A 461,373-nucleotide genomic window follows, 5' to 3' on the forward strand; every position below is an offset into this window, starting at 1 on the left:
ACGATCTGTCCGTCAACCGCCAACACTTTGGTTTCAATCTTACGTTCGTTGGTGATGATATCCGATGCCGTGTTCGTGACCGACAGACCGCTGAGACTGGAAACCTCCTGTGAAATATCCAGTACCACGGCATCACCCTCATTGATGTGAGGAGTGACAGTCAAGGTAATACCCACATTTTCCCGCTCAATGGTCTGGAAGGGGTTGGTCGCGCTGTCGGCGGTCGAGGTGAACGAACCCGTCACGAACGGGACATTCTGTCCCACCGTGATATAGGCCTCCTGGTTATCCAACGTCAATATACTCGGTGTGGACAGGATGTTGGCATTGGACGTTTCCTTCAGCGCGTTGAGGATGACCGTCATGGACAGCCCATCGCTGATCTGCCCCCAACCCAGAGACAACCCCGGTGTGCCAGCAAGCGCCGCCGCCAACGAGCCAATATTGACCTCGCCATCATCGGAATCCGATGGCAGCACCGCCGCGCCAATATTAGCAGCCCTAACATCGTCGGCATTAATATTACTGCCGTAAAAGCCGCTGCTGTCGGCAAACAACCACTGCAGACCCAAATCCTGGCCATCGATGACTTCCATTTCAACGATAATCGCCTCCACCAGCACCTGTGCACGGCGAATATCCAGCCGCTGGATCACCGCTTCCAGTGCCGCCATTTCATCGGCATCAGCGGTGATGATCAGGGCGTTAGTACCCTCATCCGCCTCAATCGTGGACGTGTTGCCTGAACCGCCGGCCTTAAGCCCGTCCGCAGGCTCCAATTCACTGATGTTCTTCATCACCCGGGTCAATACCTCGGCGATATCCAACGCGTTGGCGTATTCCAGATAGATCACCTTGACGTTGCCGCTCTGTTCGAGCGGCGTATCCAGGTGGTCGATGAGGGCACGCATCCGCGCCCGCTCCAGCTCGTCGCCGCTGACCAGCACACTGTTGGTCCGCGAATCGGCCACCAGCAAGGTTTCCTGCTCGCCACCGGCCGCCTTGGCCTCGGACTTATTGAGCTGGTCGAGCATTTTCACTACGTCCTCCGCCACCGCGTAGCGCAGTTTAACCACATCCGTCTGCTGCACGGCGGATTTGTCCATGCGCTCGATAATGTCCCTGATCTTGTCGATATTGGAGGAGATATCGGAAATAATGATCGCATTGCTGGGCGCATAGGCAGCCATATGGGCCTGTTGCGGCACCAGCGGGCGCAACACGGGGATCAATTTGGCGGCCGATATATTGTCCAGCCTCAGCACTTGGGTAACATACTCCTCCGAGGTAAGGCCAGATTGGCCATCACTGACGCTAACAGGCGCTGAGCGGGCATCCTTGTTCTGTATCACGCGCACCACCTCTCCCGAACGCACGGCCGCGTAGCCATGCACATCCAGAATCGAGAGAAACAGCTGGTAGAGCTCTCCGGCCGACACCGGCTTGGATGATATAACCTTTACTTTGCCTTTTACCGCGGGGTCGACCACGATTGTCGTGCCAGTGGCTTCGGCGACAAATTTGATCAACTCCTGAATATCGGTGTCATTCAGGTTCACCGTATAGTCCTGCGCCGAGAGCGGGGCGCTGCCAAACGCCAGCGCGAGCACCAGGCCCAGTACTCGGAAGGGGTGAAACCGCTTGGTTACATTCACTGACATTCTATCCTTTTTGCAAAGTTTCACTGCGTGGCACCACCGTCCAAATTGACGCTGAGCGTCATGGGCTGCCCCCCGCGCTCCAGCTCAAAAACCACTTCCCCTGCGGTGCGCAGGCTGTTGTACAAAACCATCGTATTGGCAGGGTTATCGAGACTCACGCCGTTGATTCCCGTCACCACATCACCCGCCTTAAACCCCAATTGCGCGAACTGCGCCGCATCGGTTCCCGGACTTATCTGGTAACCACGCATTGCAGAGCCTTCGCGCACGGCGCTGATACGGACCACCTCGGCCAACGATTGAGGGTTACTATACAGGCGCTCGCGGTAACTCTGAGCCAGGGTGGTCGTCTGTGAATCATTGCGTTGCTCTGTATTCTGAGAGAGCGCCGGGGTTTTAATCGCCGCCGGTAGTGGCGGGCTCTTCCCGCCCATAGGAGAGTCTTCATACAGTACCAGCAATTCATAAGTCCCGCCGTTGTCGAGCACGACCTGCTTTGGCATCACCTTGGCAAGTACCACCTGACCCGAGACTGGCAACTTGTCCTCCACTGCGTATACGTCCTGCTGATTTTTGCTCTCGATAATGGCGTACCCGAGACCATCCTCGGTCGACGACACGATACCTCGCAGTGTGAGTTGCAGTCGGGTCTCTTTAGCGCCCTCCTCTATCCCGTCACGCGCACTGGCCTGCCTGGTCTCCTCAGGTAACGGGATATCCACCGGTGTCTCACCCACTTCCCCGAATAGATGCCACGCCACCAGGGTGTCTATATCCACTGGCTGGGCATCGCGTGCGGAACCGCCACTAGTAACGGGATTGATGACCTCCACCACATCCACCGCAGCGGAATCCGGCGTGGGTACCAATGACCAGATGAGCCTGCCCAACGCCAGAACCGCCCAGATGGCCAGCAGATAGAGTAACACCCTGCGTAGTCGACGCGCCTGTTCGGGCCGGGCCAGAGCGCTCAGCACAGTCGTCGCTGCACCGCTCAGGCGTGCAGACACTATACTGGAATTACTTAGCCACTGGGCCGCCACACTTACTCCCCTGAATGTCCGGCGAGCACTATGCCACCAGTATTTCTAATGCAGCCGATTATAGAGTGCGCAGTTGAAAGTTGAAACCGCTGTATCCGGGCGTTCTTCAGCCTGCTCCCGCGACCACCATTCCCGCAATTTCGGGCTGCTGCAGCGATTGATCCATTTTGAGCGCAGATATAGCGGGGCCAATGGTGCGCTGTGGCCATTTTACGCATTTTCCTGTGCCAACTCGCTGGCATCCCGGGCGAACATCTCCTCCAGTTCGCGCGCCGCTTCCTTGGCCAGCTCCCGCTGCTTCTCCTCATCGCCGTGTACGCTGTGGTACTCGTTCAATCGACGCTCATCGTGCTCGGCAAAGCGCGCGGTCATGTCATTGGCCTGCTTCGCGCCCACGCCCAGCCCCACCAGCACAGAACGCCCGATATCAACAGCCGACAGGAAGGTCTCGCGCTGAATCACATGTACTCCCAGCTCCATCAGCCGGTAGGCATGCTGACGATTGCGCGCCCGCGCAAACACCCTGAGCCCCGGAAAGTGCGAACGTATCACCGTTGCCGCGGACATGGAGGCTTCGACATCGTCGATCGCCAGCACCAGGATTCTGGCGTCGTGCGCACCGGCGGCCTCCAACAAATCGATCCGGGAGCCGTCTCCATAGTAGATCTCATTGCCGTAGAGACGCACAAAATCCACCTGCTGGGGGCTGGCGTCCAGCGCAGTGAAGGGAATTTTCATCGCACTCAATATACGGGCAACTACCTGACCAAAGCGGCCAAATCCGACAATGATGACCGGTGTCTCCTCCTCATCGATCTCATCAAATTCCGGAATATCCTGCGGCCGCTGCTCCCAGCGGTCGTAAACGATAAACAACAGCGGCGTCACCACCATCGAGAGCGACACCGCCACACTGTATAGCTCTCCCTGATCGGTTGACAGCGCACCGGCAGCAACGGCGACACCGAACAGGACAAACGCAAATTCGCCGCCCTGCGACAGCGCAATGCCCAGTTTCATTGACTCCCGGGGTGCCAGTCCGTTCCAGCAACCCAGGCCAAAGAGCACCATCAGCTTGATCACCACGATACCGGTGATCAGTACGACAACACTGGCCGTATCGGTGGTGACAAGCCCTACATTCAGCGACATACCCACTGCAATAAAAAACAACCCCAGCAGCAAGCCCTTGAAAGGCTCAATATCGGCCTCGAGCTGATGTCGGAACTCAGAATCTGCCAGCAGCACGCCCGCCAGAAATGCGCCCAGTGCCATCGACAAACCTGCGATTTCAAGCAGATAGGCCATACCAAAAGCCACCAGCAGCGCCGTCGCGGTTAGAATCTCTCGCACCTTGCTGAGCGCGGCAATCCGCAGGATCTGGCGCAGTAAAAACCTCCCCGCGAACAACACGAGCAGCAGTACAGCCACAGATTGAAGTAGTTGAAGCCAGGAGATGCTCCCGGTCTCCGTACGTGTGCCCAGCAACGGCAGCAGGGCCAAAAGCGGGACCACCGCGAGATCCTGAAAAAGCAGTGTACCGAAGGCTGAGCGACCCCAGCGGGTGGTCATCTCCCCGCGTTCGGCGATCAGTTGCAGCGCAAACGCAGTGGAGGACAGCGCCAGCACCAGCCCCACCACGGCCGCCGTGGACAGGGACTCACCAAGCAGAAACGCAAAACCCATCAGCAGTGCTGCGCAGAGCAGCATCTGGGCACTACCAAAGCCAAAGATTGCCCGGCGCAGTGCCCATAAGCGCGTCGGTCGCAGTTCCAGACCAATCACAAACAGCAGTAATATCACCCCGAACTCAGCGACATGCAGGATCTCATCGACATGCCCGATCACGCCCAACCCCCAGGGGCCGACAATCACACCGGCCAGCAGGTAACCGAGCACCGCTCCCAGACCAAGCCGGGCAGCAAGCGGTACCAGGATCACCGCGGCCAGCAGCAGGAGCATCAATTGTTCAAAACCGGGCATGGCGGGTTCCTCCTTAAAGCAAAGTCAAACTGTCGCGGTGGGAATCCGGGAAAAAGTGGTGCCGACACGGCGAGTCGAACGCCGGACCTACGCATTACGAATGCGTTGCTCTACCAACTGAGCTATGTCGGCCAGGGTGAAATGCGCCGACAGTGTATCCGAGGATCGACTGAAATCAAGCGCACCGTCGGCGCCTCAACGCCGCTTTCCCGGAGTTCAGAGATAGAACTTCACCAGGGATAGCACCAGGGAGAGGCCAATCAACGGCAGCAGCCAACGCTGCAGCTTGCGCATCTGCTCCGGGTCGGCAGGCTTGGCAAATCGCTCTCCCAATACCGCCATCAGCGCAACGCCGGCAAAAATTAGCAGTAGCAGCACTAGCAGGTTAGCCATCGAACAGACACCTCCATGACGTTATTGGATGAGCAAGCTTTTGACAATATGCGCGGCGATCTGCCTGCGAGGCAGAATTGTATTGCATCATCCCGCCTGCTTCCCGGGGTCATCCAATTCCACGGGGGCAGCTGCCCCGGCAAAAATCACCCGCGCCAAGCCTTCCGTCAAGTCGAATATCTGGGTGGAACTCACCTCATACCAGGAGCGAGCAATGCGCCACTGGCCGTTCTGCCGAGTGTAGGCATCGTCGTAAAAGCCCGCCAGTTGCGTGACGCTCTGCCGGCGGGTATCTATCATATAGTAGTAGAGGCCCCATATACCGGTGGCATTGTCGGCATCGTGAACATCGATGCGCGGGTTCTGGCCGTGATGCATTTCGACGATATGGGGCTGACAGGCGAGCTCTGTATACACCGCGAGCATTTTCTCCCGGTTATCAAAATTGCCAATGCGCCCATAACGCAAATCGATGGTGCCGGGCGCGAAACACGCCCGAACCTCGTCGGGTTGCTTGTTGTCACAGGCGTGAAAATAGCGAGACTTTAGCTGCCGGATAGCTTCGATGGCTTCCAGTCGCGCCAGCCGCTCTTCAAGGCTCGTATTTGCTGCCATTCCCTACAGCTCCGGTGGGGCGACAACGCGATAGGCGTCTGCAATCTGATCTGCCCCCGTAACGGTACAGTCGAGGTCCTTCAACAGGCCATCCTGGAGACTGTAAACCCAGCCATGCACGGCCAGTGACTGCCCGCGCTGCCAGGCATTCTGGGCAATAGTGGTATGACAGACGTGCGAGACCTGGGTTTTCACATTGAGTTCACACAGCAGCTCCAGCCGCTCTTCCTTGTCCTCTATCGCTTCAATCCGTTTGCGATGGCGATGCTGTACATCTTTAATATTACGCAGCCAGTTATCGATCATGCCGTTATCCGCGTTTTCATACGCCGCGGCAACACCGCCACAACCATAGTGCCCGACCACCATAATATGCTTGACTTGCAGCACATCCACCGCGTACTGCAATACCGTGAGACAATTGAAATCTGTATGCACCACCATATTTGCTACATTGCGGTGCACGAAGATTTCGCCGGGCATCAAACCGACGATCTGATTTGCCGGTACACGACTGTCGGAGCATCCGATCCACAGGTATTCTGGGCTTTGCTGGGCCGCCAATTTTTCAAAGAACCGGGGATCTGTTGTTTTTACGCCGTGCGCCCACTCACGGTTTTTTTCAAACAACGCATCGAGCTTACTCATTAAACTTCCTCACAGAACCAGAGTGCTGAGACGCGAATGCGCCACACAATTACCACCTCGCGCCTTGGCACGTTCCAGCGCTTTATTGCCAACGGTCTCCATCTGCCTTGCCAACTGCGGCATATCGACAGCGGGAAACTGCTGTGGCTCCCACGTGACCAGACCGATACTGAGAGACACCTGCAACACCGCACCACGGCCGTCATCGACCGAAAAGTCCTCGATATCCGAACGCATGCGTTCCGCGACATCCCGACTGATGATCTCGCCAGTAGCCGGAATAAGTACAGCAAACTTCGACTGCCCCAGACGCGCCAGTGAATCGGTCGCTCGCAGATTTGAAGACAGTCTTTCGGCCACTTTCCTGATCACAAACTGTCCACGCCGCACGCCATAGTGCTGGTAAAGGTCATCGAACTCATCGATTTCCATCAGCAATACCGTCACTGGCTGCGACGAACGACGGGCGCGCGAAATCTCCCTGGCTATCTCTCGACCAAAACCGCGCGGGTTGCTAGCCTCGGTCAAAGGGTCCAGCAGCGTCAGTTGCGATACCTGCTGGCGACTGACCGCCGATTTAAAGCAGGAAGACAGCAGTGCCGCCAGGTGAGCCAACAAATGCTCTTCCTGCTCGCCCAGTACCAACGAGTCATCCTGTAAACCCAGATGCAGACTGCCGATCAGGCGACCCGAGTCTGTCAGCGGCATTAACAGTGCGTATTCAACCCCATGCTCAGACTTGAGTATCTCGAACATTCTCGAATCTGTGGCATCAATTAACGCGATATCGGGCTCCAATTCATACAACTCCTGAATGGGAAACACATCACTCAGCAATTGTAGGCTGGTACCATATCGCTCCGCGCCCACCAGTATTTTGGACAGGACGTCATCGGGGTCATACAGCCATAACTCCGACGTCCTGAAGGAGTAATGCCGGGGCATACTTACCAGCAATATCTCAAAAAGGGCCGGCAGGCCCTGCGCTTGCAACAGCATAAGCTCAAGCTGCTGTGTTTGCTGGTAGAGATAGCGGTTGATCGTCAGCGTTTCGGTGAGCCTGGATTCAGCAAGCTCCGCTGTTGATATTACAGGCGGGGCGCCCTCAATCTCCTCCCCCTGCCCACTGCCTCGATTGATATCTTTTGTCATTGAACTACTCACCTGACGCCCCGCAAAAAATGGCGAGCAGGACCAGTTGTTATTGGATAACGAGTGTAAGCGGCCTATACTTGCGATGCAATCCTGAGGGCCATGTCGATGCTTCAATCACTGCCAAAAGATATCCGGCTGAAGCTGGACCAAACGCTCGCCCAATGGCCTCAGTGGAACTGTGAGCCCGTGGTGACCCGTGCGCCGACCATCATCAAGGTGCTCACGTCCGGAATCAGCAATTACAGTATATTGGTCGAGTCAGAGCAGCATTTCGTGATTCGCATAGATGGCTTCAATCCGTCGAATTTCGGGCTGAGCCGCGAAGCCGAGTGGCGCACGCTGCAGGATGCTCACAATATGAGCCTGACGCCCCGGCCATGCTATTTCAACCCTGATCTAGGCGCTCTGGTATGCGACTACCTGTCACCCGATGTCGATCAGGGGCTCGACGTCAGGGAGGTGGCACGCCTGCTGCACAAAATCCACCGACTACCACCGCGACATCACCGCCTCAAACTGGCAGAGCGGAACCGCCTCTATGAAAAACAGCTGGAACAACGGGAGCGGTCAAGCACTAACCTATTCCGGCAGTACGGCGAAAAAGTGTCCAGCCTGCTGGAAGCCATCGCCCAACACCCCGGCGAAACGGTGCTCTGCCACAATGATCTGCTGCGCGCCAACCGTATCTATAGCGCTGGCAAACTGTGGGCAATCGACTGGGAATATTGCGCGATGGGCAGTCCTTGGTACGACATCGCGGTAATTGTAAACGGCGACTCACTTGCCGACCACGAGACTGACACTCTGCTGTTTACCTATCTGGGACGTAAACCCAACGACTGGGAGCGCATCACACTGTACCGCTACGGCTGTGTTTACCGCTATCTGGAACTGCTCTACTACAAGACGCTGGAAAACCCCATACTCGACGCTCTCGCCATCGAGCAAAAATCAGCTGCGCTTGAGTCCATGCTTGAACTCTCTGAGGACTAGCTACCAGGCGGATGGTCAATCCCGAAAATTGGTGAACTGCAGCGGCGCGCTCAGATCTTCCTTCCTTAAGATTGCCATCACCTGTTGCAGGTCATCGCGCTTCTTCCCTGTAACCCGCACTTGCTCACCCTGTATCTGTGCCTGCACTTTTAGCTTGGCATCCTTTATGAGCTTGACGATAGACCTACACTGCGCACTGTCCAGCCCGTGCCGCATTACTACTGTCTGACGTACGACCTTGCCGGTGGTCTGCATGTCACCGCAATCCATCGCACCAGGTTCAATATTGCACTTGATCAACGCGGTGCGCAGCATGTCTTCCATCTGTGTCACCTGAAACTCCGCCTCCGCCGTCATCACCACGCTGCGTTCATCGCGCGCAAAAGAGGCATCGACACCTTTGAAATCAAAGCGATTGCCCACAATTCTCGACGCCTGATCCACGGCGTTGGTCAATTGGTGCAAATCTACTTCAGAAACAACATCAAATGATGGCATGGCGCGCAACTCCTGTGGGCGGGTGAAAACGGGGGTACATAGTAATGCGCCACGATCAGTTTTCAAATCCACATGACCGGACTTGACCAGATCGCTCGCCGCATTTGTTTATTGAATTCGCTCACGGACTTATGAAAAACTGATCGACAGGAATGCAGTATATGGTTCAGGGTAACAAAACAGCCAATGAAACGTATAAGATTCATTCTGCTGATCACCCTTGCTGCGCCGGCATTGTGTGGGGTCGCACAACCCGACTCACGACAATTGCAGAACGGCGAACACCCCCCTGTTGCATCACCAAACGCCAAAGAAGAAGCGCTGAACTGGGCAGATGAAAGTCACGCCTATGCCACGGACAATGTACAGGCCCTTACCGAGTGGATGGACAATTTCTTCGGCGACCCGAATTATGATCTGGAGAAAGCGGAGTCGCTGGTACGGGTAATTTGGAAGAACGAGTTTGACCAGAGTGACGGCTATAACACCAAGGTACGGTTGAGAGGAAAACTGCAACTACCCAAAATTTCCAAGCGGCTGAATTTATTCTTCGGCGGAGAAGACGGTGATCAACTGAGCAATGATGAAGTCAAAAGTGAGGACAACGCCGGCCTTCTCTATACGATTGACCAGAGACGCCGCTCTCGTGTCGACCTGACAATGGGGTTCAGCTCCCGGGGCTTTCGCCCCGGTGTGAGGTTCCGCCACCAGGGACCGCTCTATCAGGACAGCAGCTACCGTTTTACCCAGCAGGTTGAATATAAGGATACTAAAGGCTTTTTTTCCACTGCAGAACTCAACCTTGACGCGGCGTTGAATAGAACAAACCTGCTCCGCTTCAGCAACGAGCTCGTGTACGGTGAAAATACGGAAGGTACGGAGTGGCAGAGCACGCTGGTACTGTACCAGCGCCGTAGCGTACACAAGAAAGATCCCCGCGTACTGAGTTATTTCGGGTCGATCAGTGGCGCCACTGATCCGTCCTACGTCAAAAACTACCGTGTTGGACTGCAGCTTCGCCGACAGATTTATCGACCGTACCTCTTTGTCGAGTTACAACCCTCGTACAACTTTCGCAAGCATCGTGCCGATGACAGGCGCCGCGGCTCGTGGCGACTGGAACTGAACTTCGAAGTTGCACTGGAACGCGACCTGCGGCGCAAACCACTCATCAAAACGAGAGACAATTGAAACGAACAATCGAAAAACTGGCCTGAACTGCTGAACCGACAGAGAATACCTGCCACAGCCTTACTATCGAGAATCCGTTTCTGTAGTAGAGTTATCAGCAATACAGGCGAGGCTACCCCTATGATGGAAACAAAGCTGACATTCTGCTCGCTGTGTGAGTCGTTCTGCGGGCTGGAAGTGGATGTGGAAGACAATCGCATCCGGGATATCCGCCCCGATGAACAGCACGTAGTGTCCACCGGATACGCCTGTGTCAAAGGCACCAAATTTGACTCTATTCAACACAGCCCGGACCGCGTAACCGCACCGCTGAAACGCATCGACGACCGCTGGCAGGAGATTACCTGGGATCAGGCGCTGGAAGAGATAGGCGCAAAGATCAAGGCCATTATCAAGCGCGATGGCCCACAGGCCTTTGGCAACTTCGTGGGCGCACCCGGCGGCAGCAACCTGATGTCACCCATTTTTCGCGGAGAATTCTACAAGGGGATTGGCTCCAACCGCATGTACGGCACCGGTACCTGCGACACGATGAACAAATTCCGCGTCAACGGCGATATGTACGGCTCGCCAATGCGCCTGGCCTACCCGGATGTCGACCATACCAATTTCATGATGATACTCGGCGCCAACCCAAACGTATCTGGCAATACCCTTTACCACCTACCGCGTTCACGTGACCGCTTTGCCGGGATTATCGCGCGCGGGGGGCGTGTGGTGTGGATCAATCCACGCCGGGTGGAATCCGCCCGGACCGGAGAACATTTGTTTATCCGCCCGGACACCGATGTCTATTTTCTAGCGGCCTTTTGCAACGAGATTTTTCAACGGGATGCGATCGACCACGAGCTGATCTCGCGGACGATGAAAAACCTTGAATCATTGCGCTCTGCCGTTGCGCCCTGGACGGCGGAGCGACAGGCTCAGGTCACCGGCATCTCCGCTGCAACGTTGCGCGAACTTGTAGATGCCTATCTGGCCGCTGACGGCGCCGCACTGAATATGGCGACGGGCGTCAATCAGGGCCGCAGTGGCACGCTGTGCTATTGGCTGCTGGAGTGCATTTCAGCCATCACCGGCAACTTCGATCGCCAGGGCGGCAACCTGATTGGCGAGGGCATCATCGATTTTGCGCTACAGGCCAAGGATGACCCGGTACTGAAACTGGGCTTTCACCGCAGCGATGACCTGCCCAGCGTGTCCGGCCAGCAACCGGCGGCACTGCTGGCCGACGATATACTCAATGGCGAGGTCAAGGGGTTATTCGTAGAGGCATCAAACCCCATACTGGCGGTGCCCAACCCCGGCAACCGCCTCGAGCAGGCACTGGGAGAACTCGAACTGCTGGTTTGTATCGACTGGTTCCGCAACGAGACGGGCAATCTCGCACACTATATTCTGCCCGCTGCCACCTGGATGGAACGGCCCGGCATGCCGTATGCGTTACAATCCTTTGTCGGTTGCACCCCGACCCCCTATTTATATGCCGCCGACAAAGTCTTGGAGCCGCCACCGGATGTACGCGAGGAATGGTGGATGTATACCCGTCTGGCAGACATGTTCGGCGTCACCCTGATGGGCAATCGTTTCATTTCCGGCTTCTTCAAACTCGCCGCGAGGCTGGCCCACACCCCGCTGGGGTTTATCAGCGTGCCCAAGGTATTGGTCAGCGGCATGCTCAAGCAATCCGGGCAGCCGGACTTCAAGGCCATGCTGAAGAACCATCCCCACGGCCTGCGCTTACCGGACAATCCTGGCGGAAACTTCCTCGGCACACCACGCGTGCTGACCGACGATGCACTGGTCGATCTCGGCCCGCCAGATTTCGTCACCGCATTCAATGAACGCGTGGAGACCCTGTTTAATGACGAGCTGAACAATCTGGACAGAATGAAGCTGATCGGCAAACGGGAGGTAAAGCGTATGAATTCCTCCTCGGCCAATTCGCCACGTCTGGTAAAGGAGACCACCAACTACGCCTACATTTCCCCGGCGGATGCCGAGAAGCTGGGCGTTGCAGATTTGGACTACGTGGATATCACCAGCGCTGTTGACAGCATCACTATACCGGTGAAAGTCAGCGACGAGATGATGCCCGGCGTAGTGGCTGTGCCACAGTGTTGGGGACATGAAAAAGCCGATGGCCTGCCCCATGCACAACAGCATCCCGGTGTAAACTCCAACTTGCTGGCGGGCGACGGCTACGGCAGCGTGGAGAAACTCTCGGGTATGGCGCACCTGTCCGGTATACTGGTAGATATGACACGTTCGGATCGTATCGCCAGTGCGTGAACAGAGCACAAATAGTCAGGGCTGAAATCGCTGGGCGCAACCGTCCGCTAGTATGACCAACAGCGAGACCTAATAGTGGAAAAATCTCACTGGCATGTGCTGGGCGCAGGCGCCATCGGCTGCCTGTTTGCACACGGCCTGCGCAGCAGCGGCAGCGAGACCACGCTGGTTATGCGCCGCAGCGCAGCGGCTCGCTCCGTGCCGGTGGTGATCCAGCGCGATGAGCTGCGCAGTGAGCACCGCCTTCCAATAATGACACCCGACGACACCGCGGTGATCTCGCACCTGTTGATCACCACCAAAGCCTATGACGTGCACTCGGCTGTCTCTGGAATCGCCAAGCTGTTGCGCGACAAGTGCGTGGTACTTCTGCTGGTGAACGGTTTGGGGTTAGCTGAAAAACTGCGTCAGCACTACCCGCACCTGGATATCTTCTGCGGCACGACGACCGAAGGGGCCTACGCGATGTCCGCACAACACATCCGACACGCCGGGCGCGGTGAAACCCGCATCGGCCGTGCTGGCCTGACTACGCCCCCGGCATGGTTCGAAAGTTTCTCACGCGCCACCGACGCCTGCGTTTGGGACGCGGATATCGACAGCGCACTGTGGTTAAAACTGGCAGTCAACTGTGTGATAAACCCCCTGACAGCTGTGAACGGTTGTCGCAACGGGGAGCTGGCACGTCGCGCTGAACTGTCAACGCAGGTGGAGGCTCTCTGCGCAGAAGTGGCAGAGATCACCCGCGCAGCAGGATTTGCGAACATCGCAGAGCAACTGCTGCCAACAGTGAACGCCGTTATCGCCGGCACGGCTGACAACCGTTCCTCCATGCTGCAGGATGTTGAACGCGGACGGCAAACTGAGATTGACTATATCACCGGCTACCTGCTACAAGTCGCCGGGCAGCATGGTATTAGGGCGCCGCACAATCAATCACTGCTAAAAAGGATACGTACTCATGCTCAATGACTCACTGCCATTGGCTGCACTATTACCTCCAGCCGTGCTGTCCGGCATCGCAGTGGTCGCACTGGTGATCTGCGATTTTCGCGATTTCCGGCCGGGGCGCTACCTGTTCAAGCCACTCGCGGCAATTGCCTTTGTGTGGCTGGCACTTTCTCTGGGTGCAACATCCACGCTCTACGGCCAGTGGATGCTGGCTGCGTTGTTACTGTGCCTGCTGGGGGATCTATTCCTGATGCCAGACAGCGAGCGCAGTTTTCTGGCCGGACTAACTGCGTTCCTCTGCGGCCACCTGCTGTTCGCCGTTGCCTTTTTCCAGTTGCCGGGCAACACGCTGGGCCTGGCAATATCCGTGCTACCCGTTCTGGTGTTGCTGGGGACAGTGTGGCGCTGGCTCATTCCCCATGTCGGCGCCGACATGAAAATTCCCGTTATTCTCTACATCCTGGTGATATCCGCCATGCTGCTGTGCGCCGGGTTGACCTTGGGTCAACCCGCAGCCTGGTTGATTATCATCGGGGCCTGGGGCTTTGCCTGTTCGGATCTGGCTGTCGCGCGGCGACAGTTTATCGCACCACAGTCCAGACTGACGTCCGTGTGGGGGACACCGCTGTATTTCCTATCTCAAATGGTGCTGGCCAGCACAGTCGCACTGGTGTGACTCAGGGGTAGAGCGCCAGTGTGGTGTTATGCACGATATCGCGCCATTCCTGCAATGACATATTGGCCAGCAGCACACCCTGCTTGCTGAAACGGGCGCCGGACTGCTGCCGCGTAACTGTGAGCACACAGATACCGTCAACGCAGCGCAAGGCCATCGCAACAACGGTTGCGGGTGCTTCATTCCAATTCTCGGGCTCTCCGCGAGAGTAAATCACCGTCACAGGAAACGCACCGACAGGCCCAATAATGCGCAGCTGGCCAAGCTGTTTCGCCAGTGCATTTCTCACCTCCAACACCAGCCAATCGCGTGAGGCACCGCGCGGTAGAACGGTGTCGCCCATGCCGTTGGTGCGCGGCTGGGCAAACTGCACCGGCGACACCGTATTGCGCAGGGTGATTGTCAGCGGCACCAGGATCAGTGCTACCAGCACCACTGCCAGCGCGGTGCGAGCAGGCCATCGCAACGACTTCAAGCGGTGTCGAAACCTGACCCAGGCATTGCCAGAAGGCACCAGAGCGGACCTACCCTGCTGACTCAGACCCCGGGGTATCAGCGGAGGAATATCCTGCGGCGACTCAGGACGAAAACAGGGAAGCGCCTCTCGCAGTAAAGTGTTGTTGGCCGACAGCGGCAGGCTGAGCAGCACTTTGCGCAGTACCTGCCGCACCCGGCGGGTATTTTTTGGGCGGTCTTTGGGATTCTTTTCGAGCAGTTTGTCGATAATCTCCACCAGCGGGTCGGGGAGTTCGACGTCACCAGTGACAACCTCGGCCAGCGGCTTGGGCGGGCGCTTCGTAAGCATCAGAGGATCGAGTGTTCCATCGCGGAAAAAAGGCTGCTCCCCGCACAACATTCGATACAGTAACGCACCCAGCGCAAACAGGTCTGCTCGCTCATCCAGTGCATCGCCCAGATACTGTTCGGGTGACACCGCCGATAAACTACCCGCTGCCCAGCGACCGGAACCCCCCTCGGAAGTAGATCGTGAGATACCGAAGTCGGTAAGCTTGGCCCTGCCGTTTTCGCCAATCAGTACATTCCCTGCTTTTACGTCCCCATGCACGATATGTTTCTGCCGGGCGAGTGCCAGCGCACCGGCAACATCCGCTCCCACTGTCAGCACACTGGCCAGAGACGGACGTACCGCCGTCAGAAAATCCTCCAGACTACAGCCTGGGACATATTCCATGACCATGGCCAGATGGGTACTGGATTCTATGACATCGTGAATCTGCACCACTTTGGGACTCTGAATGCTGGCCACAATCTGCGCCTCTTGCAACAACTGCTTGCGCGCTGCACGCGTTGCCGGCAACCGGTAGATCTTGATGGCGACGCGGCGGTGCAGCCGCTTGTCGTATCCCAGATAGACGGTGCCCTGGCCGCCCTCATTGATCAGCCTGAGAATGCGGTAGGGCCCGACAAAGTTATCCATAACCGTGGCCTAGCCCAGCGCGCTCGGCAACTTTCTCAACTGGCTGCGCAGGCTGTTTAGTGACACGCGCAATTGGCGGGCAACACCGGCTATATCGCCGGCGTGCTCCTTCATTAGACGCTGCAATTCCTGTGGCGCGACCTCACTGGCCAGGCGGTAGCTCGGGGATGCTTCGATTCGGCGATAGACCGCAGCGCGGGATACGCTCAATTGCTGTGCTACCCGGGGAACCTCGCAATCATTGTCACGCATCGCCCGATCAAAAGTGGCATCATCTACATCCTGCATGCTGCGACGCCGAACGCGCCCGGAAAAGGTAGACCGCGAACCCGGACTCAGTATCGCAGCCTGCAGAATCTCATTCATTACCGGCCTACCCTCACTGGCCATCACGACTTGCTGGGCAAAGTTTGCCAGCTCGCGCACATTGCCCGGCCACTGGTAGGACAGAAAGGCATAAAACAGGATGGCCCAGGCGGCTATATCCACGGCCGCACTATCCTCCTTCGGCAGCAAATCCGGTCGCCCGGTTTCGACAGCACTGCTTTGCAGGAAATACAATAGCAGTTCGCCGATATCCTCAGGGTGCTCTCGTAACGGAGGCAGGCGAAGCTCACAGGCACCCAGGCGATGGCGCAGCGCCGCCTTGAAATCACTGCCCTGATCGTCCAGTGCCGCATCCGTTGCTGAAATCACACGCACATCAACCTGGCGAATCGAGCCACCCACCGCCTGTATTTCACGCTCCTGTAACGCCCTCAGCAATTGTGGCTGGACCTCCACCGAGGCATCGCCGATCTCGTCCAGAAACAGTGTGCCGCCCTCGGCCTGCTCGAAATAGCCGGGCATCGCTTGATGAGCCCCGGTAAAGGCCCCTCTGGCACTGCCAAACAGGGCAGCGGCTGCCAGTTCACTTGGTATCGCGGCCATGTTTACGCTTACCATAGGCTCAGTCGCCCGGCGACTGGCGCGGTGAATGGCGGTGGCAACCAGCTCCTTGCCAGTGCCTGTCTCACCGCGTACCAACACATCCAGGTCGCTTTCTCCCGCGCGTGCCACCTGCTCCCGGATATCGACCATACAGGCGCTGCTGCCACGCAGCAGGCTGTCAGCTGTGCGGTCCGCGGTAAACGGAGAGCCGGTGCACCCCACCCGCAGAAGGAGGACAATGCTGTGACCCAGCATAATCGGCAGTCCAGCGCGCAACTGCTCCCATTCGAGCTCCACGCTGTCATACAATTCCGTAGAGCCCAGGCGACAACGACTGGACGCATCGAAACGACGAATCACCAGGTGCTTGCCGCGGAGCGTAAACTGCAAGGCCCTGCGACTGACATAGGGGTCATCCAGGGGCGTCGGGGTCTGTCCATTGGGGTGATCAAATGCCGGGCTGCGTCTGCCCAGCACCCAGGGTGCATTTCCCGATTGTTGCGGCACCACCGCGCGCTGGCCGATGCGTGAAACATCGGGATGGAAGATGACAGTGAGTACCAGTTCCTGTCCGCCATAATTACCCGCCATAGAGGCGATAATCGAGGGCAGAGTCACCTCGGAGTCAGTGGGCGTTCGCATGACAAATATCCAGCGCGCTTGCGGAATTGTTATCAGTATTTTCTTAAAGCTTAGCAGCTCCTGAGAATACTGCTGCCACTACCGGCACTTGCAAGCTGCGCACCTGCTGTGATGGTCTATTTTTGCAGCTCGGCGCGGTAACGCTGCCAGTCAAACGCAGGCCCGGGATCTGTTTTTCTTCCGGGTGCAATATCACTGTGACCGACAATGCTCTGCGCCGACATGGCCGGATAGTGTGCAAGCAGGGATTGGGTAACAGCCGACAGCGCCGTGTACTGCGCAGCGGTATAGGGATCATCATCAGCCCCCTCCAACTCGATCCCGATGCTGAAATCATTGCAATTGCTGCGTCCCGCAAAGCAGGACTCTCCGGCATGCCAGGCGCGATCATCAAAACTGACGAATTGCAGCAACTCACCGCTGCGACGGATCAGGAGATGCGCAGAGACCTCAACACCGCGAATCTCTTCGAAGAACGGGTGCTCACTCCAATCCAGGCGGTTGGTAAAAAGTCGTTCGATACAGTCCCCACTGTAACAGCGCGGTGGCAGGGAAATATTATGGACCACCAACAGATCCACGACGCATCCGACCGGCCGCGGCCCATAGTTCGGGGATGGCACATGCCGCGCCTCTTGCAGCCAGCCCTGCTCCACGGTGTATCTCATATTCGTTACTTTCCTCAGCGACGCGCCCCAGGGTTTGAAGCCTTCAGTCTACCTACCGCGAAATAATAGGTCACGGAGATTGCCCACAGCCCCCCCGTGGCGACGCCGGGATTAACAGCACCGGCGGCAAACTGCTACAATCGCCGCTCCTTAATCTGCCTGCACTGAACGCCCTATGTCACAGCCCGAACCGGAAGCCATCGACCTCGATCCCGCTGTCGTCCAGCGCAATGTGCGCGCCGCCCTGGAGGAGGATATCGGGCGCGGTGATATTACCGCAGCCCTGATCACCCCGGGCGCGCGGGCCTCCGGACGGGTTATCACCCGTGAAGACGGTGTGTTATGCGGCCAGCCATGGGTGAATGCCGTGTTTGCTGAGCTCGACGTTGATATCACTATTGATTGGCACTATCGTGATGGGCAGCAGATCAGCGCCGGCGACGCGCTGTTCTCTTTTGACGGTCCGGCGCGCAGCTTGCTGACGGGTGAGCGGTGCGCACTGAACTTTCTGCAGTTGCTCTCCGGTACCGCCACAACCTGCAGGCGCTATGCCGATCTTGTCGCCAGCACATCGGTGCGCCTGCTCGACACCCGCAAAACCATTCCGGGACTGCGCACCGCGCAAAAGTACGCTGTGCGCACCGGCGGCTGCCACAATCACCGCATGGGTCTGTACGATGCTTTTCTGATCAAGGAAAACCATATTGCGGCCTGTGGCGGGATCAAGGCAGCCGTCGAGACAGCGCGCAAAAACGCACCGGGGAAGCCCGTCGAGGTGGAGGTGGAGAGCTTTCCTGAGTTGGAAGAAGCCATTGCCGCAGCCTGCGACCGAGTGATGCTGGATAATTTTTCACTGACACAAACGGCCGATGCTGTTGCGCTGGCAGCCGGGCGGGTTGAACTGGAGGCCTCCGGCAATGTCACCGAGGACACGCTTCTGGCCATTGCGCAAACCGGGGTAGATTTTATCTCTATCGGCGCGCTCACCAAAGACTGCAGGGCACTGGATCTCTCCATGCGCCTGCAGTAGGCGCGCACTTACTAGCCAATCAGAGCAACGGGCGTTTACTTACAATAACGCCGTTATTATCGGCGTAGACATAGTCCCCTGCCGCTATATTTGCGCCGCCGATATGCAGATCAATACCGCGCTGCCCTACGCCCAGCTTTTCGGTCTTCAGCGGGCAGCAGCCCAGCGCCTGCACACCCAGTGCGGTGCGGCCAATCTCATCCACATCCCGGACAACGCCGTTGATGATCAGTCCAGCCCAGCCATTGGCCGCCGCTTTCTCGGCGAGCATGTCTCCGAGTAATGCCCGACGCCGTGAGCCACCGCCATCGACCACGATGACACGACCGAGACCCTCCTCGGCCACACACTCCTTCACCAGCGAGTTATCCTCGTGGCATTTAATGGTGACCACCTGCCCTCCAAACTGCCGGACCTGGCCGTAGTTAATCCAGGGGAGTTCGAGTGCGACCACTTCAGGTGCTTCATCTGATAGGTCGGGAGTTGATATTGTCGTCATAAATCGTTCCAGCATGTCTTGGTTTGAAAACAGTATACGATAGTGCCGCAACACGCAGCAGTCCTCCACCCCCAGCCCCCGATTTCAGCGCCGCTGTCCACCATACCCATACGGTAGTCTACTCGATGCGGAAAACACGACATCACCTCCCTATCCTTGCGATCCACCGGCTATCGACCACCCGACAGAGAGCGCCAAATGTGTGTTGCTCCTCCGATCAGCGGCCTGACCGGTAGTATTGGCAATCGCCGTATTGTGAGTATAATTCGCTCAACCGATAGCATAGAATTTTGTCATTCATATAGTGAATGCGGAGCCGCTCGTGAAAGTGAATCGAATCGATCTCAACCTGCTGGTCTACCTCGACGCCCTGCTGCGTGAGCGCAATGTCACGCAAGCTGCCAACCAGTTGAACCTGTCACAGCCGGCCATGAGCAACGGCTTGCGCCGGCTGCGTGAGCTGTTCGATGACCCGTTGCTGGTCAGGACCAGCGAGGGCATGACCCCCACTGAACGCGCGCTTGAACTGGAACCGATGGTGCGCGAGGTACTTGGGAAAATCGATCACGCCGTGCAGCCGCGCGGAGACTTCGATCCCGCCGAGGCTCACCGGGTGTTTCGCATCATGGCCAGCGATTACGCTGAATCCACCCTGCTGCCCAGTGTATTGGGAAAACTGCGCGAGCAGGCACCGGGCCTGACGCTGGATATTATGACGCCATCTGACGTCAGCTTTCTGGACGTGGAGCGCGGCAAGGTGGATATGGTGATCAACCGCTTCGATTCGATGCCACAGTCCTTCCACCAGATTCACCTCTGGAACGACAGCTTCACCTGTGTGCTAAGCCCGAACAATCCGGTGTTGGAGAAGTTCACGCTGGACAACTACCTCAAGGCCAACCATGTCTGGGTCAGCAAGACCGGCATGGGCGTGGGGGTGGGCGTCGACCCCGACGATGTACAACGCCTGGGCTGGGTGGATCTGGCGCTGAATAAAATTGGCAAAAAACGCCAGATTCGCGTGTTTACGCGGCACTATCAGGCCGCGATGACACTGGCCGAACAGAACGACCTGATTGTGACGCTCCCGACACGGGCGGCGCAATTGAAGTTGAATAATCCGCGCGTGGTGTTGCGCGAGCCCCCGCTGGAGATTCCACCGCTGGAATTGAAGATGGCATGGAGTCCATTACTGCAACACAACCCCGGTAATAAATGGCTACGCAAACTGATCGCCGATACGGCAAGGGAACTGGACGGGCTGGAGGCGACTCCCTGAGCGCATTCACCGCTTTAATGCCGGTGATTGAAGTGATTGATTCGCAAAATGCCGGCCTGCCACCTAAAATCACGGCTGCATCACGGGTTTAACCGTGCCAGTCGTCAACAAAGAGGTTTCACAATGACTGATCGTATCCAGCAAGGTGGCTTGCAGATAGCACCGGTACTTCATCAACTCCTGGAGAAGGACATCTGCCCGGGTACCGGTATCAGCGCAGAACAGTTCTGGCAGGGACTGGCGTCACTGGTGAACACGCTGGGCCCGCGCAATCGCGAACTGCTGGACATACGTGAACAGTTGCAGGCAAAGATCGATGCATGGCATCTGGAAAACGGTGGGCCCGACTACGACCGGGCAGCGTACAAGGCCTTCCTGGAAGAGATCGGTTACCTGCTGCCCGAAGGCCCGGACTTCCAGATCAGTACCACCGGAGTCGATGAGGAAGTCGCTGTACTGGCCGGGCCACAACTTGTTGTGCCGGTAATGAATGCACGGTATGCCCTCAATGCCGCGAACGCTCGCTGGGGCAGCCTCTACGACGCACTGTACGGAACCGATGTCATCTCCGAAACCGATGGCGCTGAACGCGCCGGCGCCTACAATCCGGTGCGTGGAGAGAAAGTGATTGCCTACGCCAAGCGCTTTCTGGATAGCCATTGTCCACTGACTGGCGGCAGTCACGCAGACGCCACGGCATATGCCATTGTCGACGGCACGCTGCAGGTTACACTGGCTAGTGGCGAGAAGCGGGCGCTGCAGACTCCTCAGCAGCTGCGCGGCTACAGCGGCGATGCGGCAACCCCTACCAGCGTGTTGCTGAGCCAAAATGGCCTGCATATTGAAATCCAGATTGACCCGGCCAGCCCAATCGGCAAGACCGACAGTGCCGGCGTCAAAGATGTGGTGCTCGAAGCGGCTCTCACTACCATTCAGGACTGCGAAGACTCGGTGGCCGCGGTCGACGCCGAGGATAAAGCCGTGGCGTATGCCAACTGGTTGGGACTGATGCGTGGCGACCTCAGCGACAGTTTCACCAAGGGCGGCAAAACTGTCACCCGGCGTCTCAATACGGACCGCTCATTCACTGCACCTGACGGAACAGAACTGGTACTGCCGGGACGCAGCCTGATGTTCGTGCGCAACGTCGGCCACCTGATGACCACACCTGCTGTACTCGATAAAAATGGTGCGGAAATTCCAGAAGGCATTATGGACGGCCTGTTCACGGCGATGATCGCGCTGCACGACCTGAACAAGGCAGACGGTGACAGCCGCAACTCCCGTCAGGGCAGCGTGTATATCGTGAAGCCGAAGATGCACGGCCCCGAGGAAGTGGCGTTTACCTGCGAACTGTTTGATCGTATCGAGAACATCCTGGGCCTGGCCCGCAACACTCTGAAAGTCGGCATCATGGATGAGGAGCGTCGCACCACAATCAACCTCAAGGCGTGTATTCGCGCGGCGCAGGAGCGCCTGGTCTTTATCAATACCGGGTTCCTCGATCGCACCGGCGATGAGATACACACCAGCATGAAAGCGGGCGCAATGACGCCCAAGGGCGCAATGAAGCAGGAGCCCTGGATCAATGCCTACGAGGACTGGAACGTGGATACGGGCCTGCGCTGCGGGCTGTTGGGCAAGGCCCAGATTGGCAAGGGCATGTGGGCCATGCCCGATTTGATGGCCGACATGATGAAGAACAAAGTCGCCCATCCGCAGGCCGGTGCCAGCACGGCGTGGGTCCCCTCACCCACCGCTGCAACACTGCACGCCATTCACTATCACGAGGTGAACGTCGCTCAACGCCAGCAGGAACTGCAGGGGCAGGCTCGCGCTTCGCTGAACGACATACTCACCATACCGCTAAAAGGTGCCACAGGACTCAGTGAAGAGGACATCCAACGGGAATTGGACAACAACGCACAGGGCATACTCGGCTATGTGGTGCGCTGGATTGACCAGGGCGTGGGCTGTTCCAAGGTACCTGACATCCACCACGTTGGCCTGATGGAAGATCGCGCTACCTTGCGTATCTCCAGCCAGCATATTGCCAACTGGCTGCACCACGGCGTGTGCACGAAAGACCAGGTGCGCGAAACACTGGAGCGCATGGCCGCCGTGGTCGATACGCAGAATGCCGGAGACCCCGCCTATCGGAACATGGCACCGGACTTCGACAACAGCATTGCGTTTCAGGCCGCCTGCGATCTGGTGTTTCTCGGCGAGGAACAGCCCAGCGGGTACACCGAGCCAGTGCTACACGCAAGGCGCAGGGAAGCCAAAGCAGCCAGTCAGGGGTAGCGCGGCAGATACCAGCAGCCGCAAGTCAGCTGGCGCATTGACACCTCCCAACAAAAAAGCCCGGCAATTGCCGGGCTTTTTTATCCTGGTATTATCTTGAGGATCATCCCCTGCAGTTGGCCGGCAAATACTTGGCAGGTACTTCAGGTATTGCTTCGTTGCCCGCGCCGTTAATGCACTCCCAGGTCATGGTGCCATCATCGTTGATTGAACCGGACAGCTGGAATACCGCAATAGAATTGATGTTCTTCGCAGTACCGTCCCAGACGCTGGTGAATATACCCGCGCCGAGGTGTATTGCTTCGCCGGCCACGGGCGCCTCGGGGAGAACGTCTATTTTCCACATCACATCGCTGTGCGCGATTCGGTTGCTGGTATTGATACCGAAGCTTTCCGAGTCGGCTGGAAACCCCCCATTAGCTGCCACATATTCTGCGATGGTTGTTTTGCCTTCGGCCAGTACGGCCAACGGTTCGGTCATCTTCGAACGAATAACGTAATCCTGGTAGGCGGGCAATGCGATGGCTGCCAGCACACCGACAATCGCGATAACGATCATCAGCTCGATGAGTGTAAAACCCCGTTGTGATTTAGATAATGTGCCCATTTTTTAGTCCCCTGATTATATGATCTGATGCCCGTTCGTCCATTGCCCGTTCTATAAACGCTTGGCTGACAACCTTAAAGCAGAGACCGTGCCAACAGAGAGAAAAGGGCGGAAATAAGTATTTATTGGTTTTTATTCAGATACTTACAGATTCAAAGAACGTAAATAACCAGATTCACAGCCATATTTTCGCGACAGTCAAAATGAAGAATCCGGGCGGTCAGTGACAATTTTTGTCACATTGATGCAGCCAATGTCGCTCGACTGGCACAACAGGCGCAAGCGTCTGTTATAGCGCCACAGACAGCGCAGGGAACAGTGGCTAGCCAGCGCGTCGATCGTTGGGGTTGGAAGTGTCCTTGAACTGCAGGTTCGTCAGCTGCTCAGAGAGAAGCCCGATTAGAAACATCACCATCCCGGCAAGGATTAGCAATGTGCTCATATTGGTAAAGCGCCACCCGGAACTCATCACGGTGAGAAAATAATTTAGAAAGCCCAGGCCCGAAACGATTACGGAAGCGGGAAAGTATATTTTCAACGGTGAGTAAAGTGTTCCCACCTTGAAAATAATCAACAGAAATCGGATACCATCCTTCACCATGCTGATATGGCTTTTACCGAGGCGCTTAGATACCGTGATGGGTACAAAACCCACGGAGTAACCCGCCCGAAAAAAGGCCATGGTTGAGGTTGTGGGATAGCTGAAGCCATTGGGCAACAGGTAAAGAAACCCCAGGAACTTTCGGCGATCCGCGCAGCGGAAGCCAGAAGTCAGGTCATCGATCTTGCGGTTGACCATCCAACTGGCAAAGTTATTGTAAAACGTATTGGCGCTCCAGCGGGCGACGCTGGCTTGTGAATCACGGCCGCTGCGTGCGCCGACAACCAAATCGTAACCCTCGTCGATTTTAGCCAGCAGCCTGTCGATATCCGCTGCACTGTGCTGGCCATCGCCGTCCATGAAAACCAGATAATCGCCCTTGGCCGCGCGCGCACCCGCTTTCACCGCAGCACCATTACCCTTGGAATAAGGGTGTGTTATTACTCTTACGCCCGCATCTATACACACCTGCTCTGTGGTATCAGTGGAACCGTCGTTCACTACGATAATTTCGGCGTCCGGCTGGTGTTCAATCAACTCAGGCAACAGCTGCGCAAGACCAAGCTCTTCGTTTTTCGCGGGAATGATGATGGATACTTTCAAGGGTTAGTTCTCCAGGTACCTGACTACACAGATCCCCATTTTTCCAAATACAACGCCAGAGTCTGCTGTTCACCTACCGTCAACTTACCCTGCTGATCCAATTCTTGTAAAGCGGCAATCACCGCCTGCGCCTCCTCCACCTTGCCCAATGCAGTGGCGAAATGCAATTTCATCAACAGGCCGCGCGAATTATTCGGGGACAGCGCCAAATAGCGTTCGTTGTAAGCATAGGCATTATCATACCTTTGCAGTACATTCTCCAACACTGCCAGGTTTGTATAGATGTTGGCAGACGCCTTGCGTTTAAAGTCTTCCACCAGATAGATCTGGGCGAGACGATCGGCAAACCGGATTCGATCAAACTGTGGGCAACTATCGTTCTGCAGCAGACGCACCATAGTAAGCAAAGTGGTCACTGACCGGAACGGCCGCTGTGGATCTTCCCTACCCAGTTCGTCGATTGCCTCGGGTGTGACGGGAGCATCGGCGATACAACTCAACGCGAGGTTACGAATCTGGTAGTCGCCGCGAACCTCCTGCGAATTGGCCGCATTGGCGCTCGACTCAAATGAAAGCCTGGAGTAATGATGCGCGGCGTCAACCTGCCCCAGCTCCGCCATATACCGCGCCATATCGGTGTTGGCCCGAGGAGAATTGGGGTGTGCATTCAGGTGGCTCAGTATCAATAGAGGGCGGCTCGACCAGACCTGCACCTGTGAACTGGTGAGGAAGGACAGCAACAACAGCCACAGGGCGAGACACACCAGCAGCGGCGTTTTCGGCTCGGGCCAATGCTTGACGACAGCCGCGAACAAAGCGCCTACTGCCAGCACCAGCCCGATTGCCGGAAAGTAGTTGCGGTGCTCGAAATACAATTCGAGAGGCAGCACAGTGGACTCAACGCTGTGCCCCAATAAAAACCAGGTGATACCAAAGACCACCCAACGGCCAGCCTGCCAACGCAGTAATAAGCCGCAGGCTACTACCACCAGTAACCAGGCAACAACAGAGTAGAATGTAGACACAGGGTCAAACAGGTCGCGAGACAAGACTACATCGTCATGGTAGAGCCCCATTCTGACAGTTTGCGGATAGGCCCACTGCGCAACATAATCCCAGACCATGCGTGACTGCGTGAACAGCCGCTCCTCCAGCGTAAAATCCCGACCGCCAAAACGTGACGCGAGGGAATCCCATCCCAGCACCAGAATAGCCGACAGGGAAACCGCACCGATGGCGATAAGCCAGTACGACAGCCCGCGCAACCAACGGATAACGCCTCCATCACGACCGGCAAACTGCAACCAGAGCACTTCCAGCAATAACAGTACAGGTATCAGCACTATGGCGTTTTCCTTGGACAACAACGCCAGGGCAAGGAATACCGGTATAAGCAGGATACGCCACACGCCGGTCCTGCCGGCCATCTGGCCAAAGCGCCAGTACAGGTAACTGATACTCGCCAGCAACATAAAAAATGTCGCCAGCATGGCCATGCGCTGCACGGCGTAAAGCACGGTACTGACCATCAGCGGATGCAGCATCCAGAGCCCGCCCAACAACACAGCGAGAGCCCGGTAGCCGGGTACATTCACAAAACGAAACAGCAGCCAGAACAACCAGATGACCAACCCGCCATTCAGTAGGTGCAGAATAATATTGACCTTCTTGTTGCCAGTGATGCCCTCATCGAGGTACATCTTTTCGATCACGAAACTGGCCATGGATACCGATCGCCCCAGCGCACCGGACCTGTCACCAAAGATATAGTCGAAAGCCAATTCCGGGTGATTTTTAACATCGCCAATCACCATCACGCTGGATCTATCATCGAGGAGTTCCGGCCCGTGAATACCCGGCCAATAGATCCACAGGCCAATGGCAAACAACAGGATAGCGAGCAACAACGCACTTGCAGTACCCAGACGAAAGCGTGCCGGCGGCAATCTCGTCACGTCCCTCATTGTCTGAATAGCGCTCTCAACACGGGTAGTTCGCGGCGCAGCGGATCACGCCGTATCCACTCGCGCAGGACTTCATAGGTGTTGGCAGAGTCATCCGTGCCATAGTATTGAACAAGGTAGCCAGACACCTGGGGGCCGCCTTTTTTCATTTCCTGTGCGCGCAGCAGCAGCGGTAACAAGCTGGCCTTTTGTGCTGGCGCTGTCGCCATTGTAAAGCGGTACTGAAAGCCCACGATATCGGCCCGGTACGGATAGCGCTCAACAAGCAACTCCAACAGGTCGGCCACCCGGCCTCGTTCCGCATCCACCGCCGGCGTCAGAGAGAACGTCACCAGTGCCCCAAGGGCCGTGCGGTCCGAAGACTGCAGACGACGTGTCTTTGCCAGTTCTGTCATAATACCCAACCAGTCGTTGTCCCGTGCCAGCGCAGGAAAATACAGCGTATCGAGCTGATATAACATGACCAAGGCGGAAAAGTTTCGTTCATCCAGCACGCGCATTCGCTCGAAGTAGCCACGGGATGTCACTGCCAGCGCTCGCTGCTCCTCCTCATCCAACCCTAGCGCCTGTGCCTGCTGGAAGCGCTTGAACAATACGTTCGCATAGAAGAAGTTGGCCCTTGGAGATTGCGGATGATTGATCACATTGTAGCGCGCCAGGCTCTCCTCATTACTCCAGGCCGTTGTTCGAACTAACAACAGTGCAACCAGCAGGCAGAGCCCAACCCCGGCTACTGCGCGCAGACGCAGGCGACCAATTCGGGAGACACACAGAAACACGCCCAGCCCTGCCAGCACAGCAAACCCCATACTCGGCAGGTAGTTGCGGTGCTCAAAGACCATCTCCAACGGCAACACCGTGGATTCCATACTGTGTGCCACCAGGTAAAACAGAAACGCGAAGGCAATCAGTGGAAATCGCCGGTGCCACACCACCGCGGCAATGAGCACGACAGCCCAGGCGATTAGAGACAGGACGGTCGAAAACGGTGCCCACAGGCTGCGGGAAATCACAATATCATCGTGAAAAAAGCCCATACTCATGACATTGGGTACCAGCATCCAGTTCAGGTACTGCCACAACGCCCTGCCCTGAGTCAGCAGGCGATCAGCCAGCGTAAATTCCCGCCCACCGTAGCGGCCCTGAAGTACTTCGGGCGCAACCAAATACACCGCTACCACGAGCAGTAATGGCAATGCCAATGCTAACCATCCGAGCCACACCAGTGTTTTACTGGGCTTACCACCCCAAAATCCGCGAAACAGTATGACTTCAACCACCACGATCAACCAAGGCAGCAACGCACCATTTTCTTTCGACAGCACAGCGAAAATGGCCAGCAGGCCCAGCCAAAGTGCTGCTGCCAGCACCTCGCCCGGCCCGGCACCGGACTCAGCCCAGCGCAGTCGATAGCGCGTAAATACCAAAAGGCCGGCCAGCGTAAACAAAGTTGATAATTGCGCCATACGCTGCACGGCGTACAACACTGTCGAGACATGTATGGGGTGTAACAGCCATATGGACGCGCCTATCAGCGCTATAAGTCCGCGCTGACAGGCGTTCAACGGGTGCGCGCGCAAAGCGGGGGTTTGCAGCACTGCCAGCGCAAACAGGAATAGCAGGGCGCCAATCGCCATGTGTATGGCCAAATTGGTCGCTTTAAGACTGAACGGGGTGAAGGTGCCCGTCACAGCGTGATTAACGGCAAACGTCAGCATCGCAACGGGACGCATCAGAATGCTGGAGTGGGAACTCAGGGCGGCTGCGCGCCAGTCATCATACGTCAGCCCATCGATTTGCACCTGCTGATTGGCAAGCAGGTTTGGCTCATCGTCGAAGAACAGCGGGCCGTTAAGTGCAACGCCATAGGCCAGCAAACACAACAGCAATACGAAAAGACCAAAAAACAGTAAGCGACTATCGCTTGTGCTGTGTTGTGAAGCCGGTGCGCCGGAGTATTCCATGAGGATTTTCCGAATCGGGAGTTATGGAATCAGTTTAAACAACGAAAAAAAGCCCGGCATGCCGGGCTTTTCATTGTAACTGCGTGGTTAGGTTTGATTAACCGCGGCAGTTAGCTGGCAGGTACTTGGTTTCGATTGCGTCAGCGGCATCGGGTTCTGAACCGGGCAGACAAGACCAGGACATGGTGCCGTCGCCGTTAATGGAACCAGACAAGTGGAATGCACCTGTGTCACCGTCTGCACCACCCCATGTCCCAGCTTGGACATACGCAACTACCCGTACGATAGCATCGTCGTCGGCAAGTTCTTCAAGGATATCCAGGTGATCAACGATGTCGCTGTTATCGCTACGGTCTGAAGTGTTGATACCAAAAGATGCTACTTCATCAGGATACCCTGCATTTGCAGCAACATATTCAGCTACCGTGGTCTTCGCTTCTGCCAGAGCAGCCAGCGGCTCAGACATTTTGGAACGTACAATGTAGTCCTGGTAAGCAGGCAGCGCGATGGCTGCGAGAATGCCGACGATCGCGATAACGATCATCAGTTCGATAAGGGTGAAACCCTGTTGAGCTTTTTTCTGAATTGCCATGATACTTCTCCACTTTAAGTTATAACATGTTCCGTTGACTAAAAAGCGTCGATGGAACAAGCCGCTTGCAAGATGGATAGAGCATGTAGCGTGCCAAGAAAAACAGACTAGAAAATATTTTTTCGTTTTTTCATTTTTATCAACAACTTACAAAAATCGATAATTCCAAAGCGGAACTAGCGCACACTTTGACACGCTCTGGCAAACGGTGCGGCGCTGTCACTCAAGGTAAGATTGTGACGATTTTTGTCACAATACGCCGCTCTGTGTAGGCCGCCTTGAGTACGCACCCGGTCACCGGCAGAGCGCATGCCATGCAAACGCTTTTTACTTCCACCTATGTGCTTTTTACTTCCACCTATATATAGGCGCCGGCAAACGCACTCGAAAGAAAACGCCTTAAAAAATAGGAGTAAACGCTACAGGCTCTGAGCCCAGGATACAGACCGTAGCGCACTGGTTCACAGTTCTGCGCGTTAACAGCCTTAAAAACAGCTTCAATCTTGCTGCCTGAATAACTCTGGTTTAGTCTCCAGCCAATGTAGCACTATCGGGATCGTGGCATGGACAATAGACGTACAACCATCGTTATCAACAAGAAGTTTCAATACCAGTATTCGCTGCTGATCGTGGCGTTGGCCGTACTGCTGGTCAACGGCTTCATTATTGTGCGCATGTTGTTCCCCGGCGATCAGCCCCTGGACTTATCCACAACTTCAGCAATCGTGCTGGCGCTCGGTGAGCTTATTCTTATTGGCGCAATCTGGTATGGCAGCCTCAAGGCCAGCCACCGCATCGCCGGACCGGTCTATGTGTTTGCGCGCGAAGTGACCCGCTTGGGCGGCGGCGACCTTAACGCCACTATCACATTGCGCGAAACAGACATGTTCCAGGACGAGGCCCGGCAAATGAACGAGAGTTTTGTTGCGCTGCGCACCCGTATCGCGACGGTTAAACATCTATCGGCGCAGCTACAGGCGGCTCTTGATGCCAATGCGGATGTCGGCCCTCTAGTAGAAAAACTGGCGGCTGAGCTGTCAACTTTCAACAGCGACAGCAAGCGATAGATTATCGTGAGCAGACAATCGAGTATATGGGTAGCACAATGAATAATAACAAGGGGTTTACCATCATAGAGCTGATGGCCGTGGTCTCCATTGTCAGCATTCTGGCGGTAGTGGCGATGGCGACGTATTCCGATTATATGATCCGCAGCAAAGTGGGAGAGGGGATGATTTTTGCCTCAGAAGCGAAAACCTCGGTCACGGAATACTTCTACAACACCCAGCGCTGGCCGAGGAACAACCGACAGGCAGGAATGCCTGAGCCAGAAGAATATAACAAGTATGACTATATCAGCAGGCTGGAAGTCTCCTCGGCAATCCCCGACGGCATTATCACGGTGACCTTCAAGATCGAGGGCACCAACGCGCACAATAAACAATTACAACTCATTCCTTCAACTCGGGACGGATTGGTGTCGTGGACATGCCTGCCACCGGAGGAAAATGGCCTGGACGTAAATCAGGCACCACCGAATTGCCGCGGCTAGCCGGCCCGCGAACACACCCGCACTGTCCGGGGATTGGTATAATTTGCCCGTAATCTTAGGCTGCTACCGGGCTGATCGATGGTTATACTACACTTCTATTAAGCCAACGTATCAGACAGTGTCATGGCAGTCGTCTCAGCTGAGACAGGAGCGGTTTTTGAATGAACGATAAAGCAATTGGGCAACTCAGCGGTCTGGCCGGACGCCTTGTAGCCGAATCGCTGATCAATGCTCAACTCGCAGTGGAAGCGCAGAAGGAGGCAATTGTCGAGCGCATGCATTTCGTTCAGTATCTCGTCGAGCGAAAAGACGTGGATGGCTGGCGCATTGCAGAGGTTGCCTCGCAGGAGTTCGGCGTACCGCTGTTCGACATCACCGCTATCAACGCAGATACCCTACCGGTCGGGCTGGTCGAGCCCAATCTCGTCAGCAAGCACCATGCACTGCCGTTGTTCCGCCGCGGGAACCGCCTGTTCATCGCCGTTTCCGACCCAACCAATCTCGCCGCGTTGGATGAAATCAAGTTTCATACCGGCATCAATACCGACGCTATACTGGTTGAGGAAAGTGCGCTCGGCAAGGCGCTGAGCAAGTGGGTCGAGTCACAGGAATCGCTCACTGACGGACTGGACGGGCTGGATGCCTCCGACCTGGACGATGTCGATATCGCCATGGGCGGCGAAGCCTCCGAATCGGAGGACGGTGGCGAAGCCGTCGACGAGACACCGATCGTCAGGTTTATCAACAAAGTCTTGATCGATGCGATCAAGCAGGGCGCATCAGACATACATTTTGAGCCCTATGAAAAAAGCTACCGGGTACGCTTTCGTACTGACGGGATTTTACAGGTGGTGGTCAAGCCGCCACGCAATCTTGCTCCGCGCCTCGCTGCGCGCTTGAAAGTCATGTCGCAGATGGACATTTCCGAACGGCGCCTGCCTCAGGATGGCCGCATTCAGATGAAACTGTCCCGCAACCGGGCCATCGACTTCCGGGTCAACACCTTGCCCACACTGTACGGTGAAAAAATCGTACTGCGGATTCTGGACCCCAGCAGCGCGCAGATGGGTATCGATGCACTGGGTTATGAACCAGAACAGAAAGACATGTACCTGAAGGTCCTGAACCAGCCTCAGGGTATGATACTGGTGACCGGGCCAACCGGCTCCGGTAAAACTGTTTCGCTGTACACAGGCCTCAATATCCTCAATACCGCAGAGCGCAACATCTCTACCGCGGAAGACCCGGTCGAGATCAACCTCGAGGGGGTCAACCAGGTCCATGTGAATCCCAAGGTCGGATTGAATTTTGCCGAGGCCCTGCGCTCCTTCCTGCGTCAGGATCCGGATATCATCATGGTCGGTGAGATCCGGGACCTTGAAACTGCCGAGATTGCCATCAAGGCGGCACAGACCGGTCACCTGGTGCTTTCTACCCTGCACACCAACAGCGCCTCGGAAACCATTACGCGTCTGCTCAACATGGGCGTTCCGGCGTTCAACGTGGCCTCTTCGGTAAACCTGATTATCGCCCAGCGGCTGGCACGGCGCCTGTGCAAGAGCTGCCGCGTCCCCGCAGATGATATTCCGCATGCAACATTGCTGGCGGAAGGCTTTACCGAAGAAATGCTGGAATCGGCCACCATTATGCACGCCGTTGGCTGCAAAGACTGCAACAACGGTTACAAGGGACGGGTCGGTATCTACGAAGTCGTCAGGATTACGCCTTCAATTGCCAAAATTATCATGGAGGAAGGCAACTCCATGCAGATTGCATCCCAGGCCAGAAGTGAGGGATTTCACGATTTACGCATGGCGGCGTTGAAAAAAGTAGCGGAAGGCCTGACAAGTCTGGAAGAGGCGAATCGAATTACCGTAGACTAATAAAGCCGGGGCACAAGCGGCATAGGTATATTGCAATACTAGGGCGGACACGACCATGGCAACTAGCACAATCAAGAATGACATCTTTACCTGGAGCGGTACGGACAGATCCGGCAATACCAACAAGGGGGAAATCGAGGCCGCCAGCCAGGCGATGGCGAAGGCACAGCTGCGCCAACAGGGCATCAAGCCCAAGAGCGTGAAAAAGAAGCCCAAACCGCTGTTCGGCGGCCAGGGCAAGGCCATCAAGGCGGCCGACATCGCCATCTTCACCCGCCAACTCGCCACCATGTTGAAGGCCGGTGTCCCGCTGGTACAGAGTTTCGAAATCGTTGAAGACGGGCTCGAGAAGCCGCGTATGAGGGAGTTGGTTCGAACCATCAGGAGCGATGTCGCCTCCGGTAGCGGATTGGCACCCTCTCTGGCCAAACACCCGCGCTATTTTGACGATTTATTCTGCAGCCTGATCGGCTCCGGTGAGGATTCAGGTACGCTAGAGGTCATGCTGGATCGCGTCGCCACCTACAAGGAAAAGACAGAGCAGCTAAAAGCCAAGATCAGAAAAGCCATGACTTACCCCACGGCTGTGATCTGTGTTGCGCTGATAGTGTGTGCCATCCTGCTGATCAAGGTGGTGCCGGTATTCGCGAAAACCTTCCAGAGTTTCGGTTCAGAGCTGCCGGCTTTCACACAAATGGTGATGGATATTTCAGATTTCGTTATCGCCTGGTGGTTTGTGATGCTAATTGCGATTATCGCGATAATTTTTGCATTTCGGGAGATAAAATTACGCTCGGTCGCCTTTTCTGAATGGCTGGACCGGCTAGCGCTACGAGCTCCCGTTGTTGGCGGAATCGTGCACGATTCAGTGATCGCCCGGTTCTCACGCACACTTGCCACCACCTTTGCCGCCGGTGTACCGCTGGTAGATGCGCTGAATTCGACAGCGGGAGCCGCGGGCAACTCGGTATATGCCAAGGCAATTCGCCGTATCCGTGATGACGTCACCTCGGGCACCACGCTGTACAACGCGATCAAGGTCACCGGACTGTTTCCCAATATGCTATTGCAAATGGTATCCATCGGTGAGGAATCGGGCGCGCTGGATGAGATGCTAGACAAAGTCGCTACTCACTATGAAGAAGCAGTCGACAATGCGGTAGACAGTCTCAGCTCGCTGATGGAACCGCTGATCATGTCCATTCTCGGTGTACTGGTAGGTGGCTTGATGATTGCCATGTACCTGCCAATTTTCATGCTGGGATCAGTGATCTAGGCTCCACGCGACAAGGGCGGTCCATTCATGCCAGAAACAATTGTGCCAATGGGCCTGCTTTACACCGGGCTTTTGTGCCTGGGTTTACTCGTTGGCAGTTTCCTCAATGTCGTAATCTACCGCCTTCCGGTGATGATGGAGACCCGCTGGCGACGCGACTGTTGCGAGTTACTGGAGCAGGAGCAGGAAAAGCTGGACGCCCCGCTCAACCTGGCCACGCCCAATTCGCACTGTCCACACTGCAAGTCCGCGATCAAACCCTGGCAAAACATTCCAGTTATCAGCTATCTGATGCTGCGCGGAAAATGTGCAAGCTGCGCGGCACCTATCTCTGTCAGATACCCCATCATCGAATTGGTCACCGGGCTGATGACGATGGTACTGGCAGCATTTTTCGAGTTTTCGCCGGCCCTTCTGGGTGCAGTACTGCTTACCTGGGCATTGATTTCACTGACGATGATCGATGTCGATCACCAGTTGCTGCCCGATGACATCACGCTGCCACTGATCTGGTTGGGCCTGCTTTTCAACCTGCAGTCAACCTACGTCAGCCTGAGCGATGCCGTCATAGGCGCGATGGCCGGCTACCTTATTCTCTGGACCATCTACCAGGCTTTCAAACTACTGACAGGCAAAGAGGGTATGGGCTATGGTGATTTCAAACTGCTCGCCGCGTTGGGCGCCTGGGTGGGCTGGCAGATGTTGCCGGAAATCATTCTGCTCTCGTCGCTGGTCGGTGCCGTCTGCGGCATTGCACTGATGTTCGTGAAGAAACGCGGTAAAGAAATTCCCATTCCCTTTGGCCCCTATCTGGCCGTCGCTGGCTGGCTGGCACTGCTGTTGGGTGACGGCAGCTACGGCTCCGTGTTTGCACACTTTGGAATTCGACTGATATGACACTGGTAGTGGGCATCACCGGTGGCATCGGCAGTGGCAAATCAGCCGTCACCAAACACCTTGAGCAGTACGGCATCACCGTGGTGGATGCAGACGTCGTCGCCCGCGAAATTGTTGAACCCGGTAAGCCCGCACTGGCAGCTATCACCGAGCATTTTGGTGACGACATCCTGCAGCCCAACGGCCAGTTGGACAGGGCAAAGCTGCGCGCGCGCGTTTTCTCGGATGAGTCTGAACGGCACTGGCTGGAGCAACTGACCCACCCGCTGATCGGCGAGGAAATCGTCAACCAGATCGCGTCATCATGCAGCGCCTATACCGTGCTCAGTTCACCCTTGCTGCTGGATACCAGCCAGAAAGCGCTGACCGACTGTGTGGTTGTGGTGGATACATCGGAGGCCTTGCAGATAGCGCGTACAGTGCAGCGCGACAACAACGATACAGCACAGGTCAAACGGATTATGGCGGCGCAGTTAGGACGCGATGAGAGACTGGCGCTGGCCGATATCGTGATCGACAACAGCGGTACGCTGGAAGAACTCCACAGTCAGGTGGACGAACTGCACAAGGAATTCCTGCAGCGCGCGGAGACCGGTCGTTAGCAAGTGCATGGCGTTGAGAAGCGGCTCGTTGCCGTACTCGATACTGCGCATAAAGGCTTGCTACAAGGCGCGCTAAAACACTGCTCAGGTCTGATCGAATAGCGCTTCCACTGCGGTGACAATGGGCTTATTAGCAGCTGGAAACGCATAGCGACTGAGTTCCTCAACGGCCACCCAGGCCATCGGCTGACCTTCCTGAGGGGTCGCTTCACCGCTGAACTCCCAGACAACGTGCACATCGAGCAGGACGTTCTTGTCGCCGTAATCGTGCTTTATCTCAAGCAGGGCGCTGGTGCGACCGATGGCTATGCCGAGTTCCTCTTGCAGCTCGCGCGCCAAGGCCTGCGACAGGGACTCTCCTGCCTCCACCTTGCCACCGGGGAACTCCCACAGGTCGCCCTGATGCGCATCAGGCGCTCGCCGGGTAAGCAGGATATTGCTCTGCGCATCGAGAATGACACCCACCGCGACATGTACCAACGCCATTCAGGTGCGGTACTCTGCGTTGATGCGCACATAGTCGTAAGAGAAGTCTGTTGTCCAAACCGCAGCTTCGCTGTCACCACGCTGCAGTTCCACACGGATGACGATATCTTCGGATGCCATCGCGGCAACCCCCTGCGCCTCGGAATAGGACTGCGCACGACAGCCACGTTCGGCGATCAGCACGTCATTCAAATACAGTGACACACGCTCAACCTCCAGATCGGGCACGCCGGCGCGACCGATGGCAGCCAGCAGACGGCCCCAGTTGGGGTCACTGGCAAACAGCGCAGTTTTTACCAACGGCGAATGGGCAATCGTGAACGCGACATCCAGGCACTCGGCCTCACTGTGCCCGCCATTCACCTGCACGGTTACAAACTTGCTGGCGCCTTCACCGTCGCGCACGATGCTCTGTGCGAGTACGATGCAGGTTTCTTCCACTGCGTCTCGAAGCGCCCGATAAAGTGCCGAGTCGCGATCACTGACAACTGCGTTGCCCGCCATGCCGGTGGCCAGTAACAAGCAGGCATCATTGGTGGACGTATCGCCGTCAATGGTGATGCGATTAAAGGAAATATCGGTCAGCTCTGCCAGCATCTGCTGCAACAGTGGTTGTTCCACGGCCGCGTCGGTGGCGATATAGGCCAGCATGGTCGCCATATTGGGTCGGATCATGCCGGCCCCCTTGGCGATACCGGTGACCACGTAATCGCGCCCCTCGCAGGTAAAGCTAACAGAGTGTGCCTTGGGCCGTGTATCGGTTGTCAATATACCTTCAGCTGCTGCCAGCCAGCCGTCGTCTGAGAGCGCGTCAAAGGCGGCGGGGACAGCCTGTTCAATCCTGGATACCGGCAGCGGCTCACCGATCACCCCGGTCGAGAAAGGCAGAACACGGTCAACATCGACGTCGGCAATCGCTGCGACGGCTGTCGTGCAGGCCTGTGCTGCGGCGATGCCTGACGCGCCTGTACCGGCGTTCGCATTACCGGTATTGACCAACAGGTAGCGGGGCTGATGAGTGCTGGCTTGCAACTTTTCGCGCGCCACTGTTACGGGCGCGGCGCAAAACGCATTGCGCGTAAAAACCGCTGCACACTGCGTGCCGGGCGTAACCTCGACAAGGACGAGGTCCTTGCGGCCGGGTGTCTTAATCCCGGCCGACACTGTTCCCAGTCGTACACCGGGCACCGCACGCAATGCTACGATGCTGTCTTCGCCAACTGCCATCTCAAATAATGACTCTCTGAAGGATCATAGTCACAGCTTGCCGTGGCACTGCTTGTACTTCTTGCCACTACCGCAGGGGCAGGGCTCATTCCTGCCGACCTTGGGCTGATCGCGGGTGTAAGTCTGTGGTACAGCCGGTTCGCTCTCCTGCTCCTGCGACGCCTCCGCCTGCATGGAGGACACTTCGGCATGCTGGAATGCCAGCTTCTCCCGCGCCGCCTCTTCGCGCCGCTGTTGTTCAATGGCCATCGCCTCATCCTTGCGCTGGATCTGCACGTGGCTGAGAAACTTCACAACCTCGTATTTGAGACTGACGAGCAATTGCTCGAACAGCTGGAAAGATTCCCGCTTGTATTCCTGTTTCGGGTTTTTCTGGGCATACGCGCGCAGATGAATACCCTGGCGCAGATGATCCATAGTGGACAGGTGATCTTTCCACAGTGTGTCCAGAATCTGCAACATAATCTGCTTTTCAATGCGGCGCATGTCGTCGCCAACTGCCTCACTCTTGGCGTCGTAAGCCGCCTGTACCGCCTCAACAATCTTCTCGCGCAGTGCCTCCTCATGCAGCTTGTCGTCCTCGTCCAGCCACTGCGCCAGCGGCAGTGAAACGGCAAACTCGGCCTCCAGCTGTTTCTCCAGGCCCGGTACATCCCATTGCTCCTCAACACTCATCGGGGGGATGTAGCTGTCTATCGCCTCCATTACGACATCGCGCCGGATGGTGGTGATGGTTTCGGAGATGTCAGCCTCTGTCAGCAGGTCATCGCGCTGTTGATAAATAATCTGACGCTGGTCGTTGGCAACATCATCGTACTCCAGCAACTGCTTGCGGATGTCGAAGTTGCGGCCCTCGACCTTGCGTTGCGCTTTTTCTATCGCATTGGTAACCATGCGGTGTTCGATGGCCTCGCCCTTTTCCATCCCCAATGCCTGCATGAAGCCCTTTACCCTGTCGGAAGCAAATATGCGCATCAAGTTATCTTCCATCGACAGGTAGAAACGGGATACCCCCGGGTCACCCTGGCGCCCCGCACGGCCGCGCAGCTGGTTGTCTATACGGCGCGACTCGTGACGTTCGGTACCCAGTATGTGCAAACCACCGGCCTCCAGCACCTGCTCATGCCGTTTCTTCCAGGCCTCTCGTACCTTCGCATCCTCGGCCTGCCCGACCTCACCCAGCGCCGCCAGCTCGGCTTCCAGGTTGCCCCCCAGCACGATATCGGTACCGCGACCGGCCATGTTGGTGGCGATGGTGACCACGCCGGGGCGCCCGGCCTGGGCGATAATCTCCGCCTCCTGCTCGTGGTACTTGGCGTTGAGGACTTTGTGTTCAATCTTGGCCTTTTTAAAGCGTGTGGACATCGCTTCCGATGTCTCCACTGAGGCAGTACCGACCAGTACCGGCGCGCCTTTTTCCATACACTCTTTGACGTCGGCGACAATCGCATCAAACTTTTCTTCCGTACTCATATACACCAAATCATTTAGATCGGTGCGCTGCTGCGGAACATTAGTGGGAATGATCAGGACTTCCAGACCGTAGATCGAGCGAAATTCAAATGCCTCCGTATCCGCCGTACCCGTCATACCGGCAAGTTTGTTGTAAAGTCGGAAGTAATTCTGGAATGTCGTCGAAGCCAGTGTCTGACTCTCACTCTGGATAGCCACACCTTCCTTCGCCTCAATGGCCTGATGCAGCCCCTCGGACAGGCGTCGACCGGGCATGGTGCGGCCGGTATGTTCATCGATCAGTACGACCTGTCCGTTCTGTACGATATACTCGACATCCTTGTGGTACAGCGCATGGGCTCGCAGACCGGAATAGACGTGGTGCAACAGGTTAAGGTTGGTGGCACCGTAGAGATTATCGCCCTCCTCAAGTAATCCCTCACTCGTCATCAATTCCTCGATAAACTCGTGTCCTGCCTCGGTAAGTTCTATCTGGCGCTGCTTCTCGTCGATAGTATAGTGGCCGGCTTCTCCTTCCGTATCCTGGCGCAGCGATGGGATCAGGCGGTTGATACGCCGATAGAGTTCTGAACTGTCTTCAGAGGCACCGGAAATAATCAACGGGGTACGCGCCTCGTCGATCAGAATGGAGTCCACCTCGTCGACAATCGCCAGGCCCAGTCCCCGTGAAACTCGCTCCTCCAGGGAGAACGCCATATTGTCGCGCAGATAGTCGAAGCCGAATTCATTGTTGGTACCGTAGACGATATCGGCTTTGTAAGCCTCGCGCTTTTCGTCGGGAGTCTGGCCCGCGCGGATCACACCGAAGGACAGACCGAGAAAATTGTACAGCGGCCCCATCCAGTGCGCATCGCGATTGGCAAGGTAATCGTTGACGGTGATCAGGTGGACGCTATCGCCACCGAGCGCATTGAGATAGGCTGGAAGGGTCGCTACCAGGGTCTTGCCCTCACCGGTACGCATCTCGGCAATATTGCCCTCGTGCAGGGCCATACCACCGATGAGCTGGACATCAAAGTGGCGCAGGCCGAGCACGCGCTCACCCGCTTCGCGGACAACGGCAAACGCCTCGGGAAGAATGCCATCCAGGGTCTCACCTTTGGCAAGACGCGCTTTAAACTCTTCGGTTTTAGCCGCGAGTTGCGCATCATCCAGCGCCTTGATGTCGTCCCCGAGCGCATTGATCTGTTTGACCACTTTACCCAGGCGTTTCAGCTGTCGGCTATTGCGGGTGCCAAAAACGTTTTTCAGTGCTTTACTTAACATGATGTTTCATCGTATTTGAAAATAGAGAACCCCACCGGCATCAATCCGGCTGGGAGCGCAAAAAAACAGGCGAGAGTGAGTCAGGGCTCGGTGCGGGCAACGTAACTGGAAGGATCAACAGAACGTCCATTCTTGTACACCTCATAGTGCACGTGAGAGCCTGTCGCGCGCCCGGTTGAACCCATCAGAGCAATGGTGTCACCTTTGCGTACCACATCGCCAGGCTTGACAAGAATTTCCTTGGCATGGGCATAGCGAGTGACATAATCGTCCCCGTGGGAAACCTCTACGGTGTTACCGTAAGCGCCGTCCCGCCCGGCCCAGGTGATCACGCCGGCAGCTACTGCCACGATCTCCGAGCCGGCCTTGCCGGCAAAATCCAGCCCGGTGTGCATCGATTTCTTGCCGGTGATGGGATCCGTGCGCCAGCCATACCGAGAGGACATGTAGCCACTTTTCACCGGCCGGCCCGACAGCGATGTCTGCTCCTGCCATTTACTATTGGTCAGCAGAGACTCCAGCATCTCCAACTGCTGTTCGCGGTTGTCGAGCCGCGACTCGAAACTGTTCAGTGCGTCATCAAAATGCATGGTGGAAAAATCGCTGCTGAAGGCGCCCGACAGTGGGCCGCCCATAGCGGGAGGCTGACTGAAATCGAACTCCCCCTCTTCCAGATCCGCCATTGATGTGAGGTGTTGACCCAACGCGTCCAGTCGAGTCATCCTGGCCTCTAGTTCGGCCAAATTGAGTGTCATTGCCTGTAACTGCCGCTGGCTCAGTGGAGCTGGCTTGCTCACCTGGGATGTATTCTGCTGCAGTTGGTCCTGCGGCGTATCCAATGCCTGTTCACGCAACATGCGCGCGCCGCTCTCCTGCCCTGCTATATAGCCCGAGGCGGCAAGCCCCAGCGGAAGGCCCAGGCAGCAAAGTGACAGCAACGCGCGTGACCAGCGGCTCAGCTCGATAGAACGCGAACCACCGTGCTTTCGACTAACAAAAATGACTTTCATTAATTCTTCACTGACAGGGGGAAAAACGTTGAAGTTGCGCGCGACTATGCCAGAATTCGCTGCGATTTACCAGATGACAACTTCGGTAGGAAATGCCGATTCCAGGCCAGCGAGAGTGGATGGCGGCCGGGGAGGACGCGCATCGGGGAAACGCTCCATCCACCCAGGTTCTCGGATGTGCTCTGGAATCAGCCCTGTCAGACCAGCGGGTCACTGCCCCCGCGTATCACCAACTGGCGCAGGGCCAGCCCGTGATAAACGTCGGAGCAAAACGACCAGCCGCCTGTCTAATCGGCCTGGCGACGCAGGAACGCGGGGATATCAAAGTAATCCTCGCTGGCGCTATCCGCCCCTGCAGCACCGGAACCCTCTGCGGAGCGCTGTCCATTGCGCAATGCAGCAGGCCGATCGAACTTGCTGTAGTCGGTTTCCATGGCGAGGTCTTCCGCAGGCGCCGCAGGCTTGGTTGCACCTTCCACAATCTGCAACGGAACCCTCGCCACACCGCCGCCCAGGCCGGTTGCGACCACAGTCACCTTGATTTCCTCCTTCATGCTCGGATCGATCACTGTACCCACCACAACAGTGGCTTCCTCCGATGCGAACTCCTCAACGGTTTCGCCAACCTCGGAAAATTCGCCCAGCGACAGATCAAAACCTGCTGTGATATTGACAAGAATACCGCGTGCGCCGGCCAGATTGATATCATCCAGCAGCGGACTGCTGATCGCTTTTTCGGCGGCCATACGCGCCCGATTCTCACCCTTGGCGTATCCGGTACCCATCATAGCCATACCCATTTCCGACATCACAGTGCGCACATCGGCAAAATCCACGTTGATCATGCCGGGGCGGATAATCAGGTCTGCGATACCCTGTACGGCGCCCAGTAGCACATCGTTGGCCTCACGAAAGGCATCCAGCAGGCTGGTATTCTGCCCCAAAACCTCCAGCAGCTTCTCGTTCGGAATGGTGATCAGTGAATCGACATGCTGCTCCAGTTCAGACAGGCCTTCCTGTGCGATACTGAGCCGTTTTTTACCTTCGAATGAGAACGGCCGGGTTACCACGGCAACGGTCAGTATACCCAGTTCACGCGCCACTTCAGCCACCACCGGAGCGCCCCCGGTACCTGTGCCACCACCCATGCCAGCAGTGATGAACACCATGTCGGCACCGCGCAGTGCTTCGGCGATCCGCTCGCGATCCTCCATCGCAGCGGCGCGCCCAATTTCCGGGTTGGCACCAGCACCCAGGCCTTTGGTGATATCACCACCTAACTGCAGCACAGTCTTGGACGCGACATCAGACAAAGCCTGAGCATCGGTGTTGGCGCAGATAAAATCCACGCCATCAACGTCATTCTCGATCATGTGCTTGACGGCGTTACCACCACCGCCACCCACGCCGATCACTTTGATAACCGCATTTGATGGAACGGAATCGATTAGTTCAAACATAGTCTTACTCCCCATTTATAATAACGCGCCGCGCTCTCACGCAACCCCTTTACAACAACACTACAACCACACAACCACTAAAAATTGCTCTGCAACCACGATTTGGCTCTACTCCAGACGCTCTCGGAGGTACTGCCAGGCTTGGCCGACGAACCGGACCCGTTGTCAGGTCGGTGCACAATGCCGTACTGCAGCAAACCCACGCTGGTGGCGTAGATCGGATTGCGTACGATATCGTTCAGCCCCTTCACTGTTTGCGGGTATCCCACCCGCACCGGCATATGGAAAATTTCCTCTGCGAGTTCCACAACACCTTCCATCTTGGAGGTGCCTCCCGTGAGGACGACACCCGCTGGCACCATGTCCTCAAAGCCACTGCGCCGCAGTTCCGCCTGTACCAGCGTGAACAGTTCGTCGTACCGCGGCTCCACAACCTCAGCCAGCGACTGTCGGGACAGGTCCCTCGGAGGACGATCCCCCACACTGGGCACTTTGATGGTGTCGTCCGCACCGGCCAATTGCGTCAGCGCACAGGCGTATTTGATCTTGATCTCTTCGGCGTGCTGGGTGGGTGTACGCAGCGCCATTGCGATGTCATTAGTCACTTGATCACCGGCGATAGGTATCACCCCCGTATGCCGGATGGACCCATCGGTAAAGATCGCGATATCCGTGGTGCCGCCACCGATATCCACCAGGCAGACACCCAGCTCTCGCTCATCGTCGGTCAGCACCGAGTAGCTGGACGCCAGCTGCTCGAGAATAATTTCTTCAACTTCAAGGCCGCAGCGGCGGATGCACTTCTCAATATTCTGCGCCGCATTGACCGCGCAGGTGACAAGATGGACCTTGGCCTCCAACCGCACGCCAGACATCCCCATCGGTTCCTTGATGCCCTCCTGGTTATCAATCACATACTCCTGCGGCAGGATGTGCAGGATCTTCTGGTCTGCAGGAATGGCCACAGCCTGTGCTGCGTCAATGACACGCTCCAGATCCGCCCGAAATACCTCCTTGTCCTTGATTGCGACAATGCCGTGTGAGTTCAGACTGCGAATATGGCTACCGGCTATCCCCACGTACACGGAGTGGATCTGGCAACCCGCCATCAGCTCAGCTTCCTCTACCGCGCGCTGTATGGACTGGACTGTGGATTCGATATTTACCACCACACCTTTCTTCATGCCCTTGGACGGATTGGAGCCGATACCCACAACCTCAACAGTGCCGTCCAGGCCGATCTCTCCGACAATCGCCACCACTTTGGAAGTGCCGATATCGAGGCCCACAACCAATTTTTTATCCTGTGCGCTGCCCATGGCAGTGTCTCCCATTCACTCTCAACTGCATTGTTATATTCCCGCCACTTGCGACGGATCTACCTCTGGCGGCGCTTTAAACGCTACTGCTATTCCGCTTTCATACCGCAAATCCACGCGTTCAATCTCTGTTTTTCTGGCCGCCAGATCGCTCTGGTAGACTTTCCTGAAACGCTGCATTCTCTCTAGAAAATCCTCACCGCCGAGATTCAGTTGCATACCGCCTGTCAGGACGGCCTCCAACTGACCGCGCTCATCCACAGCAAGCTGCTCCACGGAGAGATTGAGCGGCGCGAGGAATTCCACCAGCCGCTGGTATTTTTCGACCAGCGATTTGGCAGAGCCCTTCGGCCCTTGAAGGCGTGGCAAAGTCTCCCATTCAACCGCTTTATCGGAGTGGAACACGCCTCCCTCATGGTTGAGAAATCCGTCTTGGCCCCACAGCGCAATAGGCAACTCCTCTACCACATGAATCTCCAGTGCACTTGGCCATTTGCGGCGCACACTGGCCTTATATATCCATGGCAACCCTTCCAGTTGTTGCTGTATCTGCTGCAGGTCTGCACTTAGGAAGCCACCTGCAAGGCCCGGCTGCACCATATCCTGCACGGCCTGCGCCTGCGTGTGCTCCAACTCACCGGTGACACTGATACGTTGCACCGGCAAGCTCTGAATCGTAATCACAGCCTTAACGCCCGCGGTGACCACAACAGCGGCCCCGAGCAAAACAAGCATGCGGTTAAACCAAACCGAGAAAACACCCTCGGCCTTGGCTGCACCTTTAGCCGGCGCCACCGTATTGCGAGTAGCGCCCTGTGGTGCGCGACGACCGCGCATTTTCACTGGCCGTTTCTTTGCCGGCGACGGCTTCCGCTTGCCGCCCCATCTGACAATCGCTTCCGGCCCCACCCTGCGAGATATTCCAGCCATACTATTGCCTGCCCGCCAAACTCAACTCCAATATTTGCTGTACCAGTTGCGGGATTGTCATACCCGCAGCAGCCGCAGCCATAGGCACAAGACTGTGAGAAGTCATACCCGGCACCGTGTTGACTTCGAGCACCCAGAATTTTCCCTGCGCATCGCGCATCACATCTACCCGCCCCCAAACGGCGCACCCAAGCGATCGGAATGCGCGCAGGGACAGCGCTGCAATTTCTGCTTCTTCACTGTCCGACAGACCGCTGGGAATGTGATAGCGCGTATCGTTGGAGACGTATTTCGCCTCGTAATCGTAGAACACGTTATCCGTTTCCAGACGAATCGAAGGCAGGGCCCGATCACCCAGAATTGCCACGGTGTATTCAGGGCCGGCAATAAACTGCTCGGCCAGCACCTCACCGGCGTATTGGCTGGCCAGTTTGAAGGACTCACGCAACTCGCTCGCATTGGCCGCAATACTCATACCGAGACTGGAGCCTTCACTGGCCGGTTTGACGAACACTTTGCCAAAACGGTCAATCACGTTCTGCCAATCCGTATTCGCGCTCAGTGTGACGAACCCGGCTGTAGAGAGGTCTATTCCCTGCCACAGTTGTTTGCTGCGGGGCTTGTCCATCGCCAGCGCCGAGCCCAATACGCCTGATCCCGTGAATGGAATACCCAATGTCTGCAACGCACCCTGCATGCTGCCATCCTCTCCCCCAGGGCCATGCAGCACGATGAACGCGACACTCACGTCGGTGAGTTGCGCGCGCCACTCGGCTTGCGACGGGTCGATTGCAACCACATTCAGGTCCAGTGACTGCAGGGCTTCGATTACGGTCTTGCCGCTGTTAAGAGAGACTTCCCGCTCACCAGAACTGCCACCCAGCAGGACTGCAACTTTGCCATTGCGCAGTTGGTCCAGACTCATATCAGCGCCCCCTGTTTCAGGTAAAGAGAGCTCAGATCCTGCGCCAGCAGTGAAACCGTGCCGGCACCCTGCGTCACCACAACGTCTTTATCTTGCACAATCGTGCTCAGCAACTGGGGCACATCTTCAATACGTTCAGCAAAAATCGGCTCTATCTGGCCGCGCTGGCGGATACTGCGAATCAGGCTGCGACTATCTGCGCCGGGGATGGCAGCTTCGCCAGCGGGATAGACATCGAGCAGCACCAGCACATCACAGCTAGACAACACCGCGACAAAGTCCTCGTAGAGATCCCTCGTGCGGGTGTAACGATGCGGTTGATACACCATCACTATGCGTCGCTGCGGCCACGCCTGACGCACCGATTCGAGCGTCGCGCGCACTTCAGTCGGGTGATGCCCATAATCGTCAACCAACTCGGCATTCCCACCCGGGAAAGTGAGCTCTCCCAAGCGCGTGAAGCGGCGTCCGACCCCGGCAAAGTTCGCCAGGCCCTGCTGAATATCAACGTCGCTAACACCCTCATCACAGGCGACCACTAGGGCTGCAGTAGCATTCAACACATTATGCGTGCCGGGCATATTAAGAGTGATAGCCAGCGGCGATGCATCACCCGGCCTTTGCACCTCAAACGCGGTGGTCATTCCCTGGCGTTGCATCCCAGTGATGCGATAGTCGGCATCCTTGGCAAAACCGTAGGTGAGTACCTGACGGGAGATATCCGGCTGCATCTCGCGTACCACCGGATCGTCGATACACAGTACCGCAACGCCGTAGAATGGCAGGTTGTGCAGAAAATCCAGGAAAGTGCGTCGCAGTACCGCGAAGTCACCGCCATAGGTTTCCATATGATCGGCTTCAATATTTGTCACCACCGTAACCATGGGTTGCAGATGCATAAAAGAGGCATCGCTTTCGTCGGCCTCGGCGATCAGAATGCGACCGGCGCCCAGTTGCGCGTTGCTGCCGACACTGTTCACCAGCCCGCCGATGACAAAGGTGGGGTCGAGTCCAGCTGCACCGAGGACCGCTGCGATAAGGCTGGTAGTAGTGGTCTTGCCGTGTGTTCCGGCAACCGCGATGCCGTGGCGATAGCGCATTAACTCGGCCAGCATTTCTGCGCGCGGCACTACCGGAATTCGGCTGTTCCGTGCCGTAATTACCTCGGGGTTTTTTTCGTCGACCGCGCTCGAAGAGACCACCACATCAGCACAGCCGACATTCTCTGCCGCGTGCCCGAAGAATATCTCGACACCACGCGCAGTCAGGCGTTCGGTAACAGCGCTGGCACGCAGGTCGGAACCGGTAACCGTATAACCCAGGTTCACCAACACCTCGGCGATACCGCTCATACCGGAGCCACCGATGCCGATCATATGGATGCGCCGTATGCGACGCATTTCAGGGAGCGGAAAAGTACTGCGGGTATCAGGCATACATCAACTCCTCGCAGTAGTCACTAACACGGGCCGCTGCATCCGGAGTCGCAGCCGCAAAGGCAGCAGCGGCCATCGCCGACAATCGCTGCGGATCGCCTTGCAGTTCCCGCAACAGCTGCAATACTGATGCCACCGTCATGTCACTCTGGCGCAATAAAATGGCAGCGCCGCAATCCGACAGTGCGCGGGCATTGGCGCTCTGGTGGTCATCAATCGCATGTGGCAGCGGCACCAGAATCGCCGGGCGCCCTATCACGCACAGTTCGGCAATCGTTAACGCACCACAGCGGCACAGTACGAGATCAGCCCAGGCATAGGCTGCGGCCATATCCTCGACAAACGGAGCGACTTCTACCGAGCCTGTCTCCAACAGTTGTCCGTATTGTTCACGCACAGCCTCGTCGTGCCCTGCCCCACTTTGATGCTTCACTTTGATCACTGTGCCCTCAGCCTCTATCAAACCGTGGACCGCCGCTGGCACCACCTCATTGATAGGCTGTGCACCAAGGCTGCCGCCGAGCACCAGCAACTGCAGTGGTCGTTCGCCGCTGAATGTGTACTGGCTGCTCTCACGCGCCTGTAACAACTCGCGACGCACAGGGTTGCCTGGCACCGTGAAGCTGACATCACCTTTGAAAGCGCCGGGAAATCCCGCCACTATTTTGGTGGCCAGTGGTGCCAGCAGGCGGTTGGTGGTGCCGGCGACGGCATTCTGTTCATGAATCAGCAACGGTTTGCGCAACAACCACGCTGCGACACCGGCCGGGCCAGCGACATAACCACCCATGCCCACAACGCAACCCGGCGCACGGCGAAAGACCAACCACAGCGCCTTGATCGAGGCGGCTCCGAGGAAGACCAGCGCCATTAGCTTGTGCCAGATGCTTTTGCCGCGCACACCGCGTACGGGCAGACAGTGCAATTCGATTCCTGCAGCGGGTACGACACGATGCTCAAGACCGCGTACCGTGCCTACCCACTCCACGCGATAGCCGCGCGACAACAGTTCCGTAGCGACCGCCAGTGCCGGATACACATGGCCACCCGTTCCACCGGCCATCATCAATACAAGGGGTTTTTGCGCAGTCATGAGGCCTGCCTCCTGCGCTGCGGTGGCATGCGGATATCGCGATCGATGCGCAGCACTAAACCCAACATGGCACAACAGACAATCAAGCTGCTGCCGCCGTAGCTGACAAACGGCAGGGTCAAACCCTTGGTCGGTAACAGACCGGAACTTACTCCCATGTTGACGAAGGCCTGGCCGGAAAACACCAGCGCAACGCCGTAACAAATGTAGGCGCCAAATGCATTATCAGCGCGTATAGCGCGCAGGCCCGTCCAGAGAATCCGACCAATCAGGGCGGCAAACAGCGCGATAACGGCTACCGCGCCAAGGAATCCGGTTTCCTCCGCCCAGATGGAGAAAACAAAGTCGGTGTGCGCCTCCGGCAGATAGAACAGCTTCTGTACACTGTTGCCCAGACCAACGCCGGTCCATTCTCCGCGACCGAACGCGATCAGTGACTGTGTCAACTGAAAGCCCGTGTCCCAGGGGTCGGCCCATGGATCTGTATAAGCTGTCAGACGCTTGACGCGATAAGGTGCAGATGCCACCAGCACCCCCAGCGCCCCCAGTGCCCCGAGCACCACAACCATAAAGTGCCCAACCTTGACGCCGGCGAGGAACAACATGCCAAGCGCAGTCGCCGCCACGATCACCGTGGCGCCAAAATCGGGCTCGATCATCAACAACAGGGTGGTTGCAAAAAGCACCGTCATCGGCTTCAGAAAGCCCTGCCATTGGTGTCGCACTTCGTGCTCACGACGCACCATATAGCCGGCCAGGTATACAACTACCGCCAGCTTGGCAAGTTCGGAAGGCTGCAGTGTGAACGGGCCCAGTGGCAACCAGCGCTGACTGCCGTTGACCTCAAGACCAACACCGGGAATTAGCACCAGAATCAGCAGTGCCAGCGCCGCGAACAGCCACCACCAGCCACTGGACTCCCAGAACTCGGTCCGCACACAGTAGCAGACTGCGGCTGCTACCAGCCCGGCCAGCAAGTATACGGTATGGCGTTGGGTGTGGTACCAGGCATTCTGAAAATGCCATTCAGCATACTCGATGGATGCAGAGCTAATCGCCACCAGCCCCACCAGCAACAACGCCAGACCCAGCAGGGACAGCGCAGAATCGGGGGCGCCAAGCACGGAAAGCTGCTTGCTGGTCATATTCACTGCTGCCCCTCCACCAGTGCTCTGACATGGGCGGTAAACGTATTACCCCGTTCCACATAGCCGCTGAACAAATCAAAGCTGGCACAGGCCGGAGACAGCAGAACGACATCGCCTCTGGCAGCCCGTGCGGCGGCAGCGGCGACAGCCTCAGCCAGTGAAGACACCATCAGTACCGGCGCTGACGAACGCAGCGCCTGATCGAGTAAGTGCGCATCTTCGCCCAGTAATATAAGGAGTTTACAGTGCCGCGCCGCAGCCTGTTGCAGCTGCGTAAAATCGGCCCCCTTACCCTGGCCCCCGACAATCAACAGCACATTGTTTACGCCACCGAGGCCGCACAGCGCAGCCTCCGTAGCCCCAACATTGGTACCCTTGGAATCATTGACATAGCGAACACCGTCAACGTCGGCAACCAGTTCGCAGCGGTGAGGTAGCCCCTTGAACGTACGCAGGGTAGCCAACATACCGTCCACCGGTAGCCCTGCACAGTAGCCCAGTGCCATAGCCGCCAACGCATTGGCCACATTGTGGCGCCCGGCAAGATTCAACTCTGAAACCGGCAGCAAAAGTTCCCGGCCGCGACTCAGATATTCAACACCCGCCCGCTCACGCAGACCAAAGCCGTCAGCGTCGGGTTCTGCCATACGCCAACTCACAACGTCGACATCGCTATCGAGCACCGGCACAGTGAACGCATCATCCCGATTGACCACAGCGCGTTTACAGCCACCGAAAATGCGGTGCTTGGCTGTGCGGTAGAGAGACAACGAACCGTGGCGATCGAGGTGGTCGGCACTAACATTCAGGACGGTAGCTACGCTCAGACCCAGTCGGTGGGCGCGTTCCAGTTGAAAACTGGACAGTTCCAGCACATACAGTTCCCGCTCGGGCGCCAGCAATTCCAGTGCAGGGATCCCCAGATTACCACCCACTCCGACATTCAGGTGCACATCCCGCGCCATCTGGCCCAGCAATTCCGTTACCGTAGATTTTGCATTCGAGCCCGTGATACCTACCACCGGTGCCGTCGCCTCGCGCATAAACAGATCGATATCACCAACGACATCCACACCGGCGGCAATCGCCTCCTCGACGATGCCCGCATCCATAGCCACACCCGGGCTGACGATCAGCTCGGCGGCAGCGGCGACAATCCCCTGGGGATACTCACCGGCATACAGCTCAACATCCGGCATCTCGCGGCGAAACTCGGCCAATCCGGGCGGTTCGGGCCGCGTATCGACAACCACGAAGGGCAGACCACACTGCAACAGAAAACGCGCGCAGGACAGACCGGTAGTTCCCAAACCAACCACTACGCGATATTCGCTGTTTGCCGCTTTTTGCGAGGCCACTTTCATTCTCATCTAGCGCAATTTCAACGTCGCCAGCCCAAACAGGACCAGCATGACTGTGATAATCCAGAAGCGCACAATCACACGCGGTTCCGGCCAACCTTTCAATTCGAAGTGATGATGGATCGGCGCCATGCGGAAAACCCGTTTTCCCGTCAACTTGAACGATGCCACCTGAACAATCACCGACACTGTTTCCAGCACAAAAATGCCACCCATAATGAAGAACACGATTTCGTGCCGCGTGATCACCGCGACAGTGCCCAGCGCAGCACCCAATGCCAGCGACCCGACATCACCCATAAATACCTGGGCGGGGTACGTGTTGAACCATAGAAAGCCAAGACCCGCACCGGCGATACTCCCGCAGAACACCGCGAGTTCTCCGCTACCGGCGACATAGGGAATATGCAGGTAATTCGCGAAATCCACGCGTCCCGTGAGATAGGCGATAATACCCAGCGCCGTACCCACCAGCACCGTCGGTAGAATGGCGAGGCCGTCCAGCCCATCGGTCAGGTTCACCGCATTACTTGCACCCACAATTACGAAGTAGGACAGCACGATAAACAATGGCCCCATGCTCCAGACGAAATCCTTGAAGAATGGTATGTACAACTCAGTGGTCACTGCAGTATCGAACGCCAAATAGAGAAACAGCGCCGCAGCCAGACCGATGATGGATTGCCAGAAGTATTTCCAGCGCGCAGGCAGACCGCGCGAATTTTTCTCCACAACCTTGCGGTAATCATCGACCCAACCTATCGCACCAAAAGCGCCCGTCACCACCAGGGCCAACCAGAGGTAGGGGTTGCGCAAATCGCCCCACATCAAACAGGCCACAGCAATGCCCACCAACATCAGGGCACCACCCATTGTCGGTGTACCCGACTTGCTGAGATGACTCTGCGGGCCATCGTCGCGCACAGACTGCCCCATCTGGTAAAACTTCAATCGGCGGATCATCATCGGCCCCACCAGCAGAGAGATCATCAGTGCCGTACCTGCCGCCAGAATGCCGCGCAGTGTCAAATACTGAAACACCCGAAACGCACTCTGGTACTGTGTGAGGTACTCAGCCAGCATCATCAACATGATCAGTGTTCCCCCCGCGTCTGGTCGGGGAGCAGCGCATGGAGTACCAGTTCCATGCCGGCACTGCGAGACCCTTTGATCAGCACTGTATCGTCTTCACCAAACTGGCCCTGCAGCGCATTGAGTATCGCAGCCCGGTTTTCGAAGTAACGCCCGCCCGCACCGAATGTAGTGACACAGCCCTCCAGCTCCTGACCGACACCCCACAACTGATCAATCCCGGCATCGCGAGCGTACGCGCCCATTTCCTGGTGCAATGCACCACTGTTCTCTCCCAGTTCGCGCATCGCACCCAGCACCAGTGTGCGGCGACCGGGACAACTCGCGAGCAAATCTATAGCGGCGCGCACAGAGCCGGGATTGGCGTTGTAGCAATCATCCACTACGACAGCACCATCCAGCGAGCGCAGCGAGCGCAGGCGACCACTGACCGGTTGCAGAGATTCCAGGCCATCACGGATTTCCGTCAGGGAGAGATCGCAGGCAAGACCCACCGCAACGGCGGCCAGCGCATTCGACACATTGTGTACACCCGGCAGCCTCAGGCGCATCACCATGTCGCCAACGGGTGTAGACACCGTAAAGCTGACACCCTCTACACCGCGACTTTGCATAGCTCGGGCGCTGATGGCAGCCGGTTGCTGTATACCAAAATCAAGCACCGTTGCGGGAGCCGCGCGCTTACGCCATTGTTTTGCCCAGGGTTGATCGGCATTGACAATGGCCGTGTCAGTCGCGCCCAATCTGTCGTAGATCTCGCCCTTGGCTGCAGCGACACCCTCGACACTGCCAAAGCCCTGCAAGTGTGCTGGCATGGCATTGAGCAACAGTGCAACAGTGGGCCGGGCCAGTTCACACAGCCAATCGATATCGCCCGCCTTGGCTGCCCCCATTTCCACCACCGCGAACTGGTGCTCCGGCCTCAGGCGCAGCAATGTCAGCGGCACTCCAATTTCATTGTTAAAATTACCCTCGGTTGCGAGCGTTCCGCCACGCTGCGCCAGGACTGCATGCACCATATTCTTGACTGTAGTTTTGCCGCTGCTACCGGTAATAGCTACCAACGGGCCACTGAATTGCTGCCGATTCAACGCGCCTAACCGCCCTAGCGCTCGCTGCGTATCGGCCACCTGCAACTGTGACAGGGAGCCAGAAACCGGCGCGGAAACCAACGCGGCTGCCGCGCCCTCACTCTGGACCTGCTGCAGATAATCGTGTCCGTCGAAATGCTCTCCGTGCAAGGCCACAAACAGATCGCCGGCCTTCACCGTACGACTATCAGTGGAGACGCCGGTTATTGACTGGTCGTCACCCAACAGTTGTGCGGCCAGCGGCTCTCTCAGCTCTGATAACGTCATAGGGCGCATCACGACAACACTCTCCGGTCCAGCGCTGAGCGTGCATGCGCCTCATCACTGAAGGGCAGACGCGTGCCATTCACCAGCTGATAGTCTTCGTGGCCTTTACCAGCGATGACCACGCAATCACCACGGCGCGCTGCAGACAATGCGGTTTCTATAGCTTCTGCGCGATCCACCACAAGGCTGTACTCGCCGGTGCACCCTGTTTCAATATCGCGCATGATGCTGAGTGGATCCTCGCTGCGCGGATTGTCGCTGGTAACCAGCACACGATCAGACAGCGAGCAGGCAACGCGCCCCATTACCTGCCGCTTCTCTCTGTCCCTGTCACCACCGCAACCAAACACGGTGATCAGCGAACCACGGATATGCGGGCGCAGCGCTATCAATACCTGCTCCAGTGCATCCGGGGTATGGGCATAGTCGACCACCACCTGTATCCCTTGAGTGTTGGGCACCAGGGCCATCCGACCAGGAATCGGCTGCAACCGCGACACCGCATCGAGCACCGCCGACAAGTCCTCCCCGGCCAATACCAGTGAAGCCACCGCTGCCGCCAGATTGGATAGATTAAAATCACCCGGTAGTGGGCTGAAAAATTCTGCCACGCCCCAAGGGCTGTGTAGCGTTCCTCGCACACCCGTTGCTTCAAATTGTGCATTCTCGATGCGTACGTCGGCCGGACCGCCACTAGCCGAGTAAGTGATTACCTGAGCGCCCGTCGCCACCGCTGCACGCACGCTGTCCACAAAGGGGTCATCGGCGTTTATCACCGCATACTGCAAGCCGTCAATGGCGAACAGGCGTAACTTGGCTCGCCCATACGCATCCATGGTGCCGTGATAGTCGAGATGATCGTGCGAGAGATTGGTGTAGATCGCGGTAGTGAATTCCACGCCGTTCACACGCCCCTGCTCCAGTGCATGGGAGGAGACTTCCATACATACGGAAAGCACTCCCTGCTCCAGCCAATGTGCCAACTGCCGCTGCAGCGAAACGGCATCCGGGGTGGTGTTGACCGCCGCAGTGATATCATCACCGAGTGTTATGCCCAGCGTACCAATAACGCCGCATGCCTTACCGAGAGACCGCCTCAGCTGACCAACTATCCGGCTCGTTGTCGTTTTGCCGTTTGTACCGGTGACACCAATCACATGCATCGAATGACTGGGGTTGCGGTGGAACCGTGCCGCCAGCATACCTGCCTCAAAATGCAACTCAGGTAACTCGACCAACGGCACCGGAATGGCATCGACAAAACCTGCAACAGGCGCCTCGGCCACAACTGCGGCAGCCCCATTGGCGACCGCCTGCTCAATGAACTGACGTCCATCGTGCAGTTCCCCCGGTAACGCCAGAAACAGATCCCCCGGCCGTACTTTGCGACTGTCCAGCTGCATACCGCTGATCATTACGTCAGCGCAAGCGTCACTGTCGCCGCCCAACAGGCTCGGCAGCGACATCGGCTCCACAGCGACAGCCTCGGCAGACGACATCATATGCGCCCTCCCGCAACCGTTGCGTCAGCGGCGCCTGCGGTGCTGATCTCCGAGGGCGGCACATTGAGGAGGCGCAGCGAGGCGGCTGTTACTTCCGAAAACACGGGTGCAGCCACAGCACCGCCACCGTAAAGGGCGCCCTTGGGGTCATTGATAACAACCACGGTGACAATGCGTGGGTTATCGATTGGAGCCACTCCAGCAAACAGCGCTACGTATTTGTTTTTCTCATAACCGGCCGGCCCCACCTTGTGCACGGTACCGGTCTTGCCACCGACCTGATAACCCGGAACTCTCGCCTTACGGGCCGTACCATCCTCGTTGGTCACTGCATGCAGCATGCTCACAAGTTTTGCGGCCGTCTGTTCATCGATGATGCGTTTGCCTTCAGGAATTTCGCCATCCAGTGCCAGCAGCGATACCGGTTGCTGCACTCCACCATTGGCAAAGACCGAGTAGGCACTGGCCAGTTGCAGCGGCGTCGCGGTGATACCATAGCCAAAAGCGAGCGAGACTTTCTCTGTAGCATACCAGCGCGGTCGATTGGGCAAATTCCCGGCACTTTCTCCGGGGAAGCCGGTGCCGGGCGGCTGCCCGATACCGAAGCGGTGGAAAACCTCCCAAATGGGTTCATGTCCAAGCTCCAGAGCGATCTTGGTAACTCCGACCTGACTCGATTTTTGCAGCACGCGCGTCATGCTGATCGCACCGTAATTGCGCGGGTCCGGGTAGACCTTGGGACCGACACGTATGCGCCCTGGAGAGGTATCTATTATCGTATCCGGCGTAAAGCGGCCGCTCTCCAGAGCCGCCACCATAGTGAGGGTCTTCATCGTGGAGCCGGGCTCATAGACATCAGTTACTGCGCGATTGCGCATGGCCGCCGCCCCACCGGATTTCTGCCCGTTAGGGTTGTAGACCGGATAGTTGACCATGGCCAGCACTTCGCCGGTATGACTGTCCAGGGTAACCACCGTGCCCGATTCGGCCCCCAGTGCAGTCACCGCACGCTGTAACTCGCGGTGCTGTACATACTGCAGGCGCAGATCAATACTGAGCCGCAGGTCTTTGCCGGATTCAGCGGGCTGCAGCACACCGATATCACGCACCATTTCGCCGTGCAGATCCTTTATATATTTTTTCTTGCCCGGCCTGCCTTCCAACCACTCGTTGTAGGTCAGTTCCAACCCGGCAATCCCCTGGCCATCGACATTGGTAAAACCGACCAATTGTGCAGCGACTTCCCCTGCGGGATAGAAGCGCCGGTACTCTCGCTCACTGAAGACACCGGGTATCTTCTTATCCAGTATGGTGCGCGCATGCGCAGGGATCTGATGGCGTAGCAAGTACATGAACTGCTTGCCTTCATAGCGAGCCAGCTTTTCCTGCAACTCCGCCAGCTCCATATCCAGCGCCTGCGCCAACTCCCCCAACCGAGATGAGTCTTTTAATAACTGTGGGTTTGCCCAGATGGAAACCACGGGCGTACTGACCGCCAGCGGCTCACCGCGCCGATCAGTTATCACTCCGCGGTATGCCGGTATTTCCGCGGTGCGCAGGGAACGCTTGGCACCCTGACCCTGCAGGAATTCATAACCGTGTTCCAGATCGAGTATCTGTAATGACAACACGCGCCAAACCAGCAGGACAAGCATCACACAAAGCACACCGACAATGGCATAAAAACGCCACACTGGCAGTGATTGCACCTGTGAGCTCGCGCGCCTCACTGTGGCACAACCTTGTACATTGACATGTCGGGCGCCGCCATCTCCAGCTCATTGCGCGCCACTTTCTCCACCCGGTAGTGCGACGCCCAGGTGCTCTGCTCCAGGACCAGTCGGCCATAGTCCTCATGCAGATACCACTGCGAGGATTCCAGCGCCTGCAGCTGCGCATACAGCGCGCGACAGGCGTGTGTTGAGTAGATCGCAGCAAAGGCAGACGCCACCACCAACACAAGCAGAACGGCATTACAGATGAGCAGTTGTCGACTGCCGCTCTGTACGCCCTGCTTCGCGCCTGCGCGTATTACACTGCTTTTAGCCACTTGGGTTTTCCACTCGCCGGTTTAGCTTATTTTTTCCGCAACACGCATCACTGCACTGCGCGCTCGAACATTTCCTGCCACTTCATCATCGCTCGCCCGCACCGCCTTCCCCACCAGGCGCATCCGTCGATTAAGCGCGCTCTCCATTACTGGGACGCCGCGCGGCAGCGTATCGCCGCGCGCCATTTCACGCATGTAGCGCTTCACCAGACGGTCTTCCAGCGAATGAAAGCTGATCACCACCAGGCGTCCGCCGACACGCAATAAATCCAGAGCAACCGACAGAAATACCTGCAGGTCCTCAAGTTCGCGATTGACTTTGATGCGAATTGCCTGAAAAGCGCGAGTGGCGGGATGCTTGTGTTTCTCCCACCGCGGATGTGCCTCCTTGACCACGCGAGCCAACTGACCGGTGGTTTCAAGGGGGGAGTCCTCCCGCGCGGAGACAATCGCAGCGGCAATACGGCGCGCAAAACGCTCCTCACCGTACTCCTTCAATACGCCAGCTATATCCTGCAGGTCGGCATATGACAGCCATTGCGCTGCAGTTTCCCCGCTACTGGTATCCATACGCATATCCAGCGGGCCGTCCTGCATAAAACTGAAGCCGCGATCACCTTCGTCGAGCTGCGGACTGGAAACTCCCAGGTCCAATAAAATGCCATCAACTGCGTCGATCCCCATCCCACGCAGTTGATGGGGAAGCGCAGCGAACGACCCGTGAAAAAACTCAAACCGCGGTTCGCTCTCTGCCAACTGATGTGCCACCGCTGCGGCGGCCAGATCCTTGTCCACGCCCAACACGCGGCCATCTTCATTCAGTTTCTGCAGAAGATAGCGGCTGTGACCACCGCGACCGAAGGTGCCATCGACATAAAAGCCTCCCGGCTTTGTTACCAGGGCATCAACAGCCTCGCGCAACAGAACAGTTTGATGCATAGCAGCCACCTAGAGCTTGAGCGACATCAGTTCATCGGGCAATTCAGCTTCAGGACCGGAATCCTGCAGCGCCTGGTCTCGTTCGGCCAGCCACAGCGATTCTGACCACAACTCCAATTTCTCCCCCTGACCGACCAGTACCACGGCCTTATCGAGCTGCGCGTAGTCCCGCAGCGACTGCGGCAGCAGCAGACGACCACTGCCGTCCAGCTCAAGGTCAGAGGCGTAACCCAACACCAGCCGTTGAAATCGTTTTACCGCCGGCTTCAGTGTTGGTAGATTCTGAATATCTCTCTCAATGCGCTCCCACTCGGGCAGCGGATAAATCACAAGGCAAGTCGCTTGAGTATCGATTGTTACAACAACCTGGCCCTCGGATTTCGCACGCAATGGCTCGCGCAGGCGCGTTGGCATGGCCAATCGCCCCTTGGCGTCCATATTGATGTGCTGTACTCCGCGAAACACCCTGGCTTTCCCCGCTCAAAATTGACTTTTTACCCACAAAAAGCCAAAAACTCCCACTTCTTTCCACTTTTCGACACTATAGGTCTGCCAGAGAGAGAGTGTCAAGCAAGCGAGGTTGAAAAAACGTTGTAATTTCAGCTAATTAGCGAGGTTTTGAGCCATCATGGTGCAGGCGCCATGCAAAGTATGGAGGAGAATAATCCTTTAAAACAGTCTGGTAAATTCACTACCTAAGGATTTACTTTAACTTACAGGCTTAATAGTGATAAAAAATTGTTTTTATAGAAACTAATATTCTATGAGATTCGCGCCGTTCTGAAACATTCTAGAGTGGGCGGAGACAAAATGGACTCAGCAGCGCAAGGATTCCAATCCAGACACATCTGAACACATTTTAACGAGGGAAAAATTGAGTCGGTCGATAAGCCGGGTTCTGTCGTGGACGATCATTCATCTGCGACAAGTGTCACCACTTGCCTGTAGCGACCTACCCGAATCCACTGCGGGCCACAGCTGATGGATTCCTATTTGGTCTTGCTCCGAGTGGGGTTTACCATCGCCACGCCTGTTACCAGCCGCGCGGTGCGCTCTTACCGCACCATTTCACCCTTACCTGGCGAACCAGGCGGTATACTCTCTGTTGCACTTTCCGTAGGCTCTCGCCCCCCAGGCGTTACCTGGCACTCTGCCCTATGGAGCCCGGACTTTCCTCCCCCCAAGCGTGTAAACACGATTGAAAAGCGATCGCCTGACCGACTCGGCGCCAAGGGTACGCGCTGCAGTTAGGGAGGGCAAGTAATTAGAGGCTGAATCGAATCACTAGTCACCGCCCCCATTCATTCCAGCTTCAACGCCAGCAGGTGTTCGTAGAGCTGCTTCTTGCGCAGGCCTGTCCAATCCGCGACCACGGCCGCCGCTTTCTTCGCGGGCAACTCCTGCGCCAGGCGCTGCAGCAGAGCCGCGACATCCGCGTCAATTGCCTGTTCGACTTTGGGCCGCCCGGCAACAATCAGCACGATCTCGCCCTTCTGCTGGTTATCGTCCTCGCTCACAAACGTCGCCAACTCGGACAGCAGCCCTCGCCTAATGGTTTCGAACGTCTTGGTGAGTTCACGCGCCAACACGGCTTCGCGGTCGTCGCCAAACGCAGCGACCATCGCCTGCAAGGAGGCTTCCACACGGTGCGGGGCTTCATAGAATATCAAGGTCATCGGCTCTGCCGCCAACGCTGCCAGCCGATTGGCGCGCGCACCATCGCGGGCAGGTAGAAACCCCTCGAATAAAAAGCGATCGGTGGGCAGTCCGGAGACGCTCAGCGCGGCTACTGCCGCGCAGGGGCCGGGCAGTGGATACACCGAAAAACCGCTGTCCTGCACGTGCCGCACCAGACGGTATCCTGGATCAGAAATCAGGGGTGTGCCTGCATCAGATATCAGCGCCACGCACCCACCGTCCGCCAAGCACCTGCCGATACGCTGTAATGCGCGGTCATCGCTGTGGTCGTGATAGGCCATGGTGGGTGTGTCTATAGCAAAATACTGCAGCAGCCGCTGGCTGTGCCTCGTGTCCTCTGCGGCAATAAGATCGGCGTTTTTCAGGACATCGATCGCGCGCTGCGACATATCACCAAAGTTACCTATAGCTGTGGCTACAACATAAAGCCCGGAATCCACAATTTCCCCTTATAATGTCCGCACTGCGTCAATCCCGGATGATACAGGAGCCGCCGTGACCTGCCCGCAAACATTGCGTAAGCTGTGTCTGGCAGCCCCCTGACCCACAAACTAGTCGGTGAAGCATAGCATGAGAAAGAACGTTTCCAGACCTCTCGGTCACTCCGCCCCGCTGGCGCTTATACTGCTGTCACTGGTTCTCGCGAGCTGCGCAGGAAAGCCTGCCAAAGAGCCTGACGAGCCCAGTAAACCGACCGCAGAGAAGCAACAACCAAGCAACGGTCAGGGTATCTCACTGAAGCTGCCTGCCAGCACGTACAGCGGCGCATTCAACAGTGCGGAGCAATCTCTCGCGCAGTTTGACTGGATGTCGGCCAGCGTGGCGCTGCAGACACTACCGCAACAGGGCTTATCCATCGACGACACTGCGTACCGCGACTATCTGCAAGCACGTATCGACTACATTCGCGGCGAACAGCAGCAGGCCCTGGCACAGCTCGATCGCTTGAACAGCCCCGCCATCAACCCGGCATTGCGTTACCGGATTCTCAGCTTTAAGCACTATATTCTGGATATCAATGGCGAGTCCCTGGCCTGCGCGCAACTTGCCGATCAGATCATGCGCATGTCACCGGATAAAAACGTGCCCGCCTGGAAGCGCAACGTGTGGCGCAATCTGGAGAAGACAGACGCCGAGGCATTGTCCGCTGCGCTGGTGCAGACCAGTGATCCGCAGTGGCGCGGCTGGCTGAATCTCGCAGTGATCAGCCGTTCACCCCCCGCAACGCTGCCCGGCCAACTGGCGCAGTGGCGCAGCGCGAATGCCAGTCACCCCGCGGCAAAACCGCTACCCGGCGGTTATGATTATGCTCTAGCCCAGAGCGGTAACAGTGGCAAGGTAGCCATCCTCCTGCCGCTCAGCGGTAAACTGGCACGGGCGGGCAAAGCCGTGTTAAACGGTTATCTCGCCGCCTATTACCAGAACCGTAACACTGGCGGCACCGCCGATGAGGTACTGGTAATCGATCTGGATAAAGCAGCATCCACCAGCAGCGCCTATGAAGAGGCTGTAAGGCAAGGTGCCACTATCGTGGTGGGGCCGCTGAGCAAGGAAGCGCTGGCCGACCTGGCAACATTGCCGGCGCGCCCCGTGCCGATACTCGCGCTCAATCGCATTGACCAGGTGCTGCCGGCTAGCGGCGGCAGCGCACTGGTGCAGCTGTCACTGGCACCGGAAGATGACGCCAAGGCTATTGCCGAACTGGCTTTTGGCACTGGAGCCCGACGCGCCCTGATCATCTCTCCCGCCGGTGAATGGGGTGAGAAAGTGGAACCGGTATTGCGCGAGCGCTGGACCTCGCTCGGCGGCAGCATCGCCGACAGTGTCACCTATACCACCTATGATGACTACTCAAGCAGTGTGAAGTCGTTACTGTCATTGAGTGCCAGCGAAGCGCGTGCGAAGGAGCTTCGCGATGTGCTGGCAACCAATATCGAGTTTGCGCCGCGCAGACGTCAGGATGCCGATGTCATCTTTCTGTTGAGTCGCACCAGTACCGAGGCGCGCTCAATCAAGCCTATATTGGCTTTTCACTACGCGGGCGATATTCCTGTCTACGCGTTGTCTACCATCTATAGCGGCGTTCCGGATCAACGGGACCAGGATCTAAACGGTATTTTGATCGCCGGGACGCCCTGGTTACTGGGCGCCAACGCCGAATTGCGGGCCACACTGAGCGCCGGGAATACCTCCGGCGATAGCCTCCCCCAGCTCAATGCTCTGGGAGCCGATGCCTTTCTGGTGCAATCCGGATTTTCCCGCCTGCAAAGCGGTGCGGATGCCCTGTTTCGCGGCAACACAGGCCTACTGACCATGGATCCGGACCTCAGCATCCAGCGGGAACTGTCTGCGGCCACATTCGATGGAGGCGTACTCAAAGCGCAATAGCTAGACTGCCTGTTCCAGTAATGATCGAAAAACTGCGGACAGAGCATGAAATCACTGGGTGACGATTACGAAAACCGGGCGGCAACACTGATAGAGGAAAGCGGGCTAAGCGTACTGGAGCGGAATTTCAGGGCGAAAACCGGCGAAATAGATATTATCGCTATCGACGGGCAACAACTGGTGTTTGTCGAAGTGAGGGCGAGATCCAACCGCTACTTCAACAGCGCAGCCGGCTCCGTTGACCGGCGCAAACAACAACGCCTAGTGAGAACTGCGCAGCTCTTCCTGCAACAGCGTTCACAATGGGCCGCCAGCGCCTGCCGATTTGACGTCATTGCCTTTGAACCGCCACAATCCGGGTCCCATCCGCAGATTCGCTGGATCCGCGGAGCATTCACAGCATGACCAATACACTGGATTCGACTGATGGACTACTACCCAATCATCGCGCAAAGCTTTCAGGACACGATGGAGACCATCGCTATGTCGGTGGACAATCTGGCCGGAGCAATCGCGCGGGGCAGCCAGTTGATGGCGAGAGCACTCCTGTCTGACCGCAAAATTATCGTTTGCGGCAATGGTATCGATGCCGCCATGGCCCAGTTATTCGTCTGTAATCTGCTGAACCGGTTTGAGCAGGACCGCCCTGCACTTCCTGCACTGTCTCTGACAGTGGACAGCGCAAGTGTCACCGCGATCGCACAGACCAGCGCGTTCAACGATATATATTCCCGACAGTTGCGTGCATTGGGGCAGCGCGACGATGTACTGCTGTGTATAAACAGCGGCGAGGGGGCCAGCAATCTGTTGCGTGCGGTACAGACAGCCCAAGAGCGGGGCATGGCAGTCATCACAATGACCAATGTGAAAGATACGATGTTGGGCGCCGTAATCCGACCTGAGGACGTGGAAATCAAGGTCGACGCGACAAGGCAGGCACGGGTGGTCGAAATGCACACCATGGCGATACACAATTTCTGCGCACTGATAGACCACAGCCTGTTCGGCAGCTTCAGCCAGGAGTAAGCCATGCGACTGTTTTTGATTCTACTCGTCGCCTGCACGCTGCTCTCGCTGTCTGGCTGCGGCAGCATTCTCGCCAGCATGAACATGGGCAAGATAGAAGACCGCCCGAAAGACCGCACGGTGGGACAGATAATTGAAGACGACAATATCGAAACCAAGGCCACGGTCAATATCCATGCGGAGAATTCGGCCTACCACGACGCTCATCTGGTGGTCGTCAGTTACGACGGTTACGTGCTGCTGGCCGGACAGGTCAATGATGAAGGGCTGAAAAACAGTGCAACTGACGTTGTTCGCAGAATCAAGGGGGTTCGCCGAATATACAACGAGTTGGAAGTTGGCCCGCCGACATCAGCACTCATACGCACCAGCGATGCGTGGATCACCACCAAAATAAAATCCGCCCTACTTGCCACGGACCACGTCGGAGACGCTACTGTCAAGGTTGTCACAGAAAATGGGGTTGTCTATCTGATGGGTGCCGTCACCCGGAGCGAAGCAGACCTGATCGCACAGAAAGTATCGGGCATTTCCGGCGTACGCAGGGTGGTGAGATTATTCGACGTTATCAATTAGTGCCGCGCGACCTGATACCCCACGCCAATAGTGCGTCCACTGCCCGCTTACCAGAACTTATTTAACGATTTTCAGCGCCGGTCGCTTTTCGGGCTTGCCCGGGGCGGGGGGCGTATCGTCGGGTGGGCTGGAGGTCTCTTCCGGGTCAAATACCATGCCCTGTCCGTTCTCGCGCGCGTAAATGCCCACCACAGCGGATACCGGCACAAACACATCAGTGGCAACACCACCGAAACGACCGTTAAACGCTACGGCCTGATTGGAGATACTGAGATCAACGACGGCATCCGGCGAAATATTCAGGACAATCTGATTGTCCTTTACGAACTGTTGAGGCACTACAACGCCCTCAATCGATGCGTCCACCAATACATAGGGCGTGAAATTATTATCCACAATCCACTCATACAGTGCGCGCATGATATAGGGGCGACTGGAATTCATATTAGGCTCTGCAACTGCAATAGCGTGAAAACGCGGCCCTGATTAGAGGCGCATTTCCCGTTCCTGCTCGGTGAGACTCTCCTGAAACGACTCCCGGTTAAACAGCGTGTCCATATATGTTTGTAACGGCTTGGTCCGCTTGCTGGCGCGAATTTCTACGCCCAGCGAGGGCAGACGCCACAGGATGGGAGCGATACAGCAATCGACCAGGGTGAACTCATCACTCATGAAGAATGGCTTTTCGGCGAAAATTGGCGCGATGCCCATAATGCTTTCGCGCAGTTCCTTGACCGACTTCTTCACGACATTCTCGCTGCGCGTGTGTTGAATAGCATCGACCAACGCGCTCCAGTCCTTTTCTATGCGGTGGATAAACAACCGGCTTTCCGCTCGCGCGACTGGATACACCGGCAACAGCGGCGGATGCGGGAAACGCTCATCCAGATATTCCATCATCACCTTGGATTCGTACAGCACGAGATCGCGGTCAACCAGTGTTGGGAGGCTGTTGTAGGGGTTGAGATCAGCGAGTTCAGCCGGGGGATGCGCTGCGTCGGAATCGACCAGATCGACGGTAACGCCTTTCTCAGCCAGAACGATACGCACCCGGTGACTGTAATGACTGGTGTTATCAGAAAAAAATGTCATTGAAGATCGCTTTGCCACAACACCCATTAGGGATTCCTCTGTTGTTTCCTATAGAAAACGATGCGGCGTATTAAAAGCCCCAACGCTACCGCCATTAATCGCGCGCGATCAGTGTACGTCTTTCCAGTATTCGCGGTTCAGCAACCAAGCAAATACGGTAAATAAAGCTATAAAGAGCAGTGTGTACATGCCTATACGGTGACGGTCGGATTTCATCGGCTCGGCCACATAGGCCAGAAAATTGACCAGATCGTACACTGCATCATCGTACTCTTCAGGCGTCATCTCGCCTGCAAAAGTAATTTCAAACTTTCCGCACGGATCTTCCAGGATATCAGCGCCGGTCAATGGATCACGCTTCACGCCGCCATTGTGAGCTTTAACCGGCCCGGGAGCGCACTCCTGCATTCCCTGCAGCTCCAGCAACACATTGGGCATCCCCACATCCTTGAAGACCTTGTTGTTGACGCCGTAAGGCCGCGTGTCATCCTTGTAAAAGGATAGCAGGTAAGTGTACAACCACTCGGGCTGACGAGCGCGGGAGACCAGCGTCAAATCGGGAGGTGCGGCACCAAACCACTTTTTGGCCTCGCCTTTATCCATGGCGTTTCCCATCAATGCACCCATTTTGACATCCGGGTCAAACTTCAGGTTCGCCTCAAACAAATCCTCCGGAATACCGAGATCTTCCGAGACCCTGTTGTAACGCGCGTACTGCAGCGAGTGACAGCCCATGCAGTAGTTCATATACAGCTTGGCACCGTGCTGCAGCGATGCTTTATCTTCCGGATCGGCGACAAAGGGCGCGCAGGGAATGGAGCCGCAATCATAGGCCGACTCCGCTGCCACCGCTTTCAGCGGCAGAACAGTCAGCGCGAGAATCAGCGCGAGCCCGGCCATACTGCCCCAGAAACCGATACCGCCGTCTGTGGTGACCCGATCGGGCACTGGCTTGGTCTTATCGATGGATGTCCAGAATGGCATCAGCAGGAAGAACGCAAAGTAGATCACTGAGCAAATACGCGCCAGTGTCGTACGCGCATCCGTCGGAGACCAGACTCCCAGCACACCCAGTATCAGGAAGGAGGCAACAAACGTCACCAGCATAACCTTGGTGATGGTGCCGCGATAGCGCCAGGATTTAACAGGGCTGCGGTCCAGCCAGGGCAACATGAACGGCACGGCCACCGAGGCAGCAAAGGCGACAAAGCCCCAGAACTTGTCGGGTACTGCACGCAGCACCGAATAGTAGGGCGTGAAATACCAAACAGGCGCAATATGTTCCGGCGTCTTCAGGTTGTTCGCATGCTCAAAGTTAGCGTATTCCAGGAAGTATCCACCCATCTCCGGCATGAAGAAAATAATGCCGCAGAAGATGAACAGGAACACACCGATGGCCTGCAGGTCGTGCACGGTGTAGTACGGGTGGAATGCGACGCCATCGAGCGGCACACCCGCGCTATCCTTGTGTTTTTTGATATCCACGCCATCGGGGTTGTTCGATCCAACCTCATGCAGTGCCAGCAAGTGCAACACCACCAGCGCCAGCAGGACGATGGGCAGCGCAACCACATGCAGTGCAAAGAACCGGTTCAACGTGATCCCGGAAATCAGGTAATCACCGCGAATCCAGGTGACAATGTCTTCACCGACATAGGGAATGGCGCCGAACAGAGAGATGATCACCTGAGCGCCCCAGTAGGACATCTGCCCCCAGGGCAGCACGTAACCCACGAACGCTTCCGCCATCAGCACCACAAATATCAGCATGCCGAAGATCCAGATCAACTCACGTGGTTTCTGATAGGAGCCGTAGATCAACGCGCGGAACATATGCAGGTAGACGACCACGAAAAACGCCGAGGCCCCCGTCGAGTGCATGTAGCGCAGTATCCAGCCGAAATCTACATCGCGCATGATGTATTCCACCGATGCGAACGCGCCCTCCTGGCTGGGTGTGTAGCTCATCGTCAGCCAGATACCTGTCAGCAGTTGGTTAACCAGAACCACCAGCGACAGAACGCCGAAAAAATACCAGAAGTTAAAATTCTTCGGGGCGTAGTACTTACCCATGTGGGTATTCCACGCCTTCATGATGGGCAGGCGCGCGTCAACCCAATCGCGTAGACCAACCAACATATTACTCATCAGACTTCCTCCGGGTTCACGCCGACTACCAACACCTTGTCATCCTCAAACGAGTATGGGGGCACTAACAGGTTGGCCGATGCCGGCGCACCCGCGTAGACACGGCCGGAAAGATCAAATTTGGAACCGTGACAGGGACAGAAGAAGCCGCCCTCCCAACTCGCTCCGGCCAGAACGCCCACTTCGGGAACATACTTGGGCGCACAGCCCAGGTGCGTACACAAACCGACAATCACCAGCAGTTCCGGTTTGATAGATCGGTCGATACCCGTGATGTAGGGCGGTTGCTGTGCGGTATCCAGGGAATCCGGATCTTTCAGTTTCGAATTGAGTCCGGGCAGCGATTCGAGTTGCGATTCAGTGCGGTTGACCACATACACCGGCTTGCCACGCCACTCCACCACAGACATCTGGCCCGGCTCAAGTTTGCTGAAATCGAACTTAACCGGCGCGCCAGCAGCCTTGGCCTTGGCCGAGGGGTTCCAGGACCCGACAAAGGGCACTGCCACACCGACTACTCCGGCCGCGCCTACCGCGCTAGTGGCAGCGGTCAGGAATTTCCTCCTCGTGGAGTTAACGCCATCGCTACTCATGCTTATCTCCCCAGAAAACAGATCTCAATGCGGTAACTTGGCAACGGCCTTATCCGCAGATCTCAAAAAGGTGCAAATGGTAATGACTTTGCCGAGTTCTTACAAGGGAAACGCCTTGATTTAACTACGTTTTCAGCAAGAACCCGACTTGATTCAGGTCAAAAATTACTCGCCTTGCATGGCTCAAAAAAAAGCCCGGCATGCACAGCATCCGGGCGTTTTCGATTGTGTCCACATCCCCGCTGATACCCGGGGCATATGCCACCAGCTTAACGCTTGGAAAACTGGGGACGTTTGCGCGCCTTGCGCAGACCGACTTTCTTACGCTCAACTTCACGTGCATCGCGGGTAACATACCCTGCGCTGCGCAAGTTGGGGCGCAGAGACTCGTCGTATTCCATCAATGCGCGGGTGATGCCGTGGCGAATCGCACCGGCCTGCCCAAAACTTCCACCGCCTGCAACAGTGACATTAACATCAAATTTCTCTGCTAATTCAACGAGTTCCAGAGGTTGACGCACGATCATACGCGCCACTTCACGGCCAAAATACTGGTCCAGAGGACGCTGATTGACTGTGATGCTGCCGCCGCCATTCTTCAAATAGACGCGAGCGGTGGACGTCTTACGACGGCCTGTTCCATAGTATTGGGTAGCTGACATAAAAATGTTGTCCGTTAGATGCTCAGTGCTTGAGGTTGTTGCGCAGCATGCGGATGTTCGTTGCCAGCATAGACTTTCAGCTTTCGGAACATGGCACGACCCAGGGTATTCTTGGGCAACATGCCCTTCACCGCACTCTGGATAACCCGCTCAGGGGCTTTATCAATCAACTTCTCGAAGGAAATCGACTTCAGACCGCCCGGGTAGCCCGTGTGGTGGTGGTACATCTTGTCCGTTGACTTGGCACCGGATACGCGAATTTTTTCAGCATTTACGACCACAATGTAGTCGCCAGTATCGACGTGGGGCGTGTATTCAGCCTTGTGCTTGCCGCGCAGGCGATGAGCTATCTCACTAGCCAGGCGCCCCAGGGTCTTGTCAGCGGCGTCCACGACAAACCAGTCGCGGCTTACATCTTCCGCTCTGACACTAATAGTTTTCATCAATAACCGCCTGTTGGAGGAGTCGAATTTCGAGAGCGCGAATACTAATCAATGGGCCCGCGCTTTTCAAGCGGAGAATCCATTAATTTTCACTGCTGTTAACCCTGTTCGACATCCGTGAGCGCGAAACAGGGCCCCTATTTAATCTGAGTAACGCGGTCCTGTCTATAATCCGTCGAATCAAAGGATCGAGCCCTGGCAAAGAAGCACCCGAAGAGCATATATCACAACCATTTGAACAAACAGGCGCTTCCCATTAGAAAGTGGCCGACCCCATCAAAAAAAACTGGCCCTCACCAGCGTCCTGCCCAAGTCTCACGGTAGGTGCTCCCTGGCCAAATACTCATAAGACTGCATCTCCTGCAGCCGTGAAATCGTGCGCTGAAACTCAAACTCCAGCTGCCCGCCGCCATAGAGCTCCAATAGCGGCACTTCCGCCGTCAGCACCAGCTTGACGCTGCGATCGTAAAATTCGTCCACGAGGTTGATAAAGCGCCGCGCCTGGTCATCCATAGACGGCCGAAAGCAGGGAACACCGGAAATCAGCACAGAGGTAAAAACTCTGGCCAGCTCTATATAGTCATTCTGCGAGCGCGGACCATCACAGAGCTCAGCAAACTCGAACCATGCTACATCCTTTGATACCCGCCGACAGGTCAGGTAGCGGTTGTTGATCTGTATGCGCTCCCAATGCCTGCCGGGTGCAGTGGCCAACTGGGTAAAACTCTGTTCGAGGCTTTTCGCTGCGACCTCGTTCAGCGGGAAGTGATACAACGCAGCCTGTTGTAGGGTGCGCAAGCGATAATCAACACCCGCGTCGACATTGACGACGCGGGTATATCTCTCCAGCAGCGCAATTGCGGGAAGAAATCGCTGCCGCTGCAGGCCGTTCTCGTACAGATTCTCTGGCTCAATGTTGGATGTGGCAACCAGAGTCACGCCGCGCTCGAAGAGCGCCTTCATCAAGTCCCCCAGGATCATCGCATCAGCGATATCGGTAACGAAAAACTCGTCGAAACAAAGTACGCCCGTCTCCTGCGCCAACCCATCAGCAACTCTCTGCAGCGGGTTCTTCTCGCCCTCAAGTTTTTGCAGGTCAGCGTGTACCCGCTGCATGAAGCGATGAAAATGCACGCGCAGTTTGCGCTGAAACGGCAGGCATTCGTAGAACGTGTCAACCAGGTAAGTCTTACCACGCCCCACGCCGCCCCAAAAATACAGCCCGATCTCGGGCTCAATCTGCACACCGCGAAGCTTGTTGATCCAGCTTTTGACACCGCCGTCATGTCGCTGTGATCGCGCCACCAAACGTTCGTACAAATCCTGCAGCAGGAGCACAGCCTGCTCCTGAGCCGAATCGTGGGTAAAGCCCTCCTGCTGCAGGTCCGCCTGATAGCGTTGCCAGGGTGTTGTCATGTGCGGTGCTGCCCGATCCTGCAAGAATGAAGAGCGCCACACTTTAACCACAGCCTACGCGCTTGGCAACGGCCAGCAACACAGCACGGCAGTTCAGCTTGAAACTGTCACCCTCTATGACGTCCGCGTAATGGATACCTCGATTCCTGGACGACTCCTCGACCTATCAGATAGCCAACCCTACTGCACTCGGGTTATTAGGGGTATACTTCGCACCTCTGAATTATCGCCATGAGGAATCTTTAGTGGAATCAGCTGTATATAGCTTTGAAATGGTGTTGGCTATTGCGGTCATTGCAGTCGTTGTTGGCTTGATTGCGGGCTTGCTCATGGGGCGTCGCTCATCGGACGGCGCAAAAAAGCACCGTGATATCGCGCTCAAGCTGGACCAGGTCATGCAGGACAAGAAATCGTATGAAGCCGAGGTGGTGGAACATTTCACGGAAACCGCGAAGTTGCTAAACAATCTGACCGAGAGCTACCGAGAAGTTCACAACCAACTTGCACAGGGTGCTGAAAAACTGTGCCACGGCGCCGGACCGGTGTCTTTGGAGCGCCTAGAGAACAAGTATGACCCGAGCGAAATTCCGGCAAACCTGGCACACATCGAACCCCCTCTGGATTACGCTCCGAAAACCTCTCCTGATGAGAAAGGTATGCTCAATGAAGAATTCGGACTGGAGCGAAAGCCGGCGACCGATACGGACACCGGCGCCAAAGGGAAAGTAGACTAGGTTTTTAGCTCGCTGTACTACACCGGGTTATCGATATCGATAAACCGGTGCTCCAGTGAAAAGTGTGCGGCAAGGTGCTCACCCACTGCCTGCACACCATAGCGCTCGGTGGCGTGATGTCCCGCAGCGATAAACCCAATCCCCTCCTCTCTGGCTGTGTGCACAGTCTGCTCTGACGCTTCGCCAGTTATGTACAGGTCTGCGCCGGCGCGCACGGCCGCATCGATGTAATTCTGCGCCGCCCCGGTACACCACGCGATACGGCGGACCAGTGCACCGGTCTCGCCCACATACAGTGGGGCGCGCCCGGTAATCTCTGCCAGTCGTGCCATCACTTTCTGCACAGGCACGGCCTCCGCCAGCTCGCCAATATTGCCGAGCCCGTCAGCAATGTCGGGTTGCAACGGCGCCTGGTCCGCATAATCAAAGCCCAGCAATTTACCCAGGCAGGCATTGTTTCCCAACTCAGGGTGGGCATCCAGCGGCAGGTGATAGGCGAGCAGGCTGAGGTCATTCACGAGCAAGGTGCCAAGCCGCCGACGCTTCATTCCCACGATCTGCGGTGACTCACCGCGCCAGAAATACCCATGATGCACCAGCAGCGCATCTGCGCCCCACTCCACCGCGGCATCCAGCAGCGGCTGACACGCCGTCACGCCAGTGGCAAGACGAGCCACGCGGGGTGCCCCTTCGACCTGCAAGCCGTTGGGGCAGTAATCCTTGAAGCGCTGTGGCTGTAAAGATTGATCAAGATACTGGCAAAGTTCGGTAAGCTCTACGCTCATTGATTTTTCACCTGGTGGTTGAATGGTCTCTCCTGCCTGCATGGCAGGCCGGGGTAAGCATCATATACAATGCAACAGCACACAATAAACATGGCAGGACATGAAACAAAATCTGACACTCATTGTTTGGCCAGCCATAGCGGGCTTGTTAGCCGCACTGCTGATCCTGGACCGCTGGGTATTACCGCTAAGTTCCACAGTACAGGACACCCAACTGGAGCCCGTTAGCTATGCCGCCGCGGTACGTGCAGCTACGCCCTCCGTCGTTAACATTTATACCGCCAAGCTGGTTGTGCAGAGACGCAACAGCTTGCGCAGTAGCCCGCTACTGGGCAACTTTGCCACACACCCATCGTATCGACAGCGGATAGAACGCTCGCTTGGCTCCGGCGTCATAATGACGGAACAGGGGCACATTCTGACCAACAACCACGTGATCGCGGGTGCCGATGCGATTCAGGTCATGTTATACGACGGCCGCTCAGCCAATGCTATTGTGATAGGCACCGACTCGGCCACGGACCTTGCGGTACTAAAGGTAGATCTACCCGACCTGCAACCGATCTCGCTGGGAGATTCAGATTCCGCTCGAGTTGGCGATGTCGTTCTCGCCATCGGCAATCCACTGGGTTTCGGACACTCAGTCACACAGGGCATTGTATCGGCCCTCGGGCGCTTTGGGCTTCAGCTCAACACCTACGAGGATTACATACAAACCGATGCGACCATTCACCTCGGGAATTCCGGCGGTGCACTGATAGATACCCGGGGGCGACTGCTTGGCATCAATACGCTGATTTATACCGCGGGAAACCAGAGTGAAAATGCCAGTACTGGCATCGGCATCAGTCTGGCTATTCCGGAGAGTCTGGCCATTTTCGTGATGCAGGATTTGATCAACTTTGGCGAGGTGATACGGGGGTGGCTGGGGGTCAGCGTGGAGCCTATTGTGGTGACCCCACCCTCAGGCGGCAGGCAACAGCAGTTATCCGTGGTTCAGGTGGCACCCGGTGGCCCCGCGCAAAAAGCGGGCATACAGGTGGGTGACGTCATCACGTATATCAACGGGGAACCGGTACAGGACGGGCGCCTGACCATGCACCGGATTGCGATGCTGCGCCCCGGTGAAACAATCTCCATTGTGCTGGAGCGCGATCGGCAGAGCCTGGAGTTAAATGCTGTTGTCGGCGCGCTAAACCACTCGTCAGCACTGGAAACTACTCCCTAGCCTCTATCAGGCCGAATAGGACGCAAAATGTTCACTCATTTTTCGACCGGCGTATCGCCTTCCGTTTTCAGGCGCATCTCGGCACTGCGTGCATGCGCTGTCAGTGACTCACCCCTGGCCAGTACAGACGCCATTGCACCCAACTCCTGCACCCCGCGTTCACTACACATGATGACAGAACTGCGCTTCTGAAAATCGTACACGCCCAGCGGCGAGGAGAAACGGGCGCTGCGCGAGGTGGGCAATACATGATTGGGGCCTGCGCAGTAATCACCGAGGGCCTCAGAGGTGAATGCGCCCATGAATATAGCGCCGGCATTTTGCACCAGAGGTAGCAGGCTCTGCGGATCGCACACGGATAGCTCCAGGTGCTCGGGGGCGAGCCGGTTGCTCACCGTCACCGCATCCGCGAGATCGCGCGTCAGTATCATCGCGCCACGTGCCCCCAGAGAGGCTTCGATTATGCCCGACCTCTCCATGTTGGGCAGCAGTCTGTCGATACTCGCCTGCACCGCGTCCAGGTAATCGCTGTCGGGACACAGTAAAATCGACTGGGCGTTCTCATCGTGTTCCGCCTGGGAGAACAGATCCATCGCCACCCAATCAGGGTCCGTCTGCCCGTCGCAGATAATCAGGATTTCTGACGGCCCGGCTACCATATCAATGCCAACCCGGCCAAACACCTGACGCTTTGCCGTGGCGACATAAATATTGCCGGGGCCGACGATTTTGTCCACCGCGGGCACGGTGGCAGTACCCAGGGCCAGCGCTGCGACAGCCTGGGCGCCGCCGATGGTGAACACCCTGTCCACACCGGCAATTGCAGCCGCGGCCAGCACAAGGTCATTTATCTCGCCACCGGGTGCCGGCACCACCATAATGACTTCCGCTACGCCGGCCACCTTGGCGGGTAGTGCATTCATCAGTACTGACGAGGGGTAACTGGCCTTGCCACCGGGAACATAGAGGCCGACACGCTCCAGCGCAGTGACCTGCTGACCGAGTAGGTTGCCGGCATCGTCGGTAAACTGCCAACTCTGCTGCACTTGGTGCTGATGAAAGCTGCGCACCCTTTGCGCCGCATACTCCAGCGCCTCGCGCTGGTCGGGCTCGATGCGATCGAGCGCAGCCTGCAGCCGCATCCGGGATATCTCCAGTTCGGTAACAGAACCGGCCGTCAGCTGATCGAAACGTTCAGTATACTCAAGCAGCGCTGCATCCCCGCGCTGACCGATGTCAGCGATGATGGCGGCCACGGTCTGGTTGACGGCGAGGTCGGATGCCTCCTCCCAGCTTGTCAGCTGCGTCAGGGCGCTGAAGAAATCCGCGCTGCGTGTATCAAGCCGTCGCACTCTCCGCCTCCTCAACTGCTGCGGTCAAATCCGCAATAATCCCGGTAATCGCGGCATAGCGGGAGCGCATGGCGGCCTTGTTAACCACCAACCGGGAACTGACAGAGGCAATCTCCTGAAGTGGCTCCATGCCATTGGCGCGCAGGGTGTTCCCTGTATCGACAATATCGACGATCTGATCAGCGAGGTTCATGATGGGAGCCAACTCCAGCGCGCCATAGAGCTTGATCAGGTCAGCGTGCACGCCGCGCTGTGCAAAGTAATCCCTGGCGATATTGACGAACTTGGTAGCAACCCTGATACGTGTGCCATCGCTTTGCCAACCCACTCGGGCAGCAGTCATCAACCGACAGCGCGCGATACCCAGGTCCAATGGTTCGTAAAGGCCCTCGGCGCCCTGCTCCATCAGGATATCCTTTCCCACCACACCCATGTCGGCAGCGCCATAGCGCACATATGTGGGGACATCAGTACCGCGCAGCACCACCAGTTGCACGTCGGACCGGTTGGTATCGAACACCAATTTGCGGCTGGTGTTGATATCCTCCAGCGACTCAATTCCGGCGCGTGCGAGCAAAGGCAGCGTCTCCTTCAGGATACGCCCCTTGGTAAGTGCTATGGTCAATTTGTCATTCATAGTATCCATCGCGCCGGAATACCTGCTAGCGCCGGCTGCAGTTACAACCCAGCCGGGTATCATTGAATTTATCCGTTACAGGTTGGCTGCGCTGCTCAAGCCTGAGCTTGCGCCCGCCACTGCTCAGGCGTAAAGGTGCGGATATTGACAGCGTGAATACTGCCATCTGCGATATGATCACTCAGCGCGGCGTAGACCAACTGCTGTTTTTTCACCGGGCGCAGGCCTTCAAACACTTCGCCGATCGCAGCGATATTGTAGTGACTGCCCTCGCCCTCCACGTAAAACTCACAATCGGGCATGTGCTTCTGTAACAACCCTTTGACTGCGTCTGTATCCATTTTGGAACTCTCCTGTCCACCCTGCCTAATGTTGCGTCAACGACGCTCCCGAGACGTGGGCCACCTCAAAACGAGCAGTAAAAAGGCGGCATTTTATGAGAAAAATCGCAAGATAGCGACCGCCACCGCACAGCAATACTATTTATCGACGTCGACAACCACCGTCGTCCAGTTGGCGATAACCTCGTCCAGGTTCCCGTCGCGCTCTCGTGCTGAGGCCAGAAACTGGTCGCGGTAGATCTCTCCCAGATTCACGTTCTCAATGATAACGTTGTTCAATTTCCACTCCCCGGACTTCTCTTTGCCCATCTGGTATATCACGACATAGGGATCACGACGGTCTGCGTAGATCAATTGCTGCAGTGACATGCGAGAGCGGCCGGAGGCCTCTTCGTCGGGTGGGGTGAGCTCAATCCTGGAACCGCCGAATGCCAGAAGACCCTTGCTGTAGGTACGCACCAGAGATGCGCGCATCGCCGCTGTGAACTGGTCGAGCTGCTCTACTAATTTACTGCGCCCAGCCTGGTCGAGGCTGCGATAGCGATCAGAACTGGCATAGGGGCCCATCACCTTGCGCGCAAAGCCGCGGTAATCGATCAGGGGGTCAAGCAGCGCCTGCACTTGCTGGTAGTAACGCTCCGGATCTTCCTCTGCGTACGCATTGGCCGCCTCCACCACATCCATAACCTGTGTGGTGGTATCCTGTACCAGATCATAGGCGGCGTGGTTCTGTGCGACAGCACGCAAACTGCCACTTGCCGCCAACAACAATGCAACGATCACTCCTACTTTTAGACTGCGAATTGACATTCCTGTGCTCCATTTTTCAATTTGTTACCACTCTCAACCGCAATGCCCTGTATACTCGGCTTCTAAACACAAAGGACACCTACTACCTCACCAACCCATGTTACTTCATGTTTTCGACATCTATACCGCCTCTGAGGTTCCCCTGCACCGGGCGGCGCACACTTTAACAGGAAATTCGTTCGTATGCTGTTAGCAGTGGCCATGATTCTCGTCGGCTTTATAGTCCTCATCTGGAGTGCGGACTTGTTTGTCGCAGGCGCGGCCTCCATCGCCAAAAACATGGGCATGTCCCCCATTATCGTCGGCCTGACCATTGTCTCTGTCGGAACATCGGCTCCGGAAATTCTCGTGGCGATCACCGCCTCGCTGTCCGGCGCCGGCGAGTTGGCCATCGGTAACGCGATCGGCTCCAATATTGCAAATATTGCGCTGGTGCTGGGCATTACCGTGCTGGTCGCTCCCCTGATGGTACAAGAGCGATGCATGAAATCGGAAGTGTTCCTGTTGCTTGTGGCAACCATTGTCGCTGGCCTACTGATTATGGACGGGGAGCTGTCACAGTCAGATGGCTGGCTGATGGTCGCCCTGCTGGTATTTATCATCGCGCGACTGGTGAATCAGCAGTTCAAGGATCCGGGACTGTTGGAGGAAGCGGGCGAGGAACCAGAGAAGTTACTGACACCGGGGCGCGCCTGGCTCAGCTTTCTGGTGGGCCTTGCCCTGCTGATTGTTAGTTCCAAGCTGCTGGTGTGGGGAGCCGTTCATACGGCGCAGGAACTGGGAGTATCGGAACTCGTTATCGGCCTCACAATTGTCGCGATTGGCACCAGCCTGCCGGAGTTGGCTGCCACTATCGCCAGTGCAATGCGGGGACATACTGAGATCGCACTGGGCAATATTATCGGATCAAACCTGTTCAATTTGCTGGCCGTGATGGCTATTCCCGGCATTGTGGAGAGCCACACTCTGGAGCCGGCGGTCATCTCGCGCGACTATCTGGCGATGACACTGCTGACAGTGTTCCTCGCGTTCGCCATTTTTATCAGCCGTATGCGCAGTAAGTCATCAGAGGGCCACTCCTACCTTGGGCGTATACTGGGAACGCTGTTAGTGTCGTCCTATGCGCTGTATTATTACTCACTGTACTCGACGATGTAGGCCAGAGGTTCGTTATGCCGGAGCAAAGCTCCATCAGTTTCACCCAATCGGCGCAGCGCACCATCCGTATGGAGGCTGCTGCAGTTGCCGCGCTGGAAGCGCGAATTGGCCAGGATTTCACCTCAGCCTGTGAGCTCCTGTTGCAGGTTCGCGGGCGCATCATTGTCACCGGTATGGGCAAATCGGGCCATATCGCGCGCAAAATTGCCGCCACCCTGGCCAGTACTGGCTCGCCGGCATTCTTTGTCCATCCGGGCGAAGCCAGCCACGGCGATATGGGTATGATTACCGCCGATGATGCCGTCATTGCACTGTCCAACAGCGGCGCTGTTGCAGAAGTGATGACGCTCATTCCGCTGCTCAAGCGGCTCGGTATACCGCTGATAAGCATGACAGGGAATCCGCAGTCCCCGCTGGGAAAATCCTCCGACGTTCATCTGGATACCGGCGTTGAAACCGAGGCCTGCCCACTGGATCTGGCACCGACATCCAGCACCACCACCGCGTTGGTGATGGGCGATGCACTGGCTATCGCGCTGCTGGAGGCACGCGGCTTTACCGCAGATGATTTCGCGTTCTCTCACCCGGGGGGAACACTGGGCAGGCAACTCCTGCTGAAGGTGCAGGACGTGATGAAAACCGGCGACGATATACCGATGGTGACAGAGGAAATCAAACTGTCCGAAGCCCTGCTGGAGATCAGCAACAAACGTATGGGCATGACAACTGTGGTCAATAAAGACGGTACACTCGCGGGCGTGTTCACCGACGGCGACCTGCGTCGCGCCCTCGATACGCGCACCGACATCAACGAGACTTCGATAGGGCAGCTGATGAGTAAGGGCGCAAAAACGATTGAGGCCGACATGCTCGCGGCCGCAGCGATGCACATCATGGAAGAAAACGAAATCAGCTCGCTGGTTGTTCTCAATCAGGACGGCACACTCACCGGTGTTCTCCACTTAAAAGACCTGCTCCATGCGGGCATTGCCTGACACGGAACTACCGCTTGATGACGCCGTCTAAAGATTGCGAGACAATCGCCCACCGGTCGCCGGGCCAAGCGGCACCCATCCCATCCAATTTCCACCACAACGCTTTGCGGAGTGCACCCATGTCAAGACGCTGTCCAAAAACGCATACCAAATCGACGCAGTTCTTTGCCGGTTTACTGCTGCTGGTGACAGGGCTCTTTGCGGCCCTCACTGAGGCATTGCCCGAGGATCGCGACAAACCCATGCGCATTACCGCGGACAAGGCCGAGCGCGACGACGTCAACGGCGTCACTATTTACCGGGGAAATGTCATCGCGATCCAGGGTAGCCTGAAACTGGAATCCGAGAAACTCACCATCTATCTGGACGATGGGCAGGCAAGCAAGATTGTTGCCGAGGGGGCACCGGCAAAAATGCAGCAGAGACCGGAAGTGGACAAAGAGATGGTCTATGCCAGAGCCCGCATCATCACCTACTACAGACCCGAAGAGCGAGTACACCTACAGACTGACGGCTATGTTGAGCAGGATGGCTCTATCGTCAACGGCGATTCAATTGACTATTTTATTGAGCAACAGCTGACCAAGGCGATATCGGATCCAAAACGCAAAGACGACAGAGTGGTCGTCGTGCTTCCTCCCAGTGAACTAAAGGACGAGGACGATAGTGGCGCAACTGAGAGCGAATAATCTGGCCAAGGCCTACCGCGGACGGGAAGTTATTCACGACGTTTCCATCGAGATAGACAGCGGCCAGATCGTCGGCTTGCTGGGCCCTAACGGCGCGGGTAAAACTACCTGTTTCTACATGATCATTGGAATCATTCCGGCTGACCGCGGTTTAATCACCGTTGACGGTGAGGATATTACCAGTCTCACTATGCACGAACGCGCGCGTCGCGGCGTCGGTTATCTGCCCCAGGAGGCGTCGATATTTCGCAAGCTGACTGTCGGCGACAATATCATGGCTATCCTTGAAACGCGCTCGGACCTAAATAAAAAGCAGCGTCTGGCCCGGCGTGACGAACTGCTGGAAGAGTTCCATGTCCAGCACCTGCGGGACAGCCTTGGCCAGGCGCTGTCGGGTGGCGAACGACGACGTATCGAAATAGCCAGGGCATTGGCCACTGAGCCGGATTTTATTATGCTGGACGAACCTTTCGCCGGTGTAGACCCAATCTCAGTCACCGATATCAAACAGATCATTCTACACTTACGCGATCGCGGTATCGGAGTGTTGATAACCGACCACAACGTGCGGGACACACTGGATATCTGTGAAAAGGCCTATATCGTGGGCGAAGGTCAAATTATCGCCTCTGGAACAACCGAAGATGTACTGGGCAACGAACATGTGCGCCAGGTATACCTTGGCGATCAGTTCCGTATGTAACCCCTTCCCGGCGCGGTCGCGCAGGCCATAGCCACGAGTTTTCGACCACCTCACAAAACCAAGCAATTTTCACGCCAAGCGGTTGCCACCCGTTGGCCACGGGGGCTACACTGGCTGTGTAAGTCCCAACGGCCGGGATGATACCCGCGTGAGATAAACAATGCTCCGAGTCTTGAAATGAAGCAGTCACTCCAGTTAAAGCTGGGTCAACAACTTACGATGACGCCGCAGCTGCAGCAGGCGATTCGATTGTTGCAGCTGTCCACACTGGACCTCCAGCAGGAGATCCAGCAGGCACTGGATAGCAACCCGCTTCTGGAGATGTCTGAGGATGACCCCTACACTTCAGGTGATGACGCACCGGACAATACCGATGACGCTTCGCGCAGCAAGAACGACAAAAACGATGACAGTACCGAGGAAGCGCCTGACTGGAGCTCGAAGGAGGTAGACGGGGAGTCCTCCCTGTCTGATGATCTGCCTGTTGATGTGCAGTGGGATGATCTGCTGCCTTCAGCATCGGCGCCAGCATCACAGGGTGATGAGAACAACGATCATGATTTCTCTGCACAGAACTCGGCCAGTGAATCACTCCGTGAGCAACTGCTGTGGCAGCTTGGGCTGACCCGACTCTCCGATACAGACCGCCTTATAGCGCTTTCGATCATTGACGCTACGGATGCCAACGGTCGCCTCCTGAGCAGCCCTGAAGAAATTTACGAGAGCCTGGCCGATGACCTCGAGATAGATTTTGACGAGCTCATCGCCGTACTGCACCGGCTCCAACAGTTTGAGCCCTCCGGGGTCTGCGCTCGCGACCTGCAGGAATGCCTGCTGATACAGCTAAACCAGTTACCACCCACCACGCCCTGGCTTGATCAGGCGAAACTGATTGTCAGCCGCTACCTGAACCAGTTGGCAAGCAGCGATTTCGGCCAGATTCTCAGGCGCGCGCGAATTAGCGAGGACGAACTCAAACAGATACTGACGCTGATTCAGTCACTGGACCCCAACCCGGGCTACACTGCGGTACCCGAGGAGGTCGAGTACGTTGTCCCCGATGTCTTTGTCACCAAGAAGAATGGTCGCTGGCTGGTAGAACTCAACCCCGATATCGCACCAAAATTACGCATCAATACCGGCTACGCCAGTTTGATCAAACGCGCCGATAACAGCGCCGACAACACCTATTTACGTGATAACCTGCAGGAGGCGCGCTGGTTTCTGAAGAGCCTGCACAGCCGCAACGAAACCCTGATGAAGGTTGCCAGTAAAATCGTCGATCACCAGCGAAATTTTCTCGAGTATGGTACCGAAGCCATGAAACCACTGGTATTGCACGAAATTGCCGAGGCCGTTGAAATGCATGAATCCACAATCTCGCGAGCCACCACAAACAAATATATGCACACACCCAGAGGTGTCTTCGAACTCAAGTATTTCTTCTCAAGTCATGTAGGGACCACCAGTGGCGGAGAGTGCTCGTCCACCGCCATCAGGGCGCTGATTAAAAAACTTGTGGCCGCCGAAAACCCGCGTAAGCCATTGAGCGACAACAAAATTGCAGCGCTTCTGAAAGAACAGGGCATTGAAATTGCCAGGCGCACCATAGCCAAATACCGTGACGCTCTTTTTATACCACCATCCAACGAACGCAAACGTCTGGTCTAGAATCAAACTATCAGCAACCGGCCTCGCCGGCATTAGGCACCAATAGTCTCAAACCTGTAACAGGAGCAACCTATGCAACTCACCATCACTGGTCACCACCTGGAAATCACCACTCCCCTGAAGGACTATGTCGAAAGCAAGCTCGAGCGATTGCAACGCCACTTCGACCATATAACCGCTACCGATGTCATTCTTACGGTGGAAAAAAAGGTGCAGCGTGCGGAGGCCACTGTCCATATCGCCGGTGGCGACTTGTTTGCACACTCTGAATCAGAGGATATGTACGCAGCGATAGATGCCCTTTCAGACAAATTGGACCGCCAGCTGATCAAACACAAACAGAAGCACCGGGGGCACTAGACACGCGACAATGAATGCTCTCAGTCAAATACTGACCCCGGCACGCACCGTGTGCTGCGCACCGGGGATCAGTAAAAAGCGGTTATTTGAAACCATCGCGACCGTCGTCTGCGACGATCAGACCGCCCTGCCTTATGATCAGGTCCTGGATCACCTTATCTCTCGCGAGAAGTTGGGAAGCACTGGTCTCGGCCAGGGTATAGCCATCCCGCATTGCCGGGTGGGTGACTGCACTGAACCACTGGGTGCACTGCTTACGCTGGAAGAACCGATACCGTTCGACGCTCCGGATGATCTACCTGTAGACTTGCTGTTTGTGCTCCTGGTGCCGGAGGAAGCCCAGCAACAGCATCTGGATATCCTCGCGACAGTGGCAGGCCTGCTCAGTCAGTCAGATTTCTGTGCTCGCTTACGCGCGGCGAGCAACGACCTTGCGCTCTACGAAATCGCGTGCAGTGATTCAACCTGACAAGGAGAGTTTTCAGTGCGATTAATCGTCATTAGTGGACGCTCGGGCTCGGGAAAAAGTACCGCCCTGCACCAGTTGGAGGACGAGGGGTTTTACTGCATCGATAACCTGCCCGTGTCGCTGCTGCCTGCACTGATGGAAAAGGTCAATGACAAGGAGTTTCAGCTATTTCAGGGCACTGCAGTCTGCATTGATGCGCGCAATGCCTGGAAGGATCTAAAGAATTTCCGTGACATCCTGGAGAAACTGCCATCCTCGGCAGAAGTGCAGGTTTTGTATCTGGACGCACAGGTAACGGCGCTGTTGCAGCGCTTTGGTGAGACGCGACGCCGTCACCCCCTCAGTACCGAATCGGTTTCATTGGCTGAGGCGATAGACCGGGAGCAGGAACTGCTGGAGCCCATCTCGCGAAGCGCCAATCTGGTGCTGGATACCAGCCAGATGACGGTCTACGAACTGCGCGATGCAATTAAGCAACAGTTGCTGGGCACCAGCACCGGAACCATGTCGATACTGATTCAATCTTTCGGTTTCAAGCGCGGTGTCCCTGCCGATGCCGACCTCGTGTTCGACGTGCGGATGCTGCCCAACCCCCATTGGGTAAAAGAGCTGCGCATCAAGACCGGCCTGGATGAAGAAGTCAGCGCTTTTCTCGAAGAACAGCCCATGACCGCTGATCTCTATCGCGATCTCCGTCACTATCTGGATACTTGGCTTCCTCGCTATCGCGAGGGCAATCGCAGTTACATGAATATTGCCCTGGGTTGTACCGGCGGCCAACATCGTTCAGTATATTTGGCGAATCGCCTTTACAAGCACTACCAGACGGAATATCCGTCAATGCATATAAGACACAGAGAACTCCAGTAGACAGGTCAGCGCGTGATTCGAACTCAGGTACGTATTATCAACAAGCTCGGTTTGCACGCTCGTGCGGCAGCCAAGTTTGTCGCCTGCACTTCCGCCTTCTCCAGTACCATCAAAACAGGCAAGGACGGCAAGTGGGTTGACGGTAAAAGCATCATGTCAGTGATGATGCTGGCCGCTGGCAAGGGCACCATATTGGAGCTCGAGATTGACGGCAACGATGAGCAGGAAGCTCTGACCGCCTTGCAAACACTGCTTGAAAACCGTTTCGACGAACCCGAGTAAACTGCAGTTACGTAACTAATCACGTTGTTGCAGACCCCGCTTTTCCGGATAATTCTTTCTGCGGACATCCTGTCCTGAGAGGCTTTTCCCGGGTATACAAATGGCGCAGAATCAAGAAGTTTCCCAACGAACTCTCGACAGGCTTTCTGCGGCGCTCGAAAGCGGCACGTTCGTCGATGTCCGGCGCATGCTAAATGGCTTATCTCCCCCCGACATAGCGCACCTGATCGAATCATCCCCGCCCCGGTTCAGGCATATTCTCTGGCAGATGGTGGATGCCGAGCGCGAAGGCGAAGTGCTCGGTGAACTCGGCGACGACTTACAGGCTCAATTCCTGGCGGCGATGAACGCGGCGGAGGTGGTGCAGCTTACCGAGCATCTGGAAGACGACGACATCGCCGACATCCTGCAGCAGTTGCCTGGCCACATCATGCAGGAAGTGCTGTTCGCGATGGACCAGCAGGACCGTGCTCGACTGGAACGGGTTATGCACTACCCGGACGATGTCGCCGGCGGCTTGATGAACACCGATACAATCACTATCCGGGCCGCACTGACCCTTGATGTGGTTTTACGCTACCTTCGTCGACATAGCGAAATCCCGAAGATGACGGACAACCTGATCGTGGTAAACCGGTCCGACAAATATATCGGCCTGTTGCCTCTGCGCACGCTGTTAGTTTCGGATCCCTCTACGTCAGTACGGGAAATGATGGTCACTGACGTGGAGCCGATAAACGTCAATATGTCCGACACAGAGGTCACGCGGCTGTTCGAGCGCAACGACTGGGTGTCCGCTCCGGTCGTTGACGAGGATGGTACACTGCTGGGACGAATCACCATTGATGACGTCGTAGATGTTATCCGCGAGGATGCGGACCGTTCGCTAATGTCCATGGCCGGACTGGATGAGGATGAGGATACCTTCGCCCCTTTTATACGTTCGGCACCGCGACGCGCGATATGGCTCGGGATAAACCTGATTACGGCGTTCATTGCCGCCTCTGTCATCAACCTGTTCCAGGGCACGATCGAAAAAGTCGTCGCGCTGGCGGTCCTGATGCCCATCGTAGCGTCTATGGGCGGCATAGCCGGGACACAGACACTCACACTGGTCGTACGCGGCATCGCGATGGGGCAAATCGGTAAAACCAACCAGGCCTGGTTGATCAATCGGGAACTCCAGATCGGACTGATGAATGGCATCCTCTGGGCCGTGGTAGTGGCAGTGGCAGCCTCGGTGTGGTTTGACGACTGGACTATCGGCGGTATCATCGCCGGGGCCATGATCATCAACCTGGTAACCGCTGCCCTCGTGGGGGCTGTATTGCCACTGTTTATGACGCGGATAAAAATCGACCCTGCACTTGCCGGCGGTGTGGTCCTCACCACCGTGACGGATGTCGTAGGTTTCGTCTCTTTCCTTGGGCTGGCGACACTCTTTTATGGCTAAGTACCGTCCGGATGACAAGGTCGAGATGGAGGATGCTCCCAGCAAAAGTGCACTCAAGCGGGAGATGCACCGACTGCAGGCGATGGGCGAATCACTGGTAGAGCTAAATGACAGTCAACTTGGGCAGATTCCGATCGATGACGACAGGCTGTTGTCGGCTATCCGGGAATGTCGTCAGATACGCAGTAACAGTGCCCGTAAGCGTCATCTGCAGTTCATTGGTAAACTGATGCGCAACATAAACCCCGCTCCTATCGAACAGGCACTGCAGACACTGCATACGGCACGTCAGCAAAACGCGGCCGCCTTTCATCAATTGGAGCAACTGCGTTCGGAAATACTGGCCGAAGGTATTGCAGGTGTGGAACTGGCGGTTGCGCGATTTCCCAGTGCAGACCGACAACATTTGCGACAGCTGCTGTTACAGCATGGTCGCGAGACCGAGCAGAACAAGCCCCCTGCGGCCAGCCGCAAACTGTTCGCCTACCTCAGGGAACTCCAAGAGTTTCAGGGCGACTCTGACTGAACCGGCGGCAGTGCCTCAACTGCGGAACGCTCTGATACACCGCTGACTTCGCCCACTGCTGTATCGTGCGCTGCTGCATCGTTCGCAGCGCTATCCGATGCGCCGCTGTCTCTGCGCTCTGATGAACTGCTGGCGGCACTCTTTGTTGCACTGTCGAACATGCGATCAAAGCTGACCGCGGGATCATCCCACGAGCCGGTGATGGTGTAGACGGCGCTGGAAAGTCGGTTCATCTGCTCGCTGAACACTTGGCTCACCACAAACACACCCGCAGCCACAGGCAGGCTGGCGGCCAGTGCGGCTATCCAGGACAAATTGTTCGCAACCGGCAGCGTGGCCACCAACTGGCCGTCCAGGGTTCGGCTGCGCAGATCAGATACCCCGCTGAAGCGAAAGCTTGAACCGCCCTCCACATCCATGCGCGCCACGGTGAGGATACCGTCCCGCACCTCGATCTCGCCCTGAACACTATCAAAGGGTATGCCCGTTTCAAACGTATTGGACAGGCTCAGTCGTCGCACAATGTCGGCGAGGTTGAGAATACTGGCGACACGCACAGCGCCACTGGCACCGGCCGGGGCATTCAGAAAACTGCCTGCACCTATCTGCAGTTGCAGCGAGCCCTCTCCATCCGCGAGCGCAAACGACTGCGGACTGCCGGGCCAGCGAAAATCTACCTGCACAGCGCCATCCTCAGTTTCCAGGATACGCTGGTAGTCAAAATACGCCAGCGTCTCACCCAAATCATCAAAACTGAGATCCACTTGCACTTCTGTGTGTGCACGCCCCCCCTGATGCCAAATTAGCTGACCGGGCCGCCCGGCACTCAGCTGCAATCCGGCCAGGTCGCCTGTGATATTCTCCGCAGAGAGTACATCAGCTTCGCTCGAGAGGTCGAAATCCAGTTCGCCGAGCCGCTTCTCCGACTGAAAGATGTCGCGCAGTGACACGGTCATGCGGGGTAGCTCCAACGACGAATCACCACCGCCCTCCGGAGCCTTGAAACCCGGCATACCATCGATGTCCAGGTATTCCACTGTCAACTCCAGTGGAGCGTCAGTTCCAGCACTGAAAAGCTCACCACGCAGCCAATCGCTCGCCATATTAAACTGCCAATGTGCAGGGCGCAGGGCCAGATCAAAGACAAAATCGCGAAGCTCCTGCCCCGCCACCACTACACTATCGACGTGGAGTTGATCGACTTCGACCTCTAGTGGCAAGTTCGTGGCCTGCTCCTTTTCAGACGAAGGCACCAGTACAACCTGCTCGGCGGAATCAGCCTGTGTTGTTTGCTGGTGAAGCCCTTTCCTCAGTGCACCCGGATCGCCAAAGTAGCGATTCAACAGAAGCATCCACTCATCAACCTGCAACAGCGCTGTTTGACCCGCGACCCGCAACACACCATCACTAACTGCCGGTGCCGGTTGGTTAATCCCCAGCGCACCCGCGCGCACAACCCCGGCGTCCATGGCCAGCTCCAGATGCAGGTCCTCGCCTATGTCCACCGCCAGAGGTATCACGCCCTGCGCCAGCGGTATTTCCAGTCGAAAGCGTCTCTCTTCCTGTGCGTTTTTTTGCCACGGCTGCGGCAGGTCCATGCTGACACCCTGCAAATCACTGGTAACAATCAGCACGGGGGCCGCACCCGGCGCGAGACGGATGCCCAGGTCTGCATCGGCCTGGCCGCTGGCAAAATCCAGGGCGTCCAGTTGTAACCAACGACGAATATCAGCCAACTCAACACGGGTGGCCAGATCAATATCCACTATGGTGGCGGCCGGGTCGTAGGCACCACCATTGCGGTCGTGCTCTTGGCGCAGAGCTGCAGTGACAGTATTTCCCCAGAGCGTTGCCATCAACTCTGAGGCACTGAATCCCCTGGCCGTGCTGTACTCAAACTCGCCATTCAGTGACTGCAACGGCAGCTGGCCTGGCATTACCATCAGCTCCACATCGCGCCATACTGTGGCAACATCCACCTGTGGCGCAGCTGACGGGTCGGTGAGATTCATGTGCAGTTGCAGTTCCGTGTCCAATTGCCCACTGGCCGTCCAGGCAGCAAAAGTCGGCCCAACCACCTGTGCCAGCGGTGATTCCTCCAACACTCTGAAACCATCACTCACAGGCCCCTGCAAATTCCCCTGCAGGTCCAGCGTTAGATCACCCACGGCACTGAGTCGGGTTTCCACCGACAGTGCATCAACACTGGAGTTATAGAGGCTGGCCTGCTCCGCCCACACGCTGACATTGCTATCATTGATCAACACGACACCCTCCTCGACCAGCACGGGTGGCCAGCTCGGATGGTAGTTTAGTGCGGTGTCTTTAACATTGAATGCAAGCTGCACCGTGCGCAGTGCGGCCGCCCCCGGCCTCAGACTTCCGCGCCAAAGAAAAGCGCCCTGCTCGATATCACCCTCGCCAATACTGTCCGACAACCAACGCAATAATGACGGATCGAGCGTGAAGGGAATGTATTTTACACGGTGCACGGGGTGGGTATCATGTAGACCCACCAGCAGATCCATCTCGATCCCGATCTCATCCTCAGCCAGCGGGATATTGAGGCCGAACAGCACCTTTGCCACACCCTCTTCACCCTGCGTGGTCAGCAGGCCGCTCGTAAGTGTCACCACCTCGCTATTCCAGTCCAGGTGCAATGTGCCATAGAGATCGTCAAAATACAGCGGTTCACTGTAAATCGCGGGGAAGTCCAAACTCATCGACTGGCCATCAAGAATCACGAAACCACCGGAGGCAGACAGTTCAGTAAAACCGTTCACAGTCGTCACCCCAGGCGCTCCGTGCAGAGATTCTACCGCCAGATTTTCAAAGTTCGCCGCTAGCTGCCAGTCATCACCCGGTTGATTGATATCATCGATATCAATCTGCAGTGCGCTGACCTGTCCCCGTGGCTGCAATGCCGCAAATACCTCTCGTAATGCCTCGGAGACAACGTCCTGACTGGTGATGATGGTATTTATCGGGGCCAGCGAAAAGCCGCTGGAGCGCAGGCGCAGCGCACTTCCCTCCATGTCCATTTGCAGTCTGGGGAGGGACCACTCGACATCATCATTCTCAAGCTGTAAATCAGCTACAAACAGTGCCCATTTATCATCGCGCTGCGACAATCTGGCCTCCAGCGCCAGTCGCTGCAAAGGCATCTGCCAGGATGTCCCATCCGCCGAGACCAGCAGATCGGCGCCCTCAAGCCGGGCCTGCAACGACGGCCGCCCCCTGTCCCAATTCAACCAGAGTTCCAGATCCACTGTGCCATCAGCCCAGGCAGTCACTGCGTGTTCGGCAAACATCTCCTTCACCGCTCCGAGGTGGGCGGATTGCATATCCAGATACACCTGCCCCGAGAACTGATCGGGCTTGAAGGGATCTCCCAAACCTTGTGCAACAATGGCTATTCGCGCACCGGCAGAGGAAGCCAATGTCCCCTGCACATGTCGCTGACTGCCCTCTCGAGACAGTTCAAGCTGCAGCGCCATGTCGCGCACCTCACCATCGGGCATCGTCAGCAGCAGGCGGTTGTCACGCAGCGCGACATGTTCGACATTCAGCAGGAACTCCTGCAGCGGTGTTGCCGTTCCGACGGCGCCACTCCCGAGCCCTGCCAGCGTAAACTTGCCCTCGTTTGAGAGTTCGCCGCGCAGACTGAGGCCATCGAGTACTAGCCGGGTCATCTGCAGAGAGCGTGTCCGCAGACTATTCAGAACGTCTACATCCATACGTCCTCGGGACAGCTGAAGGGGAGGGCTCTCACTACCGGGCATAGTGATGCTCAACCCGGTTAATATGAGAGAGGGAGTGAACGACTGCCACTGACCAGTGACCTGCTGCGCCTCCACGCCAAACGGCAAACGCTCATTTAGTGCCTGGAGGATCTCACTGCGAAAATTGGACAGGTTCGCCGTGAGCAGACGCCCCATGCTGACATAAGTGGCCAGCGTCACTATCAAAATGATCAGAATCACCCAGAGAGCGCCGGCAACTTTTTTGTAAACGAGATTTTCCAAGCATCAATTCCGCGCGCACTGCCTGTCTAAAGCAATATGATGTCAAACTGTTCCTGGTTATAACCCGGCTCTGCCCGCAAGCTGATCGACTTGCCGATGAACTCTGCCAAGTCGGCTAGGTGCGCTGACTCCTCATCCAGAAGACGATCGATAACGGCCTGCGACCCCAGCACCATCAGCCGGTCGTTTTCATAGGCGCGGGCATCGCGCATAATTTCCCGAAAAATTTCATAGCAGACGGTCTCGGCAGTCTTAACCATACCGCGCCCACTGCAAACGGGACAGCCTTCACACAGCATTCTTTGCAGACTTTCCCGGGTGCGCTTGCGTGTCATTTCAACCAGGCCCAGCTCTGAGACGCCGGTAATCTGGTTGCGTGCGGAATCACGCTGCATGTGTTTCTCCAGAGTACGGTGCACCTGGCGGCGATGCTCTGCGTCCTCCATATCAATAAAATCGACTATGATGATTCCGCCCAGATTGCGCACCCGCAGCTGTCTGGCGAGCGCGGCAGCAGCCTCCAGATTCGTCTTGAGTATGGTTTCCGCCTGATTCCGTCTGCCGACAAAGGAACCGGTATTCACGTCGATAGTTGTCATCGCCTCGGTCTGGTCGATAATCAGATAACCGCCAGATTTAAGATCAACGCGCGGCTCCAGTGCCCGCTGGATTTCATCCTCGACAGCGTGCAGCTCAAACAGGGGGCGCTCGCCGCTGTACAATTCGAGCAGACCGGCCACTTCCGGTACATAGTCATCGCAAAATTCCTGCAGCGCAGTGAAACACTCTCGGCTGTCGATCTGAATACGCTCGACCGATGGCCTCACCATATCGCGCACTATGCGTAGATAAAGCGGCAGTTCCTCGTAGAGTAACTCCGTATCGGTGGCCGCCGCCGCGCGCCGAGAAACTGCAGACCACAGACGACGAAGGAATCTCAGGTCCGCGACAATTTCTTCCTCACCCACGCCCTCGGCGGCCGTGCGCAGAATAAAGCCGCATGCTTCCTCCATGGGCCGCGCTTCAATAGATTGAGATAGCAACTGCTGCAGACGCGTCCGCTCCAGTGGGTCGTCAATCAATTGTGATATACCAATGTGGTCGGATTGCATTAACTTCACGAGGTAGCGGGTCGACACCGACAACTCAGTGGTAACGCGGGCGCCCTTACTACCCAGCGGATCTTTAACCACCTGCACCACGAGTTTCTTACCCTCGTGCAATAAGTCAGCGATACTGTCGGAAGAACGGCTCTTGTCTGCGCGGCCAGTACGCGGCGTGGCAACAATATCCGAGACATGCAAAAACGCCGTGCGCTCGACGCCTATGTCGACGAATGCCGCCTGCATACCCGGTAACACCCGCACGACTTTACCGGCGTAAATATTGCCGACGATACCCCGGGCGGTAGAACGCTCGATAAGAATATCCTGCGCGGCGCCGTTGTCGACCAGCGCCACACGGGTTTCCATCGGGGTGAAATTGATCAGAATTTCTTCACTCACGGTTCTATTCTCACCCATCTGCCCTCGCAACCCCGGCGGACGTAGCGGGGGTCAGCGCGGTTTCAATTCCGTGGGCCGACAATAATCGCCACGTCTCCCACAAAGGCAGGCCCACCACGTTAGTGTAACTACCCTCAATGGTGCGTACAAAAGCACCCCCTAGCCCCTGAATGCCATAAGCACCGGCCTTATCCCAGGGTTCACTAGTGTCCATATACGCCGCGCAATCAGCAGGACTCAAGGTGGCAAACTGCACTCTGGTCTCCACCACCTGGCTGTCGATTTCGCCTCCAGCTGACAGGCATATTGCTGTCAATACAGTGTGCCAGCGCCCACTGAGACAGGTCAGGGTAGCCATCGCCTCTTCACGATCACGCGGCTTCCCCAGCACTGTGTCGCCCAGCACCACGGTAGTATCCGCTGCGAGCACGACATAGTCGTCGGGAGCGGGTAAGCGCAGCGCAACCGCCAGGGCTTTCTCTTCCGCCATACGCTGCACGTATGCAGAAGCCACCTCTCCCTCGCGTTGCGACTCGTCGATATGTGCAGGCTCCACGGTATATCTGGCACCCAACTGATTCAGCAGTTCCCGGCGACGGGGAGAGGCCGATGCAAGTATCAAGCGTGGCAAACCCATCTCAACTTACCTGATAATAGCGGCGCAAACCGCGCAGGCTGTGCAGAATGACAGGCCACAGCAGTGCGCTGGACAGTGCCGGCAGTAGGAAGAGTCGCGGCAACACGCTGGCGCCCTCTATGCTCTGCACCCATTGACAGATCAGCTGATTGATGCCGACCAGAATGAAAACCACCACGGCCTGCTGCCACAGGCTGTATACTCGCAAACGTTGATAGAGCAGCTGAGACAACAATGCTACGATCACCAACGCGAACGCGTTCTGCCCTAGTACGGCGCCCTCCAGAACATCCAGCCCGACCCCCAGCAGTAGTGCAGCGGTAATTCCCACCCGCTGCGGCAGTGCAATACACCAATAGATAAGCGTCAGCGCCACCCACTCGGGTCGACCCCATTGCAGCCAGGCAGGGAGTGGTATTACAGCCAACACGTATGCCAGAACAAAAGTCAGAATTATGATGGGATAGCCCTGCCCGCCCCTGGTTGCCACCGATCAGCCTTCCTGGGTTTTGCGCGTTGTGAACACCAACAGAACGTGTCGGGTGCGATCCAGCGCAGCACTGGGCTCCGCCAACACACGCGCGAAAGTTTCTCCGGAGTCCCGTTCTACCACGGTCACCACCGCCACCGGGTAGCCTTCAGGAAACCGCCCACCGAGGCCGGAAGTGACCAACAGATCTCCGACCTGTATATCGGTGTTCGAAGAGACATGACGAATTTCGAGCGACCCCAACTCGCCGCTGCCCTCTGCGATAGCACGCACACCGTTGCGATTGACCTGCACGGGTACGGAGTGCGTGACATCGGTGACCAGCAGAGCCCGCGACGTGCTTCCGCTGACCGCTACAACCTGCCCCATCAAACCGTCCGCATCGATCAATGGCTGCCCGACAAAGACACCGTCTTTTTCGCCCTTGTTCAATACCAATTGCAGGCGCTCCGGGTCCGGAGACACGCCGATCAGCTCCGCAACCAACACGTCATCGCGCAGCAACGCGCTGGAGTTGAGCAGCTTGCGCAGCCGCACGTTCTCACCCTGCAATGACGCCATCTGCTGCGAACGCCCCTGTAGTATCAGGTTTTCGCGGCGCAGGCGGTCGTTGCTTTCCAGCAGCTGTGTTCTCGACTGGGCGTGGATTTCAGTCCATTCGCTCACGCGAGATGGCAGATTGGCCACCCAGAAAATGGGCGCCGCCAGTGTATCGAGTGCAGAACGTGCAGTTTGCAGCTTGTTGTAGCGCAGGTCTGCGGCGATAAGCGCGATCACAATGGCCATCGCCAGCAATACGCGCCACAGTAGGGAGGAATCTTTGACAAATAATGGCTTGATGTGCGCTCCTCAGTTACCGATATCGACACATTCGGCCCGATGGCTCAACCCAAGGTACTTGCCATGGGAATACACGCATAGCACCGTGTCCACTGAGACGAGTTACTCAGTGGACAGTAGATCTATGGTGCGTCTATCCATTCGTTCCATAGCGATACCACCACCGCGAGCGACGCAGGTCAGGGGGTCGTCCGCGACGATAACCGGAAGCCCGGTTTCTTCAGAAATCAGTCGATCCAGATCGCGCAGCAGGGCGCCGCCACCCGTCAGAACAATACCGCTTTCAGCAATGTCGGCGGCGAGCTCCGGCGGAGACTGCTCGAGAGCGGACTTTACGGCCTGCACAATCGCCGCCAGCGGATCCTGCAGTGATTCGAGTATCTCATCGCTATTGAGCGTAAAACTGCGCGGCACACCTTCAGCCAGATTGCGCCCGCGTACATCGATTTCACGCAGCTCACTGCCGGCAAACGCACAGCCCACTTCCAGTTTGATACGCTCGGCGGTGGCATCACCGATGAGGCTGCCATAGCGACGGCGTACGTGAGAGACGATGGCTTCATCAAAGCGGTCACCGCCAGTGCGGACAGAATCCCGATAAACCACTCCATTGAGGGAAATAATGGCCACCTCGGTTGTACCACCACCGACATCTACCACCATACAGCCAGTGGCTTCATCTACGCTTAGACCGGCACCGATCGCCGCCGCCATAGGTTCTTCTATCAATCGCACATCCCGCGCACCGGCGCTGAGCGCCGATTCGCGGATCGCGCGGCGCTCCACTTGCGTCGACATACACGGCACGCAGACCAACACTCGCGGGCTGGGGCGTATAAACTTGCTCTCATGCACTTTCGCTATAAAGTGCTGCAGCATCTTCTCCGTCACCAGAAAATCGGCGATTACGCCGTCTTTGAGCGGACGGATAGCGGTGATATTGCCGGGCGTGCGGCCCAACATACGCTTGGCCTCCGTGCCGACTGCCTCAATGGTTTTCTGGCCATTGTGCATGCGAATGGCGACCACCGAGGGCTCATTCAGCACAATGCCTTTATCCCGCACATAAATCAGTGTGTTGGCCGTACCTAGATCAATGGAGAGGTCACTTGAGAACACCCCACGCAGCTTCTTGAACATGAATTTTTGCTACCCTGTGAAAACAACGGGGAACCCCGCGTTAGAGTTCTTTTTTACTTCTCTACTAACCGGCTTTAGTAGTAGATATAGTGCTTTGCGACCGGCTTTTTTTGGGAGTTGGCTGAATTGTGCAACTGTACCAACCACAGGGATTTTGGGCAAGGCGCAAATGTGATAAGTTTACGCCCCCCCGCCGCTTCGAGAACCGGACCCAGCGATTAAAACACTATGAGTATTGAGCAGAATGAGATTACCAAGATTGCGGAACTGGCCCGAATCCGCATCGCCGGCGACGAAATTGGCCAGGTCACTCAGCGCATTGCTGAAATCCTGCAAATGGTTGACCAACTTCAGGCCGTGGATACATCCAATGTGGAGCCCATGGCCAACCCTCTGGACGCAACCCAGCAGCTGCGCCCCGACGTCGTAACCGAGACAGACCGCCGCGACGCCTTCCAGGCGATTGCCCCCGCCGTCGAAAACGGCCTCTATCTGGTTCCCAAAGTCATCGAATAGGCGGCCTACGCCGCATCAGGACAGTTGTAATGCACACAAAATCTGTTGCCCAACTCATTGCAGGGCTACGTGAACGCCAGTTCTCCAGCAAAGAGCTGACGCGCGCTTATCTTGACCGGATAGCCGCCCTCGATAGCCGCTATAACAGCTTTATCAGCGTGGACGAAAACGCGGCAATGGCCGCTGCTGCCGCTGCTGATGAGCGCCTTGCGGGCGGAGACGCCGCCCCCCTGACAGGTATTCCGATAGCCCACAAGGATATCTTCTGTACCGAGGGCCTGCGCACCAGCTGCGGCTCGCGCATGCTGGACAATTTTGTTCCACCCTACGACGCCACCGTCATCCAGCGTTTCAAGACGGCCGGCGCAGTGATGCTGGGTAAAACCAATATGGACGAGTTTGCGATGGGCTCGTCCAATGAAAGCAGCTTTTATGGCCCGGCGCACAACCCCTGGGATACCAATCTGGTACCGGGTGGTTCCTCCGGAGGCTCTGCGGCTGCAGTCGCCGGCCTGCTGGCCCCGGCTGCCACGGGTACCGACACCGGTGGCTCTATTCGCCAGCCCGCTGCCTTTTGCGGTATCACAGGCCTGAAGCCCACTTATGGCCGCGTATCCCGACTCGGGATGGTCGCCTTCGCCTCTAGCCTGGATCAGGCTGGACCGATGGCTCGCAGCGCTGAAGATTGCGCTTTGCTGCTCAATACCATGGCCGGACACGACCCGCTGGACTCTACTTCCGCAAACACCGAGAGCGAAGACTACTGCCGCACCCTGAATAACCCTCTGGAGGGCCTGCGTATCGGCCTGCCCACTGAATACTTTGGCGAGGGCCTCGACAGTGCCACGGGTGAGTGTATCAACAGCGCGCTGCGGGAGCTTGAGGCACAGGGCGCCACACTGGTGAATGTGTCGCTGGCACACAGCGCGCTCACCATTCCGACCTATTACATCATCGCACCGGCCGAGGCCTCCACCAACCTGTCGCGATTCGACGGTGTGCGCTACGGCCACCGCTGTGAAGATCCTGCGGACTTGCACGATCTCTACACCCGCACCCGGGAAGAGGGTTTCGGTGATGAGGTCAAACGCCGCATTCTGGTCGGCACCTATGCCTTGTCTGCCGGCTACTACGATGCCTATTACAAGAAGGCCCAGCAGGTACGCCGCCTGATCAAGCAGGATTTCATGGACTGCTTTGAACAAGTCGATATCATTGCCGGCCCCACCACACCTGGCCCAGCCTTTGCCTTGGGCACTAAGACCAACGACCCGATCGCGATGTATCTGGAAGACGTCTACACCCTCGCGGTCAATCTCGCGGGGCTTCCCGGTATGTCTGTACCCGCCGGGTTTGTGGATAACAAACCGGTGGGACTGCAGTTGATCGGACGTCACTTTGACGAGGCTCGGCTGCTCAATGTTGCACACCGTTTTCAGCAGGCGACCGACTGGCACCTACGCTCGCCAGATGACGTTGCCAAAGGAGTTGCCTGATGCAATGGGAACCTGTGATTGGGCTGGAAGTGCACCTGCAGCTAGCCACCAAATCAAAAATTTTCTCCGGCTCGCCCACTACCTTTGGCGCGGAGCCCAATACCCAGGCGAGTGCGGTAGATCTGGCCATGCCGGGAATGCTGCCGGTGCTCAATGAGCAGGCCGTGACCTTCGCGGTGCAGTTCGGACTCGGCATCGGCGCAGAGATCGGCAAACGCTCGGTGTTCGACAGGAAAAACTATTTTTATCCCGACCTACCCAAGGGCTACCAGATCAGCCAATTTGAGGCCCCGATTGTCGGCAAGGGCAGCTTTGATATCCTGATGGAGGATGGCAGCAGCCGCAAAATTGGTATCACGCGCGCGCACCTTGAGGAGGACGCAGGGAAATCACTGCATGAGGATTTTCACGGGCAGAGCGGCATCGACCTGAACCGCGCCGGTACGCCGCTGCTGGAAATTGTCTCGGAGCCAGAAATTCGCAACGCGGCGGAGGCAGTGGCCTATCTTAAGGCACTGCACAGCTTGGTAACCTACCTGGGCATCTCCGACGGCAATATGGCCGAGGGCTCGATGCGCTGCGACGTGAATATTTCTCTGCGACCAGCCGGCTCAGAGACACTGGGAACCCGCGCGGAGATAAAGAACGTCAACTCCTTCCGCTTCGTGGAGAAGGCCATCCGCCACGAGATCGAACGGCAGGCTGACATTCTCGACGACGGCGGCAAAGTCGTGCAGGAAACGCGGTTGTACGATGCTGACCGGGACGAGACCCGCCCGATGCGCAGCAAGGAAGTAGCTAATGACTACCGCTATTTTCCGGAGCCAGACCTGTTGCCGGTGGTTATTGACGATGTCTATATCGACGCTATTCGCGCGGCACTCCCGGAATTGCCAGCCGATAAACGCCTGCGATTCACAGAGCAATATGGCCTGAGTACCTATGACGCCAATGTGCTCGCTGACAGCCGCGCCCTGGCCGACTACTTTGAATCCGTGGTAGCCGATTGCGGCGATGCCAAAATCGCCGCGAACTGGGTGCAGGTGGAACTGCTGGGCCAACTCAATCGCGACGAGCGCAGCATCGAAGATTGCCCGGTATCCGCAGCTGACCTCGGCGCGCTGATCTCGCGCATCCTCGACAAAAGTATCTCGGGCAAGATCGCCAAACAGGTGTTCGAGGCGATGTGGCAGGGAGAGGGCAGTGCCGATGACATTATTGCCGCCAAAGGATTGCAGCAGGTCAGCGACAGCGGCGCGCTGGAAGTCATCGTCGACGAGGTGATCGGCGCCAATGCCGCGCAGGTGCAGCAGTATCTCGATGCCGATGACGGAAAACGCAAAAAACTGGTTGGCTTCTTTGTCGGCCAGGTCATGAAATTATCCAAAGGCCAGGCAAACCCGCAAATGGTCAATGAATTGCTGGCGAAAAAGCTGGTCCAGGAGTAATAGCAGCATGCGTAAAGACAAAGAAAAGGTCGTCGATGAAGTCTGGACAGAGGATCACGTCCGAAGCTACCTCAATGTGCGGTCACACGATGGCACGGCGGAGGATTTTCGCACCTTGATAAAGGCTTACCAGAGCATGAAAGCCGAAGATTTTGAAATGTTCGTGGGCTTTTTTTGCGAGGAAGGGCGCGATCTGAATGCCGTGGACAAGGATGGGCGTACGGCGTTGGACATTATTTCTACGCATCGGCGTGGGGTTGAGTATGTTGAGATTCTTAAAGCGGCGGGGGCGGCTTAGCTGTTGAATCTGGCCGGGGGCTGTTGCGGCAGGGCTTGCTTATTCAGGATCAAAGGGCACTCGGCCTTTGGAGAATTTTTCGCGATTCTCGCGCTTTTTTTCCTCGCTTTTGCGCAGTAGGACATAGGCCGCGCCGGTACCACCATCGCGCGGCTGAGCGCTGTGAAATGCCAGCACCTGTTCCAGGTCGCGCAGCCATTGATCGACACAGCCTTTCAGGATGGAACTGCGCGCCTGCTCGGCTTTGCTTTCGCCCTTACCGTGAATAATCAGCACACTGCGAAGGCCGTATTGGTAGGACTCCTCGATAAAGTCGAAGATTTCCTTTCGGGCGACTTCTGCCGTCATACGATGCAGGTCGAGTCTTGACTGGGCTTCGTAGCGCCCCTGTTTGAGCTTGCGGAATACACCGTTCTGCACGCCCGGACGTTTGAAGGCGAGTACATACCAGGCATCCAGCGGCAGGATGCCGGATTCTGTCAGGCTGTTGCGCTCACGCTGTGGGGCCAGCGAGGCGGCTCGCCTGCGGTGCTGCAGTGACGCCTCACTCTCGGCATGTCGCTTGCGGCTGATGGCGACCCTTGGTTCGCTGTCCCTGCGTACCACGTCAGACATTGCCTGTGAAAATTCTTCGTCGCCATCGCTGTTCATATTACCCACCCTGTCTACACTCCGGTAGTATAGCGTCAGGCACGGTAAATACGGCAGATCTATGAGCGATTCCAGGAAAGTGGCGGCAACATGCCCCCTGTGCGGTGGCGACAATCAATGCGATATAGCGGCGGGAAAATCCGGGGAAAATTGCTGGTGCCAGTCCGCGATCATCAGTGCCCAGGCGCGGGAAAAGGCGGCGGATTCCAGCACTGAACAGTGCATCTGCCGCGCCTGTGGCCGCCCGGCGGAGGATGCTCGCAATGCAGGGTAATATTGCGCGCGGCGCGGGCTATCTGACGCGGGGCGCAAAAATGCTGAAGCACCCTTCCCTGCGCGCGTTTGTCATCGTGCCACTGCTGATCAATATCCTGATCTTCGGCTCACTGATCACGCTTGGCTTTGGCTATATCAGTGACTTGATGGACAGTATGCTGGACAGCATCCCGGGCTGGCTGAGCTTTATCCAGTGGATTCTCTGGCCGCTGATTGTGATTACGGTGAGCCTGATATCCGGCTATCTGTTCACCTCATTGGCACTGATAATCGCCTCGCCTTTCAACGCGCTGCTGGCGGAAAAAGCGGAAGAGCTTGTGACAGGCAAGCCGGTGGACTCGCTGGAGGGATTGGGTGCTGCGCTGGCGTCTGTACCTCGAAGCATTGTGCGTGAATTACTGAAGCTGTTGTACTACATCCCGATGGCGCTGCTGGTTCTCGTTCTCTCGTTTATTCCCGGCGTCGGCGCTGTCGCGTGGCTACTGCTCGGTGCCTGGATGATGAGCATACAGTTTGTGGACTACCCGATGGACAACCACCAGCTGAGTTTTGCTGAGGTTAAGAATGCCTGCCGCTCACGTCGGCTGAGCAGCCTAGGCTTTGGAGCAATCGTGGCGGTGTGCACCGGGATACCCGTGGTGAATTTCTTTGTCGTGCCGGCCGCGGTAGTAGGCGCCACACTGCTGTGGTGTGAGGAACTAAGCCAGTAGCTCCTCAGGGGGATGGGTACACTCCAGTTTCGTGCCCAGCAGCGCTTCCAGATCTGGCAGCAGGAACGCGTCATCCTCGCTGGCGAAACTGATGGAAACCCCGGTCGCGCCAGCGCGGCCGGTGCGGCCGATACGGTGCACGTAATCTTCGGGGTCTTCCGGCAGATTGTAATTCACCACATGGCTTATGCCGTCGACGTGGATACCGCGCCCGGCCACGTCCGTAGCAACCAACACCTTGATTTCACCCTGCTTGAACTGCTCCAGTGTCCGTGAGCGCTTCGCCTGGGGTATCTCGCCCGACAGAATGCCGGCAGAGACACCGGACTTACGCAAACGCTCATGCAGGCGGCGCACCTGATCGCGCCGATTGGCGAAGACGATCACGCTGCTGCAATCATCACTGCGCAACAGATTATTGAGTACCTTGTAGCGCTGCTGGCTGCTTACCATGTAGATCTTCTGGTCGACGGAGCTGGTCGCAATACTCTCCGGCTCGATTTCCACAGTAGTCGGCTGATACGTCCACTGCTTGGACAGATTAATAATATCCTGAGTGAATGTGGCAGAGAACAGCAGCGTCTGCCGGTTTTCCTTGGGCGGTGTCGCCCGCACAATGCGCTTGACCTGAGGGATAAAGCCCATGTCCAGCATGCGATCGGCTTCATCGAGCACCAGAATCTCCACGTGATCCAGGTAGAGGTCGCGGCGACTCATAAAGTCCAGCAGGCGACCGGGAGTCGCCACAACCAGATCGACCACGGTACTGCCAAGCCGGTTCAGCTGTTTCTGGTAGTCCATACCGCCGATCAACGTCGCAACTTGCAGCCCCGTGTGTTTTGCCAGCTCCTCGGCGTCGGCACCAATCTGCACCACCAGTTCGCGCGTAGGAGCAATCACCAGTGCCCTCGGCTCACCGACAAATCGTTCACCCTCTGGAGGATTACACAGCAGGTCGTTGAAAATTGTTATCAGGAAGGCCGCCGTCTTACCCGTACCGGTCTGCGCCTTGCCAATGGCATCATGCCCCTGCAGGGTATGCGGCAAAATGGACGCCTGGATGGGTGAACAGTAGTGAAACCCCAGATCGGCGATGCCGTGCATCAAATCATCGCGCAACCCAAGATCGTGGAAGCGGGTCTCGCCTTCCTTGGGCTCTACCTTGAACTGATCCAGCGACCATGCAGACTCGGGGTTAGCACGCTTGCGCGCACGGCGCCGCTTGCCGCCTTTGCGCGGTGACTGCGCAGCAGTTGCCTCTTCCGCTTTTTTCGCTGATGGGGCATCCGGGGATCCTGCGCCGTGCACGCGCTCCTGCCCGGGCGGCTGCGCGTCGCCGTCTCTACCGGGATTTCGGGCCGCTTCGCGCTTGCCCGACATACGATTGACTAGACCTTTGATCAATGCTGGTTATCCTGTGAGCGGTTAAAAAACGCGCTAGTCTAACACTTCCGGACAGGAAAAGGTGGAGACTGTTGATAAGCTGATCGGGGCCTTGGCGATCAGGGTTTGGGCGGCCAGAGTTTGGTAAGGTAATAGTCCAAACTGGTATAGCGGCCGCCACCGGTGAATAACAGGCTAAACAACATCAGTAGATAGGTGACGCCATATTCAATACCGTTATTGAGAATCACAAAGCGCCCCTCCTCCGTGAGCCAGCTGTAATTGCCGTGCTCGCGCAGAATATCCTTGGCCGCGTTCAGGCGAACTGCCACATCCTGGGCGCTGGAATCGGCAATGGCAGCCCAGCCGTTGTCCCAGTGCACCGCAAAAATGGCGACCAGCATAGTGATTATCAACGGTATGGATATCCAGCGGGTCGCCAATCCCAGTAACAGTAAATAAGCCCCAATAGCTTCCGTGTAGGCAGCCAGATACGCCAGCAGCGCGGGGAATGGCAGGCCCAGCCCCCAGTCGGGGTTCCCAAACCACATTATAGTATTTTCCATGCCGGCAATTTTTTGCATCCCGGCTTCCAGAAAAATATAGAAAAGAAATATTCTTAGGGCCAGCGGCGCCAGGCCATCCAGATACTGCAATCGGGAGAAAACTGCCTTGTGAAACCAGTAGTACCACTGCGCGACTTTGTCCATGGTAACTCTCTTATTCAGGGTTATTCCGTATGACAATACAAAACCACAAAAGGTTCAGCGCTGTAAATGCCCACAGGCCGGGCAGTTCGTGCGCACAGGCAGTGCCAGTTTCCGAAACTCCATACTGCGCAAGTCAATAACCAGCAACTGACCCCGCAATGGCTCGCCAAAGGCCGACAGCACCTTCAGGGCTTCCATCGCCTGCATCGAACCTATCGCACCCACCAGTGGCGCGAACACACCGCTATCACTGCAACTCAGTGCGGTATCGGCCTCTCCCTCAGCATACAGGCAGGCATAGCAGGGGCCGCCCCGCACTGGGTCAAACACTGCCAGTTGCCCTTCGCTGCGCACAGCGGCTGCGGACACCAACGGTATACCTGCGGCTATACAGGCGCGATTAAGCGCAAAGCGCACCGGATAATTGTCGGTGGCATCGAGGACCAGGTCAGCCCCCGACAGCAATTCAGACATATCTGGTTCAAGCAGACTGTAATCGACCACCTGAAGTTTCACCTCGGGATTCAGCGCCGCTATCGATGCCGCCGCCGAATGGGCTTTATTGCTGCCGATATCTCGCTCTGCATGTGCGATCTGACGCTGCAGATTGCTCAGCTCCACCGCGTCGCCATCTGCCAGTATCAGCTCACCGACACCCGCCGCTGCAAGGTAGAGTGCCGCAGGACAACCCAGCCCCCCGAGGCCCACCACCAGCACGGTCGCCTGCTGCAGGCGCTCCTGCCCGGCGATATCGAAATCATGCAACAGAATCTGCCGGTTGTATCGCATCAGTTGCGCATCAGTCAGCATGCCAGCACCCCCCCGTGATCCGCTCCCGGCCCGCGATATCACAGCGCGTGTCCACGCCGACGAAGCCCGCATCGCACATCATTGACCGCACGGCACTCGCCTGCTCAAATCCGTGCTCCAGCAGCAGCCAGCCCCCATCGCATAGCCGCGTCGAGGCACCAGCCACCAACTGTTGTAAATCAGCCAAACCGTTCCCGGCAGCGACCAGCGCCGAGCGCGGCTCAAACCTGACATCATCGCGGGTCAAATGGGGGTCGTTCGCCGCGATATAGGGAGGATTTGCCAACAGAACGTCGAAGCACTCTCCCGCCACAGCCTCGTACCAGTCCGATTGCAACAGCGATACATTCTGCAGCCCGAGACTGGCGACATTGGCAGCGGCGACCTGCAGGGCGTCAGCACTGCGATCGACTGCGGTAATCTGCCAGTGTGGCCTTTCTGCAGCCACGGCAAGCGCAATGGCGCCGGAGCCGGTGCCCAAATCGAGCACCCGCGAAGTATCGGGCAGGGGAAGTTCCAGCACCCAGGCCACCAGTGTTTCGGTTTCCGGGCGGGGAATCAGGGTGCTGTTGTTGACGGCCAGTGACAGCGACCAGAATTCTCGCTCACCGACAAGGTAGGCGACAGGAACGCCCTGCCGGCGCTGCGCCAGAAGTTCCTCAAAGCGCCGTGCAGTTTCAGGCGGGATTGCTTTCTCTGGCCAGGTGTACAACCAGGCCCGGGACTTCCCCAGACAGTGGCACAGCAGAATCTCCGTGTCGCGCCGCGCACTGTCGCTGGGCAAATCAACTCCGGAGCGCAACAGTTCCTGCACGCTGGCCATCAGTTGTCCGACAGCGCTGCCAGCAGATCCGCCTGGTACTCCTGCCGCAGCGGACCGACAACCGCGTCCAGATCACCCTCCATCACTTCATCGAGTTTGTAGAGGGTCAGGTTGATGCGGTGGTCTGTTATACGCCCCTGCGGAAAATTGTAGGTGCGGATGCGGTCTGACCGATCACCTGTGCCGACCAGGTTGCGGCGCGTTTCCGCCGTTTCACTGGCCTGTTTATCCTGCGCGCTGGTAAGGAGCTTCGCCTGCAGCAGTGACATCGCACGCGCACGGTTCTTGTGCTGGGAGCGCTCGTCCTGGCACTCCACCACCACACCGCTGGGAATGTGCGTCAGTCGCACCGCAGAGTCTGTCTTGTTGACATGCTGGCCACCTGCGCCGGATGCGCGGAATGTGTCGATACGCAGGTCGGCCTTGTTGATCTCTATCGCATCCACTTCCTCGGCCTCCGGCATCACCGCCACCGTACAGGCCGAGGTGTGAATGCGGCCCTGCGACTCGGTATCAGGCACCCGTTGCACGCGGTGGGCACCGGACTCAAACTTCAGGTTGGCGTATACGTCCCGGCCTTCCACGCGCGTGATAATTTCCTTGTAGCCGCCGTGATCTCCGGTACGCTCAGACAACACTTCCACCTTCCAGCCCTGATTTTCCGCGTAGCGGGAATACATGCGAAACAGGTCACCGGAAAAAATAGCAGCTTCGTCGCCGCCGGTTCCGGCGCGTATCTCGAGAAACACGTTGTGCGAATCATTTGGGTCACGCGGCAGCATCAGAGTCTGCAGTTGTGCTTCCAGTTCGGCCAGACGCTCACCACCGCTGTCCAGTTCCTCGCGGGCCATCTCCCGCACATCCGGATCACCGTCCTCGAGCATCTGCCGCGCTTCCTCAAGGTCAGCGCTAACCTGCAGGTACTGGGAGTAGCAGGAGACCACAGGTTCCAGTTCGGCGTACTCTCTGGATAATTCGCGGAATTTGTTCTGATCGGCAATAGTTTGACTGTCGCTGAGCAGCGCAGATACTTCCTCGTGCCGGTCGCCAAGCGCTTCCAGTTTGGTGAGCAGAGATGCTTTCATTGTAATGTGCGTCGTGTGGTTTCCACTGCCGAGGCCGGCAGATCAAGTTCGGGCTGCTCTGGTTCTTCCACTCGCGGTGGCTGCGGTGAACCAGTCTCCAGACCCAGTAGTTTGCGCGCGTTGTTAATCAGGTCCTGACGGCCATCGACACTGGCCTGCTTCAGCCCCCGAGTTGGCGCGTGGATCAGCTTGTTGGTGATTGACCGGGCCAACTGCGCCAGAATCTGGCTTGGATCCTCGCCCCGGTCGAGAGCGCGCTGAGCGCGCTGTAACTCCTGTTCACGCAGTTGTTCCGCCATAGAGCGGTACTCTTTGACGCTGTCGACAGCCGCCAGGCTGCGCAGTTCCTCATCATAGAGCCGGACGCCCTCGTCGATGATAGTGTCGGCTTTACGTGCTTCAGTACTGCGGCTGCGCAGATTTTCATCCACAATCTGACGCAAATCATCAACGGTGTACAGATAGACATCGTTCAGCTCACCAACCTGGGACTCGATATCCCGGGGCACCGCAATATCAATCATCAGGTAGGGGCGGTGTTTGCGCACTTTCAATGCCTGCTCTACCGCCCCCTTGCCGAGAATCGGCAGCTGGCTTGCGGTAGAGGTTATAACGATATCGGCATCCAGCAACTGTTCTGGTATCTCAGCGAGCAATACCGCCTCAGCACCGAACTTCTGTGCCAGCTCACGCGCCCGCCCAAGGGTGCGGTTGGCAATCACCACCTGGCGTACACCGGCACCAACAAGGTGGCGAGCCACCAGTTCGATCGTCTCCCCGGCGCCCACCAGCAGCGCATTGCACTGGGTCAGATCGGAGAAGATATGCCCTGCCATATCAACAGCGGCATAAGCAACAGAAACGGGATTCTCGCCGATGGCCGTGTCGGTACGTACGCGCTTGGCGATAGAAAACACGCGCGGAAACAAGCGGGCGAACTCTCCACTGGCGGTACCGGCCTCTTCTGCAACCGCATATGCAGACTTCAGTTGTCCAAATATTTGCGGCTCGCCCAGCACCATTGAATCCAGCCCGCTGGCGACATGCACTAGATGCCGCATGGCCTGCGCACCCAAATGAAGATAGGCAAATTGGTGTAGTTCTTGCGCCGACAGGTGATGATAGTTGGCCACCCAGTCAATGAGCGTGCGTGCCTTGTCACCCGGTTCTATGTCCTCGGGCACCATGGCGTAAACTTCGGTGCGATTACAGGTGGAGAGAATAACCACCTCTTCGATGCTGGCCGTCTCACAGGCATCCACCAGCGCTTCGCCGACCTGTTCCGGGGCAAAAGCAACCCGCTCGCGAACTTCCAGCGCGGCCGAGTTATGGTTGATTCCCAACGCGATTAAATTCATGACAACGGCCACTGGCTCCACAGCGTTCTGTTTCAGGGTCTACCTGCCGCGGTTGCGGCTTCTTGAAATGGGGCGCACCATAGCACAGTTCGCAAAAAACTCTCCCGATTTTAACAAGTTAGGTCACAAAAGACAGTGCCTTACCGCTGCTGTCACAACAGCTTAAACGCCGTGCCGGTGGCACTGCCGGGCACTACTTCACGATTCACGGATGCACCCCGGCCACATTGTGGGTTTCAGACGCAGTCTGTGTCATCATACCGGATGTCTAACCGTTGGATTACCACGCTCTAGCCCACCATGTCGCGTTTCCCTGCCCTCGCTCTCATTTTCCTGCTGCTCATCGGCTGTGCCACCCAGCCTTCCGATAGCGACAGCGTAGCCGCCAAGAACGCCACCGGTGAGGCCGAGCCAACTGCGTCGGTGCCGGAGAAGCCCTTCCCGGCAGATAGCCTCTACGACCTGCTGGTCGCGGAATTTGCGTTGCGGCGCCAAGCCTACGATGTCACGCTGGACAAATATACCAAACAGGCTCCGGTGCTGCGCGATACAGGTGTCAGCGCTCACACCACCCATCTTGCCCAGTTCCTGCAACGCCCCGATGAAGCGTTGAAATCGGCACAATTGTGGGTGGAACTGGACCCGCAGAATGCCGAGGCCAACAACACCGTGGCCAGTCTGCTCGCACAGCGGGGTCAGCCGGTCGCTGCACTCCCCTATCTGGTCGTGGTGGAGCAGCAAACCGGAGAAGCCAATTTCCCTATGCTGCTCAGCGGGTTTTCTCAACTGGATGAGCGGCAGCGCAATGCGTTAGTGCAGGACATTGCCAAACTGGCCAGGGACTACCCACAGAATACCCGCCTGCTACTAACCCAGGCACTTATACATGCTGAGAATTCGCAATTCGAGCAGGCACTGGATGAATTGCAGACATTGCTGGAACTGGAGCCGGACCAGCCTCAGGCGGTGCTGCTGGAAGCCCGGATCATGGTTCAACAGAACGCCGACGAGCCCTACACGCGGTTGCAACACTTATTGCAGAATAACCCGCAAGCCAAACGACTGCGCCTGGAATACGCCAAAATGTTGACAACCACCGACATGGCAGCCGCGAAGGAGCAGTTTGAAATCCTATCGGCGCAGTCCCCTCAGGACAGCGATCTACTGTTCTCACTGGCACTGATCAGCCGCGAGATGGGAGACAACGACGCGGCACAGGCCTATTTGCAGCAGACCATTACGCTGGGGCAACGCGCAGATGAGGCCTATTACTATCTGGGACGCATGGCTGAGGATGACGGCGACCCCGAGATGGCTATTGCCCATTATTCGAAGGTAGGCGTTGGTACGGAATATCTCGCCGCGAACAGTCGCGTGGGCGTCATCCTGGTTGGACAGAATGAACTGGATCGCAATCGCGCCTATTTTGAAGCACAGCGAGAGCAGAATCCCCAGCTGAGCGAACAACTCTATGGTCTTGAAGCTGACATACTCTCGCGCGCCAACGCCACCAGGGAAGCCATGCGGCTGCTCAATCAAGCGCTGCAGGGAATGCCCGCCAGCACCACCCTGCGCTATTCGCGCGCCATGCTCAGCGAGCAGCTGGATGACCTTGAATCCATGGAGCGGGACCTGCGCACCATTCTTGCGGCTGACCCGGACAATGCCACCGCGCTGAATGCGCTGGGCTATACGTTGGCGGATCGCACAACGCGGTATGCGGAAGCGCTGGAACTGGTATCGCGCGCGCTAGCGCTACAGCCCAATGAACCGGCAATTCTGGACAGTATGGGGTGGGTGCTGTTTCGCAAGGGGCAGTATGACGAATCGTTGATGTACCTGAGCCGCGCCTATGCCGAATTTCCCGATCCCGAGGTAGCCGCTCATCTGGGTGAAGTGCTGTGGATGAAGGGGGATAAGAACGAAGCAAAAGCGGTATGGAACACCGCCCTGCGACGCGATCCGGGAAACCCCATACTGCTGAAAACGATGCGCAGACTCGGGGCTGAACCCGCCCCGGCAACATCGCCTGATACGACGCCCGCAGCACAGATACCCTGAATGGTTGCCACACTACGCACACTGACACTTGGGCTTTCAATGGCGCTGATGATCGGCTGTGCCGGCCTGACCGAGCGCGAACCTTCATCGGCAGGATGGCAGCAGCACCGCGCACAACTCTCGGCGCTGCAACACTGGTCAGCGAGTGGCAAACTGGCCCTACGTACCGCAGACAGCTCGGAATCTGCCAGTATTACCTGGCGACAGACCGAGCAGAATACCCAGCTGCAGTTGAGCGGCCCACTCGGTATCGGCGCCACCACTATCGACAGCGATGGTGAGACCTTGCATATTCGCAAGGGCGATGAGCACACCACACTGGACATCTCCACACCGGATGCGATTGTCCTGAACACTGGCTGGGATTTGCCATTGAGCGCGCTGATCTACTGGCTGAAGGGCCTGCCAGCGCCGGGCCGGGATATACAGCGGATTGACGTTAATACGCAAACAGCGCTGCTGCAGAATCTGCAGCAGGACGACTGGGAGATCCTCTTTCAGAAATACGGCGAATTTCAGGGGTATGTGTTGCCTACTCGGCTGCAAATACAGCGCGGCACCACCCGCCTGAAGCTGGTGATATCCCGCTGGCAGGTGGTCTCAGAGTAATGGCCCAGACCCTCACCCTGCTGTCACCCGCCAAGCTGAATCTGTTCCTGCATATCACAGGACGGCGCGATGATGGCTACCACGAGTTGCAGACGCTGTTCCAACTGCTCGACTGGGGCGACAGGCTGTCGTTTACCCCCAACAAAAGTGGTGACATCACGCTGGAGGGTGACGTTGCGGGGATTCCCATTGAGGAAAACCTCATTGTAAAGGCAGCCCGCCTGCTGCAGCGCGGCGACCTGGGAGCCCATATCTCCCTGCGAAAGCAGATACCCACCGGGGCCGGACTGGGCGGTGGCAGCTCAAATGCAGCTACCGCTCTGTTGGCGCTAAACCACCTCTGGGGCCTTGATATACCGCGCAAAGAGCTGCAGGTATTGGCGACAACACTGGGCGCCGATGTGCCGGTTTTTACTGGTGCCACTACGGCCTGGGCAGAGGGAATTGGCGAAATTCTGACCACAGTGGCGTTGCCAGAACGCTGGTATCTCATCCTCGTGCCCGACTGCCATGTCTCCACGGCAGAAATATTTTCCCATCCGCAATTGACACGCAACACCATCCCCATCAAAATGGCGGCCTTTTTTGAGGGTCACTCCCGAAACGACTGCCAGCAACTTGTCAGACGCCTTTATCCTCAGGTTGATAAGGCATTGAAAGTTTTGGATAATTTCGGCGAGGCAAGACTGACCGGTACAGGGGCCTGCGTGTTCCTCAGCTTCGAAAGCGAAGCCGCGGCCAGAATGACCAAGGAGCAGTTGCAGGATGAATGGACAAGCATCCTTGCCCGAGGCGTAAATACATCGCCTCTGCCAAAAGAGTTAGTCTAATTCCAACAGATTGTTTGGGGTGTCGCCAAGCGGCAAGGCACCAGGTTTTGATCCTGGCATTCAGAGGTTCGAATCCTCTCACCCCAGCCATACCGGCAGCGCCATAGGCCAGTGGCATATGGCGCTGTTTTTTTATTTCCCGAAGCTTTTCGCAAGAAACCAGAAGGTAGAGTGAAGTGTCCTCAAAAATGATGGTTTTTACGGGTAACGCCAACCCGGAGCTGGCCCAGAAAGTCGCCAGCAGGTTGTACCTGTCGCTAGGCAAGGCCGATGTCGGCAAATTCAGTGACGGCGAAGTCTGCGTTGAGCTGAATGAGAACGTCCGCGGCAAGGACGTTTTCGTCCTGCAGTCCACCTGCGCACCGACCAATGACAACCTGATGGAACTGGTAGTGATGATCGACGCACTGCGCAGGGCATCAGCTTCGCGGATTACAGCGGTAGTGCCGTATTTCGGCTATGCGCGCCAGGACAGGCGGGTACGCTCCGCCCGGGTCCCCATCACAGCCAAGGTCGTGGCGGATATGATGGTGGTCGTGGGTGTCGACCGGGTATTGACTGTCGATCTGCACGCCGAGCAGATTCAGGGTTTTTTCCAGTGCCCGGTGGACAACGTTTACGGCTCCCCGGTGCTGATAGATGACATTGAAGATTGCAAATACGAAAACCTGATGGTGGTATCACCAGACATCGGCGGTGTAGTGCGGGCACGCGCGATTGCCAAACAGTTGAATGAAGCTGAACTGGCGATCATTGACAAACGGCGCCCCAAAGCCAATGAGGCCCAGGTGATGAACCTGATCGGGGAAGTCGAGGGTCGCACCTGTCTGCTGGTGGACGACCTGGTCGATACCGCCGGGACACTGTGCAAAGCTGCTGACGCATTGAAAGAACGCGGTGCGGCCAAAGTGGTGGCCTACTGTACCCACGCGGTACTGTCCGGCAACGCGCTGGCAAACATACAAAGCTCCCAGCTCGATGAGCTGGTGGTCACTGACACGATTCCTCTCAGTGCGGAGGCGAAGAACATCGGTAAAATTCGCCAACTCACACTGGCGGACCTGCTGGCTGAGTCCATGCGCAGGGTCGCCAACGAGGAATCCATAAGCGCGCTGTTTCAACAATAGAAGCAGCGTATACACCAACGCATTACCGCACTGGTCGCAGGTGTTGTAATGTCTTATCAAAGGAGTCACGACTATGTCTGACCAATTTGAAATTATCGCAGAAGAGCGAACCGACCTGGGGAAAGGTGCGAGCCGCCGCCTGCGTCGTTTCGATGGCCGAGTCCCCGCAATTATTTACGGTGGAGACAAGCCCCCCCAATCACTGAGCCTGATCAGTAAGGATCTGGAAAAATCGCTGGAAAATGAAGCGTTTTACTCCCACGTTCTGCAGGTCAACATCGGCGGTGTAAAAGAAAAAGCTATCCTCAAGGATATGCAACGCCACCCGGCCAAGAACCGTGTGATGCATGTGGATTTCATGCGCATTGACGAAAATGTGGCGATCAAGGTTCACGTGCCCATTCACTTCCTCAATGAAGAAACCTGCTACGGCGTTAAAACCGAGGGCGGCATGATCCAGCATCAGGAGACTGATATCGAGGTTCAGTGTCTGCCTGCTGATATCCCCGCCTTCATCGAAGTGGATATGCTGGAAGCCAAGGTTGGCCAGATTATTCACCTCTCTGAAGTGACACTGCCGGCGGGCGTTACGTCCGTCGCTCTGGCCCTGGGTGAGGATCACGACCTCGCAATCGCCTCGGTCAATGCACCTAAAGGTGCCGAGGAAGAGCCAGAAGCAGCCGCTGATGAAGAAGCTGCAGACGCAACTGAAGAAGGCGACAGCGAGGACTAGACTCCTCGCTGTACCGCACACTGCGTAACTCGCATTGACTGCTATAAAGCTGATTGCAGGGCTGGGTAACCCCGGGAGCGAATACCGAGGCACCCGACACAATGCTGGCGCCGACTTCGTAGAAGAACTGGCCCGGCAGAACGGCGTTTCCCTGCAATCAGAATCACGATTTCACGGCCTCACCGGACGCGTTTCGCTATCCGGCCATGATGTGCGCCTGCTCATTCCCAGTACATTCATGAATCGCAGCGGCAAAGCAGTTGCTGCCATGGCAAGTTTCTTCAAGATTCCGCCGGAGAGCATTCTCGTCGCCTATGACGAGCTGGATATTCCCGTGGGCACCGCCAGGTTCAAACAGGGCGGTGGGCTCGGCGGACACAACGGCCTGCGAGATATCAAACCAGCGCTGGGTAACAATGCCAACTTCCATCGGCTGCGCATCGGCATCGGCCACCCCGGCCACGCCTCCCGCGTAACGGGATATGTACTGGGCGCTCCGTCAAAAACTGACAGAGAGCGTATCGACGCCGCCATCGACGAGGCGATAGCCTCCCTGCCGCTGCTGCTTGACGGTGACAGCACCAAGGCGATGACCCGGCTACACAGTTTTAGCGCAGCCTGAGCTGCGACACCAACAGGAATTCACTATGGGCTTCAATTGCGGCATCGTCGGCTTACCCAATGTCGGCAAATCCACGCTGTTTAATGCGCTCACCGATGCGGGCATCGGTGCGGAGAACTTCCCATTTTGCACCATCGAGCCCAACGCCGGTATCGTACCGGTACCCGACCCCAGACAGAGCAAGATTTCCGCCATCGTCAAACCGCAGAAAGAAGTAGCGACCACGATGGAGTTTGTGGACATCGCCGGGCTGGTCGCCGGTGCCTCCAAGGGCGAAGGGTTGGGCAACCAGTTTCTTGCCAATATTCGCGAGACCGACGCTATCGCCCATGTCGTGCGCTGCTTCGAGGACGAGAATGTCATTCACGTGGCCAATAAAATCGACCCCAAAGCCGATATAGAAACTATCAACACCGAACTGGCACTGGCTGATCTGGAAGCCTGCGAGAAACAACTGCAGAAGGTGATCCGCACAGCCAAGGGCGGAGACAAAGAAGCCGTTGCAATGAAGGCGTTGCTGGAAGGCAAACTCCTGCCCCATCTGAACGAGGCGCGGCCTGTGCGCTCTCTGGCACTCAGTGACAGCGAAAAAGTGCTCGCTCGATCGCTGTTCCTGCTGACCAACAAACCCACCATGTACATCGCCAACGTCGACGAAAACGGCTTCGAGAACAACCTCCACCTCGACGTGGTGAATGCAATAGCCGCTGAAGAAAACGCTGTTGTTGTCGTTATCTGCAACAAACTCGAATCCGAGATCGCCGAACTAGCCAATGAAGAACGCATGGAATTCCTGCAGGAACTGGGCATGGAAGAACCCGGCCTGGATCGCGTTATCCGCGCAGGCTATGAATTACTGCAGCTGCAAACCTATTTCACCGCCGGCGTACAGGAAGTGCGCGCCTGGACCGTGAAAGTTGGCGCTACCGCGCCCGAGGCTGCCGGCGTCATCCACACCGACTTCCAGAAAGGCTTTATCCGCGCCGAAGTGATCAGCTACGACGACTTCATCAAATACAACGGTGAACAGGGTGCCAAGGATGCCGGTCGCTGGCGCCTGGAGGGCAAGGATTACGTGATGCAGGACGGCGATGTGGTGCATTTTCGCTTCAATGTCTGATCAATGCGCGCAGATCACTTCGATTCTTGACTTGCCCCCCCAAAATGCGGAAAATGCGCGCCTCTTCGGGACAGCAAGTCCCCACAACTGATTGTGGCTACGTAGCTCAGCTGGTTAGAGCACAGCATTCATAATGCTGGGGTCGGTGGTTCAAGTCCACCCGTAGCTACCAATTTTTACCTTAAAAATCAATAACCTGAGCATTCCTTGGCTCTACGCAGTTAACGGGGGATGAGCATTCATCCGTACCCGATTGATAATACCGTCCCACCCGCAGTGGGTCAGCACTCTCAACCGATAATTCTCAAAGTTTCTAAAGCCATAAGCGCGTCTCGAGATCATCTCCATTTTGTTGTGGAAGCCCTCCGTGATGCCGTTACTTTTGCTGAACCGCCATATGGCGACAATCTGCTCCAGCCAACTGGTCAGTGTCTTTGCCAGGGACCTCAGCGGGCTGTCTCGGAATTGATCCAGCAATCTTGTTAAACGGGGCAGCATGCGCTCTGCTCGGCGCCGTTTGAGCGTCTTGAGCAACATGAGACGCATTAGCTTCTGTTTGACCACATAGAGCTGCTGAAGTACCGGGTAATCGGCCAGGTAGCGCATCAGGTTGGCATGCTGCTCATCCTTCAGGTTCCACTGGTGCCGCCGCATCAGGCTGGTCAACCCGCGGTTCTTACGGCTCGCAGGATCGTGCTGCTGCCAGACCCTCAGGAAATGCTGGTTGATCAACCTGACCACGTGGAACCGGTCGGCTACGATGGTGGCACTCGGGAAGTGCTGCCGGGCGATACTGGGGTAGGTCTCCGACAGATCCATGACGACCACCTGCACATTGTCTTTGCCCCGCAAACCCTTCAGATAAGACCGTAAACTGGACTCTGAACGCCCCAGCTTCACGTCAAACACCGTGTGGTTCTTGAGGTCCACAAAGGTGGTGGCATAGCCCTTCCGGCGGGTAAAAAAGTGCTCGTCGATGCCCAGCACCCGCGGGCACCGTTGCCGGGTCATCTCCGACCGCTTGATGCTCAAATGGGACCGATACCAGCGCTCGACCGTGGCGCCACTGATCTGGTGGGTGCGGGACAGCTTACGCTGGGTCACACCGCCATCGTGCGCCTCGTAGACCTCCATCTGATACGTGTCCGAGGATCGGTAATGCGGCCTCAGGCCGGCAAAGGTGTGGCGGAAGTAGCGGCCGCAATTCTGGCAGTGATACTTGGGCACCTTCAGGTGCAGAACCATCACCTGGTTGCCCCGCCGGGTGTGCTTCACCGTGCGCTTGTGGGTGGCCTTGATCCGTAGCTTGGAACCGCCGCAATGCTGGCAACTTGCCTGCCTTCTGAAAGGCCTGGCCCAGACATCAATCCGGCGTTTGTTTTTGACCCGGATTACTTCCAGACCAGGTATGCCTATAATCATTCCTGCGTGGGACATCGGTGTTCTCTCCATTAAACGATCTTCGCAAAATCCGTTTAATGAATGCCGGTGTCCCCCGTTAATAATGACGAGCCGTCAGAAGTAATTCGAAACAGGTACTTCCGGGCCCTTACCCGACTATTACCTGGGTTTCACCCAGATCGCAGAACTTACCGCCCGCTCCTGGATGGACTGGGGCTCTGGCGCTTCAATCCCCAGGGACTTGGCATCGTAGGTGCTATAGCGCGGCGTTGGTATCTCGATCGCCCTGGCATAGTAAAAAGCCTCCTCTGTGGGATCGTAGTCCAGGTCTCTCCAGATGACGGACAGTTCGGGGCTGCCGATAGTATTCGTATAACTTGCCTCAGCCACATTTACCGTATTACCTACATCGGCAATCGACCCTGTCCCATTACCCTGCATCCGCCCTCCAGATGCGGCAACATCAATCACTTTTTCATGGCTGACGCCCTCTTTATCAACCCAGGCCTTGATCACCTGTAACCGATCGAGGTTTGCGCCCAGTGGATCCTTGCTCGCCGCAAGAATAAAAGACGGTGAGGCCTCAGCATGAGCCGTTAATTCCCCTCCCATAGGCACACCGTTAGCGTAAGCCTGCTGCAACCATTCACTTCCCGCTAGCTCTTGCGGATAGTCCCAACCCGCGAAAAATCGCAGTGCTATACGCGGCCCTGACGTGGCATAGGTTTCCCTACGACGCATCGCATTGAAAATCGATTCCCTCGTATTCTCCGGTGCCCATACAGCAACCAGCCCCGCCGCTCCATAGACTTTGGCAACAGCCATTCTTTCATCGATGAATGCAACACCAAGCCGCTGGGCGGCCGTTCCGTCCAGCAAGGGCAGCTTGCCATGAAAACTGTCTTCCTCCACAGGATCGCTCGCGTTGTGGCTGTCAGTGCTGGCTATTACGCCAAAGCGGTATGGGTTGAAGCCTTCTCGATGAGCGAACTCCAGTCCTGTTCTAAGTGCATCTCGTGCATAGCTACCTTTGGGCTCGCTGCGCGGAGAGCTTGCCGTCATTAACGTATCCATTATCTCAAAATTGGCGAATTGATCCTCCGGAGAAAGCTCCGGGTGCGTTTCTGACGTCCCTTTTACCTGAAAGATCTCTACCACCGGTTCGTTTCGCGAGCGCAGTTCGGCATATTCCTCTGTCAGTGGTTGACCACTGAAGGTTGTCGTCTCGAACATCCTACCTCCGCTGACATTACCGTTGTGTGGAATGGACATAACCTCCATTCCACGAGCACGTTGTTCATCCAGCGTTCGCCATAGGTCTTCCGGATTATTCGAATCCAGTGATGAATAGGGAAAATTGGGGGCCTGGTCTGAACGGTAGATCACATTGCGGTGCAAGTTACGCTCGTCAGGCATCGAGCTGTATTCATAGGCAACGAATGTCGTGAACTTACCTGGGTCATTGTGCCGTTGCGCGGACTCCTGAATGTCGTTCCAGGCGGTGACAGACACATCGTGAAAATCATCCCCACCAAAATTCTCCTCCCGCTTGTCCCGCGATCCCATCGTGAAGAAAGCGCGGTATATAAAAAGAGCGCTGAACTTCAGTGGACTGCCACTTTTCAGCGCATCGATAAGGCTCGTGTCAGGTGTATCCTTGTCTTCCCCTGCGAGGTAGCGGGGAACACCAAGGTACTCGGCGTGGTCTGTCACGGCCCCGAAATCGAGCGGCCTATCCGCGCGAATAGGAAAACCCAGCCCATGTTGGATGGTGCCGCCCTTCATGAACGTATAGGCATCATCAGGAAGCGATCGCGTACCCATGGTGAATGCATCATAGGACAGCGCCGTATGGACGTGCAGATCACCCCAAAGTAAATTACGCGTTGGATTATGTTGGACCACCTCCCGCTTCGGTGGGGGCGCTGCTGTGGGCTCATCGAACGGCACCGCTAGGATGGGATCCTCGAACTTTGAACAACCGGTAATCGCCACAAAAAGCACGACCTGGAAATAGCGTAGCCCTATCATCTTTAAACTCCCTCTAAGTTGTCTGTCCTGTTCATTAACGAGTCAACATCATCAGGTATAGGCCAGCTCCACACTGTAAGTTATTGGGATATTCCACTTGTAGCGCAGCCTTTCCGTTGTGGATATTGTGTGGCCAAAGGCATAGGGATATCGAGATCAACCTATTCGTAAAAAAAGCCCTGAACTAATGCTCAGGGCCAATGGACCTGGCGGTACTGCTGCCTACCAGAAGTAGTACAACTCGACGCCATAGGTTCTCTGCCTACCCGGCACCAGACTGACAGAACCGACGCCATTAATACTTGCTATACCCGAACCGAAATACTCTTCATCCGTCAGATTATTCACATAGGTGGCAACCTCCAGCCCTTCGACAGCATCTGGCGAAAATGCCATTCTGAAGCTCACCACTTCATAGGAATCCAGGACCGCTTCTTCTGCTTGCGCCGACAGGGCATCCAGTCCGATGAACTGCGAACTGACATAGTAATAGCCCAGTCTCGGAGTAACCCATCCAAGGTTTGTTTCCCAGTTGTATTGCGCCGTCAGCGAATACGTCTGTTCAGGTGTGTAGGCGAACGGCTCATCGCTCCGATCTATATCGAAGGTGCCGCCATCGGGATCAAAACCCTGGTCGATGAACTCATCGTAATCGGCATCAATGTAACTGGCAGTCGCGGCGAGCAGTAGCCCTTCTACTGGAATCACACTGAGTTCAAGCTCTGCACCCTTGATGGTCGCCTTACCTGCATTAGTCGTACCGTTGAGAGTAACGGGCGGCAAGGACGGATCCTCTCGAGGAAACACGCGGGTAACGGTGATCTGTATATCATCGTACTCGGAGTAGTAAAACGCGCCGTTGAATCGAGCTCGCTCCCCCCAAAAGCTTAGCTTGTAGCCCAACTCGTAAGTCCACAATGATTCAGGGTCAAACGCCAGGAAGTCCTCGCCAAAAGGTGAAAACCCGCCCGCCTTGAACCCACTGCTGGCACTCAAGTAAATCATGCCACCACTGAACGCGTCACTATTCCAGCTATCGGGCGTAAACAGGGTCAAGGTGGCCGCAGGTGAAAATTCAGTCCAGTCATCATCGCCCTGCGGGTTAGGATTATCGGGATCTATCACAACGTCATGGATATAACTCTCCAGGGCGTCAAATTCTTCACGCGTAACGGTTGTGCCTACCGGGAATTGTTCCGAGGCAACATAGTTTAACTGGGAGGCATCTTTTTCCTCGTAGGTATACCGACCGCCGAGTGTCAATTGCCAGGTCTCAGACAGGTTAAAAATGGCCTGCCCAAAGAGCGCATACGAGCTATTCTCGAACTCTCGGATAGCCGCATCCCTGAAACTGATGCTTGTGGGCAGTAGATTGACGGCGCCATCACCCGCGTCAGTACCAACAAATCCACCAGGGCCCAACAACTGCCCAAAGGGTGAGTCGTCAATCTTTTCATACGAGTAAAATGCGCCAACCGTATAGGAAAGAAAATCATCGAAGGCGTCACCAAGGATCTGGAATTCCTGGGATAGGAACGTGCGACTCTCATTATCCGCATCAATATTGTTGGCGTCGAGCTGCCTGTTCGGCTCAGTCTGGTTACCCAGGGTAAACAGATTGGTCGCATCGACATCGCCACCGATCGTCAGCATATCCTCCTGATACAGGTAGCCGGTGATGCTCTTTAGGGACACCGCGTCCAGGTCCCAGGCCAGGGTCAGCCCTGCAAGGTAGTTCGTAATTTTGTAAGGTAGGGGAGCACGGTCAAGCAAGACCTTCTCATCATCAACCAGAGCTGCACTCTGCGCACACAACTCTGCGAAAGGCGTCGCGTTCCCCGGCGCGGTAAACCCCTGCAGAGGCGCATCAGGATTCGACTGAAAACAGTTACCCGGCGCTGCTTTTTCATCGACTTCACCATAGAACAGCATTAAGTCACCGACGAATATTTCTTCAGATTCATAGCGCAGCTGACCCAGGACTGATTGCCGGTCGACATCGCCGAACTCCTTGCCTGTCCAGGCATCTTCCCGATAGCCATCCTCATTCTGGTAATCCACCTGGATGCCACCGTAGATGCCATTGCGGGACAGGGGGCCACTGATTCCACCGCGAACATTTGTGCGGCTCAGGTCGCCAATATTGGCACTGGCAAAGCCCTGGATTTCCTCACCGGGCTTTTTCGTGGTCAGTAGGACCGCACCACCGGCCGTATTTTTGCCAAATAGCGTGCCCTGGGGTCCACGCAACACCTGGACCGATTCCATGTTGAGCACATCGACCAGTTGCGTGTCGTTGCGCGGTATGTAGATCGAATCGACATAAACCCCCACACCGGGCTCAGCTTCAACACCGGATACACGTGTTCCAACACCACGAATGCTCAGGTCCGCTGTTTTTCGGCCCTCCCGCCGCGACAGCCCCGGCACGTTTTGGGTGAGATCTCCCACAGTGTTGATCTGCGCTGCGCGCAAGGCATCGTTATTGAATGCGCTCACCGCGATGGGCGTATCCTGTAGCGTTTCCTCGCGTTTTCGTGCCGTAACGACAACCTCCTCCAGCGCCGCCTGTGCCTGAACTGGAGTCGGTAAAAATGCGCCATTGACGACAGAAAAAACTGCCAAGAGAATAAATGCGCGATTCGATCTGATACGCATTGGGTCCAGGGTCATGGGTCTTATGCTCCGCAAACAGGTTGGGCGCGAGTTATTGTTTGTCGCTGCTTCAATCCTAAACATGAACGAGGCAATTGATGCACGCTTGCTGTGAAGGTGAGCGTTGTCCAGCCTGACAGTATCATTATCGTTATATTTTACACATTATCATATTATGTTAATATGGAAGTCAACTTAAATGATGGGGCTCACGAAATGGATACTGCGGTAACGCCAACCCCATAAATTGACTGAGATTAACCGCTTGGGTAGCGACTTATAGCAAGCCAAACAACTGAGCCCCAGAAAGGCTATGAACAATAAAGTGGACAACTTCTATGACAAAATGACCCCAAGATATATCCAGGTTCACGAAGACTGCCTCATCGTAGAAATTGAGGATCGGCTTACCGCCAAAAAAACCATGAATGACTTTCTGGTTTTGAGCCTTGCCGAAGGCGAACACATACCGCTCAAGCTTCGAGGCATTTACCGTTTTAAAGATAAGTAAATTTATAGCATTGCATTGGGGGAGCGCTCCTGAGAACTGTCAACCAGCAAAGAATACTCTCGAAAGCAAAGTGGAAGACGTTCAATACAGTGACCTGACGCCAGGTCAGCGGTATCGATAGCGCAGATTGAGCTTTAAAATTATTAACAACGTACAACCATGGGGCCACCATCATTGACTCGTAAAATTCAACAACTCAGAGCCCGGCACTGGGCTGGAAATGTTCCCTCGAGCGAGGAAGATGCCAGGCACCGGATAGCGGAGGCATTTGTCCAGCTTTCAATGATGGGGGGACACGAAAGAGTGGGTATGACCGATGTCGCACGCGCATCCGGTATTACTCGACCTACCCTATACAAGTACTACGCTAACATAGAAGCGCTCTACTTCGATGCGGTAGAGCGTGTGTTTCAGGGTATCGCCAGAGAATCATCCGAGCATCTGAAGCAGTTCAACAGCCTCCATCGACAACTGGAGGAATCGTTTATAAAAATTAACGAGGCTTTCTCAGAAGCAGGTCGATACTCAAACTTCCTCCGATCGATCCTGACCTCTGAGTTGGTACAACAAATAGATCTGAAAGATCGCGAGCAAGCAATGTTCACCATCCTGTCTATCTGTTTTGAACCGATTTTCCTGCAACATCCGACTCTAGAGGACAAGCGTCGCGAGATACTGGACTTGTACGCGCGCCTTGCGATCTCGCAGCTCTTCATTCCATTCCAGGACGAGCAGGCTATTCGAAGACTGGTGAGAACGCTCTTGGAAGGCCTCGCGCCAACTGCTAGCACCACCTAACAGGCAGAAAAGATTGGTGACTGGCTTTGACCTATGCGCTGCTGAATGACAGTGAAACATAGAAGCCTTTATTTCACTTCGCGCATTAAAAATGAAATTAAGAAAAACCCTATTTCGTTTACACCTGGATAAAAGGACAGACGAAGTGGCCAAGGCACCATTGGTACCTGCGGGAGATTTGCGGGACTTGTGGTGGAAAGTCGTGCTCTTTTATGCAAAATGCGCTGTAGGTGTTCGTATTTAAGTTAATAAAATCAACAAGTTAAAAATATCCAGCACGATTCATAATGCTGGGGTCGGTGGTTCAAGTCCACCCGTAGCTACCATATTAATCAATGACTTACTTCATTTTCGGGCTCTACGCAGTTAACAAGGCATGAGCATTCATCCGTACCCGATTGATAATACCGTCCCACCCGCAGTGGGTCAGCACTCTCAACCGATATTTCTTCCTTTAGTCCCGTCGCTGGTATTGCGAGCCTCTTATCCGCTGGGCATTGATAGAATCTATCAAGCGCGGTGACTCATTGAGTTCTCCATCTATTAGCCGGGTGCGGTCACCGTCTAACTGAATGGTGCCCTCCTGTTCTCCACAAAACGCGTCGACAAAATCGCGATGATCGCCTCGGTGTACAAGGATACATCTCGGGCTACGTGGAGGCTGCGCAAACAGGTTTCCTGTATCGTCAGGCTGGCAACTCGGGCCTGGTGCCAATTGCAGCAACGATGCTGGGACGTCGCGCTGCTGATATGAGCCTTGTCTAATGTCCGCGTTGGAAAGCGCAGGCGCAACGACAATCAGAGGAATCCTGGCGTGTGCACTGCGGCCGAAATGCTCGAATTCACTGGGAGCAAGGGGTGTCATACTGCGGTGATCACTGGTAATTATCAGAATTCCGTTGTCGAAAAAGGCGGAGTCTCGCAACGCCTCATAAAAAGCACCCGCTGATGCGTCTGCATATCCAAAGGCCTCAGGTGCCGAATGTGTTCTTGTCATCGGATCAATATACGGGTGGTGCGTCGACACTGTTTCAATAACCATCAAGTAGGGCTTGTCGGCTTCCTTCGGCGTGACATCAGACACAGCGTAGACCTTACTCCGCAGCTGCATACTTGAAATCCTATATCCACCTGCCATTTCACCAGGGTCGAGACGAATTTTGCCGGGCGCTCTCTGGACCCGGAAAGACCAGGTGAGCTTGTTTTCTCCGGGTTCTAATACTCGTGTCTCTGAGTAGTCCTCGATAAATGCTGCGGCCTCTCCCTCGCTGTAAAATAGCTGGGCTTTCGTCGGTTCAGTGACGTGCAGCGTCACATCCAATTGGTAGTCCCGTCCGCTAGCCAATTCCATCGATGGCATAATGATTGTCGGATCTATGTTAAATGAGCTTAGATATAAGTGCCCATCTTTGAACTGTGCCTTAGCGTTCGTTATAGCAGCCGCATCAGGATTTCGAGCCAGGTGCGACAACAGGTCGAGATTGAACGGGAAGTTCACAGCATGCGCCGACTGCGCATGTATCGACTTGTCCCCAGCGGTAACAGTTGGAAGCTTGCCGGGCCATAGTGATGCGAACCGCTGACTCATAGGATCGCCCACTATCAATTCAAGCGCACGGCTGTACAACAAAGCATCTGCAACCGAATCAAAAACAAAGCGTTTTTGTCCTGCGTAGCCAGGGTGATCATGGCCTTCGATATATTCAAACCCGAGGTTTTCGAGCCAAGACCTTTTATCGGAGAACGCCAGATCACCCGACGTCAAAAAAATGTTCTGGTAACCACGTTGGGCCAGAGACTTTGGTAATGTCTCCTGCAGGTTCCAGTAGTTTTGGAACGGCGTCTGGGCGTTGTATTCGGTGACGGCTGGGAGAGGCTGCCGGCCTGTAAGCAGAGCAATCAGACCATCATTTGTGGTAAAACCATTCGCAAAAAATTCAGTGTTTGCCGCATGTTCCTGGGCGAGTTTGTCCAGCTGGGGCGTCCAGTTATTGAGGCCTGAAAAATACTGGCTTTGCCATGAAGACCAAGACTCAATAATGACCAGAATAATATTTGGCGATGTGCCCTCAGACTCCTCACAAATTGTACCCGGTACGCCAGGTTTAGCGTGTAGAACCTCCCGACGCATCTCGTCACCATACGGTGTTGCCTCACCGCTGGACTGGTTCAATACGATAACATTATCTATGGACCAACTATGCACGTATGAGACGGGTTCTATTAAGAGGCCAGCGGCGCAGCAGGAAATGACCAGGACGGAGCAATACCGTATAGCCCGTCGCGCCCACCCCTCAATCTGGAAAAAGAGAAACCCGAGCAACACTATAAGACCTAGGCCAGAGTACCAGTCACCATAGGGTATACCCGAGATTGCCCCAACGATGTAGCTGCGTAGTACTTCAAACTCAAAGTAACGGCTGATATCGCTCGCGTACAGGCGGCTGTTAAATACTTCGAATATGTAGATGTCGAGTAGGTACAGTAGCGTCAGCAGAACAACCAGAAGGCGCAGAAGCAAAGCCGGAACGGCGCGCCGGATGATTAAACTCAAGCCCATCAGGACTGCGCCAAAAAGTAGCAGTGGGCTGTCAGCGCGATAGATCGCTAGATGGAAGCAGTCCTCACAGCCCACCAGCGGCCCAATTCTTTGATCGACCAGATTCGCCCGAAACAGTAATCCCAGCGTCCAGACGATTAGCACCGAGAGATAGCAGAGAAACAGCCAGCCTCTACCGAGCTGCCGAAATACCGTGGCAATCGTCATTGGGGGGCTTTGATGATGACATTATCCGTGATCGGAACGAGCATGGCTGAACCTGCTAGCGGGAGCCACAGAGATGCAAATAAACTCGAGATTGCTTTGTCCATCCCGTCATCCAAATCCGTTTACGCGTAACGGGCACGAGTAATATTCGTACCGTTGGGTGATAAGTGTAGCCAATCGTTTGATCTACTATACAGATCTATGCTGCTGGCCATGCGATTGTAAAAACCGCCCCCTGCACCAATCTCCTATCTTGATTCCACTCCTATGCTCTCAGCAAATTTTAGCTTAGTGATCCTTGACCGGCAATGCGAGACCCTGACAGCATGCAAGAGAGGCAACTGAGAATGTCTGCCTTAGGGAAAGTTATCTATAAAGGTACCCTTCTCACGGATACTATGTGCTGGATCAGGTATACGCTATTTACGCCAAGCTACGACGACAATTCCGCTAACACTTCCAGTCCCAGCCACTCCAGCAATTTGGTAAGCGAGGGTCGGGTAACCCCATGGGCGATGGTGGCGTCTTTTATGTTCCAGTTGCTGCGGTTCATCGCGAGAATGATCGCATTGCACTCCCAAATGGCAATGTTGATACCGTCGTCGTCAACACATCCGATGCCACGATGGATGGCTTGGTGATTGAGGTGTCCGCACTGGTGTACGATGGTTTGACGCTCTTTACACATGGTGGCTATCTCGATGCTTCGTATGACGAATTCCTGATCGACGGCATTCCGGGCGTACCCACAGATGGCAGTGATCTGGAAATGCGAAATGCACCAGAGTATACGTTTGGTGCCGGCATAAACTATGTGCATTCGCTGTTCGGGAATAGCGAGATGTCGTATGACATTACTTACAACTGGCGCGACAGCTACTACACCATCTTCAGCAATGACCCATTGGGTAAAGTAGATGCCGCTGGTTTCTGGAATGCCAATATCGACTACCACTACAAAGAGATGCTGACCGTTTCAGTATATGGTCGCTATCTGGGAGACGAGCGTTACTTCCGCGCAGTCGCGATTCCGCCGATATCGACTTTTGGCCAGTGGAACGAGCCGCGTAACTATGGCGTTACTGTCACTTATGAGTTCTAGCCTTTATTGACAAATCACTTAGGAGTGGACCACGTTGGCGCTAGCAAATGGATAGCGCTGCTTGCCGAACGTGGCCTCTCCTGAATTCGGCGTGGTCATTCTAATTCCAGAATAAGTGCCGCGTTGCGCAGCGGGATTGTTTCTCCGGCAACTAACCCTCCCGTCAAATACCTCTCACCCATATTGATCTGCCCACCGACCTCACAGATAATTTTTCTGTTAGGGTATGCCTGTCTCTCACAAACACCTATTGGACTAAAAAGGAAAATCGACATGTCGCAAGTTGGGTCTTACCTGAAGTGGGGTTTCGTCGCACTAATGCTGGGTGCACTACTCGCATGCAGTGAAGAAACCGTTCCCCCCGGTGAATGTGATAATGCGCTCACCCCAGAAGAGGAAGCATCGGGCTGGCAACTGCTGTTTGACGGCCAATCCCTCGCCCGGTGGCGCAGTTATGGTGAGGACAAGGTGAACTCCGGTTGGGGCATTGAGAACGGCTGCCTTACCCGGCTCGGCAGGGGCGGCGAACTTATCACGCAACAGCAGTTTGGCGACTTCGAGTTGAAACTCGACTGGCGTATCAGCGATTCGGGCAACAGCGGGATTTTCATTCGCGGCGACGAGTCAGGTAGCAATATGCACCACAGCGGCTACGAGATGCAGATACTCGACAACGCCGGCCACCCCGACGCCAGTATTCCCTCTCATGTCTCAGGCGCCTTTTACGATATGATCGTCCCGGATCACAATACCAGCAAACCGGTTGGCTACTGGAATCAGGTACACATCATAGCGCGTGGCCCCCACGTCGAATTCTGGCTGAACGGGCGAAAGACAGCGGAGATTGAACAGGGCAGCGCCGAGTGGCAGGCGCTCTACGAGAACAGCAAATTCGTGGAGCGGCCCACCTATGGCACCTTGTTGAAAGGGCATATCGGCCTGCAGGATCACCAGGACAAAGTATGGTTCCGGAACATCCGGGTGGTCGAACTCGATTGAAGGAGGCATTGAAGCGGGGCTCTGTACCGCCCCGCTACACTACGCGTAAAAAGCCAGCCAGGTAAAGGCAAACATGATTGCGAAGCTCACAGGAAAGTAAGCCTTCTTCGCCGTCACCCCCATCGTCAGGCGATGCACAAGTGCTGGGTGGGTAGTATTCAGGATCGAATGAAAACACACCCACAGCAGATTGCTGTACATCAGCAGATAGAAATACTCGAGATAGAATATCTCCATGCTGATAATCTTCTGGCGCAGGCTGATATGAGACAGGACGACCACGAAGAAGATACTCGCGCTGACACCGATATCAAAACCAATGCCAGTGCGCATCAGGTCGAGCTTTTCTTTGTCACGGGTAGAAAGCAGGAGCAGGATAAACACCATTACGAAAGCGATGATGAGCGGCGTAAGGAAAGAGATAAAGGCATGAATAAAGACCTTTTCAATCTCGACTGTCCAGTAGTACTCGGGAAAATTCTCCACCTGAAAATTATCATTTAGACCAAATGTCGTGCGCTGGCGCCATTCCCTGAGCTCGAAAAAACTCCTCTCAAGGCGCCAACCGGCGAGATAGGTATCGGGTCCCGTCCCCGGTAGCGTCGAGGGCGCCAATTGTGGGTATGCGCCCAAATCTGGTACGAGCATGATATTGCCGACGGCATCCGCAGGTCTTATTCCCAGTGAGATGGAATCCAGGATCAGGGGAAAACGCCTGTAGTCCAATGCCAGGCGCAGCGAACCCTGAAAACTCCAACGCACGACTTCGGTGTTACCACTGCGCACCACAGAGGGCGCACTCATTCGCACAGTTTCGGCACCCGGGAACAACACACCGCGATTGACACCCACGTGTTGCTCGATATCAAAGCGTTGCCAAACCGTACCGATGATAAGAATATCGTTCGCGGACGTAAATTTGAGCGATTCGATGTAAACACCGGTCGGGACAAAAATCGGTGGCAATGTACTGTGTTCCAGCGAGTGCTCGACAACCTCACGCTGGATCGTCAGCGATTGTCGCTCGCTGCTGATTTCTGAAGGCTGTCGGTGCCGGCTGCTGTCATAGGTATTGGCTACTTGCCAGACAACATAGATGCCTGCGGCAAGCACGATGGTCATCAGAAAAACGGTTGGCCAGGCAAATACGCCTTCTTGTGGCTCAAAAAAGTTACCGAAAAAGAGGAGCCCTATCAGCGCCATTACCACAAAGGCTATCGCCCGCATCAGTTGCTCACGCATGGTGACTGTCCGGGGCACAATCTCCGACTGGTTAAAGGTATCCACTATGCGCCAACCCGTCGATTCAAGAGGCGCAATGCTAAGCAGTGCGACAGAGTCCAAACCTTTGCCATCGAGCTCGACGACGCCTGGCTGGTCGGACGCGAGTTGCTGGCGCAGGCGGTCCAGGTCCTGCGGGTCCGGCCACCGGTTTTCATCCAGTATGGAGGCTTTACGCAAAACACGGCTTTTGTTCGAGCTATACAAATAGGTTCCGTCTGCAGTCACAACCTCTACCAGACCTGAACTGCCGTAGTGGAGCGCCTTTACGATGTGCCCTATGTCACTGATCCCCACATCTACAGTCACAACACCGATGGGCCTTTTACCACCACCTTCTGTGCGCTCATAGATAACGGCAGAATAAGTCGTCATCAGAATATCGCCGACTGAATCATCGAAATAGGGCTCACTCCAGCGGCTGCCAAGCTCGATGGCTTTACCGAACCAGGTGTATTCGGGCAGGGAGTAATCGTAACTGTCCTCGATTTGCAAGAAAGTGAGACCGCCGTCTTTCTTGGCGTAGTACGGGGCATAGAGACGGCGATCAGCCTCATACTCATAAGGCGCGAAAGCAATCGTTCCGCCGTAGTACATCTCATCGGACTCAACCAGCGACAACAATGCTTGATTATAGGACTCTCTTGGCAGAGATTTATCGCCTATGGATTGCGCAAGGCGTTGCGCCGCCTTCTCAATGCCATCAGTGAAACGCTGGAATTCCCTGGCTTCGGCGATCACATTCTCCGAGATGCGCTCTTTTGTCTGCGCAATAGACGCGTTGCGCGTATGGTAGTACTGCGTCAGGTTATACCCAGCCAGAACAAGCAGCAGGACAATACCTATCGGCCATAGCCAGCGATAAATGCCTGACGCTCTCGCAGGCGATGTTCGAGATTCCATGTACGTCCGTTATGCGGCTTACGCAGCAATTCAATGGATAATAATGCATGTATTCTATGGGAAACTGGCAATTGATCAATCGAGACTCACACCCCACCATGAGTCACTCTCGCAATCGCCTGTAACATCAGTCACTCTAACATCACGCCAGCACAAACATTTATGCTACCTAATGTGCCTGCCAGTATAATTTTACGTCACGCTGTCGGATGGGATACCGGATCCCAATACCAGCCACTTGCCTGCATCAATTTGTAGTCATGGATCGTTTATCGACCTAACGGCCAAACTTATAAATTCATCCGGGCAGGATGACGAGGTTGATCTCTCACCTTCTAGATTATTTTCTTCACGCGAGCCTGCATAACAATCCCGCATCGAGATTTGCTTCGTTCGCTACGACACCTTGACAAACTAAGCCTGTGGCGTCGGCATTGTAGCCGCTATATTTATGGTATTCCCTCCTCGGACAGAATTCTTCTATGTTGTAACCGGGGCACGTTACAGTGTACTAACGAAAACACCTCCAGACACACCTATCAACATCCTCTAACCCAACCCAACGAATTGGATGAATGCCCATTCACATCAATAGAAATAGACCTAGTTTACCTTTGTGCCAATCCCCTCCACCTGCGTATGGTCACATACTCATTCGTACTCTAAAGCAAGTCGGCAGTAATGAGATTGGTCGGGAGTAAAGCCTTCAAGATATGTTCCATCGCCCTGGCAACCCTGGTTTGCGGGTTTCTGGCAAGCAATGCCTCGGCGCTCACCATGACGCAGTCGCAATCGTTCACCAGCGCAAACTCCACTCCCCTTTACTTCGACGGGTTTACCTCCAGCCAGGGAACATTAACCGGTGTCATGGCCAACCTGTCCGGTACCGCTACGATTGCCGCAGGTGAGATCTCGGGTACAACTAATGAGTATGACGTGTTTTCGGGCTGTATCAACGGGGTTACGCGAGCCCTCGGGAACACGCTTTTCCTGTACGACCGCGCGTAGGGGCCCAGTGTTCTCTGCCTGAGAGATCCATTCTGACTGACGACTACCTATCAGATACAAAAGACCTCTCGGATACGTTGATTCGACCAGACCTGGAGCCCTTCATCGACATCGGTTTCAGGTTATTAATGACGCTCGAAACCGAATTCCTGTCCAATAGTGGTAAGGCATTCGGGCCATCCAGTACGGAATGGCTCGCCACCGGCAGTGTAGAGATCACCTATACCTATGACGCGCCGGCGAACCGTGCTGACTGCTAGCTGCAGCGGCGGCCACTGACGAGGCATCCCTCGGTGAGGGTATCCCGCTGGACCTGACCGTCGGTAACTTCTCGGCCAATCCATGACAACCACGGCCAACTGTGCAGGAGTTGTTCAGTCTGTGAACTGTGTCCGGTTCAACTGGTATGGCTGCCACTTCGAGTTTGTTAAGCTAGAAAACTGCTATCGATCGCCGGGGAATTCAGCACACGGATGCCTTCTCTCACTCCGCCATTAACAAGTGCCACGGGTATTTCAAAATCGCTCTGCATGATGATCGCGCTGGTCGCTGCGCTCTCGCTCAATGCATGCAGCAGCAGTGACTCCAGCCACACCGCAGAGCCCAATCGGACAACACAGGATATTGACGGCGACGGGTTGCTCAACAGCGAAGACCCCGACATAGACGGCGATGGGCTACTCAACAGCGAGGATCCCGACATAGACGGCGACGGGCTACTCAACAGCGAAGACCCCGACATAGACGGCGATGGGCTACTCAACAGCGAAGACCCCGACATAGACGGCGACGGGCTACTCAACAGCGAGGACCCCGACATAGACGGCGACGGGCTACTCAACAGCGAAGACCCCGACACAGACGGCGACGGCATTGCCAATAAACTCGACGCCACCCCTCGGGGGTTCGGGGGGGGCTTCACTACCGCACCACGTTTCGTGCAGTTTTTCTACAATGCGGCAACAGAATCGGGTGGCCGACTGTTCTGCGATGGTGTCACCCAGTCTACAAACATCCCCTCCTCCTGCGCAGTTGGACCGGATGGCCTGTCTATTAGCCGGGAGGGTTGGGGCGGCAGAGCAGCGCGGCTGGAAACCAATGGAAGTATCACGGGTGACTGTGGTGGGTCCGTTGTTGTCGATACCAATCTACCCAATGCGTATCAGTTGAGCCCCGTATGCACAAAGTCAGTTGCCGAGAAACCAGAACCACGCCGGGATGCCACCGGAGAATTACTTGTCGATGAGTGGTTTACGGATCTCCCCTGGCACCAGAAACTGAGTACGCTGGATAGCAACGTTATCGACGTGCCTTTCGTTCTGCCATTCGCCGCACTGCCCCAATCGGCATGTCCCACGGCCATCACCCCCACCGAACAAGCGCGCTGCATGCTGCGCTACGGCATCGTCAACGTGATGGCCATGCACCGCACCGATACTCGCTACAAACCGGGTGAGGCAGACAAGTCGCAGGATTGCGGGGATACCGGATGTGTCGAGATGAAGTTTGAGGTGCAGCGTTTACACACACTCACCGACGACCCCAAAGGCTACGCCGCGGATATCATCAGAAACAATGCATATGAATATCCCAACCCCACTGCTCCCGCCACGACGATTCGCGTCCCCAGTCTTGGCTTTGCGATCACCGAGGCCACTATTTTCGCACCGTGGCGCCCCTGGTACATGGGGCACTATTGCGGTGTAGACCGCGCCGACTACATCGACGCGGTATGCTACGACGATTACTTCACCACCCAGTTGCAGGCACCGGCTGACTCGTCTGCCAACCAATTCTGGCTGCGCGATTATCCCGCGCTGTTTGATCCGCAGGGCAAGGAACCCGGATACACCCGCTTTTGCCAAAGCGGCGAACCGTCCTGCTCCATGTTTCTTGGCAAGGTCGACTGGCTGCCCGATGCAACAGAGCCGCAGGTGGTGGGGTGCGTCAAAGATGGCGGACAGGGTGAAGACCCGCTGGAGGTGTGCCAGCAACAGGTCAATGCGAGCACCGAGCGACTCGATGTTCAGTTCAACAAATCATTGAGCCAGTATTCCGATGAGGGCAGATACCCTTGGGCTGAGAGCCCCGTGCAGAATCCGGGCGCGGCGATTGACACCAACCCCTCTATCGGCTTTTACCAACTGGAACGATTTCAGGAAAGTGGGGGTGGCTCCATACCCAACTCCCAGTTCAAGGCACCCGGTTACGTATTGCCCCGGTTGTGCACCAAAACTGACTTTGCTGAAGCACGACAGGGCAGCAGCGCCGCCGTTGCACGCCTGAAACGCTGCGCGGTCAACTTCGAAATACACACCAGCGGGTTTCATGAAATTTGGAAAGAACTCTACGGGGGTGGAGAGCTCTCGGGAAGCGATGTTGAGGAAATATCTCGAGTGCTGCCCGGCTTTGAAGCCAATCAGTATGGCAGAACCATGTTCATGTACGCGGGTATAGGCGAACAAAAACTGCCCGTGTCCTTCAGATTACTCGATGACGGCATGTCAGTCTTTGACAAGATGTATGGGTCGAGCATCTATACCCAGTATCTGCCCATGGTCAATCCGGCGGATCACACGCTCGTGACACGGTCATACGGCAACAATTTCTGGCACGCGTTCTTTATGAGCAACCACATGAACCAGACCCCGGATCACTTTATCCGCGGCATTCGGGGGCGCACGTTATGGCACAACGAATACCGCTCCAAAATCATGTACCAATCGGCTGAATTGGAGAACAAAGACAATAACACCCGTTTTGAGGGACTGCTGGATCATGTCGATTTTCCAGCAGGTTTTCAGGTGACTGACCACAAGTCCCCTTTCCACGGCAACACCTGCGATTCCTGTCATATTCGAAATGGTAGCGGCATACCATTGAAACCCAATGGTGAACTGCCAAACATCCACGTCGATCGCGGCATGAACCGCGTTTTCAAGATCAATGAGCGCGACTATACCTACACCAACCCTGAATTACCGTCGATGAAAATGGTACTGTTTGACCTCAAAGACAGTGCTGAGCGAAATGAACAGTGCACCGCAGAGGCGCTACCGGCTATCGGGTCTGCAGAGGATTCCCTCAGTCAGTATTACGCAAGCAAAGTGATGAACTTCTACGGCGACAGCTTCCACGTCAACCAGTCGAGGAATTTGCCAACGTACGATATGGCCTATACCCCCATCACGGACAAGAGCGGTTTTGAGGTAGTAGAGAATTCGGTACCGCGCAAGCCACAGAACAGGGATGTCGCCTACCAACCGATGCGAGTCGAAATTTCCGGTGTCCAGACAGGTGCCCGTTGTGACAGTGCCAGCGACATCAAGGACAACCCCGGAATAGATGAGGGCATTTGGCCTGCGAGTTGCGCAGATATCAGCGGGGAAGCGCTTTCCCGCGCCATTGCCGACGGTGAAATCGGCTTTATGCACTTGCTGGGCAAGCGTCTGGGTAACTCACCGCTGATAGAGATGCTGCCGGACCAGGCCATTCTGGAGGCGCAGCAAGCCCAGCGCACCAGCGGCAACATCCAACATGCCGGATGTTATGGCCTGACGGCCGGTACCCGGCGCATCGAACCGGGTGTATCAGAATATCGGCGTTGCGATACGGATAAGCTGGGCGAGAACGAGGACGATTGCTATATCAGCCGATGGGGCTGGATAGGTGACAGGGCGTCTCTGGAGGATCAGGTCGCCAACGCTGCATTGGTCGAAATGAACATCACCTCAACAGCCGGCCAGCAAGCACTGCATCCGAATGAGACGGATCCGGACAAGCTCGTACGATACAGCCGAGCCCTGTGCCCCCCGGCCGATGCCAACTGCAATCCAGACAGAGCCAACTCCGATATTACGGAGCAGGAAATCGCAGATATGGCTACCTATCAACGATGGATAGGTATTCCACAGAGGTCGGAGTATCAGGTCTCCACCGCAGCAGTACAGCGGGGCGAGAATATATTTACCGATGAACTGCAGTGCAATAGCTGCCACGTAATCAGCAAAATTCCCTTTGTAGAACACGACAATATTCTGCCAGACGAGCAAAGGGCCAGCTTGAAGAAGTTACAGATTCAATCGGGCGGCGCTGCCGATTACCCTTTCATCTCGTATCTTGGCACCGATCTACTGCTGCATGACATGGGATATCTCTCGCAAGTGGCGCGCTCGCCGGAGAATGTCACCATCCGAAACAGCGACGGTACCGTTAAGGAAGGATACTCAAACTATGTCCAAAGAATACGTACTCCGGCGCTGAAAGGCCTGCGTTTTAATCGATTTGTGACGGACGCCAACCACAATAACGACAGCGGCGTGGGCTGTGATTTCCTTCTCCACGATGGCAGAGCATGTGATGCCATTGAGGCGGCCTATTTGCACGACGGCCCGGCCGTTAAGCAACTCGGCATGATTGGCAAACTTAACAATCTGTCAGCCGAGGAAATCACGGCTTTGCGAGCATTTTTGTATTCGCTGTGATATTCAAATGTAGTGCACTCCCTCAATCCATCCTATCGGGAATAGCGTTGAAACCGAAGCTTTGAAGGCAGGCTGCGGGAGATCACATTTACTCCTGCACACCTCGTGCGCCTTACTGCAATCGGCCTCAACGTCTTGATGTACCGGAATGGCGAACCTCCTCGCTATTTGGCAAAAGGCCGGATTCATACCATATTTGACTTTTGTCACGGTGCAGGCCCTGCGTATTAAGTACGCTCCTTCACAGATACGGCCGGACTTCGCACGAGTGCTCGCTCGACAATCAGTACGCCCCGTTACCGTAAGGACGTGCCTAACCCAAGCCGGGGTGGGAGGGGCGGATTCTGTGAGCAATAGGCGCTTTACCTAAGCAAATACCGGAATGGCGCCACAGTGACCTCAGGACTTCCATAACAATGAACAAATTACTCTTTTCAGGAATCATCGTCGCGCTCACTGCTGGCGCAATTCTCTCGGGCTGCAGTGACGGCAATGACTCAACACCGGCGCTTGTAACCTCACCGACACCAAAACCAGAGCCAGCACCGGCTCCTGACCCAACCGTTCCGGACCCCAGGTTTGAGCTGGCTGCCACTGTCACCGATGGCTGGTGCGTGGAATCCTTTCGCGTCACCTCAGGCTTTGCGGAGAGTACACTTGGCGATACCGACATCCTGAACGATCTGTACACCGAGCGCACACCTTTTTCCGGCGCCAAATCAGTGGTTGATGCGTCACTGGATCCCGCAATTGAATTGCGGGCTTACTCCATACCCTGGTGTATCCCTGAACTTCCTGCGCCGGCAGACCTGTCGGAGCATATACTCTGCAAGATGCCGAACCAAACGCGCGTTTCTGAGGTGCTTGGACTCACTCCGGATAGTGCTGTCGGTACCTGCCGGGAGCGCAATGAGGCCGCTTTCGAGTGGGCCCTGGCACAGCTGACAGAAGTGGAACTGATGGAATACCGCGCCAATGGTATACCCATTGAGTTTCTAGATGACCAGGTAGTGGAACGGGGCGGCGACTGGTTACTTCTGGCGCCCCACTTTATGCCGGACAGCGACGGCAACTACGAACTGTCATCACCATCGCTACAGACACCCTATATTCCCAGCAATGACAACGATTCACTGGATGGCGTTCACTACTGCACCCTATTTACACCGGAACAGGCTCTATACTGGGTACTGCACCGGGGGCTGAAAGAAGATCCGGGCAAATGTGTATCCGAGGACGTGTGCCTTGAGCCCGAGCTTGTGCCGGAGGGCAGCTGTATTTTTTACTTCGAAGCTACTGTCACTCACATGTGTGAGGAGTATCGTGGCCCTTACTGGGATCAGGATCTAAGCACAGAGAAATGCGCATCGAGAGGCGGCTCCTACTCTACCGACAGATGCTTTGAAAGGGGCGAAGAAATTGCGATTCTGGACAGCGACGACAGTGGTTTCATAGGAACATGCGATGTTGCCTGCGGTCAGGAAGAACGGATCTGGTATATGTTCAGCCAACCTCCAGGCACTAATCCCGCCACAGAATTTTGCTTCACCCCCGCTGAGGGTCACCCTTTGCTGCAATAGATAGGCATACTGAGGAAGAACTGAAGTCAAGCGTGTCGTGTTCTGCGGTCTGCTTTCTGCGCGAACAAGAGTAGCACCCAGCCAACCCTCTTCTGGCAGCATCGGGAAGCCGAAGTCGTTGCTGACGCAATCAGCTTCAACCTCGCGATTCAAACAGGGAGACTTACAACAGGCTCACAGCCCAAGTGCAGACACGGGTACTATCCAATGTGCCCCCTCGCCTAACAGGTAAAAGTCCTCCACATAGCGCTCACCGGATATCTGTCTGGCAACTCTCCCAGCGGCCACTCGGCCAGTACCCAGGCATAGTCGATCTGATCGCATTACACGCCAGTTGGTAGGGCCCGTCTAGCTCGTGTACAGACTTCCATTCAAACCGGATCTGACAAGTTTTAATGCTAAAGGCAAGGGGATTAGAGCCGAAAGCTATCAGCAAATCAAAGGGTTACGCTCCCCCTAAAACTTGTAGTAGACTTTTGCCCATATCCGTCTCACAGCACTGGTGAGATGGAGTACTCCCGAAGGTCGCATTGATGGAACGCCCTCCACGGTGAGCACGATATTAATAATTTCGCTAAACATCCATCGTGGTAACGCTTTATCAAAAGAATCAGAGACAATGCTGAGAAGACCTCCGGGGTTCCAGCCTCGAAACTCACGCGCACTGCACCGTCTCGGCGCCAATGGCTTAAAGGCTCCCCGAAATTTACTGATCGGCGTTACCAGGTAGGGCTATGGGTCTGATCTTTCGCTTTTTCGATTTCTTCCTGCCGGCCAGCCTGCGTAACAATCCGGCAGATTCGCTGCGCGGTTATATCATCATTGGAATGATCGCAACGAATATTGCGGTTAGTCTTTTCATGCTTATCATCCTGCTCTACTTCCTCGAGCTGGAACAGAATACCGTTATCGGTGTCGGACTCGACCTGGCCTGCCTACTGGCCTACCTGGCCGCTCTCATTCTACTTAAAACCACCGAGAGCCTCGTATTCTGCGCCAACTTTCTGCTTACCGTTCTTACCCTGGTGATTGCGATTGGCATTCAGATCACAGGCGGATATTGGGATTCTCCGGTGCTCCAGTTGACATTACAGTTACCGGTAACCGGGTTCTTGCTGCTCGGTCTAAGACCAGGCATCTTCTGGGTGGGAGTCACCGCTGTACTGTGTTTTGGCTCCTACCTCAGCGCGCACTTCGATATTGGTGCCGTGCAATTACTCCAGAGCCAGAGTCTGATCGACGCAATGTATGTCGCCTTTCAGTACACACTGCTGGTGATTGTTGGTGGTGCGCTCATTGTATACGAGATCATTAACGGCCAACTCACGGGAATTCTCAATGAGGAGAGAAACCGCTTTGAGCACAAGGCAAGCCACGATGACCTTACCGGCATACCCAATCGATTCGAATTTTTTCGCAGGCTGAAATCCGGGCTTGACGAAGCACGGGAGCGAGACCAGAAAGTCGCCGTTGTCTATATCGATCTAGACGGATTCAAACCTATCAACGACATGCTGGGACATCACATGGGAGACGAGGCTTTGAAAGAAGTCGCGAAACGCCTACACAGCATCCTGCGACTGGCAGATACCACCGCCCGCCTCGGAGGCGATGAATTTGCGTTAATCCTACCCGGTATTCGTTTTCCCTATGACGTTGAAAATATTATGCCCAAGTTGCTGTCGGCGATTAAAGAACCAATCAGCGTCAACGGTGTGGATATGGTAGTGAAAGCAAGCTGCGGGGTAGCGGTTTTCCCTGTGCATTCAGTGGATCTCAGCGCACTGTGTCGATATGCCGATATGGCGATGTATCGTGCCAAAGAAGCGCAGGACACCTATCTCATATTTGATGAGAGCATGAAAAAACACAAGCATCGGCGCTCCACGCCCGCGACACCGACCTGAACCTTATCCCAGGTCGACGCGCTGTCCCTGTGCCGCAAGTTCGGACACAACTCTGGCATGATCCGCTCGACTGAGCTTCAGCCGTGTAAAGAACAGAAATGCCACCATTGCGAGACAGGCAATCGTACCCAGTGTGAACCAACCCAACGACTGCAGTACTTTTTGGCTCACAGCCCCGGGCGCCGCACCGGGAGCGATACCGGACAGATCAATCACGATACCCGCCAAAAGCGAACCGGCACCGGTCGTCGCTTTGCTTACGAACGATCCGGCGGCAAACATCACGCCCTCCTGACGGCGACCGGTGGCCACCTGCTGCTCATCCAGGATATCGGCCCACAGGGATATACTCAGCGCCTGCAGTGCGACAATCAGCGTAACGGCAATACCCAGGTTCAACAGTTGCAGCGGGTAAATCAATGCATGTCCATTTTCAGGAAGCAGCCCCAGCAGGCGCGCCCCGATAAACCACACTACATTGATTGCAAGGCCAAAGCTGACTGCGGCAAGCAAAGTCGGTTTATCGAAACGTCGCCCAAGGCCATTGAGAAGTACGAATGCGAGCAATGTACCTATGGCGGTAGGTGCAATGAATCCAGCGAGTTGATCTGTACTGAATTCCCAGAAGTAGGTGCCGAGATACAAGCCCAGTGTGGTATAGACCCCGGCGCACATACCAAAAGCCAGAGTCGCACCCATGGATACCCTGAAGTTACGATTGCCTAAAATCAGCTTTAAATCACCCAGCGGTTGGGACCAACTGAACGCCGTCCCGGGAGCGGCCTGTGGCAAACGCGGTATTGCTGAACGGGTACCCAAGATACATACCAGTGCAGCTAAAGCAGCGACCAACGCCGACAATACGCCATAGTGCCAATAGTTGGCTTCTACCAATCGCCCATCTATGCCGTTCTGGGATGGGAAAAACATTGTGAAAGCAATAGCGGGCAGTAACATGCCAGCCAACCAGCCCATAGTCACGCGGGCCTTGGCAATCACTGTGCGTTCATCATAGTCCGTGGACAACTCCGCTCCCATCGCCGAAAACGGAATATAGTAAATCGTCAGAAAAGTACGAAGGAGCAACGAGACTGTCAGCAACCAGGCAAACATTCCCAGTTCGCCTAGCCCCCCGGGCGGGGTAAACAGAGCGAGAAAGAGCAACGCAGTCGGGAAGCCGCCCGCCACGAGTAACGGGTGGCGCCGACCCCAGCGCGTGCGCAGGCTATCCGACCAGCTACCCACGATGGGATCTGAAATAGCATCCCAGGACAGCGCGATAAACATCGCCAGCCCGGTCAGTGTGCCACTTAAACCCTGGACCTGCGTATAGTAGAACACCACGAAATTGACGTAGGCAGCGTCCTTTACGGAGAACGGCATATTGCCTATCGCGTAGGTCCATTTTTCCATGGCTGAAAGCGGCTGCATAGTGCTTATTATTCTCCAGTACCGTACTGCTCAGACCCTTGAACTGTACTGCATTGTATATTTCAGAGACTATCGGGTTTCATTGAAACCGGCGCTGCAACCAGCCACAAAGATGCGCACTAACGGTACCGGCCTGTTCGCGCTGCACCCAGTGTCCGGCGTTTTCGACCAAATGCATCTCAAGATCACTGCAACGCTCAGGCATGTCGGCTGCAAATTCGGGGCGCAACGCAGGGTCTCTGTCAGCCATCAGCATCAGACACGGCAAGCTCAGAGCGACCACCCCGACATCCGGATGCGCCTCGGCATTATTATCAATATTACGGTACCAGTTGATACCCCCGCGAAAGCCCGTGTGTGTGAACGCAGCAACATAGTGCTCGTAGTCTTCCCTCTCGAGTAAAGGCTCCCCCAGTGAAGGCGCCTCCTCTATTCCCAGGAAGGGGTTCATATTCAACTTGCCATCAGCAAACGCCGCAGCGTAAACCTCTTCCAGCGGCGGCGCCGTACGCATAATTTTCGACACTATGGCCGAAACATGCTGATCCATGTATCTCTCAGCCTCGCCCGGCAGTTGGAACCAGGCCACATACTGCCGCTCTATTTCACCGCCCACTAAATCGCTGTGCGTCGCCACACTGGGAAACGGCATATAGGGTGTGCACGCCGCCGCAACGCCAGACACCCGCTCGGGGTGTAAAACCGGCATCGCCCAAGTGACAAACCCACCCCAATCGTGACCGACGAATACCGCTTTATCTATCCCAAGTACATCCAGCAAAGCAACCAGATCGCCCGTCAGTTCATCCAGCGAATAGGCTTCGACACTACGAGGGCATGAGCTTCCACCATAGCCGCGCATATCCGGTGCGATTACGTGAAAGCCCTGTTGGGCCACTGCAGTCAACTGATGCTGCCAGCCTATGGCCAAGTCTGGAAATCCATGGACAAACACCACGGCTGGACCTTCGCCAGCTTGGTAAGTCGCTAGATGAAAGTCAGAATCTCCCGCGCGGCCGGGTAATACGATATCCGAAAGGGTAACAGTGACGGGCATTTTGTCTCCTTTAACTGCGGGGATCGTCCAGCGAGAACCTGCTGCCACTTAGAAAAAACCAGCACCTGATCTTCAGCTGGACTTCGCGGCCATACGCGGTTGCCAGCGGCCAGTTTGTCGGATAGCATGACACCTGTCAATTTATTGCGACCCCCAGTCATTGACCCTGTGGAATCATAGGAAGCGCATTAACATGGCTACCAGAGCGAGAGGTCGACCAGCGCAATGCGCGGTCACCGATGAAGATCTACTGGACGCAGTACTGCAGTCCTTTGGCGAATATGGCTATGAAGGGACATCAGTGCGAGAAATTGCACGCCGACTGGAAGTCAGCCACAACCTCATCCCACAGCGGTTCGGATCCAAGGAAAACCTGTGGTATGCAGCGGTCGACCACGGCTTTGGTCGACTCAGGAAAGACCTGAACCGCGAGGCAGAGACACTAGGCAGTGACGAGCTGTTGATTTTGCGCGGATTGATCAGCAGCTTTATTAAAATCAACGCCCGACACCCCTCACTACTACAAATCATCAATCAGGAGGCCTGCCAGCCAGGACCCAGACTGGACTACGTATTCGACAGATATATCAAACCGGTGCGCGACTTTGGCGAGGCGTGGCTTACTCGCCTGGCAGATGAGGGGCGCATTCGTCCTGTCTCGGTAAGTTTGTTCTACTTTTTAATGACGCACGGCGCAGGCGGCATGCTCGCAATGCCCGCGCTAACCAAGCGGCTGGACAAGGGCGGAAAGCCTCAATCCAGACGATCTATTCAGAAAGATGCACTAAGTGCGGTGGAAGTATTTTTCGACGGCTTGCTCCCGCGCTAGCTTACGCTCACGCAGGTGGATACATATATAAACTGGCAGCTGTCACACATTCAGACTGTCATCAACATTGAGGGAAGGTCAGAACGGCCATCAGGCAATCTGATCAGCCCCAAGGAGAGTCCAGGTTGACCACAGAGCACGTAAAACCCCAGGCTCCACTGGCATTTCAATGGGGAATATTTCCTCTTGTGATGGGATCAGCGGTGGCCGTCTCATGGTGGCTGATGCGCGGTGGTATGGAGCCAGCACTGGCCATACTAGGACCACAGGTCGCCGCCTTTATCATCGTCGCAGTCTGCGAGCACATTTACCCCTATCACCAGAGTTGGAACCAGAGTCACGCCGATGTCAGCGTCGATGCCCGGCATGCAATAGGTATCGGCATCCTGCTCGCTGTCATCACACCTGTTGCTGTCGCGATAGGGGTAGCCATAGGGGGCTGGCTATCTGACAAATTTGGGATCGGACTGTGGCCCACTGAGTGGCCTCTGCTGGCACAGATCGCTCTTGTACTTGTCGTGGGAGAGCTTCCGGGATACTGGGTCCACCGCTTTGAACACCAGTGGGAAGGACTGTGGCGTTTTCATGCCGTACACCACAGCGCCCCGCGCCTGTACTGGCTGAACGCCGGGCGATTTCACCCAATAGATTCCTTCATGACATTCGCCCCCTCTTATTTGCTACTAGTCATTATGGGTAGCGGCGAAGTCATGCTGGCCTATTTCGGTGTGATCACAACCATACATGGCATTTTTCAACACGCTAATATCCAGCTCAGACTCGGTCCATTAAACTGGTTTTTCAGCATGGCGGAACTGCATCGCTGGCACCACTCCAAAACTGTGTTCGAAGCCAACCACAACTACGGACAAACTATCAGCGTCTGGGACTGGGTCTTCGGCACGAGGTATCTCCCGCGTGACCGGCAACCTCCCGAGGAAATAGGCCTTGCGAATCTACCCGCGTTCCCAATGACGTGGTGGGCGCAAATTCTCTCTCCTTTTCGCTGGGGCCAAATAAAAAAGAACTGTGAAAAACCAGATTGAACGTAGATCTTGAATAGGACTAAGTAAATGCCAATAAAATTGTTTTCCATGTCAATACGCGGTGTTTTTATTACCCTGGCTTTCGCTCTTGTCAGTGCCTGCGCGGATCCAGTTTCGGAACAGGCGCTGCTCCGTTCGCGGGAAATACCGCAATGGTTTGACGATGCCAAACTGGGAATCTTTATCCACTGGGGGCCGGCTTCCGTTCCCGCGTACGCCTATGGTCCTCCTCTGCAGCCGGGCGAGCTTGAACAGGTTATGTTTGGTGACTCTCCCCGCAAAGACTTACCGTATGCAGAATGGTACCTCAACGCCATGAACTATCCGGACAGCGAAACCGCGCGCCACCACGCCCAGACATATGGCGATGCGCCGTACACAGATTTCAAACCAGTATACGAGCAGCGCATCAACGAAAAGTGGGACCCGGAAGCCTGGGCTGAGCTTTTCCAGAATGCCGGCGCCAGATATGTCGTACTGGTAACTAAACACCACGACGGCTACACCCTGTGGCCCAGCGAAATCACCAACCCTCACCGTGAGAATTGGGGTTCGCCCCGAGACATGGTAGGTGAACTAGCCGCGGCAGTACGCGCACGGGGTATGCGCTTTGGCACCTACTATTCCACCGGCCTGGACTGGAGTTTCCTGATGTATAACGATGGCGATCGCATACAGGACATCATGCGCAGCGCTCCTGCGAGTCAGGACTACGCCGATTATGTCTACGCGCAAATGGCGGAATTAATTGATCGCTATCGCCCCGATGTACTGTGGGCCGACATCGGATATCCCTCAAAGGGCCGACAGAGCGAACTCTTCGAATACTATTTCTCGAAGGTTCCAGACGGCACCGTAAATGACCGCTGGGGAGCCGTTGACGTGTTGGGTCAGATCGCGAGTATTCCTGGTGCCACATGGGTGATGAAGACACTGGGCAAAATGATGCTATCCAACCAGTCGTCAGTCATGGAGGATGATCCAGCCCGCCCTGGGTTCAAGACGGCCGAGTACGACAGCTTCTCCGACATTCCGCCTTTCAAATGGGAAGCTACGCGCGGTCTGGGTGGCTCTTTCGCCTACAATACCAACGAAACTGCGGCCGACATGTTGACCGGCGCAGAACTTATCGACTACGTAGTGGATACCGTCTCCAAAAACGGCAACGTATTGATAAATGTCGGCCCCGACAGCTACGGCCAGATTCCAACCATACAGCAAACACCGCTGCTCAAACTGGGCGCCTGGTTGTCAACTAACGGAGAGGCGATCTACGGAACACGCCCCTGGATCCGTTACAAGAACCAGCGCGGTCGCGAGTTACGCTATACACAAACAGACGAGGCGCTTTACGCCATTGTGATCGGCGAAGCAGCGGAGGGCAGCATCACCATTGAATCTCCGGGAATCTCCTGGGAAGAACTAGACGTTCTGGGCGCTCAAGTGGTCGGTATCGAAGAGCAGGAGGGCCTCGTGACTGTGACTATCGATAGATCGCTACCTGGCCCGGCAGTTGTGGTGCGCTACAGCCTATAACACGCGCGATGCGCGCAGCGAACGCAGGACTATTCAGCTCTTGGGGCATCGCCAGTACGGGCTTGATATTTTAAGGCTTCAGGTTTTCCATTGAATCTTCCAGCGCCACACATTCACTCGGCAGGATGATTGCTTAGCTTCTACGAGACTCGGCGAAGTGGATTACAGCAGTACTGAACCCGTTAAGACAGATGCCTACACTACTACGACACTAGAAAGGGGCTGCCTCGCCCCAGTCAATTTCCTGCGCATTGCTTCCGGGCGAACGCTCCGCTCGCTTGTAGTCGCTGAAGGATATCTCGACCAATGACTCAAAGTTCTTGAAGAATCCCAACTTCCCCGAGGCATGGGATTCAAGTCGGTTCAACAAATTCTCACCCTGCTGCTGCTTGAATTGCAGCGTCAATCGGTATATGTCTACCGTGACTGAGAATGCGGGAGAGAGTTGTCCAGAGTTAGAAATCTCAATTTCGTCTACCTGCCCTGAACTCAAGTTCAGCAGCAGGGATCCCCGAAGTTGATCGCTAGCGCCCTCCTCCAACGCCTTAACTCTTGGCACAAATGAGAACCGCGCCAAATCACCATCAGCTTTTCGCAATTGCAACGTTTGGCCATCTACCATGTAACCGTACCCCACCGCCTCGGGGTCCAGCCCATCTACCCGCTCAACCTCTGACTTATAAAATTCGTCCTTGCGATCTTCATCAGGCGCCACACCATTTACACTAATCAATTGTCGCCGTTCATACTTCCCGCGGTAGGGGTTACTTTGGATAACGCGAAGTTCGTCTCCCTCAACCACTTCCATGGTAAAAAACCAGTCTTCCTCGAGGTCAGTTCTGTCCAAATGTTGTAGTGCGGACTCCACTGCGGAAGACAAATTCGCATCTGCAGTCTCGCTCACCGGACTTGCCAGCGCAGTCAACCCCCAAACACATTGACAAAACAGTACGGCGAACACAGATCGTCTTAGCATAACGACTACCGAACATTGAATATTTTCAGGACCGCTCTGCGATAATCTTTCAAAGCGAGCTGCACCAATTTTTTAGCGTAGGAAACTTGAAGCGAAGGAGGAATAAGTAGCAGCAATCCAGCTCAGAGAGAGCTGGATTACGCCTAGGAATTGACTACTTGTCTAATTGGGGGACCGCAAGAGAAGCTACTAGCGACGTGCCCAAGGATTACGCGCCTGCTCAGAGAAGTCGCGACGTGCCCAAGGGTTACGTGCTTGCTCGGAGAAGTCGCGGCGTGCCCAGGGGTTACGCGCCTGCTCAGAGAAGTCGCGGCGTGCCCAAGGGTTACGAGCCTGCTCAGAGAAGTCGCGGCGTGCCCAAGGGTTGCGTGCTTGCTCAGAGAAGTCGCGGCGTGCCCAAGGGTTGCGTGCTTGCTCGGAGAAGTCGCGGCGTGCCCAAGGGTTGCGTGCTTGCTCAGAGAAGTCGCGACGTGCCCAAGGGTTGCGTGCTTGCTCGGAGAAGTCACGACGTGCCCAAGGATTACGTGCTTGCTCGGAGAAGTCGCGACGTGCCCAAGGGTTACGTGCTTGCTCGGAGAAGTCACGACGTGCCCAAGGGTTACGGGCCTGCTCAGAAAAGTCGCGACGTGCCCAAGGGTTACGGGCCTGCTCAGAGAAGTCGCGACGTGCCCAAGGGTTACGCGCCTCTTCGCTATAGCTAAAAACTGCGTCCCCTTCAAGAGAACGGCCCCACTTGTTGCCGCCTTCCGACTTTTCCCATTGGGATTCAGTAGCTCCTGCATCAGGCTTTTGACCCCACTTGTAACCGCTAGAACCAGATGCATATTTGGTATCTGCTGCCAAGCTATAGCTCACACGGTGAACCAACTTCCCCGCACTCTCTTGAGCTTCTACCTTAGCTTCAGCAGTCTCTGTAACCACTACAAAAGAGGACAAAGACAAAATAGCTGCAACACTGGCTACGCCCGCATAACCGATTATTTTGATGGTTCTCATAACTTAACACCCGCCTCATTAATTCATTTGCACAAAATATGTGGACCACTACACATACCTAACCCAGACATAAAACCTTTGTCGCATTTTATAACCGGGATGCTTGACGTATTTATACGGGGTGTGATTTGAGAATTATAGGTATCTGTATACCCATTTTGGGGCAGGTGGCTCCAGGTAGTCCCGAAAGAGGGTGAGAGAAGGACTTCCCGACAAAGATCGAGCAAGTGTAGAGGGGGTTGTATCAATGAAGCTAGACATCGAGCTAACCACTAAGGGTCAATCTGCGGGTTATGGTGGGGGCTTCCCTGGAGCGCGCGAAAGCTCTTCTATGAGTTCCTTTTCCTGCAGGTAGAGTTTTAACCAATCTCTATTTGCGGGATTACTCGTCCAGCCGCTAGCTGGGTCTGGGTCGAGCCTTTCGATGTGATCTTTTACACCCCACTTTCGAGTGCGGCTCATACCCTTCTCACTGGGTTCGGTGGAAACCATGGCGCCAAGGCCTGGCAGGGTTGGGCTGCCGTCGTAATTGACTATTGCGGGACCGTAGCCATTGCCCTTGTTCCCCAAATCAAGTGCCATATCAAAATCAGGATTCCCACAACCTCTCTCGCCCAAAGTAACCGCGCGGATGGCAGTGACATAGCCATAACCCTGTTGAAAGGGGCTATAGGCGAGCTTGCCATCGCGGTTAATTGCCGGCTCAGCACTGCTGATCAATTTGCACTTCAGATCGTCCGGCGTCAAGTCAGGCTCGAGTTGAAGCAACAGTGCAAGCAGCCCGGAGACGAAGGCACTGGCCTGCGAGGTTCCAGTTGAAACGAACTCGCCGGTTCGCAACACATCCTCTGGCTGCTCCTTAACTATCTCCGAGTCAGGGTGAATCAACCCCGTCATGTGGCCACCCAGAGCAACGATATCGGGCTTCACATACCCACTTGGAGTCGGCCCGCGCGATGAAAAATCAGGTATATAGTCATCGTCCCGCGTCTCTGGTGTCCAGGAGTCCGTCACTGCCCCCACAGTTATTACGTATGGGACATTCCCGGGGGAACCAATAGTCTCCACTTCCGGCCCATCATTCCCGGCGGCGGCCACTACGGCGATGCCTTGAGCCCAGGCCCGCAATGTCGCTTGAGCAACAGGGTCTTCCCAATACGGCCAGCGCGGCGTCTGCGAGAACGAGAGGTTCAGAATACGGATGTTATATTTTTCCCGGTTATCGACCACCCACTGAATGGCACGCACAATTTCCAGCACGTGGGCAAATCCGTCCCGGTCCAGCACTTTTACTGCCACCAAACCCGCATCGGGGGCCACCCCTTTGAAGGTACCTGTCGGGCCATCCTTTCCTATCGTTTCGCCACTGTGGGCGATGATGCTGGTCATATGGGTTCCGTGCCCGCTCTCGTCGACAGCTTCCTCATCCACCACATCGGTCAATGCGTCATACCGAGCGAGCAGCCGTTTGTTCCCGGCCGTATCTTCCAGGAGGGACCGGTGCTCCCACAGCCCGGAATCCACCACCGCTACCGTCACGCCTTTGCCTGTGACGCCCCGCTGGTGCAGCGCCGTTACACCTGCCACCGTGTTGTAATAATAGTCGCCGTGGTTGTTTTCGTAGCCCGGCACGAGGTCAGTGCTGCAGCCGCCGGAAAAGTCTGCTTTGAGGGTGAAATCCCGCTGACGCAGTGGATTATGAGTATTTTCAAGCGGGATCGACTTGAATTTGATATCCAGATTGGCGCTCTCAGTGAGCACAGGCCGGCGCTCCGTAGGGAAATTCACTGTTAGAGAAGTCGCTGCCTCATCAACGTATAGCTCCGACTCGATCTCAATACCACCCAATGCAATAGCCGTTATCGGCCCCATGTCAGCAGGCCACTCAATCTCGAGCTTCTCCATGTAAGCGGGCTCTGGTTGTTTGTTATAGATGGGCCACCTGATGCCCTGCGGGGTCATTTCGAGCTCGATATGACCTCTTACCCTGCAATCAACATCCTCTTCAGGTTCGTCCTCGGGTCGATCAGTATCAGCGAGGTCGTCGATATGCCGCTGAACCAGTGGCGACTCGAGCACCACATTCAACTGCGAGCGGGTCAGCTTCGCTCCCACTGCATCAATTAGATGAAGGTCGTGGGTTACAGTGCCACCGGTGTCTTCTACCAGCAGGGCGATCTCCTCACTGGACGAGCCCTGCAGCAGTACTTGAAGTTGATCAGGCGCGGCGGCCAGAACGGGGAAGTACCATAGCAAACAGATCCATAGCGAAGTTGTGTGCAGGCAATACTTCATCGGCGTTGATTTTTGTTGTTCTTCAGTTGCCAATCACATCTTGAATTTCCGTAGAGAAATTCGCTTGTAACATGTTGGGGACATCTTCTGGGTAGATCGGACGCGCAAAGTAAAACCCCTGCAACAGATCACAGCCTTTTCTGATGAGATACTCCAGTTGCTCTTCGTTCTCAATACCTTCGGCAATCACCCTCAGGTTGAGCGTCTTCGCCAACGCCAAAATAGCATCGACGATGGCAGCGCCATCCGGGGTATCGAGATCGGATACAAAGCTGTGATCGATTTTAAGCGTATTAATCGGAAATCTCTTCAGGTAGCTGAGCGAGGAGTAGCCAGTGCCAAAGTCATCAACCGCCAGATCCACTCCAAGATCTTTTAGCGCACGCAGTTTGGCAATATTGGTTTCAGCATCTGTCATGATCGCGCTTTCAGTCAGTTCGAGCTCCAAACGCCATGGGGGTAAGCCGGACTGCTCAAGGAAGCCGGCGACCCATTCGGGCAAATTACTCTGATTGAACTGCAGCGGTGATATATTCACACAAACCCGGAAAGTCTTAAGGCCCAGAGTGTCCCAGTACAGACAATGCCTGGCGACTTCACTCATCACCCACTCGCCCAGCTCAATAATTTGCCCGGTACTCTCTGCCACGGGTATAAATTCTTGCGGGGACACCATGCCTCTGGTGGGGTGCTTCCAGCGCACTAGCGCTTCCATACTGACAACTTCACCGGTTATCGAATCCACCTGTGGCTGATAGCGTAGCTCCAACTCGTGATTGCGCATGGCCTCGCGCAACTCCTCTTCCATCTTGAGCTGCTCGAAGGCTTTGGCATTCATCTCCTCATTATAAAACCGATAGCAGGCCCGACCCTCGGCCTTTGCAACATACATCGCTGTGTCTGCATTGCGAATTAGCGTATCGGGATCAGCACCATCCTGAGGGTAAAGCGCGATACCGATACTGGGTGTTACTACCGGATTATGTGATTGCAGGGCGATAGGTTCAGAAAGACTATTCAGAATTCGCCGAGCCACCTTTTCTATATCCGCAAGCTCGGAAACATCCGATAGCACGACCGTGAACTCATCTCCCCCCAATCTGGCAATTTCAGTCGTGCCATCTCCGACCTCCTCATCTTCAGCACTACTATCGGACAAATAGTTAATTGCGTCTTCTTCCCTGAGCTCCATGGTGAGCCTTTTGGCGATTTCCACCAGCAGGCTGTCCCCGCGGGAGTGGCCAATCGAATCATTGATTCGCTTGAAGTGATCCAGGTCAATAAACAGCAGTGCTGCCGATGTCTTGTGCCTCTGGCTACGCTTGAGGAGCCGGTTTAACTGCTCGTTGAAACTGCGCCTATTGGGCAGACTAGTGAGTGGGTCGTAATATGCGAGATAGCGGAGTCGATCCTCCTGCCTCTTCAACGAATTGAATGCACTGCTTGCGCGCAACATATACTGTACATCGCGACCCAACAGCGACCAGTTCACCGGTTTAGTACGGTACTGTGTTGCTCCCGCATCAAAGCCCTGATCAATGGATTGCCTGTCATCCGACCCGGTAACAATCATAATCGGGATCGACTCTCCCTGCGGCAACTCCCGAATTCGCTGACAAGCTTCCAAGCCTGTCATACCGGGCATCTCTACATCCATAAAAACCAAATCAGGTCTTTCTCGCACGAAAACATCAATGGCCTCAAAGCCATTCGAAGCCTCAACGACAATCATACTTTCCGCTTCCAAACACTGCCGTGTCAGAAAACGCACGTTCTGATCATCGTCTACTACGAGAATCTTTGCTTGATGATGTATGGGATCTGTAGTCGACATCTGCAACGGGAGATAATGCGTTTGGAGGTGTTTGTAGGCTATCATTACTAAGACCTCGCGACTAGTGCGAATAGATGTAATGGGGAAGGGGTTCTAGCCGGCAGTTGATGCTTCGATCCCGGGGGAGAAAAAAGGACGCGATGCGGTTGTACCCGGCAGCAATTCTAAAAATCCTACTGCCGGCTGCGCTGATCTGCGGGGCTTACATCGGCCGTGCTTATCTGGACCTGCTGGGCGACGACTTACAAGTCATTGTCGACAACCTCACCTATTTGGTCTGCTTTGTTGTGGTGCTGGTGGCCTACCAGTTCAACCGGAGTAGGATCATGATGGCGTCGTTCGGTGTCGCTGTTTTTTACTGGGCGGTGCAACACTATTTGCAGGTCAGCCTCGCTCAGCCCGATGCCTGGCGTAGCTATCTTGCTATCAGCTTCACGCTGCCCGTCCTCATGCTCTACCTGTTGCTTATCCCCGAGAAAGGCATTTGGAATCTCTATGGTTTGGTTTTTTTCCTGGCATTTTTCCTGCTTGGGCTGATTTGTGTTCAACTCGCTCCCTGGCTGCCTGAAGCCAATGAAGCCGCGGCCGAGTACTACGCTCCTCGGCCGTCGGAAAACTACGTTCTTTCACTCGGTGTAACTCTCTTGGTGGCGCTGGTGACTTTGGTGGGGGCTGTACTCCTGTACATACGCAACGATGAAGTTGAAGGGGCACTACTTGGGGCCTTCCTTTCACTCTATCTCGTGCTTGCACTTCTCCATATCGAACACATTTCGGCCTCGATGTGCACCGCTGCGGCACTGTGCCTGCTGTGGGGGCTCCTACGTAGTTCTCATGCAATGGCCTATCGGGACGAATTAACAGGCATACCGGGGCGTCGGGCGCTTAACGAAAAACTGAACATGTTGGGCGGTAGCTTCACTATAGCAATGCTGGACGTCGATCATTTCAAGCGGTTTAACGACACCTACGGCCACGATGTTGGTGACGAGGTATTGAAACTTGTCGCCTCACGTGTGCGCGGTGTCGGTAGTGGAGGAACCGCTTATCGTTACGGCGGAGAGGAATTCTGTATTGTGTTTCCACGACGAACGGTAGAGGAGACAGTTGCACCTCTGGATCGTGTGCGAGAAGAGATCGGCAACTATACCATGTCGCTACGAGACCGGAACCTGCGCCCGGCGCGTACCCGCGAGGGCACTCGAAAGCGCGGCGCAACACGGGTTGGAAGCGATCAGTTTTCGGTCACTATCAGTGCGGGTATCGCAGCTAGAAGTGCAGACCACCCGGACCCTGAGTCAGTGCTCGCTGCCGCAGACAAGAAACTGTATCAAGCCAAGAAAGCTGGTAGAAACCGGGTTGCCTACTGAATAATGTTCCGTAGAACAGTGCTAGATTATCAGGACAATAGTTGGTTGCGACGTTTCTCGCGCTGTTCCTGCACAAAACGCGGCAGATTTTGCAGAGGTATCGCCGGACTGTAATAGAAACCCTGCACTTGCTGACAATGGTGATCGCGGAGAAACTCAATCTGCTCGTGGGTTTCTGCGCCCTCGGCCACTACCAGCATCCCAAGACGACGCCCCATTTCGATAATCATTGTGCAGATGGCTTCCTGATGCTTGTTATGCGGTAAGTCACGCACAAAGCATGCATCAATTTTAAGTGCCGAGATCGGTAATTCGGTGAGGTGCGAAAGTTGCGAGAAACCTGTCCCAAAATCGTCCAGTGAAAAAGAAATCCCCAGTTCTCGCAGCTCGTCCATACGCGCCTTGATGCCACCCGGGCCCTTGAGAATAGTCGACTCGGTGAGCTCGAATTCCAGTCGTGCCGGGTTCGCCCCACTGCGGGAGATGATATCTTTGACGATCGCGACAAACCGATCGTCCTGAATCTGGGAGAAAGAAATATTGACCGCCACATCGACATTGGGCAACTTTTGCTCTTTCAGCCACACCTGGGCACTACAGGCGTGCTGAATGACCTGATAGCCAATCGTTTTCATCAACCCCATGTCTTCACAGGCTGAAATAAATTCTCCCGGTGCCACCAGCCCCCGCTCCGGATGATTCCAGCGCAACAGCGCCTCCAGCCCCACCAATTGGCCAGTCGCCAGATCTATTCGCGGTTGGTAATGCAATTCGAACTGATTCTTGCGCACAGCCGTGCGCAATTCGGCAGCCAGGGAACTGTTGCCGGAAATATCGAACGTAAGCCGGTCAGAATAGCGAACAAAACGACCACCCTCCATGCTTTTTGCCTGTTGCATGGCGCTGCGTGCCAGTTCCACTAAATCCGCAAATTCCACACCGTCTTCGGGGTACATCGCCGCACCGATACTGGCCTCCACAGCCACCTGTTGATCGCTGAGGATCATCGGTGCAGAAATTGACTTGAGCATCTTCTCGGCGATGAGTTCAACATCGACAGGTGAGCTAACGTCTTCAAGCACGACGGCAAATTCATCACCACCCAAACGGGCAATGCTGTCGGTATTGCGCAATTTATTGATCAGCCGCCGGGAAATCGACTTGATCATCACATCACCATCAGCTTCTCCGTAGTGATCATTGATATTGGCGAACTGATCAATATTGATATACAGGAGGGCTGTTTTAAACCCGTATCGTTCCGAGCGGCCCATCGCTCGCTCTAGATGAGCGCGAAAACCCACGCGATTAAGCGCCCCGGTCAGAGTATCGCGGTTGGATAGTTGCCGTATTTTCTCCCTGGCCTGTTTTAACTGTATGCTGTAATCCAGAATCCTGTGCACCAGGGCATCCTGCAACTGCCCGCGAATCAGGTAATCCTGCGCGCCCAACTCCTGAAGCTGCGTAATAGTCGCTTGATCAGCGTCATCGAGCAACAGAATCAGCGGAGCAGCGGTCTCATTCTTACTTGCAAGTCGCAGCAGGTATTCTGTCTCCGGACCATGCGCCATGATGACAGCGTCAATCATTGGGTCCAGAAGCGCCTCCAGTGGTCGCTCCATGGATTCTGAGGAGGCAAGATGGAACCGCTCTGGCCGCGCGCGTTCCAGAGACGCGGAAAGAATAAGGTGGTCAGTCTTTTTTTCAGAAATAATCAGTACTGTATGCTGTTCCACGCTCGCTTCCTGGCCAAGAACTGATTTTATCGTCGCTGTGAGGGACACTAACCGGTCAGGCCGCCCCTTATTAGTACACGCGCCACACAGTGTTTATTCTTTATATAACATCAAGTTATACTGGATTACTAAATAATATTCTAGTAAATGTTTCTATAAAAGTACCAAAAGCTATTTTTCTACCATCGGGAAAGACTAAGACCGACATGGCACCCCCTCCGATTCACTAGTGATATCGCTCGGTTGCAAGTGTTCCTGAAAATTGGCCTCCATTACAATGGCACGCGCTGCCGGATAGAGTAGTTTGGAGGCCCTATCGCCTGCACGCCGTTGCTGACTTCGCGGCGAGCCGGCGCAGGCCGATCTTGGCTTGTTGGCCCCAAAAAGGACAAATATTGCTAATGAATGAAACACTCAAACTCGAAATTATCGACCAGATAGCGGTCATCACGTTGAGCCGACCGGATGCCTATAACACCCTTACGACCTCAATCATTGAGGGGCTCGGAGCTGCCTACCAGCGCTGCGACGAGGATGACGATATTCGAGTCGCTGTAGTCACCGGCGCGGGCAAGGCTTTTTGCGCAGGAGCCGACATGAGCGGCGGAGGAAGCACTTTTGACGGCGCGGCGCAAGAAACTACGGTCAACTCCTGCCCGCTGAGCATGCAGGCCTGGGAAGTACGCAAACCGGTAATCGCGGCCTGTAACGGACACGCCATCGGTGCCGGACTCGGGCTGGCGATGCAGGCGGATATGCGCGTATTCGCCAATGAAGGGAAGTATGGCTTCCTACAATCGCGTCGCGGCGTAGTCGCTGATTTCGCCATAGAATACCTGCTCCCGAGGCTGGTGGGGTTTGAACGGGCCTTTGAGTTGCTGGTTCGCGCGCCGCGGCTGTCTGGTGAGGAAGCCCTGGACTGGGGACTGGCTGGTCGCTGTGTGCCGGCGGCAGAAGTGCTGGATACCGCGCTGGAGATCGCCCGCGATATCGCCATCAATTGCGCGCCCCTGGCAGCGGGGCTGCACAAACACCTGCTCTGGCGAGGCCTGGCCACCAGCCTCAACGATATAGCCACCCAGGAAAGCATGGCACTGAATCACACCATGTCGACCCCCGACGCGATTGAGGGTGGCGCCGCCTATGTGGAGCGCCGCTCACCGAACTGGTGCGCCAGCATCAACCGGGACTGGCCGGAGTGGCTTCAGGACTGATCAACTGGAAACGGGCTGGCAGCTAAATACCGGAATATTACGGTCGGTGCGTGCCTGATACTCGTCGAAATCCGGGTACATGGACAACAAATGCGGCCAGAGCTCTGCTTTCTCCTGATCGCTGACCTGACGAGCCGTATAGGCCTCCTCCTTGCCGTCGACCATAATCAGAATATTCGGATGCGCCACGATATTGTGATACCACACGGGGTTTTTATTCATACCACCCTGCGAGGCGACCAACAGCTTGTTTTCCCCATGCGGCAGATGGATCAGGGCGATACGTCGCGTTTTCCCTGACTTGGCGCCCTTGGTTGTAACAATGCACACGGGATATCCCCCTATGAACTTATTCATTAGGCGGCCTTTGCTGGCGCGGAATATCGCGACATTCAGTTTGGTGGCCCAACGCATAAAAAACCGGACCACCGGCACCTGACTCTCCTTGATGGGCCGAACATCTTCCCGGCGCGTCCTCACATATTCATACTCAACCATACTGCCTCCCTCCAAACTCCGACTGTATAAATGTAAAAGACAAAAATCACTCGCAACCAAACTATGCTAAACTGGCGCCTCGTTTTTTCCTGCGTTTTAGCCGAGCATGAGTCTAGCATCCGACAAACTGGAATCCATCCGAGAGCAGGTACAGTACCATCTCGATCACGCTGAGCAAATGAAGCTGACTCCTGATCAGGAGCGGGTGCTAAAGCAGCAGATCAAGGCGATGCTGATACGGGAAAACGCTGTCATCGTGGCGCACTACTATACCTCCCCAGCAATTCAGGCACTGGCTGAAGAAACCGGCGGCTGCGTGTCTGACTCTCTGGAAATGGCACGTTTTGGTCACGACCATCCGGCCAGCACGCTGATCGTTGCCGGCGTCAAATTCATGGGCGAGACAGCTAAGATACTCACGCCGGACAAGCGGGTGCTGATGCCTACGCTGGAGGCCACTTGCTCGCTGGATTTGGGCTGCCCCATCGACGAGTTTTCCGCATTTTGTGATCAACACCCCGATCGCACGGTCGTGGTCTATGCCAACACCTCCGCTGCGGTAAAAGCCAGGGCAGACTGGGTTGTTACATCGAGTATTGCCTTGGATGTTGCCGAACATCTGGCCGATCAGGGGAAGAAAATCATCTGGGCGCCGGACCAACACCTGGGCAATTATGTGCGCAACCAGACAGGTGCGGATATTCTGATGTGGGATGGTGCCTGCATAGTACACGAGGAGTTCAAAGCTCGCGGTATCGCCGATTTGAAACGCGTGTATCCCGATGCAGCGGTGCTTGTGCACCCGGAGTCACCCACTTCAGTTTTGGAGCTGGCTGATCGAGTGGGTTCGACCACGCAAATTATTCGCGCCGCCATGGAAATGGACAATCCGCGTTTTATTGTGGCAACGGATCAAGGCATCTTCTACAAACTGCAGCAGCAGGCGCCAAACAAGGAGTTCATTATTGCGCCAACCGCTGGCAATGGCGCCACCTGCCGTAGTTGCGCGAACTGCCCTTGGATGGCCATGAACGACCTGGAGGCACTGGCGCAAGTCTTCTCGCGAGATAATAACGAGGTCTTTGTCGATCCCGCCATCGGAGAGCGTGCCATGCTTCCCCTGCGGCGCATGCTGGATTTCGCCCAGGAAGTACAAGTCACAGTAAAAGGCAACGCCTGAGGGCTCAGAACTCTTCCATCTGTTCCTGCATTCTGGCCACATCCACCAGACGCTGATTAATCCTAGCCGTGACATGAAAGTTATTGCCCGCGAGCTTGAGGGCATAACTAAGCTGTTTTCTGGCCTCATCCAGCGCGCCATTCAAAATAAAATACTCCGCCCGGGATTGGTGCAGTCCCACAATATTTCCTGACAGACCTTGCGCTTCGGCCAGTAAATACCACAGTCCCGGATCACCCGGCCGCCGCTTGCTCTGCGCAACCAACACCTCCTCTGCGATATGCGGCTGCTGGTTTTTCATCAGGGCCGTCGCATAGGCCATTGTCAAAGGCTGGTTGCCCGGCGACACCGCCAATCTGCGCTTTAACTTCTCAGCTGCCTGTGCCGATCTGTTGCGCGCCATCTCAATCTCGGCATCGGCGATGATGTACTCCAACCGGTCTGGACTCCCTGACCAGATAGAATCCAGCTCAAGCGCTGCCTCATCGGCACGACCAGAGGCAGTGAGAGACAAAACCAAGCCGTAAGTCGAAGCTTCCCGCGACCGCGGGTTCCCTTCTAACTCGCCCCGAAACCGTGCTACGGCTTGCGCCGGCGTGTCGGTTAATTCCGTGATTACACGGGCCCTCATCAGCTGGTACTCCAAATCAGGCTCACCGGACTTCTCTGGATACTTTCTCGCCCGGTTGCGCGTGTCTGCTACACGACTTTCCGAGAGCGGATGGGAGCGCAAAAATTCGGGAATCTGCTCACTATTAGAATAGCGCGTCGCCGCCAGCATTCGCTCAAACATGGTGGGAGCGGCGTGAGGATCGAGCCCCGCATCGACGATGGTCTGCATCCCGATACGATCTGCTTCCTGTTCGTTTCCGCGACTGTATTGCAGCGCTGAACTCTGCGCGGCGGCCTGCGTCGCGGATAGTGCCGCCATACCAGCATCACCACCGGCGGTAGCCATCAATACGAAACTGGCAAGCATTGCTGCAAGCGCCACTGGCTGCAGCTTCTGCTGGAACTCCACTCCCCGAGAAAAATGTCGCTGACTCAGGTGAGCGATTTCGTGAGCCAACACGGTGGCTAACTCATCCTCTGTCTCAGCCCACATGAGGAGACCGTTGTGAATCCCGATGACACCACCGGGCACGGCAAAGGCATTAAGGGTGGGGTTATCCACAATCACCAAGTCTATTCGCCTGTCGTCCAACTGGCTATGAGTTGCCAGTTTGTAGATGAGGTTTTCCAGATAATCGAACAGCAGTGGATCATCGACAGTTGGAACCTGGCTGCGAAATTCCCGCAACCATGCACGCCCCAGCTGATACTCAAACTCTGAGGAAAACATACTGGTGCTGGATTCGCCCAGATTGGGAAGTTTGAGCTCTGCCGATTGCGCCAATCCGCCGGAGGAAGCTGTCCATGAAAGCACAAAGGCCAACGTGGTCTGGCGGGCCAGTTTCACCAGAGTCGAATGTTTGAACAATGCACGCAAAATTAAACCGCAACGATATCCACTAAGTTCACCTGTATTGTACTGCATGCGATGAGCTCCAAGACACTGTCGTTTGCTCCACATGTCAACCCGGCGAATTTTCAGTAAATAGTCTGCGCCGGCAAACATCGACGGGGCAAATGAAATGGCATACACTTCCCATGGTTTTTAGTCAGTGAAGTACAGTATGAACGAGTTTGAACTCACTCCAGCCATGCTTGAGTCGCGCGACATCGTGGCGGACTGTAAGCGCATGAGCGAACGAATCGAAGCATACCGAACGCGCGAGGCTAATGCGTCCCCACGCCTGCTTATCCAGCCCCCCTCCAACCCCAGGGTCACTGATCACTGTGTACCGGAAGTTACAGCGGCAGATTTCACCCTCGAGCAGCTGCGCGCTGCGGTTGCTGACCACGGCGGGCTCATCGTCAGGAACATGTTCCCCCAATCTGCTGTCGACACCCTGATTCAAGCGGCAGACCGGGTAATTGATGCCTGCTCGACTACCAGCGCAGATGTGCCGCGCAGCGCTTATCATAATCCGCCCGAAAACCTCCGGTCGATCATGCCAAACAAAAATCGTGAACTTACCAATACCCGAAGTTTTCACCGCAACTCAGGGTCCGCCATGTGTGTTGAGGCGCCCTCTGTAGCGGAGGCCCTGCTGCAACTTTATGAAGAGCTCGGCATTAAGCAACTCATGACCGAATACCTGGGTGAGCCCCCCTGTCTTTCCGCCAAAAAATGGGTCTTGAGACGCTCCAAGCTGCCTGTTGCCGAAGCGGGCTGGCACCAGGATGGCGCCTTCATGGGAACCAATCTGAACAGCCTCAATATGTGGTTGCCGCTGAACCGGTGCGGTGGCCTTACGGGGGCACCAGGCCTGGACGTTGTGCCACAGAGGCTTTATGAAATCGCATCTGCGGAGGGAGCACAGTTCAATTGGTCCGTCAGTGATTCACTGGTGACCGACCGTTTCGCAGAGAATCAGGCCGTTATGATGCCTGAGTTCAACGCCGGTGATGCGTTTTTCTTCGACCATTTGTACCTGCACAGGACACAGTACCGGGAGGACTTCACCAAATTGCGTTACGCGGTTGAGACCTGGTTTTTCGGGGCCACTAGCTTTCCCAAAAATCAGATCCCGATTACCTGGTAGCCGCTTCATTTCACCACCACATAAGGCCCCTGTAATCGGCCCAGAAAGCTGGGTGTAAACACAGGGAAATTCAGCTCTCTCCCCCGGCCGCGCGACTTTCCTTGCGCCGCGTCAAGGCAATATTGTAGGCGAGCTGTTGCTCATAGGCCTCATCGACATGATCCGCTGGCAGCTCATGCAGGGTGGGATCCCATGGCACTTCCACATAATCCTTGTTGCGCCAATAATACTTGAGCGCATCCGATTTCCAGTCCCTGTAGATTTCATCCCAACTGAGCCGGTTGAAGTGAGGCTGCAGACACCCCTCGGTAAGAGCTTCTCCCTCGAGTTGATAGCGAAAATCCACTGACAATCGCATCCGCTCCAAATTGCTGTTTTCCATGGCCTTGTGCACGGTCATCGACGGGAACAGCACAATATCCCCCATTTTGAAATCAGCCCCCACCCAGCGACACGCCAGAACATCTTCGCTTAGAACGGCGCGGCGATTGCCCGCTCCAAGGTGAAACCGCAGTGGCATCACGCCAAACTTGTGCGACCCCTCCATAACAGCCAGGGAACCGTCCTCAATCGCACAATCGGCCAGAGGCATCCAGGCCGCCGTCAAATTTGGAGTACCCTGGTTATTCGGGAAATCCTGATGGGGCGGCGTTGCCAACTCGGGGCTGTCAGGGAAGATGAGTCTGACAATGCTCAGCGGATGAGGGAATACTGAGCTACCAAGCGCCTGTCGCATCACGTCCATCAGGTGCGGTTCGTGTGCCATGCTGTGCAAGGCTTCCAGTTTGATAATTCGGTCATGGGCCTTGAAGAACTGGGGCTGCCCTTCGCGCACCGGGCGCCGAATCGCACGTGCCAAATTACGTTGCGTGCCGCCTTCAATCCAACCTTGGTCGGCGAGAATCTGTGTAATCTGGTCTCGTAAATCCTGCAGAAGGTTCTGCGGAACAATGTTGCGAAAGAACAGATAGCCATCTTTATCCAGCTGCGCGCGGACCTCATCGGGTTTACCGAGAAGACTGTTCGCCTCAAACATCGGCTCAGGCGTAATCTTCTCCGCCATCTTGGGGAACGCCTGAACTCGCATTTCGATCAGGTAGTTCATCAGGGGTTCGCTGCCGCTGGCACGCGCCACCTTTTGTAGCTGGGCAATCCCCGATTCGTAGTCGCCCTCGTCGATCAACGTGTGCACCTGCTCCAACAAAGGGCGGTACTCAGCGAGCTCTTCCGGGAATTTTTCAGGCCCACTCATCTCTGTCATAGGCAACCCTTTATGTAATTGCGTTGCTCGCCGAACTGAACGGTGAGCACGACGGTGACATGCTTATTCAGTGGGCTTGGCTTCGGCTGGCTTCTTCCCCTGCCCGCCCTTCTTCATTCCTTTCTGGGATTGTCGCCAGAAATTTGCCTGACGACGAGAATCCAGAAAATGCCCGGCGTGTACATAGAATTGGCGCAACTTTTTTATCGACTCTTCGTCTTTATTAAAAAGCATATCGAACAACGGCTCATTCGTAGGCTCTCCACCGGGTTTACGCAGCACACCAAGCCCAAAACCGTGATTGAACTTGAACACTTCATCATACTGCTGTTCTATTTCCTCGAAATAGCGCCAGACGCCAAAATCCTTGATTCTTGCCATCACATCGTGAAACAGAATGATGCCTCCTGGCTTCACTTTGGGGTACCAGTTGGTGAAATCCTCCTGCACGGCCTCATAGGTATGCAGGCCATCTATATGCAGAAGGTCAATTGAATTATCGTCAAAATGTCTCAGCGCTTCGTTAAAAAACATCCGCAATAAATAGGTGTTGCCGCGATAGTTACCGCGCGCGTGATCGGCAACATCGTTGTAGATTGAATCGTCATAGGCATCGGTATGCTCATCACCTTCCCAGCAATCAACACCATATGCCACACCGTCGATATCGTGCTCTACCATCGATTGGCAAAAGGTAAAAAACGACAGGCCATTATAAACACCCAGCTCAACAATCAGCTTGGGGCGATGGGCCGCAACAAGATCGTAGGCGAAAGCAAGGTGGTCAACCCAAGTACTGAAAACCATTCTCTTGGGCTCAAATCTCTGCAGTGATGGCGGAAAATAAATGCTCGTATTCATACGTTTCCTTTGACCTCTTGGTTATCTGTATTTTGACCGAAACGCTCTAGGTGGCGGCCCTATTTTTCATTCTTTCGAGTTTAGTGGTGGAAGAAAGCTGTACAAATTTCTGTGCGTGTTCCGATAGCTCTCCCAGATAGACCGAATTCGTCACAGGGAGCTCAAACTTCTTACCCCGTATTGCCTGATACTGCCCCATAATCTCTGTGATGAACCTCTGCCTGGTTTCAGCTTCTTCCCCACCGGTCGTGACGCCACCATGAAACTGGTGGAATGTCCCTTCACCGTGCAAAAACACGTGGGTAATTCCAGGATACTCACAGGCCCTTTTGTAGAGATCCAGATTCACCACTCCGCCTCCACGCATATCGAATCTCGCATCGTAGCCGCCCAACGCTTGCCAAAGCTCACGAGGCATACTAATACAGTTGCTCTCTCCATGTGGCAGATAAAATCCGGCAGCACATGAGCCGCTGAAACACGCTATCTCAAAAAGCCTGTAGCCGTCCGCAGGCCAGGCAATTGACTCCATAAGCGCCTTTTCCTGGTCCACATCGTAACCGCTCCCGACAGCCTTTTGTTGCAACTCGTAACCCAGATGATATCCCGGTGCCGTCACCACTGCATTGGAAGCAATTTTGTGCCCGCGGATCGTATTTTTGACAATACCGGGAGTCAGCAGGCGCGCACCATCGATCATCACACAAATATTTTCACCGCTGGCAAGCTCTATTCCATAATTGATTGCGTGAATAGGGGTTGGCTGGGTTTCCTCTCTCAGGTGGTAGCAAAAGTTTGGCGGTAGCGTATCGAGAAATTCCCGGGACATCGTATTTGTCGAGGCGTTCTCAATAATTAGGACTTCGTATTCGTCAGGCCGAACTCCCTGCTGGTAATCAGCGAGCAAAGAGCGGACAGTATTCTGGGCCTGGGTGGGCATGTCGTAGACAATCACGACAAAACTGACCAGCACTCTGCCGCGGTCTTGCGTATTCGACATGAGTCGGCGAATGCGCTGCGCAATTCGACTCAACATTCACCCATACCAGTCAAAATTCAGCATTCTTCAATTTCTGATACAGCTGACTGATATGCTCCGGAAGTGCTTCTTCGCCCGAGCCATCGTTATGCCGAAGCTCCGACGTGTAGAACTTGTGATCATCGCTTTTACGAACGAGTCCTAACTGCCCAGCAGCACGCACTATCTTTTCATCCAGAACCGCCTCATCATCGTCGAAACAAAGGATTGGAAACGGGTTGTTCAGGTACTGCTGGTACAAAATCGTGTTGTAGGCGTACCACAGTTCCAGCCAATCTTCGCGATGTCGGTAATTGCGTTTCTTAAGCGACTTGGCCACTGCATTTGGGTGACGATAAATGCCGATAAATTCAATCTTGGGATACAGCGCCTTCCAGCCATCGATAACCAACAGCGCCCGCGGATCCTTGAAGCCGAAGTTGGACTCTCCGGCATGCGCCTGGAGCAGATCTCTCGCCCATACGACATGCTCTTCCTGCCAGACAGCGGTGGCAGGCGGCGTATCCCACGCCCCACCATTTGCGGCAAGGATGGAGTCGTGCAGGTCGACAAATTTCTGATTTTCCCGATTACCCTTTTCATTGTGCTTGTTCCAGGTATGGCAATCACCCAGAAACAACCCGGCCGCCTGAAGCGATCCGGTCAGGCAACTGGTGCCACTGCGGTGCATACCCAATATGGCCAGCACACGGGTCGGCATTGAGTCATCCATGTTACTTACTACTTGCCCTTGCTCCCCCATCTATTGCCTTCCACTGGGCAGCAAGAAAATATGCTTATTCATAAACCCTACACTTATTTTCACTTCTAAGAATTAATCCCCCTATATTCCCCTATTTGCAATATCCAAGGCAACTCCGAAATGCCCTGACGGGCGTGACGGAGTCCCCAAAAGTGCAACGCTCGGGTCTTATTGTGATCAATCATCCTGCTTCTTTACCGTCTCCTCGTAATAATCGCTTCTCCAGGGAGCTACCCAACACAATAGTAGCATTCCCGGCAGTGCGAGCAGTGTGCAGAATAGAAAAAAGTGAACCCAACCAATCTGCTCTACAATCATTCCTGTACTGGCATTGGCCAGCGTCCTCGGCACGGCGGCCAGCGCTGTAAACAGTGCGAACTGGGTGGCTGCGTAGGTTTTACTAGTTTCGCGGGCGATAAAGGCCGTAAATGCCGCCGTACCCATCCCCACGCCCAGATACTCAAAGCCAATCACCAGTGCCAGCAACCATAATTCGGGTCCGGCATTAGCAAGAATAGCGAACCCCAGAATACTGACCATTTGAACCACGCCAAAGACCCACAGGGCGCGGTTTATGCCAACTCTCAGCATCACCAACCCACCCAACAGTCCACCCACTATGGTGGGCCAAAGCGCTGCGTGCTTGGCGATTAATCCGATCTCGGTCTTGCTGAACCCCAACTCGAGATAAAATGGCATGGACAGCGCTGTGGCCATATTGTCGCCCACCTTATACAAAAACATGAAGCCCAGCACGAGTATCAGCCCCTGCCACCCCCGACGTCGCAGATACTCAGAGAATGGCGCAATCAGTGCGTCTCGCACACCTGAGCGCGGTGGCAGCTCAACTTTCGACTCTGCCACCACCAACGTCATGACAATCCCTACAGACATAAAGCCGGCAGTAATCCAGAACACGCTGGACCACGGCAGGCTGTCGGCCAGAATCAGCGAGAGGGAACCTGGCACCAGACTGGAGACGCGGTAGGCTTGCACATGGATGGCATTACCCATGCCCAGTTCCTGATCCGGAAGAATCTCTCGCCTGTACGCATCCAGCACCACATCCTGGCTGGCACTGAAAAACGCTACTGCCACCGCCAGCCACGCTATTGTCCAGGTCGATTGGGCCGGCTCGTACATGCCAAAAATACCAATGGAAAACAATAGTGCGACCTGGGTTATCAACATCCAGCCCCTACGTCGCCCAAGAAAGGGGGGGGCCCAGCGATCCATCATGGGCGCCCACAGGAACTTCCATGTATAGGGAATACCTACCAGAGAGAACAATCCTATTTCTACAAGTGATACGCCACCCTCACTCAGCCAGGCCGGAACAAGCTGAAAGAGCACGTAAAGGGGCATACCGGAAGCAAGCCCGGTAAAAACACAGATCAGCATGCGGCGATTCAGCAATGCTGTGCGCCAGCTGGTGCTTGTCATACGAGAGCAGATACCGCTCGAAGGCGGTTGCGGGGCGTGTCTGGCCCAGAAACGTCAAAGATATGTGAACCCTTCGCTCGCCTCATCTGCCATTTCTGCGGTATCCGAAAGAGGGTCATTGAGTTGTCTCGCGCTACTTCTATGCGATTACTAGGAGGCATTCCCTGCTCATTTTCTGGCTTGCTAGTTTCTCGACATGCCACTCAAATAGGCTTGTACTGCCCAGGTTCCATGAACTTCAGAATATCAGACATTCTGGCCGGGCGCTCAACATTGAGGAAGCTGCACAAATCAGTAACAAACTGCTCGGGATAGCGAACTGATTTTTCGTAGCTCACAAGCAACGTGGGGACTTTCCAGTTCTTCACCAAATCCATATTACGCTGCTGTAATTGCTGCACCGTTTGGATTGCCTTTACCTCCGGCATACCGGACAAAATCTGCCTGGTTGCTGTTGCCACCGGATCGCGAAACACCAGAATGAGATGTGGATTTACAAGCAAGTCGCGCAAATAGGGTAGATAAGCAATAGCCCTTGGAAATTTCCAGCCCCATATATCTTTGGTTTCATTCCGCTCTTTTAATGAATGAAGAATATGATGGACGGGTTTGATGCCAGCTTTTCTTAATACGTGAATATTAAAATCATTGTCTTCCATGTTAATCGGTAGATTCTCGCCAATATCAAGCCCGCAGAGTTTGGCCGCGCCAGCGACCATGGTCGTCCCACCGCGACCGACACCAAAGATGATGAACGTCTTCTTGGTATCACTCGTTGAATTTTCTTCAAACAGGCTTATTGTCGGCTCGTCTACGTTTGAAGATATTTTCTTGGATGATCCAGTCATTTGTCAGCTTTCACTTGTCTTGAATGGTGCAATTAGAGTTCTTTTGGCTGCCCACAATGCTCGGGAGGGGATGCGCGTCTATTCCCTGCGGAAGAATAGCAGAGACCAACCTCGCCTAGATATACCCAAGCGCCTTTCGGATGCCCGCAAGCTTCGCTGTAGCCACTGCGATCTTCTCGTCAGAATATCGATCTTGGGATTCTGTTATGGGTGTTTCTATATCCTTCGGCACCCCAATGCTCACTGGATTCAAGTCCCCCATCCAGGTGGACAGTTGCTCCATCGTCATTGCGGGACTTCTAACCAGATCTTCAAACTGCAACGTAATCAGGTCATTGCCGGGCACTTCGGCAAGGTGCATATTGACCAATTCCAGATGGTGCACGGTCGTAGCTACCATATGGTCAAGCGCATCTCCACCGGGAATCTGCCCCACATCCATGCCCAGATATCGATAGGCCTCGGGCAGTGAAATTCTCCCTATATGATTGTCCAAACGTGCGGTCTTATGCAATCCCCCCATACATATATCCAATGGATCGCGCTGGAAATAGACGTAGCGCGCTTTCGGAAATATATCTCTTAACTCAGGCAACACTAAAACGCACTCTGGAAATACAAATCCCCAGGGCCGATTCGGCGGCAAGTCACGTATCATCTGTGCAGCGAAATTGAGAAAAGCACTTGCCGTGTTGCGCTTCTGCCAAGGCGCATGACACCTGAACTTCTCGACAACCATTTTATAGACAGGAATCAGCAACTCCGGAAACTCGCCAACTTCAGGACTGAAATTGTTAACGTATATTCCCGCATCCACCAATAATCCGCGCAAAAGTTCCGATTCGGTTTCACCCGCACAGAGGACTATCACGGGTCGCTCAAGCTGTAACTTCTTCGCCTGATCCAGCGACATCTGCGAGGGCATAGAATCCTCTTCAGAAAAAAAACCCGGATGCTTCCATCGCATATAGTCCTTGCAACAGGCTTCATCGGCAAGATAGGTTGCACTTTCCCGGTCGCCGATCTTGTCGGACTGAGTGGAGACTACGATTATCTTGCCCATTTTATCAGCGTACTTGTGAATTGTCGGCGCATTTACCGCGTAGCAGCGCAATCCTCTGTTACTCAAATCACGCTTTAAATCTTCACCGAGAAAATGGATACCGGGCAAATCACCATCCAGGTTAGGCTTTCTGTCCCGGTGCATGATGAGAAGTTGTTCGTCTAACTTTTCCGCCTCCTGAAAATTAAGCTGACTGCCCTCGAAGGTATTTTTGAACTGGTGGGGATCACTCCAGTGGCCGATAAACCCGCCATCGTTATCCCAGCCAACGCTACCCAGCATCCCCCAGGCGGGATCATAATCTTCAAGTTGGCGAAGTGACTGCTCAAACTGCAACTGCCACCCCTCTGGTAAAAGCACATCCTCGTGGATGACTGCGACAAGATCGTTTCTTGCCTGATCCAAGCCGGCAATAATAGCCTGCGAAAGATTGTCGTAGTGGAGGTTGGATGTATTATCAATCTCTATCACCTCATTGAGGCTGTCGTGCGCGCTCTCCGACCGGAGAAAATTGTGCCGATACTCATCAGAAAAACGTATCACCACAAAGCTGATAGGAATCGTAGGCTTACCGGAAACCCCAGTCACTTCAGGGTACCGTCGTGTGTCACCAGTGTGACCAATCGACTGTTGTCGGGGTAGCCAGGTTGCAATCAATCTGCCAAAGAGTGCTTTCAGACTGAAATGAGTGCCCGTGTCAGCAGCCGACCGGCCAGACTCTCCCTCTTTATTGCGACGATTTCCTTGCATGTTAGATATCTACGCCTTATCGCGCTGGTTGCCATCTGCAGGCATACAAAAAGCGCGCTATGTAGCCTCTAAAGCGATAATATATTTGATGATCAGTGATGCTCAATGTCAGGAGCTGCGCCTGCCCTCTTTTCCTCTGTCCTAACTTGCCACCTGGGCTTGTCGCGGGCCAGATTGTAGCTCACTTCAGACAGTTCGAATACCGTTAGTGAGTGCGTGAGTCCCACATTTAGAGCCACGCTTAAGAAAACACTATCTGTCACTAAAAAGGAGCTTGTCTTTTTGTTTTGACAATGTTTCCATTCTGGTTTTGGTAAGGAACTTGAGCATAATGGACTATGAGTTCGATTTGTAATATGCGGGCATCGGGGTGCATATGACGCATGCTCTTATCGCCCACCACATGCCTATAGCGTGCGGTTTGAATAGTCTTGGCCGGTTCCCCACTGCGACTGCGCAACGGCGACGCCACACCTGGTTTCAAGAATTATTATCATCCGGGCGCCGCTTTTACCTACGGCAGCGACAAAATTCATCACACTCGCAGAACGACGAGAAGTAGCCAAACACAGGGAACACTGTGCTTTCAAGTGTTACTAAATAGATGCTGCCGACAATGAAATTCAGTTAACATGATATCTAGAGTCTTTTCATCCCTTTCAAAATACGGAACTTACCCGATGCTGAGAAAGGCTGTTATGAAAATTCGGCGCTCGCCGATTCTGAACACTTACGCGCATTGGATCAAAAACTTTGAGAGCAAGGAAATTAATGAGTTTGTAGCGACCGCTAACTGCGACCCCCAAACAATTGCAGACACAAAGCTCACTGTCATACTATCCGTGAGTGGTCTCGACAATGACCTCCTTGGCGACACTATCGCCTCAGTTCAGCGCCAGTCTCACAACAACTGGGAACTGATTTGTATTATTGATAGTGCAGATGAGCGCAAAATTACAGATTTTCTGGCGCTTCGCGGGCACAGCGATCCCCGCATTTTGCTGCGGCCTGCCTGCGGACAAGAACAGGCCGATGGCCGTCCATTTCAGGACGGCAATCATGAATTTGTTATTTTCCTCAGCCAGGATGACATGCTGCACCCACGAGCGCTGGAGTGCCTCGCAGTCGCAATTTCGGCACATCCTCACGTCAAGCTGCTATATACGGATCACGATAAAATAGACACCCAGCAAACACGCTTTGACCCCTATTTCAAACCTCGATGGAGCCCCGAACTGCTATTGTCGCAGAACTACGTGGGCAGCCTGGTTTGCTGGCGTGCCGGGTTTCTGCAGAAGATGCACGATATACAGGATATTGATGGGGTACAGGCGCATGCAATCCTTTTGCGCGCGACACCCCAGCTCAGGGCGAAAGATGTCTACCACATTCCTTTCCCTCTCTACCACCACAGGGTTGTCGGAAACTCAGATGCCGACAGTTCAATGGAAACGCCCAGTCAGTTGGAAAGCGGCAGTCAGGCGGTCGCTGACTATTGGACGCATGCAATTGATTGTCGGGTTGATCCGGAGGTTGTAGTCGACTCCCCGCTGAATCTTTATCACTCCAAGGTAGAGTTACACAACTGGCCCGATGTCACACTCATCGTACCGCACCGTGATTCTCCCTTGTTACTGAAGTCTGTACTGGAACTGTGGACGCAGACCGACTATCCGAGATTGAAACTCGTCTTGGTTGATCACTCCTCCACCGACCCCACCGCGAGGAAGATGCTGGACGAACTGGCCGGGACAGATCGTGTGACTATCAGTGAATACGAGGGAGCGTTCAACTTCTCCAGAATGTGCAACCTGGGCGTTAAAAGTGCGCCCCTAAAGTCCTACATCTGCTTTTTAAATAATGATGTACAGCTGCTGGACTTTGGCTGGCTTAAAAACCTGGTGCCCTATCTGGAAATCTCCGGCGTTGTCGCAGCTGGACCCTTATTGCTGTATCCGGATTTTTCCATTCAGCACGCCGGAATAGCACTTGGCATAGGGGGGTTCGCAGGGCATTATTTCAAGCACCTTCCCTACGGCGCTCCATCCTATCAACGATGGGCATACTCAACTCGCAACACGAGTGCGCTGACCGGTGCAGCGTTATTGACACGGAGGTCCGACTTTGACCTCGTTGGCGGCTTTGACGAGATGGATTTCCCTACCTCATTCTCTGATGTTGATCTCTGTCTCAAACTCTCACAATTGGGCAGACTGGTGTACTGTCCAGACTCAAAGCTCATTCATTTGGAATCACAGACGCGTCCCAAAACTGATGACCTTGAGAACATTCAAAGGTTGCGCAGCAAATGGGGCTCTGAGATTGACACAGACTGTTACTTTCCTAGCATCTTCTCGAGATTAACCGAGAGCATGACGCCCAACTATCGAACATTCAGGCCCTTTCGGTAAATGCAATGTTGACTGCTGGCAAACGGCTTTACCTAAGAATAGCGTGAAAGTAATCTGAAAGCTCTTTCGCCTGCTCGTCGAAGCCCCTGATCTTATGCGCAGAAGGGTTACTGTAGCTCTTCCAGTCCTTTCGTTCCAGCGCGTGTTCAATACTTGACCTTAACTCGTTAACTCCGGATCCAAATGGAATCACGCTGGAATTAACGCCATCTTCGAGATCCTCGGCCACACCACCTGAGTCGGTCGAAATCACCCAGACGTTACGCACCAGTGCCTCCCTAACAGTCAGCCCAAAACTCTCCTTCCACTGAGATGGAAACAACAGCACATCTATACCGGAGAAGAAATCGTCCATCACATTTTGACGATACGGCGGCACAAACTCCACTTTCCCGGGAATATTCCAATAATCACGATCTACCCAACTCGAGCCCACATTGCCAGCAGCATCAACGACTTGCAACGTATAATCGGTTCGCTCAATCTCATTAAATGCACGGATTATCTGCTCAGAACCTTTGATAAAACCAGGGCCGCCCACAAATCCAAATACTGTGTGGGTGCGCTCTTCAAGCGCAGCCTCACGTACCAAAGGATAGCTGGGCAAAGGAAGTGTAATGCCGTTTTTGTTGACAAACGAGCTGTCCTCATCGATGCCATTTTCCAGATGTAGATCGCGATGAAATGCACTCGGAAACAATTTCAAATCCACCTTCGCGAGTTGCGTCTGCAAGTACACATTGCGTTTGACCTGCATCCGGTGATCGCTGGAACACTGGGCGCATTGCGCGTCATCCAGCGCCCATTGATTGCAGTAAAAGCCATCGGAATTAATCATGAACTGCCGCTCACATATCCACCAGCAATCATGAACGGTTATAGCGATCTTTGTACCAATATCCCTGATTTCGTCGAAGTAGTCGCACCCCAGAACCTGTATCGCATGGCAGTGACATATATCCGCCTGGAAGGCGCGTGCTATCTCCACGACACGTCTGGCTATCTCGGCATTCTTATACGCTGCCTCTCCCTGAAGCTCAGTCGGCACATTTATCGCAATGATATCTATACCATCAAGCTTGTAACGCCGCAGGGCATAGCGTGGCAGCGAGTGATCTCGTATTGTAGTCACTATCAGAACGGACCAACCGTGATTCTCACTGAGGCGCCGGACAGTTTGCTCCACCACAATGGTAGCACCGCCAAAACTCTCTGGCGCATAGTAAAGATTAAGTACAAGCAATTTATACATTGGACAATGCAAACTGATCCAGTAATTCCCGCTCTATTACATCGGGACAAGAGAATGTGTAATGCGCCCTGACCTTGCGATTTGCAGCCTCGCCCATCTGTAATCTCAGCTCGGGACTTTCTATCAGGCGCGTCAATGCTGAAACCCATTGATCTTGGTTACGAGCGATATTTCCATCCTGTCCGTCAACGATAACCTCAGAAAATTGGCCTACGCAAGATGCGACGGTTGGCACTTCGCACAATGATGCCTCAAGATAGCGAATCGCACTTTTACAGGCGTTAAAGCGATCATCAACAAGCGGCACAATATTGATATCAACCCCATTCATCGCTTCAAAATATTTCAGGTATCCAGCGAACGGACGCGTATTGATTCTGTCTTTGAAGTGCTCCAACTCCGGCGGCATTACCGCGTAACCTACTACCTGGAAATCCACGTTGTCATGCAATTCGAAAATTTTTGCGAGTGCAGAAGCTACGATTTTGAAATCCTCGTCGTGCGCCCGGGAACCAGAGGCGTAGCCGATGGTTACTCTCTCCGAAATGCTTTTTACCTCTTCTTGCTCCAGGTTTTCAACGATAGAGAGGGTGGCAGAATCTACAAGATTTCGCCACAGGTATGTGCGCCCACCAAATGCTGCCTGAGCGAGTTCCCGCAAGTAGGAAGTGCTTAATATAAGCGCATCGACCCGTTTCATTGCACCATGGTAGTCATCTGCGCTGGCTAACAAATGCGTACGCTCGTGTGCTGGGATGTGCTCCAGATTCTTGTTCTCTCTATACACTTCCACATTGAAAATGGGATCATCAATATCATAGAACGTGACAATTCCCAGCCTCTTTGCCTCCTCCAAATACTCGTTGAACTGGGCACAACTTGGCACTCGATAGAATATGAGTGCCGTTGAAATCTGCAAGTAACTGATAGCTCTCTGCGCATCACTGTAATGACAGTAATAGCAATCCCATCCAATCGAATGGAAATACTCAACTTTCTGAGACACACGATATTTCTTGCACTGGGGAAGATCCAGCGCGCCGACAATGAGTATCGAAGGTCGCCCAAAAAGCGCGCCGGCGGGACTCACGTTCTCGAAAGACTCCTGGCCCCTGCCCCATGTAGACTTTCGATACTTTCGATTGACAAATAACCTGACGCGCACCCCTACCTTGCGTATGGTGGCACGCCAACCATACAGCCGGATATTGGCTAGAACTGTAGCTACAGATGATCGCCACCTGAATCTACAGATTGATTGCCATAACTGTCTAGGGGTCATATACACGTTCGCTCACAGTGCGTTGTGATTCTACAGATACATCAGCGGAATAACCATTTGGTATATCGCCGAATTCCGGCAAGAAATCTCCAACCCCGTGTATTCAATACAGTCTGGTACCTTGAAATAAGATCTTCATGCGCTTGAAGCAGCGCATAATGCTCGGTTTGCTCTGTGCCGAGTTTTTGTAACAGGACATTTTGCTCTGCTTGCGCTTCACCTAATTCCTGTATGGTGCGAATCAACCTGTGTCGAAGACTAAGTACTTTTTTGTACGAATATCCACACATGAGCGACTGCTCCCTTAGGTAGAGCGGCTCCAACTGCTTGAGATCCATCCCATTGAATATGTCCGCCAACTCATCGGTAAGGAACGAATCACAGCCTGCAAGCATAAGTAGACGTTGATGGAGAGTATCGGCGTATCTCCATAATAGGGGACTCTGCCCGCGGTCGACCTCGCCCAAAGATGGACTTCTATTTAGATCGGGTTCAACCTGCAGACGACAGAAGCTATCGCACGCGGGTTGAGACAGTTCAAGCTCCAACAGCCCGGCCAGACGGCGGAGTTCACTATCTGGAGACTCAATCAGCGACGTGTAGTTTACAACGACAAGATATTCCGGAGCGACGTCCGCAAGCGCTCGAACCAGATACGTCCACCACAAAAGCAAAGACTGAATATGGCGCCTACCGAGCAGATGAAAATCGCTGTCATTGATATGCCGTGTTCTCTGCGAACGAACACACTCTTCCGGGGCACGAATTCCCAGTACATAGGTGACATCGACGTCCAGCGCCTCCGAGACGACGCGCTTCCAGAATGGGAGCAATAAGCAAAATCGAGGATCCTTAAGGCCGGCTACGCTGCTTTCAGCGAACCTGTCCCTAATCATTGCAACTGCAGCTGCATGATAGGGCTTGAACTTCTCAGCACCAAAATCCTCTTCCCAGATAAACCCGAAACTATCCCAAGAGAGGCTCAGGCTCCTCAGCAGTCGATCATTGAAACGGACGACCTCCTCGTCCTCGAAAAAGCCCTTTGGGTTATCCCTATTCGGTTCTATAAACCGAGTACCGAGCTTAACCCCTAGAGTGTGCAACGCACTTGCAACAAGCGATGTTCCCGAGCGATGAGGCCCGAGAATAAAGAGGAATCGATTCCTTTGTTTCATCGTATGAGTACGCTATTGCTTCGACCGGATATTGTTATATCTTGCCGTTATTGTAAGACTTCAGTGTGAAGGAGTCGATTACCCCCTTAAGGCTACTCTTCAAAAGCGCCAGGCGATTCCCTTTAAACACCAGTAAATACAATAGCTTGCCGGCAAATCGGAAGACGTCATGAACCACCCATGCAGTGTTGGCATGACGCTGGCGATACAGCCAGACCCTGTTTCTGGTCATAAAGTAATGTCGCGAGTAATCGTGATACCGTATCACCGCATTGGTGAACGGAATACGGGTGAGGGCCACGCCGATCTGCTGGCGAACCGCGACTGTGAAATCCCCGTAAATTCTATAATGCTTCTGGCGCGCTCTAAAGCACCACTCCAGATCGACATTGTCTATGAACAACTCATCGTTCATAACGCCAATTTCCTTCAGGGCCTGCAGGGACATCAGGCATCCGGAGCTGATCAGAAAGTCACACTCCACCAGTGGCTCACCCTGCAATACTGCCTCGCGGTTATACCGGGTATTAAAAGGGAGTCTGAAGCGCACGAACGGCATACCCCTATTGGTGTAATCATCCACCACGCAAGGCCCAATGGCAGCGACCGCTTCACCGGACTCAAGCAAGCTCTCGAAGTGGCTCACGAGCACAGGAATGAGATCGGAAGTGATTTTGGTATCTTGATCAAATGCTACGACAAATTTCGCATCCTGCGTACTTGCTTCTGTGATGATCTGGTTTATACCCCCGCTCACACCGCGATTTTCACTATTGCGAATCACAGTGACGCCGGATTGACACTCCAGAGCCTCCAGATAGAGGCAATCAGACGAATTATTGTCGACCACCACCACCCAGCCGGCAGAGAGAAGCAGGATTTCGACCAGAGACGAGAGCTCGTCTGATTTGGGGTTGTGCGCGACAACCCCCGCACATACGCCGCGCTGATGCATGCGCGATCAGGCTACCTCAAACAACCCGGCTGCACCCATACCGCCGCCGATACACATGGTGATCACGACATACTTTGCTGCGCGACGCTTGCCCTCCAATAGTGCGTGTCCAACCATTCTCGCTCCACTCATCCCGAACGGGTGCCCGATGGAAATTGATCCGCCGTTGACATTCAACTTGTCATTATCAATGCCCAGTTGATCACGGCTGTAGATCACTTGACAAGCAAATGCTTCATTCAACTCCCACAAATCGATATCGCCGACGCTCAAGCCATGCCGCTTCAACAATTTGGGCACGGCAAACACGGGACCAATGCCCATTTCATCAGACTTGCAGCCGGCCACCGCAAGACCGCGATAAATGCCCAATGGCGCGAGCCCCTTTTTTGCAGCCAGTGCACCATCCATTACCACGCAGGCAGAGGCCCCATCGGAAAGCTGTGACGAATTACCCGCAGTAATAAAACGCCCCTGCTTGACCCACTGCCCGTCCTTGAACACCGGTTCCAGCCCCTGCAGGCTCTCCAGTGTGGTCGATGGGCGGTTACAGTCATCTCGATCCACCACTGCATCCTGGTAGCTTGTCTCTTTTGTTTCCTTATTGAACACCGCCATCGTGGTATCCATTGGCACAATCTCGTCGTCAAACAGCCCCGCCTGCTGCGCTGCAGCGGTGCGCTGCTGACTTTGCAGTGCGTACAGATCCTGATCTTCCCTGCTGATGTTATAGCGCTCGGAAACCACCTCTGCCGTTTCCAGCATTGGCATATAGGCAGTGGGGTCGAGTTCCACGACTGCCTTTGACACACTGCGATAAGCATTCTTGTGCTTGGTTTGCACCAATGAGATTGATTCGACACCACCTGCAACGGCTATGTCGTATTCATTACACACAATGGACTTGGCAGCAGTTGCAATAGACATCAATCCGGAGGAGCATTGTCGTTCGATGGACATACCGGCAACGGTGTCGGGCAGTCCGCCGGCAATACCGCAGAGACGGCCAATATTATAGCCCTGTGTACCCTGTTGCGCCGCAGCGCCGAAAATACAATCATCCACCTCGGCAGGGTCCAGACCTGCGCGGGCAACTGCAGCTCGCACGACGTGGCCGCCCATAGCCGGAGCCTCGGTGTCATTGAAGCCTCCCCTGAATGATTTGGCCAGACCTGTTCTCGCGGTGGATACTATTACGGCTTCTCTCATGTTCGTTCTCCTGAAATGTCTGTTGTTCTATTCTGCGGCAGGGCAAAAGCAACGACCGCAAAGAGGGCGATTTTGAGGACTACGGCAGCACGCACCCGCGTTTAACCTAGCCTCGCTGGCTGGAAACAGAGACAATCTCCCCTGTCATATAACTGGAATAATCCGACGCCAGAAATATCATCACATTCGCCACTTCCCATGCTTCAGCTGCACGCCCATAGGCCTCTTTGGATTCAAGCTCCGCCAGAAGCTCTTCAGAGGCCGATTTTCGCAGCATCGGGTGTAACACAATGGACGGCGCCACAGCATTAATGCGCACGTCAAAATCCGCCGCCTCCAACGCTGCGCAGCGTGTCAAAGCCATTACTCCCGCTTTTGCTGCTGCGTAATGTGCCTGTTCTTTCTGTGCACGCCACCCCAATACCGAAGAGTTATTGACAATAACACCACCCTGCCCGCGCGCCTTCATGACCTTCATCATATACCGGGTCATCCGCATTGTGCCATTGAGTGTTACATCAATCACGCGGTGCCACTCATCGTCCTCCATGTCGATAAGAAGTTTCGAGGTCCCAAGGCCAGCATTGTTAACCAGGATATCCACACCGTCCATACTCTCTTCGGCAAAATCGATCAGCGCGCGAACATCCTCTTCCACAGCCACATTTCCCACCTTGGCGTATACCTCGGAAAGGCCCGATTCCGCTTTAAGCTTTTCAACTGCTGCCGCCAGCCGGCCCTCGTGAATATCACTCAATACGATTGCCCGCGCGCCTTCCTCGGCCGCTCGGGTCGCAGCCGAGAACCCAATACCGGCGCCAGCTGCGGCTGTCACCAGAACAGATTTACCTTTGATCAGGCCGTGGCCCGGAACGTAATCAGGTGATTTCAATTTCATCTTGTAACCCTCGATTATTCATACTACTTGGCTGGGCCTTTAGGCTCCCTGGGCATGCCCAAACCCCGTTCGGCAATAATATTGCGCTGTATCTGGTTGGTACCGCCATAGATTGTGTCAGAACGGACAAACAAATACATGGATTGCAAGCGACTCAATGCATAAGGAGCGTCCTCCAGGATTTCACACTCCGGGCCCAACACGTCCATGGCCAGCTCACCCAGGCTGCGGTGCCAAGTGGCCCAGAACAACTTATAGATCAATGCCTCCTTCTGCAATGCACCATCGCTGGCGTTCTGCCCCGACAACATTCGCATCGAGTTATAACGCATAATCTTCAGCTCCGCATGTGCACGGGCGATACGCTGACGAATAGCGGGATCCTTTGCGGCACCATTGCGCTGCGCCAGGCGAACCACTTCGTCAAGCTCATTCTGGAACTGCATCTGCTGCCCCAATGTAGACACACCGCGCTCAAAACCCAGCAACCCCATCGCGACCTTCCAACCATCCCCGGGCGCACCGACTATATCGTCTGCACCGCAATAGGCATCATCGAAGAATACCTCATTGAACTCTGAGGTCCCGGTAATCTGCTCGATTGGCCTGACTTCGATACCCGGCTGATCCATCGCAATCAGAAAAAAACCCAGGCCCTTGTGCGCCACGGAGCCCGGATCAGTTCGAGCAATGGCGAAACAGTAGTCGGATTCATGAGCCAGCGATGTCCAAACTTTTTGGCCGTTGATCAGCCATCTGCCCTGCTCCTCATCAAAACTGGCTTTGGTCTTTACATTAGCCAGATCGGAACCGGCGCTTGGCTCGGAATATCCCTGGCACCACAATTGGGTGCCCGCGACGATGCCGGGGAGGTACTTATCCTTCTGCTCCTGAGTGCCGAATGCGATAAGGGTCGGCCCGGCCAACCCCTCGCCGATATGGCCGACTCGCCCAGGCGCACCTGCCCGAGCATATTCCTCAAAGAAAATCACCTGTTGTTCAATGGAACAGCCGCGCCCACCGTATTCCTTCGGCCAACCCACGCAGGTCCAGCCACCTTCAGCCAGTTTCTGCTCCCACACCTTACGCTCAGCGGGATACATATGTTCATCACCGGGGCCACCGCGGTATTTAAGCTTCTCAAACTCACCCGTCAGATTGTCCTGCAACCAGCTGGCCACTTCTTCTCGAAAGGCTTCGTCCTCGGGGCTAAAACTTAACTTCATGATCCTACCCTCAATCCATTTCCCCTGAATCCAATAGCGTGCAAGCCAGGCGCTCGCGATGATACGCCCCATTTCCCAGCAGGTGCTCAGACGACTTGGCGCGTTTGAAGTACAGATGAACATCGTATTCCCAAGTGAAGCCTACGCCGCCGAATAACTGGAGCGCATCCCCAGCAATTGCAAAGTACCCATCCGAGCAATAGGACTTGGCAACACTCGCCGCCTCCTGTAGCTCTCCAGCCAGCGGACCACCATCCAGCGCCTCCTGCGCAACGCAGGCCGCGTAGTAGATAGCGGATCGCGCCACTTCGGTTTTTAGCATCATATCAGCGGCCTTGTGCTTCACTGCTTGGTAGCTGGCAATAGTGCGATTGAACTGTACACGTTCGCTGGTATAGGCCACTGTGCTATCCAGCAACTGCTGGCAGCCGCCAACCTGCTCTGCGGCCAGCGCAATGGTGGCAAGGTCAATCACCTTAGCGAGAGCCCCCCAGGATTCCCCCGGCTCCCCCATCACTGCGTCTGCATCGAGATGCACGTCGGCCAACTGCACGGCGGCCTGCTTGCGTGTCTGGTCCATAGTGGGAAGCCACTGGCAGGAGACGCCTGCAGCTTTCGCTGGAACAAGAAACAGGCTAATGCCACTCTCTCCAGTGCTGCCCTGCTCGCGCGCTGCCACAATCAGCAACTCAGCGGTATGTCCATCAATGACATAGCGGTAATCACCATTGAGCATATAGCCTTCACCATCCCTGCGCCAGGTGGCTGTGATCGCATTTGCATCCCAGCGGCTTGAACCGCCATTGAACGCCAGCGTCGCCGTTAACCTGCCCTCGCAGAGTTGTCCCAGCCAATGAGCCTGCTGCTCCTCATTCCCCGCGACCCGCAGCGCATTACCCGCCAGGCACACCGAAGAGAAATACGGCGAGCACAGCAAGTGTCGACCCATTTGCTCCATCATAGCAACCAGTTCCACATACCCGAGGCCCATGCCGCCGTACACCTCGGGAACATGAATCGCCTGCCAGTACAATTCGCTGCAGATGCGCTCCCACAGCGCCGACTCATAGCCCTGCTCCAACGTCATCGCTCGCCGCACTGCCGCACTGTCTGACTCCTCAGCCAGAAACGCCGCCACAGTGTCGCGTATCATTTCCTGTTCTTGCGTGAATGCAAATTCCATAGCTACTCCGATGAATACCCAGCCTCAGGTGCCCCAGACTTTTTGTGCGGGCACTTCCTTCTCCAACAGTTCCTTCATCGCTTCGCCGATTTCGGCGGGCGCCCAAGCTGCTCCGCGATCGACACCGTCCGTTGTACGCCAGCCATCGCAGATACAAATTCGACCACCTTCAGCCTCAAACACTTTTCCGGTTACATGAGCAGCTTCTGCGCTGGCCAACCAGGCCAACACATTGGATACGTTCTCAGGCGCAAAATGGTCGAAACTGCCATCCTCTGGCTTGGCCATGCGTGCTGCCATCTCAGGCACGGCGCTGGTCATGCCGGTACGGGCTGAGGGCGCCATCGCGTTAGCGGTGATATGGTAGCGCGCCAATTCCGCGGCCTGATTCAGTGTAAGGGCGGCAATCCCCGCCTTGGCTGCGGCGTAATTTGACTGTCCGATGGAGCCCTGCAAACCAGCACCGGAAGTGGTGTTGATAATACGCGCATCAACCGGCTTGCCGTCCTTTGACTGACCGCGCCAGTAGTGCACTGCGTGGGAACTAATGCAGAAATGGCCTTTGAGGTGCACCGCCATAATGGCGTCCCACTCCTGCTCTGTCATGGAGGCGAACATGCGATCGCGATTTACCCCGGCGTTATTGAGCACAATGTGCAGATCGCCAAAGCTATCGATAGCCTGCTTGACAGCATTGAGACTGTCGTCGTAATTAGTAATGTCCGAACAGTTCACCACTGCGCTGCCACCGCCATGGGTGATTTCATCGACAACGGCCTGAGCTGCCTTCGTATTGATATCGTTCACCACGACGGAACAGCCTTCTGAAGCGAACACTTTTGCGTGCGCTGCCCCCAGACCACCGCCCGCACCAGTTATGATCGCCACTCGTCCTGCTAGAATTCCACTCACTCTATGACTCCTCTGCTTGATTCGTTTGGTGTTTATTGGTTAGGGTTAATGCCATACGTTTCAAAGTACTCCACCATCTCCGCCTGCTTGCGTACTTCTTCTTCCTCTATCCCTGCCTCGCGTGCAATCACTTCTTCCTGACGCCGCTGTTCCAGCTCTATTTCTCGATCCTCGAGTTTCCGTACCGCGATTTCTTGAGTCTCGAGTTCTTGAGTCTCGACCTCTGAGTTCAAGCCGTCTTCTCGATCTCGCGACTCAACCGGGCGAGCGTCGCTACGCGCTGCCGGAAAGAGCCTATTGCCATCGAGCTCGATCTGCTGCCCAACACTGGGAGCACTGTGTGTTGTACCGGGCATGCCTGAAAAATTGCTCACAGGCGTGACCACAGAAGTACTGCCAACATCAACAGTTGTATTAGGCACATCTGAACCCGAGAGAATCGTCAACCCGATCAATTGCTGACCATCGTTCTTCCACTCAAGGGAATAACTCATGCCCCTCATCAACGTCTTAAATGCCTGCTCAAGCGGCTGACTCTGAATATCGCAATTGACGACAGGATTGAACCCATTTTGCGTAGTGACGAAAATATGCATTTCCCTGCTCACGGAATTCAATACAGAATCCAGAGGCTCATTGTTCGCCACAATAGTGATATTGGGGTGTTGATAATCGACATCTGCAGCAAACGCAGCTATTGCAGGCAATAGAAATACTGCCCCCCCTAAATACAATGGTATTTTCATTAACACCCTCAATTTACCTGATTGTTACATGACGGACTGGCGATATCTCTTGCTCTGCATACCCAACATTGCCTTTTTTTGTTGGATTGATCTCTCAGAGACCAGCTGCGGGCTGCCTTTGCGTCATCCAATCAGGCCTACAGGCGCTCAAGAATCGTCACATTTGCCTGACCACCACCTTCACACATTGTCTGCAAGCCATATTTTCCACCGGTGCGTTCCAACTCGTGTAATAACGTGGTCATCAGCTTGGTGCCGGACGCGCCCAGCGGATGCCCCAGTGCGATAGCACCACCATTCACATTGGTTTTCTCCTGTGGATAACCGGTTTCAAGCAACCACGCCATTGGCACAGACGCGAACGCTTCGTTGATTTCCACAAGATCGATATCCGCCAATGTCATACCGGATTTCTTCATCGCGTATTCGGTGGCGGGGATCGGTGCCGTCAACATCCAGATCGGATCGGCAGCACGCACACTCATGTGGACGATCCGGGCGCGCGGTGTCAGGTTGTAACGTTTCAATGCGGCTTCGGAAACGATCAGCATCGCAGACGCGCCGTCACAGGTCTGGCTGGATACGGCAGCAGTAATCGTTCCACCCTCCACAAGAGGCTCCAGTTCGGCCATCTTCTCCATAGAGGTATTCCGTGGGGTTTCATCCATATCTACACCATTCAGCGGCACAATCTCGCGATCAAAGCGCCCCTCCTCAATCGCAGACAGTGCCTGTGTGTGCGACCGCAACGCAAACTCTTCCATCTGCTGGCGGGATATGTTCCATTTGTCGGCGATCATCTGCGCGGAAGCAAACTGTGAGGGTGGCGTGCTGCCGTAGCGCGCAACCCAGCCCTGACTACCGGAAAACGGGTCGCTGAAACCCATCGGTTGCGCGGCGATCATTGCCGAGGAGATCGGAATCTGGGTCATGGTTTGTACGCCGCCGGCGATCACCACATCGTTCACGCCCGACATAATGGCTTGCGCAGCAAAGTGCACGGCCTGTTGCGAGGAACCACACTGGCGATCGATGGTCGTACCGGGCACAAGGTCGGATAAGCCGGCCGCCAGCCATGCCGTACGCGCTATATCACCAGCCAGCGGACCAATGGTATCGACGCAACCGAACATCACGTCGTCGTACTCGCTGTCGGGGATGCCGTTGCGATCGACCAACGTCTTCATCACGTGGCCACCGAGATCAGCGCCGTGAACATCCGACAAGCCGCCTTTACGGCGACCGGTGGGTGAGCGTACTGCGTCTACTATGTAAGCGTCTGCCATTGATTGATCCTCTATCGTTAAGCGAAGGTCGCGCCGGCACCCAGTGCCGTGCCCGAAGCGAATATGTGATCGGCAACCCGAGCCTTATGAAAACCGGCGTCGCCCCAGGTATTGGCCAGTGCCCAGGCCTTTTTCATGAAGATGTGGAGGTCCACTTCCCAGGTGTAGCCCATGGCACCGTGTACCTGATGACTGTTTTTCGCGGCCAGGCTGGCCGCCTCGCAGGCTACCAGCTTGGCGTGCGATACCGCGCGTGCCGCATTGCCCTGTTGCAGGGCGATCGAGTATGCGGCGCGGTGCGTCGGTGCCTTGGCGTATTCCAAACGCACTGCCACATTGGCCATGTGGTGTTTTACTGCCTGAAAGCTGCCGATAGGCTTGCCAAACTGTTGTCGCTCGCTGGTGTACTGCACCGACAGGTCTATCATGCGCTGTGCCAACCCCAGGGCCTGTGCTGCGCAGCCCAGAGCGCCGCGATTCAGGGCACTGTTGACCAATGACGCCGCATCTGCAGCGTTGGCAACGGTTGCTGCACCGCTCTTCAATGTACAGGTGAACAGCTTGCGCGAAGGATCTATGGATTCGTTTAGCTGCAAGTCCACCTGATCCGGCACAGCCGCAACCAGCGCATCGCCTTGCTGCAGTATCAGCAGATCGGCAATATGAGCATCTTCAACCACCAGGTTCTGTGCAATACCGATCACAACCCGAGCTTCACCGGCGGTGATTTTCGGCAGCCAGTGCGCCGCCAGATCACCGCCTATATCCTGCAACATCGGCACCGCGACCAACGCGCTGTGTACCAGCGGCTCCGGCAGTGCGACATAGCCGCACTCCTGCGCCAACAACACAAAGTCCAGTGCAGACATTCCGAGGCCACCGTACTCTTCGGGCACAGTGATTCCGGTAAGGCCGAGCTCAGCGAGCTGGCCCCACAGTACCGGATCGCGCCCGCTGTCGGTCTCCCAGCTGGCGCGTATGCGTTCGGGCGTCACCTCATTCACCAGAAAATCGCGCACGGATTCCTGGAACAGCAACTGGTCTTCTGTAAATGTAAAATCCATCGGCTACCTCGGCATTCCCAGCATTCGTTCGGCGATAATGTTGCGCTGCACTTCGTTGGTTCCGGCGTAAATGGGGCCGGATTGCGAGAACAACCAACCGTCCAGCCAATTACCCACACCCTGTGCCGCCGGCGCATGCGGCAACAGTTCTGCGCGCGCCCCGAGAATGCTCATCGCGGTCGCGTGCATATTCTGATCCAGTTCCGACCAGAATATCTTATTGGTCGAAGATTCCGCGCCGATTTTTCCGCCCTTGTTCAAACGGCAGGCGGTTTGATAGGTCGTCAGGCAGTAACTCTCCGCATCGAGATAGGCGCGAATAACAGCGTCTTTCACCGCTGGATCACTGTCGGCAGATTCGTTGTTCGCATTGTAAAGCTCGACCAGTCGACGCGCGGTTTCCTGAAAGCGCGCCGGCGAGCGCAACATCAAGCCGCGCTCAAAACCCGCCGTGGCCATCGCCACACTCCAGCCGGCACCCTCGTCGCCTAGGCGGTTTTCCACGGCCACTTCGACATTGTCGAAAAAGATCTCGGCAAACCCGGGCAGGCCATCGAGCTGGGGAATCGGGCGCACCGTAATACCCGGGCTGTTCAGTGGCACCAGGATAAACGTCAGGCCGCGATGGCGCTGCGACTCGGGGTCGGTGCGAAACATGCCGAAGCACCAGTCCGCCCACACCGCGCGCGTCGACCAGGTTTTCTGCCCATTGATAATGTACTTGTCACCCTCCAACTTCGCCGTCGAGCGAATGGCTGCCATATCGGAACCGGCATTGGGCTCGGACCAGCCCTGCGCCCAGACTTCCTCGCCATTGGCCATTTTTGGCAGGATGCGCGCTTTCTGCTCTTCCGTCCCGTATTCCATCAGAGTGGGGCCGAGCAGGAAGATACCGTTCTGGTTAACACGCAATGGCGCGCGCGCTTTGTAATACTCCTCCTCAAAAATCAGCCACTCGATCAAATCGCAACCGCGACCTCCGAGCGCCTCTGGCCAGGTGACCATACCCCAGCGACCTTTGTTGAGCGTCGCTTCCCACTCGCGGTGCTGTTTGAAACCCTCAGCGGTGTCAAAAGTTTGCAACGCCTCGGCCGGTACGTTGTCGGCCAGCCAACTGCGCACTTCCTCGCGGAACGCTACCTGATGTTCTGTAAAATTAAGCTCCATTATCAAATATTCCTGAATGTTGATATCGCTCGGACCGGGCACCTCGAGACCAGAGCCGGTACAAAATCCGGCCCCTGCTCAGCAGCATCGAATACTGTGCTAAAACATGAAAGCTGCATTGCGCGCTAAAATTTTGCTTCGCGTTTTTCGACAAATGCGTCGCGCGACTCCTGCGAATCACCCACCGTGTAGGCCTCAAGTGTGAAACCCTGCTCCCAGCGGTATTTGTCTTCCAGGTTGCCGTCCTCAATGCCTGTCAACGCTTCCTTGGCCAGTTTCACCATGGCCGGTGACTTGGCGGCTATTTTGGCTGCGATCTCGCGAGCCGTCGGCAGCAGTTCGTCCAGCGGCACGACCCGCTCCACAGCACCCAGCCGGTAGGCTTCCTGCGCGTCGATAAACTCGCCGGTAAAATACATGTAACGCACCTTCTGCACCGGAAACATACGCTGCAGGTGCGCGCCACCACCCATTGCACCGCGATCAATCTCCGGCACACCGAAGCGCGCGCAGTCAGAGCACAGGATGATATCTGCTGCACCGGCCATACCGATGCCTCCCCCAAGCACAAAACTGTGCAGGGCGATGATCACCGGCTTGGGATTGCGATGGATTGCACGGAACGTTTCGTAGTTCCCCTTATTTACATCCACGATCCTCCCGGGATGGGCGGCCAGTTCCTTGATATCAACGCCAGCACAAAAACCCTTGCCGGCGGCACCTATAATAATGACACGCACCTCATCGTTCACACCCAGTGCATCAATCTCTGCGGCAATCGCGAACCAGCCTGCACTGTCAAATGCATTCACCGGAGGATGATCGAGAATCATCTCGGCAATACCGTTTTCAATCGTTGTTTTGAAGGGTTTAGACATACATTACTCCTGGGAATTCTCGGTAACGCGCAACGACAACAGCGTCAGACGCTGCTCTGCCTCGGCAACAATGGACTGGATTAGATCCTCACAACACAGCAGGGAGTCGATAACACCCGCTACCTGTCCGGAGGGCAGGACGCCTTGCGAAGGCTCTCCCTCGACCATCGCCTTTTGAATAATCATTGGCGCATTGGCGGACATAATGGCCTGCGATGCGGTCATATCATCATCCCGGCTCATTGCAATAGCCGACTTCAACAGGCTGAATACCGTTGCACCGGTGTGTTTACGAAAGGCCAGACCATTACGCATCGCGATAATCAGCTTACGCAGCGTGCTGGCTTTTTCCAGTTCGGTGAGCAGCTCGTTCATGATCATTCGCTGCGGCAGGCCATCCATCGCTTTGGAGACAATAATATTACCGGGGCTTTTACAGTCGATGTAGCGCTGCAGTGTTTCCCTCGGCACCGGGCTTTCTTCCGTCATCAAAAACCGTGTACCCATGGCAATGCCATCTGCGCCCCACGACAAGGCTGCCAGCAGGCCGCGACCATCCTTGAAGCCGCCAGCCGCAACTACCGGGACCTTGTCGCCCACCGCGTCAACGACCTGGGGAATCAACAGCGTTGTGGGCACAGCGCCAGTGTGACCACCACCTTCTCCGCCCTGCACAGTGACAGCGTCGGCGCCAAGTTCGACCGCCTTGATCGCATGCTTGGGCAAGCCAACCGTGGGCATGCACACCACACCGGCATCCTTGAGCTTCTTGATAAACTCGGGGCCGGGCGAGCGCGAGTAACTCACTGCGCGCACACCGTGCTCTATAACCAGATCGACAATATGCGCGGCATTGGGCTGGTACATGTGAAAGTTCACACCAAAAGGCTTATCGGTGAGTTCTTTCACCCGCAGGATATCGCGCTCCATCTCATTTGCCGGAATAGTCGCGCCGGCGAGAAAGCCAAATGCGCCGGCGTTACAGCTTCCCGCCACCAGCTTTGGGTCGGCGACCCAGCCCATGGCTGTTTGCACGATAGGGTATTTGCAACCCAGCAATGTGGTCAAACGCGTTTCAAGCATGCTGCAAGCCTCGTATCACGAACGGATGCCCGGCGGGTTATCCTTGATTTGGTAAGCGCGCTGGTTGTGCGGATCCAGCGCCGCAATCACGGCCAGTTGTTCTTGTGTCGGCGCGGCGGTCACAGGAACTTCCGCCGGAATATGCACCGGGTAGCCGGTATTCTCCTGCACTTCCTCTACTGTCACCCCCGGGTGCAGGGATACCAGGCGGATCTGGTGGTCCGGCCCACCGAAATCCATGACACACAGGTTGGTAATCACCAGGCGGATATCGACATCATCCAGCTTGTGGCCTTTCGGTAGTCGGGCCGGGTTATAACCGATGGACGAAACGAAATCGCACTCGCCATCCATGAATACCCGCGTATTGTGAGACGGTACGAAGAAGCTGTTGGGGTGCGAAATGGAGTTACCCGGAAACCCCCGGGCGCCCAGCATCATGGTCTTGGGTTTTTCGTACGTCCCACCCAGTGCTGACGTATTGGACTGGCCGAACTTGTCTATCTGCGTCGGCCCGAGCATGGCGTGACGCTTGCCGCTCCAGACATTGTCGAATATGCGTGAAAAACCCATCCAGCTTTCCGTCGCCGGAACAAAGTCAGCAGGGCGCTGCCCCAGTGGATTGGGTTCGCTCAACATCCACGCCTCCGAATCCGTCATCATCAGGTCCGGGTTGCTGGTTTTCATCGCGAGGCTTGCCGCCAGGCGCGGCACCACGCCGATACCGGTGGCGAGCACTTCACCTTCATTGGCAAAAGCCTGGCTGGCGGCGACGATGCACAGTTCAGCCAGAGTGTAATCAGTTGTTGCAGTCATGATACGTATCTCCTTGGCCGATCAATAGGTGGGCAGTTCAATGTTGCGGATGGCGTCCAGCCCACCCACGTTGCTCTGGTACTCCTCCTCCGAGACGCCGAGGAATTTGTCACAGTACCCCTGAAAACCGGTGTCCTCCTTCGCGGACGCCGCATAGGCCTTGAAGTGTGGGATATCGAAACCGTAAAGCGGGGTGCACGAAGAGGGGTGGGCACCGCCGGGAATGGGCACAACGCCAGTCGTCATGGAGCGCTCCCAGTGCACAAGGCGAGCCTGGGCGGGCTCATGAAAGTACTCGGTCTCGACCAGCTCATCACAGGACACGAATGTTTTTTCTGCTGCCCGGGCAAACCAGTCATCCATGTAAAAATCGGGCCCGGCGATCTGGCACACGCCACGCACATCTGCCTTGTCAGCGTGAATAAGAGAAGCATCCAACTTCAGTGCGGGCATCGCTACCCACTCCTTCTCATCGTACGGGCTGTCTATCACTTTGATATCAGGGTTCTTGTTGATCACATCGGTGCCGAGTCCGACCTCGGTGGGGATAAACGGAATACCCCAACTCGCCGCACGCAGGCCCAGCAACATCATACCCTCGTCAATTTCCATCACCTCGATGGCACCGGATTGACGCGCCTGCCGGAAGTAGGGCTCCAGTGGAATAAAGTCCAGCGATACAAATGCGAACACTACTTTTTTCACCTTGCCCGCCGCACACAGCATACCAACATCAGCGCCGCCGTAAGCCACTATGGTCAGGTCCTTGAGATTGGAACGCAGTATTTCGCGCACCAGTGCCATCGGCTTGCGCCGCGGACCCCAGCCACCAATACCGATGGTCATACCATCTTTCAGTTGTGCAACGACGTCAGTCGCTGTCATTTGCTTATTCATCGTATCCCTTCCTCTCTCTATTACAATCAGCTCACGATGCGCGCCATGCGGTAATCGTGCTTTATAAAATTAACACCCAGCGTACTGCGCGTGCTGCGAACTCCCCCGATCACACTGATGCGCTGATGCACAAACTCTGCAAGGTGCTCAGCATTACGCACCATAGTAATGACCAGTATATCTGCGCGTCCGAGCATCACGCCGACAAATCCCAACTCAGCGATCTCCGCCAGTTGCGCAGCGACATCCCGGACCTGCCCGCTGCGCTCCACCTCTATCCAGATATAGGCCAGGGCGGCATCCTTGAATCGATCGATATTGGTAACCGCGGTAATACGAATGAGCTTTTCTTCCTCCATGCGCTTTATCCTGCCGCGAACGGTGCCCTCGGTCACACCGAGCTGCTCTGCAATCTCGCGATTACTGACACGCGCATCGCGCGACAAGCGCGCTACGATAGCTGTATCTGCGGCATCCAGTTTACGCTGCATGGAAAGGCACCCAGTCCGGCTGGTTTTTCAGTACATCCAATGCCAGCGCCGGCGTCAGGCGACGAACGCCGGACACAGCACCCAGCTTGTCCGCCATCAACTCATTGAGCGCAGCCTGATCCTGCGCCACCACCAGAATTTCAATATCCTGAGCACCTACGACCACATTCACTGAAAACACTTCGGTGATAAGCGACAACTCACGGGCAACCGCTTCCGGCGAGCGACCCTCAACCTGAACACCGATCGCCAGCAACATGCCGTAGCCAGCCGCTTCAATATCGGTAACGGCTACCACCCGCATGGTGCCGGAATCTTCCATACGGCGCACACGCGCGCGCACGGTATTCTCAGCTATATCCAATGCGCGGGCGATGGCTCGATAGGGCATGCGCCCGTCCTGCCGCAGCAGGTTGATTATGGCCTGATCGGTGTCGTCGAGGTCGATATGCACGGAATGTGAAGCCGAGGACAAATTTGTCATCCGCGCTGCCCCGCAGACCACCTTGCCAGTTCAACTTTATCTACCTTGCCGCCGGCATTCATTGGCAGTTCATCCAGAAAGATGACGGCACGCGGTACTTTGTAGTTGGCCATCTGAGCGCGCGCCCAGTCGATCACTGCCGCCTCGTCGAGGTCCGCATCGGCAACCTTTACCACAAACGCCCGCGCGACCTCGCCCATTCTCTCATCGGGCACACCAATCACGGCGGCTCTGGCCACACCGGGCATATCACAAAGAATATTCTCAATTTCAGCGGGATAGCAGTTGAAGCCGCCGACGATAAACATCTCCTTGATGCGGCCCGTGATGCGGACATAGCCGTCCTCATCCATCACGCCGACATCGCCGGTCCTGAGCCAGCCGTCATCGACCAGCGTTTCCGCTGTGGCCTGCGGGTTGTTGAAGTAGTGCTGCATAACGTTGAAACCGCGCGCCCATATCTCACCCTCGACCCCCGGTGCCACGCGATGGCCGTCTTTGTCCACGCACTGAATCTCCGTCCCGTCCATGGCGCAGCCTGAAGTGTGTGATATGCGCTCGGCACTGTCATCCGCTCGACAGATCGAGACCACACCACAGCTCTCGGTCAGGCCATAGGCGGTGACCACCACTTCAAAACCCAGCACCTCGCGCATCTGGCGCACCAGCTCTACCGGCACCGGAGCAGCACCGGTCACCGCCAGACGCAGGCTGGAGAGGTCGAACTCCTCGCGCCGCGGGTGCGCCAGCAACGACTGATATATTGTCGGCGGGCCTGGAATCATGGAAATTTTGTCCCGCGCGATCTGTGCCAGAACCGCATCGAGATCAAAATTCAATACAGGAAGAATGTGTGCCCCCCTGATAATCGCCGCCAGCCAGCCGGCCTTATAGCCGAAGGAGTGGAAAAAGGGGTTGATGATGAGATAGTTATCATCACTGCGCAGCCCAACTGTCGCGCTCCATGTCTCGAAGGTGCGGATATTCTGTCCATGGCAGGTCACCACACCTTTGGGGTTGCCGGTAGTACCGGAGGTGAAAAGGATATCCAGCGTGTCATCTGGCGTGATGGCGGAAACCCTGCGTTCGACATCCTCGGCGGACACCCCATCACCGGCAGTCAGAAACTCCCGCCAGGACTGGCAGTTCGCCGCTTCGCCACTGAGCGTCACGATGCGCTGCAACGAAGGCAGATCCTGATCCGCCAGCATCTCGGGGTAGCGCGCGCCCAGGAACTCAGCCACGGTGAACAGCATTTTCGCGCCACTAGAGCGCATGATATATGCGGCTTCAACACCCTTGTACCGCGTGTTGAGGGGCACCAGAACACCACCCACACTCTGCGCGCCGATGGCGGCGACGATCCACTGGTAAATATTCGGGGCCCAGATCGCCACGCGGTCTCCCGGCGCCAGACCGGCCGCAACAAAGGCGCGAGCTGACTGGATTCGCGCGGCATCCAGCTCGGCGTATGTCAGGCGAACCTCGCCATCAGTGACGGCAGGGCGCGATCCGTAAACGGCCGCAGCGTCTGCGACTACTTGTGGCAATGTGCGGGCTATATACTGTGATTCGGGCATAATGTCGAATGTACTCGCAGCTGCAGACGGCAAGGACGGACATACTAATCAGTATCTTACACAATGAAAACCACTATTCGTAATTATTTTAATATTATTCTACGAATAGTTTAAATCTCTATCGACAGCTTCAGTCCATCTCGAAACCCACTCCCGCAGGCAAGCTGGCAAACAACAAAGGGGCTCCACACGCCCCGTTGACGCTCCGGTGGCGATTCAGACAGCTGACAGCTTACCCTTTCGTCAGCCGATCGCTGCAATCCCCACCAAATCGAGGAACAGACGTTATAGCACGATGGCCTCAGGAGTTGTCGGAGAGGGAAACCGGGGCGTCGCGCCGACGGCAGTTGGGCAGCCCCGATACCAGTGCAACCCTTTTTGATCAGGTGCGTTGTTAGGTCTATGGCTCGCAAGTACAATCAACAGTTCCCCTGAACACTCAGGGGTGCATACGCTCGTGGCAAAGTGTTCTGCATGGCGCTGTCCGACTGATGATCCATTGTCTACGACCGCATTTTTCTATTCGCTTACCGGGAATTAAACGTGCTGATGGGTACATCTTCCAACTCTCTTTCCCACAGCCTGTCCAGGGGCATTTTATCTGCAGCGCTTGTGCTCCTGCTCGGCTTCGGTCCATGGTTGACACCTGCGTTGCAAGCATCGGTGGAAACCGACCTGGTGCGCGCAGAGATTGATAAATCAAGCCTGGACTCGACCGCGCGGGAAAGCGCAATTGAAACGCTTGACGCGGCAGATGTCGCAGCGCGCGAGGCCGCATCATTGAACAAGCGGGTCGATGAATTGCGCGCTGAACATGCCAGTCTGCCGAAGCGTATTGAAGAGCTTCAGAAGGCCCTGCAACTCGACCGCGAGCAGGCCCTGCAATCTTGGTCCAGACGCCTGCCAAGCGGAGCCGACGGCGAGACTCTGGAACGGTTGCTGGAACAGCAACAGCGCAGCGTGGCCGAGTTGCAGGCACAGATCGACGCGGTCGAGGTCGAACTGACGGTGTCACTGACCAAACCCTTACAGGCAGCCAGTGATATCGCCACGCTGCGGCGCCGCGTCGATGACATGGCCAATCCTCCGGTCGCACAACCGGGCGGCGAACGAGACCTGCTACTGAAAGCGCAACAACTGCGACACGCCAGCGAACTGCGCCGCGCCAAGGCGGAACTGGATCTGCGCGTTTTGGAGCAGGACAGTGCGGCACTGCGCCAACGCCAGCAGGAGCTGGCACTGCGTGAATTGCGCCAGCGCCTGAGCCTCGATCAGCGCCGCACAGAAATACTGCAGGAACGCATCGCCGATCTCTGGCGCACAGAGCTGCAGGAACGTATCGAGCAGCTTGCGCGGACCCAAAGCGAACTCGAGGACGCCGCGCCGGTAGCCGCTTTGGCCGCCGCAGAGAACACCGAACTAGGCACAGAACTGGTCGAGAACCATGAGCTGCTATCGCGGGATAGACGCGCCCTCGCCAGCATAGAAGAGGAGCGGGACTACGTCACCGAGGCCTTGCGCGACAGCCGCGCAAGACTCGAACTGGGCGGCGCCACCGAAAATGTCGGCCGCTGGATGTGGACAGAACGCCGACGCCTTGAACCGCGCGCACGCTTGCGTCAGGAACTGGCGGCAACGCGAATCGATCTGGCAGATCTGCGCCTGCGCCTGGTCACTCTCAACGACCAGCAACAGCAGTTGGCCGATATTCCGCGGGCGCTGCGATCGCTGCAAGAAGCGAGCGAGGCGGGCTCGGAGGATGAACTCAACGATACTGGCTCCGAGAATCAGTTACCACCACTGCTGGAAGAACGTGTCGAACTGCTGAGCTTACTGGAACCGGTAATCGCGCGCCGCATCGCCGCTCTGCAACAGAGCGAAACAGCGCTGCACGAGCGACTAAAGGCGACAGAGGCGCTTCAGGCCCTGCTGGACCGTCATCTGCTGTGGCTACCCAGTCACAGCGTTGTTGAGTCGCACTGGTTAGCGCTTGTGCCAAAGGGACTTCGCGATCTGACCACAACTTCCCGGTTTGCCACCACGGCAAAGCTTACGGTGCGCAGCATCGGCGAACGCCCCTGGCTGTGGTTGTCATGCCTCATGGTGATGCTGGTGTTGATGGCCCTGCGTGTACAGGCGCCTTCACAGATCCGGGCACAGGCTACTCTGGTCGACCGACCACGTTCACCGAACTATCAAGCGACCGGTGTCGCCTTCCTGTGGACGGTACTGGGCGCATTGCCGATTCCTGTAATCATCGGACTGATAGGCTTACTGTTACAACAGCTGGGAAACCCCGGTCGCTACAGTGATTCTCTGGGGCGGGCTTGCATCACATTGGTTTTTCCGCTGATGGCCGTGCAGTTACTGCGCTGGTCGTTGATGAAGGGCGGACTGGCAGAGGCGCATTTCGGCTGGTCGAAAAAGCGGCGACAAACCCTGCTGCGCCTGGTGCCTATCACCGCCCTTGTTGTGCTACCGACGCATTACATCACGACGCTCGCGTTTATCCGCCGCTCAGATATCGCCATCGATGTGCAGGCCCGACTAGCCGTTGTCACAAGCACACTGGTGCTGGCTTGGACGTTCTGGCACCTGCTGAAAGCGGGCAGGGTGTGGGGCACTGGATCAAACGCCCCTGCACTGCACTGGCTGTTGCGCACCGCGCTGCCACTGCTGTTGCTAGCCAATGCGGCACTGGCTCTCTCGGGGTACATCTACTCCTCGGGCGTTTTACTCAAGTCACTGTTGGATAGTATTAATCTCATCATTGTCGTGACGCTGGCGCTGAGCATGCTGGAGCGCTGGTTTCTGGTAGGCAAACAGAAACTTGCGCTGCGCCAGTTAGAAGCCAGTCGTGCGGCATCGCTGGAAAAAGCCGCCAATACCACCGAGACGGTGGTGATCCCGGACGACGATATTTCCGTGCAGGAAGTGGATACACATACCGCAAGATTTCTGCGCGGGCTGCGGATCAGCGTGCTCACGTTGGGGCTGTTTTGGGTCTGGATGGATGTCCTGCCCGCCATATACCGCCTGGACGAGATTGCACTCTGGCATTTCAGTCACAGCGGCGCCAACGGCGCAGCCATCGAAACACCTGTGACGCTGGCCGCAGTGCTACTGGGCATCTTTGCACTGGTAGTCACCTTTCTCGGTTCACGCAATTTACCAGGACTGGTGGAAATCAGTCTGTTGTCACGCGCCGGGGTCGATGCGGCTTCGCGCTATATGATCACCAGCCTGCTGCGCTACGCTATTGTTATTGGCGGCACCTTGATCGGTTTCAGCTTACTGGGAATGCGCTGGTCGCAACTACAGTGGATGGCCGCAGCGCTGACTGTCGGGCTCGGATTCGGGCTGCAGGAAATTTTCGCCAACTTCGTCTCAGGTATCATTTTACTGTTTGAACGCCCATTCCGCGTGGGCGATGTGATTACGGTAGGTGACATGAACGGACGCGTCACACGGATTCGCACACGTGCTACCACGATCCTTGATTTCGACAACAAGGAAATCGTGATGCCCAATAAAACCTTCATCACCGGTCACCTCACCAACTGGGGTCTCAGTGACACCACTACCCGGGTCACACTGAAAGTGGGTGTTGCCTACGGCACCAACCCCGAAGCCACCCGCCAGCTGCTACTGCAGGCGGCCGAGGAAGACCCGCGCGTGCTAGCAGACCCGGCGCCATGTTGCTGGTTCCTGGCATTCGGTGCCAGCTCCCTGGATTTCGAACTGAGGGTGTTCGTTGCATCACTTAGCGACCGCCTCGAAGCACAGAATGCGCTGAATATACGCATCAATGAAATGTTCGCTGAGCACGGTATCGAGATAGCTTTTCCGCAACTGGATCTGCACGTGCGTGACATGCCCTCGAACCCCGGTATAAAACCGGCTTAGCCAAATCTGTGACTGTGAAAATGACCGTCTAAACGAGGCCACGACGATGCCAGGCAACGCTCTTTTACCCGTCACAATGTACGGTTCCAGCATCTCCTACTTCACTGGCAAGCTGGAGAATTATTTTCGCGCCAAAGGTATCCCCTACCAGTTGCAGGCGCTCACTGCGCCACACTGCATGAAACGGGTACAGCAAAATACCGGCTCCACACAGATGCCAGCGTTGTTACTGGGCGACGGGCGCTGGATGACCGACAGTACGGCGATTATCCAGTGGTTTGAAAATGAATGGCCAACACCGACCATCACACCGCGCGAACCGGTACAGCGTTTCTTCAGCCTGCTGCTGGAAGACTACGCTGATGAATGGCTGTGGCGTCCTGCCATGCACTTCCGCTGGCACTATGCCGAGGGTGCACACTATGCAGGCAGCCACCTTGCCAGAGAATTGGCGGCGAATGTCCCGCTACCATCTGTCCTCAAGCGCTGGACGATCACCCGGCGGCAACGCAATGGCTATACCTCAGGAGACGGCATCCGCAAGGATCAGGTACCGGGCGTAGAAGCCATTCTTTCTCGAACACTCGAGCAGTTGCAAGCGATCTTCACTCAGCGCCCGTTCCTGCTTGGCACCATGCCCAGCCTTGCGGACATCGCATTTTCGGGCCCGTTCTACCGCCACTTCTGCCTGGACCCAGTGCCAGCACAGATTGTACGCCAGCAAGCACCCGCGGTATGGGAGTGGGCCGCCCGCCTGGCCAACTTCAGGCGCCGGGACGACGCCGGGGACTGGCTCCAAGGTATTCCTGCAGACTGGGGCCCCATACTCAAGGAAGTAGGTCAGCAGTACCTGCCGTACCTGTGCGCAAATGTCGACGCAGTAGCCAACGACCAGCGACGCTTCGATGTGAACATTGGTGGTGTGCAATACCGTGGAGCTCGCTGGTCGAAGTACCGGGTATGGTGCCTGCAGCGCCTGCGTGAAGAATATACCGCCCTGCCAGAGACAGAGCAGCAGGTAGCGCGCGCCCTGTTGCAGCAGCATGACTGTTGGGAGCCACTTTGGCGACAGCAGCAATTACCTATCGATGACAGCGTCTGCGCCCAACTACCGTTCTTTGGCGCCGACAAGATGATAGACGTGTACGATTAAACGGCATACTCAAACGCGAGGCCAAACGCTTTGGGAGTCAGTATTCCGCGATACCTCGACGACACCCCCCGGGATCTATCGGTCAATCAGTAGAATCGCTGTTTTATCAACGGTCAGCAACACCGACACTGTCCTGACGCGTGAAGCCGGGAGGCAGTTGCAGTGCCGCCGGACTGACCTGTTGCCGGTTAATTGACATCAGTTCCACGTCTGCACTGCCGGATACGGCGATATCATACTGTTCCATTTTTATCGGAATCAAACCCAGCCGTGCCACCGGCGCCATGGGGTTCTCCGGTATCGGTAGCGCGATACCACCGAGGTCGGCCATTTCCATTTCAGCATACATCTGGGAGATGCTTTCGAGCATGCTGTAGAGGGTAGGCCCACCCACCAGTTGATCGGGCGCGGTAGCGCATATCTGCCCGACCGCCTCCTCATCAACCAGCGTTTCATACCATTGACAGTCTACGCCCGCGAACGTACCCGACTTGCCGTTTGGCTCAAACCGGGAGTCGGCAGCGACTTCCTGTCGCTGGGGAAAGGATGCCATCAACTGCCGCCTGACCTCGCTTTGCTGTGCGGCCGGCAGCGCGGCTATTTTCGACTCGATTGCTCGCATTCCCTGTTGAACTTTCGCCGCGGCTTGCCGCACCGATTGCGTATCGGATATCCGGTAGGTTTGCGCAGTGTGGTCCAGTGTGTACAACGTGTTGTCCGCGGCATCAAATATGCTCACCACCCTCCCATTCACATCGAGTGTGACCACCCGGTCATCACCGATCAGCAGGCCCCATTGCTGCGACTGGTCATTGGAACTCTGCTTGAACTGCATTTTCACAGCCTCAAGCGATTCTGCGCTCCACGCAAAGCCAACCATCGGGAGCTGCCAGATGAGAGCGAACAACACCTTCTTCACAGACGACATATGCCCTCCTGTGTGAGACCCGCACACAAAACAGGAGGCACTAAGCCTCCCCATTCATGCGCTTTTTCATCGATGAAAGAGTGCTGCAAAGGCAGGTCAGCGGCCCGCTTACCGCTGTCCCGAGGCACGGATTCTCGCGATCGACAGCAAAGCCACCCCTAACAATAGCAATGTTGAAGGCAACGGGACCGTGAAGCCACTGCGCAGCGCACTGGCGGCGTATTCCCCCAGCAGTTTGTGCCCGGCAGTAGTGGGATGCACGTAATCCCAGAACAGTGTGGTATTGGCATTTGCGCAGGCACTTTCGCCGAACAGGTTGGCGCTGCGACACTCGCTTGTCACATCGGTAATACCATAGGCAATTGGGTCGGCCATCAACTGGGCAAACAAATCGAATACGTCAAAGTAGAATATGTCGGCCGTCAGGTATTCATCATGCAGGCTGATTAGCCTGTTTTTCAAACCCTCATTCCAGGCCACGGTTATATCGTAACCAGACTGCCTGTCAGCCGCATTCCCGGCAAACTCAGGTATCGAACCGATATCGGGCAAGTTGGGCACAAACAGCGTTGTCGCACCCGCTGCCAGCAGATCACCGAGCATCCCCTGCATGGCATCAAGCGCGTCGTTTACCTCGTTCCAGGGATTACTGTCGCCCACCATACCGCGCACATCATTACCACCTATCCAGCTGACATACAGGGCACCCGGGTCAGCTGCGCCGCCACCGAGGTATTCGTTAACCTGATCCACCGCGCTATCCGCAACAGCACCGGTCAGGCCGGAGCCACCCTCTACCAGTGCACCACCGTAGGCATAATTGGTACCGCCATTTCGGGAGATGCCCAGATTATCCTGTGCAACCAGATCGTCGTTGAGTGTCAGATACTCGTGCCAGACCGGGCCGTTTGAAAATCGACCGTTGCTGCCATATCCGATGGAGTTGCCGAGCACTCCGCCCAGGATACCCAGTGAATCCTTGATATTTCCGGTATCAGACAGGCTGTCACCAAATATATAGGCATTGCTGTACAGTGGCGCCGCTTGAGCGGAAGTGGTAACTGCGAGCGCACATGCAGCCGCCAGTTTGACGAAATTCTTGTGTAGACGCTGGACGATCATTGTTATTCCTTGTGTTGTTGCCTGTTTCTTTTATTGAGCTTACGACCCATCGCAAACCGTATGCCAGATTCACCGGGAACTCCGACCACCGGGCGACCTGAACCGAGTCGCCCAGACTTAGAGCAATAAATATGCCACAGACAGTAATCCCGTTAAACAGCAGCAGTTTAGCAAACAATACCGCGCGTACTCATCGAGGAAAAATCGCACGATGCGCCCGAGGTGTTAAAAATTCTGACACCTGCATCACGCGGTTGACGGATAGAGAGATAGCTTCCCAATTTTTTCCTGCGTGTTTATGCGCTGGATATTCCAGTGGAGTCTGATAGCATTAAACAGCGGCTCAAGCGCTTGTTCCAAAACTTTCAATGCCCCTGGTTGCAAGTCCAGCTCACCGTTTTTCGATCTCACATGACAAAGCACTCGGGCAAGCGGGATACAATGAACGAACCTCTATACTCTTCTCTGCGACAAAATGTCAGCATGCTCGGCCGTATTCTCGGTGACACCATGAGTGATGCCGCCGGCCAGGAATTTCTCGACAAAATCGAGCAAATCCGCACACTGTCCAAATCTGCACGTGCCGGAGACAACAATGACCAGGCACGACTGAAGGCACTTTTACTTAGCCTGAAGCGCGATGAATTACTCCCGGTTGCCAGGGCTTTCAGTCAGTTTCTCAATCTCGCAAACATCGCCGACCAGCACCACAATATTTCCCGCGAAATGGATAAGGAGTATTCTGCGACGGAAGCGCTGTCGGGGGTATTCGAACTGCTGCAGGGCGACGGTCGTAGCGCCGACGAAATCGAAGCCGCAATCAACAATCTGCGTATAGAGTTGGTGCTGACTGCCCACCCCACTGAAATTACCCGCCGTACCCTTATCCATAAACACGGGGAGATAGACGCCTGCCTGGGCCAGATGGAATTGGACGGGCTCACCGAGCGGGAAGAGCACGTGATACACCAGCGTTTGCGAGAACTCATTGCGCAGATCTGGCATACGCACGATTTCCGCGATGAGAGGCCAACCCCGATAGACGAGGCGAAGTGGGGATTTGCGGTGGTGGAGAATTCCCTGTGGGATGCGGTACCCGAGTTCCTGCGCCGACTGAATAACACCCTGATGGAGGTGACGGGTAAGCCTTTGACAGAGGAAGCCATGCCGGTGACATTTGCCTCATGGCTGGGCGGGGATCGCGATGGCAACCCGAATGTAACCGCAGCAGTGACGGAGGAAGTCTTACTGCTGGGCCGCTGGCAGGCGACGGCACTCTATCTGAAAGACCTGGAAGAGCTGGTGGAAGAGCTGTCCATGACGGACTGCAATGATGCCCTGCGCGCGGTGAGCGACAACCATCGCGAACCCTATCGCGGCGTTCTGCGAAAGTTGCGTGACCGCCTTCGTCTCACCCTGCAAGCGCTGACCCAACAAATCAACGAACAGCGGGCGCCGGACGACAGTATTATCCTCAGCGCAGATGAACTGTGGCAGCCAGCATACGCCTGCTATCAGTCGCTACTGGAATGTGGCATGCGCAATATTGCCGACGGCAAATTGCTCGATTTGCTGCGGCGCATCAAATGCTTTGGTGTCAATCTGGTGCGGCTGGATATTCGCCAGGACTCCGATCGCCATACCGATGTACTTTCCGAGTTAACACAGTATCTCGACCTCGGCGACTACCAGCAGTGGGACGAGGAACAGAAGCAGGCTTTTCTGCTACAGGAGTTGGCCAGCAGGCGTCCGCTGATACCGACAGACTGGCAGCCCAGCGATCAGGTCAAGGAGGTGCTGGACACCTGCGCAGTGGTCGCAAAACAACCGCCAGATGCTCTGGGCTGTTACATTATTTCCATGGCGCGCCAGGCCTCAGACGTACTGGCAGTGGAATTACTGCTAAAGGCATCCGGCCTGCGCTCACCACTGCCCGTGGTGCCGTTATTCGAAACCCTGGACGACCTCAATCGCTCCGCATCGGTCGTCGATCAGCTGCTGTCCATTCCGCAGTATCTCGATCACCTGCAGGGTCGAATGATGATAATGATTGGCTATTCAGACTCCTCCAAGGATGCCGGCATGCTGGCCGCATCCTGGGCGCAGTACACTGCGCAGGAGGCGCTGATCAAGCGCTGCAAAGAATCCGACATCAATCTTACCTTGTTCCATGGCCGCGGTGGCACCATTGGACGCGGCGGAGCCCCTGCACACGCGGCGCTGCTGTCCCAGCCACCGGGGTCATTGGAGAATGGCCTGCGCGTCACCGAGCAGGGCGAAATGATCAGAACCAAACTGGGCCTGAAGGCAATGGCGATAAAAACACTGGCCCTGTATACCAGCGCGATATTGCAGGCCAATTTGAAAGAGCCGCCAACGCCGCGACAGGAGTGGCGCGATGTCATGGACGAGCTCTCCACAAGCTCCTGCAAGTACTACCGCGCCTATGTAAGGGATAACGCCGATTTCGTCAGTTATTTTCGCGAGGCCACACCGGAGCAGGAACTGGGCAAGCTGCCACTGGGCTCCCGGCCTGCCAGACGCAAAGGCGGTGGCGGCATTGCGTCCCTGCGCGCGATACCGTGGATTTTCGCGTGGACCCAGAACCGCCTGATGTTGCCGGCATGGCTGGGCGCGGGTCAGGCATTCAAGGAATTAGTCGCAGCGGGAAAAATCAGCACCCTCAAGGAAATGAGCGACGACTGGCCGTTTTTCGCCACCCGTATTTCGATGCTGGAAATGGTATTTGCCAAAGCCGATAGCGGGCTGTCGGCCTATTACGATCAAAAACTGGTATCGCCGGAATACCTGAGCATCGGTGAGCAACTGCGCGAGCAACTGGCATCGGATATCGAGGTTATTCTGGAACTACTGGGAGAAACGGAGTTGCTGCAAAACCAGTCCTGGCCACGCGAATCCATCCAGTTGCGCAATATCTATACCGATCCACTGAACTTCCTGCAGGCTGAATTACTCGAACGCAATCGCAAACAGCAGGACGACGACATCGACCAGGCCATTATGGTGACTATCGCAGGTATTGCCGCTGGGATGAGAAATACGGGTTAAGTTCCCGGCTCATCATGCCGGGAACGTATAGTCTGCGAATGTCTCGCGCAATTTAACTTTCTGTATCTTACCCGTCGCGGTATGCGGCAACTCATCGACAAACTCTACCGCCTCCGGCGTCCACCATTTGGCGATTTTGCCGTCGAACCAGGCCAGCATTTCCTCGGCGGTAAGATCCTGCCCCTGCGGGCCCCGCACCACAATCAACAACGGTCGCTCGCTCCACTTGGGATGAAAGTGTCCGATGACTGCTGCCTCTGCTACCTTGGGGTGATCCGTGGCGACGTTCTCCACTTCTATCGAGGAAATCCATTCACCGCCGGACTTGATCACATCCTTGGTGCGATCGGTAATAGCCATATAGCCGTCGGCATCGATGGTGGCGACGTCGCCGGTTTCAAACCAGCCCTCCTCGCGCGAGTGCGCGTCTGAACCCTCCAACTTGAAATAGCTCGAACACACCCAGGGGCCACGAACCATCAATGACCCGAATGCCACGCCATCCCACGGCAGTTCCTCGCCATTGTCGTCGACGATTTTCATCTCCACGCCAAAAATCGGTCGCCCGCCTTTCAGGCGTACCTTGGCAAACTCCTGCTCGCTGAACCTGTCCCGTTCGGCACCACTGGCATTGGCAGTGCCGAGCGGGCTCATCTCCGTCATCCCCCAACCGACGCGCGCCTCCACACCATAGCCGTCGAACTCCTCCATTATCGACAGCGGGCAGGCGGCGCCGCCCACTACGATCTGCTTCAGGGAATCAACGCTGCCACCCGTAGCCCTCAAGTGGGCGAGCACACCCAGCCATACCGTCGGCACCCCCGCAGAAAGCGTCACCTCTTCTTCATTAATAAGCTTGCAAAGCGTCTCTCCGTCGCCCATTTTGCTGCCGGGGAACACCAGCTTGGCACCCGCCATCGGACAGGAGTAGGGGTTGCCCCAGGCATTGACGTGAAACATCGGGACAATCGGCATCACCACATCACTTCGCGAAATAGCCAGTGCATCGGGCATCATCGTGGCGTAGGCATGCAGCATGGTTGAGCGGTGCGAGTACAGCACACCCTTGGGGTTGCCGGTAGTGCCCGAGGTATAACACAGGGCGCAGGCGGAATTTTCGTCCAGTTGCGGCCACTGAAAAGTACTGTTCCCGGCCGCAACCAGCGTCTCATAACACAGGGCATTGGGCAGGCTGGTAGCCGGCATGTGCTCCTCGCTCGCCAATATCACCCAGCCCTGCACAGCGGGGCATTGCTCGGCCAACCCCTCTACCAGTGGCAGAAAATCCGGGTCCAGGAATACATAGCGGTCCTCGGCGTGGTTGATGATGAAAACCAGTTGCTCCGGGAATAGCCGCGGATTGATGGTGTGGCAGACATAGCCACTGCACGACGAGGCATAGTAGGTTTCAAAGTGGCGATAGTCGTTCCATGCCAGCGTGGCAATGCGGTCGCTCTGCGCAAGGCCCCACTGCGACATTACGTCAGCGAGTTGCCGCGCGCGCGCAAAGGCCTCTTTATAGGTGTAGCGATGACGAGGGTTCTCCGCCGTTACCGAGACGATTTCAGCACTGCCATTGACGCGTTCTGCATGTTCGACAATTGACGAAAGTGTCAATTGCTGGTTCATCATCAAGCCATTCATCGATACTGTACTCCAAACTTATTGTTAGCATTCTGAGCCCGGACAGGGCATTTCATACGTTGCTGCAGGTGATTTTAGCAGTCCAACATCTCCCAGGTATCATCCACGGCATGCAACTGTGCTCGCGATTCGTGCTGCAATTTTATCAGGTGCGCGGAAAGCGACAGTTTTGCCATCTTGTGTAGACTGGTACTGACATCGTCGTAAACCACTTTCACCAGATCGTCCAAGGACGCTCGCCCGGTCGTGTGCAGGCCATCCACCACCTTTTGTTCGCGCTGCAACCGGTGCTTAACCAGCCAATCCACTGCGGCTATGGGCTCCGGCAATACATCGCCATGACCGGGTGCAATAGTCTTGAGCGGGTAGCTCAACAGCAGCTGCAGCGACTCTATATACGCTTTCATATCACCACTAGGCGGGATAATCACCACCGTTGAGCCATTCATAATATGATCACCGGCGAACAGCATGCCCTCCTCTTCGAGGAGGTAGCAATAGTGGTTGCCCACATGGCCGGGAGTGTGGACCGCACGCAGGGTAAATTCACCCGTCTGCAGCACATAGTCATGTTGCACTTCAATGGAGGGCTTGAAGGTGTCGTCCTGAAACATATCATCGGGCGGGGACGCGCCGATAACCTGCGCTCCGGTCGCTTCTGCTACCGCCTGCCAGGCGGGCGAATGATCGGGGTGGGTGTGGGTACACACAATCCAGCGGATGCGATCTCCTGCCGCCGCGAGAATCGCGTCGATGTGAGCGGGGATCGCCGGCCCCGGATCCAGTACCGCAACCTGCTCATCGCCAAGCAGATAGGTATTGGTTCCCGGGCCTGTCATTACCCCCGGATTGGGCGCGACCAGGCGTCGCACATGCGGGTTGAGTCGAAAGGGTACACCGGGGTCAAACATAGGCTCAGACCATATTCTCGATTGTCACCTTGGGATTGACGTCGGCATCGTAATCGACACCGTCCACCTCGAAGCCAAACAATTGCAGGAACTCGCGCTTGTAGCCGACAAAATCCGACAGCTGGTGCAGGGTATCGGTATTGATCTGCTCCCACAAATCCGCGACCGCTGACTGTATCGCCGGATCGAGTTCCTTGCCATCGGCACGCAGGCGGCCTTCATCGTCCAGCTGCGGCGCAGCGTTGCACAGGGAATCGCGGAACAGCCCGTCGATCTGCTCAATACAGCCCTCGTGAACGCCCTGCTCTTTCATCACCTTGAACAGTAGCGCCTGGTAGATCGGCATCGCGGGGATCGCTGCACTGGCCTGTGTGACCACCGCCTTGAGCACAGAGACGCGCGCATCCCCGCCCTTGGCCGCAAGGCGCTCGCGAATGCTGATAACACGTTTATCCAGATCTTTCTTGGCCGCCCCAATGGTGCCGTGCCAGTAGATATCCCAGGTCAACTTCTCACCAATATAGGTATAGGCTGTCGTTTTCGCCCCGTCCGCCAACACGCCTGCATCGTCGAGCGCGTCGATCCACATCTGCCAGTCCTCTCCACCCATCACTGCCACGGTGTTATCGATCTCCTCCTGTGTCGCCGCCTCAAGGTGAAAATCCTGTACCTCTTCCTTGTCGGTGTTGACGCCCTTCTGCGTGGCATCGCCGCCTATCGGCTTGAGCGTAGAGTTGTGCACAACGCCGGTAACGGGGTGTTGGCGTCGCGGTGAGGCCAGACTGTAAACCACCAGATCCACCTGACCTAGATCAGCCTTGATTGTCTCGATCGTTTTCTGCTTGATCTCATCACTGAAGGCATCGCCGTTGATGCTCTTGGCGTACAGGCCATCGACCTCGGCGTATTTGTGGAAGGCCGCAGAGTTATACCAACCCGCTGTGCCGGGCTTTTTCTCGGTGCCCTCTTTTTCAAAAAATACACCCAGCGTAGCGGCACCACAGCCAAAGGCCGCTGTAACCCTCGACGACAGGCCATAGCCGGTAGATGCGCCGATCACCAGTACGCGTTTGGGGCCATTCTCAATACCGCCCCTGCCTTTGACATACTCGATCTGCCGTTTGACGTTGGCATCGCAACCTACAGGGTGAGTGGTAATACAAAGAAATCCGCGTACACGTGGTTTGATGATCATTGCTTAAGCTGTCCCGATGAGTGAATCAATGTCCGCGCCAACACTGTCCGCCAGACCCTGGTGAGACGGCAGAGTTTAACATACCGATCACGCATCGCCGCAAGTTGTGGCAACTGCCGATTCTTGTGTTCAGTGCTCACTTACAGTTCAATAGCAACCCCCTTTCACCAGCACAGTTCCCAGGCTTATGTCCGATTCACCGCTTCGCTACAACACGCCAGCCGCCTGGACAGAGGCGGTACTGGCTGATTTCGACAGCTTCCTGCTGGACCACGCGACAGCGGAGAAAAAGGCGTCCGGCATGGCGATCTCCATGCTGTCGCACTATCCCGATCGCACGGAACTGGTCTCCGCCATGGCCGATCTGGCGATAGAGGAGCTCACCCACTACCGCGAGGTGTTGAAATGGATACACCAGCGCGGGCTGGTAACCGGGCCGGACCAGAAAGACCCGTACGTGGTGGAGTTTCGCAAATCCATTCGTCAGGGCCGGGAGGTGTACCTGATGGACAGGCTGCTGACAGCCAGCATCATTGAGGCGCGCGGCGCGGAGCGCTTTGCACTGGTGGCTGCCGCGCTGGACGCTGGGCCACTGAAAAAATTCTATCAGTCCATCGCCAGATCCGAGGAACGACACTTCGAACTGTTCCTGCGGCTGGCAGAGAAATACCTCGACGCAGGCGCTATAGAACAGCGCTGGGATGAACTGCTGGATATCGAGGCGGCGTTGGCGGCCAGCCTGCCGATACGCGCCGCGTTGCACTGATGAACACCGGAACCAGCGCGTAATGCGCGACACGGTCGCCCTGCACCGCTATCTGCACAGGCATGCGCAGAGCGGCTTACCCTCACATTCATTTAGCCGGGCGCACTGGCATCAGGTGCTGGTGTTGCCCGCTTACAGAGAGTCGCCGGCACTGCTGGATCGGTTGACGCGGATTCCCCCCGGCGAAGGAATGACGCTCGTCATTCTGGTGCTGAACCGGCCGGATTCTGATGACGACACACTGGCAAATGCAAAGTTGCGGGAGGCGCTGGAGCAGTCGGGTTTGCCACAGGCTACGCGCGAAAGTGTGACGGTGTACTGCCTGAACCCGGGCACCGACCTCTATCTCTACGATATGGAATTGCGGCATGGGCCGACACCGCAGTCACAGGGTGTGGGGCTGGCACGCAAAACCGGTTGTGACCTGGCGCTGCAATGGCGGGCGGCGGGCGGCATCAGCGGTCAGTGGCTGTGCAGTACGGATGCCGATGCCACACTGCCTCAAACGTACTTCGCGCAGCTTGCCGAGGCGACGCCGGATGCCGCTGCCGCGGTATTTCCATTTCGCCACGTCGCGAGCGCCGACCAGGCCACAAGCGCGGCAACGGCATTGTATGAATTGCGCCTGCACCACTACGTTCTGGGCCTGGAATACGCCGGCTCACCCTATGCATTCCATACCCTCGGCAGCGCGCTGGCGATACGGTTTAGCACCTACGCCCATGTGCACGGCTTCCCAAAGCGCGCTGGAGCAGAAGACTTTTACCTGTTGAATAAACTCGCAAAGCTGGGCCCGGTGGCGCGACTGCAGGGCCACTGTATCGAACTGGAATCCAGGCTGTCTGCGCGCGTGCCATTTGGAACCGGCCCTGCGGTGGCGGGTCTCGCCGCTAGTGAGCACCCACTTGACTCAGCGCTTTTCTATCATCCGCAGTCGTTTGCAGCGCTGGCCGCATTGCTTGACAGTTTACCCGCACTGGCTGCCAGGCCAGACCAAGCACTCGCACAGCTGATACGCGACAGTGGCGTCTGGGCGTCAGTTGCACCGCTCCCTATGTTGCCGTCGCTTCCCGACAAGGCAGCAAATGCGCTCAGGTCATTGGGTATTACTTCAGCACTGGATCACTGCCAGCGACACGCCAGTTCACCGGAACACTTTGTGCGACATTTCCACCAATGGTTCGACGGCTTTCGCACGCTCAAATTTATCCACGCACTACGGGACGACGGCCTGCCACCGGTCTCCCTGGCGAAATTGAATGGACTTGTACCGCAACTGTGGCCTTCAGGGCCGGAACAAGACACAGCAAGGGAGCTGAAAATCAAGGACTCTGACCCTGATGCCTCACAATTGTGGCCTGCGAGGTCGGAACAAAACACACCACGTGAGCTAAAGATCAAGGACTCTGCCCCCAATGTCTCAACGCACGGGGATCGAAACGCTACAGCGGAACAGAAAGTCGAGAAGTCTCGCCACAACAATATCCGCGACCCCGGCGACGCCGATGTAAATGCCCTGTCAGGGGCTGTGCGCCAGCACTGGCGCTGGCGCTAAAGGCTCAATTGACGGATATCACCCAGCAGGCTGACAAGTTGCGTGAAGAATCGTCCGCCGTCACCACCGTTTACAACCCGGTGATCATAGGATAGCGACAACGGCAGCAGCGTACGGGGTTCAAACTCTGCGCCATTCCACACGGGTTTTATCGCCGCTTTTGACACGCCCAGAATCGCCACTTCGGGCGTGTTTACAATCGGCGTGAATCCGTTGCCGCCGATATTCCCGAGGCTGGATACGGTGAAGCAACCGCCCTGCATTTCGGCCGGACCGAGCTTGCGCTCTCTTGCCTTGTCCGCCAACTCGGCGATCTCAGCAGCCAGCTCCCAGATGGTTTTGCGATCGACATCGCGAATAACAGGCACCATCAGACCGGCCGGTGTATCCACCGCCATACCGATGTGAATGTACTGTTTGTAAACCAGGTCCTCGCCGCCGCGTGCCAGCGAGCTGTTAATTTTCGGATTGTCGCGCAGCGCAACCGCGCATGCCTTGATAATAAATGGCAGCGGGGAGAGTTTGGTTCCACGCCGCTCGGCCTCTTGCTTGAGCGTTTCCCTGAACGCTTGCAGGTCAGTGATATCGGCATCATCAAACTGGGTGACGTGCGGCACATTGAGCCAGCTGCGCTGCATATTGGCTGCAGTGAGCTTATCCAATTTGCTGCGCTGCGTGATTTCAATCTCACCAAACTTACTGAAATCGACATCTGGCACAGCCGGAAAGCCGGCGCTACCAGTAGCGTCTGCCGCAGGCCGCGCTACCGCATTCTTCACGTACTGCTGCAGATCTTCCTTCAGGATGCGCCCCTGTGGACCGCTGCCCTCAACCTGCCCCAACTGTACGCCCAACTCGCGGGCCAGTTTGCGCACTGCCGGACCGGCATACACGACCTGATCAACCGATGCATCCGTCGCGCCGCCTGTCTCTGCAGGGGCTGGCTGCGACGCTTTCACATTCTCGGCTTTCGGCGCACTTGCGGCCGTTTCCTCAGCAGGCTTGGCCTCAGCAGATTTATCCTCAGCCGGCTCGCTGGCGGGCGTTTCAGCCTCCTCAGCAGGTTCAGCCTCTTCTGCGGCAGCGGCGGGCTCACTCTGGCCAGACTCCGCTTGTGCCGTGTCTGCGGCGACCTCGATTTTGACTATCGGCGCGCCTTCCGCCAGCTGATCACCCTCGGCGACCAGCAACTCCACCACTGTTCCCGCGAGCGTGGAGGGTATCTCCATCGAGGCCTTGTCCGACTCCAGCACGATCAGGCTCTGGTCCAGTTCGACCGTATCACCCACTGCTACCAACAACTCGATAACTTCAGCGCCTTCGGCACCGCCAATATCGGGGACTGTGACTTGTTCTACTGGCACATTAACTTCCTTCTGCTAACCGCTGTGTACTCAAACTACCCGTTGTTCAATACGTGAGATATTCAAACCTTGGCGGGGTTTCGCTTCTCTGGTTCCACACCCAGTGCCTGTATCGCCCCGGTCACCACAGAGTGCTCGATCTGCCCCTCATCGGCCAACGCTTTAAGCGCTGCTACCACCACGTAGTTGCGACTAACCTCAAAGAACTCCCGCAACATGGCCCGCGTATCTGAACGACCGAAACCATCGGTACCGAGCACGGTATAGCTGGCAGGTACAAATTCGCGGATCTGGTCGGCGTAAAGCTTCACATAATCCGTCGCGGCCACTACTGGCCCACCCGCGCCCTGTAGTAGCTGCGTAACATACGGGATGCGCTGCTCCTCCTCCGGATGCACCAGGTTCCAGCGCTGCACCTCCCGGCCCTCGCGCGCCAGTTCATTGACGCTGGTAAGGCTCCAGACATCTGCCGCTACCTGATAATCGCTCTCGAGTATCTCTGCAGCAGCTTCGACCTCGCGCAAAATTGTGCCACCTCCCAACAACTGCACCCGCAGTTTGTTGTCGGCACCGGACGCCTTGAGCTGGTACATACCACGGATAATGCCCTCTTCCGCACCCTGCGGCATTTCCGGCTGCACATAATTTTCGTTCATCGTTGTGATGTAATAAAAACGGTTCTCACCCTTGTGGAACATACGGCGCAAACCGTCGTGGATGATGACCGCCAGCTCATAGGCATAGGCCGGGTCGTAACTGACACAGTTGGGAATCGTCCCCGCCATCAAATGGCTGTGCCCGTCCTGGTGCTGCAGACCTTCGCCGTTCAGCGTGGTTCGCCCTGCGGTTGCCCCAATCAAAAAACCGCGCGCCTGGCTGTCTCCGGCAGCCCACGCGAGATCGCCGATACGCTGAAAGCCGAACATGGAGTAAAAGATATAGAACGGCACCATTGGAAAGCCGCTGGTGCTATAGGATGTGGCCGCCGCTAACCACGCCGAGAATGCGCCCGCCTCGTTGATACCCTCCTCCAGGATCTGGCCTTTAATATCCTCTTTGTAAAACATCATCTGGCCCGCATCCTGCGGTGTGTAGCGCTGGCCGACAGAGGAGTAGATACCGAGCTGACGGAACATGCCCTCCATGCCAAAAGTACGGGCTTCATCCGGGACGATCGGCACCACGCGCTCTCCCAGATCTGCGTCTTTTACCAGGCTGGAGAGGATGCGCACGAACGCCATAGTGGTGGATACTTTACGCTCGCCGCTACTCTTAAGTTGGTTGCCGAATGCTGTGAGTGGCGGCGTCTCCAGCAATTCCATCTCGCTGCGACGTTTTGGCAGGGGGCCTCCGAGCGCTTCGCGGCGCTCGCGCATATAGCGCATCTCGGCGCTGTCGGGCGGTGGCCGGTAGTACGGCACGCTCTCCAGTTCCTCGTCACTAATGGGAATATCGAAACGGTCGCGGAACGCCTTGAGGCTCTCCATGTCCAGCTTTTTCAGGGAGTGTGTCTCGTTGTGCGCCTCGCCCGACCCGCCGGTGCCATAGCCCTTCACCGTCATCGCCAGTATCGCTGTGGGGCGCTCATGTTCTTCCACAGCAGCGGCGTAAGCCGCATAGACTTTATACGGGTCGTGGCCACCGCGGTTCAGGTACATAATGTCGTCATCCGACAGGTCGGCAACCAACTCCAACAACTCTGGATACTTGCCGAAAAAGTGCTCGCGAGTGTAGGCGCCACCATTGTATTTGTAGTTTTGTAATTCTCCGTCACAAACCTCATCCATGCGTTTTTGCAGCAGACCCGTCGTATCCTTCTCCAGCAGGTGATCCCATTTGCGGCCCCAGATCACCTTGATCACATTCCAACCGGCACCGCGAAATATACCTTCGAGCTCCTGAATGATCTTGCCGTTACCGCGCACCGGACCGTCGAGACGCTGCAGGTTGCAGTTGATCACGAAATTGAGGTTGCCCATCCCCTCGCGTCCCGCCAGCGAGATCGCCCCGAGCGACTCGGGTTCATCACACTCGCCATCGCCCATAAAACACCAGACTTCGCGATCCCCGTGATCGACCAGCCCCCGGTCCTGCTGATACCGCATCACGCGCGCCTGGTAGATTGCCTGTATCGGTCCTAGGCCCATGGATACGGTGGGAAACTGCCAGTAATCCGGCATCAACCAGGGGTGGGGATAGGAGGACAGTCCGTTGCCCTTCACCTCGCGCCGGAAATTATCCAGTTGCTCTTCATCAAACCGCCCTTCCAGATAGGAACGCGCATACATGCCCGGCGCGCTGTGTCCCTGATAAAACACGATATCTCCAGGGTGACCGTTGTCGGTACCGCGGAAAAAGTGATTGAAGCCGATGTCGTACAGCGTCGCACTGGAGGAAAAACTCGAGATATGGCCGCCGAGCCCCTCATCGTTGTCATTGCCGCGCATCACCATCGCCAGTGCGTTCCAGCGCACCAGCGAGCGCACCCGCCGCTCCATGAATATGTCGCCGGGCAGCGTTTTCTCTTCAGTGGGTGGAATCGTGTTGGAAAACGGTGTGGTGGTGGCGGAGGGCAGGCGCAATCGCGAACCGATCGCATGTTTAGCCAACTCCAGCAACAAGAAGGAAGCACGTTCCGGGCCCTCGTGCTTTACCACGTCATCCAGAGCATCCAGCCACTCGCGAGTCTCCAGGGGGTTTGTATCTTCCTTCATTCCAACACGCGCTCCTGTGGGTTGTTCAGGGGTAAGAATCGAAACTCATCATAAATTCCAGTTTAGAACCCTGATAAGGTATTCCGGGAAAAACCTGGCCTGACGCAGATATATCAAGCGCTCCCGCTGAAATTTGAGTCCGGGAAAGCAAACTGACCTGACGGGAATACTACCCGAGCGGGCAGTACAAATCTATTCAGTTCTAAATTAGAACCATTGAAATTATGATATTCAACCCAATGCCTGGCAGCGCCGGAGCGCTGCAGTACATCGGACCTCAGGCATTTACCCGCCGCTAGTCGATGACGTAGGTCGCATGTCCGCGCTTGATAGCCTCGGCGGAATCATAGACACGCGCATCACCCTGCGGGGCAGTTCCCCACTTGCCGGGCGCGACTACCCGCAGCGAATGGCGCTGCTGGAGAAAGACCCTGTCGTAATACGCTTTCCACTGAGGCAGAGTCAGCGTTGTTACGGCATCAGCCAACCGTTGACGGCTGTCGAAATCCCACTGCTGTTGCGCAATTGACTGCCAGTAGAACTCGGCACGCTCATTGAGATTCTTGTCCGGCCGCAATATATCGCTGATCAACGACGACTTGTGCCGCGCGAACTGCTTCTCATCCAGCTCCGGCTCCACGCCCTGCATAAAAGCCTCCATCGCTGCGGTCACCGCGCCGGCATCGGCCACCGGTGACTGCACCAGCATCACCAGGCCCGGCACGTCTCCCTTGGTGTAATCATAGGTGCCAACCACATAGCCAAGTTGTTGTTCCGTGCGCAATTCCTGAAAGAAACCCGACGACATAATCTGCGCCGTCAGCGCGGTGGCCGCCCTGTCCTTCCAGCTATCGCCAGCGCCCTGTAAATACCAGGCAACCACCGAATCATCATGCGCTACATCCACAACGTATTCCAGGGACTCACCCGCCGCGAGTTTCAACATCTCGCGCTCCGGCAGAGCGGGCGGTGGCTCGTCGCTGACAACATTCGCCAACATAGCGGACAACTGCTCGACCACATCCGGCGGGTAATTGCCGTAGAGCAGGACCTCGGCGGTCGCCGACTCCCAGAACGTCCGTATGTAGCTATCGAGCATGGGCAGAGTGACTTTTTCAAGAGCGGCTATCAACACCGGCTCACCCCACTCACCGTACATCAGGGCTTCATTGAGATCATCTACCGCTTGACTGCTGGGCCGCTTGGCGACGGAGTTCTGCAACCGGCGGATCATGTCATTGCGGATATCCTCAAAGCGCTGTTGTTGAAACGCGGGATCGACAATGGTGCCCAATAGACGCTCGAGCAACAGTTCCTGCTTATCGTTGTAGCCACTGACGCGCAGACTGATTCCCTGGCTGTTCTTATAGATATCGAAGCTCAAACCCGCCAAGTGGGCAGGGTAGGTGAACTCATTGACCAGATCGTTGAGCAGGGCGGTATAGAGCGCGACCTGAACGGTCTGCCCGGCGCTGCTGCCAACCTCCGGCGAGCGAAAGTTGATGTAGGCGACACCGCGGGGAACCCTGAACTCATCATCCGGCATATACCAGATCTTCTGCCGGGTGGTTTCCAACGCGACCTGCGGGGCAGCAGGTATCGTCTGCGGCAGTTCGATTAGTGACACATCTTCGGCAATAAATTCGTTCGGTGCGGGCAGATGCAGGTTTTCTCCGGCGGACTCTGCTTCGACACCAACAACACGGTCAAGATCCAGCGGCTGCTTGGTATACGGCACCTGATAGTAGTGCGACACCTGATCACCCTTCACCGTCGCCGCATTGAGGGTAACCAGCGCATTCTCCGGCCTAATTTGCTGCAGCAGTTCCGCCAGAATCGCGTCGTCGTAACGATCCATCATATAGGGGCCGCGAAGAATGTCCTTCGGCTCATAGAATTGCATGCCGCTGGCCAGTGCGCTGACATACCCCATAGGGTTGGCCTGCTCCCGAAAACGGAAGCTGAGTTCCGCCAGGCGTGACTGCTCATCGTACAGCCACTTCTGTGGCCCTTCAGCACGCAACATGTCCACATAGGCAAAAAGCAATTGCAGGACGCGGTCGGGGTTGGCCGCCCCCTTCTCCGTCAGGGATACCTGCACGCTGAACAACGCCCCCCCCGGCCAGGCCAGGCCATCGCCCGCGGCCAGCGCCTGCGCCAATCCCTCAGCTTTTAGGCGGGACAGCAAACTGCCTTTCCCCTCGTGCCCGATAAGATTGCCCAGATAGGACTGAGGGTTTACGCGATACTGATAGCGGTAATCGGGGATTGGAAACGACACGTCCAGTTGCTGCTGCGTCGCCAGCGGCTGCACCTCCACGAACATCGGTAACTGTCCCGGCTCAAACAGGGGCGCCTCGATGGTCTTACGCTGGTATGAGTGATTCGGCACCTGGCTGAACAACGGCCGCGTGAGCGCTTCCAGTTCGTCCAGTGACTGAGACCCCAGCACGACCAGGCGCATGATATTGGCCGAATAATACTTGTTGTAGAACTCAACCAGTTCGTCACGAATCCCGGAGTCGGGTCGGTCGCCCAATGTCTCCAGCGACCCCACCGTGAACTGGCTGTAGGGGTGATCCTGGTTGAGGACTTCCTGCAGCACATCAAGCCCGCGGCGCGCATCGCTCTTCAGGCCCATCTGGTACTCGGCCTCAACCGCATTCTTTTCCCGATCCACATACTGCGCGTCGAACAGCGGCGAGATGAAAAACTGTGCAAATCTATCCAGCGCGACTGGCAGGTCGGGGGCGTTGATATCGAAGAAGTAGTTGGTATTTTCAAAGCTGGTATAGGCGTTGCGGCTACCGCCGTGTTCAGTGATAAAACGCTCATACTCGGCTGCATCGGGGTATTTTTCTGTCCCCAGAAACAGCATATGTTCCAAAAAATGGGCCAGTCCGGCGCGACCGGGCGGGTTGTCACCGCTCCCCACCAGCACATCCAGAGAGGCAGCCGCCTTCGGCGTGTCCGGGTCGGAGATCAGCAGAACCTGCATCTCATTGTCGAGTGTCAACAGCCGGTATTGATAGTCGTCGCTGGGGCTCTTGACCGGCTGCACGTCCGCTGGCGGTGTGGTAACACAGGACACCAGAAGTACAGCAACAAAAAGGCAAAGCAGTGACCTGAAGCCCATCCGGGCATTGAACACAAACATGGGTAACTCCGTCGGATTGCTGTTAGCTACCGGGCCCTGGGAGTTCTTTTAACTCCATCGAAGGCCAGGCGTTTATTATTGCCTTGATAAGCGTCGCCAGCGGTATGGCGAAAAATACACCCCAGACACCCCAGATACCGCCAAAAAAGAGCACCGCCATAATGATAGCGACCGGATGAAGATTGACCGCCTCTGAAAACAACAGCGGCACCAGCACATTTCCGTCCAGCACCTGTATAAAGAGATAGACAACAAACATGTAGTAAAATTCACTGGTCAGGCCCCATTGGAAAAATCCAACCATGACTACGGGCAAAGTCACCAGCGCAGCGCCGATATACGGGATAATAACCGACACCCCCACCAGCAGGCCCAGCAGGGCGGCGTAATCGAGTCCCAACCAGATGAAGGCGAAATAGCTGACAGAGCCGACTATCAGCATTTCAAGCACTTTACCGCGGGCATAATTGGAAAACTGCTCGTTCATTTCACCCCAAATCCGTTGCAGCAGCGGCCGCTCTGCCGGCAGAAAGCTCGCTATCCAGTCTATGATGCTCTCCCTGTCCTTGAGGAAGAAAAACACCAGCATCGGAATCAGGATCACATAGACCATTACCGTCAGGATACCAGGGATAGACGCCAGCGAGCGTTTCACTACCGTCTGCCCCAATCCGGCAATTTCCGTCTGCGCGACAGCTATCAATTCACCCAGTTGGACCCGGCTGAGGATATGGGGGTAGCGCTCGGGAAGCACACCGAGAAACTGTCGTGCACTTTCCAGCATTTCGGGCATTTGGCTGACCAGACTCAACATCTGCCGCCACACCAGCGGCAACAGGGCAAAGCAAAACCCGAAAAAGACACCCACGAAGACAAGATAGGACACCGCTACACCAAGCCAGTGGGGCAGCCCAAAATTTTGCAGCTGCGCAGACAGCCCCTGTGCGAGATAGGCCAGAACAATGGCCGCCAGCACGGGTGCAAGAATATCGCCAATCGTCATCAGCAGGACTACCGAGACAGTCAACAACACCAGCAGCAGCACTGACTCTTCGTCAGACAGATACCTTCTGTACCATTTCTTGAAAATATCCAGCATAAACAGCCCGAACCCCGACTAGTACAACAGAGAATCATGGATCAATCCGCGGCTGATTATACCGCCGAAGTGATCCCGTTTGCTTTTGCTATCTTCGCATTCTGAACATTTTATCGATCGAGTAGAAACGTTAAAGTGACCTCGCCTTGCATTGGCCCGCGCCTGGCTGGAACCAGGGTACGAATCACTGCGCCATCATCAACGCTTTTGCAGGAGATAGGTGTAAACCCCCTCCTCTTCTTCGCTGTGCAGCAGTAGGTGACCGGATTGCTCGGCAAAGACACGAAAATCCCTGACCGACCCCTGATCTGTCGCCAGCACACGCAGGCGCTGCCCGACCTCCATCGCATTCAGCGCCCGCTTGGCTTTTAGCAGGGGCATGGGACACGCCAGCCCGGTGGCGTCGAGTTCTACCAATTCAAGGTCTGCCATTGTTTCATTCATCTGATAGTGCGTCCTTTAGTATGCGCGAGGTACCTACAGGTTGCTATGCTACCCGCCGGAATCCGCCATGCCGGCCAGCAGTTCCTGGAACTGCGCGATATACCGCTTTCTGCTGAATTTCTCCTTCGCATATCTGGCGCCGAGGGCCGCCTGCTCTGCATAGGCCTGTTGGTCACCCAATATTCGCAGGATCGCATCCGCCACATGCGCGGGGTCCAGAACCTGTGTCGGCGTCATTGCATGACCTACAGGATCAATAGTGTACTGCGGCAATCCCTCGGAAGAACTGCACCATTGTGCATATTCAGCAAGCGGCAGAGTCGGCTCTATCAGGGTAGTTCCCTCCCCCTCCTTGCCGACCTCAGGAATACCGCCTGTCTTGCTCGCCAACACCGGCGTACCACAGGCCAGACTTTCAGCGACAACCAGTGAGGCCGCCTCTGCCACGGAGGGTACAAGCAGAAGATCGAGGCCTGCGTAAAACGCCCGAAGGTCCCGCATTCCGGGATGGAAAGCCAGGCGATCCGCAACGCCCTCGCGAACTGCCAGTTCAAGCAGCTGTCCCTGTTCATCACCTTCACCGGCAATGTCCAGCGCGATATCGACCCCCTTCTCCTTCAAAATGGCCACGGCTTTCACCGCAATGGCCATCCCCTTGCCGGGTACCACTCGCCCCGCCATTCCAACCCTGAAGCCGCTGGTCAAGGTAGAGATGACCGGCACCTGCTCAATGTATCTGTCATCGACAAAATTATAGATAACCCGCCGGCTCAGGTGCTCAGTTGAAAACTTGTAGTCAAGCAGATCACCAATGTCCCTGGAAACAGACACCACTTCCGTCACACGCCTGAAAAACCTGCTCGCGTTATCGGCATCATGGTCAAATACGCAGTTGCCGTGTTCGTAATAGATAACCTTTGCCACTGGGGGAATAAACTGCGTATAGGCTGAGGGAAAATTGTTCCAGAAGATGACAATATCCGGTTTTGTCTTCTGGTAAAAACGTCGCACCCGCCGCGCTTTGAGCCACGCTGTACGAACTTTCAGGCGCTTGCCAAACTTGATGCTCATCGCATCGCAGACATTGGATAGCACATCTTCTGCAAAAAATGGATGGATAACAGAATTAAAAATCACCGTGTGCTTGATATCAAGTGAGCCAAAATCAAACGACAGGTACTTGCTGAAAAGCGTCTCTACGCCACCCACGTTTTTCAAATCGACAATATGGCATATTTTCATGGCCTGTAGTCCGGGCTTGCGTTTGACCGCGCTGTTCCGCCCAGTATAAAACAAAAAACGATATTATAACCGGGGACACACGCCCCGCTTAGCACCGCAGAGTACGCAAAGGCTCTCGGACACAGCCACAATAAGCAGACGGCCTATCACAGGATCGTGCAGGCGTTGCGTTGCGGTCGATAGACGGACCGCGCTTTGTACGCCAACGGCATTATGTCTAGAATGACCTGATGAAAAGACTGCTTCTGTATACTAGCCTGCTGTTGACCGGAGCAGCATTTGGCTGGTGGTTGCGCGAGATGAGTATCGGGGCAGGAACGCCTCCATCCTCCATCGGCCACTCTGCCACCGCAACACCACCGCCGATCGCGGCGTACACTGCGCCTCCCGCGGGCGATACGGCACCAACAGCCGCCGAGGTAAGTCGCGCACCCAGAGCAGCACATTTCGAAGAATTGCTGTATGCGCAGGCATTTGAGCAGGCCGTCGCGTATTACGAGAACGCCCTGAGTATCGATGACGCCTATCAGGAACTCTGGAAACCCCACCTGGAAGCTTATCTGGGCACAATTCACCAGCGCTGCAACGACGGCGCGTTCGTGGAACTTGTAGACCAGTGGCTGAACGCCTACTACGACGATATTTCCGTTCTATTGCTGCTGGCAGAGAATCAACGCTTGTGCAGTTCGCCGGAAGAGGCTGCCAGAACACTACAGATAGCTAGCACCTATGCGATACGGGCAGCTTCCAAAAGTCGCGTCAATGACGCCGTAGTGAAGTTAGTCGCTAGCACAGACGAAAGCCTGTCCCGGCAGGAGAGCTGGATTGCCTTGCTGGGATTTTTCGAGTTCCTGCAGGCTATCGATCTCGCCACCCGCGACTCCGAACTGCGCAGAGCAGCGCTTTATCAACTGCTGGGCGAGCACCAGCGCAGCAGGGATGTATTGCAGGCACTGCGTGAGAGAGACGACGGGCGCGATGCCAGCTGGACCGCGGCACTTGACCGACAGTGGCGGCAAAGTGCCGCCCCATCACCAACCGAGGACCTCCCGGCGCAAGCTATCCCGCTGATTCGAACGGGCGATCACTTCCTGATATCCGCCTTGATAAACGACGACAAGCCAGTTCTACTGATGATAGATACCGGTGCCTCTGTCACCACTCTGTCGAGAAACAGCTTCTCAAAACTAGGCAGTGCAGAATTTGGCTACCGGGGGCCACGGGTATTTAACACGGCCAATGGTATTACACAGGGTGAAGTCTATCGCGCAAGGTCTATTACGCTTGGGAGCACGACGCTTGACCTCCCCGATATCGCCGTTCTCGAGTACGAGTCCACGGGCGATATTGACGGCCTGCTGGGAATGAATGTACTGCGCAACTACCGCTTTGAAATCGATCAGGACAATGCGCTGCTGTACCTGTACCCGCGGTGATACGTAGGTTTAACGATCGGACTCGATCATCGCCGCGCGCTCTCCCTGTGTCAGCTCGCGATTGGCATCCATCGACAACCACAATGCGCGCAGGACATTGACTGCTGCCATGCTCAGATGCTGTTCCGCCGCACCCAGCGCAAGCTGCGCGGCCTGCTGCTTCTGCTGCGGGTCGAGGTGAGCAGCCTTCTCGCTCATCTCCGCATCGACACTGTCGAGCAGCACCTGAATCTCCCGCGCGACCTCATCAGACACGGTGCGCACTTCCCGCAGGAAATGTTCGATATCACCCGGCATTGAAACGACGGCTCTGGCGCCCTTAAATGTCATACGGGCGGGCATCGTAGCTAGGTCGAAGCCCAGTGAAGCCATTCTTCTAAGCATGGGAACGCAGCCTCCGAACAGATACAGGATCGCCGATTATACCGGCAGACGTTACCAAATAGTATGTCGGTGAAAGAGTGTCTGGTCTGGTGCAAAAAAACCGGCCTGTGCAGCCTCACTGAACGACTACCTTCAGGTTTGCTTGCGCAGCACCTGTAATTCCTCGTCCAGGCGCGCCAGCTTCTCCAGCGCAGGCGCCAGATCAGGACCGTCACTACTGGCCTGCTTCAACTGCCTGACCCTTTCTTCCAGTTCACTGCGAAGCTCTTCCATTCTGGCGATTTCATTGGCCTTGTCAAAAACGATCGACTCGGCCTGAACGGCGTTATCACTGGGCGCTGCGCGGCTGGGCTGCGGGATCATCCGGTAGTCTTCGGACTGTGTGATGTGTCGGGTGACTGTCGGCGACACAATCTCTAGCCCGGCCCCGTGTAAACCATAGAGCAGTTGATGATGCAGTTTTGAGCGAGCGGTGAGAATTCCTTCGAGATCCGACAGTAAGCCACACACCCTATAGCTAACCGAAAAGTCATCCAGCGAAACGATATGCACATAGGGATCGGAAAGCCCGGCGCCCGACGCCGCCTCCAGCATTAACGGCTCAGCTGTATCGCAACTGATGTCATACCCTAGAGAAACTGTTGTAGAGATAATCACACCGGAACTTCGCGCAACACTCACCGGCTGGGTAATGAACGTGGCGTTGGGGATCGCTATCAATTCACGGTTTTCGGTTTGAATTTCCGTATCGAACAGACCGCGCTCGGACACTTTGCCAAACAACTCTCCCACCCTGATAAAATCACCCACCTTGAAGGGCCGGGTCACTCGCAGCATCACTGCTGCCATGAAATTTGTCACAAAAGAGGTTGAAGCCAGCGCTATCACCGCAGACAGGCCAATACCCATCAGGGTGAGAATGCTGTTGCGGGTTGAGTCCGGCAGTGGTGCCACAATGAGCATCAGCACCAGCGATAACAGTGTCATTACGAACAGAATGAGTTGTCGTGGCAGACGCGCTTCGCTGCCCAACTCCTTGCGCCGCGCCAGCAGGAAGATATGACCCAGCGTCAGCGTCACAGCACTGACTACAACAACGATCAACAACGGGTAGTATGCCACGAACAACGCTGTTACTTCAGTCTCGATGGTCGACTCCCGATGTCTCACTGAGGCTGCCATGATGTCCCCAAACCGGAGCTGGTGCAAGGTGACTGCGAGTGGCCCAGAGCCGATTGCAGTAGCGCAAGGCAGTAACCTCGTAAACCGGCATCACATTCATTCGCTGGCAACTGGAAAATGCGGCCGTCGCAGGCAGTCCTGCGATTCGCGGACGCGGCAGCTTGCTTTACAATTTTCGAATCGAGAACTCTGTCCCAGCGGGCTGCTGAAACAGTCGAAGACCGAACTCCGGGATAATCGCCAACAGGTGATCGAAGATATCCGCCTGTATATCCTCATACTCGCCCCAGGCGGTTGTGTTGGTGAAGCAGTACAGCTCGATTGGAATACCCTGCGGCCCGGGCGCCAACTGTCGCACCATCAGGGTCATCCCCTTGTGTATTTGCGGGTGGCACTCCAAGTAACGCGCAGCATAGGCCCGAAATGTCCCGATATTGGTCAGCCTGCGCATATTGACGGCATTGTCGCGCTCTGCGCTAGCCTCTTCGCCTAAAGTCTGGTTATACGCGGACAATTCGCCCCGCTTCCCCGCCAGGTATTCCTCCAGCAGGAAGAATCGGCTGCAGCGATCAATCTCCTCATCACTCATAAAATGGACCGAAGAAGCGTCCAGGTACAAGGCCCGCTTGATACGGCGACCACCGGACAGTGACATTCCGCGCCAATTTTTGAAGGAATCGCTGATCAACCGGTGTGTGGGGATGGTCGTGATAGTCTTATCCCAGTTCTGTACCTTGATGGTATGTAGCTCTACATCTACCACGTCGCCATCAGCACCAAACTGCGGCACCTCAATCCAGTCGCCTACCCGGACCATATCCTGGGCGGTCAGTTGCACACTGGCCACCAGCGATAACAAGGTATCTTTGAACACCAACAACAACACCGCGGTCATCGCCCCGAAGCCACTTAGCAGCAACACAGGCGATTCATCCATCAGCGCCGCAATAAACAGCAACACACCCAGTATCACCACCGCCAACTGCAACAGCTGGATAAACCCTTTGATCGGCCGCTGCCGGGCTCTGGGATTTGCCTCATAAATATCGTTCGCGGCACTGAGAACGGCAACAACAGTTAGCACCATCACTACAATCATGTAGGCGCTGGCGACATTCGTCACCAGCGTCTCCACTCGACCATTGATAGTGGACAGCTTACCGACACCCTCGTAAACAATGTAAACCGGCACCAGCTGGGCCAACTTCCTGCCAACGCGGTTTTTGATAAAGGCATCATCCCAGGTAGCACTGGTTCGCGCAGCAAGCCGGTGCACCAGCGACAACAAGACTCGCGATGTAATCAGGTAAGCAAGCCAAGCTGCTGCGAACAACAACAGCACTGCGGCGATATCCGGTAGATTGGGGTGGTATTGCGCTAACTGGTCCAACATGATTTCCACTTCATTAAATGGCGGGCGAAAAAGTCTAGCACGACAACGGTTATGCTACTGTGAAGCCCCTATCGCCGTGTTATTGGCTCCGGAGCCAATTAACCAAACCACAGCGGATGCCGCATATCCGGAAAACGCGAGGGAGCGAAGAACCAGGTAATTGCCCAGGAGCGGGGCTTTTGCTCTCCCTTGGGGCGCCGGCCCGTGCGGTGCATGGTCATCTCATCGATAAATATGGCATCCCCAGCTTCCAGATTCGGGGTGACCAGGGCGTCTTCGCCGGCCAACTCACGTACACCGTCATCCTTCAGCGACGCACCGTAGTTCAGCTTCGCCCGCGTGCCCTCCTCAACACCCACGATGGTGTCGAAGCGGTGAGCCGCCACGGACAATCCCACCGCATCGGAGCCGCAGCTGTCCAGAGCCAGAAAGCTGTTGACCCCACCGGCGTTGGCGCCAAAAAAAGCGCCGTCTTGATGCCAGGGAAGCCCGGTCTGGAAGGTTTGCCTATCGAGCAGCAGTCGCTCTGACAGCAGCACCGCTGGCTCTCCCAGGTACTCGGCCATAATTTCCCGCATACCGGCATTCTGATAAGCCTCTACCAGCCCCTGCAAAGAAGCAGCGGAACACTTCATAGGTGAGGAGCCAGGTAGAACTTCGCCCTTATCATCGCCGGGCTGCTGTGGAACTGTCCAATCCCTGCCATCGATCAACGAGACCAGCTTATCGACATCCGCCGGAGCTATCAGCCCCCTGACCACCAGTGCCCCGTGCTGACGCAGACCAGAGGCAACGTGGGCACCTGTCAGCTCGGCTCCGGATATCTCCGGTACACCCCGCACACCGGAAAACAGATCCTTTGAGGGTTCGGGTGGCAATCGCTTTGGCGCCTCTGCCACATATCGGGCTCCAAGCTGGTGCCGCAGCACGGCCAAACGCCCCAGATCGGCCGGCGACAAAGGCCGGGGCATCGCTGTAATTCGGTCAATTTCTGCGCTTGCTTCCAGTGTCATCGAGCGTTGTTCCCTGGCAATTTTTCGAAGATAAAAATTTGGGCACCATCAGACTAGCGGACAGCCGAGATCATCCACCGCAGGCAGCCCCAGTAACTTCCGCGCGTGTGCATAGAGCTCGAAATCGAGCGTATTGTCTGCGCGAACCCGCTCTATCAACTCATCGGAGACATCATACTCGCCTGCGCGATTAACGCCCAGACGCTCTCCCAGATCCCAGCCAAAGGCATTCTCCAACCGCGTGCAGAAAGGATCAAAATCCTCCTGTACGCCAATTACATCGCATCGCTCCAGCGCCAACAATGCGCGATCCAGGTGACGCTGCTCCGGTTTAACAGCCGAAAAAAGGCCTACGTCGATTTCCTCAGGGGCAACACCCAGCATCTTGACCATATGATTGTCGAACAGCAAATGGAAACGCAACGGGTTGTTATAGATCGACTCGACAGTTTCGTTCGGATCGCGATCACTCTGGCGCCGCAGTGCAGATAGCACACGATCAAGAGGGTGCCTCAGCAGCGTGAACGTCCGCCACTGTCCGACCCCCTCCTCGACACAGGACAGAGGAAAATGTCCCGACACGATTTTGCGCGATGAGTCGGGGCGTTTCATTTCTTCCAACGCCGCCTTCGCGTCGACACTGATCATGTCGTCCTTTGCGGGCGGAGGGAAAATTTCGTTTCTCGAAAACTGTCGCTGTAGCATAAAAAACAGCGAAGTGCCTCCGGTCTTCATCAGGTGGGCAAAAAACCAGCGCTCTGTCATCACGCGGCGCCGTTTTGCGGATTTGTTATGTCCATTTTCTATATGTCCCGGCTATTTTCCATAGTTATACCGGTAAGAGTATAAGTACCCTGTATGGGCCGGGCAATCGGATTTATGTCTGCGGCATAGGACACAAGCCGGCACAGCATGCTCACAGATGGCGCCAGTGGCCATCGACAAACTGTTTTGACCTCTGGCCTCAACATCTATACCTTCTCCGTTGCCTTTGTCATGACGCGATCTACGCTAGTGTTAATCCCGATTCCGGCGATGATCAGATTTGGCGGCGCTATTCCAAAATACTGAGGAGAAGGTTAATGAAGACACTGTTTCGTATACTGGTTGCACTGCCGGCAATTCTTTTTGTGGTGATGGGACTGCGCTGGGCAGTTGATCCTGGCGGCGCTGCCACCGGCCTGGGCATGACGCTGATGGAAGGTGTGGGGTTAAGTTCGCAGATTGGCGATGTCGGTTCATTCTTCCTCGCCATGGGTATCATGATACTGCTCGGTCTTGTCACGGCAAAGCCAACCTGGTTTCGGGCCGCCGCGCTGCTGCTAGCGCTGGCTGCAGTATTTCGCCTGCTAGCATGGCTGTTTCACAATGCTGCGCTCACGCCGGATATGATTGTCGTCGAAGTGGTACTGGCAACAATCCTGATGCTGGCCTCATCAAAACTAACACAGGGCAACTAGCTTATGGGTGCACGCTATAGCAGGTTATTTGCTCCAGTGTTCGCTGCCTTACTGGCGGCTGCAAGTGTATGGATCAGCCCGGCGGTGATCGCGGCACAGCCGAACATTGTACTTATCATCGCCGATGATCTGGGCTTCAGTGATATCGCTCCCTATGGCAGCGAGATACAGACACCAGCGCTATCCGCGCTGGCGCAACGCGGCATCCGCTTTACCAACTATCACACCGCGGCGAGCTGCGCCCCGACGAGAGGCATGCTTCTCACCGGTGTTGACAGCCATCGTAACGGCGTTCCAAATATTCCTGAAACCATCCCGCCGGAGCAGGCACAACACGCCAACTACCGCGGCAAACTGGGTCACAACGTGGTGACGGTAGCCAGTTTGCTGCAAGCCGCGGGCTATCACACCTATCTAGCCGGCAAATGGCATCTTGGTAAAACACCGGACCTGCTACCCTTTCGCCGCGGGTTCGAACGCACGGTAACCATGGCTGACACCGGTGCCGACAACTGGGAACAAAAGCCGTACATTCCCATTTACAAAAAAGCCAACTGGTTTGCTGACGGTGAGCCGTTTGACCTCCCGAAGGACTTTTACTCGTCTCGTTTCCTAATCGACAAAACGATCGAGTTCATCTCGTCTAATGCCGGTGATGGCCAACCCTTTTTCGCCTATGTACCTTTCCAGGCAGTGCACATACCGGTGCAAGCACCCCAGTCCTTCACTGACAAGTATATGGGCGTCTATGACCAAGGCTGGGAAGTACTGAGAAAACAACGCCAGGCGCGCGCAGAGCAGCTGGGAGTCATCCCCCCGGGTACTGACATGGTAAACATGTCTACCACTGCAGACTGGGAGTCCTATACGGCCGAAGAGCAGCGATACCACGCGAAGCGGATGGCAGTGTACGCGGGCATGATCGACGCCATGGATCACCACATCGGTCGGCTCATAGATTACCTGAAACAAACCGGTCAATATGACAACACGGTGTTCATCTTCACTTCCGACAACGGCAGTGAAGCCTCGGGAGGGGATGACCCGCGCAGCCTTGCAATGCGTTTCGCCCTTGCTGAACAAGACTACGTCAACGACTACGATACACTTGGCCTGAAGGGCAGTTTTAATACCATCGGTCCCAGTTTCGCCAGCGCGGCAGCCTCTCCTCTGGGTTTTTACAAGTTCTATGCCGGAGAAGGAGGCATGCGTGTACCGCTTATCATTGCCGGCGAGCCCGTTGCGCAGAAAGCGCGTACCACCAACGCATTGACCTATGTCACCGACATCACACCGACGATTCTTGAGCTAACCGGCATTAATCCGCCTTCCGGGCGCTTCGGCGGCCGGCCAGTTGAATCCATCGTGGGACGCAGCCTGCTGCCACTTGTTCGCAATGAGGTCAAGCGCATCTATTCACCAACGGACACCATTGGCTATGAACTGGGTGGCAATGCTGCTCTTTTCCAGGGCGACTACAAGATTGTTCTGAACATACCGCCGGTGGGAGACAACGAGTGGCATCTTTACAATATAGTGAAAGACCCCGGCGAGACCAATGATCTGAAAGAACAGATGCCGGAACGCTTTGAACGTATGTTGGCCCACTACCGGCAATATACTATCGATAACAATGTGCTGCCGCTGCCGCAAAACTACAACGCGGCATTCCAGGGCATTGCCAATGGCACACTGGATCGCTACGGCTCGCAGATACTGCTCGGGCTGCTTGCACTGATCGTTCTGTTACCGTTCTATTTTGCATATCGAAGTAAACATCGTTGATATTCAGCGTGCTTGCAAACAACTGTTACGCAAAATTTGCTTGGCGCTGAAATACTTCTTCTACTAAGATTAAAACCCTCACCGGGCCTCACACCCCGCATACTCCAAGATATCAAGAGGGCACCATCATGCTGATACGTCGATCATCACTGGTTGTGGCTGTAGCTGTCTCTATACTGCTTTCAGGCTGCGCCTCCGGCCCGCCGTTTATCGACCAGATGCAACCCACAGCTATCGATATGGCTGAACGCCGCGGAGCCTTTGAAATGAACTGCCCGGAAGCAAAAGGCGAAATTATTTCCAGCGAGACAATTCAACCGGTTTCATTCCGCTGGGGCTATGAACGCGCCGAATATACCGTCGGTGTAACGGGCTGCGGAAAGCGCAACAGCTATGTGGTAATTTGTCCTGACAACGGCAGTAAATCCTGCTTCGCGGGAGCCTCACGCGTAGACACAATGCAATAATACAGGACCAAAAAACGATGACTGTGACACTGGGAACCCCGCTGAGCCCTGGCGCCAGTAAGGTATTGTTGTGTGGTGCCGGAGAGTTGGGCAAAGAGGTAGCCATTGAGCTGCAGCGGCTGGGCGTAGAGGTGATTGCAGTCGACCGCTACGCCAACGCACCGGCAATGCAAGTCACGCACCGCTCACATGTGATCGACATGCTCGATGGCGAGGCATTGCGCAAGGTGATTGAAGCCGAAAAGCCGGATATGGTTGTTCCCGAGATCGAAGCCATTGCCACCGACACGCTGGCTGCGCTTGAGACGGAGGGCTTCACCGTTATTCCCACCGCAAAGGCCACCCAGCTGACGATGAACCGTGAGGGCATTCGTCGCCTTGCCGCAGAAGAACTGGGCCTGCAAACCAGCACCTACCACTTCGCGCAAAGCAGGGAGGAATATCTGCAGGCAGTAAGTGACATAGGCCTGCCCTGCATCGTCAAACCCATTATGAGCTCCTCCGGCAAAGGCCAGTCGCTGTTGCGCGATGAGAGTGAGTTCGAGCAAGCCTGGGAGTACGCACAGGAAGGCGGGCGTGCGGGCAAGGGCAAGGTCATCGTGGAGGGTCTGGTTGATTTCGATTTCGAAATTACGCTGCTGACCGTGCGCCACCGGGATGGCACATCCTTCTGCGCGCCCATCGGCCACCGACAGGAGGCCGGTGACTACCGGGAGTCCTGGCAGCCGCAGGCCATGCCGGCAAAAGCCCTGTCCACCGCACAGTCCATGGCAGAGAAAGTCACCACGGCGCTGGGCGGTCGCGGATTGTTTGGTGTGGAGTTCTTTATCAAGGGCGATGAGGTTATCTTCAGTGAAGTATCACCGCGTCCGCACGACACCGGCCTGGTGACACTGGTATCACAGGATCTATCGGAATTCGCGCTCCACGCGCGCGCTATTCTGGGTTTACCCATTCCTGCGATCAGACAAGTGGGCCCCAGTGCATCCAGCGTGGTACTGGTCAGCGGTGAAAGCAACAATGTACAGTTCGGCAACCTGGAAAAAGCTCTTGCCGTCCCCGATACCCAGCTGCGCCTGTTTGGCAAACCGGAAGTCTCCGGTTCACGTCGTATGGGGGTCGCCCTGGCTGTTGCCGACACCATCGACCAGGCGCGAGCCATGGCCAACGAATGTGCAGCTGCAGTGGATATCACACTGTAGCGCTAGCAGCGACTCACCCACACACCGACATCCAGCGTCGACTGCGCCGCCCCCCTGAATGTCCCGGAGACCGGAGGCACAGATTCCGGCAGGTGCGCGACCGCGACCGGAAAATGATCCGCGCCAACGATGTCACCAATCGTCGGGTCAAATCCCAGCCAGCCGGCACCGGGCAGATAGATTTCAGCCCAGGCATGGGTGGAGCCGATCCCCGGCGTAAAAGGGGCATGCAAATACCCGCTGACGAAGCGGGCGGCCAGCCCAAGACTTTGTGCCGCCTGCATAAACAGGTACGCGAAATCGCGACAGGAGCCTGTGCCCCCCGCCAGAGTCTGTGCTGGTGACTGAACACCCGGCTCTTCACGCACGCGGTACTCACAGGTGCCGTTGATATGCTGTGCCATGCGCTGTAACAGAGCGTACGTCTGCACGGTTTCCGACTCATGCCAGAAACTGTTCACCCAGTTGCGCAGCGCTCCAACCTCACCATGTTGTGCGGGCAATAGATAGGGCGTCAGCAGTACAGCATCCTCCGGCAGGTAGTTAAACGGATAATTCAGCGCATAGTCTGCCACGATGAAGTCCAGCGGATCTTCATTGTGCTGCTGCACGATGACCTCGCTCTCGATCGCCAGCTGCTGTGTGCGAGACGGTTTGAATGTGGCCACAGCCACTGAGTTGCCCTCAACATCGCGGTGCCACTTGATTGTTGCATCGGGCCGTATACGCAGGTTGAACGACTGGATTCTCTGCGTGTGATCCTCCCGCGGGCGCAGCAATAGCTCGTGCGCACCCAGCGTCACCGGGTCAGAGAAGTTGTAGTACGTGTGGTGAACAATTTTAAAACACTGCATGGTTCACCTGTGAAGTCATCTGGACAAGGACTCTAATGGCTATCGTGAGCAAACCAGCTCGTACCGATCGCGTTATGAACATCCACCAACTGTAACTGCAAGGTGTCTATGTAATCGTGCAGTGCCGGACCGGCCAATATACTGAAATCTTTCTCCCTGAGCTGTCGACGCAGGTTTGCAGCAACGGCTAAAGCACTTTTGTGTTCAGGCAGCAACTTCATACTGCTTTCTATCTGCTGCAGAGCATGCGTCACTGCCCGTGGAAAGACGGTGCTCTGAAACAGGAAAGCAAGCACACCCTCGCGATCAACGCTGCGACGAACATTCTGTCGATACATCTGATAGGCGCTGAGAGATTGCAAAACACTGATCCACAGCACATTGCGAAACGGAGACGTATCGTCAACATTACCCATCAAACCCGCCGAAGCCGCATCGATGATTCGCGTGCTCATATCGGCTCGCTCCAAATTCCTGCCCAGGCGGATAAACTGGTAGGCCGCATCCTGATTCATAGACCCTGCGAGCAGGCCGGTAACTTGCTGGCAGGACTGCACGATATTATTCAGTACCGAGTGACGCATCCCCCGTGGTAAATCCTTGTTACTGCGCCGCGCCACACTCAGATAGAGGCTATTCACCCGCTCCCAGGTCTCGCTGGGCAAGATCTCGCGGGTAGTGCGCATATTCTCTCGTGCACCGGCGAGCGAGCTGATTATGGAAGAGGGGTTCTCGCGTTCACCGAACACAAAACTGATGATGTTCTTCTCTGTTGCCGCACCCGGCAACTTGGCAAATGCCTGCTCCGCTCCCAGCACCTGCAGTAACAGGTCCCAGCTCGGCTGCACCTCTTTGGGCAAATCCAATACAGCATTATGCCGCACCAGTATCAGGCGCGCGGTATTCTCCGTGCGCTCCATAAACCGGCCCAGCCAGTAAACCCGCTCTGCGACTCGCGACAACATCAGCCGGCCTCCGTATCGACAATCCAGGTGTCTTTACTGCCACCGCCCTGCGAAGAATTCACCACCAGCGACCCCTTCCGCAGCGCTACTCGCGTTAGCCCTCCAGGCGTCACATAGTGGTTCTTGCCCTGTAGGATAAAAGGCCTTAGATCGAGGTGCCTGGGTTCTATGTTGTTGCCACACAAGGTGGGCGCCGTAGACAGTTTTAGCGCCGGCTGCGCCATATAGTTACGGGGGTTTTTCCTGATCAAGTCAGCAAACAGCGCCAGTTCTTTCTTGCTGGCAGCGGGTCCTATCAGCATGCCGTAACCACCTGATTCATTTGCTGGTTTGACAACCATAGTGGCAAGGTTTTCCAGCACATGTTTGCACTGCACAGGATCCACACACAAAAAAGAGGGGACGTTGGGAATAATCGGGTCCTCCCCAAGGTAGTATTTGATAATCGCGGGTACAAACGTGTAGATCACCTTGTCATCTGCGACACCGGCGCCGGGCGCATTGGCCAGACCCACATTGCCCTTGCGCCACGCCCGGAATAACCCAGGAGTTCCCAGTGTTGACTCGGGACGAAACACTTCTGGGTCCAGGTAGTCGTCATTGATACGCCGATAGATGACATCCACGCGGGCCAGACCGCGTATTGTTTTCATATATACCTTGTCATCGCTACCGACGACCAGATCAGCACCTTCAACCAGCTCGGCGCCCATACGCTGCGCGAGGTAGGCGTGCTCGAAGTAGGCAGAATTAAAAATACCGGGTGTCATCACCACGATTTCGGGGTGAGCGACGCGGCGCGGCGAGAGCGACGTCAGCATGTCGAATAACTGCGACGGGTAATCGGCAACAGGCTGGATGGAATTCCGTTCAAACAGCTGCGGCAGCACGCGTTTGGAGATGGCCCGATTCTCCAGCATATAGGACACACCCGAGGGCACACGGAGGTTATCTTCCAGTACATAGACTGTGCCGTCGGCATCGCGTACCAGATCGGATCCGCACACATGGGACCACACGCCGTGGCGCGGCTTGGCTCCGACACATTCGCGCAAAAATTCCGGGGAGCTGTCGATAATCTCCCGGGGCATCACCCGATCTTTAAGTATCCGCTGCTTATTATAGATATCATCGATAAACAGGTTGAGCGCAGTCAGCCGCTGAATCAGGCCGCGCTCCAGAACCTGCCATTCCTTCAGGGGAATAATTCTAGGAATAATATCCATCGGCCAGGAGCGATCAATGTTCTGGCCTTCACTGTAGACCGTGAAGGTAATGCCCATTTCCTGAATGGCCAGGTCGGCGGCCTGTTGTCGGGAAATAAGGTGCTTGATCGTCTGTTTTCGCATAAACGCCGCGAGACTGCGCGTGGCGGGGCGAGCGCGTCCGGGAGCACTGATAATTTCGTCGTAGAATTCGCCCGGATCGTAATTGGTCCAGTCAATTGTCGCGCGCGGACGCGCCCGCGTATAGGGCTTCGGGGAGGTGATTCTGGATTGCACCATTACGACAGTTTCCTCCTGCGCCTGGCAAATAGCCATCGCGCGTCTGTACTCGACCCCTCCAGACGGGAAAGGCTGCGAATAACGCATCCTATTGCAGAACACCGAACATCACCCACAAACAAAACTGTAAACAACTTGGCAAATCCGGCGCATCGACAGATTCGGTGTCCTACCATTCTTACGCATACTGGCCAGCTATTCAAACGGCGAGCTACTGCACCGCTCGCGCAGTAACGGACTCGCCGCCCCGCGAACACAAACCACCGCCATAGCGGCGACACTTTTTAGGGAAATCACGAAAATGGGGTGCGTTTTGACAGCTGCACTGGTTACACTGCGTGCACTATTGCCGAGCGTAATTCGGTGCAACAATCGACACGATCCACGAAGGAGCAAGTATGTTCACCTTGCAACAGAGCCTGACTGCCCTCAGCGCTGTATTCACCGCACTGCTTATTACCCAGGCAGACAGCGCGCACGCTGGCGATGACAACAAGCCAATGCTGGGAGCGTGGGGTGTGGAAACGCGGTACATTTCTCCATCGGTAGCGCCGGGTGATGACTTTTTCACCTACGTAAATGAGGGCTGGATCAAGCAGGCAGAATACCCCGAGGGAATGCCGAGAATGGATTCCTTTACCGAAGTGTACCTGCGCAGCGAAGAGCAGGTTCAGACCATTATCGAGGAATTGCTGGCCGCGGACACAGATCGTAACCAGGATGGCGAACAGTTGGCCGCTCTCTATCAGAGTTACATGGATGTATCGCGAATCGAAGCACTGGGCCTGAAACCGTTGCAAGCTGAACTGGACGCTGTTATGAAGCTGTCAACGCCGGCTGATATTGCCCGCGCGATGGCAGAGCCTCTGCACAATTCCGTGATTGGCATGAGCGTGAATCTGGACCAGAAAAATCCCGATCGCTACATCCTGTACCTGGGTCAGAGCGGGCTCGGCCTACCGGGGCGTGAGTATTATCTCAGTGATGAGGCGCCGTTCCCGGAACAGCGCAAAGCCTACCAGGCCTACATTGAAGGCGTACTGGAGCGGGCAAATATTGAGCGACCGAGAGTACGCGCTGAGGCGATCCTGCAGTTTGAAACAGAGGTTGCGCGGCGCCACTGGACCCCGGCAGAGCGTCGCGATCGCTTGAAAAACTACAAACCCATGAGCCGTGAACAGTTGCTGGCGTTTGCCCCGGGGTTTGATTGGAACACTTTTTTTGAAGCCGGCGGGGTAGCTGATCAACAGCGTTTCATTGTCGCGTCCGACACAGCAGTTCAGGCGATCGCCGCACTGATGGAGCAAACACCACTGGATGTATTGCGGTCCTACCTGGCGTTTCATTTTATCGACAACCAGGCACCGTATTTGTCCGCTGACTATCGCAATGCCAATTTCGAGTTTTTCAAGCACACTTTGTACGGTATTGAGGAGCAGCGTCCTCGCGACCTCAGTGCACTGGCCTATGTCAGCTCGAGCCTGGGTGAAGTGTTGGGCCGCCTCTATGTGGATCGCTATTTCCCGCCAGAGAACAAAGCCCTGATGAAGGAGTATATTCACTTTATTGGCGAGTCATTCCGTCAGCGCATCGAGCAATCTCCATGGATGGACCAAGCCACCAAGGCCGAGGCACTGGACAAACTGGATGGTTTCATCGCCAAAATTGGCTATCCCGATCAGTGGCGGGACCTCAGTACCATTGTTATCAAGCCCGATGACCTGATCGGCAACAACCGGCGCATCCATCAATGGTATATCGCCGACTCTCTGGCCAAACTGGGTCAACCCAGACGCCTGTGGGAATGGGCATTGAGCCCCCAGACCGTCAATGCCTACTATTCACCGACCCGCAATGAGATCGTTTTTCCAGCGGCCATTCTGCAACCCCCTTTCTTCGATCCACTCGCGGACCCGGCCGTTAACTTTGCCGCGATCGGCGCAGTTATTGGGCACGAGATGGGGCACGGATTTGATGATCAGGGCAGCCACTCAGACGGTAAAGGCATGTTGCGGGACTGGTGGACCGAGGAATCCCGCAAGCAGTTTGAATCCCGCACCCAAAAACTCGTCGAACAGTACGACGGCTATGAGCCCATTGCCGGCACCAATATAAACGGCCAGCTGACGCTGGGGGAAAATATCGGTGATCTCGGAGGCCTGACGATCGCCTACGACGCCTACCAGAACTATCTCAGGGACAAATACGATGGTGAGGCACCGGTTATCGACGGCGTGACCGGCGATCAGCGTTTCTTCATGGCCTGGAGCCAGGTGTGGCGGGGTATTCAAACCGAGGACTTCCTGCGCAGCAAACTGCTGACAGATCCGCACAGTCCCGGTGCGTACCGCGTAAACGGTATTGTGCGTAACCTGGATCCCTGGTACGAGGCATTCGAGGTAACGCCCGAGCACGCGCTTTTCCTCGAACCGCGGGAGCGTGTCAGAATCTGGTAGCGCCAATCGGCTATGCCTCAGTCCAGCTTTGAAGCCCAGATTGCCAGTTTGTGCTTCATTGTCAGTTGCGAGACCTGGTCCTGAGGCAGTGGCTGTATGACTTTGTCATGGACCAGTAGTCGGTAGATATACTCGATCTTCTCGGTGGCAGAATCCGTCGGTTCGAATTCGACCACCCCCCTGTCTTCGCCGTATTTCATTCCTGCGGCAATAGCCTTTTTAACCAGTTCCTTCTCATTCTTCAGCTTTTTCATACAGATATGCCCTGTTAGCACTTGAATCGAATCCTGTTACAGCGGGCGCCAGCAATTTTGATTATCCCGGTAGCGAGGTCTATAGCGATACTTCATCCCCCACTTCGATTGTTCCGGAACTGAGAATGGCGGCACGCAGTCCGGTATGCGCCAGATGGGGTAACACCTTTGGATTCACCGTAGCGGCAAGGTGTGCGCAGGGTTCGCAGTGCTCTATACCCAAAAACTTCACCGGCCCAATGGAGAACTCACAATCTATCAGGTCCCGTAACTGCACACCCCGGGTAACGATGTTCCTGCGAACATCACCGTAGCCCAGAGTCTCGTGCTGTGCGGCGTTGAATGCATCGATTTCTTCGGCGACGATAAAAGTCACTTCGCTTTTTCGAGTGCCCGCCAATTGCTCGGAGAAAGTACCCCCGCCAACATAATAGCGGTCTCCCACCACGCCCTTGCCCGCTTCCAGTTGAGCAGGTGAACGGAGTGTAGGCCCGGCGCCTCTTTGCGCAATATATATTGCAATAATACTCGCTGACATAATCTCTCCTGCGGCTGCCGTCGCCTAATCACCAATATCGGTCCACACCGCCAATTCGTTGCCGCTTGGCTCCTTGAAATGAAATCGGCGACCGCCAGGGAACGAAAATATAGGTTTGACAATAACGCCACCGGCCTGCTCAATTCGAGTCTGCAGTGACTCAATGGCATCGGAATAAAGCACCACCAGAGCAGCACCGGATGCTACCGTGGATGCTTGCTCGGATTGGTAGAACCCGCCGTCCACACCCTGATCTGAGAAGGCCGTGTACTCGGGGCCGTAATCCTCAAACGCCCAGCCAAACACGCTGCCAAAAAAGGCTTTTGTTGCCTCGATATTCGCAGCTGGAAATTCGATGTAGTTGATCTTGTTGTTGCTATTCATCACTCACTCAATCAGGAAGAAAAATGCCGGTCACCGTGGTTAATCGAGCACATAAATCAGAGCGCCACAGCGGCCTGACCGGCTCAATGTTCAGCAGCGCGAATCCACTGACACTGCATACCTGCCTGCATCCATACTAGGAGCTTATTGCAGGTTTGTCATACCATTTCACAGCCGGGCAGTTCGCACCCGCATGCGCTACCCACGCGTTGCAATTGATGAAATACTACGGGTCTTTGCCAACACCGTGACAATGCACTATGAAAACGAACATCGGCCTGCTGCTGACTAAACGCGCACAGATTTGCCCCAACCGGGAAGCCATAGTCGAATTCGAACGCAATCGCCGATTCACATTCGCCGAGCTGAATAACCGTGCCAATCGCATCGCAAACGCACTACTCGAAAGTGGCATTCGTCCGGGCGACAGGGTGGCGTCACTGCTGAAAAACAGCGTGGAGTTTGTCGAAACCTATTTCGCGATCGCCAAGATTGGCGCTGTATTTGTACCTGTGAACTGGCGTCTGGTCCCTGCGGAAATTGCCTATATTCTGGAGAACTCCGGTGCCAGAGCCCTGGTGTACGACTCGGACTTCGACGATGCTGTGAATACCCTCCACAGCGGTGAATACAGCGAACTCGCGGTCGAACTGTGGCTGCGCCGTGAGAATGCGGACGCGGGCACGCCGGACTGGGCGCTAGACTACGATATGTTTGCCGCAGCCGCGCCGATGACAGAGCCTACTATCGGCGCTTGGGATGACGACAATCTGTTTATCATGTACACCTCCGGCACAACCGGGCGGCCGAAAGGTGCGGTGCACAGCCACGAAGGTATGTTGTGGTCCCAACTGACCAGCATGAGCACATCTGACATGCGCGATGGTGACCGCTGGTTGCTGGCACTGCCCATGTTTCATGTCGGCTGCCTCAACCCCACCTCGCTGCTGGTGCACCGGGGAGGCACCGGTGTGATCATGCGGGAACTGGACATTGGAGCGATGTTCCGCTGCATCGCACAGGAAAAGGTAACGATATTCATGGCGGTGCCCGCGCTGCTGCAATTTATGCTGATGACGCCTGAGCGTGAGCAGTACGAAATCTCCTCGGTGCGCTGGATCGCAACCGGCGCCGCGCCGGTGCCTATTTCGCTGCTGCACGACTATGAAGCACTCGACATCCGGATATTCCAGGCTTACGGCCTCACAGAATCCTGTGGCCCGGGGACGCTGCTATTGCACGAAGACGCCGAAGCCAAAGTCGGCTCCTGCGGTCGCCCACAAATGCACACCGAGATCAAGATTGTCGACAGTGACGGCAACGCCATCCCCATGGGCTCGGGACAGGCTGGCGAGCTGCTGGTGGGTGGTCGTCACCTGATGAAGGAGTACTGGAACAACCCCGAGGCCACAGCCGAGACACTTCGGGATGGCTGGCTATATACTGGTGATATCTGCACCTGGGACAGCGAAGGCTTCGTGACCATCTGTGACCGCATGAAGGACATGATTATCTCTGGCGGCGAAAACATCTACCCGGCAGAACTGGAAAACGTACTCGCAGCCTGCCCGGACGTGCAGGAGGCGGCAGTGATAGGCGTGCCCTCACAAAAATGGGGTGAGACGCCGCTTGCGCTTGTCGTTGCCGCCGCCGGAACCTCGCCCACACCCGAGTCCCTAAAAGCCTATTGCAAAGAGAATCTGGCAGGCTACAAGGTGCCGCACCTCTATGAGTTGGTCGACTCCCTGCCGAGAAACCCATCCGGGAAATTACTGAAACCCGAATTGCGCGAACAGTTCCCCGGCCCCGCCCCATTCTAGCAATGCAAAGAGGCGTGACAGGCGCAAGACCTCATCGCCAGATACTAAGACGTAGCCACTGCTCTAAGGCTGCATATTCATCGCCCAGCATTCACGATTGATAGATGGCGCATTTTTCCCGATACTGTGAGGGTTTAGGGGTGAGTGTACACAGCGTTGCGGGCGGAACGGGGGTTGCTGGCCCGGTATTCGGGGATAAGCCCCTGCCAAGAAAAAGGAAGCTTCAATGCGTCGTGGTCTAGTCTTCAGTGTGTCTATGGTTCTCCTGTTCTTCTGTTCATTCAGCCATTGCGCCGATGAACCGGCGGAGGGCAGCACCGCTGTCGATACCGCTTATCCCGTCGAGGAGGCCGCCACCGCTGACTATACTACCGAAGAATTCATGGTGAACGACTATCCGAACAGCGATATCCCAACAGACACCAGCGGCACTGCAGAGGACTATTCCGTTGAGGAGATTCCTCCCGAGGAAGTTGCAGACGAGGCACTCGATACGCTCTTGTACCCACCATTGAAGGCGCTGATTCTGACCAGCCCCGGCGTCTATCATAACTACGAGCAGCAAACCTGGGATCTGGCGCACGGCATAGTCGAGCGCGCCAATGTTCGCTTCGACGTCTCGCTGGCCGAGCCGGAGCGCTGGAAAACCACGGATTACTCCGATGGCTACGACGTCCTAATCTACAACATCTGTATGGCCGACAACACCGATGCAGAGTTGATCGCCAATATGCGCCGGCAGACCGAAGAACTGGGTGTTCCAGCCCTGATTATCCACTGCACCACGCACTCGTTCCGGAATACCGATCTGTGGTGGCCCCTATACGGTCTGAAAACCAAAGCCCACGAACCCGAGCGAGAGCTGCGGCAGATTCAGAACGGACCGCACCCCATTCTTACCGGTATCCCGGAAGACTGGGTGCTCCCCGAGGACGAGTTGTATATCAACCTCGAGTTCGACGGACAAAGCCTTCTATCCACAATTGGCGCGGATGGCATGCCGCACACGACAGGCTGGATTGAATACCACGGGCTGACACCGATATTTGGTACTACGCTGGGGCACAGCGAGAGCACCATGAAAAATACTGCCTATCAACAACTTATCGCCAATGCGGTGCTATTTGTCACCGGCAATCTGGCGAGTGACGGCCAACCTGTTCCTGGCATGGGGCCTGTGGGCGATGGAATGGATATCTTTGATGAATTTTCGGCACCTGAGGGTGTCAAATTTCTCGGCAGGGAAGGCAAGGAATGTGCGTATAGAAAGCTTGTTATCGCAGGCGCCCCCTGCTATCTCGGGTGCGTCCTGAATCCATTTGAGTGGGGTGAGGAAACACGTGCCTGCAAGGAATCCTGCAATGACGATTTGCCTTCCCCAGACCAGTTGATCAAGGAGTGCTCGCCCGCCAACCTGTAAAGTCGCGCACGCAGCTCGCTTCGTCGAATTAAAATCAGGATTGACTGTTTTATTTATAGCGTCCATACTGCCCCCCTAACAACTTCAGTTCAGCAGGGGATACCTCGTGACGGCACCCACCAAAACGGACACCCGAGCGCTACCAGACATGGCGCTGTTTGACAGCGATACACTTAAATGTCCCTACCACTACGACAAATCCCTGAGAGAACAGCAACCTGTCTACCGGGATCCGACATCCGGTGTATTTGTCGTCTCCAGCTATGAACTCGTGCGCGAAGCACATAAGAACGATGCGGTATTTTCCAATGAATTCACGCTGGCACTCGGGTCCGCCGACGAGTTGGACGCCGATGTAAAAGCGGCCATGGATAAGACCTACAATCTGGGCAAAGGCACGCTGCTGACGGTGGATGACCCGGAACACAAGGCCTATCGCGATACCGTCAGGGATTTCTTCCTGTCGAAGAACGTCGCGCGATACCGCCCCTGGATCGAGGACCTGGCGGATCGACTGATCGGCGAATTGCCGTTTGGCCAGCCGTTTGACTTCATTGAGTCATTCTCCCGGCCCCTGCCGCTATCCGTGATCATGCATGTGCTGGGTATCCCGCTGAGTATGATCGAAGATACGTTCCGCTGGACCGTCGCCAATGTCACAGTGTTGTCACAGGTCTCCGACAAGCAAACCCTGCTTCAAGCCCACGCGGCGGTTAAAGAAGAGTACGACTGGTTCGTAACAGCACTGGATGAACGCCGCAGTGCCCCCAGAGATGATTTGCTCAACCTGATTGCCCACGCCACTATCGAGGGCCGCCCCCTCACCATCGAGGAACAACTGGGCCACTGTACGCAGTTTCTGGTGGCGGGCAATGAGACCACTACAGCAACCCTGGCGGAGGGCATACGGCAATTGTGCCTGAATCCCGACCAGGAAGCGGCCGTACGCGCAGACCGTTCACTCATTCCGAATCTGGTGGAAGAGACGCTGCGCCTGGCCACTCCGACATCCAACATGTGGCGTATCACCAAACAGGACTACACGCTCGGCGGTGTCGAGCTGCCCAAAGGCTCGATGGTGCTGCTGAAATATTTTTCTGCCAACCACGACGAGTCACTGTTCCAGTCGCCGATGGAATTTGACGTGACACGGGACAATGCCAAGCGGCATATCGCATTCGGCTTTGGCACACACGTCTGTATCGGCCAACATTTATCCCGCCTGGAGATGATAGTCGCCTGGGAGAAGCTGTTCGATGCCACCAGCAGTATGCGCTTGAGCTGCGACCCCAGCGAGCTGGAATACATGCCAAACATTCTGCTGCGCGGTCTGGAAACGCTACCCGTTATCTTCGAGAAGTAACGGCCGGCGCCGCTACCTTCCCTCCGGCTCGCGCCTGCGCTAACAACAGCCTTTCTCACTGCACGCACGCCGCCAAAGTGCGACCACAAAAAAAGCCCGCCGGAGTAATCCGGCGGGCTTTTCTGTTACTGCATCAGGTTACGCCTGTATCACTCCACGTCGAGGTAGCGCTCTGTCAGCTTGTCGATAGACCAGGAATCCGGCTTCTGGCTCGGTGGGTACTCCTTGAAGGTCGACAGGAACTGCGCCATTACCGCCATTCCCCTGTAGCCCTGTGGCGCCTTGTCGATCATCCAGTCCCAGTAGGTGTTGGAGTTGTGATCCGCGCGCTCGTAGGGATCGCGGCGCAGGTTGAAAATCTTGAACATGCGCAGCGTAACGAAGGGTTCCGCCCAGAGCGCCATAGTTTTGGCGCGGTTCTCGGCAAACACCAGCTTCCAGTCATCCACCCGGATTCCCACCGGCATTCCGCTGTCCTCGAGATAAATATATTCGCGCCGGGGCGCTTTCTCGACTTCTCCTGTCAGGTAGGGCAGGAAATTATAGCCATCGAGATGGAGTTTCGCGTTTTTACTGCCCACCTGCCGGCCTTTCAGCAAATCCTCTTTGAGGGTCGTGTCGCCGGCCATCGCGGCAAACGTCGGCATCCAGTCGAGGTGAGCCATCACCTCATTGGAAATCTGGTTGGGCTTGATTTTCGCCGGCCAGCGCACCATGGCAGGTACGCGATAAGCGCCCTCCCAATTGGTGTTCTTTTCACTGCGGAAGGGCGTGATCCCTGCATCGGGCCAGGTATTGAAATGCACGCCATTGTCGGTTGAATAGAACACCAGCGTGTTTTCAGCGATGCCCAGCTCATCCAACTGATCGAGCATCTGCCCTACCAGTTTATCGTGCGCTACCATCACATCGTTGTAAAAGCCCTGGCCGGAGAGCCCGACATTTTTCTCTGCGATATGCGTGCGAAAATGCATACCCGTGGTATTCAGCCAGACGAAGAAAGGTTTGTCCTCATCCACAGCCTTGTCGATAAACTTCTTCGCCGCAGCGACAAACTCTTCATCGGCTGTTTCCATACGCTTGCGCGTCAGGGCACCGGTATCTTCAATACGACCATCAGCATAGGAGTGAATCACGCCACGCGGGCCGAACATCTTCCGGAACGCCGGGTCGGTGGGGTAATCCGGATCCTCTGGCTCCTCCTCGGCATTCAGGTGATAGAGATTGCCAAAGAACTCGTCAAAACCGTGATTGGTAGGCAGAAAAATATCCTGGTCGCCGAGGTGGTTTTTGCCAAACTGCCCCGTCGTATACCCCTGCGTCTTGAGCACCTCAGCAATCGTGAGATCGCGATCCTGCAAACCGAGCTCGGCGCCGGGCAGGCCGACCTTGGTGAGACCAGTGCGCAGGCCGGACTGGCCTGTGATAAATGTGGAGCGGCCAGCGGTACAACTCTGGTCACCGTAGTAGTCGGTAAAGCGGATACCTTCGTTGGCAATGCGATCGATATTCGGCGTGTGGTATCCCATGATACCGTCACTATAGGCGCTGATATTGGTGATACCTATGTCGTCACCCCAGATCACCAGAATATTGGGTTTGTCTGCTGCCTGGGTTGCCATTGCAAGGACGGACCCCAGCAATAACAGCAGTGGCTTCATGATTTTTTGGGAGCTCATGCTTATTCCTTCTTCAAGATCGGATTGAATTCGCTACCTGGCCCGCTGCGGTGCCACTGTGCAATGCGCGTGTCAAAGTAGGGGTCAGGGCGTTTAGTATGGCCCAATTTTGCTAAAGTTCAATCATTGCGGCGCGCTGGATGACAACCGGCTTTTCTGACTTGCAATGGTGTGCCTGTCCCGGCATGCCAACGAGCGGCCTGCACGCCCTCTGTGCATGTGTGACAGTTGCGTCGACCTACCTACATGCGGGAGTTCCGCAGCGCACAGCTCACTTAATTCCTGAAAGTGATACCCACTCGAAACTCACGCCCGGGTGCATCGAAGCCCACGGCCGTCTCAAAGTCCTCGTCCAGCACATTGTCTACCGACAACTGCACCTGCCAGGCCTGAGCCATCTGCCAGCGCAATACCCAGTCCACTCGATGATAGTCATCAAGTTGTTCGGTCACCTGCTCACCCGTATGGCGCGAGGCCGCCCACTGATGGCCGGCATAGAGGTAGTCAAGCGCAGTGTCCCAATCCTCGTAGACCTGCCACCGCGCGACCAGGCTGGCCGTCCACTCGGGCCTGCCGGTGAGCACCGACTCCTCATTCTGTACGTCGATATCCGTGTAAGTCGCCTGGCTGCGCAGCAGTACCGCGGGTAGTAGCTGCCAATCGGCCTGCAGTTCCACGCCACTGGTCTGCACACTCTTGCGGTTCACGTTGCGGAAGGTTTCATCGTCGAAATCCACCAAATCAGTGAAATCATTGTCAAACCAGGTCGCGCCCAGCCGCAGCGTATCGGTTGCCGACCAGCTTGCACCCACATCCCAGCTCTCGCCCTTCTCCGGTTGTAAATCCGGGTTGCCAACCAGGGCGTGGCCCAGCGCAAAAAAACTGGGTAACTTGTAAGCTTCACCCCAGTTTGCCGCCAGCGTGACGCCGCCACCCACCGTGTAGCGGACGCCCGCCTGAGCCGACGTCTCGCTGTCGAACTGCTGCGGATCATCGTACCGCAGGCTCGCCTGCACCAGCAGATCTGCCAGCGGTGTCGCAGAGACGTCGATGAAGGCCCCGCGAGTGTCCCGATCCAGTTCGAAATCAGAGGGCAGCCGGTCGCCGAAATATTCGATATAGCCCTTACTCTTGCCTTCCTCGTTGCGGTACTCCGCGCCGATATTGGCCTCTACATTCGATGAGAGTTGCAGAGTGTTGATCCAGCGTATCTGGTCGCGGGTGAAGTCTGTCTGTGCGCCATTGGGCGGCACCTCTATATAGGGGGAAATGCCGGGAGAGCGGTAGTGCTCGTCCTGCTCGAAGCGGCTAGCGGTCACGGTACTGCGCCACATGGGCGCGAGTTCCACCCCCCAGTCAAAGGCGAGAATATCCTGTGTGTATTTGCTGTGGTCCAGTGCATCGTAGAGCGCGTACTCGGGACCGCCACTCTGCTCGGGATAGGAACTACGCTTGCCATCGATATACCGATAGCTGATGCTTAGTTCCTGTACCTCGGACGGCTGCCAGCCCAAGCGCAGATGGGCGCTGTCACTGTCACGCGTGCTGCCCGGCGTCGGCTCACCGTCATCGCGGCTGGCCAGTTCCACGGTGTAGTTAAAATCACCGACACGGCCGAGGGCACTGGCACCGACATCACTGTAATCGTCGTTACCGCCCTCCATGTACACCTGCTGTTCGTGTCCCTCCTGTGGCCGGCGTGTGATGATATTGATGACGCCGGCCAGCGCATCCGAGCCGTAGATCGCCGATTGTGCGCCGCGCACGACTTCGATGCGATCCACCATATTGGGATTGATATTGGCGAAGTCAAAGCCACCGCCACGGAAGTTGGTGGGGTCGTTTACCGCGACACCGTCTATCAGTACCAGTGTAAAATTGGATTCACCGCCGCGGATCGACACTGCCGTCAAACCGCCGGGGCCGCCCTGCGTCTCTACCAGAAGCCCCGGCAAGGTCTTCAACAGGTCAGCCACGGTGGTTTTGTTCAGGGCGGCAATCTGCTGCGCATCGAGTACAGACACCGATGACGTCTGCGCCAGTTGCGGCGCCAAAGTCCCCGTCACCAGCACGTCTTCAATCTCGGGGTTTAATGCTGCCGCACAGGTGCTGGCCAGCAGGGGCAGAATAACGATCGCCAGGTTTCTGTACTGCATTATCGACTCATCCCATCCGGTCTTTCATTGTTCTAGCCAAACTCGTAACCTTGAGCGCCAGATTGGGCTGGACATCAAATATCAACCCGTAACTCGCCTAAAGGAATGCTACGAGACCATGCTAATCACAATCTGTAACACGCTATTCCTGTTTATTTATCTGTTGTCGGCGGCTGTCCAGTACAACGACCCCGACGCTTTACCCTGGTTGTTGGTGTATCTGGCCGCCGCACTTATGTGTGCCCTGCAGTTTCGTAACACGCCACCACTGTGGCTACCCCCGGCTCTTGTGGTAACGAGCGTAGTGTGGATGGGCGCGCTACTGCCCAGCATCGTCGGGCAGGTTTCCCTGCAGGAAATCTTCGCATCTATCAGCATGAAAACGCGGGCGGTTGAAGAAGCCCGTGAAATCGGCGGGCTTTTTCTTGTCACCCTGTGGGCCGGCGTGCTCACTTTCCGCCAGCGCAAGCGCTGACGGGTTACGCAATCGGGCGATGCCTATTTTTTGCGCTTAACCCGAATCTTTTCACCCTTGCGGTGCAGGATCAATGAGTTCACCGAGCCATCTTCTTCAATGACAAACTGAAACTGCACATCCTCGCCACCTGCGGCCGCACCAAATGTAGTGGCATTGATCTCCTCCATCTTACCCGACCCGTACATCGGTACCTTCACATGCAAACCATCGGGTTTATCTTCGAAGGTAAAGGTCACGAAGCTGATGGAAAACTCGCCCTCAAAACGCTTGAACCCGCGATCAAAGGGCACCTGCTCCAGTTCTTCAGCCGTCCAGGGCGCAGTGCGATCAGCGCTGGCAGCGCGAATAGCCGCGACAACCTCGACACTGACAGCGTCCGCCTTGTTGCCCCAGTTGCGCCGCATATAGGTCATCAACCCGGCGAGCGTGGCATCGTCCAGATCCTTCATATGACCATGAGGTGGCATCACACCGTTAAAGGTCGTGCCGTTCACTGTCACTGGGCCGGTCATTCCCTGCAGAATGATGCGACCAAGCCATTCAGGCGGCCCGGTAACCCACGATGCACCGGCCAATGCCGGTGCCAGCCCCGGAGTTCCCGCACCATTTTCACCGTGGCAGGCAGCACACTGGCCGTAAAATTTCTCACCCAACGCCACCAGTTCAAGTTGCTCCGGGCTGAGCGGCGTTATGCCCAGTGCCAACTCATCGCCCGGCCAGGTAAATGACGCGCGTGCGGAAAGTCGTGCGTTCCACAGCGGATCGTCTTCGCTCACTGAACCATCGGCAAAAATAGGTGGTGGCCCTTCGAGTTGGGCAGGGACAAATCCGGGGCTGATCGAAACAGCTTCCATACCGGTCAACATGGCCATCTGCTGCCAGGCGAGATCACCCGAGCGCGAGGCGGCCAGCGCCAACAGTTCCAGCAGACCGGGATCCGCAATCTCATTCGATGTGAGATCGCCGCGTATATCGCGATACGCGTTATTAGACAGCGCGACTAGTAACATTTCTGCACCCGGGCTTGACTGTGTCAGTTGCCCGAGCTCCAGCACTTCGCGCAGGAACGCGAGTTCCTGCCCCGCTACCGCCCGTACCACGGCCTGGCGCACATAGGCGCTGCCAAGGTCCGCCGCCAACATATCAGCCAGTGCCGTGCGTATGCGCTCATCCTCTGCATGATCTGCCATGGCGAAAGCCAGTTGCATGGACAGCGCTTCAACCTGCCAGTCATCTGCCGCATCGCCCTCGACACCGGCATTGATCAGCTGCTGCTTCAAGCGCAGCAGATCAGCCACCTGTAACAGCGACCGTCCGGCCCGTAGAACCTGCAACTGAACCTGCAGATTGCCGGATTCGGCGAGGGTCAGCACCAGCTCCCGCTGCAGTTCTCCCCGGCCCTGCAAGGTCCAGATTGCATGCAGTGCAGGAATCGTATTGTCTGCACTGGTCTGCGCGGCCATTGCCACCGTGTTCAAGGCCATCGTCAGGTCGCCATCGCGAGCCAGCAACAGACGCTGTGCGGTATCCCGTACCCAGCCGTTGGCATCAGACAGCGCTGCCACCAGTTCTTCATTGCTGGCGTTTGCGAGCACGGGGAACTCGCGCCCGGCCTTACCTTCAGTGTGACGTATGCGCCAGATTCTGCCCATCCCGATGGGAGATTCCAGATCGCGCTGGAAAACCTGCTCGCGCAGTTCGTCGGTCATGTAGTAGACATCCTGCGCGATACCCCGATACATATCGATGACATAGAGCGCACCATCGGGTCCGTTCATGGCATCCACCGGGCGAAAGCGTTCATCGGTTGACCCCAGAAAACCCCGCTGGCCCCACTTCTCATCGTCGTAGAGACGCTGCGTAGCCTTGAGCGCCATGCCCTCCTCGCTCATCTTGAACTGGGCGACCACGTTGCCCGCCACTTCCGGCACAAACACATCCGACTGGTATTCTTGCGGGAACTGGTCGCCGCGATAGGACACCAGGCCGCTGGCACCGGTAGCGACGCGCAAACGCCCGTCTTCGCGCAGCGTACTATCCAGATAGGCGCGGTTGACACCGGGATTCACGCGCACCGAATAGACATCCGCCGGCTCAGTCAGGTTGACCCCCAGGCCCTCCAGCACAACCGGCGGCCCCGGCACTACCAGATCTTCAGCGGCGAAAAAATCGGCCTGTACCCAGGTAGAATTGTGGTTGTAGAGCAGGCGGCCGAGATTGTCTTTGGTGATGCCCCACTGACCGCGATTCAAACCCTCCCGCTCTACCAGCTCACCATCCTCTATACGCAGGCTGCGGCTCGATTTAGAGTTGTAGAGCCAGTTATCCAGCCCCTGCCTCAGGCCATTCTCCATGTGTTCCACATTGGCATCGGGAACCGCAGTCGCATAGCTACCCAGGCTCCGCTTGTTCTCACACAGCGACCCTTTCTCGGGCAGTTCGCACAGCCACAGGTGCGGCGGTTCACCAATCAACACGCCTTCATTGACGACGGCTACTGCACGTGGGTTCACCAGTTCGCCCAGAAATACCTCGCTGGTATCCATCTGCCCGTCACCGTCGGTATCCTCCAGACGTACTACCTGCCCTACGGGCTCCTCGCTATCGGTACCGTAGGCATCGCGCATATAGCCACGCATTTCAACCACGTAGAGTCGACCATACTCGTCCCAGGACATCGCCACGGGTTCTTCCACCAGAGGTTCTGCGGCAACCAGCTCGATCTCAAAGCCCGGTGCGATACTGAAAGATTGCAGGGCTTCTTCGGGTGACAAGACCGGCGCCGGCTCGTTGTCCAGCGTCTGGTAGAACAGCGGTTTTCCATCGCTCTGGGTGAGTGAAAACCAATCGATATCGGCGATCTGGAAATCGTCACCACAGCGTGCAGGCTGGATGTGCAACTGTCCGCGCTCCGGCAAGCCAGTATCGTAAAGACGCAGTGCATCGACCTCATCCACGGTCAGCGTAATCGCGCCATTCATGGTGACACCGACAAAGCGATGTTGCTCAGCATTTCTCAGGTCGACAGGGTCACTGACCTGCTCACCCGCAGGTGTCACGACACGGCCCTCGGCGCGATCCGCATAGATCTTGACCTCGGCAAAGCTCGGCTCGATGCCACTGTCCGCAGCAAGGTAGCGCATACGGATGATAGTGGGTTGCTCACAGGCGGGGACTGTCATGCTGAGCATCGCCTCATTAAATTGACGCCGCGCCGTCATCCAGAAGTCCCCCGAGGGGAATTTGCCGATGATGCCGGCCTCGGTAAATACCAGGCTGTCGTTGTCACCGGGACGCCACTCTGCAGGTGCCAGCAGACTATCGCCGGGGGTTGCCATACCGGGCAATTCCTTCAGGCGAATGTGCCGCCAGCGCATAATACCTTTGTCGCCCTTGTGCACCTGCAGGGCGATAAAACCCTCGTCATCCAGACCGTCGACAATATCCGCGGCGAGTACGCCGTTGATCCAGGTTTTGATACTCGCGCCGCGCGCCTCGATCTCGATGTCATTCCAGTCGTCGGGGCGAATCGCCGCGCGCGCCTCGGGGTTGTCCGCCAGATCCGCCAACCAGCCGCGGCGTGCCTCATCGTAAATACCACCGCTCCATGAGCGATCAGAATCGTCGAGTTCAAACTGATAGCCATACACACGGCCATCGTCCTCGCGCTGGTTCGCACGGAACATCACACCCGAGTTGCCGGGTTCATCCCAACGCATCTGCATCTTCAGGGAGAAATCACCGTAGGTCTTGTCGGTGCGCAGGAAGGTGTTATCACCCGCACCGTGGTAGCCAACGATGTCTTCGCCCCCAGCTTCAAAGGTGGAGTCGCCGCCCACCGAGTGCCACCCGGCCAACGTTTTACCGTCGTACAGGTAGTGGTACCCCTCCTCGAGCGTGAACTTCGGTTCCGGGGAGGGCTTCCATACGTAATAGGCGGCACCGGCTATCGCCACTACGACCAACAGCAAAAGAAATTTCTTCATGTAAAGACCTGTATTCCTGACATTATTTTCAATTCGTGCGAACAAGCACCGGACGCGGCTTGGGCGGGCGACCGCCCTGCACTACTGCTCCGCCAGCACCTGCGCTTGCATGCTCAATTCTGCGGCTTTAAACACGTGTTCCTGCGTCATCGCCGTCTCCGTGCGCGCGATGCAATCACGTATCAACTGACCGAAAAACGGAAACCCGCTGCGGTTCAGGCAATCGATTTCCCGCTCCTGCTCGCCGTCGATCAGAAAGAGCTTGGAGGCAGGGGCGTCCCTGGCGACATCGATATATTTGCGCAGTTCAATACTGCCGCTGGTACCAACGATAAACGTGCGACCATCTCCCCAGGTGCGCAAACCATCGGGTGTATACCAGTCGACACGGCTGTAAAATGACGCGCCATTATCGCCGGTCATGGACATCTCACCAAAATCTTCCAGCCCGGGCTTGTCCGGGTGGCTGAAGTTGGCCACGCGGGCAAAGTTGATCTGGGCATCGGCGCAACCGGCATAGGTCAAAAACTGCTCGACCTGATGTGAGCCGATATCGGTGAGGATACCACCATAGCAGGCCTTGTCGAAAAACCACGCTGGCCGGGTGGCCTTCGCCAAGCGGTGTGGTGCGAGGTTGAGCACTTGCAGCACTCGCCCGACGGCGCCCTCCGCGATCAACTCACCGGCGTGCCATGCCGCATCATTGTGCAGCCGCTCCGCGTAGTACACGGCGTATTTTTGCCCGGTACGGGCGACAGCAGCGCGCACATCCGCCAGTTGCTCAAGGCTGGTGAAGGGCGATTTATCGGTGAAGTAATCGCGCCCCGCGTCCATTACCTGTATACCCAGCGCCGCGCGTTTATCCGGCACTGCGGCGGCGGCCACCAGTTTGACGTCAGCATCCAGCAGTATCTGCTCGACGCTGTCGGCGACGGTTACACCGGGATAGGTTTTCACAAAGGCGGCCACGCGCGCTGGATCTGGGTCATAAACATACTTCAGCGTCGCACCGGCGTCGCGCAGGCCGTTGGTCTGGCCATAGATATGGCCGTGATCCAGATGTGCCACCGCGAAACAGAACTCGGCGGGGGCAACCACCTTTTCCGCCTCTGTGCTGGGCGCATAATTGGCGCCGTCACCGATATTTACCACTGTGCGTTATCCTCAGAACCAATTCAGCTTGATGCCGGTGCTGTAGGTGACACTGGCAAGCACTGTCAAAATACATAACACCATAGCAAGGTTGTACCAGACGCGGCGTGCGCCTTCCGGGCGATCGGCACCCAGATAGGACTTGTTGTTGTTCAGAAACAGCCATCCCAGATAGGCGATGGGTAGCAAGAAGCCGCAGATCGCGGACGTCGGCAAAATCACGTACGCGCCCATGGTCGACCACAAAAACACGCCCAGCACCGCCGGGGTCGGCAGCAACAGTGCCAGCCGGTAGCGCGTCGAATGCGGTTCCCAATTGAACATCGCACCGGCCGCCGCACCGCAGCACAGCATGTGCATCACCAACGAACCCACGGCCATGCCCAGTATGCCCACCGCAAACACAAGCCGCCCAGTAACCGGCCCCATACCCGCTTCGCTGAACATCTCACCGGCCTGTGCCGGGCTGAGCGTACCGTTGACGACAAACCCTGAATCATAAAATGCGCCGGCGGCCGCTATCGAGATAAGGCCGGTCACCAGTACATACGGTAGCACCAGGCCCAGCACGATGTCGTAGCGCGACAGTTCGCGGTGGGCAGGCCCCCAGCCGCGATCCAGCAGCGTGTAGCCGTACACAAATGTCATATTGATGCCGACCGCTGTGCCCAGCGCCGCCATAATGGTTGTCACACCGGCTGAGTCGCTGGGCAGGCTGCTGGGAATATAGCCCGCCAGCACCGCGCCCCAGTCGACCTGTCCGTTGGCAGTGGCCGCCAACACCACCCAGAGGAAGGCGAGAATAATCATACCGCTCAACAGCTTGATGGCTGTCTCAAACAGATAGACCGCGCGTCCGCCCGCACCGTAATGCCAGGCGGTGTAGGCGCAGACCATCCACACCAGTATCGCCAGGCCGAACAGGTAGAGCTCGCGCGTCATACCCGGCTCATCCTGCAGGTTTACACCACCGCTGACCGCGATGATCTCCTCCAGCATGCCGGCGCTCAGCGGGTAGTGTGAGAAGCCCCAGATAATGCTCGATGCCAGCGCCGCAATCGCCCACAACCACGCCAGTGAGGGGTGGACGTGATCCCGCATTGCGGCAAAGGGCCGCTTACCGGTACTCAATGTCTGGTGGGACAGCGCGAACAGCATAATACAGCCGATCAACATCGACAGCGGTTGCACCCACAGCAATTCATAGCCGTATACCGCACCGATGGTCAGCGAGGTGATCGCACTGCCACCGCCGAGCGTCATCGCGCCCTGTAACCAGCCCGGGCCGCTGAGGCGCAGATACGTGGGGAGCCGCTGCCGCAATGGCTTCTGGCCAAGCGCTGTGAGCTGTGCAACTTCCCGCTCCATTATCGCCGCTGCTGATTCTGTCATCGGTAGGAAGCACTCATGTCGACTGTCGCCTCAATATCCGCCTTGCGGCGCAGTGTAGAATCCTTGATACGTTCGCCCAGCACCTGCTGGTATTGCGCGCTGTCCAGTGGCAGTGAGACGGACCGCGCCTCCCAGCTGGACTGCAGCATGGCATTGGCCAGCGCCAGTGAATCCAGACCCGCCCGGGCGGGAGCGAGCAGTTCGCCCCCGCGCTGTATCGCGGCGACAAAATTGTTCATCACCGCCGCATGCTGGTTGATGCTGCGATCCGGTGTGATATCCCGCACCTTGGAATCCGGCATACCAAACATCTCTGTTGTCGTACGACTGAACTCGAGCGTACCCGGTTCGTTTTCGCACAGGAGCAGACGCTCGCCGTCAAACGCGAGCGAACCGCGGTCGCCGATCACATCGAAGCGATTGACGCCGGGCGCTTCGCCGGTGGAACCGACAAACACGCCACTGGCACCATTGGCGTAGCGGAACACTGCCGTAGCCTCATCTTCCACTTCAATATCGTGGTAGCGGCCGAACTCGCAGAAGGCCCGCACCGATACCGGCATGCCGCAAAGCCACTGGAAAATATCCAGGTTGTGGATGCACTGGTTGAGCAATAAACCGCCACCCTCGCCGCGCCAGGTGGCGCGCCAGTCACTGACCTGAAAATACACTTCGGGCCGGAACCAATTGGTCATCGTCCAGTGCGTGCGGGTGATCTCACCCAGCGTACCGTCACTAATGATATTACGCATGGTGGTGAACAGCGGATCAGTGCGCTGGTTGAGCATCAACGCAAAGACCTGTCCGCTGCGCTGCAGCGCGAGCAAATCCTCGCCCTCCTGCGTCGACAGACCGATAGGCTTCTCCATCATCACATGCAGGCCGGCGCGCAGCGCGCACGCCCCCGTCTCAAAATGCGTAAACGTCGGGGTCGCGACGAGCACCGCATCACAGAGCCCGCTATGCACCAGTTCGGAGTAATCCGTGAAGTGCGGCACACCCAGTTCAGCTGCCAAATCGGTGGGCTGGCGAGAACAGACAGCCGCCAGCACGCAGTCAGTGGTCTGACCGCTTCTCAGGTTATCAATATGTTGTCGGGCGATGTTGCCCAGGCCTATTACGCCCAGTCGCACTACCTTGTTTTGCCCCATTGGCTGTATTCACCTATTGTCTCGCCAGATTTTTCTGCTAATCGAGGCTGAAACGTGCAGAAATTGGCCTGAAAAGTGGTCAGGCCAATTTAGAGACAACGCCGGTGACTGTCAAGCGATGCGGGCTAGAACCCTTCCACCTGATGCACCTGTTTCCAGATCAGGCCGGGGAAGAGACGGCGCATGATAGCGCCAATTTTGGAATCGCGAGTCGGGAAGACGAAGAATTTGCCCTTCTTCAGGCATTCCTCCACGGCTTCTATCACGATGCGCGGGGCAATCGGGGTACCCTGGCTCTCCAGCATTTTTGGCCAGGCCGTATCTTTGCCCTGTTGCAGCAGCGGCGTGGCAACAGCGGGCGGGCACACACAGGCAAAGCGCACGCCGGAGTTCATATTCTCGTGGTACAGGGTCTCAGTAAAAGCCACCACGGCAAACTTGGACGCAGTGTAGGCGCCGGTCAGTAGCATCGGAATAATCCCCGCCATGGACGCAAAACTGACGAAATCCCCACGACCGCGCTGCAGCATACCGGGCAGCACTGCCTGCGTGATATTGACCAGACCGCCGTAGTTGATTGCCATCTGCTTGTGGATGATGGCGTTGTCCTGCTCCACCAGTTTGCCAAACGGCATTATCGCGGCGCAGTTGTAGAGGCGTTCTACCGGGCCGAGTTTCTCCTCCACCTCGCGCACGGCGGCACACACGGCCTCGAAATCGGTCATATCGACGGCCCAGCTATGAATACTGTCGAATGTACCGACGGTTTCCGCCATCCCCGCGGAATTTACATCGAACAGCGCTACCGCGGCACCCTCCGTCGCAAAAAGCCGGGCCGCCTCGCGCCCCATCCCGCTGCCACCACCGGTAATTAATACAACTTTTCCTGGATCTGCCACGACGGTTTCACTCCCTCTTATTAATGGTGGCAGCGATTATAGCGCCGACGACGACGGTAACAGCACGGTGCCAGCAATTGCCAGCCGCTGGTTTAACAACGCGGCCCGCTGATGCAGCCCGCAGTATCAGCGCTGGTCTGCGGACGACGCAGTGGGGCTGTACCACACGGGCGATGTCCAGGCACGCTCCTGCACAATGGGGCGATGCTCTGCTGAACAGCATCCCTCATAACCCTCGGTGATGGTGGCGGGACGCGCACAGTCGACGCCAGCAGCAGCACACATGCGCTGGCTCCAGCGGCAGGTTGGGTTTTCTACCGCACGGGAGTAATAATAGGCCCGCTGATTGGGATCGAAATCCCTGTCTTCCCAGACCGCGCACAATTCGGCGAAGCCACTGCCACTGGTGGCGCAGGTCTGCAGATCGACAGACGCACCGTTGTCGGGGTTTCCGGCCACATCAATCACCTGCTCGTGGCGTTCACCATCGGCATCCACCCAGCCCTTGATCACCTGAAGGCGCTGCAGCGGCGTACCCGGGTCCGAGGGCGTACCCGCATCCTGACTGGCAGCGACGAGGAAGGTCGGCCGCTGCTGCGCGTCCGGCCTGTCGGACAGCATTGAGCCCATGGGGACACCATCGGCATAACCGCGCGCTATGCGATCGGGCGCGCCGCACAGGTCTGCGGGAAAACCCCAACCGGCAAAGAAGCGGCTGGTGATACGCGGCCCACTGGTGCCGTAGGTTTCACGCCGCTGCATGGCATCAAACAGCGCATCGCGGCTGTTCTCATGCGCCCACAGCACCGCCAGACCACCTGGGTTGTACTCCAGCTCATCGGGCAGGCCGGGCGGAACTTCCTTCTCAGCGGAAACACCGGCACCACCGTGACCGAGGAACAGGTCTTCGCGTGCCGCCCCCGGCGTGCCGAGGTGAGTATCCGTGCTGGCGATAACACCGAGCCGGTAGGGATTGACGCCAAGCGTGTTTTCGATTGCCAGCCCATCCGCAAGCACCTTGCGCACAAAACCGGTATCCGGTGTTGGCGGCTCATTGAAGCCGGCGATATTGTCCTTGGGCAACTGCTCGAAAGCACACAGTTCATCCTCTGTGACGCCCGCCTGAAAAAAACATTCCGACGAACCCTTGTGCTGCATGATCTCAACCAACGGTTCGAAGCGTGCTCGCGCTGAGGCATACGCTTTGGTCATCGGCCCGCCGTCGTCCGTCAGGCCGCTGAACATCGAGCCAGCGCTGTAATTGGAGTTGTGCGGAATCACCAGCGATTCGCAGGTATTTCCCGCGCCGTTACAATTCTGTTCCAGCGACTCCCACAACAAATGCGCCGCCGGCGCATCGATAAAACTGGTGGGCAACTCCGGCACCTCGGCATTGCGGAATACGATATTGCGGTGCAGGTTTCCGCCGTTGGAACCGTTCATTCCCGTCCATTCGTAACCGACAAAGGTAGTGAACTCGCAATCTGCGCTGCGATCATAATAGCGCTCTGCAGCCTCCTGCATTTCCTGCCAGGGGAGTAAGGCCGCCTCCAGGCAGCGCTCGCCGTTCTCACCACACTGGCCCATATGTGCCTGCTCCATAGTCGCCATATAGTTGAACAGGTAGAACGCCCCGCGCGACCAGTGCCGATAAAAGATACACTGCCAGGATTTGTAACCTTCATACTCCGGGGTATTGCACATATAGACCTCGCCGATCAGTTCGGCGTGGTCCGACACCATCGCAAAATCCAGTGGTCGCGACAATTGTAGGGAGCGCAGCGCTTCACCGGATTCCGTCCACGGCTGAATGGGAATACGCTCGCCGCGAGCGAACTGATACGCCTGTGCGGGCGTTGTACGGGTGCCCTGTGTACTGGCATCGAGCGAATAGCGTGTGTGTACATGCAGGTCGCCAAAGAAGGCCTGCTTCAACGGTGCCCGGGTGGCACAGGGCTCACGCGTCTCCGAGTAAGACTGCACCGGTTCTACCGCTGACACAGCGGTCAACTCCGCTGTTGCAGCGCCCTCAGCGGCTGTATGGCTATCTTCCTGCGTAGCGATATCCACCGTCTCGACGACTGCGGCGCCATCCGTTCCACTCTGCACATCGAGGACACTTTCCGCTTCTTCCGTTTCGATAGTGTTCTTTGCGTCAACGGTGCTGGCGCTCCCGGCCACCCCGCTGGCCCCGGGCTCCGCAAGCGCTGCCACGGCGAATACCAACAGGCAGCCAAACAGGGCCGCCATCGCGCGGCGCCAACGACCAGACCGCATGCTTTCGGATTGAACCATTTTATGGACCTTCGACAATTTCACTCTCCTCCCAACCGTAGCGCACCGCCCTGGCTTCTATCGCACTGCCTTCTTTCACATCGATCGATCCGGTATAAAGCAGCCAATCACCATAATCGATGCGGTACTCAAGCGAATGCCCCTGCGCAGCTGGCAACACCTGTAGCGATCCCCCACTGAATACTATTGTTGGTGCCGGAGTAACGCGGCGCTTTCCACCCGCCTCGAACCGGTCGACCATAGTGGCCTCAGGTTCTTCGCTCCAATCACCAACGCGCGTCAGCCAGCTGTCCATCGCCCCGCGCATACGCCGCAACACTTGCCGGTATTGCGGATCGCCACTCACATCGAGCACTTCGAATGGATCCAGCGCCAGATCAAACAGGCGCTCTTCGCCGGGCGGTTCGTACCACTGTCGCTGTGGCGTATTCAACTGTCCGGCACCGTACATCGCCCGCATTTCGCGCACCATGTCGACGTTGTCCCGAAACGCCAGATCAGTGCCCCCCGGGACATCCGGATACCAGCTACGAATATACTTGTAACGCCCATCCCTGACAGCCCTTTGGCGATCCATCACGGCATCAATCCTGTCCCGGGATGCATAAATATACTCATTCGGTTCAGCATTTTTCTGCATGAAATCACGCCCGTGCATATTGGCGGGCACCGGCACATCGGCCAGCGACAGAATCGTGGGGCCCAGATCGACAAAGCTGATAAGGCGCTCTTCCACGGCTCCGGGTTTCAGGCCGTAGGGATAAAACGCCGCTGGCCAGCGGACAATCATCGGCACCTTGATGCCTGAATCGAACAGTTCGCGCTTGGCGCGGGGCAGGCCATCGCCATGATCGGTTGTCCAGATCACAATGGTCGAGTCGGCCAGGCCTGCGCGCTCAAGTTGCGCCAGAATCGCACCGACCTCCTCATCCATATACGCAATATTGTTGTAATGCCGGGCCATGTCCTCACGCACAGACTGCGTATCGGGGTAATAGGGAGGCACGACAACATCCTGCGGCTTCACCACCTCTGTCACCGGCCTGTCCAGGCTGTACCAGCGCATTAACTGCATCAGGAAATGGGTCGCGCTGTTGGGCATATTGCCCAGCGGGGGGAATATGCCGCTTTCATGGGTCACCATAAAACTGATAAAGCCAAAAAAAGGCTGCCCTGGCGTGCGCTTATCCCAGTCGGATGCGGCTCCACCCTCAAGGTCCCAGATGGTGGAAGGCCCGCTGTGCGGAAAAACAGTGCTGAACTGGTAGTCCAGTTTGTGATCCGTGTAGGTGTAGTATCCAGCGGCCCGCAGTAATTCCGGGTAGGCCTTGGCTCCGTCGGGCGGCACCGAGTAATAGCTGCCCTCGGGGCGGGTGCTGCTGCGCATGTGCTGTGTGCCGGTTGATATCTGGTGCATGCCGAGGATATGCGCGGCGCGGCTGGGCGCGCACACACCGGCTGTGGTGAATGTATTGGTGTAGCGCACTCCCTGCGCAGCGAGCGTATCGAGGTGAGGCGTGACTGCCACAGGGTCTCCAAATGCGCCGACCCTGCTACTCATATCCTCCGCCATCAACAGCAAAATATTGGGTCGCTGCGGCACAGCCTGTGCTCCCGCGAGATGCGTAAACAGGAAGATGGAAGAAAGCGCCAGCGCTCGTATTATTGACATCCGCGACACTCCACAGGGGCTGCTATACCCGCTTACGAAGCGCTTCTTCGAAGCATCAAAATGACAGCGAAAAATTATTCTGTTGGTTGGCATTCGCATTTGTGCAATACCCTAACGTCATTTCCGGAAAATGTCTTGCTTGCGTGGCTGTGTCCAACCCGCCCTGTCGCTGGCCTGCTTGCGCCGCCGACAGGACCAGTCCCACCGCCCGGCCTGCAGCGTGACACCGCTGATATCGTCAGAACAAACCGGGTGTTGCTATACTGCGCTCCAGCGGTCGCGATGGAGACAAACAATGAGAGAAGCCCCCATACAGATTCACCACTTCAGCCTCAGCGCACCCATGGAGGTGCTGGATCAGGTGGTGGCGTTCTACAGTAATGCACTGGGCCTGGAAAAAGGCTTCAGACCTGATTTTGGCATCGGTGGATACTGGTTGTACTCGGGCGACCACCCCATCCTTCACCTGGTAGAGGACCCGGGCAGAGAGGGCGAGAAATCCGGGTATTTCGACCATATTGCACTGCGTTGCGACGATCTTCACGGCACCCGAGCGCGCCTCGACCAACACAGTATTCCCTATAGTGAACTCGAAGTCGCCGATACCGGGCAGTGGCAACTCTTTCTGACAGACCCCGCTGGCACCACGGTGGAACTGAATTTTCAATTCGACAAAAAAACTGCCTAAGGAGCAGACAATGGATTCACATTCTCCAACATTAACGGGCCAATGTTTTTGCGGCGCAATCGCCTACGCCATAGCAGGCCGCGTGTTCGATGCGCGCTCCTGCCACTGCTCCAAATGCAGGAAGGCGTTCAGTTCGCAGGCCTCGTCCTATGCACTCGTCGAGCCCGGCACGTTTTCATGGACGCGCGGGCAAGACCTCCTGACACGCTATGAAAGCGAACCCGGATTCGGCCTTGCGTTCTGCAGCCGCTGTGGATCGACTCTGTGTGGCCTGCACAACGACCAGGTGCACGGCATAACGTTGGGCTGCCTGAACGGCGATCCCGGTATTGAAATTGAACGGCACATATTTGTCGCGTCAAAGGCTAGCTGGGAAGTGATTCCGGATTCTGTTGTTCAATACGCCGAAGGTTCCCCTGTAGAGGGCTGACTGCCACCTCATCACAACCACTTCATCAACTGCTCAATACCCCGAATGAAAGGCCCGTGGTACCACGGCACCTCTGGGTCGTTCTCGGGCACCTGATACTGTGCGCGTAATTTCGCCAGACGCTGCTGCAAATCCGCGGTGACTTCGTCGTATCCCGGTCGGCCGTACAGATTTACCTGATCGCCCGGGTCCGTCACCAGATCGAACAATTCCCACTCGTCGTTCTGGTAGTAGTACACCAGTTTGTAGCGATCGGTACGCACACCGTAGTGGCGGGCCACGCCATGAAAACCTGGGTTTTCGTAGAAGTGGTAATACAGATCGCGCCGCCACGGCTGCGGATGCGCCTCAAACAGCGGCAACAGGCTGACACCGTGCATCGGTTTCTCCGGCTTTACACCGGCGGCGGCCAGCAGTGTGGGCGCAAAGTCGATATTCTGCACCAGCGCATCGGAGGTCGTGCCGGGTTCGATATGCCCCTGCCATTCCACCAGCAACGGCACCTGCGAGGACACCTCATCCATCCAGCGCTTGTCAAACCAGCCATTTTCACCGAGGAAAAAGCCCTGATCGGAGCTGTACAGAACGATGGTATTTTCCATCAGGCCATTGGACTCAAGGTAATCCAGCAGGCGGCCGATCTGCCGATCCATACTCTGCACCGAGGCCGCGTAGGTCTTGATGTAGCGCTGGTATTTCCAACGCAGCTCTTCCTCTGCACTGAGATCGGCCTCCTCGAACTGCCGATTGCCCTGTGCAAAAGCCGCTTCCCACAAGGCCTCCTGCTCCGGTGTCAGGTCAAACGCCTGACTGAGCTTCACATCGCCGTCGGTCATATAATCTTCGATGCGCATGCGCGCTTCGCGACGCGCCCGGGTCAGCCCATCGAGGTTTCGCAGCAGCGTGTCAGGCTCCTCGAACCTGGCATCTTCATCCCAGTTGCGTAATTCTACCGGCCCCGGCAGCCAGTCGCGGTGCGGCGTCTTGTGGTTGTAGAGCAGAAAGAATGGGCTTCCATCGCGCTTCGCCGTGTCCAGCCATGCAATGGATTTGTCTGTCACCAGATCCGCTACGTATCCGGTCGTCTCCTCGACGCCCGCGGGACTCCTGAACGACGGGTTATAGTAGGTGCCCTGCTCCATCACATTGTCTATCACGTCCCAGTGATCAAATCCCACCGGATCGCTGTACAGATGCCATTTACCGATGACCGCCGTTTGGTAGCCCGATGCCTGTAGCAAGCTCGACAGCGTCTGCTGTTCACCGTCGAATGGTCCGGACCACTCATTACTGTAGAAGCCGTTAGCGTGACTGTGCAGCCCGGTAAGCAGTGTCGCACGGCTGGGACCGCAAATTGCATTACCGACATAGGCCCGGTCGAAGCGCATGCCACCGGCGGCAATGCGGTCGATGTTCGGCGTCTCTAAAAGGCTGTCGCCATAAGCACTAACCGCTCTTACGGCATGATCGTCAGAGAAGATAAAGACGATGTTGGGGCGCTCGGCTGCGCCGCTGGATACGCTGCCAAGCATTGCCACCAATGCCGCATTGACCCGGATCATGCCGTGCATACGATCTTTAGGCATAGTGTTATTCCGTCTGTTTGTTATTGATCTGTCTGCGCGCCTTCTACCTGCCGACAAGCGGCACGGATGTGACAGGGCACTGCGCACATCCTCATTGTGGACCTTCGGCCCGTAAAGTTTACAGGCTCTCCGACTTTGTCTGATAGTAGCGCGCTTTTATGCCGCCAAAGTAGGCGGAAATACTGGATATTTGAATACGCCAAGCTGCTGCATACTTGGCTTTTTCTGCTATTCTGATTGCACTGTTACTACCGAGTCCCAATGCTCAGGCAAACAGCACAGACCAGGGAGCTATCGTCACTATGGCAAAACAAGCGGACATTGGCCCGATAGAGCAAGCCGCTATCCTGTGTTACCGATCATACGTTGATATGAGCGTCGATGAGGCGGGCATGCAAGCCGTTTTTGAAGTGTTCGGATCGCCGTTGAGTCAGCAACAGATCCGGCATGTGCTGACACGCTCTCGCCAGAGCGACAGTTTTGATCGGTTGCAATCCGGCATCATCAGCCAATGGCAACACCGTTTTGATAGCCAGCAGGGGCTGGGTGAGAGCGATGCGCAGACTTTCCTGCAGGAACTGTTTGCATCCTTCGATCACAACCTGCTGTTCGAGTACGGCGTCAGCGCCAGCAGCACGGTGATAGAGCGCGGCACGGTCAGTGACAGCTGGGCCAGTTATGACGGCACTATGCCCTGCTGGACTGTGCACCTGACAACCAAAGGCAAGGCACTGTACCTCAATGACAACTTTGAACTGAATGCGGGCCCTGGCGACGTCCTGCTGTTTCGTCCGGAGGCGAAATTCCACTGCGGACTCTCTCCAGGTGCGCGGCGCTGGGAGCATTGCTGGGCGTTATTCCAGCCAAAGCAGCATTGGGACGACATTCTGGATTGGCAACGATTGGATACCGGCATCCTTCACGTAACTCTGGCAGCAAAGGACTCGCTGGCCCGAATTCAGCGCGCTTTTCAGGAACTGCTGGAGCTCAATAAAGAACCGGGGCCAATGCAGTCGGATCTGCAGTACAACAAGCTGGAAGAGCTGCTCATACGCGCCAAAGGGCAGAGCGCCGCGCCGGAAGATGCCATCGACAAACGCATCCAGAAAGCCTGTGACTACATGCGGTGCAATATCGAAAGCGGGTTCCGCCTGAACGAGGTGGCAGTTGCATGCAATCTGTCGACCTCACGTTTCGCACACTTGTTCAGGGAACAGATGGGTATCAGCCCCAAATGCTGGAGCAACAATGTGCGCGTGCAACAGGCGCGCAAGTTGCTGCTCACCGACAACGAAGATATCAACTGCATCGCCAGAAAGGTTGGCTACGACGATCCCGCGCAATTCAGCAGGTACTTCAAAAAAAGTATCGGTTGCAGTCCGCGCGAGTTCCGCAAGGCATTCTCCACGAACACCTGATCCACCGCGCGCTTCAGGGTCGGCAAGCAGTGGCTGGCGCAGGATAACCACCACCGCGAGAATAGCAGAAAAAGCCAATTATTCAGCAGATTGGCGCATGTATTTGTCCCGCGCTACAGCCTACTTTAACCGCAGCACAGACGCACCAGCAGCACAACCAAGGCGCGTCGCAGCATAACAATAAGCATTTCAGCGAGAAACCATAATGAAAACAGTCGCACGGCAGGCATTGCTCTATACCGCAGCTATTTTACTCATCAACAGCGCTATCAGCGCAGCGGCAGATGAAGCTCCTCTGCGTCTGGAGGAAGTAATCGTTACCGCGACGAAACGCGCCTCGAATCTGCAGGATGTGCCGATTGCCGTGACGGCGCTGTCCGGACAGGACCTGGTCAACGCACTGGTGGGCAGCTCGGAGGACCTGACCCAGCTGGTGCCATCGCTGAACCTGAACAAGGGCGACAACCCTCGCCAGACCTCCTTCAGCATTCGCGGTATCGGCACGGTAACGTTCAGCTCCGGGATAGAACCCAGTGTCTCAACGATGCTGGACGGCGTGGTGATGGGACAGACAGGCATGGCCTTCGCGCAGTTGGTAGATATGCAGCGGGTAGAGGTACTGCGCGGCCCACAGGGCACACTGTTCGGCAAAAATGCGTCCGGGGGGGTCGTGCATTTTATCACCCGCGACCCCACCGATGAGTTTGAAGCGGAAGTGCGAGGCTACGCCACCGAAGATGAGGAGTACCGCTCCAGCTTTACCATTTCGGACAGCATTGCAGAGAACCTCGGCGGCCGGCTAACAGGATACTTCAACAAGGACGAAGGCTGGATCGAAAATGTCTATGACGGCGACTCCGTAAATGACTCTGACGACTGGGGTGTGCGCGGAAAACTGTTGTGGCAACCCACTGATACCCTGCAGCTCAAATGGAGCAGTGATTACAGCGAATACAAGTCCCATTGCTGCGTGCTGGCGCTGCGCTCTATGGATCCCTACCCCGCGCAACCACCAAACAATCAGGCAGAGGTGGACGAGATACTCGCGCAACTGGCCCCGGTAGTGCCCGGTGACGAGAACCGCAAGGTCAACCTGAATGGCGACCTCACCACAGATACAGACGCCTCGGGTCACTCGCTGGAGGCAAACTGGGATCTGGGCGAGCACACGGTCACGTCGATCAGCGCCTACCGCGACTGGTCGCAGAACTCTCGCGGTGACGTCGATCAGCTGCCAATCGATTCGCTCGGCTTCAGACAGGGCGGCAAGTCCAAACAACATCAGTACTCACAGGAACTGCGGCTCACCTCGCCGGCTGACCAGTTCATCTCCTACGTGGTCGGCCTGTACTATTTTGACCAGACCATCGATCGAAAGTTTGACCGCTCTTTCGACATCACCGGCAGCAACCGCACGGAAGCTGTCGCCGACTTTTCCGTCGACTCACTCAATTACGCGGTCTTCGGCGAGGCCGTCACCCACCTGTATGAGGGCTGGCGTTTGGTCACCGGCCTGCGCTGGACCCACGACGATCTCAAATTTGATTTTGAACGCACCGGCTCCACGCTGGGCGCCAATCCACAGGAGTACTTCAAACGCGACACTGACGAGAGCAAGTGGACTGGAAAGGTGGCATTGGAATGGGATATCACCGACACGGCAATGACCTATCTCAGCTATGCACAGGGCTACAAGGGCCCGGCATTCAACGTCGGCTTCGGCTCGACACAGGACAACACTGACCCCGTCGACCCCGAAACCAGCCATGCCTACGAACTCGGCCTCAAGTCCACATGGTTTGACGACCGCCTGATACTCAACGTCGCAATATTTCACACCAAGTTCGACGATTTCCAGGCCAGCGCGTCTGAGTTCACCCCGAAGCTGGACGACAATGGCAACCCGGTGGATGATGACGGCGACGGTCAGGACGACGGTGTTTTCAGTTTTGTACTGGCCAACGTCGGCAAGGTGGAGACACAGGGCGTGGAGGTGGACTTCACAGCACTGCCGCTGGCAAATCTCACAGTGTCAGGGGGTATGGCCTACGTGGATGGACAGATCAACGAGTTCGAAGGTGCGGGTTGTTCCTTTGGCCAATCGTTTCGCGGCGTGGGTTACAAAGGGCAGACCAGCTGCGCTGACAGCCCGGCGACCCAGAATCTCAGCGGTGGCGACCTGCCGTCCACACCGAAGTGGAAATTCACGCTCGCCGCCAGCTACCTGATCCCGCTGCCGACCATGCCGTTTGACCTGTCATTCAACGGAAACTACCGCTATCAGGACGATGTGCAATTCCGTATCGAACAGGATGTCAACACCACCGAGGATGCCTACGGTATTCTCGACCTGTCGCTAGTGGCGCTGGACCATAAGGAGCACTATACAGTGACCTTGTTTACCAAGAACGTCTTCGATGAATGGCATGTCTCGACAATAGCCTCATTACCTGCCAACTTCACGCCCAATGGCTATGCCCAACAGGTACCGCGCTACGCCGAGCGCACCTTCGGGGTTGAAGTGCGCTACCTCTGGTAACCGCAACAGCACTGCAGTTATGCGTTTCACCATGCAGCTACGGGTTTACCATATGCCGGTTGGGTTGGACGCGCCGTGCAATGCCGCAGACAGATCGGCCTTGCCCGCGCGTGTTATCCTTGCAAAAATGAAGCGTTGAAGGATAAACAGCAACCGGGTTGCACTGTGACGCGGTTTAATAATAATTGACACAGGACGCACCATGCACTTCGCCAGAATCTCGCGCTACTTAGGCGCACTACTTTTCGCAGCCCCATTTTCAACCGCACAGGCGCAACAGTTGGAAGAAGTCGTCGTCACTGCGCAGAAACGCTCAGAGAGCCTGCAGGATGTGGCGATTTCCATCGCAGTGGTCAGCGGCACTGAACTGGCCAACCTGAACAAAACACAGATTGCCGATCTATCGCGCCTGGTGCCGGGCTTTACGTTCTCAGAAGGCACCAGCGATGCTGGCCGCAATATTCAAATTCGCGGCATAGGAACCAATAGCTTCAGCCGCTCCGTCGATCTGTCTGTAGGCACGGTGGTCGACAATGTTGCCTCAGGCAGCTTGTCTGGATCAGTGCTGGATTTCAGCGATGTCGAACGTGTGGAAGTGTTGCGCGGCCCACAGGGTATGTTGTTCGGTAAGAATGCCAGTGCTGGCCTACTCAACATCACTACCTACGGTCCCACAGAAGAATTCGCGACAGGGTTTCGCGCCAGCTACGGCAGTAACGATCTGGTGAATCTTTACGGCTACGCATCCGGCCCGATTATTGAGGACACTCTGCTGGGGCGGATTTCCATGTACAGCAACACCATGGACCCGATTATCGATAACGAGTACCCCGGCGGCGATGATTTCAACGACCGTGACGAATGGGGCGCTCGCGGTAAGTTGCGCTGGTTGATCAGCGAAGACCTTGATGCGCAAATCGCTTACACCCATATCAAGCGTGATCATACCTGCTGCGTGGCCGCGCTGCGCCAGGTTGCAGCCGGCAGCGTGGTCGCACGCGAGGGTGGGCCGGTGGGGCCGAAGAACGACAAGGTCGTGGACAATGACACCTCGGAGGGCAGTACCAAGGTCGACATTTTCAGCCTGGAGTTAAACTACTCCCTTGACGACTACGTGCTGACCTCTATCACTGCGTATACCAATGAGAATGTATACGGTGCCGCTCGCGCGGATGACTACACCCGCACAGCACTGCCATTGAACGACAGCAATGAAAAGTACGAGCAATACACGCAGGAACTGCGCCTGACATCGCCCGGTGACGGCCCCATCACATACGTTGCCGGTCTGTACTATTTCTACAAAAAAATTGACCGGAACTTTGACCGCTACATCGACCTGTACGGCATTGACCAAGCCCCGGCCGGCGCCCTTTCCCTGATCAACAACAGTAAAAACGACAGTGAAAGCTTTGCCGCATTCGGACAGGCAACATGGCATATCACTGATCACAGCAGGCTATCTCTAGGGGCGCGATACAACTTCGACCAGTTGCACCACAAGCAGGTTGTCAGCTCCTTTCCCGGCACGTTGCCGGAGGCGCCGGCTGGCTCGGTAGATGAAAAGGACAAGGACGATGCCGGCTCCTGGCGAATAATGGTGGAACACGATATCGCTGCAGACGCCATGGTCTACGCTAGTTATACCAAAGGCTATAAAGGCCCCGGCTCCAATTCCCTGCCCTCCGGGCCGAGCAGCGGCGAGGATGTGTTTGTCGACCCGGAGATCCCCAAGAGTTACGAGGTTGGCCTAAAGTCGCAATGGTTTGACAATCGCCTCCGTGTCAATGCCGCCGCCTATTACAGTACCTTTAAGGATTTTCAAGCATCGGCACAGGTTCCGGATGCGTTCCCGCCCATTTTTTTCCTGACCAATGCAGGGGAGCTGGAAACCAAGGGCGTCGAACTCGAGATTAATGCGCAGGTGACGGAGAATATTTCACTGCAAGGGTCACTGGCATACACCGATGCGACATTCTCGGATTGGCCGGATGCACCCTGTTATGCGCGCCAGACTGAGGCCGAAGGCTGTGTCAATGGCACCCAGGATCTCTCCGGCGGCGAGCTGCCCAACTCACCAAAATGGTCGACTTACCTCGCTGGCACTTATTACGTCCCCATTCCCTCTATGCCCTTTGACGGCTTCGCCAGCCTGAACTTTTTCTACCGCGACGAGGTGCAGTTCAGTACCTCCAACAACCCACTGCTAGTTGGCGACCCCTACAATACCTTCGACCTGTACACCGGTGTTGCCGCACGCAATGGGCGCTACCGCGTACAGTTCTACGTACAGAACCTGTTTGATCAATTTTACGTGGCAAGTATCGGCGGCCAGGAAATCGTCGGCGTCGAGGCAGCGCAGATTCTCCCCTACACCTATAAGAGGCGCTTTGGCGTCTCGGTACAAATGGACTGGTAGTCCGACGCCTTAGTGCAATCGCTCACGCGACTGGAACGCCCGCTGCAAACGCGGGCGTGCAACGCCGGCGGATTGGCCCCTAGTGTAGTTTCAATCTGGGTTTTACGATGTGGTTGAGCTTGTCGGCGATCACCAGCAAGGAGGCCCTGAACCATCCGTGCAACGCAACCTGATGCATTCGGTAGAGCGAAATATACACCATTCGAGCCAGCCAACCGCGTACATTCAGACTCTGTCCCTTACCTAAATTCCCCATCAAAACACCGACCGCCGTGTACCGGCTCAACGACACCAATGAGCCATGATCCCGGTACTTGAAAGCCTTCAGCGGCTTACCTTTGAGGCCGCGAACAATATTTTTCCCCGCCAGACTCGCCATCTGGTGCGCCGATTGCGCTCGTGGCGGCACCCAACGGCCATCACCGAGATCATAGCCGGCACAATCGCCGATGGCGTAAATGCTCTCATCGGAAGTAGTTTGCAACGTGGGCTTCACCAGAATCTGGTTGATACGATTGGTCTCCAGACCCTCGATATCGGCGATAAAATCCGGCACTTTCACACCCGCTGCCCAGAGCATCATATCGGCGGGCACAGTATCGCCATCGGCGGTGATAAACGCTTTTTTCTCAGCTCTGGCAACGTGGGTATTCAAGCGGATATCCGCACCCAGCTTTACCAGTTCGGAGCGCACCGCCTCTGAAACATTTTCTGCCAGCGCCGGTACCAGCCGCGGACCCGCCTCCAGCAGTGTGACGCGCAAATGCGCATTGGTCACACGCTTCAGGCCGTAGAGTGAAAACAACTGCTGGGCGTTAAAGAGTTCCGCAGACAGCTCAACGCCGGTAGCACCACCGCCCACAATCGCTATATTCAGGGTTCTTGTGGGCTCATCAATTAACTTGCGATTGAGCTGAATGAAGTGATTGACCAGTTGCTTGTGAAACCGCTCCGCCTGTTTGGGCCCTTCCAGGAACTGCGCGAATTCGGCTACGCCGGGCGTACCGAAATCATTGCATCCGCTGCCGATGGCAATCACCAATTGATCATACGTTTCACGACGCTGGGGTAGCACCTCAAAACCGTCGTCGTCGAACACCGGCGCCAGCTCTATACATCGATTGGCCCTATCGACACTGCTGAAGTACCCCAGTTTGAAGACGAAGCCGTGAGCAGTCGCATGGGCGCGATAGCTCAGGGCATCCACCTCGGCGTCGAGACTGCCCGCAGCGACCTCGTGTAACAGCGGCTTCCATAAATGGGTCTGGTTCTGATCGATCAGTACGATTTCAGCCAGGCCTTTACGACCCAATTTTTGGCCCAGGTAGGTCGCCAGTTCCAGGCCCCCTGCACCGCCGCCAACAATTACAATCTTCATAACTTCGAGCATTCTCCGATACAGTCTCTCTGCTAGACCACGACAAAAACAACTCGCCGTGGTGCCGCGCAGGCGTTGCAACCATTCGCCCCACGACGCGCAAGGAGCGCTTATGGAACACACAAATGGTGTGTGCTAGTGTACTACTGTCGGCATGGAGCCGTGATTTCTCGTAAGTGACAAAATTACAAATTTCAACAGGGACAGTTTATTGAGCGCGATTAATCCGAATACTCTGGCGAGAGCGGATCACTACCCACGTTGGGTCGCGAGTATCCGCTTCGGGCCTGCGCTTGCCATCTCGCTTATCGCAGGTGGTAGCATCCGCCTGCTCTACATCCTGCTGGTATTCGGTGCCACTGACCCCGTGCTAGGGGGCGACGGGCTGTCATATCACCTCGATGCGCTCAGACTGGCAGACGGACTCGGCTACACATCCGCCATGTGGGATGTCGGAGCGCAAACCGCACATCATCCCCCCGCCTGGGTAACCTTACTTGGCGGTGTATCTGCACTGGGCTTCGATACAATACATGAACACCAACTGCTGGGGGTGCTCATTGGCATGCTGGTCATCGTGGTCAGTGCAGTGATCGCGCGCCTGTTCTTTGGCGACCCTGCCGGCGTTGCGGCCGGTGCCATTGCAGCGGTCTATCCGGGCTTCTGGGTACTGGATGCACAAATCCTGTCGGAACCACTGGCACTGGTATTGCTGGGTGCATCTATTATTGCATTCTACCGTTTTTCCAAGGCGCCAAACGTGCGGCATGCAATTGCGGTAGGCTTTTTTGTCGGCCTGACAACGCTCACCCGGCCTGAGCAGATAGCACTGCTGGTTTTGCTCATACCCATATTGTGGCGCGCGGCACAGCTCAGTCATGCACGTCGTGCGTTGCTGGCCCTGCTGACATTCGCCATCGTTGCCCTGCTTATTGCGCCCTGGGCAATATTCAACGCCAAGCGGTTTGAAGTGCCTGTGTTCATGTCGACCAATATGGGCACGGGGCTGCTTATTGGTAACTGCCCACTAACTTTCGAAGGCAAGAATAAGGGTTTCTTCCACATGGGCTGCCTGAAGTTCGCGAAGAAGCCGGCCGACATAAAAGACCGCGCGGTGAAGGATCACCTGCACCGCGATGCCGCTATCGTCCAAATACGCAAAAACCTCGACAAACTGCCACTGACGATAGTCGCGCGCTACGGCCGCGCTTTCGGTCTGTATCGACCGCGGCACACAGTGGCTGAGGTCGCGAAATGGCATGGCACAGCCACCTGGCCGGTGTGGTCCTGGGTCGTTTCCTTCTGGTTTGTCGCTGCACTGGCCATCGTTGGTGCTACCGCCGCCATCCGCGCAAGAATCGATATATCACCACTGGCGATATCCATACTCGTGATGCTGGGGGTATTGGGTGTGTTCTACGGTGAGCCGCGCTATCACACCATGGCCGATCTGAGCCTGGTGGTACTGGCAGGGTTCGGCCTGGTAACCCTGACCCAGTGGATATGGGGTGCCAACGTAGCGCGGCCGCCACCAGTCACGGACGGTTGAAGCGCGTGTCCGTCTATTCTGCAGGGGCTAGGCCTTGCGCGCGACCAGCAGCAAATTCTTGCCAATGGGCGGCGAAATGATACGTTCGACACGCCGCATCACTGGCACCACAATGCGGTCGTATAGCGTGACATTGGTGCTGGATGTCGTCTGCTTCAGCAACACAAACGCGATATACCAGGGAATGATGCCCATCACATCAAAGTACCTGCAGGACTCGATGCGAAATCCCGCCGATGTCACTACTTCCGTCAACTCCCGCTTGCTGTAGCGCCTGAAATGGCCAACTTTTCTATCGAGTTCGCTATAGAGAAATTTCAGGGCCGGAACAAAAATCAGCAGGTGGCCATCCGGGTTGAGTGTGTGATGGGCATGCTGTAGGGCCAATCGATCATCCTCGATATGCTCGAGCACATTGATATATGCCACTGCATCCAGACTGGCGACAAACTTTTCGGACTCGTGCTCAAAGAAGGCGTTGTAGGTATCGACATTGGGCACCTCCAAGTATCGCTCTTCAAGCACTGGATACATATTACTGGAAGGCTCAAAAGCAGAGAGCCGCCGGGCACCTGCGTCCAGCAGAAAGTCGGAAAAGTTGCCGATGCCAGCACCCACCTCTGCAATATGATCGCCCAGATAAGGCGCGAGTTCACTGGCAATCCAGCGGTGATAGTTGTGGGCGAATGACATCGCCTCGAGATCTTTGCCAAAGTATTCAGCTTTTTCCAGCGCCATCCTCGGGATCTCTTATTGTCTATGCCCGGACAGGGGAACTATTGCGGGCCAGATGCCTTTTCGACTTCGGGCTTGGCTTCCTCTTCAATTTCCTCGTCCGCACTGGCCTTCTTCTGACCTATTTTCAAGGCGCGCTTCAGTGGATACCAGAACACCGCCAACAGCGCCAACAGCAGCGAAAAAACCACACCCACCACTGTCCCAATAACGCCCAGCCCGAGCCCTGGACCGGTATAGGCGCTGGCAAAGGGAGCAAATACCAGGGTGATTATAAACACCAGAAAATTTCTCATGGCTTACATTGCTCCCAAAATCGACTGCTGAAAAAGTCCTTCTTCAACCTGTATGCCTCCGACAGATGCAGCGAGGTTTTGCGCTTTGCATTGTATGTGTTTATATAGCTAAAGACCAATTCGCCGTCATCATCAAGCTCCAGCGCCCAGCCCTGCGTGGAGTTTGTAATCATTCGGGTATTAAAGCTGGTCAAATTCTGTCTGGCATTGATGATGGAAAACATCGAATAGTCTTCACCGTCGACGATGACCTCGTGCTGTAGCGAGTCAGGATCAATCCTCACAATGTCCGAATGCCCTTTTCTGACGCCAGACATATTATTGCTATACGATGTTATTGACCCGTTCTCCCAGTCAGAGTCGTGTTGGCGATTTGTAGCACCCACCCGCCACCATTTCATCTGCAGACTCTCCGGGTCTATAACAAAAATCAGGTTAAGGTTTCTATAGCTCATCAATAAGTCACCCGGCTTGAACGCGGGAAATTCAGGGGCCTGTGCTATCGTCAGCTCATCAATGTCATTTGCGTGGGAGACATCAAAAATGTCTTTCTGGTTGCGCGCATTCTGTCGAATATCAAATAGATGGATAGTGTCATTCTTCAACATGACTTCTTTCATATCGATAGTCTTCAATATCTCACCGGTGTTCGCATCAACCTTAAGCACTTTGGGATGCTTATCCGTATGCACACCTTCCCATGTCCAGAAATAGTCGTCGTGCTCAGACATGGATACCGTATGGTGATAAAGGCCATCCAGGTTCCAGACAATGTTGCCACAGGCATCGACCCTGACAATACCACCGCCGTCCTCTCCCATCGTATATATGACGGAGCCGTCGGGAAGTAGCGCCAGACCGTACATATTCTTACCCTGATCCGGCTTGGTATTCATCGGCAAGTGCTCAGTTGACAGCTTCCACGTGTGAATGACTTCGGAATCTGGCCCGATCAATATTCCACCCCAAAACGCATCGTTGTAATCCATGGCGCCAAATACCGCGCGGTAACCTTCCTGGCCCGGGGCAATATAAATATCCGGGTTGTCCCGTGTGCTGTTGGCATCTGGCAGAGGGAGCGCATGCGTTTTTTTTCTGATGGCAGGCGCTATGCGCGCGTTGTACACAAACAGGGCATCGGCAAAACCCAATTGACTGAGCAGCTTTTGGCGAGTTGGCATTTCCTTGGCCGCCTCGGGCTCCCACTGGATAAAGTCACGTAGCTGCGCAATGTATTGATAGGGGAATATTTTGTACTCGGCCACCGCAAAGCCCAACACCAGCAAGCCCATTCCCAGCAGGTAGGCAACTGCGATCTTCTGTAGTGTATTCATAAAAATATTTTCACCGTATTAGGGCTTTGCGTCTGCGGGGTTTGTGCCCGGCTTATATCAAAACCTGACCTCCAGCAATCGCTCGTATGTGGACAGCGCCGGAGCCAGTGCTTGCTGATCGACCTCATCCACAGCATGACTGTCACTGCGTGAAATACTGCCACCAATTGCGTCATTGTAAGGCACTTCCAGCGCGGCCATCAGCCTGCCCAGTAATGCGTCCGGATTGTGACAAAGATCTTCGTAAGAGAGGAAAATAGTGCCTGCCGGAGCGTGCTCCAGAGCGTGATTATAAGCGCCAATCCACTGCTCAAGCCAATACTCCACGCAACCTGGATCGGCACTGGGCACGGGTTGGCCCGGGAAGCGGAACGGTTTGTGATTCAAACCAAATTCATGGTGACCCAGCCAGCTCATATACTTTAGCGCAAAGCGGTCCTCTCGCTGGATGGCCACGAAATTCCTGTGTTGCCGCAGCAATGACAGTGCATGCTGCAAGGGCTCGCGGAACGGGATGATAATAGTCGACTCCGGAAAGGATTTCCGCAAGCCCGCAAGTCGCAGCAGATTGTTGTTATTCTTGGAAAGATAACGCTCTCCACCAATCCCTTTTGAGCTTGCGACCACGCTGGCAACATAGCGTCGAAACTTGTCACAGGCATTGTTGTCCAGCCGCTGGCAGGATAGATACGAATCCTCAATGTAATCTCGGCCATAGAAAGTACGCCAGAAAACCTCTTCAAACGCTTCCGGGCTGTCGAAATCTATCGCAATGGAATCTCCGTGGGCTCGCTCTACGGCAGGCATATCCTGTTGAAAGTGCGAGGAGAGCTTCTGCCAGGTCGCAGGCATGAGAACGAACGGCATATCCCGATAAGTTAGCGATCGAAATGCTGCGCTCTGATACAGGGAACGCAACAGTATTGTGGTTCCCGCCCGAGCGAGACCAACGACAAACACCGGTGGCGCACCGACATTGCCGGGGTTGACCTTGTTTAACGCCTGCTCTATATCAAAGGACAGCTCCCCCACCAGCCGCGAGCCGAGCGCCAGTTGATGCAGCAATTTGGCAGTGGTGGAATACTCTCTATTAAGCAAACCGCCCCCTTATCCAAAAATAGCAGAAAGCCACCGCGGTTGAGGCCAGCAATCCCTCAGTGGTGGCAAACAGCGGAAGTATTGGCTCTTCAGTGACAGAGAAATAATCCAGCACAATCACGGGTAGCATCGCCAGCGCGACAAACGCGATGACGAGTGCGGCGAGCTTGAGCGTGCTGAGCAATGAATGCCGCGCGTAAACTAGCATCACTTTCTCTTTCCAGTGATCAGAAATGTGCTGTGACATGACGGTATGCATAGCCTTTTGGGATACGTGCCAGAGCTCATCCACAGCAGTTCTAACCGGAAGTTTTAGAAACACTTCAACTGCCCAGACCGAGACAGCAGCAACAATCAAATATTCCATAGCTTCCCGGGTCGCAACCCCGTTTCACGTTCAAAGACGGACATCCGCACAGGGCAGGATCCAGAGTTCATCGGCCACAACTCAAAGCACATCTGACTGTCTCCCCCGAAATGTGTGGCGTGCATTCAGGGTGAACGTGATAACAGAGGTAATCACCGTGGCGATAGCGAAGGCGGCTGTTGCACTATGCGCTCCGAAAACATCCTGTATCGGCAGCAGATAACGTATACAGACAGACAACAATGTAGCGCACAATAGCCCTACAATCGCGATCACCGTAAACCACGTCATCGACGAGGCGGTACTCTGTCCCTCCATGTCCACGTGGCTGAACGAGACTTTTCGATGCCCCGTATAGCTGGCAAGAATCCCCAATGCGTAAACGGCGGCGACCGACAGAGCATAATATTCAGGCGTATCTGCCGGCAGAAACAACGCAATAACCTCCCGACCGATAATGGACGCCATTCCCACTACCGCACCAATGACCAAATACTTTAAATAACTCATCATGGCTATGGGCTGCATTGTTCGCTTGATTAAAGGGCGCTGCTGGAAAATTGCTCTCGCCGGCGCTACGACTGACTCGAGTTATTCAACGCGCCATCAAAAAGGCCTATCGTGCCAAATACAAAACCGCAAAATATGGTCTGAACACCAATCGTCATTGCCGTGACGGCGGGTATGACAACTCGCAAACTGTCCGCGTATGACTGCGGCCCGAAACCGGCACGTTGCCAATTCAGGAAGGCAAATATAAACATCGCCGCCCCTGCCACCAACAGCAGGCCGCCTGAAACCGCACCCCACTCTACGGGGCCTTTCTCGAAGAGCTTGCGGAAACGCTTGTCCGGTCTTCTCAGGCCAATATGAATGGAAAACGCCTGCGTGAACAGCGCAAAGAATATCGCTTGAAAACCGACAATCATCAGGGTCGAACACAGCAGCATGGTATTGGTATCGAAGCTGATACCCGCAATCGTCACCGGTTCGGTGGCCAGAGCGGCCAATCCCAGCAACCCGACAATGAACATCACTAGCCCGGGGTAGAAGAACAGCCACTTCGGCGAGAACAGCAGCAGGAATTTGAGGTGACGCCAACCATCGCGCCAACTATTGAGATGAGGAGACCGACTTCTGCCATCAGGCCTGAGCGTCACGGGCACCTGATCGATGTTCAGGCGAGCCTGCGCCGCCTTGACGACCATTTCAGAGGCAAATTCCATCCCGCTGCAGCGAAGATTGAGCTGCAGTATCGCCTCGCGCCGAAAAGCCCGTAACCCACAGTGAAAATCATCGACGGGGGAGCGGAAAAAAACCTTTCCAACGCCGGACAGTATCGGGTTCCCTATCCATCGATGCTTCCAGGGCATGGCCCCGGGCTGAATAGTGCCTCCGCCTCTGGGTAGACGGCATCCCATCACCAGATCAGCGCCAAGTCGCAGCTGTTCGAGAAACTGGCCGAGCTCACCAAAATCATAGCTGCCATCGGCATCTCCCATCATCACATAAACACCACGGGCACTATTAATACCCCCGATGAGGGCATTGCCATAGCCTCTCTGGGACACCGGCACCACGCGGGCACCCGCCTCGACCGCTATCTCGCGCGATCCATCGGTGCTGCCATTATCGGCGATGATAACCTCTCCGATGACACCGCATGCGCGAATTGCCGCAATGGCCTCGTCGATACAGCCGCGCAAAGTCTCTGCCTCATTGAGACAGGGCATGACAATGGATATTTCCGGCTCATCTCCGGGAGTTGATGCACCGGACTGAGCGACTCCTGAGCACATGATTGTTTAAGTCTTCTTTCTGGTGACAACGTGGCAGTGTAAGTGAGCGCTTTGCTGTGTGTCAAAACGCGGCAAAGCGTCCAGCGAGCCCCGATATTCAGAGTGTGCGTGCGGTTATTGCGCCTGCTGATCCAACCACAAAACAAACAGCTTGTAGAAGATCGACAGTATCACAGCACCGGCGAAGAGGCCGATAATCCCGGACATGATCATGCCACCGATAGCGCCCACCAATATCACCGGCATGGGAATATCCAGCCCCCGACCCATCAATATCGGTTTGAGGACATTATCACTGGCACCGGCCAAAAGTTGATAAACAGCGAAGATCACTGCTGAGGTGGTGTCCGCGGTGGAGAAGACGTAGACGATGATGGGAGCGATCACGATCAGCGTCGGCACCTGGGCTATGGCCACGATAAGCACAATGACCGTCAGGATGGGAGCAGCCGGAACGCCCATTACAAACAGCCCGAGAGCAATGATGATCGTTTGGATGACCGCAACACCGACAACCCCCTGCAGCACGCTACGCACAGTAGCAACGGCCAGCGGGGCCCACTCACCGCCCGGACTCAATCCACCCACCCGCACGAAGAAGCGATGTGCGGCCGACCCACAGCTCTCGGCGAAAGTCATGAAGCCACCGGAAATTATCAGCGCCACCACCAGCATTAACACACCCAGAAGGCTGCTACCGATCCGCTTGACCACACCGCCGGCGAGGTCCTTCAACTGAGCAGCATTGTCAACCGCAAACTCCTCTAGATCACTGCTGGCATTGCTCCAGGCGCTATAAAGGCGCTCTCCTACCAGCGGCCAGTCCTTCACTTTCGCAGAGGGTGGAGGAACTTTGTACTCGCCTTGCTCCAGAGCGGTGGTAGCCTGCTTCAGCGCGCCGACACTGGCATCCATCACAAACCAGGTGGGCACGACCAGAGCAATGATGAAAAACAGGGTGACCAGAGTGGCGGCCAGCCCGCGCCGACCGCCCACCTTTGGTTGCAGCCATTTCACCAGTGGAAATGCAGCCATCGCGATAATCGCACCCCACAAAATGGGCGTCATAAAGGGCTTGACGATGTCGTAGGCCAGCGCCAGCAGTACCAGCAATAGACCGATGCGCAAGAATGACTCGATCATATTGTGGACAAACTTCGGGTCGTAGCCCGCGCCAGGTTTTTCTTCGGCCATGTTGTTCTCCTGATTCGTTTCCATTGACTATTTTGAATGCCTTCTGACTCTACCTATCATACTGGCCACCACCACTGCCATATAAAAGGTACCCGTTATTGCCTCCAGATACGCCAGGGTTCGCGTCACCGGAATCGTCGGGGAGATATCACCATAACCCACCGTGGACAGTGTGATATAGCTGAAATAACTTGTGATGCCAAAATTGTCCCGCCAGTCCTGATACTCTATCCCAGAAATACTATGTGGCCAGAACTCCAGAGCCATCAAATATAGCACCGACCAGATAAGCCCCAGCAGTAAGTAAACCGCTATAGTGCCGACTATCGTATTGGGCTCAATATCACCGGAAAACAACACTTGTTTTGCTGCGGCATAGACTATTCCGCAGTAAAACACCAGGCTCACACTCAGGCCGATCAGAGGTGCAGCAGACCAGTCCGTCATTTCACGCTGGACATTCGCCGCCATCAGCATCACCAGCATCACACCAACAAATATGCGCCACTTTCTTGACAGATTGAGGCTGAAATAAGCCACCAGTTCCGTTACGAACATCAACCCCTGCAACAATAGATGATTCTCTCCACCAGGTGTAGAGCTCACGAAAGCCGACGCCAGCAACAATATGACAAGGCTGGCCGTGAAAAAGTAAAAGTTGTTGTGCGAGTTAAAACTGAGCAAAACGGGTTCCCCTGATAGTCCCGGTTAAGGTTTTTCCGCCATCACCATGACGGAGGCTGTCAGACCAAACCGGAGTTCCACATTTTTGGGAATGTTTTCCAGCTTGATACGCACAGGAATGCGCTGCGCCAAACGTATCCACTGAAAAACCGGCTTGATACTGGGCAGCAAATTGAATCCGGTATTACCGTCCGATGGCGCAATCCCCCAGCCCAGCGACTCGACCCGACCCTCCAGCGGAGAATCGGGATAGGCCATCAGTGTAACGCGGGCAGGGTCGCCGATCTTGAACTTGCCGATCTGACTTTCGCGAAAATAGCCGAATACCCAGAAACTGTTGCTGTCCACCAGTGCCAGTATAGGGCTATTGGCAACGGCTTGCGTGCCAACCTGAAAATCGACATTGGATACATAGCCATCCAAGGGGGCGCGTATCTGCGTATAGCCCAGGTTCAGTTTCGCACTGCGCAGAGTTTCAGTCACTACATCTATTTGGCTAAGCGATTCCTGATACTTGGCCTCGCGCAGATTGAGATCCTTCTGCGACACGGCGCCGGGGTCTTTTTTGAAAATATCCTGCAGGCGATCGTATTCGATTCGGGCCGCATTGGAACCTATACGCGCCCGCTCCAAATTCGCTTCGGCCTGCGCAATAGCGATCTCGAAAGGCTCCTTATCTATCTCGAACAGCAGATCACCCTTCTGAACATACTGATTGTCGATGACTGCGATACGAGTCACCATCCCTGACACCCGCGGCGCGATCTGGATAACATGGCCGCGCACCTGGCCATCTCTTGTCCATGGATTACTCAAATACTCTTCGAACGCCTGGTAGGCATACCAGGCGACCAACGCAATCAACGTCAAGTTGATCGACCAAAGTGCCATTTTCTTAAAGAGTTGCACCGCCTTTGCTCCCTATATTCGTATCCAGAAAGTATTCATCAGCAATATGTACAACACCATAAATGCCAGAAAAGTCGTCGACGGCAACATAATATAACGGCTCAGGCGCAGTTTGTTTAAAATCAGCACGGTCACCCAGGCACCCAGCAACGCGAGACTGAATACTGGTAACAAAGGCGAGAGATAGACATCACCCAAAGCGAGTTCGTGCGGGACTTCAGTCATTGCGATCCTCGCCATCGAGAACCTGCGGCTGCAGATAGTCGCCCCAATCCGTGCGCGACTCCATCGCCTTCACTGTCTCAGGATGCACCACAGGTAAAGTCTTAAACGGCTCCCAGCCGCCACCCAGCGCCTTATACAAGCCCACCACCTGATTGGCAATATTGCCACGCGTCTGGGCATAGGCGTCTTCGCGCACTGTCATCGTTTCTACCGTGCTCAACAACCGTTGATAGCTCACCAGCCCGTTATTGTACTGGTTGAAAGAAATATTGAAGGCGCGAATGGAAGCCTCGACTGCACCGAAATCGTATTTGCTCTTTTCCAGGTTGTTGAAGTAACCGTCCAGGGCATTGGTCACTTCGCGCACGGCATCCAGCACTGTTTGGTTATAGTTCGTCAGGCTTTCCTGAAACAGCGCATCCTCTATGCGTACGCGATTCTTGATTCGATCATAGTTAAAGATATTCCAGCTCAGCCCCGGACCAATTGTCGCCGTCACTGAATCGGACAGATCGAAACTGTTGCTGGACCTGACGGTCTGGCTCACACCGAGTGAGCCGAAAAGCACAAACTGCGGGTACAGATCTGCTTCCGTCAGGCCTATGCGGGCAGATTGGGCGCGGGCTTGTAGTTCAGCGACCTGCAGGTCGGGACGTCGCATCACGGCCCTGGCATCCACCCTCCCTTCGAGTCTCGGCGCTTGCGGGATGACCGAGTATTTAGTGTAAGCCTCCCTGGCCACGCTGGAGAACTGTGTTTCGCGCATACGCGTGGTGAGGCCGGGTACTTCCCGTTCACCACCGGGGAACAGAAGCGATTCGATCTCTTCAGGGATAGTACCCAGTAGCACCGCAATCGCGCTCTGCGCCTGCAAGCGGGCGATTTCCAGCGTTGGCAGAGCAGACTGCGTGGCATACAACTGTGCCTTGGCCTGCTGCACGTCCAACTCGGACACGTTGCCTGAATCGAACTGAACCTGTGTCATTTCAACCACGCGCTGCTGTATTGCAATATTCTGCCGGGACAGGAACATCCGTTCTTGCGCAGTGCGATAGTTGATGTAGTTGCGGGCGATCTCAGCACTGATACTGACCAGCACATCATTATATGAGGCAATTGAGGCGTACAAGCTGGCTTCACTGGACTCAATTCCGCGGGCATATTTTCCCCAGACATCCATCTCCCAGCCTACATCCAGACTGGCGCCAGCTGACTTGAACCAGTCCTCATTACGGTACAAGGCATTGAAATTGCCATTTAACTGCTGCTGTTGCGGGAAGATCAGCGCGTCACTGATACCCAGAGCTGCTCTGGCCTGCACGATACGAAGCCCCGCCGCCGCAACAGACAAATTCTGCCTCGCACCCCGCTCGATGAGCTGGCTGAGGGCCGGATCATTGAAAAGCTTCCACCACGCACCCATCGCCAGTGCCTGGGCGGCGGCGTCCTTTTCGCTCCACTGCGCGGGTAATTGAACCGGTGCGGGGGGCTGATAGTCTGGCCCCACAGTGGTGCACCCCGCTATCACCGCCAACAGCGCCCACAGCACAACTCTCCGCAGGAGTGCGTCAATACCTCGAAAAAAATCAGCTACCGCTAAAATCGTGTTTCTCCTATACGGCGCCAGTCAATTGCCTCATGCGCCTGGCGACAGGCCACCAGACAGAGAAAGATCGACGCAAGCAGATTCAGGTAGACATAGAACTGCGCAAGCTCATGGGGATCATACCTGTCCAGGTAATCATCGCCCAGCAGTTCATCCAGTCGCTTCTCAATATGGGTTAGACTGGATTCAAGCGTCGCAATATCTGCAGCTGCACCGCGATCTGCCAGCAGGTCGCAGATCGCAGCCAGTGTGCTGCCAGAATTTTTCTGTCTGGCCGCGGCAATCAATGAGTTCTGTCTAAACTCACGTTGACGCAGCGCAAGTACCTGTAGCTGCGCAAACAGTACTTCACAACTATTGTTCAATGTCGCTACCTGTTGCACGCCATCACCAGCGAACAACGATGCATCTATCTTCGGCCCCCAGGCCTCCATTTTTGCCAGGATAGCGCTCCCGCTACTGATAAAAATACGCGGTACAGTGCCTGCCATCGTCTGCGACCGGGCATTCATCCTAATCCACCGCGCGCAAAGTCGAAAAAAGCGCCGCCGCAGACTCAGGTACAACTGCTCTGGCTTGCTGGAAAATGGAAAATACATCGCGATTATCAAGGTCGCACACACCATGTAGAACATCAGAATACTCAACAGAATCGCATCGACGTGGTAGCTCATAGTGTTCTGTATTCCCAGCGTGAAGAGCCCAAGCAGGAAAAAGATGGAAACCGGGCCCTGGAATACGTAAAACCCGACGAATGCATAAGCGAATAGGAAAGCGGCCAGCTCCAGCCAATGTGTCAGCTGCGGCAAAAGAAAGATATAGGCCGGCAGCGCAAATACAAACCCCAGGCTGAGCAGAATAAACAGTAATTTGGGCGTAACTGGCGTATATGACACCAGCGGGATCAGGATGGTGCACAGCGTCACGAACATAAAGCCGCCGGGAGGATTGAAATATATCCAGATGCCGGTGGCGATCCAGAAAGTGACGAAAGCGCGCACTGCGGTCTTGAGGTTCTCAAGATCCAGCCAATTGAAAACAGGTTTCCCTCCGGGTACTCGCGGGTTGATCACGGAGCTCCGATCAAACAACAGGCTGTCCAGCGCCACAAGCAGGTCCAGCAATACTCGCTGCAACCGTTGCAGTAACTCCCTGCGCGCGGCAACGGCCGCCGCCACAAGGTGACCGGCGCTGCGTAGTTCATTCACGTTCAGCCCAATCTCGATTGCCTGCATCGGCCTCGTGTTCCGCCGACCGCGCCACGCGGCATCGACCTCACCAAACAGGTCTTCAATTTGTGACAGTACAGACTGGTAGTCATCTATATAGTGAGAGAATTTCACGGAGCTGCCGGAAACCTGCTTTAACGCAGGCAAGAGAATAGTCTCCAATTCTTCGTAGCTGCCGACCACAGTATTCCACTCGCGCAAATAGTCTGTCACACCATCAGCATGGTTTTTTACCGTGGCAAACTGGGTCTGGAAGGCCTGGCCATCGGTCACCAATCCAGCCAGGAAGTCATCGAGACCGGGCTGCATCTTCTCATCGGCGTGAATCAGGCGCATGAAAGCGTCCCGGTAATGCCCTGCCAACGCAGAGGCCAGCGCGCGGGTATTATCGGCAGACTTCACCGGCCATAGCATGCTGGCGACCACCGTGTAGACGAGTACGCCGAAGGCGGTCATAAATGCTCTGTCCGCCCCGTAGAGGAATGCACCCTCTGCATCGCCGCCATTGAACACCATCAGGGTGACTACGGCCGTCAGCATAAAGACGGTGCTGTCACCCTGATAGGCGTTATACAAATAGATGACAACCGCCACCGTACAGGAGGCTGCCAGCAGGTAGGCCACTCTCTCCTGCGGGAAGAGAATGACCAGAGACAAGCCCAGAATGGCGCCAATCACAGTCCCCAGGACACGCGACACCCCTTTCTGCAATGACTCAGACACCATGCCAGTGGCAGCGATAAGCATGACGGTAGTAGCAGCAGTTTGTGGCTGCGGCCAGCCCTGGCTCATGGGGATCAGATACGCCAACGTCAGGCTGAGGGCCGTTTTGACAGCGTACTGTAATTTCACCATGGCAGCGCTTTCGGATGTACCGGATTCACCCATGCCAGTTCCAATTGATCCCTTATCATCTCGGTCTACAGGTGCCTGCGCCCGTCGCGCAGACGATGGATATCAGGGACAACTGCATAGCCGCCGGAGGCCCGGTTGTCGAAATTGTGTCTGGTGGCCATCCGGCATCCACATTATACTGCCCAAAGACACTGATAGACACAGGGTGCCCGAATCCGCGGTTTGTCGCACCCCTGCATCTCGAAACGAGTAAAAAAAACCAGGTAAACGATGATGAGAATTATGCGAATCTGTCGCGCAGCGGCACTGTTACTCTGTCTGCCAGCGGCATCTGCCCTCACCCAGCCAGATGCCGACACCAACATCGTCGAAGAGCGCGTGACGTATGAAAACGGCGCCGTCTCTGTGTGCGGAGAGGGTGACGGGCTCGACCCCTGCCTGGATGCAAACGGCCAGACCTATGCTCAGGAAGTGAGAGGCCCCGGCATCGACGATGAATCCGAAAGCACATTGGCCAACGAGGCCGCGCGCATACGCGCTGAGTCGCCCGAGGAACTGAACAAGACCATCAGCGAGATGGAAGAGGGGTACAACCCCGACGATCACGCCACCATGGGGCTACCTCACTAGTCTATGGCTGGACCAGACACTCCCGAACAAGGCTCTGCGAGCAAGGCAATTCCGGATAATGGCAAATAATGGAGAGATCGCTTGCCACAGCTGCGACCTGCTAGCCGACGTCGCTTCCCTCAAGGCCGGTGAAAGCGCGTACTGTCCTCGCTGCGGCCACTTTCTCACCCGAAAAGTCCCGGATGCCTATGGCCGTGTTCTGTCATTTGCCATTGCCGGTGTCATCTTGCTGATAATGGCCAACAGCTATTCCTTTCTGTCCTTCTCCTCTTCCGGCCTTGAAAGCGTCATCACCCTGAGGCAAACACCCGGAGCAGTCTGGGAATATGGGATGCCGGTAGTGGCCATCATGGTCGCGGCCTTTATCATTATCATCCCGGCCTTCATTCTCGTATTACTGCTGATGCTCTGCCTGCCACTGTATGCCGGCAAAAATCAGCCGTGGCTGATTCCCGTCGCTAAAGCAGTGTTTCTGACACAGAACTGGTCGATGGTAGAAGTCTTTATTATCGGCGTGATCGTCTCACTGGTTAAAATTGCCGATATGGCAACGGTTGAGCTGGGCATATCATTCTGGGCTTACGCCGGCTTCAGCGTCTGCTTCACCCTGGCCATCTCAAACCTGGATCGCTATCAGTGCTGGGAACGCATTGACGAGCTGCGAACAACATGACGACCTCTGCCACCACCGCTGCATCCCAAAACCTGGCCGCCTGCCATGTCTGCACCCAGTTGGCGGCACCCGAGTTACACCACTGCCCCCGCTGCGGCGCCGCACTGCACTTGCGTAAGAACAACAGCATCCAGCGCACGCTGGCGCTACTGATGACGGCGTGCATTCTCTATATCCCTGCCAACCTGTACCCCATTATGATCACCGACCAACTGGGCACCTCCGAGGGCAGCACCATACTGGGCGGTGTCATTATACTGCTGCATCATGGGGCGGCACCGGTGGCATTGGTCATATTCATCTTCAGCGTCATGGTCCCGCTGGGAAAACTGATGACGATGTTCTATCTGGTGTGGACAGTAAAAAGCCATTCCCCAATCAGTGCACGACAGCGAACAACCATGTACCAGATCACTGAATTTGTGGGCAAGTGGTCTATGGTCGATGTATTTGTAGTGGCTATTTTGGTTGCCCTGGTGCATCTTGGAGGACTACTGGCCATCCGCCCGGGTATAGCTGCGCTCTGTTTTGCCGGAGTGGTCATTGTCACCATGGTGGCAGCGGAGAGCTTTGACCCCCGGATGATCTGGGACGAAATGGAAGAGAAAAACCGTGACAAGTGAAAAAGCCGACATAACCCCAGGTCGTAAGTTTTCCGGAATCTGGCTGATCCCAATACTGGCCCTTGTGTTGGGTATCTACATGGTCATCAATAACTTGATGAACGAGGGTCCGGAAATAGAAATCGCCTTCAAAACTGCCGATGGCCTGGAACAGGGCAAAACCAAAGTGAAGTATCGCAGTGTCGATATGGGAACAGTTCAATCCGTGCGCCTGAACGACAACTTCGATGGCGTAATCGCCACCATCAAGCTGGATCGGCAGGCCTTGCCACTGCTGCGTGAAGATACGCGGTTTTGGGTTGTCACTGCACGGGTAAGCGTGGACAACATTTCAGGCCTGGATACGTTGCTGTCCGGCGCCTATCTACAACTGGCTCCCGGAACGGGCGAAATAGGAGCACGGAAATTCACCGCACTTGAGCACCCTCCCCTGACACCTGCCGGCGCGCCCGGACTGCGTTTGAACCTGACCAGCAATCGCGCCACGTCGGTCACTGCCGGCGACACTGTTCTCTACAAAGGGTATAAGGTGGGGCGCGTGGAAACCATGGAGTTTGACCCGTCCGACAAGCTCGTACATTACCAGATATTTATCGACGCGCCCTACCACGAACTGGTCAATAGCAGTGTGCGCTTCTGGGATGCCAGTGGTGTGTCGATGAGCGCCAATGCCAGCGGCTTCAAAGTCGAAACCGGATCGCTGGAATCAATACTGTTTGGCGGAGTCTCTTTTGGGGTTCCAGAAGGTGTTAAGGAAGGCAAGGCGGTTGCGGCAAACACTGAGTTTCAACTGTACCCCTCCTACGAGGACATCCTGAAGAACCCATACCAGTTCGGCACCTACTATGTCGTCACCTTCAACCAGTCCATCAAGGGGCTCGTCCCCGGCGCACCTGTTGAGTTTCGCGGCATTCAGATCGGGAAAGTCGACCGGATCATGTTAAAAGAAGGCCAGGCAATGCGGATCAACTCGGACACCGAGGGCGAGGGCGGTCCGATCCCGGTACTGATCTATATTGAACCCGGCCTGATGGAACTTCCCGATACCGAGGCCTCTGTTGGAGTAATGAGGAGAAGTGTCAGTCGTGGTGTCACCCAGGGCTTACGAGCTTCCATGGAGAGTGGCAACCTCCTCACCGGAGCTAAATATATCGGTATAGATTTCTACCCGGACACACCACCGGCTAATGAGGGGTCGTTTTTGAATTATTCAACGATTCCCACGATAGAGACGGGGCTGGCGCAACTGGCGCAGAGTGTAAACTCGATCCTTCATACCATCGATGAGTTGCCAATCACCGAAACGGTGATCAGCGCCAACTCTGCCCTTGCCACATTGAATAACTCTCTGGAGAGCTTGCAGAGCATTATTGAAAGTCAGAGCACGCAGCAATTGCCCGTACACCTGGATCAGACGCTACAGGAGCTGAGAGAAGCCATCAGCAGCCTGTCACCGAACTCCAAGGCGTATCAAAGCCTGAACTCAAGCTTGCTGTCCCTGAACCGAACCATGAGTAATCTGGAGTCACTGACGCGCACGCTTGCCGAACAGCCCAATGCCGTGTTGATTTCTCCTGACCCAGTACCCGACACCATTCCCGAGGTGAGTGAACAATGAAAGTCGCCGGTTTTCTCCTGGTAGCGCTACTGGCCGGCTGTGCCAGCCAGACTACGCCACCCACCTACTACCTGCTGCGCTCCGATCAGAATCTGCAGTCCAGTACGCTCACCACCTCCAAACGGTACTCGCTGGGCAGCGTGGAAATCGCAGCCTATATCGATCAACCGGGACTGGTGCTGGTAACGGGAACAGATGAAATGCGGGCCGCCAGTCAACACCTCTGGGCAGAACCAGTTTATGATGGCGTACGCAATTTTCTCGCCACCGAGATTGCCCAGGTCAGTGGCCAGGAGTTATTGCCCACCAAGCTCACGCGGGACACCACGGTCGTCAATATTCGAATCGATCAACTGCATGGAACAAGCGATGGCCGGGCACAGATATTGGCCTACTGGTGGCTGGTTCGAGGGGATGACGTGACCTCTCTCAATCGCTTTGCCGATTCCCGCGCACTGACAGCAAGCGGCTACAGCGCGCTGGTCGATACTGAAAAGCAACTGCTGGCTGAACTGGCAAAACGCGTTGCCGCTTCGCTAGCTGAGTATGGGTCTATATCGGCAGCGGAATGAATACCTTGGAAACCGCGTGCACCGCACCGGTCACAGCACGGTTGCTAGAATCGCCCGCAATGCCAGCCATCATCTCCTGCAACACTATGATCTCGCCAAAAAGGCGCTCAAAGCTCAGGTTATCAACCACACCCTTGTACTCATGTGTGATCAGATAGTGCTGGCCACTGGGCTTGCGGGCATTCTTCAGTTTCCACAGTAAGACCTCGACATTGTGCGCGCTGGCCAGGAATACCTCGGCATCGAGTTGGTCTGGCAGAAATACTTCCGGCTGATATTCGTACGCATGCCTGAGCATACTGCCCAGCCCGACTACCAGCGCAAAAACACGATCACCTTTGAACTCTGGATCGAAGGCCAGGTTCATTGCTGCAATATCCTGCTTATAGTCGAGTTCGGCAAACTTCAGCTCATAGCGATGCACAGTGAGTTGTGCCAACCGTCCTTTTACCGTCATACCGGGAATTTTTCGCAGCTGGTTTGGATTGCGCTTGTATAACTTAACGACCAACTCTTTGACATCAGCACGAGTTCTGTCAATAAACTGATCGGTCACCAGGTCGATATCCGACTTGAAGACGTTTTTCGCTTCGTAACCTGAACAGGCGCAAAGAAAACTGCAGAGCAAAATGACAAATCTAAGGCGCATAGCTGCAGTCTAACGGCAGTAGGCCTGTCGTGCGAGTCACCATCGGTCACATTCTGCTTACAACGCATGGCGTTTCGTGCCATCACGGCGACACCGTGACACTTGAGCGAAACCAGCAGGACTTGTAATAATCTGGAGCAGGTCACACAAATAGCTGCACTACAGCGGCACCAAGATGCTATCCTCATGCACTGACAGCTAATAATAAGTTGTAGCAACTGCGCATGCGTCTGCCACTGACCAGGGATCGGGCCACTGACGTGTGCTCATGCTTTTGGGGATCGCCACTGGCGTACGGCACAAGGGTACCAGAATATCAATTTTCAAGGTCACAGCTTGCTTCTTCCCCTGGCAAAGCCCGTGGAAAACATTGACTAGTATGCTGAGAATCACTGTCTTATCACTGCTTTTGGGTACGCTGGCCTTGATCACCGGACTGGCACTGCTCTTTATACCACCGGGCTCTCCCCAACCACAGGTCTCCCCCGTCATATGGAACGCTGGTACCGCAGAGGTCCTGCTGGGCAACCCCACCGTGATCGGCACCGAATTGCAACTCGAACTCGACAGCACCGGAGCTGGCCTGGTCAACCTCGCGGAAGGGACAATTGACACCGAGGAATATTCATTCATTCATCTCGCGCTGGAGGAGCCTGCTGATAGAGTCAGTGTCACAATAGTCTGGAAAGATTCCCGGCAACCCGACGTGTCGCATGCCTACAAACTGGAAAACCACCTGCGCACATCCATTTGGTTGGCGACCGAGGAACTCAGAGGGTGGTCAGGGCAAACCGACACGCTCAGCCTTAGCTTTTCAGGCCGAGCCGGAGATACTGTAGTTATCAGGGATTTTTCAGTATTCCCGCCATCCACGATGCACAAACTACAGGCAATCGCTTCTGACCTGACCAGCTACGCTCCGTGGAATACCGCGGCAATGAACACCTACACCGGCGCCTTTAACGCCTCATCGTTCTATCCCATCGCGTTAGCCGTGGCATTGCTGGTTCTCAGCCTGTTGGCCTACCGCTTGCTGCTTTTCATCTTCCGGCGAAGACTGCAGTTCAGCTGGTCTGTGGTAGCACTTATTTTTCTCGCCATCTGGGTCATGCTGGATTTACTCTGGCAGCATAGATTGCTGCATCAAGTGTCCGATACCCACCGGCTATTTGCCGGCAAAAATACCGAACAGCGGCTGGCCATCGGCCCGGATGCCGAACTATATAACTTCGCCAACCGCGTCAAACCACTGCTGGACAGTACAGACCCAAGAATTTTCGTGACATCTACAGATAACTACAGCGGAATGCGCACCGCCTATTATTTCTTTCCCCTGAATGTGTACTGGTCACTGTACGGGCCGCCGCTGCCACACAGGAAATTTTTTCGCAAGGGTGACTATATCGTTCTGATAAATCCCTCCACCCTAAAATTTGATCCCCAACGCAGCCAGGTGATATCACCAAAAAAACGAAACCTGAAAGCAGAGTTGGTATTGTCTGCTCCGTCCGGCACGGTGGTACGGCTGAAATAGATGGATACGCTATTCGCCATGCTCGCTCTAATTCTGCCGGTACTCCTCGGCGGATTATGGTTGAACCTGCTGATTCCGCAACGAGCCCCCGCCAGAGCGGGGTTGGTATGGGGTAACGGCACCCTGATCGGCCTGCTGCTAATCCCGCAATTCCTATGGGTGCTGAATGCGATGGGAATGCCCCTGTCCTTTTTCACCACCGGCCTGCTGGCCAGCGCGCTAATCGCGGCGGCGCTTGCCGTGCACGGCAAGCGAAAAGTCGGCCTGCAGATCACTACCGCCAATACGACTTTTACTTCCCTGCCGGCATCTCAACGGGTGCTGTTTCTGTTTCTGTTGTTTTTGCTATTACTGCGACTTGCGACACTGGGACTGGAAATCCTGTGGCGACCGCTGTTCCCTTGGGACGCAACCATGCATTGGGCAACGAAGGCGAGAGTCTGGTTTGAATTCCGCAGCATGCTGCCCTTTGTCGACAACAATACCTGGCTGCAAATGGGTGGCGAAGGCGTCTTCACGGATCGGCACCCGGGTTACCCACACACGGTGCCACTGCTACAGGTGTGGATGAACCTGGCCATCGGTCGCTGGGATGAAAGCCTGATGAACCTGCCGTGGCTGGCCTGCCTTATTGCCCTGGGCGCTGCGTTCTACAGCCAGTTGCGCAACGCCGGCACCGGCTCACTTGTTGCAATGGGTTTTACCTATCTACTGCTGTCCATGCCACTGCTCAATATTCATGTAGCACTTGCCGGCTATGCGGATCTGTTTCTGGGTGCAACCTACTGTGCGGGCTTGATGGCCTTCCATAACTGGGTGACGACCCGCTGGCGATCACAGGCCCTGCTCGCCACTTTCTTCGCTCTGTCCTGCCTGCTGATCAAGGGCGAAGGCCTGCCCTGGGCGCTTACCTTCATCCCGGCACTATTGCTGGTGCCGCGCACACGGCACAAAATACCAAAACTCATCGCACTTGGCGCACTGGGACTGATACTGCTGGTTATCCTGATGCAGAAAAACCCGCTCATTATCGCGCAAATGCTGAACTCAGTGACACCATTCCACCCCGATGGACTCGCCGGCACAATACAGGCTGTCTGGTTACACGATAACTTCCACCTGCTGGGCTACCTGCTTCTGACCATCATTCCAATAGGACTCACTATACCGAACGCATTTACCAAAACCTACCTGAGCATAAGCGCTGCCCTGCTATGTGCGGTACTGATGTTCCTGTTCCTGTTCCTGTTCACTGTATTTGGTGCCGGGGCGTCCAATTTCACGGGCGTTGGGCGGCTGTGCATACAACTTGCTCCCGGATTGCTATTCCTCAGCGCTATGTTGTGCAACGATCTGCTTCGCCGTGACCGGGAGAAAAGCGCGGCGCACTGATGTCGGCGAACGGCTGTATGCTTTCCCGAAAAAGTTGCTAACATACGCCCACCATCCCATCGCGCCAATGACGAGTCAGGCAGCACACCTGAGCTTAGGAGAGCAGTATGACAGCGGCAGCAGAAAATCTTCCCCCGGTTGAAAGCGTCTACAAACCCAACTCTAAAGAGTACATGGAGAACCCCGCTCCCCAGTGCCTGGAACTCGCCCGACGCGGCCGCCTGGTGTGGTACGAGCCTTGGCAGGCGTGGATCATGACGCGGATGGAAGACATCATGGCGTGCTGGAAGACAGAACCCCTATCATCAGATTTTTACGATTGGGAGTTTGCACCAAAGCGCCCACCCGAAGAGGAATGGAGCAACTTTGAGCGCGCCCTGATTGGTCACAGCCTGCTCGCAGATCACGATCACCACAGGCTGGTGCGACGGGTCACAGCACCGGCATTCTCGCGCAATGTCGTCGACAAGATACAGGCCCGCATCGAGCCGGAGATCAAGAAACTTTTCGATGAACTGGGCTCGCCGGAGGTATTTGATTACCGCGAGAAAATTGCCTTCCACATACCATTTATATCCATCACCCGCATGGTCGGCATTCCGGAAAAATACTGGCCGGAAATCAAACAGGTAATTCTAACGTTCACCGAGACCTGGAACCCGACAATCTCTGACGAACAGCGTGAGAGCGCGCGACAGGACAGCAACCGCGCCATCACCATCCTCAAGACAATCATCGATGAACGCCGCAGCGCGCCGCAGCAGGATGATTTTCTCAGTACGCTGCTGCGCATTGAAGCCGAGAATGAGGGCTTTGAAGAAGGCGATATTATTACGCTGATTCTGGCGCTGATCGGCGCGGGTGCCGACACCACGCTGGTCGCCCAGCAGTGGTCGGTATATGCGCTGTTGAAAAATGACCGCTGCCAGATAGCCAAGGCCCTCGCCACCCCTGACAGCTTTTCAAACGCCTTCAATGAGATCAGCCGCTGGGGCATTTCCTCTAAAATGGGTTTCGCACGCTACGCACCCCGAGACATGGAGTTTATGGGCGAACAATTGCGTAAGGGTGTCATGGTGCTGATGATGCCGCATCTGAAAGACCACAACCCGGACTACTTCGATCGCCCCGAGCAGTTTGATGTGGAGCGCGTGTTCGAGCCGGACGCAACATTCGGCTATGGGCCGCGTTTCTGTATCGGCGCTGCGCTCGCCAAACGCCAGCTTTACCTGAGCATGACCGAACTGTTCAAGCGTTTTCCCGACGTGGAACTGGCCGAAGAGCCGGAACGTGACGAATGCGATCATAACGCGATAGTGTTCAAGCGGCTATTGCTGAAGACAAACTGCCGCTGACACTGTCAGGTGGAGACTTTGCGATGAAATTATTTGTCACTCGACTTCTGCTTGCGATACTGGCTATCGCGCTAATAGCGGGCTCCGCCGTGCTGCTGATGGACTCTCCCGGCAAGTCGCTGGAGGCGTTTGTCATACGTCACGCAGACAAACTGCCACTGGAGTTCCTCGGTGAGAAACTGTTCGACAAACACTGTGCCTCCTGTCACGACAACCCCGCAATGCACGCGCCGACACGGGAGGCCCTGTCGGGGTTTTCCAAAGAGAGTATTCTGGTGGCCATGGAGTTCGGCAAGATGCAACCGATGGCCGCCGGATTACTTCAGCAAGAGCGTTTCCTGATAGCCACCTATCTGGCCGGCAGCGCGCCGGACGCCAGTGACTGGATAGACCAGAACCGCTGCGATACGCCCGACATCAGTCCTGGTAAAGAGTACGTCGAAAACTGGGGGCTGGGCACTGACAACAGGCGTTTCATGAGCCGTGATGCAGCAGGCATCGACCGCAGCAATGTCGGCACGCTGGAACTGGCTTGGAGCCTGGCTTTCCCGCGCGTCACGGACATGCGCTCACAACCGGCCATTATCGGTGACACCATGTACTTCGGTGACAAAACAGGACAACTCTATGCCATAGACCGCACCAGCGGCTGTATCAAATATCATACCAAAGTGTTCAGTGGTATCCGCTCCGCGATAACTGTCGCGACACTTGAAGATGGCAGCAAGCTACTAATCTTTGCCGACTCACTCGCTACCGTGTTCGCAATGCACCCACAAACACTAGAGGTAGTATGGCAGCACTCAGCCCGGTTGTTTAACACGTCGGTGATCTCCGGCTCGATCAGCTACCACGACAACCGCCTGTTCGTGCCGATCTCTTCTTTCGAAGTAGCAGCCGCGGGTAGCCCCGCTCATGTCTGTTGCACATCACACGGCGGCGTTATCGCACTGGACGCCAGCGATGGTGAACAACTCTGGCAGTGGCATGCGACACCGAATGCTACCCTGCAGGGGCAAAACGCTGCCGGACAGGACCTTCTCGGCCCCTCCGGCGCATCAGTGTGGACAACCCCCGCCATTGATGCCAAGCGCAATCGTATCTATATCGGTACGGGGGAAAACCTCACCCACCCCGCCACGGATACGTCAGATGCGATAATCGCGCTGGATATGGACAGTGGCGAGACAGTGTGGCGCTTTCAGGCAACCACCGGCGACGTCTGGAACGCGGCTTGCCTCAACGGCGGCGCCAATTGCCCGGAAAACGCCGGCGGCGATTTCGATTTCGGAGCATCTGTCATCATCACCCGCAACCGCGAAGGCTCGGATATTCTGCTGGCCGGGCAGAAATCGGGCGAGGTATTTGCACTCAACCCAGACACCCAGTCTCCCGGTGGTGAAGTACTGTGGCGCAATCGCGTCAGTCTCGGCACCACCAATGGTGGTATTCACTGGGGCATGGCAGTATCCGGGCAGCACCTGGTAGTGCCGGTTGCCGATCCCGAGCGGGACCGGCCGGGCTATACGCCGCAACCCGGCCTGTATGCGCTGGATGTGTCCAGTGGCGAACTACTCTGGCAGCAGCCAGTTGAGCGCGGTTGCGATATCGCCGAGGAGAACCGGCCCTTGATAGGTCTGGAGAGTATGCGCTCCGGTAAAAAACCGGAGTTGTCGGAACTGTACAAGTGTTCGTTTTACTACGGTTTGTCCGCCGCTGCGACCACCACGCCAGAGCTTGCATTCAGCGCCGGCCTCGACGGCAAGCTGCGCGCCTATGACATTGACACTGGCGAGGTCGTCTGGGAAACACAGACCGCACTGCCGTTCACTGCCAGCAACGGCATTACCGGTCACGGTGGCGCAATCGATGTCAGTGGTCAGGTATTGGCAGATGGCTGGCTGTATGTGCAATCAGGCTATTCCATGTTCGGGCAGCTTCCAGGAAATATGCTGCTTGCTTACAAGGTCAAACCCTGACACTGGCGCATCATGCGCTTCCCAGGGATACCAAAATTTGACTCGCCAGCCTGCAATAGGGTGGTACCACCGAGCGGACTTTGATCAACTGCGGCGACGCCGGCCAACTACGAGGCAGACCAGCCCGAGGCTGAACAAGGCCACAGTGCCGGGCAGTGGCACCTCCAGACGGGCCCAGTCAAACCGCCACTCCTGCTCGGTACCAGCAGCTCCTTGCACATCCTTGCTGGCAGCCTTCCAGGCGATTGCGTTGCCCTGCGAGTCGTCAGCGGCGGGCAACGCCCGTGCTGCAGCGCTCAGGCTGAGTAAAAAAGTGCAGGTGACTACACCACCCACTATTGGTCTGAACAAACGGAGTGCATTCGACGACAATGCCTTCACCCGTCCCAAGATAACTGCCATAAACCCCACTCCGAAACGATTTATTATTTTAGCCAGAGCATTTGCAAGTCCACCCTGAGAACACAAGATTCCTATGCATATATACCAATCATACGCAACCTTTTATTCTCAAAACTGCGGAACATTACGCAAACTTGAAACAAATAATATGCCAGAGGCAGGGTGCCGGGCAAACGAAACATCTATCTCTTTTAAATTCAATAAGTTAGATCATACGCGCCGACGACTTTTACCGCTGCATTGCTAAATTAAGCTAGCTATCACTTTGGGATACCAACACCACACCGACGAGTGTGCTCCGGTAGTTGGAGAAAGTGGGGATTCTGGCGTGACAACTGACATCGACAGATTGGTGGCCGCCACCTAACGTTTGATACTATCTCGCCTTGCGGGCCTGCCCTGCAACGCGGATGATACCGCCAACCGCCAGTCTGGAGGAGACTTGTTATGAAACAACCCAAACGCGCCGCCGACACCCCTTTCGGGGTTCTCGTAAAACCCGGCAATGCGTATTTCTGGTGCGCCTGTGGGCTGAGCGAAAGCCAGCCATTCTGCGATGGTTCACACAAAGATACCGGCTTCTCCCCGGTGCGGTACGATGCGACGGAGGACGCCAAGGTGTTTTTCTGCGGCTGCAAAGCCACAGGCACGCAACCTCTGTGCGACGGTAGCCACAGCGGCACATAGTTGGAGCACTTCTCCCAGATCCATCAACGGGCCTGCGAGCGTCATGGCGGCGCGACGGCGCTTAAGTCCTTGATGCCCGACGTGCGCAGCTCAACAGCCCTGTCCCGGAGCAAGGACGACCGCTGGCTGGCGCAGATGACCCGTTGCGTCTTCCAGGCCGGGTTTGTCTGGCGCGTGGTAGATCACAAATGGGACGACTTTGAAGATGTTTTTTTCGGCTTTCCGCCGGAAAAAATTGTGATGCTCAGCCCTGAACAGATCGATCGCTTCGCCGCCAACCCGAGAATCATCCGCAATCGCCAGAAAGTCTTGAGTATTCAGGCCAATGCGTTGTTCGTACTGGATATCACCAAAAAATACGGCAGTTTCGGCAAGTTCATCGCTCGCTGGCCCGAACAGGACCTGGTCGGGCTATTTTTGGTAATGAAAGATCAGGGCAGTAGGCTCGGTGGAATGACCGGGCAGCGCATGCTGCGTAACATGGGCAAAGACACCTTTGTCATTACCGCGGACGTTATCCGCTGCCTCAAGCGCAGCGGCGTGGACGTAGGCAAGAACCCTGTCAGCAAACGAAAACTGCAACGTGTCCAGGACGCATTCAACCAGTGGCACGATGAATCCGGGCTGCCGTACAGTCACATCAGTCGCATTTGTGCCCTCTCTCTGGAGTAATGGTAATTCCGCACTTCGCAGCGCCACCTCCCGCCGGCCCCATGACCAGGCAACAGCGTCAACTTGTGACGGCGCTCACAGATACCGTGCTTATTCCCCGTTTTTGCCCTATGCGCTAGTGCAACGTACTTTTATTTCTATCACACTACCGCCGTCATGAAATGCAATACCGAAGGAGGCCGCAATGTCTGCTGAAAGAGTTCCATTATTTGAATCAGAGCCAAATCGCTTCACTCTCAACGTGGTAACACCTGACAAGAAAGCCTACGACGGCGAAGAACGTCGCATGGAGACACGCCGGAAGGGAAAAGATCGCCGCATTGATGTGCGCTTCAACCTGACCAGCAAGGATCGTCGAGAGAGTGTTGGCCGTCGCGCGGAAGATGTCCTGCCCAAATTCTGGTAATGCCATTCTGCCGGGAGGCGCCACAAACGCTCTGCGCCTCCCAACGGTTAGTTCCTACTGACGCAACTGCACATGACTCAGGAACAGCGTAGCCGTCAACAGCAATACCGCCCCCCCCTGATGCGCCACACCCAGTGCCACCGGCACATGCAGTAACAGCGTACTGATACCCAGAATGACCTGAATTACCAGGGTTAGAACCAGCAGTATCGCAGCCAACCTGCCGCGCCCCGCCGTCGCTCTACGGTACACAAGAAACGCGGACACATTCAGCACCACGAATAGAAAATAGGCAAACATCCGGTGATTGAACTGGATGGTCGTAATATCTTCGAACATCGCCAGCCAGGCCGGTGAAGTCGCGTACAAACCACGGGGTATAAACGAATCTCCCATCAGCGGCCAGGTGGGGTAGGCAAATCCAGCATCGGTCCCGGCCACCATGCCTCCCGACAGTATCATCAGATAGACAAGCGCTACCAGCACCAGCGTCCAGCGCGCATGGGGCCTGGGTTCGGCAATGGGCTTGCTATCGCGCGCGAACAGAAGCTCAAAGGCCAGCCAGAGCATATATGCATAAATGGCTACAGCGACGCCCAGATGCGCTGTCAGTCGGTACTGGCTCACGCGGGGGTTGTCTACCAGCCCACTCTTCACCATATACCAGCCCAATAGCCCCTGCAGCCCACCGAGAAAAAACAGCGCGACCAGTCCGGGCGCCAGCCCGGGGCGCAAGCGGCGGCGCACCGCAAAATAAATCATAGGTACTGCGAACAACACACCGATAAGTCGACCCAGCAGGCGATGCAGGTATTCGTACATAAATATGGTTTTGAATTCGTGCATACTCATGCCGTGATTGATCTTCTGGTACTCGGGAAACTGTTTATACTTATCAAACGTTTCCTGCCAGTCCTGCTCGGACAGCGGCGGTATCGCGCCAACCAGCGGTTTCCATTCCACAATGGACAAGCCTGAATTGGTGAGGCGTGTGGCACCGCCGAGCAGGATCATCGCGAAAATCACCACTGCACAGAAAACAAGCCACTGTGCAATTTGTCGGTCATAGCGTAGTTGTTCGATGTTTGTCATAGCTGCCTGATCAGAGAAAGGGTTAACGTTAGTCTGTCGCAGTCGCGCATTCTACCGCGAAAATTCAGCTGCGCCCGTTGGGATCCAACATTTTGATTTCCAGCGGCTGCGTTGTATCGAGATGAATGTCTCTCTGCGGGAAAGCGACAACTATACCAGCATCGTTCAAACGGCGGTTTATCTGTAATCTAAGTTCGCTGTCCGTGGTGAGGCGCTTGTCCAGATCCCCAATGTAATAGCGTAAGCTGATCAACAGACTGTTATCGCCAAACTCATCAAAAGTGACCAGCGGTTGGGGGTCGGCAAGTACCAGTGGGTGCTTCTTCGCCACATCCGCGACGATTTCCAGTGCGTCGTCCATATCGGTCCCATAGGCCACTCCAATCTGGATAAGTCGGCGCGTTACTGAATCAGATAGCGACCAGTTCAACAATCGGCTGGTGATAAACTCCTTGTTCGGCACCAACAGTTCCCGCCGATCGTAATCGCGGATAGTGGTCGCTCGCATCTGTATCCTGGTAACAGTACCCGAGACGTCGCCCACTGTTACCGTATCGCCCAACCGAATAGGTTGCTCAAACAGAATTATCAAACCACTGATGAAATTGGCAACGATTTCCTGCAAGCCAAAACCAATACCCAGGCTGAGCGCGGCGACAGCCCATTGCAGAGACGACCAGCTGACCCCCAGCGAACCCACGACAAGGATCACCAGCAACATTGTCGCCGCATACTGAAATACCCGAGTTAGTGCGTAGGCCGAAGCCGCCGCGACATGCAGCTTCTGCCGCAGGAAGATTTCGAACAACCCGGGGACGCGACTGATCGCCAACCCCCCCATACCGGCGAACAGCAGTGCGCGAAGAATTTCGCTGAGGGTGACAGGATCAGCAATCTCCCGTCCATCGACAATGGTCGTCTGGTGCCAGAAAGTAAACGAATCCAGAATGGCGAGCGCAGGAAACACCTCAGCCCATATCCATGCGACACCCAGTAAGCCGCCAAACAATATGAGCAAATTCAGCAGTTTCGTACCCTGATCGTTCAGCAATTCAGGATCATTTTCCAATAGTTCGTCCTCGACGCTGGCCTCGGTATCCGCACCACTGTTCTTGACGAGTTCCTGTCGCACGTCATAGGCCATGCGGCGCCGTGTAAGCCCCAGCCATCGCAAGCCCAGTTCATACAAAATCATGACGCCACTGAGCAATACGAAAGTTCGAACCAGCAGCAGTGCGATTTCGATAGCGGTAAATGTATAACCCAGAAAGACGGCGAGGACAGCCCCGATCGGAATCCACAGCAACAGCTTGCGCAGCACTTTCGCCCAGAACGGATGCCCCGTACTGGTTTTATCACTGAAAATCATCTCCAACTTGCTATGTACAAACTCCGGGAGACGATAAAAAAAGTACGCAATGGAGCACAGCACCATCACTACCGCCAGAGTGCCCAGCAAGCCCCCGACACTTCTGGGGTACAGGCTCAGAAAAAAGCCCACCAGAAAGGCCGACGGCAACAGCGAAAACTCCAGGGTAACAATCTGCCGCCGAAGAGACGAAACACGACTGTCAGTCCAGCGAAAATGCACATCCATCAGCCCTTTGGGCAGTAATGCATAGCGCAGCAGTTCCAGGCCCCAGAAATAGAACGCAGTTCTCTGCAGGGAAACAAACAATGCTGTAGCCAATTCAGACTCATCGTGCTGCATCTCAAACAACCAAGCAGTTGTCAGCATAAGTAGCGGCCATTTTATCGACAACAGCGCAGACAGAACGACGGCCTGCAGGGTATTAGCAAAATTGTCCGAACGGACATAGCCGACATGCTTTCCTGTCGCTACAAGCTGCTGCTTGAGGCTCGAACCATAATAGACAAGCAATAGCACCACCAACAGCAACACACCCGTCACAGGCTGAGCCACAATTCCCGCGGGGATGCTCTGCAGTATCGTTATCCAACGCGGCGCGGAGAACACCTCACCCAGTTGCCTGGAAAGCTCCGCAGATGCACCAAAAAACAGGCCGAACCTGTCACGCGAGGGAATCCACAGCAGGCGCGCCGAAATAAAATCGCGATACGCATTTACAGCCAACTCATAGCGGCGCAGCGAAAAATCAAGATCCCCCAGAACCTGGGCGTAGGTATTCTCCAGATCAATCGCTTTGCGAACCACTTCCTGGCGGCTGCGCACCAACTCGTGCAGATCATCTTCGACTTGCGCCACCACCGAGGGCGCCAACCCCTCAAGCTGCTTACTGATATACGTAGAGGGATTGCGCAGCAGGCGACGCTCGTCTTCGAGCTCCACCTGCCGCAGACTTGATTCCCTAATGTCATCGGCATTTTGGCTGATCTGCTTCGCGAGTTCACCCTGAACCGGCAACTGAGCCTGCCGCTCACGCAGAATTTCACCCACCACGGTACTCATTCCCAGCAGTTCAAGCTTGTGCTCGGTGGAGGAAAGATCTAGTTCCAATTGCTCCGCCGCGCGACTGACTTCACTGTCACGCTCATCGGTTTGCTCTATGTCCCTGTTACGCTCACTGAACGTTTTGGTCAACGCAGCGTTATCATCCGCCAGACGTATTACCACCTCGTGCTTACCTTGAGTGCCGGCCAGCACCAGATCCGCTGTGGCCTGCGCTATGGCCGCCTCTCCCTCGCGCAACTCACTGACCTGCTGGGTCATCACGCGGGACCGCGCCTCCAATCGGGCTATGTCGGCGCTCGCCTGGTCAAATTGAGCCTTCAGCAACTCCAGCCGCATCGGCTGACTGAGCAATTCCTCCTCCAGCGCCGCCTTTTCCGCGCTGACACTGGCAAGCTGGGCGCTGGCCAGCCACAGAGCAGCCTCCTCGACACTGCCATTGGCGCCGGAGTCAGCAAACATCTGCAACTGCGAGTCCAATTGCGCTGCGAGGCTTGCCAACTCGGCAACGCGCATGCGAATCGCCACCGGTCGCACGGACATGGCATCGATCGCGGCACGAATATTGGTCAACCGGCTCTTGTTTGCCTCCAGCTCTGACTTCTCGACCAGCATTGTCTGTTCCAGCTCAGACAGCGGCAACTCATAGAGGTGGTCATTCGACGCGTCAGCGGCAATCTGCTCCCGCGCCAGCGCCTGCTGAATCGCCTCGGCGTCCCGCTCAGCATTGGCACGGGCCAGTGCGAATGTGTCATGCTGTTGATTGAACGCTTCAACACTTTCAAGCGCCGCCCGGGTATCGGCATAAGATTCGAGCAGCTCGGCCCGTCGCGAATCCTCCTCGGGCAGGTTGTCGGTAACGCGGGTGATCGCGGTCTCCAACTCTGCAGTAGTCACTGCGGGGGCCGGCTGCTGCCCCCATGCAAAAGTCGCAGTAAACAGCACCAATACGATCAGTAATCTCAACTTCATTCCCCTGAGTGACACCACCCCTTTCGAAGTGCAGACGCACTCCAGCACTTTGGCCACACTCTATACCGGATGCCCAAATGTGGCCAGCATGTGCCGTGCTGGCGTAGAATGCGCGTCCACAAAACACAGCGTGCCCGCCCATGCCTTTATTACGTCTCGACTCCGCCCACTTACAGTTCGGCACCCAGGTCATCCTGGATAACGTCAACCTGAATATCACCCGGGGAGAAAAACTTGGCCTGCTGGGCAGAAATGGCACGGGCAAAACCACACTGCTGAAAGTGCTCGCCGGTGAACTGAATCCCGATTCCGGTGAGCGCTGGGTGCGCCCGGGAATTCACATCGCGCGACTGCAGCAGACCTTGCCAGAAGCCGACCAACTCTCTGTCTACGACGTTGTCGCCGGTGGACTTGCCGATGCCGGACGCCTGCTTAGCGAGTACCACAGGCTGATACAGGCCGACGAACCCGATATGACGCTGTTGTCACGCGTGCAACAGCAACTCGAGGCCGCGGACGGCTGGCAGCTGCAACAGCGTGTCGAAACCACCATCAGCCAGCTGCAACTTCCCGCCGAGGCCACCATGGGAGAACTCTCCGGTGGCTGGCGCCGCCGGGTGGCACTCGCCCAGGCGCTGGTGAGCCAACCCGACCTATTACTGCTGGACGAGCCGACCAACCACCTCGATATTCCCGCGATACGCTGGCTGGAAGAACAGCTGGCCAACTTCTCCGGCGCGATTATTCTGATCACCCACGACCGGCGCTTTCTGCAGAATGTGGCGAACAGCATCGCTGAGCTGGACAGGGGCTACCTCACCCAGCTTCGCGGCAACTATCACAGCTTTCTGCGCCACAGGGAGCAGCAACTTGAGGCCGAGGAGCGCGCTAACGAACTGTTCGACAAAAAATTGGCTCAGGAGGAAGTGTGGATCCGTCAGGGTATTAAAGCCCGACGCACCCGTAATGAGGGGCGAGTGCGGGCGCTAAAAGCCATGCGCAATGAACGGCAGAGTCGACGCGAGCGCACCGGCACGGCCAATTTCGCGGTCGAAACATCCGGTCAATCCGGCAAAATCGTCGCTGAATTGCAGCATGTCGACAAAAGCTTCGATGGCCGCCCTGTGCTGAAAAATGTTTCCACCATTATCCAGCGCGGTGACCGCGTGGGCATTGTCGGCCCCAACGGTGCCGGCAAATCCACACTGGTCAAACTGCTGCTGGGTAAACTGGAGCCGGATGCCGGCAAGATTATTTTTGGCAGTAAACTGGAATTGGCCTATTCCGACCAGCTGCGCGATCAACTCGACCCCGCAAAAAACCTCATAGACAACGTCTGCGGCGGCCAGGATTTTATCGAGATCAATGGCAAACGCCGGCACGCGATTTCCTATCTGGGCGATTTCCTGTTCAGCCCCGAACGTGTGCGCACACCAGTGAAGGCCCTGTCCGGCGGCGAACAGAACCGCGCGATACTGGCAAAATTGTTCAGCAAGCCCGCCAACCTGCTGGTACTGGACGAACCCACCAACGATCTGGATATCGAAACGCTGGAGCTGCTGGAGGAAATTCTCCTGACCTTTGAAGGCACTGTCCTGCTGGTCAGCCATGACCGCGACTTCATGGACAATGTAGTCACCAGCCTGCTGGTATTGGAAGGTGACGGCGTGGTGACGGAGCAGGCGGGGGGTTACAGTGACTGGGAAGCACGCGGCGGCCAGCTGTCATCCGGTCGCACGCAGCACGGCGCCCAAGCTGCTGCCACGCATCAGGCCGACGCACCGGCAGCGCCCACTGCGGCAAAGAAGGGCAAACTGTCCTATAAGTTACAGCGCGAACTGGACGGCCTCCCCGCCGTCATCGAAAAACTGGAGCAGCGCCAGCAGGCACTGGAGGCCACCATGGCCGAGGACGGTTTCTACCAGCAGGATCACGCTACGGTACAGAGAACACTGGATGAGTTGGCCACAGTACAAGCGGAGATGGAAAAAACGTTTGAACGCTGGTCACTACTGGAAGATGGCGACGCCTGAACAGGCGTTCAGACGAAAGATCACGGTAGGATCAGTGAACCTCAGCATACCGGAGAATGCGTGGAGGGCGCAGTTTGGACACGCCCAAAGAGTGCGCACACCCACTAACAGCGGTGAATTCTCCACATGCAGGCTCGGGCGGCAGCGTGCCTATGAAGTGGGGCAGCCCCTACTATTGCCACACAATTCCAGCACGACGACCCCTCCTTCTCTAGTATTCCACTGCTATCACCAGACAACGACCACTCCCACTGCCCCCACATGTGCGGTCTGAATCAGATATCGTTACAATGCCCCTAAACACCTGCAGTGGAAAACTATGAGCACCTACCAGCAACAGATCCACAGTGCACCAGAGGCAATTGATCTGGATTTTTGGCGAGCGCCAGCGGGCGTCGCAGTACCCGATGACGAGCTCACTTTTTTACTGGTGCCCGATGCCGTCGAATCGATGGCTGTGTTCGAGCTGTCACAACAGGTGCACCAGTTTCAGAGAGAGCAAATAGAGGGCGACGGCGCTATCACACGAGCGCTGATGGCCACCATGGGCGGCATGCTACCCGGCATACTGCTGCACGATCATCTGTGCAAGGGCCAGCCCGAGGGAACGTCGCGGATCGACTTCGGCACTATCGGTATCTCGCTGTACAAGGGGCCGAACGAACGCTACGACAACCCGCAGGTGCAGCAGGACATATCAATACCCATTGAAAATGAAGTAGTGTTGGTGATCGACGATCTGGGTGACCGCGGCGGCACGTTGCAGTTCCTGACAGAGTACATTGCTGGCAAAGGCGCAAGACAGGTGCTCACACTGGCAATCTATATGAAGCCGATCGCGATCGAAAAATGTCCGGTGAACTTCTCCTTCGGTGAGGTCGCACAGGACACCTGGATCATCACGCCACGGGAGACGGTGGAAACCATGATCAAGCGTGTCCCGGTATGGCGGGAGCGCGGCGCAGACCAGCGCGAGTGCTATCGGCGGCTGGTCGATATCATCGGCTATCCACCACAGTTGGCAGATTACTACCTCAAGCAGATGTTTGCCCCCTGAAGCGGACAGCGCCTACAGGACTTTCGCCACCGACTCCGCAATGTAATCGATATTCCCGGCGTTCACGCCCGCGACATTGATGCGTGAGGAATCCAGCATATACACGCTGTACTCCTCGCGCAGCCGTATCGCCTGTGCGGCGCTCAAACCCAGAAACGAGAACATTCCCTTCTCACGCTCGATAAACGCGTAGTCTCCCCCGCACCGGGCCTCCAGCGCCTGCCGCAACTCACTGCGCAGACCGTTGATACGCTGGCACATTGCCGTCAGCTCCGCGCGCCAGATGTCGGTGAGGTGCTCGTCCGACAATACCCTGCCGGCGAGTAACGCGCCGTGCGCCGGGGGCATGGAATAGACCCGGCGCGCAGCCGATTGCGCCTGACTCAGGATGGCACGGGCATTGGCCTCATCATTACAGACAAAGATTGCCGCACCGACGCGCTCGCGATAAAGCCCGAGATTCTTCGAGCAGGAAGCGGCCACAATAACTTCCGGCAGGCGCGACACCAACAGGCGCAAACCGGCGGCGTCCTCTTCCAGGCCATCGCCCAGCCCCTGATAGGCGAAGTCGATGAAGGGCGTGAACCCCTGTTTCTCGGCCAGGTCCGCAATCACTGCCCACTGCGCCAGCGTCAGGTCAGCACCGCAGGGGTTGTGGCAGCAACCGTGAAGCAGCACCACATCGCCAGCCACTGCATTTTTCAGATCCTCCACCATCCCATCAAAGTTCACGCCATGGGAGGCCGGGTCATAGTAGCGGTAAGTACGAAACTCCAAACCGACGCTGCCCAGCAGCGGAATATGCACCGGCCATGTGGGGTCTGATACCCACACCTTGGCATTCGGCGCGGCGGCGTGGACGATCTCCGCCCCGATGCGCAGCGCGCCGCAGCCCCCCGGCGTCTGTATGCTGGTCACACGTCCTGCCAGCAACGCGGCGCTGTCCGCTCCCAATACCAGCCTTTGCAGGCCGGTGTTGAAATACTCATCACCGGCAGCGGCCAGATACGCCTTGGTCGCCTCCTCCTCTATCAGCGTGCGCTGTGCCCGCTGTACCGCCTCAAACACCGGACACAGGCCCTGCTCGTCCATGTAAATGCCGATGGTGAGGTCAACTTTGTGCGGATTGGGGTCAGCGCGACAGGCCGCGGACAAACCGAGTATCGGGTCGGGTGGCAGTTGTTGCAAAGCTTGCAGCATGGGTAGTCTCCAGGTATTACATCTGTGCCAGCAGCGCGGTAAGGAACTGCCAGAATGGTTTCACCGTATCGATTTGCAGGCGCTCCGTCGGCGAATGCGCGCCCTGAATAGTGGGACCGAAGGACAGAATATCCAGATCCGCTTTCTTGCCTTTCAATATACCGCACTCAAGGCCGGCATGTATCGCCTTGACCGCTGGAACAGTGCCGAACAAACGCTCGTGCAACGCACTCGCCTGTGCCAGCAGGGGGCTGTCCAGATCTGGCTGCCAGCCCGGATAACCCACCACATCCTTCACCGTCAGGCGGTAGGTACGAGCCAGCGCCATGACGGCATACTGCAGAGGCAGGCTCTGCGCCGCGTTGAAAAAACGGTAACTGGACTCCAGCATGAACTCACCACGCTGCAGCTTCACCATCGCCAGATTGATACTCAGATCGACCAGCTCGGCTCCCAGCGCCAGGCTATAGGCCTGCACCCCGTGTGGAAAAGCGGCCAACATATCGAGAATTTCGGTGCTTTCAGCGGCACTTAGCACTGGTTCCGGTGTCGCCGCTTGCAGCACGAACGCCAACTGTCCATCGTCCTCCGGCAGATAACCCAGCGCCGCCTGCCTGACCTGTTCGACCCGCGCCTGCAACTGTTCTGACAGCGACTTCGGGCAGGAAAACCCGATCACCCCCTCCCTCGGAATCACATTGTGTGCGACGCCCACATCCAGCGATGCGATCTGCACGCCCTCAAGTCCCTGCAGACATTGTCCCAGCAGCTTGATCGCATTGCCCAGTTGCTGGTGAATCTGAATTCCGGAGTGACCACCGGCCAACCCCTTGATTGCCAGCGTCCACTGCTGGGCCTCAGCATCCGCTGCTTGCGTTGCAAAACTGCGGTGAAACTCCCAGCCGCCTCCACCGGCGCAACCCACATAGAGCTCCTGCCACTCCTCCGTGTCGAGGTTCAACATGCGCGTGCCGGTTAACAGCGCGGGATCAAGCCGTAGCGCACCGCCGAGGCCAGTCTCCTCATCGACAGTAAACAGCAATTCCAGCGGCGGGTGCTGCACTTGCGGGTCGGTCATCAACGCCAGTGCCGCGGCACAACCGACGCCATTGTCTGCACCCAGCGTGGTGCGATCTGCCCGCAAGTAGCCGTCATCCACCGTCAGGCTCAGCGGGTCACGGCTAAAATCATGCACTTTGTCTGTGGTTTTTACCGTCACCATATCCAGATGGTTCTGGATAATCACTGTCTCACTGGCTTCCATACCCGGACTGGCGGCGACGGTGACCACCAGATTGCCCTCATTATCCATGCGTGTTGTGCCGCCAGCCCGTTCCGCTTGGGCAATAACATACTGGCGCACGGCCGCCTCCTGCCCGGACGGTCGCGGAATCTGCGTTATCTGGTAAAAATGCTCCCACAGGTGGGCGGGGTCAGCGGGGTAGTTCGCAGGTTTCATGCAGCGCTCCGGGGAAAAAGCGCAGAATTATAGCCCAGCGCAGGCAATGCGGACATTATTCACACTTCTCGCCAGTACTTTTTACATCGCAGAATTGGCAGAGCAAACTACAATTAAAGAGGGTTTTCGAAAAGAGTATCCGAGCACACCATGAAACGATTGGACGAAGGTAAAACGAGTTTGGTGGATTTCATGCGCAGTATTCGCTATCTGCGTCACCACACTGCAAAGTCCCATGACTATTTCCCCGAACAGCTCGCCGGATTCAGTTCACACAAGCGCAACCGGCAAGTGGACCACCGGGAAACATCCAACCGAGAGGAAAAATCTCCGATTCGCAGCGCGAACTGAGACACCTCTCGCCTGACAAACTCTCGCTGCCCGCGGCAGATCGGTGTCCTGCTGAGCCCGGGCACCCGCGAAACACCAACGCACTCTGCCGTCAACGCACTCTGCCGTCAACGCGCCGGTATGACCCGCACGAGTGGCCCGATATGCTCACTGCGACACACTGCCCAGCGCTGGTGCGGCTCCACCAGATAGTTCGCGGTAACTGCAAACACCAGCGGATTGAAGGGAAAACCGACATGACTGGCCATCACTGCCACGTTGGTGACATAGTGCGGGTCGCCCTGACATTTGGCTATACCCGCACCCACAATCCCGTCTGACTCGCTATACAACGCCAGTACCGGCACTCGCAGCGTCCCACCCGCATAAGTATGATCAACCCACCGCGCCAGCGCGGCCTCGTCAACCTCGTTGTCATAAAGGCTTCCCATCACGCTATACAGTGCCGTGCCTCGCGGGTCACCATAGGGCGTGCCGAGTGTGATCACCTGCCGAATCCACTGCGGAAATCGATGGGCCAGCGCAACCGCATATAATCCACCCAGGCTCCAGCCGATCAATGTCAGCTTGCGCCCGCTGGCTGCGAACTCTCTCTGCACGCGCTCGGCAATCGCATCCTCAGTAGCGGCACGGTGCGCGAGAAAATCATCAATATGGCGCGAACGCACCTGGGCGGCATTACGACCCAATCCCCACGGAACGGCGTTATAGCCCCGCTTATTGAGAAACTTTCGCAACTGCGAAGTGGAGCCGTCTGCCCCCATAAAGCCGGGAATCGTCATGATGGTGTGCCCATCGCCTTTCGGCAGTGTCCTCAGCAGTGGTCCAAGCATTACGGTACTGCCCATCTCCAGCATGACGCGGCTGAACTCCATGAGACTGTGTCGCAGCCGGGGTGGGCGCACATCCGGCGCAGCAATCTGATACGGGTTGGCCATAATAATTCCTGATGAAACGGGCACCGCCTCATTGTGGCTGCTCGCAACGCAGTAATACAGCACTTCCCGCTGCATCGCGGTTCAATTTTTCATGCTAGAATTGCCGCCCTGTGACCCGTTTTAAGGTTTGCCGCGATTTTCGGCCCAGTAGACTCAAGTGAAAAACCCACGCGACACTCTCTACGCTGACCCGCTTTCCGAACGCGGCCTGTTCACCTTTGATGACAATGTAGCCCGCGTTTTCCCGGACATGATCAAGCGCTCCGTGCCGGGCTACCCCACCATTGTGTCCATGACGGGATTACTCGCTGGAAAATATGCCACGCAAGGGAGTAAGGTATACGATCTGGGCTGCTCTCTGGGAGCCTCGACCTTGGCCATGCGCCAGAATATCCAGGCGCCCGACTGCCGCATCATCAGCGTTGATAACTCCACAGCCATGCTAGAACGCTGCAAGAGCATCATCGAGACCGACACCCACGACACGCCCGTTACCCTCACGCTCGCTGACCTGCAAGATGTGGCAATTCTAAATGCCTCGGTGGTGGTGTTGAACTTCACCCTGCAGTTTATTCCCCGGGAACTGCGCGACGAGGTCATCCAACGGATCTATCAGGGACTGCAGCCCGGCGGAATCATGGTGCTGTCCGAAAAAGTCACATTTGAAGACCCACATCTGGATGCGTTGAATATCGAGCTGCACCATCAGTTCAAGCGCGCCAACGGTTACAGCGATATGGAGGTGGCGCGCAAACGCAGCGCACTGGAGAACGTACTGATTCCGGAGACGCTCACACAACACAAGCAGCGTATCGCCAATGCCGGCTTCGGCAGCTGCGATGTGTGGTTCCAGTGCTTTAACTTTGCATCCCTGATCGCACTCAAGTAATGGATTACCAGGCTCTCATCACGCGCTGGCGCGGCGGTGCACTGGAGCGCTGGGCAGAACAGCTAGAGCAACAGATCGCTGACGGCCTGAGCCACAAACGCTACGGCGATCTGGCACGCTGGCAGCAGGCATTACAGGAACTACCGGACATTAAAACCGATAGCATTGCCCTGAACAGCTCGCGCGTTGGTGCCAGCACACGCAATCCACTGCCCACGAGTACGCTGGAACAGTTACACACAACCCTCGCCAAACTGCACCCGTGGCGCAAGGGGCCTTTCGACTTGTTCGATGTCCATATTGATACCGAGTGGCGCTCCGATTGGAAGTGGGAGCGACTGCAACAGTCTATCGATTCCCTGCAGGGCCGCCGCGTGCTGGATGTCGGTTGCGGCAGCGGCTACCACTGCTGGCGCATGCGCGGCGACGGTGCGGCAGAAGTGATCGGTATCGACCCCACACCGCTGTTCGTCGTGCAGTTCTGGGCACTGCAAAAGTACCTGCAACAGGACAGTGTCTGGGTGCTGCCATTGCCGATGGAGAAAGTACCCAGCAAACTGCAGGCGTTTGACACCGTATTCTCCATGGGCGTGCTCTACCACCGCCGCTCTCCGCTGGATCACCTGCAGGAACTGAAGGACTGCCTGCGCCCCGGTGGCCAGTTGGTGCTGGAAACACTGGTAATCGAGGGTGAACTGGGCGACACACTGCTACCGAAGGGCCGCTATGCGCGTATGGGGAATGTCTGGTTCCTGCCCAGCACGGATACGTTGCTCAGCTGGCTGCGCAAGTTGGGTTTTGTCGACGAAGAGTTAGTAGACGTGTGCGTCACCACGACTCAGGAGCAGCGCTCCACGCAGTGGATGACGTTTCACTCGCTGGCAAATTTTCTTGACCCTGACGATAGCAGCAAGACAATCGAGGGATATCCCGCGCCTCGGCGGGCGATTGTAACGGCGCGACTACCGGGGAATTGGGAGCCTGATTGCTAAATGAATCCCGGGAAGTAAGGGTTCACCGCCATGCGCCGGCCTGGGAGCGAAGCACCCTCAGGGCACGGCCATAGGCTTGCCCTGAGGGTGCTTCGCTCCCAGACCTCACATTGCACTGTGACACCTACCATTATCCCGAATCGAAAAAGATAGAATCAGCACGCAGTCAACTACGGAGCAGCGCATTGATTTGGGTGGCGAGGGCCTGTTGCGGACTTGGAGGGCGTCGGTGCGAAACCACACCAACTTAGAGCCGCCGTAATCAAACCCCGCTCCCCCCTATCACTCAATTCAGAGCGCGAATCCATCGAGCGGCAACCCCATTTAGCCAACAGGAAAACGCAACCTGCCTATCAAGAATCACCCAAGGCAAACGCACCGCAAGCGCCCGGAATGGAGCAACAGGCCCTCACCGCCCAAAGCAATGCAGCGGCCCAACGGGCCGCCAACCAGTCACCCAATCAACCAACATCAATGCAACGACTTATCCGCCCGATGCTCATCAAAGACATACTCAAACACCTCACGGAAGTTCCGCGCAAAATGCACATTGATGCCCTCGCGCAGATAATCCGGGAGCTCCTCGAAGTCTCGCCGATTGGCAAACGGCAGGATCAGCTCCATGATTTTACCGCGCCGCGCGGCAATCACTTTCTCGCGTATGCCACCCACGGGCAACACCTGCCCCGTCAGCGTCAACTCACCGGTCATCGCCAGTGGACGCCTGATACGCTCACGGCGCGCCAGCGACACCAGCGATGTCGCCATCGTGACCCCCGCACTGGGCCCATCCTTGGGTGTTGCGCCTTCCGGCACGTGAAGATGCACCAGGCTCATGTCAAAAAAGTCCTGGTCACAGTTGTAGTCCTTGAGGTGGGCGACAACATAGCTGTAAGCAATCTCCGCCGACTCTTTCATCACATCACCGAGACGGCCGGTAAGTTTAAAGCCGCGATGCAGTGTGTGCACCTGGGAAGACTCGATGGGCAATGTCGCACCACCCATCGCTGTCCAGGCGAGCCCGGTGACAACGCCCACGCCACGCAGCGGCCTCTCGCGCTGGAACGGCGGCTTGCCCAGTAGTATCTCGATGTCTTTCTTACCGACACGCAACTTCTTCTCGTCGCCATCCAGCAGGCGCACGATGGATTTGCGCATGATACGGGCGATCTGCTTCTCCAGCGTCCGAACACCCGCCTCGCGGCAGTAGGAGTCGATCACATACTTCAGTCCCGCATCGTTGATCTTCAGTTGCTCGCTCTTTAAACCGTGGCGCTCTAGCTGCTTCGGCCAAAGGTGATTTTTAGCGATAAACAGTTTCTCTTCCGCCACGTAGCCAGACAAGCGCAGGGTCTCCATGCGGTCGAGCAGCGGTCCCGGAATAGTGTCCAGCTGGTTGGCCGTGCAGACGAACAGTACGTTGGACAGGTCGACCCGTAGATCGAGGTAGTGGTCCAGGAATTCGCTGTTCTGCTCCGGGTCCAGCACCTCCAGCAATGCCGAGGCGGGATCACCCTGGAAGGACGCGCCGATCTTGTCGATCTCATCAAGCATGATGACCGGGTTGGAAACCTCTACCTCCTTCAGCGCCTGGATAATCTTGCCCGGCATTGCACCCACATAAGTTCGCCTGTGGCCCTTGATTTCGGCCTCATCGCGCATGCCACCCAGACTGAAGCGGTAGAACTTTCGACCCAGCGCATCGGCCACCGAACGGCCGATGCTGGTCTTACCCACGCCGGGCGGGCCGACCAGCAACAGAATTGAACCGGCGATCTCGCCCTTGAAGGCGCCGACGGCGAGGAATTCCAGTATGCGATCTTTCACATCCTCCAGGCCCTCGTGATGCTCGTCCAGTATTGCGCGACCGTGCTTCAGATCCAGGTTATCTTTCGACAACACCCCCCAGGGCACACTGGTCGCCCAGTCGAGATAGTTGCGTGTAACGCCGTACTCCGCTGAGCCGGTTTCCAGCACGGACAACTTGTGCATTTCCTCCTCAATCCGCTTGGACGCCGCCTCGGGTATTTCCATACCCCCAATCCTGTCCTCAAACATCTCGACATCAGAGGTGCGATCATCCTTGGAGATACCCAGCTCTTTCTGGATAATTTTCAGTTGTTCGCGCAGGAAAAACTCGCGCTGTTGCTCAGAGACTTTTTCATTTACCTGACTGGTGATCTGGCCCTGCAGTTCAGCGACCTCGAGCTCTTTGCGCAGCAGATTCAGAACTTTCTCCATACGCGAACGCAGCGGCAGGGTATCCAGTATCTCCTGCAACTGTTCACCGGTTGCAGTGGTCAACGCCGCCGAAAAGTCGGCCAGCTGGCTGGGTTGCCTGGGACTGAAATTCGCCAGGTATTGCTTCAGCTCTTCGCTGTATAGAGGGTTGAGCGGCAGTAGTTCCCGAATCTGTTTGATCAGGGCCATCGCATAGGCCTTGATTTCGTCGTTGTCGCGATCACCCTGGCTGCGCGGGTATTCCACCTGCACCAGATAGGGCGGTTTTTCACTGAGCCAGCGTACGATGCGAAAACGCCTGATACCCTGGGCCAGAAACTGTCCAGCCTGGCCCCCGTTATTGGGAGGGCTATGCAGCCGCACAGCACAACCGATCTCGGGAAACTGACGCGGTCCCGTCTTGGTGACATCCGCCATATCCACATAGGACAGGCCAATTAAGCCACGCCCCTCACGCTGCACTGCCTGCAACGTACTCTCCCACTCCCGGGGATCAATCGCGATCGGCTGAATCTGCCCCGGAAAAAAGGGACGATGCGGGATGGGAATCAAATGCAGAGTATCGGGCAACACGTCGTCGGCCACCGCTGGCGTACTCTGAGTTTCTTGCGGGGGTTCCACCTGAATATCTGCTGGGTCTTGTGTATCGCTCATGTTGATTCAGTTCCTGTGCCATCTTTGAAGTTGCAGGGGAGTGGCGGCCTATCCCCTGTGCATCCCTTCTTTATATAGGCTGAACGGTAATTTTCAAGCTTCACGCCATCCGGGCGTGCTGCCGCGTGGCAGTTACCGCTATACTTGCACCCCTCAATTTTCCACTGCGTATCGGACGCAGTTTCACGAGGACAACACCGTGCACATCGATCAACTGTCAGCCGCCGAGCTCGCGACAGAACTGGATTCGCTGCAGAAGCAGTACAATGCCTTGGGAGAGCGCAACCTCTCTCTGGACCTTACCCGCGGCAAACCCTGCACCGAGCAAACTCGCCTTTCCGATACCCTGGACGGTATTCTCAACGGCGACTTCCTGTCTGCCAACGGTACCGATGTACGCAACTATGGCGGCCTTGAGGGCCTGCACGAGGCCAGGGAATTGTTCGCACAGGTGCTGGGCGTCACACCCGAGGAAACGCTCGTCGGCGGGAGTTCCAGCCTGACGATGATGTACGGCGTTATCGAATTTGCATTGACCGAGGGCCTGACCGGCCCGACCTCCGCATGGGGCAACAACGAATCCGTGAAGTTCCTGTGCCCGGCACCCGGCTATGACCGCCATTTCTCCGTCTGTGAGCATCTGGGGATTGAAATGATCACCGTGCCCATGCTGGAAACCGGGCCAGACATGGATCGCATTGAAGCGCTGGTAGCCGAGGATGATGCCATCAAGGGCATGTGGTGCGTACCACGTTTTTCCAACCCCACCGGCTGTGTCTACAGCGATGAAACTGTAGAGCGCATTGCACGCCTGGGGCTGCAAGCCAGCGACAACTTTCTGGTGATGTGGGATAACGCCTACGCCGTTCACACCCTGTATGACGATGCACCACAACTGGCCTGCATCCGTGACTACTGCCAAAAACACGGCACCATGGATACTGTGTTTCAGTTTGGCTCCACGTCCAAGGTCACGTTCGCCGGGGCCGGGGTTGCCTTTCTGGCCAGCAGTGAGAAGAACGTGGCCGCGCTGAAGCAACATCTGTCGTTTCAAACCATCGGCCCCGACAAGGTAAACCAGCTGCGCCATGTGCGCTTTCTGGCCGATATGGATACGCTGGCCAAGCACATGTCAAACCACGCAGACATTATCCGACCACGCTTTGAGTGTGTACTGGAAACACTCTCGCGGGAATTGGCGGACACGGGAATGGGCGAGTGGACATCACCGCGCGGCGGTTACTTTGTCTCGTTCAACACCCTGCCAGGGCTGGCTCGCAAAGTGGTGCAACTGGCCGATGCCATCGGTGTAAAACTGACACCGGCTGGGGCGACCTTCCCCTACGGCAAAGATCCCGAGGACAGTAATATCCGACTATCACCAACCTACCCGTCACTCGATGATCTCAGTGCCGCTGTTGCAGCGTTTGTGGTCTGTGTAAAACTTGCTTCGATCGAGGATCGATTACAGAGCAAGAAATAATATCGGAGACGCGTGGATGGCGGTCGGCTAACTAGTACCGCCACTCCTCGCCCCACAGGCTGCGGATATAGTTCACCAGATCCCAGACGGCATCTTCACCACCCAGTTCAATTTCCCATCCGGGCATGGCTGCACTCGTGCCGTTGGCGATGCTATCGTAAAGCTCCTGCTCCGAAATACCGTAAAAATAGGCCGTTGGGTCAGCGAGGTTGGTAGCACCGGGCACGGGGTCAAATTCATCGGCGTTGCGATAACTGGCATCGCCCGCAAAACTTTCAAAGGTTTCAGACTCCAGCGGAGCGCCGTGATAGGAATCAATCGCCCGCGTTACCGTTCCAAGCACATCCGCCCTGACATCCGCCTCCACTTCCGGGGCAGGGTTGTCAGCCCATTCGGGCCAGTCCTCGTCCACCGTCACTGTCGTTTGCGGAGTCGCCGCGCCACGCACCAGTTCGACCAACTCGGCATAGTCCTCAGAGGCGTCCGCTTCCGCAGTATCGTAGAGTTCCTCATACTGAAATGCGGTATCGGCACCGTGGCAGTCACTGCAGTAGAGGTCGTAGAGCTGCGCACCCCGGTTCACCGACTCCTCATCGAAGGGGTTGACATCCGCCACCACCTGCGCCGCGATCGCGCCAAAACCAATGCAGAGAAACACAATTTTTAGGGGAAGCTTTGACATCACGTTGCTGCGATGTGACATAGGCAATCGGGCACGGGTTTACTCTTCGCCGCCCTTCTGTCCGGGCGGAAACCCCGCGAACGGGAAACTGGCGACGTTACTCTCGGAGGTGGTGACATCAGACACTTTACTACTGCCCTCCTTGTCCACCTCATCGATGCGGATGATAGCCTGCAGCGGGATATAACTGCGCTTCACACCACTGAATTCATTCTTGAGCTTTTCCTCACTCGGATCCACCAGAATCTGCGAGCGCTCACCAAACACGAACTCTTCCACCTCGATGAAGCCCCACATATCACTCTGGTATATCTGACGGGCGAACACCTCAAACACCTGGTTGCCGTTTTGAAAAATCACCTTGTATACGGGTTGGTTTGCCATTGTCATCTCGTGTATCGAATCTCGCAATGTGCCCACCTGCCAGCGGCGACAGGCCGCCGGATTTTGGCGGCCGGCAATATTAACACCATAGCCGCAGAATACCAGTTTCCGCGCCACCTCTCAGGCACTAGGTTTGCCCCCCCGAACTGGGTATAATCCGCGCCCCTTTTTCAGATAGAGCGGCAGACGCACTGCAATAACCCGGTGAGCAAGAAACTCTACATCAAGACCCACGGCTGCCAGATGAACGAATACGACTCATCCCGTATGCGTGATCTATTGCAACTCAGCCATGACATGACCCCGACGGACAACCCGGAGGACGCTGATGTATTGCTTCTAAATACCTGTTCTATAAGGGAAAAAGCGCAAGAAAAGGTATTTCACCAGCTCGGGCGCTGGAAGCAGCTGAAACAGAAAAACCCCAACCTCATCATCGGTGTCGGCGGCTGCGTGGCCAGCCAGGAGGGCGCCGAAATTGGTCGCCGCGCACCGTATGTGGACCTGGTATTCGGCCCCCAGACACTGCACAGGCTGCCGCAAATGATGGAGCAGCGCGGTTCAGCCGGCACACTGGTCGTCGACGTCAGCTTCCCGGAAATCGAAAAATTCGACAATCTACCGCAACCGAAAGTGGAGGGCCCCTGCGCCTTCGTATCCATCATGGAGGGCTGCAGCAAGTACTGCACCTTCTGCGTCGTGCCCTATACGCGTGGTGAAGAGGTGTCGCGACCGGTGGACGATGTCATCGCCGAAATCGCCCACCTCGCGCAGGACGGGGTGCGCGAAGTCAATCTGCTGGGGCAGAATGTCAACGCCTATCGCGGGCTCAGCCACGATGATGAGATCGTTGATTTCGCAGAATTGCTGTATTTTGTCGCCCGCATCCCGGGCATTGAGCGCATCCGCTACACCACGTCTCACCCCGTGGAGTTCTCCGACGCGTTGATTGCTGCCTATGCAGACATACCACAGCTGGTGGATCACCTGCACCTGCCAGTGCAGAGCGGCTCAGATCGCATTCTGGCGGCGATGAAACGCGGCCACACCGTGCTGGAGTACAAATCCAAAATACGCCGCCTGCGGAAAATTCGCCCCAATATCAGCCTGTCATCGGACTTCATCATCGGTTTCCCCGGCGAAACCGAGACGGATTTTGCCGCCACCATGAAGCTGATCGAGGAGATCGGCTTCGACAGTTCCTTCAGCTTCGTCTATAGCGCCCGCCCCGGCACCCCGGCGGCAGAGTTGCCAGATGAAACCGACGAAGAAACCAAGAAACAGCGATTGCAGATACTCCAGACGCGCATCCTGCAACACGCCGCCGAGATCAGCCGCAGCATGATCGACACCACACAGCGCATTCTGGTTACCGGGGTATCCAAAAAAGACCCCGGACAGTTGCAGGGCCGCACTGAAAATAATCGCGCGGTGAATTTCTCGGCGACAGACCATTCATTGATCGGTGAATTTGTGGATGTGAAGATTGTCGAAGCACTCCCCAACTCACTGCGCGGCGCGAGAATCGTAGGTTGACGCCTGTGAATTCCCGTATATCCTTAAAGAATATTGACATTGCCCATAGCGGCGACAGGATATTTTGAACAACAAACCTCCCCCGGAACCGTCTCCTCGACAGTTAACCCAAGCAACCCTGACTCTTGAGCCGGATGACGCGCGTCATCTGGCGATGTTGTGCGGCCATCTCGACAGCCATCTGCGCCAGATCGAGAATCGGCTTGGCATCACTATAAGCGCTCGGGGCAATCAAATGCGACTGGAGGGTACGGCCAATGCCGTGAAAACGGCTGAGCAGTTGCTCCTGCACCTGTATGCCGAGATATGCCAGGATGTGGCACTGAGCCCCGAATCATTGCACCTGCAACTGCAGGAAGCCGGGCTGGAGAGTCTGGTGGGTGCCAGCGCAGATACTTCTATCGCGCCCATTCAGATCATCCGTACCAAACGCGCCTCGATCAAGCCACGCGGCGAAAACCAACAATCCTATGTGCGAACAATCAAGGAGTGTGATATCAATTTTGGTATCGGGCCTGCCGGCACCGGGAAAACCTATCTGGCCGTTGCCTGCGGAGTTGAGGCGTTACTGGAAGAGCGCGTACGGCGCATTCTACTGGTCCGGCCGGCAGTGGAAGCCGGCGAAAAGCTGGGCTTTCTGCCCGGCGATCTCAGCCAAAAAATTGACCCTTATTTACGGCCGCTCTATGACGCGCTGTACGAGATGCTCGGGTTTGAAACCGTCAACAAATACATCGAGCGCAATATTGTCGAAGTGGCGCCGCTGGCCTTCATGCGCGGCCGCACCCTGAACAATGCCTTCATCATTCTTGACGAAGCACAGAACACCACCCGCGAGCAGATGAAAATGTTTCTCACCCGCATCGGGTTTGGCTCTACCGCGGTCATCACCGGCGATGCCACACAGATCGACCTGCCGCGCGGCGCGCATTCCGGGCTCACCCATGCGAGTAATATTCTCGGAGAGGTAGAGGGCCTGGGGTTTACCTATTTCGGCAACAAGGACGTGGTGCGACACCCCCTGGTACAGCGTATCGTGCAGGCTTACGACAACGCCGAAGAGGTTGCGGCACCACTGGACAAGAACCGGCTGTGAAATCGCTTGTGGATCTCCAGAATGCGAGTTGCGAGGCTGTTCCACCTGCGGAAGATTTCCGCCGCTGGGTCAGAGCCGCCCTCACCGGGCGCACAACCGCGCAACAGCCCGAAGTCTGTATTCGCCTGGTGGACGATGAGGAAATGGCTCAGCTCAACACCAACTACCGGGGCAAAGAAGGGGCTACCAATGTGCTCTCCTTCCCCGCCGACCTCCCCACAGAACTGGAAGTGCCACTGCTGGGCGATATCGTTATCTGTGCCCCTGTCGTCATCACAGAGGCCGACCAGCAGGGTAAAACGGTCAGCGCGCACTGGGCGCATATGACCGTCCACGGCACACTCCACTTACTCGGTTATGATCACATTAAAGAGGAAGAAGCAGAGATTATGGAAGCTCTCGAAAGCGCCATTCTCAGGCAGTTGAACTACAAGTGTCCCTACCAAAGTCACGTATCACGCGAGCGTATCGCGCGATGAGCGAAGACCGCAACGGCAGTGACAACAACGATCGATCCTGGATAGACAAAATCACTTTGCTGTTCAGCTCTGAACCGCGCACGCGCCGCGACCTCGAAGATGTGCTGACAGTTGCCGTAGAAAACGAGATTATCGACCAGGACGCCCACAGCATCATGGAAGGTGCGATGCAGGTCAGTGATATGCAGGCGCGTGACATTATGATTCCGCGTTCGCAAATGGTCATTATCAAAGCAGATGCCACGCTGGAAGACACCCTGCCGCATATCATCCACTCCGCCCACTCCCGCTATCCGGTTGTCGGCGACAGTCCTGACGTGATTCTGGGGATTCTGCTGGCCAAGGATTTACTGCCGCAGATACTCAATCTGGACAACGACAGTTTCAGAATCGAGGATCTGCTGCGCCCCGCCATGGTGGTGCCGGAGAGCAAACGCCTGAACGTCCTACTGCGCGAATTCCGGGAGAACCGCAATCATATGGCGATAGTGATCGATGAGTACGGCGGGGTCGCCGGTCTCATCACTATCGAAGATGTGCTGGAGGAAATCGTCGGTGAAATCGAGGACGAGACAGACGCCCAGGTCGACCGTCATATCCACATGATAGACAACAACGAATTCATGGTGAAAGCGCTTACGCCCATCGAGGAGTTCAACACCTATTTTGACAGCAATTTCAGCGATGACGATTTCGACACTATCGGCGGCTTGGTCATTCAGGCTTTTGGACATATGCCCGCACGCCATGAAGTCACCACAATTGATGGCTTCAGGTTCGAGGTGATCAAGGCCGACCAGCGCAAGATTTACAGCTTGCGCATGCAACGGCCGCGGAATTAACTCCTGTGAACCGACGTCGATGCGATCTGAATCCAGCCTGAATCCGCTCTTTGTCCTGATCTGGGCGCCGCTGGTCGGAGCGCTGGTAACGCTGTCGCTGGCCCCCTTTGATTTCTGGCCCGCAGGCATTCTGAGCTGCGCCCTCTACGCACATCTGCTGTGCACCTGCTCCGCCAGACAGGGCCTGTGGCGTGGCTGGCTTTACGGCTTCGGCATGTTTGGCAGCGGCGTTTCCTGGATCTATGTAAGCATCCACGTCCACGGCAACGCCAGCGTGCCACTGGCAGCGATGCTGACAGCACTGTTCTGTGCCGGTCTGGCGCTGTTTCACGCCCTCTTCGCCTGGATATACGTGAGGTTTGTGCGCCCACTTCCCGGAGGTATGCTGGTAGGGTTCCCTGCCCTGTGGGTACTATTTGAGTGGTTTCGGGAATGGGCACTGACCGGGTTTCCCTGGCTTTATCTGGGCTATGCCCACGTGTCGACCTGGATCTCCGGCTGGGCCCCTATCACCGGGGTCTTCGGCCTCTCGTTCATCTGCGCAATCTCGGGCACCTGCCTGTTTCTGGCGTGGCGCAGTCGCAAAGCCGTCTCCTGTACCACCTATGCAGTAGTGCTGATCACACTGTGGGGTGGCGGCGCCATACTCAAGCCTACACAGTGGGTGGGGCAAGCCAATGAACAGCCAATAACCGTCGCCCTGGTTCAGCCCAATGTCCCACAGGAACACAAATGGGACCCTCGATGGTACAACACCATCCTGCAACAGTTGCAGGTCTCCACCGAAGACTTGCTGGGGCGCGACATCGTTATCTGGCCGGAATCAGCCGTACCCAATTACTTTCAGCAGGCCCAGGATTTCCTGGAACCGATCAGCCAGCGCGCGGCGGCAGCCGGCACCACGCTGATTACCGGTGCACCCTATCGCGCGGCCGGCAGTTCCGCATCCTACAATGGTATCGCCGCATTGGGGGCAGGCAGCGGCACCTACCTGAAACAGCGCCTGGTACCGTTCGGTGAATATGTGCCGCTGGAGAACCAGCTGCGCGGCCTGATCGATTTCTTCGATCTGCCGATGTCATCCTTCAGCTCCGGCCCGGCCAAACAAAAGCCGCTGTCATCCGGGGCGTATCGCGTCGCCCCCTTCATCTGCTATGAAATCGTCTATGGCGGCCTGGTGGCCGAGAATGCACAGAATGCAGAACTGCTGATCACTATCAGCAACGACAGCTGGTTCGGCGACTCCATCGGGCCCTGGCAGCACCTACAGATCGCCCAGATGCGGGGGCGGGAAAATGGCCGCTATGTGTTGCGCGCGACCAACAATGGCATCTCTGCCATCATCGACCACCAGGGGCGAATCGTGAAGCGCACGGAGCAGTTTGTTGAGACCACTCTCACTGGCCAGGCGGAGGCGATGCTGGGCAATACGCCGTTCAGCAGCTTTGGGAACAAGCCAATGGTGATCGCCTGCTTCCTCGGGTTAATCCTTATGTGGCTGATGTATCTGGGGTTCTGGCGGGAGAACTAGTGCCCCTGAACGACCAGACTTTATCAACCCGTCAGTTTGGGCAGTCCTCAAGCGCACTGAGCGTAGGAACAGTGAGATCGGGTGTGGTGTCCGGCGGGGTACCGCCCGGCCCTGCTACATCTGCGGCAATAACAAAGATTAGCGGCTGGCGGGGAAGTGGCTCACCTTCACAGAGTTCAACCGTTCGACCAAGTGCGCGATTGAGTTGCGACACCGTGTCCTCATGACCATGAACCCATCGATAGGGAAATTTATTGCCACTAATATGGGCTATATTGTACTTGAGCTCCGTTCCCGTAACAGGTTGACCCAGTACCGAGGTACGATCAGGTGTGCCAATAATCACTGCGTGAGAGTCTGGGTCGGAGCTATAGAAGGAGTTTCCGATAACTTTGTTACCGTCGTCCTCGACCCTGATTCCGTAAGTGACATCGCGAAATAAATTGTAGCTGATGGTATTGTCGGCAGCGAAATCGAGCACCACCCTACGCACAGGCTCCTGTATATAGGCATCGTCGGTGCACTCCATCGGGAGAGTGTTTTCGCCCATTCTCGACCCGACCCAGACCCCGTTGCGTCCTCCCCAGAAAAGGTTGCGCTCAATTAGATTGTTATCAGAGGGAAACCGGCGCTCGAAGTATCTGGGGCTCTCGGGGAATTCACCACAGTTTTTATACAGAAAGAGGCCGCCAGCGCTATTGCCTGCGAAGAGATTGCTCCGAACCGTATTTTCATAGGAGCCATCAATGGCCAAACCTTCACGGCCAACCCCCCAAAACCAGAAATCAATGCCATTGAGCGTAGCCAATTGCCCGCTGGGCCCATTCTCCCGAAAACCATTGTTAACTATAAAATTTTGCTCGATCGTGTTCCGGCGTGAGCCCGTCTCGAGATAGATACCCGTGCTTCCCGCCTCCGCTATCAGGTTTTTCTGTACCGTGACACCGGACACGTACGCATCAATGTAGACGCCGACGCCGTGTGATTTACTGAAGTAATTCTTCTCCAGCAGTATCTGATCAGTTGGTGTTAGATACTCTTCCCCTTGCTCAAAAGAGCGAAAACCCTCTCGTAGAATTCGCAAGCTGTTCAAGAAGCCTTCCACATGGCATGAACGAACCGTAACGCCGGTGAGCGCCGTACCCTCCGGGGCGGCGATAACTATGCCACGCAACCCTGTCGAACCCTGTGCCTGTATCAGCGCATTGCGACAATCCAGGGTGACGTTCGACGTTGAAATTTCAAAGCCCCCCGTGTAAACACAGGATGGATCGAGGTGAGAGTTTTGTGTGATTTGTACCCTGTCAGCAGCACTGCTGCACCCGATAAGCTGGGAATCCGCTGCAAGCGGACTGAGTTTGCAGCCGCTCAACCCTGCCACCATCAGCAGCAAGAGTGCAGGCATAGCTACCGGTTTTCGGCGGGATTGCGGTCGAATTGAGCGGTGGGAGGCTGGTGCGAGTTTTATTATTATGGTGCTGATCAAAACTTATCCCTCACTTCGATTTGAGCACTTGCCCGTTCGGGCTAATGTCAATTACGATATCGGCTGGTTCTGTTCTTACCGTCAATAATAGGTGGTCGCACTGATATTGTGCAACCTTGGCGCCCATCTGCTGCTATAGGGATGGGGCCGGATGTTGAGCCTGCCAGATAACGTAGGTCTTGATGTTTGAATGGTATAAATTCGTTACTCAGGAGCGGTTTGTCTCCCCGCGTGTACGAACGGCACCCTATCGGGGTATTAGGACCAGTTACAAACTTCGCAGGTCTGTCGAATTACTGCTAGAATCCGGCATTAATTTTCGCTCGCGAAAGCCTCACATTGAGGCCCTACCCCGACCGATATTCCTTCAGACACCAAGGACGCATCGCGCACCCCGCAATGGATCAACAATACAACCCACAGGCACTGGAAAAGGCCGCCCAGACACACTGGCTGACCAACAAAAGCTTCGCCGTACAGCAGGATGACGCGCGGGAAAAATTTTATTGCCTGGCGATGTTCCCCTATCCCAGCGGTCAGTTACATATGGGCCATGTGCGTAATTACACCATTGCGGACGTGATCGCCCGCTACCAGCGCATGCAGGGCAAAAACGTACTGCAACCCATGGGCTGGGACGCCTTTGGCCTGCCCGCAGAAAATGCGGCCATCAAGCACAAGGTGCCGCCGGCGCAGTGGACGGCGCAGAATATCGATTACATGCGCGAACAATTGCAGCAACTGGGCTTCGCATATGACTGGGAACGGGAACTGGCGACCTGCGATCCTTCCTATTACCGCTGGGAACAGTGGTTTTTCACCCGGCTGTTTGAAAAAGGCCTGGCCTACAAGAAGAAGGCCGAGGTGAACTGGTGCGAAACCGACCAGACCGTGCTGGCCAATGAGCAGGTGGTGGACGGCTGCTGCTGGCGTTGTGACAACCCGGTGGAGCGCCGGGAGATCGACCAATGGTTTATCAAGATCACCGATTATGCCGAGCAGCTGCTGACGGACCTGGACACGCTGGATCAGTGGCCGGAACAAGTGCGCACCATGCAGCGCAACTGGATCGGCCGTTCTGAAGGGGTCGATCTGGACTTCACGCTCAAGGATGGCAGCGCACTCAGTGTCTATACCACTCGGCCGGATACACTGATGGGCGTGACCTATGTCGCCGTGGCGTTGCAGCACCCAATCGCAAAAACCGCCGCTGAGACTGACCCGGCATTGGCAGCGTTCATCGAATCGCAGGGCAATATCAAAGTCGCTGAGGCCGATATGGCCACGATGGACAAACTCGGCATGGCGACCGGCGTCACCGCCATCCATCCGCTCACTGGTCAGGAGGTTCCGGTATGGGCTGCCAACTTCGTGTTGATGAGCTATGGCTCCGGCGCGGTAATGTCGGTACCCGGCCACGATCAGCGCGACTGGGAATTCGCCACAAAATACGATTTACCCATCGTGCAGGTTATTGCCCCCGCCGCGAATGAAACCTGCGATCTCAGCCAGGCCGCCTTTACCGAGAAAGGTATACTGGTTAATTCCGGCGAATTCGACGGCCTGGATTTCCAGCAGGCGTTCGCCACCATCGCAGACCGCCTGGAACACGAGGGCAAGGGCAAGCGCACGGTTAACTTCCGGCTGCGCGACTGGGGTGTCTCACGCCAGCGCTACTGGGGCGCGCCTATTCCCATTATCAATTGTGACAGCTGCGGCGCAGTGCCTGTGCCGGCGGCAGACCTACCGGTTATACTGCCCACCGAGATAGCATTTGAGGGTGTCGGTTCACCGCTCAAAACAATGCCGGAGTTCTACCAGACCACATGCCCGAGTTGCGGCGGCGCAGCCACGCGGGAAACGGATACCTTCGACACCTTCATGGAATCGTCCTGGTATTACGCGCGCTACGGCTGTGCCAACAACAATGAAGCCATGCTCGACGGCGAGGCGGATTATTGGGCGCCAGTGGATCAGTATGTCGGCGGCATCGAGCATGCGATCCTGCACCTGCTGTATTCGCGCTTCTTCCACAAACTGATGCGCGATGAGGGGCTGGTCAGTTCCGACGAGCCTTTCGTACGCCTGCTCACGCAGGGTATGGTGCTCAAAGACGGCGCCAAGATGTCCAAATCCAAAGGCAACACGGTGGACCCGCAATCGCTGATCGAGCGCTACGGTGCCGACACGGTGCGCCTGTTCAGCATGTTTGCCGCGCCGCCGGAGCAATCCCTGGAATGGTCAGACTCGGGTGTGGAGGGTGCCAACCGCTTCCTCAAGCGGCTGTGGAAGATGGCGGGTAACTATGCAGCAGCGGGGGCCTCTCCGGCACTGGATAAGGCTGCGCTCAACGATCAGCAAAAAAACATTCGCCGCAAGCTGCACGAAACCATCGCCAAAGTCGGCGATGATTACGGCCGCCGCCAGACATTTAATACCGCGATCGCGGCGATCATGGAGCTGTGCAATGACCTGGGTAAACTGGACGACGAACCTCAGAGCCGCGCCGTACTGTATGAAGCGCTGCACGCTATCGTCCTGATGCTGAGCCCGATTGTGCCGCACCTTAGCCATGCGCTGTGGCCAATTCTGGGTGGCAAAGGCGATATCCTGAACGCCCTCTGGCCCGTTGTTGACGAGAGCGCCCTCACCCGCGACAGTATCGAGATGGTTGTGCAGGTGAATGGCAAAGTGCGTGCAAAGATGGAAGTCCCGGCTGCGGCAGACAAGGACACCGTCGAGGCTCTGGCGCGCTCACAGCCGAACGTGAGCCGATTTCTGGACGGGCTCAGCGTACGCAAGGTCATTGTAGTACCGGGTAAGTTAGTTAATATTGTGGCCGATTCCAAATAGCGAGACTCACTATGTACAAGCGCTTCACGCACTACGGTTTGATCCTTGGCATCACTGCGCTGCTGGCTTCCTGCGGCTTTCACCTGCGCGGCACGGGTAATGTCGGCGCCTCGATTCCGGACGCCTGGAGAAATATGCACCTGGTGACCGGCAGCCCCAATGGCGAATTCAGCCGGGCCGTCACAGCCCAGCTCGCCGCCAACGGAGTGCAGTGGTCAGAAGGCGACACGGCCAGTTTCGACCTTCTATTGGGCCCGGAGCGCTTTGAACAGCGCAGCCTTTCGGTAAACTCCGAGGCACGTGTCGCTGAATATGAACTCACCATGAGCTCTGAATTCTCGATCCTCGACCCAAACAAGAAAGAGATCGTTCCCGCCACCACGGTGACCGTCGTCAAACAAATGGAGAACGACCCGCGCAACGTGGTCGGCAAGGAGAGCGAGATTCGCCTGATTAAGGGTGAAATGCGCACCGATCTGGCACAGCAGATCACACGCCGCATCAGCTTCTACGCGGCCAGCATCTTGCAGGAGGAATCCCAATCAGATGACAATCCGCAAGAAAGCCCACCCGAAAACAAGTAATGCGCCTCTACCCTGAGAAACTGGCTGGCCACCTCCAGAAAGACCTGCTTCCTGTATACCTTGTCAGTGGTGACGAGACACTGTTAGTGCAGGAGTGCTGTGACCAGATCCGCCAGAAAGCTCGGGAGGCAGGCTGTAGCGAGCGGGAAATCATCGACGCCGATATCGCCGGCTTCAACTGGCAGGATATTCTGCACAGCGCTGCCAGTATGTCGCTGTTTGCAGAGCGCAAGCTGGTCGAACTGCGCCTACCCAGTGGCAAGCCCGGCGCACCGGGCAGCAGCGCCCTGTGCGAATATCTGGATATCAGCAGCGGCGACGATGTCCTGCTGATCGTCTCCGGCAAAATCGACAAGCAGTCCACCAACAGCAAATGGTACAAGGCGCTCGACAAGGCCGGCGTCACCATTCAGGTGTGGCCGGTGGATGCGAAAAGCCTGCCCCGCTGGCTGCAACAGCGAGTGCGCGGCGCGGGTATGAGTATCGACGACGATGCGCTGCAACTGCTGTGTGATCGAGTGGAGGGCAACCTGCTCGCCGCGGTACAGGAGGTCGAAAAACTGAAACTGCTGGCGCTCGATTCGAACATCACCACGAAAACGGTCATCGATGCGGTCTCTGACAACGCGCGCTATAACGTATTCGAAATGACAGACAACGCGATCAAGGGCGATGCCAGCACCAGCCTGCGCATGTTGCACGGCTTGCGCGCAGAAGGCTCTGAACCACCGGCGGTACTGTGGGCGCTCGCCCGCGAGATTCGCACATTGTACGAGGCAAAACTGGAATGCGACAACGGCCGCAGTCCGCAACAAGTGCTCTCTTCTCTGCGTGTCTGGCAAAACCGTATGCCCATCATGCAGGCGGCGCTGGCGCGTCACGATGCCAACTCGCTGGCGCTGCTGCTGGAGCAAGCCTCGCAGGTTGATGGCAGCATCAAGGGTTTCGCCGGCGGCAAGCCCTGGGATAATCTCGAACGCCTTGTCACCGGGCTCAGCCGAATCTCCGCTTAACGCTTTCCGACTTTCCGACTTTCCGACTTTCCGACTTTTCGACTTTCCGACTTTCCGACTTTCCGACACGAGTTAACCTGGTATCGCGGCATACTCCAGACTCTTTCAGTATATCTGTGGGAAAGCGGGCTGGTTCTGGTTTCTAGCGGGCGGTTCCAAGGGTGTGGAGCGAACCAGTGACGGCCGCAAGCTCGCTCTCCTCCTCGGCTGCTGCGCAACTCAACCATTTTTTGCTGCGCAAAAAATTGGGATTCGAACTCTGCTCGCAGAAAGCCTCCGAGGAGGAGAGCGAGCTTAAACGCGGCCCGATTGTCACTGGTCCGCGCCACACCCTTGAAACCTTATCCAGCATCGCACCGTAATTCATTGGTGGCTTTATGGTACGAAGGAGAGCCCCGGGGAGTTGCAGTACCTTGGTGACAATCAGGCCACGCTTAAGCTTGCCAACTGTTGCGGGGGGATTTCGGCGAGCAGAGCCTGCCCCTGTTTATGGATAGTGTTCGAGTCCCAAAAAATGCGTAGCATTTTTGGTCGAGTTGCGCAGCCGCCCGCAAGCACGGGCAAGCTTGTGGCCGTCACCACGGTAACGCAACCTCCCGACGACTCGGCCCACCAACGACAAAACTTCACAAAATTCACACCTTGCATTCTGCAACTTTCAATACTACTGTATGTTCATACAGTGTTATAGACAAGTTAACCCAAGAGGCAAATGCCATGAAGATGAATGAGATGCTGGAGCAGGTCACCAATCGCAACGACACCTGGCGTGGTCGCCACCGCCATTTCGCGGACCATGGAATCTCCGCGAACAATGATTGCCACGGAGCCCAGGGCCTTGCCACTGGCTATTCGGCACTGGATACAGAGCTACAACAGAATGGTTGGCCGCTGGACAGCACCATCGAGCTGTTGAGCGACGGTTGTGGGATGGGCTCCATGGGGCTGTTTCTGCCGGCCATGGAAAGCCTCAGTGCACAGGGCCGCTGGCAGGTGTTTATCGCTCCGCCCTACAGGCCTTACGCCCCTCTGCTGGCGGCGCGGGGTATCGACACCCAACAGGTTTTACTGGTCCACCCCCAGAATAGGCAGGATCTGTTATGGGCCACCGAGCAAGCCCTGCGCAGCAGTACCTGCAGCGCGGTATTCAGCTGGCTGGGGGCACAGGAATACAGCTACGGGGAGTTGCGCAAACTGCAGCTCGCTGCTGCCAGTGGCGACAGTCTGGCGGTGCTGTTCCGCCCCAACCAGGCGGGCCGCAACCATGCGCCGTCCAGCCTGCGTATGCAAATGCGGGAGTATCGCAAGGTACACATCCTCAAACAGCGTGGCGGCAACCAATCTATTGATGTGGACTTATCCCCGGAAGAAGAGGTGCCACTACAGCCACAACTGTGGGAGCTTCCGGTCTGGAACGCCAGTAATCCACACGGCGCGGCAATGGGTACACCGGCACCCGTTGCCTGACACGCCTGTGATAAAACGGCTGAAAGTCTCTATAATCAGCGCAACCTGAATATGGAGCCCGGCGATGCAAACTCCTCTGAGAGGCAGTTGCCAATGCGGCGCTGTCACCTATACCGTTAGCGCTGCCCCCCTGTTTACCTACGCCTGCCACTGCCACAGTTGCCAGAAGCGTACAGGCAGCGCGTTCAGCCTGGGCTTGGTTATCACCACTGATACCCTGCAGCTGGAAGGCGCTTTGACATCCTGGAGTCGCGTTTCAGAGCAGGGCAACAGCAATACCCGCTATAGCTGTGCCAGCTGCGGCAATATCATTTACGGCATTGGTGACACCAGCCCCGAGCTGGCCAAGTTACAGGCCGGCACACTGGAGGACACCAGCGAGGTAGAGCCCGAGGTTCATATGTGGGCTGTCACCAAACAGCCCTGGCTTGTTCTACCCGAACGCGTGAAACAGTTCGAAACACAACCGGACGATGGACTTGCGCTATTTCAGGCGGCGCTGGACTACCGGACACAGGCCTGAGAAGAGCAACGTCAATGGATCACTGGCTGACAGAATACGGCGTTACCCTGGGCGTGGGTGCCCTCATCCTGTTTATGCTCTTTATCGTGTGGGATCTGGCCCGGCGCAGCAACGCCGGGAAATTCGGCACAATCATACTGTACGTCGGCCTCGCCATGGGCATTGCAGGTTTCCTGCTGAAAGTCATCATCACGTATCTGCTGGAAAATGCGGGTAACGCTTCGCTGTAATCAATCTGCGCGACTGTTTCCGTAACGGTATCGCTGTGAAATTGAAGTTAGCCAGCCCATCCTTATCAACGCGGAAAATCGCCCACTCTTACAGCCAGAATCTGGTATTGCCGACGAATCGGCACGACCATTCGTAAAATCACCAGCAGCAACGCCTCCACTTGTCCTGTGCTATTAAGCGATACGTCCCCGGGTGCTACCCCGTAAGGTTTCCTCTCGCACTGGACAAACGCCACCCTCTCAAGAATACTGTATGTATGTACAGTATAGATACCACAATGGGGCCTCTCTCCCAGCAATTCCCGAACAATGACAGCGGAAACAAGCCGTGAGCCTGTGGCTGTGCCTGCGCTTTGATTTATTGCCCCTGCACTGCCTGAACCGCTGTGAGCAGCAGCCGGTAGTACTGCTGGCTGCGCAGCGCGTACTGCACACCAATGACTGCGCCGCAGCTATGGGGATACGCCAAGGTATGGGCACTGCCACAGTGCGTGCACTGGCAGGTGATGAGCCCGTGCGGCTACTGGAGCGCAATGAACAGGCTGAACAACACTGCCTGCAACAACTGTGCTGCTGGGCCTACAGCATCACCCCGACGCTGTGCATCTGGCAGGCCGACTGCCTGCAACTGGAAATCAGTGGCTGCCTGAACCTGTTTCAGGGGCTCGATGCCCTGCTCCGGGAGGTGACAAGCGGTATCAGCAGCCGTGGATACCGTGCGTGCTATGGGTTGGCACCGACGCCCAAGGCGGCCTGGCTGCTGTCCTTTGCTGCCCCGGAGGCTGCCATGGCGATCCAACAGCCACTGGAAGAGCGGCTCAGCCCCCTGCCCCTCAGCCTGCTGACTCAATTCCCCACCACGGTAGATTCCCTGCGCCGGGCCGGGCTACATACGCTGGGCGACCTGCTAAAGCTGCCACCCACCGCACTGGGGCGGCGCTGTGGCAAGGAGTTCAGCCACTTCCTGCAGCAACTACTGGGGCAGCGGGAGGATTTACAGGTGGATTACCGCCCGCCCGAGACATTCAGCGATACATACTGGTTTGGTTATGAGGTCAAAACCAACAGTGAACTGATGCCTGCGGTACAGCGCCTGTTGCAATCGCTGTGTCGCTTTCTGCGCAACACCCAGCTGCGCACCAGCGAGATCACCTGGCAGATGGCCGGCATAAATAACAAGCAGCAGGATGTGTGCGTGCGCAGCACCAGCAGCCACAGTAACTGGGAAAACTGGTACCAACTCAGCCGCATTCGTTTTGAGCGCCTGCAATTGAGCGGTGGCGTGGAGGGCCTGGCCCTCACGTGCCAACAACTGCAGCCGGGACAACAGGACAGCATCGATTTATTCAGCCCACGTAACCAACGCGAACCACTGGCCAGCCTGTTGGACAGGCTGCACAACCGTCTGGGGTTACAGGCGGTTGAAAAAGTCGACTGCCGCGATGAGCACCTGCCGGAATTTGCACTGCTGGTCAGCAGCGACGATCACAGTGATGAGCGCAACACCACCGCACCCTGCGCCCAACGCCCTTTCTGGCTGATGCCGCAACCGAAGGCCCTGCGCCAACACGGCACACAGCTGTACTGGAACGGCGCCCTGACACTGCAGTACGGGCCAGAGCGCATCGAAGACAACTGGTGGCAGGAAGCGGTCAGCCGGGACTACTACATCGCCGCAGATAACAGCGGCCAGCACTACTGGGTGTTTCTCGACCGCCTGGCCAGACGGTGGTATATCCACGGGGTGTTTGCCTGATAACAGCGCGGCGCCCTGCCCCGGCTAAAAAATTCCGGTGTCTTTACCGTCCAGGCTCACCACGTTGTTTTCGGCCCAGTATTCGCGTATCCCGGCTTCCCCGCGCTTGTCTGCCCAGTTAGTCAACGTAGGGCGCTCGCCTTTCAGCTCATAGTAGGGCACCGCGTAACCACAGGAAGTCTGAACCAGCTCCAAATCCAGAACAAAAACCTGCCGCGCGCCCAACTGCGCTGAAAACAGTGCTGACAATTCACCCCAGCGTTCATCGCGCGGGTGAACGACCACGGCTTGGCCATAGAGCCTCATAATCAATGGCTGCTTGTCAAAGGAGCAAAACATCACCGTCATACGGCCATTTTCCAGCACGTGCGCGGCTGTCTCATTGCCACTGCCCGTCAGGTTGAGCCAGGCCACGGTGGTGTCGTCCAGAATGCGAAAACTGTCCATGCCCTTGGGCGATACATTCACAAACCCTTCCGCGCCCGCTGTACCAACGAAATACAGGTGTTGCTGGCCGATGAATGCTTTCAGCTTGTCGTCCAGTTTCTCAAATTGTTCTGACACTACGTTTACCTCTTGCTGGTGAGAAGGTGCTGCACACCCCGGTCACGCCATAATAACTACTCGATATCGACATACGCCGTTGCCTTGAAACGCGGCGAACAGATCGCCAGAAAGACCAGGTCATCGGTGCCGACGTTGCTGATGCGCTGCCGCACTTCTGGCGGGATAACAACCACATCACCGGCAGCAACCCGCTGCGCAGGCAGGTCACCAATCTCCACGCTGCCCTGCCCCTGTTGCACGACATAGCGCTCGCTGGTGCCGCGCAGAAAATGCCAGCGGGTGGTCTTGCCGGGCTCCAGGCGCGCGCGGGCGATTGATACATCGGGGTCATCGCCAGAGTTCGACAGCTCAGTAATGAAGCAACCCTCTGCAAAGAAATACTCCTGCTCTTCATCATACAACTTGATACACGGTTTCACCGCACCCACTACCTGCGACACAAACGACGCCTCCTGCTTGATTCATTCACTGTGCAGCCGGGAAAATAGCCGCACTCCACACTGGCGCACGGCACCAGCGCCTTGGGCATATAGCGTTAGTACTGAACGATTGGCGCCTTGCCTACCCAGGTATCGTCTTCCAGCATATTGACCATGGCGTGCGCGCAATCGGCGAATGAAATACTGGAAAGTGCACTAAACGCGTTGTATCCCAACTGATAGCGGCCCTTCTTCGGCCCTGATTTCATTTGCAGAGGGCGGATGCCAATCCAGCACAGGTCGGCATTGTCATCCAGCAACTGCAGCTGGTGCTCTTTATCCATGTGCCTGTGCTTGAGAAATATCTCAGCAAACCAGCGCACAAAACGCGCACCAAAAGTGATCTCATCCTCAGGGCGAATATTACTACCGCCGCCGCACCACACAAACCTCGGAATACCCTCACTGCGCATCACGGCGAGTATATTCCTAGTGACATCAGTACACAGATCAGGCGGTGAGGTTTTTTCATCCACGCCAACCGCGAACAGGATAGCCTCAGTACCGGCAGGCAGGGCGCGTGCCACATCAGCGGCAACCAGCCCATCACCCTCAATGACAGTGATGCTGTCGCGTAGTGCTGGCGGTAATTTGTTCGGGCTACGCACCAACACTGTCACCGTATGGCCCGCCTCAAGCGCTTGCTTGAGGCACTCCTGGCCGAGGCTACCCGTGGCACCGAACAGTGTAATTTTCATTTCATTGAAACTCCCTGGTCAAACGAATGGACCGAGTATAGCAACGAGTCGTCAAGCAGCGGTATGGGACAGCCACTTAAACAGTGCCGCACCTACCAGACAGAGAATACCCACAACGTCCACCAGCAATACCTTGTAGAGCGACGCATTGTAGCCACCCTCCAGCCACATCAGGAAAACATAACCCAACATCGAAACAGCAGCCATGACCATAGCTGCCGCCTGATAGCCTGGAACGAATACAGAATACAGAATGAAGCCACCGACTATGCCGAACAGCAGGGCCCGGTGGCGCATCAAAATAATGAGGTCGTTACCATCGAACTCGATAGCGTACGCCTGCGATAGCCGTGCTGCCGACAGCACTCCCAACACAGGCAGAAAATTGATTACGCCCACAACAAACAACAATACGGATACGGTTTTCTCCATACCTGCCCCCTCCAAAGGCTGATTGGGCGCAGGCGAGAACCCACTCCCGTGATCCAGCTTTCTGGCGCAACGCCAGACCACCGTAACAATCTGACCAGACTCCCTATAATGCAGCCACCCGCGGACAAATGCCATTCAACTGCAGGGCACCGCGTCGCTTGAGCACACCACAATGAACTGCTAGTGTCCACGTACTCCCAAACACCGACACCAGGACTCACTCAGGAGAAAACGTATGCTCTCTATCCGTTTCTGGCACAACGCACTACTGATCATCCCTCTACTGGCACTTCTCCAGGCCTGTCAGGACGAGCCGACCGAAGGCGCACAGGGCAATACACCGGCAACGGACGCCACCGCTCGCGCCAACGACAGGGTCCGCGAGGAACTCGATCTCGGCAACCAGAAGGATTTCGAGAATGCCAGAAGAGGGTTTATTGCGGCGCCGGCGTCACTACAGGTTGCAGGACCGGATGAGGCGCTGGTGTGGGACATGCCGTCGTATGACTTTATCCAGGGTGAAGCGCCGGATACCGTGAATCCCAGCCTGTGGCGCCAGGCCACGCTCAACAATTACCACGGCCTGTTTAAAGTGACCGAAGGCGTCTACCAGTTGCGCGGGTTCGACCTCTCCAATATGAGCATCATCGAAGGGAAGACGGGCTGGATAGTAGTAGACCCATTAACCACCAGGGAGACGGCTGCTGCCGCGATCGCATTTGCCCGGGAGCACCTGGGTAACAAGCCAATTTCAGCCATCATCTTCACCCATTCACATATCGATCACTTCGGCGGCGTGCAGTCGGTGCTGGGTGCAGGCCCGGACACAGAGATAGTCGCACCCGTTGGGTTCATGGACGAGGCCACCAGTGAGAACGTCATCGCCGGCACCACCATGAGCCGGCGCTCCATGTTTATGTATGGCAGCCAACTTGAACACTCCTCTCGCGGCCATGTCGGTTCTGGTCTCGGTAAAGGGCCGGCGTTTGGCAGCGTGGGTATCGCGCCACCCACGCGCACCATCGACACCACTGGAGAGTCGGTCACCATCGACGGCGTGGAGTTTGTTTTCCAGAATGCGCCCGGATCTGAGGCGCCGGCAGAGCTCACCTTCTACCTACCGGAGCTGAAGGCCTTCTGTGGTGCAGAGGTGGTTTCACGCACCATGCACAATCTGTATACCCTGCGCGGTACCAAGGTTCGCGATGCGCGCAAGTGGAGTCACTATATCGACGAGGCGATCAACCTGTTCCCCAACGCTGAAGTGTATTTCGGCAGCCACCACTGGCCGCTATGGGGCAACGAGGAAGTTATCGATTTCCTTAAAAAGCAACGCGATGGCTACAAATATATTCACGACCAGACGCTGCGACTGGCATCCCAGGGTTACACGCCACGGGAAATTGCCGATATGCTGCAAATGCCGGAAGCGCTGCGCACCAATTTCCCCAATCGCGGTTACTACGGCACCGTGAAGCACAACGCCAAGGCGGTCTACCAGATGTATTTTGGCTGGTACGACGGCAACCCGGCCAACCTTGACCCCCTGCCTCCGGAAGAGGCCGCTGTCCGCTACGTCGACATGATGGGTGGCGCAGACGAGATTCTGGACCGCGCACAGGAGGATTTCGACAAAGGCGAATATCGATGGGTGGCAGAGATGCTGAACCATCTGGTGTTTGCCGAGCCCGACAATGACGATGCGAGAGCGCTGTTGGCGCAAACGTATGACCAGATGGGTTATTTGGCCGAATCCGGGCCCTGGCGAGATGTCTACCTTACCGGCGCGCTGGAATTGCGCCAGGGTACTCCCAAAGAAGGTATCGATGTCGGCACTGCAGTTGATCTCATCAGCGAAACGCCGCTCGATCAATTTTTTGAGCTGATGGGCGCCATGCTCAATGGCCCGAAGGCCGACGGCAAAACATTCACCCTCAACATCGAATTTACTGATCTGGAAAAAGTCTATGTGCTGGAGTTGGAGAACGCCGTTCTGCACCAGCGTGAGGGCAGCCCCGCTGCCGATGCCAACGCCACGGTGCGCATTACGCATCCGCTGTTTATAAAAATGCTGACAGGTGGCGCAGGCATCCGGGATATCCTGTTTTCAGATGACGTGTCGGTAGAGGGCAGCAAGTTGGACCTGGTAAGGTTTTTTGCTCTGCTGGATCAGCCCAACCCCACCTTCAACATTGTGACGCCCTAGCCGCAGGGATCACAGAGCTTGCAGTTGAGCTCATAGCCCAGCATGGATTCACGCCCCTCCCGGGTTTCGACCCAGGGGCGATTGATCCACGGTGGATTGTGTCGCACATGCTGATTGTGACCGCAATCGAGTTCGGCGACCCAATCGTCCTTGTCATCCTTGTGATACCCGACAATCTTGCGCTTCATTTGCGCTGTGATGCCGGCATACCGACTACGGCGATGAAATCCATATGATCTGTCGGAACGATCTCTATCAAGTGCAAATCAACCAGCCCCAGTTGGCCGAGTTCACCAAACACATCCGCAAAGGACTCCGGTGTAAACTGCCATAAATGCCCACGCCAGTTGCGGGCGACGCCTGGGTCACTCAATACACTCAGCATCAACCGTTTTGACCTTGTATATTTGGGCGTAAACACCGCCGATTCGCGCGTCGACCAGGCACCCTGACCAGCCCGCTTCACGCCGTAGTAGTACTCGTCAATAAGTGCGCTGACCGGCGCGACAGTACGCTTTTCCAGGTGAGCCTCTATCACCTTGCCCAAAGTGCTTTCCGGCTTTCTGGCATCGAAACAAAGGTTTTTATTCGACACCAAAAATGCGTACGCACCACCACCGTTCAGTACTTCTTGCACCTCCTGAAAATGCCTCACCAGATCAGGAGCCCCCTCAACCAGATGAAATGACAGCACACAATCGTATTTTTTGGCCCCGACACAATCTGCTATTGATCGCCCGGGTTCGAGAAGATGATGTATATCAGGAGCGCTCTTGGCCTCCCGTCCATTTGCAACCGCGCGCGCCTGCAACTCACTGGTTGAAAGGGAATCCAGATACTCCACGTTAAAGCCATGCTTCTCACTGATCATGGGATTTAAACCCGGTGCAATTTCCAGAATTGCCCCCGATTTGCTGAGATACCTTGACTTGATATAGGCAAGTTTTTCTTTTCGATTTTTCATGAGTTGCGAGCTTTCCTCAACACTAATAGCCAGGGGTAAGGAGAAATACTGGTACTGTTTCGACCTATGCGCCCGTTGCCTGCCCATAACACCCGCCGCACAATGCCTGACCACAGGTATGAGGGCGTGAGGCCGAACCCAGAACCAACTAGCGAGCACCAGAATGCCAAAAGCCGTATAGCACACGACGAACACCCAGGGCGGAGCGTTATAGTACAAGAGTTCATTCAGGAAATGTGCAACAAACGACTCTTCATACACCGCTTCTCCAGCCTTTTGACGCAGCTTGTTTTCCCAAATCGTGAGCGGGCAAATCAGACCCAGCCAGGACTGCAGAACAACGACACCGATACCGGTGAGATGCACCAGGCGAAACCAGGGGTTTCTTACCCACTGCCACGCCAGAAGCTTGCCCACAAGGATAAGAATCAGGCCACAGACAACGAAAATGACAAATAGCAGGTGAATAAACAGTACTACGTCTGCGGCAACCCCATACAACACTGGCACGCCCCTATATTCGAATAGCTGAATCACTTAACTGCCATCAAACCCTGTGTATCCCCAAGTGAAGTGCCATGCAAACGCTTGCTGGGGGGCAACCAGGCCAAATACATTGCCTTATTCACCCAGTGCTATACCCTAGAAGGCCTTAATCGTTTTGTCATTTATCTATCACTGATAGCTGGCTCAGCGCTCAACTATTGAGGCCGCCTGATGACAGATCCACGCTTATGCTACCAAACAGTCGAGTTTGGCGCAGTAGACATTCATCTGTGTACCTTACGTAATCGACAAGAGTATCAAGACCCCGAAGGCGTCGCCGAAAAACTGGGCATATGCTCCGCGTCTTGGCCTATGTTTGGGGTCATCTGGCCATCGAGTCTGGTGCTTGCGCATTTCATTTGTGACTACGACACCGGCTCAAAACGTATTCTGGAGGTCGGCTGTGGCATGGCGCTATCGAGCTTGTTACTGAACAAACAGCTCGCCGATATTACTGCAACCGACTACCACCCAGAAGCTGAGAAGTTCTTGCAGAGAAATACAGCGCTCAATAACGACAGGGAAATACACTTTGAACAAGTAAACTGGGTGGAGAAAAGTGACAAGCTCGGTCTTTTCGATCTGATAATCGGCAGCGATTTACTGTACGAGGACGCCCATATTCACTTGCTGTCCGACTTTATTGAATCGCATTGCAAGCCTGCTTGCGAGGTTCTTATAGTGGATCCCGGGCGTGGGAGAGTGAATAAGCTAAGCGCTAGAATGGAAGCCTTTGGCTTTACATCGACACATATAAAACCCTTACATACAGATTTTCTCGACCACAAATTCAAAGGTCGTATCCTGAAGTTTGACCGACAACACGTAGCCGATGACTACCCCGGCTAGCAACGTGTGATCGCGACAGCCAGCAGCCTCCGGACCAGCCGGCACGACGGATAGACCCAGATCGCACGCATTGATTCCAATTGCTGACAATCAGAAGTGGGGCTGGCGCCCGATCGCACTTGCCAAAACTCCTTACGTCTCGACCTGACACAAGTCTAGGCGTCATCCTTGAGTTTTAGTCGGACCTTATTAAACCGGATGAGCCCTACGGACAATACAACGATGCCACAGGCGGCCAACAACCAGGCCACGGTGATATAGGAACTCAACGCAGAGAAAAACTGAAACAGAACGGCCGAGGCTGCCAAAAGTGACAACCCCGTCCTTACGTAAGCGAGAAACGTTCGCTCGTTTGCTAGCCGTGTACGCTCAAGCGCAAGCTTGTCGCGAATATCAGAATCACTTTTCATACAGGGATATCCAGTTCCTCACACGCCCATCTATCGGCAGTCGCTACTATCAATTAGGAAGGGACAGCCGTTACGACGTCCCGTTTGCTTGACTTGTCGGCAGTAAATTTTAGACGCAAGACTTGCTGACCCGTTGGCTCATGGAGTTTCTCCTCCAGCAATTCAAAGCCGTACTTTGAATAGAAACTACGGCCAATGGAATTTGATTCAAAGACCTCAACCTCAAGTACACTGTGAACATCCTGCGCCTTATCCATTAGGGCTTTACCGATACCCTTACCGTGACAAGCTGGCTGAAGGAAAATTGCTCCAACCTCGTTTCCCATGAGTGCGATGAACCCCTGTACCTCACCATCAATTTCCGCAACCCATGTATCTGTATTGGGCAGGTAGATTTCGGCGACGTTCTTACGCTCTTGTGCAATGAAATCATCTGTCATGAACGAGTGGGCCAGCCGAGTAGCAACCTCCCAGGAATCAAGAACAGCCTGTAAATCGGATTCTTTGTATTGTCGTATCTGCATTGTACTAATTCCTTCACGGATAACGCTTCGAGCTGCGTTGCCGAAACAGCGCAGCGGCCGACCTCCGAGGCTGCACTGCGACCGAAGGGGCGCATCGCCCGGCCTTGCTATGTGGTCGCATCACGAAGCTTGTACACCAAATAGGGAAGACAAGTAACCCACGCCAGCAATAGGAGCCATACGCGACCTGAGAGTAGATCATAATCTTGGAACAGGCGAGACCAGGTATGTCCTGCGACATACCGCCCAAACGCGAACTCGAAACACAATGTAAGAGAAAACCATATGAGCCCAGTTTGAATCGCTTGCGATGTTGATGTGGGAATCACATACCTCGAAAGAACAACGGTTACGATACCAAATACAAGAATGGCAATCACCGTCGACAACTGGTGAGCGTGAAGCTCGTTCATTAACTGACCATATGTAGCCTCGCGCAACACTCCGTTAGCAATTGCCAAACACATGAGTACAGGCCAAAAAAGTGTGTAGATGTATATCGGGCGCACGGAGCGAGGACAATCAGAACATCAACCAGCCGGCGCGTTAGCGGTCAGCTGGAGTGACTTGTTATGCGGCTGTATTCTCAAGCTCCCAGCCAGGGAACACGAGTACTGCTGGGTGGCAGTTTAGCGCCCTGGCCAACACCTTAGCCCGCTCGATACCCAAATTCACACGACCGTTCTCGATAGCGGATATAGTTGACTGCGGAATGGAGGTAAGAGAGGCCAGTTGGTTTTGGCTTAGCTCTTGGAGTTCCCGAAGAATTCTGACCGAATCACCAACTGAAACCTCAATCGTCTTTTTTGCTTTTCGATAATCTTTCATTCTAGTTTCTCCGATAATCATGTGGAGTCACTTTCTCAACTTGAACATAGACATTCTCACGATCAATTTTGTAAATCACGCGATATTTAAGGTTTAACCTGGAGGACCGATGTCCCTTCTATTCGCCTCTTATTGGCTCATCATTGAACCCTCGAATCAATCTCAGTCCTTCAGGGCCGGAAATTCGCACAATGTCTTTCCATTTTTCATAGCGTTGCAATACATCTCCGGGGAGACGAGCTGTAATTCTTGCTACACGGCGATGTTCATATACTTCCCACATAGCATATATAGCATATATAACATATATGGTATGTCAATGCTGTTGGTCGGACGCATAACGCCGTGTTCACGCGCCGCTTTAGCGGTCGCTTGCAACACCTTGTTACACGTTTCTAGTGCAACTTGGTGAAAACTTCTGGGTGTTGTTCTGCTATCCGCAGTAGAGCAACGGCTGGCCCCTGAGGTTCCCTTCGACCTTGCTCCCAATCCTGGAGAGTTCTCATGCTCACACCAAGCAAGCCAGCAAATGCCGATTGGGAAAGATTCAGTTTTGAGCGAATCACTTTTGGTTGTGAAGGCTCAGATAGTTCCGAAACTTTAAGCTTTGCACCACCTTTTTTGAATGCCCTAATTTCGTTGATTCCCTCAAGCACTTCTGCGCCAATATCTCGTTTACTCATGATCGATTGCCTCTGCGATTTTCTTTAAGATATGCCCGGAAATAGTGGAGCGTTCCGATTTACTATAAATAGTCAGCATCCATATCTCATGATTGGGTTTCTTCCAGTAATAAATAACTCGAACCCCTCCACTTTTACCTCTGCCGTCAGGAGCCCACCTTACTTTCCGAACACCGCCGGAACCTCTGACGAGATCACCAGCATCTGGCTTCTGCATCAAATAGATTTGAAGCCCCCGATATTCATCATCTGATAGATAGTCAGGCAATAGCTTACTGAATGTGCTGGCTTCTATGAATATCATAGGTGCCGATTATACGGCAATGCCGGATAGTGGCAAGATGTTATTTTGACGTGTAACGCCTAGCGCAACGGCGCGGAAACCGTGCAACGGTTTTTGCGTCCGGCCCCGTAGGGGCGCATTGCCGGTTTTTGTTATGTGTTTTTAGCACCAAGATACGCATTTCCCAATTTTGCCTTGTCGTATTGTGTCCTATCTATGAATGGCCAATAAGACACCTCTCCATGTTCTTGCCATTTATCGAGTGTGCTTTGCCCAAACGTACCAAAACTAATTGAACTCAGGAAACTCTCTTTGAAGCTCGCTGAAGGCCACGTATATTCGTTGTCCGATTTTAGAAATAGAACCCACCTTGCCACCACAGAGCGATCTTCTTTGGAAAGAGCGTCCTTACCTTTGAGTCTGTACTCTTTCATATCGCTGTACAGGCACCATGCGCCATGATGGAAAACTTCCCACACAGCATCATCTTTTGACTGTGGCTGAGCATCCTCAAACTCGTCATTTGTGATAATACCCGCGCTCAAGCTTCGGATGAGTTCTGCGAGTATATTTCTTGATTCTCGGTCAATCATGGCTTCACATAACGCTTCAAGCTGGGGCGTGCGTAAGCACGTCCCGGCGCGAAGCGCCCTTGCAGCCTTGACTTGTTATTGGGCCTACTCATCGATGAAGTTGCCCGCACTGTCCATAATGAAACACTCCACTAGTGGGTTGTAAGCGCGAGGCCCGCCGTCGTCGATGCTGCCCCAGGCACGGACATCTCCATCAGGAGCATCGTCCCAAAAGAACTGAATCTGTACCTGCCATGGCTCCTGCACATCTGGGCGTACGGAATTACCTACTAATTCAACGAGCCTTGAGTATTGTTTGCCTCTATAAGGCTCTAACTCTCCCAGCAGAACTTTCCTGGCAACTTGCTCATCCATGCCTAGGCCCTATAACGCTTACAGCTGGGGCGGTAAAACCGCGCAGCGGTTTTGGCGTCCCAGCAGCCTGAACTTGTTAGGTTTCGATCTATGAGTCCACCACTACGGAATTGGTGCTCCGACCATTTGCTTTCGATTCCAGGAGAAAATGGCCGCATACACAAAAGCGACAGGGACGACCTGCCACAAGAACGACCTAAAAAGTGACCAAATTAGGCGTTCTAGTCCAAGGCCTTCAGCTAGGGAACATGTAAACTGAAAAGCCTGTTGTGAGATGAGCATAATCGCTAGATTGTAAAACAAGATAAGTATCATTGGCACATAAAAGAATCTTGGTACAAACCACCGAAACAATCGCTGTTTGAACGTGTACATACTGCCCAAAAAAAGCCCTGCCAATATAAGACTTTGCGCTAGGTTAATAAAAAATTCGTTTCGCCTAAGTTCCCATCTGCAGGTTTCACGGAGTTCAAGAGGCGATTCAGGAAGACCCTGTAAATAATTCTGTGTAACTGCCAGGGTTAAATGTAATCCGCCAAGCGCTCTTCGAACTCGATCATAAATCTATTCAGTGCCAGTTTCCAATTACGGATCGGCATAGTCCATTTTTTCGACGCCTGCTGGATTGCCAGGTAGATCACTTTCAGTGCCGAGTCATCAGTCGGAAACAGCTTCCGCTTTTTGACAGCCTTTCGTATGACACTGTTGAACGACTCGATGGCGTTCGTCGTGTAGATGGCTTTGCGGATGTCTTCCGGGTAGCTGAACAATGTGTTGAGATTGTGCCAGTGTGAGCGCCACGACTTGCTGATTTGTGGGTATTTTTCATCCCAGCGCTCGGCAAACTGATCCAGTGCCAGCAATGCCTCATCCTCGGTCGTCGACTGGTATATGCGCTTCAGGTCGGCAGTGACCGGCTTGTAGTCTTTCCAGGGTACGTACTTCACGGAGTTGCGTACCATGTGGACGATGCAGAGCTGGATCTGGGTGTCCGGGAAGGCGGTGCTGATGGCGTCCGGAAAGCCCTTCAGGCCATCAACGCAGGCAATCAGAATATCCTTCACACCGCGATTCTGGAGCTCTGTGAGTACGTTAAGCCAGAACTTGGCACCCTCATTTTCCGATAGCCAGAGCCCTAACAGTTCCTTGTGGCCCTCCATGTTCACACCCAGGGCGAGGTAAACGGCTTTGTTGATTACCTTCTTATCCTGCCGGATTTTGATGACAATACAGTCCAGATAGACGATGGGGTAAATGGCATCCAGAGGCCGGGATTGCCACTCGACAACCTGCTCTATAACCGCATCAGTGACCTTGGAGATCAGGGCTGCCGACACATCGGCCCCGTACATTTCCTTGAAGGTGGTGACGATCTCGCGAGTAGTCATGCCCTGGGCATACAGGAACAGGATCTTGTCATCCATTGAAGTGAATCTGCGCTGGTGCTTTTTGACGAGCTTGGGCTCGAAGCTCCCGGCCCTGTCGCGTGGAGTGTCTAACTCGAACTGGCCATCTTCGGTTTGCAGGGTCTTGCTGGTATAGCCGTTGCGGTTATTATCCCCGCTGGAAGGTGCGTGCTTGTCGAAGCCAAGATGATCATCCAGTTCTGCGTTCAACGCCGTTTCGACGGTGATCTTCGTTAGCATCTGGCGGAACTCATTGAGATCCGCTTCCGTCTTGATATTTTTGGCAGCTGCCTGAGCAATCGCCTGTAGTTCTTTCTTGTTCATAGTGCCTATCCTCTCCCAATGGTTGGGTTTATAATAGGCAGTTACACAGATTTAGTTACAGTCTCATTCAGGAAAGATACCTTCGCAGCTTGCCGGTAATTGCAGTTCCCACAGCCATTCCCAAGCCCAAGAATTGTATAGACCAAATAGTAGCGAGGAGAACGCAATGTACGAAACTCCAATTAGAATCGCAGACATAATTTGATTCGAGCGCATAGCAACCTAACGCCCGCATTTGTGGCTGTTTTGGAGCGTAGCGGAAAAACAGTCCGACAACATGCGCTTGTTAGGCATTGCCGACCTCCGCCAGCCATCTTAACCTAGCCTCTAGGCCACTTTTTAGATCTCTATAGCTATCAAAGAAAATTACTGGATAGTCCTTTAAGTCAAACTCAAGCTGCGTACCTTGCCGAGCAATATATACTGGCAACTTACCAATACCTTGCGCGTAACCAGCCTCATAAAACACATTAGGCCTGGACTCGGTTAAATCAACGATCACGTACTCTGCCTTTTGGATAGACTCGAGAATTCTGTCAGTTATCCTTTCATTTGTCTGAGCTTCATCTACTCGCTCTGCGGTTAAGCCACACCGCTCACAAGTTTCTTTGATTGCATCCAATACATCATCAAATGGATTGGCCGGTCCAATAGGCATAGCAACAAATACATACCCTTCTTGAACCTGATAATTAATTTCAGGTTCATTTCTATCTTGCTCTTCGGCGGGAGGATTGACTTTCCACTCATCAAGTACGCCAATAGTCTGATTGACCATATCTCGAACTTGGGGGTTTAAGCTGCGTAGATAGACCTGCTCGAATATCATGTCAAATGGATTAACATTTTGCATGACCATACCACCTACCGCAGGTGGTGGAGATATAGTCATTGTAAATAGGCATCCAGCTTCGATGACTTCTCTTTGGACACTTCTCTTAGCTCTATTTATTGCCGCTCTACTTTCTTCTGAATGAGTCTCTGACCACTCATTTAGTAGTTCTAGAAATCGGTGCAAGTTTTCAATTCGTTGATCTAAGTCTTCCATTTTGATCTCGATGTTGTTTGTGCCTAACGCTTCAAGCAGGGGCCGCTGTTAAGCGGTCCCAGCGCGAAGCGCCCTTGCTGCCTTGACTTGTTATGCGCTGATAAGATAACGTACGCTTTTATGTACATGTACGGGATTGTGGATATGGAAAGCATAAGCTATACCGCCGCTCGCAGTAATCTTGCCAAGACAATGGAACAAGTATGCGACGACCACGCGCCAATTGCGATAACCCGCAAAGGTGAAGGCGCTGTTGTAATGATGTCCATGGAAGACTACCAGGCACTTGAGGAAACTGCATACTTATTGAGAAGCCCGAAAAATGCTCGCAGGCTCATAGAGTCTATTGCGGAGCTAGAAGCCGGCCGGGGCGTAGCCAGAGCACTTGCGGAGTGAAGCTGATCTTCGCCGAAAATGCTTGGGAAGACTATTTGTACTGGCAGAAAACAGACAAGAAAACGCTCAAAAGGATAAACCTTCTTATCCGTGACATTACGAGAGAGCCTTTCGAAGGCATTGGCAAACCGGAGCCGCTGAAACACGCATTGGCTGGATATTGGTCCCGCCGAATTAGTGATGAACATCGAATCGTGTACAAAATTCATCAAGATTCTTTACTCGTCGTACAGCTTCGTTTTCACTACTGAGTTAGGCGCATAACGCCTAAAGAACCGGCGGCAGAGCCGTCCGGTTCCTTTTCCTGTTATGTGCGGTGCTGCCATCGTGCTGGATGCCTGCTGCCGTGCATGACCGAAATGACCGATATTTCGAATTCTTTTATGAAGTAGAAGACAGCAAATGGAAACCTAGGCAGCACTGCTCTGTGAGTGCCCCGGTAAATCACCGGATAAGAAAACGGGCTTTGTTCAATTAAGTTCAGTGTTTTAAGTACGGTGTCCAAAAAATCGTGGCCTAGACCCGATCTCTGTGATTCATACCAAGAAGCTGCTTCTTCCAAATCAATTTCCGCCTCTTCCCTGAGTCGGACAGTATACGTCATAGGCGTCTTCGAACGTCAGAAATGGCGTCTGCCGCAAGCCGTCCAAGCTTGCCATCTGCCTCAAAGGAATCCAGGCGCCGATCTAACTCAGCTCTCTGATCAGTTGTGAGCGGCAGGGCACTCTGATCGTGGGCGATACTGTCCCATAAATCTTCCACGATACGAATGCGGTCCTCCACAGGCAATTTTGTAAGATTTGTATCCATCCTAAAATCATACTCCTTGTGCGGAATCTGTCCAGAGCACATAACGCTTCAAGCTGTGGCCGCTATTAAGCGGTCCCGGCGCGAAGCGCCCTTGCAGCCTTGACTTGTTATTGTGCATCACTCGGACCTCTTGGTCTGTTTGGTGCCAGAAGCGGTCGTTTATGATCAGCAATCGTCCGAGGAAAATCACCGATTCTTTCAATTGTATGTTCATGGAAACTGGATGTGCCATTGGTAGTTTATTCTATAATTGTACTAGACTGCGACAATAACTTTTGATCTATGAAGGAATACCCAGCATGGCGCGACTACTAATTCTACTGCTGTTAGTAACTGGCGGAGCTAATGCCGGGCCACTTATCGACACCATCGAGGAGAATGGCAGAACTTGGGCCCAAATTGATTTGTTCTCCGGGTTAAGCTGGACTCAAGTGCATGAGGTTTGTCCAGGAAGAGTATGTCGAAACGAAACGCTTAACGGCTACCACATGGCTGGCTGGTATTGGGCATCACCTCGCGACGCCGTCGACCTCATGAGTCACTTTGGAGCACCCGATCCTGGTTCTTACCCAACCCAATACTTTGAAGCACGCAGCGTTTGGGCTCCTGCATTCTTCGATGCGGGCTTTAGACCGACATGGGATGCGGGTGGCCCAGGAATTTATGCTTGGACCAATGAGTTTGATGGAGATTGCCGTGCTTCCGGGCATGGCTGCGGTGTCAGTTTGACTGTGCTTGACAGGTCTGGAATACGAGAGAGCTGGAGTGATTTTTACGAATTTATCGGAATAAATGCTCGATTGCGGCAGGACGCGTCGGGTGCGCTTTTTTATTATGTGCCTGCACCAACTAGCCTGTTTTTGGTTACTCTGGGGCTTCTTGCAGTTAGGATTTCACAAAGTCTGGGCAAAAAGCGTTACAGCTGAAGTCGATATTTTGGTGCCATCGTTACTCTATACATAGCGCAGAGCCGAGGTTTCTTTTCAAATAAATGTAGGCATGATGCGTAGAACGGAAGTGATTGGATTGTGAAATGCACCTTGCAGCGACTTCTTCAAGTCGAAACCGGGGCGAGCGCAGGCACTATAACGCTTACCGCAGCGGCGACGAAACCGCGCAGCGGTTTTGACGTCCGGCCCCGCCAGGGTCGTACTGGCGGTACTTGTTACTGGTGCGGCTTGATGAGATACCAGCGAAGCTATGTGCCGGAGCGCCAGCGGAGGCAACACTGCGAACGAAGCTGATTGGTAGAACGAATGCACGTTTTGTGGCTCTCCCTGCTACAGCGTGACTGAACGAAACTGATGCCCTAATTTTACCTTCGATTTACCTGCCGGACTAACCACTTGATGCGAGGTAGAAGCAGAACGAAAGCAGAGAAACTCAACCTCCCGAGATGTTCGCGAACGCCGCTCAGTAACGCTTGCAGCAGCGGCGCGGAAACCTCGTAGCGGTTTTTGCGTCCGGCCCCGAAGGAGCGTACTGCCAGCACTTGTTATTGGTCGCGGCAGGACCGCCCACGCAGCTAACCCTAATACAAGGACTACGAAAGAGGTAGATACTATCCTTGACCTATGAGAAAGAGTACCGATGCCGTAGAGAATGCCAGCTAGCGCTGGCCCACCATACAAAGAGAGAAACGAGGGGGGGCGGCACAGCGATGACTCCTGCAAGAAAAACCCACAAAAGCAGCGGAATGCAGACAATAAGACAAACCCAAGCTATAACTCGATTTAGAGTTTCCGGCGCAGACCGAGACTGACTTGATGTATGGGCAGCTCTCAATAGAGTGACCTATAACGCCGTGTTCACGCGCCGCTTTAGCGGTCGCTTGCAACACCTTGTTACACGTTTCTAGTGCAACTTGGTGAAAACTTCTGGGTGTTGTTCTGCTATCCGCAGTAGAGCAACGGCTGGCCCCTGAGGTTCCCTTCGACCTTGCTCCCAATCCTGGAGAGTTCTCATGCTCACACCAAGCAAGCCAGCAAATGCCGATTGGGAAAGATTCAGTTTTGAGCGAATCACTTTTGGTTGTGAAGGCTCAGATAGTTCCGAAACTTTAAGCTTTGCACCACCTTTTTTGAATGCCCTAATTTCGTTGATTCCCTCAAGCACTTCTGCGCCAATATCTCGTTTACTCATGATCGATTGCCTCTGCGATTTTCTTTAAGATATGCCCGGAAATAGTGGAGCGTTCCGATTTACTATAAATAGTCAGCATCCATATCTCATGATTGGGTTTCTTCCAGTAATAAATAACTCGAACCCCTCCACTTTTACCTCTGCCGTCAGGAGCCCACCTTACTTTCCGAACACCGCCGGAACCTCTGACGAGATCACCAGCATCTGGCTTCTGCATCAAATAGATTTGAAGCCCCCGATATTCATCATCTGATAGGTAGTCAGGCAATAGCTTACTGAATGTGCTGGCTTCTATGAATATCACAGGTCCCGATTATACGGCAATGCCGGACGGTAGCAAGATGTTATTTTGGCGTGTAGCGCTTCAAGCACTGGCGGCGAAACCGCGCAGCGGTTTTGGCGTCCATGTGGCTTGACTTGTTAAGGATGCCTGATTGGTACATGATTTGTACTATAGTTGTTGTAGAGGCAGAAATGATGAGAACAGCACAACTTGAAATCTTACGAGATGAGGCTTTGGCGCTGTCGGAAACCGAGCGTGCGCGCTTAGCCAGTGATTTAGTGGCCAGTTTGGATGGCCCGAGCGACCCCGGCCTGGCCGATGCCTGGGACTTGGAGATATGCAAGAGAATTAATGAAATTGAGGCCAACCCAGACCTGATTCTTGAGCCCGAGCAAGTACTGGCAAAAGCGAGGCGGCGCATACACGGCGAATGAAACCCGTAAAGATAGGCAAGGATGCCGCCGAGGAATTTCAAGAGGCCGCCGCTTGGTACGAGGGTGAACAAGAAGGGTTGGGGGAACGATTCATTGATGCTTTTGAACATGCGCTTCAACTCCTAGCCGAAGAAAACCCACCCCTAACCCCTGTAGGTGGAGAAGCGGGGTCGAAAGGCGCTCGAAAGCTAATTCTGCACAAATTTCCCTTTTCCTTGATTGTGCATGAGCTGCCTGCATCAATTGTAATTGTCGCTCTCGCACATCACTCCCGGAAGCCAGGGTACTGGCAGTCGAGAAAGGCTCCATAACGCCTAGCGCAACGGCGGCGAAACCGCGTAGCGGTTTTGACGTCCGGCCCCGACAGGGGCGCATTGCCGGTTCTTGTTAATTGGCCTCACTACGGTGCCGCCTGTACCAATTGCTTGATGATGGTAAAAACAAACCCACCCAACAAACTAGATATGCCAAGTTAGGCCCTGGACGGGTAAAACTATTTAGGAAGATTGTAGCAGCACCATTTTCGGATGACATGGATATGAAGTGAGCATCAAACGCCAATGGCACTATAAGTAAAATTGCTAGAACCCAGCGAGCCCATGCTTTTTGTGTCCATGCAGCCCAAACCAAGAACATACCCAAGAATGCAGGAAGCGAGATTAACAATGGCGGAAATGACGGTGGTGAATTAGGTGTAAGTGCTTGATAGGCAAAGTACGTGTAGCATGCCAGAAGACCGAGGCATCCGATTCGTATTGTCCAAGGCCGCTCTATGGTCACTGCTGAAGTCATTCAAGGCCTATTAACGCTTAAAGCAGCGTTGCGTAGCATCCGCCTGCCTTTTCTTGTTATGTGATTCTTCAATGCTCACAGCTGCGGGCGCGGTTGAAAACGCAAAAAATTCTCCGCATACAATTTAATAGTATGAAGGTCTGCTTTTTCGACATCGAATACTGCCTCCCAAGATGAGTCCTGATAATTAACCCCGCGCACCAATAACTGCGCATCATCTATATCGTTGGATTCAAGCCATGCCAAATATCTATTGAAATCAACTGGGTTTAGTCTGGTTGTTGTCTGCATGGTAACGCCACCATAGATGACAATCTGTGCAAAATTGGGCTCTAATTTGAACGAAATAGTCTCCCTATTTTCATTTGTGAGGATTAGACTTTCCTCAGAGATTACTCCAGCTTTTGATCCAATATTTTTAGCTACAAGATTGAACAGATTCTCATGATTGCCCAAATATGTTATCGAAACAACCGAAGTGTCTTTTTCAAATGCTTCTTTCAGGATTGGAGCCAGTACTGTAGATACAGATAGCAACGCGACAAGCAAAGCAAGGACTGTGTTACTAAAACTAAGGTGACGCCGCCAGTCTTGAAAGCTATCGCAGTGGACGCATTTCTTAGCCTTATTTTTAATATCTTCCTGGCAGACTATGCATTGAACTGTCTTTTTGGGGTTTTCTTCCGTCATTTAATTACACTCCAACGCAAAATAGCCACATAACGCCCGCCGCACAGGCGAGCCACGCAGTGGCGAGTCCAGCCACCGCTTGTTAAAGAGCCTCACGATACTCTGCCATCATTTCCTCCATCATTTCTGACTTAATTTCCTCGGTCAAACCGTACTTCGAAGATAGCTCGTCAATAACAGAATCCATATATTGCTCAATGCCTATAAAAAAGGACTGTATTTCCTCTAGCTCCTGTACCATCTTGATGCATCCTTCGTCCGTTGTAATGTCAATTGCTCGTTCGGAGAAGTAGTGATGGACTAGAAAATTTCTTTTCTTTAGGGCTTCTTCCAGTTTCTTCTCTAGTGTCCCGCTTGGAAAGCCGATGTTTTTTAGCGTGCCTATCAGTCTACCCATAGTCTTTGAAGATGCGTCATCACAAAACGAATCGATTCCTTTCTCCCAATCTTCCCGGGTGCTGCAATTGTTCAGGGTCTTGGGGTAGTGATCGACGAACATGATGATGAGCATCATCGATTGCTCTATGCACTGCGCGTAGTAGATTGCTGCCCCGAAATGAGCAAACACATCTTTTCGTAGTTCCTCGCTGTACATCTAGGCCCTCTAGCGCTTGCCGCAGCGGCGCGGAAACCGCGCGATTTTGGCGCCCGGCCCCGCAAGGGCGTACTGCCGGTTTTTGTTATGTGATTCAGCCACAACTAGGCCATAGAAAATTGACGACTACTAAAACGGAGGTGATAGCAAATACCAAAGGGAAAACAACATCAAATAATATTTTTGCAACATTAGATATCTTCAAGTATTGAGCGTTGTACCTAACATCAATTTCCTTTCTTTGGCTCTGAATGTCTATTAGCTCTGAATGGGCTGTACCCACCTCAGGCAGATCTAGATAGTGCTCAAAATTCTCACTTTGACACTCTTTCTCCGTTAAACCAATTACACTTCCCGTGACACTCGCCCCTTTCGTAAGTATGTAAGAAGGCAAATAGTACTTTATTAAATCAAGGGCACCGAACACCAACGAGATTGTGAAACAATAGCAGGTCACAGCCAAAATAAACCATCCAAAAACATCTGGCTTAGCTGATAAATCCAAGCCTATCAGAGATACCTTTTGAGGGAGAGCTTCTGAAACTCCGATAAAAAGGCATATACCCGCCAGCACAAGAAGTTTATTTTTACTCTTAATGTATGCATCACTAAAGGTCAGGATAGTTGCCGCTCCTTGCTCTCACATAACGCTTACCGCAGCGGCGCAGAAACCGCGTAGCGGTTTTTGTGTCCAGCCCCGTCAGGGGCGAGCTGGCGGTACTTGTTAAGTGTACGTTCTCCAAGGTACTAAATAACTCCCCACAACCAATACAAATAACCAAGATAGCCAAAAAATACTACCGGCACACCCACTACAATTGCCAATGAAAGAAGCAGCACTAGACCGGTGCGCGAACGCCCAGTGTACCCGGATTCCGTACGAACCCAAATAAGAGTCTCAGCAAGTAGATCCAAAACTGCTGCGTGTGGCAGCGGGTAAAGTTTGGGGTGAATATGCTGGCCAAGTCCATACATCAGCCAAGCAACTGCAGACATAAGTATTACAAGGCCGGATCCGTAGACAATACTCCAGACAGGTATTTGAAAGAACATTTCCAGAAGGTTTTTGGGTGCAAGTAGCGGATGCTCTCTCGGGTGCATGACAAGTACACTTAACGCTTGCCGCAGCGGCGGCGAAACCGCACAGCGGTTTTGACGTCCGGCCCCGTAGGGGCGCACTGCCGGTTATTGTTATGCCTAATCACCAAATTGAAACCATTTCTCGCTAACTTTTCTTTGAATGGACCATCGTTCTTCCATAATGGAGTCTTTAGGGATTTCTCCTGACGACGAATATATATAGCCGAAATGGCGCACTGGAAAACCTCCGCCGGTTAAAAACTCTACGAATATACTTTTACCCTCTCTCACCGCGAAGACGTTTAAAGCTAGAGCCTCTTCATTCTGGAGCACTTCGATTTTGGTTAGCTTAGGACCTAATTGAGTATATTCCGTCTCAATACGTTGAACCATTTCATCATATTGCGGCAGTCTATAAATGAAAAGTTGGTCTCTCATTTCTAGACCAACCGGAATTGCACTAATAGTCGCGAGTACACATACAATAAGAGGAAACAATGAAAAAAATCTGTCGGTTTTCCAGTTGCGAAAAACACTAGCAATACTGACAACAAGAACAACAAAAAATATTGGCAGCATAACTATTGAAGCAAGTTGGTATTTGCCACTCATTGTTATGACGAAAAGCGTATTTATAAGGAACCATACAATACACAGAACAATTTTGTATCTATGTTTCGAAAGCACGGGTCCCTCGACGTCTAAATGGCATAACGCTTACCGCTGCGGCGCGGAAACCGCGCAGCGGTTTTTACGTCCGGCCCCGAAGGGGCGCACAGCCGGTACTTGTTAATGAGCCGCTCTATCACCATCCCGATTCTTCCCAAATAGCAAAATAAATGGAGCCGCCAACCAGCAACCCAAAAAATACAGCGCAAACCTAGATCTACTCACTTTATTGCGTGAAGTCTCTAGTAGGTATACCCAAGGTACAACACCGCCGAGTACGACGAAAGTAATTAGAATTTTCCCAAGCAATGTTTCTTCAAAGCCAGACGCTCGCGACAGCGAAGTAAAACTCCAGAAAAGGCCGAAGAAGACCACCAAAGAAGCGATGCCGAGAAGCCCCATTGCCCGATCGGAGGAAAGGCTCATTAACGCTTGCAGCAGCGGCGCACGAACCGCGCAGCGGTTTGGGCGTCCGGCCCCGAAGGGGCGCACTGCCGGCACTTGTTATGTGTCCTGGTTGGCACGAGCCCTCCCGACTTTAAAACGCGCCCAATAGAATACCGCAAGAGCCGGAAAAACGAGCAGCCCAGTTTTTAAGCGATGATCTGGCTGAAGCCACTCTAGGCGGGTATCGGCGAACCACATGAGGTAGGTGTTGTAGAGGAGTATCGCTGTGGCGACGCATAGCCAAGCGAAAGAGATCTTATAGATCACACTCCAATTCATTCGTGAGGACTCATATCGAAGGACACATAACGCCCACCGCAGCGGCGCGGAAACCGCGTAGCGGTTTGCGTGTCCGGCCCCGGAGGGGCGCACTGCCGGTACTTGTTATGCGTCATTGGCCTTGATCTCCGCGATGGCTTCTTCGGTAATTACTTGCAGCGCATCTGGATGCAGATCAACCCCCCGGGTACCTCCCAGGTTCGGCACAGAATGATCCATCGCCATCACATCGGTTAAGTATGCCTCCAAAAGTGGAAGAGAATTTTTGTCTCCGATTTGACCGAGTGCACCAATGATGCGAGCTTTTTGTCCGGAGCTGGAATTCAGGAACATGGCTTCCAGAACGTCTGCTGAAGTGGGAGAGCCTATGTTGCCTATAGCCTCTACAGCGCTGAGTCTGGCCAGTAAGAATTCGTGGTCGAGAACGTCGTAGAGCTCAGGAAGAACCCATTCGTCTCGACTATCTACCATTTCGGCAAGACCTGAACCGGCCATATTGACGATCTGGGGATTCTCGTTTGAAAGCAATTTCACCAGTTCATGAATATAATCTCTGCCCTTGACGTATCCGATGTAGAAACATGCAGACATCACCACTTCATCGTCGGGGTCATCCAAGTACTTCGCAATGATTATGGCGTTGGCTGCATCCCCAGAATATCCGAGTTCTTGGATAAATCTCTGCTTCTCAAATCTGGATTGAGGTTGATGTGTCACATCTACACCTTCGCCACACCCGGCGAGAAAGAACAACATAATTGTAGCGAGTATCTTCACGCTGTGGACGCATAACGCTTCAAGCAGCGGCGCCGGTTACGGCGTCCCGGCGCGAAGCGCCCTTGCTGCCTTGACTTGTTATGGGGCTTTCTAATGCCTGACATCCCACATGTATTTTAGGGGCGCCAAGGCAATTGCAACCATCAGAACCAACCCGAAGATTACACCTCGCTCGTCTGAAAAATTCAGGGTACCTCGAAGTTCGGCCGCAACTCCTTGGTAGTGCATACTCGTCAGTGTTATTCCAAACCATACGAAGATTGTATAGCCCACGGCCATAGCGTACAGAATTGTAATTATAGTTAACTGAGACCTCGTGAGTGTTTTTCCCGCTAGCTGAGCAACTAGTAGATATCCACTTACGAGGGTTAAAAATACAGCGTATCCACTGCTGGCATTCGCAATTAGCATCTGCGTAAGAGTAACTGCTTCTACTTCAGTCATTAACTTTCCATAATCCGAGGTTGCTTGCACACACTATCAAGCCCCATAACGCTCGGCACAGGGGCGGACAAATAAGCGCAGCGTTTTGGCTGACCCAGCGACCGGAGGGAGCGATTGCTGCCGCTTGTTAAAAGTCATCGTCTCAATGCCATGAGGTTATTGGGTTTATAGACAGTGCAAAATGTTTCAATGCCTATTTTTATCAGTAGCGAAGTTAGATAAACAGCAATTGCATAGATTCCAATTTTCAGGCCCGCCAACGAACTTACGATAGCACCGGTCAAATATTTTTTATCCAATACGGCTTGCAGGCCATTAGTAAACCACATTTTGTAAACTTCGCTTTCTTTGTCACAAAGTGATTGCCATATTACTGTTTGAAAAGCCGATAAAACGCCCTTTCCAAGTTTTTTCTTTTGCTGAAAAGTAGCTGGTGACGGTAAACGCAACTTTTCCTCGTACGTTAGCAAGTTCTTTGACTCAGAATGAACTTGCTCGACAAAATCCAAGGCGCTTTCAGGAACATTTGCCCCCAACATTTCCAATATTTCATCTTCGTGCTTTGTTTGAATTAGCTTGGCCGCATCACTTTGAATTTTATCTAAGTCCATAAACTCGGACTCTTCTGTTGCTATCGATGATAGCAAGGCCTCTTCATCAAACCTTTTAGCTAAACTAATTTTGAACTCAGACCGGCCATTCTCGGATTTAATATTCTTTTCATAACGTAGTGCCTCAACCATATAAGGCTTTGCTTTATCAAGATCACGTTTTCTCAAGTAGCAAATTGCTAGAAGTGCAGTAGCTTCAAGATATAAGCGTGTAGAACTGGCCACTTTCTTCCGCACACCGATAAAGCCTCTTATTGCATAATCAATCTCTCCGACTTCCATTGCTGTTTCAAATAGCCAGTTCTTCGACTGCATTAGCCTTGTTTCATGGCCAGTAGGCCTGAGAATATTCTGTATATACGCAGTCAGACTTTTACATTCTTCTAGATCCCTACGTGCCGCAGCAATCTTAAGACTTGGCTCCAAGAGTCTTAGCTTTCTTTTTTGTTCTTCTGTAAGTCTAGGTGTGCTCATATCTTTCCGTGACTTTTAACGCCTGCCGCAGCGGCGGCGAAAGCGCGCAGCGGTTTTGGCGTCCGGGCCCGCAGGGCCGAACTGCCGGTTCTTGTTAAGAGTCTTTACCAAGACGGCTTACGATTCCTTGCATGACTTTATTTTTCCTTTTTCTGCCTTTGTAGCTGAATATTTGGGCGATGCTTCCGCCTACGATAACCCCTCCAATAATGCCCACCCACGTATTCCGAAACATTAATTCAGACTTAAGCAAGGCGATTTTTCGATCTACTAAATCAAGTAATGCGCGAACTCCCTCAGAATCCGCTTGGATATTCATCTGATTTGATAGCTCGGCAATCTCAGAAGCCATAATTTGAGCGTAGACAAACATGCCAATAAACACCAGCCCCAGCGCTAAACCCAAAAATGACAAGCGATGGGACTTCTCCAGGCTTTTCTCTTCCTGTAGAAATAGAGAAACTGCTTCTTCCGAAGATACTTCTTCTTCCATACGGACTCTTAACGCCAACCGCAGCGGCGGCGAAACCGCGCAGCGGTTTTGCCGTCCGGCCCCGCAGGGGCGCACTGCCGGTTTTTGTTATGCGCTACCACCACGATGGTGGTTCCATGGAGACAGAATAGCCTGCCTCTGATAGCGACGAGAACAATGATTCGTCTTGCACTAAGCACATACCCTCATGTCCGATGGTTGCGGCGAACCATGATTCCTCACCCTCTCCGTATAGGGCGAGGCTATCACAGTTTGCAGCTATATCTGATGCCGCCTCTTCAAAGGCCGTGATATTCGGCGCGGTTGCCTCCACGGGCTCGGTGTGGCGTGGTCTGATACCGTTGCCGTATATCGTGGTTGGTTGCAAATTTGATGGCGCATTATTGATAGGGAAGCCTGCGACATTAGTTGATGTAGATTCAGGATAGAGCCAGGAGCATACGATGAGACGATGGAGACCCGACAAATAGCGCAGCAGATCTAGCTGTCTAGAAAAATCCTTTTCCTCTACGTAGATCATTGCTGATTAAGGCGCATAACGCCTTGCGCTGCGGCACGGAAACCGCGCAGCGGTTTTTGTGTCCGGCCCCGCGAGGGGCGAACAGCCGCTATTTGTTATGTGTAAGTGGCACATTGTAGCTTACGAACTCCGTAGTAATTTGAATGTCGTAGCATGGCTTTGTTGATCTGTAATTTGCGAGTACCTTTGCATTTGAAAGATTCGATTTGGAAATATAGAAGCCTCCGAGAGCATTGCCAGCATTCTTCGTGATTGCGATGTCAGTTGAGAAACCATTGTAGCCGCCAAGTTGAACAGTAATACCTGCAATGGGAATTGCTTGATACTCTAGGGGAACTGAAATCAAGACTTCGGCTGGATCTTCATTTCCGTTATCGTTTAATGTCACAGAGTATAAAGATTGATCCATAGTCTGATTAAAAGTATGTGGCACATCTGCACCTTGTTGGTAGCACAAGTCTTGAGTCGCATTTGCTTGCGCCGAGAAAATCACAAAAAAGACTATGTATCGCATCATGAGCTCGCTCTCACATAACGCTTACCGCAGCGGCGGCGAAACCGCGCAGCGGTTTTGACGTCCGGCCCCGCCAGGGGCGTACTGGCGGTACTTGTTACTGGTGCGGCTTGATGATGCACCAACGAAGAAATAGGCCGGAGCGCTAGCGGAGGCAACAATACGAACGAGGCTGACTGGTAAGACAAATGCACGTTTTGTCGCTCTCCCTGCTACAGCGTGACTGAACGAAACTGATGGACCTAATACTACCTGCGATTTCGAAAGTGGACTACCCACCTGATGCGGACTAAAAGCTTGCCAAAAACGGCGCCACTCAGGACACTGAGATGTTCGTGAACGCTGCACAGTAACGCTTGCCGCAGCGGCGGCGAAACCGCGCAGCGGTTTTGACGTCCGGCCCCGCCAGGGGCGTACTGGCGGTACTTGTTACTGGTGCGGCTTGATGATGCGCCAACGAAGAAATAGACCGGAGCGCTAGCGGAGGCAACCTTGCGAACGAAGCTGACTGGCAAAGCAAATGCACGTTTTGTGGCTCTCCCTGCTACAGCGTGACTGAACGAAACTGATGCCCCTAATACTACCTGCGATATCGAAACCAGACTACCCGCTTGATGCTGGCTAGAAGTTTACCGGAAGCAGCGTTGCTCAAGCCCCCGAGATGTTCGTGAACGCCGCACAGTAACGCCTGCGGCAGCGGACGCGCTGTAGCGCGGTCCGGCGACCGAAGGGAGCGTACTGCCCGTACTTGTTCTGTGCACCGAACCGGCAAGGACTAAACATCTACGATGCCTGCGATTTGGCCAAGAATGCGAACGGGATAGAAAAAGGCCCAAACACCTGGCCGATCACCGCCCATAGTGGCCCGCTTCCATTACGGTTTGTAGCAATCCGCCAAGCGATGCCGCCGCAAATAATCCAGAACAAAGCAACGATATACGGTGTGACCATCAGAACTCCTCGCGATATTCGATTCGGTGCACAGAACGCCTAGCGCAACGGCGACGAAACCGCGCAGCGGTTTTGACGTCCGGCCCCGCCAGGGGCGCATTGCCGCTACTTGTTACTGGTGCGGCTTGATGATGCGCCAACGAAGAAATAGGCCGGAGCGCTAGCGGAGGCAACAATACGAACGAAGCTGACTGGTAAAGCGAATGCACGTTTTGTTGGCCTCCCTGCTACAGCGTGACTGAACGAAACTGATGGACCTAATACTACCTGCGATTTCGAAAGTGGACTACCCACCTGATGCGGACTAAAAGCTTGCCAAAAGCGGCGCTACTCAGGCCACTGAGATGTTCGCGAACGCCGCTCAGTAACGCTTGCCGCAGCGGCGGCGAAACCGCGCAGCGGTTTTGACGTCCGGCCCCGAAGGGGCGTACTGCCGGTTTTTGTTATATTGCATAGAACGCTATAATCACTGCAATTGGAATTAACTTAGCCAGCCATGACCCAGACTCGCAGAAGACACCTAGTAGAGCCTCACCAAGTATTTGTAGAGACAGGTATAAAGGAGCTATCAGAATATACTGAAGCCAACCGCTGTCGTTCTCTCGTGACTCAAACCATAGCATGCCACTGAAACATAAAACTACAACGAGCAAAGAGCTCAAATACGCCCAAGCAGGAAGAAATTTGGCCGATTCTTCCGATTTCGAAATTTCAATCATCGGCAATATAACGCCAACCGCAGCGGCGGCGAAACCGCGCAGCGGTTTTGGCGTCCGGGCCCGCAGGGCCGCACTGCCGGTTTTTGTTATGTGCTGCTCGCATAGTACGCATTCAGCTCCTTAGCCACCGCAACCATAGCACGCCATTTTGGGTGCTTCACCAGCTCTATGACACTGTGGGTTTTTAGACCAACAGCCTCTCGTAGTAAACCGTAAAGATGCGCAAGTCCCTTAAGTTCATCTTCAGTGAATTGAGACAACATCTCTTCAGATTTTGGATGATAGAGATCATCGCAGAAACCGCACAGTAACTCAGCATAGACATCTGCGCTCGGTACATCCTTCTCGTATTGCAGCTGCTTGCTCGGGTGTGCAAGTAGATCAATTTCATCGATTATTGATTGTCGGAGGCTCATGGCACATAACGCTTGCCGCAGCGGCGGGCGAACCGCGCAGCGGTTTGTCTGTCCGGCCCCGCAGGGGCGTACTGGCGGTACTTGTTACGTGGTGACATTGAGAACCTCCACCGTTTCACAGGAGAACGTGCCACGCAGCCCACAGCAGGCTTCGATCTCAATTTGAATTGGCAATGTATCAGCACCGATACTCAATTTGTCGATTACGTTTTCTGTGAATAGGTCGTGGATATCAACATCGTACGCGCCAGTAAACTGTATTTCCACAACAGCACGTTTGTCTTTATCAGAGTCAATGTAGGAGATCGTGAGCCCGATACTTCCGGCCTTCTCAAAAGAGAAGCGGCGAATTTTTCCGTCGCAAAACTGAGGCCAATACCCAAAGTGTTTTACTACAGCCTCTGAGTTTTGAATCATGTGCGCCTAGCCACGTAACGCCTGCGGCAACGGGCGGCCTGAAAGGCCGTCCGGTGAGCGCAGCGAACGAATTGCCCGCCCTTGTTATAGCGCATATGAGCCTGCCTTTGCTCGAATTGAGGAAATGACGTCCGGATCAGTAATTTCGGATAGGCCATTTCTGAAGTTGCCCAAACTAGCTTTCAAGCTTTCGAACCAAGCCTCGCCATTTAGCAGGATGGTTTCGCCAATTATATGGCCGTCACCGTAAGCGGAGTTTTTGAAGCCAGGGTGATCGTATGTATCAGCGGCAACACGTTTAACTCTAAATACACCTGCCAAATAGAAATCTTTGGGGCTACCCCCTTCCCCACTGATTATCCAGACTAGATTTGAAGAGAGATTACGGACAGATTTATTCGTGTGGATATAGGGCTCGGCCATATCAGATGCTGAAAAGCCCATTTCCTCACTATTGTGATATTGAATGAAATGCCTCATGTCGCTCCTGCGCTATAACGCTTACCGCAGCGGCGGCGAAACCGCGCAGCGGTTTTGACGTCCGGCCCCGCCAGGGGCGCACTGGCGGTATTTGTTACTGGTGCGGCTTGATGATGCACCAACGAAGAAACAAGCCGGAGCGCTAGCGGAGGCAACAATACGAACGAGGCTGACGGGTAAGACAAATGCACGTTTTGTGGCTCTCCCTGCTACAGCGTGACTGAACGAAACTGATGGACCTAATACTACCTGCGATCTCGAAACCAGACTACCCGCTTGATGCTGGCTAGAAGTTTACCGAAAGCAGTGTTGCTCAAGCTACCGAGATATTCGTGAACGCCGCACAGTAACGCCCAGCTTTGGGGCGGACTACGCAGTAGGCCGTCCCAGCAGGCGTAGCCTGCGCTAACAGCGTCTTGTTATGTGTACGATGCTTCATGAAAGAGCCATATGTCGAAAAACGGCCAAACTGGCGAAAACCCACACAATAAAAACAACAGCCATACATGCTCGAATACGCGATGAACTGGTGGCCCCTGCGCAACGTTGGCAGATAGCCATTTCTTGGAGTTGCGCTCCGCACGATAAGCATAGACTAGAATTTGAGCGATAGTTACGTCTGAGTAACAAAACAAAACCGAGTGGCAGAACAATAAGCCAGGGTACAAGTATCAAGTATTGCCAAATCATGCCCGCGCTCTAGTACACATAACGCTCACCGCAACGGCGACGAAACCGCGCAGCGGTTTTGTTGTCCGGCCCCGTAGGGGCGCATTGGCGGTGCTTGTTAAGTGTTTTCACTACGATATACGCTTACTATGTGTTGGCAGGCATCGATTACCCATGATGTTTCTTGCTCCACAATTTTCTCTCTTTCTGCATCCATCCTGGCAAGACCGGCTTCTGACCAGAGCTCGCGGACGTTACCGACTGGTATATGAGATATCCGGTCATCTAGATTCATGAATGCAATAAAGTCCGGGTGATACTGGTCTCCAGTTACCTTCTCTGCCAAATAGTAAAGCTTAGTGGCGCCAGCTCCTATTTCAAGTTCTCCGGATAGGATTGCCGCTGCAATATCACGTGCTTCCTCGACGCTCATTCGGACACTTAACGCTTGCAGCAGCGGCGCACGAACCGCGCAGCGGTTTGGGCGTCCGGCCCCGAAGGGGCGCACTGCCGGCACTTGTTATGTGTCCTGGTTGGCACGAGCCCTCCCGACTTTAAAACGCGCCCAATAGAATACCGCAAGAGCCGGAAAAACGAGCAGCCCAGTTTTTAAGCGATGATCTGGCTGAAGCCACTCTAGGCGGGTATCGGCGAACCACATGAGGTAGGTGTTGTAGAGGAGTATCGCTGTGGCGACGCATAGCCAAGCGAAAGAGATCTTATAGATCACACTCCAATTCATTCGTGAGGACTCATATCGAAGGACACATAACGCTTACCGCTGCGGCGCGGAAACCGCGCAGCGGTTTTTGCGTCCGGCCCCGAAGGGGCGCACAGCCGGTATTTGTTAGGTGGACGTCGAATTAGCATAGCGCCAGATACCATACAGCCAGAGCCCCAGCACCCAAATTAGTATTATTCCAGACAACAAACTTAACCCATCTATGTATAGATAAGAACCAGCCATAAACGAAAGAACTATGTTAAGTAATATGCCTTGTCTGGCAATTTTTGCTTTTGCAGGGTACTCGTATTCTTTGAATTGGCCAAAATTGACCAAAAAACCGAAAAGAACAAGTAGAAGGAGAAATAGCGCAAACCAATATTCGAGGGGGCCAATGACAATGCCAACGCACAGCGCACAGATAGCAGCAAAAAAAAGATATTTGGCTATCGGCGAATGCTGCATCTCGTAGCCACAGTTCAGGCATTTGACCGGAAGCACTGACACGAAGTCGGGCCAACCACTCTCGCATTCCAGATCTTTAGAATTGCATTTAGCACAGACGTTCTTGCGAGTCACAGCTTAGTCCACCTAACGCTTGCCGCAGCGGCGGCGAAACCGCGCAGCGGTTTTGACGTCCGGCCCCGCCAGGGGCGTACTGGCGGTACTTGTTACTGGTGCGGCTTGATGATGCGCCAACGAAGAAATAGACCGGAGCGCTAGCGGAGGCAACCTTGCGAACGAAGCTGACTGGCAAAGCAAATGCACGTTTTGTGGCTCTCCCTGCTACAGCGTGACTGAACGAAACTGATGCCCCTAATACTACCTGCGATATCGAAACCAGACTACCCGCTTGATGCTGGCTAGAAGTTTACCGGAAGCAGCGTTGCTCAAGCCCCCGAGATGTTCGTGAACGCCGCACAGTAACGCTTACCGCAGCGGCGACGAAACCGCGCAGCGGTTTTGACGTCCGGCCCCGCAGGGGCGCACTGGCGGTACTTGTTATGCAGACCTTCCACCGAAACCCCCTATAGCAATTCTAGCCGTAGCTCCGAACATATATCCTGCTAATGCTGTGACCAAAATACTGAAGCCTAAGACCGGCCCCAGTATGATAGCTTCGGGGTAGCTGTCCATGAAAGCTCCTAGTGGAATCACGACCACTAGGAATCCAAGAATAACACCAAGATGAAACAGCCAAAAATCTCGAATCCTTTGTAGAGCCGTGATCAAACCAGAGAAAAAAACTATCACTAGAGACACGTACAAACCCCAATAGTTACTGATCGCTGTCAATGCTACCGCCACAAACCCATAGGCCAGAGACTGTAAGTGACTAGTCTGCATAACGCTTCAAGCAGGGGCGGCCGGTAGGCCGTCCCGGCGCGACGCGCCCTTGCTGCCTTGACTTGTTAGGTGTCAGCATACGTAACACCTTGCATCACGTTCTCTTCAAAGTATGTAACAAAAGAGGGACCCAGAGATCGTTTATAATTTGGCCAGCTATCCTCAAAATACTGCATACTCAACATTGAACGGGCGCCAAAATCCTGTATCGCCTCTTCTCTCAAAGTGCCTTCGCGTATTTCCCTGTATATCTGCTCATAAATGTTCAGAACAGATATAAGGTACATATCAAGAATGACGCACTTATCTATATCCAGATCCGCCCGCCCCGCATTCTCAGAGAAGACCTTATTCATCGCGTCGCGGAAGACAATGTCAGTTGCAAAAGTGGCGTTTATTGAATTTAGGTCACTATTCGGAACACGCCATGCTTCCGCCCTTGCCAATCGGTTGCTAACTAAAACCTGAGTGGCCAGATAGATCAGCGAGATCACTACCGCCGCGGCCCCTACGACTTCTCCGATCGCTGCGATCGCATCCCAATTCATTCCATTACCTCAATGACACCTAACGCTTACCGCAGCGGCGGGCGAGCCGCGCAGCGGTTTGACCGTCCGGCCCCGAAGGGGCGTACTGGCGGTACTTGTTATTGGGCCTGAACAAACCCAACCCCAAAAGCTAGTCCATAGGCGCCAACAAGCGCCAAAAGTGAAAGCATGAAAACCCACCTTTTAGGCTCTGCGGATTCAGGCCAGATGACACCCCAGAATAATAGTAAGGGAAAGAGCATCTTGAAGTAGCCTGGGCCCTGATCTGTCCCCTGCTGCCATGCAAAATTGACGTAGAGAATTAGCCAAACCACAAATGCCAGTTGAAAGATGACTTCCACGGAATTCATCGAGATTCTACCCGAAGGCCCTATAACGCTTACCGCAGCGGCGGCGAAACCGCGCAGCGGTTTTGACGTCCGGCCCCGCCAGGGGCGCACTGGCGGTACTTGTTACTGGTGCGGCTTGATGATGCACCAACGAAGAAACAAGCCGGAGCACTAGCGGAGGCAACAATACGAACGAGGCTGACGGGTAAGACAAATGCACGTTTTGTGGCTCTCCCTGCTACAGCGTGACTGAACGAAACTGATGGACCTAATACTACCTGCGATCTCGAAACCAGACTACCCGCTTGATGCTGGCTAGAAGTTTACCGAAAGCAGTGTTGCTCAAGCTACCGAGATATTCGTGAACGCCGCACAGTAACGCTTGCCGCAGCGGCGGCGAAACCGCGCAGCGGTTTTGACGTCCGGCCCCGCCAGGGGCGTACTGGCGGTACTTGTTACTGGTGCGGCTTGATGATGCGCCAACGAAGAAATAGACCGGAGCGCTAGCGGAGGCAACCTTGCGAACGAAGCTGACTGGCAAAGCAAATGCACGTTTTGTAGTTCTCCCTGCTACAGCGTGACTGAACGAAACAGATGATCCTAATACTACCTGCGATTTTGAAACCAGACTACCCGCTTGATGCTGGCTAGAAGTTTACCGGAAGCAGCGTTGCTCAAGCCCCCGAGATGTTCGTGAACGCCGCACAGTAACGCTTGCCGCAGCGGCGGCGAAACCGCGCAGCGGTTTTGACGTCCGGCCCCGCCAGGGGCGTACTGGCGGTACTTGTTACTGGTGCGGCTTGATGATGCGCCAACGAAGAAATAGACCGGAGCGCTAGCGGAGGCAACCTTGCGAACGAAGCTGACTGGCAAAGTAAATGCACGTTTTGTGGCTCTCCCTGCTACAGCGTGACTGAACGAAACTGATGATCCTAATACTACCTGCGATTTTGAAACCAGACTACCCGCTTGATGCTGGCTAGAAGTTTACCGGAAGCAGCGTTGCTCAAGCCCCCGAGATGTTCGTGAACGCCGCACAGTAACGCTTGCCGCAGCGGCGGCGAAACCGCGCAGCGGTTTTGACGTCCGGCCCCGCCAGGGGCGTACTGGCGGTACTTGTTACTGGTGCGGCTTGATGATGCGCCAACGAAGAAATAGACCGGAGCGCTAGCGGAGGCAACCTTGCGAACGAAGCTGACTGGCAAAGTAAATGCACGTTTTGTGGCTCTCCCTGCTACAGCGTGACTGAACGAAACTGATGATCCTAATACTACCTGCGATTTTGAAACCAGACTACCCGCTTGATGCTGGCTAGAAGTTTACCGGAAGCAGCGTTGCTCAAGCCCCCGAGATGTTCGTGAACGCCGCACAGTAACGCCTACCGCTGCGGCGCGGAAACCGCGCAGCGGTTTTTGCGTCCGGCCCCGAAGGGGCGCACAGCCGGTTTTTGTTAGGCTGCACGCTGGGCTCCAAGCAGTAGGGCATTCAAATCTCCGTTAACTTTATAACTATTTATAAAGAGATAAGCGCTAAGAAACAGAGCCCCGCCCAGAAAGGCAAACAGACCAAATAATAGCCCTAATACAGAGAAGTGATGGCGCCAAGATACCCACAAACCAGAAAGAATAAGAAAGCACATAAAATCGAAATTGAACTGCCCTGGCCATCCCATTGCCGCCATATCTCCGAAGAATACCGCGAACAGGTTCCAGCCATGTTCCGAAAAAGTGATGATCGTATACACGGAGATTGCGATGAAAATGGCTGCAAGGATAAGTCTCAGTTTGTTCATTATAAGTTTACCTTTTTTCGAATTACGCTGGGTCAAACTTCCAGGGCTGCCTAACGCTTCAAGCAGGGGCGCCGGTTACGGCGTCCCGGCGCGAAGCGCCCTTGCTGCCTTGCCTTGTTACATTTTGATAGTCATTCAATAGCAAGTAAGCCTCGCCTTCGCTAATGTCTTCTACGCCATTCTCTTTATTGTAGATGTTTAGCAATGCGCCAAAGAAAAATGCGATTTGATCAAACCTTGGCCAGTCGTAGCCAAGATCGGAGGCGCTATCTTCCAACAGACTACAGTCAAAAAGCGGCGTCTTCATTCTTGCAATAAATCGTCTTTGAGAGTCAGATAGCAGTTTTACTCTAGCTATGCCGTCCTGTGCTCTCATGATGACCTCTTCTATGTCGCTTACCACGAAATCCATCGCTTCCTGGTGAAGTTCCACACATGAAACTCCAATTCGGGACTCAGTTGTCTTGATGCGATCTTCGTTGTCTGTCTCAGTGTATGACCTTTGCATAAGTTCCGGAAAGGATACTGCCGCGAGAAGACCGCCCAGAACCAGTCCTGCCCCGCAGACAATCGAAATGACTAGGTATTTCAAATAGTTCAAATTTTCTCCGAAGAAATGTAACGCTTGCAGCAGCGGCGCGGAAACCGCGCAGCGGTTTTGGCGTCCGGCCCCGTAGGGGCGTACTGCCGGTACTTGTTATGTGGCCGCACTCGCTCGATAACAGATACACCGCACATTAAAAACTTGCCCCGCCAGTTATTCTTGCACTAGATCCGCTGCCGATATTCCCGCCCATGGCAGCAATAAACAGAAAAATGAGCAAAGCAGAGAAAACAGCTATGGCGATCCAATTCTGCTTGATCTTCCACCAAGGCAGAGCACTTTGGCCAGTGTTTTTACGTTGCTTAGATATCCGACTCATGACAAGGCCACATAACGCCTTGCTAAACGGCAGCCGAACCGCAGGTTTGGCTGTCCGGTGGAGGCCCGCAGGGCCGGAACGAATTTGAGCAACTTGTTAAATAGCACTTCTACCCGGACCAATTACTATTGCGATACCAGCCACATAATATGCCACCAAAACCAGCCATTGATATGTGGCTCCAAAAAGTACGAAAATACCGCCCCATTTCAAATATGGTAAGGAAATTTGGCCTAGTGGGGTTTTACATAGGGAAACAAAACTCTTGCGTGCACCATCTCGCCCCCAGGCTGCCAAAGTAAGATTATAGAAATACCAAAGCACCACTGTATTGATGGCTATAAGAAAGATACCAAGGAATCCTAGCGCGATGTTCATTGTGCTCTTTAACGCCGCCGGCACAGGCGAGCGGAACGCAGTGTAGCGAGTCCAGCGCACGAAGTGCGCGGCGTGCCCGGCTTTGTTATGTGCTTACCGCCACTTACCATCGCCTTTTCCATCTGCTGGACCTATAAGAGAATCTACACGCTCGGCGAGGATAGTCTTTTTGGCCTCTGTTAATGCCGCTGAATCAGATTCAAACATATCATCCCATACGGTCGAATTATTGAATTCATCGACGACTTCTAGCACCCAACCCGTGCCTCCTTCTAATCGATATATTTCGACATTTACAGTCCTGCCGCCGCTCGATATTTCCTGGGACAGAGAAGATAGCTCTAGTTTCGGTTCATCATTCATAGATATCGGCTTTCTTCTTACTCTCTAAGGCACATAACGCTTCAAGCAGGGGCCGCTGTTAAGCGGTCCCGGCGCGAAGCGCCCTTGCTGCCTTGACTTGTTATATGCTTTGAAGCTCTATTTTTCAGTATCACGCTTTCTCCTCGCAAGAAAGCCAACAGCAATACCGGCTATTGTTGTAACGAAAGCCTTAGCCCAGTGGAATGATGCATCTAAGGCTTCGGGTATATTTTTATCGTGGGCTGTATCAAAGTTCAATGCCTTGTATCCAACGTAACCACACATTCCGATCAGAATGAATATTATGGATACTGCAACCCAGTCCATACTGCGCTCATGCTTGGCTTTTTTCGCTTCTTCGTCCATGTATCTTCCCCTTCCTTGTTGTTCGATGACGGCTAGGTCATATAACGCCTGTGGCAGCGGCGGCTAAACCGCGCAGCGGTTTTGCCGTCCGGCCCCGCAGGGGCGTACTGCCCGCGCTTGTTAATTGGCCCGGTACTCACCGATGACCTCTATTTTGCCTACGATATTATCATTGAGTTCCTCAAGTTCACCGTCCGGGATCCACCACTCAGTATGATGCGATGCGCCGACCGTCTGGATCTCGTAGCGATCCATGAACGAACGCTTTACGTTGAATTTAGTAACGTAGCCTACGCCGCTATCTTTTATATTCCACTGAGACGCAATTTCAATTGCATATAGTTCGTTTGTTACAGGATAGAATATGGGCTGCCCTGGAAGCCTTTTGGGCCAGCGTAAGTTCCCTGAATCCTGCACAAGCTTCAACTCTTCAGGTCCTGTTGGACGATATAGCGTTACTGTTTCTTCGGAGTACGACATAGGGCTAATTAACGCTTACCGCAGCGGCGGCGAAACCGCGCAGCGGTTTTGACGTCCGGCCCCGCCAGGGGCGCACTGGCGGTACTTGTTACTGGTGCGGCTTGATGATGCGCCAACGAAGAAATAGGCCGGAGCGCTAGCGGAGGCAACCTTGCGAACGAAGCTGACTGGTAAAACTGATGCACGTTTTGTGGCCCTCCCTGCTACAGCGTGACTGAACGAAACTGATGGACCTAATACTACCTGCGATTTCGAAAGTGGACTACCCACCTGATGCGGACTAAAAACTTGCCGAAGGCGGCGCTACTCAGCACTTCCGAGATGTTCGCGAACGCCGCTCAGTAACGCTTACCGCAGCGGCGGGCGAACCGCGCAGCGGTTTGACCGTCCGGCCCCAATAGGGGCGCACTGGCGGTACTTGTTATACGTGCACACTTAGATTTGAATTGGCTCATCGTAAACCTCGACATGAATGCCATTAAAGATGCCTTGAACCTTTAGGATAACCTCTTCGTTTTGTGGCTCGCGGGAATAGATGTTTGTTTCACACACCGGGCTCCGACAAATGATGGCGAATTCATTTCCATCAGTTTCATATGCCCATAACGGCTCGTGGCCACCGAACGTGGCTAGTGTATCTGTTTCAATATAATGGGGGTCACCCAACGCTGCCCTTACTTCCGCCTCACCAATATTGATCGCGGCAATCTGATAGGCATGCCATTTCAGAGGAAGATCTAGTCGATTCATGACGTATAACGCCTACGGCAGAGGCAGCCACTGTGTGGCTGTCCCAGCTGGCCGTTCTTGTTAAGCATCCCGATAACCTCTGCGATATGCAACTACACAGCATAGTAGGCCAGATGCGTGAACTAGCCCAAATGCTAGTACCACTAGAACCGTACCTCGACGGGAATTGCTCATGAACTCTGAATAATGTTCCCAAAGCCAATTTGTCACTGGAAGTGCTAAAAGGCCGCTGAGGAGTATTATTACTAGGCCTACTAGAAATAGCCCCGAGCCTGGCCTGCCTCGTAATAGAACAAACCCGATGACTAAAACTACGAATGCCGGAAGATTCGTTACCAAGGTATCAAATAGTATGCTGTTGGCTTCCATGCTCGATCTCGGGCTGCTTAACGCCCAGCGCAGAGGCGGACTGCACAGCAGGCCGTCCTGCACGCGTAGCGTGCGTACTGGCGCTGCTTGTTAACAGTACCGCTAGCTAAAGTAGGCATAAGCAACCCAACCAGAGAGCCACGGAAGCCAATAAATGAAGAGAAACCCGAGATATGTTACTACCCCCTCAAAACCACGTGTACGAACCAAATAGTAGATTAGTAGAGCAGGTAAAAATAGATAAAGGAAGAAACCAAAATCGAATGGCCTTTCGAAGTTCTTGCCTTGTGAATCTCTTTGAACCCACATGCTCACTAGGATAACGAAGAAGAAGGCCCAAGCCAGGTCGGTGGATGCAGATACCGTCTCTTCTTTCAGATTAAGCGCAATCTCGACTCCTGCTACTCCCCCGCAAAGAAGCAACAAAACGACCAGGATATAGGAATTAGCACGTATCATATTCGGTACTGTTAACGCTCACCGCAGCGGCGGCGAAACCGCGTAGCGGTTTTGATGTCCGGCCCCGAAGGGGCGTACTGGCGGTGCTTGTTAGAGAGACTGGCCAACCCGGCCCCTTTGGTTGTAATTAATTTCTTCTAGCAATGACTTCCCTATTTCATACGCTCTTTCTTTATACTCTGAGCGAATTTCGATGTCCCGATTAGTATGAATTACATAGGGAATTTTTGCTTCAGTAAGTCTAGTTGCAAGCGTATCCATATAATCTTTATTGCCAAAGCAAAAGCGAGTGCTGGATTCGATTTCGGGAGCTATCCTATCCTCTAGTAGCGGGCAATACTCCAAGTCTTGAGTACTGGCCTCAAACGACAAAATAGCGAGCATCAGAGCTAGCACGGATCTCATAGAAGTCTCTCTAACGCCTGCGGCAACGGACGCGCTGTAGCGCGGTCCGGCGACCGAAGGGAGCGAATTGCCCGCCTTTGTTAAGTGGCATTTCTACTCGCATATACGCAAATACCACATTGGACGAATAAAGCCTACTGTTAGTATAGGGGAAAGAAGCAGAATGACAGCAACGACAAAAACAAGTAATCCTGCCTGGCTACGAACGTTCTCAGAGCATATATATTTCTGATATGTAAAAAGACCAAGAGGCAACGCAGTAACCAAGCTGGCCGGAACTGAAAAGAGCCAAACATAGGCTGCTCCTATAGCGGCCTCACCCTCGTAGACCTTGGTTTCGAAGATGAGCAACGCTAGTACTCCTGCCAATTGACTGAGCAATATCAAAACTACTATGTATGCAGTCTTGCTCAGAACTAAGCCACTTAACGCTTAGCGCAACGGCGGCGAAACCGCGCAGCGGTTTGGACGTCCGGCCCCGCAGGGGCGCATTGCCGCTTCTTGTTATGTTTTTCGCTTGGAAACATAGTATTTAAAAACCAATATCTGTAATGAAGCAACTATGCCAAAGAATGCAGCCGATACCAAATTGGTAGCCACTAATACAACGACCGAAAAAACTGCTGCGGCCAGAAGGTACGTGAAATAGCTGCCGTCTGTGTATTTGCAAATGACCCAATGTGCAGGGATTCCGACAATTAGCCAGCCTACAAACGAGAATAGTAGATAGACTGATACAAAAAGAATGAGAGAAGTCAGCAAACCAAAAAAATCTTTAGCAGAAACTGGAGCGCCCAGTTCTATGGAAAAATAGAAAACGAAAAGTACGCCTACTAAGGCAATACTCTTTAACATTGCGGTATCCCAAGCACCTAGATGCAACTTACTCTCCTGAAACATAACGCTTACCGCAGCGGCGGCGAAACCGCGCAGCGGTTTTGACGTCCGGCCCCGCCAGGGGCGCACTGGCGGTACTTGTTACTGGTGCGGCTTGATGATGCACCAACGAAGAAACAAGCCGGAGCGCTAGCGGAGGCAATAATACGAACGAGGCTGACTGGTAAGACAAATGCACGTTTTGTGGCTCTCCCTGCTACAGCGTGACTGAACGAAACTGATGGACCTAATACTACCTGCGATCTCGAAACCAGACTACCCGCTTGATGCTGGCTAGAAGTTTACCGAAAGCAGTGTTGCTCAAGCTACCGAGATATTCGTGAACGCCGCACAGTAACGCTTCAAGCAGGGGCCGCTGTTAAGCGGTCCCGGCGCGAAGCGCCCTTGCTGCCTTGACTTGTTACATGGCCGGATCATTGGCACCCCTGCCGCAATTCATACACTTTACCGCCAAAATATTGGATGGGCCTAGCGGAAAGCGGCCGAGCCACCGCATGAAGAAATGTTTACCGCAGTGAGGGCAACGTGGGTGCCCGACCGAGAGCCCCAGTATAACCCCAAGCACGAATATGGCCTGCGAAACGTACAAAACACTAGTAGGGACTCCTGGGTAGATAAAGGAGACAACTACTCCGAGTAGACCAGAAATAATTAGGGACGCCCCAAGGTTTCTGCGACGAAGTTTTCGATGCAATATTGATAGGTCATCTTTGTCAGAGTCGTGAGTCATGAATTAGGCCATGTAACGCTTACCGCAGCGGCGGCGAAACCGCGCAGCGGTTTTGACGTCCGGCCCCGCTAGGGGCGCACTGGCGGTACTTGTTACTGGTGCGGCTTGATTATGCACCAACGAAGAAATAAGCCGGAGCGCTAGCGGAGGCAACTTTGCGAACGAAGCTGACTGGTAAAACTGATGCACGTTTTGTGGCCCTCCCTGCTACAGCGTGACTGAACGAAACTGATGGACCTAATACTACCTGCGATTTCGAAAGTGGACTACCCACCTGACGCAAGCCACAAGCTTGCCGAAAGCAACGCTACTCAAGCTCCTGAGATGTTCGCGAACGCTGCACAGTAACGCCCACGTAAAGTGCGCGCTGTAAGCGCGTCACTTTTCACGTGCTTGTTAAGCGGCCGACACATTGATCTTTACACCAAGTGAATGAAGCACTTTTTGCACCGTCTCATACCTTGGCTTTGCGCCCGGCGCGAATGCCTTATATAGACTTTCCCGACCCAAGCCTGATTCCTCTGCGATGGCAGACATGCCTCTCGCTTTGGCGACATGACCAATCGCGGCGAGGAACACACCAGGATCGTCTTCTTCAAGTGCAGCGGAGAGATACTCCGCGATGGTTTCTTCACTATCGAGATACGCACTAGGGTCAAACTCGGTAATTTTGATCATGCCGTTTACTCCGCTCTTAGTTCAGCCATCATTCTCCGAGCATGAGCTATGTCCTTGCTTTGGCTCGACTTGTCTCCACCGCAAAGAAGGAGAACCACCAAACCAGACTTGCGAGTGTAATAGATTCGAAAACCTGGCCCAAAATGTATTCTAAGTTCATGCAACCCGGAGCCCAAAGATTTTGAATCTCCAGTATTTCCTTGCCGCAGAGACTCAATTCGGACCAATATCTTTGCAATTGCCCTTCGGTCTTTCAGTTTCGAAAGCCATTTTGCAAAGTTATCTGTCTGCTGAACTTGATACATCCACGAATTGTATCCATATAGATACATTTCTGCAACACGCGCGATAGTCGATAAGGCCGCTTAACGCTTCAAGCAGGGGCCGCTGTTAAGCGGTCCCGGCGCGAAGCGCCCTTGCTGCCTTGGCTTGTTAATGGGCCGATTAGTAGTAATAGGCATAAGAGATTAGACCAAAGAATTCAGGCAGCAAGTATATAGAGATGAAGCCCATATATGTGACTAGACCTTCATGCCCCCTACTTCGTAAGAGGTAATAGAGAAGTAGCACTGGCAGGAAGAGATAAAGAAAGAGGCCAAAATCGAAAGGTTTATCGAAGTTCCCGGACTTTTTGTCATAAAGGACCCAGGTGCCCACAAGAACGACGTTCAGAAAACCCCAAAAAAGCCAAATTCTTTCTGAAAGCGTTTCGCCTTCTAGATTCATCTGGAACTCAACGAAGGACATACCAACAGCGATCAATAGAAGAGTGGAAATTATTAGAGTGGGCACATTTCTCATTTGAGGCCCATTAACGCTCACCGCAGCGGCGGCGGAACCGCGCAGCGGTTTTGGCGTCCGGGCCCGCAGGGCCGAACTGCCGGTTCTTGTTAAGTGTTTTCTTCAAATTTCTGAACCCATTTTCCCCTGAGCTTCTTGACTGACTTTTTTGGTGCCCAATGTACCCTTGAGAAAGAATCACTAACTCCTATGTGGGTAAAAGGGCTTTTAAACATACACTCTTCGTCATAAGGGAAAAAATAGTCGGCGTGTTCTCCCACTTCGAGTGTTAGAGGCAGTTTGCTGGAGTACGGATTCTCGTAGTCGTGCACAATAAACGCATTCTTTTCCTTCTTCGTCAGTTTCTTGGCAATTGAAGTCTCCTTAAGGAGAATTGCGTTCAACCTGACGGTCCCGGGGCCATGATTCGTGGCCGAGATTCCGATGTAATCCGGACTCGGTGCCATCCCAGCGCCCACGATATTCTTGATGGCGATCGTGACAACTACCTTCGGCTTCAACACTACATCCCGGTAAACGTTCCACCCAAGGCTTAGCGCTGCAAGCAAAACTGAAAATACGCTGATTATTATTGCTACAGTGGCCTGATCCATGGGTAACACTTAACGCTTCAAGCAGGGGCCGCTGTTAAGCGGTCCCGGCGCGAAGCGCCCTTGCTGCCTTGCCTTGTTATTGGGCCGGCTCATCTACGAAGCCCCCCTGTGGACTCTTTATGAAACTCTCAGTTAACGGCATGAGTGCACGTAACCCACCATCATCGATACTACCGAGGACCCTAATGTCTCCGCCGGGCTTGTCATCCCAGAATATCTGGACTTCAATCTGGAAAGGTTTGAGACGCTCATCGGTTTCTACTTTGCCTACAAGGCTCGACAGCTCACCATAGGGCTTGGCTCTGTAGTCATCCAGATATGCCAAAAGAGAACGGCGTGCTATCTCTTCATCCATGATTAGGCCCAATAACGCCAAGCCAAGGGGCGCCCAAACCGACGGTTTGGGCGTCCCGCGGAGGCCCGAAGGGCCGCAGTGCACTTGGGCACCTTGTTATGTGTGTTGCTACAGTGAATCTTCATATTCCTTTATGTAGTGGTCTATTTCATGCGCTGTTCCCGTGTGCGTGAGATCACCAGTAGTTTTGTTAACGATGATAGGCGCATTGCCACCCAACATGTCACGAAAGTCACCGCTCTCCAAATAAGCCTTACTTTGATAAAAGAACACCCAGCCCCACGGTTTTTCAATAGTCTCGTCTTCGAGAATAGAACATTCAATGGGGTTGTATTTGTCTTTGCTTTTTTCCAGTTCGGCCTCGACCAAACACTGGGCATCTCTCGTATTCATCGGCCTGACACATAACGCTTCAAGCACTGGCGGCGAAACCGCACAGCGGTTTTGACGTCCATGTGGCTTGACTTGTTAAGCATTTCGCGGCTCCTGCACTAAGTCGTAATGTAACGCTTGCGCACTGAGCCATGAATCTGGAAACTCTGCTTTGTTGTAAACAACTTCCTTGATCGCAAACTGCACCTGTTTGGCACAAACCACGGGGTGAACTTCCCCTACTCCAGTTCCTAAGCCAGGAACTGCTACAGTCTCGATCATCTCAGAAACAGGAACACCACGATACTCGCCGTGTGCAATAAGAATCAAAATGGCTCGCATAGCCAAGTATGGATTCGCGGAATTGTGGAGTGTTTGTGGTACTCTCATAGTCGGTGCTGAAATTAGATAGGGAATCAAATCGTTTTCAGTTTCCACTAATTGAGCTTGCCCCACCAAAAGCTGGCCTCGATGGTCCGTTTTAATGACAGTTTGTAGGCGCTCCTGGACACCCCAACCAAAATGCTTGCTATAAACCATATCAACTCCGCCATCCATATAGCCGTAACTATTGGCCGGACTTACAACAGCATCGCACGCAACATCCAGAATTGAGCCCCGATATACCTCGACACAATCCAGATTTCCACAAAAATTGTTCCATGCATCTTCAAGAGCATCATCAAAAGCTGTGAGAATAATTTTCAGAGTGATCTCTCCAGATGCTTAACGCTTACCGCAGCGGCGGCGAAACCGCGCAGCGGTTTTGACGTCCGGCCCCGCCAGGGGCGTACTGGCGGTACTTGTTACTGGTGCGGCTTGATGATGCACCAAAGAAGAAATAAGCCGGAGCGCTAGCGGAGGCAACAATACGAACGAGGCTGACTGGTAAGACAAATGCACGTTTTGTCGCTCTCCCTGCTACAGCGTGACTGAACGAAACTGATGGACCTAATACTACCTGCGATTTCGAAAGTGGACTACCCACCTGATGCGGACTAAAAGCTTGCCAAAAACGGCGCCACTCAGGACACTGAGATGTTCGTGAACGCTGCACAGTAACGCTGACGGCAGCGGGCGGCCGGTACGGCCGTCCGGCGACCGCAGGGAGCGCACTGCCCGTACTTGTTATGCACTGCCGTTTTCCGATGTTGCATTGTCCAATTTTACGACGGGTATCCCCTCAATGATGGACGGCTCAATTAGGCGGAAGTTGACCGCCACGATGTCTTCAGAGCATAGCTCAGTTGTGACGTAGTGCGTAACGCAGCCGCAATTGGTGCACCGCATAAATTCGAGATGGCGATCTCCCCAAACGTAAGCCTCTGATCCAGCACTACCCTCCCTTACAGTGATCTGATCTGGCGTGTAGTACCCCCACAGCACCGCATAGCTACGGCAGATGGAGCAATTACAGTCTGCTAGATATTCAGGTAGCTCGTCGATTTCGACCTGGATGTTTTTGCAATGGCAAGTTGCAGTGAGAGTCATGGACTAGGCTGCATAACGCCTAGCGCAACGGTGGCGAAACCGCGCAGCGGTTTTGACATCCGGCCCCGCCAGGGGCGTATTGGCGCTACTTGTTGCTGGTGCGGCTTGATGATGCACCAACGAAGAAATGGGCCGAAGCGCTAGCGGAGGCAACAATACGAACGAAGCTGATAGGTAAAGCGAATGCACGTTTTGTTGCCCTCCCTGCTACAGCGTGACTGAACGAAACTAATGGACCTAATACTACCTGCGATTTCGAAAGTGGACTACCCACTTGGAACTGGCGCGAGACTTGATGGAAGCACACATCTTCAAGTTCACAAGATATTGGCGGACGCCGCCCAGTAACGCTTACCGCAGCGGCGGCGAAACCGCGCAGCGGTTTTGACGTCCGGCCCCGCCAGGGGCGTACTGGCGGTACTTGTTACTGGTGCGGCTTGATGATGCACCAACGAAGAAATAAGCCGGAGCGCTAGCGGAGGCAACAATACGAACGAGGCTGACTGGTAAGACAAATGCACGTTTTGTCGCTCTCCCTGCTACAGCGTGACTGAACGAAACTGATGGACCTAATACTACCTGCGATTTCGAAAGTGGACTACCCACCTGATGCGGACTAAAAGCTTGCCAAAAACGGCGCCACTCAGGACACTGAGATGTTCGTGAACGCTGCACAGTAACGCTTGCGGCAACGGACGCGCGGTAGCGCGGTCCGGCGACCGAAGGGAGCGAATTGCCCGCCCTTGTTATGTGTTGCCTGACTCGAACTGGAATGCATAAATTAACGGTAAGAAGATAAATGCAGCCGAAAAAATTAGCAGAAAAACTCTCTTTTCGGGCTCATTTGGAGCAGCAGAGATAAACCCTATTCCCATCGTATTGTTGTGGGCGTAGTTATAGAACTGGCGCAAACCCAGAAATGCTAACAAGAAAGAGAAAACGAAACCCTTCATGGCCTCATTCTGGCCTCCCAGCAGCCATGAAGCTACAGATATTGTTACCAAAAAACCGACTGTGGCTATTCGAAAGTAGTTCATGCGTACAAGCTACCTAAACACATAACGCCTGCCGCAGCGGCGCACAAAACGCGCAGCGGTTTGGGCGTCCGGCCCCGTAGGGGCGCACTGCCGGCTCTTGTTATGTGCACGGCTACTTAAGGACAAAATCAACTCCATATGCTTTCTCTGCCAATGTCCTAATGTTCTTACTTTCACATTCCCCTAATGAAAGTTCAATAACGTCGTTTGTTGCCCATTCGTAGGCCAATTCGTCACAGTACCCTGCATAGACCACATGTCGAGAAGTCGGAGGTAGGATTCCATTCGCTGGTCCGATAAAAAGATATGTTCCGTAGGGGGCGTGCCTGTCCCCGTCAGACATATAGTAGTACTCATATATTGAGGTATGGCCATCAGGGGATGGCTTAGATCCTTTCTCCTCCCAGCTATTCGGGGTCAGATACAGGAGTGCTGCCGCTCCCAGGCATGACAGAAGAAAGAAAACGATCATGGTTCTACGCACGATGGTTAGTGCACATAACGCTTACAGCTGGGGCGCAGAAACCGCGTAGCGGTTTTTGTGTCCCAGCAGCCTGTACTTGTTATGTGTCCGAAACTAGCCAACAATTTCTTCACACTTCCTTGTAAAAAAATGAGATTGCTCCAATGTATTATGAAAGATTTCATCATATTGCTCTTTCGGAAATCCGGGATACAGCTCATCGTAAGGCTCTTTATAGTACTGATGCACGATCTTGTTCCGAAGCGAGTTGAATCTTTTGAAGCTAGAATATTCCTCATGATCAATCTGATTTAAAATGCGCAGGACCTTCAATGCATCGTTTAGAGATATCGTATCAGCGAGCTCATAGGCTACTTTGTGCTCAGTATCGAAGGAAATTGCTCCAATGAGAGCAAGGAATGATCTCGCTTGATTTTCCAAATATCCATGTAATGTCTGTATCGCTTCGATGAAGTAGCCATCATCATAGGCTCGCTGCGCTGATTCATCTGGCAGTCCTTTCCATCTTATATACTGCATACGGAGCTCCTAGAGCACATAACGCTTACCGCTGCGGCGCAGAAACCGCGCAGCGGTTTTTGCGTCCGGCCCCGCAGGGGCGCACAGCCGGTACTTGTTATGGTCAGAGACACTCACTCAGTGGTACCTGAATTTGAATCTTGGTACACTCTCGTACATGATCCTTCGACGCACGCAGCCCTTTTCCTCCCTTGTGGGCATACGGGAACTGGACAAGAATTGCCACCCGCTGCCAAATACCTCCTCTCTAACTCCTCCAACTCTGTAACTCGTTGCGGATTGACCGATATCGTGCCACACGGATTGAAGCACCGTGATCCAGGAAGAAGAACACAGTCAGAATCTGAGTTACATTCTCTGCTGCTAGTGAAAAGTTGATGCCATTGCATCGACAACGTTTCACTATCATCTTCGACTCCAACGCAAGCTGCAAGTAAAGCAAGAATCGAAACTACTAATATCATCGATAATTGGTTCATTCTCAATTCGCACCATAACGCTTACCGCAGCGGCGGCGAAACCGCGCAGCGGTTTTGACGTCCGGCCCCGCAGGGGCGCACTGCCGGTTATTGTTAAGTGCTTTGATTGGCATGCGCTCGCCTCTTTGAATTACGCACAGATTTTTATATAGAGTACGACACAAAAGGAGGTTTGGCGAACAGAATGATGCCCCAACCAATGACTACCTGGCGGGTGCGCTTTGTTGGAATTTTGCAGGGCCATAGAGCGGACGGGTATGTTGCTTGTACGCGGAATGCTCCGACTACAAGAACGCGAGCCAATCATCTGAACTACTCCGTCCCATCTCAAGCGGGATGAACCAAACACTCGCGTGGTCGAGCATTTAACGCTTACGTAACGGGCCGCAAAACCGCGCAGCGGTTTGGAGGTCCGAGCATTGCGAAGCAATGCGGCAGTTGACGTACTTGTTAGGTGCTTTACTGACGACCACAGTACTCACCTCCGCGCCTATATAGCATTACATCAAATTCGCCAGATACCAGGGAGCAAATTTTGTCTAGAACACTGATATTATCAGGGCTCACCAAAAACCATACTTCTTGCTTTTGAGTTGAGCGGATATTTCGTGCGAAGGGCACGAGTTTTTCAAGAGCAGAATGGCTTGAAATGTGCTTCAGGTCGATTACGATCGGCCTAGTTGCTTTTATCGATCGGAATTCTGAGTCGAATTCAGTCAAAGAAACTAGAGAGCTGCGCTGCGCACTATTTTCAATAGCATCGTGACTTAGAAAGAGCTCTCCTTGCCATTCAGATAAATCAAACTCCCAGTTTTTGAAACAGAGTGACTCTTGTTTGGAGGCTATTCCCTTCATACCCTCTATTGAGTTGGAATCAAATTGTTCGAAATCACCGCCAAGTCGATGACCAATATTAGCAGGGGAACATCCATCATCTCCCGAATAATCGAAGTAACGCTCCTGTGAATGGGCAACTCCCCCAAAATGAAGAAGAAGAAGCACAGCCAGAACGATCTCTTTCGGTAGTATTTTCATGGTTTGATCGACCCGCTAGGCACCTAACGCTTCAAGCAGGGGCCGCTGTTAAGCGGTCCCGGCGCGAAGCGCCCTTGCTGCCTTGACTTGTTAATGTGCCGTTTCACCAAAATCGATTCCGCATTCCGGACAAAAATTCAATTTCTTAGACTGAAGCGCAGTTTGGCCAAGCCTCGCCTGACATCTAGGACAGCATACCGAAAACAATATATAGAGGATTGCTCCGCCAAAAATCATGAAGCCAGGAATAAATAAAAGAGCGAATTCATCCCCCAACGCTACACCGGCGAAACAAAGTAGCCAACCTGAGATTCCAATCTTCTTAGCTTTGCTCATCTTTGCTTGGATTTCTTGCCGGATGGTCATGTAGGCACCTTAACAGTTAAGAATGAGGAATCGATCAGATACCACAATTCTATATAAATACATTTTCATCCAGTGATTTAAAACAACTATTCCAAAGATAACAACCACTTCCATCGGGCGGGCCATCTCCAAATGTAGATAAAGAGATTTTGGTGGACAAAAACTCACCATTTTTGATCACTACTTATTGAACCCTTTGCTATTAACTTCTTTAAAAACAGATATTTACATTCTGCGGATCGCTTTTGACGAAGAGTTCCGTTGAAAAACCGCCTTGAAAAATATTGATTCTCGTATACTGTATAAATATACAGTATTTATCAGGCACGCAACGTGGACGATATCCGCCCCGCAATCCCATCTGGCTCTCAAAGGTTTATCCACTGTCTTCAACGTGATCTGCGCGACAGGGGGTATGCTTACCAGACAGAAAAAACCTATCTCCATTGGATAAGGCGCTTTATTGTTTTCCACAAAAAGCAACACCCGAAGACTTTGGGCGCACAGCATATCAACGAGTTTCTCAGCGCTCTGGGGCATGATCGACACTGCTCTCCCGGCACGCAGCGTATCGCCCTTAACGCACTCATTTATCTGTATCGCAAGTATCTACAGATAGAATTGGAAGCCCTAAGCTTTGAAAAAGCTCCCCAGCGGCGGCGCTTGCCTGTAGTGCTCACTCACGCGGAGGTGAAGAGTATTCTTGAGCAACTGCAGGGTAAGCATCGGCTTATGGTAGAACTGCTTTATGGCTGTGGGCTGCGGCTGAATGAGTTGCTGTCTCTGAGGGTCAAGGATCTGGACTTCGAGCTTTCCACAATCACTGTACGCTCTGGAAAGGGAGACAAAGACCGAGTCACCCTTATGCCGCAAAGTTTGAAAGAACGCCTTCAGATGCAGGTAGAAAGTACTGCTCGGTTGCACCAGCAAGATCTACTTGATGGCTATGGTGCTGTCTATATGCCGCATGCGCTGGCCAGAAAATATCCCCGCGCCGCACGAGAAATAGGCTGGCAGTTTCTATTTCCCGCTACCTGTATCGGGCGCGATCCGCGCAGCGGTGAGTTACGTCGGCATCATCTGCACAACACCACACTGCGCAAAGCAGTAGGACACGCCCGGCGTAAGGCGGGTATTACTAAAGCCGTAAAATGCCACACATTTCGCCATAGCTTCGCCACGCGTTTGTTACAGCAGGGCTACGATATTCGAACTATCCAAAAACTGCTCGGGCACAGCGATGTCCGTACTACAGAAATCTATACTCACGTACTGGGCCGCGGAGCTATGGGTGTTATCAGTCCGGTTGATGGCTGACTATGTCCTACGTCGAACTCCATTGCCTCAGCTGCTACAGCTTCCTGCGCGCTGCCTCCCACCCCCATGAACTGGTGGAGCGCGCCGCCGCACTGGGTTATCGCGCGCTGGCGATCACCGACGAGTGCTCTTTCGCCGGGATAGTGAAAGCCCATGTGGCGGCAAAGGAACTGGGGTTGCAGTTGATCATCGGCAGCGAACTGGTGCTGGAGGAAGGGCTGCGTCTGGTAGCACTGGTACCTTCACGGGCAGCGTACAGCGAGTTGTCCGGCCTGATCAGCATGGCGCGACGGCGCAGTCCCAAAGGGGAGTATCGGGTTGCGTTGCGCGATGTCATCTTTCACCTGAAGCGCTGCCTGCTGATCTGGCTACCGCAAAGCAATGACGAGCACAGTTACGCCTATGGTTTACAACTCAAGCGTTTGTGCAAGGAGCGCCTGTGGCTTGGCGTAAGCCACCTGCTGGGCAACAATGAGGTGCAGCGCTACTTCGCGTTACATACGCTAGCCCAAAAACTGGCTATACCTATGGTGGCCTGTGGCGATGTGCGTATGCATGTGGCCACCCGCAAGCCATTGCACGATGTGTTCACCGCTCTGCGTCACAACACCAGTATTGCGCAACTGGGCACGCGGCGTCTCGGCAATAGCCAACAGCACCTGCGCACGTTGGACAAACTGCAACGTCTCTACCCAACGGCACTGCTGGATGAAACCCTGCGTATTGCGCAGCTGTGCGATTTCTCTCTGGATGAGTTGCGTTACGAGTATCCTGAAGAAGTGGTACCACCGGGGTACGATGCCAGTCGCTACCTGCGTGAACTGGTGGCGCAGGGGATCACTGCGCGCTGGCCCCGGGGAGTCTCCCAGGCGCTGCAACAACGTATTGATACCGAGTTGGCCCTGATAGAGGAACTGCACTACGAGTACTACTTCCTCACTGTGTACGACATTGTGCGCTTCGCCCGATCGCGCAATATTCTGTGCCAGGGTCGGGGTTCGGCGGCCAACTCGGTGGTGTGCTACTGCCTGTTCATCACTGAGGTCTCGCCCGAGCAGATCTCATTGTTATTCGAGCGCTTCATTTCCCGCGAGCGCGACGAGCCGCCGGATATCGATGTGGATTTCGAGCACGAGCGGCGCGAGGAGGTCATTCAGTACATCTATGAAAAGTATTCCCGCAAGCGCGCCGCGCTGGCCGCCACGGTCATCACCTACCGCTCGCGCAGTGCCGTGCGCGATGTCGGCAAAGCGCTGGGGCTGGATGCGGTGTTCGTGGACGATCTCGCCAAATCCATGGCCTGGTGGGATCGCACAGCCGATCTCGCCAAACGGTTTGAAGAGCACGGTGTAGCCGGGCACAGTCGGCAGGCAGAGCTGTTCTACTCTCTGGTACAACTGGTACTGGGGTTTCCCCGCCACCTGTCACAGCACGTCGGCGGGTTTGTCATCACCCGCAGCCCTATCTCTACCCTGGTGCCGGTGGAAAACGCCAGCATGGACGATCGCACCGTCATTCAGTGGGACAAGGAAGACATCGAGTCCATGGGCCTGCTCAAGGTGGATGTGCTGGCACTGGGTATGCTGTCGGCCATCCGTAAAAGCCTGCAAATGGTGCACCGCTACTGCCCCGCGATCAAAACCGTCAGTGATATTCCGAAGGAGGACGCGGCTACCTACCGCATGCTGCAGCAGGCCGATACCATCGGCGTGTTCCAGATCGAATCACGTGCGCAGATGTCCATGCTGCCCCGGCTCAAGCCGGAGTGTTTTTATGATCTGGTCATTGAGGTTGCCATCGTGCGCCCCGGCCCCATTCAAGGTGACATGGTACACCCCTATCTGCGGCGCAAGCAGGGGCTGGAGCCGGTCACCTATCCCAGCGATGCCATCAGGGAAGTGCTGGAGCGCACGCTGGGGGTCCCTATTTTTCAGGAGCAGGTGATCAAACTGGCGATGGTGGCAGCGGGCTTTTCCGGCGGCGAGGCCGATCAGCTACGCCGCGCAATCACCAACTGGGGCAAGAACAGCAAGTTGCTCACGTTTGAGAAAAAGCTGACACGCGGCATGATTGAACGCGGCTACGATGGCGATTTTGCCCGGCGCCTGTTCGAGCAGATCAAGGGCTTTGGCGGCTACGGCTTTCCGGAATCACACTCCGCCAGCTTCGCACTGCTGGCTTACATTTCTGCCTGGCTCAAGTGCCACCACCCCGCAGCTTTTTTTGCCGGCCTGCTCAATAGCCAACCGATGGGGTTTTACAGCCCCTCGCAGTTGCTTCAGGATGCCCGCCGCCACGGCATTGCGGTTTTGCCTATCGACGTCAATCATTCCAGTTGGGACCACCAGTTACTGGATCACCGCTCTACCAAAAGCAGCCAGCCGACACTCCGTCTGGGCCTGCGCCTGGTGAAGGGCCTGAGCCGTGAAGGAGCCCAGCGCGTGGCGGAGGCGCGGCAGCGCCAACCCTTCCGCCAGATCAGCCACCTGCGGCAATGGGCCACATTGGACAAACGCGACATGGAGGCCCTGGCCGATGCCGATGCACTGCAGTCATTGAGCGGCCATCGCCACCAGTCACAGTGGCAGATCATGGCACTGGAACAGCCCCGGCCGCTGCTGCGCGACGAACTCAGCCAGAGCGCGAGTTACTTCGATGACGGCATACAGCTACCGGCGCCGCAGGTCGCTGAGGAAGTGCTTTCCGATTACCGCGCCACCGGCCTCACCCTGCGCGCCCACCCGATGAGCCTGCTGCGTGACCGCTACCCATTCAATCGCTGCAAGCGCCACATAGATCTGGCGGCATTGGGCAACAGGCGGTTCGTGCGAATCGCCGGGCTTGTCACTTGCCGCCAGCGTCCCGGCAGTGCCTCGGGCGTGCTGTTTCTCACACTGGAAGATGAAACAGGCAACAGCAATATCGTTGTGTGGAAACGCACACAACAACATTTTCGCCAGGCGCTGATGAGCGGGCAGTTACTGCTGGTAAAGGGTATCGTGGAGAGCAAGGATAATGTCATCCACGTCATTGCCGGCGCCCTGTATGATTACACACACGAACTGGACCAACTGCGCGTGCAGTCGCGGGATTTTCACTAAAGCGCCCAGCTGTCCGGGCGACAACGGAATATAGTTGATCTGGATTATGGCAATTCAAGTAGAACCGATTATGCTTAAAACAGCACGAAATAATTTCTCAGATAGAAATCAGATGACAAGTAGGTAGCAACTCAATTTCAGACGCGAAGCAAATAGCGTGGAGCACGAGTAACACGTCTAAAACCAGGCGCCACCTATAAGCATCACTAATAAAAGGACAAAGCCATGCCTCAGAACACATTCCCAAGCTTGATAACAGCACTGGCCTTGAGTACCGCTTCTCTCACGAGTGTCGCACAGGTGCCGGCGCCACCAGACGGGCAGATTTTGTCCAGTGCCTACACGGGTGAAGCCTACTCGCCGTACGCGAAACGTGATTTCCCCAGCAATGTGTACTTTGGCGACACACACCTGCACACCGATATATCAATGGATGCCGGTGCCTTTGGTGATCGCCTGGGACTCGACGACGCCTACAAGTTCGCCCGAGGTGAACAGGTGACGGCATCTCGCGGCGGGCCGGTGCGTCTGTCGCGGCCGCTGGATTTTCTGGTAGTGGCAGATCACTCAGACAATATGGGCTTCTTCCCGGATCTTCTGGCCGGAGCACCTTTCATTCTAGCTGACCCAACAGGCAAGGACTGGTACGAGCGTCTCAAGGCCGGTAAAGGCGTAGAGGTCGCGCTGGAAATCATCAGCCTGTTCTCTCAGGATAAATTCCCCCCCGCGCTGACGTACGCGCCAGATTCCGCACCCTACAAGAGCGCCTGGGACAAAACCGTCGAAGCCGCCGAGAAATACAACGAGCCAGGCCGCTTCACCGCATTCATCGGCTACGAGTGGACCTCTCTGGTGAAAGGCAACAATCTGCACCGCGTGGTGGTATACCGCGACGGTGGCGACAAGGGCGGGCAGATGGTGCCATACACCACTGCAGCGCCAATGGGCAGCACAACGCCACGCAAACTGTGGGAATGGATGGCCGGCTACGAACAGAAAACCGGCGGTGAAGTGCTGGCCATCGCCCACAACGGCAACCTCTCCAACGGCCTGATGTTCCCAATGGCGAGCCAGAGCGACGGCACGCCTCTGGATGCCAGCTATGTGCAACAGAGAGACAAGTGGGAGCCGCTGTATGAGGCCACCCAGATCAAGGGCGACGGTGAGACCCACCCCTTCCTCTCCCCCGACGATGAGTTCGCGGATTATGAAACCTGGGATATCGGCAACCTCGATGTCTCCGAGTCCAAAACTGATGCCATGCTAGCGGGCGAGTACGCTCGCGAGGGCCTGAAGAGAGGCATGGAGTTGCAGGCAAAGTTTGGTGTTAACCCCTACAAATACGGCATGATCGGCTCGACCGACAGCCACACCTCACTGGCGACAGCAGCGGAAGACAACTTCTTCGGCAAGCACTCCGGTGCCGAGCCCTCTCCGGAGCGCATGATGCATCCGTTCATGGCCACTGAGCAGGGCGCCATCATGGGTTGGCAGATGGTCGCTTCCGGGCTGGCGGCCGTATGGGCCGAGGACAACACACGCGAGGCATTGTTTGATGCGATGGAGCGCAAGGAGGTGTATGCCACAACCGGTTCGCGCATGATGGTGCGCCTGTTCGGTGGTTGGGAGTTTGAAGCCGATGATCTCGACAATCGCGAGCCGGCGTTTGTCGGTTATGAAAAGGGCGTGCCAATGGGCGGAGACCTACCGCCAGTGCAAGCGGGCAAGTCGCCCACATTCATGGTGTACGCACTGCGCGACGCCACCGGGGCAAACCTTGATCGCATCCAGATCGTCAAAGGCTGGTACGACGGCGAGAAGACACATGAAAAGGTCTACGATGTCGTCTGGTCCGGTGATCGCAAGCCAGGCACCGATGGCAAAGTACCCGCTGTTGGCAATACGGTAGATGTAGCATCCGCTTCATGGACCAACACTATCGGCGCCTCCGAGCTTGGCACAGTATGGACAGACCCGGATTTCGACCCGACGCAAAGCGCATTCTACTATGCGCGCGTTCTGGAGATCCCGAAACCGCGCTGGTCAAACTACGATGCCTTCCGCTTCGGTGTGAGCATTCCCGAAGGCGCACCCACCAGTACCCAGGATCGCGCCTACACCGCGCCCATCTGGTATAACCCAAAGTCGTAAAAGGACGCAGGGCGCCTTTTAGGCGCCCTGCTGGCAATTCCGGAGAATGAATTCGTGCCGCGCCTGCTCAGCAATTAAGCATCCAGTGCCCAAGATCGCCCATATAGTCTACTATCGACATAGCGGGATCGATTTCGGCGTCACCTCGTCGAATCACGCAGATACTCTTCTCGATATGAACCGATGAGATTAGCTCTGGATGGCGCGCTGACACCACCAGTAACTGACAGATCAGAAAGCTCAATGGTGTGTCGTATTCAACTGAATCCAGATTGGCGACCTCCCTGGCCAATGCGCCGTCAGGATTGTCCTCTATTTCCTGCGTAAAGCGAGCTTCCATCAAATGCTCACTGGACCAGTCTTCGATAACATATACACCACCGGCTCGCAGCCTGGGGAATAACATATCAAAGGTAATTGTCGTCTGCTCAAACAGGTGGCTGGCATCGTCGACAACAAGGTCCAACGGTGCAGCGCCAAACGTCTCATCTACCAGGCGGGGCACTTCATCGGTATCGGCCTGATCAACACCCCAGCACACATCGACACACTCGTTGTTGTCGTGCTCTGCCAAAAAGTCCATCAGACTGGGCACCGGCTTCTTCGACAACTCAATCGCCAGCAATTGCTGCGGCTCAAACAGCTTTAAAAAGAGCGACGTGCCGCCTCCCTGATCAACACCCACTTCCATCATCCTGCAGCCCTGTAGTTCCTCCGCAAGGGAGCGGTACTGCCTTACCAGCCTGGGCTTTTTCCTTACACAAACCCAATCCGGGTTAGTCGGTTCTTTGGCAAAGGGTTGCAGTTCAAAGGTTACCCCACCAAACACCTCTGTATGTGCCGCCGATCCTGTCATAACCATCCAACCTAGATAACTACATTTTACGCAATTGGAAGAACACCGGGCTGCTAAAGCGGCGAACGTCCTCTGTTGGCTGCTATCCGCATACGCAGTGCATTGAGCTTGATGAACCCTTCCGCATCCGCCTGATCGTAAGCACCTGCATCCTCTTCGAAAGTTGCCATGTGCTCATCAAACAGGCTGTCGTCCGATTGCCTGCCTACGACAATAACGTTGCCCTTGTAGAGTTTCAGGCGCACCTTGCCGTTCACAACGCCCTGCGAGTCATTGATCGCGGCTTGCAGCATACGGCGCTCCGGCGACCACCAATATCCGTTGTAGATCAGTTTGGCATAGCGCGGCATCAGCTCATCCTTGAGATGCGTGACTTCACGGTCAAGCGTCAATGATTCGATCGCGCGATGCGCCTTCAGCAGGATGGTGCCGCCGGGCGTTTCGTAACACCCGCGGGCCTTCATGCCCACGTAGCGGTTCTCCACGATATCGGCGCGGCCGATACCATTGGCGCCACCAACCTTGTTCAGGTATTCAAGCAACGTGGCTGGGCTCATCGCGTCGCCATTAACGGCAACAGGGTCGCCGCACTGGAAATCCAACTCGATATAGGTCGCCTCATCAGGCGCGGCTTCGGGGCTAACGCTCCAGCGCCACATGTCCTCTTCAGGCTCCGACCAGGGGCTTTCCAACAGGTCGCCCTCGTAGGAAATATGCAGTAGGTTGGCATCCATGGAGTACGGTGATTTTTTCTTGGCGTTGGAGAAATCCACCGGGATATCGCGACTCTTGCAATACGCCATCAGGGACTCTCTGGAACTCAGGTCCCACTCTCGCCAGGGGGCGATAACTTTAATACCCGGCTTCAGTGCATAGGCGCCGAGTTCGAAACGCACCTGGTCATTACCCTTGCCGGTGGCGCCGTGAGATATGGCATCGGCACCGGTCTCATTAGCAATTTCAATCAGGCGCTTGGCGATCAGCGGCCGTGCAATAGAGGTGCCCAGCAGGTACTCACCTTCGTAGATGGTATTGGCACGAAACATCGGGAACACAAAATCGCGGACAAACTCCTCACGCAGGTCATCGATATAGATTTCCTTGACGCCCATGGCTTGGGCCTTGGCACGCGCGGGCTCAACTTCCTCACCCTGGCCTATATCAGCGGTGAATGTCACCACCTCGCAGCTATAGTTGTCCTGCAACCAGCGTACGATGACCGAGGTATCAAGGCCGCCAGAGTAGGCCAGTACCACTTTGTTTACATCCGACATTGCATGCTCCGCAAAATTAGTGCTCGAAAAAGGCGCTCATTCTACCGCTGGGGCGAATCAATTCCCAGCCCGTATTCCAGCGCAGGGGGCTTTACTGTAGCATTCACCCCTGAGTTTCTCGCCACCACGGCACTAAGGACACCAGTGATCGAACTGACCATAACCCGCCCCGACGACTGGCATGTGCACCTGCGCGATGGCGCTGCACTGCAACATACCTGTGCCGATATGGCGCGCTACTTCGGTCGCGCAATTGTCATGCCAAACCTGTCGCCCCCCGCCGCTACGGTGGCCCAGGCACTTGAATACCGCGCGCGGATAGTAGAGGCCATGGCCGCGCTGCCGCGCCAGTTCGAGCCGCTGATGACGCTATACCTCACCGATCAAACAGACGCAGCGGAGATCCAACGCGCCGCCAGCACCGAGAGTGTGCACGCTGTGAAGCTGTATCCCGCTGGGGCAACCACCAATTCGGATGCCGGCGTCCGCTCTCTGGAAGGGCTGTATCCCACGCTGGCGGCTATGGAAGAAGCCGATCTGCCGCTTCTCGTCCACGGCGAGGTCACCGATCACGACATCGATATTTTTGACCGCGAGAAAGTATTTATCGACCGCCACCTCGCGCCTATCAGCGAACGCTTTCCGGCGCTGCGCATTGTGCTCGAGCACATCACGACCGCCGATGCGGTGCAGTTTGTCAGTGACGCGCCCGAGACCATTGCAGCAACCATCACCGTTCACCATCTGCTGTTTAACCGCAACGACATGCTGGCTGGCGGCATTCGCCCACACTATTACTGCCTGCCGATACTCAAGCGCATGAGCCACCAGCAGGCCCTGCAGGCGGCGGCGACATCAGGCAACCCCAAATTCTTCCTCGGCACGGATTCCGCGCCACACAGCACGGCCAGCAAGGAAACAGGCTGCGGTTGCGCCGGGGTGTATACAGCGCACGCCGCGTTGGAGTTGTATGCGGAAGTATTTGAGCAACTGCAGGCGCTGGATAAGCTGGAAGCATTTGCCGCACATTTTGGTCCGGACTTCTACCGCCTGCCGCGCAATAGCGACACCATTACACTGCGCAAGCAGAGCTGGGAGGTGCCCACCCAGATTCCGCTGGGCGAGCAGGCGCTGACACCGCTGCGCGCTGCGCAAACAGTCAGCTGGCAGGTTGCCGATGCCGATGCCGGAGAATACGCGTGAAAGTTGTCTCGGAGCACCAGATCTGCGATCGCTTTCGCGGTTTCCTGCCGGTTGTCATCGACGTGGAAACCGGTGGATTTATCGCCAGCACCGACGCAGTACTTGAAATAGCCGCCTCTACGGTTCGCATGGATGAAGACGGGTTGCTGGCGGTTCACCGCACCTACGACTTCCACGTGCAGCCCTTTGAGGGTGCCAACATCGAGCAATCGGCGCTGGATTTTACCGGCATTGACCCCTACCACCCGTTTCGCGAAGCCGTGACGGAAGCGACAGCGCTGGAAGAACTCTTCAGTGTCGTGCGCAAGGAGATCCGTGACCAGAACTGTACCCGCGCCATTCTGGTGGGCCACAACGCCCACTTCGACGCCGGCTTCATCAATGCCGCAGCCGAACGCTGCGGTATTAAGCGCAACCCTTTCCACCCCTTTTCATTTTTCGACACAGCCACCCTCTCCGGCCTCGCCTACGGCCAGACCGTTCTGGCCAAGGCCTGCGCCGAAGCGGGCATCGCCTTCGATAATAACGAGGCGCACTCCGCCGCCTACGACGCTGAGCGCACCGCAGAGCTGTTCTGTGACATCGTCAATCGCTGGAAAGAGTCAGGCGGTTGGCTACCAGATTTCAGCTGAGCACGGCGGTTAGTCTTCGCCGCTGATCTGGTTAAGCAGGGTCTGCAGTTCGGCCATCAGAACGTCGATATTCTCAATTCCCAACAACTCGTACTTCAACGCCTCATCCAGGGGCAACAGCTGCAGTAGCGTATAGGCCACCTGCCAGGCATCGTTGTAATCCACTCGCAGTTGCATACGCTCGACATGCGGGTGCGTCTCCAGAGAGCGCAACACATCGAGCAAGGACAGCCAGACATCCGACATAGGCGCCGGCGCAACAGCCGCTTTTATCTCCACCTGCCCGACAACCAGACCATTGCTGCGTCTGCTTGTTTCGAAAAGCTCAAAGCGCTCGCCGCCTTCTATCGTAATACCGAGCAGGCCATCGGGCAGTTGGTCCCAGTCGACAATCCGCGCGCAGGTGCCGTAGTCACCGAGTTGTGGGGCCGCGCGACCGCGCTGCGCCACTTCAGCACCGCGACGTATCCACACCACACCGAACTGGCTGTCGGTTTTCATACAATCTCGCACCAGGTCGAGGTAACGCGGCTCGAAGATTTTCAGCGGCATGCGACCATAGGGCAGCAGCACGCCCGATAGTGGAAACAGCGGTAGATCAGTCATACCGTACCCCGATGGACACCAACGGAGCCGTCTCTAACTCGAGCTGCGCCAGGCGTTGGATAGCCTGTTCCCGGTTGTCGCCGCAGTATTGTGCCTCAGGCGCAAAGGCAGCACACAGCGCGGGGCGGCGCGTATCTTCAAATAGCCGGCAGCACATGTCGGTGTTCAGATGGACACAGGCCACGCCGGCAGGCTTGCCGCCCGGCATGCCGAAGAACGGTTGTTGAATTGAGATAGCGATGCAACAGGCACCGCACTCAGCGCGGCACTGCATCTGCCTGTCCCTCTGGTCCCAGTGGCTTAAATACGACAATCAGTCGCGGCAACAACAGCAGCGCCCCCAGTACCGCGGCGACCATCGCCAGCACAGTGAGTAGGCCGAAATAGATACTGGGGTTGAAATTGGACAGGGTCAGCGTGGCAAAGCCGATCACCACCGTCAATGTGGTGTAGTACATGGCGCGGCCGATACTGTTGTGGCAGCGGTACATGGTCGCGCGATAATCCCTGTCCACAGTGAACTCTTTCATGAAACGGTGCACATAGTGGATGCAGTCATCGACGCCAATCCCCACCACAATCGCCGCAATGGTGATCGTCATGATATCCAGCGGTATGCCGGCGAGGCCCATCACACCCAGTACAATACCCGCCGCCAGCGCATTCGGCGCCAGCGTGATCACCGCCAGTGACAGCGAGCGAAACAGTAGCAGAAACATAATCAGGATGGCACCAAACACCGCGCCAAGGGTGAGGATCTGAGAGCGAAACAGACTCTGCAGCACGTTGTTGTACAGCACCAGCATCCCGGTGAACTGCACACGCTCCGGCGCCAGACCCAGTTCCTCGGTCAGATCAGCACGCACACTGCGTAAAAAGGCATCGCGCCGCAAATCCCTGCTCGTCTCCTTGACCCGCACCGTCAGGCGGGCCTGCTCGGTATTGTCCGAATAGTAGGGTGAGACCATCAACTCCTTCATATCATCGGGAAAGCTTTTCTGCACGATGGCCAACTCCACTCCACCGATATCTTCCCCCATCAGGTTCTTGACCACAGCAAATACGGTCGAGAGTGACAGCACCTTGCCGGTTTCGGGACGGGCATCTACATAGGCGTGAATTTTGTCCAGCTCGCGCATACCCGCAAGGCTGAACCAGTAACTCGGTTTGAAGCTGCCTTCCACGGCGGCGAAATCGGAGTCATCACCCCACTCGTCCTCCCAGTCATCCTCCGCAAACTCACCATCGGCAAACTCACTATCGCTTATGCCATCGCCCTCAAAGCCACCCCCGGCAAACTCATCGTCGGCAAATTCGTCGTCCGCACTAACCGGAGATACCGGTGCCGTTGAGACATTCTCCAGACCGGGCAGCGGTGCATCTTCATCGGGTGGGGTGAGGATAATATCGAGCGGGATGGTACCGCCGAGCTGGATATCCAGCAGTTCCATGCCCTGGTAGATTTCCGTCGATTTGCTGAAGTAGTCGATAAAACGGTTCTCCACCTCCAGCCGACTGATGCCCAGAACAGCCAGCATCACCAGCAGCGCGGTCACCACCAGTATGCTGCGCCCGTAGTTGTCGGTGATGCGCGCGAAGGCGCCGGTAAGCGCAGGCTCAGTGCCGGTGTGCCGGTGTGGTTTACCTTCGGGCCACACCAGCATCAGGCAGGGGACGACAATAAATGCGGTGACCAGCCCGACGCAGACGCCCACGGTCATCATCCAGCCAAAATCGATCACCGGCTGTATCCCCGACACCACCAACGACATAAAGGCCACGATAGTGGTGATGCTGGTATAGAAGCAGGGAACCGCCATCAGGCCCATGCTGCGCAGCACTCGTTGATGCAGTTCTCCGTCCGGGTCCAACGCGTGTAACTCGCGGTAGCGCACCACCAGATGTATCACCACCGCCAGTGTAATGATCAGCAACACCGCCACAAAATTGGACGAAATCACAGTCATGCGCCAGTCCAGCGCCCCCAGCAATCCCAACATCAGGGTGACCGTAATACCACAGGTAACCAGCGGAATAACGACCCAGCGCACACGGCGGAATATAATCGCCAGCACCACCGCCATAATGCCCAGTATGGCGCTGCCGAACACCACCAGATCGCTGCCGACAAAACTGACCATATCGGCGGCTATCATCGGCACACCGCCCACAAACAACCGCGCAACATCGCGGTACTGCGCGGCTATCTCGCGCACGTGTGCCACCAACTGCGCATCGCGCTCCAGCACGATGGCCGAGCGCGCCTTGAACGCCGCCTCAACGGTTAGCAACTGCGCTTCCTCGTCTGCCGACAGGGCCTGGTTCTTGCGTTTTATGCGCAGCGCCTCGCGGGCCTGCAGCAGGTTGAAGTACTCCTCATCGCGCTGCAGATTGATCTGCACAGCACTCACCAGGCCGTCGCGGCTAACCAGCAGATCGGCATAGATCGGGCTGCTGGTAAATTCACGCATCACCAGATCGAGATCGAGGCCAGGCTGCTCCAGTGTGGGTAGGGGATCGCTGGAGGTGATGTCCGACAGGGCCACTGGTGGGCTTTCCAGCAACGGCACATCCAGAATGGTGGTCACCGACGAGACGCCGTCCAGCGCACGCAACGCATCCGCCATCTCGCGCAGTGGCTGCAGGGATTCGGGCGACAACAATGCCGCGTTGGGCTGCCAGGTAATCAGCAGGAAGTCTTCGGTGGCGTATTCCTTGGTGATCTCACGGTAAAAATCCAGCGAGGGGTCACCCTGCAGCATTAACGAGTCGGCGGAGGCATCAATTTTAATTTTCCCCAACTGCGTCGCCATTGCAGCAGTCAGCAAAGCCATCAGCAACAGCGACAGCCAGGGGCGCTGTAACACCAGTTTGTTGTACAACGACAAAGAGGGAGAACTCATCAGGGGGAGGCTTCCAGCAGTTTATCCAGTAGCTTCTGGTGGATACCACCGAAGCCACCGTTACTCATGATGACAATCTGGTCACCGGCGCGGGCTTCAGCCGCAACTTGCGTTACCAGCTCGTCAATATCGTTCGCGACAGAGGCCGGCACAGGGCTGTCCGCCACCACTGACTCCAGCGACCAGTCCATACCCGCCGGCTGGAACCAATAGATCTGATCTGCCGCCGAGGTGGCTGCCGTCAACTGCCCACGGTGTTCTCCCATGCGCATGGTATTGGAGCGCGGCTCCACCAATGCTATCACGCGCCCACTACCGGCCCGTGCCCGCAACCCCTGCAAGGTTGTGGCAATCGCCGTGGGGTGATGTGCGAAATCATCGTACAGCGACACGCCATTGGGCGTGCCGAGCAATTCAAGGCGCCGCTTCACCCCCTGAAACTCTTGCAGTGCAGCGGCACTCACCTCCGCTGCAACACCCACATGGCGCGCGGCGGCCATGGCCGTAAGCGCATTCTCCACATTGTGCCGGCCGCAGTGTTGCCAGCTCACGTCGAGCGTCTCAGCGCCCGCGCGATGCACACGAAATGCCGAGCCATCCTCGGCCAGCAGTTGCGCGCTCCAGTCTGCTTCCGCGCCGACGCCGAAAGAGACGCGCGGTGTCCAGCAACCCATTGCCAGCGTGTCATCAATCGCCTTCACGCCGTGCGGATGCACAATCTGGCCCTCGCCCGGCACACAGCGCACAAGGTGGTGGAACTGCCGCTGAATTGCGGCCAGATCGGGAAATATATCAGCGTGATCAAACTCCAGATTATTGATGGCCAGCGTGCGCGGACGATAGTGGACAAATTTGGAGCGCTTGTCGAAAAACGCGGTGTCGTACTCGTCGGCCTCCACCACAAAAAAATCCGCATCGCCGCGGCGCGCCGAGACACCGAAATTGCCCGGTACTCCGCCGATCAGGAAGCCCGGCGCCATGCCGGCGTACTCCAGTATCCACGTCAGCATGCTGCTGGTGGTGGTTTTGCCGTGCGTGCCGGACACGGCCAGCACCCATTTGTCCTGCAACACCTGCTCTGCCAGCCATTGAGGCCCGGAGGTATAGGGCAAGCCGCTATTCAGCAGATGCTCAACCAGGGGGTTGCCGCGTGTCATCGCATTGCCCACCACCACACAATCGGGTTGCGGCTGCAGGTGCTCCGGCAGGTAGCCTTCCATCAGGTCGATGCCAGCCGCGCGCAGCTGTGTGCTCATTGGGGGATAGACACTGGCGTCGGAACCGGTTACCCGGAACCCCATCTCCCTGGCAAGGAGCGCAATGCCGCCCATGAAGGTGCCGCATATGCCGAGAATATGAATGTGGCCTTTCAAAGAAACGCTCCTTTCAAACAGCGCGCATAGTAGCATGTGTGTGACCAGTGCCACAGTCAGCGCGACAAAAGGGGCACCGCAGTCCACAAGCGGTGGCAATTGTCGTATGATTCCGGTACTTAACCACCTGAACATCAATCTACCGGGCCGCGGACCGTGCCCGCCACCACAATTGGATCATTACATGCCCGCCAAGAACGCTTTCTACGCCCAGTCCGGCGGAGTCACCGCCGTCATCAACGCTTCAGCCTGCGGTGTCATTGAAACTGCCAGAAAACACCGCTCCCGTATAGGCAAAGTGTATGCCGGGCGCAACGGCATTATTGGGGCGCTGCGCGAAGATCTGATCGACACCAGCAAAGAGAGCGCTTCCGCCATTCGCGGATTGCTGACCACGCCTTCGGGCGCTTTTGGCTCCTGTCGCCACAAACTCAAGAGCCTGGAGGAGAACCGGGCGGAGTACGAGCGCCTGATCGATGTCTTCAAGGCGCACAATATCGGTTATTTCTTTTACAACGGCGGCGGCGATTCCGCCGACACCTGCCTGAAAGTGTCACAGCTGAGCCAGACCATGGGTTACCCGCTACAGGCTATCCATGTACCCAAAACCATCGACAACGACCTGCCGCTGACTGACAACTGCCCCGGTTTTGGCTCCGTGGCGAAATACGTCGCCATCTCTACCCAGGAAGCGGCCATGGACGTCGCTTCCATGTGCGAAACCTCCACCAAGGTTTTTATTCTCGAAGTGATGGGTCGCCACGCGGGCTGGATAGCCGCCGCCAGCGGGCTGGCCGCCAGTGAAGAGGGCGATGCACCGCACATCATCCTGTTTCCGGAGATCGCCTTCAATCGCGATAAATTTATGGCCCGGGTCAAACGCACGGTTAAACGCCACGGCTATTGCGTGATCGTGGCCTCGGAAGGTGCACAGTACAAGGACGGCCGTTTTCTATCGGAGTCCGGGTTGAAAGACGCATTCGGCCACAGCCAACTCGGCGGCCTTGCCCCACAACTGGCGCAGATGATCAAATCAGAGCTGGGGTACAAATACCACTGGGCAGTAGCGGACTACCTGCAGCGCTCCGCACGCCATATCGCCTCGCAGACCGATGTCGATCAAGCCTATGCTTTGGGCGAAGCGGCAGTGGAATTCGCGCTGCGCGGTGACAATGCGGTGATGCCGTGCATCGTGCGTGGCAAAGGCAAGCGCTACAAATGGTCCATTGGTGAAGCGGCGCTGCAGGATGTGGCCAACGTCGAGAAAAAGATGCCGCGCAACTACATCACGCGCGATGGCTTCGGCATTACCGATGCAGCGCGGGAATACCTGGCACCGCTTATTGCGGGCGAGGCCTACCCAATGTACAAGAATGGCTTACCCAAGTACACCAAGCTGAAGAACCTACCGGTACCGCGCAAACTGAGAGCGCGCTTCAAGGTCTAGCCAGCCCCCGCTAAAACGGGCAATTTTACTGATTTGAGCAAGATTTTGAGCGCTGTTCTGGGTACAATGCGCGGCTTTTGAATACAGTCACACTACCCTGCTAAACCCCATTATCCTGAGGAGAACTCATGTACAACAATTCAGATTTTAACCGGTGGCGTCGCCACCCTTGGCACGGTCTGCACACCCGCCTTGACGATCAAACGGAAGACAGCGTGCAGGTCTACATCGAAATGCTACCCACTGACGTGGTCAAATACGAATTGGACAAGGCGTCGGGCTTCCTGATGGTAGACCGCCCGCAACGCACCACCTCCAGCCCCCCCGCGCTGTACGGTTTTATTCCGCGCACCTACTGCGCCGAGGAAGTCGCCAAGCGTTGTGACGGTGTGGACGTTGCCGACGGCGACCCGTTGGATATCTGCGTGTATTCCGAGCGCCATATCACCCGTGCCGACATCGTGCTCAGGGCACGCGTCGTGGGCGGCATCCAGATGATAGATGGCGGTGAGGCCGACGATAAAATCGTCGCCGTTCTAGAGGGCGACAACATCTGGGGCGACGTCTATGACATCGCCGACCTCCCGTCGATCAAGACTGAGCGCCTGCAACACTACTTCTCCACCTACAAGATGATCCCGGGCAAAGAGACCGATATCAAAGTGGATTACGTCTACGGTCGTGAAGAAGCGCTGAAAGTTATCGCTGCGGCACAACTGGACTACGAAAACCACTACGGCCACCTGCACAAGCAGGCCAAAGCGAAAGAGTAGCCCCCTTAACCCGCTGTTAGCGCTCCTGCCGTTGGCACGGGGCGCCTGCGGTTCACCGGGCGGCAATGCCATGCGCAGCACCCGGCAGACAGTATTTATCCAGGCGGTGTTCCGGCGGGACACCACCCATCCGGCACCGCCACATAGCGCGCCAGAATCCCCTCCAGATCGGCTTCAATCTCGGCCTGTAGCAGCAGCCCTTCGCCGGCCTCTTTACTCCCCCAACAGGCTGCCAACATTGTCTCGTCACAGCGATGCGCGCACGCTACCGATAACGGTGCATAACTGAGATGCCACCGCTCAGCCGCTACACCACCGCGATCTTCGGCATAGGGCCGGTAAAAGCCATACGACTCTCCCGCAGCCATGCGCTCGTCCAGCCAGCAGTGCAGCGGATCGAACAGCCCGCCGGGTGCCACCTCCTGCGGCGACAGCTGCAACTGATAGCCGGGCGCCATGACCGCGGCATCAAACACGTCCAGATCCGTGCCCCAGTGATGGCGAGACGTACCGGGAATGGCGGAAAACCGCAGGATAGCGTGCAGCTGTTCCCGCGCAGACAACTGCGCCATCGCCACCTCGCGGCCCTCATCGTCATGGACAGCGCGGGTGCCGCCGGCCTTGCCGTTCCAGATCGCCAGCTGACGGGAAAACGACCGGAAACTACTGGCAATCGCAAGTGTGAAACCAGCCTCTTGAGCGGCCTTTTGCAGCGCGCTAAATGCCTGGGCAACTTCGCGCTGCAGCTGGTGTCCGTCAGGCAGTGTCACCAGGTGCGTTTCATCCAGTCCAGTCAACTGCCTGTGGTCAAGCCCGGTGGCCATCAATACCCCTCTCCCCAGATGCGCCTTGATCCCTGCGCCGAATCCGGCACAATACTGGCGTATCCTACCGCGAACTATGTAAAAGCAGTACCGCATGAGCCTGATCGGCAACCTAGAAGACTTCCCGGACAACAGCGCGCACGGCATACAAACCGGTGCACTGGCACTATTGATTGTGAGGCGCGCCGGACAACTGTTTGTTTACGAGAATAACTGCCCGCACACGCGGGAGACACTGGACCCGGACGGTGGCTCGCTCGCCATCAGCGGCGGCCTGCTGATTCAATGCCAGCGCCATGCGGCTGAATTCATTGCCGATACCGGCGAGTGCGTCGCAGGCCCCTGTCAGGGCGAGGCGCTCACGCCGATACCCTTCACGCTGAGCGGCGGGGATATCTACCTCGACTGACTGGTCTGTATGACCCGCTCTGCCATCCACCTCGCACCGGTGCTGCCCGGATAGTGGCAGCGCTGTCAGCCCAGCACTCGCGCGAGGCGCTCCACCGCCAGTTCCAGTCGATCCATTCCCGTGGTATAGGAAAAGCGCAGGTGCTCATTGGCGCGGTGATGACCAAAATCCACACCGGGTGTCAGGGCCACACCATGCTTCTCCAGCAGGTCGAGGCAGAAGCGCTGGCTGTCGTCGGTGAAGCGGCTGGCATCAGCGTAGATATAGAATGCGCCCTGTGGGCTGCAGGGCACGGTGAAGCCGAGTTCCTGAAGGGCTGGCAATAGGAAGTCACGGCGCTGGCGGAAAATCTCGCGCCGCCCATCCAGTATCTCCCGTGTGGCCGGATCAAACCCCGCCAGCGCCGCATACTGGGCCATGGTCGACATAGAGATAAACAGATTTTGTGCCATTTTCTCCATCTCGACTACCGCGGCCTCGGGAGCCACCAACCAGCCCAGCCGCCACCCGGTCATGCCGAAATACTTGGAAAAGCTGTTGATGACGAAGGCATCGGGGTCCACTTCCAGCACAGAAGGTGCCGCACCCTCATAGACCAACCCGTGATAGATCTCATCCACCAGCAGATAGCCATTGCGGGAGCGCACTTCGCCAGCCAGCGCTGCCAGTTGCTCACGCGATAGCGCTGTACCGGTGGGATTGGCCGGGGAGGCCACCATCGCGCCGATGGTATTGTCCTGCCAGTTGGCGGCGACCAGCTGCGCATTCAACTGGTAGTTGCTGCTGGCATCCACAGTCACCAGTTGTCCCCGCCCCTCCACCAACCGCATGAAATGACGGTTGCAGGGGTATCCGGGGTCGGTCATTAGCATACCGTCGCCGGGGTTCATCAGCAGTGCCGCTATTAATAGCAGCGCGCCGGAAGCACCAGGGGTGATGAGGATGCGCGCGGGCGAGATATCCAGGCCGTAGCTGTCTGCATAGTACTGCGACAGGGCCTCGCGCAATTGCGGGATGCCGGCAGCCTGTGAATAGTGGGTTGCACCGCCGGCGAGAGCCGCGCGCCCGGCCTCGACAATGGGTGCCGCCGTGGCAAAATCGGGTTCACCCGCGGCCATATGCACGATATCGGCACCACCGGCAGCCAGTTCCGTGGCCCGTGCCAGCACCTCGACAACCCGAAATGGCTCTATTTCAGCGACGCGCCGGGCAAACCCCGGGGGCTGGTAATCAGTCGTATGTGGACCCGGCATGAAAGACCTCTGCAACGGCAAGCGGCGCATTCTAGCAACTGCCGACAGGCCGCGGTAGCCAACCCACAAATCTGTGAGGAAATAGTGGCACCCATAGCGGTTATCTGGTAGTTTCTCCGCCCTTGGAATTGGGACCCCTGACAGCCCATTCCGAAGCACTGCAAGAATGTCGAGTTTTTTAATGCCGTATGGGAACAGAACCATGCCTCGAACAGCCAAAGAAACGAAAGCGAAAACAGCCTCCACAGCGAAGAAAGCGACAAAAACCACCAAGGTAGCCAAAAAAGCCGGCAACCCTGAGTTCAGCAATTTCGAACCCTACAAGCCAAAACGGGGTGAGAAATACATGAATGAGAAGCAACAGGCGCACTTCAGAGCCATACTGATGAACTGGAAATCCGACCTGATGCAGGAAGTGGATCGCACCGTTTCACATATGAAAGATGAAGCGGCCAACTTCCCCGACCCGGCGGATCGTGCCACCCAGGAGGAAGAATTCAGCCTGGAACTGCGCACCCGTGACAGGGAGCGCAAACTGATCAAAAAGATCGACTCCACTATGGAGCTCATCGATCAGGACGATTACGGCTACTGTGAAGCTTGTGGTGTGGAGATCGGTATCCAGCGCCTGGAAGCTCGCCCGACTGCAACGCAATGCATCGACTGCAAGACCCTCGCCGAGATTAAAGAACGGCAGGAAATGGGTTAAGCGCTTTCCGGGCGCTTACGTTGCCCAGCGCTGACATCTTGTACCGGGGGCGCTTTGCCCCCTCTCCCACCGGCCCGCTACATCTGGGCTCCCTGATCGCCGCACTCGCCAGTTTTCTGGACGCCCGCCACTGCGGCGGCCAATGGCTAGTGCGCATGGAAGATCTGGATCCACCCAGGGAACAAGCGGGGGCCGCCGACAGCATTCTGCACAGCCTGCAATCCCACGGCCTGCGCTGGGACGGCGAGGTACTCTACCAGAGCACCCGCGCAGCTGTGTATCGCACTGCTCGCCTCGAACTGATGCAAGCGGGGCTGCTTTTTGCTTGCGATTGCAGCCGTTCAGCACTGACACCCGCCGGCTGCTGCAGTGGCAATTGCCGCACACGCCAGGCAGAAGTGTTCAACGCGCCGCACGCAATACGTGCGATTGTGCCAACACGCTGCCAGATAGCGTTCACCGATCTTTTACAGGGGCAACAATACTCGGCGCTGGGAGAGTCTCTGGCCGACTTTGTGATACACCGCAAGGATGGCCTCGATGCGTATCAATTGGCGGTGGTCGTGGACGATGCCGAGCAGGACATCACACATGTATTGCGCGGTTCCGATCTGCTGGATTCGACGCCGCGGCAGATATTTCTGCAGCAACAACTGTCGTACCACACGCCCACCTATTGCCACCTGCCCGTCATCACCACCCGGGCGGGGCAAAAGTTCAGTAAGCAGAATCAGGCACCGGCACTTGTCGATGGCGAGGCGGAACTGAACCTGCGCCGCGCCCTGCAGTTTCTGCACCAGCATGCCCCACCGGCGTCGGTGACGGGTGTCGACCAGATACTGGCCTGGGCCACCAAACACTGGCAACTCCGGCGAGTGCCCGCCACCCTGGCCATTCCCGCTGCCAGCATGGGCCTGAGCACTTGAACTTTACCCGCAGCGGGCGCTTCAGTACTATCCAACTGCGCGACAGATGCAGCTATTCCACCGGGAACCACTGACAGGAGAAAACAGGTCTATGTATATCAATCGCCTGCTGCTGCTGTTTGCCGGTGTCGTACTCATCTTCTTTCCGGCCATAGAAGACTGGATGTTCAGCTCGGAAACCGCCTGGTACCGCCCTTACCAGCTGTGGTTTCTCGTTGTCATCGGGGCCTATTGGAACCAGCGCTCCAGGTACCCGGATGAGCTTTAGCCTCGCCCAGATATTACTGTCTATTATCGCGTACCTGACCGGCCTGTTTGCAGTTGCCCACCTGGCGGATCGCGGCATCATACCCGAACGCATCACCCACCACCCAGCTGTGTATGTGTTATCGCTGGGCGTTTTCGCGGGCGCCATGGCCAGCAATGGCGCAATCTCCCTCGCACACGAATACGGTTACAACTTCCTGCTGTACTACCTCGGTGTGGTGCTGATGTTTGTGGTGGCAGCGCTACTACTGCTGCCGTTGTTGCGGCTGTGCCGGGTCTATCAACTGGCCTCTCTGGCCGATGTACTGACCTTCCGCTTTCGCAGTCCCTGGGTCGGCGCCGCTGTCACCATCGCTATGTGTTTTACACTGCTGCCGCTGTTAGCGCTGCAGATTCAGGCCGTGGCCGACAGTATCCACATTCTGGCAGGCGATGGCGCCGCACTGTCTTCCGGCGGTCCCCGGCACAATCGCCTGGCGCTACTTTTCTGTGTCATCATCACAGTTTTCTCGATCCTGTTCGGCACCCGCCATGTGTCTTCGCAGCACCGCAATACAGGGCTGGTTACCGCCATCGCGTTTGAGTCACTGGTCAAGCTGTCGGCGCTGACAATTCTGCTGTTGGCAGCGGTGTACTCAATTTTCGGCGGCTTCGACGGCCTGCAACAGTGGCTGCTGGACAACCCGCAAATCAATCGCGCACTTACCCATACCATACAGGGGAATGATGCCCGCATGCTGCTGGTGATCTTCTTTGCCGGCGCTGTGTGTATGCCGCACATCTTCCATATGGCGTTTGCCGAAAACAATGACAGCCGCGATCTGCGCAGCGCAACATGGGGGCTGCCGCTCTACCTCTTGCTGCTAAGCCTCCCGGTTCTGCCCGTCGCCTGGGCGGGAGTCAAACTGGGGCACGATCTGCCGATGGACTACAGCGGCCTGGCAATCGGCATGGCACTGAACTCCATACCGTTCAGCGCAGCTGCCTTTGTCGCCGGCCTGTCTGCCGCCAGCGCGACCATCATTGTAACGACACTGGCACTGGCCAATATGTGCCTCAACCATCTGGTACTGCCGTTCAGACCACTCAAGATCGAGCGCGCACAGAGTATATACACACAGCTCAAATGGCTGCGCCGCACGCTGATTGCCGTGCTCATTCTGGCCGGATATATCTTTTTCGTGACGCTCGGCGGCAAGCAGAGCCTTACCCAACTGGGGCTGGTCGCGTTCATCGGCACACTGCAGTTCCTGCCCGGCGTGATTGCCACACCTTACTGGCACAAGGCCAACCGCGCGGGCCTGTTGTGCGGTCTGGCAGCCGGACTGGGTGTGTGGTGCTTTTCAATGCTGCTGCCGCTGGCCGGCGGCGATCATCCGCAGTGGCTCACCGCACTTTACGGGCGGCTGCTCGGCGACAGCGACAAACTGTGGACGGCAGTAGCGGCCGTGTCGCTAGCACTGAACACCGGGGTGTTCATTGTGGTGTCCGTACTGACGAAAACCAGCAAGGCACAGCGGGTGGCGGCAGAAATATGCTCGATGGATGACCGCTCTCGTCCAACGCGCCAGATACTGTCCGTCTACAGTGCGGCCGACTTCAGCCAGCGACTGGCCCCGGCGCTCGGCCAGCGCACCGCGGAATTTGAGGTCGAGCGGGCACTGAACGAACTGCAGTTCTCCGCTGAAGAAACCAGGCCTTACGCGCTGCGCCGCCTGCGAGCGCGTATCGAGGCCAACCTGTCCGGCCTGCTCGGACCAGCCGTAGCACACCGCATCATTGAAGGTCGGATACCCTTCCTTCCCGGCGTACATGCCGACACCGAGGACATACACCTGATAGAGCACAACCTCGATCAGGCGCAACCGCAGTTCACCGGCCTCACCGCAGATCTGGACAATTTGCGACGCCACCACCGGGAGACACTCGACAAACTGCCCATCGGCGCCTGCTCAATCGGCACAGATGGCGAGTTGTTAATGTGGAACCAGAGTATGGAACAGATCACCGGGATCGCACCCACCGATGTGCTCGGTTCGCTTCTGGGCTCCATCCCTCACCCCTGGGGCCAGATCCTCGAAAGTTTTTTGCGCGGTGACGCCGATACCGCCCTGAAAACAGAAGTCGTGATCGACAGGGGCCCATCGCGCTGGATCGGCCTGCACAAGACACCCATTGAAGAGGGCTCCAACAGCAGCACGGTAATCATGGTTGAAGACATTACGGATCTCGAAATGCTGGAGGAGGAACTGCTGCACAACGAGCGACTCGCGTCGATCGGTCGCCTCGCCGCAGGCGTGGCGCATGAAATCGGCAACCCTGTCACAGGTATTGCCTGCCTGGCACAGAATCTGGAGTACGAATCCGACCCCGAGGAGATCCGCTTCATGGCCCAGGATATCCTCAAGCAGACTGGGCGCGTCACGCGCATTGTGGAATCGCTGATGAACTTTTCGCACACCGGCTCGCAGTCCGGCGAAACCAAGCTGGCCCCCACCAATCTGGCGGATTGCGTCGATGAGGCCATCCACCTGCTGGAGCTGGATATGGAGGCGGTGCCGGCACAGTATGAGAATCACTGTGATCGCGAGGTGCTGGTGCTGGCGGACAGCCAGAAATTGCTGCAGGTTTTTATCAATCTGCTGGGCAATGCACGCGATGCCTGTGTTACAAGTGACGCACAGGTGCATATCCGCTCCATCATCAGCGAGGATGTAGTACGCGTCGATGTGGAGGACAATGGCTGCGGCATCCCACCGGAATTGCAGAGCCAGGTCTTCGAGCCGTTCTACACCACCAAGGATCCCGGCGCAGGCACCGGGCTGGGCCTTGCGCTGGTGTTCAGCATCATGGAAGACCTCAACGCCAAAGTACAGATTACCAGCCCGCTGTCGTCTGGCAGCAACCCCGGCACCCGGGTCAGCCTGCATTTACCGCTGACCACTTACGACACGATGTTTACCCAGTAACACCAACCGGGCGCTGCGCTGGAAGTTTCCATTTCGTCGGTGTATGTTGAGTAGTAAGTACTCGAAGGTAACAGTTTTATGCACAAAATCCTCGTTGTTGAAGACGAATCGGTTATCCGCGCCGCACTGCGCCGGCTACTGGAGAGAAATGGTTACGAGATTAGTGAGGCCGGCTCCGTGCAGGAAGCTGAAAAAGAGTTCACCCTGGCCGACTTCGATCTGGTCATCAGTGATCTGCGCCTGCCGGGCGCACCCGGCACCGACCTGATCCAGAAAGCCGGTGATGTCCCTGTTCTGATAATGACAAGCTACGCCAGTTTGCGCTCAGCGGTGGATTCCATGCGCATGGGTGCAGTGGACTATATCGCCAAGCCCTTCGATCACGGAGATATGGTCAGCGCGGTACAGCGCATCATTGCCGATCACCCCACGGGCCGCACTGAAGAGCGCACCGCGCCGACAGCACCGGCGACATCGTCGGCCGGAATCATCGGCAACTGCCCCGCCATCCGCACCCTCTTCGAGCATATCGAGCGCATGGCGCCCACGGACTCCACCGTGCTGGTGCTGGGCGAAACCGGGACGGGCAAGGAGCTGGTGGCTCGCAGCGTTCACCAGAGCAGCCTGCGGGCCGACAAGACACTGATCTCGGTGAACTGCGCGGCCATCCCCGACACGCTGATTGAATCGGAGCTGTTCGGGTACGAGAAAGGCGCCTTTACCGGCGCCCATGCCAGTCGCATGGGCCTGATCGAAGCGGCCGATGGCGGCACACTGTTTCTCGATGAGATCGGCGAACTGCCGATGGAGGCACAGGCACGGCTGCTACGCTTTATCCAGGAGGGCGAAATTCGTCGCATCGGCTCGGTACAATCGCGCAAGGTAAATGTGCGGCTGATCTGCGCCACCCACCGCAACCTGCACAACCTCGCGGCGGAGGGCCAGTTTCGCCAGGATTTGTTCTACCGTATCAATGTGCTGCGACTGTCGCTGCCGCCCTTGCGAGAGCGCGGCAAGGACATACTGCACCTCGCTGAACGCATACTTCAGAGCCAGACCGAACGCCTCGGGAAACCGATGATGCGATTATCCCCACGGGCGATTCAGGCGATCACGACCTACCAGTGGCCGGGCAATGTCAGGGAACTCGAACACGCGATAGAGCGCGCGGTCATTCTCTCGAACAGCGATGAGATCGACAATGAGGCGCTGGGTATCGACCTGGAACTGGTCAATATCAACCGGATACGCGGCCAGCAGTCGACCGGCTCGTCGTCGAACAGCACCCCCACCAACAACGACCCGCTCGAAGACCTCTCTCTGGAGGACTATTTCCAGCGCTTTGTACTGGAACACCAGGACTCCATGAGCGAAACGGAGCTGGCACAGAAGCTTGGTGTCAGCCGTAAATGCCTGTGGGAGAGACGCCAGCGATTTGGTATTCCCAGAAATAAAAACAACCTTTCTTCACGAGGTAAAGTCAGCGCTGTTGATGGGAAATAGGCGTTACCCTAGCCAACAAAGACACCTCAACGAGGAGTAGATTGGTAACATCCGGCCCTTTGACCAAGCCGCCCCAAATGACTAAAATTTTTTAAGCTACTGTTTTATATAGATATTTTTTTGTTGGCACGGCCATTGCTTACTTAGTAGCGTCGCAAAAATAAAAATAATAGCTACGACAATAAAAATAATACAGATCGATATGGACCTGGATGGGGGAAGAACTCTTCCCCTAAATTTCCATTTCTTGCTTATTGCGCTTAATCCGGGGCACTTGCCCGATGGTGATAGCGGATACTCGGGAAGGTTAGCATTAACACTCCCAGGATATTAGGCATTCAAATACAAGTGTGTTTGTACTCACGCTATAAAAATAACAACGCACAGAGATAACAATAACTCCTGATATGAGACCTGGATGGGGAAAGCAATGCTTTCCCCGTCATTCCTTTAAGCCAGCCACCCCGGATCATCCGACACAAAGCGCGCACCTATGGTAGACTTCGCGCCTGTCGGAACTCCGTAACAGGCCTTGATTCGCTTGAATATCATTCCCAGGGATCAGCACTGCATATCCCGTAAAAACATCAGCGACGGCGCACTCAAAGTGATGTCACGATTACGCGGCGGCGGCTATCAGGCTTATCTGGTGGGCGGCGCGGTGCGCGATCTCCTGCTCGGTGGGCACCCCAAGGATTTTGATATCGCAACGGATGCAACACCCGAAGCGGTGACAGACCTGTTCCGCAATTCCCGCATTATCGGGCGCCGCTTTCGCATCGTCCACGTGCGCTTTGGTCGCGAGATCATCGAAGTCACCACATTTCGCGGCCACCACGACAACGGCGGGGGCGACCAGCCGGAAGCCGGCGGCAACCACTCGCGCCAGTCGGCCAGCGGCCTGCTGCTGCGCGACAATGTCTACGGCACGCTGGAGGAAGATGCGGTGCGTCGGGACCTCACCGTCAACGCCCTGTACTATGATTCCGGCAAGTTCGAGGTATTCGATCACGTCCAGGGCCTGCAGGATCTGGAAAACCGCAGTGTTCGTATTATCGGTGACCCCGAGCAACGGTACACCGAAGATCCGGTGAGAATGCTACGCGTTGTGCGCTTTGCCGCGAAGCTCAATTTCAGCATCAATGAGCAGACGGCTGCTGCCATTCCTCGCTGCGCCCATCTACTGGGCGAGATTCCGGCGGCGCGCCTGTTTGATGAGTTTCTCAAACTGTTTCTGGCAGGCTATGCCGCTGCGACGCTGGAGAAAATGCTCGAGTACGATTTACTGCGCTACCTGTTTCCCGACACCAGCAAATACATAGCACAGGATGAACATTCCCTGGTGCTGGTGCGAGCAGCCATGGGAAATACCGACCAGCGCATTGCCCAGGGTAAGCCAGTAACACCTGCCTTCATTCTCGCGGCGCTGCTGTGGCCAGTGGTGAACGCGCATTACCACCGCCTGCAAGAACAGGGGGAACCCGCGATGCCCGCAATGCACAGCGCCGGGCAGATGGCAATACAGGATACTGTCCACCATATGTCCATTCCGCGCCGCTTCAGTCAACCGATGCGCGAAATATGGGAATTCCAGTTGCGCCTGCAGAGACGCACAGGACGTAAGGCCGCCGAACTGATTGAGCATCGCCGCTTTCGCGCCGCCTATGATTTCCTGTTGCTACGCGAGCAAGCTGGCGAGTCCACAGACGAACTCGGCCAGTGGTGGACGGAGCTGCAGGAACTCCCAAGCGAACAGCGACTGGCTAAAGTGGCCGGGGCAAACGATAACCGCAAGCGACCGAGAAGGACCAGAACGCGCCGCCCCAATCCCTCCACATGACACTGGCCTATATCGCACTTGGCAGCAACCTTGACGAACCGGCAGAGCAACTGGGTAGGGCCATCACCGCCCTGGAGAACTTACCGGGCTGCGAATTGGACCAGGTTTCCAGCGTGTACCGCAGCGCTGCAGTGGGGCCGGGAGAGCAGCCCGACTACCTCAACGCAGTGGTTCGAATGCATACGCGGATAACCGCACATGAGCTGTTGGATTCCCTGCAGCATATCGAACAGGAACAGGGCCGCATACGCGACACCCGATGGGGCCCGCGCACGCTCGACCTGGACATCCTCCTGTACGGCGACGAAACGATCTCATCGGGACGACTGTCAGTACCGCACCCGCAAATGTCACAACGCCATTTTGTACTGTACCCGCTGTGTGAAATAGGTGGAGAACAGCTCACATTTCCCGACGGAACAGAACTCGGCACACTGCTGAAGCTGTGCGCCAGCGACGGTCTGGTAAAAACGCCGTACCAATTGAATGCAAACGCCTCCACACAGTGCCACAAGCCAGATGAACAATAGCGTCATGCCAGACAGTACAGCCATCACCATCAATCTAAAAGGGCGGACACCGCCTGCATTTATCGCTGTGGAGGGCTCCATTGGCGTTGGTAAAACCACGCTGACCAAAAAGCTGGCGGCCAGTTTCAACCACGCCACGCTGCTGGAAGCAGCCGAGCAAAACCCCTTTCTGGAGAAGTTTTATCGCAATCGCGAGCAGGCCGCCCTGGCGACACAATTGTATTTTCTTTTTCAGCGCACGCAGCATATCCAGGATATGCGCCAAAAAGATATCTTTGCGCCGGCAGTGGTAGCCGACTTCCTGATTGATAAAGACCCCCTGTTCGCCAGAGTAAATCTCGATCGGGAGGAGTACCAGCTGTACGAGAAGGTCTATCGACAGATGACCATAGATGCGCCCAAACCCGACCTCGTGGTATACCTGCAAGCCTCGACCGACGTGCTGCTTTCAAGGATCGAACAGCGCGGCCTGGCGATAGAGAAGCATATCGACAGGGGCTATCTGGAACACCTGAACGAAGTGTACAGTGAGTTCTTTCTATATTACGATGACGCCCCGTTGCTCATCGTAAATGCCAGCGAAATCGACCTGGCAAACAGTGTGGACGATTACAAGGATCTGGTGGACTACCTGCTCGATATTCGCAGCGGCCGTCACTATTTCAATCCGACATTTTTCAGATAGCGCCCCTGCACTGCAGGCGCTGAAGTAAAGCAGACAGAACAAACAGGACTCTAGCCATGGGCAAGATTACGATCAGTACCCTGGACAAGATGAAAGCCAGCGGCGAAAAATTTGTCTGCATCACTGCCTATGACGCCACCTTCTCGCGAATTATCAGCGATGTGGGCGCAGAAACTATTCTGGTGGGCGACTCTCTGGGAATGGTGTTGCAGGGGCACGACAGTACCATTCCAGTCACCATTAGCGACATGGCCTATCACACGCGCTGCGTCTGCCGTGGCAATCCGGAGTCGCTGGTTATAGCCGACCTCCCGTTCATGAGTTACACCACCGCCGAACAGGCAATGGACAGCGCGACACAGCTGATGCAGGCTGGCGCCCATATGGTAAAAATGGAAGGTGGCACCTGGCTGAGCGACACCATCAGCAAACTGGTGGAACGCGGTATTCCCGTCTGTGCCCACTTGGGTCTCACGCCTCAGTCAGTCAACACCTTCGGCGGATTCAAGGTACAGGGCCGCACACCCAAGGAAGCGAAATCTATTCTGGCCGATGCAGTTGAGATACAGGATGCAGGTGCGCGACTGCTGGTACTGGAATGTATTCCCTCCCATCTGGCCGCTGATATCAGCCGTAAACTGGACATACCGGTGATCGGTATCGGTGCCGGCCCCGACACCGACGGCCAGGTTCTGGTGATGCACGATTTGCTCGGCCTCACCGAACATACCGCGCGTTTTGTACAGAATTTCATGGAGGGCCAGGCGACGATTCCCGATGGTCTCCGGGCGTTCGTCAATGCTGTCAAATCCGGTGAATACCCGAAGGAAGCCCATACGTACAGCTAGCCCTGCACAACCCCACTTCTGTCAGGCTCACCAATGATTGTAAGTGCTTACTTACAAAAATGTGTAACATGAACACATTGACGCCGAACACCTGCTTCTTTTGGTAACAAAAATTGTGAATTTTCCCTAAAAAGCCGTTGCCGGGTAGGTAGTGTTGGGGCATACTTCACAGCCAATCTCGAGTGGCACACACGCGGGAAACAGTTTAAAAACCAGTGTTTTTTAATTGGTTTAGCATCACCATTCCGGGCTAAAGGGATCAGGTAGATATGCGAACTTACAGCGGCAGTGCACAGTTACAATCCGCTTTGCGCGGATTTCGCCACAATGGCCAGACGATTGCGTTTGTACCCACGATGGGCAACCTTCACGAGGGACACCTCGACTTGGTACGCAAAGCGCGACAGTTGTGCGACATCGTCGTCGTCAGCATTTTCGTCAACCCGCTGCAGTTTGGCCCCAACGAAGATCTCGATGCCTACCCGCGCACGCTGGCTGCCGACAAGGAAAAGTTGTTCAGCGAAGGCGTGCAAGTACTGTTCTCGCCCGGCGTCAACGAGATTTATCCGCAGGGGATGGACGCGCAGACAATAGTACACGTGCCGGAACTGGGCGACACACTGTGCGGCAGCAGCCGGCCCGGGCATTTCGACGGCGTCACGACAGTTGTCAGCAAACTGTTCAATATCGTACAGCCCGATCTCGCCGTGTTCGGTGAAAAAGATTTCCAGCAGTTGTCCATCATCCGAAAAATGGTCAAAGACATGTGCCTGCCCATCGGCATCGTTGGCGTCAGCACCAGCCGTGACGAAGATGGCCTGGCTAAAAGTTCGCGCAACGGCTTTCTCTCCTTCGATCAACGCCGCATTGCACCCGTACTGAACCAGACGCTCAACTGCTGTCGCGAGGCCATAGCCTGCGGCTTTGACAACTTCCTGCAACTTGAGTCCCACGCCCGCATGAAGTTATTACAGGCCGGCTTCGAGCCCGACTACTTTTCGATTTGCGATGCGCGTACGCTGCGCAGCGTGACGGAAAACACCGAAGAGATCGCCATTCTGGCTGCGGCACGCCTCGGATCTACTCGCCTCATTGATAACGTCAAGCTATCTCTCAACCCGGTGTCCGACTGGGGCATGCTGGCGGGCGGTCACTAGAGCGCACTATCGCCGCGTTTCAGCGCACAGTTACAGCACCGACTTGCACAACACGGTCGGGCAAGTATCATTCTGTTTTTACATAATATTCCAATGGAAAGGCCACCATGTCTGAGTTTCCTGTTCGACCTGTACCCGACAACTTCAAAGACGCCCACATTAATGCCGATACCTACCAGCAGATGTATCAGCGTTCGCTCGATGAGCCAGAGGCTTTCTGGTCTGAAATGGCGGATGAATTTCTGTCCTGGGAGCAGCGTTGGAACAGTGTCGTACAATACGATTTCATCAAAGGCGAGGCCACTTGGTTCGACGGCGGCAAACTGAATGTCAGCTACAACTGCATAGACCGACACCTGCCGCAGCGAGCCACACAGACCGCATTACTGTGGGAGGGTGACGACCCGGCCGACAGCAAACACATCACCTACAGCGAGTTGAAAGACCAGGTGTGCCGACTAGCCAACACACTGAGGGCGCGAGGTGTGAAAAAAGGTGACCGTGTGTGCATCTATATGCCGATGATCCCGGAAGCCGCCTATGCAATGCTCGCGTGCACCCGCATAGGCGCTGTGCACTCTGTCGTATTCGGCGGTTTTTCTCCTGAAGCCCTCAAGGACCGAATCCTCGACTCAGACTGCCAGACCCTGATCACTGCGGATGAAGGCCTCCGCGGCGGCAAGCACATACCGTTGAAGGCCAATGCAGACAAAGCGCTGGCCTCCTGTCCCAATGTGCATACCTGCCTGGTCGTGCGACGTACCGGCGGTGAGGTGGATTGGCAGGAGGAGCGCGACATCTGGTATCACGACACTGTCGATCACGCCGACAGCGATTGTGCACCGGAGGCCATGAATGCGGAGGACCCGCTATTTATTCTTTACACCTCGGGTTCTACCGGTAAACCAAAAGGCGTACTGCATACCACAGGCGGCTACCTGCTACAGGCCGCAATGACGTTCAAGTATGTATTTGACTATCGAGAGGGCGAAGTTTTCTGGTGCACCGCAGATGTCGGCTGGGTCACCGGCCACACCTATATTGTATACGGCCCGCTTGCCAATGGCGCCATCTCTCTGATGTTTGAAGGTGTGCCCACCTACCCGGATGCCGGCCGCTGCTGGGAGATAGTCGACAAGCACCAGGTGAATTCATTCTATACCGCGCCGACCGCCATCAGGGCCCTGCACGCGGTTGGTGATGAGCCCGTGACACGCCATTCGCGCGCCAGCCTGCGCTTGCTCGGCACGGTGGGAGAGCCCATCAATCCCGAGGCCTGGGAGTGGTATTACAATGTGGTTGGCGATGCGCGCTGCCCCATCGTAGATACGTGGTGGCAGACGGAGACCGGCGCCCATATGATCACGCCACTGCCCGGTGCCACCGCCCTGAAGCCGGGTTCGGCGGCGCAACCCTTCTTTGGGATTGACCTTGCACTGCTGGACGAGAACGGCAAAGAAATCGAAGGGCCTGGCGCCGGCTATCTGGTGATCAAGTCGTCCTGGCCGAGCCAGATTCGCTCGGTGTATGGCGATCACCAGCGCATGATCGACACCTACTTCAAACCCTATCCGGGATATTATTTCGCCGGCGACGGCGCCAGCCGCGATGCCGATGGCTACTATCGCATCACCGGACGTGTCGACGACGTGCTCAATGTGTCCGGCCACCGCATGGGGACTGCCGAGGTTGAAAGCGCGCTGGTGTTACACGAACAGATTGCCGAGGCGGCCGTGGTGGGCTTCCCGCACGATATCAAGGGCCAGGGTATCTACGCTTACGTCACGCCAATGCAGGGCGTAGAGCCCAGCGAGCAACTGCACGATGAGTTGATCGCGCTGTGCACCAAAGAGATTGGCGCGATCGCAAAGCCCGATGTTATTCAGTGGGCACCCGGGCTGCCCAAAACCCGTTCAGGCAAGATCATGCGGCGCATATTGCGCAAAATCGCGGAAAACGAGCTGGAGAGCCTCGGTGACACCAGCACCTTGGCGGACCCTTCTGTGGTGGAAAACCTGATAGACAACCGTCCGACATAAAGTCTTCTGTGTATCGGCCTACACGGCGGCGCGCAGCAACATGCGCTTGAGCTCCGGTATGCACGAGCCACATTGAGTGCCGCAGCGCAGCGTCTTGCCCAGACATTCCACACTTTGCGCACCGGCTACAACGGCCTGCTCGATCTCTCGCTCGCCTACCTCCCAGCAGGTACATATCAAGCGTCCACTGTTGGGCGTGTCCGGATCTAGACCGGCCAGCAGCGGCACGCTGTCCACCAATGGCGGGGCCGCCAGTTGTGCGGACAACCATTCCCGGTCGGGTAAACGCTGGCGTTCGGCATTGCTATAAAGGGCATACTCAAGCCGATCCGCCACTGTCCCTACATCGCGAAAATCGCCCAGCCCGGAATCCTGGTAACTGCTATTGCGTGTCGCGCGCGGCAGTAGTTGTTTCAGCAACTCCTGCTGCACGTCGATAACATCTGCGGAATCGGCTAAGGCAAAAAAAGTCAGGTATCCACCGGAAACGGGGACCCGCGACCAGTAAGCCAAATCGGGCAGCTCAGCGAGGCTGCGCGTCAGCAGTAAACCCCAGCCAGCGACAGCGACAGGCGAAAGAGCAACCCGGGCATATTTTAGCTGTGGCTGGCCTGACACCGGATCCGTCACCGACGGGATCAGGCCATTGACGCAGGCGTTGCGCGAGTGCTGGTCACTCCAGTGTATCGGGCAGAATACCTGCCCCTGTGGCACGGCATCCTCAACACGCACCAGTGCCATAATCGACGTAGATCCCGTTCGCACTTCCACCAGGTCGCTCTCAACCAGACCGTGTGAAAGCGCATCTTCCGGGCTCAGCGATACACTGAAGAACTCGCGGTGACGCATCAGTTTGGGCACCCGGCCGGTGCGTGTCATGGTGTGCCATTGATCGCGCAGACGCCCGGTATTCAGGGTCAGCAAGCCATCCGTGTCTCCTGCCCAGCCCGGAAGCTTTGGCGCCACCGCGACAAAATTTGCCATCCCGCCGGCGGTATAGAAGCGACCGTCTACGACCGGTTTCCCCACTGCTTTCGCTGCCGGGCACGGCCAGTAAGTAGGCTCCAGCTGCTCATATTCCACTTCACTCAGCGAAGACAGTGCGCTGATATCAAAATCGCGCGTGCCTTCATTCTCGAACCCCGACAGATGCGCGTGTTCGGTAAATATCTCCACCGGATGCTGGTAATTGAACGCATGGCCAAAGCCCAGCCGCCTGGCAACCTGAGTGACGATCCACCAATCGGGACGCGCCTCTCCCATTGCCGGCACCAGAGCACGCTGGCGCGACATGCAACGCTCGGAGTTGGTCACCGTGCCACTCCTCTCGCCCCACCCCATCGCCGGCAACAGCACATCCGCGTAAGCGGCTGTATCCGTATCGCCGACACAGTCAGAGACAACCACAAACTCACAGTTACCCAGCGCGCGCCGAACTTGTGCGGTGTCTGGCAGGCTTACCGCCGGGTTCGTGGCCATTATCCACAAAAACCGAATGTCACCCGTTTCAGCAGCCCTGAACATATCCACCGCCTTGAATCCGGGTTCACGGGCAATATCGGGCGCATTCCAGAACGCCTCCACTCGCGCGACATCACTGGTATCGAAACCCATATGGGCCGCCAGTTGGTTGGCCAGTCCACCCACCTCGCGACCGCCCATCGCATTGGGCTGTCCGGTAATAGAAAAAGGCCCCATACCCGGTCGTCCCAGACGGCCGGTAGCCAAATGGCAATTGATGATCATATTGCATTTGTCGGCACCGGTTGCCGATTGATTAATACCCTGGGAGTAGAGCGTGACAACTTTCTCTGTGTTGCCGAAAAGCTGATAAAACAGCTCAAGCTGCGACAGGGGCAGCCCGGTCATATCTGCTACCACCTGTGGCGTCATCTGGGCAGTAGTGGCCAACGCCTCGTCGAAGCCATCGGTATGCTCACCGATATAGCGCGTATTCAGTTTGCCCTCAGCGTGAAGATAGTTGAGCAGGCCAGCGAACAGATAGCCGTCACTGCCCTGCCTGATCTGCAGGTGTAAATCCGCAGCATCAGCACTCGCTGTGCTGCGCGGATCGATGACGACAATCTGTTTGTGCGGAGCAGCTTTGCGCGATTCCAGCATACGCTGGTAGATGACCGGGTGAGTCCAGGCGGCGTTCGAGCCTACCATCACCACCAGATCACTCTCTTCCAGATCAGAGTAGGAGCAGGGTACATAGTCTGCACCAAAGGCCCTCTGGTAAGCCGCAACTGCCGCAGACATACAAAGCCGTGAATTGGTATCCACATTGGCGCTGCCGAGAAAGCCTTTCATCAGCTTGTTAGCGACGTAGTAATCCTCGGTAAGCAACTGTCCGGACAGATAGAACGCGATCGCACCCGGGCCATGCGCCTGCCGGACCGCGTTCAGTTTGTCCGCAACCTGATCCAGCGCACTGTCCCAGCTGGCCCTCTCACCGTGTACAACTGGATGTAACAGCCGACCCTGTGAGGTGAGTGTCTCGGCCAGCGTGGTCCCCTTGACGCACAGGCGGCCGGCATTAGCGGGATGAAGCTCATCACCGGACACAGCAATCAGCTTATCGCCATCAACCTCTGCGGCTACACCGCAGCCAACGCCGCAATAAGGGCATGTTGTCCTGCATGTACTCATGGCCGGCCGAGTGAGACACTGTCTCCTTCCAGTCGCACTGCATATACCGGCACGTGCACACTGTCGTCTTCGAGACAGGTACCACTCTCGAGGCTGAAATGCTGTTTGTATAGCGGTGATGCAACGACCAACTGTCCCGCGAGATCACCCACAATCCCGCGCGACAGCACATTCGCCTTGCCGATGGGATCGCGGTTGCCCAGTGCATAAACCTCGCGCGATTCTGTCGGGAGATAAAACAGCGCCACCTGTTCACTACCGAGCAACACACACACTCCGCCGCCCTCTACCAGGTCGTCTCGCTGGCATACCGTTACCCATGCGCTGCGCTCTAATGCCGTCATCGAGTCTCTCCTCTTATTCTGCCGCTACTACCAGACGCAAACGCTCCTCCGGTCGCGCGGGGCGAATCTGCTCGCGCTCCTTGATGAACACCACATCACTGTCCGACTTGTCGGAATTGACGAACTGGCGAAAGCGTTTGAGTTTTTCCGGATCTGCCAATGTCGCCTGCCACTCACAGGCGTATGTACTGACGATATGGGCCATCTGTTGTTCCAGCTCGGCCGCCAAACCTAGGCTGTCTTCGATGACCACCGACCGCAGGTAATCGATCCCGCCTTCGAGATTATCCAACCACACTGACGTGCGCTGTAACCTGTCCGCGGTGCGGATGTAAAACATCAGGAAACGGTCGATATAGCGGATGAGTGTTTCGTCATCGAGATCGGCGGCAAACAAATCGGCATGCCGTGGCTTCATACCGCCGTTGCCCCCGACATACAGGTTCCAGCCATTTTCCGTCGCGATGACACCAAAGTCCTTGGACTGTGCCTCGGCACACTCGCGTGTACAGCCGGACACACCGGACTTTATCTTGTGTGGTGCGCGCAGGCCCTTGTAGCGATTTTCCAGTCGAATCGCCATGGCGACACTGTCCTGTACGCCGTAGCGACACCAGGTACTGCCTACACATGATTTGACGGTACGCAACGCTTTGCCATAAGCGTGGCCGGTTTCAAATCCGGCATCCAGCAATTCCTGCCAGATAAGCGGCAGCTGTTCCAGTCTGGCCCCGAACAGATCGATGCGCTGTCCACCGGTAATCTTGGTATACAGGTTGTATTTCGCTGCCACTGCACCCAGCACGCTGAGCTTCGCAGGTGTGATTTCACCGCCGGCCACGCGCGGCACCACGGAGTAAGTGCCGTCTTTTTGCATATTCGCGAGGAAGTTATCATTGGTATCCTGCAACCCCACATGGCGACGATCAAGCACATGCTCATTCCACAGTGCCGCCAGTATCGACGCGACTGCCGGCTTGCAGATCTCACAGCCCCTGCCGCTACCGTGTTTTTGCAGCAGCTCATCAAAGCTGCGAATTTCACCCATCATCACCAGGTGATAAAGCTCCTGCCGGGTATGGGGAAAATGCTCGCAGATACTCTTGTCCACCGTCACGCCGCGAGCAAGCAACTCATCATCGAGCAAGTTCTTAAGCATCGCCGCGCACCCTCCACACCCGGTACCCGCCTTCGTTGCATCCTTGACCTCGCCTAGAGAGACACACCCCGAATCCACGCAGCCGACGATATCGCCCTTGGAGACATTGTGGCAGGAGCATATCGTCGCGGTTGCCGGCAGCGCGCCAACACCCAGTGATGGCTTGTCGGCTGTGGATGGGAGGATCAGGGCCTGCGGGTCAGCAGGTAATGTGATGTCGTTGAGATAGTACTGCAGTAGCGTGTCATAGTCGGAACAATCCCCCACCAGTACAGCGCCCAACAGCCGTGTACCATCGGCACTGGTCACCAGTTTCTTGTAGCAGGCCTCCCGCCCGTCGCTGAAGACGAAGGATAAAGCGCCGTCACTGCGCCCGTGCGCGTCGCCGATCGAACCGACATCAACGCCCAGCAGTTTCAGCTTGGTGCTCATATCGGCACCCTGGAATAACGCAGTCTCTCCAGCAAGTTGTGCGGCAACCACTTCCGCCATACGGTAGCCTGGGGCCACCAGCCCGTAGATACGCCCCCCAAACAACGCACATTCACCAATCGCAAATATGTCCGAATCGCTGGTCTTGCACTTGTAATCGATAACAATACCGCCGCGCTCACCGACGGCTAATTCCGCTTGGTGCGCCAGTGCATCCTGTGGTCGAATCCCCGCAGAGAAGACAATCATGTCGGTATCCAGACTGGATTCGTCCGCAAACTCCATCTTCAGTGCACAGGCCTCGCCGGCAACGATGGCTTTGGTATTCTTACCCGTGTGCACTCCCACACCCAGCGCCTCGATCTTGCCCCGCAGCATGGCGGAGCCGCCCTCATCAAGCTGTACCCCCATCAGGCCCGGTGCGAATTCAACCACGTGGGTTTCAAGCCCGAGGTTCTGTAACGCATTGGCACACTCCAGTCCCAACAGCCCGCCGCCTACGACTACACCGATCTGGCTGTCCCTGGCCTTCGCCTTGATAGCTCCGAGGTCATCGATGGTCCGATAGGTCAGGCATCGCTCATTGTCTGAGCCCGGCACAGGGGGTACAAAGGGATAGGAACCCGTGGCCAGCACCAGATGGTCGTACTTGCAGGCACGGCCACTCCCCATCACAACACGTTTCGCAGCGCGCTCTATACGTATTACCGGGTCGCCAAAATGTGCCTCCACACCCCAGTCCTGATACATCTGGCGTGACCCCATCGCGAGGTCCTCAGGCGAGCGGCCCGAGAATACTTCGGACAGATGCACACGGTCGTATGCGGGGCGCGGTTCTTCCCCGATCACGGTAATGTGATCACCGGTCTCAGCCTTGACCAGTGTCTCCAAAAAATGGTGGCCGACCATGCCATTACCCACCACGACAATCCTGCGTTTATCCATGAGTATTCTCCTAATTTTCAAGCGGCGATTGCAGACAATTGCATCGCCTCACTCACCGCTTTGCCAAACATCAGGCCCGGCCTGTACCGGCTGATATCCGTGGCATTGCGAATCAGTTGTGCGTACCAGATACCATTGCGTTTATCGCCGACCAGCACGGCACCCACCAGACGGTCTCCCTGCAACACCAAGCGGCGGTAGATGCCAGCATTTTTATCGTGCAATACAAGCTGCTCTCCGCCCGACTCCACCGTCCCCGCGCTGAATATTTCTATACCGGAAATTTTCAGTTGTACCGGCCAATCCTCCAGCGCAAACGCCGATGCCGCAGCGCCGGTGAGCTGCGCTGCCAGCACTGTGGCCTGCGCCTTGATCGGTGCGACCAGGCCAAAACAATGGCTGCCCAGTTGGGAGCACTCACCCAAGGCGAAACAGTGCGGGACGGACGTTTGTAGATACTCATCGACGAGAATGCCTCGCGCGCAAGCAATACCGGCATCGCGAGCCAGCCCTGTTCGCGGCTCAATACCGGTAGCAAATACCAGCAGATCGCAACTGAGCTCACTCCCATCCTGCAAGTCGATAGACGTTAGCGCGCCGTCGCTGGCATGCAGTGCGGCGACGGAGTTTCCAAGGTAGAAGCGAATGCCTGATTGCACCATCTTGTCGCGCAGGTGTTGTCCGCCCTCCGCGTCCAGCTGTCGGTTCATCAGGTAGGGTTGTCGATGGATCACCGAGGTTGCAAACCCCATCGCATTGAGCCCATGGGCCGCTTCCAGCCCGAGTAAACCGCCCCCGACGACCACCGCGCGGCGCCCGTTAGGGCACTGGTTTCGCAGAAACCTGGCATCCTCGAGCGTACGCAACACCCGCACACCCTCGATGCCGTCTACCTCCAGATCGGGCCTTGCGACAGTCGCACCGGTGGCAAAAACCAGCTTGTCATAAGCCAGCAGTTCACCGGCTTCAGTCAGGACTGTTTGCTCGCGTGTATTCACCTGATGAACGCGCGTATTGGCGAGCAGCTGCAAACCCTGCTGCAGATGTCTGGCCGGGAGCATCTGCAAATCGGAATCTGCCGTCTCACCAGCCAATACCCCAGACAGCATCACGCGGTTGTAGCAAACATCCGGCTCATCACCTATCAGGGTGATCTGCCACTGGTGTTCTTGTGCGAGCAGTTCCTGTAGCAGATAGGCAGCGGCCATACCCGCGCCGACAATGATCAGTTTCTGGCGCATGACTCAGGCAGCCTCGAAATCGTTGCCCGGGCGCTCAGGTGGAGCACCCGCCTGCACTGCCGCGAGCTTTGGTGAGGCTGGCTCCACCACTGCAGCCGATGCCGCCACAGTGGGCTCACGCGCCGACTGTTTGGCGTAAAGAAATTCCAGCACCTGCTGCCGCAGATGCACAAACTCCCGATCTTCGGCCAGTTCCAGGCGATCCCTGGGGCGTTCGAGGTTTACTGGAAGGATTTCGCCAATGGTGGCAGCCGGCCCATTCGTCATCATGACAATGCGATCGGACAACAGTACGGCCTCATCGACATCGTGGGTAATCATGATGACGGTGTTGCCCAACTCTGCCTGGATTTTCATCAGGGAATCCTGCAACTGCGCTCGCGTCAGTGCATCAAGGGCGCCAAAAGGCTCGTCCATCAACAGCACCTTGGGCTGCATGGCAAGACAGCGTGCAATGCCGACGCGTTGCTTCATCCCACCGGAGATCTCACCCGGCAGCTTGTCCAGTGCATGGTCCATGTTGACCAGGCGCAGATTATGTTCCACCCACGCTTTGCGCTCGGCCTTGCTCTTACTCTTTCGGAACACCTGATTCACGGCCAACGCGACATTATCGTAGACGCTCAGCCACGGCATCAAAGAGTGATTCTGAAACACCACGGCGCGGTCCGGGCCGGGCTCGCAAACCTCTTTGCCATCGAGGCATACACCGCCTTCCGTGGCCTGGTAGAGCCCTGCGACAATATTCAACACGGTCGATTTACCACAGCCGGAATGCCCAATCAGGGACACGAACTCTCCCTTATCCAGCTTCAGGTTCACTTTCTGTAATGCACGGAATTTCTTGCCGTTGGTGTCGAACTCAATGCCGACGTCTGTGATGTCGAGGTATCGCTTATTCATAATCAGCGTTCTCCGGTTAGCGCAACAGCGCACTCTTGTCCCAGCTCACTCTTTTCTGCAGAGTGAGCATCAATTTGTCCAACATAAAGCCGATCAAGCCGATCACCAGTACGGCGACCATAATCCTGCCCAGTGAAGACGAACTGCCATTCTGAAACTCATCCCAGACAAATTTTCCGAGGCCCGGGTTCTGCGCCAGCATCTCTGCGGCAATCAACACCATCCAACCTGTGGCCAGGGAAAGTCGCAGCCCGGTAAAGATCATCGGGATAGCTGCGGGGATCACTATCTTTCGCACATGTACCATCGGTGACAACGCCATCACCCTGCTGACATTCACCAGATCGCGGTCAATATTGGTAACGCCAACTATCGTGTTTATCAGCGTGGGCCACAGGCAGCACAGCGCCACCGTAATTGCCGAGTTGAGAAAAGACTTGTCGAACAGTGAATCATCGGAGCTGTAGGTTGCACTCACCACCATCGTCACCAGCGGCAGCCAGGCCAGTGGAGATACAGGCTTCAATACCTGGATGACCGGGTTTAGCGCTTTATAGATACCCGAACTCAGGCCACAGACTATACCCAGCGGAATCGCTATCAGATTAGCGATAAGAAACCCGGCCGCAACGGTGAGCAGGCTAGTGATAATCTGATCCGCGAAAGTAGGTTTGCCGGTATACTGGCGATCTTTGATAACAGCGTTCGGATCTGCAGCGAGTTTCTTGGCATTGCGCTCCCGCAACCGCTCATAAAATGCCGCTGCCTTCTCTCTCTCTCGCACATGTTCTGCACCCAGGTTCTGCACCTGCTCCCACACCTGCACCGGACCAGGAAACTGACCGAGAGAGGTATCAATGCGCGATGCGCAGAGATGCCACACCATAAGGAAGGCGAGAATGCCCAGCATCGGGGACACTAGTGCCTTGAACCAGTTGCCACCTCTCAACGCCTCTACCAGTTGTTCCAATCTCTCATGCGGAGTGATTCGCAATGCTTCGTTTCTCATACTGTTCTGCCCTGCCTCCAAAGTGGTGATCTACCTACAAGACGTCGCTGCCCTTTAGGCCAATGGGAAATTGCTCAAGGTAGTCATTGGGTTTTGTGCCATCGAAAGTAATACCGTCAATAAACTCGCTCTGGGCCGGGCGGAAGCCCGATTCTGTAGCGAAGTCCGGAAAGTCACTGGCCGACATCCGACCTTCCTTGATCAGCGCTTGGGCCGCGCGCTGATAAATGTCTGGAAGATAGACGCTTCTGGCCACGTCGAAATACCAGTCATCTGATTGCGGTTCGGGAATCTGTCCCCAGCGGCGCATCTGTGTCAGATACCACACTGCATCCGAGTAGTACGGGTACGTTGCAAAATAGCGGAAGAATACGTTGAAATCAGGAACGTCGCGCTTGTCCCCTTTCTCGTACTCGAAGGTACCCGTCATCGAATTTGCAATGACCTCGTAATCGGCACCGACATATTCGGAGCGGGAGAGTATTTCAACGGCCTCAGGCCGATTGGCGTTGTTGTTATCATCCAGCCACTTGGCGGCGCGCAGTAATGCCTTGACGACAAGCGCCGTGGTGTTGGGGTATTTCTCGGTAAAAGCTTTGCTCATCCCGAACACTTTCTCCGGATTATTCTTCCAGATTTCGTAATCGGTAATCACAGGCACGCCAATACCTTTGATAACAGCCTGCTGATTCCATGGCTCACCCACGCAATAGCCATCGATGGTGCCTGCCTCCAAAGTGGCGGGCATCTGGGGGGGTGGCGTTACCGACAGCAGGGCCTCAGCGTTAACCAACCCCGACGTATCGCCTTTCAGAGGTGCGTAGTAGCCGGGATGGATGCCGCCGGCAGCCAACCAGTAACGCAGTTCATAATTGTGGGTAGACACCGGAAACACCATGCCCATTTTGAATGGCTTGCCCTCATCGGCGTATTGCTTGATCACCGGCTTGAGGTAGTCGGCTTTGATCGGATGAACAGGTTTGCCGTCTTCCATCGGAAGCAGGGGTTTCATCGCCTCCCAAACTTCGTTGGAGACGGTAATCCCGTTGCCGTTGAGATCCATCGAAAACGGCGTGACGATGTGCGCCTTGGTGCCGTATCCAATCGTTGCAGCCAGCGGCTGCCCGGCAAGCATATGTGCGCCGTCGAGCTGGCCGTCGATGACACCGTCGAGCAACACTTTCCAGTTGGCCTGGGCTTCGAGCGTGACGTAAAGACCTTCATCCTCGAAGTAGCCTTTTTCATACGCGATCGCCAATGGCGCCATATCGGTTAGTTTGATAAAGCCAAATTTCAGTTCGTCTTTTTCCGGTTCGCCAATGTCAACTGCGGCGTCATCTGCAGCAATGGCGGCGGGCGCCAGCAAACTGCACAAGACCCACAGTGCCAGTATTCGTAAGCGACGACATGGGGACGAACATTGCAGGTAAAACATGTGGGACTCCTCGAACAACCGTAAAGTGGACACAAGCCGTCCCCCTGCGAGTGGCTGTGCATTAGCCAGAGCGCAAGGACGTCATTGCCCGAGGAGAAAACTAGTGTGTAATGATCTAACTACGAATTACTAAACAAGACTCATGCCATTCAAATTTTTTACTATCATTTTCAACAACATGAGATAAAAACGGGTTGCGGGGAAGGAGTGCCAGGTCAACGCAGCAGCGGGAAAATTGCACCAACAAAGGACGGGGCGAACCACAGCAGTGCAACCGCTAACCAGACAATGACATATCCGGGCCCAGTTCTATGCCCGGCTCGTACTCCCATACAGTGTCGTGTTGATTACTGGGTTTGTAGTCACCGCTGGGACTAGGCAACTGGAGATGGCGGGCAGCCTCTCGATAAAGGTCCGTACGATAGGTCTGCTGCACCAGGGATTTAACACGCTCCGATGACAGTGTCTTACCGACCAACGCGCCCGTTTGCTGCAACAGCCAGTCACCGTGTGACCGCCACGGAAACCCGGCCTGATATCGTCCAAACACATGAAAGTCAGGCATCTCCACCGATGTCTGGCCTTTGGCATAGACGAAACGGCCCGTCAGCGATGGCGCGAGGAACCCCTGCGGCATATCGAGATACTCTGGCAGCGCGAGTATTGCAGCTGCCTCATTCCGGTTTTTCTGATCAGCCAACCAGGTACACGCCTCCATTAATGCCAGGCGCAGGCGCAGGTGCGCAGTTGGATAGCTCTGGTGCCAGCTCGCTAGTACGCCCAATACTTTTTCAATGCCGTTATTCCAGATCTGGTAACCACTGGCCTGTACCGCGCCCACACCGTACTGCACCGCCATGCTGTTGTATGGCTCCCCGACACAAAAGCCGTCAATACTGCCACGCGTGAGACTGTCAACCATCTGTTCTGGTGGCAAAACTATTATGCGTACGTCGCGTTGGGGATCAATCCCGCCGGCCCGCAGCCACATTTGCAGCAGGAAGGTGTGGCACGAGAACGAATGCGCGGTAGCGAGCGTCAGTTGCTCAGCCCCTCCGCGCGCCCGCAACCACTTACCCAGTGCTACAGCGGTATTGCGCGCAGACTCCTCGGCATTCCCACCAAACTCCCGTATGGCGGCCGACAGCGATGGGCTCAAAGTGATCGCATTACCGTTAAGACTGAGCGCTAAACCGGTAATGACATCAGCGCGCAATCCACCGATGCCCAGCGTCGTCGCCAACGGCAGAGGTGCCAGCATCTGCGCTGCATCAAGTGCTCCCGTCACGAGTTTATCGCGCAGATTGGCCCACGACACCTCGCGCTGTAACGCCACATCCAGGTCATACTTCGCGTAGAGGCCCAGTTCTCGCGCCATGATAACAGGCGCGCTGTCCGTCAAGCGCAAATACCCCAGGTGAAGGCTGTCTTTCTCTGCGGGCGGCAAACGTCGTGCATCACTCATTTTCAGTTCCACTGCGGCTGGATTTTTCCAGTATGGCTATCACGTCTCTGGCGGTCTCTCCGAGCGTCTTGTGCTTATCCATCGCAAGTTTGCGAAGGGTGCTGAAGGCCGCTTCCTCGGTAACATTGTGTAACGCCACCAATAAACCTTTGGCTTTCTCTACCGCTTTACGCTCAGAAAGTTGGCGTCGGGTGAGGTCGAGTTCCTGCTTGATGGAACTGAATGCCGAGAACTGCGCTATCGCGACATCAATGGCTGCCCTGACGCGCTTCGGACTGATGTCCTCGGCTTGATATGCGGTGACTCCGGCACCGATGGCATCGGTAATGAAACCCTGGTCACCGGCCTCAGAGAACATCACCACGGGGCGCGCATTGTGCGACGACGCAATTGCCAGGCTTTCCAGAACGTCTCGATCGGGTGAATCCAGCGCAATAATGACAACATCAGGTTCCTGTTCAGCCATCTGATACAACAGGCCGGAACCTGTGGGGATGACGGAAAGCACCGCGAACCCGGCCTGCGTCAGGTTCATTTCAACCGCAGACGCGCGCTCGCGATCGTCATCGACCAGTATCAAACGCAGGGCTTGGGCATGCTTGTTGACTGTAATCACCAATTTACCAGATCCGTATCGACTAGCACTATCGATCGGAGGCTATCACTAAATCTCACTAGATCTTGAATTGTACCGTCAACCAGACCTTCTGCGTATCTTCATAGGGCGCGGAGTTATCGGCACTGAAATTGGCATACTTCAGCTGTAAATTCCATGCCTTGCTGACTGGCCAGGTTGCTGCCAGATCCAGCTCCGAACCATAATCCTGACCGCCCTGCTCCGCCTGGAAATCGTGCCAGGTGGCGGCCAGCTTGACCGGCCCCAGTGTGCCCGCGACTCCCACGTACAAATCCTCTATACCATCTGCCGGGGTTACGAGAAACTTGTCGGCCCAGCCTTGAAACTTGTGCAAGGTAGCCAGCGGCGTCTTGAAACCGACGTCATTGTCCGAACCCAGTACCTCATAACCCAGCGTAGCCTTTATACCCTGGAATGTGGCAGCACCTTCCACCGAATAATAGTCTGCCTCGTAATCCAGATAGCTGTCACCTGCATCAGTTTGGTAGGCATAGGAAGCGTTCAGCGCAAACGCCCCGAACACACCACTGTAGCGGACGCCATAACTGTCCGTTGAATTATTCACTGAACTATTGGGCGACCATCCAGTGCGATCATCTATATCCAATAGATAAGCAAACCCGACGATGGAATGATTCTCCAAAAACTTGTATTGCAAATGTATAAAGTGATTATCGCCACGCCATTCTGCGGGCTGCGCGTTGCTGTTATGTGGGCCGAAGATGCGATTAACCCTGTAAACATAGGCATATTCCAACGACAGGCCGGAATCTACAAGCCACTGCGAATGCAGCCCGTCAAACGTCTGGTCATTCTGGCGCCAACCGACATCACCCACAAAACGCTGGTCATCCAGTACGATACGCTGTCGACCGAACGTTCCGGACACATTGCTGTGACTGTATTTGAGCCAGGCCTGATTCACCTGGGTTCCTTTTGGATCGGGAACGACAGGGTACTGTGTTTTACCGTTCTCGGTAGAGTTGAAATCATCCGGCCCTATATACGCGACATTGGCAAACTGCGTGAGAAACGAAAAGCCTGCATACCGTGCCGATTCGAAAGTGAGCAGGGAGCGCAGAGTAGAGGCTTTAGCCTCATCGTCAATACCATTTTGATCCACATATTCGTAGCGATAGCGGAAATCGACGCCTACCTTGCCCTTGCTAAACATCTCTGTAAAACCCTCCGCTGGAGCGTTCTCTGCCAACGAGGACACAGGTGCAAGGCAGAGACCGAGGCCAGCGAGAATTGAACAATGCTTGATACTGAGTTGCATGATTTACTCCTGTAGAAACGAAAAAAGCCCGCACAGCTCAATCTTTTGGAGAGAACTGGCGGGCTTCGTTGCCGTGAAATTTGTAGGAACAACCTGACACAGCAAGTATTGGACCAACTATCGCCTAGCGCTGCGCTATAAGGGTTTGCACAAGAATAGTGAGTATCAGCGGAATGACTTTAGGGGAAAAATTGATTGAAAGCAGTGCAGGTGCGCACCGAAATGGTGACACCATCAGGCAGGTTACTCCCCAGAGTAATCGGGTGAAACCTGATGCTTAGGCTGGAGGGCTGGCCAACTAAACGCCGTGACACAGAATAAAAAAAGGGATGTGCCATGAGGCACATCCCTTCTGTGGGCTATTTGCAGAGAACTGAGCGTTACTCTACAGCTTCCGGCGCAACGCTTTCGTCTGCGCTGGTCTCGTCTTCCAGCAGTTCCTTGATGGAAAGCTTGATACGGCCACGCTGATCCACGTCCAGCACTTTCACCCGCACCACTTCGCCTTCCTTGAGGTGATCGGAAACATTCTCCACGCGCTCGTTGGCGATCTGGGAAATGTGCACCAGACCATCCTTGCCGGGAAGAATGTTGACGAATGCACCGAAATCCACGATACGTGCAACCGTGCCTTCGTAGACGGCACCCACTTCAGCTTCAGCAGTGATTTCCTCTACCATCGCAACAGCGGCATCACGCGAAGCCTGATCCTGGCCGAAGATGCGCACTGTGCCGTCATCATCGATATCGACGGTCGCACCGGACTGTTCAGTGATGGATCGAATGGTCGCACCACCCTTGCCGATGATGTCGCGTATTTTGTCGGAGTCGACTTTCAGCGTCATCATGCTGGGTGCATTCTCAGAGGTAACCGTGCGCGCTGTAGACAACACACTGTTCATCTGTCCGAGTATGTGCAGCCGTGCAACCTGCGCCTGCTCCAGCGCAACTTCCATGATCTGCTCATTAATGCCTTCAATCTTGATGTCCATCTGCAGCGCAGTGACACCGTCGGCGGTACCGGCCACCTTGAAGTCCATATCACCGAGATGATCTTCGTCACCGAGGATATCGGTCAGCACGGCAAACTGATTGCCCTCTTTTACCAGTCCCATCGCGATACCGGCAACCGGCGCTTTCAGCGGTACGCCAGCGGCCATCATGGACAGAGATCCGGCACATACAGAGGCCATAGAGCTCGAGCCATTTGATTCCGTGATTTCGGACACGACGCGAATGGTGTAGGGAAATTCTTCCGGTGTAGGCAACACAGCGGCAAGACCGCGGCGCGCCAGACGTCCATGACCAATTTCGCGGCGATTAGTGAAACCAACACGGCCAGCTTCGCCCACTGAATAGGGAGGGAAATTGTAGTGCAGCATGAACGGATCACGACGCTCACCTTCCAGCGCATCGATGATTTGCGCATCGCGGGTAGATCCCAGTGTTACTGCGCCAATGGCCTGTGTTTCACCGCGGGTGAACAATGCACTGCCATGAACCTTCGGCAGTATATCCACTTCACAGGCGATGGGGCGCACGGTGCGATTATCGCGGCCATCGATGCGGGCTTCACCAGACAGGATGCGCTTGCGCACCAGGCTCTTTTCAATTGACTTGAATACTTCTTTTACTTCATCCGCGGTGGGACCGCCTTCAACAGCCAACGCTTCAACGGCAGCATCGCGAATAGCACCAACGCGCTCGTAGCGGGCCGCCTTCTCGGTAATTCTGTAGGCTTCGCCGAGCTCGCCCTTGACCTGGTTTTCTACAGCCGCCAGCAGATCGTCATTGACTGCAGCCGCGCTCCACTCCCAGCGTGGCTTGCCAGCTTCAGCAGCCAGTTCGTTGATAGCCTGAATCACTACCTGCATTTCCTGGTGTGCGTACAGAACAGCACCGAGCATCTGGTCTTCCGTCAACTCCTGGGCCTCTGACTCCACCATCAATACCGCATCTTTGGTACCGGCAACCACCATGTTCAGCTTGCTGTCTTCAAGTTGTTCATAGGTGGGGTTGAGGAAATAGCCCTGCGCTTCGTTAAAGCCAACACGTGCGCCACCGATTGGACCATTGAAAGGGCAGCCGGAAATGGCCAGCGCAGCAGAAGTACCGATCATTGCAACGATATCCGGATCGATATGTTTGTCTGCAGATACGACAGTACAGATAACCTGTACTTCATTCATAAAACCTTTGGGAAACAGCGGGCGAATAGGTCGGTCAATCAGGCGGGATGTCAGTGTTTCTTTTTCGCTGGGACGAGCTTCGCGCTTGAAGAAGCCGCCGGGGATTTTGCCAACAGCATAGGATTTTTCAGAGTAGTGAACTGCCAGCGGGAAGAAATCCCGGCCTGGACGCTCTGCTTTTTCTGCCACAACAGTACACAACACAGAGGTGTTTTCAACGGTCACCAGGACCGCACCACTTGCCTGGCGGGCTATGCGCCCGGTTTCCAGACTGACGGTCTGACCGCCGTACTGGAATGTTTTAGTTACTGGATTCACAATATTTCTCCATTTCTCAATATGACACCGGGGCGTTCCCATGAACGCCCCGGAAAGGATGTAGCTTATCTGCGCAGACCGAGTCGTTTGATCAGGCCACTGTAGCGCTGCGTGTCCTTGCGCTTCAGGTAATCCAGCAATTTACGACGCTGGTTCACCATGCGGATAAGACCCCGACGAGAGTGGTGGTCATGCGAGTGCGATTGGAAGTGCCCCTGCAACTGCTCAATGTTTGCGGTCAGCAGTGCTACCTGTACTTCCGGGGAACCTGTATCGCCTTCGCCCAACTGATACTCTTTAACGATTTCCGCTTTCTTCTCTACTGATAAAGCCATTTTTTCTTCCTCTTGATTAATCTGCCTCAGGCGGCGCACCGCCCTTCATTAATAATTGAGCCTGTCCATGCAGATTTATAGACAGGTTCACGTCACCTCCCGGTGACAATCAGTCGACGCGGCGCCACGCGCCCGTCGTCCAACATCTCTCCTACACCTAAAAACTCACCACTGTGCAATGCGACGCGCACGATACCACCGCGGGGTGCATTTGGCACCATAACGGGTTGACCCTGACGCATGTAGAAACCACCGGATTCGCTCAGGCTGACCAGAGGCAAAGCTCCGAGCGCGGCATCTGGGGGCATCAACAACTCATCGATCACTGCGAAGTCGCCACTCTCCCTGAGCGTCTCCAGCGCACTCAATGTGACGCTGTCCTCGATGCCAAACGGCCCTGCCTGAGTCCGGCGCAGCGCACTAACAAACGCGCCACAACCCAGCACCCGGCCAAGATCTTCAGCAAGAGAGCGCACATAGGTGCCTTTACTGCACTCCATGTAGATATCCATTTCGGGCTTTTCACCCCCGCGGAATGCGCGCAACTGCAGCGTCTTGATAACCACCTGACGCGGCTTGCGCTCCACCTCCTGCCCCTTGCGTGCCAGCTTGTAAAGCGGCTGGCCACCCTGCTTGATGGCGGAAAACATCGAGGGTATCTGCTCGATCTCTCCCTCGAACTGCCGCAGGGCCGCAACTACATCGCTTTCACTGATGTCGCTCGCGTCACAAACCTCCAGAACCTGCCCTTCAGCATCGCTGGTATCAGTGGTTGTACCCAGCACGAAGGTGCTCTGGTAAGCCTTATCGGCATCCAGCAGGTATTGAGAAAACTTGGTGGCCTCACCCAGACACAGGGGCAAAACGCCGGTGGCCAAAGGGTCGAGGCTACCGGTGTGGCCGGCCTTGGCCGCGTTATACAGATGCTTTACGCTCTGCAGTGCCCGGTTGGAGGTCACCCCCATAGGCTTGTCCAGTATCAGGATGCCATCGACCGCGCGGCCCTTCCGACGTCTGGCCACCGCTAGTGCTCCGACCCGTCATCATCACGCAAACCCAGCTCGCGATCGGCACTGGCGGCGCGTTTGATCAGGTCTTCCAGATCGCGTCCACGCCCAATGCTGGAATCGAAGTAAAACCGCAGCTGCGGCACACTGCGCATGCTACTGTCCCGGGACAGTTGACTACGTAAAAAGCCCGCCGCCTTGTTCAGGACCTCAACCGGTTCACTGGCCTCCTCACTGGAGTCGCTACCCATGACGGTGCAATAGACTCTGGCATGACCGAGGTCGCGACTCACGTCCACGCCGGTGATACTGACCATACCGACCCGCGGATCTCGCACTTCATGCTGGATCAGGGCCGCCAGTTCACGCTGCAGGTAATCCGCTACGCGCTGGGTTCTGGCATACTCTTTTGCCATCGATTCTGCTCGTTAGGGCGCCGCTTACAGGGAGCGGGCGATCTCCTTGACTTCGTACACCTCGATAAGGTCGCCGACGTTAACATCAGTGTAGTTCTTCACACCGATTCCGCACTCCGTCCCATTGCGCACTTCATTCGCGTCATCCTTGAATCGACGCAACGATTCCAGTTCACCCTCGTAGATCACTACACTGTCACGCAGCACCCGGATAGGCTTGGAACGATAAACCGTTCCCTCGATCACCATACAGCCTGCGATCTGGCCAAACTTCGGCGAGCTGAAAACGTCGCGAACCTCTGCAATACCCACAATCTCCTCGCGCAGTTCCGGCGCAAGCATACCTGTGAGCGCCGCCTTCACGTCGTCTATCAGATCGTAGATCACGTTGTAGTAGCGCAGATCGACACCTTCGGATTCCACCAGCTTGCGCGCCGCATTGTCGGTTCGCACATTGAAACCAAACACCACGGCACCTGAGGTCACCGCCAGATTGATATCCGTCTCGGTGATGCCACCGACGCCGCCGGTGACAATATTCACCTGCACTTCGTCGTTGCCTATCTCCAGCAACGCCGACTGAATGGCCTCGAGTGATCCGCGCACATCGGCTTTGACCACAACGTTGAGGGTCTTTCTGTCACCGGCTGTCATGCTCTCGAACATATTGTCCAGCTTGGCGGCCTGCTGGCGCTGCATCTTCATGTCGCGTGTCTTTTCCTGTCGGAAGTCGGCCACTTCGCGAGCGCGCTTCTCACTTTCTACCACGGCGAAGAGATCGCCGGCAGCAGGCGTGGCATCGAGACCGAGGATTTCCACCGGTATGCTGGGACCCGCCTCATCGATAGGCTTGCCATTTTCATCCAACATGGCGCGCACACGACCAAACTGCAGGCCGGCCAGTACGATATCGCCCTTACGCAAAGTACCGCTTTGAATCAACAGTGAGGCCACAGGACCGCGCCCCTTGTCCAGGCGGGATTCGATAACAATACCCTGAGCAGGTACATCCCTTGCTGCCGTCAGCTCCAGTAGTTCAGCCTGCAACAACACCGCATCAAGAAGTTCATTGATGCCTTCACCAGTCTGTGCAGATACGTTGACAAACTGCGTATCGCCGCCCCAGTCCTCTGGAATAACCTCTTTGGTGGCAAGCTCACTCTTGACCCGCTCAGGATCCGCACCCTCTTTGTCCATCTTGTTAACTGCGACAATAATGGGAACTTCAGCAGCCTTGGCGTGTTTAACGGCTTCTTCGGTCTGCGGCATCACGCCATCATCCGCGGCCACTACCAGTATCACGATATCGGTACTTTTCGCGCCACGCGCCCGCATCGCGGTAAACGCCGCGTGCCCCGGCGTGTCCAGAAACGAGATCATGCCGTGCTCAGTTTCTACATGATAGGCGCCGATATGCTGGGTGATCCCCCCGGCCTCGCCCGAAGCCACCTGGCTTTTACGAATGTAATCGAGCAGCGATGTCTTACCATGGTCAACATGTCCCATGACAGTAACCACCGGCGCTCGGGATTCCTGTTTGCCCTCATGTTGGGACAGGGTCTCCTCCAGCCGCTCTTCCAGAGCATCCTCGCTCAGGTGCTTGACAACGTGACCGAACTCTTCGACTACCAATGTCGCGGTATCGCGATCAATCATCTGGTTAATGGTCGCCATTACGCCGAGCTTCATCAGCTCTTTGATCACAGCACCGGATTTGACCGACATCTGCTGGGCAAGGTCGGACACAGATATCATGTCCAGGATTCCGATTTCACGGACTTTTTGCTCTGTTGGCATCTCAAACCCGTGTTTAGAGTGTTCTGCGTGGGCGGATTTCACTTTCTTGCGCCCACCCCTGCGGCGACCAACGCCGGCTTCTGAATCCAAATCCGCCAGTGACAGATTGTGATTGCGCTGCTTGCCACGTCCGGCGGGCGCATTGCGAGCCAGCCTACTGCGCGGCTTGCGGTTGTCGTCATCGCCACCGCGCGGCGAAGAGGGAACCTCGTGCAGACGTTTGGGACGTTTGGTGGCCTCTTTTGCCTTCTCCTGGCTTTTGGCCAATGCCTCAGCCTTCGCTTTCTCCCGCTCCTCTTCCTCGGCGGCTTTGCGCGCCGCAGCTGCCGCTTCTCGCGCCGCTGCTTCATCGGCCTCTTTCAGCTTGCGACGCGCAGCAGCGCGCTGTCGCAAAACCTCAGGATCGACATTGGCTGGATCTTCCTCTACTGCTGCATCCAGCTCTGTTACAACGGCAACGAGTTTTTCCCGTTCGGTCTCAGCCGCCGTTTTTTCATCCTCAGCCTCGGCAGGTTCTTCAGCTGCTTCCTCTGCTACCACCGGCTCCGGCTCACGCTCGGGCTCTTGCACCACAGCAGGCTCTGGTGCCGGTTGCTGATCTTCCGTTTCCTCCAGAGGGGCTTCTGGCTCCTCTGGCTGCTCCGCATCACGTTTTACGTAAGTACGCTTCTTACGCACCTCCACATTGACTGTTTTCCTGCCCTGCGATGCAGTCGTGCGCAACGTGGTCACTGTTTTGCGCTTCAAGGTTATTCGCTTGGGAGCGTCAGTGGATTCACCGTGACTTCTCTTCAGGAATTGGAGCAATGTTTGCTTATCCTCATCAGAAACAGCTTCATCTGCGTCTGTGTGAGGCAATCCCGCTTCTTTCATCTGCGTCAGCAGACGTTCAGAGGACGCACCAACCACTTCCGCAAGCTGCTCTACTGTCACCTGACCCATTCAATAATCTCCTTCGTACCCTGTCATAGTGTGATTAGCTTTACCGTGCCAGATTACTCTTCAGCTTCGGCAAACCAGGGTGCTCTCGCAGTCATAATCAATTCGCCGGCGCGCTCTTCCGTCATGTCCGGAATATCCATAAGGTCGTCCACACCCTGTTCGGCGAGGTCTTCCATAGTAACGACCCCGCGGCTGGCCAGAAGATAGGCCAGATGCCTGTCCATACCGTCCATCATCAACAGGTCTTCCGCCGGTTCGCGCGCGCCCAGTTGCTCCTCTGAGGCAATGGCCATCGTGAGCAGGGCGTCTTTGGCACGCGCTCGCAACTCTTCGGCAATGTCCTCATCGAAACCCTCTATCGCGGTCATTTCTTCCAGCGGGACGTAGGCCACCTCTTCCAGAGTGGTAAAGCCCTCTTCAACCAGAATTTCAGCAACTTCTTCATCTATATCGAGACGGTCGACAAAGACCTGAATCACCTGACCGGCTTCCGCCTCGTGCTTCTCGGCAGCATCCTCAAGGCTCATCACATTGATGGTCCACTCAGTGAGCTGTGCCGCCAGGCGGACATTCTGGCCCGAACGACCAATCGCCTGAGCCAGGTTATCCTGAGATACCGCAACATCCATTGTGCCGCGATCCTCATCCACCACGATAGACTCAACTTCCGCCGGCGCCATCGCGTTGATAACCAACTGAGCCGGATTGTCGTCCCACAGCACAATGTCCACGCGCTCGTTGTCGAGTTCGTTGGAAACAGCCTGTACTCGAGAACCGCGCATACCGACACAGGCACCGACCGGATCAATTCGCTGGTCGTTGGTTTTCACCGCGATCTTGGCACGTGAACCGGGATCCCGCGCTGCAGCGCGAATCTGTATCACCTCTTCGGCGATCTCCGGCACTTCAATTTTAAACAGTTCTATCAACATCTCTGTACAGGATCGGCTCAGGATGAGCTGCGGACCGCGGGCTTCGGTGCTGATTTCCTTCAAAATAGCGCGTACACGATCGTTAACGCGGAAAGTTTCGCGGCCAACCAGTTGATCGCGCGGTAACAAGCCCTCTGCGTTGTTGCCCAGATCAACGATAACGTTGTCGCGTGTTACTTTTTTGACAGTGCCGGCTACCAGTTCGCCAACCCTGTCCAGATACTGTTCTACAACCTGCGCACGCTCGGCATCGCGGACTCTCTGCACGATAACCTGCTTCGCGGTCTGGGCGGCAATGCGGCCGAAGCCCACATTCTCTACCTGCTCTTCAAAGATATCGCCGGGCTTCAGGTTTGCATCTTTCTCAATGGCCTCTTCTGTAGTGAACTGAGTACCCAACAGCGCCATTTCGTCATCCGGCACAACCAGCCAGCGACGCACGGTGACATAATCCCCGGTCTTGCGATCAATGGTGACCTGAATATCAGCCTCTTCGTCGTAGCGTTTTTTTGTCGCTGTTGCCAATGCCAATTCAATGGCTTCGAAGATAATGTCTTCAGACACGCCCTTCTCATTGGAGACAACCTCAGCCACCAACAGAATTTCTTTTGTCATCTTTGCCTCACCAGTTCTCTTTTCTCGTTCAGACGCGGGGTTGCAGACGCGCCTTTTCAATGGCGCCATGAGGCAGCAGATACTCGTGATCATCGACCTGTATCACGACATCCTCGCCTTCAATACCCTTCAGAATACCCTTGAACTTGCGCCGCCCTTCAAATGCGCTGCGCAAGCGCAATTCCACCACTTCGCCTACATAGGAGGCATACTGCCCCAACGCAAACAACAATCGATCCACGCCTGGAGAAGACACCTCCAGAGCGTACTCCCCGGCTACCGGCTCCTCGACATCGAGGACACCACCCACCTGGGCGCTGACAGCCGCACAATCATCAACGGTGATTCCGTCAGGACTGTCTATATAGACGCGAACCACGCTGTGCTTGCCCTGTGCGACGTATTCCACGCCCCAGAGTTCAAAACCCAGCGCAGCCACCGTAGGCTGCAACATGTCCGCAATTTGCTGATCTTTGCTCGCCACGGGCGTTCTGTTTTCTCCGTATACGAAAAAGCCCCTAAAAAGGGGCTTTTCATCTTCACACTGTCATGTATACATGGAGCCGACAGTGCCAATTGGTAGCGGGGGCCGGATTTGAACCGACGACCTTCGGGTTATGAGCCCGACGAGCTACCAGGCTGCTCCACCCCGCATCAAAAACGTACTCGACTGTGGACGCCCCTCGGCACGCCACTTGAACTCCCTCCGCTTCTGGAGCTCAATTTCGAGGCTGTGCATTATAGGGAGGCCCACTATCGGGGTCAACTGCCGATCACCTAAAAATGTGCATCGCCATTGTTGACAATCATTCTCATTATTATTACGCTGAGCGCTCAACAAATATCGAGACCGGTTAGCGCCATGTACGTCTGCCTCTGTAAAGGAATAACCGATACACAGATCCGCGCCGCCATTCAGGACGGTGCCAATTCATTCAGGGAAGTACGCAATACCCTGGGGGTCGGCAGTCAATGCGGTAAGTGCGGTATTCTCACCCGCGAAATCCTGCGTGAAGCATTGCCCGATGAGGCCCAGGAACAAGCGCTGTTTTACGCCCTCAGCTGAGTCCACACTATTCACCCGCCGCGACTGCGGCACCAATACGATTGCGAATCTCTCGCACTATCATTAATAATTAGCCTTATATATCAACCACTTACGGTTGACCAGCAAAGTTGATCGGCGTCATACTATGGCCTCTGGCAGCATAGGAGGTGACCCATGAAAGGCGACGCAAAAGTCATTCAATATCTCAACAAGGTACTGGGAAATGAACTGATCGCTATCAATCAGTATTTCCTGCATTCACGCATGTACAAAGACTGGGGGCTCAAGGAACTGGCCGAGCATGAATATGCCGAGTCGATTGATGAGATGAAGCATGCCGACAAACTGACAGAGCGCATATTGTTTCTGGAGGGGCTCCCAAACTTGCAGGACCTGGGCAAGCTGTTAGTGGGCGAAAACACACAGGAAATGCTCAAGTGTGACCTCAAGCTGGAACTGCAGGCCATTCCCGACTTACGCGAGGCGATTGCGTATTGTGAGTCGGTGCAGGATTACATATCTCGGGAGCTTTTTGAGGAGATACTCGAATCCGAAGAGGAGCATGTCGACTGGCTGGAGACCCAGTTGAGCCTGATAGACAAGGTAGGTATCCAGAACTACCTGCAAAGCGCGATGGAGTCCCCCTCCTGACGATTGCGGAAGCACCTGCTGGTCATCAGTTATTGATCGCACTCGGCCTGCCTTCAGTAGAGAGCAGGGGGCTTTTACCCAGGTAATTATCGACACCTGGGGACGCCGATTCGTTGCTGTGACCGTGCGCTCCCGGCCCCCATGTCTGCTTCAAAATCTGTTGCGCTAGTCGCGCCCCCTGCCCGGGACAAAAAACTTGCATCAACCCCGGGCCATCAAGCATAGTGCCCCCTTAGAAAAGGTAAAAAACTAGGGCGCTACCGACATCATCCAGCGTTTCCATAGGGCAAACCTCGACAGAGTGCAGGGCGTGTCAATGAGGGGAATCGACAGCTAAATATCTTTGCCACGCCTTGTCCGGCGTTTAGTCATTTTCCAACTCAATGGTTCAATCAATGCGGCAACACCAATCACCCCGCCCCTGTCTCTGTCTGTTGTGGCTGCTCTCTTTTCTGGTACTCATGCCAATGGCGAGTGCCAACACGGAGCAGAAGGCAAAGACAACCGCTGCGCAGCAGGCGCAGAGCGAGCCCGCCCGCATCGAACAACTCACCAGCGAGCCCCCACCTGAGGCCGCACTAGATTCCTCGAAGGTCGCAAAGGCAACTGCAGCCGGCGAACCTGAAGTGCCGACAGCCGAAGCCGGGGTGACCGCAGATCCCGAGGTCACAGCAGAAGAAGCCGGTGCAGAGGCACTGCAGCCAATTACCGTTCCTGCACTGCAGCGAATACCGGCGCCGGGAGCGGCAACCGCGAACTCTACATCCGCAGCGACAGATACGACCCTCAAGGAATACAAGACAAAGGAAAAAGACAAAGCGAAAAACAAGCCTGCCAAAACCAGGCCAATGCTGAATATCCTCGGCACACAAGTGGCACCGGGTGAGTCGCACCGCCTGCTATGGGTGGCTGGAGAGACATCCTATGGCAGCAAACTGGAGACCCCGGTATACGTAATCCGGGGCAAACATTCCGGCCCGACACTATGCCTGACAGCAGCCATTCATGGGGACGAGTTGAACGGGGTTGAGATTATACGAAGACTGGTTAGCGACCTCTCGCCCAACAAGCTCTATGGTACGGTGATTGGCGTTCCAATCGTAAACCTGCTTGGCTTTACACGGGGTACCCGCTACTTACCGGACAGACGCGATCTCAACAGATACTTTCCCGGCAACCCCAATGGTAGTTCTGCCTCGCGCATTGCATTCTCTTTCTTTGAGGACATCGTTCGCCATTGCGATCTGCTGATTGATCTCCACACCGGTTCTCTCACCCGGACCAACATGCCGCAGGTTAGAGCGAACCTGCAGATACCCGAGGTGCTGGAATTCACAACAAAATTTGGTTCAACAGCCGTGCTGCACAGCCGTAAGCTGCGAGGCAACCTGCGCAGCGCCGCAACCAATTACGGCATTCCTGCGGTGGCACTTGAACTGGGTGAACCCGGTAGCTTACAACCAGAACATGTCGATCAAGGCGTAGAGATAATAGAGAATGTCCTCAGTGGGCTGGACATGACCCGACGACTGTGGACTGTGGGCGGCTCCCAGCCGGTTTTCTACAGCTCCCGCTGGGTGAGGGTCAATACTGGCGGGCTGCTGATTTCTGACGTTGAGGTGGGTGAGCGTATATGGGAAGGTGACGTGCTGGGCTCCATGGTGAATCCGATAACGAACGAATCTGTTGATGTCATTTCACCCTATTCTGGCCGCGTGTTGGGTATGGCGCTAAACCAGTTTATGTTGCCCGGCTATGCGGCATTCAACATCGGCATTGTTGCGGATAAAAAAGAAGCGGCCGACGACCCCCAGGCTATCGATTGCATAACTACAGACGCGGCTGCAGGCCAGCTTGCTGACGATCTGAGTTGCGACCCCGGCGAAGACGAACAACTCGAGCAGGAAGCAATCGAACTTGGCGTCTATGAAGACGAAGAAGGCCCCTGATACTCCAGCTGTATAAGCGCAGCTGCACATACATAATAAGGATTGTCTGCATGCGCACTCTTATTCTCGTCATTTTGCCTGTGCTTCTTGCGCTCAGTGCCTGTACCACCACTCCCGAACATCTTCCCGTGCAGGCTCCGAACAACACGACACCGCCTAACATTCTGCTGATAGCACTGGACGATCTTGGGTACAACGACCTGGGAGCCAACGGCAATCCCGATACACCCACCCCCAATCTGGACGCACTGGCGGCGGAAGGCATTCGGTATACCCGCCACTACGCTGATGCGACTTGCTCAGTCGCCCGAGCGGCCCTGATGACCGGTACCTTTCCGGCATCCCATGGTCTGCGCCCGAACCATCTAGGGCTGTCCGCCGGCACACCAACCATCGCCACCATGCTGCAAGCACAGGGCTATCGGACACAGCACATCGGCAAATGGCATATCGTGAGTGCGACGCCGGAACAATCTCCCAGCCACTATGGCTTCGATGACTGGTACGGCTTCTTACACAACAACGAACTCAGCGGGCCCTCAGAAGATGGCATTCGCTACTGGAAACCGACCTACAAAGACCCGTGGTTGCGCGATAACCAATCACCACTGCAGCAGAAGCCGGGACACTTGACGGACATCCTGACAGAGCGGGCAGTAGCTTTTCTGGATCAACAGAAGGGGCAGCGCCAACCCTGGTTTTTGAATCTGTGGTACTACGCACCTCACGCACCCATTGAACCGGATAATCGCTTTGCCACGCAGCACCCCGATACTGACGAGGGAAAATACCATGCACTGATAGACCAACTGGATTTCAGTATCGGACGGGTTATGGATGCGCTGGAAAAAAGCGGAGAGGCGGACAACACGCTGGTCATTGTCGTCAGTGACAACGGCGGTACCAACAAGGAAACCGACAACAACCACCCGTTTAGCGGCGAAAAAGCCACGCTCACAGAAGGCGGCCTGCGCACCCCGCTTTTCATGCGCTGGCCCGCGCATATCGCGCCCAACGTCGTATCCGATGAACTCGTCAGTATTCTGGATATTTTCCCCACCATCGCCCAGGCCACTGCCGCGACACCGCCGGATGACCTGGTCGGCAGAAGCCTGCTGGACCCCGATCGCGACGCACCGCCCGAGCTGTACTGGGAGTACTCCAATTCCGAGGCGCACCAGTATTCAGTTCTCACATCCGATGGCCGCTGGAGGCTTCTTTCCTTTTACGGTATGCGCGGGCTGACCGACCTCAATGTAGACCCCTCAGGCAAAACCAATGTGATAGAGCGCTATCCCGAAGTTGCTATAGAGCTGACCGACAACTATTTGCAATGGCGCAAAGCGATGCGCAACGTCTCCGTTGAGTATGAAATGCGCAATAGTAGCGGCGGTGCGATTTTAACGGGCAACGATATGCAGCGCAGCCCCGGTTACAGCGGCTTCACACTGGCCATTGGCGTAACACCGTCGGCCGACGACAGCGGCGCCCCTGAAGTGATTGCTGAGCAAGCGGGACGCTGGCGACTAGAGTCTTCCAGTGCTGCAGGCTTGCGACTGGAAATTCTTGGACGGGTGCTCACAGCCCCGGCTTTACCTGCCGGCCAATGCAGCGAGGTGGTGGTAAGCAGCCAGTTCAATATTTCACCCGTCAACGCCAACGGCAACAAGGCTCATATTGATCTCTATATCAACGGCGCAAGGGTAGCGAACGCCAGCTGGAAGAACCCGGCGCTGGTGACAACGGGCTTTGAGCAGCCTACCTATATCGGTATAAACCCCGCTGGCGATGAGCTGTTTCGCGGACAGCTCAGCAGGCCGATCATTCTCAATGAGCGGGTTGTGCTGGATGAAAATGGCGGCGAAATCGGCAATGGCATTTCCGGCGTCCCTTCGACATGCCCTGCCCCGGGGACCGTGGCCTCAATGAATTAATGCTGAAACGCTTTAGAGTATCGTTATGACTATTCGACATTTACAGACAATTGCCGCTCGAACCCGACAGCTGGCCCTGTGGGTGGTACTTTCACTCTCGATAAGTGCCGCGGCGACGTTTCCTGCCGTGGGCGCCAGCGTACCCATTTCCGCCGGACTCGCTACCGGCATTGCTGCTGATATGTTCCCGGTGTCCTTGAAATTACAGACTGGAAACCTTTTCCTGACACACCCGAGCGTGGTGTTTCTAGAACAGGGCCGCGTAGCCATACGCGTCCAACTGCAAGCCTTTGACCACCGTCCTGCTGAGAGTATTGCAATCAGCGAGACGGGCCAGGCAACGGTCTCCGGTATACCGGGCTACGACGCGGCGACGAGAAAGATTCTACTAAATGACCCGAGGATCGACGCGGTGACGTTCGACCGCAATAATGAGGCGACAAGTAGCTTCCTTCGCCAGATAGATACCGCCTGGTCCGCGCAGGTGACCAACCCAATACGCGCGGAGATACCACCCCACCCTTACCTGTTGCCATTCAGAAACAATATCAAGAATCTTACTTACGATGGCAACAACCTGATTATTACCCTGAGCTACCCATAACGAAGAGCCCAGCCGCTACCTCACGGCGCGGAACCCTCTTCCCGACGGCTTGCCGCCATTGCGGCAAGCCCCTCAAATACCAGATCGGGTGCCCACTGGCTGCTGCGCTGCACCAGCTTCATCAATGTGTCTCCCGCACCACCGCTGAAAAACAAGGTCATCGACTCGCCGCCTGCCTGCTGCAGCGCCAACTCAACGGCACCCGCCTGCGCCAGCGCGATACCGTGGCGCACTGCCGCTGCGGTAGATTTGCCCGGCTCTAGCGCATAACCGACCTTCTCTTCAAACCGGACGCGGTCAGTATCCAATAACAACGCCCGTTCCATCAGTGCCGGGCCGGGAATGATGTACCCCCCCTCATGCAGTCCATGTGCACTGACGATGTCGATAGTCAGGGCCGAGCCGGCATCGACCACGCAGAGCCTGCCTTGCTCCCGTTGGCGGGCACCCAGCATCGCCAACCAGCGATCAACACCCATGCGGGAGGGGTCAGCATAGCTGTTGCGCAGGCTTCCCGTCTGCGCCTGCGTCCGCGCAAACCACGGCGCTATACCCCACTTCGCAGTCAACAATGCCGTCAACCTCTCTTCCGTCGCGCTCGCTGCCACACTGGCCACCCAGATATGATCCACCGCCTCGGCGCAATTGAGTAACAGCGCCTCCGATGCAATATCGTCGGGCCGGTAGTTGCCTCGCTCCATAATCTGATCACCACACAGGAGTCGCCACTTCGCACTGCTGTTACCAACATCCAGTTGCAGGCAGTTAACTGAACCACTCATTGTGCGGCCCGCAGGGAGATTTCTCCACCGTAGACGGTTTGCACACCCGTGGTGGTTTCAAGGCGCAGCGCACCACGCTCATCAACACCTCGCGCGACGCCCGCCAGCTGACCTGATCCGGTATGCAATACCACCGAGGTGCCGGCAAAGGCATCCAACGCCAGCCACTCATCGCGCCACTGGGAAAAGCCGTGTTGCTCAAAATCAGCCGCCAGCGGCAGTAGTTCGTTGAGCAGCGCAGCCATCAGGCGATTCCGTGTCGGGGGGGGGTGCGCGCAGATTGAGCTGATATCCGTCCAGGCCTGGTCGATGGCGCCTGCTGCGGAGCGCGGCATAGCAACATTGAGGCCGATACCAATTACTACCCGGCAACTGCCAGCCGCATCGCCACTCATCTCCAGCAGGATGCCACCGAGTTTGGCCCCGTCGTACAGTACATCGTTCGGCCATTTGAGCTGCACAGCAGGAACCTCGCATGCCCGCAGGGCTCGCGCCACAGCAACGCCCACTGCCAAGCTCAAGCCCTCCAGCGCCGCTGCACCCTGATTGAATTCCCATAACAATGACAAGTAGAGATTACCGGCATAGGGACTGACCCACTGCCGACCGCGGCGACCACGGCCTGCCGTCTGCTGTTCCGCGCTGCACACCAGCCCCGATGAACCGCTGTGCTCCACCCAGCGAGTGACCTCAGTATTCGTGGAGTCGACACTGTCGACAATATCCAGCCGGGTCAGCAGAGCGCGTGATCGCTCGGCCAGCGCCATTCTCACCACATCGGCATCGAGCAGATCCAAGCCGCCTGAAATCCGGTAACCTCTTCCTTTGACAGATTCAATCTCGATGCCGGACTCTGCGGCAAGCCGATTGACCTGCTTCCACACAGCCGTTCGACTTACTCCGATAACATCAGCCAGCTCCTGACCAGAGTGGAACTCGCCATCTGCCAGCAGTGGCAACAGCGTGGTATTTGACATGAATAGCAGCACTCTGGTCCATCGATAGAATCGCGATGATAGCAAAATTGAGCGCCGAGTTAGACACATCTGGAGAGTTATACTTACGTTTGCGTCAACGTAAATATCCTCTACACTGCTAATCGCATGCCCGACTACCAGGTTCCAGTACAATGGTCGATAAAACCTATACGATCTCCGAGCTCTCGCAGGAATTCGGCGTCACCACCCGCACCATTCGCTTTTACGAGGAAAAGGGCCTGATCCAGCCCCGGCGCGACGGGCAAAAGCGACTGTATTCCGCAGCTGACCGTGTCCGTATAAAACTCATTCTGCGCGGCAAACGCATCGGCATGACACTGCAGGAGAGTGTGGATGTGATCGATATGTATGATCCCTCCCACAACAACACACAACAGCTGAATGCCCTGATAGAAAAAATCGCCCTGAGACGCGATGCGCTGGAACAACAAAAGCAGGACATCGACGACATGCTTGCCGGGCTCGATGAGGTACAGGCACTGTGCGAAAAGGCATTGGGCAAGCGCCGCAGTAATATGTGATCGCACAAGCGATCGTCCAGTTGCCGCCGCAAACCAATTTCCGCTACTCTTGACGGAGACACTCATCCATCACAACGCGGCAGCACCGCATAGAATCAGACTGAGAGAAAAATGGCACACGGCCCAGGTTCAATGTTACGCAAGACCGCCGCCACCCTTATGTGTCTATCGGGAACTGCGCAGTTTGCAGCACTATGGTTGCGGCAATTAACGGGAACCGCACTTATCGATGGGCTGTGGGGTACGGTGTATGTGATTATCGGCATCGGCCTGTTTGGGCATTCACGCTTTTCCCTCGTTTTGGGCATAGTTATACCCGTCACGGCATCCTGTGTACTGATCTACCACTTACCTCATCCCGAACTGGCATATACCTTGCGAATCGCGGTAGACGCCGTCGTCGCGCTGGTGTGTGCCGTGGTATTGTGGGAATCACGCCACCACCCGAGCGTGTGACCCCCGGCATCGAAGACAAAACGTCCGACATCAAGCCAAAAAACCTTCACAATGAATCTTAGGATGCATCAGCACCATGGCGCTAAAGCCCACTATATATAAAGCACAGATCGAACTAGCCGACAGTGATCGCAATATATTTGAATCACTCTCCCTAACACTCGCCAGACACCCCTCGGAAACACTTGAGCGAATGACGGCTCGCCTCTTGGCCTACTGCCTAAACAGCACTCGCGGCCTCGAGTTTACCAAGGGCATCTCGACATCGGATGAACCCGATCTATGGATTCACAGCGACCACGGTGACATTGATCACTGGATTGAAGTGGGCCAACCGGAACACGCGCGCCTGCGAAAGGCCTGCGGGCGGGCCCGTCAGGTCAGTATCTACGCGTTCGGCAAAAGTGCCTCTACCTGGTGGAAGTTACAGGGCGATGAGATAGGCGCGCTACCGCACCTGGCTGTCTGGCACTTTGATTGGGCCGAGATAGAGGCCGCTACTGATTTGATGGATCGCACTGTACAGCTCAATGTCAGTATTGTGGGTGGCACGCTCTACTTGGACAATGGCGAGAACAACATCAGCGTCGAGACAAATCTGTTGTGCCAGAACGATTGAATACTTTATTCCGGCTACTGCGGAGATATTCTCATGGTCACGAACTAAGGTAGTACCCCCATATGATGATGCGAGAATACGGAGTAAAAGTGATCGATATACCGCTATTTGAGCATTCGCCAGCAAAAGGGAAAGCACAGCACGGCTGTCACTAACACGCCCGCTGGTGTATAGGCTGTATCAATACTGTCCAATATATTCAGACCAAATACAATCAAAGTAACGTGCAAAATGATAAAGAGCGCCACCGAACAGGCCACTGATGCCACTGCAGAATAAAGAAATAGAGTTCCACCGCTAAGAACTTCTCTCTTTCTCCTTGCATGCAAATAGATGATACCTAGCATTGCACCACAAAATAGTGCACTAAGAGCTAAACTTCGCAATTCCAAAATTGGATTGGCCACCATCACCATGATTGCAAACGCAAGCACCAATACCACTAACAATGTTTTTATACGGATATTCATTAGTAAAGCTATTTCCCGTAGGTTACGCTGGTAACTGTCGACGTGCCTAACGTTCCCGAAATACTGGCATCGTAACCGATATCTATCAGCCCATGATCAATAGCTGTAGCACCCCCCATACCGATAGCATATGCTCCATAGCCAGGTCCAAATGGAATCGTAAATCCAATCTGACCTGCCCTATAGTGGCCGCTGAATACTTGTGGATTGATAGAGTCCAGGGAATCCTGAAAAGTTATTTGACTATGAGTACCACCAAGGTTGGCACCATAACCGATACTAGGTCCCACGGCCGTAACGGTAACAGTAGCTCGCTTACCATCCACAACTTCCGATGTCAGCTTATATGTCGTAACTGTCGCACCAACTGGGCCTGTAGCGGACAAGGTGGTCGCGGTACCCCTCCATTTTATTAGGCCTGTAGGATCAACTGCTCCAATCGGGTTTCCGCCTACGTATGCGTACAGGTTTGGTCCGTCGACTAGTCCCGCCGGATCTTCACTTATAAAACGCCCTACCTCAGCATCGTAGTAGCGAGCGCGCATGTAGTAGAGATTATCGTCTTCGGTGAAGATGCCCACTTGCCCCGCGTACTTGAAGGGCTGAGTGATGTTTTGTTCCTCAGCCAAAATTTTCCCGTAGGGGGAATATGCGTACTTGTTTACTACTTCATTGCTGGCATTGGTCAGCGCCACGGTGTGCCCCGTACCGTCAAAGTGGTATACATAGTAAGTTCCGCCGGCAGCCATGGCTGTCAGCCCTGCGCCATAGATATAGTAGCGGGTGTACTGGCCGGAGGAATTGGCTTGGGCGAGCAGGTTGCCTGCTGCGTCATAGATGTACTGAAATTCCCTTCCATCGCGAATAGCCTTGAGGCGATTTCCTACGCCATCGTATACAAAGCTGTCATCACCTCGCTGCACAAGCCTATGCGCATCATCAAAAGTGTAGTCTACGGTATCTTTACCGGCAAGCTGCCCCTCGTTGTCGTAGGTATAGCGACTGCGCACTGTATCCAGTGTTGCCGTGAGCTGACCTTCCGAGTCATAAGTATAGGAATGCGTGGATGTTTTGTTCAGCCGATTGCGTTGCAAGTTGTAGCTAAAACTGGTGTCCTTCGGAGCCTGCTCCCCGACAATTAGCGGCCCTGGAGAAACCGTCTCGCGCAGTCTGTTACCGTTAGCATCCAGTACGAAACTGTACTCTACCAGGCTAGTGGCACCGTCATGCGTGATTCCGGTTAACCTGTTGGCGTCATCCCAGGTGTAATCAGTCTCCATTGCGTTGAAATGCTCTACGCGATCCACCCGGCTTGCATGGTCGTAGATATATCGCATAGTGGGCCTCCCCGCTAGCCAGTCAATGCTTACTGTGCTGAGGCGATTGAGGTTATCGTATGTATACGATAACCGCTTATTACCTGGCGGATAGATCAAGGCGGTCAGATTGCCTGCTGCATCATACCTATAGCCCACCGTGTGTCCGTTGCCATCGGTATGACTGGTAAGACGACCAGCAGCGTCGTATGTGTTAGTTGTTGAACCTGTAGAGTCAATCATCTCCACCAGATTATCGCGGGAGTCATAGTTAAAATTGACCGATGACTGCGGAGTCTGGATAACGTCCAACTTTCCCGAGTCCGTATATGAGAAGTTTGTAATTCGATTCAGGCGGTCCGTCTTCTTCTGGAGTTTTCCCGCTGCCGTGTATTCGCGACTACCTACCCTTCCCCGAGAGTCTTTCCTGCTCGTGACTAACCCACGCTGATCATAAGTAAACCTCGTTATCGCACCTTCCTGATCAGTGAACATCTCGAGATCACCGCGCATACTATAATTCCACTTCACCTGGGGATGACTGCCTGTTGTGGCGCTTTTGGGGTAGCCATAACTATCGTAGCTGTTGCGCGTTTGCGTGGAGCGAGGGTCAATTACCAGATCAACAAGACCGCTGGAAAGGTAGGCAGTTTGAACCGTGTTGCCCAACTCATCGGATTGACTGATGAGATGATGCTTGGCGTCATAGTCAAACTCCGTTTCGTGGCCCAACGGGTCTGTTGTCGCAACCAGATGGTGCCCCGCGTCATAAGTGTGAATTACCTTATTACCACGAGCATCTTTCTCTTCCACCAGATTATTGTATGCATCGTAAACTGCGGTATTCAGGTTGCCCAGAGGGTCGACATTCTGCACTGCATGCCCCTGACCGTCATACACGACGCGCGCGATATGCCCCAACGCATCCTCCACGGCGACGCGGCGGCCCTCCAGATCGAAATGATAGGTAGTGCGGCCTCCCTCAGGCCCCTCCTCCGCCGAAAAAACCCCGCCATAATGCATCTTGTATGTGACCAGCCCAACATCCCGGGGAGCCTTCTGCTCCACCACTCTATCGAAGTCGTTGTATGTGTTATCAACAATCTGCACACCAACGGGGTTAACAACAGTTAGCATACGCTGCAAGCTATCGTAACCATAGGTCCAATGGCTGCCCTCCAGGCCATTTACTTCGACCAGGTTGCCATTATCCTGATTGTAACTCGCAGAGCGTCCGGTTGAGTCGTGTGCCTCAACGAGACTGCCATTGTGGTACTCAAGGAATAGGGATCTTGAATAGGCATCTTTCACCTGCACAAGTTTGCCTGCTGAGTTGTACACAAATCTCATCGCCATGCCGTCTGCATCCGTGATGGATTCGATTCGATCATCGGCATTGAAATTCCAAACGGTATCAAACCGCTCCTGAAGCGTGTAGGTTTCTCCTGTCTGCACCAGCTCAGCCGTCTCACCGGCGGGGGGAATAAACCTCCCGTCAGGCATTTCCTGAAACGTCATTGCACTGGGGCCCATTTGGACCGTAACAGACTTGTTCAGCAACTGATCCATGCCCCAGTTTGCAACGAGCGCCGCAACGCCCCACTGCCTGGGTGCAGGAGAATCTGCCTGCAACAAGCGCCGCGCTATCTCGTTGGTGACCATCATCGGGATGGCATCGAATAGTGTACGAGTACCCAGCCCCGCCTCTATATCGCTGTGCCGGGAGATGAAGATGTTGTAGTTGTGCGTCCAGCCCCGCCCGAGGCCAGCGAGATCCTCAGATGCCATCTGGCTGTTATAGCTACGGGTAAACTGAAAGCCCCGCGTGCCAACCCCTTCGACCCCAAAGTCGGTAAGGCTCGAAACGAACGCACCTGTCCCAAGATCTACCGGATCTCCAGCTGGGGTTATCGGCACATTCTCTCGGAGCACTAGCTCGGGTAGGTATTCCTGCATGACGGCCTGAGTAGAAGCAGTACCTGGAGTAGAGCCTTTACCGCCGTTCAGGCCACCGCCAATAATCATCCCCATGAACTGTTCTACCTCATCCTCTCGATAGTCGACATAACCGTGCCCTGACCATTCCTGCACAGCTATCGATCCGTTCTCTGGCAGCACCAGTGTGTGGTCTGCGTCAGTAAGCATCCGGAACTTATCCAACATCTCACTAGAGTAGTTCCGCAACTGGGGATAGATGCTGTCGTAGTTGCTACCGGTGGCGACAAACAACCGGTCACCCAGGCTGTTTGTCCGTGCAATCAATCGAATAGTAGACACAGCAGGATTGCTCAAGCTACCACCCTCAAAAGTCCCCTGCAGCTGATCAAGCACGCTGTGCTCCATCGCGCTGGCGACAAAAACCTGCGCTTTGAAAGCACCGGGTTTGGGTGCCGCCACGCGGTCGACAACGGACACCAGCTGCGCGGCCATATCGACAAAATATCCCTCTTCCTGACCCGCAATCCCAAACCGGTGATGGCGAATGCTGCGCTTACCCGCAAGCGTATGCAGTAAATCTGAATTAAGCTGCGTCTGCTGCATCCAGGTCTGTCCTATCACATTGAGTGTCTCGCTCAGTCGCTCAGGCGCATCGAGTGCGGTACCGTCCACACTCATTCGATTCAGGAGGCGCTGGCGCTCGCCCAGTAGCGTGGAGTGTTTGTCTCCACCAAACGCGGATACAATCACATACGCTCCCGTTCTCTTCACGTCAAAGTCTCGGGATTGGTCAGCGAAGGTGCTGTTATTGGCTGCGTAGGGATGATCAACCACCAGTCTCAGAATATTCCTGTCACCGCTTGCCACAACCTCTTCCACTTCCAGTTCATCGTCAATATACAGACGGGCGACACGCTCGGCTTCAACGACCCCCGTCAATGCGAAGCTCTCATTACCTATGGAACCTCCCTGGTGAAAGTAGCTCAATGATAGCTGGGCATTTTTGCGCCCTGCAGACTGACCCACGCCCGTAAATTTTACGAGTACTGAGAAGGGCTCACCATCACCTATCGCTTGTGAGCCTCCGCCTGAGGTGAACTCGAACGCCGCAGCATCCGGCCCCGAGAGGGTGGCCATCACCTCAACCTCCACTCCCGTTCCATTGGTACCCGACCAGACCAACGTGGGCCCCTCCGCGCCGGCTAACAGTGACCCAAAATCCGCTGCACCTTCCGGAGGTGCAGGGAAGGATACATTGGTATCTTCGAAGCTTAGACTCACCTTACGCCCCGCTATATCCGGTATATTGCGCGTAATATTGATGCCACCCTGCGTCAGTTGCAGGGTGTGAATATAGTTCGCGGGGATAGCTTCCCAGGATATCGGCGTGCCAGACACTGGCAGTGCAAGTCCATCGGGCAAGCTCGTACTATCGTACGGAACAATGCGATAACCACCCAGCACCTCTTCCACTCGATCATTGGGATGCTTCAACTTCAGGTAATTCTGGAGATCCGTGGCGCGGTCGGTCAGATATGCTGACAGGCCAGCCGGGTCCATAGCCTTGATAGATACGGCTGTATTGATACCACCGGAAGCAGCAAGCAAGCCTCCCTCGGAGTAGTTCATTGCGCTGGCCAGATTAATAGCACTGTATTGGGTTGAGGGCTTGAACGCCGGATCGAGAAGCACCGTTCGCTGGCCTATTGTCGCTTCCACCCAGACGCGGTTGAAGCGTAAGGAGGAGCCCGAGAGAGATACGGGCACACCACCCTGAGCGAATGTATTGGCAACTATCTCGGGATCAGCATCGGTACCCAGCCAGTCAGCCACCAACTGTATATCATCGGCTCCCAATGCAGACATTGTGCCGAACTGAAACCGGGCCGGAATGTCTGCCGCTCGCAGTAACTCTACCAACAAAGCCGCCTGATCAAAATCATTCCCACTGCGTTCATGTAGCGTGAGGTAGGGACCTTTCAGCAGGCCAAAATAGGGCACGTATTCAAAATGATTACGCACATAGCGGAATATTCGCAAAGGATCATTTTCCAGTGCCTCAGCCAGCGCCGAATAGTTTCCGGGCAATGCAAAGGCAGCCTTGGTGACGGGAGCACGGCTATCCCATTCACCCTCACCTCTGCCCAGCACTTGCAACGATTCCTCTGGTGAGACCCTCTCAGCAGCGGGCACAACCCATCCTGGCAGCGCCGCACTACCGACAGATGGCGAATCTTGTGAGGACCTGTGCAACACCTCAGGGGAGACCGTTGTAAATATCGCGCTGCGCGCATACCCTGGTACCGCCATTAACAGCACGGCACTCATAGCGGCCAGTAAGAACTTGCGAAAATCCATTTCGACTATTCGGAGCATAATCCATTTCTCCATGTCTATAAGCGGCCCCAATCCAGGGGCTTCTCTTACCATGCGCAACCCAATCATGTGGTGTTGCGCCCGGACATCCAGATGCGCTTTCTGCACTAAATCGATGTCTGATTTACCCAGTTATTTCTATCGCTGTAGCGGCTTATTCGAAGTACAAACGCCGGAGAATCACCAGGTCACCAACATCGAGATTGCCATCCATATTGACATCACCATGACCGGACTCGGCCTGTTCCTGTGTGGCCTGTGCCTGTCCGAAGATGATCCGTTTCAGGACAACTACATCACCGAGATCCAGATCGTTATCGCTATCCAGGTCTCCATGAAAATGATTGATGTCCGAACCCTGCAGGTACTCTTCAATGTTGGTGATCCCGTCGTTGTCGATATCGCCCAAAGCTCCCATGACGCCGCCGGCGTCCAGCGCGTCAAGGCCAGCGGCAATCTCAACCGCGTCCGGAATCCCGTCGTTATCATCATCGACATCAGCAAAGTTCGGAGTGTCATCGCCATCACTATCAGGGCTATCAAGGCCAGCCATCCACTCGATATTCGATACCGCATCATAGTGATACCGGAAAGACGCGGCCGCAGTATTACTCTCTGATCGCATAAGCCTGTTCAGGTCGTCGTAATGATATTCAATTGTTTCCGGTGAAGTGCCTTGAGTAGTCGAACTGAAGAGACTGGAGGACAACAACAGGACAGCAGATGTTACCGTTAGGCGCAGCGAATGGCTGTGAATGTGTGTCGTCTTGCGCCGGCACAGCCTACCGGCTCCGGTGGTTTTTCCTGCTGGCGAACTGCCGGAATATTTCGTGTCCATCACACACTCCTGTAAGTTCCTTCTCATGGCTCCAGGTAACCGCACGTGCCACCAGCTACCCCCGATCTCATTCATCCTTGAATTGCTCGTCGACCCCTCCTCGCCCAAATCCGAATTTTCCATCGCACCGCTACGTAGGCGAGTGGTTGTAACGACGGCAAAGGCTGCGAATAAAACTAGCCGTTGGTTTCAGTACCGACAAGCTATCGCTTGAATTTGGTGTATCAGGCACACATAAGGCATCCATCTCTCCTCTCGTTAGCCGCCACCCTCACTGCAAACCAGAGGCGCTGACTTTGGATGAACAATTGCACACCGCATGCAAAAGCTATGACAGGAACCGGGCGGTGTTGAACGAAATTGCCCGAATAGATGGCTATCGTACTGGTAGAACGCGAACTAGACTTTAAGAAACCGCCCCAGAGCCGGGTCGCTTATCAACGCAGCAGCGCGTCACAGAAGGCACACCACCGGGGCATGCTGTCACAACAAAATCAGTACAAACAGGGAGAAGAAACCGATGAATCATCATGGCATCATGTACACCATCGGCATACTGGTTGCCGTATTTGCGCTCACCGCCTGCCAGAGTGACGTCACGCTCTCGAAGGCCGTTCGAAGGGGTGACACAGTGGTCGTTTCTCTGGGGAATGCTGACCCAAACGGCGAGCACTCCAACATTACGACCACGCTTGTTCGCGAAGCTGACATTTCCGCCTCGGTTCGCGATAGCAATTCAGTCACTCACCCCGTAAAAGTTCGCCACGTGTTCCGCGTCTACGGTGATCCAACCGCTGTCGATGCACGAGCACGTGCGAAGGCGCAATGGATGGCCGTGATAGATCTGGTGAATCCAACGGGGTCCGGGAAGCCACTTCTGGCGCTCGGTGCCGCCTCGCTGATTCTGCAGTCAGCTTCATTCATAGAACCCCACACTGTGCGCACTGAGGTCATCAGCGGCGTGGGCTCGACGAGCGACTTCATATCACAGAATGATCCCGGTGGCCTCGGTGTGGACAAAATGCGGTTCGCAAAGCCTGCAAAGCAGGCCATGATCGAGGTGGCCGGTACGCTTCCCCAGAATACCAAACTGGCAGGTGCCGAATTCAGATTCAGTATTCCTGACGTCCATAGCACGGATATTTTCCTGAACCGCCTGGAGCCGGCCGCACCTGCAAAGCAGCCTTCCGAAGAGCACGTTCATCTCGAATTTAGCCGACAGGAGCGAGAGGCGCCGTCGGGTACGGACGTTGTCGTGGCGTTGACATCGACCGCCGGCGTCGATCAGGCAGGTCTTCCCGCCTTCAATTTTGTAATGCTCAGTGACTTCGGCACAATTGGCGACAACCCGACATACTGGCAACAGCATTTCAGCAGTGCTGCATTTTACGATACAGAAGGCCAGGAAATTCCGAGTTTGACACACGTGATCAGTGAAAACCGCTAGCGCTGCCCAGCGCCTGAAGCGACCATAGCAACATTACAAGATACAGTGCCGGGCTGGCTTAGAGAGCGGGCACCGCATTATCGGGTTCAGGCGGACGCGCTATTCGCGTCAGGAACCACACATTCAGCAGGCCATAAATCCCCGCCCAGAATAGCAAAGTGGGGCTGAAGGTCGCATGCCACAACAAAAGTATTAACGTGATGCTTCCGAGGCGCAACACCTCCCACTTCAGCAAACTACCGGCAGACGTGCCTTCCAACCAGAAAGCTGTCACGACTGTGGTTGCCAACAATACCCCCCAACCAACGGTGCCCTGCCAATAGAAGAATTCCGTGGCCTGCATGTAGCTCAACAACAGCACCGCAGCAACCAATTGGAAAAAAGCATATGCTCCAATCGTCACCGGTACTGCTGGGTCATAGCGCTCGAAAGTATTCAGATCGTTTTTTTCTCGCGGATACTGTGCGGCTACATCAGCAGGGCGCCATCCTGTACGTGACACCCATACACGCAATTTGTCTCGCCACTCTTTCGTGCGCCAACTGTCCTGTGCCATATCGACATACACATGCGTCAATGCCTTGATCGGACTCCAGCTCTTGAGCGGACCACGGATACCGAATACAACAGGTTCATCATCAAGTTCTTCCTGGAATGTGCCGAAAAGACGATCCCAAATAATAAAGAGGCCGCCGTAATTACGATCCAGATAGCAATCATTCTGCGCATGGTGTACGCGGTGATTAGACGGCGTCACAAAAAACCATTCAAACCAGCCGAGCTTCGGCACATGTTCCGTGTGCACCCAAAATTGGTAGATCAGGTTGAGCGAGCCAACGGTCACCACCACTTCCGCTGGAATGCCGAATAGGTACATCGGAATATAAAAAAGCCAGCTCAGCAGGAAGCCGGTGCTTGTCTGGCGCAACGCAGTGGTCAGGTTATAGTCCTCACTCTGGTGGTGGGCCACATGCGCCGCCCACAAAATGGTGCGCTCATGCCCCATGCGGTGCAGCCAGTAATAGCAGAAATCATACAACACCATTGCCAGCACCCAGGTAAACCAGTAGCTGGCGTCCATCAACGGCAGGGAGAAGTACTCCGTAATTAGGTAGTAAACATAGCCACCAACACCCAGGGTGACAAAACGACGCGCCTGACTGAGCACACCGAGCGACAGGCTACTGACGCTGTCATTGAGGCGGTAGGTGTTGCGCTGTGTCAGCCAGCCATAGACCAGCTCCACCACAATGGCGAGCACAAAAAACGGAACTGCATAAACCACTAGATTCATAGCACAACCCGGAGAAAACTCGCTGCCCTTACGCGCGTTCCAATGCGATCGATATCAGACAGCTGGTATCGGCCGGACATTCTAGACCCCTGTCGCCAAAAATCCAGTGTCTGATGCCCAACAGTGCAGGGCCGTTTTTGACTAGTACCAATAGGTACAGGGCGCTATATTGCCATCATGAACAGCGATACCAACGACCTTTCCCGCGCCCGCGCGCCAGGCCGCGACAACCTCCCAGAGCCCGATGTGTGTCGGCGGGCGCGGCTGTCGCGGGATGCCCGCTTTGACGGTGAGTTTTACTTCGCTGTCCACACCACTGGCATCTACTGTCGGCCGATTTGTCCGGCGCGCCCTCCATCGGAGAAAAATGTTAGTTACTTCAGAAGTGCCACCCTGGCAGCCCAGGCCGGATTTCGGCCCTGCCTGCGCTGTCGCCCGGAGTGCGCTCCCGACAGCCCCGCCTGGAACGGCACCTCCACCACCGTGCAGCGCGCCCTGCAGCTGATTGGGCAGGGCGCCCTCAACAGCGGTTCTATCGGCGAACTGGCAGAGCGAATGGGTATCGGTGAGCGCTACCTGCGCAAATTGTTTGAGCGGGAGGTGGGCGTATCACCCACGGCTCTGGCGCAGAATCAACGCCTGTTGTTTGCCAAAAAATTGTTGGCCGAGACACCACTTTCGATCACCGAGATCGCTTTCGCCTCCGGCTTTGGCAGCCTCAGGCGCTTCAACAGCGCCGTACAACAGCAGTTCGGTATGCCGCCGCGAGCCCTGCGCAGTCAGCAGAAACCAAAAACGCCCAGCGTCAGTCTCGCACTGCAACTTCACTATCGCCCCCCCTATGACTGGGATGGCGCGGTCGATTTTTACGCTCGCCACGCTATCAGCGGCATAGAGACGGTCACCCCCGAAAGCTACCAGCGTAATATCATGCTTGGGGGAGCTGCCGGCAGTTTTACAATCCGCCCTCTGGCGGGGAAAAACGCGCTGCAACTGGAACTGCAACTGGCGGACCACCGGCACATCATGCCTGCAGTCGCTCGCATCAGGCGGATGTTCGACCTGGATGCCAACCCAGCAGCCATAGACCATGTGCTTGGGCAGGACCAGCGACTGGCACCTTTGCTGGAGCGTTTTCCCGGCATACGGGCCACCGGTTACTGGTCGCTTTATGAGGCTTCGATACGCGCCATCGTCGGCCAGCAGGTCAGCACACAGGCCGCGCGAAGCATACTGGGACGGCTGGCTGTGGCGTCAGGGCACGACTCCGGGAGCATAACATTCCCTGCCGCGGCGGCCGTTGCCGCATTGGGCGACGAGCATTTTCCAATGCCCGGCAGGCGACGCGAGACGCTACGCGCACTGTGTCTCAACTGCAGTGGCCGAGAGGATAAGCTCGACATTGACGCGCTGGCTGCCCTGAAGGGCGTGGGACCATGGACCATAGCGATGGCCAGCTTACGCGGCCTTGGACACCCGGACACATTCCCCCAGAAGGACCTCGGTCTGGAGAAGGCCTGGGCGCAGTTGCCCGGCCCCGATATCAACCTGCATGAAAAGGCGGCGCAGTGGCGCCCCTGGGGTAGCTATGCAGCCAACCTGCTCTGGAGGAGCCTGAGCCTATGAACTTTCAGTATATGGAATCCCCCATCGGTTTCCTGAGACTGGTCTCCAACGGCCACAAACTGCTGAGAATCGAATTCGAAGGCCAGTATCACGCGAACGATGCAGCCTGCGAGCGCAGCGATGCTGTGCTCGCTGCCAGCGCCGAGCAACTGGCGGAGTATTTTGCGCGACGCAGGCAGCACTTTGAGCTCCCGCTGAACGCAGACGGCACACCGTTTCAGCAATCTGTCTGGGATAAGCTGGCGGAAATACCCTACGGGGAACTGCGCAGCTATCGGGATATAGCACAATTAATCGGCAATCCGGCCGCGGTGCGGGCGGTGGGAGCCGCCAACGGCCGCAATCCCCTGCCGATCGTGGTGCCCTGTCACCGCGTGATTGGCAGCAATGGCTCACTCACCGGCTTCGCGGGGGGGCTGGAGACCAAGATGTTTCTATTGCAGTTGGAAGGGGCGCTGAGCGGCTGACTGCTCAAACCAGGGACCTGAGTAGTAGAACGGGGTAATAAGGCCCTCAGGCGTTAAGATCGGGGATCATTTCATCCTTCAGCCGCGTTATCGCGTCCTTCAGGAGCAGTTTTTCTTTCTTCAGGCGCTGCAGTAGAATCTGGTTCTGGTAGGGGTAGCTGTGTAACTCATTGATTTTGCCATCCAGCGCCCGGTGCTTTTTCTGAAGATCCAGCAAACGCATTGCCGGCGTCACCAACTCATTGGCCGCTTCGTCGTTTCCGTCGGTACCGTTTTCAGGTGGCTCATTCATCGCGCAACCAGTACTACCCTTGAAGTTATAGGCAGACACAACTCTATACCCTGATGGATTACCGGCACAAGCCTGACTGTCGTCCCTGTGACGCGTCTACGCAAAATTTACCTTCAGCAATTGCGACCACAGCGGGTGGCCGGCATCCGCCACCCCATAAAAAGGGGGGCTGAGCAGGGATTCGCCACAATTATAGCGCAACGGCTTGCCATCCAGCCCCAGCAAGCACCCGCCGGCAGCTTCCAGCACCGCCTGTCCCGCCGCTGTATCCCATTCACAGCAGGGCGAGAACCGCGGGTATAAATCGCCATGCCCTTCTGCCATACGTGAAAACTTTAGTGCGCTGCCCATGTTGCTTCTGCATACGGCGGGGCCCCACTGCTCTTGCAGCCAGGCCAGGCAAGCCTTGAAACGGGGCCCACGGTGCCGCCGGCTGGCCAACACTGTCAGTTCGTCGGCCGCCTGCAGCGACCGCGTGGCCAGATCAGTGGAGGTCCAGCTACCGTCTCCAGCATAGGTATATCGCTGCGCCAGTACGCCGGGGATACCGACATAGGCGACCTTCTCCAATGGGAGATACAGGATACCAAACACCGGATTGTGGCCGTCTATCAGGGCGATATTGATGGTGAATTCGCCAGTTCTTTCCAAAAACTCGCGCGTGCCATCAAGCGGATCAATCAGCCAAAAGCGTTGCCAGTCGCGACGCTGCCTAATCTCGGCCGGCGTCGACTCCTCCGAAAGGACCGGCAGGGAGGCGTCCAGCGATTCAAGGCCTGATAGCAATAGATGGTGCGAGGCGAGGTCGGCACGGGTCAGCGGTGAATCGTCGTCCTTGGCTTCATAATCGCCCGCGGCGGGACGGGAATAATGCTCGCAGATTGCGTCGCCCGCCACCCGAGACAACGTGAGCAACGGCTCTACCCAGCCCCGAAGTTCCTGCACATCCATATTTGCATTCATGCGCCCCAATATACCACCACCGCGCCCCTGAGAGCGTCGGTCGTTCCACCAAAGTGGAAAAAAGCATAAACTTGTCGATCGCCACTGCCTTGCCGACAGAGGGTTCGAGGGATAAACCATGATCGACTGGGATTGTATCGATACCGTACTGCTGGACATGGATGGTACGCTGCTGGACCTGCACTTTGACAACTACTTCTGGACTGAGCACCTACCACGCGTCTACGCCGAGAAGCATCAGATCACGGAAGCGGAATCGAGCGATCGCCTGCACGGCACACTGAGCGCCGAACAGGGGACGTTGCAGTGGTATTGCCTGGACCATTGGTCGCAGCGCCTCGATATGGACATTCCCGCGCTAAAGCAGGAGCTGCAGCATATGATCAGTATCCGCCCCTACGTCACCGAGTTTCTTACCCAGCTCCACGCCAGCAGCCGGGACGTGCTCATGGTCACCAATGCCCACCGGAAAACGCTCGACCTGAAGATGGAGAATGTCGATATCATCAACTGGTTTGATCGCGTGGTGATCTCACACGACCTGCACGCCCCCAAGGAAGACCAGAATTTCTGGATCAGGCTGCAGGACATGCACCCTTTTGACCCGGAGCGCACACTGTTGATCGACGACACTGAGGCGGTACTGGCCAGCGCACAGGAATACGGCATCGCCCACCTGTTGACCCTGCTGCAACCAGACAGCCGGCGTGACAAGCGGCTGGAAACCCGGTTTCCGGGCTTCCACCATTTTGACGAGATCATGCCCGGCGGAGCGCAGGGATGAGCCAACACCCGGATCAACCGGCCAAAGTACGCCTCGATAAATGGTTGTGGGCGGCGCGTTTCTTTAAAACACGCAGCCTCGCCAAGGCGGCGATCGACGGCGGCAAAGTGCATCTGGCAGGACAGCGGGTGAAGGTATCGAAGGAGATCATCGTCGGTGACATGCTGCAGATACGCCAGGGCTTCGATGAGAAAGTGGTAGAAGTCATGCAACTCAGCGACCAGCGCCGCGGCGCGCCCGAGGCACAGCTGCTGTATCGGGAAACAGCCGACAGCCTGGCCAAACGCGAAGCCCAGGCGCTGGCGCGCAAGGCCGCTGGCGGCATGATAGATCGCCCGGCGCACCGCCCCAACAAGCAGCAACGCCGCCAGATCCACCGTTTCAAGAACGCCAGAGACTAGCCGGGGCCTCCCTTGGGACCGCTCCCCGGCTACGTCGGGCGCAGTTCGACCTGGCCAGAGAATCAAATCTCTATCACTACTTTTCAGCCAAGATGCGCTAGAATCCCATCCATGCTGTCGGATATCCCTGTCATCCCACCTGATACCCCCCTACTGAGCAGAGTCAATCAGGGGCTGTCCCTGCACGATCTGGACACCGCGGAACTGGTGCAATTGGCCGAGGAACTGCGGGCCTTCCTGCTGTACAGCGTGGGCCAGACCGGCGGCCATTTTGGCGCAGGCCTAGGCGTGGTCGAGTTAACCGTGGCCCTACACCATGTCTACAACACGCCGCAGGACCGTATCGTGTGGGATGTGGGCCACCAGACCTACCCTCACAAGATTCTCACCGGTCGCATGTCGCAGATGGGTAGCATGCGCCAGGCTGACGGGCTGGCTGGCTTCCCCAAACGGGCCGAGAGTGAATACGATGCCTTTGGCGTGGGCCACTCCTCCACCAGCATCTCTGCCGCTATGGGTATGGCACTGGCGGCAAAACAGCTGGGCATCAACCGCAAAGTCGTCGCTGTTATCGGCGATGGCGCGATCACCGGGGGCATGGCCATAGAGGCGCTCGCCCACGCCGGCCACGAGCGGCCCAATATGCTGGTGATCCTGAACGACAACCAGATGTCGATAGGCCACAACACCGGCGGGCTGGCGACCTACTTCGCCAAAATATGGGCCAGCAAGTTCTATATTTCCATGCGCGAAGGTTCCAAACGGGTACTCGAGAAGATTCGGCCCGCCTGGGAGCTCGCCAAACGCACAGAAGAACATATGAAGGGCATGGTCGCGCCCGGCACGCTGTTTGAGGAGCTGGGCTTTCACTACATCGGCCCGCTCGACGGCCACGACCTGCCCGGACTCATCCAGACACTGGAAAACATGAAGGACCTCGAAGGTCCACAGTTCCTCCATATACGCACGATGAAGGGCAAGGGCTTCCAGCCAGCAGAGCGCGACCCGGTGGGCTATCACGCCGTCAACAAGATCGAGGCCAAACCCAAGGGCCCACAGCCCGCACTGCCCGCCGCCAAGCCAAAAGGCCCCAAATATCAGGATGTCTTCGGCCGTTGGTTGTGTGATATGGCGCTGCGTGACAAACGTCTGGTAGGCATCACGCCCGCCATGTGCGAGGGCTCTGGCATGGTGGATTTCGCCAAGCGCTTCCCCGATCGCTACTACGATGTTGCCATCGCCGAACAGCACGCACTGACACTGGCAGCCGGCATGGCCTGCGATGGACTCAAACCTGTGGTAGCCATTTACTCCACCTTCCTGCAACGCGGCTACGACCAATTGATTCACGATATCGCCCTGCAAAACCTCGATGTGACATTCGGGATCGACCGCGCTGGCCTGGTCGGGCAGGACGGCCCGACACATCACGGCGCATTTGACCTGAGCTTCCTGCGCTGTATCCCCAATATGGTGATCGGTGCACCCGCCGATGAAAACGAATGCCGCCAGATGCTGTACACCGCTTACCAGTATCCGGGCCCTGCCGCCATTCGCTATCCCCGCGGGACCGGGCCGGGTGCGATCGTGCATGAAGCCATGTCGGAGCTGCCCATAGGTGAGGCGGTGGAAGTGCGCAGTGGCAAAGGGGTTGCCATTCTAAGCTTTGGCGCACTGCTCTCGGAGGCAATAGCCGCTGCTGATCAGCTGGATGCGACTGTCGTCGATATGCGCTGGGTAAAACCACTGGATGAGAAGATTGTGCTGGCGATCGCACAGCGCCATACCCTACTCGTCACCCTGGAAGAGAACTCGATTGCCGGCGGTGCCGGCGCGGCAGTGAATGAATTCCTCGCCGCGCAGGGCCTGTCACCAGCCATTCTCAATCTGGGTATACCCGATGAGTTTATCGAGCATGGGGACCAGGTGAGCCAGCGGGCGGGGGTGGGGTTGGACGCAGAGAGCATCATCCAACGTATCACGGCACGACAGGCACTGGAGAGTAAAAACGCCTCTCCCGTCCTGAATTTCAGCTCGACAGTAGAAGTATCCGGTACGCGCACATAACGCATTAGTTGGCGGCATGGCGCAAGATTATCCGCAGAGTGACTGCTCTCTATAGCTCAAATCAACTCAGAGAAAATTCGATGGTAACGCTGCGCTGCCTCAACCCAGTCAAATTTTTTCACCACACTTTCTCTACCCACTTTAGCAAGCCGACAACGTAAGTCCTCACTATCCAGCAGCGCTCGCAGGCTCTCGGCAAGTGCATCGGCGTTACCCACCTCAAAGAGCAGCCCATTCTCACCATGATCGACGATATCATGAAGGGCGGGCAGCTCTGACGCTATCAATGCACACCCGCACCCCATAGCCTCAATTGCGACCAACCCCAGCCCCTCCTGATCGCCACTGGCAGCCACAACAGACGGAACAACGGCTATTGCGTGCTTATTCAGCATACGGGGGATATCCGTATTGGGAACGGCGCCCATAAACTCCACCGCCTCGCTGATTGCGAGCCTCTCAGCTTGATCCCCCAACGTGATACCCGAAGGACCGTCTCCAATTATCCGCAATCTCAACAGTGGGTAATCGCGATGCAGCTTTGCAAAGGCGTCCAATAGAATCTCCACGCCCTTCTTCTCAACCAGGCGCCCCACAAAAACAATATCCCGTCGCTGATCGTCCAGAACGCCAGGAACAAAACGCTGCTGCAAATCCACGCCCATGGGCCCAACTCGAATGTCTAAACCGCTTACAAGCGAGCGAAGATCACCTGCCATCGCCTGACTGACAACAGTAACAACATTGCTTGTTTCATATACCTTACGCTTCAAATAGCCAAATCCAGCACCATTCAAACCATACACATCACCGCCATGAGAGGTGACAAGCAAAGGTATCCTCGGGCGGAGCACTTTCAAAACGGCGGCCACAATGCCCTGTGGTATCACCCAATGAGCATGTACAAGCGCGACATTATACTTGTTCGACAATTTGTAAGCGCTAATAAGCTGAGACGCCAAAAAAAAGGGAAGTAGCAATAGAGTCCAGGGAAAGCGCTGGATGTTTGCCAGCATTCCACCGTTGTACGCGAGCCGCTCCAGCTTTGAAAAGCCATACCGAAAGCGATGAACACTCACGCCATCGAGGACCTCATACGGCAAGGCTCCTGCGCAATGGGGCGCAAGCACGTGAACATCATAGTGAGATTCAAGCCGCCGGGATAACTCGTGGACAAAACCGGGCTCAACATCATCCGGCCAGCGCGGGTACGTAGAGGTAAGGACCAGAACTGTGGGTTTCACAAGGATTTGGTTGCTCTATCGACAAACATTCCCAGCGATAGTGCCCTGTTTATAGCGAAAAATCATTCCCAATTACGGATTTTTGTACAAGTAATCCGATAACGTAAATTATATTTCGCACATTTTTTGAAGGGGGTGGCCCCGGTTTGTTAAAACTGTAATCGCCAAACCACAGTAACGAACCCAATGAGGACCACCCAAATGAACGATAGCACAAAGTCATTGAGCAAAGTGATACGCATCGACGAGAGCGAGATCCGTGGGCACCTGGATGAGATGGTCCGGGGCACCGTAGAGGAGACCCTGAACGCCATGCTGGATGCAGAGGCAGACGAGATGTGCAACGCCCAACGCTACGAGCACTCACCGGATCGTATTGATACGCGCGCAGGTAGCTACAAACGCAAACTGCATACCAAGGCCGGGGAGGTCGAGGTTAAGATGCCCAAGCTGCGGAAGCAGACCTTCGAGACGGCCATTATCGAGCGCTACCGACGCCGGGATATTTCTATTGAGGAAGCTATCGTCCAGATGTACCTCGCGGGCGTCTCCGTCCGTCGAGTCGAGGATGTCACCGAAGCCCTGTGGGGCACCAGGGTCTCCTCCGGCACGGTTTCCAACCTCAACAAGAAGGTCTACAAGCATATCGAGCGCTGGCGCACCCAGGAGATCGAAGGCAAGTTCGCCTACGTCTACCTGGACGGCATTGTGCTCAAGCGCAGCTGGGGCGGCGAGATCAAGAACGTCTCCGTCCTGGCGGCCATCGGGGTCGATAGTGACGGCTATCGGCGCATTCTGGGCGTTTCAGAGGGACACAAGGAAGACAAAGCAGGCTGGCTGGGCTTCCTTAAGGAGCTTAAACAACGTGGCCTTACTGGCGTCCGGCTGATGATTTCCGATGCCTGTCTGGGGTTGGTCGAGTCGATTTCCGAGGTGTTCCCGGACGTGGATTGGCAGCGCTGCGCGGTCCACTTCTATCGCAACGTGTTCTCCCATGTGCCCCGTGGCAAGATACGAGAGGTGGCAGCTATGCTAAAAGCGATTCACGCTCAGGAGAGTCGAGATGCAGCGGAGAGCAAGGCCAAAGATGTCGTCATCAAGCTGCAGGGCATGAAGTTGAAAGCGGCTGCTGAGTTGGTCGAGAAATCGATCCATGAAACCTTCGCCTACTTTGCCTATCCACCTCAACACTGGCTGAAGCTCAAAACCAACAATCCCATGGAGCGGCTACTCAAGGAAGCGAGGCGGAGAACCAAAGTTGTCGGTGCCTTCCCTGATGGGAACTCTGCTCTGATGCTTGTGGCAGCCAGGTTGCGGCACGTCTCCAGCACTACGTGGGGAACCCGCAAGTACATGAATATGCAACTTCTCAACGAGATGGATCAGGAGGCCATCTATTCGGTAGCATGACCAGGGACCGGGAAGCCCCCGAGAAAAAAGTGCGAAAAAATATTTACACTACCAGTAATCCCGTTTCAATGAGCAACCCGGAGGCGGTCAGTTCCAAAACACCTTTCTGGCTGTACACCTACGGCAAGATGGCCAGTACACTGTCGTACCTGCGGAGCCTGAATCTCGCAATTGAAAAGGGCCCTGTAGATCATCGACTCGTCATAGTCAGCCCTAGCACCAGATGGCCAACACCAAAGCAGCCTCACGCAGCACACCTAAATGCGGAGATTATACAGCGAATGCCCAACAGTTTAGGTGGTCGAGCTACAATGAAAGTATGCGGTAAATGATCGACAATCTCTCATGACACTGGATCACAGCAGCCTACAGCCCACTGTACTCACGGAGATACTATAAACTTACCCAACGCTTCTGCCTGATCTTCCCACGTGGGAATATGAACCGAATTGATACACTTTGCCTTTAGCTGATGGATGACAGTACTGGCAAGACTGTCCGACGACTGCGCCTCATAGCGGGCCTCTGGAACCTCATCGAACAACATCGCCAGTGCACCGACATTAGCCGCAGCCACAGGTACCCCGCAAGCAAGAATTTCATAGGCCTTCTGCGGAAACGCAAAGTACCCAAAACGGGTGTTGGAAAGTGCCACTATCGCAACATCCATTGCACTGAAGAAATATGGCATGTGTTGATGCGGCAGTGCTCCAAGGAATTCAACATTCGGGAGGTCTGGCAGCGGGCAATCCTTGCCCGGTTTACCTGCAACGACAAAAACCACTTCCGGCACCTGCGCTGAAATCTTTGCAAAGGAACTGAAAACCACATCCGCACCATGAAGCACATTCAAGCCGCCGCATATACCCACCAGTTTCTTACCCTCAAACCGGTTGAGCTGAAGCAGTGCTCGACTTTGAGCCTTGTCTCTGGGATAAAAGAGTTGCGAGTCTATTGTGCTCTCGAGTATCAGTACGTTTTTCCCGGGATACTCTTCCTCTATATGTCGCCCCAGGGTACGACTGACCGTGCAGATACCATCTGCCTCCTGAAGTGCTCGGGAGTACAGCTTCTTTATACCGGGCACTCTCGCCAGACCAAATGTTGAATAGTCATCATACAAATCGACAAAAAATCGGGTCTTAAAACAACGCGAGATTAACCACCCGAGAACGACGTGTACACAATCCGAGCTGGCGATCACACACTGTGGCCTGAACTGTCTTAAATGAGACACCAGTGCAAAAAGCCATCCTGTAAAAAGGCTTCTCGGCAGACTGTATCTGCGCCAGGTATTTTGCAAATCGAGACTAACTGGAGCTTTCTTACGCAGGTGATAATCAAGACATACCGCACTGATCGACAGGCTCTCATGCTTACCAAGAAGATTGGGCAACTCAAACAACCGAGCATACCTGTCTTCTATAACATCATGATTCATGTACCTGCCCTTACACAGCCACAGCACTCTATAAGCAGGTGTCATGTGCCCCCCATATAAAACAACGTGCTATGCACTGGAGGACTCAATAAATTTATTCGCTATCGCAAGACTGTTGGCCACCACCTGATGCATATCATAGTAAATGTACTGACCGCAGCGGCCGATAAAGGTCATATTATCTTTAGACTTGGCTAGCTCCTGATACTGCTTGTAGCGTCGTTGGGGCCAACCATCGATGGTTTTTATCGGATAGTAACGCTCCAGATTGTTTTCCTCGTAGGAACACGGTATCTCGTATGTGACATGGTCACCCGGGCTCCCTCCACAGCCTGGGTACAACGCCCAACTTGTTTTTCGTGTGTACTTACCGGTATCTGTGAAGTTTACTGTAGGGACATCATAGTCAAATTGTTCGTTGAAATGATGATCAAACTTGATGGAGCGATAGGGAAGCGGGCCGAACTTATTCTCAAAATACTCATCAATAGGCATGCTATTAAAAATGTGCGTGTACTGATCTTCCGTGGCCTTGTCGAACTCCGTATTGAGCCGAACTTCAATTTTCTCGTGAGCCAACATTTTTTCTATTAATGGCAGATAACCGTCCTCTGGCATTCCCTGAAATTCATCATCAAAATACTGTGCCTCGTTCCCATACCTCACTGGCAGCCGCGCCACCACGGAGATCGGCATCTCTGCCAGCTTCAACCCCCACATTTTGTAGGTATACCGCCCGAAAAACAGATCTGTAAGCTCGCGGCCATAAATCGAATAGAGGTATTCCTCGGCATTGGCCGGTTGATCGATGGGCTCACGTATGCCTTGTAAGAATTCGCGCATCTCTCTTTCATCAGCGAGTTCTAGCCCAAAATGAATATTCAACGTATCTCTGTTAATTGGCATAGGTGAAGCGACCCCGCCCGGTAAGACAGCGTTGACTACATGGTTGTAGGGCAGCCAACGCGTGAACTGCGAAAGATAGTCAAATACCGGGCGGCTGTTGGTATGGAATATGTGGGGGCCATATTTATGATAGCGCGAGCCAGTCTCAGCATGCACGGGGTCGAATGCATTCCCCGCAACATGGTCTCTTTTATCTATGACCACAACGCTGCCTAATTCGTGTTGCGCCAGCTCTCGAGCTATGACAGACCCGGCAAAACCGGCTCCAACGACAAGAAATTTCATAGATAGCCACTACCTGAGCGAGAAATACCGACTACAAACAGCCATTGCCCGTAGCCGCTACGCGCCAAGAAGTCGCCCTGCAAAACATGCATATAGTCACACTGATCCGCCTAGGGAAATAATATGAAATCATATAAAAACAGACTGTGGAATGATAGATGTTAAACAAATGATGCTATATTAAAATCGCACCGCACCCTACTTTTTTGGCGCGCCGTAGAGTACCCGTAATCAAGCCAATGAAAATCCTCATCTACAGTTGGACTCCCTACCGAGATGATTTACATCGTGGCGGAGGAGCAGCCACCTATATTGATCGTGTCATAGACCGGCTAGCTGAGACCGAACACCATGAGATTGTACACTTATCCTCCGGTACCGAGTTTGAACTCAGCAACCGTGGCGCATATTGTCGTCGGCTTAACGACAAAAATGGCGTCAAGTGTTTCAGTATTGTCAACTCTCCGGTACTCGCACCAGCTCACTTGAATGCCACAAATGCGAGTGTTGCTGTCGCTGACACGACAACTCGAGATTTGCTATCCACACTTTTGGATAAGGAAGGCCCTTTTGACGTTATACATTTCAATAACTTTGAAGGCATCTCGTATCGCGCAATGGAGGTCAAGAAACAGCACCCCAGCACGCGGATAGTTGCCTCACTCCACGACTACTACCCGTTTTGCCCACAGGTAAAGCTATGGAAGAACGGCTCCAGAAACTGCGAGGGTTCTAATGAAGGGAGGGACTGTGTCAACTGTCCGAACACTCGCGCTTCGGCCAGTGCGGTACTTAGAACGAAGAAACTGCTTTCACCGGCAAAGCAACTTGGATTGATGAACGACCGGACCTTGCAAAAGGTTGCTTTGGCAACAGCTCTATATCTGCTGCCGGCGCTCGACAAAAAATCTAGAGCGCAGTCACGCAGGTCAGGCCGCTCATTGGAGAAGACAATATCCAGCGAGGAGGGGCAATTACAAGCCAGCAATTATGGCAGCTATTTAAATGAAACGCGGAGGCTGTTGAACGAATACGCTGACAGCGTACTCGCCGTTTCCAATAGAGTCAGGGATATTGCAGAGGGCAACGGGATTCTTCGTAGCAAATTGTTTACAGAATACATAGGTTCTCGCTACGAACTGTCCAGCGAATACCCGGCTAAGTCGATCAGGGGCGAGAAAATTTGTATTGCGTATCTGGGTTACGCAAGCCATGAGAAGGGCTTTTTCTTCCTACTGGAGTGTCTACGCGCGGTTCCACATCAAATCGCAAAAAAAATACAACTCGTCATTGCTGCTCGTGGCGAGAGTAACTGGATTACCCCCGAAGTAAAAAAACTTGGTGAGCGTTTTCTGTCCTACAGGTATTACAATGGTTACGCACCAGACGCCTTACCTGAGATACTCGCACCAGTTCATCTGGGGCTGGTGCCGGTGCTTTGGGAAGACAATCTGCCGCAGGTCGCATTGGAGTTTGTTGGCCACGGCATCCCTGTACTCACGTCCAACCTAGGCGGCGCACAAGAGGTCGGCAATACCGCTAGCTTTGTTTTCGAAGCGGGTGATGTAAACGGCTTCGTAGATCGGCTGACCGATATTCAGGGTAATTATCCACAACTTCGGGAACAGTTCTTTCGTTCACTTCAGAAACCCCCTACAGTGCTTGAACATAATGAACGGCTGCTGCGCTACTATAAGCGGCCATGAATATAAAGTGAACGATAACTGACCATCGCAACCAAGCACGCCGAATAGGCCGATGGCAATGGGTATAAAAGGTTAGATCAAGAAAATGTCTTCAACTATTTACTCGTTCGACGTTTTCGATACCTGCATCACTCGCCCCTATCTTGCACCAACAGACCTGTTTTTCGACCTTGCAAAGCGAACATTGCTAGAAGCCGGACTGGAAGATTCAAAGACAAACATAGATAAGTTACATCATCTCAGGATCAGCGCTGAGCAGGCTGCCCGTCGAACCCACGCAGCCCTTGAGGATATATCACTCGATCACATCTACGCATGCCTGACTGACATGTCTGAAATCGCAGTTGACCCTACGTACATGAAGTCTGCCGAAATCGCACTAGAGCTAGAGGCTTGCTCTCCCATTGCCGCAGTACTGCAGACGGTCACCGACGCCAGGCAACACGGAAAGATCGTGTACATTTCAGACATGTACCTGAGCAGTTCCACAATTCAGAAAATGCTAGAGAAATGTGGGTTCTGGCAAGATGGTGATGCTCTTTATGTATCCAACGAGGTGGGGAAGTCGAAGCACCATAGCTCCCTATTTCACCACGTAGCTAGTGCAGAGGGTGTGAGAACTAAAGATATCAGACACCTCGGCGACAACAGACGGGCCGACGTTAGAATGGCAAAAGTGACTGGTGTCAAAGCACGACTTTATACGGGCGGACAGCTAACCGCATACGAAAACGCCGTCACTGCC

401 protein-coding genes, 4 tRNA genes and 1 other RNA gene (2 of these 406 running past the window's edge) are annotated in these 461,373 nt (G+C 55.4%); 158 read left to right on the forward strand and 248 right to left on the reverse strand.

The genetic code is table 11. The features are described from left to right. The 8 genes from gspD to AC0L6S_RS11170 all read right to left on the reverse strand — a co-directional run. Nucleotides 1-1,661: the 5' portion of a type II secretion system secretin GspD gene (gene gspD, locus AC0L6S_RS11135; protein WP_473423992.1), read on the reverse strand. The gene continues 376 nt to the left of window position 1, outside the view; 1,661 of the gene's 2,037 nt are visible here — the first part of the coding sequence; it begins with the start codon at nt 1,659-1,661; its stop codon lies off the left edge, out of view. A 20-nt stretch (nt 1,662-1,681) separates the two neighbouring features. Then, nucleotides 1,682-2,704, reverse strand: a complete 1,023-nt coding sequence (gspC, locus tag AC0L6S_RS11140; protein WP_473423993.1) for a type II secretion system protein GspC — start codon at nt 2,702-2,704, stop codon at nt 1,682-1,684. Between the two features lie 210 nt (nt 2,705-2,914). Then, complete coding sequence (locus tag AC0L6S_RS11145) at nt 2,915-4,687, reverse strand: monovalent cation:proton antiporter-2 (CPA2) family protein (RefSeq protein WP_473423995.1); 1,773 nt, start codon at nt 4,685-4,687, stop codon at nt 2,915-2,917. Nucleotides 4,688-4,743: 56 nt separating this feature from the next. Beyond that, nucleotides 4,744-4,819, reverse strand: a tRNA-Thr gene (locus tag AC0L6S_RS11150). Between the two features lie 84 nt (nt 4,820-4,903). After that, on the reverse strand, nt 4,904-5,080 hold the full coding sequence (locus AC0L6S_RS11155) for a hypothetical protein (protein WP_473423998.1): 177 nt from the start codon (nt 5,078-5,080) through the stop codon (nt 4,904-4,906). Nucleotides 5,081-5,167: 87 nt separating this feature from the next. Beyond that, on the reverse strand, nt 5,168-5,695 hold the full coding sequence (locus tag AC0L6S_RS11160) for a nuclear transport factor 2 family protein (RefSeq protein WP_473423999.1): 528 nt from the start codon (nt 5,693-5,695) through the stop codon (nt 5,168-5,170). Nucleotides 5,696-5,698: 3 nt separating this feature from the next. After that, nucleotides 5,699-6,343: a carbonate dehydratase gene (can, locus tag AC0L6S_RS11165; RefSeq protein ID WP_473424000.1), complete on the reverse strand. Its 645-nt coding sequence runs from the start codon at nt 6,341-6,343 to the stop codon at nt 5,699-5,701. A 9-nt stretch (nt 6,344-6,352) separates the two neighbouring features. Beyond that, nucleotides 6,353-7,495 carry a GGDEF domain-containing protein gene (locus AC0L6S_RS11170; protein WP_473424001.1) on the reverse strand — a complete coding sequence of 381 codons (1,143 nt, stop codon included), beginning with the start codon at nt 7,493-7,495 and terminating at the stop codon, nt 6,353-6,355. A gap of 108 nt (nt 7,496-7,603) precedes the next feature. Here AC0L6S_RS11170 and AC0L6S_RS11175 point away from each other — a divergent pair, with 108 nt between their 5' ends. After that, nucleotides 7,604-8,491, forward strand: coding sequence for a phosphotransferase (locus tag AC0L6S_RS11175; RefSeq protein WP_473424004.1), 888 nt, complete (start codon nt 7,604-7,606; stop codon nt 8,489-8,491). A 15-nt stretch (nt 8,492-8,506) separates the two neighbouring features. Here the strand turns inward: AC0L6S_RS11175 and AC0L6S_RS11180 are convergent, their stop codons facing one another. Beyond that, on the reverse strand, nt 8,507-8,989 hold the full coding sequence (locus AC0L6S_RS11180; protein WP_473424007.1) for a YajQ family cyclic di-GMP-binding protein: 483 nt from the start codon (nt 8,987-8,989) through the stop codon (nt 8,507-8,509). A 186-nt stretch (nt 8,990-9,175) separates the two neighbouring features. On the opposite strand from AC0L6S_RS11180, the gene AC0L6S_RS11185 reads away from it, so the two are divergent. The 4 genes from AC0L6S_RS11185 (at nt 9,176) to AC0L6S_RS11200 (ending at nt 14,099) form a co-directional block, all read left to right on the forward strand. Next, nucleotides 9,176-10,180, forward strand: coding sequence for a hypothetical protein (locus tag AC0L6S_RS11185; RefSeq protein WP_473424008.1), 1,005 nt, complete (start codon nt 9,176-9,178; stop codon nt 10,178-10,180). A gap of 120 nt (nt 10,181-10,300) precedes the next feature. Next, nucleotides 10,301-12,472 carry a molybdopterin-containing oxidoreductase family protein gene (locus AC0L6S_RS11190; protein WP_473424010.1) on the forward strand — a complete coding sequence of 724 codons (2,172 nt, stop codon included), beginning with the start codon at nt 10,301-10,303 and terminating at the stop codon, nt 12,470-12,472. 75 nt (nt 12,473-12,547) lie between these two features. Then, the gene (locus AC0L6S_RS11195; protein ID WP_473424011.1) at nt 12,548-13,444 is read left to right on the forward strand and encodes a ketopantoate reductase family protein; all 897 of its coding nucleotides are present in this window, start codon (nt 12,548-12,550) and stop codon (nt 13,442-13,444) included. After that, nucleotides 13,434-14,099: a lysoplasmalogenase family protein gene (locus AC0L6S_RS11200; protein WP_473424012.1), complete on the forward strand. Its 666-nt coding sequence runs from the start codon at nt 13,434-13,436 to the stop codon at nt 14,097-14,099. The genes AC0L6S_RS11195 and AC0L6S_RS11200 overlap by 11 nt, the downstream gene beginning before the upstream one ends. Nucleotide 14,100: 1 nt before the next feature. Here AC0L6S_RS11200 and AC0L6S_RS11205 read toward each other — a convergent pair whose 3' ends face one another. The 3 genes from AC0L6S_RS11205 to ampD form a co-directional block, all read right to left on the reverse strand. Next, the gene (locus tag AC0L6S_RS11205) at nt 14,101-15,537 is read right to left on the reverse strand and encodes a serine/threonine-protein kinase (RefSeq protein WP_473424014.1); all 1,437 of its coding nucleotides are present in this window, start codon (nt 15,535-15,537) and stop codon (nt 14,101-14,103) included. A gap of 9 nt (nt 15,538-15,546) precedes the next feature. Next, complete coding sequence (locus tag AC0L6S_RS11210; RefSeq protein ID WP_473424015.1) at nt 15,547-17,109, reverse strand: sigma 54-interacting transcriptional regulator; 1,563 nt, start codon at nt 17,107-17,109, stop codon at nt 15,547-15,549. A 116-nt stretch (nt 17,110-17,225) separates the two neighbouring features. After that, a complete protein-coding gene (ampD, locus tag AC0L6S_RS11215; protein ID WP_473424016.1) occupies nt 17,226-17,777 on the reverse strand; it encodes a 1,6-anhydro-N-acetylmuramyl-L-alanine amidase AmpD in 552 nt (183 codons plus the stop codon). A 175-nt stretch (nt 17,778-17,952) separates the two neighbouring features. Between ampD and nadC the strand changes: the two genes are divergently transcribed. Further along, nucleotides 17,953-18,807 carry a carboxylating nicotinate-nucleotide diphosphorylase gene (nadC, locus tag AC0L6S_RS11220; protein ID WP_473424017.1) on the forward strand — a complete coding sequence of 285 codons (855 nt, stop codon included), beginning with the start codon at nt 17,953-17,955 and terminating at the stop codon, nt 18,805-18,807. Nucleotides 18,808-18,826: 19 nt separating this feature from the next. On the opposite strand, the gene rraA is transcribed toward nadC, so the two are convergent. Beyond that, on the reverse strand, nt 18,827-19,306 hold the full coding sequence (gene rraA / locus AC0L6S_RS11225; RefSeq protein ID WP_473424018.1) for a ribonuclease E activity regulator RraA: 480 nt from the start codon (nt 19,304-19,306) through the stop codon (nt 18,827-18,829). Between the two features lie 322 nt (nt 19,307-19,628). Between rraA and AC0L6S_RS11230 the strand changes: the two genes are divergently transcribed. Further along, complete coding sequence (locus tag AC0L6S_RS11230) at nt 19,629-20,585, forward strand: LysR family transcriptional regulator (RefSeq protein WP_473424020.1); 957 nt, start codon at nt 19,629-19,631, stop codon at nt 20,583-20,585. A 123-nt stretch (nt 20,586-20,708) separates the two neighbouring features. Continuing rightward, the gene (locus AC0L6S_RS11235) at nt 20,709-22,889 is read left to right on the forward strand and encodes a malate synthase G (protein ID WP_473424022.1); all 2,181 of its coding nucleotides are present in this window, start codon (nt 20,709-20,711) and stop codon (nt 22,887-22,889) included. 103 nt (nt 22,890-22,992) lie between these two features. Here the strand turns inward: AC0L6S_RS11235 and AC0L6S_RS11240 are convergent, their stop codons facing one another. The 5 genes from AC0L6S_RS11240 to AC0L6S_RS11260 all read right to left on the reverse strand — a co-directional run bounded on the left by AC0L6S_RS11240 (nt 22,993) and on the right by AC0L6S_RS11260 (nt 29,220). Next, nucleotides 22,993-23,496 carry a pilin gene (locus AC0L6S_RS11240; RefSeq protein WP_473424024.1) on the reverse strand — a complete coding sequence of 168 codons (504 nt, stop codon included), beginning with the start codon at nt 23,494-23,496 and terminating at the stop codon, nt 22,993-22,995. Nucleotides 23,497-23,818: 322 nt separating this feature from the next. After that, nucleotides 23,819-24,700, reverse strand: coding sequence for a glycosyltransferase family 2 protein (locus AC0L6S_RS11245; RefSeq protein ID WP_473424025.1), 882 nt, complete (start codon nt 24,698-24,700; stop codon nt 23,819-23,821). 23 nt (nt 24,701-24,723) lie between these two features. Continuing rightward, a complete protein-coding gene (locus tag AC0L6S_RS11250) occupies nt 24,724-26,655 on the reverse strand; it encodes a tetratricopeptide repeat protein (protein WP_473424026.1) in 1,932 nt (643 codons plus the stop codon). Between the two features lie 5 nt (nt 26,656-26,660). Beyond that, nucleotides 26,661-28,628, reverse strand: coding sequence for a hypothetical protein (locus tag AC0L6S_RS11255; protein WP_473424027.1), 1,968 nt, complete (start codon nt 28,626-28,628; stop codon nt 26,661-26,663). 97 nt (nt 28,629-28,725) lie between these two features. Then, entirely contained in the window at nt 28,726-29,220 is a 495-nt protein-coding gene (locus AC0L6S_RS11260; RefSeq protein WP_473424028.1) for a pilin, read from the reverse strand. A 563-nt stretch (nt 29,221-29,783) separates the two neighbouring features. Here AC0L6S_RS11260 and AC0L6S_RS11265 point away from each other — a divergent pair. The 6 genes from AC0L6S_RS11265 (at nt 29,784) to coaE (ending at nt 35,430) form a co-directional block, all read left to right on the forward strand. Beyond that, nucleotides 29,784-30,287, forward strand: a complete 504-nt coding sequence (locus tag AC0L6S_RS11265; RefSeq protein ID WP_473424029.1) for a hypothetical protein — start codon at nt 29,784-29,786, stop codon at nt 30,285-30,287. A 38-nt stretch (nt 30,288-30,325) separates the two neighbouring features. After that, nucleotides 30,326-30,772, forward strand: a complete 447-nt coding sequence (locus AC0L6S_RS11270) for a pilin (RefSeq protein ID WP_473424030.1) — start codon at nt 30,326-30,328, stop codon at nt 30,770-30,772. A 161-nt stretch (nt 30,773-30,933) separates the two neighbouring features. Next, nucleotides 30,934-32,655, forward strand: coding sequence for a type IV-A pilus assembly ATPase PilB (pilB, locus tag AC0L6S_RS11275; protein WP_473424032.1), 1,722 nt, complete (start codon nt 30,934-30,936; stop codon nt 32,653-32,655). 55 nt (nt 32,656-32,710) lie between these two features. Beyond that, nucleotides 32,711-33,931, forward strand: a complete 1,221-nt coding sequence (locus tag AC0L6S_RS11280) for a type II secretion system F family protein (RefSeq protein WP_473424034.1) — start codon at nt 32,711-32,713, stop codon at nt 33,929-33,931. Nucleotides 33,932-33,958: 27 nt separating this feature from the next. Continuing rightward, nucleotides 33,959-34,828, forward strand: coding sequence for a prepilin peptidase (locus AC0L6S_RS11285; RefSeq protein WP_473424036.1), 870 nt, complete (start codon nt 33,959-33,961; stop codon nt 34,826-34,828). Beyond that, the gene (gene coaE, locus AC0L6S_RS11290) at nt 34,825-35,430 is read left to right on the forward strand and encodes a dephospho-CoA kinase (RefSeq protein WP_473424038.1); all 606 of its coding nucleotides are present in this window, start codon (nt 34,825-34,827) and stop codon (nt 35,428-35,430) included. Before AC0L6S_RS11285 ends, coaE begins: the two co-directional genes overlap by 4 nt. Before the next feature lie 84 nt (nt 35,431-35,514). On the opposite strand, the gene mutT is transcribed toward coaE, so the two are convergent. The 21 genes from mutT to rsmI form a co-directional block, all read right to left on the reverse strand. Further along, nucleotides 35,515-35,916: an 8-oxo-dGTP diphosphatase MutT gene (gene mutT, locus AC0L6S_RS11295; RefSeq protein ID WP_473424040.1), complete on the reverse strand. Its 402-nt coding sequence runs from the start codon at nt 35,914-35,916 to the stop codon at nt 35,515-35,517. Beyond that, nucleotides 35,917-37,143, reverse strand: a complete 1,227-nt coding sequence (argJ, locus tag AC0L6S_RS11300) for a bifunctional glutamate N-acetyltransferase/amino-acid acetyltransferase ArgJ (protein WP_473424041.1) — start codon at nt 37,141-37,143, stop codon at nt 35,917-35,919. A gap of 30 nt (nt 37,144-37,173) precedes the next feature. Beyond that, the gene (gene secA, locus AC0L6S_RS11305) at nt 37,174-39,882 is read right to left on the reverse strand and encodes a preprotein translocase subunit SecA (protein WP_473424044.1); all 2,709 of its coding nucleotides are present in this window, start codon (nt 39,880-39,882) and stop codon (nt 37,174-37,176) included. Between the two features lie 80 nt (nt 39,883-39,962). Then, nucleotides 39,963-40,892 carry a M23 family metallopeptidase gene (locus tag AC0L6S_RS11310; RefSeq protein WP_473424046.1) on the reverse strand — a complete coding sequence of 310 codons (930 nt, stop codon included), beginning with the start codon at nt 40,890-40,892 and terminating at the stop codon, nt 39,963-39,965. A gap of 287 nt (nt 40,893-41,179) precedes the next feature. Next, nucleotides 41,180-42,352: a cell division protein FtsZ gene (gene ftsZ, locus AC0L6S_RS11315; RefSeq protein WP_473424047.1), complete on the reverse strand. Its 1,173-nt coding sequence runs from the start codon at nt 42,350-42,352 to the stop codon at nt 41,180-41,182. 77 nt (nt 42,353-42,429) lie between these two features. Further along, complete coding sequence (ftsA, locus tag AC0L6S_RS11320; RefSeq protein WP_473424048.1) at nt 42,430-43,671, reverse strand: cell division protein FtsA; 1,242 nt, start codon at nt 43,669-43,671, stop codon at nt 42,430-42,432. Between the two features lie 33 nt (nt 43,672-43,704). After that, a complete protein-coding gene (locus tag AC0L6S_RS11325; protein ID WP_473424051.1) occupies nt 43,705-44,601 on the reverse strand; it encodes a cell division protein FtsQ/DivIB in 897 nt (298 codons plus the stop codon). A gap of 1 nt (nt 44,602) precedes the next feature. Beyond that, nucleotides 44,603-45,526 carry a D-alanine--D-alanine ligase gene (locus tag AC0L6S_RS11330; RefSeq protein ID WP_473424053.1) on the reverse strand — a complete coding sequence of 308 codons (924 nt, stop codon included), beginning with the start codon at nt 45,524-45,526 and terminating at the stop codon, nt 44,603-44,605. Further along, nucleotides 45,523-46,962: a UDP-N-acetylmuramate--L-alanine ligase gene (murC, locus tag AC0L6S_RS11335; protein WP_473424056.1), complete on the reverse strand. Its 1,440-nt coding sequence runs from the start codon at nt 46,960-46,962 to the stop codon at nt 45,523-45,525. Before murC ends, AC0L6S_RS11330 begins: the two co-directional genes overlap by 4 nt. Then, on the reverse strand, nt 46,955-48,055 hold the full coding sequence (gene murG, locus AC0L6S_RS11340; protein WP_473424058.1) for an undecaprenyldiphospho-muramoylpentapeptide beta-N-acetylglucosaminyltransferase: 1,101 nt from the start codon (nt 48,053-48,055) through the stop codon (nt 46,955-46,957). The genes murC and murG overlap by 8 nt, the downstream gene beginning before the upstream one ends. After that, entirely contained in the window at nt 48,052-49,200 is a 1,149-nt protein-coding gene (gene ftsW / locus AC0L6S_RS11345) for a putative lipid II flippase FtsW (protein ID WP_473428584.1), read from the reverse strand. The genes murG and ftsW overlap by 4 nt, the downstream gene beginning before the upstream one ends. A 2-nt stretch (nt 49,201-49,202) precedes the next feature. After that, nucleotides 49,203-50,567, reverse strand: coding sequence for a UDP-N-acetylmuramoyl-L-alanine--D-glutamate ligase (gene murD / locus AC0L6S_RS11350; protein ID WP_473428586.1), 1,365 nt, complete (start codon nt 50,565-50,567; stop codon nt 49,203-49,205). Between the two features lie 6 nt (nt 50,568-50,573). Then, entirely contained in the window at nt 50,574-51,656 is a 1,083-nt protein-coding gene (gene mraY / locus AC0L6S_RS11355; protein WP_473424060.1) for a phospho-N-acetylmuramoyl-pentapeptide-transferase, read from the reverse strand. Nucleotides 51,657-51,658: 2 nt separating this feature from the next. After that, the gene (locus AC0L6S_RS11360) at nt 51,659-53,014 is read right to left on the reverse strand and encodes a UDP-N-acetylmuramoyl-tripeptide--D-alanyl-D-alanine ligase (RefSeq protein ID WP_473424063.1); all 1,356 of its coding nucleotides are present in this window, start codon (nt 53,012-53,014) and stop codon (nt 51,659-51,661) included. An 8-nt stretch (nt 53,015-53,022) separates the two neighbouring features. Beyond that, nucleotides 53,023-54,516 carry a UDP-N-acetylmuramoyl-L-alanyl-D-glutamate--2,6-diaminopimelate ligase gene (locus AC0L6S_RS11365; RefSeq protein ID WP_473424064.1) on the reverse strand — a complete coding sequence of 498 codons (1,494 nt, stop codon included), beginning with the start codon at nt 54,514-54,516 and terminating at the stop codon, nt 53,023-53,025. Then, nucleotides 54,513-56,225, reverse strand: coding sequence for a peptidoglycan D,D-transpeptidase FtsI family protein (locus AC0L6S_RS11370; RefSeq protein WP_473424068.1), 1,713 nt, complete (start codon nt 56,223-56,225; stop codon nt 54,513-54,515). Before AC0L6S_RS11370 ends, AC0L6S_RS11365 begins: the two co-directional genes overlap by 4 nt. Before the next feature lie 17 nt (nt 56,226-56,242). Further along, the gene (gene ftsL / locus AC0L6S_RS11375; protein WP_473424071.1) at nt 56,243-56,566 is read right to left on the reverse strand and encodes a cell division protein FtsL; all 324 of its coding nucleotides are present in this window, start codon (nt 56,564-56,566) and stop codon (nt 56,243-56,245) included. Nucleotides 56,567-56,587: 21 nt separating this feature from the next. Next, entirely contained in the window at nt 56,588-57,505 is a 918-nt protein-coding gene (rsmH, locus tag AC0L6S_RS11380; RefSeq protein ID WP_473424074.1) for a 16S rRNA (cytosine(1402)-N(4))-methyltransferase RsmH, read from the reverse strand. A 9-nt stretch (nt 57,506-57,514) separates the two neighbouring features. Then, nucleotides 57,515-57,970, reverse strand: a complete 456-nt coding sequence (mraZ, locus tag AC0L6S_RS11385; RefSeq protein WP_473424077.1) for a division/cell wall cluster transcriptional repressor MraZ — start codon at nt 57,968-57,970, stop codon at nt 57,515-57,517. Nucleotides 57,971-58,376: 406 nt separating this feature from the next. Beyond that, nucleotides 58,377-58,730, reverse strand: an RNA gene (rnpB, locus tag AC0L6S_RS11390) — RNase P RNA component class A. A gap of 76 nt (nt 58,731-58,806) precedes the next feature. Next, the gene (gene rsmI / locus AC0L6S_RS11395) at nt 58,807-59,643 is read right to left on the reverse strand and encodes a 16S rRNA (cytidine(1402)-2'-O)-methyltransferase (RefSeq protein WP_473424080.1); all 837 of its coding nucleotides are present in this window, start codon (nt 59,641-59,643) and stop codon (nt 58,807-58,809) included. Nucleotides 59,644-59,773: 130 nt separating this feature from the next. On the opposite strand from rsmI, the gene AC0L6S_RS11400 reads away from it, so the two are divergent. From AC0L6S_RS11400 to AC0L6S_RS11415, 4 genes are read left to right on the forward strand one after another with little or no spacing between them, the layout of a single operon-like run. Further along, entirely contained in the window at nt 59,774-61,591 is a 1,818-nt protein-coding gene (locus AC0L6S_RS11400) for a penicillin-binding protein activator (protein ID WP_473424083.1), read from the forward strand. A 45-nt stretch (nt 61,592-61,636) separates the two neighbouring features. Further along, a complete protein-coding gene (locus tag AC0L6S_RS11405) occupies nt 61,637-61,996 on the forward strand; it encodes a YraN family protein (RefSeq protein ID WP_473424086.1) in 360 nt (119 codons plus the stop codon). Between the two features lie 21 nt (nt 61,997-62,017). Then, nucleotides 62,018-62,617 (forward strand): D-sedoheptulose-7-phosphate isomerase, encoded by a 600-nt coding sequence (locus AC0L6S_RS11410; RefSeq protein WP_473424089.1) that lies wholly within the window; start codon nt 62,018-62,020, stop codon nt 62,615-62,617. A gap of 3 nt (nt 62,618-62,620) precedes the next feature. After that, complete coding sequence (locus tag AC0L6S_RS11415) at nt 62,621-63,193, forward strand: BON domain-containing protein (RefSeq protein WP_473424092.1); 573 nt, start codon at nt 62,621-62,623, stop codon at nt 63,191-63,193. A gap of 57 nt (nt 63,194-63,250) precedes the next feature. Here AC0L6S_RS11415 and AC0L6S_RS11420 read toward each other — a convergent pair whose 3' ends face one another. The 7 genes from AC0L6S_RS11420 to zapE all read right to left on the reverse strand — a co-directional run bounded on the left by AC0L6S_RS11420 (nt 63,251) and on the right by zapE (nt 69,547). Further along, complete coding sequence (locus tag AC0L6S_RS11420; RefSeq protein WP_473424094.1) at nt 63,251-63,637, reverse strand: ClpXP protease specificity-enhancing factor; 387 nt, start codon at nt 63,635-63,637, stop codon at nt 63,251-63,253. Between the two features lie 42 nt (nt 63,638-63,679). Beyond that, on the reverse strand, nt 63,680-64,312 hold the full coding sequence (locus AC0L6S_RS11425; RefSeq protein ID WP_473424098.1) for a glutathione S-transferase N-terminal domain-containing protein: 633 nt from the start codon (nt 64,310-64,312) through the stop codon (nt 63,680-63,682). Between the two features lie 81 nt (nt 64,313-64,393). Then, nucleotides 64,394-66,433, reverse strand: coding sequence for a ubiquinol-cytochrome c reductase (locus AC0L6S_RS11430; protein ID WP_473424100.1), 2,040 nt, complete (start codon nt 66,431-66,433; stop codon nt 64,394-64,396). Continuing rightward, nucleotides 66,433-67,026 carry a ubiquinol-cytochrome c reductase iron-sulfur subunit gene (gene petA / locus AC0L6S_RS11435; protein ID WP_473424103.1) on the reverse strand — a complete coding sequence of 198 codons (594 nt, stop codon included), beginning with the start codon at nt 67,024-67,026 and terminating at the stop codon, nt 66,433-66,435. The genes AC0L6S_RS11430 and petA overlap by 1 nt, the downstream gene beginning before the upstream one ends. A 269-nt stretch (nt 67,027-67,295) precedes the next feature. Further along, nucleotides 67,296-67,688 carry a 30S ribosomal protein S9 gene (gene rpsI, locus AC0L6S_RS11440; protein ID WP_159169892.1) on the reverse strand — a complete coding sequence of 131 codons (393 nt, stop codon included), beginning with the start codon at nt 67,686-67,688 and terminating at the stop codon, nt 67,296-67,298. A gap of 14 nt (nt 67,689-67,702) precedes the next feature. Then, nucleotides 67,703-68,131: a 50S ribosomal protein L13 gene (rplM, locus tag AC0L6S_RS11445; protein WP_473424106.1), complete on the reverse strand. Its 429-nt coding sequence runs from the start codon at nt 68,129-68,131 to the stop codon at nt 67,703-67,705. Between the two features lie 315 nt (nt 68,132-68,446). Beyond that, the gene (zapE, locus tag AC0L6S_RS11450; RefSeq protein WP_473424107.1) at nt 68,447-69,547 is read right to left on the reverse strand and encodes a cell division protein ZapE; all 1,101 of its coding nucleotides are present in this window, start codon (nt 69,545-69,547) and stop codon (nt 68,447-68,449) included. A 245-nt stretch (nt 69,548-69,792) separates the two neighbouring features. On the opposite strand from zapE, the gene AC0L6S_RS11455 reads away from it, so the two are divergent. Beyond that, complete coding sequence (locus tag AC0L6S_RS11455; RefSeq protein ID WP_473424108.1) at nt 69,793-70,281, forward strand: Z-ring associated ZapG family protein; 489 nt, start codon at nt 69,793-69,795, stop codon at nt 70,279-70,281. A 17-nt stretch (nt 70,282-70,298) separates the two neighbouring features. Here the strand turns inward: AC0L6S_RS11455 and AC0L6S_RS11460 are convergent, their stop codons facing one another. After that, entirely contained in the window at nt 70,299-71,066 is a 768-nt protein-coding gene (locus AC0L6S_RS11460; protein ID WP_473424109.1) for a Nif3-like dinuclear metal center hexameric protein, read from the reverse strand. Nucleotides 71,067-71,166: 100 nt separating this feature from the next. Here AC0L6S_RS11460 and AC0L6S_RS11465 point away from each other — a divergent pair, with 100 nt between their 5' ends. After that, nucleotides 71,167-72,294: a S1C family serine protease gene (locus tag AC0L6S_RS11465; protein WP_473424110.1), complete on the forward strand. Its 1,128-nt coding sequence runs from the start codon at nt 71,167-71,169 to the stop codon at nt 72,292-72,294. 35 nt (nt 72,295-72,329) lie between these two features. Here AC0L6S_RS11465 and hisD read toward each other — a convergent pair whose 3' ends face one another. The 4 genes from hisD to AC0L6S_RS11485 all read right to left on the reverse strand — a co-directional run bounded on the left by hisD (nt 72,330) and on the right by AC0L6S_RS11485 (nt 75,434). Then, complete coding sequence (gene hisD / locus AC0L6S_RS11470; RefSeq protein WP_473424111.1) at nt 72,330-73,646, reverse strand: histidinol dehydrogenase; 1,317 nt, start codon at nt 73,644-73,646, stop codon at nt 72,330-72,332. Continuing rightward, nucleotides 73,633-74,283: an ATP phosphoribosyltransferase gene (gene hisG, locus AC0L6S_RS11475; RefSeq protein WP_473424112.1), complete on the reverse strand. Its 651-nt coding sequence runs from the start codon at nt 74,281-74,283 to the stop codon at nt 73,633-73,635. The genes hisD and hisG overlap by 14 nt, the downstream gene beginning before the upstream one ends. A gap of 95 nt (nt 74,284-74,378) precedes the next feature. Then, a complete protein-coding gene (locus AC0L6S_RS11480; protein ID WP_473424113.1) occupies nt 74,379-74,624 on the reverse strand; it encodes a BolA family protein in 246 nt (81 codons plus the stop codon). Nucleotides 74,625-74,762: 138 nt separating this feature from the next. Then, the gene (locus tag AC0L6S_RS11485; RefSeq protein WP_473424114.1) at nt 74,763-75,434 is read right to left on the reverse strand and encodes an MlaC/ttg2D family ABC transporter substrate-binding protein; all 672 of its coding nucleotides are present in this window, start codon (nt 75,432-75,434) and stop codon (nt 74,763-74,765) included. 183 nt (nt 75,435-75,617) lie between these two features. On the opposite strand from AC0L6S_RS11485, the gene AC0L6S_RS11490 reads away from it, so the two are divergent. The 11 genes from AC0L6S_RS11490 to yjgA all read left to right on the forward strand — a co-directional run bounded on the left by AC0L6S_RS11490 (nt 75,618) and on the right by yjgA (nt 84,610). Further along, nucleotides 75,618-76,592 (forward strand): calcium/sodium antiporter, encoded by a 975-nt coding sequence (locus AC0L6S_RS11490; protein WP_473424115.1) that lies wholly within the window; start codon nt 75,618-75,620, stop codon nt 76,590-76,592. 14 nt (nt 76,593-76,606) lie between these two features. Continuing rightward, entirely contained in the window at nt 76,607-77,587 is a 981-nt protein-coding gene (locus AC0L6S_RS11495; protein ID WP_473424116.1) for a KpsF/GutQ family sugar-phosphate isomerase, read from the forward strand. A 119-nt stretch (nt 77,588-77,706) separates the two neighbouring features. Continuing rightward, nucleotides 77,707-78,276: a lipopolysaccharide transport periplasmic protein LptA gene (lptA, locus tag AC0L6S_RS11500; RefSeq protein WP_473424117.1), complete on the forward strand. Its 570-nt coding sequence runs from the start codon at nt 77,707-77,709 to the stop codon at nt 78,274-78,276. Then, nucleotides 78,254-78,979, forward strand: a complete 726-nt coding sequence (lptB, locus tag AC0L6S_RS11505; protein ID WP_473424118.1) for an LPS export ABC transporter ATP-binding protein — start codon at nt 78,254-78,256, stop codon at nt 78,977-78,979. Before lptA ends, lptB begins: the two co-directional genes overlap by 23 nt. Before the next feature lie 177 nt (nt 78,980-79,156). Further along, entirely contained in the window at nt 79,157-80,650 is a 1,494-nt protein-coding gene (locus AC0L6S_RS11510; protein WP_473424119.1) for an RNA polymerase factor sigma-54, read from the forward strand. A gap of 72 nt (nt 80,651-80,722) precedes the next feature. Beyond that, nucleotides 80,723-81,010: a ribosome hibernation-promoting factor, HPF/YfiA family gene (hpf, locus tag AC0L6S_RS11515; protein WP_473424120.1), complete on the forward strand. Its 288-nt coding sequence runs from the start codon at nt 80,723-80,725 to the stop codon at nt 81,008-81,010. A gap of 10 nt (nt 81,011-81,020) precedes the next feature. Next, nucleotides 81,021-81,479: a PTS IIA-like nitrogen regulatory protein PtsN gene (ptsN, locus tag AC0L6S_RS11520; protein WP_473424121.1), complete on the forward strand. Its 459-nt coding sequence runs from the start codon at nt 81,021-81,023 to the stop codon at nt 81,477-81,479. A gap of 15 nt (nt 81,480-81,494) precedes the next feature. Next, nucleotides 81,495-82,349 carry an RNase adapter RapZ gene (rapZ, locus tag AC0L6S_RS11525; RefSeq protein ID WP_473424122.1) on the forward strand — a complete coding sequence of 285 codons (855 nt, stop codon included), beginning with the start codon at nt 81,495-81,497 and terminating at the stop codon, nt 82,347-82,349. A gap of 12 nt (nt 82,350-82,361) precedes the next feature. Next, on the forward strand, nt 82,362-82,631 hold the full coding sequence (locus AC0L6S_RS11530) for an HPr family phosphocarrier protein (protein ID WP_473424123.1): 270 nt from the start codon (nt 82,362-82,364) through the stop codon (nt 82,629-82,631). 100 nt (nt 82,632-82,731) lie between these two features. Next, entirely contained in the window at nt 82,732-84,084 is a 1,353-nt protein-coding gene (mgtE, locus tag AC0L6S_RS11535; protein WP_473424124.1) for a magnesium transporter, read from the forward strand. Next, nucleotides 84,077-84,610 (forward strand): ribosome biogenesis factor YjgA, encoded by a 534-nt coding sequence (yjgA, locus tag AC0L6S_RS11540; RefSeq protein WP_473424125.1) that lies wholly within the window; start codon nt 84,077-84,079, stop codon nt 84,608-84,610. The genes mgtE and yjgA overlap by 8 nt, the downstream gene beginning before the upstream one ends. Here the strand turns inward: yjgA and AC0L6S_RS11545 are convergent. From AC0L6S_RS11545 to AC0L6S_RS11570, 6 genes are all read right to left on the reverse strand, one after another. Then, on the reverse strand, nt 84,592-88,635 hold the full coding sequence (locus AC0L6S_RS11545) for a YhdP family phospholipid transporter (protein ID WP_473424126.1): 4,044 nt from the start codon (nt 88,633-88,635) through the stop codon (nt 84,592-84,594). The genes yjgA and AC0L6S_RS11545 overlap by 19 nt on opposite strands. 26 nt (nt 88,636-88,661) lie before the next feature. After that, nucleotides 88,662-90,140 (reverse strand): ribonuclease G, encoded by a 1,479-nt coding sequence (rng, locus tag AC0L6S_RS11550; protein WP_473424127.1) that lies wholly within the window; start codon nt 90,138-90,140, stop codon nt 88,662-88,664. A 10-nt stretch (nt 90,141-90,150) separates the two neighbouring features. Next, nucleotides 90,151-90,777, reverse strand: a complete 627-nt coding sequence (locus AC0L6S_RS11555; RefSeq protein ID WP_473424128.1) for a Maf family protein — start codon at nt 90,775-90,777, stop codon at nt 90,151-90,153. Nucleotide 90,778: 1 nt separating this feature from the next. Then, entirely contained in the window at nt 90,779-91,267 is a 489-nt protein-coding gene (mreD, locus tag AC0L6S_RS11560; protein ID WP_473424129.1) for a rod shape-determining protein MreD, read from the reverse strand. Nucleotides 91,268-91,270: 3 nt separating this feature from the next. After that, nucleotides 91,271-92,107, reverse strand: coding sequence for a rod shape-determining protein MreC (mreC, locus tag AC0L6S_RS11565; protein ID WP_473428588.1), 837 nt, complete (start codon nt 92,105-92,107; stop codon nt 91,271-91,273). A gap of 102 nt (nt 92,108-92,209) precedes the next feature. After that, nucleotides 92,210-93,247 (reverse strand): rod shape-determining protein, encoded by a 1,038-nt coding sequence (locus AC0L6S_RS11570; protein WP_473424130.1) that lies wholly within the window; start codon nt 93,245-93,247, stop codon nt 92,210-92,212. Between the two features lie 228 nt (nt 93,248-93,475). Here AC0L6S_RS11570 and gatC point away from each other — a divergent pair, with 228 nt between their 5' ends. Genes gatC through AC0L6S_RS11590 form a run of 4 tightly spaced genes read left to right on the forward strand, consistent with a single transcriptional unit; the run spans nt 93,476 to nt 97,005 of the window. Continuing rightward, nucleotides 93,476-93,763, forward strand: a complete 288-nt coding sequence (gatC, locus tag AC0L6S_RS11575; RefSeq protein WP_473424131.1) for an Asp-tRNA(Asn)/Glu-tRNA(Gln) amidotransferase subunit GatC — start codon at nt 93,476-93,478, stop codon at nt 93,761-93,763. Nucleotides 93,764-93,792: 29 nt separating this feature from the next. Then, a complete protein-coding gene (gatA, locus tag AC0L6S_RS11580) occupies nt 93,793-95,259 on the forward strand; it encodes an Asp-tRNA(Asn)/Glu-tRNA(Gln) amidotransferase subunit GatA (protein ID WP_473424132.1) in 1,467 nt (488 codons plus the stop codon). Continuing rightward, on the forward strand, nt 95,259-96,707 hold the full coding sequence (gatB, locus tag AC0L6S_RS11585; protein WP_473424133.1) for an Asp-tRNA(Asn)/Glu-tRNA(Gln) amidotransferase subunit GatB: 1,449 nt from the start codon (nt 95,259-95,261) through the stop codon (nt 96,705-96,707). Before gatA ends, gatB begins: the two co-directional genes overlap by 1 nt. 7 nt (nt 96,708-96,714) lie before the next feature. Continuing rightward, a complete protein-coding gene (locus AC0L6S_RS11590) occupies nt 96,715-97,005 on the forward strand; it encodes a PA4642 family protein (protein ID WP_473424134.1) in 291 nt (96 codons plus the stop codon). A 39-nt stretch (nt 97,006-97,044) separates the two neighbouring features. Here the strand turns inward: AC0L6S_RS11590 and smrA are convergent, their stop codons facing one another. Then, a complete protein-coding gene (gene smrA / locus AC0L6S_RS11595) occupies nt 97,045-97,656 on the reverse strand; it encodes a DNA endonuclease SmrA (protein ID WP_473424135.1) in 612 nt (203 codons plus the stop codon). Between the two features lie 61 nt (nt 97,657-97,717). On the opposite strand from smrA, the gene AC0L6S_RS11600 reads away from it, so the two are divergent. Together AC0L6S_RS11600 and cysZ are read left to right on the forward strand one after the other, a co-directional pair. Further along, a complete protein-coding gene (locus AC0L6S_RS11600) occupies nt 97,718-97,930 on the forward strand; it encodes a cysteine-rich CWC family protein (RefSeq protein WP_473424136.1) in 213 nt (70 codons plus the stop codon). Further along, nucleotides 97,920-98,642, forward strand: coding sequence for a sulfate transporter CysZ (gene cysZ / locus AC0L6S_RS11605; RefSeq protein ID WP_473424137.1), 723 nt, complete (start codon nt 97,920-97,922; stop codon nt 98,640-98,642). Before AC0L6S_RS11600 ends, cysZ begins: the two co-directional genes overlap by 11 nt. Here the strand turns inward: cysZ and rhlB are convergent. The 6 genes from rhlB to hemA form a co-directional block, all read right to left on the reverse strand. Beyond that, on the reverse strand, nt 98,631-100,046 hold the full coding sequence (rhlB, locus tag AC0L6S_RS11610) for an ATP-dependent RNA helicase RhlB (RefSeq protein WP_473424138.1): 1,416 nt from the start codon (nt 100,044-100,046) through the stop codon (nt 98,631-98,633). The two genes, cysZ and rhlB, sit on opposite strands and share 12 nt — an antisense overlap. Before the next feature lie 98 nt (nt 100,047-100,144). Next, a complete protein-coding gene (locus AC0L6S_RS11615) occupies nt 100,145-100,735 on the reverse strand; it encodes an HvfX family Cu-binding RiPP maturation protein (protein ID WP_473424139.1) in 591 nt (196 codons plus the stop codon). A 54-nt stretch (nt 100,736-100,789) separates the two neighbouring features. Then, nucleotides 100,790-101,545, reverse strand: coding sequence for a HesA/MoeB/ThiF family protein (locus AC0L6S_RS11620; protein ID WP_473424140.1), 756 nt, complete (start codon nt 101,543-101,545; stop codon nt 100,790-100,792). Further along, nucleotides 101,535-102,368 (reverse strand): peptide chain release factor N(5)-glutamine methyltransferase, encoded by an 834-nt coding sequence (gene prmC, locus AC0L6S_RS11625; protein WP_473424141.1) that lies wholly within the window; start codon nt 102,366-102,368, stop codon nt 101,535-101,537. Before prmC ends, AC0L6S_RS11620 begins: the two co-directional genes overlap by 11 nt. After that, on the reverse strand, nt 102,368-103,453 hold the full coding sequence (gene prfA / locus AC0L6S_RS11630; protein ID WP_473424142.1) for a peptide chain release factor 1: 1,086 nt from the start codon (nt 103,451-103,453) through the stop codon (nt 102,368-102,370). Before prfA ends, prmC begins: the two co-directional genes overlap by 1 nt. Next, nucleotides 103,450-104,811: a glutamyl-tRNA reductase gene (hemA, locus tag AC0L6S_RS11635; protein ID WP_473424143.1), complete on the reverse strand. Its 1,362-nt coding sequence runs from the start codon at nt 104,809-104,811 to the stop codon at nt 103,450-103,452. Before hemA ends, prfA begins: the two co-directional genes overlap by 4 nt. Nucleotides 104,812-105,111: 300 nt before the next feature. On the opposite strand from hemA, the gene AC0L6S_RS11640 reads away from it, so the two are divergent. The 9 genes from AC0L6S_RS11640 (at nt 105,112) to AC0L6S_RS11680 (ending at nt 112,085) form a co-directional block, all read left to right on the forward strand. Beyond that, complete coding sequence (locus tag AC0L6S_RS11640) at nt 105,112-106,872, forward strand: tetratricopeptide repeat protein (protein WP_473424144.1); 1,761 nt, start codon at nt 105,112-105,114, stop codon at nt 106,870-106,872. After that, on the forward strand, nt 106,873-107,481 hold the full coding sequence (gene lolB / locus AC0L6S_RS11645) for a lipoprotein insertase outer membrane protein LolB (protein WP_473424145.1): 609 nt from the start codon (nt 106,873-106,875) through the stop codon (nt 107,479-107,481). Then, complete coding sequence (gene ispE / locus AC0L6S_RS11650; RefSeq protein WP_473424146.1) at nt 107,481-108,311, forward strand: 4-(cytidine 5'-diphospho)-2-C-methyl-D-erythritol kinase; 831 nt, start codon at nt 107,481-107,483, stop codon at nt 108,309-108,311. The genes lolB and ispE overlap by 1 nt, the downstream gene beginning before the upstream one ends. Nucleotides 108,312-108,326: 15 nt before the next feature. Beyond that, a tRNA-Gln gene (locus tag AC0L6S_RS11655) sits at nt 108,327-108,401 on the forward strand. A gap of 101 nt (nt 108,402-108,502) precedes the next feature. Further along, complete coding sequence (locus AC0L6S_RS11660) at nt 108,503-109,438, forward strand: ribose-phosphate pyrophosphokinase (RefSeq protein ID WP_473428590.1); 936 nt, start codon at nt 108,503-108,505, stop codon at nt 109,436-109,438. A gap of 73 nt (nt 109,439-109,511) precedes the next feature. Beyond that, a complete protein-coding gene (locus AC0L6S_RS11665; RefSeq protein WP_473424147.1) occupies nt 109,512-110,171 on the forward strand; it encodes a 50S ribosomal protein L25/general stress protein Ctc in 660 nt (219 codons plus the stop codon). 34 nt (nt 110,172-110,205) lie between these two features. Continuing rightward, nucleotides 110,206-110,793, forward strand: coding sequence for an aminoacyl-tRNA hydrolase (pth, locus tag AC0L6S_RS11670; RefSeq protein WP_473424148.1), 588 nt, complete (start codon nt 110,206-110,208; stop codon nt 110,791-110,793). Between the two features lie 25 nt (nt 110,794-110,818). Further along, nucleotides 110,819-111,913, forward strand: coding sequence for a redox-regulated ATPase YchF (gene ychF, locus AC0L6S_RS11675; RefSeq protein ID WP_473424149.1), 1,095 nt, complete (start codon nt 110,819-110,821; stop codon nt 111,911-111,913). A gap of 95 nt (nt 111,914-112,008) precedes the next feature. Further along, nucleotides 112,009-112,085, forward strand: a tRNA-Met gene (locus tag AC0L6S_RS11680). A gap of 41 nt (nt 112,086-112,126) precedes the next feature. On the opposite strand, the gene AC0L6S_RS11685 is transcribed toward AC0L6S_RS11680, so the two are convergent. From AC0L6S_RS11685 to AC0L6S_RS11695, 3 genes are all read right to left on the reverse strand, one after another. Further along, complete coding sequence (locus tag AC0L6S_RS11685) at nt 112,127-113,350, reverse strand: ISL3 family transposase (protein WP_473424150.1); 1,224 nt, start codon at nt 113,348-113,350, stop codon at nt 112,127-112,129. Between the two features lie 123 nt (nt 113,351-113,473). Further along, nucleotides 113,474-115,345, reverse strand: a complete 1,872-nt coding sequence (locus AC0L6S_RS11690) for a DUF3604 domain-containing protein (RefSeq protein WP_473424151.1) — start codon at nt 115,343-115,345, stop codon at nt 113,474-113,476. A 222-nt stretch (nt 115,346-115,567) separates the two neighbouring features. Continuing rightward, on the reverse strand, nt 115,568-118,018 hold the full coding sequence (locus AC0L6S_RS11695; RefSeq protein WP_473424152.1) for a TonB-dependent receptor: 2,451 nt from the start codon (nt 118,016-118,018) through the stop codon (nt 115,568-115,570). A 295-nt stretch (nt 118,019-118,313) separates the two neighbouring features. Here AC0L6S_RS11695 and AC0L6S_RS11700 point away from each other — a divergent pair, with 295 nt between their 5' ends. Together AC0L6S_RS11700 and AC0L6S_RS11705 are read left to right on the forward strand one after the other, a co-directional pair. After that, entirely contained in the window at nt 118,314-118,511 is a 198-nt protein-coding gene (locus AC0L6S_RS11700) for a hypothetical protein (RefSeq protein ID WP_473424153.1), read from the forward strand. A 174-nt stretch (nt 118,512-118,685) separates the two neighbouring features. Then, on the forward strand, nt 118,686-119,309 hold the full coding sequence (locus tag AC0L6S_RS11705) for a TetR/AcrR family transcriptional regulator (RefSeq protein WP_473424154.1): 624 nt from the start codon (nt 118,686-118,688) through the stop codon (nt 119,307-119,309). A 454-nt stretch (nt 119,310-119,763) separates the two neighbouring features. Here the strand turns inward: AC0L6S_RS11705 and AC0L6S_RS11710 are convergent, their stop codons facing one another. After that, nucleotides 119,764-122,076 (reverse strand): sulfatase-like hydrolase/transferase, encoded by a 2,313-nt coding sequence (locus AC0L6S_RS11710; protein WP_473424155.1) that lies wholly within the window; start codon nt 122,074-122,076, stop codon nt 119,764-119,766. Nucleotides 122,077-122,584: 508 nt separating this feature from the next. Here AC0L6S_RS11710 and AC0L6S_RS11715 point away from each other — a divergent pair. Both AC0L6S_RS11715 and AC0L6S_RS11720 read left to right on the forward strand, forming a co-directional pair. Further along, nucleotides 122,585-123,178, forward strand: coding sequence for a hypothetical protein (locus tag AC0L6S_RS11715; RefSeq protein WP_473424156.1), 594 nt, complete (start codon nt 122,585-122,587; stop codon nt 123,176-123,178). Nucleotides 123,179-123,451: 273 nt separating this feature from the next. Continuing rightward, entirely contained in the window at nt 123,452-124,177 is a 726-nt protein-coding gene (locus tag AC0L6S_RS11720; RefSeq protein WP_473424157.1) for a 3-keto-disaccharide hydrolase, read from the forward strand. 39 nt (nt 124,178-124,216) lie between these two features. On the opposite strand, the gene AC0L6S_RS11725 is transcribed toward AC0L6S_RS11720, so the two are convergent. Next, nucleotides 124,217-126,361 carry a PDC sensor domain-containing protein gene (locus tag AC0L6S_RS11725; protein WP_473424158.1) on the reverse strand — a complete coding sequence of 715 codons (2,145 nt, stop codon included), beginning with the start codon at nt 126,359-126,361 and terminating at the stop codon, nt 124,217-124,219. Nucleotides 126,362-127,042: 681 nt separating this feature from the next. Between AC0L6S_RS11725 and AC0L6S_RS11730 the strand changes: the two genes are divergently transcribed. The 5 genes from AC0L6S_RS11730 (at nt 127,043) to AC0L6S_RS11750 (ending at nt 135,340) form a co-directional block, all read left to right on the forward strand. After that, on the forward strand, nt 127,043-127,369 hold the full coding sequence (locus tag AC0L6S_RS11730) for a hypothetical protein (RefSeq protein ID WP_473424159.1): 327 nt from the start codon (nt 127,043-127,045) through the stop codon (nt 127,367-127,369). A 77-nt stretch (nt 127,370-127,446) separates the two neighbouring features. Next, nucleotides 127,447-127,629 (forward strand): hypothetical protein, encoded by a 183-nt coding sequence (locus AC0L6S_RS11735; protein ID WP_473424160.1) that lies wholly within the window; start codon nt 127,447-127,449, stop codon nt 127,627-127,629. Nucleotides 127,630-127,842: 213 nt separating this feature from the next. Beyond that, entirely contained in the window at nt 127,843-131,853 is a 4,011-nt protein-coding gene (locus tag AC0L6S_RS11740) for a hypothetical protein (protein WP_473424161.1), read from the forward strand. Between the two features lie 416 nt (nt 131,854-132,269). After that, nucleotides 132,270-133,433 carry a hypothetical protein gene (locus AC0L6S_RS11745; protein ID WP_473424162.1) on the forward strand — a complete coding sequence of 388 codons (1,164 nt, stop codon included), beginning with the start codon at nt 132,270-132,272 and terminating at the stop codon, nt 133,431-133,433. 734 nt (nt 133,434-134,167) lie between these two features. Beyond that, entirely contained in the window at nt 134,168-135,340 is a 1,173-nt protein-coding gene (locus AC0L6S_RS11750; protein ID WP_473424163.1) for a diguanylate cyclase domain-containing protein, read from the forward strand. Between the two features lie 3 nt (nt 135,341-135,343). Here the strand turns inward: AC0L6S_RS11750 and AC0L6S_RS11755 are convergent, their stop codons facing one another. Then, nucleotides 135,344-136,771 (reverse strand): MFS transporter, encoded by a 1,428-nt coding sequence (locus tag AC0L6S_RS11755; protein WP_473424164.1) that lies wholly within the window; start codon nt 136,769-136,771, stop codon nt 135,344-135,346. A gap of 79 nt (nt 136,772-136,850) precedes the next feature. Further along, on the reverse strand, nt 136,851-137,828 hold the full coding sequence (locus tag AC0L6S_RS11760; protein WP_473424165.1) for an alpha/beta fold hydrolase: 978 nt from the start codon (nt 137,826-137,828) through the stop codon (nt 136,851-136,853). Nucleotides 137,829-138,021: 193 nt separating this feature from the next. Here AC0L6S_RS11760 and AC0L6S_RS11765 point away from each other — a divergent pair, with 193 nt between their 5' ends. The 3 genes from AC0L6S_RS11765 to AC0L6S_RS11775 all read left to right on the forward strand — a co-directional run bounded on the left by AC0L6S_RS11765 (nt 138,022) and on the right by AC0L6S_RS11775 (nt 141,239). Next, complete coding sequence (locus AC0L6S_RS11765; protein WP_473424166.1) at nt 138,022-138,657, forward strand: TetR/AcrR family transcriptional regulator; 636 nt, start codon at nt 138,022-138,024, stop codon at nt 138,655-138,657. Between the two features lie 125 nt (nt 138,658-138,782). Next, entirely contained in the window at nt 138,783-139,703 is a 921-nt protein-coding gene (locus AC0L6S_RS11770) for a sterol desaturase family protein (RefSeq protein ID WP_473424167.1), read from the forward strand. Between the two features lie 27 nt (nt 139,704-139,730). After that, complete coding sequence (locus AC0L6S_RS11775; protein ID WP_473424168.1) at nt 139,731-141,239, forward strand: alpha-L-fucosidase; 1,509 nt, start codon at nt 139,731-139,733, stop codon at nt 141,237-141,239. 211 nt (nt 141,240-141,450) lie between these two features. On the opposite strand, the gene AC0L6S_RS11780 is transcribed toward AC0L6S_RS11775, so the two are convergent. From AC0L6S_RS11780 to AC0L6S_RS11795, 4 genes are all read right to left on the reverse strand, one after another. Beyond that, nucleotides 141,451-142,143 carry a hypothetical protein gene (locus tag AC0L6S_RS11780; protein ID WP_473424169.1) on the reverse strand — a complete coding sequence of 231 codons (693 nt, stop codon included), beginning with the start codon at nt 142,141-142,143 and terminating at the stop codon, nt 141,451-141,453. Nucleotides 142,144-142,404: 261 nt separating this feature from the next. Continuing rightward, nucleotides 142,405-143,211 (reverse strand): hypothetical protein, encoded by an 807-nt coding sequence (locus AC0L6S_RS11785; RefSeq protein WP_473424170.1) that lies wholly within the window; start codon nt 143,209-143,211, stop codon nt 142,405-142,407. A gap of 291 nt (nt 143,212-143,502) precedes the next feature. Further along, nucleotides 143,503-145,539 carry a S8 family peptidase gene (locus tag AC0L6S_RS11790; protein WP_473424171.1) on the reverse strand — a complete coding sequence of 679 codons (2,037 nt, stop codon included), beginning with the start codon at nt 145,537-145,539 and terminating at the stop codon, nt 143,503-143,505. Beyond that, a complete protein-coding gene (locus AC0L6S_RS11795; protein ID WP_473424172.1) occupies nt 145,529-147,385 on the reverse strand; it encodes a two-component system response regulator in 1,857 nt (618 codons plus the stop codon). The genes AC0L6S_RS11790 and AC0L6S_RS11795 overlap by 11 nt, the downstream gene beginning before the upstream one ends. A gap of 95 nt (nt 147,386-147,480) precedes the next feature. Between AC0L6S_RS11795 and AC0L6S_RS11800 the strand changes: the two genes are divergently transcribed. Then, nucleotides 147,481-148,710, forward strand: coding sequence for a GGDEF domain-containing protein (locus AC0L6S_RS11800; protein ID WP_473424173.1), 1,230 nt, complete (start codon nt 147,481-147,483; stop codon nt 148,708-148,710). A gap of 29 nt (nt 148,711-148,739) precedes the next feature. Here AC0L6S_RS11800 and AC0L6S_RS11805 read toward each other — a convergent pair whose 3' ends face one another. Then, nucleotides 148,740-150,446, reverse strand: coding sequence for a putative bifunctional diguanylate cyclase/phosphodiesterase (locus tag AC0L6S_RS11805; protein ID WP_473424174.1), 1,707 nt, complete (start codon nt 150,444-150,446; stop codon nt 148,740-148,742). Between the two features lie 401 nt (nt 150,447-150,847). Between AC0L6S_RS11805 and AC0L6S_RS11810 the strand changes: the two genes are divergently transcribed. Further along, nucleotides 150,848-151,660, forward strand: a complete 813-nt coding sequence (locus tag AC0L6S_RS11810; protein ID WP_473424175.1) for an enoyl-CoA hydratase/isomerase family protein — start codon at nt 150,848-150,850, stop codon at nt 151,658-151,660. Here AC0L6S_RS11810 and AC0L6S_RS11815 read toward each other — a convergent pair whose 3' ends face one another. Next, nucleotides 151,661-152,158: a nitroreductase family deazaflavin-dependent oxidoreductase gene (locus tag AC0L6S_RS11815; protein WP_473424176.1), complete on the reverse strand. Its 498-nt coding sequence runs from the start codon at nt 152,156-152,158 to the stop codon at nt 151,661-151,663. It lies immediately after the preceding gene. 106 nt (nt 152,159-152,264) lie between these two features. On the opposite strand from AC0L6S_RS11815, the gene nadA reads away from it, so the two are divergent. After that, on the forward strand, nt 152,265-153,338 hold the full coding sequence (nadA, locus tag AC0L6S_RS11820; protein WP_473424177.1) for a quinolinate synthase NadA: 1,074 nt from the start codon (nt 152,265-152,267) through the stop codon (nt 153,336-153,338). 4 nt (nt 153,339-153,342) lie between these two features. Here the strand turns inward: nadA and AC0L6S_RS11825 are convergent, their stop codons facing one another. Further along, the gene (locus AC0L6S_RS11825; protein ID WP_473424178.1) at nt 153,343-154,875 is read right to left on the reverse strand and encodes a M48 family metalloprotease; all 1,533 of its coding nucleotides are present in this window, start codon (nt 154,873-154,875) and stop codon (nt 153,343-153,345) included. Between the two features lie 139 nt (nt 154,876-155,014). Between AC0L6S_RS11825 and AC0L6S_RS11830 the strand changes: the two genes are divergently transcribed. After that, entirely contained in the window at nt 155,015-155,986 is a 972-nt protein-coding gene (locus AC0L6S_RS11830; RefSeq protein ID WP_473424179.1) for a phytanoyl-CoA dioxygenase family protein, read from the forward strand. 70 nt (nt 155,987-156,056) lie between these two features. Here AC0L6S_RS11830 and AC0L6S_RS11835 read toward each other — a convergent pair whose 3' ends face one another. From AC0L6S_RS11835 to AC0L6S_RS11865, 7 genes are all read right to left on the reverse strand, one after another. Beyond that, entirely contained in the window at nt 156,057-157,247 is a 1,191-nt protein-coding gene (locus AC0L6S_RS11835) for a phytanoyl-CoA dioxygenase family protein (RefSeq protein ID WP_473424180.1), read from the reverse strand. A gap of 63 nt (nt 157,248-157,310) precedes the next feature. After that, entirely contained in the window at nt 157,311-158,108 is a 798-nt protein-coding gene (locus tag AC0L6S_RS11840; RefSeq protein ID WP_473424181.1) for a class I SAM-dependent methyltransferase, read from the reverse strand. A gap of 46 nt (nt 158,109-158,154) precedes the next feature. Then, complete coding sequence (locus tag AC0L6S_RS11845; protein ID WP_473424182.1) at nt 158,155-159,081, reverse strand: glycosyltransferase family 2 protein; 927 nt, start codon at nt 159,079-159,081, stop codon at nt 158,155-158,157. 76 nt (nt 159,082-159,157) lie between these two features. Further along, the gene (locus AC0L6S_RS11850) at nt 159,158-159,859 is read right to left on the reverse strand and encodes a hypothetical protein (RefSeq protein WP_473424183.1); all 702 of its coding nucleotides are present in this window, start codon (nt 159,857-159,859) and stop codon (nt 159,158-159,160) included. A gap of 207 nt (nt 159,860-160,066) precedes the next feature. After that, a complete protein-coding gene (locus tag AC0L6S_RS11855) occupies nt 160,067-161,332 on the reverse strand; it encodes an AmpG family muropeptide MFS transporter (protein ID WP_473424184.1) in 1,266 nt (421 codons plus the stop codon). Nucleotides 161,333-161,535: 203 nt separating this feature from the next. Then, nucleotides 161,536-162,180, reverse strand: coding sequence for a sulfotransferase (locus AC0L6S_RS11860; protein ID WP_473424185.1), 645 nt, complete (start codon nt 162,178-162,180; stop codon nt 161,536-161,538). Nucleotides 162,181-162,295: 115 nt separating this feature from the next. Further along, nucleotides 162,296-163,714 (reverse strand): sulfotransferase, encoded by a 1,419-nt coding sequence (locus AC0L6S_RS11865; protein WP_473424186.1) that lies wholly within the window; start codon nt 163,712-163,714, stop codon nt 162,296-162,298. Between the two features lie 977 nt (nt 163,715-164,691). Between AC0L6S_RS11865 and AC0L6S_RS11870 the strand changes: the two genes are divergently transcribed. Continuing rightward, nucleotides 164,692-166,404: a glycosyltransferase gene (locus AC0L6S_RS11870; protein WP_473424187.1), complete on the forward strand. Its 1,713-nt coding sequence runs from the start codon at nt 164,692-164,694 to the stop codon at nt 166,402-166,404. Between the two features lie 28 nt (nt 166,405-166,432). Here the strand turns inward: AC0L6S_RS11870 and AC0L6S_RS11875 are convergent, their stop codons facing one another. The 20 genes from AC0L6S_RS11875 to AC0L6S_RS11970 all read right to left on the reverse strand — a co-directional run bounded on the left by AC0L6S_RS11875 (nt 166,433) and on the right by AC0L6S_RS11970 (nt 186,988). Next, nucleotides 166,433-167,656 carry a glycosyltransferase family 4 protein gene (locus AC0L6S_RS11875; protein ID WP_473424188.1) on the reverse strand — a complete coding sequence of 408 codons (1,224 nt, stop codon included), beginning with the start codon at nt 167,654-167,656 and terminating at the stop codon, nt 166,433-166,435. After that, entirely contained in the window at nt 167,649-168,746 is a 1,098-nt protein-coding gene (locus AC0L6S_RS11880; RefSeq protein WP_473424189.1) for a glycosyltransferase, read from the reverse strand. The genes AC0L6S_RS11875 and AC0L6S_RS11880 overlap by 8 nt, the downstream gene beginning before the upstream one ends. Nucleotides 168,747-168,979: 233 nt before the next feature. After that, complete coding sequence (locus tag AC0L6S_RS11885; RefSeq protein ID WP_473424190.1) at nt 168,980-170,113, reverse strand: sulfotransferase family protein; 1,134 nt, start codon at nt 170,111-170,113, stop codon at nt 168,980-168,982. 34 nt (nt 170,114-170,147) lie between these two features. Then, complete coding sequence (locus AC0L6S_RS11890) at nt 170,148-171,068, reverse strand: glycosyltransferase family 2 protein (RefSeq protein WP_473424191.1); 921 nt, start codon at nt 171,066-171,068, stop codon at nt 170,148-170,150. A 6-nt stretch (nt 171,069-171,074) separates the two neighbouring features. Then, entirely contained in the window at nt 171,075-172,277 is a 1,203-nt protein-coding gene (locus AC0L6S_RS11895; protein ID WP_473424192.1) for an acetyl-CoA C-acyltransferase, read from the reverse strand. A gap of 106 nt (nt 172,278-172,383) precedes the next feature. After that, a complete protein-coding gene (locus tag AC0L6S_RS11900; protein WP_473424193.1) occupies nt 172,384-173,175 on the reverse strand; it encodes an SDR family oxidoreductase in 792 nt (263 codons plus the stop codon). A 23-nt stretch (nt 173,176-173,198) separates the two neighbouring features. Further along, a complete protein-coding gene (locus AC0L6S_RS11905; protein WP_473424194.1) occupies nt 173,199-174,401 on the reverse strand; it encodes an acyl-CoA dehydrogenase family protein in 1,203 nt (400 codons plus the stop codon). Between the two features lie 10 nt (nt 174,402-174,411). Further along, nucleotides 174,412-175,584 carry an acyl-CoA dehydrogenase family protein gene (locus tag AC0L6S_RS11910; protein ID WP_473424195.1) on the reverse strand — a complete coding sequence of 391 codons (1,173 nt, stop codon included), beginning with the start codon at nt 175,582-175,584 and terminating at the stop codon, nt 174,412-174,414. Between the two features lie 24 nt (nt 175,585-175,608). Next, on the reverse strand, nt 175,609-176,496 hold the full coding sequence (locus AC0L6S_RS11915) for an SDR family oxidoreductase (protein ID WP_473424196.1): 888 nt from the start codon (nt 176,494-176,496) through the stop codon (nt 175,609-175,611). A 32-nt stretch (nt 176,497-176,528) separates the two neighbouring features. Next, a complete protein-coding gene (locus AC0L6S_RS11920; protein WP_473424197.1) occupies nt 176,529-177,242 on the reverse strand; it encodes a hypothetical protein in 714 nt (237 codons plus the stop codon). A gap of 137 nt (nt 177,243-177,379) precedes the next feature. Beyond that, nucleotides 177,380-178,528 (reverse strand): acetyl-CoA C-acetyltransferase, encoded by a 1,149-nt coding sequence (locus AC0L6S_RS11925; protein WP_473424198.1) that lies wholly within the window; start codon nt 178,526-178,528, stop codon nt 177,380-177,382. Between the two features lie 17 nt (nt 178,529-178,545). After that, nucleotides 178,546-179,592: an acyl-CoA dehydrogenase family protein gene (locus AC0L6S_RS11930; RefSeq protein WP_473424199.1), complete on the reverse strand. Its 1,047-nt coding sequence runs from the start codon at nt 179,590-179,592 to the stop codon at nt 178,546-178,548. 3 nt (nt 179,593-179,595) lie between these two features. Next, on the reverse strand, nt 179,596-180,759 hold the full coding sequence (locus AC0L6S_RS11935; protein WP_473424200.1) for an acyl-CoA dehydrogenase family protein: 1,164 nt from the start codon (nt 180,757-180,759) through the stop codon (nt 179,596-179,598). Nucleotides 180,760-180,884: 125 nt separating this feature from the next. Then, nucleotides 180,885-181,637, reverse strand: a complete 753-nt coding sequence (locus tag AC0L6S_RS11940; protein ID WP_473424201.1) for an enoyl-CoA hydratase family protein — start codon at nt 181,635-181,637, stop codon at nt 180,885-180,887. Between the two features lie 3 nt (nt 181,638-181,640). Continuing rightward, complete coding sequence (locus AC0L6S_RS11945; protein WP_473424202.1) at nt 181,641-182,720, reverse strand: NAD(P)H-dependent flavin oxidoreductase; 1,080 nt, start codon at nt 182,718-182,720, stop codon at nt 181,641-181,643. Between the two features lie 15 nt (nt 182,721-182,735). Continuing rightward, nucleotides 182,736-183,536 (reverse strand): CoA-transferase subunit beta, encoded by an 801-nt coding sequence (locus AC0L6S_RS11950; protein WP_473424203.1) that lies wholly within the window; start codon nt 183,534-183,536, stop codon nt 182,736-182,738. A 21-nt stretch (nt 183,537-183,557) separates the two neighbouring features. Then, the gene (locus AC0L6S_RS11955) at nt 183,558-184,433 is read right to left on the reverse strand and encodes a CoA transferase subunit A (RefSeq protein ID WP_473424204.1); all 876 of its coding nucleotides are present in this window, start codon (nt 184,431-184,433) and stop codon (nt 183,558-183,560) included. Between the two features lie 26 nt (nt 184,434-184,459). Then, nucleotides 184,460-184,924 (reverse strand): Lrp/AsnC family transcriptional regulator, encoded by a 465-nt coding sequence (locus tag AC0L6S_RS11960; protein WP_473424205.1) that lies wholly within the window; start codon nt 184,922-184,924, stop codon nt 184,460-184,462. Continuing rightward, nucleotides 184,914-185,408 carry an Lrp/AsnC family transcriptional regulator gene (locus AC0L6S_RS11965; RefSeq protein ID WP_473424206.1) on the reverse strand — a complete coding sequence of 165 codons (495 nt, stop codon included), beginning with the start codon at nt 185,406-185,408 and terminating at the stop codon, nt 184,914-184,916. Before AC0L6S_RS11965 ends, AC0L6S_RS11960 begins: the two co-directional genes overlap by 11 nt. Then, nucleotides 185,405-186,988 (reverse strand): FadD3 family acyl-CoA ligase, encoded by a 1,584-nt coding sequence (locus tag AC0L6S_RS11970; protein WP_473424207.1) that lies wholly within the window; start codon nt 186,986-186,988, stop codon nt 185,405-185,407. Before AC0L6S_RS11970 ends, AC0L6S_RS11965 begins: the two co-directional genes overlap by 4 nt. A 549-nt stretch (nt 186,989-187,537) precedes the next feature. Between AC0L6S_RS11970 and AC0L6S_RS11975 the strand changes: the two genes are divergently transcribed. After that, entirely contained in the window at nt 187,538-190,894 is a 3,357-nt protein-coding gene (locus AC0L6S_RS11975) for a mechanosensitive ion channel domain-containing protein (RefSeq protein ID WP_473428592.1), read from the forward strand. 46 nt (nt 190,895-190,940) lie between these two features. After that, nucleotides 190,941-192,047, forward strand: a complete 1,107-nt coding sequence (locus tag AC0L6S_RS11980; RefSeq protein ID WP_473424208.1) for a glutathione S-transferase — start codon at nt 190,941-190,943, stop codon at nt 192,045-192,047. 106 nt (nt 192,048-192,153) lie between these two features. On the opposite strand, the gene AC0L6S_RS11985 is transcribed toward AC0L6S_RS11980, so the two are convergent. Both AC0L6S_RS11985 and AC0L6S_RS11990 read right to left on the reverse strand, forming a co-directional pair. Then, nucleotides 192,154-192,975: a hypothetical protein gene (locus AC0L6S_RS11985; RefSeq protein WP_473424209.1), complete on the reverse strand. Its 822-nt coding sequence runs from the start codon at nt 192,973-192,975 to the stop codon at nt 192,154-192,156. A gap of 108 nt (nt 192,976-193,083) precedes the next feature. Next, nucleotides 193,084-194,097: an SGNH/GDSL hydrolase family protein gene (locus AC0L6S_RS11990; RefSeq protein ID WP_473424210.1), complete on the reverse strand. Its 1,014-nt coding sequence runs from the start codon at nt 194,095-194,097 to the stop codon at nt 193,084-193,086. A gap of 441 nt (nt 194,098-194,538) precedes the next feature. Here AC0L6S_RS11990 and ppc point away from each other — a divergent pair, with 441 nt between their 5' ends. Further along, nucleotides 194,539-197,166: a phosphoenolpyruvate carboxylase gene (ppc, locus tag AC0L6S_RS11995; protein WP_473424211.1), complete on the forward strand. Its 2,628-nt coding sequence runs from the start codon at nt 194,539-194,541 to the stop codon at nt 197,164-197,166. 12 nt (nt 197,167-197,178) lie between these two features. On the opposite strand, the gene AC0L6S_RS12000 is transcribed toward ppc, so the two are convergent. The 3 genes from AC0L6S_RS12000 to fabV form a co-directional block, all read right to left on the reverse strand. Further along, nucleotides 197,179-198,810, reverse strand: a complete 1,632-nt coding sequence (locus AC0L6S_RS12000; protein ID WP_473424212.1) for a 3-(methylthio)propionyl-CoA ligase — start codon at nt 198,808-198,810, stop codon at nt 197,179-197,181. Nucleotides 198,811-198,884: 74 nt separating this feature from the next. After that, the gene (locus AC0L6S_RS12005; protein ID WP_473424213.1) at nt 198,885-199,721 is read right to left on the reverse strand and encodes an MBL fold metallo-hydrolase; all 837 of its coding nucleotides are present in this window, start codon (nt 199,719-199,721) and stop codon (nt 198,885-198,887) included. Nucleotides 199,722-199,725: 4 nt separating this feature from the next. Further along, nucleotides 199,726-200,916 carry an enoyl-ACP reductase FabV gene (gene fabV, locus AC0L6S_RS12010; RefSeq protein ID WP_473424214.1) on the reverse strand — a complete coding sequence of 397 codons (1,191 nt, stop codon included), beginning with the start codon at nt 200,914-200,916 and terminating at the stop codon, nt 199,726-199,728. 187 nt (nt 200,917-201,103) lie between these two features. On the opposite strand from fabV, the gene AC0L6S_RS12015 reads away from it, so the two are divergent. Together AC0L6S_RS12015 and AC0L6S_RS12020 are read left to right on the forward strand one after the other, a co-directional pair. Continuing rightward, nucleotides 201,104-201,682 carry a MiaE family protein gene (locus AC0L6S_RS12015; RefSeq protein WP_473424215.1) on the forward strand — a complete coding sequence of 193 codons (579 nt, stop codon included), beginning with the start codon at nt 201,104-201,106 and terminating at the stop codon, nt 201,680-201,682. Between the two features lie 22 nt (nt 201,683-201,704). Continuing rightward, a complete protein-coding gene (locus AC0L6S_RS12020) occupies nt 201,705-203,237 on the forward strand; it encodes a hypothetical protein (RefSeq protein ID WP_473424216.1) in 1,533 nt (510 codons plus the stop codon). On the opposite strand, the gene AC0L6S_RS12025 is transcribed toward AC0L6S_RS12020, so the two are convergent. The 6 genes from AC0L6S_RS12025 to AC0L6S_RS12050 form a co-directional block, all read right to left on the reverse strand. Continuing rightward, nucleotides 203,234-204,601 carry a 2-oxo acid dehydrogenase subunit E2 gene (locus AC0L6S_RS12025; RefSeq protein WP_473424217.1) on the reverse strand — a complete coding sequence of 456 codons (1,368 nt, stop codon included), beginning with the start codon at nt 204,599-204,601 and terminating at the stop codon, nt 203,234-203,236. The genes AC0L6S_RS12020 and AC0L6S_RS12025 overlap by 4 nt on opposite strands. Before the next feature lie 62 nt (nt 204,602-204,663). Next, the gene (gene aceE, locus AC0L6S_RS12030; RefSeq protein WP_473424218.1) at nt 204,664-207,315 is read right to left on the reverse strand and encodes a pyruvate dehydrogenase (acetyl-transferring), homodimeric type; all 2,652 of its coding nucleotides are present in this window, start codon (nt 207,313-207,315) and stop codon (nt 204,664-204,666) included. A gap of 295 nt (nt 207,316-207,610) precedes the next feature. Further along, nucleotides 207,611-210,472, reverse strand: coding sequence for an insulinase family protein (locus AC0L6S_RS12035; RefSeq protein WP_473424219.1), 2,862 nt, complete (start codon nt 210,470-210,472; stop codon nt 207,611-207,613). A gap of 22 nt (nt 210,473-210,494) precedes the next feature. Beyond that, entirely contained in the window at nt 210,495-211,571 is a 1,077-nt protein-coding gene (locus AC0L6S_RS12040) for an AI-2E family transporter (RefSeq protein WP_473424220.1), read from the reverse strand. Between the two features lie 198 nt (nt 211,572-211,769). Then, nucleotides 211,770-212,015, reverse strand: coding sequence for a sulfurtransferase TusA family protein (locus AC0L6S_RS12045; protein ID WP_473424221.1), 246 nt, complete (start codon nt 212,013-212,015; stop codon nt 211,770-211,772). Nucleotides 212,016-212,063: 48 nt separating this feature from the next. Continuing rightward, nucleotides 212,064-213,257 carry a glycosyltransferase gene (locus AC0L6S_RS12050; protein WP_473424222.1) on the reverse strand — a complete coding sequence of 398 codons (1,194 nt, stop codon included), beginning with the start codon at nt 213,255-213,257 and terminating at the stop codon, nt 212,064-212,066. A 230-nt stretch (nt 213,258-213,487) separates the two neighbouring features. Between AC0L6S_RS12050 and AC0L6S_RS12055 the strand changes: the two genes are divergently transcribed. Next, a complete protein-coding gene (locus tag AC0L6S_RS12055) occupies nt 213,488-214,693 on the forward strand; it encodes a retropepsin-like aspartic protease family protein (protein ID WP_473424223.1) in 1,206 nt (401 codons plus the stop codon). 9 nt (nt 214,694-214,702) lie between these two features. Here AC0L6S_RS12055 and AC0L6S_RS12060 read toward each other — a convergent pair whose 3' ends face one another. The 5 genes from AC0L6S_RS12060 to AC0L6S_RS12080 form a co-directional block, all read right to left on the reverse strand. Beyond that, nucleotides 214,703-215,077: a hypothetical protein gene (locus AC0L6S_RS12060; protein ID WP_473424224.1), complete on the reverse strand. Its 375-nt coding sequence runs from the start codon at nt 215,075-215,077 to the stop codon at nt 214,703-214,705. A 132-nt stretch (nt 215,078-215,209) separates the two neighbouring features. Next, entirely contained in the window at nt 215,210-216,259 is a 1,050-nt protein-coding gene (locus AC0L6S_RS12065) for a mechanosensitive ion channel family protein (RefSeq protein WP_473424225.1), read from the reverse strand. A gap of 166 nt (nt 216,260-216,425) precedes the next feature. Then, nucleotides 216,426-217,652: a mechanosensitive ion channel family protein gene (locus AC0L6S_RS12070; protein WP_473424226.1), complete on the reverse strand. Its 1,227-nt coding sequence runs from the start codon at nt 217,650-217,652 to the stop codon at nt 216,426-216,428. A 98-nt stretch (nt 217,653-217,750) separates the two neighbouring features. Then, on the reverse strand, nt 217,751-218,665 hold the full coding sequence (locus AC0L6S_RS12075) for a phytanoyl-CoA dioxygenase family protein (protein ID WP_473424227.1): 915 nt from the start codon (nt 218,663-218,665) through the stop codon (nt 217,751-217,753). Nucleotides 218,666-218,713: 48 nt separating this feature from the next. After that, nucleotides 218,714-219,430 (reverse strand): hypothetical protein, encoded by a 717-nt coding sequence (locus tag AC0L6S_RS12080; protein ID WP_473424228.1) that lies wholly within the window; start codon nt 219,428-219,430, stop codon nt 218,714-218,716. 317 nt (nt 219,431-219,747) lie between these two features. Here AC0L6S_RS12080 and AC0L6S_RS12085 point away from each other — a divergent pair, with 317 nt between their 5' ends. The 4 genes from AC0L6S_RS12085 to purT all read left to right on the forward strand — a co-directional run bounded on the left by AC0L6S_RS12085 (nt 219,748) and on the right by purT (nt 223,579). Beyond that, nucleotides 219,748-220,125, forward strand: coding sequence for a hypothetical protein (locus tag AC0L6S_RS12085; protein ID WP_473424229.1), 378 nt, complete (start codon nt 219,748-219,750; stop codon nt 220,123-220,125). A 36-nt stretch (nt 220,126-220,161) separates the two neighbouring features. After that, entirely contained in the window at nt 220,162-221,910 is a 1,749-nt protein-coding gene (locus tag AC0L6S_RS12090) for an arylsulfatase (RefSeq protein ID WP_473424230.1), read from the forward strand. Between the two features lie 128 nt (nt 221,911-222,038). Continuing rightward, nucleotides 222,039-222,377 (forward strand): hypothetical protein, encoded by a 339-nt coding sequence (locus AC0L6S_RS12095; protein ID WP_473424231.1) that lies wholly within the window; start codon nt 222,039-222,041, stop codon nt 222,375-222,377. Between the two features lie 17 nt (nt 222,378-222,394). Continuing rightward, on the forward strand, nt 222,395-223,579 hold the full coding sequence (purT, locus tag AC0L6S_RS12100; protein ID WP_473424232.1) for a formate-dependent phosphoribosylglycinamide formyltransferase: 1,185 nt from the start codon (nt 222,395-222,397) through the stop codon (nt 223,577-223,579). 2 nt (nt 223,580-223,581) lie between these two features. Here the strand turns inward: purT and AC0L6S_RS12105 are convergent, their stop codons facing one another. The 3 genes from AC0L6S_RS12105 to AC0L6S_RS12115 are packed head-to-tail and all read right to left on the reverse strand — an operon-like array spanning nt 223,582 to nt 226,903. Continuing rightward, complete coding sequence (locus AC0L6S_RS12105) at nt 223,582-224,433, reverse strand: transglutaminase family protein (RefSeq protein WP_473424233.1); 852 nt, start codon at nt 224,431-224,433, stop codon at nt 223,582-223,584. Nucleotides 224,434-224,465: 32 nt separating this feature from the next. After that, entirely contained in the window at nt 224,466-225,398 is a 933-nt protein-coding gene (locus tag AC0L6S_RS12110; protein WP_473424234.1) for an alpha-E domain-containing protein, read from the reverse strand. Next, the gene (locus AC0L6S_RS12115) at nt 225,398-226,903 is read right to left on the reverse strand and encodes a circularly permuted type 2 ATP-grasp protein (RefSeq protein WP_473424235.1); all 1,506 of its coding nucleotides are present in this window, start codon (nt 226,901-226,903) and stop codon (nt 225,398-225,400) included. The genes AC0L6S_RS12110 and AC0L6S_RS12115 overlap by 1 nt, the downstream gene beginning before the upstream one ends. Before the next feature lie 398 nt (nt 226,904-227,301). Between AC0L6S_RS12115 and AC0L6S_RS12120 the strand changes: the two genes are divergently transcribed. Further along, on the forward strand, nt 227,302-229,359 hold the full coding sequence (locus AC0L6S_RS12120) for a M13 family metallopeptidase (protein ID WP_473424236.1): 2,058 nt from the start codon (nt 227,302-227,304) through the stop codon (nt 229,357-229,359). Between the two features lie 17 nt (nt 229,360-229,376). Here AC0L6S_RS12120 and AC0L6S_RS12125 read toward each other — a convergent pair whose 3' ends face one another. The 3 genes from AC0L6S_RS12125 to AC0L6S_RS12135 form a co-directional block, all read right to left on the reverse strand. Then, entirely contained in the window at nt 229,377-229,613 is a 237-nt protein-coding gene (locus AC0L6S_RS12125; protein ID WP_473424237.1) for a DUF5062 family protein, read from the reverse strand. Between the two features lie 79 nt (nt 229,614-229,692). Then, nucleotides 229,693-230,151, reverse strand: a complete 459-nt coding sequence (locus tag AC0L6S_RS12130) for an MOSC domain-containing protein (protein WP_473424238.1) — start codon at nt 230,149-230,151, stop codon at nt 229,693-229,695. A gap of 24 nt (nt 230,152-230,175) precedes the next feature. After that, nucleotides 230,176-230,535, reverse strand: coding sequence for a VOC family protein (locus AC0L6S_RS12135; RefSeq protein WP_473424239.1), 360 nt, complete (start codon nt 230,533-230,535; stop codon nt 230,176-230,178). A gap of 260 nt (nt 230,536-230,795) precedes the next feature. Here AC0L6S_RS12135 and AC0L6S_RS12140 point away from each other — a divergent pair, with 260 nt between their 5' ends. From AC0L6S_RS12140 to AC0L6S_RS12150, 3 genes are all read left to right on the forward strand, one after another. Continuing rightward, nucleotides 230,796-232,355, forward strand: a complete 1,560-nt coding sequence (locus tag AC0L6S_RS12140; protein WP_473424240.1) for an acyl-CoA synthetase — start codon at nt 230,796-230,798, stop codon at nt 232,353-232,355. 226 nt (nt 232,356-232,581) lie between these two features. Beyond that, nucleotides 232,582-233,775, forward strand: coding sequence for a ThuA domain-containing protein (locus tag AC0L6S_RS12145; protein WP_473424241.1), 1,194 nt, complete (start codon nt 232,582-232,584; stop codon nt 233,773-233,775). A gap of 106 nt (nt 233,776-233,881) precedes the next feature. Then, a complete protein-coding gene (locus AC0L6S_RS12150) occupies nt 233,882-235,138 on the forward strand; it encodes a cytochrome P450 (protein ID WP_473424242.1) in 1,257 nt (418 codons plus the stop codon). A 149-nt stretch (nt 235,139-235,287) separates the two neighbouring features. Here the strand turns inward: AC0L6S_RS12150 and AC0L6S_RS12155 are convergent, their stop codons facing one another. Then, nucleotides 235,288-236,817, reverse strand: coding sequence for an arylsulfatase (locus AC0L6S_RS12155; protein WP_473424243.1), 1,530 nt, complete (start codon nt 236,815-236,817; stop codon nt 235,288-235,290). A 275-nt stretch (nt 236,818-237,092) separates the two neighbouring features. Beyond that, nucleotides 237,093-238,973, reverse strand: coding sequence for a TonB-dependent receptor plug domain-containing protein (locus AC0L6S_RS12160; protein ID WP_473424244.1), 1,881 nt, complete (start codon nt 238,971-238,973; stop codon nt 237,093-237,095). A gap of 118 nt (nt 238,974-239,091) precedes the next feature. On the opposite strand from AC0L6S_RS12160, the gene AC0L6S_RS12165 reads away from it, so the two are divergent. Then, complete coding sequence (locus tag AC0L6S_RS12165) at nt 239,092-239,448, forward strand: transmembrane 220 family protein (protein ID WP_473424245.1); 357 nt, start codon at nt 239,092-239,094, stop codon at nt 239,446-239,448. Between the two features lie 23 nt (nt 239,449-239,471). Here the strand turns inward: AC0L6S_RS12165 and AC0L6S_RS12170 are convergent, their stop codons facing one another. The 7 genes from AC0L6S_RS12170 to AC0L6S_RS12200 all read right to left on the reverse strand — a co-directional run bounded on the left by AC0L6S_RS12170 (nt 239,472) and on the right by AC0L6S_RS12200 (nt 251,998). Next, complete coding sequence (locus AC0L6S_RS12170; RefSeq protein ID WP_473424246.1) at nt 239,472-243,437, reverse strand: DUF7133 domain-containing protein; 3,966 nt, start codon at nt 243,435-243,437, stop codon at nt 239,472-239,474. Nucleotides 243,438-243,518: 81 nt separating this feature from the next. After that, nucleotides 243,519-244,589 carry a Gfo/Idh/MocA family protein gene (locus tag AC0L6S_RS12175; RefSeq protein ID WP_473424247.1) on the reverse strand — a complete coding sequence of 357 codons (1,071 nt, stop codon included), beginning with the start codon at nt 244,587-244,589 and terminating at the stop codon, nt 243,519-243,521. Between the two features lie 12 nt (nt 244,590-244,601). After that, a complete protein-coding gene (locus AC0L6S_RS12180) occupies nt 244,602-245,981 on the reverse strand; it encodes a divalent metal cation transporter (RefSeq protein WP_473424248.1) in 1,380 nt (459 codons plus the stop codon). Further along, nucleotides 245,978-247,132, reverse strand: a complete 1,155-nt coding sequence (locus AC0L6S_RS12185; RefSeq protein ID WP_473424249.1) for a Gfo/Idh/MocA family protein — start codon at nt 247,130-247,132, stop codon at nt 245,978-245,980. The genes AC0L6S_RS12180 and AC0L6S_RS12185 overlap by 4 nt, the downstream gene beginning before the upstream one ends. Before the next feature lie 125 nt (nt 247,133-247,257). Continuing rightward, complete coding sequence (locus AC0L6S_RS12190) at nt 247,258-248,031, reverse strand: SDR family NAD(P)-dependent oxidoreductase (RefSeq protein ID WP_473424250.1); 774 nt, start codon at nt 248,029-248,031, stop codon at nt 247,258-247,260. 126 nt (nt 248,032-248,157) lie between these two features. Beyond that, nucleotides 248,158-250,326: a DUF3604 domain-containing protein gene (locus AC0L6S_RS12195; protein WP_473424251.1), complete on the reverse strand. Its 2,169-nt coding sequence runs from the start codon at nt 250,324-250,326 to the stop codon at nt 248,158-248,160. A 1-nt stretch (nt 250,327) separates the two neighbouring features. After that, the gene (locus AC0L6S_RS12200; protein ID WP_473424252.1) at nt 250,328-251,998 is read right to left on the reverse strand and encodes a sulfatase family protein; all 1,671 of its coding nucleotides are present in this window, start codon (nt 251,996-251,998) and stop codon (nt 250,328-250,330) included. Between the two features lie 295 nt (nt 251,999-252,293). Here AC0L6S_RS12200 and AC0L6S_RS12205 point away from each other — a divergent pair, with 295 nt between their 5' ends. Further along, nucleotides 252,294-252,686, forward strand: coding sequence for a VOC family protein (locus AC0L6S_RS12205; protein WP_473424253.1), 393 nt, complete (start codon nt 252,294-252,296; stop codon nt 252,684-252,686). A 10-nt stretch (nt 252,687-252,696) separates the two neighbouring features. After that, a complete protein-coding gene (locus AC0L6S_RS12210) occupies nt 252,697-253,116 on the forward strand; it encodes a GFA family protein (protein WP_473424254.1) in 420 nt (139 codons plus the stop codon). An 11-nt stretch (nt 253,117-253,127) separates the two neighbouring features. On the opposite strand, the gene AC0L6S_RS12215 is transcribed toward AC0L6S_RS12210, so the two are convergent. Continuing rightward, nucleotides 253,128-254,702, reverse strand: a complete 1,575-nt coding sequence (locus AC0L6S_RS12215; protein WP_473424255.1) for a sulfatase family protein — start codon at nt 254,700-254,702, stop codon at nt 253,128-253,130. Between the two features lie 302 nt (nt 254,703-255,004). On the opposite strand from AC0L6S_RS12215, the gene araC reads away from it, so the two are divergent. The 3 genes from araC to AC0L6S_RS12230 all read left to right on the forward strand — a co-directional run bounded on the left by araC (nt 255,005) and on the right by AC0L6S_RS12230 (nt 261,078). Then, a complete protein-coding gene (gene araC, locus AC0L6S_RS12220; RefSeq protein WP_473424256.1) occupies nt 255,005-256,120 on the forward strand; it encodes an arabinose operon transcriptional regulator AraC in 1,116 nt (371 codons plus the stop codon). Nucleotides 256,121-256,325: 205 nt separating this feature from the next. Continuing rightward, nucleotides 256,326-258,659, forward strand: a complete 2,334-nt coding sequence (locus tag AC0L6S_RS12225) for a TonB-dependent receptor (protein ID WP_473424257.1) — start codon at nt 256,326-256,328, stop codon at nt 258,657-258,659. A 202-nt stretch (nt 258,660-258,861) separates the two neighbouring features. Continuing rightward, nucleotides 258,862-261,078 carry a TonB-dependent receptor gene (locus AC0L6S_RS12230; protein ID WP_473424258.1) on the forward strand — a complete coding sequence of 739 codons (2,217 nt, stop codon included), beginning with the start codon at nt 258,862-258,864 and terminating at the stop codon, nt 261,076-261,078. Nucleotides 261,079-261,157: 79 nt separating this feature from the next. Here the strand turns inward: AC0L6S_RS12230 and AC0L6S_RS12235 are convergent, their stop codons facing one another. After that, complete coding sequence (locus tag AC0L6S_RS12235) at nt 261,158-262,456, reverse strand: NAD(P)/FAD-dependent oxidoreductase (protein ID WP_473424259.1); 1,299 nt, start codon at nt 262,454-262,456, stop codon at nt 261,158-261,160. 211 nt (nt 262,457-262,667) lie between these two features. Here AC0L6S_RS12235 and AC0L6S_RS12240 point away from each other — a divergent pair, with 211 nt between their 5' ends. Next, a complete protein-coding gene (locus AC0L6S_RS12240; protein WP_473424260.1) occupies nt 262,668-264,005 on the forward strand; it encodes a glycosyltransferase family 39 protein in 1,338 nt (445 codons plus the stop codon). A gap of 27 nt (nt 264,006-264,032) precedes the next feature. Here AC0L6S_RS12240 and AC0L6S_RS12245 read toward each other — a convergent pair whose 3' ends face one another. The 13 genes from AC0L6S_RS12245 to AC0L6S_RS12305 all read right to left on the reverse strand — a co-directional run bounded on the left by AC0L6S_RS12245 (nt 264,033) and on the right by AC0L6S_RS12305 (nt 276,369). Continuing rightward, nucleotides 264,033-264,743: a class I SAM-dependent methyltransferase gene (locus tag AC0L6S_RS12245; protein WP_473424261.1), complete on the reverse strand. Its 711-nt coding sequence runs from the start codon at nt 264,741-264,743 to the stop codon at nt 264,033-264,035. Between the two features lie 38 nt (nt 264,744-264,781). Beyond that, nucleotides 264,782-265,036: a hypothetical protein gene (locus AC0L6S_RS12250; RefSeq protein ID WP_473424262.1), complete on the reverse strand. Its 255-nt coding sequence runs from the start codon at nt 265,034-265,036 to the stop codon at nt 264,782-264,784. Then, a complete protein-coding gene (locus AC0L6S_RS12255) occupies nt 265,033-266,370 on the reverse strand; it encodes an arylsulfotransferase family protein (RefSeq protein ID WP_473424263.1) in 1,338 nt (445 codons plus the stop codon). The genes AC0L6S_RS12250 and AC0L6S_RS12255 overlap by 4 nt, the downstream gene beginning before the upstream one ends. Nucleotides 266,371-266,427: 57 nt before the next feature. Continuing rightward, nucleotides 266,428-267,468 carry a sulfotransferase gene (locus AC0L6S_RS12260; RefSeq protein ID WP_473424264.1) on the reverse strand — a complete coding sequence of 347 codons (1,041 nt, stop codon included), beginning with the start codon at nt 267,466-267,468 and terminating at the stop codon, nt 266,428-266,430. Further along, nucleotides 267,461-267,835 (reverse strand): hypothetical protein, encoded by a 375-nt coding sequence (locus AC0L6S_RS12265; RefSeq protein WP_473424265.1) that lies wholly within the window; start codon nt 267,833-267,835, stop codon nt 267,461-267,463. Before AC0L6S_RS12265 ends, AC0L6S_RS12260 begins: the two co-directional genes overlap by 8 nt. An 81-nt stretch (nt 267,836-267,916) precedes the next feature. Continuing rightward, complete coding sequence (locus tag AC0L6S_RS12270; protein WP_473424266.1) at nt 267,917-268,348, reverse strand: GtrA family protein; 432 nt, start codon at nt 268,346-268,348, stop codon at nt 267,917-267,919. Between the two features lie 62 nt (nt 268,349-268,410). After that, nucleotides 268,411-269,568, reverse strand: coding sequence for a glycosyltransferase family 2 protein (locus tag AC0L6S_RS12275; RefSeq protein ID WP_473424267.1), 1,158 nt, complete (start codon nt 269,566-269,568; stop codon nt 268,411-268,413). A gap of 180 nt (nt 269,569-269,748) precedes the next feature. Next, the gene (locus tag AC0L6S_RS12280; protein WP_473424268.1) at nt 269,749-270,828 is read right to left on the reverse strand and encodes an AI-2E family transporter; all 1,080 of its coding nucleotides are present in this window, start codon (nt 270,826-270,828) and stop codon (nt 269,749-269,751) included. Between the two features lie 27 nt (nt 270,829-270,855). Continuing rightward, a complete protein-coding gene (locus tag AC0L6S_RS12285) occupies nt 270,856-271,512 on the reverse strand; it encodes a potassium channel family protein (RefSeq protein WP_473424269.1) in 657 nt (218 codons plus the stop codon). Between the two features lie 24 nt (nt 271,513-271,536). Further along, on the reverse strand, nt 271,537-272,421 hold the full coding sequence (locus AC0L6S_RS12290) for an HlyD family secretion protein (RefSeq protein WP_473424270.1): 885 nt from the start codon (nt 272,419-272,421) through the stop codon (nt 271,537-271,539). 12 nt (nt 272,422-272,433) lie between these two features. Then, the gene (locus AC0L6S_RS12295; RefSeq protein WP_473424271.1) at nt 272,434-272,646 is read right to left on the reverse strand and encodes a DUF1656 domain-containing protein; all 213 of its coding nucleotides are present in this window, start codon (nt 272,644-272,646) and stop codon (nt 272,434-272,436) included. Then, nucleotides 272,639-274,195, reverse strand: coding sequence for a TolC family protein (locus AC0L6S_RS12300; RefSeq protein ID WP_473424272.1), 1,557 nt, complete (start codon nt 274,193-274,195; stop codon nt 272,639-272,641). Before AC0L6S_RS12300 ends, AC0L6S_RS12295 begins: the two co-directional genes overlap by 8 nt. A 47-nt stretch (nt 274,196-274,242) precedes the next feature. Continuing rightward, on the reverse strand, nt 274,243-276,369 hold the full coding sequence (locus AC0L6S_RS12305) for an FUSC family protein (protein WP_473424273.1): 2,127 nt from the start codon (nt 276,367-276,369) through the stop codon (nt 274,243-274,245). Nucleotides 276,370-276,618: 249 nt separating this feature from the next. Here AC0L6S_RS12305 and AC0L6S_RS12310 point away from each other — a divergent pair, with 249 nt between their 5' ends. From AC0L6S_RS12310 to AC0L6S_RS12330, 5 genes are read left to right on the forward strand one after another with little or no spacing between them, the layout of a single operon-like run. Beyond that, nucleotides 276,619-276,966 (forward strand): hypothetical protein, encoded by a 348-nt coding sequence (locus tag AC0L6S_RS12310; RefSeq protein ID WP_473424274.1) that lies wholly within the window; start codon nt 276,619-276,621, stop codon nt 276,964-276,966. A 58-nt stretch (nt 276,967-277,024) separates the two neighbouring features. Then, nucleotides 277,025-277,639 (forward strand): paraquat-inducible protein A, encoded by a 615-nt coding sequence (locus AC0L6S_RS12315; protein ID WP_473424275.1) that lies wholly within the window; start codon nt 277,025-277,027, stop codon nt 277,637-277,639. Next, entirely contained in the window at nt 277,636-278,262 is a 627-nt protein-coding gene (locus AC0L6S_RS12320) for a paraquat-inducible protein A (RefSeq protein ID WP_473424276.1), read from the forward strand. The genes AC0L6S_RS12315 and AC0L6S_RS12320 overlap by 4 nt, the downstream gene beginning before the upstream one ends. After that, nucleotides 278,252-279,880 (forward strand): intermembrane transport protein PqiB, encoded by a 1,629-nt coding sequence (gene pqiB, locus AC0L6S_RS12325; protein ID WP_473424277.1) that lies wholly within the window; start codon nt 278,252-278,254, stop codon nt 279,878-279,880. The genes AC0L6S_RS12320 and pqiB overlap by 11 nt, the downstream gene beginning before the upstream one ends. Then, nucleotides 279,877-280,452: a PqiC family protein gene (locus tag AC0L6S_RS12330; RefSeq protein WP_473424278.1), complete on the forward strand. Its 576-nt coding sequence runs from the start codon at nt 279,877-279,879 to the stop codon at nt 280,450-280,452. The genes pqiB and AC0L6S_RS12330 overlap by 4 nt, the downstream gene beginning before the upstream one ends. Here the strand turns inward: AC0L6S_RS12330 and AC0L6S_RS12335 are convergent. Beyond that, nucleotides 280,433-281,101 carry a hypothetical protein gene (locus tag AC0L6S_RS12335; RefSeq protein WP_473424279.1) on the reverse strand — a complete coding sequence of 223 codons (669 nt, stop codon included), beginning with the start codon at nt 281,099-281,101 and terminating at the stop codon, nt 280,433-280,435. The two genes, AC0L6S_RS12330 and AC0L6S_RS12335, sit on opposite strands and share 20 nt — an antisense overlap. Nucleotides 281,102-281,480: 379 nt before the next feature. Here AC0L6S_RS12335 and AC0L6S_RS12340 point away from each other — a divergent pair, with 379 nt between their 5' ends. The 4 genes from AC0L6S_RS12340 (at nt 281,481) to AC0L6S_RS12355 (ending at nt 287,361) form a co-directional block, all read left to right on the forward strand. Continuing rightward, a complete protein-coding gene (locus AC0L6S_RS12340) occupies nt 281,481-282,635 on the forward strand; it encodes a hypothetical protein (RefSeq protein WP_473424280.1) in 1,155 nt (384 codons plus the stop codon). Next, complete coding sequence (locus AC0L6S_RS12345; RefSeq protein ID WP_473424281.1) at nt 282,636-284,027, forward strand: hypothetical protein; 1,392 nt, start codon at nt 282,636-282,638, stop codon at nt 284,025-284,027. Nucleotides 284,028-284,134: 107 nt separating this feature from the next. Then, a complete protein-coding gene (locus tag AC0L6S_RS12350; protein WP_473424282.1) occupies nt 284,135-285,382 on the forward strand; it encodes a cytochrome P450 in 1,248 nt (415 codons plus the stop codon). A 23-nt stretch (nt 285,383-285,405) separates the two neighbouring features. Continuing rightward, nucleotides 285,406-287,361: an outer membrane protein assembly factor BamB family protein gene (locus AC0L6S_RS12355; protein ID WP_473424283.1), complete on the forward strand. Its 1,956-nt coding sequence runs from the start codon at nt 285,406-285,408 to the stop codon at nt 287,359-287,361. An 84-nt stretch (nt 287,362-287,445) separates the two neighbouring features. On the opposite strand, the gene AC0L6S_RS12360 is transcribed toward AC0L6S_RS12355, so the two are convergent. Continuing rightward, entirely contained in the window at nt 287,446-287,763 is a 318-nt protein-coding gene (locus AC0L6S_RS12360) for a PEP-CTERM sorting domain-containing protein (RefSeq protein WP_473424284.1), read from the reverse strand. A 447-nt stretch (nt 287,764-288,210) separates the two neighbouring features. Between AC0L6S_RS12360 and AC0L6S_RS12365 the strand changes: the two genes are divergently transcribed. The 3 genes from AC0L6S_RS12365 (at nt 288,211) to AC0L6S_RS12375 (ending at nt 289,528) form a co-directional block, all read left to right on the forward strand. Then, on the forward strand, nt 288,211-288,450 hold the full coding sequence (locus tag AC0L6S_RS12365) for a CDGSH iron-sulfur domain-containing protein (protein WP_473424285.1): 240 nt from the start codon (nt 288,211-288,213) through the stop codon (nt 288,448-288,450). Nucleotides 288,451-288,522: 72 nt separating this feature from the next. Beyond that, the gene (locus AC0L6S_RS12370; RefSeq protein ID WP_473424286.1) at nt 288,523-289,122 is read left to right on the forward strand and encodes a DNA-3-methyladenine glycosylase I; all 600 of its coding nucleotides are present in this window, start codon (nt 288,523-288,525) and stop codon (nt 289,120-289,122) included. A gap of 184 nt (nt 289,123-289,306) precedes the next feature. Continuing rightward, nucleotides 289,307-289,528: a hypothetical protein gene (locus AC0L6S_RS12375; protein WP_473424287.1), complete on the forward strand. Its 222-nt coding sequence runs from the start codon at nt 289,307-289,309 to the stop codon at nt 289,526-289,528. A gap of 54 nt (nt 289,529-289,582) precedes the next feature. Here AC0L6S_RS12375 and AC0L6S_RS12380 read toward each other — a convergent pair whose 3' ends face one another. Together AC0L6S_RS12380 and AC0L6S_RS12385 are read right to left on the reverse strand one after the other, a co-directional pair. Then, on the reverse strand, nt 289,583-290,620 hold the full coding sequence (locus AC0L6S_RS12380; protein WP_473424288.1) for a COX15/CtaA family protein: 1,038 nt from the start codon (nt 290,618-290,620) through the stop codon (nt 289,583-289,585). A gap of 64 nt (nt 290,621-290,684) precedes the next feature. After that, nucleotides 290,685-294,023: a mechanosensitive ion channel domain-containing protein gene (locus AC0L6S_RS12385; protein WP_473424289.1), complete on the reverse strand. Its 3,339-nt coding sequence runs from the start codon at nt 294,021-294,023 to the stop codon at nt 290,685-290,687. 140 nt (nt 294,024-294,163) lie between these two features. On the opposite strand from AC0L6S_RS12385, the gene AC0L6S_RS12390 reads away from it, so the two are divergent. Together AC0L6S_RS12390 and AC0L6S_RS12395 are read left to right on the forward strand one after the other, a co-directional pair. Then, nucleotides 294,164-296,056 (forward strand): ATP-binding cassette domain-containing protein, encoded by a 1,893-nt coding sequence (locus AC0L6S_RS12390; RefSeq protein ID WP_473424290.1) that lies wholly within the window; start codon nt 294,164-294,166, stop codon nt 296,054-296,056. Nucleotides 296,057-296,375: 319 nt separating this feature from the next. Beyond that, the gene (locus AC0L6S_RS12395) at nt 296,376-297,113 is read left to right on the forward strand and encodes a phosphoribosyltransferase (protein ID WP_473424291.1); all 738 of its coding nucleotides are present in this window, start codon (nt 296,376-296,378) and stop codon (nt 297,111-297,113) included. A gap of 12 nt (nt 297,114-297,125) precedes the next feature. Here the strand turns inward: AC0L6S_RS12395 and AC0L6S_RS12400 are convergent, their stop codons facing one another. Together AC0L6S_RS12400 and pepD are read right to left on the reverse strand one after the other, a co-directional pair. Next, nucleotides 297,126-298,313, reverse strand: a complete 1,188-nt coding sequence (locus tag AC0L6S_RS12400; protein ID WP_473424292.1) for an amino acid aminotransferase — start codon at nt 298,311-298,313, stop codon at nt 297,126-297,128. A gap of 16 nt (nt 298,314-298,329) precedes the next feature. Next, nucleotides 298,330-299,772, reverse strand: a complete 1,443-nt coding sequence (gene pepD / locus AC0L6S_RS12405) for a beta-Ala-His dipeptidase (RefSeq protein ID WP_473424293.1) — start codon at nt 299,770-299,772, stop codon at nt 298,330-298,332. Between the two features lie 150 nt (nt 299,773-299,922). On the opposite strand from pepD, the gene AC0L6S_RS12410 reads away from it, so the two are divergent. After that, complete coding sequence (locus AC0L6S_RS12410) at nt 299,923-300,123, forward strand: hypothetical protein (protein ID WP_473424294.1); 201 nt, start codon at nt 299,923-299,925, stop codon at nt 300,121-300,123. Nucleotides 300,124-300,230: 107 nt separating this feature from the next. On the opposite strand, the gene AC0L6S_RS12415 is transcribed toward AC0L6S_RS12410, so the two are convergent. Further along, a complete protein-coding gene (locus AC0L6S_RS12415; protein WP_473424295.1) occupies nt 300,231-301,061 on the reverse strand; it encodes a hypothetical protein in 831 nt (276 codons plus the stop codon). Between the two features lie 157 nt (nt 301,062-301,218). Here AC0L6S_RS12415 and cmoA point away from each other — a divergent pair, with 157 nt between their 5' ends. Both cmoA and cmoB read left to right on the forward strand, forming a co-directional pair. After that, nucleotides 301,219-301,950 carry a carboxy-S-adenosyl-L-methionine synthase CmoA gene (cmoA, locus tag AC0L6S_RS12420; RefSeq protein WP_473424296.1) on the forward strand — a complete coding sequence of 244 codons (732 nt, stop codon included), beginning with the start codon at nt 301,219-301,221 and terminating at the stop codon, nt 301,948-301,950. After that, nucleotides 301,950-302,942, forward strand: coding sequence for a tRNA 5-methoxyuridine(34)/uridine 5-oxyacetic acid(34) synthase CmoB (gene cmoB / locus AC0L6S_RS12425; protein WP_473424297.1), 993 nt, complete (start codon nt 301,950-301,952; stop codon nt 302,940-302,942). Before cmoA ends, cmoB begins: the two co-directional genes overlap by 1 nt. A gap of 471 nt (nt 302,943-303,413) precedes the next feature. Here the strand turns inward: cmoB and lon are convergent, their stop codons facing one another. Beyond that, entirely contained in the window at nt 303,414-305,837 is a 2,424-nt protein-coding gene (lon, locus tag AC0L6S_RS12430) for an endopeptidase La (protein WP_473424298.1), read from the reverse strand. Between the two features lie 199 nt (nt 305,838-306,036). Between lon and AC0L6S_RS12435 the strand changes: the two genes are divergently transcribed. After that, the gene (locus AC0L6S_RS12435; RefSeq protein ID WP_473424299.1) at nt 306,037-307,320 is read left to right on the forward strand and encodes an aspartate aminotransferase type Ic; all 1,284 of its coding nucleotides are present in this window, start codon (nt 306,037-306,039) and stop codon (nt 307,318-307,320) included. 31 nt (nt 307,321-307,351) lie between these two features. Here the strand turns inward: AC0L6S_RS12435 and AC0L6S_RS12440 are convergent, their stop codons facing one another. Together AC0L6S_RS12440 and AC0L6S_RS12445 are read right to left on the reverse strand one after the other, a co-directional pair. Beyond that, a complete protein-coding gene (locus AC0L6S_RS12440) occupies nt 307,352-308,002 on the reverse strand; it encodes a c-type cytochrome (RefSeq protein ID WP_473424300.1) in 651 nt (216 codons plus the stop codon). Between the two features lie 39 nt (nt 308,003-308,041). Beyond that, complete coding sequence (locus tag AC0L6S_RS12445) at nt 308,042-308,386, reverse strand: DUF1820 family protein (protein ID WP_473424301.1); 345 nt, start codon at nt 308,384-308,386, stop codon at nt 308,042-308,044. Nucleotides 308,387-308,590: 204 nt separating this feature from the next. On the opposite strand from AC0L6S_RS12445, the gene miaB reads away from it, so the two are divergent. The 5 genes from miaB to lnt all read left to right on the forward strand — a co-directional run bounded on the left by miaB (nt 308,591) and on the right by lnt (nt 313,870). Then, entirely contained in the window at nt 308,591-309,922 is a 1,332-nt protein-coding gene (gene miaB / locus AC0L6S_RS12450) for a tRNA (N6-isopentenyl adenosine(37)-C2)-methylthiotransferase MiaB (RefSeq protein WP_473424302.1), read from the forward strand. A 64-nt stretch (nt 309,923-309,986) separates the two neighbouring features. Further along, on the forward strand, nt 309,987-311,018 hold the full coding sequence (locus AC0L6S_RS12455) for a PhoH family protein (protein WP_473424303.1): 1,032 nt from the start codon (nt 309,987-309,989) through the stop codon (nt 311,016-311,018). Next, nucleotides 311,015-311,497 (forward strand): rRNA maturation RNase YbeY, encoded by a 483-nt coding sequence (gene ybeY / locus AC0L6S_RS12460; protein WP_473424304.1) that lies wholly within the window; start codon nt 311,015-311,017, stop codon nt 311,495-311,497. The genes AC0L6S_RS12455 and ybeY overlap by 4 nt, the downstream gene beginning before the upstream one ends. Beyond that, entirely contained in the window at nt 311,494-312,339 is an 846-nt protein-coding gene (locus tag AC0L6S_RS12465) for an HlyC/CorC family transporter (protein ID WP_473424305.1), read from the forward strand. Before ybeY ends, AC0L6S_RS12465 begins: the two co-directional genes overlap by 4 nt. Before the next feature lie 19 nt (nt 312,340-312,358). After that, nucleotides 312,359-313,870, forward strand: a complete 1,512-nt coding sequence (gene lnt, locus AC0L6S_RS12470; protein WP_473424306.1) for an apolipoprotein N-acyltransferase — start codon at nt 312,359-312,361, stop codon at nt 313,868-313,870. Between the two features lie 31 nt (nt 313,871-313,901). On the opposite strand, the gene AC0L6S_RS12475 is transcribed toward lnt, so the two are convergent. Continuing rightward, nucleotides 313,902-315,275 carry a NosD domain-containing protein gene (locus AC0L6S_RS12475; protein WP_473424307.1) on the reverse strand — a complete coding sequence of 458 codons (1,374 nt, stop codon included), beginning with the start codon at nt 315,273-315,275 and terminating at the stop codon, nt 313,902-313,904. A 480-nt stretch (nt 315,276-315,755) separates the two neighbouring features. Between AC0L6S_RS12475 and leuS the strand changes: the two genes are divergently transcribed. The 8 genes from leuS (at nt 315,756) to AC0L6S_RS12515 (ending at nt 323,782) form a co-directional block, all read left to right on the forward strand. Continuing rightward, nucleotides 315,756-318,209, forward strand: coding sequence for a leucine--tRNA ligase (gene leuS / locus AC0L6S_RS12480; RefSeq protein WP_473424308.1), 2,454 nt, complete (start codon nt 315,756-315,758; stop codon nt 318,207-318,209). Between the two features lie 11 nt (nt 318,210-318,220). Continuing rightward, on the forward strand, nt 318,221-318,793 hold the full coding sequence (locus AC0L6S_RS12485; protein WP_473424309.1) for an LPS-assembly lipoprotein LptE: 573 nt from the start codon (nt 318,221-318,223) through the stop codon (nt 318,791-318,793). Next, nucleotides 318,793-319,806 (forward strand): DNA polymerase III subunit delta, encoded by a 1,014-nt coding sequence (gene holA / locus AC0L6S_RS12490; RefSeq protein WP_473424310.1) that lies wholly within the window; start codon nt 318,793-318,795, stop codon nt 319,804-319,806. Before AC0L6S_RS12485 ends, holA begins: the two co-directional genes overlap by 1 nt. 176 nt (nt 319,807-319,982) lie before the next feature. Beyond that, a complete protein-coding gene (locus AC0L6S_RS12495) occupies nt 319,983-320,168 on the forward strand; it encodes a hypothetical protein (protein ID WP_473424311.1) in 186 nt (61 codons plus the stop codon). A gap of 355 nt (nt 320,169-320,523) precedes the next feature. Further along, complete coding sequence (imuA, locus tag AC0L6S_RS12500) at nt 320,524-321,273, forward strand: translesion DNA synthesis-associated protein ImuA (RefSeq protein WP_473424312.1); 750 nt, start codon at nt 320,524-320,526, stop codon at nt 321,271-321,273. A gap of 64 nt (nt 321,274-321,337) precedes the next feature. Further along, nucleotides 321,338-321,796, forward strand: coding sequence for a GFA family protein (locus AC0L6S_RS12505; protein ID WP_473424313.1), 459 nt, complete (start codon nt 321,338-321,340; stop codon nt 321,794-321,796). 14 nt (nt 321,797-321,810) lie between these two features. Then, nucleotides 321,811-322,026, forward strand: a complete 216-nt coding sequence (locus AC0L6S_RS12510) for a DUF2788 domain-containing protein (RefSeq protein ID WP_473424314.1) — start codon at nt 321,811-321,813, stop codon at nt 322,024-322,026. Nucleotides 322,027-322,354: 328 nt separating this feature from the next. Then, on the forward strand, nt 322,355-323,782 hold the full coding sequence (locus AC0L6S_RS12515) for a Y-family DNA polymerase (protein ID WP_473424315.1): 1,428 nt from the start codon (nt 322,355-322,357) through the stop codon (nt 323,780-323,782). A 24-nt stretch (nt 323,783-323,806) separates the two neighbouring features. Here the strand turns inward: AC0L6S_RS12515 and AC0L6S_RS12520 are convergent, their stop codons facing one another. The 4 genes from AC0L6S_RS12520 to AC0L6S_RS12535 all read right to left on the reverse strand — a co-directional run bounded on the left by AC0L6S_RS12520 (nt 323,807) and on the right by AC0L6S_RS12535 (nt 325,958). Beyond that, nucleotides 323,807-324,346, reverse strand: a complete 540-nt coding sequence (locus AC0L6S_RS12520) for a pyridoxamine 5'-phosphate oxidase family protein (protein WP_473424316.1) — start codon at nt 324,344-324,346, stop codon at nt 323,807-323,809. A 56-nt stretch (nt 324,347-324,402) separates the two neighbouring features. Continuing rightward, nucleotides 324,403-324,789 (reverse strand): cupin domain-containing protein, encoded by a 387-nt coding sequence (locus tag AC0L6S_RS12525; RefSeq protein WP_473424317.1) that lies wholly within the window; start codon nt 324,787-324,789, stop codon nt 324,403-324,405. A 95-nt stretch (nt 324,790-324,884) separates the two neighbouring features. Beyond that, nucleotides 324,885-325,526 (reverse strand): NAD(P)-dependent oxidoreductase, encoded by a 642-nt coding sequence (locus tag AC0L6S_RS12530; RefSeq protein WP_473424318.1) that lies wholly within the window; start codon nt 325,524-325,526, stop codon nt 324,885-324,887. Nucleotides 325,527-325,577: 51 nt separating this feature from the next. Further along, a complete protein-coding gene (locus tag AC0L6S_RS12535) occupies nt 325,578-325,958 on the reverse strand; it encodes a hypothetical protein (protein ID WP_473424319.1) in 381 nt (126 codons plus the stop codon). A 235-nt stretch (nt 325,959-326,193) separates the two neighbouring features. Here AC0L6S_RS12535 and AC0L6S_RS12540 point away from each other — a divergent pair, with 235 nt between their 5' ends. Next, the gene (locus AC0L6S_RS12540) at nt 326,194-328,164 is read left to right on the forward strand and encodes an alkyl/aryl-sulfatase (RefSeq protein ID WP_473424320.1); all 1,971 of its coding nucleotides are present in this window, start codon (nt 326,194-326,196) and stop codon (nt 328,162-328,164) included. On the opposite strand, the gene AC0L6S_RS12545 is transcribed toward AC0L6S_RS12540, so the two are convergent. Both AC0L6S_RS12545 and AC0L6S_RS12550 read right to left on the reverse strand, forming a co-directional pair. Then, nucleotides 328,161-328,352 carry a DUF3565 domain-containing protein gene (locus AC0L6S_RS12545; RefSeq protein ID WP_473424321.1) on the reverse strand — a complete coding sequence of 64 codons (192 nt, stop codon included), beginning with the start codon at nt 328,350-328,352 and terminating at the stop codon, nt 328,161-328,163. The genes AC0L6S_RS12540 and AC0L6S_RS12545 overlap by 4 nt on opposite strands. Beyond that, nucleotides 328,349-329,632, reverse strand: a complete 1,284-nt coding sequence (locus AC0L6S_RS12550; RefSeq protein ID WP_473424322.1) for a DUF2784 family protein — start codon at nt 329,630-329,632, stop codon at nt 328,349-328,351. The genes AC0L6S_RS12545 and AC0L6S_RS12550 overlap by 4 nt, the downstream gene beginning before the upstream one ends. Before the next feature lie 213 nt (nt 329,633-329,845). Here AC0L6S_RS12550 and AC0L6S_RS12555 point away from each other — a divergent pair, with 213 nt between their 5' ends. Beyond that, a complete protein-coding gene (locus AC0L6S_RS12555; protein WP_473424323.1) occupies nt 329,846-330,523 on the forward strand; it encodes a class I SAM-dependent methyltransferase in 678 nt (225 codons plus the stop codon). 155 nt (nt 330,524-330,678) lie between these two features. On the opposite strand, the gene AC0L6S_RS12560 is transcribed toward AC0L6S_RS12555, so the two are convergent. From AC0L6S_RS12560 to AC0L6S_RS12595, 8 genes are all read right to left on the reverse strand, one after another. Next, nucleotides 330,679-330,933: a YidH family protein gene (locus AC0L6S_RS12560; protein ID WP_473424325.1), complete on the reverse strand. Its 255-nt coding sequence runs from the start codon at nt 330,931-330,933 to the stop codon at nt 330,679-330,681. 53 nt (nt 330,934-330,986) lie between these two features. Continuing rightward, nucleotides 330,987-331,457, reverse strand: a complete 471-nt coding sequence (locus tag AC0L6S_RS12565; RefSeq protein ID WP_473424326.1) for a GNAT family N-acetyltransferase — start codon at nt 331,455-331,457, stop codon at nt 330,987-330,989. 570 nt (nt 331,458-332,027) lie between these two features. Then, on the reverse strand, nt 332,028-332,285 hold the full coding sequence (locus tag AC0L6S_RS12570; RefSeq protein WP_473424327.1) for a helix-turn-helix domain-containing protein: 258 nt from the start codon (nt 332,283-332,285) through the stop codon (nt 332,028-332,030). A gap of 395 nt (nt 332,286-332,680) precedes the next feature. Next, nucleotides 332,681-332,968, reverse strand: a complete 288-nt coding sequence (locus AC0L6S_RS12575) for a helix-turn-helix domain-containing protein (protein ID WP_473424328.1) — start codon at nt 332,966-332,968, stop codon at nt 332,681-332,683. A gap of 435 nt (nt 332,969-333,403) precedes the next feature. Further along, nucleotides 333,404-333,844, reverse strand: a complete 441-nt coding sequence (locus AC0L6S_RS12580) for a hypothetical protein (protein WP_473424329.1) — start codon at nt 333,842-333,844, stop codon at nt 333,404-333,406. An 84-nt stretch (nt 333,845-333,928) separates the two neighbouring features. Continuing rightward, entirely contained in the window at nt 333,929-334,198 is a 270-nt protein-coding gene (locus tag AC0L6S_RS12585; protein ID WP_473424330.1) for a hypothetical protein, read from the reverse strand. 521 nt (nt 334,199-334,719) lie between these two features. Next, nucleotides 334,720-335,928: an IS256 family transposase gene (locus tag AC0L6S_RS12590; protein WP_473424331.1), complete on the reverse strand. Its 1,209-nt coding sequence runs from the start codon at nt 335,926-335,928 to the stop codon at nt 334,720-334,722. 286 nt (nt 335,929-336,214) lie between these two features. Next, the gene (locus AC0L6S_RS12595; RefSeq protein ID WP_473424332.1) at nt 336,215-336,976 is read right to left on the reverse strand and encodes a hypothetical protein; all 762 of its coding nucleotides are present in this window, start codon (nt 336,974-336,976) and stop codon (nt 336,215-336,217) included. Between the two features lie 144 nt (nt 336,977-337,120). On the opposite strand from AC0L6S_RS12595, the gene AC0L6S_RS12600 reads away from it, so the two are divergent. Both AC0L6S_RS12600 and AC0L6S_RS12605 read left to right on the forward strand, forming a co-directional pair. Beyond that, a complete protein-coding gene (locus AC0L6S_RS12600; protein ID WP_473424333.1) occupies nt 337,121-337,372 on the forward strand; it encodes a type II toxin-antitoxin system Phd/YefM family antitoxin in 252 nt (83 codons plus the stop codon). Continuing rightward, nucleotides 337,369-337,623, forward strand: coding sequence for a Txe/YoeB family addiction module toxin (locus AC0L6S_RS12605; protein ID WP_473424334.1), 255 nt, complete (start codon nt 337,369-337,371; stop codon nt 337,621-337,623). Before AC0L6S_RS12600 ends, AC0L6S_RS12605 begins: the two co-directional genes overlap by 4 nt. 56 nt (nt 337,624-337,679) lie before the next feature. Here AC0L6S_RS12605 and AC0L6S_RS12610 read toward each other — a convergent pair whose 3' ends face one another. Beyond that, nucleotides 337,680-337,976 (reverse strand): type II toxin-antitoxin system RelE/ParE family toxin, encoded by a 297-nt coding sequence (locus AC0L6S_RS12610; RefSeq protein WP_473424335.1) that lies wholly within the window; start codon nt 337,974-337,976, stop codon nt 337,680-337,682. Continuing rightward, on the reverse strand, nt 337,973-338,224 hold the full coding sequence (locus AC0L6S_RS12615) for an addiction module protein (RefSeq protein WP_473424336.1): 252 nt from the start codon (nt 338,222-338,224) through the stop codon (nt 337,973-337,975). Before AC0L6S_RS12615 ends, AC0L6S_RS12610 begins: the two co-directional genes overlap by 4 nt. A 257-nt stretch (nt 338,225-338,481) precedes the next feature. On the opposite strand from AC0L6S_RS12615, the gene AC0L6S_RS12620 reads away from it, so the two are divergent. Beyond that, nucleotides 338,482-339,108 (forward strand): hypothetical protein, encoded by a 627-nt coding sequence (locus tag AC0L6S_RS12620; protein ID WP_473424337.1) that lies wholly within the window; start codon nt 338,482-338,484, stop codon nt 339,106-339,108. A 928-nt stretch (nt 339,109-340,036) separates the two neighbouring features. On the opposite strand, the gene AC0L6S_RS12625 is transcribed toward AC0L6S_RS12620, so the two are convergent. Continuing rightward, the gene (locus AC0L6S_RS12625; protein ID WP_473424328.1) at nt 340,037-340,324 is read right to left on the reverse strand and encodes a helix-turn-helix domain-containing protein; all 288 of its coding nucleotides are present in this window, start codon (nt 340,322-340,324) and stop codon (nt 340,037-340,039) included. A 474-nt stretch (nt 340,325-340,798) separates the two neighbouring features. On the opposite strand from AC0L6S_RS12625, the gene AC0L6S_RS12630 reads away from it, so the two are divergent. Then, nucleotides 340,799-341,041, forward strand: a complete 243-nt coding sequence (locus AC0L6S_RS12630; protein ID WP_473424338.1) for an addiction module protein — start codon at nt 340,799-340,801, stop codon at nt 341,039-341,041. Further along, a complete protein-coding gene (locus AC0L6S_RS12635) occupies nt 341,038-341,352 on the forward strand; it encodes a type II toxin-antitoxin system RelE/ParE family toxin (protein ID WP_473424339.1) in 315 nt (104 codons plus the stop codon). The genes AC0L6S_RS12630 and AC0L6S_RS12635 overlap by 4 nt, the downstream gene beginning before the upstream one ends. A 556-nt stretch (nt 341,353-341,908) precedes the next feature. On the opposite strand, the gene AC0L6S_RS12640 is transcribed toward AC0L6S_RS12635, so the two are convergent. The 32 genes from AC0L6S_RS12640 to AC0L6S_RS12795 all read right to left on the reverse strand — a co-directional run bounded on the left by AC0L6S_RS12640 (nt 341,909) and on the right by AC0L6S_RS12795 (nt 372,148). After that, nucleotides 341,909-342,523 carry a hypothetical protein gene (locus tag AC0L6S_RS12640; protein WP_473424340.1) on the reverse strand — a complete coding sequence of 205 codons (615 nt, stop codon included), beginning with the start codon at nt 342,521-342,523 and terminating at the stop codon, nt 341,909-341,911. 82 nt (nt 342,524-342,605) lie between these two features. Beyond that, complete coding sequence (locus tag AC0L6S_RS12645) at nt 342,606-343,118, reverse strand: hypothetical protein (protein ID WP_473424341.1); 513 nt, start codon at nt 343,116-343,118, stop codon at nt 342,606-342,608. A 1,197-nt stretch (nt 343,119-344,315) separates the two neighbouring features. Beyond that, nucleotides 344,316-344,810 (reverse strand): hypothetical protein, encoded by a 495-nt coding sequence (locus tag AC0L6S_RS12650; RefSeq protein ID WP_473424342.1) that lies wholly within the window; start codon nt 344,808-344,810, stop codon nt 344,316-344,318. Nucleotides 344,811-344,987: 177 nt separating this feature from the next. Next, nucleotides 344,988-345,368, reverse strand: coding sequence for a hypothetical protein (locus AC0L6S_RS12655; protein WP_473424343.1), 381 nt, complete (start codon nt 345,366-345,368; stop codon nt 344,988-344,990). A gap of 330 nt (nt 345,369-345,698) precedes the next feature. Then, nucleotides 345,699-346,370, reverse strand: a complete 672-nt coding sequence (locus AC0L6S_RS12660) for a HEAT repeat domain-containing protein (RefSeq protein WP_473424344.1) — start codon at nt 346,368-346,370, stop codon at nt 345,699-345,701. A gap of 90 nt (nt 346,371-346,460) precedes the next feature. Further along, nucleotides 346,461-346,814 (reverse strand): hypothetical protein, encoded by a 354-nt coding sequence (locus AC0L6S_RS12665; RefSeq protein ID WP_473424345.1) that lies wholly within the window; start codon nt 346,812-346,814, stop codon nt 346,461-346,463. 134 nt (nt 346,815-346,948) lie between these two features. Beyond that, on the reverse strand, nt 346,949-347,899 hold the full coding sequence (locus AC0L6S_RS12670) for a hypothetical protein (protein ID WP_473424346.1): 951 nt from the start codon (nt 347,897-347,899) through the stop codon (nt 346,949-346,951). A gap of 94 nt (nt 347,900-347,993) precedes the next feature. Then, the gene (locus tag AC0L6S_RS12675) at nt 347,994-348,392 is read right to left on the reverse strand and encodes a hypothetical protein (RefSeq protein ID WP_473424347.1); all 399 of its coding nucleotides are present in this window, start codon (nt 348,390-348,392) and stop codon (nt 347,994-347,996) included. Between the two features lie 608 nt (nt 348,393-349,000). Then, nucleotides 349,001-349,429, reverse strand: a complete 429-nt coding sequence (locus AC0L6S_RS12680; protein WP_473424348.1) for a hypothetical protein — start codon at nt 349,427-349,429, stop codon at nt 349,001-349,003. A gap of 1,753 nt (nt 349,430-351,182) precedes the next feature. After that, nucleotides 351,183-351,512 (reverse strand): hypothetical protein, encoded by a 330-nt coding sequence (locus AC0L6S_RS12685; RefSeq protein WP_473424349.1) that lies wholly within the window; start codon nt 351,510-351,512, stop codon nt 351,183-351,185. 84 nt (nt 351,513-351,596) lie between these two features. Further along, nucleotides 351,597-351,929 (reverse strand): Imm50 family immunity protein, encoded by a 333-nt coding sequence (locus AC0L6S_RS12690; RefSeq protein WP_473424350.1) that lies wholly within the window; start codon nt 351,927-351,929, stop codon nt 351,597-351,599. A gap of 84 nt (nt 351,930-352,013) precedes the next feature. Then, complete coding sequence (locus tag AC0L6S_RS12695; protein WP_473424351.1) at nt 352,014-352,409, reverse strand: hypothetical protein; 396 nt, start codon at nt 352,407-352,409, stop codon at nt 352,014-352,016. Nucleotides 352,410-353,196: 787 nt separating this feature from the next. Beyond that, a complete protein-coding gene (locus AC0L6S_RS12700) occupies nt 353,197-353,511 on the reverse strand; it encodes a DUF2489 domain-containing protein (RefSeq protein WP_473424352.1) in 315 nt (104 codons plus the stop codon). A 414-nt stretch (nt 353,512-353,925) separates the two neighbouring features. Then, entirely contained in the window at nt 353,926-354,381 is a 456-nt protein-coding gene (locus tag AC0L6S_RS12705; RefSeq protein WP_473424353.1) for a hypothetical protein, read from the reverse strand. A gap of 833 nt (nt 354,382-355,214) precedes the next feature. Next, a complete protein-coding gene (locus AC0L6S_RS12710; protein WP_473424354.1) occupies nt 355,215-355,697 on the reverse strand; it encodes a hypothetical protein in 483 nt (160 codons plus the stop codon). A gap of 1,779 nt (nt 355,698-357,476) precedes the next feature. Next, a complete protein-coding gene (locus AC0L6S_RS12715) occupies nt 357,477-357,818 on the reverse strand; it encodes a hypothetical protein (RefSeq protein ID WP_473424355.1) in 342 nt (113 codons plus the stop codon). Between the two features lie 58 nt (nt 357,819-357,876). After that, nucleotides 357,877-358,419: a hypothetical protein gene (locus AC0L6S_RS12720; protein WP_473424356.1), complete on the reverse strand. Its 543-nt coding sequence runs from the start codon at nt 358,417-358,419 to the stop codon at nt 357,877-357,879. A gap of 793 nt (nt 358,420-359,212) precedes the next feature. Next, complete coding sequence (locus AC0L6S_RS12725; protein ID WP_473424357.1) at nt 359,213-359,482, reverse strand: hypothetical protein; 270 nt, start codon at nt 359,480-359,482, stop codon at nt 359,213-359,215. Nucleotides 359,483-359,599: 117 nt separating this feature from the next. Then, nucleotides 359,600-359,848, reverse strand: coding sequence for a hypothetical protein (locus tag AC0L6S_RS12730; protein WP_473424358.1), 249 nt, complete (start codon nt 359,846-359,848; stop codon nt 359,600-359,602). A 120-nt stretch (nt 359,849-359,968) separates the two neighbouring features. After that, nucleotides 359,969-360,103 carry a hypothetical protein gene (locus AC0L6S_RS12735; RefSeq protein WP_473424359.1) on the reverse strand — a complete coding sequence of 45 codons (135 nt, stop codon included), beginning with the start codon at nt 360,101-360,103 and terminating at the stop codon, nt 359,969-359,971. Nucleotides 360,104-360,763: 660 nt separating this feature from the next. Further along, nucleotides 360,764-361,078: a hypothetical protein gene (locus tag AC0L6S_RS12740; protein WP_473424360.1), complete on the reverse strand. Its 315-nt coding sequence runs from the start codon at nt 361,076-361,078 to the stop codon at nt 360,764-360,766. A gap of 1,737 nt (nt 361,079-362,815) precedes the next feature. Then, complete coding sequence (locus AC0L6S_RS12745; RefSeq protein WP_473424361.1) at nt 362,816-363,166, reverse strand: hypothetical protein; 351 nt, start codon at nt 363,164-363,166, stop codon at nt 362,816-362,818. Between the two features lie 1,168 nt (nt 363,167-364,334). After that, complete coding sequence (locus AC0L6S_RS12750; protein WP_473424362.1) at nt 364,335-364,616, reverse strand: addiction module antidote protein; 282 nt, start codon at nt 364,614-364,616, stop codon at nt 364,335-364,337. A gap of 5 nt (nt 364,617-364,621) precedes the next feature. Next, complete coding sequence (locus AC0L6S_RS12755; protein ID WP_473424363.1) at nt 364,622-364,948, reverse strand: type II toxin-antitoxin system RelE/ParE family toxin; 327 nt, start codon at nt 364,946-364,948, stop codon at nt 364,622-364,624. Nucleotides 364,949-365,506: 558 nt separating this feature from the next. After that, nucleotides 365,507-366,010 carry a hypothetical protein gene (locus tag AC0L6S_RS12760; RefSeq protein WP_473424364.1) on the reverse strand — a complete coding sequence of 168 codons (504 nt, stop codon included), beginning with the start codon at nt 366,008-366,010 and terminating at the stop codon, nt 365,507-365,509. A 76-nt stretch (nt 366,011-366,086) separates the two neighbouring features. Further along, entirely contained in the window at nt 366,087-366,365 is a 279-nt protein-coding gene (locus tag AC0L6S_RS12765) for a hypothetical protein (RefSeq protein ID WP_473424365.1), read from the reverse strand. A 108-nt stretch (nt 366,366-366,473) separates the two neighbouring features. After that, nucleotides 366,474-366,758, reverse strand: coding sequence for a YrhB domain-containing protein (locus tag AC0L6S_RS12770; RefSeq protein WP_473424367.1), 285 nt, complete (start codon nt 366,756-366,758; stop codon nt 366,474-366,476). 75 nt (nt 366,759-366,833) lie between these two features. After that, a complete protein-coding gene (locus AC0L6S_RS12775) occupies nt 366,834-367,451 on the reverse strand; it encodes a macro domain-containing protein (RefSeq protein WP_473428594.1) in 618 nt (205 codons plus the stop codon). Between the two features lie 414 nt (nt 367,452-367,865). After that, nucleotides 367,866-368,228: a GFA family protein gene (locus AC0L6S_RS12780; protein ID WP_473424368.1), complete on the reverse strand. Its 363-nt coding sequence runs from the start codon at nt 368,226-368,228 to the stop codon at nt 367,866-367,868. A gap of 1,614 nt (nt 368,229-369,842) precedes the next feature. After that, a complete protein-coding gene (locus tag AC0L6S_RS12785) occupies nt 369,843-370,268 on the reverse strand; it encodes a hypothetical protein (protein ID WP_473424369.1) in 426 nt (141 codons plus the stop codon). A 938-nt stretch (nt 370,269-371,206) separates the two neighbouring features. Next, nucleotides 371,207-371,782, reverse strand: coding sequence for a hypothetical protein (locus tag AC0L6S_RS12790; protein WP_473424370.1), 576 nt, complete (start codon nt 371,780-371,782; stop codon nt 371,207-371,209). 90 nt (nt 371,783-371,872) lie between these two features. Then, entirely contained in the window at nt 371,873-372,148 is a 276-nt protein-coding gene (locus AC0L6S_RS12795) for a hypothetical protein (protein WP_473424371.1), read from the reverse strand. A 333-nt stretch (nt 372,149-372,481) separates the two neighbouring features. On the opposite strand from AC0L6S_RS12795, the gene AC0L6S_RS12800 reads away from it, so the two are divergent. The 3 genes from AC0L6S_RS12800 (at nt 372,482) to AC0L6S_RS12810 (ending at nt 378,717) form a co-directional block, all read left to right on the forward strand. Next, nucleotides 372,482-373,465: an integron integrase gene (locus tag AC0L6S_RS12800; RefSeq protein ID WP_473424372.1), complete on the forward strand. Its 984-nt coding sequence runs from the start codon at nt 372,482-372,484 to the stop codon at nt 373,463-373,465. Nucleotides 373,466-373,467: 2 nt separating this feature from the next. Continuing rightward, a complete protein-coding gene (locus AC0L6S_RS12805; protein WP_473424373.1) occupies nt 373,468-376,566 on the forward strand; it encodes an error-prone DNA polymerase in 3,099 nt (1,032 codons plus the stop codon). A gap of 225 nt (nt 376,567-376,791) precedes the next feature. Next, nucleotides 376,792-378,717, forward strand: a complete 1,926-nt coding sequence (locus tag AC0L6S_RS12810; RefSeq protein ID WP_473424374.1) for a DUF3604 domain-containing protein — start codon at nt 376,792-376,794, stop codon at nt 378,715-378,717. Nucleotides 378,718-378,784: 67 nt separating this feature from the next. Here AC0L6S_RS12810 and AC0L6S_RS12815 read toward each other — a convergent pair whose 3' ends face one another. Both AC0L6S_RS12815 and AC0L6S_RS12820 read right to left on the reverse strand, forming a co-directional pair. Further along, the gene (locus AC0L6S_RS12815; protein ID WP_473424375.1) at nt 378,785-379,573 is read right to left on the reverse strand and encodes a class I SAM-dependent methyltransferase; all 789 of its coding nucleotides are present in this window, start codon (nt 379,571-379,573) and stop codon (nt 378,785-378,787) included. Nucleotides 379,574-379,626: 53 nt separating this feature from the next. Further along, nucleotides 379,627-380,847: an argininosuccinate synthase gene (locus AC0L6S_RS12820; protein WP_473424376.1), complete on the reverse strand. Its 1,221-nt coding sequence runs from the start codon at nt 380,845-380,847 to the stop codon at nt 379,627-379,629. Between the two features lie 144 nt (nt 380,848-380,991). Here AC0L6S_RS12820 and pyrC point away from each other — a divergent pair, with 144 nt between their 5' ends. After that, nucleotides 380,992-382,050 (forward strand): dihydroorotase, encoded by a 1,059-nt coding sequence (gene pyrC / locus AC0L6S_RS12825; protein WP_473424377.1) that lies wholly within the window; start codon nt 380,992-380,994, stop codon nt 382,048-382,050. Continuing rightward, on the forward strand, nt 382,047-382,682 hold the full coding sequence (gene rnt / locus AC0L6S_RS12830; protein ID WP_473424378.1) for a ribonuclease T: 636 nt from the start codon (nt 382,047-382,049) through the stop codon (nt 382,680-382,682). The genes pyrC and rnt overlap by 4 nt, the downstream gene beginning before the upstream one ends. A 9-nt stretch (nt 382,683-382,691) precedes the next feature. Here rnt and AC0L6S_RS12835 read toward each other — a convergent pair whose 3' ends face one another. From AC0L6S_RS12835 to mpl, 4 genes are read right to left on the reverse strand one after another with little or no spacing between them, the layout of a single operon-like run. Beyond that, complete coding sequence (locus AC0L6S_RS12835) at nt 382,692-383,288, reverse strand: LON peptidase substrate-binding domain-containing protein (RefSeq protein ID WP_473424379.1); 597 nt, start codon at nt 383,286-383,288, stop codon at nt 382,692-382,694. Then, entirely contained in the window at nt 383,281-383,562 is a 282-nt protein-coding gene (locus AC0L6S_RS12840) for a YkgJ family cysteine cluster protein (RefSeq protein ID WP_473424380.1), read from the reverse strand. Before AC0L6S_RS12840 ends, AC0L6S_RS12835 begins: the two co-directional genes overlap by 8 nt. Next, a complete protein-coding gene (locus AC0L6S_RS12845) occupies nt 383,546-386,191 on the reverse strand; it encodes an efflux RND transporter permease subunit (RefSeq protein ID WP_473424381.1) in 2,646 nt (881 codons plus the stop codon). The genes AC0L6S_RS12840 and AC0L6S_RS12845 overlap by 17 nt, the downstream gene beginning before the upstream one ends. Next, nucleotides 386,191-387,564: a UDP-N-acetylmuramate:L-alanyl-gamma-D-glutamyl-meso-diaminopimelate ligase gene (mpl, locus tag AC0L6S_RS12850; RefSeq protein ID WP_473424382.1), complete on the reverse strand. Its 1,374-nt coding sequence runs from the start codon at nt 387,562-387,564 to the stop codon at nt 386,191-386,193. The genes AC0L6S_RS12845 and mpl overlap by 1 nt, the downstream gene beginning before the upstream one ends. A gap of 184 nt (nt 387,565-387,748) precedes the next feature. On the opposite strand from mpl, the gene AC0L6S_RS12855 reads away from it, so the two are divergent. Beyond that, nucleotides 387,749-389,011, forward strand: a complete 1,263-nt coding sequence (locus tag AC0L6S_RS12855; RefSeq protein WP_473424383.1) for a 6-phosphofructokinase — start codon at nt 387,749-387,751, stop codon at nt 389,009-389,011. 128 nt (nt 389,012-389,139) lie between these two features. Then, nucleotides 389,140-389,784, forward strand: coding sequence for an inorganic pyrophosphatase (locus AC0L6S_RS12860; RefSeq protein WP_473424384.1), 645 nt, complete (start codon nt 389,140-389,142; stop codon nt 389,782-389,784). 95 nt (nt 389,785-389,879) lie between these two features. Here the strand turns inward: AC0L6S_RS12860 and AC0L6S_RS12865 are convergent, their stop codons facing one another. After that, nucleotides 389,880-390,608 (reverse strand): M15 family metallopeptidase, encoded by a 729-nt coding sequence (locus AC0L6S_RS12865; protein ID WP_473424385.1) that lies wholly within the window; start codon nt 390,606-390,608, stop codon nt 389,880-389,882. 94 nt (nt 390,609-390,702) lie between these two features. Between AC0L6S_RS12865 and AC0L6S_RS12870 the strand changes: the two genes are divergently transcribed. Further along, nucleotides 390,703-391,017, forward strand: a complete 315-nt coding sequence (locus AC0L6S_RS12870; protein WP_473424386.1) for a Rieske (2Fe-2S) protein — start codon at nt 390,703-390,705, stop codon at nt 391,015-391,017. A 65-nt stretch (nt 391,018-391,082) separates the two neighbouring features. Here the strand turns inward: AC0L6S_RS12870 and AC0L6S_RS12875 are convergent, their stop codons facing one another. Then, nucleotides 391,083-392,270 (reverse strand): pyridoxal phosphate-dependent aminotransferase, encoded by a 1,188-nt coding sequence (locus AC0L6S_RS12875; protein ID WP_473424387.1) that lies wholly within the window; start codon nt 392,268-392,270, stop codon nt 391,083-391,085. Between the two features lie 202 nt (nt 392,271-392,472). On the opposite strand from AC0L6S_RS12875, the gene dksA reads away from it, so the two are divergent. From dksA to acs, 11 genes are all read left to right on the forward strand, one after another. Further along, nucleotides 392,473-392,979: an RNA polymerase-binding protein DksA gene (gene dksA / locus AC0L6S_RS12880; RefSeq protein WP_473424388.1), complete on the forward strand. Its 507-nt coding sequence runs from the start codon at nt 392,473-392,475 to the stop codon at nt 392,977-392,979. A 20-nt stretch (nt 392,980-392,999) separates the two neighbouring features. Continuing rightward, nucleotides 393,000-393,905, forward strand: coding sequence for a tRNA glutamyl-Q(34) synthetase GluQRS (gene gluQRS, locus AC0L6S_RS12885; RefSeq protein WP_473424389.1), 906 nt, complete (start codon nt 393,000-393,002; stop codon nt 393,903-393,905). A gap of 91 nt (nt 393,906-393,996) precedes the next feature. Continuing rightward, complete coding sequence (locus AC0L6S_RS12890) at nt 393,997-394,173, forward strand: hypothetical protein (RefSeq protein WP_473424390.1); 177 nt, start codon at nt 393,997-393,999, stop codon at nt 394,171-394,173. After that, the gene (locus tag AC0L6S_RS12895; protein ID WP_473424391.1) at nt 394,163-397,141 is read left to right on the forward strand and encodes an ATP-binding protein; all 2,979 of its coding nucleotides are present in this window, start codon (nt 394,163-394,165) and stop codon (nt 397,139-397,141) included. The genes AC0L6S_RS12890 and AC0L6S_RS12895 overlap by 11 nt, the downstream gene beginning before the upstream one ends. A 78-nt stretch (nt 397,142-397,219) precedes the next feature. Further along, nucleotides 397,220-398,644 (forward strand): sigma-54-dependent transcriptional regulator, encoded by a 1,425-nt coding sequence (locus tag AC0L6S_RS12900; RefSeq protein ID WP_473424392.1) that lies wholly within the window; start codon nt 397,220-397,222, stop codon nt 398,642-398,644. Nucleotides 398,645-399,185: 541 nt separating this feature from the next. After that, the gene (gene pcnB, locus AC0L6S_RS12905; RefSeq protein WP_473424393.1) at nt 399,186-400,484 is read left to right on the forward strand and encodes a polynucleotide adenylyltransferase PcnB; all 1,299 of its coding nucleotides are present in this window, start codon (nt 399,186-399,188) and stop codon (nt 400,482-400,484) included. After that, nucleotides 400,481-401,014: a 2-amino-4-hydroxy-6-hydroxymethyldihydropteridine diphosphokinase gene (gene folK / locus AC0L6S_RS12910; protein WP_473424394.1), complete on the forward strand. Its 534-nt coding sequence runs from the start codon at nt 400,481-400,483 to the stop codon at nt 401,012-401,014. The genes pcnB and folK overlap by 4 nt, the downstream gene beginning before the upstream one ends. Before the next feature lie 4 nt (nt 401,015-401,018). Continuing rightward, entirely contained in the window at nt 401,019-401,699 is a 681-nt protein-coding gene (locus AC0L6S_RS12915; protein ID WP_473424395.1) for a deoxynucleoside kinase, read from the forward strand. Nucleotides 401,700-401,755: 56 nt separating this feature from the next. Then, on the forward strand, nt 401,756-402,547 hold the full coding sequence (gene panB, locus AC0L6S_RS12920; RefSeq protein WP_473424396.1) for a 3-methyl-2-oxobutanoate hydroxymethyltransferase: 792 nt from the start codon (nt 401,756-401,758) through the stop codon (nt 402,545-402,547). Nucleotides 402,548-402,816: 269 nt separating this feature from the next. Further along, entirely contained in the window at nt 402,817-403,704 is an 888-nt protein-coding gene (panC, locus tag AC0L6S_RS12925) for a pantoate--beta-alanine ligase (protein WP_473424397.1), read from the forward strand. Nucleotides 403,705-403,811: 107 nt separating this feature from the next. Then, nucleotides 403,812-405,743 carry an acetate--CoA ligase gene (acs, locus tag AC0L6S_RS12930; protein ID WP_473424398.1) on the forward strand — a complete coding sequence of 644 codons (1,932 nt, stop codon included), beginning with the start codon at nt 403,812-403,814 and terminating at the stop codon, nt 405,741-405,743. An 18-nt stretch (nt 405,744-405,761) separates the two neighbouring features. Here the strand turns inward: acs and AC0L6S_RS12935 are convergent, their stop codons facing one another. The 18 genes from AC0L6S_RS12935 to AC0L6S_RS13020 form a co-directional block, all read right to left on the reverse strand. Next, entirely contained in the window at nt 405,762-408,395 is a 2,634-nt protein-coding gene (locus AC0L6S_RS12935; RefSeq protein WP_473424399.1) for a nitrate reductase, read from the reverse strand. Next, the gene (nirD, locus tag AC0L6S_RS12940) at nt 408,392-408,739 is read right to left on the reverse strand and encodes a nitrite reductase small subunit NirD (protein WP_473424400.1); all 348 of its coding nucleotides are present in this window, start codon (nt 408,737-408,739) and stop codon (nt 408,392-408,394) included. Before nirD ends, AC0L6S_RS12935 begins: the two co-directional genes overlap by 4 nt. Nucleotides 408,740-408,752: 13 nt before the next feature. Next, complete coding sequence (gene nirB, locus AC0L6S_RS12945) at nt 408,753-411,275, reverse strand: nitrite reductase large subunit NirB (RefSeq protein WP_473424401.1); 2,523 nt, start codon at nt 411,273-411,275, stop codon at nt 408,753-408,755. A 17-nt stretch (nt 411,276-411,292) separates the two neighbouring features. After that, nucleotides 411,293-412,516, reverse strand: a complete 1,224-nt coding sequence (locus AC0L6S_RS12950; protein WP_473424402.1) for an NAD(P)/FAD-dependent oxidoreductase — start codon at nt 412,514-412,516, stop codon at nt 411,293-411,295. A gap of 3 nt (nt 412,517-412,519) precedes the next feature. Next, nucleotides 412,520-413,419: an ABC transporter ATP-binding protein gene (locus AC0L6S_RS12955; RefSeq protein WP_473424403.1), complete on the reverse strand. Its 900-nt coding sequence runs from the start codon at nt 413,417-413,419 to the stop codon at nt 412,520-412,522. A gap of 16 nt (nt 413,420-413,435) precedes the next feature. Continuing rightward, nucleotides 413,436-414,428 (reverse strand): ABC transporter permease, encoded by a 993-nt coding sequence (locus AC0L6S_RS12960; protein WP_473424404.1) that lies wholly within the window; start codon nt 414,426-414,428, stop codon nt 413,436-413,438. Between the two features lie 34 nt (nt 414,429-414,462). After that, nucleotides 414,463-415,863: a CmpA/NrtA family ABC transporter substrate-binding protein gene (locus tag AC0L6S_RS12965; RefSeq protein ID WP_473424405.1), complete on the reverse strand. Its 1,401-nt coding sequence runs from the start codon at nt 415,861-415,863 to the stop codon at nt 414,463-414,465. A gap of 277 nt (nt 415,864-416,140) precedes the next feature. After that, nucleotides 416,141-417,328 carry a CmpA/NrtA family ABC transporter substrate-binding protein gene (locus tag AC0L6S_RS12970; RefSeq protein ID WP_473424406.1) on the reverse strand — a complete coding sequence of 396 codons (1,188 nt, stop codon included), beginning with the start codon at nt 417,326-417,328 and terminating at the stop codon, nt 416,141-416,143. Beyond that, nucleotides 417,321-417,944, reverse strand: coding sequence for an ANTAR domain-containing response regulator (locus tag AC0L6S_RS12975; protein ID WP_473424407.1), 624 nt, complete (start codon nt 417,942-417,944; stop codon nt 417,321-417,323). The genes AC0L6S_RS12970 and AC0L6S_RS12975 overlap by 8 nt, the downstream gene beginning before the upstream one ends. Nucleotides 417,945-418,002: 58 nt before the next feature. Continuing rightward, nucleotides 418,003-419,244 carry a porin gene (locus AC0L6S_RS12980; protein ID WP_473424408.1) on the reverse strand — a complete coding sequence of 414 codons (1,242 nt, stop codon included), beginning with the start codon at nt 419,242-419,244 and terminating at the stop codon, nt 418,003-418,005. A gap of 380 nt (nt 419,245-419,624) precedes the next feature. Beyond that, nucleotides 419,625-421,751, reverse strand: coding sequence for a polyribonucleotide nucleotidyltransferase (gene pnp, locus AC0L6S_RS12985; RefSeq protein ID WP_473424409.1), 2,127 nt, complete (start codon nt 421,749-421,751; stop codon nt 419,625-419,627). Nucleotides 421,752-421,816: 65 nt separating this feature from the next. Beyond that, nucleotides 421,817-422,086: a 30S ribosomal protein S15 gene (gene rpsO / locus AC0L6S_RS12990; RefSeq protein WP_473424410.1), complete on the reverse strand. Its 270-nt coding sequence runs from the start codon at nt 422,084-422,086 to the stop codon at nt 421,817-421,819. Between the two features lie 92 nt (nt 422,087-422,178). After that, nucleotides 422,179-423,108 carry a tRNA pseudouridine(55) synthase TruB gene (gene truB, locus AC0L6S_RS12995; RefSeq protein WP_473424411.1) on the reverse strand — a complete coding sequence of 310 codons (930 nt, stop codon included), beginning with the start codon at nt 423,106-423,108 and terminating at the stop codon, nt 422,179-422,181. A gap of 2 nt (nt 423,109-423,110) precedes the next feature. Continuing rightward, nucleotides 423,111-423,509: a 30S ribosome-binding factor RbfA gene (gene rbfA / locus AC0L6S_RS13000; protein WP_473424412.1), complete on the reverse strand. Its 399-nt coding sequence runs from the start codon at nt 423,507-423,509 to the stop codon at nt 423,111-423,113. Between the two features lie 24 nt (nt 423,510-423,533). Further along, nucleotides 423,534-426,248, reverse strand: a complete 2,715-nt coding sequence (infB, locus tag AC0L6S_RS13005) for a translation initiation factor IF-2 (RefSeq protein WP_473424413.1) — start codon at nt 426,246-426,248, stop codon at nt 423,534-423,536. 53 nt (nt 426,249-426,301) lie between these two features. Continuing rightward, nucleotides 426,302-427,795 carry a transcription termination factor NusA gene (gene nusA, locus AC0L6S_RS13010; protein ID WP_473424414.1) on the reverse strand — a complete coding sequence of 498 codons (1,494 nt, stop codon included), beginning with the start codon at nt 427,793-427,795 and terminating at the stop codon, nt 426,302-426,304. Nucleotides 427,796-427,823: 28 nt separating this feature from the next. Continuing rightward, the gene (gene rimP, locus AC0L6S_RS13015; protein ID WP_473424415.1) at nt 427,824-428,279 is read right to left on the reverse strand and encodes a ribosome maturation factor RimP; all 456 of its coding nucleotides are present in this window, start codon (nt 428,277-428,279) and stop codon (nt 427,824-427,826) included. Between the two features lie 93 nt (nt 428,280-428,372). After that, a tRNA-Met gene (locus AC0L6S_RS13020) sits at nt 428,373-428,449 on the reverse strand. Between the two features lie 208 nt (nt 428,450-428,657). On the opposite strand from AC0L6S_RS13020, the gene AC0L6S_RS13025 reads away from it, so the two are divergent. The 5 genes from AC0L6S_RS13025 (at nt 428,658) to AC0L6S_RS13045 (ending at nt 433,981) form a co-directional block, all read left to right on the forward strand. Beyond that, nucleotides 428,658-428,861 carry a bacterioferritin-associated ferredoxin gene (locus tag AC0L6S_RS13025; RefSeq protein WP_473424416.1) on the forward strand — a complete coding sequence of 68 codons (204 nt, stop codon included), beginning with the start codon at nt 428,658-428,660 and terminating at the stop codon, nt 428,859-428,861. Between the two features lie 156 nt (nt 428,862-429,017). Next, nucleotides 429,018-429,494, forward strand: coding sequence for a bacterioferritin (bfr, locus tag AC0L6S_RS13030; protein ID WP_473424417.1), 477 nt, complete (start codon nt 429,018-429,020; stop codon nt 429,492-429,494). 467 nt (nt 429,495-429,961) lie between these two features. Beyond that, complete coding sequence (locus AC0L6S_RS13035; RefSeq protein ID WP_473424418.1) at nt 429,962-431,443, forward strand: succinylglutamate desuccinylase/aspartoacylase family protein; 1,482 nt, start codon at nt 429,962-429,964, stop codon at nt 431,441-431,443. Between the two features lie 50 nt (nt 431,444-431,493). Further along, complete coding sequence (locus tag AC0L6S_RS13040; protein ID WP_473424419.1) at nt 431,494-433,377, forward strand: sulfatase-like hydrolase/transferase; 1,884 nt, start codon at nt 431,494-431,496, stop codon at nt 433,375-433,377. Nucleotides 433,378-433,402: 25 nt separating this feature from the next. Beyond that, nucleotides 433,403-433,981, forward strand: a complete 579-nt coding sequence (locus AC0L6S_RS13045; RefSeq protein ID WP_473424420.1) for a hypothetical protein — start codon at nt 433,403-433,405, stop codon at nt 433,979-433,981. A 20-nt stretch (nt 433,982-434,001) separates the two neighbouring features. On the opposite strand, the gene AC0L6S_RS13050 is transcribed toward AC0L6S_RS13045, so the two are convergent. After that, nucleotides 434,002-434,763 carry a type III pantothenate kinase gene (locus tag AC0L6S_RS13050; protein ID WP_473424421.1) on the reverse strand — a complete coding sequence of 254 codons (762 nt, stop codon included), beginning with the start codon at nt 434,761-434,763 and terminating at the stop codon, nt 434,002-434,004. Continuing rightward, complete coding sequence (gene birA, locus AC0L6S_RS13055) at nt 434,760-435,740, reverse strand: bifunctional biotin--[acetyl-CoA-carboxylase] ligase/biotin operon repressor BirA (protein ID WP_473424422.1); 981 nt, start codon at nt 435,738-435,740, stop codon at nt 434,760-434,762. The genes AC0L6S_RS13050 and birA overlap by 4 nt, the downstream gene beginning before the upstream one ends. A 152-nt stretch (nt 435,741-435,892) precedes the next feature. Here birA and AC0L6S_RS13060 point away from each other — a divergent pair, with 152 nt between their 5' ends. The 3 genes from AC0L6S_RS13060 (at nt 435,893) to AC0L6S_RS13070 (ending at nt 437,357) form a co-directional block, all read left to right on the forward strand. Continuing rightward, nucleotides 435,893-436,282: a MerR family transcriptional regulator gene (locus tag AC0L6S_RS13060; protein WP_473424423.1), complete on the forward strand. Its 390-nt coding sequence runs from the start codon at nt 435,893-435,895 to the stop codon at nt 436,280-436,282. A 111-nt stretch (nt 436,283-436,393) separates the two neighbouring features. After that, nucleotides 436,394-436,738, forward strand: a complete 345-nt coding sequence (locus tag AC0L6S_RS13065; RefSeq protein WP_473424424.1) for a hypothetical protein — start codon at nt 436,394-436,396, stop codon at nt 436,736-436,738. Between the two features lie 76 nt (nt 436,739-436,814). Then, nucleotides 436,815-437,357 (forward strand): YaeQ family protein, encoded by a 543-nt coding sequence (locus AC0L6S_RS13070; protein WP_473424425.1) that lies wholly within the window; start codon nt 436,815-436,817, stop codon nt 437,355-437,357. A gap of 104 nt (nt 437,358-437,461) precedes the next feature. Here AC0L6S_RS13070 and AC0L6S_RS13075 read toward each other — a convergent pair whose 3' ends face one another. The 3 genes from AC0L6S_RS13075 to AC0L6S_RS13085 all read right to left on the reverse strand — a co-directional run bounded on the left by AC0L6S_RS13075 (nt 437,462) and on the right by AC0L6S_RS13085 (nt 444,295). After that, on the reverse strand, nt 437,462-437,827 hold the full coding sequence (locus AC0L6S_RS13075) for a hypothetical protein (protein ID WP_473424426.1): 366 nt from the start codon (nt 437,825-437,827) through the stop codon (nt 437,462-437,464). A gap of 8 nt (nt 437,828-437,835) precedes the next feature. Then, nucleotides 437,836-443,457 carry an RHS repeat-associated core domain-containing protein gene (locus AC0L6S_RS13080; RefSeq protein ID WP_473424427.1) on the reverse strand — a complete coding sequence of 1,874 codons (5,622 nt, stop codon included), beginning with the start codon at nt 443,455-443,457 and terminating at the stop codon, nt 437,836-437,838. Nucleotides 443,458-443,611: 154 nt separating this feature from the next. Further along, nucleotides 443,612-444,295, reverse strand: coding sequence for a hypothetical protein (locus AC0L6S_RS13085; protein WP_473424428.1), 684 nt, complete (start codon nt 444,293-444,295; stop codon nt 443,612-443,614). Nucleotides 444,296-444,815: 520 nt separating this feature from the next. On the opposite strand from AC0L6S_RS13085, the gene AC0L6S_RS13090 reads away from it, so the two are divergent. Then, nucleotides 444,816-445,742 carry a hypothetical protein gene (locus AC0L6S_RS13090; RefSeq protein ID WP_473424429.1) on the forward strand — a complete coding sequence of 309 codons (927 nt, stop codon included), beginning with the start codon at nt 444,816-444,818 and terminating at the stop codon, nt 445,740-445,742. Between the two features lie 58 nt (nt 445,743-445,800). Here the strand turns inward: AC0L6S_RS13090 and AC0L6S_RS13095 are convergent, their stop codons facing one another. Further along, on the reverse strand, nt 445,801-447,036 hold the full coding sequence (locus AC0L6S_RS13095; protein WP_473424430.1) for a sterol desaturase family protein: 1,236 nt from the start codon (nt 447,034-447,036) through the stop codon (nt 445,801-445,803). 177 nt (nt 447,037-447,213) lie between these two features. Here AC0L6S_RS13095 and AC0L6S_RS13100 point away from each other — a divergent pair, with 177 nt between their 5' ends. Together AC0L6S_RS13100 and AC0L6S_RS13105 are read left to right on the forward strand one after the other, a co-directional pair. Then, a complete protein-coding gene (locus tag AC0L6S_RS13100) occupies nt 447,214-448,662 on the forward strand; it encodes an AlkA N-terminal domain-containing protein (RefSeq protein ID WP_473424431.1) in 1,449 nt (482 codons plus the stop codon). Next, on the forward strand, nt 448,659-449,129 hold the full coding sequence (locus AC0L6S_RS13105; protein ID WP_473424432.1) for a methylated-DNA--[protein]-cysteine S-methyltransferase: 471 nt from the start codon (nt 448,659-448,661) through the stop codon (nt 449,127-449,129). The genes AC0L6S_RS13100 and AC0L6S_RS13105 overlap by 4 nt, the downstream gene beginning before the upstream one ends. Nucleotides 449,130-449,175: 46 nt before the next feature. On the opposite strand, the gene AC0L6S_RS13110 is transcribed toward AC0L6S_RS13105, so the two are convergent. Continuing rightward, on the reverse strand, nt 449,176-449,460 hold the full coding sequence (locus tag AC0L6S_RS13110) for a DUF465 domain-containing protein (protein WP_473424433.1): 285 nt from the start codon (nt 449,458-449,460) through the stop codon (nt 449,176-449,178). Nucleotides 449,461-449,517: 57 nt separating this feature from the next. Beyond that, a complete protein-coding gene (locus AC0L6S_RS13115) occupies nt 449,518-450,384 on the reverse strand; it encodes a 3'(2'),5'-bisphosphate nucleotidase CysQ family protein (protein ID WP_473424434.1) in 867 nt (288 codons plus the stop codon). Between the two features lie 118 nt (nt 450,385-450,502). Between AC0L6S_RS13115 and yrfG the strand changes: the two genes are divergently transcribed. The 3 genes from yrfG to dxs all read left to right on the forward strand — a co-directional run bounded on the left by yrfG (nt 450,503) and on the right by dxs (nt 453,636). Beyond that, on the forward strand, nt 450,503-451,168 hold the full coding sequence (yrfG, locus tag AC0L6S_RS13120) for a GMP/IMP nucleotidase (protein ID WP_473424436.1): 666 nt from the start codon (nt 450,503-450,505) through the stop codon (nt 451,166-451,168). After that, nucleotides 451,165-451,569 carry an RNA-binding S4 domain-containing protein gene (locus AC0L6S_RS13125; RefSeq protein ID WP_473424437.1) on the forward strand — a complete coding sequence of 135 codons (405 nt, stop codon included), beginning with the start codon at nt 451,165-451,167 and terminating at the stop codon, nt 451,567-451,569. The genes yrfG and AC0L6S_RS13125 overlap by 4 nt, the downstream gene beginning before the upstream one ends. A gap of 111 nt (nt 451,570-451,680) precedes the next feature. Next, nucleotides 451,681-453,636 (forward strand): 1-deoxy-D-xylulose-5-phosphate synthase, encoded by a 1,956-nt coding sequence (dxs, locus tag AC0L6S_RS13130; RefSeq protein WP_473424438.1) that lies wholly within the window; start codon nt 451,681-451,683, stop codon nt 453,634-453,636. A 56-nt stretch (nt 453,637-453,692) separates the two neighbouring features. Here the strand turns inward: dxs and AC0L6S_RS13135 are convergent, their stop codons facing one another. Further along, on the reverse strand, nt 453,693-454,880 hold the full coding sequence (locus AC0L6S_RS13135; RefSeq protein ID WP_473424439.1) for a glycosyltransferase: 1,188 nt from the start codon (nt 454,878-454,880) through the stop codon (nt 453,693-453,695). Nucleotides 454,881-455,081: 201 nt separating this feature from the next. On the opposite strand from AC0L6S_RS13135, the gene AC0L6S_RS13140 reads away from it, so the two are divergent. Further along, the gene (locus tag AC0L6S_RS13140) at nt 455,082-456,290 is read left to right on the forward strand and encodes an IS256 family transposase (protein WP_473424440.1); all 1,209 of its coding nucleotides are present in this window, start codon (nt 455,082-455,084) and stop codon (nt 456,288-456,290) included. 382 nt (nt 456,291-456,672) lie between these two features. Here AC0L6S_RS13140 and AC0L6S_RS13145 read toward each other — a convergent pair whose 3' ends face one another. Both AC0L6S_RS13145 and AC0L6S_RS13150 read right to left on the reverse strand, forming a co-directional pair. Further along, a complete protein-coding gene (locus AC0L6S_RS13145; protein ID WP_473424441.1) occupies nt 456,673-457,377 on the reverse strand; it encodes a glycosyltransferase in 705 nt (234 codons plus the stop codon). Between the two features lie 423 nt (nt 457,378-457,800). Then, nucleotides 457,801-458,922 (reverse strand): UDP-galactopyranose mutase, encoded by a 1,122-nt coding sequence (locus AC0L6S_RS13150; RefSeq protein ID WP_473424442.1) that lies wholly within the window; start codon nt 458,920-458,922, stop codon nt 457,801-457,803. A gap of 239 nt (nt 458,923-459,161) precedes the next feature. Here AC0L6S_RS13150 and AC0L6S_RS13155 point away from each other — a divergent pair, with 239 nt between their 5' ends. Both AC0L6S_RS13155 and AC0L6S_RS13160 read left to right on the forward strand, forming a co-directional pair. Then, on the forward strand, nt 459,162-460,628 hold the full coding sequence (locus AC0L6S_RS13155; protein ID WP_473424444.1) for a glycosyltransferase: 1,467 nt from the start codon (nt 459,162-459,164) through the stop codon (nt 460,626-460,628). Between the two features lie 85 nt (nt 460,629-460,713). After that, a protein-coding gene (locus AC0L6S_RS13160; protein ID WP_473424447.1) for an HAD family hydrolase crosses the window boundary here: on the forward strand, nt 460,714-461,373 show its beginning. 1,362 nt of this gene lie beyond the right edge of the window; only the first 660 of its 2,022 coding nucleotides appear in the window; its start codon is at nt 460,714-460,716; its stop codon lies beyond the right edge, outside the window.

This window comes from Halioglobus sp. D3-4 (assembly GCF_055809315.1).

Coding starts and splice junctions, on each gene's coding strand:
- AC0L6S_RS11280 (WP_473424034.1), top strand. CDS start 32,711: ATGGCAACTAGCACAATCAAGAATGACATCTTTACCTGGAGCGGTACG.
- AC0L6S_RS12465 (WP_473424305.1), top strand. CDS start 311,494: ATGAGCGAAGACCGCAACGGCAGTGACAACAACGATCGATCCTGGATA.
- AC0L6S_RS11815 (WP_473424176.1), bottom strand. CDS start 152,158: ATGGTTGAGTATGAATATGTGAGGACGCGCCGGGAAGATGTTCGGCCC.
- AC0L6S_RS12055 (WP_473424223.1), top strand. CDS start 213,488: ATGAAAAGACTGCTTCTGTATACTAGCCTGCTGTTGACCGGAGCAGCA.
- AC0L6S_RS11960 (WP_473424205.1), bottom strand. CDS start 184,924: ATGCAGCGTAAACTGGATGCCGCAGATACAGCTATCGTAGCGCGCTTG.
- AC0L6S_RS11600 (WP_473424136.1), top strand. CDS start 97,718: ATGAGCGATTCCAGGAAAGTGGCGGCAACATGCCCCCTGTGCGGTGGC.
- AC0L6S_RS11145 (WP_473423995.1), bottom strand. CDS start 4,687: ATGCCCGGTTTTGAACAATTGATGCTCCTGCTGCTGGCCGCGGTGATC.
- AC0L6S_RS12015 (WP_473424215.1), top strand. CDS start 201,104: ATGTCCGATTCACCGCTTCGCTACAACACGCCAGCCGCCTGGACAGAG.
- AC0L6S_RS13085 (WP_473424428.1), bottom strand. CDS start 444,295: ATGGACACGAAATATTCCGGCAGTTCGCCAGCAGGAAAAACCACCGGA.
- secA (WP_473424044.1), bottom strand. CDS start 39,882: ATGTTAAGTAAAGCACTGAAAAACGTTTTTGGCACCCGCAATAGCCGA.
- AC0L6S_RS12270 (WP_473424266.1), bottom strand. CDS start 268,348: ATGATGAGTTATTTAAAGTATTTGGTCATTGGTGCGGTAGTGGGAATG.
- AC0L6S_RS13035 (WP_473424418.1), top strand. CDS start 429,962: ATGGCGAGTGCCAACACGGAGCAGAAGGCAAAGACAACCGCTGCGCAG.
- AC0L6S_RS11700 (WP_473424153.1), top strand. CDS start 118,314: ATGAACAATAAAGTGGACAACTTCTATGACAAAATGACCCCAAGATAT.
- AC0L6S_RS11980 (WP_473424208.1), top strand. CDS start 190,941: ATGCCAGGCAACGCTCTTTTACCCGTCACAATGTACGGTTCCAGCATC.
- AC0L6S_RS12320 (WP_473424276.1), top strand. CDS start 277,636: ATGACGACCTCTGCCACCACCGCTGCATCCCAAAACCTGGCCGCCTGC.
- panC (WP_473424397.1), top strand. CDS start 402,817: ATGCGAACTTACAGCGGCAGTGCACAGTTACAATCCGCTTTGCGCGGA.
- AC0L6S_RS13125 (WP_473424437.1), top strand. CDS start 451,165: ATGAGCCAACACCCGGATCAACCGGCCAAAGTACGCCTCGATAAATGG.
- AC0L6S_RS12345 (WP_473424281.1), top strand. CDS start 282,636: ATGGATACGCTATTCGCCATGCTCGCTCTAATTCTGCCGGTACTCCTC.
- mgtE (WP_473424124.1), top strand. CDS start 82,732: ATGGCGCAGAATCAAGAAGTTTCCCAACGAACTCTCGACAGGCTTTCT.
- AC0L6S_RS12690 (WP_473424350.1), bottom strand. CDS start 351,929: ATGATTCAAAACTCAGAGGCTGTAGTAAAACACTTTGGGTATTGGCCT.
- AC0L6S_RS11775 (WP_473424168.1), top strand. CDS start 139,731: ATGCCAATAAAATTGTTTTCCATGTCAATACGCGGTGTTTTTATTACC.
- AC0L6S_RS11570 (WP_473424130.1), bottom strand. CDS start 93,247: ATGTTCAAGAAGCTGCGTGGGGTGTTCTCAAGTGACCTCTCCATTGAT.
- AC0L6S_RS11155 (WP_473423998.1), bottom strand. CDS start 5,080: ATGGCTAACCTGCTAGTGCTGCTACTGCTAATTTTTGCCGGCGTTGCG.
- AC0L6S_RS12050 (WP_473424222.1), bottom strand. CDS start 213,257: ATGAAAATATGCCATATTGTCGATTTGAAAAACGTGGGTGGCGTAGAG.
- AC0L6S_RS11835 (WP_473424180.1), bottom strand. CDS start 157,247: ATGACAGAGATGAGTGGGCCTGAAAAATTCCCGGAAGAGCTCGCTGAG.
- AC0L6S_RS12370 (WP_473424286.1), top strand. CDS start 288,523: ATGCCCGACGTGCGCAGCTCAACAGCCCTGTCCCGGAGCAAGGACGAC.
- AC0L6S_RS12440 (WP_473424300.1), bottom strand. CDS start 308,002: ATGTCAAAGCTTCCCCTAAAAATTGTGTTTCTCTGCATTGGTTTTGGC.
- AC0L6S_RS12570 (WP_473424327.1), bottom strand. CDS start 332,285: ATGAAAGATTATCGAAAAGCAAAAAAGACGATTGAGGTTTCAGTTGGT.
- aceE (WP_473424218.1), bottom strand. CDS start 207,315: ATGAAGGAAGATACAAACCCCCTGGAGACTCGCGAGTGGCTGGATGCT.
- leuS (WP_473424308.1), top strand. CDS start 315,756: ATGGATCAACAATACAACCCACAGGCACTGGAAAAGGCCGCCCAGACA.
- hpf (WP_473424120.1), top strand. CDS start 80,723: ATGCAACTCACCATCACTGGTCACCACCTGGAAATCACCACTCCCCTG.
- AC0L6S_RS12860 (WP_473424384.1), top strand. CDS start 389,140: ATGTACAACAATTCAGATTTTAACCGGTGGCGTCGCCACCCTTGGCAC.
- AC0L6S_RS11935 (WP_473424200.1), bottom strand. CDS start 180,759: ATGGAGCTTAATTTTACAGAACATCAGGTAGCGTTCCGCGAGGAAGTG.
- gatB (WP_473424133.1), top strand. CDS start 95,259: ATGCAATGGGAACCTGTGATTGGGCTGGAAGTGCACCTGCAGCTAGCC.
- AC0L6S_RS12070 (WP_473424226.1), bottom strand. CDS start 217,652: ATGTTGGACCAGTTAGCGCAATACCACCCCAATCTACCGGATATCGCC.
- AC0L6S_RS12205 (WP_473424253.1), top strand. CDS start 252,294: ATGAGAGAAGCCCCCATACAGATTCACCACTTCAGCCTCAGCGCACCC.
- AC0L6S_RS11725 (WP_473424158.1), bottom strand. CDS start 126,361: ATGGAATCTCGAACATCGCCTGCGAGAGCGTCAGGCATTTATCGCTGG.
- AC0L6S_RS13080 (WP_473424427.1), bottom strand. CDS start 443,457: ATGCTCCGAATAGTCGAAATGGATTTTCGCAAGTTCTTACTGGCCGCT.
- AC0L6S_RS12665 (WP_473424345.1), bottom strand. CDS start 346,814: ATGACTGAAGTAGAAGCAGTTACTCTTACGCAGATGCTAATTGCGAAT.
- AC0L6S_RS11890 (WP_473424191.1), bottom strand. CDS start 171,068: ATGCATCAGCGCGGCGTATGTGCGGGGGTTGTCGCGCACAACCCCAAA.
- AC0L6S_RS12510 (WP_473424314.1), top strand. CDS start 321,811: ATGGATCACTGGCTGACAGAATACGGCGTTACCCTGGGCGTGGGTGCC.
- nirB (WP_473424401.1), bottom strand. CDS start 411,275: ATGGATAAACGCAGGATTGTCGTGGTGGGTAATGGCATGGTCGGCCAC.
- AC0L6S_RS12165 (WP_473424245.1), top strand. CDS start 239,092: ATGCTAATCACAATCTGTAACACGCTATTCCTGTTTATTTATCTGTTG.
- AC0L6S_RS12840 (WP_473424380.1), bottom strand. CDS start 383,562: ATGCAGTGCCGCGCTGAGTGCGGTGCCTGTTGCATCGCTATCTCAATT.
- AC0L6S_RS12295 (WP_473424271.1), bottom strand. CDS start 272,646: ATGACTGAAGTCCCGCACGAACTCGCTTTGGGTGATGTCTATCTCTCG.
- AC0L6S_RS12365 (WP_473424285.1), top strand. CDS start 288,211: ATGAAACAACCCAAACGCGCCGCCGACACCCCTTTCGGGGTTCTCGTA.
- argJ (WP_473424041.1), bottom strand. CDS start 37,143: ATGGCAGTTGGCGAAGACAGCATCGTAGCATTGCGTGCGGTGCCCGGT.
- AC0L6S_RS12075 (WP_473424227.1), bottom strand. CDS start 218,665: ATGACACTGGAAGCAAGCGCAGAAATTGACCGAATTACAGCGATGCCC.
- AC0L6S_RS11265 (WP_473424029.1), top strand. CDS start 29,784: ATGGACAATAGACGTACAACCATCGTTATCAACAAGAAGTTTCAATAC.
- AC0L6S_RS12530 (WP_473424318.1), bottom strand. CDS start 325,526: ATGAAAATTACACTGTTCGGTGCCACGGGTAGCCTCGGCCAGGAGTGC.
- AC0L6S_RS11830 (WP_473424179.1), top strand. CDS start 155,015: ATGAACGAGTTTGAACTCACTCCAGCCATGCTTGAGTCGCGCGACATC.
- AC0L6S_RS12715 (WP_473424355.1), bottom strand. CDS start 357,818: ATGAACAAACTGAGACTTATCCTTGCAGCCATTTTCATCGCAATCTCC.
- AC0L6S_RS11425 (WP_473424098.1), bottom strand. CDS start 64,312: ATGGGTGTTGTGGCAAAGCGATCTTCAATGACATTTTTTTCTGATAAC.
- AC0L6S_RS12210 (WP_473424254.1), top strand. CDS start 252,697: ATGGATTCACATTCTCCAACATTAACGGGCCAATGTTTTTGCGGCGCA.
- gatA (WP_473424132.1), top strand. CDS start 93,793: ATGCACACAAAATCTGTTGCCCAACTCATTGCAGGGCTACGTGAACGC.
- AC0L6S_RS12355 (WP_473424283.1), top strand. CDS start 285,406: ATGAAATTATTTGTCACTCGACTTCTGCTTGCGATACTGGCTATCGCG.
- AC0L6S_RS13075 (WP_473424426.1), bottom strand. CDS start 437,827: ATGAATATCCGTATAAAAACATTGTTAGTGGTATTGGTGCTTGCGTTT.
- AC0L6S_RS11420 (WP_473424094.1), bottom strand. CDS start 63,637: ATGAATTCCAGTCGCCCCTATATCATGCGCGCACTGTATGAGTGGATT.
- AC0L6S_RS12620 (WP_473424337.1), top strand. CDS start 338,482: ATGGCGCGACTACTAATTCTACTGCTGTTAGTAACTGGCGGAGCTAAT.
- bfr (WP_473424417.1), top strand. CDS start 429,018: ATGAAAGGCGACGCAAAAGTCATTCAATATCTCAACAAGGTACTGGGA.
- lptA (WP_473424117.1), top strand. CDS start 77,707: ATGTCAAGACGCTGTCCAAAAACGCATACCAAATCGACGCAGTTCTTT.
- AC0L6S_RS11190 (WP_473424010.1), top strand. CDS start 10,301: ATGATGGAAACAAAGCTGACATTCTGCTCGCTGTGTGAGTCGTTCTGC.
- AC0L6S_RS11975 (WP_473428592.1), top strand. CDS start 187,538: ATGGGTACATCTTCCAACTCTCTTTCCCACAGCCTGTCCAGGGGCATT.
- AC0L6S_RS12095 (WP_473424231.1), top strand. CDS start 222,039: ATGCTGATACGTCGATCATCACTGGTTGTGGCTGTAGCTGTCTCTATA.
- AC0L6S_RS12805 (WP_473424373.1), top strand. CDS start 373,468: ATGTCCTACGTCGAACTCCATTGCCTCAGCTGCTACAGCTTCCTGCGC.
- AC0L6S_RS11895 (WP_473424192.1), bottom strand. CDS start 172,277: ATGAGAGAAGCCGTAATAGTATCCACCGCGAGAACAGGTCTGGCCAAA.
- AC0L6S_RS13040 (WP_473424419.1), top strand. CDS start 431,494: ATGCGCACTCTTATTCTCGTCATTTTGCCTGTGCTTCTTGCGCTCAGT.
- AC0L6S_RS12760 (WP_473424364.1), bottom strand. CDS start 366,010: ATGGATCAGGCCACTGTAGCAATAATAATCAGCGTATTTTCAGTTTTG.
- nadC (WP_473424017.1), top strand. CDS start 17,953: ATGTCACAGCCCGAACCGGAAGCCATCGACCTCGATCCCGCTGTCGTC.
- AC0L6S_RS13095 (WP_473424430.1), bottom strand. CDS start 447,036: ATGAATCTAGTGGTTTATGCAGTTCCGTTTTTTGTGCTCGCCATTGTG.
- AC0L6S_RS11755 (WP_473424164.1), bottom strand. CDS start 136,771: ATGCAGCCGCTTTCAGCCATGGAAAAATGGACCTACGCGATAGGCAAT.
- AC0L6S_RS11840 (WP_473424181.1), bottom strand. CDS start 158,108: ATGAATACGAGCATTTATTTTCCGCCATCACTGCAGAGATTTGAGCCC.
- AC0L6S_RS12595 (WP_473424332.1), bottom strand. CDS start 336,976: ATGGAAGACTTAGATCAACGAATTGAAAACTTGCACCGATTTCTAGAA.
- AC0L6S_RS12035 (WP_473424219.1), bottom strand. CDS start 210,472: ATGTTTGTGTTCAATGCCCGGATGGGCTTCAGGTCACTGCTTTGCCTT.
- murC (WP_473424056.1), bottom strand. CDS start 46,962: ATGCCTGATACCCGCAGTACTTTTCCGCTCCCTGAAATGCGTCGCATA.
- AC0L6S_RS11555 (WP_473424128.1), bottom strand. CDS start 90,777: ATGGGTTTGCCACGCTTGATACTTGCATCGGCCTCTCCCCGTCGCCGG.
- AC0L6S_RS12000 (WP_473424212.1), bottom strand. CDS start 198,810: ATGAATGGCTTGATGATGAACCAGCAATTGACACTTTCGTCAATTGTC.
- AC0L6S_RS12145 (WP_473424241.1), top strand. CDS start 232,582: ATGCGTCGTGGTCTAGTCTTCAGTGTGTCTATGGTTCTCCTGTTCTTC.
- murD (WP_473428586.1), bottom strand. CDS start 50,567: ATGAAAGTGGCCTCGCAAAAAGCGGCAAACAGCGAATATCGCGTAGTG.
- AC0L6S_RS12965 (WP_473424405.1), bottom strand. CDS start 415,863: ATGTTTTACCTGCAATGTTCGTCCCCATGTCGTCGCTTACGAATACTG.
- AC0L6S_RS12980 (WP_473424408.1), bottom strand. CDS start 419,244: ATGCAACTCAGTATCAAGCATTGTTCAATTCTCGCTGGCCTCGGTCTC.
- AC0L6S_RS11720 (WP_473424157.1), top strand. CDS start 123,452: ATGTCGCAAGTTGGGTCTTACCTGAAGTGGGGTTTCGTCGCACTAATG.
- ychF (WP_473424149.1), top strand. CDS start 110,819: ATGGGCTTCAATTGCGGCATCGTCGGCTTACCCAATGTCGGCAAATCC.
- lon (WP_473424298.1), bottom strand. CDS start 305,837: ATGAGCGATACACAAGACCCAGCAGATATTCAGGTGGAACCCCCGCAA.
- AC0L6S_RS12085 (WP_473424229.1), top strand. CDS start 219,748: ATGAAGACACTGTTTCGTATACTGGTTGCACTGCCGGCAATTCTTTTT.
- AC0L6S_RS11905 (WP_473424194.1), bottom strand. CDS start 174,401: ATGAAGTTAAGTTTTAGCCCCGAGGACGAAGCCTTTCGAGAAGAAGTG.
- AC0L6S_RS11665 (WP_473424147.1), top strand. CDS start 109,512: ATGTCTGACCAATTTGAAATTATCGCAGAAGAGCGAACCGACCTGGGG.
- AC0L6S_RS11260 (WP_473424028.1), bottom strand. CDS start 29,220: ATGGCAATTCAGAAAAAAGCTCAACAGGGTTTCACCCTTATCGAACTG.
- purT (WP_473424232.1), top strand. CDS start 222,395: ATGACTGTGACACTGGGAACCCCGCTGAGCCCTGGCGCCAGTAAGGTA.
- AC0L6S_RS11985 (WP_473424209.1), bottom strand. CDS start 192,975: ATGTCGTCTGTGAAGAAGGTGTTGTTCGCTCTCATCTGGCAGCTCCCG.
- AC0L6S_RS12580 (WP_473424329.1), bottom strand. CDS start 333,844: ATGATTGACCGAGAATCAAGAAATATACTCGCAGAACTCATCCGAAGC.
- AC0L6S_RS12380 (WP_473424288.1), bottom strand. CDS start 290,620: ATGACAAACATCGAACAACTACGCTATGACCGACAAATTGCACAGTGG.
- AC0L6S_RS12475 (WP_473424307.1), bottom strand. CDS start 315,275: ATGCCTGCACTCTTGCTGCTGATGGTGGCAGGGTTGAGCGGCTGCAAA.
- AC0L6S_RS11510 (WP_473424119.1), top strand. CDS start 79,157: ATGAAGCAGTCACTCCAGTTAAAGCTGGGTCAACAACTTACGATGACG.
- AC0L6S_RS11160 (WP_473423999.1), bottom strand. CDS start 5,695: ATGGCAGCAAATACGAGCCTTGAAGAGCGGCTGGCGCGACTGGAAGCC.
- AC0L6S_RS11270 (WP_473424030.1), top strand. CDS start 30,326: ATGAATAATAACAAGGGGTTTACCATCATAGAGCTGATGGCCGTGGTC.
- AC0L6S_RS12700 (WP_473424352.1), bottom strand. CDS start 353,511: ATGAGCGTCGAGGAAGCACGTGATATTGCAGCGGCAATCCTATCCGGA.
- rplM (WP_473424106.1), bottom strand. CDS start 68,131: ATGAAAACTATTAGTGTCAGAGCGGAAGATGTAAGCCGCGACTGGTTT.
- AC0L6S_RS11480 (WP_473424113.1), bottom strand. CDS start 74,624: ATGGATACAGACGCAGTCAAAGGGTTGTTACAGAAGCACATGCCCGAT.
- AC0L6S_RS12615 (WP_473424336.1), bottom strand. CDS start 338,224: ATGTGCTCTGGACAGATTCCGCACAAGGAGTATGATTTTAGGATGGAT.
- AC0L6S_RS11740 (WP_473424161.1), top strand. CDS start 127,843: ATGCCTTCTCTCACTCCGCCATTAACAAGTGCCACGGGTATTTCAAAA.
- AC0L6S_RS11490 (WP_473424115.1), top strand. CDS start 75,618: ATGCTGTTAGCAGTGGCCATGATTCTCGTCGGCTTTATAGTCCTCATC.
- AC0L6S_RS12375 (WP_473424287.1), top strand. CDS start 289,307: ATGTCTGCTGAAAGAGTTCCATTATTTGAATCAGAGCCAAATCGCTTC.
- dxs (WP_473424438.1), top strand. CDS start 451,681: ATGCTGTCGGATATCCCTGTCATCCCACCTGATACCCCCCTACTGAGC.
- AC0L6S_RS12125 (WP_473424237.1), bottom strand. CDS start 229,613: ATGAAAAAGCTGAAGAATGAGAAGGAACTGGTTAAAAAGGCTATTGCC.
- AC0L6S_RS12540 (WP_473424320.1), top strand. CDS start 326,194: ATGCTCTCTATCCGTTTCTGGCACAACGCACTACTGATCATCCCTCTA.
- AC0L6S_RS11495 (WP_473424116.1), top strand. CDS start 76,607: ATGCCGGAGCAAAGCTCCATCAGTTTCACCCAATCGGCGCAGCGCACC.
- AC0L6S_RS11930 (WP_473424199.1), bottom strand. CDS start 179,592: ATGGATTTTACATTTACAGAAGACCAGTTGCTGTTCCAGGAATCCGTG.
- AC0L6S_RS12710 (WP_473424354.1), bottom strand. CDS start 355,697: ATGAATTGGGATGCGATCGCAGCGATCGGAGAAGTCGTAGGGGCCGCG.
- AC0L6S_RS11870 (WP_473424187.1), top strand. CDS start 164,692: ATGAAAATTCGGCGCTCGCCGATTCTGAACACTTACGCGCATTGGATC.
- AC0L6S_RS12890 (WP_473424390.1), top strand. CDS start 393,997: ATGTATATCAATCGCCTGCTGCTGCTGTTTGCCGGTGTCGTACTCATC.
- AC0L6S_RS11945 (WP_473424202.1), bottom strand. CDS start 182,720: ATGCTTGAAACGCGTTTGACCACATTGCTGGGTTGCAAATACCCTATC.
- rbfA (WP_473424412.1), bottom strand. CDS start 423,509: ATGGCAAAAGAGTATGCCAGAACCCAGCGCGTAGCGGATTACCTGCAG.
- AC0L6S_RS12080 (WP_473424228.1), bottom strand. CDS start 219,430: ATGACAGAGCGCTGGTTTTTTGCCCACCTGATGAAGACCGGAGGCACT.
- AC0L6S_RS11205 (WP_473424014.1), bottom strand. CDS start 15,537: ATGGATAACTTTGTCGGGCCCTACCGCATTCTCAGGCTGATCAATGAG.
- AC0L6S_RS12870 (WP_473424386.1), top strand. CDS start 390,703: ATGAGCCTGATCGGCAACCTAGAAGACTTCCCGGACAACAGCGCGCAC.
- lolB (WP_473424145.1), top strand. CDS start 106,873: ATGGTTGCCACACTACGCACACTGACACTTGGGCTTTCAATGGCGCTG.
- AC0L6S_RS12445 (WP_473424301.1), bottom strand. CDS start 308,386: ATGGCAAACCAACCCGTATACAAGGTGATTTTTCAAAACGGCAACCAG.
- AC0L6S_RS12950 (WP_473424402.1), bottom strand. CDS start 412,516: ATGCGCCAGAAACTGATCATTGTCGGCGCGGGTATGGCCGCTGCCTAT.
- dksA (WP_473424388.1), top strand. CDS start 392,473: ATGCCTCGAACAGCCAAAGAAACGAAAGCGAAAACAGCCTCCACAGCG.
- AC0L6S_RS11785 (WP_473424170.1), bottom strand. CDS start 143,211: ATGAGAACCATCAAAATAATCGGTTATGCGGGCGTAGCCAGTGTTGCA.
- AC0L6S_RS11885 (WP_473424190.1), bottom strand. CDS start 170,113: ATGAAACAAAGGAATCGATTCCTCTTTATTCTCGGGCCTCATCGCTCG.
- AC0L6S_RS12685 (WP_473424349.1), bottom strand. CDS start 351,512: ATGAGCCTCCGACAATCAATAATCGATGAAATTGATCTACTTGCACAC.
- AC0L6S_RS12845 (WP_473424381.1), bottom strand. CDS start 386,191: ATGAGTTCTCCCTCTTTGTCGTTGTACAACAAACTGGTGTTACAGCGC.
- AC0L6S_RS11400 (WP_473424083.1), top strand. CDS start 59,774: ATGAGAAAGAACGTTTCCAGACCTCTCGGTCACTCCGCCCCGCTGGCG.
- AC0L6S_RS12815 (WP_473424375.1), bottom strand. CDS start 379,573: ATGACAGGATCGGCGGCACATACAGAGGTGTTTGGTGGGGTAACCTTT.
- panB (WP_473424396.1), top strand. CDS start 401,756: ATGGGCAAGATTACGATCAGTACCCTGGACAAGATGAAAGCCAGCGGC.
- AC0L6S_RS12335 (WP_473424279.1), bottom strand. CDS start 281,101: ATGCGCCTTAGATTTGTCATTTTGCTCTGCAGTTTTCTTTGCGCCTGT.
- AC0L6S_RS11685 (WP_473424150.1), bottom strand. CDS start 113,350: ATGTCCCACGCAGGAATGATTATAGGCATACCTGGTCTGGAAGTAATC.
- AC0L6S_RS11950 (WP_473424203.1), bottom strand. CDS start 183,536: ATGACTGCAACAACTGATTACACTCTGGCTGAACTGTGCATCGTCGCC.
- AC0L6S_RS12585 (WP_473424330.1), bottom strand. CDS start 334,198: ATGGATGAGCAAGTTGCCAGGAAAGTTCTGCTGGGAGAGTTAGAGCCT.
- AC0L6S_RS11970 (WP_473424207.1), bottom strand. CDS start 186,988: ATGCCCGAATCACAGTATATAGCCCGCACATTGCCACAAGTAGTCGCA.
- AC0L6S_RS12795 (WP_473424371.1), bottom strand. CDS start 372,148: ATGACCATCCGGCAAGAAATCCAAGCAAAGATGAGCAAAGCTAAGAAG.
- AC0L6S_RS11900 (WP_473424193.1), bottom strand. CDS start 173,175: ATGAAATTGAAATCACCTGATTACGTTCCGGGCCACGGCCTGATCAAA.
- AC0L6S_RS12485 (WP_473424309.1), top strand. CDS start 318,221: ATGTACAAGCGCTTCACGCACTACGGTTTGATCCTTGGCATCACTGCG.
- AC0L6S_RS12695 (WP_473424351.1), bottom strand. CDS start 352,409: ATGAGGCATTTCATTCAATATCACAATAGTGAGGAAATGGGCTTTTCA.
- AC0L6S_RS12600 (WP_473424333.1), top strand. CDS start 337,121: ATGGAAAGCATAAGCTATACCGCCGCTCGCAGTAATCTTGCCAAGACA.
- AC0L6S_RS12135 (WP_473424239.1), bottom strand. CDS start 230,535: ATGAATAGCAACAACAAGATCAACTACATCGAATTTCCAGCTGCGAAT.
- AC0L6S_RS12195 (WP_473424251.1), bottom strand. CDS start 250,326: ATGGTTCAATCCGAAAGCATGCGGTCTGGTCGTTGGCGCCGCGCGATG.
- AC0L6S_RS11170 (WP_473424001.1), bottom strand. CDS start 7,495: ATGACAAAAGATATCAATCGAGGCAGTGGGCAGGGGGAGGAGATTGAG.
- birA (WP_473424422.1), bottom strand. CDS start 435,740: ATGTCAAATACCACGCTGTTGCCACTGCTGGCAGATGGCGAGTTCCAC.
- AC0L6S_RS12360 (WP_473424284.1), bottom strand. CDS start 287,763: ATGGCAGTTATCTTGGGACGGGTGAAGGCATTGTCGTCGAATGCACTC.
- AC0L6S_RS11465 (WP_473424110.1), top strand. CDS start 71,167: ATGAAACAAAATCTGACACTCATTGTTTGGCCAGCCATAGCGGGCTTG.
- AC0L6S_RS12160 (WP_473424244.1), bottom strand. CDS start 238,973: ATGCAGTACAGAAACCTGGCGATCGTTATTCTGCCCCTGCTGGCCAGC.
- AC0L6S_RS13050 (WP_473424421.1), bottom strand. CDS start 434,763: ATGAGTGGTTCAGTTAACTGCCTGCAACTGGATGTTGGTAACAGCAGT.
- AC0L6S_RS13100 (WP_473424431.1), top strand. CDS start 447,214: ATGAACAGCGATACCAACGACCTTTCCCGCGCCCGCGCGCCAGGCCGC.
- AC0L6S_RS11810 (WP_473424175.1), top strand. CDS start 150,848: ATGAATGAAACACTCAAACTCGAAATTATCGACCAGATAGCGGTCATC.
- AC0L6S_RS11850 (WP_473424183.1), bottom strand. CDS start 159,859: ATGGATGACTCAATGCCGACCCGTGTGCTGGCCATATTGGGTATGCAC.
- AC0L6S_RS12410 (WP_473424294.1), top strand. CDS start 299,923: ATGAAACGATTGGACGAAGGTAAAACGAGTTTGGTGGATTTCATGCGC.
- ptsN (WP_473424121.1), top strand. CDS start 81,021: ATGAATGCTCTCAGTCAAATACTGACCCCGGCACGCACCGTGTGCTGC.
- AC0L6S_RS12170 (WP_473424246.1), bottom strand. CDS start 243,437: ATGAAGAAATTTCTTTTGCTGTTGGTCGTAGTGGCGATAGCCGGTGCC.
- AC0L6S_RS12670 (WP_473424346.1), bottom strand. CDS start 347,899: ATGAGCACACCTAGACTTACAGAAGAACAAAAAAGAAAGCTAAGACTC.
- AC0L6S_RS11365 (WP_473424064.1), bottom strand. CDS start 54,516: ATGATGTCGTCTGCCGAGGCTGTCGCTGTGGAGCCGATGTCGCTGCCG.
- AC0L6S_RS12635 (WP_473424339.1), top strand. CDS start 341,038: ATGAAACCCGTAAAGATAGGCAAGGATGCCGCCGAGGAATTTCAAGAG.
- AC0L6S_RS12740 (WP_473424360.1), bottom strand. CDS start 361,078: ATGAATCGACTAGATCTTCCTCTGAAATGGCATGCCTATCAGATTGCC.
- AC0L6S_RS11360 (WP_473424063.1), bottom strand. CDS start 53,014: ATGACGTTATCAGAGCTGAGAGAGCCGCTGGCCGCACAACTGTTGGGT.
- AC0L6S_RS12230 (WP_473424258.1), top strand. CDS start 258,862: ATGCACTTCGCCAGAATCTCGCGCTACTTAGGCGCACTACTTTTCGCA.
- ispE (WP_473424146.1), top strand. CDS start 107,481: ATGGCCCAGACCCTCACCCTGCTGTCACCCGCCAAGCTGAATCTGTTC.
- AC0L6S_RS12810 (WP_473424374.1), top strand. CDS start 376,792: ATGCCTCAGAACACATTCCCAAGCTTGATAACAGCACTGGCCTTGAGT.
- AC0L6S_RS12790 (WP_473424370.1), bottom strand. CDS start 371,782: ATGAAAATACTACCGAAAGAGATCGTTCTGGCTGTGCTTCTTCTTCTT.
- AC0L6S_RS12275 (WP_473424267.1), bottom strand. CDS start 269,568: ATGCCCTGTCTCAATGAGGCAGAGACTTTGCGCGGCTGTATCGACGAG.
- AC0L6S_RS11750 (WP_473424163.1), top strand. CDS start 134,168: ATGGGTCTGATCTTTCGCTTTTTCGATTTCTTCCTGCCGGCCAGCCTG.
- AC0L6S_RS12065 (WP_473424225.1), bottom strand. CDS start 216,259: ATGGCAGCCTCAGTGAGACATCGGGAGTCGACCATCGAGACTGAAGTA.
- AC0L6S_RS12020 (WP_473424216.1), top strand. CDS start 201,705: ATGCGCGACACGGTCGCCCTGCACCGCTATCTGCACAGGCATGCGCAG.
- AC0L6S_RS12180 (WP_473424248.1), bottom strand. CDS start 245,981: ATGACAGAATCAGCAGCGGCGATAATGGAGCGGGAAGTTGCACAGCTC.
- AC0L6S_RS11620 (WP_473424140.1), bottom strand. CDS start 101,545: ATGCTGACTGATGCGCAACTGATGCGATACAACCGGCAGATTCTGTTG.
- AC0L6S_RS11925 (WP_473424198.1), bottom strand. CDS start 178,528: ATGGCAGACGCTTACATAGTAGACGCAGTACGCTCACCCACCGGTCGC.
- AC0L6S_RS11940 (WP_473424201.1), bottom strand. CDS start 181,637: ATGTCTAAACCCTTCAAAACAACGATTGAAAACGGTATTGCCGAGATG.
- yrfG (WP_473424436.1), top strand. CDS start 450,503: ATGATCGACTGGGATTGTATCGATACCGTACTGCTGGACATGGATGGT.
- AC0L6S_RS12640 (WP_473424340.1), bottom strand. CDS start 342,523: ATGACGGAAGAAAACCCCAAAAAGACAGTTCAATGCATAGTCTGCCAG.
- AC0L6S_RS11185 (WP_473424008.1), top strand. CDS start 9,176: ATGAAACGTATAAGATTCATTCTGCTGATCACCCTTGCTGCGCCGGCA.
- AC0L6S_RS12185 (WP_473424249.1), bottom strand. CDS start 247,132: ATGGGGCAAAACAAGGTAGTGCGACTGGGCGTAATAGGCCTGGGCAAC.
- AC0L6S_RS12865 (WP_473424385.1), bottom strand. CDS start 390,608: ATGGCCACCGGGCTTGACCACAGGCAGTTGACTGGACTGGATGAAACG.
- imuA (WP_473424312.1), top strand. CDS start 320,524: ATGAAGATGAATGAGATGCTGGAGCAGGTCACCAATCGCAACGACACC.
- AC0L6S_RS11690 (WP_473424151.1), bottom strand. CDS start 115,345: ATGATAGGGCTACGCTATTTCCAGGTCGTGCTTTTTGTGGCGATTACC.
- AC0L6S_RS11460 (WP_473424109.1), bottom strand. CDS start 71,066: ATGAGCGTAGAGCTTACCGAACTTTGCCAGTATCTTGATCAATCTTTA.
- AC0L6S_RS13140 (WP_473424440.1), top strand. CDS start 455,082: ATGAACGATAGCACAAAGTCATTGAGCAAAGTGATACGCATCGACGAG.
- AC0L6S_RS13045 (WP_473424420.1), top strand. CDS start 433,403: ATGACTATTCGACATTTACAGACAATTGCCGCTCGAACCCGACAGCTG.
- AC0L6S_RS11955 (WP_473424204.1), bottom strand. CDS start 184,433: ATGAATAAGCAAATGACAGCGACTGACGTCGTTGCACAACTGAAAGAT.
- AC0L6S_RS12820 (WP_473424376.1), bottom strand. CDS start 380,847: ATGTCGGATGTAAACAAAGTGGTACTGGCCTACTCTGGCGGCCTTGAT.
- AC0L6S_RS13150 (WP_473424442.1), bottom strand. CDS start 458,922: ATGAAATTTCTTGTCGTTGGAGCCGGTTTTGCCGGGTCTGTCATAGCT.
- AC0L6S_RS13105 (WP_473424432.1), top strand. CDS start 448,659: ATGAACTTTCAGTATATGGAATCCCCCATCGGTTTCCTGAGACTGGTC.
- AC0L6S_RS12545 (WP_473424321.1), bottom strand. CDS start 328,352: ATGAAGCGCAAGATTGTCGGGTATCACAAGGATGACAAGGACGATTGG.
- AC0L6S_RS11615 (WP_473424139.1), bottom strand. CDS start 100,735: ATGGACAAAGTCGCGCAGTGGTACTACTGGTTTCACAAGGCAGTTTTC.
- AC0L6S_RS11710 (WP_473424155.1), bottom strand. CDS start 122,076: ATGACGATTGCCACGGTATTTCGGCAGCTCGGTAGAGGCTGGCTGTTT.
- AC0L6S_RS11325 (WP_473424051.1), bottom strand. CDS start 44,601: ATGGCTGGAATATCTCGCAGGGTGGGGCCGGAAGCGATTGTCAGATGG.
- yjgA (WP_473424125.1), top strand. CDS start 84,077: ATGGCTAAGTACCGTCCGGATGACAAGGTCGAGATGGAGGATGCTCCC.
- AC0L6S_RS11765 (WP_473424166.1), top strand. CDS start 138,022: ATGGCTACCAGAGCGAGAGGTCGACCAGCGCAATGCGCGGTCACCGAT.
- AC0L6S_RS13065 (WP_473424424.1), top strand. CDS start 436,394: ATGGCACACGGCCCAGGTTCAATGTTACGCAAGACCGCCGCCACCCTT.
- AC0L6S_RS12875 (WP_473424387.1), bottom strand. CDS start 392,270: ATGCCGGGTCCACATACGACTGATTACCAGCCCCCGGGGTTTGCCCGG.
- AC0L6S_RS12215 (WP_473424255.1), bottom strand. CDS start 254,702: ATGCCTAAAGATCGTATGCACGGCATGATCCGGGTCAATGCGGCATTG.
- ftsA (WP_473424048.1), bottom strand. CDS start 43,671: ATGGGCAGCGCACAGGATAAAAAATTGGTTGTGGGCCTCGATATCGGC.
- AC0L6S_RS11330 (WP_473424053.1), bottom strand. CDS start 45,526: ATGAGTCTGGACCAACTGCGCAATGGCAAAGTTGCAGTCCTGCTGGGT.
- prfA (WP_473424142.1), bottom strand. CDS start 103,453: ATGAAAGCATCTCTGCTCACCAAACTGGAAGCGCTTGGCGACCGGCAC.
- AC0L6S_RS12770 (WP_473424367.1), bottom strand. CDS start 366,758: ATGAATACGAGAGATGCCCAGTGTTTGGTCGAGGCCGAACTGGAAAAA.
- AC0L6S_RS11800 (WP_473424173.1), top strand. CDS start 147,481: ATGCGGTTGTACCCGGCAGCAATTCTAAAAATCCTACTGCCGGCTGCG.
- AC0L6S_RS12955 (WP_473424403.1), bottom strand. CDS start 413,419: ATGAATAAGCGATACCTCGACATCACAGACGTCGGCATTGAGTTCGAC.
- AC0L6S_RS11200 (WP_473424012.1), top strand. CDS start 13,434: ATGCTCAATGACTCACTGCCATTGGCTGCACTATTACCTCCAGCCGTG.
- AC0L6S_RS12005 (WP_473424213.1), bottom strand. CDS start 199,721: ATGTTTGACCCCGGTGTACCCTTTCGACTCAACCCGCATGTGCGACGC.
- AC0L6S_RS11990 (WP_473424210.1), bottom strand. CDS start 194,097: ATGATCGTCCAGCGTCTACACAAGAATTTCGTCAAACTGGCGGCTGCA.
- AC0L6S_RS12725 (WP_473424357.1), bottom strand. CDS start 359,482: ATGAATGATGAACCGAAACTAGAGCTATCTTCTCTGTCCCAGGAAATA.
- nusA (WP_473424414.1), bottom strand. CDS start 427,795: ATGACAAAAGAAATTCTGTTGGTGGCTGAGGTTGTCTCCAATGAGAAG.
- AC0L6S_RS12555 (WP_473424323.1), top strand. CDS start 329,846: ATGACAGATCCACGCTTATGCTACCAAACAGTCGAGTTTGGCGCAGTA.
- AC0L6S_RS12110 (WP_473424234.1), bottom strand. CDS start 225,398: ATGTTGTCGCGAGTCGCAGAGCGGGTTTACTGGCTGGGCCGGTTTATG.
- AC0L6S_RS11310 (WP_473424046.1), bottom strand. CDS start 40,892: ATGAAAGTCATTTTTGTTAGTCGAAAGCACGGTGGTTCGCGTTCTATC.
- AC0L6S_RS11415 (WP_473424092.1), top strand. CDS start 62,621: ATGCGACTGTTTTTGATTCTACTCGTCGCCTGCACGCTGCTCTCGCTG.
- coaE (WP_473424038.1), top strand. CDS start 34,825: ATGACACTGGTAGTGGGCATCACCGGTGGCATCGGCAGTGGCAAATCA.
- AC0L6S_RS12730 (WP_473424358.1), bottom strand. CDS start 359,848: ATGGACGAAGAAGCGAAAAAAGCCAAGCATGAGCGCAGTATGGACTGG.
- AC0L6S_RS11285 (WP_473424036.1), top strand. CDS start 33,959: ATGCCAGAAACAATTGTGCCAATGGGCCTGCTTTACACCGGGCTTTTG.
- AC0L6S_RS12235 (WP_473424259.1), bottom strand. CDS start 262,456: ATGAAGATTGTAATTGTTGGCGGCGGTGCAGGGGGCCTGGAACTGGCG.
- AC0L6S_RS13070 (WP_473424425.1), top strand. CDS start 436,815: ATGGCGCTAAAGCCCACTATATATAAAGCACAGATCGAACTAGCCGAC.
- AC0L6S_RS12330 (WP_473424278.1), top strand. CDS start 279,877: ATGAAAGTCGCCGGTTTTCTCCTGGTAGCGCTACTGGCCGGCTGTGCC.
- AC0L6S_RS12675 (WP_473424347.1), bottom strand. CDS start 348,392: ATGGAAGAAGAAGTATCTTCGGAAGAAGCAGTTTCTCTATTTCTACAG.
- pilB (WP_473424032.1), top strand. CDS start 30,934: ATGAACGATAAAGCAATTGGGCAACTCAGCGGTCTGGCCGGACGCCTT.
- ftsW (WP_473428584.1), bottom strand. CDS start 49,200: ATGACCAGCAAGCAGCTTTCCGTGCTTGGCGCCCCCGATTCTGCGCTG.
- AC0L6S_RS11640 (WP_473424144.1), top strand. CDS start 105,112: ATGTCGCGTTTCCCTGCCCTCGCTCTCATTTTCCTGCTGCTCATCGGC.
- AC0L6S_RS12265 (WP_473424265.1), bottom strand. CDS start 267,835: ATGGAATATTTGATTGTTGCTGCTGTCTCGGTCTGGGCAGTTGAAGTG.
- AC0L6S_RS13060 (WP_473424423.1), top strand. CDS start 435,893: ATGGTCGATAAAACCTATACGATCTCCGAGCTCTCGCAGGAATTCGGC.
- infB (WP_473424413.1), bottom strand. CDS start 426,248: ATGGGTCAGGTGACAGTAGAGCAGCTTGCGGAAGTGGTTGGTGCGTCC.
- zapE (WP_473424107.1), bottom strand. CDS start 69,547: ATGACAACACCCTGGCAACGCTATCAGGCGGACCTGCAGCAGGAGGGC.
- petA (WP_473424103.1), bottom strand. CDS start 67,026: ATGAGTAGCGATGGCGTTAACTCCACGAGGAGGAAATTCCTGACCGCT.
- AC0L6S_RS13025 (WP_473424416.1), top strand. CDS start 428,658: ATGTACGTCTGCCTCTGTAAAGGAATAACCGATACACAGATCCGCGCC.
- rpsO (WP_473424410.1), bottom strand. CDS start 422,086: ATGGCTTTATCAGTAGAGAAGAAAGCGGAAATCGTTAAAGAGTATCAG.
- AC0L6S_RS12115 (WP_473424235.1), bottom strand. CDS start 226,903: ATGGTGCAATCCAGAATCACCTCCCCGAAGCCCTATACGCGGGCGCGT.
- AC0L6S_RS12750 (WP_473424362.1), bottom strand. CDS start 364,616: ATGATCAAAATTACCGAGTTTGACCCTAGTGCGTATCTCGATAGTGAA.
- AC0L6S_RS12970 (WP_473424406.1), bottom strand. CDS start 417,328: ATGAGTGATGCACGACGTTTGCCGCCCGCAGAGAAAGACAGCCTTCAC.
- AC0L6S_RS12680 (WP_473424348.1), bottom strand. CDS start 349,429: ATGATGCGATACATAGTCTTTTTTGTGATTTTCTCGGCGCAAGCAAAT.
- AC0L6S_RS12245 (WP_473424261.1), bottom strand. CDS start 264,743: ATGGCGCTGGAAAAAGCTGAATACTTTGGCAAAGATCTCGAGGCGATG.
- AC0L6S_RS12535 (WP_473424319.1), bottom strand. CDS start 325,958: ATGGAGAAAACCGTATCCGTATTGTTGTTTGTTGTGGGCGTAATCAAT.
- AC0L6S_RS12395 (WP_473424291.1), top strand. CDS start 296,376: ATGAGCACCTACCAGCAACAGATCCACAGTGCACCAGAGGCAATTGAT.
- fabV (WP_473424214.1), bottom strand. CDS start 200,916: ATGATCATCAAACCACGTGTACGCGGATTTCTTTGTATTACCACTCAC.
- AC0L6S_RS12745 (WP_473424361.1), bottom strand. CDS start 363,166: ATGTTAAAGAGTATTGCCTTAGTAGGCGTACTTTTCGTTTTCTATTTT.
- holA (WP_473424310.1), top strand. CDS start 318,793: ATGCGCCTCTACCCTGAGAAACTGGCTGGCCACCTCCAGAAAGACCTG.
- AC0L6S_RS11180 (WP_473424007.1), bottom strand. CDS start 8,989: ATGCCATCATTTGATGTTGTTTCTGAAGTAGATTTGCACCAATTGACC.
- AC0L6S_RS12385 (WP_473424289.1), bottom strand. CDS start 294,023: ATGAAGTTGAGATTACTGATCGTATTGGTGCTGTTTACTGCGACTTTT.
- AC0L6S_RS12350 (WP_473424282.1), top strand. CDS start 284,135: ATGACAGCGGCAGCAGAAAATCTTCCCCCGGTTGAAAGCGTCTACAAA.
- prmC (WP_473424141.1), bottom strand. CDS start 102,368: ATGGCCAGCGTGCAGGAACTGTTGCGCTCCGGAGTTGATTTGCCCAGC.
- ftsZ (WP_473424047.1), bottom strand. CDS start 42,352: ATGTTTGAACTAATCGATTCCGTTCCATCAAATGCGGTTATCAAAGTG.
- AC0L6S_RS12765 (WP_473424365.1), bottom strand. CDS start 366,365: ATGGATGAAGAGATAGCACGCCGTTCTCTTTTGGCATATCTGGATGAC.
- AC0L6S_RS12415 (WP_473424295.1), bottom strand. CDS start 301,061: ATGGCCAACCCGTATCAGATTGCTGCGCCGGATGTGCGCCCACCCCGG.
- gatC (WP_473424131.1), top strand. CDS start 93,476: ATGAGTATTGAGCAGAATGAGATTACCAAGATTGCGGAACTGGCCCGA.
- cmoB (WP_473424297.1), top strand. CDS start 301,950: ATGGATTACCAGGCTCTCATCACGCGCTGGCGCGGCGGTGCACTGGAG.
- AC0L6S_RS12225 (WP_473424257.1), top strand. CDS start 256,326: ATGAAAACAGTCGCACGGCAGGCATTGCTCTATACCGCAGCTATTTTA.
- hisG (WP_473424112.1), bottom strand. CDS start 74,283: ATGAATGACAAATTGACCATAGCACTTACCAAGGGGCGTATCCTGAAG.
- AC0L6S_RS12305 (WP_473424273.1), bottom strand. CDS start 276,369: ATGGGTGAATCCGGTACATCCGAAAGCGCTGCCATGGTGAAATTACAG.
- AC0L6S_RS11715 (WP_473424156.1), top strand. CDS start 122,585: ATGGGCGATGGTGGCGTCTTTTATGTTCCAGTTGCTGCGGTTCATCGC.
- AC0L6S_RS12255 (WP_473424263.1), bottom strand. CDS start 266,370: ATGAATACACTACAGAAGATCGCAGTTGCCTACCTGCTGGGAATGGGC.
- AC0L6S_RS11730 (WP_473424159.1), top strand. CDS start 127,043: ATGAGATTGGTCGGGAGTAAAGCCTTCAAGATATGTTCCATCGCCCTG.
- AC0L6S_RS12630 (WP_473424338.1), top strand. CDS start 340,799: ATGATGAGAACAGCACAACTTGAAATCTTACGAGATGAGGCTTTGGCG.
- AC0L6S_RS12120 (WP_473424236.1), top strand. CDS start 227,302: ATGTTCACCTTGCAACAGAGCCTGACTGCCCTCAGCGCTGTATTCACC.
- AC0L6S_RS12140 (WP_473424240.1), top strand. CDS start 230,796: ATGAAAACGAACATCGGCCTGCTGCTGACTAAACGCGCACAGATTTGC.
- AC0L6S_RS11405 (WP_473424086.1), top strand. CDS start 61,637: ATGAAATCACTGGGTGACGATTACGAAAACCGGGCGGCAACACTGATA.
- AC0L6S_RS12590 (WP_473424331.1), bottom strand. CDS start 335,928: ATGAACAAGAAAGAACTACAGGCGATTGCTCAGGCAGCTGCCAAAAAT.
- rsmH (WP_473424074.1), bottom strand. CDS start 57,505: ATGCATCAAACTGTTCTGTTGCGCGAGGCTGTTGATGCCCTGGTAACA.
- AC0L6S_RS12780 (WP_473424368.1), bottom strand. CDS start 368,228: ATGACTCTCACTGCAACTTGCCATTGCAAAAACATCCAGGTCGAAATC.
- AC0L6S_RS11910 (WP_473424195.1), bottom strand. CDS start 175,584: ATGGAATTTGCATTCACGCAAGAACAGGAAATGATACGCGACACTGTG.
- AC0L6S_RS12935 (WP_473424399.1), bottom strand. CDS start 408,395: ATGAGTACATGCAGGACAACATGCCCTTATTGCGGCGTTGGCTGCGGT.
- AC0L6S_RS12040 (WP_473424220.1), bottom strand. CDS start 211,571: ATGCTGGATATTTTCAAGAAATGGTACAGAAGGTATCTGTCTGACGAA.
- AC0L6S_RS11860 (WP_473424185.1), bottom strand. CDS start 162,180: ATGACTGGATCATCCAAGAAAATATCTTCAAACGTAGACGAGCCGACA.
- AC0L6S_RS13155 (WP_473424444.1), top strand. CDS start 459,162: ATGAAAATCCTCATCTACAGTTGGACTCCCTACCGAGATGATTTACAT.
- AC0L6S_RS12855 (WP_473424383.1), top strand. CDS start 387,749: ATGCCCGCCAAGAACGCTTTCTACGCCCAGTCCGGCGGAGTCACCGCC.
- AC0L6S_RS11760 (WP_473424165.1), bottom strand. CDS start 137,828: ATGCCCGTCACTGTTACCCTTTCGGATATCGTATTACCCGGCCGCGCG.
- nirD (WP_473424400.1), bottom strand. CDS start 408,739: ATGACGGCATTAGAGCGCAGCGCATGGGTAACGGTATGCCAGCGAGAC.
- AC0L6S_RS12735 (WP_473424359.1), bottom strand. CDS start 360,103: ATGGATCGCTACGAGATCCAGACGGTCGGCGCATCGCATCATACTGAG.
- AC0L6S_RS12960 (WP_473424404.1), bottom strand. CDS start 414,428: ATGAGAAACGAAGCATTGCGAATCACTCCGCATGAGAGATTGGAACAA.
- AC0L6S_RS11210 (WP_473424015.1), bottom strand. CDS start 17,109: ATGCGAACGCCCACTGACTCCGAGGTGACTCTGCCCTCGATTATCGCC.
- AC0L6S_RS12280 (WP_473424268.1), bottom strand. CDS start 270,828: ATGGCCGAAGAAAAACCTGGCGCGGGCTACGACCCGAAGTTTGTCCAC.
- AC0L6S_RS11855 (WP_473424184.1), bottom strand. CDS start 161,332: ATGACAAGCACCAGCTGGCGCACAGCATTGCTGAATCGCCGCATGCTG.
- AC0L6S_RS12105 (WP_473424233.1), bottom strand. CDS start 224,433: ATGCAGTGTTTTAAAATTGTTCACCACACGTACTACAACTTCTCTGAC.
- AC0L6S_RS13115 (WP_473424434.1), bottom strand. CDS start 450,384: ATGAATGCAAATATGGATGTGCAGGAACTTCGGGGCTGGGTAGAGCCG.
- rpsI (WP_159169892.1), bottom strand. CDS start 67,688: ATGTCAGCTACCCAATACTATGGAACAGGCCGTCGTAAGACGTCCACC.
- can (WP_473424000.1), bottom strand. CDS start 6,343: ATGAGTAAGCTCGATGCGTTGTTTGAAAAAAACCGTGAGTGGGCGCAC.
- cysZ (WP_473424137.1), top strand. CDS start 97,920: ATGCAGGGTAATATTGCGCGCGGCGCGGGCTATCTGACGCGGGGCGCA.
- AC0L6S_RS11410 (WP_473424089.1), top strand. CDS start 62,018: ATGGACTACTACCCAATCATCGCGCAAAGCTTTCAGGACACGATGGAG.
- AC0L6S_RS12130 (WP_473424238.1), bottom strand. CDS start 230,151: ATGTCAGCGAGTATTATTGCAATATATATTGCGCAAAGAGGCGCCGGG.
- murG (WP_473424058.1), bottom strand. CDS start 48,055: ATGACTGCGCAAAAACCCCTTGTATTGATGATGGCCGGTGGAACGGGT.
- AC0L6S_RS12785 (WP_473424369.1), bottom strand. CDS start 370,268: ATGCAGTATATAAGATGGAAAGGACTGCCAGATGAATCAGCGCAGCGA.
- ampD (WP_473424016.1), bottom strand. CDS start 17,777: ATGAGATACACCGTGGAGCAGGGCTGGCTGCAAGAGGCGCGGCATGTG.
- araC (WP_473424256.1), top strand. CDS start 255,005: ATGGCAAAACAAGCGGACATTGGCCCGATAGAGCAAGCCGCTATCCTG.
- AC0L6S_RS12315 (WP_473424275.1), top strand. CDS start 277,025: ATGGCAAATAATGGAGAGATCGCTTGCCACAGCTGCGACCTGCTAGCC.
- AC0L6S_RS12565 (WP_473424326.1), bottom strand. CDS start 331,457: ATGCAGATACGACAATACAAAGAATCCGATTTACAGGCTGTTCTTGAT.
- AC0L6S_RS12390 (WP_473424290.1), top strand. CDS start 294,164: ATGCCTTTATTACGTCTCGACTCCGCCCACTTACAGTTCGGCACCCAG.
- nadA (WP_473424177.1), top strand. CDS start 152,265: ATGAGTCTAGCATCCGACAAACTGGAATCCATCCGAGAGCAGGTACAG.
- AC0L6S_RS12645 (WP_473424341.1), bottom strand. CDS start 343,118: ATGTACAGCGAGGAACTACGAAAAGATGTGTTTGCTCATTTCGGGGCA.
- AC0L6S_RS11430 (WP_473424100.1), bottom strand. CDS start 66,433: ATGAGTAATATGTTGGTTGGTCTACGCGATTGGGTTGACGCGCGCCTG.
- AC0L6S_RS12895 (WP_473424391.1), top strand. CDS start 394,163: ATGAGCTTTAGCCTCGCCCAGATATTACTGTCTATTATCGCGTACCTG.
- AC0L6S_RS12250 (WP_473424262.1), bottom strand. CDS start 265,036: ATGAGAAATTTTCTGGTGTTTATAATCACCCTGGTATTTGCTCCCTTT.
- AC0L6S_RS11255 (WP_473424027.1), bottom strand. CDS start 28,628: ATGGAATACTCCGGCGCACCGGCTTCACAACACAGCACAAGCGATAGT.
- AC0L6S_RS11175 (WP_473424004.1), top strand. CDS start 7,604: ATGCTTCAATCACTGCCAAAAGATATCCGGCTGAAGCTGGACCAAACG.
- AC0L6S_RS11795 (WP_473424172.1), bottom strand. CDS start 147,385: ATGATAGCCTACAAACACCTCCAAACGCATTATCTCCCGTTGCAGATG.
- AC0L6S_RS12400 (WP_473424292.1), bottom strand. CDS start 298,313: ATGCTGCAAGCTTTGCAACAACTGCCACCCGACCCGATACTCGGTTTG.
- AC0L6S_RS12505 (WP_473424313.1), top strand. CDS start 321,338: ATGCAAACTCCTCTGAGAGGCAGTTGCCAATGCGGCGCTGTCACCTAT.
- AC0L6S_RS12560 (WP_473424325.1), bottom strand. CDS start 330,933: ATGAAAAGTGATTCTGATATTCGCGACAAGCTTGCGCTTGAGCGTACA.
- hemA (WP_473424143.1), bottom strand. CDS start 104,811: ATGAATTTAATCGCGTTGGGAATCAACCATAACTCGGCCGCGCTGGAA.
- acs (WP_473424398.1), top strand. CDS start 403,812: ATGTCTGAGTTTCCTGTTCGACCTGTACCCGACAACTTCAAAGACGCC.
- AC0L6S_RS12060 (WP_473424224.1), bottom strand. CDS start 215,077: ATGCTTAGAAGAATGGCTTCACTGGGCTTCGACCTAGCTACGATGCCC.
- AC0L6S_RS11695 (WP_473424152.1), bottom strand. CDS start 118,018: ATGACCCTGGACCCAATGCGTATCAGATCGAATCGCGCATTTATTCTC.
- AC0L6S_RS11745 (WP_473424162.1), top strand. CDS start 132,270: ATGAACAAATTACTCTTTTCAGGAATCATCGTCGCGCTCACTGCTGGC.
- folK (WP_473424394.1), top strand. CDS start 400,481: ATGACACTGGCCTATATCGCACTTGGCAGCAACCTTGACGAACCGGCA.
- AC0L6S_RS12610 (WP_473424335.1), bottom strand. CDS start 337,976: ATGACGTATACTGTCCGACTCAGGGAAGAGGCGGAAATTGATTTGGAA.
- mraY (WP_473424060.1), bottom strand. CDS start 51,656: ATGTTGATGATGCTGGCTGAGTACCTCACACAGTACCAGAGTGCGTTT.
- AC0L6S_RS12625 (WP_473424328.1), bottom strand. CDS start 340,324: ATGAGTAAACGAGATATTGGCGCAGAAGTGCTTGAGGGAATCAACGAA.
- AC0L6S_RS12755 (WP_473424363.1), bottom strand. CDS start 364,948: ATGTATCTATATGGATACAATTCGTGGATGTATCAAGTTCAGCAGACA.
- AC0L6S_RS12200 (WP_473424252.1), bottom strand. CDS start 251,998: ATGTCAATAATACGAGCGCTGGCGCTTTCTTCCATCTTCCTGTTTACG.
- pepD (WP_473424293.1), bottom strand. CDS start 299,772: ATGAAACCTGCGAACTACCCCGCTGACCCCGCCCACCTGTGGGAGCAT.
- AC0L6S_RS12340 (WP_473424280.1), top strand. CDS start 281,481: ATGCTGAGAATCACTGTCTTATCACTGCTTTTGGGTACGCTGGCCTTG.
- ppc (WP_473424211.1), top strand. CDS start 194,539: ATGAACGAACCTCTATACTCTTCTCTGCGACAAAATGTCAGCATGCTC.
- AC0L6S_RS12835 (WP_473424379.1), bottom strand. CDS start 383,288: ATGACTGATCTACCGCTGTTTCCACTATCGGGCGTGCTGCTGCCCTAT.
- AC0L6S_RS12310 (WP_473424274.1), top strand. CDS start 276,619: ATGCGAATCTGTCGCGCAGCGGCACTGTTACTCTGTCTGCCAGCGGCA.
- AC0L6S_RS11240 (WP_473424024.1), bottom strand. CDS start 23,496: ATGGGCACATTATCTAAATCACAACGGGGTTTTACACTCATCGAGCTG.
- AC0L6S_RS11485 (WP_473424114.1), bottom strand. CDS start 75,434: ATGTCAATTCGCAGTCTAAAAGTAGGAGTGATCGTTGCATTGTTGTTG.
- AC0L6S_RS12575 (WP_473424328.1), bottom strand. CDS start 332,968: ATGAGTAAACGAGATATTGGCGCAGAAGTGCTTGAGGGAATCAACGAA.
- AC0L6S_RS11875 (WP_473424188.1), bottom strand. CDS start 167,656: ATGTATAAATTGCTTGTACTTAATCTTTACTATGCGCCAGAGAGTTTT.
- AC0L6S_RS11920 (WP_473424197.1), bottom strand. CDS start 177,242: ATGAAAATACCATTGTATTTAGGGGGGGCAGTATTTCTATTGCCTGCA.
- AC0L6S_RS12900 (WP_473424392.1), top strand. CDS start 397,220: ATGCACAAAATCCTCGTTGTTGAAGACGAATCGGTTATCCGCGCCGCA.
- AC0L6S_RS11825 (WP_473424178.1), bottom strand. CDS start 154,875: ATGCAGTACAATACAGGTGAACTTAGTGGATATCGTTGCGGTTTAATT.
- AC0L6S_RS13090 (WP_473424429.1), top strand. CDS start 444,816: ATGAATCATCATGGCATCATGTACACCATCGGCATACTGGTTGCCGTA.
- AC0L6S_RS12045 (WP_473424221.1), bottom strand. CDS start 212,015: ATGAATGAAACAATGGCAGACCTTGAATTGGTAGAACTCGACGCCACC.
- AC0L6S_RS11660 (WP_473428590.1), top strand. CDS start 108,503: ATGGTTTTTACGGGTAACGCCAACCCGGAGCTGGCCCAGAAAGTCGCC.
- AC0L6S_RS11965 (WP_473424206.1), bottom strand. CDS start 185,408: ATGACAAATTTGTCCTCGGCTTCACATTCCGTGCATATCGACCTCGAC.
- lnt (WP_473424306.1), top strand. CDS start 312,359: ATGCGATCTGAATCCAGCCTGAATCCGCTCTTTGTCCTGATCTGGGCG.
- AC0L6S_RS11235 (WP_473424022.1), top strand. CDS start 20,709: ATGACTGATCGTATCCAGCAAGGTGGCTTGCAGATAGCACCGGTACTT.
- AC0L6S_RS12650 (WP_473424342.1), bottom strand. CDS start 344,810: ATGAGTGGCAAATACCAACTTGCTTCAATAGTTATGCTGCCAATATTT.
- AC0L6S_RS12155 (WP_473424243.1), bottom strand. CDS start 236,817: ATGAGCTCCCAAAAAATCATGAAGCCACTGCTGTTATTGCTGGGGTCC.
- rraA (WP_473424018.1), bottom strand. CDS start 19,306: ATGACGACAATATCAACTCCCGACCTATCAGATGAAGCACCTGAAGTG.
- mutT (WP_473424040.1), bottom strand. CDS start 35,916: ATGGCGTTGGTACATGTCGCGGTGGGTGTCATTCTCGATGCGCAGAGC.
- smrA (WP_473424135.1), bottom strand. CDS start 97,656: ATGAACAGCGATGGCGACGAAGAATTTTCACAGGCAATGTCTGACGTG.
- AC0L6S_RS12915 (WP_473424395.1), top strand. CDS start 401,019: ATGCCAGACAGTACAGCCATCACCATCAATCTAAAAGGGCGGACACCG.
- AC0L6S_RS11590 (WP_473424134.1), top strand. CDS start 96,715: ATGCGTAAAGACAAAGAAAAGGTCGTCGATGAAGTCTGGACAGAGGAT.